Below are 461,373 nucleotides of genomic sequence, written 5' to 3' on the forward strand. Positions count from 1 at the left end.
AATTGTAGCGGGATGTTTAGGCACGGAGAGAGCTGAAACATGTGAAATGGAAATAAGAGAATAAAAATAAGCGGGTATGTCTGCCAAGCCATACTCGCTTATTTTATGTCTTATTTACGGTGTAATGTTTTTATGAAAACATCTTGATTCTTCGCACATGTCTCTCATCGTTTGAGAATGGTGTATCCACGAATTTGTCTACGATCATCAGTGCAAGACCAGGTCCGATCGTGCGTGCGCCCATGCAGAGTACGTTGGCGTTGTTGTGCTCACGGGTTGCCTGTGCAGAGAAACAGTCACTGCAGAGTGCAGCGCGGACACCTTCGACTTTATTTGCAACCATGCTCATACCGATTCCGGTACCACAGATGAGAATACCAAGATCCTGCTTGCCGGCGGCAATTGCCTCAGCAACCGATTTTCCATAAATCGGGTAGTCGCAGGATGCTGTGCTGTCACAGCCGTAGTCTGTCACTTCAAATCCGCGATCCTTCAAATGCTTGATAACCTCCAGTTTGAGTTCATATCCGCCGTGGTCACTTCCAATTGCGATTGTCATATCTTAAATCCTCCTGTAATTTTATGAAATACATGCAAACCATATATAAATATAAGAATGTACATAATTACGAATTCTACGCAGACGCGCTTCCGCTCAGCTCATCACGCAGCGGTACTAAATTCGCGACAAAATCAGTCGCTCATTAAGTGCCGGCGTGCTTCGATGGTCTGCTTTAGAATTGTAATTATGTACATCATACATATTAATGTGGTTTGCATGTATGATATCTACACGGTAATGACTCTGTGACCAGCTGCCTTCAGCAACCGGTTCATGATGGCACCACCGAGTTCATTCTGGTCAAATGCTTCGCTGTACATATATTCCATTTGTTCACTGTCGCATTCGCGTAGAGCGGCATAAAGCCGTGCAGAGATTGTCTGCCCTTTGCTTCCTTCGCCTACAATCATCACATTTGGGTAATCCTTATATAGGGAAGCATGCTCTTTGGTTGTGAGAATTGCCACTTTATAGCCTTGTGATTCTTTTTCGTTTACCAGTGCTTTGATCTTCTCCGCAACGCGCAATGTCTCGGCTTCGGTTGCGTTATAAGAGACCTTAATCCCGGAATGCAGGCTTGCCCGGTTAGCGGATTCATCTGCAGCCGCCTCCACAATGCTGAGCGTTCCATGCGGTGCGTAATGCGTATATTTCATGCCTGGTGCTTTCGGGCGAAGGTTTGGATCCGGTTCGATAATGGCCGGATCGATTGTCACATCACCTATAATCTTGGAGAGCATCTCCTTCGTGATAAATCCCGGTCGAAGAATCGTTGGGATTGTGCCTGTCATATCGACAATTGTCGATTCGATTCCGATTCCGACGGCACCACCATCTAATATCATCTCGATGCGGCCGTCCATGTCCTCCCATACATGCTGTGCGGTCGTCGGTGATGGTCTGCCGGAAGTGTTTGCAGATGGGGCTGCGATGGAGACACCGCTTGTGCGGATCAGCTCTTGTGCAATCGGGTGGGATGGCATCCGGATCGCAACGGTCGGCAATCCCCCGGTTGTTCCATCCGGAACGATGGCAAGCTTCGGAAAGATGATCGTCAGCGGTCCCGGCCAGAAAGCTTCCATCAGCATGTGCGCTTTTTTTACCATGTCCGGGTGCGTCCGGTTCATCGCTTCCAGATCTGCCAGCTTCTCTACCGCATTGGTATCTGCGATGTGGACAATCAGTGGATTATCACTTGGACGTCCTTTGGCAGCATAGATTTTTGCGGCTGCATCTGCATTTAATGCATCGGCACCCAATCCGTAGACTGTTTCTGTCGGAAATGCGACTAAACCGCCGTCCTGCAGGATTTTCGATGCTGATGCGATTGCTTCTTTGTTATTTCCGTTTAATAATTTCGTTTCCATGCCGCTATTTTACATCAATCATTAGGGAAAGACAACCTTTTCGCAAAAAATACAATTACGAAATACTGTTTAATTCGAAGTATAAATGATTGATAAATAAGGAAAAATCTTATATAATAAACTTTGTGTATATCTGATTGTATTGGAAGGGTTTGAATGAACAACAAAGAGAGAAGCCAGGTTATGAAGATGTTATATCTGATCACGCAGATTGGGTTTACGATGGTGGTTACGATCTTCATAAGCATGGGCATCGCATATCTGATAAATCGTATATTTGGGAAAGATTTTATGGTATGGTTTATCGTGATCGGTGTGCTGGCGGGTTTTCGCTCCGTGTATATTCTTATACGGAAATTCCTGGATGATTCGGATAATAAGCACAAGTAAATGGAGGCAAAAAGACAGGCATAGCATGGCAGAGGTTCATAGAATATTGAAGGAAATGTATATCGGTATGGCTGTCTGTATGATTGTCTTTCTGGCGATTGGTGCATTTTTTATGCGTCCATATTATATTTTTGCGCTTGCACTGCTTGTTGGAAATCTCGGTGGGGCACTGCGCATCTATCATATCTATGATGTGCTTGATCAGGCACTCGATATGGGAGAGGCGGGCGCAAAGAAAAAGGTAATCGTGAATAGTCTGTTGCGTATGATTGTGACACTTACTTTGTTGGTAGGTTCTATTTTTCTTGGGTTACAGGCATTTGCCGGCGTGGCGCTCGGTATGGTGGAGCCGAAGATCTCCGCGTATCTCCAGCCACGTACACGAACCGTGTTGATTCGCCTTGGGCTTGAAGAACCTGAGGAAGAACATAAAGATACAAACAATGGGTGATTGCAGGATGTGGGTCTGTGGACTCCGCAGGTGCATGCAATTGCCTGACAAAAACTAAAAAAGGAGGAAAAGCGTATGAGGAGTGGGTTTGCCACTGGAATACAGGTAATCAGTAACAGCTCGGAAGATGTAGATTTCTATATCCATGAACTGTATCCGGTTCATTTCTTTGGCACGACGGTATATATTACCACCACCCATGTCTGCACCTTCATTGTACTGCTGGTGATTGCAATCTTGGCAATCTGTGCCAGAAGAAGTGTGCTGAAGACGAGGGATAACCCAAGTAAATTCGCCACTGGAGTCGAACTTGCCGTAGAATCACTGATTAAGTTCGTCAACAGTACGATGGGAAAAGAAGCAGGTAAGCATTATATCAATTACATCGGAACTTTGTTCATATTTGTACTTTTTTCGAACATATCCGGCTTATTTATGCTCAGGCCGCCGACCGCGGATTACGGAACGACGCTCTGTATCGCTCTTGTATCATTTGTCATGATACAGTATGCATCCATTCGTTACCAGAAATGGGGTGCATTTAAGAGTCTGTTCGATCCGATATTCCTGTTCTTCCCGATTAACGTAATCAGTGAGTTTGCCACACCGGTATCACTGTCACTGCGTTTGTTCGGTAACATTCTGGCAGGAACCGTTATGATGGCACTTTACTATGGTATGCTGCCAATATTTGTAAAGATAGGTATCCCATCAGCACTGCATGTGTACTTCGATTTGTTCTCAGGTGTGATCCAGGCGTATGTATTCTGTATGCTGACGATGACATTTGTTGCAAATAAGCGAAATGTAGAAGGGTAATAACATTTTAATATCAAGAATTGGAGGAATTATTTCATGAATACTATTACAGGTGAAACAATTATCAACGCTGCATCCGCAATCGGTGCAGGTATTGCAGTTTGTTCCGGTATCGGTCCCGGTATCGGTCAGGGTATCGCTGCCGGCTACGGTGCTTCCGCAGTTGGACGTAACCCGGGTGCAAAGGGTGACATCATGTCAACGATGCTTCTTGGACAGGCGGTAGCCGAGACAACCGGTCTGTATGGTCTGGTTGTATCACTTCTTCTGATGTTCGTTAAGCCTTTCAAGTAAGAACAAAATTAGGAGGAGTAAAATATGACAGGAATTGCAAATATCGCGCTTCTGTCAGAGGAGACGGGCCGTATCTTCGGTCTGGATGCGCAGCTTCTGTTCGATATACTGGTACAGGGACTTGCGGTATTTCTGCTCTTCATCTTTCTGACTTATGTGCTGATCAATCCGGTGCGCAAGGTGCTCGAGGACAGACAGAACAAGATCAAGGATGACCTTTCTCATGCGGCGACAGACCGCGAGGAGGCAGAGAAGCTTCGTGCAGAGTATGATGAAAAAATCAAAAATGCGAACAGCGAAGCGGGTGAGATCCTTTCTTCCGCAAGAAAACGTGCGGTGAAGAACGAGGAGAACATTATTGCCGAGGCGAAGGAAGAAGCAGGACGCATTATCGACAGAGCAAACAGTGAAGCCAAACTTGAAAAAGAACGTGTGAAGGATGAGGTGAAACAGGAGATCATCGGTGTGGCAACCGCAATGGCAGGAAAATTTGTTGCATCCTCTCTTGATGAGAACACACAGGCTTCTCTGATTGATGAGACGCTGAAAGAGATGGGTGATGATACATGGCGAAACAAGTAGAAACAACCTATGGAGATGCACTTTTGGAACTTGCCTTGGAAGAAGGCAGTCTGAATATGCTCTATGAAGAAGCGCAGGCTCTTGTGACAGTGTTACAGGAAAACGAAGAATTGCTCCGCATTCTCAAGCATCCACAGATTGATAAGGACGAGAAGCGGAAGATAGTGGATAACATCTTCAAAGACCGCATATCGAAGGATATGGTTGGATTGTTCGGCATCATGGTTGAGAAAGATCATGGCAGCAAGATTGTAGATGTGCTTCACTATTTTATCAGACAGGTAAAACGAGTAAAAAATATAGGAGTTGCAAGTGTGACAAGTGCGGTTGCACTTACCGGTGCACAGAAAGCATCAATCGAAAAGCGTCTGCTTGAGACGACAGATTTCGCTTCGATGGAAGTAACCTATACGGTAGATGCATCCATCATCGGCGGACTTGTGATTCGAATTGATGACAGAGTGGTTGACAGCAGTATCAAAACCAAGATTGAGACGATGTCAAAGGCACTCGCACAATCATAAGAAGGAGGTGTTCGTGTTCCATGAATTTAAAACCGGAAGAGATTAGTTCCGTAATCAAAGAACAGATTAAGAACTATGAGACAAAACTGGAAACATCCGACGTTGGAACAGTTATCCAGGTAGCGGACGGAATTGCACGTATTCACGGTCTTGAGAATGCGATGCAGGGCGAACTTCTGGAATTCCCAGGTGAAGTATACGGCATGGTTATGAACCTGGAAGAAGACAATGTAGGTTCGGTTCTTCTCGGTGATCATAAAAATATCAACGAGGGAGATATAGTGAAGACAACAGGACGCGTGGTGGAAGTGCCTGTTGGCGATGCGATGCTTGGTCGTGTCGTAAATGCGCTCGGTCAGCCAATCGATGGCAAAGGACCAATCGCAACCACGAAGTCAAGACAGATCGAGAGAGTAGCATCCGGTGTTATCTCCCGTAAGTCTGTAGATACACCGCTTCAGACAGGTATCAAGGCAATCGATGCCATGGTTCCGATCGGAAGAGGACAGCGAGAGCTGATCATCGGCGACAGACAGACCGGTAAGACAGCAATCGCGATTGATACGATCATCAATCAGAAGGGGCAGGGCGTAAACTGCGTCTACGTTGCGATCGGTCAGAAGGCATCGACCGTAGCGAATATCGTGAAGACTTTGACAGAGTACGGCGCAATGGCATACACAACGGTCGTTGCAAGTACCGCCAGCGACTTAGCTCCGTTACAGTACATTGCACCATACGCCGGATGTGCGATCGGTGAGGAATGGATGGAAAATGGAAAGGATGTATTGGTTGTATATGATGACTTGTCAAAGCATGCAACTGCTTACCGTACACTTTCCTTGCTTCTCCGTAGACCACCAGGCCGTGAGGCTTATCCGGGTGATGTATTCTATCTGCACTCCAGACTCTTAGAGCGTGCAGCGAAGTTGTCAGATGCACTCGGTGGAGGATCGCTTACAGCCCTTCCAATCATCGAGACGCAGGCAGGTGATGTATCTGCGTATATCCCGACAAACGTTATTTCCATCACAGACGGACAGATTTATCTGGAGACAGAGATGTTTAACTCCGGTTTCCGTCCAGCCGTAAATGCAGGTCTTTCTGTATCACGTGTCGGTGGTGCCGCGCAGATCGGTGCCATGAAGAAGCTTGCTTCCCCAATTCGTGTGGAGTTAGCACAGTACCGTGAGCTTGCAGCATTCTCCCAGTTCGGTTCCGAGCTTGATGAGGATACGAGAAACCAGCTTGCACAGGGTGAAAGAATCAAGGAGATCTTAAAACAGCCTCAGTATAAGCCAATGCCGGTTGAAAAACAGGTCGTTATCATCTACGCTGCGACAAGAAAGTATCTGCTTGATATTGCGGTAGACCGGATTCTGGAATTTGAGAGTGGATTGTTTGAATACATTTCCACAAAATATCCGGACATTTTCGAGAAGATCCGCGAGGAGAAGAAGCTGTCCGACGAATTAGAGGACGCTTTGAAGAAGGCAATTACGGAATTCAAGGAAACATTCTAATAAATAGAGCGAGGAGGTTGATCTTTCTTGGCATCCATGAGAGACATTAAGCGACGCAAAGAAAGCGTCCAGAGCACGCAGCAGATCACCAAGGCAATGAAGCTTGTCTCTACAGTTAAGCTTCAGAAAGCCCGCGGGAGAGCTGAGAGCAACAAACCATATTTTAATATGCTCTATGATACGATATGTTCCATCCTTGCAATGACGAAAGAACCAAACCATAAATTCCTGAAGGAAAACGGCAGTGACAAGAAGGCAGTTATCGCGATCACATCGAACCGTGGACTTGCCGGTGGTTACAACAACAATGTTGTAAAGGAGATTGTTGCAGCCGGATTTTCGAAGGAGGATACCTATATCTATGGTATCGGAAAAAAAGGTATTGAGGGCTTGACCAGAAAAGGTTACAGCATATATCAGGATGAATCAGAGATTATCAATGCACCATTGTTTGACGATGCGACCGAGCTTACGAAGCAGCTTTTGACGCAGTATTCCAAGGGCGAGATCGGTGAGGTGTATATCGCATATACGAATTTCAAGAATACCGTGACACAGGAAGCAAAGCTTATGAAGCTGCTTCCGATCCGGGAGGAAGATTTCACACCGGAGCAGCCAATCAGTGACGATAAGTTGCTGATGAACTTCGAGCCGTCGGAGGAGGAAGTCTTAGACCAGATCGTGCCGAAATATATGTCCAACATTATTTATGGTGCACTGTTAGAGGCGGTAGCCAGTGAGAATGGTGCGAGAATGCAGGCGATGGATTCCGCGACAAGCAATGCGGAGGATATGATCGGAAGCCTGTCACTCAAGTACAATAGAGCAAGACAGAGTGCAATCACGCAGGAGCTTACGGAGATTATTGCCGGAGCTGATGCAATAAGTTAAAGGAGATTAAGGAAATGGCAGATACAAATGTAGGTAAGGTTACCCAGATTGTCGGTGCCGTTATCGATGCGAAGTTTACCGAAGGTAAACTGCCTGAGATTCATGATGCGATAACGATTGCCACAAAGAGCGGTGACACACTGTACGCCGAAGTATCCCAGCACTTAGGGGATGACACCGTTCGCTGTATCGCGATGGGACCGACAGATGGTCTTGTACGTGGTATGGAAGCGGTTGGTACCGGCGCGCCGATTACTGTACCTGTCGGTGAAGCAACACTGGGACGTATGTTCAACGTGTTGGGACAGCCGATTGACAATAAACCGGCTCCAAAGGTAGACACTTACCTTCCAATCCATAGAAAAGCACCGGAGTTTTCAGAGCAGTCAACCGAGACAGAGATTCTGGAAACCGGTATTAAGGTCGTTGACTTGCTTTGCCCTTATCAAAAGGGTGGTAAGATCGGTCTGTTCGGTGGTGCCGGTGTTGGTAAGACAGTATTGATTCAGGAGCTTATCACAAATATCGCGACAGAGCACGGTGGATATTCTGTATTTACCGGTGTTGGTGAGCGAACAAGAGAAGGAAATGACCTGTATTACGAGATGATCGAATCCGGCGTTATCGAGAAGACAACGATGGTATTCGGTCAGATGAATGAACCGCCAGGAGCAAGAATGCGTGTTGGTCTGACAGGTCTTACGATGGCAGAGTATTTCCGTGATCAGGTTGGAAAGGATGTATTGTTGTTCATCGACAATATCTTCCGTTTTACACAGGCTGGTTCGGAGGTATCCGCACTGCTTGGACGTGTGCCTTCTGCCGTTGGTTACCAGCCAACCCTGCAGACAGAGATGGGCGCATTGCAGGAGCGTATCACTTCGACAAAGAATGGTTCTATCACATCGGTACAGGCGGTCTATGTGCCGGCCGATGATCTGACAGACCCTGCACCTGCAACTACATTCGCACACTTGGATGCGACAACGGTACTTTCCCGTTCCATTGTAGAGCTTGGTATCTACCCAGCGGTAGATCCTCTGGAGTCTACTTCCAGAATCCTCGATCCGAGAGTGGTTGGCGAGGAGCATTACAAGGTGGCACGTGGTGTACAGGAGATTCTGCAGAAGTACAAGGAATTGCAGGATATCATCGCAATCCTTGGTATGGATGAGCTTTCTGAAGAGGATAAGATCGTTGTTGCCAGAGCAAGAAAGGTACAGAAGTTCCTGTCGCAGCCATTCCATGTAGCAGAGCAGTTTACAGGACTTCCTGGTAAATACGTTCCACTGTCTGATACGATTCAGAGCTTCAAGGAGATTCTCGAAGGTAAGCATGATGACATTCCGGAGAGCTATTTCTTAAATGCCGGAAGTATCGACGATGTACTTGCGAAGTGCAAGAAGTAGAAATAAATTAGGTGGTATACATGGCAGAAAATAAAATGATGGTTCGCGTGATCGCACCGGAACGGGTATTCTATGAAGGAGAAGCTTCTTTCCTTGAGTTTAATACGATTGAGGGCATCATCGGACTGTACCCAAAACATATACCTATGACTGTGGTTGTTGCACCGGGTGTCTTGAAGATTCGGGAAGATGGTGGAGACAAGGAAGCGGCATTGCATTCCGGTTTTGCGGAGATTCTTGGCGATTCTGTCACAATTCTGGCAGAGTCAGTCGAATGGCCGGATGAAATTGATATCCGTCGTGCTGAGGAAGCAAAGATTCGTGCGGAGCGCCGTATCCATGACAACTCACAGGATATTGACCGGGCGGAACTTGCACTGAAGCGTGCATTGCTTCGTTTGGAGATGACAAAGAAAGTTTAAAATACATTATTGTCAAATCGGCACCACCAGCTTGGCTGATGGTGCTGATTTGTATAGTACTTGAGGGCTGCAGCGTCAAAAGCGCTGAGAACAGAATGAAGGTTATTCAGAAGAAATTTGCAGACAGTGCAGTAGAAAAAATATGGTAGTCAGAGAAAATAAAAATGAAAGGTATATGATAGCGATATGCGATGACGAGCCAGAGCAGCTTGAACAGATGAGATGCATCTGCCGCGACGTGATGCATCTGCCGGATGATATGGTGGCAGTGTACAGGTCGGGGATAGCGATGGACGAGGCACTCAGGTCGGGAAAGCTGGATGGCGATGGTGCAAGGCTGGTGGCATTTCTGGACATAGAGATGGATGGACTTGATGGCGTGCAGTTGGGACGAAATCTTCATGAGCTGATGCCTGACAGCGTTGTTGTATTTATAACAGCACATCCGGAGTATGCAATCAGGGGATATGAGGCGAGAGCGTTCCGCTATCTGTTAAAGCCATTGACACATGACTCAGTAGAAAAGGTTATGGGCGAGATACGGAGGGAATTCAATGCAAACAAGAGTGTAATGCTGAAGCTCCCAGGTGCTGAAGGGTCGATATGTCTGGATGATATTGTGTATATATCGGCAGAGGATAAATATGCGATCATATATACTGTGGATAGACATATCACAGCGAGAGAAAGTCTGGGAGAACTGGAGAGAGAGCTTGAAGAATATGGCTTTTTCAGAATACATAGAAAATATCTTGTGAATATGAGATATCACAGGGAGCTTTGCAGAGGAAAGCTGATTCTCGGAGATGGAAATGCGCTGCCGGTCAGCAGACGGCGGGAGAATATGTACAGAGATAAAATAATGGAGAAAATGGAGAAAGAGCTGAATGGGTGATTTTGGAATTCAGATATGTATAGTGCTGATAAATGGATTGGAGATATTTTCCATGGTGCTTATAATGCAGCTTTTCTTTGGTGTAAAGCCGCTGAAAAGACTGCGGTATTATCCGGTTTTATTTGGAGGAATATGCGCATATGACGCAGTGGTTACATTGGTATGTAAAGAGCAGGACATGTTACAGATGCTCCTGCTTTTTGGGTTTCTGATCGTGTATGGTGCTGTCCGGGTTGATAAGCACCGTGTGCGTGCAGGATTTGAGGGCATATTGTCGTGCCTGCTCTATGTTATGTATGGTTTTCTGACCCAGATGACAGGCACCATGCTTGGTCTTGACGGGTACAACATTAGGCTTGGCGAGGAGAGCCAGTCTGTGTTCGAATTCGCAATGGACATAGTTATACTGGTGGTGTTATGTCTTGCGAACAGAAAGGTTATGACAAAGCATATTGACGTAAGGCTGACGGCAGGGGAGGAGATACTTCTTCTTGCGATAAGCCTGTTTTCTCCCGTGTTCTGCGCAGGGCTGGACAGAATCTATCACAACGTGGATGGTATCAAATATTCAATCGCCTGGGTGCTGTTCGCAATCGGGGTAAATGCTGCTGTGTATGCATGGATAATCCATAGGAAGCTGACCAGACATTATAAGTCGGTTTCGGAAAATTACAGGCAGAGCTTTGATGCCGAGTATCAGTATTTTAAGGATTATAAAGAAAAGCAGTCGGATGCAGTGCGACTCAGACATGATCTGAAGAATCATATGCTGACTATCCAGGGGCTCATGGATCGCGGAGAATATGACAAGGCAAAGAAGTATTTTCAGGAGATGACGGAGAGCGGAGGAATAGATACCGGCTGGATAGCCACCGGAAACGAGATTGTGGACATATTGCTAAATGCCAAAAGATCGGTCATGGATGAAAATAATATACAGATGGACGTGAGCGGCGCATTTGGCAGGTTGTCACAGATGGACAACTCTGACTGCAGTGTGTTAATAGCGAATCTCATTGACAATGCAATAGAGGCAAATGCAGCATGCCGGAAAGACCGGTATATAAAGGTTCGTGCGTCTGAAAATCCGGGCTCACTGATGCTTCTTGTGGAAAATCCTATGTCGGGTGAAATCAGGTGCGATGGAGACCAGTTGATATCAACCAAGACTGACAGTAATACGGAGCATGGAATCGGCACAGTGAATATTAAGCGGGTTGTAGAAAAATATCATGGCGAATGTCAGATGAAATCAGGTGACGGCATATTTGTCGTGAAAGTAATACTGCCGTTTGTCGCAAATAATGACCGTTTGTCGCAATAGAGAAAAAACTGAATATAATCGTGATATACTTCTGTTGTGTGAACACAGGCAGATGGGAGCCGGTGTAGATATTTGCACAAATATTACATGGCGAGGAGTATAGCATATGAAAAAGATTGGTATACGAGGAGGGAATATTATGAAGAAGATAATGGCGATAATAGCATCAATGGCGGTGATGATGAGCTTTGCTGCGTGCGGAGATAAAAATGATACAAGCATCGATACAGAGGACACAGCGGTGAGCACCGCTGTTGATACTGCAGAGGGGGAAGAGACTAACAACGATGATGGAGTATCCGTAACAGACAGCACAGAGATTACGGTGGATGATGTGAGAAAGCACGCAGAAACACCTGCATCAGACTTTGAATATGTAGATCACGGTGACAGCGTATCCATAAAGGCATATAACGGAAGTGATCCGATAGTTGTCATACCGGAGCAGATAGATGGAAAGGATGTTATATCTATAATTGATGGGCCTTTTAATAACGATAGTTTTATAAAAGGAATCTCACTGCCTGCTACGATAAAGGAAATTGGTGATTCTACATTTGGACTTAATGACTCGCTGCAGGTGGTTCTGGCATCGGGTGTTGAGACGGTGGGAAGGGCAGCGTTCCAGCACAATGACAGTTTAAAATATGTAGATCTGGGCGACAATCTCAAAGAATTTGATGATGCATATTTTTCGGATACATTAGAAGTGATTCATATTCCGGAAGGTGTAGAGAATCTTGATAAGGTAGCCTTCTTTGGCGAAGATGCCCTGACAATTGTTGGTAAAGCCGGTTCATTTGCAGAAACATTTGCAAAGGAAGAGGGAATAAATTTCGAGGAAGAATAATAAAGTCTGATTGAAAGAGCTAGGAAAAAAAACGCATCGAAAGATGCGTTTTTTATTTTGCCTGCATGTGAGTAGGAGCAAAAGCAGTGAAACAGGGGAGATGCTCCAACCGGAAAGGGTTGAGAATCAAGCGGATTGAGGGTAAAATAGTGAAATAAGAGAAAAGCTCCAATTAGCGTGTGCGGAGCAAGTATGGGAGGAAGACGATATGAGCGAAAAGACGGATGAAGGTCAAAACAGGAATGAATTGGAAGCAAAGCTCAAATCCAAACAACGAACGTACAAGATATTGACAAAGCTTTGTTGGGTTTTCCTGCCTATGCTGGCAGCACCGTTTATTCCTGCATTCTGCGGGGCGGAAGACTCGACGTGGACCTATCGGCTGACTGGAATTGCGGTTGTTTCCATTATGATTGGATTTGTCATAGCATTAATTGCTGCAAATATAGAGAAACAGATGAAGGAACTGATTGGACAGTGTGCCGTGCGGGGCGTGTTGGAAGAACAGATGCAGGTACTGGAATATATGCCGACCGGGCATACAAATGAAGATTTCCTGAAAAACTGCAGACTCCTGCCGGAATATAATGAAGTGACCGGTTCCGATTACTTCCATGCGATCTACAGAGGTGTAGAGATCACGTACTGCGATCTTTGCCTGAGGTGGCGAAGCGACAACATGGATCCGGACAGACCGGGATCATCTTCTGCAGTGACGCGATTCCAGGGACCATTTGTGACCATAGTCCTTCCACATAATATAGACGGTGTCGTCCATGTCATTGAGCGGAAAGGCAGGAAGAAACCGGCAGAAGCAATCCGGCTTGGAAATACAGATTTTGACCGGAGATTTACGACTTTGGCAACCGACGAACAGCTTGCAGGAAGCATATTGCCACCGGATGCAATCCTCAGCATACTGCAGCTTCCGAAAGATACCTATCTGGAATTCGCGGGAAATCAGCTCGTTTCTGCAATATACAATGATGAGGACTTGTTCGAAATGAAAGATATCAATGTAAACGATGGCTTGGACGAATACAGGGAGAAATGCCGCAAAGAACTCGCAGAACTGCTGCAGATATTCGATAATCTCATATATGTAGCCAGCAGGTAGGAGAAAAAAGACAAGTATGAAAGGCAGATGCTACACAGATAATTGCGATGTGAACGGGATAATATAAGAGTTGCGGATTTATAATTCTGATATGAGGTATCGTATGACAAGATAAAAACGCATCTATATTTAGAATAGAGCTTCATGTAAGATGCGATATGTTTGAGCCTTAGAATTACTTAATGTTCTTTCTTCTTGTAAGCAATACCTGAACACGATGTTCAGGTAAGCAGCCACTGAGCCATGGACGGCGAATTGGCTGCGGTTGCGTATTTTGAGAATATGTTTGTTAAGAACATTTAGTAATTCTTAGGTTCAATACATTGCATCTTACATGAAGCTCTATTCTAAATATACAGATGCGTTTTGATTTTTTCTACCATACATCAACTAAACTTATCAATGAAATTTCCGAACTTTTCAAGTTTGCTGATCGTATCATTTCTTGCTGCAGCAGAGCCTGTTTTTCCCTCAGACGCGGTTTCATTGGTATTCTGAGGACTGCTGACACCTGCGGAACCGCCGGTTTCCAATACAGGCGCAAGCCAGATCTTGCCGGAACCACGATATACATTAACCAGTCCTTCCCCGGATACAGCAGAACCAACCAAAGATTTGGAAGATTTCTCAACCGTAAAATCCAAAGAGGATGACCATGCAATTGCCATATTTCCATCGATCTTCATCATATCGTTGTCGAGGATCACCTCGATAATCTCATTTCTTGGAACGATACTTTCCAAAGCACAGACACCGGTACCGTTCAGACTCAGATTAAACAAGCCTTCTCCACCGAATACCGCGGAAGAAAGGTTGCTTCGGGCAACGACCTTCTGTGTGATTGTGTTGTCACAGGCGAGGAATAAACCATCGTCCAATACAACACTGCCACCCCATTCCTGTAGATTCGTCAGCAGGATATGACGATAAGTCGGCTCTAACATGACCTGTCCATGACCGGTGTAGACGGGCTTTGCAATCGTCTCTTTGGTAACGGCAGCTTTTGCCATGCCGCTTAAGAAACCGCCGACACCTTTGACACCGCTCTCCATTTGAATCTGTCCCGCCATCCACTGCATGGCCCCTGCCTGAACAGTGTAGCCGTTTCCGTTCAAATTCAGAAGTACCTGACGTTTGTTGACATTCATGCGGGACATGTAGTATTGCAATTTTGAGGTGTAAGAATTTACACTCATGTCCTGTTTGTATTCCAATACCTGAAATCCACCCAATTGAGATACAATTTGAATATTCTGGTTGTTTAATAATCCCTGACTATACATATATAATCCTCCTTATACAACTTATGCTGTAGGAGCCATAAGGATGGAACCGGTACCGCGGTATACATTGACCAGACCTTCGCCGGATACCGCAGATCCAATCAGACTCTTGGAAGATTTCTCAACGGTAAAGCTTAAGGAACCGGACCAGGCAATTGCCATATTTCCATCAATCTTCACTTCATCATCCTGCAGGTTGAACATGATGAGCTCCTGCTGTGGAACCGGACTCTCCAAAACTGCGATACCCTGTCCGGAAAGACTTAGGTTGAATAAACCTTCGCCGCCGAGAGCTGCAGAAGAAAGTGTCTTCCGACTGACAACCTTATGCTGCAAGGAACTGTCACAGGCGAGGAATAAACCATCTTCCAGTACAATCTGCCCCCACTGGGCTACATCTACAAGTAAAATATGCTTGAAGGTTGGCTCTAACATGACATATCCCTGACCGGTGTATTCCGGTTTGGACATTGTCTCACCGGTTACAGCTGCACCGAGTGCTTTGCCGAGGAAATTACCAGCACTTACACCGGACTGCATAGATACATTTCCGAGCATCCACTGCATGGCACCTGCCTGTAATTTGCAGGATGTGTTGTTCAGCTCGACCAAAACCTGACGCCGACGTACATTCATTTCGGCAGAAAAATAGGCTGTTTCTGCATTGTACGGTGATACGGACAGATCTTTCTGGTGCTCAAAGACACGATACTGTCCGAGCTGATTGATGCATTGCATGTTCTCGTTGTTAAATAAGTTGTTTACGCTAAACATAAATACCTCCTTTGATACGGCCTTATAATTTGCGGTTGCAAAGACCGTTACCCCTCTTATGATTGTTCGGATTCTGGTGCGGCTTTTGACAGAGAAAATGTAAATTCGCTGCCAACGCCTTCCGTGCTCACAACATTGATATTCTCATTGTGTGCCTTGATGATTTCCTTTGTGATAGATAGTCCGAGCCCCGTTCCCTGTTTATCTTTTCCGCGGGATCGGTCGGCTTTGTAAAAACGAACCCATACACGGTTTAAGGATTCCTTTGGTATGCCGCAACCTTCATCTTTTACAGATACAAAAATTTTATCATGTTTTTCTGTTAATGTCACGTAGATAGATTTGTTTTCCGGAGTAAATTTAATTGCATTGTCCAGCAGATTGTAGATAACCTGTTCAATCTTGGTTTTGTCTGCATGGACAATGGAGTGTTCGGTATGGTTGTTCAGACGCAGAGAAATTTTTTTCTCGATGCATCGGCCCTCGAAGGAATTGATCGCGGACAAAACCAGTTCTACGATGTCAAAATCCTTACATACCAGCCAGAGTCCATAAGAATCATAATTATTCAACTCAAGCAGGCTGGATGTGAGTTTTGTCAGACGGTTGGTCTGCTCTACAACAATATTTAAATAATGTTCCTGTTTCTCCGGTGGAATCGTTCCGTCCTGAATCGCCTCGATATAACCTTTGATTGAAGTGAGTGGAGAACGGAAATCATGGGAGATGTTGGAGATAAACGATTTCCGGTAATCATCTAATTTCGCAAGTTCTGATGCCATGTACTCCAGTGTAGAAGCAAGCTGACCAATCTCGTCGGAGGAGTGAATATCCATAGGGGTATCGAAATTCCCGGTGGAGTATTGCTCCGCAACTGAGTTAATCTTGCGGATTGGCCGCATAATCTTGCCCGAGATGATTCCAAGTAACGCAAAGGAAATGATAATCATGAAAAGATAAGGTGCATAAATCAGTTTGACGATCTTTTCCTGGATATTCTGTAATTGCTCCGCTGTCGAGTGAATCAACAGCATACCGCTTGGCTGGTTATTAAAATGAATCGGAATGGCTACAGAGATGACATCATTTTTGAATGTGCCAAAAAAACTGCCGTTAAATGATTGTGCAGTATGGATATCAAAGTCCGGATCGACAAGAAATATATTCTTTGGATTATCGGGATGTCCCTCTGCATTTGCAAACCCATAGATAATTCCTTTTTCGTCTGCAACCCAGATACTTGCATTTAGTTTATCGCTGTAATATTGCAGATTTTCCTGTAGATTTTCTTCGGTATAAAATCCCTGCATATAGCCGGCTACGGTCTGATCGGCAATCAAAAATGCTTCGTTTGTCAACATTTCTGTTCGATCATCTACCAGCATATTGCGGGAAACACGCGAAGCATAGAGAACGATAAAACCAAAACAGACAGTAAATATGATTAAAAAACCTATGAAAATTTTATCAAACAGAGAGTGGCGTAATGTCATGTTACTTTACCTCGAATTTATATCCTTTTCCCCAGACAGTAGAGATGGACCAGTTGTGATTTTCATTTAATTTTTCACGCAAACGCTTAATATGAACGTCAACTGTACGGGAATCTCCGGCATATTCATAATCCCACAGCCGATCCAAAAGCTGGTCGCGCGTAAAAACCTGATTTGGACGTTTGGCAAGAAAATACAAAAGCTCCAGTTCTTTTGGAGGCATCTCAATTGATTTGCCATCCAGTGTCACAGTAAAGTTTGTCATATTGATCAGAAGGCCGTCGTATTCTACAAATTCCCCCTGATGATCGGTTGCCTGTGCAATATTATTCGAAGAAACAGGCTGAAGAATGGGGGTTGCAGTTGTACGACGTAAAACTGCTTTTACCCGGGCAACCAGTTCATTGGAGTCGAACGGTTTAATCATATAGTCGTCGGCACCAAGCTTCAAACCAAGTACCTTATCAAACACTTCACCTTTCGCTGAAAGCATGATGATTGGCGTTTGTCTGGTTTTGCGAATCTCGGTACATACTTCATAGCCGTCGATATCCGGTAACATGATATCGAGCAGAATCAAGTCCGGGTTAAATGTGGCGGCAAGCTTAAGCGCATCCTTGCCATTGTATGCAATTTCAGTCGAGAAGCATTCCTTGATCAGATAGAGTGAGATAAGCTCAGCAATGTTCTCGTCATCGTCTACAATTAAGATACGTTGTTTTTCCATAATATCCTCCCTATAATTCAACGATAGTAACACCATATTCGCCCTCGCCGAATTCACCGGAACGGTAGGACTGAACAAGTGGATGTTTTTTCAAATATTGCCAGATGCCCTTGCGCAGAGCGCCTGTGCCTTTCCCGTGAATAATCGTGACACGGGAGATATGTGCCAGAACTGCATCGTCCAGATATTTGTCAATTTCAAAACAGGCTTCATCTACGGTTTTTCCCATAACATTTAATTCCGGAGAAAATGTCATGGATTTGTTCACGGATGTGTGGTCTCCACCGGTGCGTTTGCCGGAGTATTTTTGTTTTGTGCCATTCACAGATACGGTACTTTCCGGAATAATCAGCAAATCGGAGATTGGCAGCATGGAGTTTAAGATTCCCATTTGCACTCCTGCGATGCCTTTACTGTCAGGAAGCTTGGAGATTGTTCCCCTTGTGCCCATGCTCAGAACCTGAACGGTGTCGCCGATATGGAAATCGGAAGCTTTGTGGTTTGAGGTCTGTTTTTGCGTCTGTGAAGCTCCGGCTTTATCGTAATCTTTGATTTTGCCCCGCAGCTTGCTACGCTGTTCTTCCATCGTATGCATATCTGCTTTGTGCGGGTTGTTACGCCATTTGTTATAATCTCGTATAGTCTGGTCTGCGACATCCTTTGCATCTTCAATGATTTCGCGAGCCTCTTCGCGCGCTTTTTTCAAAATCTCAGCTTTCTTTGTGTCAAGGTTTTCCTCTTTTTTCTGCAGGGATTCTTTTAGGGATTTGATTTCCTGCTTATAGGCTTCGATCGCCTTTTCATCTTCTTCCATAGAACGTTTACTTGCTTCTAGATCTGCCAGCAATGTTTCCATGTCGATCGCATCGCTGTCAATCTGCTCTTTGGCAGAAGTAATAATATGATCTGGCAGTCCGAGCTTGCTTGCAATTGCAAAAGCATTGGATTTGCCGGGAATTCCAATTGTTAACTTATATGTCGGCCGCAAGGTTGCAACATCGAATTCACAGGAGGCATTTTCGACACCTTCAGAAGAAAGTGCATAGGTTTTAAGCTCACTGTAATGTGTGGTTGCCATGCAGCGAGCACCCATACTTTTAAGGAAATTTAAGATGGATACTGCAAGTGCTGCTCCTTCAACAGGGTCCGTTCCGCCGCCTGGCTCGTCGAACAGACACAGGGTGTTCGGCGTTGCGTGCTGTACGATATAGACAATATTGCTCATGTGGGAGGAGAATGTCGATAAATTCTGTTCGATACTCTGTTCATCACCGATATCTGCAAAGATATCGTCGAAGACAGCCAGACGCGATTCCTCCATTGCCGGGATATGAAGACCTGCCTGTCCCATGAGGGAAAACAGCCCAAGTGTCTTTAAGGAAACTGTTTTACCACCGGTATTTGGACCGGTGATAATCAGCAGATTATATGTCTCGCCGAGACGGATATCAACCGGTACAACCGTGTGCTTTTCCAGTAATGGATGGCGTCCCTGACGGATGTCGATGATACCATCTGTGTTAAAAATTGGACGTGTACTGTTCGTTGCACGGGCAAATTTTGCCTTTGCAAATATAAAATCCAGGTCTGTCAGAAGTTCCAGATCATATGCAATATCAGAGACATAGGCCGCAGCCTGTGCACTTAAGCTTTCCAGTATTTTCTCGATTTCCAGTAGTTCTTCGTTCGCCAGTTCCTTGATCTGGTTGTTCAGATTTACAACAGCCATCGGTTCAATGAAGAGGGTAGAACCGGTAGAGGACTGGTCGTGAATCATGCCAGGAAATTTGGAACGGTATTCCTGCTTGACCGGAATACAGTATCTGCCGTTTCGCATGGTAATCAGAGAATCCTGCAACTGGTCGCGGTTGGCGTCACTTTTGATGATTTTGTCGAGTTGTTGATGGAGTTTATCGTTTGTCAGACGGATTTCACGTCTGATATTTTTCAAACCGGAGCTGGCATCATCCGCGAATTCATTTTCTGCAAGAATACAGCGGGTGATTTCGGATGAAATATGTTCTAGTGGAAGTAACATATTGAATCGTTCGGTCAGAGAGTCAAACGTAGTCTGGGAGACCGGTTCCTGATTCCGGCTTGCGAGCGCTTCTGTCAGATCTGAACCGTCGCCATATTGTTTTGCCGCTTTTGCAACCTGCAGGACAGCGGCAATATCCAAAAGTTCGCGCGAAGTAAGGGTTCCTTGTACTTCTAATCGTTTGATGGATGCGCCAATATCCCGCAACCCCGAAAAACTGATATTTCCATGGCGGTTCAATCGATTTAATGCGTCGTTTGTTTCTTCCTGTAATTTGCGGATGACATCAATATCCCGCTGCGGTTTCATGCGGTCGATACGCCGCTTTGCCATAGGGGATGTTGCGTATTCGTTCACCATTGCCAGTATTTTATTAAATTCTAATATGCGTAAGCTTCGTTTGTTCATAATTTTTTCCTTAAAAAATAGTATAAAATTAAGATAGCATATATTTAGGGGACTGACAAGAAATATCCTTCTTATTATAAGCTTGCGAAAAGCATATATAAGTGATATAAATATGAAAGAGTGAAGCTGGATGGAGGAAGCATAAACATGAATTATATCAAAGAATTGCATGAAGGCGAGATGATATCGGAAGTCTATCTGTGTAAAAATAAAGTCGTAGCAAAGACAAAAGCCGGTAAAACATATTATTCCCTGCAGTTGCAGGACAAGACTGGTACAGCGGATGCAAAAATCTGGGAACTTTCCAATGCGATTGCGCATTTTGAACCGATGGACTATATCCATATTGATGCGCAGGTGACAAGCTTTAACGGCGCGCTGCAGTTAAATGTCAAGCGCGTGCGCGTGGCTGACGAGGGAGAATATAATGTGGCAGATTATATGCCATGTTCGACAAAAAACATTGACACGATGTATCAGGAACTGTTGGGACTGATTCAAGGTGTAAAAAATCAGTATTTACATAAACTATTGGAAATGTTTTTTATAGAAGACAAGACATTTGTGGAGAAGTTTAAGAAGCATTCTGCAGCCAAGTCTATCCATCACGGATTTATTGGTGGTTTGCTGGAACATTCGCTATCCGTGGCGAAGCTGTGCGAGTATATTGCGGCGAACTATCCGGTTGTCAATCATGATCTGCTGGTAACGGCGGCTATTTGCCACGATATCGGTAAGGTTGATGAGATTTCCGATTTTCCGCAGAACGATTATACCGATGAGGGACAGTTGGTCGGACATATTGTGATGGGTACGATGATGATCGCGGATAAGATACGGGAGATTCCGGGATTCCCAACCAAGCTTGCAAATGAGCTGAAGCACTGCATCCTGGCGCATCACGGAGAATTGGAATATGGTTCACCTAAGAAACCGGCACTGATCGAGGCAATGGCGCTGGCACATGCAGATAATATGGATGCAAAATTGCAGACATTTACCGAGATTATCCGGGAGAACGCAGACAAGACGGAATGGCTTGGATTTAACCGAATGTTTGAAAGTAATGTAAGATTGACAGGTGAGAAAAATGAGTAGTGAAGTAAGAAAAGCAATGACGATATTGTATAAGGTGCATAATGGATTGTATGTGAATCTGACAAATCGCTGTCCGTGTGCATGCACGTTCTGCGAGAGACAGACACGTGATCACGTATCGGAGGTAAATGATGCGCCGCTGTGGCTGGAGCATGAGCCGAGCGTGGAGGAAGTGATTGCGGAATTTGAGAAGACGGATGTGGCTCCGTATGAAGAGATTGTATTCTGTGGATTTGGTGAGCCGACCGAACGGCTGGATGCACTGCTTGAGATTGCAAAATATCTGAAAGCACATTATGATAAGCCGATCCGTATCAATACAAATGGACTTGGCGATTTGATCTGGAACGAAGATATCACACCGAAATTTGCAGGTTTGATCGATACGATTTCCATCAGCTTGAATACACCGGATGCAAAACGGTATCAGGAGATCGTGCGAAGCAAGTTCGGGGATGGCTCCTTTGAAGCAATGCTGAAGTTCGCGAAGGATGCAAAGCGTTATGTACCTAAGGTGGTCTTAAGTACGGTAGAGACGACGATCACGAGAGAAGAAGAGGCAAAATGTCAGGCAATCTGCGATGAATTAGGTGTTACCTACCGGATTCGACCATTTCACTAGTGAATCAGGTAAATAATGTGTGGCTGATGGGTTAATTATGTTTAGCTAATAACCGATAGTATAAGTAGAGATGGGGGTTCCATCTCCAAAAGCACAGGGAAGTGCGCACAATTCTAAGGAAGGAGCAAAAGAACATGGGAATGACAGTAAATGCAATGGCAGGTATGCAGGCTGCAAGTGAGACCGTTTCTGATTACAGCGTAACAGCAAAGGCTGCGGAGACATCCGAGAAGAAGACTTCTGCTGAGACAGAGAAGGATGCGGTTTACGAGAAGAGCACGCAGGAAAGTGCCAAGGCACCATATTCCATCAACAAGATGAGCAAGGAAGACCGCGCAGCTTTGGTAAAGCAGCTTAAGGCGGATCAGGAGAGCAGACAGAACAGTCTCACAAATCTCGTCTCACAGATGCTTGGTAAGCAGGCTGGTATGTACGGAATTGCAAATGGAGACGATTCTATCTGGAAGATCTTTGCAAATGGAAACTTCACTGTGGATGCAGCAACAAAAGCGCAGGCACAGGAAGATATCTCCGAGGATGGATACTGGGGCGTAAAGCAGACCTCACAGAGATTGTTTGATTTCGCAAGTGCTCTCGCCGGTGACGATGAGGACAAGATGCGTGAGATGCAGAAAGCAATGGAAAAGGGCTTTAAGCAGGCAACCTCCGCATGGGGCAAAGATTTGCCGGATATCAGTAGTAAGACATTGGATGCAGCGAATAAACTGTTTGATGAATACTACAAGTCAAAACAGAGCGAATAAATACATAAAAGGTTTGCTATTTCTAACAATTCAGTGTTACAATAAAAGGGTCTTTGACAAGATCCTTTTATTTTTTTGACGGAGAGAGAAAATGCTACGATTTTGGTATGTGATTATTATCTCTTTGCCTTATATTATTTACTATTTGGCGAAGGGAAGTTATATAGAGAGAAATGCGGAACGCTATTCTGAGGCAGATCGTTATCGGGTGGCACTTCGCGTGATTCATGTCATGAAGCGAAATGGCAGAATCCGGACGAATGTAACCGGAGTGGAGAACCTTCCGGCGGATGGCGGTTATGTGTTATATGCAAATCATCAGGGGAAGTATGATGCGCTTGGAATTATGGACGCACATAAGAAGCCTTGTACTGTGATGATGGATGCGAAACGTTCGAAGATGATTATTGTCAATCAGTTTATAACATTGATTGACGGCTGCCGGATCGACAAGACAGACATTAAAAGTCAGGTTGAAGCAGTCCGTAAAGTTACAAAGGAGGTAAAAAAGGGCAGACGATATATCGTATTTCCGGAGGGTGGGTACTTTCACAACCGGAATGCAATCAAGGAATTTATGCCAGGGGCGTTCAAATGTGCAGTGCGCGCGAACTGTCCGATCGTTCCGGTATTGCTGATCGATTCTTACAAGCCATTTGAGATTAATTCTCTGCGGCGAGTCAAAACACAGGTGCATTTCCTGCCAGCAATCTATCCGGAAGAGTATGAGGGGCTTACGACGGAACAGATTGCGAAGCTGGTGCGAAACCGCATTGTCGATGCGATGCAGTTAAAGGCGTGTGCATAGAAATATTCGGGGAAATGAGGAGGTACGACCGATGGATATCAATCAGGTGTTGATGGATTATGATAATATGTTTGGAAGTCATTCGCTGGAAGATATAGAAGATTTCCTGACAACGAATATTGAAGTGGCGATGGATGAGCGGGATTATACATCGGCACTTTCCTTGCTGAACGAAATGATGGGGTTGTGCAGAGATACAAAACAAAATGCAAAAGGGCTTCGTTATTGTGCAGACATCGAGGACACGCTTGTCAAGATGGGAATGGAAGGAACCGTGGAATACGCAACCGGATTGTTAAATGTTGCAAATTCCTACCGTATCTTTGGATATTATATGAAGGCACAGAGTCTGTTTGAACGTGTGGAAGTGATCTACAGAGAGAAGCTTTCGGCAGGGGATTACCGCTTTGCAACGCTTTATAATAACTGGGCGTTTGTCTATCAGAGCAGTGGAGAATTGAGACAGGCGGAGAATATGTTCCGGCAGGCACTTTCGGTTGTGGATATGCAGCAGAATGCATGGGAAGAACAGGCAACCACACGGTGCAATCTGGCGCAGGTTCTGTTGCAGCTTGCGGGTGGTGCACCTGCGGGAAAAAATGGACAGCGTGTGGACGGAACGACCGCGTCTATGATGTATGAGGAAGCTTTGCAGTGTCTGGAACGGGCGCTTCGAATCTTTGAATGGGATGGAAAAAGGGACTATCATTACAGCACGGCGCTTGCGACGATGGGAGATGCGCTATGTATGCGGGAAGCATATGTGCAGGGAGCAGACTATTATGCGCAGGCGATGCAGGAAATGGAGAAACATGTTGGAAAGACCGATGCGTATCTGCAAATCGAAGAGCGGTATAAACAGGCGAAGTATTACGCAGAGGAAATGAAAAAAAGAGAAGATGAAGAGGAAGAAGAACAGACGGCTGTTCTGACGGCGGATATGAAACCACACACATCGGTGGAGTATCTGACGAATATCGTGCATATGGGTGAGAAACATGCAGAATCTGTGCCGAAAGATATTGTACCAGCGTCATCTGCACCGCAGGATAAAGATTATGTGGATACATTATCAGAAGATGTCGTACAGCCAGATGCTAAAGATAACTGGCTGCACGTATGCAAACGGTTTTATGAGATGTATGGAGCAAAGATGATCCATGAGGAATTTCCGGATTACGAAGCCAGGATTGCAGTTGGGCTCGTTGGTGAGGGCTCAGAATGCTTTGGGTATGATGATGCGATTTCCCGTGATCATGATTTTGCACTTGGGTTCTGCCTGTGGCTTTCAGAGGAAGATTATCGCAGTGTCGGTGCGATGGTGCAAAAATCATATGAACAGCTTCTGGTCGATTTTGGAGACGAATTTTTGCGGCAAAATGGAATTGAGGCACCGACGAATTCAGTGAATAAAGTATTATCTCACAGAAGAGGTGTATCTTCTGTACGGGAATTCTATGAAAATCTCCTTGGTGTAAAAGTACAGAAAACACCAGAGGGTGGCTATATCCTTCCTGATAGCTGGAGACAGATATCGGAAGAGAAGCTGGCTGCGGCGACAAATGGTATGGTGTTCCGGGATGATATAGGAGCATTTACAAAGGTGCGGGAGAGTCTGCTTGAATATTATCCGACGAAAGTGTGGATGATGCGGCTTGCGGAGAAACTGCATGGATTTGCTCAGACTGCACAGACGAATTATGCGCGGATGATGGCAAGACAGGATTATGTCACCGCGAGTCTTTGTGTGACAAAAGGAATGCAGTATACAATGGAGATCATATATCTGTTGAACCAGAAATATGCCCCTTATTATAAGTGGATGCGGAAGGGACTGCAGAGTTTATCGCTGATCGACAGTGTGGCTCCAATTCTTGACCGGATCGCTGTAATTCCGAATCAGGCAGCAGCCTGGGAAGGACGTACATATAGTGCGTATGAGACGAATTATAAGGATGAGATTGTATCCTGCTTTGAGGATATTGCTGAGTATCTGTTGATGGAATTAAAGATGCAGGGTGTTGTGAAGGGAACAGATACATTTTTGGATGTATATGCACAGGATCTGATACAGCGAGTGGATCGTGGAGATTTTGGCGCAGTAGAGGATGCCGAGATGGAGGCAAATTACCGAGAATATGTGAATGATCTGAAGCAGGCGGCAAGAGAAAAAAATACCGAAACATCCAAGTACGATCTAGAAGAAGCGATGGGGCTGGCACATGAAGTAGGAACGGAGGAGCGTTTTGACAGGGAGGAAGTCATCGCAGCGATCATTGATGCAGAGTGGAACCTGTTTGGAAGCGTTATATATCCAGATGACTGGAATACATTTTTTATCATGCGAAAAAGCCGTTACATGGCATGGCCGAATGAATTACTCACAAGCTATCTTCAGGATTGCAGATCAGGGGATGCCGTGACTGTTACACGAGGAGAAAAACGAATTGCAATTGAAGAGGATCTGGTACAGTTGCAATTAGACTGGCTGCAGAAATTCATTGATCACTATCCGAAGATGGCGGGCTATGTGCGTTTTATCTATACGAATGATGCACAGGAAACTATTGAGTGTGCGCTGCGCAGAGATATGGCAGCTTATGGAGACCGGACGTTTATCTTATTTGGTAAATTTGTGACCGATATTGCACAGGCAGAGGGTAATCTGACATATGATATTATGAATTATATGGCGTGCCTGTATGGATATGGCGGGGTTGAGGATGCTGAGCGGCAGTTGTAACTTCTCTGCTTTTTATCCCAGAAAAACGCATTTCGTCCCAGAAAACTTGACGGAATCTCAAAAATCTGATAAAAAAATAAGTTAGAGTACAAAAGAGTGGGATTTCGTCGTTGGAACGAGAGAGGATAGCATATGCGAAAGAACGAGAGATGGTATATCATCTGTATCAGTGTGATTGCATGCATATTTTTGAACTATGCAGGGAAGATGTTCGGGGAACGGTTGGAACTTCCACTTTGGCTGGATTCGTTTGGAACCGTGCTGATTGCGTACCTGCTTGGTCCCGTGTGCGGTGCAGTTGTTGGAATCTCTCTGAATATCGTGTATGGTGTGTTGTATTCCTATACGTATATTATATATGGCTCGGTCAGTCTGGCAATCGGTGTGATCGTTGGCATCTGTGCGAAACGCCGCTGGTTTGAGCATCTGTTTGGGACACTTTCGGTCGGCTTTCTGCTGACTGTGGTTTCGGTTACCGTGTCAGTTCCGTGTAATTATATCTTCTTTGACGGGCAGATCGAGAATGTATGGGGCGATGGTATTATAGCTCTGTTTACAGGGATTGGCATCAACAGTCTGGTGAGTCATATCGCCGGACAGTTTTATATTGACTTTCTGGACAAGGTACTGATGTGCCTGTGTCTTTATTTCTTAATTAAACTTTCACGAAAAATCAGGGAAAAAGGTATATCGAAAAAATCAGGCAGACGCAAACCCGAACGGCTTGTTTCTGCGCTGCTTGTAATGGCGCTTGCCGGACAGCTCATGTCTGCTGCGGGTGTTGTAAGCTATGCGGCGGAGGAGGGAAGCATCGATTTTGACCGGTATGTACAGACGATTTACAACAACGACAACGGTCTGCCGGGCGGCAAGGCAAATGATATCGCGCAGACGACGGATGGCGTGTTGTGGATTGGAACATATGGTGGTTTGTACCGATACAATGGATCGCAATTTACGCTGATGGATAATTTCGAATCGGTCAAGAACGCGAATTGCCTGTATACGGATGAGGCAGGACGTTTGTGGATTGGAACCAATGACAGCGGACTTTCCATCTGTATCAATGACAATATTGCAAATGTTCTGGATGTCAAGGATGGTCTTGGTGCGGATTCTGTCCGGTGCATTACGCAGGGGGCGGACGGAAGATATTATGTGGGAACAACCGGGAGTCTGTCCGTGGTGACACTGTCCGGCGGTCTGTCGGTCGAGACAAATATAGAGGAAATCGTCTATGCATACAGTGTGAGTGCAGATGCGGAAGGCAATGTGGCTGTGGTAACGGATGATGGCATGTTATATCTCGTGCGCGACACGGAGGTAGTTGCCAAATATCAGGATAAAGAAAACGGATTTACCTGCTGCCGGTTTGCGGAGGACGGCAGTCTGTATGTAGGAACTGCTTCTGATAAAATGATCAAATATGCAGTAAAGGAAGATGGTCTTGTAGAGAAAAAGACGATTCGCTGTCAAAGCCTGTCGGAAATTTCGTCTATCACGATACAGGAGGGCATTGTCTATTTGTGCGCATATAACGGTGCAGGGTATCTGGATCAAAATGACCGGTGCCATGAGATTAAGATGAACCAGTTCAACAGTTCTCTGGAACATATGCTGATCGATTATCAGGGGAATTACTGGTTTGCATCTTCCCGGCTTGGTCTGCTTCGTATGTGTCAGTCGGTATTTACGGATATAAACGTGGAAGCCGGATTGGATACAAAGGTTGTAAACAGCACGGCTTATTGGCAGGGGGATTTGTATATCGGCATGGATGAGGGACTGGCGGTCGTTGACGGTGACTGGAATCGGGAAATCGAAAATGCATGGACGAAAGAGCTGGAAGGGGTGCGTATCCGAAATCTGATGGTGGACAGCCGGGATGATCTGTGGGTTGCAACGGCCGGAAAAGGTGTGTATCAGATATCTCCGAATGGCAGTCTGCGAGTGTATGATGAGACAGTAAATGCGAACGGACAGCGCTTTCGCTCGTTGATCGAACTGGAGGACGGAACGATTATGGCATCCGGGGATTCCGGTATCACGTATATCAAGGATGGAACGGTAACAGGCACACTCGGAAGTGCAGATGGACTGGAGAATACGAAGCTCCTCTGTCTTTTGGAATGTGCAGACGGCAGTGTGCTTGCGGGCAGTGATGGCGCAGGCATCTACCGGATACAGGACGGCAAGGTGACAGGACATTATTCCAAGGAAGACGGACTTTCTTCCGGCGTTGTCATGCGGCTGGTGGCATCTTTGCAGGAAGACGGTGTATTCATTGTCACGAGTAACAGCCTTTCTTATATGGATGCAGATGGGATGATCAGGGAATTTACGAATTTCCCTTATTATAATAATTTTGATGTCGTGGAACGGCAGGATGGAACCTTGTTTGTGCTGGGCTCCGCGGGAATCTATGTTGTGGATAAGCAGACATTGTTCGATGGCGGAGAACTGGAATATAAGCTATTGAATGCGAAGATGGGACTGCAGAAGAGTCTCACGCCAAATTCATGGAATTATCTGGATGAACATGAGAACCTCTATCTGTCTACGGATACCGGGGTTGTGAAGCTGAATCTGAATCAGTATGATGTGGCGACGCGCTCCTATCGAATGTATGTGAAGTCCATCAAGGTGGACGATGCGATCGTCAAGGTGGAACGTGGAGAACCGACGATTTTGGAGCGTGGGGTAAGCCGAATCGAAATCGTGCCGGAGGTTGTGAATTATTCCGTCAATGACCCGTACGTCAGTGTTTGGCTGGAAGGATTCGACAAGGAACCGAAGATTGTCCGACAGAGTGAGCTTACCAATATCGTATATACGAATCTGTCAACGAATACATATATATTCCATTTAGCCGTGCTGGACAGCAAGGGACAGTCCGTGTTGGCAGAAAGCACATACACGATCGAGAAGGAAAAGGAAATTTACGATTATTGGTGGTTCCGACTGTATGCGATTTTTGTGTTCGCACTGGCGATGTTCTACATGGCATGGCTGTTGATCCGGACGCAGATCCAGCGGACGATCGCGATGCAGAAGCGGGAACTCGAACTTGCAAAAAATCAGATTGAGATGGGAAATGAAACCGTACTCACAATCGCGCGTACCGTGGATGCCAAGGATGAGAATACAAGCCAGCATTCCATGCGTGTATCGGAGTATTCTGTGTTGATCGCAAAACGGTTAGGATTTACAGAGGAGCAGTGTGAGACACTTCGGAAAACAGCACTGCTGCATGATATTGGAAAGATCGGTATTCCGGACCGTGTGCTGAACAAACCTTCGAAGCTCGACGATGAAGAGTATGAGATCATGAAGTCCCACGTGGTAAAAGGGGCAGAGATCCTAAAGAAATTTACCCTGATCGACAACGTGCAGGAGGGGGCACTCTACCATCATGAACGCTACGACGGCAGAGGGTACGTGCATGGACTAAAGGGCGAGGAAATCCCGCTAAATGCGCGGATCATAGGTATTGCGGATGCATTTGATGCGATGACGGCGAACCGTGTCTATCGAAAGAAACTGGATTTTGGCTTTGTGCTTGGAGAGTTAAAGAAGGGGCGCGGAACCCAGTTTGATCCGAAGCTGGTGGATATCATGCTGTCACTGATCGAAGAGGGCGTGATTGATGTCTCGAAATTGTATGAGCCGCAGGAAAAAAGAGATCCGGTAAATACCGAGGCCGCAGATGAGGGCAGCAGCCATAAGAAGGAGGAGAAGGCATGAAGAAAACCTATATTTTGACTATCTTAAGTGCATGTCTCGCAATCCTCGCTATCTTTGGTCTGCAGCGCACGGTGTTTGACAAACAGCAGGGAAAGCATGTGACGGTCGGAATCATCTATGTCGGTGATGAGAGTACGGCGTATACAATGAATTTTGTCAAGGCGCAGAATGCGATTGAAAATGAATACGGGGATCAGGTAGAGATTATAAGTAAATATAATATTCCGGAGGGAAGTGAAGCGGTTGCCTTGCAGGAATTAGTCGATGCCGGCTGCGACATCATCTTTGGTACGAGCTATGGCTATGGAGTAACGATGAAGCAATATGCGAAGCAGTATCCGATGATCGAATTTTGTCAGGCAACATGCTCGAATGCGAACGAGGATGAGGTACTTGTAAATTATCATACGTTTATGGGAGCCATCTATGAGGGGCGCTATGTGTCCGGTGTGGTTGCCGGCATGAAAATAAAGGAACTGATCGAGCAGGGGAAGATTACAGCGGAGCAGGCAAAGGTTGGTTATGTCGGGGCCTATCCGTATGCGGAAGTGATCTCCGGTTATACGGCGTTTTTCCTCGGCGTGCGCGAGGTTGTACCGGAGGCGACGATGGTTGTGCGTTATACGAACACATGGGATGATTACATTTTGGAGAAGAAATGCGCGCAGGCACTGATCGAAGAGGGCTGCGTGATCTTGTCCCAGCATTCGGATACGACCGGACCTGCGGTTGCGTGTGAGGAGACAGACAGTACGCAGGAAGTATATCTGGCATCATATAATCAGAGTATGGCAGATGTTGCACCGACGACGTATCTGACGGGCTGTAAGATCAACTGGGTACCATATATGACGGCGGCAGTTGGTGCCGTGCTTGATAACAAGTCTATCGAGTCGCGGGTAAAGGGAAATGTCAATGGACAGGATATCGGCGCCGGTTTCGACGAGGGCTGGGTGGAAATGCTTGAGCTGAATGAAGTGGTAGCGGCAAACGGAACGAGAGAGAAGATCGATTCTCTGGAAAATGATTTTAAGAAGGGCAGTGTACATGTATTTCAGGGCGACTATCTCGGCGTGAATCCGAACGATACGAGTGATACGTATGACCTGAACAAGGAATACGTCGAGAACCGGAACTGTTCTGCCCCGACGTTTGATTATATTCTGAAAGATGTCATAACAATTGAAGAATAGAATTCTGAAATGATCCGGAAGAATAATAAGAACCCGCAAATGCGGGTTCTTATTATATTAGAAAAATCAGATATACGGGTTGCCGTCCTAATATAATTTCTCTGTCTCGCAGATCGTGCCGCCGCCAACCACGATGTCTCCGTCGTACAGGACAACCGCCTGCCCTTTGGTGATGGCGCGCTGCGGCTCATCGAAGACAACTTCAATCCTGCCATCCGGTAATGGATTTACGGCAGCCGGTGCTTCCGCGTGACGATACCGCACCTTTGCCGTGACACGGAGCGGTGCATCTAATCGTTCGATGGAGATGAGGTTCACATCCTCTGCGATGAGACGACGGGAGAAGAGATCTTCATTTCGTCCAAGCACGACCTGATTTTTTTCCGTGTCAATCTCCATAACATACATCGGCTCTTTCAGGGCGAGACCAAGCCCCTTTCTCTGTCCGACCGTATAATGGATGATGCCCTTGTGACGCCCTAAGACATTGCCGTGGACATCGACGAAATCACCCTCCGGATAGACCTTGCATGCGTGCTGTTCGATAAACTTTGCATAGTTTCCGTCCGGGACAAAGCAGATATCCTGACTGTCATGTTTTTTCGCATTGACAAACCCATGTGCTTCGGCAATGGCACGCGTCTCACTCTTTGGCATACCGCCGAGTGGGAACTGGGTATGTGCAAGCTGATCCTGCGTCAGGGAATAAAGCACATAGCTTTGATCCTTGCCCGCGTCGACGGCTTTCTTCAACAGATAACGACCGGTCGATTCATCCTGCGCGATCTGTGCATAATGTCCGGTTACGACATAATCGAGCCCCAGTTCTGTGGCGCGATGATACAGATACTCGAACTTCAGATAGCGGTTACAGTCGATGCATGGATTCGGCGTGATGCCACATTCGTAGCAGTGTACAAACTTGTCCATGACCTGCTCCTTGAAATGCTCCTTGAAGTTCATGACATAATAATCCATGCCCAGCCGCTGTGCCACGGCACGGGCATCCTCGATGTCGTCTAAGGAACAGCAGGTGTGCTCCTTGTTGATAACGATATCATCATTTTGATATAATTTCATCGTGGCGCCGATGCATTCGTAGCCCTTTTCTTTCATAAGATAGGCGGCGACGCTGCTGTCAACACCTCCGCTCATTGCGATCAATGCTTTCTTATTCATAGCTCCTCCGAAAAATTCCTTGGACTTTTCCTACCTAAAATAGTATAGTATAAATATTGAAAATATAAATAGCCATTGCACATCCGCGCAATTTTTCTATATCATAATATAGTATGAAGAGAATTGCAATATTTGCGTCCGGTATAAAAAGCAGACCGGCAGATGCATCTGCGGATATGAGGTGGTTATGATTTGAATAGATATTGGAGGCAGGTCATGGGAACAATTGTAACAAAGACGATTCAGGCGGCGACCGCGCGCCTGAAGCAAAATTATGAAGAACAGAAGATTTTTGACATGTCGCTGGGTGACTGCGTACCGGATCGGGATGCCATTATCTCGATTATTGAAGGACTGCGCACGGTCACATTTCCGGGATTTTTCGGTTCCGAGAATATGGCGTATGTGTCAAAGGATAATTTCGCCGGAAGCACACTGGCGATCCTCTATGAAAGATTATTCAAGCAGATTCGTGTTGCATTAAAATTCGACAACCGCGCTCTGGCAGATACAGAAATCCGTGCGAAAGCAGAGGAGTATACGTCGACATTTATTGCGAAGATTCCGGACATTCAGGCGATGATCTTAAAGGATGTGGATGCGGAGTTTAACGGCGATCCGGCAGCAAAGGATCATCAGGATATCATCCTTTCTTATCCGGGTATCTTTACGATTTTTGTATATCGGTATGCACATGTGTTATATGAATTAAAGGTTCCATATATTCCACGTATTATGACGGAATACGCACATGGACTGACCGGAATCGACATCAATCCGGGCGCAACGATCGGTGAATATTTCTGTATCGACCACGGTACTGGTATTGTCATCGGTGAGACAACGACGATCGGTGAGCATGTGAAGATCTATCAGGGCGTGACGCTCGGTGCGTTGTCAACAAGAAAAGGCCAGTTGTTATCGGGGGTGAAAAGACATCCGACGATCGAGAATAATGTGGTGATTTATGCGAATACTACTATCTTAGGTGGCGAGACAGTGATCGGTGAGAATTCGGTTGTAGCCGGTAACTCTTTTGTCACGACATCCATTCCGGCGAATACAAAGGTCGCTTCCATGCAGCCGGAACTGGAAATAAAAGAGCAGAAGTAGGGACGTAAATTATGCAGACCAAAGATCATTTCGCCCTCGGGCGATATCTTGCACATGCATTTGAAATCAAAGAACCAGCAAAAAGATACGCATTTGTGGTGGGAAATATCATGCCGGATGTCAACAAAGGCTCGTACATCCACGGATATTTTCAACTGCTGTGCGCCCATAGACGACAAACGGACGCGGGACCTTTGTCGCTGAATGACCATCGGCGTATGCTGATCGGTGGCCATACAGCGGAAGGGTCTCGTTTTTTCGTCAATCGGATGTACCGCGTACTCCGGAGAAAGAACCGATTGTCCGTGTATGATTATTACAGGCTTGGGAAAGCGATACATTATCTGGCAGACCGTTTTACCTACCCACATACGATGGGGTATGCAGATGGATTTTTTGCGCACATCCGTTATGAAAAAGAACTGCATATGTATATGCGTGACATGTTAGCCATCCTGCCGAATATGCGTGTAGCAGTGGAAATATGTTTTGCGCGGACAAGCTTTAACAGCCTCTATCGTTCGTATCGGAGGGAACAAGACGGAATCGGAACGGTTTTGCACGATTGCTTTCATATTCTGGCGGTTTGTATTGCTTATTTGGAAAATATCTTATATAATAAGAAGGAAATAGGATGCAAAAAAAGTAAACATTCTGATATGCATACACAAGAAAATGAAAAGTGAGAGGGAAGGAGCGTGTATGAGTGGACAAATCAGAATTTGAATCGCGTTATTTTGACCTGGTGGCAAATGCACCGGGCAAAACGTTTTTATTTTATGGAAATATCAAAGAAGATACAACACGCTGGTCCGCATCGGCAGTGGAATATTTTGGTTTGCCGGGAGAGGTGTTCGGTGATTCCACGCGGGAATGGATCAGCCGGATTCACCCGGAGGATGTGGAACAGTATACAGAGGATATCATGGAGCTGTTTCATGGTGTGACGCCGTATCATAACTGCGAGTACCGCATCAAGAACGCACAGGGAGAGTATGTGTGGGTGAACTGCCGCGGGTATATGACGTATGATGCGGACGGAAACGCAGACTGGTTTGGCGGACTTGTCACGAACATGGGACATCGGACGAAGATTGATGCAGTAACCAATCTATGGACGCTGTATCAGTTCCGGAGTGAATTAAACCGCCTGCTCGATGACCACGCCCATGGCGGGATATTGATGATCGGTCTGGAAAATTTCAAGCGGATCAATGCAGAGTACAGCTATGAGTTTGGCGACAAGGTATTGGCGCAGATCAGTGAGAAGCTGTTGGAGGGTGTGCATCATAACTGCCACGTGTTCCGGATGGATGGTGCGAATTTTGCTGTAATCATGCAGGATGCCGGCGTGGAACGAGTTGTAGAATATAAGAATTTCGTTGAGGATTTTATGAAGAATCTCGTTGTCTCCGGACAGCCGGTGCACCTGCGGTTTAAGTCGGCGGCTGCATTCTTTCCGGAGGATGGGGAGTTTTTAGACCAGATACAGAGTAATCTGTTCTATGCGCTCGACCATGCGAAGCTGACGAATACCGAAGATGTTGTATTTTACAGCAAGGAATTATTTGCGCAGAAGAAATATACCACAAGATTGAAGGATACAATTCGGGAATGTGTCGAGGAAGACTGCAAGGGCTTCCGTATCGTAATGCAGCCGGTGGTGGAGACAAAGAGCGAAGAATGTGATGCTGCGGAAGTATTGCTACGATTTACACATCCGGAATTCGGTGTGATCGGGCCGATGGATTTCATTCCGATACTGGAGAACTCCAAGGAGATCATCCGGGTTGGTAAATGGGTGATTGACCAGTCGTTGCAGACACTTGACAAGTGGCGGGAGCAGATTGGACATATGCCATTAAAGCGTTTGCAGATTAATGTTTCTTACATACAATTTAAAGATCCGACGCTTTTGGATTACGTTGTGGAACGTCTGGATCATTACCAGATTCCGCATGATGCGATTATGCTGGAACTGACGGAGAGCTGTCGTGTGGAGCACACGTCATTTTTATCGGATGTTCTGCAGACTTTCAAGGATGCGGGCATCAGCATTGCGCTGGATGATTTCGGAACCGGATATGCATCACTTACAGTACTTAAGGATATCCCTGCCGACATGGTAAAGCTAGACCATACGATGACACGAAGCATCACGGAAAAGCCGAAAGACAAGGCGCTGATCGAGTTCATCGTGAGCTATTGCAAGAAGGTCGGAATTGCCGTCTGTGCCGAGGGTGTCGAGAAGGTGGAAGCCCTCTCCATCGTGCGTAACGCGGGCGTTGAATGCATCCAGGGGTACTACTACGACAAGCCGCTGGAACTCGATACATTCTACCGGAAATATGTAAGATAAATGAAACACACCATATCAACTGCATATATCCAGTATCGGTTCGAGTAAATACGATGTATTGAAACTAAGAAGTTCTAAATGTTCTGATTTATACTATGGTAATGTACGCAACCGCCGCCAATTCGCCGTCCATGGCTCAGTGGCGGCTTGTTTGAACGTCGTGTTCAAACATTGCTGTGTACTTACAGAACATTAAGAACTTCTAAGTTCCAAACATATGTATGTTACTCGTATCCATGTGGTTTCTTTTTGTTAGTGTATATGCAAATTCCGTTAGCCGTCAACTTAGTCTTGACTTTACGTAGTTGAAATCTTGGTTATACTGGTTGTCAATCTTCTCTTCTCCGAACATGCAGTCCGTGAACATATCTGTCGTGTTTGTGCCCGGCGCTATGACGAAGCCTTCGCCGAAGTCGGTCTTGCCGAGGAAAACGCTCTCATAGAACATGTGATCCATATTTGTTACCTGGGAAGTCACGAAACGCTCCGGGAACTTCAAGCCGTCCGGAATACGACACTCTGAGAACATGTACTCCATGTTTGTGACATGGGTCGTATCGAAGATCTTGCCGAAATCAAATGCCTCCGATACGGAGCTCTGGTAGAACATGTAACGCATGTCCTCGACCTCCCTTGTATGGAAATGGTCGCCCAAAGAAAATCCCTTCGGCATGACGCAGCCCGCGAACATCAGGTTCATATCCTTGATGCCGCGCGTGTTGAACAATCCGCCGATCTGGAATCCTTCTGGAAGAGTTACCCAGGAAAACATACCACAGCAGCTGCTTGCGTTGATTGGAACTTCCAATCTACCACCCTTGAAATCACGATAATTAAACTTTAAAATCTTTTTTCCGTTCCAGTTTTTCGTTGGCATAAAACAAGTTGGATTGTAGAGAACCCAGTGCTTGTCACCGGTGCCTTCCAAAAACCATTTATAGTTTGGTACACCGATCCGGTTTTGGAACCACATACGCTCGGAGTCATCATTGACATCGATAAAATAGGAATTTTCTTCATATACAAAGTGGTCACGACCGAATATTTTCTGACGTTCGATTTCTTCTTTTCCGGCTAGCATTAAAATTACCCCCTGTTGCTAATCAATTCGTACAAAAAATGCATGATTATTTGCATATTTTGCACAATAGTCTGTAATGATTATAGCGGATACAGGGGGTAGTTGCAACGGCAAAATCAATTATTGTGCAGATTCGGTCACGGTTTCAGTCTGTTCGATGCCGGTTTCATCTATTTTGTAGGAACCGCCCTGCTCTAACAGAGCGTCTGCGTCAACTCCAAGGTCTTTTTCAGCTTTCGCAAACCATACAGGCGTCTCATCCGGATTCGCCTCGTCAGTTGGGATATTCATCGTGTTGAAAATATATTTCCCCTCTGCATTGAAGATATACTCTGCCCAGCCATAGCTTTCCACGGTTCCGCCTGCGATGAGCACATGCTTATTTCCCTCGGAATCGGTGTAATCCTTCCGGAAATAGTCTGTGTCGCTGCACTGATCGGTGATGTCTGTTTTCTCATCATTCAGATTTAGATACAGGCGTCCGTTCTCGGCGGTCGTGTAAGAAAGATCCCCGGTTTTTTCGATGGTAAATGTAACCGAGTTGTCGTCTTCGGAGATCTCCACATTCGAGCCATCTGCCATAACAATGATTGTGTGCACGAGAGATTTCCCGGTCGCTGCGTAACAGATGCCGTTTGATGCGGCAAAAAGCATTACCAGACATGCGGCAGTATAGCATATGCGCCGGACAACACGCGTGGTGCGGCTGTGCCGGATGGATGTCTGGTTTAAGTTGATTTCCGCGTCGGTGGTCAGGCAGTCAAATGCCTGCTTATATTTTTCATGATTCGTCATAGTTCCAATCCTCCTTAATTATCTTGCGGAGAGCAGCACGTCCACGGTTCAGGCGAACCTTGACGTTGCTCTCGCTTACATGCAGAATCTCTGCGATTTCTTTGATGGAATAATCCTCATAATAAAAGAGATGAATCACGGTGCGTTGTTTCTCAGGAAGCTTCATAACCGCTTCAAATAATTCTTCACTCTGTGAATCCGGAAAATTCAGCTCTTCCATATAGGATTCAAGGGATTGCCGGTGCTTCCGCCAGAACGACCGGAGTGTGTTCCTGGATTTGTTGATCGTAACCCGCATCAGCCAGGCACGGATGTGCGACTCGTCATCGTATTCCTTATTTGCAATATGGTATTGCACGAATGTGTCCTGTACGATATCCTCTGCATCTTCCCGGTTCTTGCATATGTTGAAGGCAATCCTGTATAAATGAGATTGATATTCGTCAATCAATATGCGTATTGGTATTCTCATATAGCATATCCTCCGTTTGTTTCAAAAGGCCTTTCAAAGATTATACACATGGCAGAGGAAAAAGGTTACAAAATATTGACAAATATAAAAAATAGTGGTTTAATCGGTTACTGAAATACTTTATTGCACTAAACCGTTAACTCATTAACATATTAGTGTAAAAGAAACAAAGAAACGAAAAGATAGAGATGGGACAAAGACACCCATATCGATGAGGAGGATGAAAAGTATGAGAAAATTCAAGAAATTCCTTGCTGTTGCATCTGTTGCTGCAATGACACTTTCCCTTTGCGCCTGTGGAGGCAAGAAGGATGATACTTATACGGTAGGTATCTGTCAGTTAGTACAGCATGAGGCACTCGATGCCGCAACAAAGGGCTTTAAGGATGCTTTGGTAGAAGAGTTTGGTGAAGACGGAATCAAGTTTGATGAGCAGAACGCACAGGGCGATCCAAATACCTGTTCAACAATCATCAACGGTTTTGTGAGCAGTGATGTAGATTTGATCCTTGCAAATGCAACGCCTGCATTACAGGCAGCAGCAGCTGGTACAGACACAATTCCGATTCTTGGTACATCCGTAACAGAATATGGTGTTGCACTTGAGATTTCCGATTTTAACGGTACAGTTGGCAGAAATATTTCCGGTACATCGGATCTTGCACCGTTGGAGAGCCAGGCAGACATGATCAAGGAGCTGTTCCCGGATGCAAAGAAGGTTGGTCTTCTTTATTGTTCTGCTGAGGCAAACTCACAGTATCAGGTAGATACGGTAAAGGCTGCTTTGGAGAAGCTTGGATATACATGTGAGTATTATTCATTCTCAGATTCCAATGACCTTTCGACTGTCACAACATCTGCAGCGAACGCAAGTGATGTAATCTATGTTCCGACGGACAACACAGTTGCTGCCAATACAGAGATCATCAAGAATATCTGTATGCCGGCAAAGACTCCGGTTGTTGCAGGTGAGGAAGGTATCTGTAAGGGCTGTGGTGTCGCTACACTTTCTATCAGCTACTATGATTTAGGTGTTGCAACAGGTAAGATGGCAGCGAAGATCCTGAAGGGTGAGTCTAAGATTGAGGAGATGCCAATCGAGTATGCACCACAGTTTACGAAGAAGTACAACAAGGATATCTGTGATGAGCTTGGTATAACCGTACCGGACGATTATGAGGTAATCGCAAACGAGTAATGGAAAAGCATAGCGAAAACAAGCGTATTTACTTGATTTTTGCTGTATTATTATAGTATAGTAGTCGGGTAGAGTTTTTCTACCCGATTTTTGTTATATAAAGGAGAGAAAGAAATGGATGTAAGTGCTTTATTCAATGCCATGCCGGGCGCGATTGCCCAAGGTCTGATCTGGGGCATTATGGCGATTGGCGTGTACATCACGTTCCGGATTCTGGACATCGCCGATTTGTCTGTCGATGGAACGATGTGTACCGGTGCAGCAGTATGTATTATGTTGATGCAGAAGGGATACCATATAGCAGCCGCGATGGCGATCGCGACACTTGCCGGTATGCTCGTGGGTCTTGTAACAGGTTTGTTCCACACGACGATGGGAATCCCGGCGATCTTAGCAGGTATTCTGACACAGCTTGGTTTGTGGGGTGTGAACCTGAAGATTATGGGAAAGGCAAATCAGCCGATCAATGTCGACAAATACGATCTGGCAGTTTCTCTTCGTTACATCAAGAGAGTTGCATTCTATAAGAATTCTATTTTTGTCGTATTTATATTTATGATTGTTGTCATCGGAATTTTGTACTGGTTCTTCGGTACAGAGCTTGGAAGCTCACTTCGTGCAACGGGTTGTAACGAGAATATGGCGCGTGCACAGGGTATCAACACGAATTTCAACAAGGTTCTCGGTTTGATGATTTCAAATGGTTTAGTTGCATTTGCAAGTGCCTGCCTCGGACAGTATCAGGGATTTGCAGATATCAATATGGGTAAAGGTGCGATTGTCATCGGTCTGGCATCGGTTATCATCGGAGAAGCCATATTCAGCCGTATCTTCAAGAACTTCGCATTGAAGCTTCTGTCGGTTGGTATCGGCGGTGTGATCTACTTCATTGTATTGCAGATTGTTATCTGGCTCGGTGTTGACACAGACTTGTTGAAACTGTTCCAGGCGCTTATTGTAGCAGTGTTCCTTGCAGTGCCTTACTGGAAGGGAAAGCATTTCAACAAGGGTAAGAAGCTTGCGGCATCCGCAGAGAAGAAGGAGGCGTAAATACTATGTTAGAGCTGAAGAATATTTATAAGACCTTCAATGCGGGAACGGTCAATGAGAAAATGGCGTTAAGAGGACTGAATCTGACGCTGGAGGATGGCGATTTCGTAACTGTCATCGGTGGAAACGGAGCCGGTAAGTCTACGATGTTAAATGCAATCGCAGGTGTATGGCCGGTCGATCAGGGACAAATCCTGATCGGGGATGCCGATGTGACAAAGCTTCCGGAGTATAAGCGTGCCAAATATCTCGGACGTGTGTTCCAGGATCCAATGACCGGAACAGCAGCGACAATGGAGATTCAGGAGAATCTGGCACTGGCACTCCGACGGGGAGACAGCCGTACTTTGAAAGCCGGAATCACGAAGAAGGAGCATGCAAAGTATCGTGAGATGCTGGCAACACTGGGACTTGGCCTTGAAGATCGTATGACCTCCAAGGTAGGACTTCTGTCCGGTGGACAGAGACAGGCACTCACATTGCTCATGGCAACCTTGAAGAAGCCGAAGCTTCTGCTTCTCGATGAGCATACAGCAGCCCTTGATCCAAAGACGGCAGCGAAGGTGTTGCAGACGACAGATATGATTGTTAACCGTGATAATCTGACCACTTTGATGATTACACATAATATGAAGGATGCAATCGCACACGGAAACCGTCTGATCATGATGATGGATGGCAATATCATTCTCGATATCCGTGGTGAAGAGAAGAAGAAGCTGACGGTTGCAGATCTGCTTCACAAGTTTGAAGAGGCAAGCGGCGAGGAATTTGCGAACGACAAGGCGATTCTTGGCTAGTCGAGCGTGACAGAACGATTGCAAATGAGCGGCGTGGATGTTGCGCGCAGGTCATCATGTTTATGCGTGGTGACAGGTAAGATAGAATTATGAATGAAGAACAGGTATTGATTGCGCGTTTGCAGGACTTGGCGAAGCGTGCATACAGACAAAATATTTATACATACACCGGATTCTTAACTTCCGCGGAGCTTGCGGTGGTCTATGAGAAGCAGGCGGATTTCTCCTTCGTGGGGATGACCTGCTTCGGTGGAACGCCGGAGTGTGAACGGCAGATGGTACAGTTTGGTTCGGAAGAATTGTTTGGTTATGAGGGAGTGTTTCCTATCTCGATTATTCTGGTAGAACCACTGCTGGATAAATTCGCTGAAGATTTGAGCCATCGCGATTTTCTCGGTGCACTCATGAATCTGGGGATTGAACGGTCTGTGCTCGGTGACATTCTGGTAAAGGATGGAAAGCGGGCATATATTTTCTGTCAGGAGAATATCGCTGCATATATTATGGAGCAACTGACAAAGATAAAACATACGAACGTGAAAACATCTCTCGTGGAGGGCGGGATCGAGGATCTGAAGCCCACACTTGAGGATATACACGTGATTGTCAGTGCACCGAGGTTTGATGCCATCGTTGCAGCTGTCACGAAATGCTCCCGCAACGAGACGCTGGATATGTTCCGGGCGAAGAAAGTTACACGGAACGGCAGAATCGAGGAACGCAACAGTCTGGTCTTAAAAGAGGGCGATAGTTTCTCGGTCCGCGGGTATGGAAAGTTTCGGTATTGCGGTGCCGGAAGTGAGACGCGAAAAGGCAGAGTGAATATTTATTTAAAGAAATATATTTAGGGGTTTCCGAATGGGAAAAGTCGTGATAAAATATGTGACAGTGAGGCTTTTGCCATGAAAAAGGGAGACAATGAGGCGAGAAGGATATGATCAGTAAGTACATTACAGAGAATGGAAAATTCAGACAGATTGATGAGTTTATGCCTGGTACATGGATCAATCTGACGGCGCCGACACAGGATGAGAGTCTTGAGATTGCAAGAAGATATAATGTGGATCTCGCAGATATCCGGGCTGCGCTGGATGATGAGGAATCATCCCGTGTGGATGTCAACGATGATTATGTTTTAATATTATTTGATATTCCGTCGGTGGAGATCCGACACAATCAGGAGGCATATACAACCATCCCGCTGGGGGTTGTATGGACGGATGATGCAATTATTACGGTGTGTTCGGCGGAAACTCCGGTGCTGAAGCATTTTATTGTCAATAATATACGGGATTTTACTACGAAGAAGCAGGTACGTTTTACTTATCAGATTATGTATCGGACGAGTATGTTATATCAGTCGTATCTTCGTATTATTGACCGGCGCAGACTTGAGATGGAGGAACGTATGGGAGGCGCAACGGAAGATGCCGATATCGTCAACCTGCATGAGATGGAATCCAACCTGGTGTATTTTGATACATCATTGCGTGCGAATCGGATGGTTGTAGACCGTCTGACACGGTATAGCGGAATCCGGAAATTCCCGGAAGATCAGGAATTGCTGGATGATGTGATTGTCGAGAATCTGCAGGCGATAGAGATGACGCAGATCTACCGGGATATCTTAAAGGGTACACGGGAGCTGATGTCAACCGTGATCGATAACCGTCTGAACAACATCATGAAGCTGCTGGCTGCGATTACAATCGTCATGTCCATACCGACGATTATATCGGGATTATATGGTATGAATGTAAATGGCAATGGTATGCCATTTTCAAAGGAGCCATGGGGATTTATGATTATATGTGTGCTTACGCTTGTCATCTGCATTGTTGTGACAATCGTGCTGCGAAAAAAGAAGATGTTGTGATAGATCCTGTTTGCAGGCAGACACAGAATTATGCAGGATGGCATGGGGAGATAAGGGTTGAGATAGATTGAAAAATTTGAGATTTAAATTCGTTGTTGCAACGAGTCCGTTGTTCGTTGCCACGCATATTCCGCGTGCGAATTATATGATAAAACACAAAGAAAAATACACCGAACAGCAACGGTATGCATTTGCGATGAAAATCGAGAATCATATGCGCAGACGTGCCCGTACGAAAACCGATGTATATGGCAGGGAGAATCTGCCACAGGATGGCGGTTATATCATGTATGCGAACCATCAGGGCAAATACGATGCACTTGGGATCATGCTGGCACATCCAAAGCCGTGTGCGATGTTGTGGGAAGAGAAATCCGCAGACCGTCTGGTTGCAAGACAGGTATGTGGTCTGGTGGAGGGAACCACGATATCGTTTGAGGATCCGAAGCAGCAGATCGGAGCGTTGAAGACGATTGCCGAGCGCGTGAAGGCGGGGAAACCGTATTTGATTTTCCCGGAGGGCGGGTATACCGATAATAAAAATGAGTTACAGGAATTTAAGTCCGGGTGTTTTGCGTGTTCATTAAAATCAAAGACTCCGATCGTACCGGTTGTGATTTACGATTCGTGGCGGTCAATGGATACAAACACCTTCGGTAAGGTCCGGACACAGGTGCATTTTCTCCCACAGATTCCTTATGAGGAATATGGGAAGCTGCGGAAGCCGGATGTATGTGAGTTGGTGAAGATGAGGATACAGGAGAAGCTGGATGAATTAAAGGAAGCAGATCCGAGGAGATGAAAAACGTGAAGACAGGTATTGTATTAGAGGGCGGTGCGTTCCGTGGGCTTTTTACTGCAGGAGCATTGGACTGCCTGATGGATAATCAGATAGTATTTGATTATGTGGTAGGAGTATCTGCCGGCGCTGGAAACGCAGTTAATTATCTGGCAGGACAAAAAGGCCGTACCAAATGGACAATCACCGCAAGCGGTGAAAATGCATATTATGGCGTCAAACAGATGCGCAAAAGCAAAAAGATGCTTGATTTAGACCGTATGGTGATGGAGTTTTCGCACAAGCAGTACCCATTTGATTTTGAGAAATTCCTTGCGTCACCATCGGAAGTAGAACTCGTGGTGACAAACTGTGAGACCGGAAAAGCGGAATATATCGCGAAGACAGACGATGAGAAGCGTATGCTGACAGCAGTGAAGGCATCGTGTTCGGTTCCGGTACTGTGTAATCCGGTCGAGTTAGATGGGTTTCACTATATGGATGGAAGTCTGGCAGATTCGATTCCGGTGAAGCGGGCATTTACGGTTGGATGCGACCGGGTAGTCTGTATACTGACCAGAAAACCGGAAGAAGCACCGACAAACTATGGGAAGATTCGTGTACTGATGCGGACATATAAGAAGAAGTATCCGGCGTTCTATGATACACTGATGCGCAGGAGAGAGATGTACGCGAAGCAGTTAGACCGGATTGACCGCTACGAGAAGGAAGGAAAGCTTCTGGTGCTTCGTCCGGAGTTAGACAGTATCAGCAAGTTCGAACAGGATAAAGAAAAGCAGGAAGCATTCTATCAGAACGGTTACGGTCAGATGGAAGCAAATCTTCAGAAGCTGCAGGAATTCATGCAGGGAAAGTAATTGAATATGAATATAAAAAGTGTACGACGGCGTACACTTTTTTATTAGGTAAATTTGGATATATCATATATGAGGCTTGTATCTGGCATGTGAATGGTATGACATGTCTGCACGTTCATTCGTCGTTCCGGCTGTATCTGTACCACAGGTACATATACGCGACAATCGGACTGTATTCCGGGAGTGGGATAATCCTGAGAGACTCATAAACTGCCTTGCTGTCATAATCCGTGGATTCTGCGGAAATTCCGGTCAGATAGATCGGGATTTTTTTGTGCGCAGCCTGTTCGGCGAGTGCAAGCAGGGATGGAGATTTGGTATTAATCGTACCAGAATGGTAGGCACGGATTAACACTGCGCGTGCGCCGTCCGGCAGGTGATACCGGATGCCCGGCATAGATTGGAAAAAGCATACAGGACAGGCTGCATTGAAGAAGGCGCCTGATGTGCAAATGTTATCTGGTGCAAAGCAGCCTATAACAGAACATTTCCGCAGAACGGGCGCGATTGCCTCTGCATATGCATCATAGGGGCGTTCATACAGACTGTCATCAAACGGACGATGATTGTAGATGCCAAGTGCATTATAGATTTTTGGCGAATCCCCTGTGTTGCAGTAAGCGATGCCGACGGCTGTTGGAAGAATCGGGAAGTTCGGGGTATACATAGCCGTTGCTGTATCCGGAGAAACAGGTGTTTCATTGGAGGTTCCCTGTCCGGAATGCGTATGCTTCCAGTCGTATATGTAATCAACTGCAGCAGTGAAGTTCGTCAGTCCATTTGCGCGTGGATCATCTAAGATATAATTGCTGGATACAAGCAAAACCGGAATTTTGGCATAGGCAAAGCACATACCAAGTGCGGCAGCGGTAAAAGGAAGCGTATCGGTTCCGTGTGTGATGATAATGCCGTCTATTTCTCGTGTGAGCTGCTCCCGTACACTGGCAATCAGCAGATTCAAATGCGAACCATTCATATATTCACTTAAGGTTGTATAAGGTTCCACTGTTATAAAATGCGGAAAATCAGGATTATCTTTAGCTTGTGATTCGTTATACATTTCCAAAAGGCGGTATGGCATTTGTGAATCGGTTGATACATAGTTCTGTTGTATCGATGAGCCGATTGTGCCTCCCGTAAAGATTACTGCAATATTCATATAGCTGCTCCGTTTCTTTGTTTCTTATAGTTTTAACATGATATTTGAGATAAATTCATGATTCTCAGTGTAAAAATTAGAGGAACCCTGATATTTTTCCGTGGTCGCCTGAATCGAAGTCAGGCCAATGCCGCTCTTTTTCTCTTTTGTGGATATATATTTTCCGTTTCTCTTATACACTTCGCCTGAAAAACTATTTACCATTGTAACATACAGAAAACCGGGTGTGTCAAGATCTGCGGACAGGCGGATGAAGCGGGAGCCTGCTTTTGCTTTACGGCAGGCGGTAATGGCATTATCCAGAAGATTGCCGAAGATCAGGCACAGGTCAATATCCGAAATCGCTATCTCCTTTGGAATAACAACCTGCAGCTTTGTCCGGATGTCATAGCTTCTGGCGATATCCATATAATAATGAATCGTTGCGTTGACCACGGGGTTTTCGCAATATGTCGCAGGTGCCTGTACATTCGATATCTCGGAAGAATAGTTGGAGATGTATTCCTGTAATTTCTCATACTGGCCGGTCTGGGAAAGTTCGTTCAATACTGCAATCGTATGCTTGAAATCATGCCGGATACGGCGTGTCTCATCTAGATATGCCTGCATTTTCTCATACTGGTCTGCCTGAAGCTGGTACATCAGGGCGGTGGAATCTGCTTCAATCTTCCGGGAGGTCGTGACGGCGATGATGTACAACAGGGACTGGAACAACATGAAGAACAGGAACAGCACACCTTCGATCACCATTGCAATCTGAAAAACTCTGCCGACCCGAATGTTGTTGTAATCGATCGGGATCATGTAGATGTTGCAGAAGGTGATAACGGCGGGCATCAGCCATGCGATCCGCCAGAAGGAAGGGGCGTTGAAGTTCTCGAAGAGCCATCGGAATTTCTTGCGCATGGCAAGCAGGAAACCCATTGTGACTAGGCTGACTGCGTACTGCAGAATAAGCCCCGGGATGGAGTTGTCGTCGATGTTGGAATCCGGAACAAGCTGTGCGATGACATAGTAGTTCAGGATACAGCCGAAGGAAAGCGCAGCGGTTGTGCATACAAACATATACAGAAGCTTCAACTTTTCCAGCCGCACCATCAGAAAATATGCAATCAGACAGATGCCGAGCAGAGGGAAGAAAAAGATATTTGTATAGTGGCTTCCATCAGAATCAAACCATGCAAGCAAAAAACAGACTGCAATCATGCATGGCAGAAGGACAGGATATAATCTCCGTTGTGGGACAATCAGCCAATCTGCGACAGGCATGAGACATAAGAAGACTCCGGGAAAAATGACGCCGTATTCTGCCGCCCGGTAACATAGATTCATAAAATTCATGCAATCCCTCCTTTGGTCAAAGCTTTTGTGCGACGATCAAATTGATGTGAAATATATGCCTGTGAGATAGCGGATGCATTCTTCCTGTGAATTGTAAAAATCGTTCCATCCGACATCGTACAAGTAGTGCCCTGCATTTGCAGTACATAATCCAGATTCACCAACACACCCCGATTGATCGTCAGGAAACGGGAATCTTTTGTGAGAATTGATTCTGCTTCCCGAAAAGGCATACGGCAACGGAGTACCTCGTGTCCATGAATCATGAGGTAGTTAGAGGCGGATGTCATATATTGGATATCGGAATATAAGACCGGAACGGTGTTGCGGTCGATAGAAAGCAAGAATGTCTGTGTGTCCGTATCGGGTTCCTGTGTAACAGACAGTTCATCAAAAAGTCGTGAAATCATGTCTTGGGTCACCGGTTTTTCAAGGTAGTCAAAGGCGTGCACACGAAAGGCATCCGCGCGATGTTCCGGGCTGCTTGTCAGGAAGATGATTGGTGTGTGTGGAGTTATCTGACGAAATGCCGCAGCCATATCAATGCCGGTTCCATCCTGCAGATAGATGTCGAAAATTACAAATGAATAGGAAATCTGTGAGCAGGTGGCAAGAAATTCGGCGCAGGAGGTATAGCAGTCACAGGAGATGGCTGCATCGTGGATACGGCCATATTCTAATATCGTGTCATAAAGTGTCTGTAATTCGGTTTGATTATCATCAACGATTGCCAGATGCATAGTGTTCCTCCCCTACTATCGTTTCTGTTATTGATTCCGGTTTGTTGTTATAAGTGCAAATTTAAGCATATTTTAGCACAGATTTATACAGGATGCTATGGCATGCAATAACATTTCATCCCAAAAAAGTGCATTTCATCCCAGATGGGTTGACGAAACATACAAGGCATGATAAACAAATAGAATGAAAAAAATGTAAAGAGGATATAAAGAGGAAAGGGAGAGAGGTATGAAGAAGAAAATCACGATTGCTCTGGTTATGATATTTGCTGTGCTGGCATACATCACATGCGCTTCACAGGTATTGGATGCAAATGCAGAGGGTATGTCTGTAACCATGGGAGGAAAAACGCTTGAAACCGGATACTATTGGTATGTGGGGAATCAGCTGCAGGATGTTTCACAGACTGCACCCGATGCTACGGTTATACCAGATTATATACACTATGATGCTTCGACGGGAATCATGACGGTGTATGGAAATTTTTATACTGAAGATATGTCAGGGATTCGGATTGACGGTGGCACACTTATTCTGAGTGGTGCAGGAGATCTGACAATTGTTTCGAATGTCGATGGAACTGCGGCGATTACAGGTGCTAATGGTGCAGGAATCAGAACTGAGGGCTTTTCCGGCGAAATCAATATTGGCACAACGGGGAATGCTAGCGCGATTTACGGATTAACAACGGTAGCTCTTGAGACAACTTCTGCCAACGGAATAGTGATTATGACAAGTCAATTATCCGGTGTATTTATAGATGCGGAAAATGTTTCGTTAAAAGGACCAGACATCACATTTAATTCCCAGACGGCCAGCTTATCAGGTATAATTAGGGCAACGGGAGATATCAGCCTTGTGAGTGATGAAGATATTAGTATAGTTAATGACTGTTCCGGTGCAATGTTTACGGGCAGTAATGTAACACTCGAGAGCACAGCCGGGGAAATTAACCTAAAAAATACGACGTCAGGTATTGCAACCGGTAATCTGACGATGAGTGCAGCGGGAAATATTAATATTGAAGCAAAGGATGCTGTTGCAAATGGGAATTTGAATATTACTAAAGGGTGGGATGTTGATATTATATCGAATCATGCTGTGACAGTCGGGGGAAATATAAGCATCAATCATGTAATGTATACGGAAATTCAATCTGGAACAAATTCTGTATGTGGTGGCGATGCGACAATTTACAGCGGAAAGAATATGCAGCTTACAGGAAACGGAGATTATCCGGTCGTAGCAGGTGCATTAACCGTGAATCCGGATGCGGAGGCAAATATAGTATTACGGATAAACAGTGGCTCGGAGAAGTATTCGTCGCCGTTTGTGGGGACATATCCTGCTGAGGGGATGGTAAGATTTATGGAGTCTGATAGTTCACAAGCAAATATTTTTGCGGTGTTCACCTATATAGATGGCGTGAAATATGATATGAATTCATTGACTTGTGAGCATCCGTTCGTTTATTATGGTGGTACATGCATGATATGTGCAGAACCAAATGTACCAATTGCGAAGCTTACGAAAAGTAATGGTAGTGAAGTAGACTATACATCCTTACCAGCCGCAGTTACCGCTGCGGAAAACGGTGAAACCGTGACGCTGCTGCATAATTGTGATGCAAGAGTAATAACATTGAATCATTATACCGAGTTATCCAATAAAAAAATAATCATTGATCTGGGTGGACACAAACTGCAGATACAAGAGATTGATACAGAATGTGCACTTACGATACAGAACGGAACCTTTTACGGAAGTATTAATCATGGAGCAAATGATGGTAAACTCCGTTTGAAGAATCTGAAAGGGGAAATTAAGGATTTACAGTGGATGCCTAAGGAGGGGGTATGGCTTGAGAATAGCCAGTTAAGCACATCCGGAAATCAGTTTTTTGTTGAAAAATTAAGCCTAGATGAGAACTCTGTGCTGAGCATCAAAAATACAGGAATTACCAATTACGGAACTGTGCGCTTTAGTAATGTAGAAGATGCGCTTGGTGGAATTAAGGAATTTTTGCCTTATGGATATCAGCTCGCACAAAAAAAACCATCTCCGAATGCCGCGGATACCTATAATACAGTTGTGGATGAAAATGGAGAGCTTGCAATGAATATATTGCTCAAGTACAAGCGGCTGACCGATCCGGAAGCTGTGATTACAGTGGATACATCTTCGGTTGTATATGATGGAACGAGCAAGGTGCCTGCTGTGACTGTAAGCTATGATGGTGTAGTGCTTGCGGCCAATAGAAATTATAGAGTAACGTATAATAACAACGTGAATGTTGGAACTGCCACGATACATATTGAGGGAATCGGAGTATATCATGACAGTGTGGATAAGACCTTTGTGATAGGTAAGGCAAATCAGGCGGCACCGACCGGACTGGTACCGACCGCTGAAACAATTGATGGAAAGAATGATGGAAAAATCGCAAATCTTTCATTGAAGATGGAATACAGCGTGGATAATCGCACATGGATTGACGCGAATACGGAGGTATTGACAAATCTTCCGGATGGAGATTACTATGTGCGCTTCAAGGAGACAGCAAATTACTATGCATCGCCATCTACCAAGGTAGTTGTTGCAAAGGGTGCGACGCCATCCACAACAGGCGAACAGACAACGACAGAAAATCAGACGACAGGTGAGCAGGCAACCACACAGCAGACATTCGTGGAACAGCCGGATGGAGCAACTACACAGGCAGGTGCCCCGAAGACAACAGAGACAAGCAAGAAAACGGATAAAACGGTTTCCACCGGAGATGCATATCCGATAGCGATTATGATTACGCTTATGCTTGGCGCAGGTGTCGGTATCACGGGTATGATCCGAAGAAGAAAAGAAAAATAGTTAATTGTGTAATTCACATGGGAGCAGGATGAAAGTCCTGCTCTTTTTTTGGAAGTAAATCATGTGGTATAGTGAAGTGGGCACGAAATAAAATATAAGGCCGGAAAAACCCATGCGGTGGGTGTAGGAGAAAGAAAGTAAGCAGAAAAACCCAGATTGGAAACGCGAGGTGGAGAAATGTGGCGGGGAGTGGGCGCGGAAGAGAATATAAGACCGGAAAAACCCATGCGGTGGGTGTAGGAGAAAGAAAGTAAGCAGAAAAAACCAGATTGGAAATAGAGGTGCATAGCGGGAACGGAAATAAATTTACAATTTCCGTATGAAATGGTATAAATAAAGAAGATTTTACAGATTGGAAATGCGTATGGAAGAATATGTGATTAAAAATCAAAAAAAGCTCCGGCTGGGCATCACGACCGGAACGTGTAGTGCAGCGGCGGCACAGGCAGCGGCGATGCAGCTTTTGCTTGATGTAGAAAGCCATACGGTAACCTTGCGCACACCAAAGGGGATGACGGTTTCCGTTCCGGTGTATCTGCTTGAATCAGACAGCCGGAAGGCGAGCTATAAGGTAGTAAAGGATAGTGGTGATGATCCGGATGTGACGAATGGTACAGATGTGTGCGTGACAGTGGAGTTTGTGAAGCAGCGTGTGTGTGAGCAAAAAGATGGAAGCCAAGACAGGTCCTGTGCATTTACCAGCGAATCATTTCCGTATCTGACGCTGGATGGAGGAATCGGAATCGGGCGTGTCACGAAAGAAGGCTTGGAGCAGGCAGTCGGGCAGGCGGCAATTAATCGTGTGCCGCGGCAGATGATATTTGCGGCGGTTGGCGATGTATGCGAGAAAGCAAATGTTTGTGAGCCATTGCACATCACGGTATGGATGCCGGAAGGAGAGACTCTGGCGAAGCGTACATTTAACTCGAAGCTTGGTATCAAGGGTGGACTTTCGGTACTTGGAACAAGCGGAATCTTAGAGCCGATGAGCGAGCAGGCGATTGTGGCGACAATCGAGACAGAAATCCGACAGTTACATGCAGTTGGTGAAGAGAAAGTGTTAGTGACACCCGGAAACTACGGACAGGCATACGCTTCCGAATATCTAGGGCTGGATCTTGCAAAAAGTGTCAAGTCGAGCAATTTTATCGGCGATACGATCGACCTTGCAATCTCGTATGGCATGAAAGATTTCCTGTTGGTTGGAAATATCGGAAAACTGGTAAAACTGGCGGCAGGCATCTTTAACACACATTCTAAGGTGGCAGATGGACGAGGAGAAATCTTTGCGGTGCATGCGGCGATGGCAGGTGCAGGAGCGGATGTGGTACAGGAAATTTATAACTGTATCAATACTGACCGGATGTTGGATGTTGTGGAACGAGAAGGCTTGCGGGAAGCGGTAATGCAGAGTATCCTTGCTGCAATTGCGAAGCATGTCGCTGGCAGGGTCGGCGATGCGATGCGAGTTGGCGTCGTTGTATTTTCGGAGAAGTACGGATATCTGGGGCAGACCAAGGACGCAGCAACAGTGTTGGAAGTATTTCATAGGAAGCTGCAGATGTGAGGCAGATTACTGGATGTAGAACACAGGATGAGAAATGTGTGTGGGTGCGACGGGTGAAAAATCGTTGTGCAAAAACAGAATAGATTATAATATATAAAGGAAGAAGATAAATGGTACATTTCGTAGGAGCGGGACCCGGCGCGTGTGATCTGATTACCGTGCGGGGCATGAATCGAATCAAGGAAGCGGATGTGATCATCTATGCAGGTTCGCTTGTAAATCCGGAGTTGCTTTCGTATGCGAAGGCAGATTGCGAAATTTACAATAGCGCGCATATGACGCTTGAAGATGTCGTGTCTGTAATGCGGGAAGCAGAGGCGGCAGGCAAAGGAACAGTTCGTCTGCATACGGGTGATCCGTCAGTGTATGGTGCAATCCGCGAGCAGATGGATCTGTTGGATGAATGTGGAATCGCCTATGATGTGTGTCCGGGGGTGAGTGCGGTGTTCGGTGCCGCGGCGTCGCTGGCGTGTGAGTATACGCTGCCGGATGTGACGCAGACCTTGATTCTGACAAGAGCAGAAGGGAAAACCCCTGTCCCAGAGAAGGAAAATCTGCGAAGTCTGGCTGCACACCGAGCCAGTCTGGTGTTGTATCTGTCGTCCGGGCTTGCAAGAAAGGTGCGGCAGGATTTGCTGCTTGGTGGATATGCGGAGGACACGCCGGTTGCCGTTGTGTATAAGGCAACCTGGCCGGAAGAGAAGATTATCCGCACGACACTGGCTAAGCTTCCGGAAGATATGGAAGCCGCAAGGATTACAAAGACGGCACTCATTATCGTATCTCCGGCACTTGGAAGTGTCTATGAGAAATCCCGGCTTTATGACGCGGCATTTACAACAGAGTATCGCGGCGCAACGGAGATTGCATTTCCGGCAGGAATCCGCCGGGTACTGCTTATTACATGCAGTGTGCGCGGGTATGCGACGATGCAGAAGATGGCGAAGAAGCTGGAAAATATTCCCGGTGCAGATATTATTACGAAGGTAAAATGTGAGGCGCTTCCGGAGGTCTCAATGAAAGGGACAGTCAAGGCGTGTGTTGATGCGTATTTTGAGCAGGTGGATGCCATTGTGTTCGTGACAGCAAGCGGAATTGCGGTGCGGAGTGTGGCGGAGCATCTGGCACATAAATCCAAAGATCCGGCAATCGTATGCATGGATGAGTTGGGAAAGCATGTGATATCGCTGGTGAGTGGGCATGCGGGTGGCGCAAATGCGCTCACGCAGATGCTGGCGGATGTGATGTGGGCAACACCGGTTATCACGACGGCAACGGATGTGGAAGGCAGGTTCTCCGTTGATGATTATGCGCGGAAACATAATTTAGTAGTGACCGATTGGGCGAAGGCAAAGGCAATCAGCGCGGAGGTGCTGGCGGCCGGGGCGGAGCCTGTGCGGGTGGATGAAGCCAAGGTTTTGCAGGAAGAAGAGAAGAATGCATGCGAGAATGGAATAGATGTTCAAAGATTGCAGATAGGTTCGCATCAGGTTGTTATAACCCCACAAGATGTTTCCGTGGATGCGCAAACGTTACAGCTTATTCCACGTTGTATTGTAGCTGGAGTCGGTTGTAAGAAAGGGACATCGGTGGATAAAATTGAGCATGCGGTGCAGGATGCATTTGCGAAAGCAGGTTTGCGGATGGAAGCATTATGTGCGGTGGCAAGCATTGATTTGAAGAAGAATGAAGTTGGTTTGCTTGAATTCTGCGAGATACGGAAAGTGCCGTTTAAGACATACGCAGCAGAAGAATTGCGGGCGGTGCCGGGGATATATTCGGCATCGGAATTTGTGTCTGGTGTGACCGGCGTGGATAATGTCTGTGAGCGTAGTGCAGTGAAGTATGCAAGTGAGCATGCCACGAATCTGGGTGAGCCGTTACTAGGCAGGCAGGCAAAGCATGGAGAACTGTTGCTCCGTAAGCAAGCGCATGGGGGCGTGACGGTAGCACTGGTGTATGTGTGTAGCGAGTAAAAAACAAGCAGAAAAACCCACGAAGTGTGTTTGAAAGCCGAGAAACAGGCGAAAAAACCCAAAACCGGAAGCTGAACCGGGAAAGTGGAGAGCAATCTGTGTGTAGCGAGTGAAAAACAAGCAGAAAAACCCACGAAGTGTGTTTGAAAGCCGAGAAACAGGCGAAAAAACCCAAAACCGGAAGCAGAACCGGGAAAGTGGAGAGCAATCTGTGTGTAGCGAGTGAAAAACAAGCGAAAAAACCCACGAAGTGTGTTTGAAAGCCGAGAAATAGCCGAAAAAACCCAAAACCGGAAGCAGAACCGGGAAAGTGGAGAGCAATCTGTGTGTAGCGAGTAAAAAACAAGCAGAAAAACCCACGAAGTGTGTTTGAAAGCCGAGAAACAGGCGAAAAAACCCAAAACCGGAAGCTGAACCGGGAAAGTGGGGAGCAATCTGTGTGTAGCGAGTGAAAAACAAGCAGAAAAACCCACGAAGTGTGTTTGAAAGCCGAGAAACAGGCGAAAAAACCCAAAACCGGAAGCTGAACCGGGAAAGTGGAGAGCAATCTGTGTGTAGCGAGTGAAAAACAAGCGAAAAAACCCACGAAGTGTGTTAGAAAGCCGAAAAATAAGTGAAAAAACCCAAAACCGGAAGCTGAAACACAGAAATAAAGCGGAATAGCGGAGAGAAATATGAGCGTAGAGAGTAAGAAAGAATTATATATTGTCGGGCTCGGCCCCGGCGCTAGGCAGAAGATGACGCAGGAAGCAATTGACGTCGTGGAAGCATGCGAAGTGATTGCGGGATACAAGGTATACATAGAACTTCTGAAACCGTATTATCCAGACAAGGAATATCTGGTGAATGGTATGAGGCAGGAAGTAGAAAGATGCCGGTTGGCGCTGGAAACCGCAGCGGGTGGGAAGAAGACAGCGCTTGTGTGCAGTGGTGATGCAGGCGTGTATGGCATGGCAGGAATCACGCTGGAGCTGGCAGCAGAATTTCCGGAGGTGGATGTACATGTGATCCCCGGCGTGACAGCAGCATTGTCTGGTGCGGCGTTGCTTGGGGCACCGCTCGGACATGATTTTGCAGTAATTAGTCTGAGTGATCTGCTGACACCGTGGGAGCTGATCGAGCATCGTCTTGCGGCAGCGGCTGAGGGAGATTTCGCAATCTGTCTGTACAATCCTTCCAGTCACAAACGGCATGATTACTTGCAGAAAGCATGTCAGATTCTGCTACAGAAAAAAACCGGGGAGACAATCTGTGGAATCGCACGGAATATCGGGCGAGATGGAGAAGAACAGCAAATCCTGACATTGAATGAGCTGGCAGAAACGCAGGTTGATATGTTCACGACAGTATTTGTCGGTAATTCCCGGACACGAAAAGTCGGTGATGCGATGGTGACACCACGCGGATATAGAAGAGATAACGAATGAAAGTAGTCATATTTGGTGGTACAACGGAGGGGCGGCAGCTCGCCGGGTATCTGATACAATTAAACAAGCAGCAAAAAATGCAAAAAATACAAGTCCATGTCTGCGTAGCATCGGAGTATGGTGCACAGGTGCTGCCGGAGGATGACGCACTCAAAGTGCATGTCGGACGGCTGGAGCAGGCAGATATGCAGGAATTTCTGCAGGAAGTACAGGCAGATATCTGTGTGGATGCGACACATCCGTATGCAGTGATTGTGACACAGAATATCTATCAGGCTTGTAAGGTGGTGGGCGTCCCATATGTCCGCGTGCGGCGGGAAATGCAGGAAGAACCGGAGAATACAGATCCAGTCATGCAGGAAGAACCAGGGAATACAGATCCGGCCATGCAGGAAGAACCGGGGAATACAGATCCGGCCATGCAGGAAGAACCGGGGAATACAGATCCGGCTATGCGGATGAGCGGCGCATATATCGGAGGCGCAGACGGGAAACGGTATACCGATGAAACATCGAACAGCATTTATGTCAAAGATACACAGGCGGCGGTAGACTATCTAAAGGGTGTGACAGGAAATATTCTGATCACAACAGGCAGTAAGGAGCTTCATTTGTATACGCAGATCCCGGACTATGAATCACGCTGTACGGCGCGTGTGCTTCCGACCCGGTCGGTGGTAGAGGCATGTACGGAGCTGGGATTTACCGGGAAACATCTCATTTGCATGCAGGGACCATTTGATCTGGAGATGAATCTGGCAACCTTGCGTTATGCAGATGCGGATTTTCTGGTGACAAAGGCAAGCGGGAAGAATGGCGGTTACGATGAAAAATGTGAGGCTGCGCTTGCTATGGGCGTGCATCTGGTTGTGATCGGGTGTCCGAAGGAACAGGTAGAACCGGTGATGTCTCTTGTACAGGCAGAGGTATTTCTGCGGGACAATATAGAAATGTAATGGAAACAAAATGCTTGGGACATAGAGTATGCGATGGGAATTTTCGGATAGAAAATAAACGACAGAATATTAGTCATCTGGTACAATATGAAGCAGAAAGGGGTATAAAATATGGAGAATAACCAAACAACAATCGTATATTTGATTGGTATGGGACCGGGAAATGTAGATTGCCTGACCAAGGAGGCGGAGCAGGCGTTATCACAGGCAACGGTCTGCATCGGAGCTCCCCGTATATGCCAGATTTTGGAAAAATTAAAGACAGCCGGGGGAATATGCAAGAAAGATCAAATAGTTTATGATGCTTACAAGGAAGATGAAGTCGTAGCATTGCTTGAAAAACATGCAGGAGAGACGGTTGCAGTATTATTTTCCGGAGACATCGGATTTTATTCGGGGGCAAAGAAGCTCTCGCTGGTGTTGCGGAGTGCTTCGAGGAAAGACCCTAGTATGTCACAGGACATGACTGGAACAACCGAGCAGATCAATGCTGGGGAAATAAGCTATGAGCTTCATTATATTTCGGGACTTTCATCCATTCCGTATTTATTTGATAAGATAGGCCAAACATGGGAAGATGCAGAGATGGTCAGCAATCATGGTATCATCGCAAATATTCCGGCGAAGGTGCTGCATCATGCAAAGGTTGGCACGCTTCTTGGCGGGGAAGATCAGGTGGCGGAAATCTGTACGAGGTTGACAGAAGTCGGATTGGGAGATATCCGGGTAATTGTTGGAGAGCGATTGTCCTATGAGGATGAAAAAATCACGATGAAGTACGCTAAAGGTCTGTGTGAAAAAAACTTTGATAAGCTGACAACTGCGATATTTTTAAATGATCATCCGGAATTAAGATACGTATCCCCCGGAATCCCGGACGACGCGTTTATTCGTGGAAATGTACCAATGACGAAGGAAGAAGTGCGGACGGTTGTCATCTCGAAACTTGGAATCTACCAAGGCATAGGGCGGAAAAAATATGATCCCAATAGTGGACAATTCCGAGTAGATAATCTGGGGGCGGTTGTTTACGATGTAGGTGCAGGAACAGGGTCAGTGTCAATCGAAATGGCGCTTCTGATGGAGCAGGGATCCGTTTATGCAATCGAGAAAAATCCAGAGGCAGTAGAGCTTTTGTATGCAAACCGGGCAAAGTTTCATGCGGGAAATATGGAGATTGTTGCAGGAGAAGCAACGCAAGTGATCCCGTCACTTCCTGCGCCGACACATGTATTTATCGGTGGAAGCAGTGGAAATCTGCTTGAAATTGTAAATATGATTTATGCAAAAAATCCGAATGCGTGCATTGTTGTGACGGCGGTTACAATGGAGACACAGAATGAATTGCTTACAATATCGGAAGTTGTGAAGAAGCAAGGAAAGACATTTAATATGGTACAGTTGGCTGTGACGCGCAGCCGGGAGGTTGGTGCATATCACATGCTGCAGGCAGAAAATCCGGTGTGGATTGCGTCATTTTGGTAAACGGGGAGATACGATGGAGAATAAGAGCAGGATACAGGTAAATACCCCGCGTGTGATGTTTGCTGCGATGCGGAGTGGCAGCGGGAAAACGACTGTAACATGCGGCGTGCTGGCGGCACTAAAAAAAGAAAATATAAGAATACAGGCATATAAATGTGGACCGGATTATATCGATCCGATGTTTCATCGAACGGTGCTTGGAATCGACACAGGCAATCTGGACACCTTCTTTGCGGATGCCGATGCGATTGGGCGCATCCTGGCGCGAGACACGAAGGATGCAGAATTGATCGTGATGGAAGGAGTCATGGGATATTACGACGGTGTCGGTGGCACAACAACGATAGCAAGCTCATATGAATTAAGCAAGGTTACGAAGACACCGGTTATTCTGATCGTGGATGCGAAGGGCGCGAGTGTCACGCTTGCAGCGACGATTCGCGGAATTATGGAATATAAGAAGGACAGTCGAATTGCAGGAGTGATCTTAAATCGCGTATCGCCGATGTTTTACAGCCGGATCAAGCATGTGATCGAGACGGAATGCGGTATTCCGGTGCTTGGATATCTGCCGGAACATGCGTCATTTGCGATACCATCCAGACATCTTGGACTGTTGCAGCCGGACGAAATGCGGATACAGAGAGACTGGGTGGAAACGGTTGCGGAAGCTGCCCGGAAGACGATCGATATCGATGGGGTTCTGGAGATCGCGGCACAGGCAGAGATGTTGCAGATACAAGCCCCCGTCGACATAAGACGGAAATTCGGGGATATGCAGCAAGAAGCTGATGATGTGAGACAGAATTTCGGGGATATGCAGCAAGAAGCTGATGATGTGAGACAAGAACCTGTCGATATACTGCATGAACTGGCTGACGTGCGACAAGAACCGGAGAACATGTCCTATGAGCGTGCAGAAGAGCCGGAGAATTGTAAGTTCCCCGCCGGCTATCGTATCGGTGTAGCAAGAGACGCGGCATTTTCTTTCTATTACCGCGAGAATCTGCGCATGTTAGAAGATATGGGAGCGGAGCTTGTGTATTTTTCCCCGCTTGCAGATGCACATGTGCCTAAGGTGGATGCGCTGATCTTTGGCGGCGGGTATCCGGAGCTTTATGCGAAGCAGCTGTATGAGAATCCGTCGATGCGTGCATCTGTCCGGCAGGCATTGGAAGCAGGGATGCCGTGCCATGCGGAATGCGGAGGCTTCTTATATCTTGGGAAGTCACTTGCCGATGCAGAGGGAAATGTATATGAGATGGTCGGTTTCTTAGATGGTGCGGGATTTCGGACAGAGCGGTTACAGCGGTTTGGATATGTGGAGCTGGCACCGCGGGACGCAGGTGTATTTGCGGTGAATACGGTTTTGCGCGGACATGAGTTTCACTACTGGGACAGCACGGATTGTGGCGATGCCTGTCTGGCGTGGAAGCCGCTTTCCAAGGAGAAGACATATCCATGTATGGTGAAGAAGAAAGGCACATTCGCGGGATTTCCACATCTGTATTACGCGGGTGCGGAGGCGTTTTTCTATCATTTATTTTCTGGGAGCAGTGGCATTTGAATTTGCCGGAAAACTTGTCAGATATTGACGGTGGGATGGGAGACTTTTTTAGTAAGGATTATTTGCTTTCTCCTGAAAGAATCAGAAAAAGGAAGCAATTAGATAGTAAGAGGGTATTATGTTAGAAGAAATCAAGCTGCAGCAGGTGCTGCCACAGGAAATTGAGAAACGAAGCTTTGAGATTATCACAGAGGAGCTGGGGAATGTTGAATTAGATCCGCTTCAGGCACCGATCATCAAGCGGGCAATCCATACGTCGGCGGATTTTGATTATCTGGAGAATCTGACATTTTCCGAGCATGCGGTTTTGAAATTCCATGATGCAATAAAAAATGGTGCCTGCATCGTCACGGATACGCAGATGGCAAAATCCGGCATCAATAAAAAAGAGCTTGCGAAATACGGGGGTGAAGTTCATTGTTTCATGAGCGATGATGATGTGGCAGAAATCGCAAAGAAACAAGGTTCTACACGGGCGGTAGCAAGCATGGAGAAGGCGTGCACGTTAGATAAGCCGCTTATCTTCGCCATCGGAAATGCACCGACCGCGCTGGTGCGTCTGTATGAGCTGATCGACGAGGGAAAGCTGCATCCATGCGGCATTATCGGTGTGCCGGTCGGTTTTGTAAACGTGGTGGAAGCGAAGGAGCTTATCATGCGGGCACCTGTGCCGTACATTGTGGCGCGCGGCAGGAAGGGTGGCAGCAATATCGCTGCAGCAATCTGCAATGCACTGTTGTATGAGCTGCGGGATATGGAGAAGTAAGAAATTATGAATGAAACACAGCAGAAAATCTATATACAGGCAAAAGAAAAATGGGATGCGATTGCCAAGCCGATTGACAGTCTCGGCGTGTTCGAGGATATGGTTGCCAGACTTTGCGCGATTGCAGGAACGGTGAATCCCGGTGATTATAAGCGCCGGGCATTACTGACGCTATGTGCCGATCACGGCGTTGTGGCAGAGGGCGTGACGCAGACCGATGCCGGCGTGACAAAGGTCGTGGCGGAGAATATCGCACACGGCTGTTCCGGTGTCAATTATATGGCGCAGACCGCAGGCGTGGATGTGTATGCGGTTGATATCGGTATGCTGGGCGAACCATATCCGGATGCGGCATTTGGCATGGAACATATGATAAACCGGAAGGTGCAGGCAGGAACCGGAAATCTCGCGAGAGAATCTGCCATGTCGATGGAAATCTGTGACCGTGCGATTGAAACAGGAAAAGAGCTTGTACGGGAATGTAAAGAAAAAGGCTATGAGATATTAGCGGTTGGTGAGATGGGAATCGGAAATACAACCCCGACCTCAGCTTTGCTTGCAGCACTGCTTGATCTGCCGGCGGAGGCGGTGACCGGACGAGGCGCCGGACTGAATGATGCCGGACTTGCAAGAAAGGTGCAGGTAATTACGCAGGCACTTGCACGTGTGCAGGAAACTTCCGATGTGAAGCAGCCTGATGGGCAGGAACAGATTGACATGAAACTGGAATGCGGCAAGACGGATGTACAGGGAACTCCTGATGCAAAGCAGCTACTTGCTGAGCTTGGCGGGCTGGAGATCGCCGGAATGGTCGGTGTATTTTTAGGTGCCAGACAGTATCAGATTCCGGTTGTGCTGGATGGTGCGATCACTTGTGTTGCAGCCCTCGCTGCGATGCGGATAGAGCCGGAGGTCGTGGATTATCTTCTGGCATCGCATGTATCGGAGGAAGCGAGTGGAAGGCTGGCACTGGACGCACTCGGACTTCCGGCTGTCATCCACGGCAAACTGTGTCTGGGCGAAGGCAGCGGTGCGATGATGTTATTTCCACTTTTGGATATGGCATTATCCATCTATAAAAACATGGGAACCTTTGATGATCTGTCGATCGAAGCATACAGCCGGGATGGAAAGCCGGAAGAATAGGAGTAGACGATGTTACATATTGTATATGGCGGAAGTGCCAGTGGGAAATCATCGTATGCGGAAAGTTTTGCCTTGTCCTTGCAGGGCGATGGGCGGCTGCTCTACATTGCAACGATGTATCCGTATAAATGGAATACGACAGAGATTGACCCGGAGACGATGCAGCGGATAGAGCGCCACCGCGCGATGCGTGCCGACAAAGGGTTTGATACGGTCGAATGTTACCGGCATGTGGAACATATTGTGGCAAAAAGGCAGGACGTGTTGCTGCTTGAGTGTATGTCGAATCTGCTTGCAAATGAGATGTATCTGGAGCCGGAGAATGATGATGGCAGACTAGCGGAACCGCATGCAGAAGTGCAACCAATGTCGGAAGTGGAGAAAGTAGGAACCGATTGTAATGCAGGTCCCGATATGGCAGAAACGATGTCACCGGTGAGCAAGAAAATCGTACAGGCGCTCGTTGATTTGTCCGCACGCGTGCAGGATGTGGTGATCGTCACCAATGATGTGTTCTCCGATGGCGGAAGTCTGACTTACGATGAAAGCACGCGGGAGTATGTGAAGAATCTGGCAGAAATCAACTGTGCACTCGCACGGGAGGCAGCAACCGTGACGGAGATTGTCTGTGGAATTCCGGTTAAGATAAAAGGAGACAAGCAACCATGATGAAAGCAATCGCAATTGCATTTTCAACTTATTCCAAGATACCAATGCCGCATTTCAAATGGAACCCGAAAGCCTTGCAGTACAGCATGTGCGCGTTCCCGTTGGTTGGGGCTGTGATTGGTGCGGGTGAATTTGGAATCTGGTATCTCTTCGGCTGTGTATTGCAGTGGTCGGAAGTCTTTACAGCGGCACTTCTTACGGTATTCCCGATCCTGATCACAGGCGGCATTCATATGGATGGATTCTTAGATACCGTGGATGCGAAATCTTCTTATAAGTCCAAGGAGGAGAAACTGCAGATTCTGAAAGATCCGCATACCGGGGCGTTTGCAATTATCCGCGGCTGTCTGTATTTTCTGATTTATTTTGGATGCATGGCAGAGGTTGTGCATGCACTGAATAGAGAGATACAATCCGAGATGCAGTCTGGCGTATTGGCACACGCAATGCGGTTGATGGGCGTGTTCGCGGTAGGATTTGTGCTGGAACGTGCATTGTCCGGACTTTCGGTACTTACATTTCAGAAAGCAAAAAAAGAAGGCATGCTGGCAGATACCGCACGCCTTGTAAATAATCGCTCGAAGGTGATCATGTTCGTTTGGCTCATTGCCTGCATTGCCGCAGGCTGTGTGATACAGCCGGTCGCAGCACTTGTGGTTACAGGCATCGCCATACTGATGTTTTTCTATTATCGTTTCATGTCGTATCGCATCTTTGGCGGGATCACCGGCGATCTGGCTGGATATTTCCTGCAGATGTGCGAGCTATGGATGTTAATTGGAACCGTCGTTTTGGTGCATGTTATTTAACAACGATGACACCACCGGTCACATAATCCTGATCGCTTAAGCTAAGTCCATCGACCATGATACCAATGCTTTCGCCGAGCGTAGATTCCGTGACATCCTGACGGAGCTGCTCCATGCGGCTGATTGTGCCTTCTACAACCTTTCCGTTTGTGAGCTGTACATAGACAGGATCGCCTGTCTTGAATACGCCCTTATTGGTTGTGCCATTTAAGACGAGCGTATCTTCGCCGCCGAGCTGGAAGCAGTCGGTGATTGCCATATAGACATCATTTGCAGCTTCACTGAAATCACGGTCAACATCCACATAGTTGGAAGAATCAGTTGTGTTTTCCGTTGTTTCTGCATCGGTTGTGGAAGCGGTGCTGTTGGCAGACTTGACAAGGTTCACGATCTTGTCCTCAGGTGTCAGGTATTCGACATCGCCGAACAAAGCCGTTTTCTCTGCCATTAGTTCTTTCACGATGTTTGTTCCATAGCGACCATCAAAGGTGTCTAAGAAATAGTCTTCCAGGGTTCCTTTCTCGATTGGAACGTATGTAAATCCAACTTCATTCTCCGGAGATACGTAATATCCGCTTGACTCACTGTAACGAAAAGTGTCAAAGAAGTCTACCGCAATTCCAAAATCTTCAAATTGCCAGCCAATATACATTAGATATGATGAGAACTGGTCATCCGATTTTTCCGGATGCAGGAACGTGTCAACGAAGTACTGGGTATTTTCTTCGGCTGACTTTTCTGCATCATAGTCGTTGCCGAAACAGATATAATTCGGGGCACCAAACATGGTTGTCAGCATATCCATATAGATATATGCAGGATTCGGATCGTCGTAAAAGTTGTAGACGTCGTTGTAAGAATCCTCGGAAACCCCGAAAGCATCGTAATCTAAATATGTACTGAACAGTGACCAGAGATTCTTGTCAAGGGCTTCGTCAATGGTCATATCGTCTTCGTCTATCAACAGCTGGGGAAGGGAGTAATTATCCTCATAAAAAGATACGGAATATGCGGATTCATCCAGTGCATCCGTAAGTGGCACGTCGGATGTGCTGTAAGACATGTTAAAAAGCGTATCCGTCGTAACCGGGAATGTCATTCCGTACAGACCGGCACCCTCTGGCAATTCCAATGTCTCTTCATCTGAAAGCGCGCGGCTAAAAACCCAAGGGCAGTCCTTGTAGCCAAGTTCACTTGAGGAAGCAGGTTCTACAGAAGTATCCGCATTGCTGCTTTCGGTTGTGGCAATCGTGTCGTTTCCGGAATCCTTCTTCTTGCCACAGCCGGTGGTAAGGGTAAGGGCAGTCGCCAGCGACAAGCCAAGTGCAAGTGTTTTCATAAATTTTTTCTTCATTTCTGTCTCTCCTTTTTAAGTGTGTTGGCAAATATCATTACGCCAACTAGTAATATAAACGATATGAACTGCGTGCGCAATCCATTGTTTCATTATATAGACGGACGAGAAGGGGAAATGGTTGGAATTTTTTGAAAAAAATTTGAAGAAAAAGATACAATATGAAAATGTATCTTGCGGAAAAAGTATAAAAAAGTATAAAATAATTCAAAAAGTATAAAAAGGTATAAAGAAATATAAAAAGTATTAAAAGAGGAAAGCAATATGATTTTAATTATAGGCGGTGCATATCAGGGAAAGTTCGAGTATGCCAAGGCAAATTTCAAAGAAGGACATCAGATCATCAACAATTTTCATAAATATGTGCGGAAGACGATGCAGCAGGGCGGCGATCCGGAATTAGAGGCAAAGCAGCTTATGAACAAAGCGGTTCTTGCCGGAAATGCAGACAAGCTCGTCTTGGTCAGCGATGAGGTCGGAAGCGGCATTGTGCCGATCGATGCATTTGAACGGGAGTTCCGCGAGAAGAACGGGCGCGTGAATTGCTATCTGGCAGGCCAGGCGGAGCAGGTCATCCGCGTGACGGCAGGCATTGGAACGCGGATAAAATAATCGCGCAGAAAATGGGTTGCATTGGCATGGGTAATTGGATGAAATTATGCAGATGTGCGTCAGGTAATTATATGTGATGTGAGAATAAACTTCAGAAAATTACATGAGAATGTGTGGATATGAGTGAAGCGGATTGTGTGAGGCTGTGCAGGAAAAATTGCAAGAGGTTGTGTGAAAATGAATGCGTCAGATTATGAAAAATTTATATGGGATGATAAAGAAAAACAGGCGCGTATCCTGCTGATCCGGCATGGAATGACGCAGGGAAATAAGGAGCATCGCTATGTTGGAACGACGGATGAGGGATTGCTTCCGGAAAGTGTGGAACAGCTTCACAGTATGCAGGAATTCTGGTGTAAGCAGGCATTTATGAAGGATAAAACAGGTGTCCTATACGATAGAGTAAAACCTGGACCTGTGGGCAATCCTGCGGCGAATCCGTGTGAGGCGTGCGCAAAAAATGTCGCAGACAATCTAACTGTATATGTAAGCCCCTATCTCCGTGCGAAGCAGACCGCAGACATTTTATTTCCGGGTGCGAAGCAGGTGGAAATCGCGGAATTTGCGGAGTGCAGATTTGGCGATTTTGAATATAAGAATTATGCGGAATTAAATGGGAATCCCGACTATCAGCGGTTTATCGACAGTGGCGGTACGACGGCATTTCCGGGTGGCGAGTCACGGGCAGAATTCACGGAACGTGTGATGCAGGGATTCGAGAAACTGCTTGCGGATGTGGATGAAAAGCAGCAGTTGACGCAGGACAGCGGGAATTTGAATGAATCAAAAACACGGAAGATGTTGACTGAAACAGAATCGGTACGGTCGTATACGATAGTTGTAGTTGCACATGGCGGCACGATCATGGCACTGATGGACCAGTTATCAGAACCACACAAGGATTATTTTGACTGGCAGGTAAAACCGGGCGAGGGTGTCGGGGGGATTTTAAGCGTGAATGAGGATAGGAACGTTGTAATTACAAACATTACACGGCAGTAAGGAACAAATAAATCATGATACAGGAACGTATATTTATCATTATAATTGCATGTCTGCTTGATCTGGTATTCGGCGATCCACACTGGCTGTGGCACCCGGTACAGGGGATGGGCTGGCTGATCGACCATGTGGAGATGTGGATGCGCAAGCGGTTTCGGATACAGGAAGATCGCGACGCGGATATCCGTAAAAAACAGGTGGCAGGAACATTTACAGTTGTGATCGTGATAACGGTGTCACTGCTTGTGGCGGCAGGAATCCTATATGGGTGCAACCGGATTCATCATACGTTGTATCTGGTCGTGGCAATCTGGATGTCGTACCAGATGCTGGCAGCCTGCTCGCTTCGGCGGGAGAGCCTGAAGGTGTGCAAGGCACTCGAAGCCGGGGATGTGGAACAGGCGAGAACGGCGGTATCCATGATCGTCGGCAGAGATACAGCATCGCTCACCGAGGAAGGCATCGCGAAGGCAGCGGTGGAAACGGTCGCTGAAAATACGTCGGACGGCGTGATTGCCCCGCTTTTTTATATGTTTTTGTTCGGTCCGGTCGGTGCGTGGGTGTACAAAGCAATTAATACGATGGACTCCATGCTTGGATATAAGAACGACAAATACCGGTATTTTGGAACGTGCGCGGCGCGTGTGGACGATGTCGTGAATTTCATTCCGGCACGACTTTCCGCGTGGCTGATGGTTGGTGCGGCAGGCATTTTTGGTATGGATATGGCAGGTGCGGCACGGATTCATTTGCGGGATCGACGAAACCATGCAAGTCCGAACTCCGCACAGACGGAATCGGCGTGTGCGGGCGCACTTGGATTGCAACTTGCCGGAAATGCATATTATTTTGGAAAGCTATATGAGAAGCCAACGATTGGCGATGCGAAAAGACCTATCGAGCCGAAGGATATCCGCCGGGCAAACCGGTTGATGTACGGAACCGCAGTGTTGATGGTGATCGTGGGTGTCGGCGTACTGATCGGATGTGGATGTTTTACATAGTAATAATTACTATTATTATATTGACAATAGAATAAAAGAGAGATACAATCCTTATTAAGAATAGTATGAATTTATAACACTCATGGAATTGAATTTTTGATTTCATTTAAAGGCATTTGCCCGAAATGCAGGGAGAAGGTAAAGGAGGAAAAATATGGATAGGAAAGCAATGTATAAATTGAGTTATGGACTGTTTATATTGACCGCTAAAGAAGCAGAAAAAGATAACGGATGCATCATTAATACAGCCATTCAGGCAGCTTCGGAACCAAACCAGTTAAGTATCTGTGTAAATAAGGCAAATTATACGCATGATATGATTGAAAGAACCGGAAAATTTACAGTATCAGTCTTGAGTCAGAATGCAGAGTTTGAATTGTTTAAGCATTTTGGCTTTCAATCAGGAAGGGATACCAATAAGTTTGAAACATTTGAAAAGTGTTCCAGGGGAATAAATGGTATTTATTATATTACAGAAGGTACAAATGCATACATTTCTGTGACAGTTACTAAAACAGAGGACTTGGGTTCACATACGATGTTTATCGGTGAGATAACCGATATGGAAGTTTTAAGCAATGTTCCTTCAGTAACATATGATTATTATCAGAATAATATTAAGCCTAAACCACAGGAAGTTGGAAAAACAGAGGATGGTCAGACAATATGGCGTTGCAGAATTTGCGGATATGAATATGTAGGCGAGGAATTACCGGATGACTTTATATGTCCTTTGTGCAAGCACCCGGCATCAGATTTTGAAAAAGTAGTAAAGAAAACGGAGGTAAAAGAGATGGCAGCAAACAAATATGCAGGAACACAGACAGAGAAGAATTTACAGGAGGCATTTGCGGGAGAGTCTCAGGCAAGAAATAAGTATACCTATTTTGCATCTGTAGCGAAAAAGGAAGGCTATGAGCAGATGTCTGCATTATTTTTAAAGACCGCAGATAATGAGAAAGAACATGCAAAGATGTGGTTCAAGGAATTAGCAGGAATTGGTGATACAAAGGAAAATCTGGCAGCAGCTGCGGAAGGCGAGAATTATGAGTGGACAGATATGTATGAAGGTTTTGCGAAAACAGCCGAAGAAGAAGGGTTCCCTGAACTTGCAGCCAAATTCAGAGCAGTAGGAGAAATTGAAAAGCATCACGAGGAGAGATATCGTGCACTTCTTAAGAATATTGAAACTGCTAAAGTTTTTGAAAAGAGTGAAGTCAAAGTATGGGAATGCCGTAACTGCGGACATATCGTGGTAGGAACAAAGGCTCCTGAGGTATGTCCGGTATGTAATCATCCGCAAAGCTATTTTGAAGTACATGAAGAGAATTATTAAGGAGATATAAGCATGGAAGTAAAGTATTATATATGTATAGAACAGGTTAATAAAACAAATAAAACAGAAAGTAGGATTAATTTATGTATGAAATGAAACCAGAATATTATATCGGCATAGATATGATAGACGAAGAACACAAGCAGTTATTTAAATATGCAGATGAGGCATATGAACTGCTTCATGATGAGTTTACACCGGATAAATATGATAGGATTGATATAATATTAGAAAATCTCCGAAATTATACAGTAAAACACTTTAGTGATGAAGAGCAGTATATGGAATCTATTAATTATAAGAAGATATTTACACAGAAAGTTCAACATCAGGAATTTATACATAAGCTTGATGAATTTATGGAACACCACAATGATGAGGTAGAAGATCAAGATGAACAGATTATGGAAATTTTAAAATATCTCACAGAGTGGTTAGTTAATCACATTCTGTATGTCGATGGTCAAATTCCAAAAGGCTGATATAGTAAGAAAGGCTGTTATTTTTAGTGAGTAGCAGCTTTTTCAGATCGCAGATGAACTTGAAGAATCCATTGAAATAATCCATCCAATGTACGATATTGTGAAGAAGTATGCACCAGAATATGATGTGGATGCAATTACAACGGAAGTGCCGGAAGCACGGGAAAATGAAAAAGCATAAATCGTTAGGGGAGGAATTTAGGAGGAAACGTTATGAATGTTATAGAGGCTATTCATTACAGACATAGTTACAGGGGGAAATATAAGGATATTCCCGTACCAAAGGAAGATTTAATAAAAATCATGCAAGCTGGTCTTGATGCTCCGTCCGGATGCAACAAACAGACTACATCATTGATTGCTGTTGATAATCCTGACGTACTGAAGCAACTCCATAGTGTGATAGAACCACCTGTTGGAGAAACTGCTCCCGCTGCTATCTGCGTTTTGACACAGAGAGTCAATGCTTATCGGGATAAATGTTTCGCCGTGCAGGATTATTCCGCTGCGATTCAGAATATGCTGCTTGCAATTGTGGAGCTTGGTTATCAAAGCTGTTGGTATGAAGGACATATTACCGATGATGACAAGATCTGTGATAAAATGGCACAGATACTAAATGTGCCTGAAGACTATGAGTTGGTCTGTTTTTTGCCTATTGGTATAGCAGAAAGCAATCCGATATATCCCCAAAAGAAAGCATTTGAAGAAAGAGCGTGGTTTAATTCATACAATCAGAGCAACTGAAAGCAACTGCTATAAATGAGAATATAAAGCTTGCCAGTATCAATGCTCTTGGAGCTATCAATGATTTCACAATCGGAGTATATAAGACAGATGAGAAGAAATATTACTCAAACAGTTTTAAAGGATATTATGAAATTGTATCACTGACAGGTACGATCAATACAATGGATGGAGAATATTATGCGCATCTTCATATGAGTGTCGGAAATGAGAAAGGTGAAGCGTTTGGAGGGCATCTGAACAGAGCTGTCGTGAGTGCAACCTGTGAGATGGTAATTACGGTCATTGATGGAAAAGTTGACAGAGTTTATGATGAAGAAACAGGGCTTAATGTATTTAAGTTTGATTAGAAGCGTTGAATACATGTGAAGAATCGGGAGTTTCAGGAGGGAAATCATGAGAAGCAAAGGTATTTTTATTTTAGCGATTACATGGATTGTTTTATCATTGTTTTGGTTCTGGGCAGAAAATATTGCAATAGGTATCATATGGCTATGTGCCGGAGTCATTGAACTATTTAGCGCGTTAGTGAGACGCAGCAAAGAGAAGAAAAGCAAGTAAATTCTGGGTTATGAGGATAAAGATGAAAATTATAGAGATCACAGAAAATAAAAACGTCAAGCGTTTTTGAAAAAGTCCTTGACATGCTCAGCTCGCTTATGCTAGTCTACAACCAAAGCATAAGTTTCATATAGTAGCTGATAAGCGGCTACTTTCTACGAATAGTCAAATTATTTATTCTTGAACATTCATGCTTTTAAATTCAATTCATTAATTTAAGATGCAGGGGTATTCAAGGAAGATAGTTTTGGACTATGTTTGCAGATGGATTTCTCCTGCGAAAGCCAAAGGAGGACGAAATATGGCAAACAGAGAGTACAAAAGTGACGTGTTTAGTATGTTGTTGGAGGACAGGGCGAGAGCGTTGGATGTCTACAATGCGATGGCAGGGACGGCATACACCGATCCGGAGATTATCGAGATTCATACGCTGGAAAGCGGCGTATCACTGACCGTGCACAATGATGCATCGTTTGTGGTGAGCATGGATTCGGTTCTGAATATCTATGAGCACCAGTCGACGTATAACCCGAACATGCCGCTTCGGGAACTGATTTATTTTGTGACGATCATCAAGAAGCTGGTTGAAAACAGATATCTGCTCAGTCACAAGCTGGTGAAGATACCGACGCCGAAGTTCGCAGTGTTCTACAATGGAGGCGAAACGAGGCCAGAGCGTGAAGTGCTGAGATTGTCTGATGCATATGAAAACCAGTCGGACGAACCGCAGTTAGAGCTGATGTGTACCGTGTATAATATCAATCCGGGAAACAATGAAGATTTGAAGAAGCGGAGTCAGACACTGCGGGAGTATATGATATTTGTTGGATATGTAAATGAGAATCTTGCAAAAGCAAAAAAGGGCGAGAAGGATTATGAGACTGCAATCAGAGATGCAGTGAACCGCTGCATTGCAGAGGATATCCTGAAGGATTTTTTGCTGGAGCGCAGAGAGGATGTGCAGAAAAGTATGATGTTTGATCTGACATATGAAAAACAGATGGAGAACGCAAAGCGGGAATGGTATAACGATGGCGTGGAAGAAGGTCGTGCAGAGGGATATGCAAAAGGAGCGGTTCACCATTTAGCAGCTTCGGTTGTAAAAAAGGTACAAAAGGACAAAAATCTTGAACAAATTGCGGATGAACTTGAAGAATCTATTGAAACAATCCAGCCAATTTACGATATCGTGAAGAAACATGCACCAGAATATGATGTAGATGCAATTACGGCAGAAGTGCTGGAAACACAGGAAAATGAAAAAGCATAAATTGTTATGAGAGATTAAAAGCAGGATTGCTGATTGAAAGTCAACTGTCCTGCTTTACATATATAACAGGTTGTTGATTGGACGAAATTGTGTATGAGTAGAAAATTAGAATTTGAGGAGACGTTGAATGGTTAGAGAAGTTTATGAAAACGAGTTGAATAAGGTGCTAGAATTATATTTGCATTTGCACGAGGAAACAATTCCAGAAATGACAGAACATTTAAAAATGACTTGGCAGGCGATTATGCAAGATAAAAACCATCATATAATTGTCAAAGAACTAAATGGGAAAATAGTTTCTTCTTGTGTTTGCGTGATAATTCCCAATTTGACAAGGAACATAAGACCATATGCGTTTATTGAAAATATGGTTACACATTCAGATTATCGCGGAAAAGGATATGCAACGGAGTGCTTAAATTATGCAAAACAAATAGCAGAGAACACAAATTGTTATAAAATGATGCTACTTACAGGTTCAAAGAAAAAAGAAACATTGAACTTTTATGGTAATGCAGGGTATAACAGTACAGATAAAACAGCGTTTATTCAATGGCTTGAATAATACAAACTTCCGGGTTATGAGGATAAAGATGAAAATTATAGAGATCACAGAAAATAAAAAACAATATCTTGATTTGCTCTTATTGGCAGATGAGCAGGAAAATATGATAGACCGCTATCTTAATAAAGGCAGAATGTATGTGCTAGATGATAATGGGATTAAATGTGAGTGCGTCGTTACCAATGAAGGAAATGGAGTGCTTGAATTAAAGAACATTGCAACTGCTCCAGAATATCAAGGGAAAGGATATGCAAAAGCCCTGATTGATTTTATTGTTGAGAAATACGGAGAGCAATATGACATTCTGCAGGTAGGAACAGGTGATAGCCCACTTACAATACCATTTTATGAAAAATGTGGTTTTGTTCGTTCGCATATCATCCCCAATTTTTTTACAGATAACTATGACCATCCAATATACGAAGATGGAGTACAATTGGTGGATATGGTATATTTGCAAAGACAGTTATAAAGAAACATGTTCTAATAATCCGTTGATATTTTCAAATTGCGGTGGGTATACATATGCACATACTTATGTTGAGTACATTGAAACAACCTATGGCTGGAATGCTGTTTTGAACATCATACAAATCGGAAATTATGAAGCGTTTTTGAAAAAGTCCTTGACATGCTCAGTTCGATTATGCTAGTCTACTACCAAAGCATAAGTTTCATATAGTAGCTCTTAAACAGCTACTTTCTGCGAATAGTCAAATTATTTATTCTTGAACATTCATGCTTTTAAATTCAATTCATTTAATTTAAGATGCAGGGGTATTCAAGGAAGATAGTTTAAGTCTATGTTTGCAGATGGATTTCTCCTGCGAAAGCCAAAGGAGGACGAAATATGGCAAACAGAGAGTACAAAAGTGACGTATTTAGTATGTTGTTGGAGGACAGAGCAAGAGCGTTGGATGTCTACAATGCGATGGCAGGGACGGCATACACCGATCCGGAGATTATCGAGATTCATACGCTGGAAAGCGGCGTATCACTGACTGTGCACAACGATGCATCATTTGTTGTGAGCATGGATTCGGTTTTGAATATCTACGAGCACCAGTCGACGTATAACCCGAACATGCCACTTCGGGAACTGATTTATTTTGTGACGATTATCAAGAAGCTGGTCGAAAACAGATATCTGCTCAGTCATAAGCTGGTGAAGATACCGACACCGAAGTTCGCAGTGTTCTATAATGGAGACAAAACGAGACCAGAGCGTGAAGTGCTGAAATTGTCCGATGCATATGAAAACCAGTCGGATGAGCCGCAGTTAGAGCTGATGTGTACCGTATATAATATCAATCCGGGGAATAATGAGGATTTGAAGAAGCGGAGCCAGACACTGCGGGAGTATATGATATTTGTTGGATATGTAAATGAGAATCTTGCAAAGGCAAAAAAGGGCGAGAAGGACTATGAGACTGCAATCAGAGATGCGGTGAACCGCTGTATTGCAGAAGATATCCTGAAGGAATTTTTGCTGGAACGTAGAGAGGATGTGCAGAAAATTATGATGTTTGATCTGACATACGAAAAGCAGATGGAGAATGCAAAGCGTGAATGGTATAACGATGGTGTGGAAGAAGGATATGCCAAAGGAGCAGTTCATCATTTAGCAGCTTCGGTTGTAAAAAAGGTACAAAAGGACAAAAATCTTGAACAAATTGCAGATGAACTTGAAGAATCCGTTGAAACAATCCAGCCAATTTACGATATCGTGAAGAAACATGCACCAGAATATGATGTGGATGCAATTACCACGGAAGTGTTGGAAACACGGGAAAAAGAAAAAGCATAAATAGTTATGGGATAAGAAGCAGGATTGCTGATTAAAAGTCAACTGTCCTGCTTTCTGTATATAACAGGTTGTTGATTGCATTCTCGTGCATGACGGATTGGAAGAATATGTGTATGAGAGGAAAATCAGTGTTTGTCAAATTTTCTAAACAGTCTCATTGCATAGGAATGACAAACAGACTATTCTTAAAGTAGGAGGTGGTAGAAATGGCAAACGAAGATAAAAAGGATATGCCTAAAATTTAAATTATTACAGACCAGAAAAGCATTGAAAAATATGGTGGACGTAAAAATATACGGTACTATGTAAAGGACTATGAAAATTCTCTTTTTGTTTTGAAATAGGTAACTTCCAGTTTAGAGAGAACTTAGAAATGATTCGATTTTGTCCAAAGGATGAGATACAAAATACAATATAAGAATAAATAAAGACGATTGGTCTTATGATAAGACTGGTCGCCTTTATTTTTTCGGAGTTTGATATGAAAACATGGGAAATTAAAACTTAGTGAAAAAGTGCAGTAAGTTTTAATTACAATATTGATTTCACATAATAAGGATAGTATAATAAAATTAAAATTTGCGAGAAAAGTGCAGTAAGTTTTAATTTGAGGAGGCAAATCTGTGGAAAAAATTATAAATAGAGATATCTATTTAAGTAGATTGATAGACAAAAAGGAAAATGGTCTGATTAAGGTTATTACAGGAATCAGAAGGTGCGGAAAAAGCTATCTTCTGTTTTATTTGTTTCGTGACTATCTTATATCGAGTGGAGTAAAGGAAGAACAGATTATTTCCATTGCACTTGATGATGATATTTGTGAACAGTATCGTAATCCGGATGAATTATCAAAATACATCCGTTCAAAAATTGTAAATAAAGAAATGTACTATATTCTTATAGATGAAGTGCAATATGCTATTACAAAAAAAGAACTTGAAAATCCGGAAGATGTTAAGCTATATAATGTTTTGAATGGATTGATGCGTCTTCGAAATGTGGATATTTATGTGACGGGAAGTAATTCAAAATTACTTTCTCAAGATGTAATGACGGCATTCAGGGGCAGAGGCGATCAAGTTCAGGTATTCCCGTTGTCATTTAAAGAATATTATGATTTTGTCGGTGGAGATAAATCGGAAGTGTATGAATTGTATGCTCTTTATGGGGGAATGCCGCAGCTTTTATCATTCAAACGTGATGAGGAAAAGGTTAAGTATCTGAAAAACTTGTTTTCGGAAGTATATTTCAAAGATATAAGTGAGCGATATATTGTAAAACTTCCCGATGTTTTGACTGAACTAACCGATGATTTGTGTTCTTCAGTAGGTTCACTTATAAATGCAAAGAAGATTGCCGATACATTGGAAAGTGTAAAAAACATTAAGGTGTCTACCAGTACAATCGCAAAATATTTGGAATATCTGATAGAGTCGTTTATGTTCAGCGAGGCAAAAAGATATGATGTAAAGGGTAAAAAGTATTTTGAGTATCCTTTGAAATATTATTGCACGGATGTAGGACTTCGTAATGCCAGGCTTAATTTTAGACAACAGGAAGAAACACACATAATGGAAAATATCATTTATAATGAACTGATAATTCGTGGGTATTCTGTAGATGTTGGCGTTGTTGAAATTATTGAAAATGCTGAAGGCAAAAAAAGAAGAAAACAGTGTGAGATTGATTTTGTTGTAAATATGGGAGCAAGAAGATATTATATTCAGTCTGCATTATCCGTAAGTGATCCTGATAAGATGACAACTGAGTTAAGACCTTTGAAAAATACAAAAGATTTTTTCAAGAAGATTATTATATCAAAGTCAAATGCAAAACCATGGATAGATGAAGACGGTATTGTGCATATTGGATTGTATGATTTTTTGTTAAATCAGAATTCCTTGGAACTGTAAAGAAACAAATCGGAATTTTTATGTGTAAAGGAGAAACGAATGAAATTACTTGTGATAGATATACAAAAAGGAATAACAGATAGTAGACTTTTTAATTTTGAAGCGTTTATTGATGATACTATAAGAATTATAAAAGCAGCTAGAGATAATCAAATAGAGGTTATCTATTTTCAACATGATGATGGACCAGGAACGGGGTTTTCAATCGGTGATGAAGACTTCGAAATTGCAGAACAAGTGATTCCCAAGGAAGGGGAAAAGATATTTATAAAAAATATCAATAGTTGTTTTGGAAATAAAGATTTTACGGATTATGTTAAAGATGATAATACATTAATGATAGTGGGACTACAGACAAACTTCTGTATAGATGCAACTGTGAAATCTGCTTTTGAGAGAGGATATAAAGTAATTGTTCCACAAGGGGCAAATTCAACATTTGATAACGACTATATGACTGGAGAAGAAACATATAAATATTACAATGATATGATGTGGCCAAAGAGATTTGCTACATGTGTATCTGTTGATGAAGCAATTAAATTGATGGAAAGTTAAATCGATATTTGTGATGGTAGATAATATGGAATGGTTTAATGTTTTTGGGCTGATTTTTATTGCAGTCATTATGATACCCAATGTTGTATTTGCGATTAAGTGCAAAGATGGATTTGATAATAAGTGGAACAATAAATATGTTGAGGTCACAGAACAAGTAGGGAGATTGGGTTGTTTCGGATTCATGATAATCAATATTCCGGGAACTTGGTTCGGGTGGTGGTCTGACGAAGCATTTGCACTATATCTGATTGTAGATACCATATTGGTAATGCTTTATTGTGCTATTTGGATTATATGTTTTAAGAAAAACAGCGTTTTCAGAGCATTAGCACTTTCTATTATTCCTTCAATGTTGTTCTTATTTAGTGGGATTATGAGTAGGTCAGTGCTATTGATTATTGCATCAGTATTATTTGCACCAAGTCATATTATGATTTCATATAAAAATGTAAAATGATATTTACAAATTCCAGCTTATGAGGATAAAACTTAGAGAATACAAAACGACTGACAATGAGCAATTGGAGCAATTATTTTATAATACGGTACACAGTGTAAATGCAAAAGATTATACAAAAGAATAGGAAGTAGATATGATAAAAATTGTGTGGTCAATAAATGATATAAATAAATATCAAACAGGAAGCTTACCGGATGACGCAGTAAAGATAGAAACACCGCAGAGTGTTGATGAACTGATGAAAAAAGCAGTGCCGATTGCTGCAATTCTATGTGTTTGCCTTTTGGTTGTTATGCTTTGTAAAACGATAATATGCAAGACAGTTGTAATCTCACCAATATTTATTCTGGTTGGATTTACTTTCGGTTTTTTATTGTTAATAATTCATGAGTGGTTACATGGAATTGTTTATCCTAAGGAAGCAGATGTAACAATAGGAAGAATAAAAGGAAAGACAACATTTGTCGCATTAGCATCCTATCCATTGAAGCGAAATCGATTTATATTGATGTGCCTGTTGCCATTTGTTCTGGGATTGGTTCCATTTATATTATTTGTAATTAGTCCTGCTGAATTTAGAGTATTTAATGGATTGAATTTTGGCATGGCATGTATGGGTATGGTTTCGCCATTTCCGGATGTGTTTAATGTTCTTGTCGTTTTAAGAAATTCTGAAAAAAGCGATTCAATAATGTTCCACAAGAACGATATGTATAAGATTTCTTAAATTTCTGGTTGATTGTACAGTTGATCAGATAGCAAAATGTAAATCTGCGACTCAAAATATTTTGAAGAAAAGCACATAGTTTCAGGCATAAATTCTGAAGAAAAGCACATAATGCCAGAAATAAATATTGAAGAAAAGCGCATTCGTGATATAATGGGTGGAAGAGCTCCAGTGGAGCATATTTGGAGGTAGATATGTATTTTAAAAGAAAAGCATACGACAAACTGTTAGAATGGAAAAATTTATATTCAGATAAATACGCTGTGCTGTTAGAGGGGGCTAGACGAGTTGGAAAATCAACGATAGCGGAGAATTTTGCAAAGAATGAGTATAAATCTTATATATTGATTGATTTTTCAAAAACAACAAGTAATATATTGGAATGTTTTGATGATATAGGAAATTTAAATATCTTTTTTCTTAGGTTACAGGCGGAAACGGGGATCACATTATATGAGCATGAGTCTCTTATTATTTTTGATGAAGTTCAACTATTTCCTAAAGCAAGACAGGCAATCAAGCATCTTGTGTTTGATGGCAGATACAGTTATTTGGAAACAGGATCTCTTATATCAATAAAGAAAAATGTAAAAAATATTTTAATTCCATCAGAGGAAATGAGGTTACAGGTATATCCTATGGACTATGAGGAATTTTGCGATGCGACGGGTGGTAACTATGAGCTTATATGTGAGATTTATAATTGTGGAACAGCCATCGGACAGGCTACCAATCGTAAATTAATGCGGGATCTGAGAATATATATGGCAGTGGGAGGAATGCCACAGGCGGTAGAAGCCTATGTCAATGGAAAGAATTTTTCAGAGATTGATATGATTAAAAGACAGATTATTTCGTTATATGAAGAAGATTTTAAGAAGATTGATGATTCTGGAAGAATTTCGGCATTGTATCATTCTATACCGGCTCAGCTTGCAAAGGATACTAGAAAATATCGGATTACAACAGCAATTGGGAAAAAAAACAATACAAAAGCGGAAGAACTGTTGTATGAATTGATTGATTCAAAAACGGTTTTACCGTGTTACAATTCTACGAATCCAAGAGTCAGTCTGACAAATACAAAAGATTTTAACAGTTATAAATTATATCTTTCTGATACGGGGTTATTTGTTACGTTATTGTTTATTGACCGTCCGGTAACGGAAAATGATGTATATGCGAAGCTGCTTTCTGATAAATTACCTGCCAATCTGGGTTATTTATATGAGAATCTTGTAGCACAGATGATTACTGCATCTGGGAGAGAATTGTTTTATCATACATGGGAAAAGAATGGGAGTACACATTATTATGAAGTAGATTTTTTAATATCAGAAGGAAGCAAGATAAATGCATTTGAAATCAAGTCTTCCGGAACAGGAAAACACGAATCAATAAAGGAATTTTCCAAAAAATTTTCCCAAAATGTGAATAAGGTATTTTTAATATCACAAAAAGATGTAGGAAGAGAAGAAAATTTATTATTGAAGCCATTTTATTTTATTCCGTTTTTAATATGATTTAATCATGTTACACGTTGATAAATCGAAATTTGTAAAGGAGAACTTTATGAAAAGGATGTTAGTGACAGGTGGAACAACTTTTGTAAGTAAATATGTGGCAGAATATTTTGTGAATGCGGGTTATGAAGTATTTGTACTTAACAGAAATTCTAAACCACAAGTTCAGGGAGTAAAACTTATTCAAGGCGATAGGCATAATTTGGGTGGTGTATTGAAGGACACATTCTTTGATGTTGTAGCTGATATAACGGCTTATAACGATAAAGATATAATTGATTTTGTTAAGGAATTAGGTTCTTTTGATCAGTATATTATGATTAGTTCGAGTGCTGTTTATCCAGAGTATGGTGTTCAGCCATTTCTGGAAGAATCAGAGAAATCCGAAAATAAGTTTTGGGGTGCATATGGAACTGATAAAATAGCAGCTGAAAAGGCATTGCTTGAAAGAGTGAAAGATGCATATATATTAAGACCACCTTATTTATATGGACCAATGAATAATGTGTATAGAGAGGCTTTTGTATTTGATTGCGCCATGGCAGATAGAAAATTCTATTTACCACAAGATGGTAGTATGAAATTACAATTTTTTCATGTGAAAGATTTATGCAGGTTGATGGAGGTAATAATTAAAGAAAAGCCTGAAGAACATATTTTAAATGTTGGTAATGTTGAAACAGTTTCTATTAAAGATTGGGTAACAAAATGCTATGAAAGCTTAGGAAAAATACCGGAATTTGTAAATGTTTATAAGGAAATTGAACAGAGAAATTATTTTAGTTTTTACAACTATGAGTACTATTTGGATGTATCACGTCAAAGCAAAATATATCCAAAAACCATATCTTTAGAAGATGGAATAAAGGATGCTGCTAAATGGTATTTGGAACATAGGACAGATGTTGGTAAAAAACCTTATTTTGAATATATTGATTCAAATCTGGTGGGAAGATAAACCGGAGTTTATCGAGCTGAAACTTTGAATTTGGAGGTGTGAGATGGAAAGACCTATTACAACACTATTTATGCTGATGTCTGTTGACGGAAAAATCAGCACAGGTGCAACAGATGAATTAGATGTAGACAAAGATTTTCCTAAAATTACAGGGGTAAGCGAAGGCTTACATCAATATTACGAAATTGAACAAACGACGGATTTATGGTCATTAAACACAGGACGAGTGCAAGAAAAAATGGGTGTCAATACGAAGCCGCTACCAGATAAAACCCCAGTCTCTTTTGTGTTGATTGACAATAAGCATTTGAGTGAACATGGAGTGCGTTATTTTTGTGCTTTATCAAAGGAATTCGTGCTGATTACAACGAATGCTGTTCACCCAGCCTTTAGTGTTCAGGAAAGCAATTTGCATATCATTTGCCAAAAACAATTATCATTATCAGATGCACTTGCAAAACTCAAAGCAGAGTTCGGATGCGAGAGAATTACCATACAAAGTGGTGGTACATTGAATAGTCTGTTCCTTCGAGAAAAATTGTTCGATTATGTTGATGTTGCCCCTGTTTTAATAGGCGGCAAAGATACATCAACACTGATTGATGGACAATCGTTGATGTCTGAAAGCGAGTTGTCCCAGTTGAGGGCACTGAAAATAGAGGAATGTGTGGTTTTAGAGAACTCGTATTTGCGATTACGGTACAAAGTAATGAACTGACAAATTCCAATTCCGAGGATGTGAAACTTTCAGTTTGCTGGATAGTTGATTAGAAAGAAAAATTGGAATATACGGAGGTGGATTATGAGATTAGATGGATTTGGATTATTTGTTGAAGATATGGCGAAAATGATTCGCTTTTATAGAGATGTTCTTGGCTTTGAGATTAAAGAAAGCGAAGACACATCAAATGTCTATCTTGTTAAGGATGGAACATTGTTTTTGCTATATGGAAGAAAAGATTTTGAAAACATGACACACAGAAGGTATGAATATATAAAAGGTCTAAATGGTCATAGCGAAATTGCGCTCTATGTTGATACTTTTGAAGAAGTTGATATGGCATACAACAATGCTATAAAAAATGGGGCAACGACTGTATTAGAACCAGAGCTTGAACCGTGGGGACAAAGAACTTGTTATATCGCCGATCCAGAAGGTAATTTGATTGAGATTGGTTCTTGGAATAAGGTATACGAGCAAAAAGATTTATAACTTCCAGTTTATGAGGATAAAACATGAAACTTGGAGAATACAAAACGACTGACTGTGGGCAGATGTTGCTCGATAGATTGTTAAGGGAGTAGGAAATGAACGAGATTATATACAGAAAGACTACAAAAGATGATATGGAAATCTTCATGAAGCTGAGACTTGAAATGCTTAGAGAGGTAAATGATTTGACCGGTGAGTATGAATATGACGAGGATTTTGTCTCTGAGAGCAGGAAGTATTTTGAGTCAGGTGAGCAGACTACAGTTGTTGCGTTTGATGGGGAAACTCCCGTAGGCTGTGCAAGCCTATCCTATATATGGATTATGCCGACATTCTCGCACCCGACAGGCAATCGGGCGCATTTGATGAACGTCTATACCCGTGCAGATTACAGAAGAAGAGGCATCTCTAAGAAGATGGTTGAGATTCTGATTGAAGAGGCAAAGGAAAATGGTGTGACAGAGATAAGTCTGGATGCAACAAAGATGGGAAGACCTTTGTATGAAGTATTAGGGTTTCAGGCATCAGATTCATGTATGACGATGGAATTGTAAGGATTGTGCCCCATTATTATGAATAAATAACTTCCAGTCTGGTGAGAAAACAAAAATCATGCATGTCCTTTGTCATATAGTTTTTGTATATTCTTAGGAAGCTTGTCAGGTAACATGGCATTTATAGCATCTTCGTTACCATTTTCCAATGCTGTTTCGTAATACCAGCACTTGAATTTTAAGAGGGAGAGAGTTTTTTGAAGTTCCCGGATTTCAGTTTCAACAGCTGATTTTCTGGCTTCAAATAATTCTTTCCTTTTTGCATAGCTGGAGCTGCCTTCCGATACCCAGATAAAAAATTGCTTTATATCTTTAATTTCAAGACCGGATTTCTTCAGACATTCAATAACTCGAAGAGCATCCAATTCATTATCGCTGAAATAACGGATATTTCCCTTGCGTTCCAGATTAGGGAAAAAGCCTTCCTTGTCATAATATCTTAAGGTAGAAACAGGAAGATTAAACATTGCAGAGACCTGACCGATTGTAAACATAAAAAACCTTCTTTCAAAATTATGCTTAACCTAAAGTCAACTTTAGGTTATATGATATTTATATCATATACGATTGTTAGTGTATTTTCAAGAAATTTTGCATATGGAGGATGATAAATATGTTGAAAACAGAAGAAATAATAGACAATAGTTCTGAATCTCAAATTTCAGCCGGAGAATTAGAGGAAACAGAACAAAGAGATATAAAGTAAATCAGGGACAGGCTGGAAAACAATCGTCTATCAGCCTGTCCCTGATTCAATTATTTATTTGCGCTATCTGCATCAATTACAGATTGGATCTGCTTCATCAGAGTATCATAGTTGTCCTGGTTATCAATTCCTCCAAGCATTGGATCTCCGACAATATTACCGTTTCTGTCAACGAGTATGGTTGTAGGAAATGCCATAATATCGGAAGCGTATTTTCCTGCATCGGAAGATGCGTCGATGGAGAGATTGCGGTATTTAGCACCCTGACTTTCAAGAACTGCTGCGGCTTCTTTGATCGCAGTTTCGTTTCCGTCGAAGGTTTCTGTGTTGATGCCGACCACTTCACCGCCCATGGACTTGATGGCATCGTTTAATTCATTAAGCTTCGATAACTCTGCAACACAAGGCTTACAGCCGGTAAACCAGAAATTGATGACTGTGACTGCATTTCCGGAAAACAGGCTTTCATCAACAGTATTACCGTCATAATCCTGACCGGAGAAATTGCGAAACGGAGATGTGGATCCGGAATTGTCGTTTGCGTCAGCACCTTCGGAGGTTGTGTCTTTCTTCTCGATTTCGGCGATCTGCTCTTCGATCTTCCGTATAGTTTCAATATCAGCCGTAAGTGTGTTCAATTCATCTTCTGTAAAAGCATCCTTGTTTGATTCAACGGTGCTGGCCAGAAAATCTGCATAATTTCCGCTTGGATCGGCAGTGCTTTTGTTCATCATGCCGAACGCTTTGTTCCATACATCCTCATGATCGGCGAAGATCTGGTTTTCCTGCTGGTATAAATCATCCAGTGTTGTGCTGGAATCCCCTGTGGCTTCTGTACTTGCTTCAGTCTGGGAATCCTGTGGTTTTTCCGTGGTTGCAGCGTCCTTTCCGGTGCAAGCCGTAAGGAATAATGCTGCACAGAGTGTTACAATAGGAATAAAAGTTTTTTTCGTTTTCATGATTATTGCTCCTTTGAATTATATTAAAATTTAATTGTTATCGGTTGATTGCGGTTTCCCGCTGTCCTCCTTTTTCTGACAGGCACCGTTTAGAAATTGGTAATGGATTGCGTCTTTCGGACAAGCCTTTATGCAGGCTCCGCACCGGATGCATTCCGGATGGTTTGGTGTCTTGCACACGTCAACATCCATTTTACATGCCTTCGCACATTGATTACAGCCCACACATTTACTTCCATCCACCCGGATGCTTAGAAGGCTCACCTTGTTAAACAGGGAGTAGATTGCCCCAAGCGGACAGATCCATTTACAGAAGGGCCTGTAGAACAAAATACTCAGCACTATAACTGTAATTAAGATCAGGCATTTAAAGGAAAACAGTTTTCCCAATGCAGATCGTATAGCCGGGTTTCCAATCGACAGCGGGATGGCCCCCTCTAAGACACCTTGCGGACAAATATATTTGCAGAAGAATGGGTCGCCCATTCCGATGGAGTTCGTTACAAGCATCGGCAGAAGTATAACGAAAACAACGAGGATGATATATTTTAAGTATCTTAGCGGTTTCAGTCTGGCTGTGGAGAATTTCTTCCCGGGGATTTTATGAAGTAAATCCTGAAACCATCCAAACGGACACAGGAACCCGCATATGAATCTTCCGAGTAACACACCAAGCAGAATAAAAAAACCGGTTATGTAATAGGTGAATTTAAATTTGGACGATCCGACCACTGCCTGAAAGGCGCCGATCGGGCAGGCACCTGTTGCGGCGGGACAGGAATAGCAGTTTAATCCCGGCACACAGACTGTTTTTGCTTTGCCCTGGTATATTTTGCCCTTAAACAGATTAGGGATATGGATATTGGTAAGCAGCGTAGCGGCTGCCTGTATCCATCCGCGCATCCGGGCAGTTTTTCGTGATAGTGTTTTCTTTTTCTTATCCAATTCCGACACACTCCAGACATAATTTTATAGCTTTGCCCAGCACGGTAGCAGCTTCTCCTCTGACTGCACCATAGCTGATCATGGCGATACCTGTGATGAGCAAAACAATTTGGGATATTTTTTTGCGCTTCAAGATATGATTGCTCCTTTCGTTTGTTGTATTTGTTGACCGGCTGACTTTGGTATTATACAATAGCAGTTGTAAAATTATTGTTAAGAAACAGGAGAAAGATTTTGAGATTATTAATAGTGGAAGATGAGAAACAACTATGCGACACAGTTGCGAAAAGCCTATATGATGCCGGGTATGAGGTGGATACCTGCTATGATGGGGAAACGGCGTTTGAATGCATTCTGGCGGAGAATTATGATCTGATCGTGCTGGATCTGAACCTGCCCGGTATGGATGGGATGGAGATTTTGCATGAACTCCGACAGAGCAACGAGGAGACGAAGGTGCTTATATTATCCGCCAGAGGACAGATTGCGGATAAGGTTGAAGGTTTGGATGCGGGGGCAAATGACTATATGGAAAAACCATTTCATCTGCAGGAGCTTGAGGCACGTATCAGAAGCCTGACAAGGAGGAAGTTTGTGCAGAAGGATGTATGCCTGGAATGCGGCGGGATAAAGTTCGATACGATCCGGCGCGAAGCATACGCCGAAGGGCAGATCGTTCCTCTGACTAGAAAAGAAAATGGAATTTTGGAATATCTGCTGCTCAACCTGGGCAGACCAGTAAGCCAGGAGGAATTGATGGAGCATGTCTGGGATGCATCTGTGGACAGTTTCAGTGGAGCCATCCGGGTACATATGTCTTCACTTCGGAGAAAGCTCAAGGCGGTGCTTGGATATGATCCGATCCTGAACAAGGTGGGCGAGGGATATAAAATACGAGAGGAGTCCGATCAATGAAAAAGATGTCACTGCAGTGGAGACTGACCTGTATAATTACCGTATATATCGCGGTTATATGTGGCTGTCTGACTATGCTTGTCTATAAGAACGGTGTGTATTATATTGACTCTCTGAAGGAGACTGTTGATGCCAGGGGAGATGAGAATGCGGATGATACGGATGAAATATATATCAGTATTCCGGAAGATAATTGGGATGAGTTTGCGAACGATTTTTCTGTTCAGGTATATAATAACAAGGCCGACTATAGGAAAAACAGTCTGATAATCTCGGCGGTGCTGGCGCTGCTTGGCGGGGTGGCGACTTATTTTATAAGCGGACATGCACTCCGGCCGATTCATGAGTTCTCGGATAAAATCGAAGAGGTGCAGGCGCAGAATCTGGCTGATTCAAAACTCGAAGAAAACAAGGTGAAAGAACTGAACCAGCTGAGCGTCTCCTACAACAAGATGCTCGGACGTCTCTCGGATGCATTTGAGATACAGAGGCAATTTACCGCGAATGCAGCACACGAGCTGAGAACCCCGTTAGCTTTAATGCAGGTGCAGCTTGATTCCTATAATTCCGGGCAGCACCCGGGCAGCGATGCCGAAACCGTACAGACGATTAAGATGGTTACGGAACAAAACGACAGACTCAGCAAGATGGTGAAGACGCTTCTCGACATGAGTGAGCTTCAGACCGTTGGCCGGGATGAGACAATTATGGTCGACGCTCTTGTGGATGAGGTATTGGCAGACTTAGAACCGCTTGCCAGGGAGAAGAATGTAGAACTGACCGGGAACTGTGAGGATATAACGATAGTCGGAAGCGATATTCTCATCTACAGGCTGGTATATAATCTTGTTGAGAATGCAATCAAATATAATCATCCGGGCGGACAGGTCACAGTAAGGGCATCCCGGAAGGAAAAGCATGTTTGCCTGTCGGTAGCCGATTCGGGGAACGGAATCCCGGAGGAACTTCGGGAGCGTGTCTTTGAGCCATTCTTTCGTGTGGATAAATCCAGAAGCCGCGCACTTGGCGGCGTCGGACTCGGACTTGCACTCGTTCATGAAATCGTGAGAGTGCATGACGGAAGCATTACTGTCCGATCAAACCCGTCAGGAGGAACGGTTTTTGAGGTGATGTTTACGCAGTGATTTTCGGTTATGGGAAGCGTTTCTTTCGGATTTCTCTGTTGACATACACCGCTATATTTGATAAAATTTATCAAGTAATTGAACAGTCCATGAGGGAGTAGTTAGCGCGAAAGTGTGGTTTGTCAACATTCTGATTATAAGTTGAGAGTATAATCTGGCAAATCTTAAATAATGAGACTCATGTATATTGATCAACCGTCTGTGCAATAATCTACACAGGCAGCTGATTGATATACATGAGTCTTTTTTTAAACTATCCATACTTACGATAGCAGGATTTCGGCTGACGGAAGCTTTGAACGAGAAAAGGAGGAAACCATGGAAAAAATCATTAACAATGCCCCATTTGCCCTTGTGCTTGTATTCCTTGTGATAGGCTTTGTACTGCTTATCAAGGGCGCGGACTTCTTTGTGGAGGGAAGTTCCAGCGTGGCGAAGCGGCTGCATGTGCCGTCGATCATTATCGGACTTACCATCGTTGCGATGGGGACATCCCTTCCGGAAACCGCAGTCAGTGTGTCTGCTTCCCTTGCAGGCAACAATGAGCTTGCAGTCAGCAATGTTGTCGGTTCCAATATCTTTAATCTGATGGTCGTCATTGGCGTGTGTGCGATATTGGCAACGGTCAATGTCGCAAGGGAAACAATCAGGAGAGATATCCCGTTATCCCTTATATGTGCCGGACTTCTGATGCTTCTCGGAATTGTCGGACTTGGTGATAAGACCGGTATGACGCTTGGACATCTGGATGGTGTGATATTCATAGTGCTTTTTGCATGTTATATTATCTACATGATCCGGACTGCGATGAAGGCAAGTAAAGAAGGTAAGAAGGTCGAGATCGAAGGTGGATCGGACGAGGAGATCAAGCTTGTTTCTGTTCCCGTGAGTATACTGTTTATCATTGGCGGCGCAATCGCGATTGCTGTTGGTGGAGATGTGACGGTTGATGCCGCATCCAGAATCGCAAGCGATCTCGGTATGAGCCAGACACTGATCGGGCTTACGATCGTTTCAATCGGAACATCGCTTCCGGAGCTCGTTACATCCATCGTAGCAGCCAGAAAGAATGAAGTGGATATGGCACTTGGAAATGCAATCGGATCCAATATATTTAATATATTGATGGTGCTCGGTATTGCATCGGCGATCAGTCCGATCAGCATTATTACAGAAAATATCATTGACCTGTGCGTACTGATCGTATTTACCATATGTGCATGGATTTTTGCAGGAACGAAGAAGAAAATCGGAAGAGCGGAAGGACTGTGCATGGTTGCGCTTTACGCGGCATATGCGGTTTACATCATAGTAAGATAAAGGGGCGCTTGGACAAATGATATTATTCTTCAAAGTGTTTTTCACGGAGTTTATAGCAGAGATGGGCGATAAAACCCAGCTTATGCTGATCGCGCTTACTTCGAAATACAAATTAAGGGACATTATACTCGGTACCGGTGTTGCGATTCTTGTGCTGAACGGACTTGCGGTTCTGGCAGGCGGACTTGTCAGCGAGTTTGTGCCGGAATGGGTGATCAAGATGATCGCAGCACTCGCATTCCTTTATTTCGCCGCATCGACGATTGCCGGTGACGATGAAGAAGAGGAGGAAGGCGGTAAGACGAAGATCAAGTTTGCACCGCTTGCGGTATTTTGTACATTTTTTGTAGCAGAGCTTGGTGATAAGACACAGCTTACCGCGATCACATTTGGTGCAAATGAAGGTATGCGTGCGGCACTGGTTGTATGGATTGGCTGCTCGCTCGGACTGTTCGCTGCGGATATGCTTGGTATGCTGATCGGATATCTGCTGAAGAGCAAGACGCCGGACGGGCTGCTTAGCATGTTTGCATTTGCAATCTTCGCCATCTTCGGTGTATACACATTGTATCAGGGGCTGAAGCTTGTTTGCGCAAGCGTCTGTCCGATTCCGGTGATTCCGGTGCTTGTAGTTGTGACGATTGCCTTTGCAGGCTTGTGCGCATTCCTCTTTATAAGAAGAGAGAAAAAGAAGAAAACGGCATAAGATGATATTCCCACTGGTGCATTTGTTAGGATTGTAAAGTGCGTCAGTGGGATTTTTTTATTGAATTCGGATAAAATATATAGTAAGATAATAAGCAAGATAATAAGCAAGATGGAGTTGGTTAAATGCAAAATTATATACCACCATATACAATATCAAATAAAATGTTGGAGCTTGTTTCAGAGATATCTGAGAAAATAGGAAAGATCAATAGTCACAGGGAATTGGAATCCAGACCGCATTTGCGAAGAAATAACAGAATCCAATCGATACATTCTTCGTTGAAGATAGAAGCGAATTCCTTGTCCTTGTCAGAAGTCCGGGATGTTATAAATGGTCATCTGGTTCTTGGCGACCAGAAGGAAATTCAGGAAGTAAAAAACGCATATGAAGCATATGAGCATATCCCGGATATCAATCCGTTCAGTATAATAGATCTAAAAAAGATACATGGAATTATGACATACCGAACAGTCAATGAATCCGGAGTTTTCAGAAAAGGCGATGAAGGCGTATTTTCCGGTGATACATGCATTTTTGTGGCACCACCTCCACAGATGGTGGACAATTTGATGAATGACTTATTTACATGGATGAAGAAAAGTGAAGGTGTGGTTCATCCGCTTATATTGTCTGCAGTATTTCATTATGAGTTTGTATTTATTCATCCTTTCGCAGACGGAAATGGAAGAATGGCAAGATTGTGGCATACAGCTATCCTGTATCGCTGGAGAAATGTTTTTGAGTATATTCCATTGGAGAGTCAGATAGAAAAATACCAGGCAGAATATTATGACGCAATCGCACAATGTCATGTCAATGGTAATTCAGATAATTTTATTGAATTTATGCTGGAAATGATTTGGCAGATCCTTGACGAAGTGATTGCACAGATTCGCAAATCAGACTCTGAAACATCGGAATATGTAAAACGTATGCTGGATGTGATGGAATATGATATCCCATATACATCAAATGCTATTATGGAAGCGCTGGGACTGCGGTCGAAAGAAACGCTTAGGAAAAACTATATCAATCCGGCAATTGAACTGGGGGTTATCAGAATGACGTTACCGGATAAACCGAATAGTAAGAATCAAAGATATGTGAAGCAATAATCCGCTTTATAAAAATGCGAGGAATAAAACATGGAATATAACTATACCCACGGTGGAGATGTCTACCGAAATCCAATCGAATATGATTTTTCTGTCAACGTCAATCCGCTTGGTATGCCGCTTGCAAGTATTCAGGCGGCACATGAGGGAATTGTGCTGACCGGAAGATATCCCGATTACAAGGCTGAACAGTTGTGTCATGCGATTGCGAAAGCGAAGCAGATACCGGCAGACCGGATTATTCCGGGAAATGGCGCAGCGGAGCTTCTGTTTGCACTTGGACAGACAATTTCCGGGAAGGCACTCACGATTGCGCCGACCTTTACCGGATATGCGGAAGCTGTCGCTGCGGGCGGCGGGGAGATGAGTTATGCAGGATGCGAAGATGCGGATATGGACGGACAGGATAGGCTGCAGCTTGATTCTGAAACCGTAATTCAACGTCTGCTTGTAAAACTGGACGATTCCATCCGCCTTGTATTCCTGTGCAATCCGAACAATCCGACCGGAACATTGTTTACGAGAGATCAGATCTTACGTGTGCTTGCGAAGGCGGAAGCGCTACAGGCGTATGTCTGCGTGGATGAATGCTTCCTGCCATTTTTGGAAGAGGAAGATTTGTATAGCATGCTGCCGTATCTGGCAGAGCATCCGCGGTTGTTAGTGCTCCGGGCATTTACGAAGATTTATTGTATGGCGGGACTCCGGCTTGGGTATCTGGCTTGTGGGGATGCAGATCTGCAGTCGAAGATCCGTGCGAAGATTCAGCCGTGGAACACGTCGATTCCGGCACAGATGGCAGGTATCGCGGCATTATCGGATACGGAATATCTGGCGAAGACACGTGAGAATCTGCAGGCGGAACGTGCATATCTCGTACCGCGTCTGCGCGAGCTGGTGACAGAAGTGTATGATGGATATGGGAATTTTCTGTTATTCCGCGATGAGCCGGACCTGAAAGAACGGATGCTTGACGTGGGGGTTCTGATTCGTGCATGTGATGATTTTGAAGAACTTGATGATACATATTTCCGTATCGGAATCCGTTCCCACAGTGAGAATCAGGAATTCATTCGCAGGTTGGTTCGTGTGAAAAATGAGGTAAAACAAATTAAAAATCATATAAAGTAGTGGAAAATGTGCTTTGAGAACCAAAAAAATCACTGTTTTTTTGAAAAACAGTGATTTTTTTGACTCTGAGTGGTATTATATTACTATAAATGAAAAGGGGTGTGAATATATGGAACCATATAAAGCAAAAAGTATGCCTTTGGACTATAAAATAGATAAAGATATGTTAAAACTGATTTCAGAGGCAAATGTAAAATATGGGGAATACAAATCATTGTTAAACACGTTGGAATTTGATGCCAGCTTTTTTTTGGATTCTGTTATATTAAATGAAAGTTATAAATCGACACAGATTGAGGGAACGCAGATATCTCAGGATGAAATGTTTTATTTGAAATATATGGAGAAAACAGATGATAATCAGGAAATACAAAATCTCAAGAAAACAATCGAATATGCACAGGCGTATTTGAGTACAAAAAAGCAAATAAATTATGAGCTTGTAAATGAAATGCATAAAATTATATTAGATAGTGTAAGGGGATCACAAAGAACGCCCGGAAAAATCCGAACGACACAGAATTGGATCGGAGCAAGAGGATGTACGATTGAGGGAGCGACATTTATTCCGCCGGTTCCGGAAGAAGTTTATGGATTGCTTCTAAATCTATACGAATACATGAATGATGCGTTTACAGATCCTTTGTTGGTAAATGTGGCGTTATCCCATATGCAGTTTGAGACGATTCATGCATATAAGGATGGAAATGGACGGCTTGGCAGAGCGTTGATTCCGGTACAAATGGCAATGACGGATGAAAGTACTCCGATTTTGTACATGTCAGAGATTCTCGAATTATATAAGCCATCTTATCAGAGATATCTTATGGAATGCAGAAGAGGTAATGTGGCAGGATATATTAAATTCTTTTTACAATGTGTAATTGACCAGTGTAATTCATATATCAATAAACTGGAAAGAATTAAGGTGATTTATAAAGAAGATATGGAGACAATTAAGCAGATAAAAGGAAATTCGATATATAGAATTATGCCTGTGCTTATGAAGCAGATAGTTTTTAATAAAAAAGAAATACAGGATCTGTCCGGGGTATCTGTGAATGTTGTGTCAAGGGTAATAAATCAGTTAGTAGACTTACATGTGATTGTACCAGATTCCACGGTTTCGAAAAAAGGATATCGATATCAAAGAATATATGAAGTGTTCGTTGGAACAAATGAGTTTTAAATGACAAGGAGACACAAAATGGCAAAATCAATTATGATCCAGGGCACGATGTCCAATGCCGGTAAATCCCTTATCGCGGCAGGACTTTGCCGTATATTTAAACAGGATGGTTACAAGGTTGCCCCATTCAAATCCCAGAACATGGCATTAAACTCTTATGTGACAAATGAGGGGCTGGAGATGGGACGTGCGCAGGTTGTACAGGCGATGGCGGCAGGCGTGGAACCGTCTGTGCGGATGAACCCGATCCTGCTTAAGCCGACGACCGATATGGGCTCACAGGTGATCGTGCAGGGACAGGTTGTTGGAAATATGCGTGCGATGGATTATTTTGCAAAGAAAAAAGAATATATTCCGGTAATCAGGGAAAGCTATGAGCAGCTTGCGGCAGATCACGATATCATTGTGATTGAAGGTGCGGGAAGTCCGGCGGAGATCAATCTGAAACAGGATGATATCGTGAATATGGGAATGGCAAGGATTGCAGATGCACCTGTGCTTTTGGTTGCTGACATCGATCGGGGGGGTGTATTTGCACAGTTAATCGGGACAGTGATGCTCTTGGAGCCCGAAGAACAGGCACGGATCAAGGGATTGATCGTAAACAAATTCCGGGGTGATAAGAAGATATTGGATCCGGGTATTACGATGTTGGAAGAACGTGCAGGAAAGCCGGTACTCGGTGTGGTGCCATATGCAGATGTCGACATCGAGGATGAAGATTCTCTTGCATCGAGCCTCGCGGAGACGCATGTACAGGCAGAAATCGATGTAGCTGTGATCCGGTTTCCACGTATTTCGAATTTTACAGATATGCAGGCACTCAGCATGGAACGGGATGTGTCGGTGCGTTATGTGACAAAGCCGTCAGAACTTGGAGAACCCGATGCAATTTTACTTCCGGGTACCAAGAACACGATTCAGGATCTTCTGTGGCTGCGGGAGAGTGGACTCGAAGCGAAGATTACGCGATTAGCAAAAAAGGGTACGATCGTGTTTGGTATCTGCGGAGGATATCAAATGCTTGGTGGGCTGCTGATGGATCCGTTTCAGACGGAGAGTGCACTTGGAAGTGTGCGGGGCATGGGATTGCTTCCGGTTACAACGGTGTTCGAAGAAGAAAAAAAGCTGGAGAACCGCATATACCGGATAGGAATGCTGGAAGGAGATTTTGCATCACTTAGCGGGAAAAAAGTTGTTGGGTATGAGATACACATGGGGCGGACGGAAGCTGCCGGCAGCGATGCTTCATCACAACAATTTGATACGAAAACGTTTGGCGATAATTCTGTATGCACAAGGAAAGCTATAAATAAAATTTCCCCTTTTGTTCAGGATTCAACAGGAAATCTGCTTGGTTGCACGGCAGGAACTGTAGCAGGCAGTTATATTCATGGAATCTTCGATGAGGTGGATTTTCGGGAAGCTTTTATCAATCTGCTGTATGCGCGGAAAGGGAAAATACGGGGAGAAAGTGAGAATTTGACGTTGCAGGAATACCGGGAACAGCAGTTTGACAAGCTGGCACAGATTCTGCGGGAAAGCCTGGATATGGAGAAAATCTACGAAATTCTGGGACTTTGTAAATGAGGATAACGCGATTTCTGTATGAACAGAAATGAACTCGAAATACAGAAAGCAGTAATAGATTATAAAGGAGACGGAAATGATTCAGGTTTATCATGGAGATGGAAAAGGAAAGACAACGGCAGCCGTGGGACTTGCTGTGCGGGCTGCAGGAAATAAGATACCGGTGCTTTTTGTACAATTTTTGAAGGATGATACATCCGGGGAGATTGCAATGCTGCACAAACTTGGCATTGAGACGTTACATGCAACGGAAATGTATGGATTTGTGAGCCGGATGAGTGTGGAAGAACTTGCAAAGACGCGCACATATTTTGCTGATATGCTGGCACAGGTTGTGGCATGGGTTGAACGACATGAAAAACAGCGTATCCACACACCGGAAGAAAATGTTATCAAGGCGGTTGTGGTACTCGATGAGGTTTTACATGCTGTGAAATATCGTCTGCTTGATGAAAAGAAATTGATGGAAGTGCTAGAGGGCAGTCATTCGCAGGTCGAATTTATTCTGACAGGGCGTAATCCGTCGGACAGGCTTCTTGCACTTGCGGATTATGTTACGGAAATGAAGAAGGAAAAGCATCCTTATGATCTGAGAATTTCTGCCAGAAAAGGGATAGAATTATAGTACCTATTGTGGTAAAATAAGCTTAATCATGGACAAAAACAGGAGTACGCATGGAAGCACATCTGTTACCTTCGGGAACGTATTTGGAACAGAACAAATATTATATTGACCGGGTATTGGGAGACGGTGGATTCGGAATTACATATCTTGGCTTTGATGTGAAGCTGCAGAGGAAGGTAGCAATCAAAGAATTCTATATGCGTGGGTACTGTTACCGGAACCCAGGAGATCCGAATGTCTACACCTATGAAGGCGAAAAGGGTGCAGCGTTCGAGCGGATGAAACAGCAGTATATCGAAGAAGGCCGTGTGCTCGCTGTCCTGGGAGAACAGCCGGGTGTGGTCAACATCTATACATTTATAGAGGAGAATAACACGGCATATCTTGTTATGGACTTCGTGGAAGGACAATCACTGGATGCATATGTGAAAAGCCATGGTGGACAGTTATCAGTTTCGGAAACACTGGCAATCATGCGCCCGGTGATTCGCGCTTTGGCAGGGGTTCATAAGCGCGGGGTTATACATCGGGATATCAGTCCGGACAATATTATGATTACACAGGATCGCAAAGTGAAGCTGATCGATTTTGGAGCGGCAAGACAATATGGCAGTTACAATTCTAACAAGGTGCAAAAGGGTGGATTTTCACCGATTGAACAGGTGACAACACAGGGGCAGGTTGGACCGTACTCTGATGTCTATGCGCTTTGTGCAACGATGTACAGCTGTATGACAGGCAGGAAGCTGCCATTGGCAACTGAGCGGGTGCGGCAGGATGGATTGGCAAAACCATCTGCAATCGGGATTGCGATTACGCCACAGGTAGAAGCTGTTTTAATGCAGGGACTTGCAATGGATTCGGCACAGCGTTTTGCAAATGCGGAATGTCTGTATCGGGCTTTATATGAGGATTTGACACAGGAGTCGCGGAATACATATGATGTGATACATAGTGGTATATCCCATATGTTGTCGGATATGCACACGGAACAGAAAAAAAGGGTACATAGAAAGAAGCAGGTTGGGATAAGCTTTGGTATTGTACTGCTGCTATGTATCGGTGTAATTGTATATTTTCAGAAGTGGCAAAACAGAGATATGGCATCTGCTGCAACAGAAGCAACGATGCAACAGAACATACAGACGGAGATTGATGCGAGTCTGGTGGAGCAGGTCGATTGTACTGCGTATGCACAGGAGTTTTATGAGTTATGTGCGAAGCAGCATGAAGCAAAGGGAAACATGCTTACACAGAGAGACGAATTTACAGATGCGGCAAAAGAGACAGCGGCAAAAAGCGCGGCATTGGAATATGACGGCATAGATGAATTAAATGCCGCATTAACAGAGATTGGCAGTCAGGCGGCTGCTGCTTACAAGATACCGAATACCGGTTGGGTAACTTATACATTTTCACTGGAAGAAGATGTGACCACGGTAAAACAGACATTGGATACTTATATTGCACAGATGAACACAGAAAATCAGGGGACAGTGAATCTGGATAATTGTACCTATCTTGGCGTCAGTGTTGCACGCGCGGAGGATGGCACATTTTTCTGGGCAGTATTTTATCAATAAATAAAAGTTGCAGAACACAGGAAAAGGAGATTATGGGGGATTTTAAAATGGACGAAAAAGGGGATTTGAAAGAAGTATTAAAGAACAAATTGAACCGAGCCATTGCATCGATGTGTGACGAATGGCTGTTGATTGAGGAGATTGACCTCAAGGCAGATACATTTGAGATTCTGCATGACAATCTGTATGAGAGGGGAATTCCGATTCCAAGAGATTGTAGCTATAGTCAGCAGATTCAGGAGATGCAGGAGCTGGTTGCTCCGGAGTACCAGGAGTATTGGTATCAATTTAGAGAAATTTGCAATCTGCAGAAACGGTTGAAATTAAGTGATACAACCGAATGTGAATATATGCTCTGCACCGGGGAAAATGTATGGAGCAGAGATATATTTAAGGTGGTCGAATGGGATGGAGACAAACCGTGGATTATAAATTGGTTTCACGCAAGCATAGATAAGAAGAAATCTGCAGAGTTGAAACAGCGACAGGCAATCCGGGAAGCATATCTGCAAAGTGAGCAGGCGTATGTAATCAAGAATATGTATCTGAAACGTCTGAATGAGGAGTTACAGATTCCAATTAACATGATCGTAGGAAATGCTGCGGTTGCGCGAACATTTGTGACGAAACCGGAGAGGGTAACCGAGTGTATCGAGGAAATCTCTCTGTCTGCAAAGTCAATCTTTCGTATGGTGCGTCAGATGATTAACACAGATGCAATACAGGAAGGAACGCTTATGCTGGATATGCGTCAGGCTTCTCTTGATAATCTATGGAGGAATACGTTGGATATTGTCCGGCCATCTATGCGGATCCGGAGACATATGCTGCATCTGGATATGGCACAGCTATATCATCATGTTGTAATTGGTGATGCTGAGAAAATGCAGCAGATATTATTGAATCTGTTACAGAATGCGATAGATTATACACCATATGGTGGAGAGATATTTTGCGGAATCAAAGAGAAACCATTAAATGACACGGCAGGGTATTATGAGTTTTATGTGCAGGATAATGGTGTTGGGATGTCTGATGAATTTCGTGAGATTATGTTTGAGCCATTTGCAAGGGAACATTCGGGGAAGATTGAACGTGTGGAAGGATCTGGATTGGGTCTTATGATTGTTCAGAATCTGGTGCGCATGCTGGATGGCGAGATTGATGTAGAGACCCGGAGCGGCTGTGGAACCAAGATTACAGTCGGAATGAAGCTGCAATATGGAACAGAGACGAAGGATGGAATTGCAACGGATCAGTATTTTGATTGGGAGGAATGGGAGCCTTCTTTTTCACAGGACCCGTGTTTGATTGGAAAGCGGGTATTGGTTGTGGATGATAATGATATTACAGCGGCAATCGAGGAGCAGATTCTGACAGAACGGGGATTGCTTGTAGAGCGTGCGTTGAATGGCGAGGATGCAATTAGTATGTTTGAGCAGTCGCCACTGCATTATTATAACCTGATTTTGATGGATATGGGATTGCCATATATGGATGGCTATGCTGCAACGATGGGAATCAGGCAGCTCCGTGAAGATGGAAAAGTTGTTCCGGTCATTGCACTTACATCGCGGTTACATGCAGAAGATAAGTTTCGTGGAGAAAAATATGGAATGAAAGCAAGGCTTCAAAAACCAGTCAGCACAAGAAAGCTGATTGAAGCTGTGCGTGAATTTATAGAAAAATAAGGAGTCACAAGGGAAAATGCCAGTTACAGAGTACTTAGAGAGAAATGCCAGATTGTACCCGGATGAGGTTGCACTGGTGGAGTTGAATCCGGATGAGCCGGATACGAGAAGAACTTCATGGAAGGAGTTCGAGCTGATACAGCCATCGAGATTTGAGCCGTATCGAAGAGAGATTACATGGAGTGTTTTCGATGAGAAAGCAAACCGGTTTGCGAATATGCTGATAGGAAGAGGCATCAAGAAGGGCGATAAGGTAGCAATTTTGATGTACAATTGTCTGGAATGGCTGCCAATCTATTTTGGTGTTTTGAAGACAGGAGCTATCGCAGTGCCGTTTAATTTCCGGTATGATGCAGAAGAAATTTTATACTGTGCAGAGCTGGCAGAGGTTGACATGATTGTGTTTGGCCCGGCGTTTATCGGACGAATCGAGACAAATGCAGAGCGGCTTTCCAAGGGAAGACTGTTAATCTATGTCGGGGATAATTGTCCGGAATTTGCAGAGAGCTATCATCAGCTTGTGGCAGACTGTTCGAGTCATGCGCCAAATGTGGAAATCACAGACGATGATTTCGGGGCAATTTATTTTTCATCCGGAACGACCGGATTCCCGAAGGCAATTTTACATAAACACCAGAGCTTAACACAAGCAGCACAGATGGAGCAGAAGCATCACGGTACGAGTCGGGATGATACGTTCCTGTGTATCCCGCCACTTTATCATACCGGTGCGAAGTTCCACTGGATGGGAAGTCTGGTGGCAGGCAGCAAGGCAGTACTTTTAAAGGGGACAAAGCCGGAGACGATTCTCTCTGCCGTGTCGAGTGAGCATTGTACGATTGTCTGGCTGCTTGTTCCGTGGGCACAGGATATTTTAGATGCGTTGGATCGCGGTGATCTGAAGTTGGAAGATTATGAGCTTTCACAGTGGAGGCTCATGCATATCGGCGCGCAGCCGGTACCGCCATCACTGATCAAGCGCTGGAAGGAATATTTCCCGCATCACCAGTACGATACGAACTACGGACTTTCCGAGTCGACAGGCCCCGGCTGTGTACATCTGGGTGTGGAAAATATCCATAAGGTCGGAGCGATCGGTGTGCCGGGTTATCGTTGGGAATGTAAGATTGTGGACGAGAACGGTGTGACGGTACCACAGGGTGAAGTCGGAGAACTCTGTGTCAAGGGACCGGGCGTGATGACTTGTTATTACAGAAATGAGGAAGCAACCGCGGAGACAATCAAGGACGGCTGGTTGTTCACCGGAGATATGGCAAGACAGGATGAGGATGGATTTTATTTCCTTGTTGACCGTAAGAAGGATGTTATCGTCAGTGGAGGCGAGAATATCTATCCTGTACAGATTGAAGATTTTTTACGTAAGTATGATAAGATCAAGGATGTGGCAGTGATTGGACTTCCGGATCGCCGGCTGGGTGAGAAGACAGCAGCAATCATTGAGATAAAAGACGGCATGACATGTACCGAGGAAGAAATCGAGAACTTCTGCTTAGAACTTCCGAGATATAAGCGGCCGAAACAGATTATCTTCCACGAGATTCCGCGAAATGCGACCGGTAAGATCGAGAAGCCGAAGCTTCGTGAGATGTACGGTGCAGACAAACTGGTCGAGAAGGAAAATGAGGCATAAGGATAAAGGAGTAAATTATAAATGAAAGAATTGATGTTGGGAAACAAGGCGCTTGCGCGCGGGCTGTACGAAGCCGGATGCAAAGTGATTTCCAGTTATCCTGGTACGCCGAGTACAGAGATCACCGAGGAAGCAGCCCTGTATGATGAAATCTATTGTGAGTGGGCACCGAATGAGAAGGTGGCTATGGAAGTGGCACATGGCGCGAGTCTGGGTGGAGTCAGAAGCGCAACGGCGATGAAGCATGTTGGATTGAATGTGGCAGCAGATCCGCTCTTTACAATCTCTTATCAGGGTTTAAATGCCGGTCTGGTTGTCTGTGTAGCAGATGATCCGGGTATGCATTCTTCCCAGAATGAGCAGGATTCCAGACACTATGCAGAAGCAGCGAAGGTGCCGATGTTAGAACCGTCAGATTCGGAGGAGGCACGTGTATTTGCGAAGCGTGCGTATGAGTTATCGGAGCAGTTTAATACACCGGTATTTATCAAGATGTGCACACGTGTGGCACATTCCCAGAGTGTTGTAAATACAGAGGAGCGAATCGTTCCAGAGCAGGTCCCTTATAAGAAGGATCCGGCGAAGGTTATGATGACGAAGAATTCCCGCGACGCACATGTGCGCGTGGAGCAGCGGACGAAGGATCTGATCGCATTTGCGGAGGATTGTGACTTAAATCGCGTGGAGATGGGCGATACATCAATCGGATTTATCACAAGCTCCACATCCTATCAGTACGCGAAGGAAGTATATGGGGATAATGCAAGCTACCTGAAGCTCGGCATGATCTGGCCGCTTCCGGAGAAGCTGATCTTAGATTTCGCAGAGCATGTGGATAAGGTTGTAGTCTTAGAGGAGTTAGATCCATTTATCGAGAATCACTGCAGAAAGCTTGGCTTAGAGGTTGTCGGCAAAGAGACATTCCCAATCTGTGGCGAATTCTCACAGAATCTGGTACGTACGGCACTTGGCGGAGCCGCACCGGATGAACTGGCGATTGCCGATGAGATTCCGGGACGTCCGCCTGTGATGTGTGCGGGCTGTCCACACCGCGGAATCTTCTATATCCTTTCGAAATTAAAGTGCATGGTCTATGGAGATATCGGATGTTACACATTGGGCGCTGTGGCACCGTTAAATGCAATGGACTTAAATGTCTGCATGGGTGCATCGTGCTCCGGTCTGCATGGCTTTAATAAAGCGATGGGCGAACAGGGCGAAAAGATGAGCGTCGGTGTAATCGGTGATTCGACCTTTATCCATTCCGGTATTACAGGTATTACAGATATCGCCTACAACATGAGCAATTCGACCGTGATCATCCTGGATAATTCAATCACAGGTATGACCGGACATCAGCAGAATCCGACAACCGGTAAGAACCTGCGTGGCGAACCAGCAGGTAAGGTGAATCTCGAAGCACTTTGTGCAGCACTTGGATTTAATCGTGTCACAGTTGTCGATCCGTACGATCTTGCCGAAGTGGAGCGTGTTGTGAAGGAAGAACTTGCCGCGGAAGAGCCGAGTATCATTATCAGCCGCCGTCCATGTGTTATGATTAAGGGTACAGTACATAAGCCGCCAATCAAGGTGGATACCGATAAATGTGTTGGTTGTAAGATGTGTATGAAGATTGGATGTCCTGCGATTTCCGTGCGGGATAACAAGGCAGTGATCGATACAACGTTGTGTATCGGTTGTGAAGTATGTACACAGATGTGTAAATTCGGCGCATTGTGTCCGACAGCAAAGGAGGGCAGGTAAGATGGAAACAAAGAATATTATGATCGTCGGTGTCGGCGGACAGGGTACGTTGCTTGCCAGCAAGATTTTAGGACATGTGCTGCTTTCACAGAATTTTGATGTGAAGGTTTCTGAGGTGCATGGAATGAGCCAGCGCGGTGGAAGCGTTGTCACATATGTAAGATATGGTGAGAAGGTGTATTCACCGGTGATTGACAAGGGTGAAGCAGATGCGATTGTCGCATTTGAGAAGCTTGAAGCTGCAAGATGGATTTCTTACCTGAAGAAGGGCGGACAGATCATCGTGAATACACAGGAGGTAGAACCGATGCCGGTTATCACAGGTGCTGCGGAGTATCCGCAGGAGCTTGTTTCTAAGATGGAGGCAGCCGGTGCGAATGTCGATGCGAAGGATTTCCTTGCTATCGCAGAGGAGGCGGGTTCTGCCAAGGCGGTAAATATCGCACTCATGGGAAGACTCTCCAAGTATTTCCCGGAGATTCCGGAGCATGCATGGGAAGAAGCAATCGACGCAATCGTTGCGGAGAAGTTCCGTGCTTTAAACCACAAAGCATTTGAACTTGGAAGAAATGCATAGTTAATAAGCGTAAAAAGGGCATAATTGGTGTGCCCTTTTTACATATGTGATAAATTTGCGTGGCTGTTACAGATAAGTGTAAACTTTGCCTGAAAACACCGTTCCTTTGTTCGTGTAATATAAGGACATCAGCAAGAACTGAAAAACAGAAGAACAAAGGAGAGGTTAAAATGAAGAGATTGGAAATTGCGCAGTATATTGCACTTGGAGCAACTTGTATGACAGTATTGGGGTTCGTGATTAACCTTGCCACACAGAGCAGATGGAGTATAATGATGTGTGGATATGGTGTGATGATCGGATTGATCTCATACTTCTTCGGCGGAATCAAAACTGCAGTGAAGATGGCGGGAAAGATTGCAAAATGGGGCTGGATTATTCTGCCGTTTCCGTATGATATCGTGACCGGTCTGGTTGCATTTTTTATTTCGATTTTCGTATTTATGGCGTTGCCAATTATTCCGATTCGTAAGGCGTACAAGGAACAGTCGATGGAGTAAACGGGTGCCTGTGACAGGTATCTTACAGGATGATGTACAGAATAATATATGGAAGAAAATGGATTTGAGACAAGATTGATAAGAGAAGAGATTGGAAGGTGTGAGGATCTCGGAGAGCTGAAAACGCGGATTTTTCCGCTGCTTCAGTCCCAGCAGGAACTGTGGGCACGGAAGATGCTGGAAATCCTTGCGGAGAGCGGACTTACGAAGTCTGCATTTGCGAAGCGGTGCCGTGTAAGCCGGGTGTCGGTTGACAAATGGTGTAAGGGAGCGATTCCGAAGAACCGTGAGACATTTCTTAGGATCGGCATGGCGGCGGAGTATGACTTGGAGAGGATGAACCAGCTCCTTCGGCGGTACGGGCAGTACCCGGAGCTTTATTCGAAGAGCTTGGAAGACTGCGTGTGTATCTATGTGTTAAACCACAGGATTGAAATGGATGGTTTCGGAAACAGGGCATCAGAAAAGTGTGAGGAATCGTATGGACTGACCGCCTATGATTACATATTGTCGCAGATTAAGGAGAATATGACAGCAGATACGGACATGGAAATCCCGGATATTAATACGGCACAATTTGCCGAGCGGTTATCACAGGTGGAGAATGCAGATGCCCTGACACAGTTTATCTATGACAATATCGCAACATTTTCCACGGCATATCAGAAGTTTTATGCCTATGTGAAAATGTATGTGACGATCAATTACCAGCGGTATTCTTCGAGTGTGGCGAATCTGGCAGAGGGACAGGGCTGGTCGTCTTCTCTGCGGCAGTGTGTGTCTGCGATACGGCAGAACAAATGGTATCCGACACGGAACAAGATTATCTCGCTGGGACTGCATCTGAGCATGGATCATGAGCAGATTGACGAGATGCTTACACTGGCACATATGGAGCCTTTGTGTGCGAAGAACCTGTTTGAGAGTGTGATCCTGTTTATTCTGGATGATGCGGAACTGAACAACATGCTTGATACGGAATCCGAGGAGTTCGATCCGGATGAGTTATGCCGCTATGCGCGCAAGGTGCTGCTGGAGCTTGACCTGCCGGAGATTGACACATTTCTCGCGGAACTTCCGGATCTTGATACGGATATATGGTAGGATGGAAAATAATTTAATCGTAATTGAAAATGGACAATTGAATATCTATTTGCTGGACAATCAGGTTGTCTGGGAGGTGGGAAGAATGTCGAAGGAGCATACACCGGATATCCCGATGCATGCAACGACGATCAGCCGCAGACATGGACGGTTCCAGAATATGGATGGTATCTGGTTTTACATGGACGAAAACCCGAAGAATGGTACGATCCGAAATCAGAAGAAACTCTCTTCCGGGCTGCATGGACGTGTCAAGCCGGTGATGGTTTCGCCAGGTGATGTGTTCGTCTTTGGCGGCGGCGAGAATGCAGTCGTAAGTCCGGCGACGGTGTGGGCGTTCTTCCGGACGCGGTACTATGATGCGCCGTGGCGGGCGATGGATTCGCGAGGCTGCAGCAAATTCCTGATCGTGGATGGGGATACCCGGACGAAGTTAGCGAATCCGGAGCCGGGAAGTGTGGTAGAATGTGAACACGGGATGGTGATCTATATGGGTGCGCTTACCTATGTGATCGGACCACTCAAGGTGATGGGAAGTAAAGGGAGTACAGATGGAACCAATTATTACAGAACAAATTGAGAAATTTCAATCCGGAGATTTCAGCGGATATGAGAGCTTTTATTATGCGACATCGCAGACGGTCTATACGATGCTGCATACGATTATTCCGGATGAGAACATTGCGGCAGAGCTGATGCCGAAGGTATATGAGAAAATCTATGCGAATGTGCAGACACTTCTGCAGACGGAGGCGTTTTATGCGTGGAGTGCGAAGCTTGCAAATGAGGAAGTGTTGGAATACCTAAAGGAGAGCATGGCGCAGGCAAATGCGGCTGTCACACAGGCAGAGATGGATGTTGTAAATGCACAGACTATGGAATCGGCAGACAGCAGTTCGGATATGCCGTTCTATGATTATGCAGCGGAGGATGAAGCTCTCGTAATCACAGAGGAATTATCCGAGGATCGCGCATTTACAGAGCAGGTGCAGGCTGTGATCGAGACGTTATCGCCGATGGAAAAGATTGTATTCCAGTCGTATTATTATTTTGGCGAGAGCGTGCCAATGATCGTAGAAAAAACGGGATGTACGACACGGGTGGTAAAGCATACACTTGGACAGACACGGACAGCCATGCTTTCAGCAATCACAACGCATGGACAGGCACCGGCATATGAGGTAAAGCAGGAGAATTCGCATAAATTCAGCTTGAAGGATACACCTTGGCTGTATATTTTGTTCCAGAATTATATTGGAAAGGTGACGGGTATCGCGCATGTCGGAATCACAGGAAGTGCGGCTGGTGCAATCGCGATGGTTGGGCAGGCTGGTGGCGTGACAGGAACATCTGCGGTAATCGGACAGGCAGGTGGTATTGCAGGAACCGCGGCAGGACAGGCAGGGAGTGCTGCAGGTGCAGCGGTAACCGGACAGGCAGGCGGAGCTACAGGTGCAGTAGCGAAAGCATCCGCACAGGGAAGCGCAAAATTCCTTGGTACGGTTGGCGGAAAAGTGGCAGTTGGCATCATCGGAGTTGCTGCGGTTGTCGGAATCGGTCTGGGAATCCATCATGCATCGTCCGAACCGGACAGAGGTGCTGTAATAAGCCAATATGAGGCAGATGCGACAGAGCAAACGGAATTGGAAGCAGATACAGTGACGGAGCCGGGGATGAATACCGAGTCAGAAGTGGATTCGGTATCAGAATCAGAGGAATCGCAGGTAAAGAGCCAGTTGGAAGTAATGCTGGAACAGGCGAGAACGGGGATGGAAGATTATGCTGCAACCGGGAAAAGTGAGTATTCAGATTATTACACAATTACAACGTATAGTAAGGAAAATAGTTTTTATGCACTGGAAGATATTGACGAGGATGGAGAAGATGAACTATTGTTTGGTTGTTGGAATCCAGAGAAGAGAATGGTAGAAATCCGAGATATCTGTAATTGGGAGTACCACCCTGAAGCCAGATATGGAAATTGTTATTATAGTGAAGGAAATGTTATGTCGGTACATGCCTCCGATGATCAAAATTATGATTTGGTATATTATGATTCGTCGTTGGAGGATGATTATTCTTGTACATGTTTATTAGAATTGCGTGGAAGAGATAGCGTAATTAGATATTATGAATTAGGTTATGGTGCTCAACCAGATTATTTCAGTGGACCGATAGAGGTTACATATGATACATTCCTTCAGCAATTAGACGATGATTATCAAAGTCTACAGTATACGGAAATTGATGAATCAACATGGGCAGGGAAGGAAGAAGCACATCCATATAAGAAATTATCGTGGAAACCAATGTTTGAGGACGAAACAATTCTGAACGAAGACCCATCAATCCCGGATGCGGATGGGAAATTCTAAATAAAAAAGATAGAAGCCTGTGAGTGTACTGTAAAATATCGTACATATAATAAGCAAATATGTTTTACGAAGGGGGGAGAACCAATGAATTCAAACAACACGGAGCAAAAAAATAAATTCAAAACAGGGGATGGTAGTGCGGCGGCAGGACCGGAAGTTACAGGTGGAAGTGCTAGAGGTGGATCACTGGCAGGATTTCTTGGTACGATCGGTGGGAAAATCGCGATTGGCGTTGCAGGGGTGGCAATTGCAGCTACGATAGGCTTTGGAGTGCATCATGCGGTAACAACACGGGAACCGGAGAGTGTAAAACCGACGGATACACCAACTGTGACTACAGTTGTAGAGACAACAGAGTATACGACGGAAACAGAAGAAACTATAGTGGTGACCACGGAGGATACAACGCAGGAGACGACAGTGGCTGCTATGGACGAATCCGATGACATTGGTGTATCAAAAATGGATTATGACAAAGCGGCGAAAGAGGCGTACAAGGAGTTTTTGTTGTCTGGTCTTTCGACGGGAACATTATTGGGAACGGATGGATATTCTTGGGATACTACGGAACCTGGATTTAACTGGGTTGAACATGATTTATTTGCAATTGCAGATATTGACGGAGATGGAAAAGCAGAACTCACTTTTAAACGACTGGCTGCATGCGTGGCTGGGTACTGGGGCCTTGCATATACGTATAATACGGATACAAAAACCGTAGAAGTAAAATATAATACGGGTCCTTATGCATCGTACTATGCCACAGGATATGTGAGATTTGACATATCACATAATCAGGGACCATCCAGCATTTGGCCATGTACATACGGTAAATTCGAGAATGGACAGATTGTCCTGCTTTATGACGTATCAAACTGGGATAAATCATTGTCAAGTTATGAATTCCCGGATGAACAGGATCTCGATGGGGATGGTTGTATCTATTACATAACAGATCGTGCAACTGGGGAGACGCGAACAGTCGATAATCCAGAGTATGATGCATTTATGCAGGGATTAAATATTGGAGAAGAAATGCAGCTTGACTATAAAGGCTATACAGCAGAAAATGTAAATGCAATTCAATAAAAGATATGCTTGAGATAAAAATGCCAAGACGTATAATACAATCAAAAAGAAAAACGAGGAATTAATCTATGACAAAACTGGCAATATTTTTCCCGGGAATCGGATACCATGCGGATAAGCCGCTTCTATATTACAGCCGGAAGCTGGCTGGCGAAGCAGGCTATGAACAGATTGCGTTGAAATACGATTATCAGGCGGGGAATATCCGCGGGAACAAAGAGAAGATGGAGGCGGCTTTCCATGCACTGTATGCGCAGGCGGAAGAACAGCTTGCCGGGGTCGATGTTACAGCGTATGCGAAAGTGCTGTTTGTATCGAAGAGCGTTGGTACGATAATCGCATCAGCCTATGCACAGAAGCTCGAAGAATCGGGAACGAAAGCAGAACTTCGTCATATCTTATACACGCCGCTTGAAGCAACTTATACCTTCTTACCGAAGCATGCGGTTGCATTTATCGGAACGGCTGATCCGTGGAGTGATGTGCCTGCGGTGATCCGGATGAGTGAAGCGCAGGGTGTTCCGATGCATGTCTACGAGAACGCAAACCATTCTCTGGAGACTGCGGACACGATGCACAACCTGAAAATCCTGCAGGATGTGATGGAGAAGACCAAAGCAATTATATAATACAAAAGCCCCTGTTGCAGTCCGGTGTGATTGGAAATATATCCACAGACGCAATCGGGGCTTTTTGTTATGGTAAGCAGAATGTTTAATTATCGAACGTTGCCGCTTTTGCTAACGCAACATCGATGTTCTCACAGAAGTTCTCTTCGCCAAGCTTCTCTACGAAGCCGGCTTTCTCCATGACATGGCGCGGCTGCTCGTTCACGTGGGAGAGCAGTAAATGGATGCCCTTCTTCTGGCACGTTTTGTATGCTTCTTCCAGTGATTCCAGCCCGGTGATGTCCATAGCCGGAACATCACGCATACGAAGAATCAGAACATTCTTGTGTTTTTCGTTTGTAAATGCAAGGTAGTCATTTGTCTCCGCAAAAAACATCGGACCGAGAATTTCATATACCATTGTGTTACGCGGTACATTCTTCAGGTCCGTGTGCTCGGAGATCTCGTTTTTGTCCAGATCTTCTTTGTAGATCCATGGTTTCACTTCACCGACATCGGACATTCGCTTCATGAACAGGAATGCTGCCATGACCATACCGATCTCGATAGCCACAACCAGATCGAAGAATACCGTCAGAAGCAGGGTTGTGATCAGGACGAGAATATCGCTTTTCGGTGCGGTCTTAATCATGTGGCCAAATGTCTTGAAGCCACTCATGTTGTAGGCAACCATAATCAGGATTGCAGCAAGACAGGTCATCGGAATCATAGATGCATACGGCATCAGGAACAGCAGAATCAACAGCAAGGTGATTGCATGGACGATACCGGCGATTGGTGTACGTCCGCCGTTTTTGACATTGGCTGCGGTTCTGGCAATCGCTCCGGTTGCCGGGATACCGCCGAAGAGCGATGACATGATATTACCGACACCTTGACCGACTAACTCCGCATTCGAACGATGATGTCCACCGATCATACCATCGGATACAACACAGGAAAGCAGCGATTCAATCGAAGCTAAAATTGCAATTGTAAATGCCGGTGAGATCAGTTTTTTTACGAGGGCGAACGAAAGCTGCGGGGCGGCGAATTTTGGGAAGCCTGCCTTAATCGTGTACAGATCGCCGATCGTAGCAACCGGAAGCTTGCCAAGCTGGACAATCAGTGTGGTTACGAGAATTGCAATTAAGCTGCCCGGAATCTTCGCAGATACCTTCGGCCAGAAGATCTGGATCAGCAGCGCGAGCATACCGATACCGAACGTCATCCAGTCAATCGTGTGAAATGCTTTCGCATAGGCAGCACATTTATCAACAAATTCGGATGGCACAGCTCCCATGGACAGACCGAAGAAGTCCTTGAGCTGTCCGGCAAAGATGCCGATGGCGATACCAAATGTAAAGCCGACCGTGATTGTCTTCGGGATGAATTTGATCAGATTGCCGAAATGGCACAGTCCCATGATGATCATGATGATGCCGGACAAAAAAGTAGCAATTGTAAGTCCGGTCATGCCATATTGGGCGATGATGCCGTAGATGATAACAACGAATGCTGCGGTAGGACCTCCGATCTGCACGCGGCTGCCACCGAGCAGGGAGATGAAGAATCCAGCGATGATGGCGGTGTACAAGCCCTGCTCCGGATTGACACCGGAGGCAATGGCAAGTGCAATCGACAAAGGCAATGCGATGATCGCCACGATGATACCTGCGACGATATCCTTCACAAACTGTTCCTTTGTATATGTTTTCATAGTGCTAAAAAGTTTCGGTTTTATATATTTGAGCTTTTCCATATCAGTAAAATCCTTTTCGCTTTATCTAAAATATAGTATAACGATCTCCCCGGATCCGGCTACAGCAATCCCTGAATCAGAATGATCAGAATCAAAACCGGCAGTATAAACTGGAAATACGGCTTTAATTTCCGACTGATTTTAAGCCCTTTTCCGGTGTTTGCCTCTTCGATGTAGTTATCAAATCCAAATCCCCATTTGGTAACACAGAATAACAGATAGATGAGTGATCCAAGCGGCAAAAGCAGGTTGCTTACTAAGAAGTCTTCCGTGTCGAGTACGTCACGACCGCCGATCAGATGCACATTGCTCCATACGTTGTAGCCAAGGACACAAGGCATGCTTGCAATCAGAATGATAACACAGTTGATAAGCGATGCTTTGTTCCGGCTGATGTGGAACATATCCATACAGAAGGAAATGATGTTCTCGAACACAGCGATAACCGTCGAGAAGCTGGCAAATGTCATGAACAGGAAGAACAATGTTCCCCAGATCCTGCCGCCTGCCATATTCACGAATACGTTCGGGAGAGTGACAAAGATCAGACTCGGACCGGCACCGACTTCCACACCATAGCTGAAGCATGCCGGAAAGATAATCAATCCTGCCATGATTGCGACAAATGTATCAAGTGCACAGATACGGACGCCCTCCCCGGCGAGCGTATTGTCCTTGCTCATATAGCTTCCGAAAATCTCCATTGCCGCAACACCTAAACTTAAGGTGAAAAATGCCTGGTTCATCGCAGCGGAAATCACGTTTTTGAGACCGACTTCAGAGACGGTTTTTGCATTTGGTACGAGGTAGAACTTCAAGCCTTCCTTTGCACCGGACAATGTCAGACTATGTATTACTAAGATTAAAATCAGCGCAAGCAGTGCCAGCATCATGAATTTACTGATCCTTTCCAGACCATTTTGCAAGCCACGGCTGCAGATGAGAAATCCCGCGACTACGGTAATTACCATCCAGAGCGTCATCTGAAGCGGATCACCGAGCAGATCGGCGAACACCGAAGAAGTTGCGTCTGTGTCCATGCCGGAATGAAATGCGCCGGTTGCAAACTTATAAAAATATGAAAGCATCCAGCCGGATACGGTTGTGTAATACATCATCAGCAGATAGCATCCGGCCATGGCGAACCAGCCGTGGATGTGCCATTTGCTGCCGGGCTTTTCAAGCGCTTTGTAACCGAGTACCGCACTCTTACGGCTTGCACGACCGACCGCGAATTCCATTGTCAAAACAGGTAGTCCCATGATTACCAGAAAAATCAGGTAAAAGAGTACAAAAAGACCGCCTCCGTTTTCGCCTGCGATATAAGGGAAACGCCAGACATTTCCGATACCGATGGCGCATCCTGCCGATACAAGCAGAAAACCAAGACGGGATTTAAAAGATTCCCGTTGCATATATTTTCCTCCTGAATAAAAATGCCGTCAGATAATGAAAGATTGCGGCATATTACCTATTATAGTGTTTGACAAAGCAAACTTCATAAAATATACTATAAAAAAAATAATAATACAAGGGGAGAACTTTCAAAATTAATTAAGGAAACGTGAAAGGACAGGTTTAGAGTACAATATGGAAGAAAATGTAAATGTAACAGAAATTTTTGGCTGTGATGTGTTCAACGATGCAGTTATGGAAGAGAGACTTCCGAAGAAAGTTTATAAGGAACTGAAGGAGACAATCGAAGAAGGTAAGGAACTGTCTCTCGAAATCGCAGATGTGGTGGCTCATGAGATGAAGGAGTGGGCAATCGAGAAAGGTGCGACACATTTTAGTCATTGGTTCCAGCCGATGACAGGTGTGACAGCAGAAAAACATGACGCATTTATCACAGCACCAAAAGAAAACGGAAAGGTATTATTGTCCTTCTCTGGCAAGGAATTAATTCAGGGTGAGCCGGATGCATCTTCTTTCCCTTCCGGAGGTCTGCGAGCTACTTTTGAGGCAAGAGGATATACGACATGGGATTGTACATCACCGGCGTTTGTCCGTCATGATTCGGCAGGTGGAATCCTCTGTATTCCTACCGCATTCTGTTCGTATACGGGGGAGGCACTCGATCAGAAGACACCGCTGCTTCGTTCGATGGAAGCAATCAACAAACAGGCACTTCGTATATTGAGATTGTTCGGAAATACAACTGCAAAACGTGTGACACCATCGGTTGGTGCCGAGCAGGAATATTTTCTGGTTGATAAAGAAAAATGGTTGAAACGTAAGGATCTGATTTATACAGGTCGTACGCTGTTTGGGGCAATGCCGCCAAAGGGACAGGAGATGGATGACCATTATCTTGGTACGATTCGTCAGCGTGTCAGTGCATATATGAAGGAAGTAAATGAGGAGTGCTGGAAGCTTGGTGTTGCTGCGAAGACACAGCACAATGAGGTTGCTCCGGCACAGCATGAGCTGGCACCAATCTATGCACCGGTGAATATTGCACAGGATCACAATCAAATTATGATGCGGATTTTAAAGAAGGTAGCAAGCCGTCATGGTATGCGCTGCCTGCTTCATGAGAAGCCGTTTGCCGGCGTAAATGGTTCCGGTAAGCACAATAACTGGTCCCTGACTTCTGATGATGGTGTGAATCTGCTTGAGCCGGGCAAGAACCCACATGAGAACAAGATGTTCCTTCTTGTGCTTGCATGTATTTTGAAGGCGGTTGATGAGCATGCGGATTTGCTCCGTGTGTCTGCAGCCGATGTCGGAAATGATCAGAGACTGGGTGGAAATGAAGCACCACCAGCCGTAATCTCTGTATTCCTTGGAGACCAGCTTGAGGATGTGCTTGATCAGATTCTGAAAAATGGAGAGGCAACCCACAGTATCAAGGGGGAAAAATTTGCAACGGGTGTTACAACACTTCCGGACTTCCGCAAGGATGCAACGGATCGTAATCGTACTTCACCGTTTGCATTTACCGGAAATAAGTTCGAATTCCGTATGCTTGGATCCCAGGATTCCCTGTCTAACTGTAACGTTGTTTTGAATACGATCGCAGCAGAGGCATTTGAGGAGGCCTGTGACAGACTGGAAAAGGCTGATGATTTTGAAAAAGAATTGAATGCATTAATCGTAGAATATATGGAACAGCATAAGCGTATTATCTTCAGTGGTAATGGATATTCCAAGGAATGGCAGGAGGAAGCGAAGCGCAGAGGACTTCCAAACCTTCCAACCATGGTCGACGCGATTCCGGCCCTTACTACAGATTCTGCTGTCGCTATGTTTGAGCATTTCAAAGTGTTTACGAAGGCTGAGCTTTCTGCAAGAGCAGAGATTCAGTATGAGATCTATGCAAAAGCAATTAATATTGAAGCGAAAACGATGATTGATATGGCGACGAAACAGATTATTCCGGCAGTTGTGAAATATACAACTGTGCTTGCGGAGTCTGTGAATCAAGTTCGGGCTGCCGGAGCCAGCTATAATGTGAGTGTACAGGAGAAGCTTTTGGAAAAGACATCATCTTTGTTGGCAGATAGTTATGGAGCGCTCAATTATCTCGTCCATGTAACAGGTGAGATTGAGAATATGGAAGAGGGTCCGGAACGAGCAAAATATTGCCGCGATATTATCATGCCAGCTATGACAGCATTGCGTACTCCGGTTGATAGTCTGGAGATGATTGTTGACAAAGAGATGTGGCCGATGCCTTCTTATGGGGATTTGATGTTTATTTTATAAAGATTTTAGTGAATAGATAGATGACAGACCGGATATGCGATTTACGAAAGGGATACAAAGATGGATGTAAGAGCATGTTATGAAGAAATGGGGTCTAATTTTGATGAAGTGCTGAGCCGTCTGGGCAGTGAGCAGATGGTACAGCGGTTTGCCCTCAAATTTTTAAATGATAAGTCCTATGAAACATTGAAGGAAGCGTTACAGGAAAACAATGTCGAAAGTGCATTTCGTGCAGCACATACATTGAAGGGTGTGTGCGTAAATTTAGGATTTGATAAGCTGTTCTCCGCGAGTTCCGCACTCACGGAGAAGCTCCGGGCGAAAGAATTAGACGGCACGGATGAGATGTTTGAAAAAGTGAAGGAACAGTATGAAATCACAATAGGTGCAATCCAAAAATTACAATAGGAGAAAACGAAATCCATTTTTGAATGACAGAGAATAAGAAGCGGAACCTGTTGAGATGATCTCTATGTAGCGAAAGTTTATTAATTTCTTTAAATAACAATCGAATATTTCTTTTGATTTTCCACATACTACCCATACAGTACAAAAATGGAAGTATATCAGGAGAACAGGAGGAATGATCAAATGAAAGCAACAGGAATTGTCAGACGGATCGATGAGCTTGGCAGAATCGTTGTCCCAAAAGAGATAAGACGGGTATTACGGATTCGGGAAGGCGACCCGCTTGAGATATTTACAGATAAAGATGGAGAGATTGTACTCAAAAAATATTCGCCGATTGGAGAGCTGTCCGCATTTGCACAGGAATATGTAGATGCGATTGCATCAAGTCTTGGCTGTGGTGTCTGTGTGTGTGATCGGGATCAGATTATCGCGGTTGCAGGTATTTCAAAGAAGGATTTACTCGGCAAATCGCTGCACCGGGAATTGGAAGATGCAATCAATGATCGCGAAGTGATTCTGGCTCGAAAAGGTGAGAAGAAGTTTATCAGGATTCTCGGACATGGCGATAATGAGTATGATGGAGAGATTGTACAGACGATTATCTGTGAGGGCGATGCGATAGGCGCGGTAATTTTGCTTAGTCGGGATGGAAGCAAGCAAATAGGCGAATCAGAGGTGAAGGCAGCGGCGATTGCAGCAAATTTCCTTGGGAAACAGATGGAAGGTTAAAATTAGCATCGAAATTCCCAAAAACTTGGCTTTTTTCCTTGACAAACAAAGGGCAACAAGGTATAAATATGCGTAGGGCATTTCTCGTAAATGCTGATAAAATAAGATTCGACCGCGGGGGATGTGGTCAAGAAACATCGTTTTATTTATAGGAGGAAATTTCGATGAACAAGAATGAATTAGTTGCAAAGATGGCTGAGAAGGCTGGACTTAAGAAGACAGAAGCTGAGAAGGCACTCAAGGCTTTCACAGAGACAGTAGCAGAAGAGTTAAAGAATGGTGAGAAGATTCAGTTGGTTGGATTTGGTACATTTGAAGTAGCTGAGAGACCTGCTCGTGAGGGACGTAACCCAAGAACAGGCGAGACAATGAAGATCGCTGCTTCTAAGACTCCTAAGTTCAAGGCTGGTAAGGCTTTAAAGGATTCTTTAAACTAATCTGAGATTCTTACGGAAAAAGATTTTCGATAAAGAGTGAAAAGCTGTCGCATATCGCGGCAGCTTTTTCATATAACAGGAAAGCAAGGAGGAACAAGTTATGCGTTTGGATAAGTATTTGAAAGTATCTCGTCTAATCAAACGTCGTACGGTGGCAAATGACGCGTGTGATGCAGGCAGGGTGATGGTAAATGAAAAGGTTGTAAAAGCCTCCTATGACGTTAAGGTTGGAGATGTTATCGAGATATCATTCGGCAACAAATCGGTGAAGGTCAAAGTAACAATGATTGCAGACTCGACCAAAAAGGAAGATGCGAAGGAGATGTTTGAATATCTCTGATGCATGGTGAAAACTCATAAATGACAGGCTGTCTGCATATATATAAGCTATAGTAAGTGTGCAGGAGCATACATGGAAAGTCATATGATACACATCACACAGCGTGCACATATGAGCCTCACCGGACTGGAAAAAGTGATATCCATGGAACCGGAACTTGTTGAGGTGGAAACAACAGCAGATCATCTTGCAATCAAGGGACAGAATCTGCATGCAGAGAAACTGGATATGGAGAAGGGTGAACTCCAGTTGACCGGTACGATACAGGGGATGTTGTATTCCGAAAAAAAGGGAAAGAAGAAGGCTGCTGCAATCGCAAAGCGGCTGTTTCGATAATTGATGGATGTATTAATACGGCAGGGTGCCATGTTTCTGATGAGTGTCGCCATGGGAATCGCCCTCACACTGTCGTATGATCTTTTGCGTGTGTTTCGGCGCGTGGTATCTCATAATTCAATTTTAATAGCGATGGAAGATGTCTGCTTCTGGCTGGTATGGACATACATTACGCTGGAAGAAATTCATACCTATGGGGATGGTGTGCTGCGCTGGTATATGGCAGTTGGAATTTTGTTTGGTGTAATTCTGTTTCACTACACTATAAGTTGTGTTTTGATGAAGTCTGCAAACTACATCTTGTACAAGGTAAAAAAATCCACGAAAAAGCATAAGAAAATGTTGAAAAATAGCGATAATAAGGGTAAAATGTAAATATCTTTAGGTATGAAAAGTGGGTATGGAAATGGCAAAAAGCAGTGCAAGAAAATCAATTCGATATCGTCAATCGCCGGTTATTACATTTTTGGTTATAGTAGCGGTTGTATTTGTATGCGTGACTTCAGTTGTGCATGCATCGACATTGCATGCTAAGAGTAAGCAATTGGCTGAGACGGAAAAGACGATGGAATTAAAGGTGGAAGAGGCAAAGCAGGAACAGGCAAACCTCGATGCACAGGAGAAATATATGCAGACGAATGAGTATATTGAGGATGTTGCAAAAGACAAGCTGGGTCTGGTACATCCGGATGAATTGGTGATTCGCCCTGCAGAATAAAGAAAACAGGATTGACGGTAAGAAGCTTCCGACAGAGGTCGGGAGCTTTTTTGTGTAAAAATGTCTATAAATTCTTTGAATTTTCCGTCATTGTTAGACACACATAGCCGGAAGAATTGTATAAACTTGTATGGCAAATTTGTAATATAGAACAACCATCTGGTAGAGGTAGAGGGGATTGAGAGAATGAAGATGGAAAAGATTTTTTCCGGTATCGCCGATTTTCTGACTGCATATTGTGTGGGACGCTGCAACCTGTTTGGAACTGCACCGTTTGGAACTGCAATTATCGGTGCGGGGAGTGCCTGTGGGAGAAACCCGTGGTTGATGTTGTTTGGCTTATTTGGCGCATTTTTGGAACAGGATGGTTTTGTAAAACAGGGAACGTGGATTTATCCGGTAATCTGGATGGTTGCGGCGGTGGTTGTGAGGAGCAGAAAACTGCAGCTTCTGTATCCACGTTCTTTTTTGCTTTCGGTGCTGGTCGGACTTATAACGATGGTTCTTCAGATTGGAGCGTCTTATATGCTGCCGGATGCACTCGGGATTCCTATGGCATGTGCAGAGGGAGTGCTGGTTTTCTCTTTTATGCTTGCATATTGCTTCGTGTATCGGAATATTGCGGAGGACAGGCTGTATTTTTTGTCTGACACGCAGACAATGTTTGCCGTATTGATTCTTGCAACGACAGTTCTTGCAGGAATTCCGATTCAGATTGCAGGAACCGTTGAGGTGCTCGCGAGTGTATGTCTGTTTACTATTTTTTATGTGTCATATCGTTTTGGGTTTTCCGCAGGTGTGTCGTGGGCGGCGATTACCGGAGCCATCTATGCTTTGCGTACATCCGATATGCAGGTACTTGTGGCGTGGGTGTTCCTCACTGTCCTTGTAAATGGATTGACGGAATTTTTTCATATGGGACGATATGGAAGCCTTGTCGTCTTTGGGATTTGTGCATGCGCACTTGGATATTTTGTGTTTCCTGAGATGCTTTCAGAGTCCGGGATTAAGGCGCTCGTTGCAACAGAGTTTGTTCTATTGTTTTTGCCGGGACGATTATTCGTGCAGATACGGCAACAGGGAGATACAACATCGCTTTCCGGGGGAGAGTGGGGAAAACTCACACTCGCCCGCGTACGGGAGTTCTCAGATGCATTAAAGAGAATTGATTATACATTTGCAGGAACCGAAGGACAGCGGATTGGATTTGCGCAGATCGGCACGATGCTGGAAACATTTACAAAGCAGTTGGATAGTCCGGTTGCTATGCGTAAGGATGCAGAGACAGCGATTGTGTCCGAACTTGGACGAATGGGCGTACACGTTAAATCACTTACCTTGTTAAAAGCACAAAACGGCAGATACCAGCTTTATGCGGATGCGCGCGTGGGACGTGGCAGGCTGATCGGTGCAGAAGCGGTGCGTAAGATTGCAAGCAGAGAGACGGGGATTCCTTTTGAAATCGGGGAAGACAGCCGGCAGATGGTTGGCAGAAACTATGATCTTGTGATCCTGAACCAAAAGCCGGCATTTCGTCTGCAGACGGCAGCCAGACGGCTTTCCTGCCAGGAGGACGTCATCTCCGGGGATAATTTCTATATTGGTACTCTGAAGAACGGGCAGGCACTTTTAATGATCGCGGATGGCATGGGAAACGGCATGCAGGCGGCAAAAGACAGCGAGGAACTTTTAGCTGCGGTTGAAGAACTGGTTGCAACCGGGTTTGAACAGGAGATGGCAGTGCGGCTGGTCAATGCCTATCTTGCCGAAAAAAATAAGGGAGAACATTTTACGACTCTGGATATGTTGCTGCTTGATCTGTATACGGGTGTCGGACATCTTGTCAAATACGGAGCAGCGACAACCTATATCCGGCGGGGCGAATGGATGGAGTGTATCAAATCAACATCACTTCCGATTGGAATCGTTGAGGATGCTGGCTGTGAATGCAGCAGTAAGAAGTATTATGCCGGAGACTACATTGTCATGGTGAGTGATGGCGTACTGGACAGTATTCTGTTTGAAAATAAAGATGACTACATGAACACTCTGTTATCTGAATTCGATGATGGCGAACCGGAGGAAATTGTGGACACAATCGTTCGAGAGATTCGGAGTGTCTGTGGAAAAAGACTTAAAGATGATGCGACAATCGTCGTGTGTAAGGTGATGAAAAATCTGTGAATGCCTATACTTCAAACTGCGTTTGTGCTAATATAAAAAGGCAAAATCAGATTTAGGAGCTGCGATGAATTTATTTGAACAGAGGGTTTATAATTATATACAGGAGCATTCTTTGATACAGGTTGGAGATCGTCTGGTGATTGGCGTGTCCGGCGGTGCAGATTCGGTGTGCCTGCTTTGTGTGCTGAAACGGCTGGCACCTGTACTGCAGATCTTGGAGCAGGGGATTGTGGTAGTACATGTGCATCATGGCATCCGTGGAAAGGAAGCAGACCGGGATGCCGCGTTTACGAAGAACTTATGTGAGAAGTTTGGATTCATTTACAAAGAGTATCGAAAGAATATTCCGGCGTATGCCCAAAATCTGGGTATGACGGTGGAAGAAGCCGGACGGGAATACCGGTATCAGTGTATGCAAGAGCTTCTGCTTCAGTTGCGTTTTGATAAGATTGCGGTTGCGCATAACCAGGATGATGTGGCAGAGACAGTGCTTTTTCATATGGTTCGAGGCAGCGGCCTGAAGGGATTGGCAGGAATTGCGGCAAGCCGGGGGGATATCATTCGTCCTCTGCTTGGAGTGTCAAGAAAAGAAATCGAAGCATATCTGGAAGAAATTGGACAGACGTTTTGTCAGGATTCAACAAATGCAGAACTGGACTATGCCAGAAATAAAATCCGCCATAGCATCCTTCCGGTTATGCGGGAATTAAATGACCGTGCAGTGGAGCATATCTGTATGCTTGCGAGCGATGCAGCACTGAGCTATGAATATATTCATACACAGGCGATGAATCAATATGAATCAATCGGAATGGAAGATACGTTCGGAAAGACGGTGACACTTTCTATATCTGAATTGTATAAGTCGGGACCTGTACTGCAGGAACATATCATATGGGAAGCAATTGGACAGGTAGCGCAGAAAAAGAAAGACATTACACGGAAGCATATACAGGCAGTAGTGGCACTTATTTACCAAGATACCGGAAATTCAGTACAGTTGCCGTATGGAATTTCAGCAAGGCGGAATTATGGAGAACTTATTATAACCGACAAAGCACCGGAAATCGTGGATTATTGTTTTGAACTTAATCATTCAGGTGATTATGAAATCCCGCAAAAGGGAAAGCTATCCGTTGAAATTAAAGATTTTGTATTTGGAGATCCAATTCCGAAAAAAAACTATACTAAGTTTGTAGATTATGGTAAAATAAAAGGTACTCTGTGTGTCCGTACACCGGAAGATGGAGATTTTATTGTGATTGATGTGAATGGTAATACGAAGAAATTGTCCCGTGTTTTTATTGATGCGAAGGTTGACCGCGCAAAACGCGGGGATTGGCCGGTTGTAGCATGCGGGAAGGAAATCCTGTGGGTGGTTGGACTTCGGTTTAGTCCTGCATATCATGTAGATGAGAACACAAACAGAATCATAAAAATACAGTATGAAAGTAAAGGAGAACAAGATGGAACAAAAGATTGATGTTATGATTGATGCGGAGGCAGTGGAGGCAAGAATTGCGGAGATTGCAGAGCAGTTGAGTATGGAATATGCAGGAAAGACAATTCATATTATCGGAGTACTGAAGGGAAGCGTTTTTTTTATGTGTGAGCTTGCGAAACGTCTGTCTGTACCGGTAACAATGGATTTCATGTCTGTTTCCAGCTATGGCAATGATACAAAATCTTCAGGTGTTGTAAAGATGATTAAAGACCTGGACGAGAGCATCGAGGGAAGAGATGTGGTACTAATTGAGGATATCATGGATTCCGGCCGTACGCTTTCTTATCTGGTCAATATATTGAAGGAACGCAAGCCGGCAAGCTTTAAGGTAGTGACACTGTTGGATAAACCAGATCGTCGTGTTGTAGAATTAGAGCCGGATATCACCGGATTTGTCATTCCGGATCGTTTTGTTGTGGGTTATGGTCTTGATTGTGCACAGAAATATAGAAATCTTCCATATATTGGTGTGATTTCGGAGTAATACATAAATTTATCCAGAAGGGAGCATGGCATGAAAGGATTAAAGAAAGGACTCGGAATCTACCTGATTTTGTTCTTTGCAATGTTCTGTGGCGTTATTTGGTACGTGAACAAGAATTCAAAGGCAGACGATGGTTACACAATCGTTGATTTTCAGGCAGAGGTATCTGAGGGACTGATAGGTTCTGTAGAGATTTATCAGAATAAGGAGATACCAACAGGAACGGTATATATCACATATCGACAGACGAATGAGGAAAAGGAATTTAATGTATCGGATGTCAATCAGGTGCAGCGGATTGTTCAGAACAAGGGAGACGGAAACATCCGAATGGAACTGCATGATATCAGCGGTCAGAGCAACGTCTGGACATGGCTGCCGACAGTTGTGCTTATTGTAGTATTGCTTGTCGTTGTTATGATTTTTATGGCAAATATGTCTGGTGCCGGTGGCGGCGGAGGTGCCGGTGGCGGCAAAATGATGAATTTTGGTAAGAGCCGGGCACATATGTCGAACGAGAATGACCAGAAATATACTTTTAAAGATGTAGCCGGTCTGGAAGAAGAAAAAGAGGATATGGCAGAGATCGTAGATTTCCTGCGTAATCCGAAGAAATATAACACACTGGGAGCCCGTATTCCGAAGGGTGTTTTGTTAGAGGGTCCTCCGGGAACAGGTAAAACACTTCTTGCCAAGGCGGTAGCCGGTGAAGCAGGAGTACCATTCTTTACAATTTCTGGTTCTGACTTTGTTGAGATGTTCGTCGGTGTCGGTGCAAGCCGTGTGCGTGATCTGTTTGAGGATGCGAAGAAAAATGCACCTTGTATTATATTTATTGATGAGATTGATGCGGTTGCCAGAAAACGAGGCTCTGGTCTCGGTGGCGGACATGATGAGCGTGAGCAGACATTGAACCAGATGCTTGTTGAGATGGATGGCTTTGGTACGAATGAAGGTATCATCGTGCTGGCAGCAACAAACCGTGTGGATATTCTTGATCCGGCAATCTTGCGACCGGGACGTTTTGACCGTAAGGTTATGGTTGGAAGACCGGATGTTAAAGGGCGTGAGGAGATTCTGCGTGTCCATGTCAGAAATAAACCTTTGTCAGATGACATCGATCTGCATGAGATTGCCAGAACAACAGCCGGATTTGCGGGCGCGGATCTGGAGAACCTGATGAATGAGGCAGCAATCTGTGCAGCAAAACAGAATCGTCAGTTTATTAAGAAAGAAGATGTAGACAAGAGCTTTGTCAAGATTGGAATTGGAGGCGAGAAGAAGAGCCGCCTGGTTCCGGAGAAAGAACGTCGTATTACAGCTTACCATGAGAGTGGTCATGCGATTTTGTTCCATTTGTTGAGTGAGGTTGGTCCTGTGCATCTTGTATCGATTATTCCGAATGGTCGGGGCGCTGGCGGATATACGATGCCCCTTCCGGAGAATGATAATGTTTTTATGACGAAGAAGCATATGCTGCAGGATATCATGGTCAGCTTCGGTGGTCGAATTGCTGAGGAACTCATTTTTGGTGATATTACAACGGGCGCTTCAGCAGATATCAAGCAGGCAACCCAGACCGCACAGGCGATGGTAGTCAAGTACGGTATGTCTGAGAAGGTTGGTTTAATTAACTATGAAGTCAACAGTGAGGAAGAAGTATTCCTTGGCAGAGATCTTGGACATGCAAGAAATTATAGTGAGAAGGTTGCTGCGATGATTGATAAGGAAGTGCGCCGAATCATGGATGAATGTTACCTTGAGGCAAAACAGATTATTGTGAGTCATATGGATGTATTGCATCGGTGTGCGGCAGCTTTGTTGGAAAAAGAACGAATCAATCGTGCAGAATTTGAAGCACTTTTTGAGGAAAGTCCAACAGAAACTTATCCGGACGGGTTGGATACAACAGGATTGAATCAGTAACCGATTGTGAAAATTGTAGTGAAGAAAACTCCGAAATTGTGCACAATGCACAAAAAGACGACAAAAAACGATTTTTGACGACTTGTTTCAAGAGAATTTGCACAAAAAAAAATCTGAAAAAAATAAATGTTTGGGCAGACTTTTTAGGGTTTCTATGTATAATAATACTTGTAACCCCCCAATACATTATATAGTTTTTTGCTACACCCCAAAGTAACAAAATACCTTCTCCGAAAAGGACAGCCGATCGTTGGCTGTCCTTTTCCCTTTCATTTTTTATTTTTTTATTGTGTAAATTCCTGTCCTGTATTAAAATAATAGATAATGGTCAAAAAGAATTAGGGAGGATACTCTTGATGGTGGAGAATCAGAGACAAGCTCTCAAAGTATTACAGTATGTATATAATACGAAGACTGCATTGAATTTCGGCGCATTGTTTGCGGATGGAACAGATAGCTATCGTCATCCGGCAGAGCTTTCGATTGGAGATTCGGTGGTGCTTCGGTTTCGGACTGGAAGAAATAATGTAGATGCGGTGTACCTGGTTTACAATGGGGAGCGTTGTAAGATGCAGGTGGAACGCAGTGATGACTTGTTTGATTACTATGCATATACAATATCAGAGGTAACAGCAGATATTGATTATTATTATATGGTGCTTGCGGGTAATGTTACTTGTTATTATAACAAGCTTGGAACACAGAAGGATCTGAATCCGGATTATAATTTTCAGATCGCACCGGGATTTTCCGTTCCCAAATGGGCAAGGGGCGCCGTATTCTATCAGATTTTTGTGGATCGTTTCTACAATGGAGATCCGTCTAATGATGTCGAGGATAACGAATACTGTTATATCGGGGAAGGCACACGTAAAGTCAGGGACTGGTTTAAGTACCCGGATAACATGGATGTCCGTAGTTTTTATGGTGGCGACCTGCAGGGCGTTAAGGATAAGCTTGATTATCTGCAGGGACTTGGCGTGGATGTCATCTATCTGAATCCGATTTTTGTTTCTCCATCCAATCATAAATATGATATTCAGGATTACGATTATGTAGATCCGCATTTTGGTAAGATCGTCAAGGATGGCGGAGAGTGTTTGCCGGAAGGCTGTAAGGTCAACAAGGAAGCAAGCAAGTATATTATGCGTGTGACGGATAAGGCAAACCTGGAAGCAAGCAACGAGTTATTTGCGCAGCTTGTGGAGGAGATTCATAAACGGGGTATGCGTGTCATTTTGGATGGTGTATTTAATCATTGTGGCTCGTTCAATAAGTGGTTAGACCGTGAATGTATTTACGAGAATCAGGAAGGATACGAGAAGGGGGCATATGTAGATTATGAAAGCCCATACCGCAGCTTCTTCAAGTTCCAGGATCCATGGCAGTGGCCATATAATGGCACATACAATGGATGGTGGGGACACGATACCCTTCCAAAATTAAACTACGAAGAATCAGAGAAATTATATGAATATATTATGCGTATCGGTGAAAAATGGGTTTCTCCGCCGTACAACGTGGATGGGTGGCGTTTGGATGTCGCTGCAGATCTTGGATACACGGAAGAGTTTAATCATCGTTTCTGGCGTGATTTTCGATCAAGAGTCAAGAAAGCAAACCCGGATGCATTGATTCTTGCAGAGCATTATGGAGATCCAAAGGCGTGGCTTTTGGGGGATCAGTGGGATACTGTTATGAATTACGATGCATTTATGGAGCCAATCACATGGTTTTTGACAGGTGTCGAGAAACACAGTGATGAATTCCGGGGTGATCTGCTTGGGAATCCGGATGCATTTACAGGTGCTTTGCGCCACCATATGTCGCGGTTCAATCAGAATTCTCTGGAAATCGCGATGAACGAGCTGTCAAACCATGATCATTCGCGATTTCTGACTCGTACGAACCGTCGTGTTGGGCGAATCCATACGATGGGACCGGAGGCAGCAGGAGAGAATATCAACAAAGGTGTATTTCGGGAAGCAGTTGTGTTTCAGATGACATGGCCAGGCGCGCCGACGATATATTATGGCGATGAAGCCGGACTTTGTGGTTGGACAGACCCGGATAACAGACGTGGATATCCGTGGGGCAGAGAGGATCAGGAGTTGATTCAGTTTCATAGAGATATTATAAAGGTGCATAAGGAAAGCGAAGCACTGATGAAGGGTTCTGTGATGTTTCTGCATGGCGAATATAAGGTAGTCAGTTATGGTCGATTTCTGCCGGGCGAGGCAGTGGTTGTGATACTGAACAACGATTATGAGCCGCATGAGCTGAATCTGCATGTGCGCAGACTTGGTGTGCAGGATGCTGCTGTGATGAAAACCTGTATCACGACAACGGAGAGTGGCTACCAGTTGGATGAGACAGAATATGTTGTTGCGAATAACAAGCTGAAAATCATGGTGGGACCGATTTCGGCAGTTGTGTTGAAATATACAGAGGCACAGTAAAGGGGAGAAAAATGAAACAATTTACCAAAGAGATTAGTGTGTTCATGCGAGAAAAATGCTGGTCGATGTTGATTACATTTTTAGCGGTTGTTATGTGTTATGGAAAACACGCATTTTCTACAAATATAGATATTGATACGGAGGAATTGATCTTAAGAGGAACCTCCAATATGGACGGATGGCTTCAAATTGGACGTTTTGGTGGATATTATTCGAAGAAATTTACCGGTGGAATGTGGCATAATCCTTATTTTAATGGAGCGTTGTTCCTGTTGTTGTTTTCATTGGGAATATTTTTGCTGATGTTTTTATTCTGGCGGATTGAACATGATTATCCTGTATTATTGTTTGGATTACTTTATTCAGTCAGCGCAATCTGGTGTTTTTCCATTTATTTTGCAATGTTGCAGGTAGAATTGACAATTGGTCTTTTGTGTGCGATTGTTGCACTGCATGTGTTGTATGATGGTCTTACACAATGCAGGCATAAAGGCGTGATTGTTGCTGAGTTTGTTTTATCTTTGCCTTTGTTGGTATGGGCATTTGCCAGTTATCAGGCAATTCTGGTGTTCTATCTTGTGGCGGGAGTCGGTATGTATGTGACATATTACAGAGCACAGATTGACAAAGAACAAACAAGTTTGAAACGAAATCTTCTGCAGATTGTTTTTTTACTAGTGCATTTTGTGATTGGATATGGATTTTATTCTTTGATATCAAAAAAATTTTTCAGTGGAAGCACATATCTTACATCACAGATTTCGTGGGGGCAAAACCCATTTTTTGATGTTGTAAAGAATATATTGCGAGTAGTAAAAGCAACATATTTTAATGATATCTTGAAACTAAAGGGATTGCTATTGCCTCTTTTTGCTCTAATTCTGGTGGATATTATTTTTGTGTGGATAAAACCAGGTAAAATATCTGCAAAGATTTTGTATATGTTTTTGCAGGCGGGGCTTGTATGGTCACCATTTGCGTTGATTGTGTATGTGGGTGGCGATATGCCATACCGTACTAAGTTTGCATTAGCATTGTATATTGCATTTACCGGTATGTATCTATATAGAAATATTTGTGCGTTTATAGGTCGACCGGTTGTAAATACAATTGCAAAGAGCGTGCTTATGGTGGCGATTTGTATTTGTGCATTTCAGCAGGCATCCGTAAACTTACGTTTATGGTATACAGATGATATATGCAATGAGCAGAATAAAATTGTTGCTGAGAATATTTATGATCATATATCAGGATTGGGATTTGGTGAAAGTCCGGAAGTGCAGGTGGCAATTTTGGGAAATAAACAGGTGAATCTTAACCCAGCCTGCATGAGTGGAATAGAAATGTTTGGAATCTCTAATTTCCGTTGGGATTATTCTTCTCCGACGGGAAGCATGATACGGACACAGATGTATTTGCGAGCATATACCGGCATTGATTATCATGGAATAAGCTCGGAAAATGTTGCCTATGCAATTGAAAAAGGAAAAGATATGCCGATGTATCCAGCGGATGGATATGTGAAATATGACGCAGAGAAAAATCTGATTCTTGTGAAATTATCAGATTATTAGGGGATAAAAATGAAAGACAACCAAACGATATTATATATTATAATTCCATGTTATAACGAAGAGAAAGTTCTTCCTGTTACATCAGAAATGTTTTTACAGGAACTTCAGATATTGATTTCAAAAGGAAAGATCAGTGATGCGAGCCGTATATTGTTTGTGAATGATGGCAGTAAGGATGAAACATGGTCAATCATATGTGGACTGGCAGAGTCCGATAAACATTACATGGGAATTTGTCAGAGCCGGAATCGAGGGCATCAGAATGCTGTTTTGGCGGGGCTGATGGAGGTCAAAGATAAGGCAGATATTACAATATCTATCGATTGTGATGGGCAGGATGATATTGCTACGATGGAAGACATGATAGATGCATATCACGATGGTGCAGAAGTTGTGTATGGTGTGCGGAATGACAGGTCTACAGACAGTTTTTTTAAACGATTTACAGCGCAGAGTTTTTATAAAGTTCTAAGTGCTATGGGTGTGGAAACTGTCTATAATCATGCAGATTATAGATTGATTTCGTCGCGTGTATTACAGGAGTTTTCTAAGTTTGAAGAAGTGAATTTATTCCTGCGGGGGATGATTCCTTTGGTTGGTTTTAAAAGCACATCTGTATATTATAAGAGACATGAACGGATAGCGGGAGAAAGCCATTATCCGTTTCGCAAGATGATGGGGCTTGCATTTGATGGAATTACAAGCCTTAGTACCCGACCGTTGACAATGATAATGGCAATTGGGATCATTGTATCGATCCTTAGTTTTGTCGGGGCGGTCTGGGCGGTTGTTGCACAGTTTCTTGGAAGAACGGTTGCAGGTTGGGCGAGTACTACCTGTATTGTATGTTTTATAGGCGGAGTACAATTGGTTTGTCTTGGCGTAATAGGACAATATATTGGTAAAATCTATATGGAGGTGAAACATCGTCCGCGCTATATTATAAGTGAACGGATAGGAATTGATTATATAAAGAATAGATAAATGTTATCAAAAGCCGGTTGATGGATTCAGCCGGTTTTTTTGTATACAATCATACAAATAGATGTAAAAACAGGAACTATAGCTGGTTTTATGCAAGATGTCAATATGTGAGAATAAAAATAATAATTGTCACGGAAAGGCTGGGAAATGCATAAAATGGTGCGGATGTCGTTAAAACTATATCTTGCATGCGGATGCCTGGTATTCGTGATTTTAATTTTAGAAATTTTGGTATATATGATGATTCAGAATCGAAAAAAATCCCAAAATTCTAAGTGAGTAAAAATCAGGCAGATTGAAAACGAGGTGTAAAACATGCAGGATCGTGCTTTTTATGAGCGCATAGGAGCAAAATTTCAAAGAGAACGTGAACGACAGAGAATTACCAGAGAGCATATGGCAGAACAGATTAATATTTCATCGAAGTTCCTGTATGAGATCGAGAGCGGAAGAAAAGGGTTTTCCTGTGAGATATTCAATAATATGTGCAAATATCTGCATGTGAATGCGGATTTTATATTAGCGGAAGATGAGGTAACTGGCAATCGGTTTCGTATTGAGACGATGACAAGAGATTTTTCGGCGGAAGAAATGAACTATCTTGCCAAGATGATTGATGGAATCCGGGAAATGCGGAGAGCATATGGATTAGATGATAAAACTAATTAGTTGACAGCCGCAAAGTCGTGTGTTATTCCTATAGAAGAAAGCAAACGAATATGGGAGGCAGTTATGGTAAAACATATTATTTTATGGACATTGAAAGAGACAGATGCAGACGAAAAAGCGAAGATTCTTGCGAACATGAAGGAACATCTGGAAGGATTGACCGGAAAAGTGCCGGGACTTCTGGAAGTACATGTAAGAATTAACCCGCTTGCATCTTCGAATGCAGAGGTAATGCTTGATACAACGCTGGAGAATGAAGAGATGCTGAAAGGTTATCAGAAGCATCCGGCACATGTGGAAGTTGCAAATACTTATGTGCGTCCATATACAGACGTGCGTATGTGCATGGACTATGAACTGTAGGGAATAAAATAGAAGAAAACGCAGAGAATAACGGGAGAGTAGTATATTCCCGTTATTTTTATTGAGCGCGGAAGCTGGTGCGATGGGGATGATATGGATTTTCATGTGCATTTTATCAGAAAAAGAACATTTGTTCTATACAAATAAAAAGAGATGTGATAGAATGACTTGTATAGCATGTATTAGAAACTGGAGAACAGCATGGACCATTTTGAATTAGTATCGGAATATGCACCGACCGGAGATCAGCCGGAGGCGATTGAAGGACTGGTGAAGGGATTTCAGGAGGGAAAGAAATGCCAGACGCTGCTCGGTGTCACAGGTTCCGGAAAGACATTTACGATGGCAAATGTCATCGCCAAATTAAATAAACCGACGATTATCATATCGCACAATAAGACTTTGGCGGCACAGCTTTACAGTGAGTTTAAGGCTTTCTTTCCGCATAATGCGGTGGAATATTTCGTATCGTATTACGATTATTACCAGCCAGAGGCATATGTGCCGTCGACAGATACGTATATTGCGAAGGATTCCGCTATCAACGACGAGATCGATAAGATGCGGCATAGTGCGACATCTGCACTGATTGAGCGGAAGGATGTCGTAGTTGTGTCTTCGGTATCGTGTATCTATGGCTTGGGTGATCCGGAAGAATATAAGAACATGATGCTTTCGCTTCGACCGGGGATGGAGAAGGATCGGGATGAACTGATCCGGCAGTTGATCGATATTCAGTACACGCGGAATGAGATGGATTTTACGCGTGGAACTTTCCGCGTGAAGGGCGATATCGTGGATATTCTTCCGGTATCGACGTTTGAAGACGGTATTCGAATCGAGTTTTTCGGTGACGAGATTGACCGGATCGTGGAGTTTGATCCGCTGACCGGAGAGATTAAACGTGCGCTCTCTTTTGCGTGTATCTTCCCGGCATCGCATTATGTTGTTGCCCCGGAGAAGATGAAGCATGCGATCGTGGAGATTGAAGAAGAATTAAAACAGCAGGTGGCGTATTTCAAGGAGAATGACAAGCTGTTAGAAGCACAGCGTATCCGTGAGCGGACGGAGTTTGATATGGAGATGCTGCAGGAGACGGGCTTTTGTTCTGGTATCGAGAATTATTCCCGGATACTGGCGGGCATGAAGCCGGGTGCCACACCGAACACACTGCTCAATTTCTTTGATGGGGATTATCTGATCATCGTGGATGAGTCGCATATCACGTTGCCACAGGTGCGAGGCATGTATGCGGGTGACCGTTCCAGAAAGACGACGTTGGTTGATTATGGATTCCGTCTGCCGTCGGCACTTGATAACCGTCCGCTGAATTTTCAGGAGTTTGAATCAAAGATTGATAAGATCTTATATGTATCGGCAACACCGTCGGATTATGAGAAGGAACATGAGGAGAATCGTGTCGAGCAGATCATCCGTCCGACCGGACTGTTAGATCCGGAAGTAGAAGTACGGCCGATCGAAGGACAGGTGGATGACCTCGTATCAGAAGTCAACAAAGAGGTTGCAAAGGGCAATAAGATATTAGTTACGACGCTGACAAAGCGTATGGCAGAGGATTTGACCGATTATATGAAGCAGCTTGATATCAAGGTCAAATATCTGCATTCGGATATTGATACACTGGAACGATTGGAGATCGTGCGGGATCTTCGAATGGGCGTATTTGATGTGCTGGTCGGAATCAACCTGCTTCGTGAGGGACTTGATATCCCGGAGATTACACTTGTTGCGATTCTGGATGCGGATAAGGAAGGCTTTTTACGTTCGGAGACATCGCTTGTGCAGACGATTGGACGAGCTGCGCGTAATGTGGATGGACATGTTATCATGTATGCAGATACAATCACGGATTCGATGCGGCATGCGATTGATGAGACGAACCGACGACGGAAGATTCAGGATGCCTATAACAAGGAACATGGCATTACACCGCAGAGTATCAAGAAGGATATCCGTGATCTGATCAGTCTGGACACGGGTGAGAGTGTGACTACGAAGAAAGAACGCGAGAAAGATCCGGAATCTATGACGAAGAAGGAATTGAATGCCGAGATCGCACGTCTGACGAAGAAGATGAACAAGGCGGCGATGGAGCTAAACTTTGAGGAGGCAGCAGTGCTTCGTGATGAGTTGAAGGAATTAAAGATTGCCTTGCGGGATTATGATGATTAGTTTACAATTGTTTTAGTTATACTAAGTCTAAAATAAATAATAAGGAGGAGCTTGCGATGGAAAGAGATGAATTGATTGAGGAGATCTCAAGAAGAAAAGGAATTGCAATGGAAGAGGTTGCAGAAATCTTAGATGAGGAGGATGCAATCTGCATAGAAGAGGAAGCGAAGTTTGTACAGCAGATGAAGAAAAAGAAGAGAAGAAAGAAGATGTGCATGCTTGGAACGATCACAATATTCCTTGCAGGTGCAGTGTGTGCACTTTTTGTCCTTGACAAGAAGGAGAAGATCAGCATGTCAGATTTAGAGGACATGGTGAAAGATAACGTGAAGAAATATACAGATAAGTATATGGATAAGATTAAGAAATTTAGCTAGACAAAGGAGTAAGCGGAAACAGACGTCATGAGTGAACATAAGTATATCACCATCAAAGGTGCAAGAGAGCATAATTTAAAGAATATTGACATCAAGATTCCGCGTGATCAGTTTGTAGTATTGACAGGACTTTCCGGTTCCGGTAAGTCCTCTCTTGCTTTTGATACGATCTATGCGGAAGGGCAGCGAAAATATATGGAGTCTTTGTCGTCCTATGCACGGCAGTTCTTAGGGCTTGCGGACAAACCGGATATTGACTCGATAGAAGGTCTTTCTCCGTCCATTTCCATCGATCAGAAATCAACGAACCGGAACCCACGTTCTACGGTTGGAACGGTGACAGAGATCTACGATTATCTGCGTCTGCTGTATGCACGTATCGGAATCCCGCATTGCCCGAAGTGTGGCAAAGAGATTGCTAGACAGACGGTCGATCAGATGGTCGATGAGATTATGGAACTGCCTGCGGGTACGAAATTCCAGTTGCTTGCGCCCGTTGTGCGTGGACGGAAGGGCGAGCATGTCAAGCTGTTACAACAGGCAAAGAAAAGCGGCTATGTGCGTGTGATTGTAGATGACAGTATGTACGATCTGTCAGAGGAGATCAAGCTTGATAAGAACAAGAAACATAATATCGATATCGTTGTGGACCGGCTTGCAGTCAAAGAGGGCATCGAGAGTCGTCTGACCGATTCTATCGAGACTGTCCTGAAACTGGCAGAAGGCTTGGTGAAGGTTGATGTGATCGGCGGAGAAACGATGTTATTTTCCGATAGTTTTTCCTGCCCGGATTGTGGCATCAGCATCGAGGAGATCGAGCCGCGAAGCTTCTCGTTCAACAATCCGTTTGGCGCATGTCCTTGTTGTACCGGACTTGGATTTAAGACAGAATTTGATATTGATCTGATTATCCCGGATGACAGTCTGACTTTGAATGAAGGGGCAATCGCCGTACCGGGCTGGCAGTCCAGTGGTGATAAGAAGAGTTACGCTCATGCATGTCTTGAAGCGCTTGCGGAGGAATACAAATTCTCGTTGGATGTGCCGTTTAAGGAGCTGCCGGAAGAAGCAAAGCGTGTGATCCTGTACGGAACCGAGGGCGAGAAAATCTATGTACACTATAAGAGTGCTTATAATGGGAAAGATGCTTTCTATGCAAACTACGAAGGATTACTTCGGAATCTGCAGCGTCGGTATAGAGAGACAACTGCGGAATCAATCAAACAGGATTATGAGACCTATATGACTGTGACACCGTGTGAAGTCTGCCACGGTAAGCGATTAAAACCGGAGTCTCTGGCAGTTACGATTGGCGGAAAGAATATTGCGGATGTCACAGATCTTTCTGTGGTAGCCTTGCATGATTTTATCTCGAAGTTAGAGCTTACCGACCGACAGAAGATGATCGGTGCACAGGTATTAAAGGAGATTCAGGCGAGACTTGGGTTCATGATCAATGTCGGTCTGGATTACCTGACACTGTCTCGTGCAACCGGAACCCTGTCCGGTGGAGAAGCACAACGTATCCGTCTGGCAACACAGATTGGTTCCGGTCTGGTTGGTGTGGCATATATTTTGGATGAGCCAAGCATCGGATTGCATCAGCGTGACAATGATAAGTTGATCGCAGCACTGAAACGCCTGCGAGACCTGGGGAATACCCTGCTTGTCGTGGAACATGACGAGGATACGATGCTTGCAGCGGATCATGTTATCGATATCGGACCGGGTGCAGGTGCGAACGGTGGTGAAGTTGTGGCACAGGGAACTGCAGAGGAGATTATGCAGTGTCCGGAATCTATTACGGGCGCCTACTTAAGTGGCAGAATCAAGATTCCGGTACCGGAGGAGCGGAGAACACCAACCGGATATATCGAGGTACTTGGTGCCAGACAGAACAATTTGAAGAATATTGATGTGAAGTTCCCACTTGGCGTAATGACCTGTGTGACAGGTGTATCCGGTTCCGGAAAAAGTTCGCTTGTCAATGAGATCTTATATAAGCATCTGGCGAGAACTCTGAACCGGGCGAAGGTAAAACCGGGTAAGCATGACGATATCACAGGACTGGGCCAGTTGGATAAGATTATCAACATCGACCAGTCTCCGATTGGTAGAAGCCCACGTTCCAACCCGGCAACTTATACGGGTGTCTTTGATCTGATCCGTGATCTGTTCGCGAACACGAAGGATGCAAAGGCGATGGGTTACACAAAAGGACGATTCTCATTCAACGTTGCCGGTGGCCGATGTGAGGCGTGCCGTGGGGATGGTATCATCAAGATTGAGATGCATTTCTTAGCAGATGTATATGTACCATGTGAAGTCTGTCATGGAAAGCGGTACAACCGGGAGACATTGGAAGTCAAATACAAGGGCAAGAGCATCTACGATGTACTTGATATGACGGTCGATGAAGCGTGTGAGTTCTTTGCACATGTGCCATCTGTCCTGCGCAAGATTTCGACCTTGCAGGAGGTTGGACTTGGATATATCAAACTCGGACAGCCATCGACGACATTATCCGGTGGAGAAGCACAGCGAATCAAGCTTGCGACAGAGCTTTCCCGCCGCAGCACAGGCAGAACCATCTATGTCTTAGATGAGCCGACAACGGGACTTCATTTTGCGGATGTACATCGTCTGGTCGATATCCTGCGTCGGTTGTGTGAGGGTGGAAATACGGTCGTGGTTATCGAGCACAACTTAGATGTCATCAAAACCGCCGATTATATCATTGATATCGGACCGGAAGGCGGCGAAGGCGGTGGAACGGTTGTTGCAACCGGAACGCCGGAAGAGATTGTCAAGTGTAAGAAGAGTTATACGGGGCAGTATCTGAAGAAATATTTGAAGAAGTAAAATGACTAATTGCATGTGTTAAAGATTATGCAAATTTAAATCAGGTATTAACGAGAGGAAGGTAAAACGCATGAAAAAAATAAAATGGATGGTTGGCGCTTTATTGGTTATATGTATTTTGCTTGGTCAAATTGTTAAGGGTGGTTTGTTTGAAAAACAAAATGATGTGAACGACACACCTGTTGATATTGCAGAAGTACAGGGAACATTGCAGTTAGAACGGGAGACTAGTTTCACCAGCCAAGCGCAGACAGGGGACGATACAAATTATTACTATGGTACGGCAGATGAACCGACAGGGCATGAACTAGAAAGAGAAACTAGTTTTACTGAGTAAGTGAGAATTGTAGATAATAGGATAGATTAATTGGGCATGGATGCACAAGGGTTTCCTTGTGCATCATTTTGCTTGTGTTGAAGATATTTTAAAATAAAAATCGAAAAAGTAAAATTTTCAATAAAAAAATAAAGAAAATATATTTTCCTAATTATGATTTTTAGTTACAATTTAGAAAAATGAGTATTTGCGTAGCATAAGGATTTATTGAGACATATCAGATACACTTCAGTTTTTGCTTCGCAAGAAACGACTTTGATTATAAGGAGGGTACAACATGTATATTGCAAAAGAAACAAGATATGACAATATGAAGTACAATTATTGTGGCGCAAGTGGCTTGAAGCTTCCTGCCGTATCACTTGGACTTTGGCACAACTTTGGTTCGAACGGAAATTTTGACACGATGATGGATATGTGTGAGACAGCCTTTGATAACGGTATTACGCATTTCGATCTGGCGAATAATTATGGCCCATATGATGGAGCTGCTGAGGAAAACTTCGGCAAGATCTTAGACAAGAGCCTGCGTCCATACCGGGACGAGATGATTATCTCTACGAAGGCTGGATATACGATGTGGCCGGGCCCTTACGGCGATTGGGGCAGCAAGAAATATCTGGTGGCAAGTCTCGATCAGAGCCTGAAGCGGATGGAACTTGACTATGTAGATATCTTCTATCACCACAGACCAGATCCGAATACCCCGCTCGAAGAGACTGCCTGCGCACTCGATGGTATTGTCCGGAGCGGAAAAGCATTGTATGTCGGAATCTCCAACTACAACAAGGAGCAGACAATCGAGATTGCAAAGCTTTTCAAGGAGATGAAAACACCATTTATCATCAACCAGAGACGGTACAATATGTTTGACCGTGAGATGGAAGAGGATGGATTAAAAGATTACGCAGCCGCAAACGGCATTGGTATCATCACATTCTGTCCATTGGCACAGGGATTGCTTACAAACCGTTACTTAAATGGTATTCCGGAGGACAGCCGTATCCGTACCGATGGCAGATTCCTGCAGGAGACAGCCATCAATGAGGAGACGATTGCAAAGGTTCGTGCACTGAATGTGATTGCAGAAAACCGTGGTCAGACATTGGCAGAGATGGCTCTTGCATGGATTCTGCGTGATAACGATATCACAAGTGTGCTGATCGGTGCTTCAAGACCATCCCAGATCTTAGATAACATTGGCATGCTCGCGAATATGACATTTACGCAGGAAGAACGCGAGAAGATCGACCGTATCACAAAATAGAAAACAGTAGAAAACAGGGACGTTCCTTTTGTCATGAGGAGCGTTCCTTTGTCTTATAAAAACAAGCCGTGCATAGGTTGTAGAAATACCCATGCACGGCTTTTATAATATACGAAACCAATATATGTTTTGCAATGTAGAAAAGCGGTTATATTTATACACGTTGACGTGCATTCAGCCGCGTCAGTTCGCGTAATTCCTTGATCGTAAACACACCACAGACCACAGCGGCTGCGACATCTGCAATCGGACCTGCATACATGATACCATCGATTCCCATGAAGATCGGGAAGATCACGATGAGCGGCAGCAAGAAGAGAATCTGTCTCGTCAGCGACATGAAGATACCAAGCAGCGATTTGCCAATGGAATTGAAGAAATTCGCAGTTACAGGCTGGATGCCGTTGATTAAGGTGAAGAACATATAAATCCGGAAATACCGTTCCGAGAACTGATAGTAAAGCTCGCTGCCTTCTCCGAAGACACGGATGATCTGTCTTGGGAAAAGCTGGAAGCATGCAAACGCAATCAGCGACAGGAAGGTAGCGGTAGCAAGTGCCAGAAGATATGTTTTCTTCACGCGGTTGTATTTCTTTGCGCCGTAATTAAATCCGATGACTGGCTGGATGCCTTGTGAGATACCGATGACAAAGGACATGAAGATCATGTTAACCTTCGTGATAATACCGGCACAGGCAAGCGGAATATTACTTCCGTAGACGGATGACGCACCATAATGCGACAGGACGTTGTTCATCACGATCTGTACGACTGTCATAGCAATCTGGTTGAAGCATGCACTGGCACCGAAGCGCATAATGTTGGCAAAATAACTTCCGTGGATTCTAAAACACCGTCTGCGCAACCAGATGGTCTTGAAATGGAACATGTAGCGTAAGCTGATGCTGAATGATACGATCTGTCCAAGAATCGTTGCAAGTGCGGCACCGCGCATTCCCATATCTAATTTAAAGATGAAGATTGGGTCAAGGATCGTATTTACAATGGCACCGATCAGCATGGAAATCATCGAATAACGAGGACTTCCGTCGGCAAGGATCAGCTTACTCATACCGGTGTTGGCAATCAAAAATGGGAATCCAATCGCAACGATACGCGTATATTCCTGTGCAAAGGGCAGAACTTCCGCTGTTGCACCGAAGAATTTGAGCATCGGTGTGAGCAGGATGGAGGTAAATGCGAATAAGATAAGTCCGAAGATCGTCATTAAACAGATACCACATCCTGCATAATCAGCAGCTTCTTCATCCTCTTTTGCGCCAAGCTTCAGGGAGACATTGGTAGCACTTCCGATTCCGAGTAACAGGGAAATCGCAGTGCATGTTGTCGAGAGTGGAAATGTAATGTTTGTTGCTGCATTCCCGTTGATTCCGATACCCTGCCCGATGAAGATCTGGTCGACAATGTTATAAAGTGCAGTTACCAGCATCGAAATGATGCATGGGATTGCGAATTTGACAAGTAATTTTGATTCTTTTTGTGTGCCAAGCGGATTGGCAGATTTTATGTTCTCATTCATATTTTTCACCATTTTTCTGTAGTATGTCCATTTATTGATTATTAAACTATCACTATTGTAAATAAAATGTCAATAATGGCTAAAAAACTTGCGCAAATGAATAGAAATGGATATTATGAACACAGTGAATTATATATACTCGTGAGATGGTAATATGGTGGAAAATAGACATTACAAAGGAAGGGAGTAGCATGATGGAGGAAATAAAGGATCTGCGAAATTTGCGAAATGAAATGAAAAAAGTAGATGAAACAGATGATAAGAGGCCAGTGAAAGATTGTAAAAAGAGAAAATTATTACTTCAATATCTTGGATTTAAATTTCAAAATGAGGATGACACCGAAAATATAGTCGGGTTAAATGGCATTGCTTGTGAGTGTAAAATTGATAAGGACGGAATGTTGTCAACTAATGCAAGGGAAATAATAAAGGTGCGTGCAGGTGAACCGGGTGGGAAGGAAGATTTGTTACCGAAACATTATATAGTTCTTTACGATGATTCTGAGCTTAAGGTTAAAAAGGAAAAGCGTTGTATTTATTTTCGTAAATTTAATGAAGAGAAGTCTTGGAACAAAGAACTAAAAAAAGAAATGTGGTCGCAAGGAGATGCATATACGGATGACCGCATAGAGGATTTAAAGGAAAAACTTAAGGAGATAATCATGGAAAATAAAAGTGATAGCGGAAAAGAAACGGTTATTGAGATTATAAAGGAAAATATACAGAGATATAAACAGGTGATTTTTACCGGAGCACCGGGTACCGGAAAAACATATGGGGTAAGAAAAGTAGTTGAAGATTTTTGCGGAGAGCATACAGAACGAATGAAATTTGTACAGTTTCATCCGTCTTATGATTATACGGATTTTGTTGAAGGATTAAGACCTGTAAAGCTTGAGGGAGATAAAGAAGCAACATTTGTGAGATTAGATGGAACATTTAAAAAATTCTGTAGAATTGCTGCGGCTGATCCGGACAACAACTATTATTTTATTGCGGATGAGATCAATCGCGCGGATTTATCAAAAGTATTTGGCGAGTTAATGTTTGGATTGGAAGAAAGCAAAAGGGGACAAAAATTTGATACGCAATATGTGAATCTGCCTACCTATGAAGTGAAGGTTGAAGTGGAGAATGGAGTGAAGAAAAAAGTGATAACGGAAATAGAGGAAGATGTTTTTGAGGATGGTTTCTTTATCCCCGAAAATTTGTACTTTATAGGTACCATGAACGATATTGACCGAAGTGTTGAGTCCTTTGATTTTGCGTTAAGAAGAAGGTTCCGATGGGTTGAGATAGAGGCTGATGCGATTATGGAGTCTTCACTTAGAAATATGCTGGAGAAAGATAAAGATATAAAGGCATTAACAATAAACGTTAAGGAGCTAAATAGAGAGATCGAAAGTAGTGGTTTTGGGTTGACGAAAGCGTATCATATCGGACCGGCTTATCTTGAAGGGTTCGATGGAAAGAATGCGGGGGATATATTTGAACATAGAATCGAGCCGTTACTGAGAGAATATACCAGAGGTCGAGACAACGAGAAAGTGAATGGGTTTATTAAAACATGTAGAACAGCATTTTTGAAGAGTTCGGAAGACAAATAGCAGGGAAAGTACATATGTGTATGAAAGAAATAGATATAACTTTTAAAGGACAGGATTATTCACCTGTGGATTTTGCAGAGGTTACAGCCGTAAGTTCTGATGACATGGAATGGATAGAGAATTTGAAAACCGGGTGGGAACACAAATTATTATGTGCTTTCTTGGACGATGTAAATGATAGAAAGATTATTATAAATTCACCTCACAAGATATATGATCCTTATTTTAATGGCGGATATTTTTGCGGCATGGTAGGTGTATTAAAAAAAAGGAAAGTTGAATTTGATACAACACGTTGTTTTACAGAAACTGAAATAGAAGAACTTCAGTTGGGCGAAAAAATAAAATGTAATATCACACTTCAAATTCAATCCAGAATGGATAAGGATAAACCATTTTTTCTGTCTACGCTCCTTTTAAGTAACAAAATTCAGTTTAATTCTGATATGGTGCCAAGCAATGAGGAAGAAATATTTGATTATTTATTGCTGTTCTGGTTTAAAAGCAAATTACAATCTGCGTATCTGAAAGGATTCTATAGAACTTATAGAAGATTTGAACAAAATGATGACAGGCTAAAGGGCAGCATTGATATTGCAAGACATATAAAGCTAAACCTGGGGCAGCATAATGGGAAAATAGCATATGCGTACAGAGAGAACACCGTAAATAATTATTTGAATCATCTGATTGTTGCAGCATATGATTATCTGAAGAAAAAGTATTATCAGATTGTATCAGATAATTTTGATAACAATATTGAAATGAAATCTATAATTGATTCCTTACGTATAGAAATTGGAGGAACCAGATACAGTAATAGTGAATTGATTGCCAAGAATTTAAGCGAAATATCACATCCATATTATACAGAATACGAGGATTTGCGAAAAATATGTATCAGGATTTTACGTGAAGAAGCAATTTCCTTGTTTGATGGTGATATGGAAGAAACGAAAGGAATTCTTTTTTATTTGCCGGATTTATGGGAGGATTATCTTCAAGGACAAATTGAAAGAAAAATAGAAAAGGATATCCGGGTAGAAGCACAAAAGGAAATAAAGGTGTTTGGATATACGCGGGATAAGATAAAATGGGAATACGTTCAGCCTACAAGACCGGATTATGTGTTTTTTAATAAAAATAAGAAACCATATATGATTATGGACGCAAAGTTTAAGCCAGGTTGGGGCAAAACTGTAGACACAGAAAAACTGGGGGAGTATCTGCTGGGAGATTATGATAAGGCACTTAGAGATATGGTATCTATAAATGGATGCGCAGCAGGGGTTATCTTCCCAATCTTGGAAAAAGAGGTGGATATCAATAATTTTTCACATAGTATTAGTAAATATAATACGGTTAATAGATTTTATACGATACCGGTTCAAGTACCTGATAGTCAAAATATGGACTTTTTTTCCTGGACAAAAAAGTTTGATGAATATATCAGTCAGAGTATGAAATATATTCGTGATGTTCTCAATATTGAATGCCAATATTATGATGAGTATTGTAAATGTGTAGAGGAACTGGAAAAGAAAAGAGCAGAATTGGAAAGAAAGTTGATATGATAATATGATCTGTTGAAATCTCAATTGGTCTTATATGGAAATATACAGCTTTAACAGCATGAAGAGGAAGTCGTGCATAGGAGTAAATATATGTCCTGTGTACGACTTTTTTGTTTACAAAAAATTTTATAATCTATGTATAAGCAATTATTTTCTTGCATATGCAACTGATTATTTTCAAACCAATCAAAGTTCGCCCAAATAAACAAAACCCTAGTCACAAACAAATGTAAAATTTGCCCAAATAAACAAACGCCAAATTAAATCAATAAAAATTTGCCCAAATAGACAAAAACTCCCAGACAACCAAAACAAAATTTCGTTCAAATAAACAAACGCTGCCACAACCAATCAAACGCTAAATCAAACCAATCAGATTTTCGTCCAAATAAACAAAAACTCATTTGCAACCAAAACCAAATTTGCCCTAATAAACAAACGCTGTCCACAAACCATTAAAAATCAGGTTACAAGTAAGCTGAAAATATTTTTAGAACCATCTGGACATCCGAAAAGGTGGTAACTATAATGGCAACCAAACTTCTGAAACAGACGTCGATTTAAGAAGAAAAAATCAAAATGAAAAGGAGACCAAAACAATGACATTATTACACAGAAGATCTGATTATAACGAGATTGTTCATTTGGATACAATTCAGGATGCTGTCTTATATGGACAGTTTTATCCGGTTGCAGATTTGTGCAGAGCCGGACAGTATAGTGATGCAGAAGCTTTGTTGTCAAAAGGATATAAATGTCTGCATGAAGATGCAGGAGAAGAGGCGGCACATTTGCTTCATTTTCTGATTTCCAATCGACATATGATTGTGAAAGGGAAAGAAAACATTCCGGAGATTCTTCAGATGTTATATGAGGAAATCAACGAGTATAAGCAGACAGATGCAAAGAAGTTTAGAAACTGTATTCAGGATATGGGAATTACACTGGCGGATAAATATGGTTTGCAGCTCAGGAGATACATCCTTCCTTATATGAGAAGTAATATGCCTGATCTGTATACAGATATGATCGCATTTGATGATTGGCAGGCAGCTACACTGATGGAGTTTGATGAACTGTTTGTAGAAGAAAACATGCAACGATTGCAGGATTCGGGAGTATTGGCTGCGTATATTGAAAAAAACAGTATTTCGCAGAAACAGGCAGAGGAATTGCTTTTGCAGTTCATCTCCTGTGAGGAGCCGGAGTTGGTGAAGCTATATATGAGAAATTTGTTTGCTATTTATGGGACTTGCATGGATTGCAAGGACAAAAATATATATCCACAGGGATTTACCTGTGATGTGGCAATTATGGCAACAATACAGCTCTTTCGGATAGAAATGAATAAAAAGTCCGATGTGAAAAATTATGATTCCGTGGAAGAAATTGATGACTTTGTGGAAAAGCTTGCATGGTTTAAACGTCTGCTGTATTTCCATATGCGCCGGCAAAAGGAATATTCTTTTGATCAGGTGTTTCGGGCTTTGACTGACGCATGTACATTATATGGTGATTATGCGGATTCTTTGAATCAGTTGTATATAAGTGATATCTATTTGATGAATGTTGCAAGTCAGTTTCAACGAAAACTGGAGAGACAAATGAAAGAACAGGCAGAATCATAACAGGTATGGAGGAAAAAACAATGAGTGAAAAAATGTATGAAAAATTAAAGGATAATGTGTATTTTCCATATTTTGATGTAAAGAAGAAACACGATATGAAGGGCTTATCAAGAGAAGAATGTATGCAGATAATTGCGAAAATGAATGAGGAGCGAAAGCCATTTATGCATCGGTATGAGAATCCGTTTATGAACATCCCGAGTTATGCAGACAAGTTCTTTGGAATGTTTTCTGAGGAAGATGACATTGTGGTTCAGGAGAAGATTGACGGTTCCAACAGTCATATTCATGTGACAAAAGATGGCGTTACCTGCTATGGCAATAACTATATTTTGAACGAAAAGAACCATTTGCAGGGCTTCTGGTATTGGTGCAACAATCATTTCGGACAGGTGCCGGAACAGTTTTATGATCTGGATATATACGGAGAATGGCTGGTTCCGCATCATTGTGAGTATCCGGCGGAGCGTTATGGAGAATTTTATGTGTTTGATGTGATGGAAGATGGTTGTTACTGGACGCAGGATCGTGTGAAACAGTTGGCGGAAATATGTGGATTTGCATATGCACCGGTATTTTATGAGGGAAAGTTCCAGTCTTGGAAGCATCTTATGACATTTGTAGGTAAAACTGCACTTGGAGGGAAAAAGGGAGAAGGAATCGTGGTAAAAAATCAATCCCGGTTAAATGCAGATAAGCAGCAGTTTTATATCAAGATTGTCGATGTAGAGTTTCAGGAGACAAGACATTCACGAGGGAAGATAAAAACGGTAAATGTAGATCGGGTAGAAAAAAAGAAAAATTATATGGATCTGACCGCAAGTATTGTTACAGGGGCTAGAGTTCGGAAGATCTTATTCAAACTGGTGGAGGATGGAGAACTCCCGTCGGATTGGAAGAAACTGGAAGATGACGATCTTTTGAGGCGCGTACGGGGAGCAGTCATAAAGGATTGCATGAAAGAGGAGAAAGAAATCGTTGATAAGATTGGAAATGCATTTGGATATTTCTGTGGCGAACAGATTATTAAAATAGCGAGAACGATTGAATAGGAGGATGCATGTATGAAGCAATACATTGATATACAGAGGGTGCGGGAACAGGATGAAATCGTAGATAATAATCTGACGTTGCCCAAAAACACGGGTGCTTTTCAAGCGGGGGATATAATCAGCATTACCGAGAAAATCGATGGGGCAAATGCGAGTGTCCGATATGATGAAGCAAAAGGAGTTCTCAGAGGGTTCAGCAGGAAGAATGAGCTTAGTGTGGAAAATCCTTTGCGGGGATTTTGGAATTATGTTCAGAAGTTAGACAAAACACCGTTTGCTCGATATCCACATTATATATTCTTTGGTGAGTGGCTCGTAAAACACACAGTGATTTATGAGCGTGACAACTATGATAAATGGTATTTGTTTAGTGTATATAATGAGGATACAAATGGATGGATGCCACAGGAATTTGTCAAAGCTTTTGCCGAGGAGTATGGATTCCCTTATGTGAAAGAACTCTACTCCGGGAAATTCATAAGCTGGGAGCATTGCAGACAATTTGCAAATCAGCCATCCTATGGAGAACAGCAGGAAGGAATCGTAATAAAAAATCAGACAGCACTTTCGGAGGGGCGTGGACCACATGTATTAAAGTATGTGAATCCAAAGTTTCAGGAAATAAAACTGGAAAATCGAGGAAAGAGAGTGGAGGATCCGCATAAGGTTAAGGAAAGAGAGCAGGCAGTAGAGTATATGCGGTTGATTGTCACGGAAGCGCGTGTGATGAAAATATTTCATAAGCTTGTGGATGAAGGAATACTACCTGAGAAAATCCAAAAAGAGCATTTGCAGTTGATTTACAAGAACCTGCCAAAGTGTGTATATGAGGATTGCGTAAAAGAGGAGCCGGAGATCGTTCAGAAAGCGGATAAGTATGCGGGAAAACTGTGTACCAATATTACGATTGATATTTTTCGAAAGAAAATGGGAGTGTGAGTAGATTGAAGAAGGTAGAGAGAATCATGAATGATGCGTACATGGTGTCAAGCAATCTTGCATTTTTATTTAAACCGGATAATGTCATAGAGGTTTTTAATACAAAAAATATCACACAAAAAGCAGTTTACAGGATTCGGGATTCCGAATCCGTCCTGCTTTGTGATTGTAATATGTCAGAAGCAAATAAATACAAAAGTATGGCAATCATGGAAAGAAACAAAAAATTTTTGATAGAAGGTTACTCTGAGTGGTCGGACAAATGTAAGGATGGAAGGTGATTACGGTAAAGCGAGGTAAAAGATGAGTTTAAATGTATATGTAAAAATGGACGAGATACCAGAAGGTATGAAAGTTATAAGATGCAATGATGCATTTTTTAAAGGTGTGGATTTGCAAGATGATTATGTAACAAATGAGATATTAAAATATTTAGATAAAGCCAGATATGGCAGTGCAAGTACTTTTATAAGCCGAAACCCTGATATAGGACATTTAAATAAAGAGTGTTTAAGTACAGGTTGTAAAACCCTGCTCAATGTTTATTATACTCCGGATGTATGTTTTGACTTTATAGAGTGCACTTATAATGTACAAGAGATAATTTATCTAATAAGACAGGGAAATGTATATATAGAATATCCAACTCTCAGTTATTCGTCTAAAAATCATTCTTGTGATATTGTGTATAGGGGTAAAAGGTATACGGATTTTAACGAATTTAAGATACAGATAACAGGAGATTTGGGAGGGGATAATAATGACTATGAATATCATGAATAATTCAGAGGTGGTCCTATGTTAAACATTGTATTCGGAAGAAATAAAGGAAAAACAGGAGGCGCAAAAGGATGAGAGTAATAACATTTCACGATCCAAATGAGGAAAACGGATATTTGAGTAATTGGTATCTATCAGATTTTGAAGTAAGAGGAGTGAAATACACTTCGATGGAACAGTATATGATGCATCAAAAGGCGGTTGTCTTTGGCAATGCGGAAATTGCAAAGCAGATTCTTGCAACGAATGATGTGGCATTTGTTAAAAAATTAGGTCGACAGGTGTCAGGGTACATAGAAAATGTATGGAATGGAATGAGGCAGATCCTCGTTTTCGAAGGACTTATGGCAAAGTATTCCCAGAATCCGGACTTAGGAGAAAAACTTAAGGCAACAGGAGATGCACTTCTCGCGGAAGCAGCAGTCCGGGATCATATATGGGGAATCGGTTTATCCATGCGGGATCCGAAAAGATTAAACCGGCGGTTATGGAACGGACAGAATCTGCTTGGATATGCAACTATGTTAGTGCGGGATAGAATTTAGGGTGGATGTGCCGGAAAGGTGAGGAAATGGAATCTATGTCAGAGGAACAAAAGGAACATGTGATAGGAGTAATCATGGGTGTGTTATTTGTGGTGCTGTATATAGTGCTGCTAATAGTGATTCTATATAATTCTAATTATATGTATAATTATAAATATTTTAGAACAAGCGGATATTCTATGAGACCTGCAATAGTATGCGGAGATAAAGTAGAGATTCGAAAACGCAAACTTCCAAAACGTGGAGATATAATCGCAATAAGATTTGGAAAAGAATATTTTATAAAACGATGTATCGCTCTACCAGGCGATACGGTCCAAATTAAGGATGGACAGGTAATCCTGAATGGAATTGTACAGGATGAGTCAGCGTATATTGAAGCTGTGCGTAATACAGAGAATTATGCAGGTAAATTAGAAATGCCCATAACGCTTCAAGAAGGTCAATATGTCGTTTTGGGCGACAATCGTAATGAAAGTAGTGATAGCCGGGATTTTGGATTGGTCAAGGCAGAAAATATCATTGGTACAGTGATTAAAATCGACCGTGGGCATTCGTGGTGGGACGGTGAAAAATTCTATGTGCAATACGTAAACACGATGCGGGAGATTTTGCCGCGGATACCAAAATGGAAAATAATGTTGGCTGGCTTGAAGATAGATTTGTGTGATTGGATTTACTGAATTTAATATTGTTCAAGCGGGAAAGTAGTTGGAGGTAATGCGATGAATATAAATATTAAAAAGAATTTTGTCCATATAGATGTAACATTTGAAGAAGGTGTATCGGTGTTGGACGGAATTACGGGTGAAGGAAAAACTTTCCTGATAAAATCAATTTATGAGTATTGTTTAAGTGTGGGGATTGATGTTTTATATATTTCATATGAAAATTCATTGGAGACAGATTTAATAAAATCCGCTTGCCGTAATAAAAAAATAATATTGTTTGACAATGCAGATCTCTATATGACGGATGAACTATTTCGATACTTGAAAAGCTTAAATGATAAGATTGTGATAGTTGCGATGAAACATTCATTTCTTTTTGATTCCTTTGATTGTAAAAGTTATAGGGTAGAATACAAAGGAAAGGATTTGCGGATAGAAAATTGGTAAAGAAAGGAAATACTGCATGGGAAGGATATTTATAACCGGAGACACACATGGTGAAAATGATATAGGAAAATTGAATACACGATTATTTCCGATACAAAAACAATTGACAAAGGACGATTATGTGATTATCGTAGGTGATTTCGGTGCTTGCTGGTATGGAGGAAGCGATATCGAGCAGACCAATCAGGGGTATGAAATTCCGCCTCGGCACAGAAGTTATGTTGGAAAAGATGATTATCTTTTAAATTGGTATGAGAAGAAGAATTTTACGACGCTATTTATCGATGGCAATCATGAAAATCACAAACTGTTAAATACGTTTGCTGTAGAACGTTGGCATGGCGGACTTGTCCATCGGATTCGCCCGTCGGTGATTCATCTTATGCGCGGACAGGTGTACGAGATTGCTGGAAGCACATTTTTTACGATGGGTGGCGCAAGTTCTGTTGATCGTATGCATCGATTGGAAGATGTTTCATGGTGGAGTGCAGAATTGCCAAGCAACGAAGAATATGAACAGGCATTGGATAATCTGGATCAATGTGGATGGAAGGTTGACTATGTGTTGACACATTGCTGTGGAAGTGATGTTTTGCGCCAGATGCGTACACATCATCCGCAAAGCGATAAGCTTACCCAGTTTTTGATGTCTTTGGAGGGACGGTTGGAATATAAGATGTGGTATTTTGGACATCATCATATAGACAGGCAGGTGGATAGAAACCATCGGGCATTATATGAAGATGTTGTTGAATTGTAATATGGAGAAGGTTGGAGGTAGAAAAATGAGTTTATTTGTCTGTAAAGATAATGATGCTGGAACTCTTTTTTTTGACAAAGAAAAACGTGTGCTCTGTTTTTCGTCATATCAGAATATTCAGGATGAATTTTGTAGCAGCTTAGAATCTAATGTATGCTACCAGTCTGAAGAAATAATGTTTTTTGATTTTCCATCTGTGAAGGAATTTTTAAGTGATAATGGAATTGAGTATAAGGGGGGATATTTGTTAGAATGTGATGAGTGGATACCAAAAGTGCAGTTTGTCACGCATCTGCATTTTATTTTGCAAATGAGTTGTATACTGCTTTACTCTTATGACTCTTATGCTGCTTATAATCACGACTATGACAAAAATTATACGGTTGTGGGTGTTTTGTTTGAACCTAGTTTGTTCGAATTAAAATACATACTACCGGTATTGAAGAAGATGGATATTTATGTAGTTGTAAATTGTGGGTTGTCTGGTACAGATTTTTGGCTGATGGATGCTGTCGAGGCGGGGATAGAGGTATTCGTATATGGGGTATCGGTAAGTGGAAAGAATCGTAAGGAATTGATGGATTATCTGGATAAGAATGGATAATAAAGAAGGGAAATGCTGTTGATCGTATGCATCGATTGGAAGATGTTGTTGAATTGTAATATGGAAAAAGGAGAAAATACAAAATGATAAAAAAACCGGAAAGCCGGCACATGTATAAAATTACATTAAATGATTATAATCGTTGTCCTATTGCGGAAGGATCTGCACTCTTTTTTACAGAAGATATAGAGGAATTCCAGAAACGATGGTTTACATTGGAACCGGATGAAGACAAAAAAAGCAGATTTTTGCGATCGAAGAATGGAGAATGTGTAACAGATTCTTTTTGCTCTGACGCAAGTCTTAATATTGTACAGCAGGGTACTTCAAGGATATATGAGGAACAGAAATTTGTATTACATGATAAAGAAATGAACGTACAAAATTTTTTTGGCTGTACAAGTGTTTTTTATTCTAAAAAGCTGGAGATTACATTTCGATGGATCTGTTTTCAAGGGGAATATTATCGCATTGCAAAGTATCTTGCAGCAGGCATATGTGAAATAGATGATGGTTTGTATCGTACGGTAGAATGCAACGGAAATCGCGTGCTTGAAAATAACATCCCATTCAAAACAAAATATAGATTTACCTATGCAGACTTGCGAAGGCAGGGACTACTGGATAACTATACGGACGAAGAATTGGATGACGTAAAAAAATTTCTGGATCCCCGGTATACGACACCGGAAGAAGCAACACTGAATGCCTTTCGGGATAATAGTGTGCAGTCAATCTGCTATGTTACAAATAAGTATTTTGGAACCGAAGAGGATCTGATGGCAGATAGTTCGCAATTCGAGGTTACGGATGAAGTAATAGATCGGCTTTTGTGCGATATTGTAGGGGATGCTTGAAAATAAGTAAATCCACAGGCTGATGAGCTTGTGGCTATTTGCAGAGCACTTGATATGTAGGATTGACAGGGAGTGAAGAAAGTAATATGTCAGATATATTACCGGAATTTACAACAAAAAGATTTATTTATAACGCGTTGGAGAAGAATGCATTAAATAAACCAGGTTGTTATTGTGTAATTGGTGCTAAAAAGATTGGAAAGACTGTGCTATTAAAACAGTTAAGACAACACAACGAAACGAATACAGTGTATATTGATGCAAGTACATTAGGGTATGAAACAAATTTTAAAGATTTATATAAATCTTTAGAAGAAAAGGGTATAAAAAATATTCTCATAGATGATATAAATAAGTTAAATGAGGATTTAATTGCTGATTTTAACTCAGATACTATTTCTTATGCAAATAAGATTTGCTTTATATTATCTGGAAGTATTTGTGCTTCTGTACGAAAATTTTGCAGAGATATTTGTATGGGAGGCTGGGAATACGAGTTGCCGCCAATCATGTATATTGAAAGATTGTGTTGGAAAAAAGGTTTAAATAAAGTTAGTGCAGAAGCGGTAAAAAAACTTTCAAGCTACGATTTATATCTTTCATACTTAAAGATGCAGAACACGGTTAGCGATAAGCAAGGCTTAGATAATATCACTGATATTGTGGCAGATACATTAGAGTCCTACTTGAGGTGTACTGCTTTAGGAGACAGTCAAATAGATATGTCAGTCATAGATATTTACGAGATAATAAAGTATTTTTCCATGTGTCAGTATGTACATCAGGTTGGTAATGATGAAAAAGCAAATTTTGATTCTATTCCGGGATTACCGAAAAATATTCGGGAGAGTCTGGAATATGCATACGATAAGGAAAAAAAGAGGTGGGAACTATCCGGGATAGAAAAAGATTATGTGTTATGTTTATTATATGGAAGTTGTCTTGTGAAGGGAATATGGCAGCAGAAAGGTTTGAATCTGCAATTGGATTGTAATTGCGTAAATGCCTTTGTTTTTGAATATCCATGGTTGAGCAGTTTATTCTTGTCTACAAGAGTGAATAACACAAGATCATTGATTGCTATGTGGATAGAGAATTCTGTATTGGCACATGAGTCTTATATATATCCTTATTCTGATAAGTATAAGGATATAGGCAGTCACGAAATTGATAAGGTAATTGCAAGTATGGAATTAGAATATATGGATTTGGTAGAGAAAGAAGAACTGGAGTCTTGCTTGAGTGTTGATCAGCTTATAGAGAAATACTTTGGATAATATAATAAGGAGGTATCTATGACACATAGGGAATTAAAATTAGAAGAGTTACAGGTAGGAATGACCGTACCAACTACTTGTTTAAACAGTATAGTAGGTGTTCCAATAACAATTAAAGCTTCTACAATAGATTATTCAGATCCTTTTTTAAGGGGACAAATAGTAAGTATTGGTGAAGAAGGAATAGAAAATATAGATGATGACGATTGTATGTATATATACAATTCAAGGGATATGTCAGATTTTGATGGAGAAATGGGAGATTTATAACAGTTTATTTAGGAGTAGATTAGGGATATATATGAGTTTAACAGAAGAAGATCTTGAACGGATATTTGCGGAGGAATCGGGGGAGGAATAAATATCGGACCATTTATGATATGTGGTTTAAATGTATAAAAAAACATCCCCACAAACGGACGAAACGGTTGACTCTAGGGTAAAATACGGGTATAATATGCATAAAGGAACTGGTAACGGAAATACATTCCAAAGGAGCGATGCATATGACGATTGAAGAGATGAAAGAAAAGAAGCGGGAACATGGATACACGTACAACATGATGTCGCAGATGTCGGGGGTTCCGCTTGGAACCGTGCAGAAGATTTTTACGGGCGAGACGAAATCACCGCGCTATGATACGCTTGAGGCATTGGCACGTATATTCGAAAACAGTGACCGGGATTACCTGTATGCGGATATGGTTGAGGATTCCGGTACGGCGTATGCGGCGAAGGTACAGGGGCAGTATACGCTGGATGATTATTATGCGTTACCGGAAGACCGCAGGGTAGAGTTGATTGATGGTTGTATCTATGATATGGCGGCACCGTCTACGATACATCAGTTGATTGCGGGAGAGGTTTATCGTCAGGTGTCGAATTTTATTCTGGAGCATGATGGACCGTGTGTGCCGTTTATCTCTCCGGTTGACGTACAGCTTGACTGCGATGACAAGACGATGCTGCAGCCGGATGTCGTTATTTTGTGTGACATTGACCGGATAAAGGTGCGCTGCATCTATGGTGCGCCGGATTTTGTGCTGGAAGTAATCTCGAAATCCACCCGGCTTCGCGACTATGGAAAGAAGCTTTCCAAATACATGGATGCCGGTGTGAAGGAATACTGGATTGTGGACCCATACCAGAAGCGCATTATGGTGTATGAGTTCAACAAAGAAATCTTCCCTGTGATTTATGAAATTGATGCGGATATCCCGGTCGGTCTGTATGATGGCAGGTTAACGATCAATTTGGCGGCGTTAATAAAGAAGATTGAGAAACTGTTGTAATGAAAAAGTAGTAGTTATTCGAATAGAGGTTAAAGATTCTGTGTAATAACATGCAACAAAATATCCTGTTGGAAGCGATGACAAAGCTTGAGGCAAATGTTTACTATTCAGTATGGAATAAATATGTACGGATTACGTATCTGTTATTTCAGAATCCGGAAAAATGCCGGTATGAACGAGTATATATCGAAACCACTCGATATCGGAAAAGTGAAGGCGACAATCGCCAGATATGTGGAGCGGAAGGGATAATAGAGTAAGAAAGTACGTAAGTGAAATCATAATACAAAGGTCTGGATGCTTATTGGTTGAACGATACACTATTTTTGGAGGGGGGTTCAACTATACTTTATCTTGGATATATAGTATCTAATACTTCTTCCTGTGTGCATAACCTTATTAATGTTATTTTATCATATCCCTTATTTTCACTACTTGAAAACAAAATGCTCACATACAAATTATTATCAATTTCGTAATATTGATATATTATTCCCGAACCAAACTGACCGTTAGGCTCACCTATTTCTTCAAGAATTTGTTCATATGTACTTGTATTATTCAATTTATAAAAATATTCGAGATTTATATCCCTATCAACATACTTATACGATGCAAGAATCCCCGCCACTCTTATTGAATTTCCTGTTTTTTCCCCTTTTGTCTCATTTGCAATAATCTCTGTCTCAGATTTTATACTATTATTTCCTTTCACAATATTTTCCTTCTTCTTTCCAACTTGATAACCCAAACTAAATATACTAATTAACATAATAATACAAAATACACTAATTAAATATTTCTGATAATTTTTCATTCAAAACAACTCCCATCTTGTCTAGTAATGTAATATTCTCCAACCACTTTATATCCTAAAATATCTGCTGCAATTGTATAGTCAGTAATCGTATCTCCATATATGGATTAACAACGAGTGTTATTCTTTTGCCTCCAGTCATTTCTTCTTCATATTCATCGAAATTTATCCCCACAACATTCATATCCACATGCTCCATCGGCTGATTCCAGCAGTAATTATAGCGGTTTAATGTATCCGGTACAGAGGTAAATCCCGGTATTTTGTCCTCGCTGACAAACCTTCCCACTCCGGCATCATACCGTCTAGCCTGTGCAAAATATAATCCTCCTGCAGCCTCCATCTGATAGCCCGTATATCCGAATGGTTGTATCTGCTTTTCCGGACGATTCTCAAGGTTGAACGATACACTATTTTTGGAGTGGTGTTCAACTAATTATTTTATAAATTGATAATTTTTATTTTGCACCCGATTTCACAGCGACTTAATCAATTGATTTTTTTGCAACCAAAACACATTCCGAAAGTGGTTTGCCTTTTATCAATGCCGCTCCAACAACCTGAAAGCCTTCGCTACCGACATATTCTTTCAGTTCTTCGCTTTGCCATTTATGATAGGTTTTAAACCCGGCTTTTTCCATAAGCCATATCGGCAATTTGGGATAGCCCCTTTCATAAACAAAGGTAGGAGCAAACAAAATTCCGTCTTTTTTCAAAACTCTGTGAATTTCTTTTAATGCTTTCTCCGGTTGTGGCATAATATGTAAAGCATTTGCAATCACGACAACATTAAATTTTTCATCTTCATAAGTCAAATTCGTTGCATCCTGCATACAAAATCGGAGCTGTTCACATTTGTGTTCGCCTTGATTGCGTTTTTCAGCTTCTTTTATCATATTTTCCGAGTAATCTGTTGCTTCCCACGAGCCGGATTTTCCTGCCATTAAAAAGGTAATCTGTCCCGTTCCGCAAGCCAATTCCAAGACAGACTTCTCGCTGTCTATATACTGTTCTGACAGTTTGCAGATTTGCCCATAAGCAGTATCGTTTTTTGACATAAATGCAGTATATATTCTTGCCATTCTTTCCCAAAAGCCTTTGTTTGTGTTATCTGTCATAGAATTGTCCTCCGTTTCCCTGATTACTTTTCGCAAAGCGGACTCATATTACTCTAATCCATGTTCCTCATTTTCTTTTTGTTGCAGATAAAACATCGCTTTCTGCGTTTCAATCTCTGCTTTGTTGCATATCCTCATCAACTTTTAAGTTGAACGATACACTATTTTTGGAGTGGTGTTCAACCATTATATCTAGTAGCGACAAACCATCATATACACAATATGTAGTCATTTGTTCCTTGCTTATATTAAATTATAACATAATATGACAGTTACTACTAACTGTTTTTCCTTGATAATCAGTTTCGCGGACACCATATAAATATTTTGATATTGTTTTTCGGTAAGGCGTAGAAGCCTGACGGTTCCTGTTTTAGGTGCGAATTGTTCAATACGCCGGTAGTGTTTTTCTGAGGCTTTTCGGTTTGTAACAATACGCATAAAAACTTCAGGAGCAATCGGTATCATATTACCGTAACCATCTTCATACACTGTACAAACAGTCAAACAGAGGTTTGTATAGTTGAGAGATTACATTGAAGAACGGGCACTTGAAATCGGTGAATATATCATTGAGGAGGGGGCAACGGTCAGACAGGCTGCGCGGAAGTTCGGTATTTCGAAGTCAACCGTACATAAAGATGTCACAGAACGCCTAGAGCAGATCAACCTGCGTCTTGCACACGAGGCAAGGAAGGTGTTAGATGTTAACAAGTCCGAGCGCCATATCCGGGGAGGACTTGCGACGAAAGAAAAATATGCACACATGGAACGTTGATTGAGATTGTAAAAAACCACCAAAAATGATATACTGATTTGTATAATATTACAAGATGGCGAAGCCATGAGAGAAGGGGTGGTAAATATATGATCCGTATTGAAGATTTCTGTGACATGAAGAAATTTGAAGACATCATGAAAAACTGGGCAACAAGTACCGGGCTTGCAACCGTGGCTGTCGGGGCCGACGGAAAGTACATCAGTGAGTGTTACAACTTTACAGAGTTTTGTATTGACCTGACTCGTGGAAGTGCAGAAGGACGCAGACGCTGCGAGAAGTGTGACCGGGAAGGAAAGGGCGTATATTCCTGCCATGCAGGACTGGTGGATTTCGGAATACCGATTACGCTGGATGACGGAACGGTGCTGGGAAGTGTGATTGGCGGACAGGTGCTGCCGGAACATCCGGATGACGATGCATTCCGGAAGACGGCGGGAGAACTTGGTATCGATGCAGAGGCCTATGTCCGGGCATTGCACAAGGTGAATGTTAAGACAAGGGAAGAAATTGAGGCAGCAGCAACCTTGCTTGGCGATGTAATCAATATGTTTGTACGTGCATCTTATACTTCCGCGGTGAATAAGCGTTTGCTGGATAAATTGCAGACGGGCATTCAGGAGTGCGTAGAATATATTGACGATGCAAGCGAGAAGACACGGAAGATCGAGGACTTTAGCGGCCGTCAGAGAATCCTTGCTTTAAATGCCGCGATAGAAGCGGCACGTGCAGGGGAAGCCGGACGTGGATTTACGGTTGTTGCATCTGAAGTGCAGAAACTGGCGGATGGCATGGGGCAGGCAAGCTCGCAGATTGTGGATTCTCTGAGAAGATTATCGAAGAATATTCATGAATTAAGTGAGTAAAGGAAATTGGATTGCTTATGATTGAATGAAAGGACTGTACACAAAAATAGTGGACAGTCCTTTGTTTTGTGAAACTACCGTGAATTTCTGGAAAAGCTTGATTTCAATGTACCGATGCGATAAAATAATCAGAAGTATGTAATGTGGGAATGGAGGCGGATGTGATGCCAACGATACTCTTATATAGTGTTCCGGCGGAACAGCATAGACAGTTAGAGGCACTTGGCCTGCGTCTGGGATATTCCTGCAAGAAGATTGCGCGGAAACGCTTTTTACAGCCGGTCGGCTGTCATGCCGGATTACCGGGATTTGAACAGACCGGAGACTGGTATGAAGGGAAAGATCTGCCGGATCCGATGATAATATTTTCAGAATTTTCGGATGGGTTGTTGAATCGGTTTCTGGCGGCATGTAAGGAAGATGGTATGCCACAGATTGTGTATCGGGCAGTTGTGACAGAACATAACATTCATTGGAATGTGCTGGACTTATATCAGGAATTGGCGCAGGAGCATGAGAGCTTGCATGGAGGCAAGGTGACACTATGAAATTCATACATATAGCAGATGTCAATCTGGGTGCACAGCCAGATCGTGGAAGAATCTGGAGTGATGTGCGGGCGAAGGAGATTTACAGTACCTTTCATCGTCTGATTGATGTATGCGAAGAACAGAAAATTGATTTACTGTTGATTGCGGGAAATCTGTTTTATACGAAGCCTACGGAACAAGATTTGAAGGATCTGGATTTTCAGCTTCGGAGAATTCCGAATACAAAGACGATTATTATTGCCGGAGATCAGGACTATATAGATCCCGGTTCTGCATGGGAGACATATACGTTTGAAAGTAATGCTATTGTGATGCCGCGTGATCAGGCTGCAAGTGTTTATTTTGAAGATTTGAATGTCTGCGTCAGTGGATATAGTTACGGACATGCGACTTATACAGGACGAATTCTGGAACGTATGCGTCCGGGCAGAGCAGATGCGTACAATATTCTGCTCGGACATGGTGGCGATATGGAACATATGCCGTTTTCCAAGGAACATGTGGCAAAACTTGGATTTCAGTATGTGGCGCTTGGACATATGCATAAGCCGGCACATATTCTAAAGAATCATATGGCGTTTGCAGGAACGTTAGAACCGCTCTCTTATACGGAAACGGGAAAACATGGCTATATTTTAGGAGAGGTGACAACCGCCGGTGAGACAACGATTACATTTGTTCCGTTTGCATGTCGAAAATATGTGAATATGGCGATGGATCTCAATTCAACCTATACGAATGGGGATATCTGTAATCTTGTAGAAAGCAAGATGCAGGAGCTGGGAGCAGACAATATTTATCGAATCCTGCTCCGCGGCCGTGTGGCACAGAATATGGAGATAAATCTGAGCGAGCTGACACGGCGCTATTGTATCAATGAAGTAATAGATAAGACAGAATGTGATTACGATATGGAAGAACTGTATGTGACGAATCACGATAATCTGCTCGGCAGGCTGATGGACGAGTTGTCGGATAGCAAGAAAGACGGAGATAAGACAATTCGCAATAAGGCAATGCACTATTGTATGGAAGCTCTGCTTGGCGCAGGAGATAAATAACAATGCATTTTAGTAAACTTTTATTAAAGGATTTTGGAAAATTTCATAATCGGGAGATCAATCTGAACTCTGGTGTCAATGTTATATATGGCGCCAGAAATGCGGGTAAAAGTACGGTTGCGGATTTTGAATATGCAATGTTGTATGGAATAGGTTCATTTCCGGAGACGGAAAATGAGGATCTGGCATGGCATAAGCCTGTGGATGGACGGGAATTTTCCGGTAAAGCGTATATAATCAAAGATGGCGACGAATATCTGGTGGAGCGCAGCTTCCGTAAGCATAATATGACAACGCAGGTATTAAATGTGAAGAATGGACGTGTTGGCAGGCTTAAGCATAAAAACAGCCTGTATGAATCACTGACAGACATGGACAAAAAGACATTTAGCGATGCTCTGTATATTCGTCAATCGAAAGCCAGCGAAGATGAAGCTGAGGCACTGAATACATTTGTCACGAATCTGGCTACAACTGGGTCTGCTGATCTGGATAAAAGACGAGCACTTGCAATCCTGCGTGAGCAGAAGAACTCGTTGGATGTAACGGAGCCAGAACAGCAGATTGCGGAATTGAAAGAAGAATTAAAACAGTACGATGGTGATGTGGAAGCGTTGCAGAATGTGCGGAAGGCGATTGCCGATAATGATGAAGCGTTTGCAATCGAGACAGCGAAGCGGAAGCGCGAAGCCAGACGATTGATTGATACAGAAAAGGGCGTGAAGTACGAGGAAGACGATGAACTGAATGAACACTTGGATTCCCTGCAGGAAAACAGTATATTTCTGGACGCAGATTTATTGAAGGATTATAAGGTGCCGAAGAAGCTTACAGATCGCTGGTGGATGATTGCTTTGACCGGATTGCTGGTTATAGCTGTGATTGCGGCGCTTGTGTATATTCTTCCGTTTGATGCCGGTGTTCGGCAGCTCTTTGTAGTATGTACGGCGTTGTTTGTTGTGATGACAATCGTGGATGGCCTGCACCGGAAAGGTGTGTTGGATGGTGAAAATCAGGCACCGTCAGAGGAAGAATTTAAGCGAATTGTTTATGAACTGGAACGGAAAAATGAGGCATATGAGGATGTCGAGATTGACATGAGTTTTGCCCGGAAATATATGGATTTGAAAGAAGATCTGCGGGCAGAAGAGACAGAACTTTTGGAGCGGAAGAAACAGAAGGAGCAATTAGAGGCAGAGATTCGTGTATCAGAGAGCAGAAAACAGGCAATCGAGCGTGAGATCTATGCGACTACGCTTGCAATCAACACGATTCAGGAGATATCGAGAGGGTATGTGGATAAATGGAATTACATTATCAATGATCACATGGCGGATATCATGCGGCGTGTGACAGGCGGTTTGTATGACGATGCAAAAATTAATGAGAAGTTTCGGTTGATGGTTCGGAGAAACGGTGTATTTACAGATATTACGCAGATTACGGCAGAAGATTTCCCACTTGTGCGGTTGGCGGTGCGTGTTGGCATTGCAGCAAGAATGTGCCGTGAAAATATGCCTCTTATAATTGATGGATTGCCACGGATGAATGATGCACAGATGCAGGGATTTTTTGCGAGTTTAGAGGAAATATCATCCGAGCAGATATTGGTTCTGACAGATGATAAACAGTTGGTGTCAAAATTAAAAGATACAAAGTCAACTTATGCTTTGACAAATCTGGGCTAGTGTGGTAGAGTATCACATGCAGCTATGGTTTCTATGTGAATAGAAGCGTGGTTGTCATGCTACTGTGGCTCAGCTGGTAGAGCGATTCACTCGTAATGAATAGGTCGTCGGTTCGAATCCGATCAGTAGCTTGGAGATATGCGGGTTGACGATATGTCAGCCCGCTTTTTTTCTTAGTATGATTTTGTGAGCGAAAATATATGGAAGTGTATAGAGTTATGTAGAGCATAAATACAAAATAATGCATGCAGGTAAATGATGAATTTGGGGCTTGAATAAAATGAGTAAGGAAAAACAGAAATCAACAAATAAAAATACAGAACAGAAAATGCAGGCGAAGGTAGAAGCAAAGACGGAAAAGAAGCAGATATCTTTAAAAACAAAAACCGTAAAAAGACAGCCCAAACGAATCCGTGAAGCGAGGTTTGACAAGCTGGATAATACTGCGAATCTCTTCCCGGTGATTGCCAGCCGCAAATCAAGTAATGTGTATCGGATTGCGGCAACACTGACGGAAGAAATCCAGCCGGAAAAACTGCAGCAGGCGCTTGACATGGTGCTCCCGTATTTTGATGTTATGCATGTGCGTATGAAGACCGGTGCATTTTGGTATTATTTTGAGGACAACCCGAACCCTGCACCGCGTGTGATGCAGGAGGACATGTGCCCTTGCCAGTATATTAATCCGTTGTTGAACCGGGAATATCTGTTCCGTGTGTTATATTATGAACGAAGGATCAGTCTGGAAGTCTTTCATGCTCTGACAGATGGAAATGGTGCGCTGATGTTCTTGAAGGAACTTGTGTATCAGTATCTGCGGCTGGTGCATCCGGAGATTGGAAATAGTGACCGGATGGAACTGCATGAGGAGACGACCGTCGACCGTGAGGACAGCTATCTGAAGCATTATAAGCGCCCGGCGAAGAAAAGCTACAAGACGGAGAAGGCACTTGTGATCCGTGGAGAGATGTTCCCGCGCGAATATTTCGGAATCATGCACGGTTATCTGCATCTGCCGGACGTCAAGCGAGTGGCGAAGCAGTATGGAGTGACAGTCAATCAGTATCTGCTTGGTGTATTTGCGTGGTCGGTGTATAAAGGATATATGCATAGTATTCCGCATCGGCGTCCGCTTGCGGTATGTGTGCCGGTGAATCTGCGGCCGTATTATGGGTCTGCTACAACGAAGAATTTTTTCGCGGTCGTGTCGGCGATGTTCCGTGCAGAGCGGGAAGATTATACATTTGAAGAGGTGCTGGCACAGGTGGCAGAGAGCCTGAAAAGCCAGATTACGAAGGAACATCTCGAAGAAATCATGGCTTACAATGTGTCAAATGAAAAGAACAAGGCATTGCGTGCAACACCGCTCTTTATCAAGAATATCGCGATGAAGATCATCTATCAGATGTCTGCGAAGGCGAACTCCGGCTGTGTGACGAACCTTGGTTTAGTGAAACTGGCAAGTCCGTACGACACGTATGTGGAGTCGTTGTATGCAATCTTGTCCATGTCGAAGAATCAGAATCTGAAGGCGGCAGTTGTGTCATATAAGGATACGTTGGTGTTCACGTTCAGTTCGGCAGTACGGGAAGTGGATGCGCAGAAGGAATTCTTCCGCAAGCTTGCAGAAGATGGAATTGATGTCTCTGTTGAGACGAATGGAGTATATTATGAGTAAATGTAATCGCTGTAATATAAAAGTGAAGGATGACAGCTTGATCTGCCCGCTTTGCAAGGGCGCGTTATCGGAGACAGAACATGTACAGCCGGTCTATCCGGACATGTTTCCGAAGCAACAGCGGATGCGCCTGGCAATCCGCATCGTGACGTTCTGTGTGGTTGTCGGTGTGATCGTGCTTGGTATTGTAAATTATATGACCTATCATGGTGTTCGCTGGTCACTGGTAAGCCTTGCAGGAATTGCGTATCTGTATTTTACATTTACGTTTACCGCACAGCCGCTTGCGGATGAGCAGCAGAAAATCATATTTCAGGGTGTAATCAGTGCGGTACTTGTGCTTGCGGTCGATTTTTCTCTTGGCTATGAAGGCTGGTCGGTCAATATTGGAATTCCGGTTGTCGTGATTGTGACGAATATTACAATCTTCGTATTCATGATGGTGCGTCGCCGTGACTGGCGCAGCTATATTATGCCGCAGCTCGAACTGACCCTGCTTGCAGCCGTCGAGTTACTGTTAGTCAGTCTGGAGGTTGTCACGTGGAAGCTTTTGACACTGGTTGCGGTATTCACCGTACTCGTCCAGCTCTTCGGAATCTTCGTGATCGGTGGGCGAAGCACAACACTTGAACTAAACCGCCGTTTCCGTGTGTAGTTTCGTTATAGAAGAATAAAAGAAGGCAAGCGGATGGCTGACTTGTCATGTCAGTACAAACTCATCCATCCGTACATTTTATATAATTGTGTGCAACTGCTGGAAGGCGCAGGAATGTTTCACAATTGCAAAAAAGACTATCAAAAGAGAGGTATGTATGAAGGAGAACGACAAGACAAGTCACCGCGCAGAACTGATGCGGGATATCGTAGCCATGGTCAACCAGAACCCGGTTTTAAAGCAGGCATGGCAGAGAAAAAAGGAAAAATCTATTCAGAACACAGAATTTGAATACCCGGAGCACCTTTCCGTAGAACATATCGACATGGGACTGTTCAAGATGGAATATCTGACATGGAACGGCTCAGGGAATCCATATGTGATAATGCAGCTTCACGGAGGTGGGTATATGTCCGGCCTGCAGGGACAGTACCGGAAGATGGCAGGGCTTTATGCCGAGATCAGCAGTGGCGCAGCAGTGCTTTCCGTTGATTACCGGCTTGCACCGGAACATCCGTTTCCGGCGGCATTAGAAGATGCAGTTGCTGCATATAAATGGCTTCGTGATAAAGGCTATGAATCAGAACGGATTATCATCGCGGGTGATTCCGCAGGCGGTGGTCTGGCAATGGCGCTCTGTATGGAACTGCGCACAAACGGGGAACCGATGCCGGCGGGATTGGTGGCAATGTCGCCGTGGACGGATCTGGCAATCACCGGGGAATCCTACACGAAGAATCGGGAGATAGATCCGGTCTTTGGCGCAGACGGCGGTGGAGAGATGCTGCTACACAGCCCGTATATCGGGGAAAATGATGCGAAGAATCCTTTGATTTCCCCAATGTACGGAAACTTTACCGGATTTCCACCGATGCTGATTCAGGTCGGTACACACGAGATGCTGTATGATGATGCGGTATCGGTTGCGAAGAAGGCAAAGGAACAAGGCGTTCCGGTACGATTCACAGTATATGAAGGTATGTTTCATGTGTTTCAGATGAGCGGTACAGTGATACCGGAGTCAAAGCGCGCCTGGGAAGAGGTCGGCGCGTTCATGCATAAAGTGATGGGACAGTGGTAGACAGCCTATAGCGCTGGTATGGATGAAGCGGAAAATCAGGATGCCTCAGATATGGCATCGGCAGTTCACCGGAGGTAGAGAACGTATGCGGATTGCACTGGCACAAACGAATATCCTATGGGAAGATAAACAGGCGAATCTTGTTCGGGTGGAGGAATTTGTGGTAGCCGCGGATGCGGAAATCATATTGTTCCCGGAGATGAGTCTGACGGGATTCTCGATGCATACCGATGTGACAGCAGAAAACAGCGGATCACCGGAAGTGGTGCAATCCTGTATGCAGACGGGAAGTACTCAAACTATGGTTGAATTCCCACAAACCGGCTGGACGATTGAACAGGTAGCGGCACTTGCAAGGCGGCATCACAAGATAATCGGCATCGGCTGGGTGAAAAAGACCGAACCTCTCTGCGAGAACCATTATTCGATCGTGACACCGGATGGAAAAATTGCAATGGACTATGCCAAGATCCATCCGTTTTCCTATGGGGAAGAACATGCACATTTCCGGGGCGGAGAGAAGCTTTGCACCGGATGGCTCGGAGAATTTCAGGCAGGACTTGCCATCTGCTATGATCTGCGGTTCCCGGAACAGTTTCGGGCGATGGTGCCGGAGGCTGAGATTTTTATCGTGCCTGCGAACTGGCCTGCTGCACGTGCGTTACATTGGAAGACACTTCTTGCTGCACGTGCCATCGAGAATCAGTGCTATGTGGCAGGTGTGAACTGCTGCGGCGATATGGATGGGCAATATTATTCCGGTGATTCGGGGGTATATGCTCCGGATGGAAGTCTGCTTGTGCCGATGAAAGAAATCCGGCTTGCAGATGCTTCCTGCAAGGAGGAAAAACTGCTCGTATACGATATACAAAACGATGTGGCAAAGACACGGAATGCATTTCCTGTGCTGCAGGATCGAAAAGAAATAAAACGTTCTTAATAAAATCTTAAATATATAAAATCTAGTATCTTAAAATTCATTTTGCGATAATACAGGTATCATAGCAACAGGGGTACCTGTATGGTCGGAGATTACCGATTGGAAAGAGGAGAGACATATGTATAACATTTTGGTCTGTGATGATGAGAAGGATATCGTGGAGGCACTTGGTATTTACCTGTCTGCAGAAGGGTATCGGGTGACGAAAGCGTACAACGGACAGGAGGCATGTGAGAAGCTGAAAACTGAGGATGTGCAGCTTGTGCTGATGGACATCATGATGCCGGTGATGGATGGTATCACGGCGATGAACGAGATCCGTAAGACTTCCAATGTTCCGGTCATCCTGCTCACAGCGAAAAGTGAGGATACAGACAAGATTCTTGGTCTTTCCGTCGGTGCGGACGACTATATTACCAAACCATTTAACCCGGTTGTTATGATCGCAAGAGTAAAAGCACAGCTACGCCGTTACATGATGCTTGGCGGAAATGTCCCGAAGGAACCGACGGCAGATACGCTCGAGATCGGCGGAGTGTGTCTGGATGACAGGGCGAAGAAGGTTATGATTGATGGAGAACCTGTGAATCTGACGAAGACAGAATATGCAATCTTAAAATTCCTGATGGAACATCCGAATACAGTCTATGCACCGAAGGATATTTACCGTGCAGTCTGGGAGGATGCTCCGTTTGGACAGGAGGGCACCGTTGCGGTACATATTCGCCACTTGCGTGAGAAAATTGAGGCAGATCCTTCAGAACCACGCTACATCAAGGTAGTCTGGGGACAAGGGTATATGTTTGGGAAGGAATGATAAAATGGACAAATTAAAGAAAAGTGCAGTGGCAAAGGTGGTTGCTGCAATCCTGCTTTCGGTATCAATTCTTGCAACCGTAGTTTCCGGTGTCGTCGTGTCAATGGCATTTTCCTATGGTACAACCCGCAGGGTACAGGGAGAAGCCATTTACGACGAGTTTCTGGGCCGGATGGTAGATGATTCCGCAAGCCGGGCAAGGGATTATTATCAGGCATATCTGCAAAGTGAAGCAGAGGGACAGGAGAATCACACAGTCTGGTATTATAAAGATTATTTTGCAGAGGAAAACAGTAACTTCTTCTTCAAGATCGTGCCGGAGGATACAAAGAAATATCCAACACTTGAAAACTATGAATCGAAGGATTATCAGTTCCATGAAGTGTTGTCACAGCAGACACAACTGATTGAAGGATCAACCAGCTTCAGCTATAAATTATCTCTGCCGGATATTATTAAGTTCTGGAAAGAAAATTATGTACCGGATGAGTACAGCTATGACGACAGGGCTGCATATGAGGAAGATGCGGATGTTTTTTCTTCGGAATTACAGGTCCCAAGTACGATACAGGATATGTATTGGGATTGGAGCACTATTTCATTTGACGATCTTGGTATTAGTTATGACGATGACAGTTCGAATCCATATATTTATTTGGTGAATACGGATTTTGTTTATTATCTTTCCAATGATGAAGGATACACAAAAGCATTGGAGAGCGCGATTAAGAAATTAGGAGATGGCGATATCCAATACATGGACATTTCGTATAGAAACGATGGAACAGTCACACAGGAACTTGAGATTTCTACACCGATTTCCTATACGATGTATGCGTATGTGAAATCAAACATGACAGCCAGAGATCTCTATGCGAATTCCATCGTGCTTCGCTATTGCAAGCCAATTGTGAATATGGCACCTTATGTACTTGCGATTTCGCTGATTATGATTCTTGTTATGGGAGGATTTCTGATTGCGGCGTCCGGACACAGGAAAGGACAGGAGACAATTACCTGCAATGCATTTGATCGGATACCATATGATGTATTTCTGGGAGCTGCAATTGTACTTGTTGTCAGTGTAAGTAATTTGTTTCTGTATTATAGCTATTCCACACGGGATGAAATCTTCCTTGCATCTATCTGTACGGCAGTTGTGGCTTTCCTGATTCCACCGTTTTTGATGACGACAGCGACACGACTGAAGGCTTCCGGCTGGGCAATGTTTGCAAACACATTGATCTGGCGGCTTTGTAAACTGCTTGTGCAGCTTGTGAAATGGTCGTTTGGCAAGCTTTGGGATTTATTCCGTTTCCTTGGAAGATATTTTAACCTCTATTGGAAATGGATTGGTGGATTGGCAGGAATCGCACTGCTCCGGTTTATTCTCGTGGCTGCGAGTGGTTCTATCGGACTAGCAATCGTGCTGGATCTGGTATGTGCGGTTTTGCTTGCTGTATTTCTGGTCCGCGTGATCGTGCAGATGTATCGGCTGAAGGATGGCGCGAAGAAGATTGCGGACGGCGAGACCGATTATAAGATTGACACGGCACATATGCTGCCGGAATTTGCGGCACATGGCGAGACATTAAACTGTATTCAGGACAGCGTGCGCGTGGCAGTAGCAGAGCGGATGAAGAGCGAGCGGATGAAGACGGAGCTTATCACGAACGTTTCCCATGATATCAAGACACCGCTTACGTCTATTATCAATTACGTGGATATCCTCTCCAAGGAGGGCGATTTAAGTGACAAGGAAGCAGAATATCTGGCGGTGCTGCAACGGCAGTCTGCAAGGCTCAAGAAGCTGATTGAGGACCTGATTGAAGCAAGCAAGGCATCTACGGGGAATCTGGAAGTGCATATGGAACCGACCGACGTGGAAATGCTCTTAGAACAGGCACTCGGAGAATTCGAAGAGCGGCTTGCGGCATGTAAGCTGCAACCGGTAGTGACGAATCATCTGACGAAGAAATATGGTGAACAGGCAGACAATCACGTGATGGCAGATGGCAGACATCTGTGGCGTGTGTTCGACAATTTGATCGGAAATATCATCAAGTACGCCCAGCCAAACAGCCGGGTATACATTGATATTGATGAGGCAGAACAGGGAGAAATTACAGTGACCTTCAAGAACATCTCGAAGGAAGCACTGAACATCTCCGGCGATGAGTTAAAGGAACGGTTTGTGCGTGGTGACCGTTCAAGAAATACAGAGGGCAATGGACTCGGACTATCCATTGCGCAGAGCCTGATGGAATTACAGAACGGTAAAGTGGAAATAATGATTGACGGAGACCTCTTTAAGGTTGTATTATTGTTAAAGACCGGAAACTGTAAAAAATAGGTGAAATTTGGGTAAAATTCTGCAGACCGGCTTATAAAATGTCAATAAAGAGAATAGGAGAAAAAGATGGATATTTTTGACGTTCTATCCATGGTTGGTGGTCTCGCATTGTTTCTGTACGGTATGCATATAATGGGAGATGCATTAGCGAAGATGTCAGGTGGTAAGCTGGAAAAGGTTCTCGAACGCCTTACCTCCAATAAGTGGTCTGCTGTATTGCTTGGCGCAGGTGTGACGGCAGTCATTCAGTCATCCGGTGCAACGACGGTTATGGTCGTTGGTTTTGTTAATTCCGGTATCATGAAGCTCAATCAGGCAGTTGGTATTATCATGGGTGCGAATATCGGTACAACGGCAACATCGTGGTTGCTGTCGCTTTCTGGTATTGACGGAGGAAGCTTCTTTCTTCAGATGCTGAAGCCGACCTCTTTTACGCCGATTCTGGCTGTGATTGGAGCAATTTTAGTTGTATTTTGTAAGAGTGAGAAGAAACATAACATCGGAACGATCTTACTTGGTTTTGCGATTCTGATGTATGGTATGACCGCAATGAGTTCGGCAGTGGAACCACTCAAGGATGTTCCACAGTTCACACAGATTCTGACGAAATTTGAGAATCCGCTTCTCGGAGTTATTGCAGGTTTTGTATTGACGACAATCATGCAGTCTTCCTCTGTGTCCGTAGGTATTTTGCAGGCACTTTGTTCCACGGGTGCAGTCTCCTATGCACTTGCCCTCCCTATCATTATGGGACAGAATATCGGCAGCTGTACGACTGCGATGATTTCAAGTGTGGGAGCAAGTAAGGACGCAAAACGTGCGGCAGCGGTTCATTTTTACTTTAATGTAATCGGAACGGTTGTATTCATGTTAGTATTTTATATCTCCAATGCATTTATACATTATGCATTCTTGCCGCAGGCAGCAAATGAGGTAGGAATTGCAACGATCCATTCGATCTTTAATATTGCTGCAACGATTGTGCTGCTTCCGCTTTCCGGATTCCTGGAGTTCCTTGCTGTCAAGACCATCAAGGATGACGACGAGGAAGAGGACGAGCTTAGCAAGCATGACAAGGTACTGCAGCTTCTGGATCCTGTATTCTTAGAGAGACCGGGATTTGCGATTATGCAGTGTCAGAAGGTAGCTTCTGAGATGGCAGAGCTCTCTATGAAATCCGTTGACCGTGCAGTCGGATTACTTACCGTATACGATGAGGAAATAGCGGAACGGATCCGCAAGGAAGAAGATACTGTCGACAAATACGAGGATCAGCTTGGCACGTATCTGCTCCGGCTCTCTACGAAAGATCTTTCGAAGGAAGATGGACACCGTCTGTCACTGATGCTTCATTCGCTGGGAGATATTGAGCGTATCTCGGATCTGGCTGTGAATATACTGTTGGCAGTGGAACAGATGCATAAGAAAGAACTGATCTTCTCAAAGAAGGCGATGGATGAGCTTGCTGTCTACAGCAAGGCGCTGAAAGATATCCTGATGATGACAGTTGATGCATTTGAGCAAAATGACCGTTATAAGGCGGCACTTGTACAGCCTTTGGAAGAGTTGATGGACGATATGAACAAAGAACTCAAGAAACGTCATGTCAAGCGTCTTCGTAAAGGCAAATGTACGATTGAGCTTGGACTTAGTCTGTCAGATATCTCGGATACGTATGAGCGTATCTCCGATCACTGCTCGAATATTGCTACCTGTGTGATCCAGGTGGAGGATGACGAACTTGATGCACATGAGCACCGCAAAGAAGTGAAGGCGCAGGATGCAAAGTGGTACGATGAACAGTACCGGGCATATGAACAGAAGTATGCACTGCCATAACAGTTGATAATAATATAAAGAATATGCACGGATGTGCATGTAGGTCATCATGCTGATACATGGTGACGGATAATAACATGTCTTCGATAGACCTGTATTTTATTTGCAGACAGATAAAATGCAGGGACAGATAGTTGTAAATGACAATTAATTCTGCTATATTGGGGACATGTTATTTTTATACAGATTTTCGAATTTGTATAATACGCGGTAAGCGGCAATAACAAAATCGGTAGACAGGAAAGAAGGAAGAGGTTATGAAGCTCGAATTAAAAGATATAAGAAAAAGCTTCGGGGAAAAAGAAATCCTGCACGGGGTCAGCTTCGCGGTGGAGAGCGGACGGGCGCTCGGACTGCTTGGTCGAAATGGTGCAGGTAAGACGACAACGATTCGGATTATCATGGATGTATTCCATGCGAATTCCGGCGAGATTATGCTTGATGGAGCAATATTTCACCCGACAGCAAGCCAGGTTGGATATCTGCCGGAGGAACGGGGACTTTACCCAAAGAAAAAAGTACGTGACCAGATGGTGTATCTGGCTATGCTTAGGGGCATGAATAAGAAACAGGCGAATGAGAGCACTGTGAAATGGCTGGATCGTCTTCATGTATCGGAATATATTGACCGGAATTTAGAGACATTATCGAAAGGAAACCAGCAGAAGGTGCAGCTTGCGGCAACTCTGGTCGGTGAGCCACAACTGGTAATATTAGACGAGCCGTTTTCCGGGTTAGATCCCGTCAATGCACAGGTGTTGAAGGATGTCATCCGGGAATTGATCCGTGAAGGCCGCATCGTTATTTTCTCCAGTCATCAGATGAGCTATGTGGAAGAATTCTGCGAGGATATCGCGATTATCAATCATGGCGACGTCGTATTAGCCGGACATCTTGATGATATCAAGGATATGTACGGATGTGGCAGAAAGACGATATCAGCGGACAATTACAGCCCGCAGGAGCTGGCTGATATCTGTAGGGAGAAGCTGTCTTCTTATGCAGCTGTTGAGCGCGTGACTAAAAAGTACGTGGTGCTTGAACTGAAACCGCAGTCCGATATGTGGCAGATCCTTGATATTTGCAAACAGGCAGGAGTTGAAATTCACCAATTTGGAGCCTATGAGCCATCCTTGAATGATATCTTTATCTCTTGTGTCGGAGATGAGGAACCGGACACAGAAGCAGCAAAGGAGGCGGTATAGCATGAAGCAGTTTTTTACGATATTAAAGTTTGAGCTGGACAACTATTTTAAGAGCAAGTCATATGTGATATCCACAATCCTGATTGCTGTTTTAGCGGCAGGCATCATGTTTGTTCCGCGTGTCAAGGATGCAATTACGGGAGATAAGAAGGATTCTACCGTTCAGGACAGCGCTTCTCGGGAGGAGACGGATTCTTCCGCAGAGGCGGATGCAGAGCATACATACGGGGTCTACGATCCGGAAGGAATATTGGATATCGATTCAGATGGTTCGGTATGGTATTCTGTGGCTGAAGGGATGAAGATGACCCGCTTTGACAGTGAGGATGCATTGAAAAAGGCAGTCAGAGACGAAAAAGCGGCTGCCGGATTTGCGGTTCATTCGTTGTCGGATTATAATTACTATGTATATAACAAGAGTATGGATAATTCCGATGCGGCCGTCTTTGACAGCTATCTGGGGATGCTTGTCAAGCTGGATTATTGCGAGAAACATGACCTGGATCTGAATGAATTCATGGAGGCATCCTATAAGGAGATTACACATGATGAGTATGTGCTTGGTAAGGACAGTACACAGAATTTCTGGTATTGCTATGTGCTTGTAATCCTGATATTTATGCTCATCATCATGTATGGCATGAGTATTGCGTCTTCTGTTACAAATGAGAAGAGCAACCGCTCGATTGAGATTCTGGTTACCAGCACCGATTCAACGGCGCTGCTGTTCGGCAAGGTGTTTGCAGGTGCCGTGGCAACGGTATTTCAGGTGGGAATCATTGCGGTCTGTCTGCTTGGTTCGTACCAGTACAATAAAGACTTCTGGGGCATTGACCTTGGGATGTTCTTGGATATCCCGGCCAATGTGTTGGCTGTATTTGCAGTATTCGGTATTGGCGGATTCCTATTTTATGCGTTCCTATATGGTGCGCTTGGGGCACTGGTGTCAAAGATTGAGGATTTGAATAAGTCCGCCGGATCAGCACAGATGATTATCATGATCGTGTATTTTGTTGTGCTGCTTCAGCTTGACAAGGTAGATGGTGTACCGATGAAAGTCTGTTCCTTCCTGCCGTTTAGTTCTTACAGTGCCATGTTTGCGCGTGTAGCGATGGGACATGTACAGACATGGGAGATCATCGTATCTGCGGTGATTCTGTATATTTCCGTTGCACTTATGGGTGTGATCGGCGGTAAGATCTTCCGGAGTTCGACATTGCGTTACGGAAATCCGATCAAGCTTACAACAGCAATCAAAAACCTGCGCAAGAAGGATTCATAATGAATTCAGAAAAGAAAAATGGTGGCTAGATCCAGCCACCATCGAATTTCAATATTTCGCCGGTCATATAATCCGGCATTGCTAAAATATGAGAGATACAGGCGGCGGCTTCTTCGGGAACCGCCATTTTTTCTGCAGGAATCTCTGCGCACAGTGCCTTCTTCTCAGCGGCAGACAGATGTCCGTTCATAGTAGTATCCACCGCACCGAAAGCAATTGCGTTGACTGCGATATGACTTGGAGCGAGTTCCTTCGCAAGCGCCATCGTCAGGCTGTTGATGGCACCCTTTGTCGCTGAATAAGCAACCTCACAGGAGGCACCGACCAGTCCCCAGACCGAGGAGATATTCAGGATACGTCCATGCTGGTTTCGCACCATATCTGGAATCACAGCATGGCAGGTGTTGTAGACGGAAGTTACATTGATGCGCAGGATGCGGTCGAATTCTTCCGGCGTCATGTCCTGGAAAAGCCCGACAAGCGAGATACCTGCATTGTTGATGAGTGTATCGACCGGATGTCCGGAGGCTGCAAGTGACTGGACGCAATCTTCGACAAATGCGAAGTCAGACACGTCTCCGGTAAACGGGAAGCATTTACAATTGGTTGTTGAATGAATCCTGTCTGCAACATTGTCTAAAGTGCCATCCGTGTTTCGGCTCACAATTGCGATACAGTCATATTCTTTTGCTAATTGATAAGCGGTAGTTTCGCCGATCCCGCGGGAAGCTCCGGTAATAAGTGCTGTTTTCATAGGATTAAACCCTCCTTGCTTTAGGTGGCACATTTACGGTAAGACGCAAATGATTCACAAAAAATCCACACTATGATTATGCTATAAATGGTTGAAAAAAACAACAATATTTGCTATACTTGGAAAATGTATTGAAAAATGAACGGAATTATACAAGACTGAAACGAATTAATCGAGGATGGACGATGTATACAGCGTAGATAGGAGATAATTATGAGTGGTAGAAAACAGCAGACGGCAGCAGGATTGTTCTTTTCCATGTTACTGAGGGCAGCCGTTATTATATTAGGTATTGCAATCGTGGCGTTTGGTGCATTTTTTGTGTTGCAGGCGGTAAAGGGAAACACAGCAAAGGATACACCGGCGACAACACTGGATCAGAATGCGTTGACAGATTCACAGGTGGATGAGTTACAGATTACACCATCAACGGAAGCACAGACATCTGAAGAAACGGCGGCAGAGATACCGGCTACAGATAAGAAGATTCTTGTTTTGAACAGTACAGAAATAGCCGGACTTGCCGGACGTTGGTGTGACACTTTGAACGCCAATGGTTATACAGATACCAATGCATCGGATTATACAGAAGCGTTGGCAGATACAAAGATTGTTGCGCGGGAAGACGGCGTAGGAAAAGAACTCGTGCAGTATTTTGCAAATGCCAGCTATGAGGTTGGAACGGTGACAAGTAATGTCACAGAGTCAACCGATGAATATGATGTGGTAATCATTATCGGCGCTTCTGATAGTGAGCATTGACAACAGAATAGAAAAGAATAAAAATAAACGACAGACTCCATACTAAAGACAGGTATGGAGTCTTTTTTTTGGAGGTTGTGTAAATGACGGCAAAGAGATATGGGTTGATGACAGTTGGGGCATTTTTGATGGCATTTTCTGTTGTTGTGTATTTTAACCCGTTGGAACTTGTAACAGGAGGTGTAACAGGGCTTGCAATATTATTCGACCATCTGTTTCACATTCCGATGTGGCTGGTAAATGCGGCGGTGAATGTTCCGTTGTTTATTATCGGATATAAGGTGCTTGGAAAGCTTGTGTTTTATCGCACAGTCTATGCGACGGTCTGTTTGTCTGTATTTCTCGGCCTGATACGGCCATTGCCGCTTCTGACAGGGGATGTGCTGGTGGACGGACTTTGCGGAGGCGTGATTATGGGCGGTGGATTGGGACTTATCTTTTTGCAGAATGCATCATCGGGAGGTGCCGATATGACGGCGCAGATCATCAACCGAAGGATTTCCCATGTTTCCGTTCCAAAATTAATGGCGATTGTAGATGGAATTATTATATTGGCAGGAATTGGTGTGTTTGGGCTTCGAAATGGAATTTATGCGATGATTGTATTATTCGTTATGACAAAGGTTTCGGATCTGGTGTTGGAAGGACCAAACCATGCAAAGCTGATATATATTATATCGACAGAAGAAAAAATTCTTACGGAGTATATTATTGGGCAGATTGGGCGCGGAGTAACAAAGATTCCTGCGTCAGGGGGCTATACAGGAAGTCCGAAACAGATACTGTTATGTGCACTCAGTTCAAAGGAAATGGTAAATGTCAAGAGGAAAATTTCCGAGATTGATGACCGTGCAATATGTTTTGTTGGAGATATTCGGGAGGCTTATGGTGAAGGTTTCACAAAATATATAGAGGATACAACTGGTAAAGTTTGTGAAAAGTTCACAAAAAAAACATGAAAAAAATTTTCATATACAAATTATACAATATTTTTCCACCTTATTTGGTGAATAGTAATATGGCAACTTTGGGCTGTTTGGTGTATCATACAAACATCATGAGTCAGATGATTATAGCTAAAATCTAAGGAGGAAAAATCAAAATGGCTAGTTTACAACTTAAGAATATTTATAAGATTTACCCAAATGGTTTCAATGCTGTTAAGGACTTTAACTTGGACATTGATGATAAGGAGTTCATCATCTTTGTTGGTCCTTCAGGATGTGGTAAGTCTACAACACTTCGTATGATTGCAGGACTTGAGGATATCAGTTCCGGCGAGCTTTGGATCGGTGATAAGATGGTTAACGATGTAGAGCCTAAGGATAGAGATATTGCGATGGTATTCCAGAACTATGCTTTGTACCCACATATGTCAGTTTATGATAACATGGCATTCGGTCTGAAGCTTAGAAAAGTACCAAAGGAGAAGATTGACAAGCAGGTACATGAGGCTGCTAAGATTCTTGATATTGAGCATCTGCTTGACAGAAAGCCAAAGGCTTTGTCAGGTGGTCAGAGACAGCGTGTGGCTATGGGACGTGCTATCGTTCGTGAGCCAAAGGTATTCCTTATGGATGAGCCACTTTCAAACTTGGATGCTAAGCTTCGTGTTCAGATGCGTGTTGAGATTTCAAGACTTCACCAGAGACTGCAGACAACTATCATTTACGTAACACATGACCAGACAGAGGCTATGACTCTTGGTACAAGAATTGTAGTTATGAAGGATGGTATTATTCAGCAGGTAGATACACCACAGAATCTGTACGACAAGCCATGCAACCTCTTCGTAGCTGGTTTCATGGGTATGCCACCTATGAACTTCATCGATTGTAAGGTTGTTAAGTCTGGTGCAGACGTACTTCTTATGTTTGGTTCTCACTCAATCAAGGTTCCTGATGCTAAGGCTCAGAAGCTGATCAGTGGTGATTTCCTTGATAAGGAAGTTGTTCTTGGTATCCGTCCAGAGGATATTCATGATGAGCAGCTCTTCATTGAGTCTTCACCTGAGAGTGTGATCGATGCAAGAATCAATATTTACGAAATGCTTGGTGCTGAAGTATATCTGTACTTCACAATCGATCAGTTCGATATCACAGCAAGAGTAAATGCACGTACAACAGCAAGACCTGGTGATACAGTTCAGTTCGCATTCGACCTGAGCAAGATTCACATCTTCGACAAGGAGACAGAGGAGATTATTGCCAGCTAATTTTGAGTGAATACTCGGAATTATGAACAAAATGTGATTTTTTAGAGGAAATGCATAAAATTATGCGTTTCCTCTTTTTTTTTTCTTTCTTTTCGTGTAAAATATACTTTGTATGATTATTTGGATGTCAGAGATTGGCATTGACAGCAATAAAACAAATATGTTACAATTTTGTTACGAAATGTTTAAAAAACGCAACATGGAATAGGGGTGGACGAATGATTTCGAATCAGATACTGCAGGATACGATTACAGGTATTAAATCTATCACAAGAGTTGAGCTTTGTGTGATGGATACGGAAGGTAAGATACTTGCAACAACGATGCAAGGTATGGAGGAATATGAAGATGAGGTTATAAAATTCTCAGAATCAGCGGCTGACAGTCAGGTGATTGGTGGATTCCAGTTTTTTAAGGTCTATGAAGAGAATGAACTGGAATACATTATTTTGGCAAAGGGGGATGCCGAGGATGTTTATATGGTAGGTAAGATGGCTACCTTCCAGATTCAGAATTTACTGGTTGCTTATAAGGAACGTTTTGATAAGGATAACTTTATTAAAAATTTGCTCTTAGATAACCTGTTACTGGTGGATATCTATAATCGTGCAAAAAAACTGCATATTGAGACAGATGTGAAACGTATCGTGTTCATTATTGAGACGAAGACAGAGAAGGATACAAATGCACTTGAGACAGTCAGAACGTTGTTTTCAAGCAAGACAAAAGATTTTATCACAGCTGTGGATGAGAAGAATATTATTCTTGTCAAAGAGGTTAAACCGAGCGAAACATATGATGATATGTATAAGACGGCAAAGGTGATTGTTGACATGCTGAATACAGAAGCAATGTCTTCCGTGAATGTTGCATATGGTACGATCGTCAATGAAATTAAGGAAGTGTCACGTTCCTATAAAGAGGCAAAACTCGCACTGGATGTAGGCAAGATTTTCTATAGTGACAGAAGAATTATTGCATACAGTAATCTGGGAATCGGACGATTGATTTATCAGTTACCGCTTCCGCTTTGCAAGATGTTTATCAAAGAAATATTTGATGGCAAATCTCCGGATGAGTTTGATGAGGAGACATTGACAACCATTGATAAGTTCTTTGAGAACAATCTGAACGTATCAGAGACATCTCGTCAGTTATATATTCATCGAAACACTTTGGTTTATCGTCTGGATAAACTGCAGAAGAGTACAGGACTTGATTTGCGAGTGTTTGAAGATGCTATAACATTCAAGATTGCTCTTATGGTTGTGAAGTATATGAAATACATGGAATCATTAGAATACTAGATGAGAAGTTCCAAAGGAGATAGTTAAAATGTTAGAACTGAATCACGTTAAGATGAGGTATCCGGCAAGTAAGACGTATGCCTTGAATGATGTAAGTTTAAAAATTGAAAAGGGTGAGTTCGTTTTTATCGTAGGATCTTCCGGTTCTGGTAAAACGACATTGATTAAATTGTTACTGAAGGAATTAGATCCTACATCCGGCAAAATTAAGGTTGCAGATACGGACTATAGTAAACTGAAACGTAAGAATATTCCGAAGATTCGGCGTAAGATAGGCGTTGTATTTCAGAACTTCCGGTTACTGAAAGACCGGACGGTATATGAGAATGTCGCGTTTGCACAGCGGGTTATTGAGACACCAAGCCGTTATATTCGTAGACAGGTGCCTGCGATGCTGACATTGGTTGGGCTTGCAGACAAGTACAAATCATTTCCGAAGCAGTTGTCAGGCGGTGAGCAGCAGAGGGTTGCACTCGCACGTGCACTTGTGAACAAACCGGAGATATTGCTTGCCGATGAGCCGACCGGAAATCTGGATCCGAAGAATTCATGGGAAATTATGCGGCTTCTAGAGGATGTCAACAAGAAGGGAACAACTGTCGTTGTTGTAACGCATAACAAAGAGATCGTCAATATGATGAAGAAGCGTGTTGTTACGCTGAAACATGGCGAAATAATCAGCGATGAGCAAAAAGGTGGGTATATCGATGAGGATTAGTTCATTCATGTATAGTATCAGACAGGGTATTAAAAATATAAGAAGAAACCTTTTGTTCTCACTGGCATCAATTGGAACAATTGTTTCCTGTCTGTTCTTGTTTGGTTTATTTTATTGTGTAATTGTCAATTTCCGTACAGCTATGACGGATTTGGAGAATACGGTTACAATCTCCGTATTTTTCGATGAAGGTGTTACCGATGAGAATATTACTATGATCGGTCAGCAGATTCGATTGCGGGATGAGGTTAATACGTTGGATTTTATCTCTGCAGATGAAGCATGGAAGCAGTATGCAGAAGAAAAATTTGATGATCCGCAGGCTGCAATCGATGCGTTTCAGGGGGATAACCCTTTGAAGAATAGTGCATCATATAAGATTACTTTGAAGGATTTGTCAAATCAGGCAGAATTCGTACAGTATCTGAAGAGCCTTACCGGGGTCAGAAAGGTACTTAGTTCCGAAGTAACTGCGGATGGTGTGGCTGCCCTGAACAGTGTTGTCAGTTATGCATCTATAGGAATTATTGTAATTCTGTTGCTGGTATCCATATTCCTGATCAGTAATACAATCACGATTGGTATTACAGTACGTAAAGAGGAAATCGGAATCATGAAATTGATAGGTGCGACGAATTTCTTTGTTCGTGCTCCGTTTATTGTAGAAGGTGTCGTAATCGGTTTGGTAGGTTCACTGATTCCGCTGATCCTGATTTACTATATGTATGACACCGTCATTCAGTATATTATTGGACGATTCTCCGTTGTACAAAGTTTATTTGCATTTGTACCGGCAAAAGAAATATTTGCAGTCTTGATTCCGTTATCTGCCGGTATCGGTATCGGACTTGGATTGATTGGTAGTATATTAACAACACGGAAACATTTAAAAGTTTAGGAGGGACGCATATGAAGTGTAAAAAGCTTGTAAGGGCAATTATTGCATTTGCTGTAGCTGGAAGCATGAGTATGACAGTAAACGCAACCAGTATTTCGGACTTGAAAGAACAAAAGGGCGAGAAGGAAAGTAAAAAGGCTGAGGCCGAAGCAGTACTTGAACAGTTGGAACAGGAACAAAATTCGATTCTGGACGCGATTGCAGAGCTGGATAAGCAGGTGGAGGAATACACCAATGAGATTACTGATCTGGAAGCACAGCAGACGCAGTTGGAATCGGATATTGCAGTAAAACAGACAGAGCTTACTGCAGCACAGCAAAAAGAGCAGGATCAGTATGCGGCTATGAAGGAGCGTATCAAGTATTCTTATGAGAATGGTAATCCTTCATATCTGGATGTGCTGTTTTCTACATCCGATATTTCTGATATTGTAAATCAGGCAGAATATGCAGATCAGATTTATTCATATGACAAGAATTTGTTTGATGATTTTGTACAGACCCGTCAGACAATCGCAGACACAAAAGCCGGATTGGAGCAAGACCTGCAGGATGTCGAAGATATCAAGTTAGAGGTGGAAGATAACAAAGCAGCTGTAGAGGTCATGATCGAAGGTAAGCAGGTTCAGGTAGCAAACTATGCGTCTTCTATCGGTGATTATGAAGCTACGATTGCTGAACTGAATCAGGATATTGAGGCTACAAATCAGGCGATTGCAGCAGCTGAAGCAGCTTATCAGGAACAGCTTAGAAAACAGCAGGAGGCAGCGAATGCTGCAGCAGGAAATGGCGGTAGTGGTGGTACGACAACGACTACAGTACCGAGTTATACAGGGGGAACTTTCCAGTGGCCAGTCTCAGGTACTATTACTTCTTATTTTGGACGAAGAGAGAGTCCTGGTGGTATCGGTTCTACATATCATCAGGGATTGGATATTGGATGTCCGACAGGAACCCCAGTCGGGGCATGCGAGGCAGGAACTGTAATTGCGGCATCATATTCAAGCTCGATGGGTAATTATGTAACGATTGCGCATAGTGCGAGTGTGACAACAACATATATGCATAACTCAAGTCTGTGTGTCAGCGTTGGACAGACGGTATCACGTGGACAGACTATCGCGCTTGCTGGAAGTACCGGTAATTCAACAGGTCCACACTGCCATCTTGGCGTTCGAGTGAACGGTAGTTATGTTGATCCGTTGCAATATCTGCAGTAGGAGAACATAAGATAAAAAGGAGCGGACAATTAGTCGTGAAGAAAATGAAAAAACTATGGACTTTTGGGTTAGTTGCTGCATTATCGATTGTATGTATCGGATGCAGTGACAATACGGAGTCAAAGAAAAATACAAGAGAATCCATTGAAGTACAGACGGATTCCAATGCAACACCGGAAAATGCGGAGTCGGTGGTTGCTTCTGATCTCTGGCAGGACAGTTCTGTCGAGAAGAAAATTGCTGAGATTAATAGTCTGATTGACAAGTATTATTATTTTGATGTCAATCAGGATAAGCAGGAAGAAGCGTTGTATGATGGAATTATGGAAGGTTTGGATGATCCATATTCTGTCTACTATACAAAGGATGAGTATGCAGACCTGCAGGAAGATACATCCGGCGAATATGTAGGTATCGGTGCAGTTGTGACGATGAATTCCGACATGCGTGTTGAGATTGTTCGTCCAATTAAGAACAGTCCGGCAGAGGAAGCTGGACTTAAGGCCGGTGATATCCTGGTACAGGTAGATGATACTGAAATCACGGATCAGGAGCTTTCGGTAGTTGTGGATATGATTCGTGGAGAAGAAGGTACCAAGGCGCATCTGAAGATTTATCGTCAGGGTGAGCCGGATTATCTGGAGTTTGACGTGGAACGACGTACAGTGGAAAACTATACAGTAGAAAACGAGATGCTGGATGATCAGGTTGGATATATTGCAGTAACACAGTTTAATGATAATACTGCAAAGGAATTTGAGGATGCAATTGATGAGGTGCAGGCGAATGGTGCCAAGGCAGCAATTATTGATCTGAGAGATAATCCGGGTGGACTTTTGACAGCGGTTATTGAGATGTGCGACTATATCATGGATGATGGTGTTATCGTATCAACGAAAGACCGTGATGGAAATGTTCTGGGTGAGTACAAAGATAGCGGAAAGCATAGTGTGGATATTCCTTTGGTAGTTCTTGTAAATGGCAATAGTGCCAGTGCATCGGAAATCTTCTCAGGAGCGATGCAGGATTCCGGAAAAGCAAAGTTGGTCGGAACAACAACATTTGGTAAAGGAATTGTGCAGTCTGTAATTCCGTTGGATGATGGAACTGCAATCAAGCTTACAATCGCAAAATATTTTACTCCAAATGGAAATGATATCCATGAGAAGGGAATCGAACCCGATTATGTAGTAGAACTTCCGGATCATAAGACATCCGCGGTTAGTATTGATCGTGCAGATGATACGCAGTTACAAAAAGCACAGGAAGTTATTGCAGAGATGCTAAATAATTAGTATAATAAGCGAGGGTTTTATCGAAAGATAAGACTCTTGCTTATTTTCTTATAGAATATAACAATAAATTAAGATAAGAAGGGAGACGCACATGAATAAGGAAATGATTATCGTGCTTGATTTTGGTGGTCAGTACAACCAGTTGATTGCACGTCGTGTCCGTGAATGTAATGTGTATGCAGAGGTACATCCGTACACCTTGTCGATTGACAAGATTAAGGAGATGAATCCGAAGGGAATCATTTTTACGGGTGGTCCGAATAGTGTGTATGGCGATGAGTCACCGCGCTATCAGAAGGAAATATTTGATTTAGGAATTCCGATTCTCGGAATTTGCTATGGCTCACAGTTGATGGCTTATATGCTTGGCGGTACTGTTGAGACTGCTCCGGTTAGTGAGTATGGAAGAACAGAGGTTGATGTCGATAATGGCAGTGATATCTTCCATGGCGTAAAGTCACAGACGATTTGCTGGATGAGTCATACTGATTATATATCAAAAGCCCCAGAAGGTTTCAAAGTCGTGGCAACAACGCCTGTCTGTCCGGTTGCGGCTATGGAGTGTCCGGAGCGTAAGCTGTATGCGACACAGTTCCATCCCGAGGTTATGCACACGGAGGAAGGACAGAAGATGCTGTCAAATTTCGTATATAATGTGTGTGGATGTTCTGGCGACTGGAAGATGGATTCGTTCGTAGAGACAACGATCCGTGAGATCCGTGAGAAGGTTGGAGATGGTAAGGTATTGTGTGCTCTGTCCGGTGGTGTTGATTCTTCTGTTGCAGCCGTTCTTCTTTCGAAGGCAGTAGGAAAGCAGCTTACCTGTGTATTCGTTGACCATGGCTTACTTCGTAAGAACGAGGGCGATGAGGTTGAGGCTGTATTTGGCCCGGAAGGCCCATATGAATTGAATTTTGTCCGTGTCAATGCGCAGGAACGTTATTATAAGAAATTAGCCGGTGTTACTGAGCCGGAAGCAAAACGTAAGATTATCGGCGAGGAGTTCATCCGTGTATTCGAGGAAGAGGCAAAGAAGATTGGTGCTGTTGATTTCTTAGTGCAGGGAACAATCTACCCAGACGTAATTGAGTCCGGGCTTGGAAAGTCTGCAGTGATTAAGAGTCACCACAATGTTGGCGGACTTCCGGATCATGTTGATTTCAAGGAAATCATCGAGCCGCTTCGTCTGCTCTTCAAGGATGAAGTGAGAAAAGCCGGATTGGAGCTTGGTATTCCGGAATATCTGGTATACCGTCAGCCATTCCCGGGACCGGGACTTGGCATCCGTATCATCGGTGAAGTAACCGCAGACAAGGTTCGTATCGTGCAGGATGCAGATTATATCTACCGTGAGGAGATTGCGAAAGCAGGTCTTGCAAAGAATCTTGGTCAGTATTTCGCAGCACTGACGAACATGCGTAGTGTTGGTGTTATGGGTGACGAACGTACCTATGATTATGCAATCGCACTTCGTGCAGTCAACACCAGCGACTTCATGACCGCAGATTGCTCCGAGATTCCATTCGAAGTATTGCAGAAGGTTATGACAAGAATCATAAATGAAGTAAAGGGCGTAAACCGTGTAATGTATGATCTGACGAGTAAACCGCCTGGAACGATTGAATTTGAATAATCCACACAATTTGACAAAGCCAGTATTTATGCGGGTTTCAAACAAATTTGCTTAGTATCTGGCAACAAAATGGCAACATTTTGTGGTTATTCGACGAATAAAAAATTTATTTCATAACGTATATAAAGAAACCTTACTGATTTTCAGAAGTAAAAAACTGAATATCGGTAAGGTTTTCTTTTTCCTTATTTTTCTTTTTTAGTCAATTCTTTTACGAGGTAATCACTCAGTTCCTGAGATGGTACCTTGGCACGTTTCTGGTAAGCATCCAGTTCCGGGTACTTATATCTCCATTCATCATATTCTTCCTTGCTGATTTCACTGTTTTCCAGTTTGTCAGCTTGTTCCATCCATGCACGAAGCATTTCATCGACAGAGGAGCCGGGAGCAGATATGGAAGAGTCAAGGCAGAGATGAGGTTGTCCATCTACATTTTTTACCTTCAGACCATACATATCTTCCAGTGCAAATAGTGTGTGCATCAGACCTATGTGAGTATCAATATCCGGCACTGTTAAAGCATGAGTATTGACATCAAAAATCTGAGACATTTGTTTTACAAGATCAATCTTAGGAACTCTGGCTTCAGATTCATACTGAGCCATGCGGACATCAGAGGTTTTTCCTTTGAATCCCAGTTGTTCTCCTAGTTGCTTTTGTGTCATGCCGATACGGTTACGAAAATATTTGATACGTTGTCCGATTGCCATTTTTGTTTGCCTCCTTATAGTGGTCATTCGTGTTGCCATAATTAATTGTAAAGAAAATAAAACAATTCTGTTTAGGTTCAGTATAGCATGAGCAATTTGGGATAGCAAGAAGAACTTAAACAAAAAAATTTAATATTCTCATAAAATTGCTTGACTTAAATTAAATTGTTTAGTATCATGCAAATGTAACGACTTAAACAAATTACGTTAAGACAGAGAGGAGAGATGCGATGTGACGAACAGAACTTTTATGACAGTAGAAGAAGTTGCAGCGGAACTGGGAGTTTCCAAATCTTATGCTTATAAGATTGTCAAACAGCTAAATGAAGAATTACAGAAGCTGGGTTATCTTACGGTAGCTGGCAGAGTAAACACTAATTATTTCCGTAAAAAAGTGTGTTACAGCGAAGCGTAACAGAAAGGAGAAATCATATGAGTATTTACAAAGATAATGTCACAGGAAAGTGGCGAGTGGTATACCGCTACACCGACTGGACAGGGGAAACACACCAGTCGTCGAAAAGAGGATTTCCTACAAAACGAGAAGCGTTGATGTGGGAACGAGAGCTGTTACTGAAGAAAGAAGCAAAACTGGATATGACTTTTGAAAGCTTCTATGAGATTTATGTGGAGGATATGCAAAACCGAATTCGTGATAATACCTGGGGAACAAAAACAAATATCGCCAGAACCAAAATTCTTCCCTATTTCGGAAAGCGAAAGATAGGAGGAATTGAGCCAAGGGACATTATTGCATGGCAGAATGAATTGCTTGCGATCCGGCAACCAAACGGAAAGCCGTATTCATCCTCTTATCTGCAGAAAATTCACAGTCAGTTAAGTGCTATTTTCAACCATGCAGTCAATTTTTATCATCTTCCATCCAATCCGGCGCAGAAAGCTGGAAATATGGGGAAAGAGGAACACCGGGAAATGCTGTTCTGGACAAAAGAGGAATATCTGAAATTTGCAGATGCCATGATGGACAAGCCTGTTTCCTATTATGCGTTTGAAATACTTTATTGGTGTGGGCTTCGCATGGGCGAGTTATTAGCACTTACACCGGCAGATTTCAATTTTGAAACGCATACACTACGGATTAACAAGTCCTATCAGAGACTGCACCGGGAAGATGTGATTACACCGCCAAAGACATTAAAAAGTAATCGAACCATTAAGATGCCGCAGTTTTTGTGTGATGAGATGCAGGATTATCTGAAAATGCTGTATGAGCCGAAAAAGGACGAACGGATTTTCACAATTTCCAAATCTTATCTGCATCATGAAATGAACAGAGGCTCAAAAATATCTGGGGTGAAACGAATTCGAGTGCATGACTTGAGACATTCCCATGTTTCACTTTCACAGGGTTATTTCTGGGACAGTCTATCTGACTGCCTCAGATAACCCTTTTTCTTTTGCCTCACGTTCCGCCTTTTCACGCTCATATTTGCGACGCATATAAGTACGGTTCCATGCACGCTTACGGCGTTTGCGGTCTTCTTCTTTTATCTGTTCAGGTGTAAGCTCCGGCATCGGAACATCCAGCTTACCCACATACTTGAGATAAATATCAATCTGCTGAATTCTGTCACCGGTTGATTTGTCTGCTTCGTGTACCACGATTTTATCAACAAACTCATGAATCATAGGAGTAGTAAGTTCTGTGAAATCTGTGTATCGGTGTACAAGTTCAATAAACTTATCTACATTATCAGCATTCTCCTGATAGTCATTAAAAGTCTTTTCTAAAGCATCTACTGATAATTCCAATTCATTTTGTTCCGTTTCGTAGTCAGCCAAAAGCATTTCAAACCGCTTGTCACTTAGCTTCCCATTTACATTGTCCTCATAGATTTTCTTAATGAGGGTATTTAATTCTTTGATACGTTTCTGCTCTCTGGAAAGACGTTTTTTCAGTGCTTTGGCTTCGCTTTCCTGTTGAAGCTCCGTAGCACTGCGAACCTTTTCGATAAACTCGGATTCATGCTCCATCACATAAGTGCTGGTAGCTTTAATAACTTCCAAAAGCAAATCCCTGATAACATCCGTGCGGACATGATGCTGTGTGCATCTGTTTTCAAACTTGCTCTTTGCCTTACTGTAGGTGGAGCAGGTGTAATTGTCCTGTGCATTGGTGTACTTTCCGGTAGGATTACCATCCTTATCCCTCTTTTCATAACCGCCGGTGCGGTGGTTGAACATCTTAGCACCGCAGTCAGCACAATATACCAGTCCGGTCAGAGGATTGATGTCACCTTTCTTGGTGGGACGGTGCTTGGTTTCACGGATTTTCTGAACAGTAAGCCATGTTTCTTCGTCCACAATCGCTTCCTGAGTATTCTCAAAGATAACCCAGTCCTCCGGTGAATTATGCACAGAATGTTTATCCTTGTAGGATTCCTTTTTGGTACGGAAATTTACTGTATGCCCCATATATTCAGGTTTTCTTACAAGGTCTGAAATCGTAGAAGCAGTCCAAGTGAATGGTCTGTTCATGTCACAGCTTCCCCGACAGGTTCCAAGTCCCTGCTTTGCAAGATAATAGGAAGGTCTTTCAACCTTTTCATCCTTCAGAATCCTTGCCACCTGCATCGGTCCGTTTCCCTCAATGATAAGCTGATAAATACGTCTTACCACTGTGGCAGCCTCTTCATCAATAATCCAATGGTCTGGGTCATCAGGGTCTTTCTTGTACCCGTAAATTGCGTTGCTTGTCAGATGTTTTCCATCCATTCCCTTATTATGAAGTACGGATTTGATTTTCCGGCTGGTATCACGTACATACCACTCATTCATAATGTTAAGAAATGGGGCAAATTCGTTACTGCCATCGTTTAGAGCACTGTCCACATTGTTGGAAATGGCAATAAATCGCACATTTTTCTTTCGAAACAGCACTTCCGTATAAAAGCCTACTTCAAGGTAATTACGTCCGATACGGCTCATATCCTTTACGATAACGCATCCTACAGTGCCATCTTCAATATCCGCAAGCATACGCTTCCAGTCAGGTCTGTCAAAATTGGTTCCCGACCAGCCATCATCCGTATAGTGACGTAGGTTGACAAATCCCTGCTCGGTTGCAAATTTCTCCAACATTTTCTTCTGATTTATAATACTGTTGCTGTCACCACTCAGTTCATCATCACGGGATAATCTCTCGTAGAGTGCAGTGATTTTGTTAAGTTCCGGTTGTTTTGTTTTCATAAGATTCTCCTTTCAAAACAAACAACCAGCTTATCTGTGGTTTTATTCTACCACGAATAAGCTGGTTTGTGTAAAAATAATTATTGTCTCACTAATAGGAGAAATCCGAAAGAAAATCGGAACTGTTTTGTAAAACTTATAAATTTTAATTCCCCCGAATTCGGGGGAATTAGAAAAATGCAATTGAATTACTTCAATACCTTTGGATTTTGTTCTTCCAAAATGGACATTTGATGTATGGCAATCTTATTTAATTTTATCAGACGTTCTTTCTGACTTAATCCGTCTTCAATCAAAACTGCATTGATATTTTCCATGTTGGAAAGACAAATCAATTCATTAATGCTAGCATAATCTCTGATATTCCCCTTTTTGTCAGGATGTTCTTCACGCCACTGCTTGGCAGTCATACCAAACAATGCCATATTTAATACATCTGCTTCGGATGCATAGATTACAGAGGTCTGCTGTGGTGTAAGCTCAGCTGGAATCAGATTTGTTTTTATGGCATCTGTATGTATTCGGTAATTGATTTTTGCCAGCTCTCTTTTCGCACTCCAGCCAAGTAAAGCTTGTTCTTTCTTTTTTAACCGTTCAAATTCCTTAATCAGATACAGCTTAAACTGAGGAGATACCCAACTTGCAAACTCAAATGCAATATCCTTGTATGCGTATGTTCCACCATATCGTCCAGCTTTAGCTATGATACCTTTTGAATTGGTTCTGGTTACCCATTGCTTAACCGACATAATGAAACGATTCAGACCAGCTTCCTGCATAATTTCTTCATATGCATGGATATCAAAATCTTCGTTATACATTTCTTCCCATATACCAAGAAATTCTATTGTATTTTTATTACGAAGCCACTTCTCAATCAATGCCGGTCCGTTATCAATTTTTCGCACCATATCTGTTAAAGAAATATAATCATCTTCTTCAATCTGTAATACCTGTATTTCAGTACCATCGACATTGAGTTTTTCCATAAATCAGCCGTCCTTTCTTTATTCTTTATCCTTCGCCCGGCTCTTATACACATTATACTGGTTCTTGCATTTGCCGCTGCAGAATACGCTGTTTGGTCTGTTGGCAATAAAAGCATTGCCACAATGCTTACATACCCGGAGTGTGGATTTTTCATCGGTAAGCATAAAGGAAAACATCATCTGCACACCAAGTAAGAGGGAGTGGAAATCCCAGACAATGGTAGGTCGGTCAAGCAGCTCTATGTGATAGGTTGGTGCAATACCGCCAAATGCCGCCATGCCCTGACGGTAAAGCTGTTTTTGCATATCATCCAGCATGTCAAAGTCCTGATAGTAGAGAAAGCTTGACATAAAGGTAAATGCCCAGTCTTTAAATAAAGTCACAAGCCAGTCATACCGTTCTGCATATTCTTTCTGGAAACTCATCATTACTGCCTGCGATTTGTTTTTCATGGTCATAATCAGTGCCATCATCTGCACATCGTCCGTACTCCATGAAGATTCCATCCCTTTTTTTACAAAATCAATCTTATCAAAGGGAAAGAAGTAAGAAAGATATTTTTCCGTAGTCATGCTTTCCTCTTTGATGAAATGGTTCTTCGGCAAATATACCGCATGGTAGGTAATAAAGTCCGGTGTGGTAGGAAGTGCTGTCATAAATCCAAGCAGTCCGTAACAGGTAACAAAATCCATAATGGCACTCTGCAAACGTTCCTGTGTATTATTTTTGTCCATGCACATCAATCCAAGGTTTACCGCCTTTAATACAATCTGCTCCGAATCCTTTAGCGGATTATAAAGAGACACTTTCGCATCCGGTGAAGGTGTGATGTACAACGTACCTTCTTTATCTTCCTTCCATTCATATTTGTCATAACGTGCCCAGTTGGAGCTGGTTCTCTTAAATAGGTTACTCATAAAAGCCTCCAATCTGTCTGCTCTAAAATGTAATCTGTATCATTGGAAAATATATTACTATCATACCAAGCATGTCCTACAAGGTCAAATGGTATTTGTGATTTCTTTCGTTTTCTTATTCTTTTTATCCGTAATCAGTGACCGATAGGTATCATAAAAAATCTGCTCCGTCTTCGTAAGGGAAATGTGATTATCCACTCTGTTTTGTAGTGCCTGCATAAAGGATTTACGAAGCTTTTTTAACATGGTGTCACGGATTTTTCGGATATTTCTGTCGGTCTGCTCTCTACATGCTGCAATTAACTGGCAGGAGTATCCCTTAATGGCAAGCTGATATAAAAGCTCCTTCTGTACATCTTTTAACGCAAAGATTGCTTTAGAAATATCCTCGTCTGTTACCAGCTCATGTATTTCAAAGGGGCAGTCATAAATGGCATCAAGGAAATCCCCTTTCAGTATCTGCTTCCAGAAAACATGCCGGATGGGAGCAGGAATTACAATCTCATCCGGTGACATTCCCCATTCAAGGGGAACATCCGATCTTCCTATTTCATGGTAGCGTTCCTTACGTTCCCGGTTGGCATCAAACCTGTTCCACCATGTAACCACATTTGCAAATTCCTCCTCGGTTCTGGCAGAATCCTCAAGACGTGTCAGTGCTTCCTGTTCCAGTTCACGTTTCAGCTTGTTTCTTGTTGATGCTTCCGGTATCCCTGATACTTTCGGCTCATTTTCCATCTCAAGTTCTATTTCAAGAATAGCGGCATTCTCCCGTTCAAGGGCATCCGTCAGGTCATCTTCCGGCATGTCTTCTTCAAAATAATCATTTGTACATTCCTTCAACAGGGATTCACCACCTTTCAAAAAATATTTTCAAAACTTTTATAAAAAACAGTTCCGTTTTGGGACTGCATTTCTCCTATAGGTGAGGAAGTAATCTTATTTATCGAAAAAAGATTACTTAATACCATAAGAAAGGAGCCGGATTTTATGAAGATTTGTCTTATCCGTTGTCGCAGTCCGTCAAAGATACTTTGATTATAGCAAACATATGTTCACATTTCAAGGAGGAGGTGAAATAATTATGGAGCAGACAGCAAGTAAAGAGCAGGCGATGTCCTCTTTTACCAAAAGAAAAGGACAGACCACCTATAAGGTAAATGTGTTTTTCGCAGAGAATACTACAGCTACCTTTGAGGATAAGCTTTTGCATCTGATGGCAAATGATATTGCCAACCGGAAGCAGGGTATACCGGATGCAGAGTAATTGTTGCACAAATCAATTGTTTTTAAGCTGATATTTCATCAGCAGGAAGGAGTTTTGTATGGGTAAATCAACCAAAACCTATGAAGAAAGAATCCAGGAGAAGGATTTAAGGATCGAGAAGCTGGCACAGGAACTGAAGCGTTATGAGGCACAAAAGAAGCAGCTGGAGAAACGAAAGAAGGAGGAAGAACGGAAAATCCGTACCCACCGTCTGATTGAAATTGGTGCGGCGGTGGAGTCAGTTCTTGGAAGATGTATTGAGCTGGAAGAAATCCCTAAGCTGATTGCATTTCTAAATAAGCAGGAAGCCAACGGGAAATTTTTCTCCAAAGCAATGCAAAAAGGTCCGGATACAGATATGAAAAAAGAGGAAGTTGGGGAGTCAGGAGTTTCCTGATTCCCTTCTCTTTTTAGGGAGAAGGGCGCACTTATAGACAGGCAGAGCCTGTCTATTGCGCGCGCTCTGCGAGGCTTATGGGAAGCATCTGGGTTTTAAAAGATAAACTTTCGGAACGGTCTGCTTCCCATAGGAAGAACCCCTCCGGCGTTCTTCCACATAAGAATATGCACTTTTAACGAAGGAGGATATGCACTATGTCAATTTATCATTGCAGTATCAAAATCATTAGCAGGAGTGATGGAAAATCGGCAGTTGCTTCTTCTGCCTACCGCTCCGGCGAAAAGCTCATGGATGACCGCACAGGTCTTGTTCATGACTTTACGAAAAAGCGTGGAGTTGTATTTACAGAAGTTGCACTTCCGGCACATGCTCCGCCGGAATATGCTGACCGGAATGTATTATGGAATGCGGTGGAAAAGGCAGAAAAGAAATCCAACGCACAGCTTGCGAGAGAGATAGAAGTGGCACTTCCAAAGGAGCTTTCAAGGGAATGTCAGATTGAAATTGTAAGAAGGTATGTGCAGGATAATTTTGTTTCCGTTGGCATGTGTGCCGACTGGGCATTGCATGATAAGGGTGATGGCAACCCCCATGCTCACATTATGCTGACCATGCGTGGCATCAAACCCGATGGCACATGGGCACAGAAGGAAAAGAAGATTTATGCCCTTGATGAAGACGGAAACCGCATTCCACTCATTGACCCTGCTACCGGAGAGCAGAAGCTTGGTAAACGGAATGAAAAGCTTTGGAAACGCATTACTGTAGAACCAAATGACTGGAACGAACACAGTAAAGCAGAAATCTGGAGAAAATCATGGGCAGATATCTGTAACGAATATCTGTCTTTGGAACAGCAGATTGACCACAGAAGTTACAAACGGCAGGAGCTGGATTTAGAGCCTACCATCCACGAAGGGTATCGTGCCCGCAAGATGGAGAAGGCAGGCTTTGTTTCTAATCGGTGCGAATACAACCGGATTGTAAAAGCTATCAATTCACTTAAGACAAAATGGTTACAGACAGTCCGTGAATTACAACAGACCATTATAGAGAAAGGACGTTTTTTATATGAACGAATTGCAGGATACCTTGGAGGAAATCATGAAGATTTTTTCCTCACAGGAAGAGATGCTGGACATCATGGAGGAACAGCAGAAGGAGTTGGATTTTCTTCGGAATACGATTCAGAAGCAGGACGAATTGCTGAAGAAATTGAACGAAGAGAATGCCAAGCTGTCGGCAGAGAATCAGGAATTAGCCGGACAGAATCTGCGATTGCAAACACAGAATCAGCAATTGCAGAAATTATGCAAAGAGTAAAAGAGAAAGCGAGGGAACGAGATGAACGAATCAGAAAACTTAAAGAACGAAGACGACTTGTTGAGTCTGTCGGAGACACTTATGGAGGAGAACGAAACTTACCGTCATCGGATAAATCAGTTGGAGAATCAGATACAGACGCATTTATCCGACAGGCAAAAGCTGAAATCGCAGATACAATCCATGCAATCAACTCTGGACGCAATAGCGCAAGAGAATCAGAACTTGAACGCTCATATCGCCAGATTAGCAGAGAGCGATTTGGTACTGGTGGAGAACGAGAAGTTGAAAAAGGAAAATCAGCAGGTGCTGGCAGAGAAAGAGAAGGCTCAGAGAATCTTCGCAGAAGCCGAGAAAAAGGCAGAGAACGCTAATGTTGTCTTAATGAAAGCGAAGGCATTGGAAGCTGATTTTAACAATCATATTTCCGTTGAAGCTAAGCATATCCGCAAGCAAGTAAAAGCAGATATGCAAATACAGTTACAGGAAAAGTTGCGAACGCAAACCGCTACACTTGGCGTATGGACATGGGTAATTGCTTTTATCAGCATTGTTCAAACTGGTTATATCTTTTTTGTCAACAAAGATGTAGTTGCCACCATACCTGATTGGTTTCTGAATCGTGGCAGGAATGTGATGAACATTTCAAATTTGCTTTGTAGGGTGTATCAGTGGTGCTATGAATATCTGGCTCAGTATGTCCATTCCTATGTGGCAGTTGGTATTATTGCTTTAGTGTCTGTTGGGATTGCGGCAGGTGTATTTGTACTTGCGAAAATAGCATTTGACAGGATTACAGAAAAGTGTGATGACCGATGGCAATATTACAAAAACACTGGTGTTGCAGAACTTAGAAAGGCTGTGTCCGTAGCACTTTGTGTTATCAGTGTTACATTGTCAATGTTATCTGTTTCACTGATTCCGGTAGATATTAATGTGCTAAGCTGGTGGCTTATTCTTTCGGCAGGTCTGAATTTTTTGTATCATGGCAGTTGTAAGGGCAGTTACCATTAATGCATAAAAGTACTCCCATGGGCAGATGAAATCTGCTCACGGGAGAGTAATACAAAGGCGGTTCAAACTGGAATTTTTAGTTCTATCTTGTCAAAACTCCAAAATCACTTTTGTCACCTGAAATGTGTAAATTCTTTCCTCCACAATCCTGAACATGCTATTTAAAACTCCATTGTAAGCCCCACATGAAGTTGCTCCAACATATCTGTCAATTCCTCTTTCATTATGTTATACGCTCTCTCCTTCGTACAATGACCGGTACAAACATAGCTTATTCCCGTACTTTTTATCTTTCGTGCAACCTCCCTTATTTCTGCTTCACTCTTATTGAACAGATGAAAACCACCGATTAGGCCATAGACCTTTTTATCCGGAAATGTTGCCATTACTTCCTGAATGATATTGACCGCACCGCCATGCGAACAGCAATTAATAATGACCAGCCCCTTGTCCGTATCAAGTACCAGACTTTGTTCATGCGAAAAATTATCCGGTACAAATCCTTGCGGAGTTTTCAGATACATCATTTCCCGCTTACCGATTTTCTGCAACCCCGGCGTTTTGTGTGGAATCAGATACACACCATCACACAGCCTATAATCACCGGTTGCAAATTCAATTCTGTCAGCATAATCCGTTAATATATTTCTCGGAAGCCCAATATACTTTCTGAAAAAGAATTTCTTGGCATAACAGTTTTCTTTTGCTCCTTCTCTGAGATAGAATTTTGCTTTCCTGTTTTCTTTGAAAAAGCACACCATACCGTTTGCATGATCGTAATGAGCATGGCTGAGCGTCGCATAATCCACATCCTCCATGCAAAACCCGAGTTTTTTCATATTCTCGGCAAACAAACCAGATGCCCCTGCATCGACCAATATTTTCTTATCTTCATATTCCACCAATATCGAAAGTCCCCATTCCCCTTTGATATCGCCCTGTGGAATGTTGTCCACTATGACTGTCAATTTTGTTTTTTTCATAATCATTTCCTCATCATATAAAGCTGAAAATTCAAAGTTTCCATTGCCTCATTTACATAGTCAGGCTTTTCAAAATTCTTACTTTTTGTAAATTTCAAATTTTCGTTTCCCAATGTTTTGCTTTTCTAGCCTTTCCCATTTCTCACAATTGATTTTCTGCTTTTTATCCATGCATACAGCTAAAATTGTATTTTCATGCGAAATTCTCCATAACTGTTCCAACATAGCATCCATGGAATTCTTACCTTGTTCCCATTCCACCAAATTTCCGTATGGAACATCCGTAATAATTATATCAGGCAATATTTCCGGCAAAGGCATCGTACAATCCGCTTGGAAAATCTCTGTCGATATATCATTCCCCAGCATAATGCTTAATTTATCGCAACTATCTAATGCCTCCTTATGAGATTCCTTACCATAAGAATTGTAAAGTTCCTCTATCTCTGCTTTTCTCTTTTTCAAAGCAACATCAGTAAGTAAGGATATATTTTTCTTTGCATGAGCTACCATATCTTCATCAATATCACTACCATATATTTTTCTGATATACTTATTTTGAAAATATCCAAGAATTGTAAGGGAATAGCCTCCCCCACAACAAGGGTCATATATGACTAAATCCTCTTTTTTATTCGAACGCTCCAGTGCCCGACCGTAAATTTCAAGCAACAATCGAATCGGGAAATTCGGTATTCCTTTTCCTCCATAAAGAACCCGACCACTTGCAAAATCCTGAAAATTATCATCTTTACAATATAAATATTCCATTATCTGCTTAACCTATCGCTTTCGTCCAAACTCTTGATTTCGTTTTTACACAAAAACCTTTCCATGCACCCAATTTATCACATCATCAGCCACTTCTTTGGGCGATTTCATTGATATATCCAGCAACTCGTACTTGGTATCCCCCACCTGAGTATGTTCCATAAAATAACGATTATAATCGCATGAACTATTAATCCAGTTCTCGTCCGTTATTCCTCTGCCCTCTTGCATACGTTGTCTCAAAGAATCTTCATCCGTAACTAACGCCAAACAAATAATCTCACTAAAATACCGACTGTTGTATACTTTCGGAAAACGGTCAAGGCATCCCGCCATCGTCCACAAAACCAGTGTCCCTGACTGTATAATATCCTTTGAAATATTAGCAATAATTTCAACCCATTTATTACAGGATTCCTCATCATCCCAGTTTATAAAGCCTGTGAAAATATCAGCATCCAATACTACAAAATCAACTTTTCTCCTCATAATCTCAATCGCCGTAGTAGTTTTGCCTACTCCGCTGCACCCTGTCAGAATAAGTAACGGCAAGGATTTAAACTCCCATTCCGCACCGCATTTCGGGCAACGAAGTTTATTTTCAATTATTTCTTTGTCCCATTCGTAATTCCCACAATTTGAACATATCTCAATCATCCTTACACATCTCCAACTTCAAAGTTACTTTTCCTATAAATTGAACTTTAGCGTATACAAGCATTTACGAATTTCATTGGTACATCCATTCTTTCTGCCACTTGCTCTGGTGTCATGCCACTATCCAAGAAACGTTTACAAACTACTTTTATGTTCTCGCCAACCTCAATAATATGTTTATCAGGGTCATAAATTCTAACCACTCGCTGTCCCCATGAATGTTCCTTGATAGGATGGACGTATTCCACATCATACTTTTTCAGTCTATCAGCAAATTTGTCAAAGTTATCCTCTTCAAAATATACTTCAGAACTATTACTACCGAATGAAACGTTGTCTGTACCAATAAATTCATTCCAAGTTTCAAGTGTTTGCAGTGCCAAACCACCTGTCAAAGTCTTATTTGCACCAAAATCCATAATTACATGAAGCCCCAAAACTTTTATATAAAATTCCAATGACTTATTAATATCCGTTACTACCAACATAGGGTTTTTTATTTTCATCTACTATACCTCCGTCAAATTCAAATCTTCTGTTACTTTCAATCTCTCCACAAGACTGCAAGTTAATTTACAGTTCCGTATGAGCAATTTCCGTTCCTTTCTTAAATCGATTCTTCAAGGGCAGATAGTATATCAACATCATGAAAAGCGGTTGCTGCCACGACAAGCCTATGACACACCCAATCAGTTTTATGTTCGCAGACAAAATGCCGACTATAAAGGCAAGAACAGAAGAAACAATAATTAACCATTTGGTAAATATTATCTCAGATTCCGTAACTATGTCTTGCTTTCTGATTGTTGTTACCCTAAGCAATATTGCGAAAATCAGAATAAATATCGTCGCAAACAATACAGCTGAGCCTATCACAAGAAAAATCGTCAATCCGTTTACTCCCGCAACTGTAAGGTTAGCTAATGGTGTAAAATCAGAACCGTCAATATTTATGTTGTCCACATATTTGATTAAATTTTTGCCCAACATTACATTATATATTTCTCTTATATATCCTATTGAAAATATCCAATTAAGTATTGATGCTGCAACCAGCAGAACTCGTCTGACTAAACCTCTGCCCATTGTAATTCCCCCACTAACTTCAAATTTCACTTCCTATTGTACCACGCACATCTCTTACATTCCACTTATATTTTTGTAAAGATTTTGAAAAAGGCGGACTGCTAATCTATAGCAATCCGCCCGAAAAATTACCACACTTCTAAACTATCTTCTGCATCAATCCAAGCTTGCATTTCTCCATCCAACACTAAGCGTGCATACTCCATAGGTTCATCAATCGCAAGAGCATTTAATGCGCACTGTGAATTTGGTGTGATCTTCAATCCTTCCTCCGCCTTACTACAATCTATGCGAAGAAGCATATTATCAAAAGTGGTTATATCTATACTATTGCAGTACTGGTTATATGTAGCATATATAAGTTTCATAGCTTTTCGTCCTTTCGTTTTTATTACAGATAAGCCGGTTGTATTGGTAAATTGTTGTGTGTCCTAGAATTATCCTTTAGAACATGATACACATGTATCGTTATTGATCAATATGGGATTTACGGTATTGGCAATTGCAGACCGAATGGGACATGAGAGTATTGATATCACTTACCGATATGCGCATCTGTTTCCAAGTGAGCAGACACAGATGGCAGAACAACTGGATATTGAAAGGATGGAAAAATCAAATGGAGAAAAATCTGGACAGTAAAGGAAGATGGAGAAACAAAATCGTAGCATTCCGGGTATCACCGGAAGAAGCAGAGCAGATTGATGCATGTGTCCGATTGTCAGGACTTAGCAAGCAGGACTATATCACAAAACGATTAACTGATCGGGAAATTGTGGTACAGGGGAACCCAAGAGTGTATAAAGCATTGCGAAATCAGATGGCAGAGATTTATGAAGAACTGAAACGTCTGGAAAAATGCAGTGAAGAAAATGAAGAGTTGTTAAGTATCCTGAGATTGGTTGCAGAGACATTGCATGGATTGAAAGGGGAAAATGAATGACAGCAAAAGAAAAAATGACTGCTCCGATTGCATCTGTTGGCGCAGATGTGGAACAGCCATTAGAAAATTTAAAAACCAACCAAAGTATAGCAGATTTGCCCGGTAAGGGCAATCTGCAAGCCACAAATAAAGCGGAAAATACAGCAAAATCAGCAAATAAAAAGAATCCAGATAATCTGGAAACCGTTTCTATGATGGAATTATACGATACTGCATATCCACCAAAACTGCCAATTGTAGATGGACTTTTGTATAACGGAACGTATCTGTTTGTCGGTTCGCCGAAAATCGGGAAATCATTTTTTATGGCACAGATCGGGTATCACATCAGCAAAGGACTTCCATTGTGGGGCTTTTCAGTCAGACAGGGAACGGTTCTTTATCTGGCACTAGAAGATGATTATGCAAGATTGCAGAAGCGATTATCGCAGATGTTTGGAATGGAAGGCAGTGAGAATTTTTATTTCGCTACAAAATCCAAATCGCTTAATGACGGACTGGAAAGACAGCTTGTAACGTTTGTGACGGAGCATAAAGATGCAAGATTGATTATCATTGATACTCTTCAGAAGGTTCGAGAGGTCGGTGGAGATAAATTCAGTTATGCCAGCGATTACGAGATTGTAACAAAGCTGAAAGCATTCAGTGATAAATATGGTATCTGTTTTCTGGTTGTGCATCATACAAGGAAAATGGAATCTTCCGACAGTTTTGATATGATTTCCGGCACGAATGGTCTGCTGGGAGCTGCGGATGGAGCGTTTGTTATGCAGAAAGAAAAGCGTACAGATAATAAAGCAGTTCTGGAAGTGGCAGGGCGTGACCAGCAGGATCAGAAACTATGGTTGAACTTTAACCGGGAGAGATGTGTCTGGGAACTTACCAAGACAGAAACAGAACTTTGGAAAGAACCAGAAGATCCATTATTGGAAAAAATCAAAGAACTTGTGACAGAAGCTACGCCAGAGTGGGTAGGAACAGCAACAGAGCTTGTGGAAGTATTGCAGGTGGAAATGCAGCCGAACGCGTTATCACGAAAATTAAATGTCAGCCTGGAACGACTGATTCTGGAATATGGAATCCAGTATAAAACAGAGCGGGGACACGACGGAAGAAAAATTAGATTAACATTTGTCGGAAAACAAGCGTGACGATATGTGACGGTTGTGACGGTATTTTCTATAGCGTGACGGTAGTGAAAATATCGTCACTATCGTCACGACCGTCACGGAAAGGAGAAACATGGAAAGAAAATCACAGGTACAGATACCCAAAGGTTTATTACTGGCATTGTTCCAGTATCATCTTGCCGGGAACGAGGAATATCTGCCGGAGATAGAAAAAGCATTGATGGAAAAATTAGACAGTATGGTAAAACGTCAGTTATATACAACATTCAAAACAGCACCAACCGAAGAAGAACGGGAAAAGGCAAGACAAGAGTATTTGGATAAGTGCGGAATGCATGAGGACTTTCGATGGTAAAGGTTCTGCTTGATTACCTAATGACAGGAGCGTGGCACGCACCTGTAGATAGCAGACAAGGAGAAAGCAGGAAAGGTGCAGTCGGGAGTTGGCTGGCGAAGTAAGGAGATTTCCAAAAGGGGGCCCTGATTCAGGGCGTCCCTGCGGAAATGATAAATGAGGGGAGAATGACACCATGAGAGAAGGAAGATTAGGTTACAACAGTTATAACAAGAGATATGGCTTGTTATCATCTGACTTATGGATTGATACAGGATTTCACTGCGGAGAATGCCTGGAAGTATTAGTAGATGATCAATGGGTAAAAACCAGAATGGAAATGAATTTGGCGAGGGAATGGTATTTGGTTGGAACACCGTATTGCGGAGATCTGGAGTATGTACGGGCTAGGATACCGGAATAAAGCAGACAGAAAGAGTAATAGTCGGTTTGTTGTTCGTAAAAAAATAAGCCTGGATACGGGCAGAAAAAGAGGGCGGATACGCCCAAAATGAAAAGCGAAAGCCAAGTTGTGGTAGATGTAAGAAGCATCTCACAAAGCCCTCGGCGTTTGAGAGCGAAATACACCCATCGCACAAACTTCGTTTATGCTCTGTGTATTTCGCCCTGCCGGGAGCTATTGTAGCCGGAAACGGCAATAAGTTCGTAAACGGATGCCGATGCATCCACTCACAAATAATATGGCGGAATTTATTTTGCCGAAGACAAGGAGGGAGTGCCTATCGGAAGAAATTCATTTATTCAAATGACAAAACTAAGCAATGTTAAAGGCAGAATCACTTATGTATCCAGTCATGCAAAACAGGAAAATCTCTATGCAGTTTATGAAACCACAGAACGGAAATTTTGGCGGGAACTTGCAAAATGTAATCAGGAAGAATTTAAAAAAAGCGGAACAGAAGGAAAATGTATTGAGGCAAGAGAATTGATCATTGCTTTGCCAGAGAGCTTTACAGAATATCAGCCGGATAGATTGCTACAGCTTTTTACAAATCATTTTAAACAAAATTACGGAGCGGAGTGTATTGCTGCTCTGCACCACAATAAAAGAAAGACCAATTATCACATTCATCTGATATTTGCAGAACGGAAGTTATTAGATGAACCAATCATCAAGATTGCCAGTAGAAATATGTTTTATGATGAAAATGGAAAACATGTCCGAACAAAGAAAGAGGTATTAGGAGAAGATGGCGAGATCCGAGAAGGCTGCAGTATTGTGAAGAAAGGTGAAGTATATGAGAAGAAGCTGTTTACAGCGAAAGATGAACGCTTCAAGAGTAATTCATTTCTGGATGAGGTAAAGCATTCTTATACAGACTTAATCAATATTTATGTGCAGGACGAGAGCCAGAAGTTGCAAGTATTTGAACGTGGCAGTGTTTATCTTGCAACAAAGAAAATCGGGAAAAATAATCCGAAGGCACAGGAAATAGAAGCAGATAACCAAAAACGCCGGGAATGGAACAGAGCTGTTGATATGGCATTAATTAGTGGAGTGCCGGAACCGAAGATAATGGAAGTGAAGCGGAAAGAAATCACGGAGCCAATCAGGGAATCAATTGCAAGGCGTGGAAACAGACCACGATTATTTTCCAGAGTTGTAACAGTGGCGGTCGAGGCATTGGAGTTTTTGATAGCAAGTGTGTTGTTTAAGAAACCCAGGGAAGTGCCAAAACAGACAGAGCAAACGGAAATTGAACACCAAGAGCATGTTGCTGAAAATAGCATGGCAGCAGTCAAGACAACAAAAGAAGAAAAGGTAGAACCGGAACAACCTAAAATGACGAGGCTTGCATTAAAGTATCCGAAACTATTTAAAGTGAATAAAGAACTGGAAGATCAAAACGGTGCAATTCAACAGAAACAAAAACAGCTTTCTGCAAAGAAGAAAGAACTGTCAGAGGTCACGGGATGGTTTAAAGGAAGAAAGAAAAAAGAATTGCAGAAAGAAATTGATGAACTGAAAAGTCAGATCAGAGATATGAAAGATTACCTTCCAAGGATTGTACAGAAAATCGGATATAGAAGTGTACAGGAATTTTTAAAAGATTTTAAGGATTCTCAATCTGAGTATAGCCAATATCGAACTGCAATAGAAAAATGGAAGAAAGAAACAGGAAAAGAGCCAGTAGCACATGGTATTAGGGCGAAGCTGGCTGAAAAGAAACAAGAAATACAGAATGAAAAGAAAAATAAACAGCATACCCGTAGTCAGAACAAAGATCGGGGAGCAAGATAGGAGGACAATCATGAAGAAACACATTATGGGAGAAAATGGAATCAGTTATACTTTAGGAGAGGACGGTCTGTATTATCCAGACCTGTATCTCCCGGAAGAGACAGAATATCCGATTGGAAAGTATGGAATGCTGAGAAAGTCATATTTGCAGGAGCATCGGAAGGGATTATATCTGGAGTTGGTACTTGCCGGGAAGTTAAATAAACATCTGCACCAGACAGACGAGGAGTGCTATGAGATGATGGAACGCTTGATAGAGCAGATGAAAGAAAGGCAGGGAGTGACGGAACAGTTGAAAGCGGAGAATCAGATGTTGTGGGTGAGGATGTGTAATAATATCCGACATTGTGCAGAGGAAGTAGTGCTGAAAGAAATTGTATATGCGTAGATTAGAGGGCGGTCAGTTGACTGCCCTATTTACGATTTTATGGCGTATTATAATGGAATCATGGAAATGTATGTGGTAAACTATTTATGTATTTATTACAATTTTGAGGAGGGTTGTCATGGAAAAAGAAGAAAAATCAAGTTCTATTGAGCAACAAATGGCAGAGCAGGTAATTTTTCAGAAGGTAAATGACTGGTTGGGCGTAGAGCTGGTAGAAAATGCGAAAATCTTTGTAGGCAATACATTTATGCAACCCGATTTTTATTCTAAAGCGGATGGGATAATTGGAGAAATTTTTGCACATATTGGAAAACCCAAGAAAGCTCAGGATAATAAGATTTCAAATGATATTCTGAAAATGCTTCTCCTTGAAAAAATTGAGGGAAAGATATACAGAAAAATTATTGTAGTATGTGATGAAGATGAGATGAAAAAATTAAAAGGTACATCTGTTCTTGCGGAATGTATCAGACAATTCGATATTGAAGTGAAAATGATAGAGATAGAGACTGATTTACGAGATACCTTGATTGAAGCACAGAAAAGGCAACGAATGGTAAATGCGTAAAATATAATAAAATCTGGAGGGTATGAATGATGGAAAAAGATTACATAGAAGTAAAGTCATTTGGAAAAGTGTTTCCCAAAAAGGGAGCAAATGCGAGAATACCATATGAACATCAAAAATGTGCAATGGGAAATCTCGATATTATGAATAAAAATGCGAAGTACAGCACTATGATTGTACTTCCTACTGGTGGAGGAAAAACGTACACAGCTTCTATGTGGCTTTTAAGAAATGCACTGGATCAGAAAAAGAAAATATTGTGGATTGCACATCGTCAGATGTTACTTGACCAAGCAGCAGAATCTTTTCAGAAGTTTGCGTATTCAGAGGTAATACCGCATATTCCGTCCTTCCAGTACAGGATTGTATCTGGTGCATCTACGCATGATAGAACCATTGATATTCAACCCACGGACAATTTGTTGATTATGAGTAAGGACAGCATAGGCAGAAATTTACAGTGCTTAGATGCATGGCTCAAGGGCGAAAAGGAAATCTTTTTAATTGTAGACGAAGCACACCATTCTACTGCCAAAACTTATCGCAAAGTAATTGATTATGTAAAAACAAAGGTATTAAATGTAAAATTGATTGGACTGACAGCTACACCATTCCGTACTGCTGATGGGGAACAGGGCCTTTTGGCAAAAATTTATGAGGACGGTTTACAAGGAGGAAAGGCGGTTCATGGAAATATAGGTATTACATATCAGATAGGGTTAAAAGAGTTGATAAATCGACGCATTTTATCAAAACCTATTTTTGAAAGTTATTACACAGATGAAATGTATGGAGAATCATTAGGTTTGAATGGTTGGGAGAGTATCCAACGATTAGACGTATTGCCTGAAGACGTAGCAGGACAAATGGCAGATAGTGCAGCACGAAACAAACTGATTGTCCAGACATACAAGGCAAAAGAGAAAGAGTATGGACAGACGATAGTATTTGCAATCAATGTAGTTCATGCAATTCATCTAAGTTCGTTGTTTAATAAAGAGGGCATAAAGTCGGAGTTCATTGTGTCTGATGTAAAGGATTCTGTGACAGGAGTGAGAATCAGCAGAGAAGAAAACGAAAGAAAAATAGAAGAATATAGGGCAGGAAGAGTAAAAGTACTTGTGAATGTAAATATTTTGACAGAGGGAGTGGACTTACCACAGACTAAAACAGTATTTTTAGCAAGACCAACTGTTTCTACAATCCTTATGACACAGATGATAGGAAGGGCACTTAGAGGAGAAGCTGCTGGTGGAACTTCTTCAGCATACATCGTTTCTTTTGTAGATAGTTGGAATGAACATATTGCATGGGTAAATCCAGACAGTCTGTTCAGTGGAAATAATGAATTTACAGATAATCCAACAGAGCATATGAAGCATGAATTACGCATGATAGCGATTTCTAAAATAGAGGAGTTTGCTTCTGTACTTGACGATTCTGTAGATACCACAGTATTAGAAAAAGTACCATTTGTACAAAGAATTCCGATTGGAATGTATGCGTTTGCCTATTTAGAAGAAAATGGAGTGGATTCTTCCTATCAAGTAATGGTATATGACAGTACGAAAAAATCATATGAAGAATTGATGAAAGGCTTACCAAGTCTGTTCCAAAGTTTTCAGTGTGAAGAGGAATATCCGGCAGAAGAATTGCTTGAAGAAATGGCAGAGCAATGTAGAAACACGTTTTTCTTAGGCGAAATGATACCACCATATGAAGAAAAAGATGTGATACGAATTTTGAAATATTATGCCCAGTACGAAACTTCGCCACAGTTCTATTCATTTGATGATATAGACAGAAGCAAGTTAGATGTTGCTGCGATTGCAAAACATATTTGGGATGAGGATATGGGGCAGAGACAGAAAACAGAATATGTAAATGCCTTATGGGAAAATAGTGATGATAATTTGTTAAAATTGTTTTTTGGACGAAAATTGTATTTCTGGAGACAACTGGATATAGAGTTAACAAAACTGTCTAATCCGCATATTTATGACGAAGAAGAAAACGTGCAGCGAGGTATTAGAAAGCTGGAGGATTTACCATTGTTCGAGATTGGAAAGGTAAATCCGGAACTGGAAAAAAATCTTCGGGATACAGCATTTGCTAAATCAGAAGATACAGATGGAAATTATACCTGTGCCTGTTGTGGAGCAAAAGGCAAAGACCGTATTTTCTTTCAGGTAGACCATGTGATACCGATGAATAAAGGTGGAAAAACTGTGGCAGAGAATTTGCAGATACTTTGTAGACAATGCAATGGGTTGAAGGGGGATAAAATTGATTGAGCTATATTATGATTCATTTGATCTTGCTTGTATCATACATAGTCTAGATATGGGAACTAAGACAGCGAGTATCATGTTGGAAAAAATTTGGAAAGAAGATAATCAATATTTAAGTCCATTCTATCGGACAAATTTGCGTCAGTTATATTTAGATGTGCATTATTGGACAGATTATTTATGTGACAAGCCAGTAATAGATAAGGAGTTTCCGGCGGTTCAGAAAGATTTTCGCTCTTTTGGTAAAGACGTGGAAGAAGCTGCTTTCATTACAGATTATTTTGATATTGATTTGTTTTTTAAGATGAAACGTGTGCAGATTCTTTATTTGGACGGACAATATTATGTGAGAATGAAGCTGCGGACATTATTGAAAGCATATGGATATAAACGCCGGACACAAGAGTTATTAAAATATCTCAGGGAGTGTATGATGTTTTACCATATGCAGACATATCTTCGTGGAAAAGAAGAATGTGATATTGGGGAGATTGGACTTGATGAAATGATAACGATTCGGGTGATTTAAGACTTTTCATTCATAAATCCTGAAATTATTTGAGCCTTTAGGATTAGCCTTGACAGTATCTATGAAAAGAGTTTAATATAATATTCGTGGCAACAAATTGGCAACAGAAAATCAGCGAGCCAAAATAATATATGCAACAGAAATAAAATAACGGCAAAAAAGACATAGAACTTAAACAAATATATTTAAGAATATCTTTGGACTTGCCGAGTTTGAGTGATAACAAGCCAAACATGACATAAGTAAATACAGCATCTGCGAAGCAGATGTCACACAAGAAAAGGATGAACTATCATGCTTGCATGATGGTTCATCCTTTTCTTGTGTGTAAACATTTGGCTGATCAGCCGGATGCTGTATTTATTAATGGAAGTACCTGGCAACAACATACAGCGAGATGAAGCGAAGCGGAATCGAGCTGAGGAGGGAGAAAAATAGGTATAGCGCAGGTGGTAAGATGAGGGGCATGGCTGCTCTCAGGTTTGGTCAGCCAAATGTTGAATTATGCAGGTTTCCGACTTTGTTTTAATATGAATGTTATTGATTAAGAAACAGTCGCAAGAAGTTGCGAAAGTGCATTGAAAGAGACCATATGTTGTGCTATCCTAAAATAGATGGAGTTTGCTGGTGTTTTAATAATGTTGATAAGGACGGATATAACGGAGAAATATGAGCAGTGTCAATGAATTCATGGCAGAGTGGGAGAGGTATAATATGCTAGAAGTGAAATTTTACGATACAGTTGATGACAATTTATTAAAGTTTGCAGTGATTATTTCACAGAGTAATGGGAAGTGGGTAATGTGTAAACACAAAGAACGCGATACATATGAAGTTCCGGGTGGACATCGTGAAGACGGGGAAGATATTTTAGAGACTGCTAAAAGAGAACTTCAAGAAGAAACAGGTGCAGTTAAGTTTGATATAGAACAGCTATGTGTATATTCTGTCACAGGTAAGAACAGTATAAATGAGAATGGAGAGGAAACATTTGGATTATTATGTTTTGCAGAAATAAGAGAATTTTCAGGTGAACTTCATTGCGAGATGGAGAAGGTGGTACTTATGGATGAATTACCAGAAAATTGGACTTATCCATTGATACAACCAAAGTTGATTGAAAAATATCTGCAAATACAAAAGCAATCTTATAGTCAGATACAGCAGACAGCAAAACAGACTATAACATATATAAAAAAGATTATTAAGCCGGGTATGAAGTTATTGGATATTCGAAAACTATGTGAGGAAAAACTGATGGAGTTAGGTGCAGACTCTTTCTGGTATTGGGATGTCGGTGCATTTGTATTTGCAGGAGATGAAACAACGGTTTCCGTATCTGGAAAGCAATATGTAACTTCGGATAAAATTATAGAAAATAATGATATTATAACCATTGATTTAAGTCCACAGGTAGGTAATATCTGGGGAGATTATGCGAGAACTATTATTGTAGAAAATGGTGAGGTTGTAGATGATATAGAGTTAATTCAGAATCAAGAGTGGAAAAGTGGTTTGCAAATGGAAGAAAAGCTACATGCAGAATTATTTCGTTTTGCCACGAAGAAAACAACCTTTGAAGACTTGTATTACCATATGAATGAGTACATTGTAAAAAATGGATTCGTCAATCTTGACTTTATGGGTAATCTGGGACATTCCATTGTGAAATCTAAAGGCGACAGAGTTTACATCGAAAGAGGAAATGTGATGAAGCTTGGTAATGTAAAGTACTTTACATTTGAACCACACATTACATTTCCTGATTCAAAATATGGGTATAAGAAAGAGAATATTTATTACTTTGACGAGACTGGGCTGGTGGAATTATAAGATGCAGATTGGATGGTAAATAGCAATGATTAGAGAAGCAAATAAAAAAGATTTAGATGAAATATTACAGTTATATCTGTATCTTCATGAAAAAAGTATTCCTGAGGATAACAAGCATTTGCAAAATACATGGAACAATATTATTAATGACACCAATCATCATCTGATTGTCTGCGAAATCGATGGAAAGATTGTGGAATCCTGCGTGTGCGTGATTATTCCTAATCTTACAAGAGGTGTTCGCCCGTATGCGTTCGTAGAAAATGTTGTGACGCATGGAGATTATCGGAAGAAAGGTTATGCAACTGCCTGCCTGAATTTTGCAAAGCAGATTGCCAAACAGAATCATTGTTATAAGATGATGTTACTTACAGGTTCTAAGGAAGAAAGTACATTAAAATTTTATCGAAATGCAGGATATAATAGCTCGGATAAGACGGCGTTTATTCAATGGATTGATATGTAAAATATGGAGAATGATTATGATATATGAATTAGCAACAATAGAAGAATTGCAGGCTGTGTACGATTTGGTGCAGCATACGATAAAAACAGTATATCCGAAATATTATCCAGCAGAAGTGGTGGGATTTTTCTGTGAGCTTCACAGCAAGGAGGCGATAAAAAGAGATATCGAAAATGGATATGTAAGTGTCCTCAAAATAGACGGAAATATGATTGGCACAGGCTGTTTTGAAGATAATCATATTACAAGAGTTTATGTTTTGCCGGAACACCAGAAAATGGGTTAAGGAACATTTATAATAAAGAATATCGAAGCTCAGATTAGCGAAAAATATGATAAGGCATATCTGGATGCTTCATTGCCTGCATCAGCACTTTATGAAAAACTGGGATTTTCTACAATAAAGCATGAGCGTTATCTGGTAGAAAATGGAGTGATACTTGCCTATGAGGTTATGGAAAAAGAACTTAATAAGGCGTCTACAGTCATTTGTTATGATGGAAGAAGGTTCATTCCCAAAATGAATTCCGAGAATGGCGAGGTTAACGAACAGACTACTTTTACATATCATCAGAATGGAAAATTGTTATGGGCAGACTACAGTGGTGGCGATATATTGAGGGGTTCTTTGATAGGTACAGTATCAATTAACGGAGAACTTGATTTTGTATATCATCATATAAATCAGGTAATGCAGGTAAAAACTGGAAAGTGTCATAGTGTACCAATTGTATTAGAGGATGGGAAAATAGAACTTTCGGAGAAATGGAAATGGACAAGTGGAAATTATTCTGAGGGAGAGTCTTTGCTGGTAGAGGTGTAGGATGAAAGAAAACTATGAATATAAAAAAGCAACCATAGCAGACATAGATGAACTTGTAAGAACTAGAATTATTGTTCTTCGTGCAGCAAACAAACTATCGAATGATATGGATATGTCATTGGTGGAAAAAGAATCCTATGAGTATTATAAGAACGCATTAGAAACTGGTGAGCATATTGCATATCTGGTGTATGATAACGAAACCTTTATTGGCGCTGGTGGTGTCAGTTTTTATCAGGTTATGCCGACATATCATAATCCAACAGGTAAAAAGGCTTATATTATGAATATGTATACGGCACCGGCATATCGGAGACAGGGGATTGCATTTCATACATTAGATTTACTGGTAAAGGATATAAGGAAACAAGGCGTATCACAGATTACTTTAGAGGCGACAGAGATGGGACGACCAGTGTATGAAAAATATGGATTCGTAAAAATGGAAGATGAAATGGAGCTGATCAAATGACAAGAGTTTATTTCGTGCGTCATGCACAGCCGGAACACGAATGGGAAGAAGACAGGACAAGACCTTTGACGGAAGAGGGTAAGAAAGATTCTGCAATTGTGCTGGAATTTTTGAAGGATAAGAAAATAGATGCGTTTTATTGTAGTCCGTATAAACGTAGTATGGATACCATTGCAGAGGCAGCAGATTTTTTCACAAAAGAGATTATAACAGATGAGAGATTGAGGGAGCGCGAAAAAGGACCTGATGGAAACAATCACGGAATGTTCCAGAAACGATGGGCTGATCATAATTATCATGAAGAAGGTGGAGAGTCCATTGCTATGGTGCAAAAACGTAACATAGAGGCACTGAATGAGATTTTATCAGATAATACGGATAAAGATATTGTTATAGGAACCCATGGTACTGCCCTTAGTACGATATTGAATTTTTATGATAGTAATTTTGGCTGTGAAGATTTTCTGCGAATTATAGATTGGATGCCATATATTATCGAACTGGACTTTGAAAGTAGCTGTAACGAAATGGAATCTGAATGTCCAATTTACAGTTTTAAGTTGATTGCCAAACAGGAACATTGTTATATAGAGAAGGAATTTAAGGGGAAGCAGCGTGCGGATAAAAAGTAATATTGTTTTATCTAAGGAAGGATTGTAGTTATGCAATATGCAAGAAAATTAAGAAAAGGTGACAAAGTAGCGATTGTAAGCTTGTCAAGTGGAATGCTTGGTGAAGAATTCTGCAGTCATAATATTGAGATTTTGGTGTGGAAGCAGGTGTAATAGACAACCTGACAGCCACAGGAATTTATTCATTGTGAATAATAAAAAAAGTAGATTATATCAAGCCGATGGAAAATTATCGGTGCAGATACTGCAACTAATTTGCTACTAAAAACTTTGAAAACGATGCGAAAAGAGTGATATTTGGCGAAATAGAAGTGCCCAAAATGCAGGAAATATCAGCATTTATGAGTTGTCGATAAAAACCTCGGGAAGAGTTTGAATAACGGATTAAAATGCCGAAAGCCCGTGTCTATGCGGGTTTCCGGCATTTGTTTTATCAAATGGCGTTGGCTTGGCGCTATTTGTGAAGTGGGGAGTAATGAGTTGGATGCACTATTTAATGTAATCTATTTTATGTATCCCAATGGGAGGAAAATGCTATGGCAGTATATGTAATGTCTGACTTGCACGGAAACTATGAAGGATTTATGTCTATACTTGAGCAGGTTCATTTTTCAGAGGCGGATGAGCTATATGTTGATGGAGATATTGTGGATAGAGGGCGCGACGGAATAAAGATTCTTCAATATATGATGATGCAACCTAATATGTATCCGATTATTGGCAATCATGAATATGCTTTGAGGCAGGTGCTGAACTTTGTTACACAGGAAATAACAGAGGAAATGATTCGTAAGATTGATGAAAAAAATCTACAGAATATTATCGAGTATCAGAATATTGGTGGGCAGATCACATTGGACGAATTTCATAAACTTACAAAGGAAGAACAGCAGGATATTATGGATTATTTGGAAGAGTTTGCTGCTTATGAAGATATATGGGTAAATGGAAAAGAATTTGTCATCATTCACGCTGGATTTATTAATTTCAGATCCGAAAGGAAGCTGGAAGATTATCAGTTATATGAACTGATTTTCAAGGCCCCTGATTATGAACGGGTATATTTTGAGGATAAGTATCTTGTAACAGGACATTTGCCGACGCGTGCTATTTATGGTGCGAAACCTGATGAGATTTATATCGCAAATAACCATATAGCAATAGACTGTGCGTCAGGCTATGGTGGAAGAGTTGGCTGTATCCGGTTGGATGATTTTAAATGTTTTTATTCTAAGGATAATTAGGAAACGAAAGAAAGCTCCATGCATGCAACATGGAGCTTTTAATATTGAATCATTTTCCCAGTATAATCCGCTCTATATCTTCAAAATCCAGATGTGCTTTCTCAATTAACTCATCGGCAAGCTGCTCGATCGTGTCTTTGTTCTCAGTAAGAATCTGAATTGTCTGATCTAATTGTGTCTGCAGAATTTCGTTTAGTTTTGCGTAGTATTTTTCTGCTAGCGGCGATTGCAGCATAAGTTCTTCGTTGATGGCAGGCAGGAAACCTTCTTCCATACCAAAACGGCTGAGAATATTCCGTGCTATATAAGTTGCAGAGGACAGATCGTTGGAAGCTCCGTCAGTTAAGCCTTGCGGGGTACCGTTGAAGACGATTTCGGCGGCTCTGCCGGCTAGCTTTATCTGGATTCGGTGTAACAGATCTTCCCGGCTGAAATTAAAGCCATTCTCGTTTTCTTCTTCCCGTACCATGCCGAGGTAATCACCTCTTGCAACCAATGTCGCAAACTGAGGTTTAAACTGATCCTTATAGAGATAACACATATAAGCATGACCCGCTTCGTGAAGCGCGGTTGTTTTGATATGATATGGCGCAATCTTCATTTTTTCTCCATAGACACTCTCGTCAAAAGTGTCGCGAAGAATTTCTAGTGTCAATGGTTCATCGGAAGCATAAGCGTTTCCGATGGCAAGATTCAGTGCATTTTCCAATTCTGCAATGGAAAAACCAGCCGTATGTTTCGCGAAAGTTTCAAGTTCACCAGCAGTAAAATCGTTTAGATTATAATCCTTTGATGCAAGTGCAGTCTTTTTCATTTCCAGGAACTGAATACGTTCATCCTTACTTGGCAGGTCAACGTATACCTTCTTGCTGAATCGACGTAACAATGCAGGGGAAAGGTAAATCCTGTTTCCGTGTAATCCGGGGGCATCTGCAAAATTGGTTGCTGCAATTACGAATACAGGACGATCACTCGTGGATGCGAAACCATCCATTTCCGTAAGCAGACTGTTTAACAGTGTTGCGCGGTACTCATCGGTAGTCGTCCGATCCTTTGCGAAAGCATCGATCTCGTCAATAAAGACAACACTTGGAGCGTATTTTCGCGCAAGCCGGAATATATGGGATATATTTTTTTCGCCATTTACAAATTGAGCTCCGGTTGTTGAGATGAACGGACAATCTGCTTCACAGGCGAGCGCTCTTGCAAGTTTTGTTTTACCGGTCCCGGGAGGACCATATAAAAGAATGCCTTTGGAGATTGCCATACCGGTCTGTAAATATTCGTCCGGGTCTTTTAAGAACTGGATAAATCTTCGAAGCTCTGCTTTGGCATTATCAGCTCCGATCACATCATCAAAAGTTGTATCCGGTTTTTCTGCGTCGGATATTGTGACTTCAGTCGCATCGGTTGTCATATTGTTAACAAGTTTGAAGTTTAATAATGTCAGATCAATGCGGTCATTCTCGATTTGCTGCCCGATGTTAAACTCCAATGCCCGTCCTTTGGAAGTGATGTGTTCGATCTTTTTAGACAGGAATAATTCGTAGATTAAATTGTTTACCTGTCTGGTGCAATCTTCATCGGTCTGTCCGACGAAATCCAGAAAGCCTTTTACACCCTGGTTCTGCAGTTCGATTCGATCCACCAGACTGATATGTTCATTCATCTCCATAATGTAGATCGGTGGCATATTATTCTGCTTTAAGAGCCAGCGAAGGACATTGGTTCCGCGGCTGTTGAGATGCAGAATTCCTTCAAAATGATCTTCCGTTTCATTGTCTGGCGATGTAATAGCAAAATAGGGATCGACTAAAATCGCAGAGATTTTATGTTCGTTCATGATTTCAATGATTTTGCTCTGTTTTCCTTCTTCATTTTCTGCGCTGGTGTCCCAGGCATCGTATCTTCGATACCAGTCGGTTTGCTCATCGACTTTCTGACGATCTGCCCGATAGGAAACCATGATGATATTTGACTTTTTTGATGGAATCAAAAGCTCTTTTGCCAATGGTTCTGAATCTGCAACATCAAAATGTATGTGGGAAATCATTTCTCCGTTTTCGTTTTGATATTTTCCCGGAGTCTCCCCTGCACGTTCTGCGACAGTGTAGAGTGTGTCAATCAGGAATTTCTTACTTCGTTCCTGTGCCACTCTGGCATCAAGCCGTGAACCGAGATGGTACAAAAACAGATAAGGAAATTGTGATTCGTTATAGCTGCAGGAAAGTCCAAACTGTTGTGACAGTAAATCCGCGCCATTTTTAAGCCCCTGTTTGATAATAGGAACAAGCTTGGCAGGATTCATATGGTCAAATCCGATAATATAGCCTTTGGATAATCTCGATAGAATCTCGGTTGGCATTTTCGGAGTTCCGTTTGAATCTTTGTCTTGCTTTAATGCATCAATAATGATCGTCTCAGGAAGTGCGGAAATCTTCATATTTCGCTTTTCTTCGTAGAAATCACGTCCGGCATTGGTTGTGAAAATCACAATGGTTTTTGTGAAATCAACGTTTTCCTTTGTATATAAGCTTTGGAGAGTTCCCCCTTCTAAAATAGGGAGGAAGAGCCGGATGACATTGGGATGCGCCTTTTCAATCTCATCAAAAATCAGAACGGCATTTGGGTGCTCGCTCACGTATTTAGTAAGCTTTCCGTCTTCTGCATCTTTCCAGGTTGATTCAAAACCATTTATAGAATGCGTAGACTGGGAATCTGTATAATCGCTCATCTGAAAGATTTCGCTTGGACGATTCAGATATTTGGCAGCAGTGGTGGCAAGGTATGTTTTTCCTACGCCTGGGGGACCAACAAATAAAAACGTAGATTCTGGTCCGTTGACTGTCCTGTTTCGGTTAAATTGTCCGGTGAACAGGCCCTGAATAAACAAACTGACTGCAGCATCCTGACCAATTACTTTGCTGGACAGATCTTTACGAAGGTTGGCAAAATAAGAAGAACTTGACATAAAATCAGAGAATATCGAATCCTCATCGTCCTGTTCGCAATCAAGCACAAAAATATCATCCAGCGTAGCAATTTGATGCGCATTTTTTTTACTTTCAAATAATGAAATAAGATTGGTGACGAAGACAGAATTGTCGTGTCTCCATTCGTATTTCAGATTAGCTTCTATTTGCCGTAACCGATGCTCTTCTGTAAAACCGGAATATAATCCTTTTTCAATATACTCAATCCAGATGTTATAAGTAGATAGATTTTTTTGAAAGTTCGTCAGATATTTGCGTAAATTATTTGAAATCTTAGGTTCATCGAGCGTGCCGGCTTTCAGTCCCAGATAGGAATCGTAAATTCCGGCAATAAATAACTGTGGACACAGATATCTGTCCAAATCGGTTTTTGCTTTATCTAATATCCCTACACTTAAAAACGGGGTTGTCTGCTGAAATAAAACAATTCCATACTCTATAGTATCCCAGATTTCCTGTGATACACAAAACTTGTATTTGTCGTGCCAGCTTTGAAATGTAGCCATAGTGTCCTCCTATGAAATAGATATAATGTGTGGCTTTCTATAACCTGCTTTTGACATAATCCCGAATAAAGAAATCATCTCCGGGCATCTGACAGCCAACAATATAGAGTCCTTCGCTATCTGAGCAGCGGATGACATGTCCATCAAGCTCATCGTGCTGCGGTAAGTCAAAGTTGTGGATTTTTACATGGATATCGACACCTTTGTGCGTTGCAAAGTAGTTGTCGTGTGTCAGAAATGCGAATCCATTTGCACTCAGGTTATCCAGTTTGCCCTGAATCGTTGTTGTGCCGTCGGAAAGGGTAATTGTACAGGCGTTTGTGATATCCAGCCGCGGATATTTGCGCCGGTTGTTGATCTTTGGACGCGACTCAATCTGGACTGTAAAGCTGGAAGCTGCTTCCTTTGCTGTGTGTATGATTTTTGCAGAGTTCCAGCAGTAGAGTACATTTCCGACCGTGACTTGAAGCCTGCATTCGGTAAGATCCGGAAGCTTCGGTGCGTTTGCCAGAGAGATTGACAACGTGTTATTCTCACATGCAAGTACTTCACCGTAGTAGTTTTGCGTTTCGCCAAGCGTGACTGTCAACTTCATGCCGGGTTTGATATCCTCGGTTCCCATGAATCCGCCGATACCAAGTTCACACATGAGAGATTCGATTACTGTCTCAATAGAATTGATATTGTTTGCAGATTCATCATATTTGCTCAGCATGCGGTTGTTGATTTCGTTGGAATCGCTGATGCAGGTCGTCATATCGCCAACGATGTCGGTAACCTGATTTAAGTTGTCTACCAGATGTATATTGGAAGCTTCTACTTCTTTCATTGCATGATCGATAACCTGAATATTTTTTCCTATCTTGTTTGTGTCGGAAGCGATTTCTGTCATATTCTTGCCGGTCTGGGTTACTTTCGTCAATGTGAGCTGAATCAGCTTCAGCGTTTCTTCCATAGAAGCGGTCATTCGCTCGGAGGTTTCTTCCAGATGTTCTAGTGCCTGACGGATTTGACTTGAAGAAGACTTTGTTTCTTCGCTTAATGTCCGGATTTGTTCGGCTACGACAGCAAAACCTTTGCCTGCGTCCCCGACACGGGCAGCTTCGATGGAAGCATTCAATGCCAGAAGGTTCGTCTGGGAAGTGATATTTTCGATGATTCCGGTTTCATTTTTTACCATGGCGAATTCCGTTTTGAAATTCTGCAGAGTCTGTTCGATTTCGCCGGACAGAGATGCCATCGTGGTGGTTGTCGTCACCAGATCATCCAAATCAGCAGAACTGACCTTTGCATGTTGCATAGAGGTGGATGTCAGAGAAACCATCTGTTCAATCATTTCTGCAACGTGGTTTACCTGTGCGTGGATGTCAGAGGTCATTTCGTTGGAGGAAGTGGTGCTGTTTTGTAAATCGGTGTTGTGGTCATTTAATTTCTGTAAACTGTCTACAACAATCGTTGCGCCATGGCTGTTTTCGGAAGCCAGCTCGCGGACAACCGTGATTCCGTTTGTGATAGTGTTACATGCCTGTTTTACCTGCTCCACCGTTGTGATTACGCGTTGTAGATCGGCTTTGATACTGTCAGTCATGGCACCATCGGATTCATTTAAGTGCCGGATGGACATGACATAACAGATATAGCAGAGGATGATACAGGCAACCTCTAATTGATAGTCTTTCATATTCGTGGCTGAATTGAATCCCAGTGAGATACGATAGGCTGCACTGCCGATGATAATCAGGGAGTTCACGATGCCGCAGCTCACCATGAATTTGACGCTTTTATAAAGCACCAGAAGACTGGTGACAGGCAGAATATAGGTAAATGCAATCGGAGATTCGGTCGTACAAAGCACGAATGTGTAGAAGATTCCATAGCCAATCACCAGATTGAATTTGTATTGATCGGTGTCAAAACCTTTTACACGGAGTAGAATCTCGCCGGCAAGGATTGGCAGCCAGCACAGAATCAAGAATATAAGATAGTAAGATGTTCCACGCAGATGGTTTGCTACATCAGCGCCATAATTGGCAGACAGCAAAGCCGCGAAGATGATCCAGATACGTCTGGCTCTGCGGTTTGCTTTTTCTTTAAAAACAGTTTCATCATATTTCATAAGTTCCCTCCTCCGTGGAAATGTATCTAAATATGTATAGTTGACGGTAAAAACTCATTTGATTTATATTTTACTATACTGGGTAACGAAAGTAAACGGAAATTGAGAGGTGTGGTTGGACTTCGTCTATGTTAAAATCATACAGAGATTTTCATTTGTCCGTTGCATCTGATACGGATTTGAAGTAAGCTATTAGGTAAATTACTATATAATACGAGGAGGAACAAAAATGAATCAAAAAGGAAATGTAGCTTCCGCAATCGGTTCTATTCTGTTAGGAATATTGCTGATTATAATGAAAGGTAAAATCATCACGGTGGCAATTACGATGCTTGCTGTATTTGTGATTATCGGAGCCATTGCTGATTTTATGGCAGGATTAACAAATATTGGAATCATGAAATCAGTTGCAGGTGTTTGTATCTTGGTCTTTGGATGGATATTTGCAAGCCTTGCGTTTTATATTCTGGCAGCCGGAATTATTGTAATGGGACTGCTGCAGATTTCAGCAATCAAAAAGACGATGCCTGTGAATCTGACGGCGGCAGAACGCTTTCAGGAGTATTTTAAACCGGGATTGATGGTTGTTGCTGGTGCATGTCTGCTTTTTAACCAGAGCGGAACGATTGCATGGGCATTTATCGCGACAGGAGTATTGCTCGTGATAAATGGACTGATGACATTGATTGGAGCCAATAAAACATATTAGACAGAGACAACTGTATCAAAGGCAAATAAATCCGGGCGGTTTCTTGATATTGTGTACTCGAATTGAATGCCGTCTGTGTTGTATACGTGGGAAGTGATAACGGCGAGACAGTTGTAACCATCAAGAGATAGATATTTCTCATCAAACGGCGTGGTTCGTTCGATTGTGACGCAACGTTTAACAGTCTTGATCGTCATGCCGGCTACATCTTCGATATACCGAAACAGAGAGCCTTTTAAATCTTCTTCTGTAAGATTCGGTACAAGATCTTTGCGTAGAAGTGTATTGTCAATCATTTTTGCAATTCCATTGACCGAACGCAGACGCTGGATAAAAAATACTTCCGTGTCTGGTTCAAACCCACTTTTTTCAGCTGTTGCGGCATTGATTGTCATGGATTTGAATGTAATAACATGATTAACGACAGAAAAACCTTGTTCGGCTGCAGCCTGACAAAGCCCTTCTAAGGAATTGGGGCCAACATAATTTTCACGAGTGGGAGCGGGCGTATAGATGATATGGACGCCACGTCCCTGAATGGATTGTGTATACCCAAGTGAGGTCAGCTTTGCAATAGCACGCCGCAAGGTGTTTCTGGAGCAGTTGTATTGTTTGGTCAACTCATTTTCAGATGGCAGCAATGTTTGACTTCTGTATTGCTGTGACTCTATTTTATTCTTTAAATCTTCAAAGATTGTTTCATATATGGATTTCGGCATAGCAACCCCCTGTTTTTCTGTGCAAATGTTCTATGGAATAAAAATATTATAAATGTGCTTGAAAATAGTTTCAAGATGTTTAAACAAGTTTGTTGAAAGTGCATAACTAGTTTAAAAAGGAAGATATTGCTTTGGCAGCAGAGATGGGATTCAAAGTGTTCCGTATGTCTATTAACTGGACAAGAATTTTTCCTACAGGAATGGAAGATACACCAAATGAAGCGGGTCTTGCATTTTATGACAAGGTATTTGATGAATTAAATAAATATGGCATTGAGCCACTTGTGACAATCTCGCATTATGAGATGCCATATGCGCTTGTGGAAAATTTCAACGGCTGGGTATCCAGAGCGTGTATCCAGTATTTTATGAATTACTGTAAGGCGATTTTTGAACGGTATCAGAACAAAGTGAAATACTGGCTGACTTTTAATGAAATCAATGCTGGAACCGGCACGATGGGTGCCGTTCTGTCACTTGGAACAATCCGGGGATATGAAGGATCTGTCCTGCAGGTGCCGGATGATAAGCAGACACGGTATCAAGCTATGCATCATCAGTTTGTTGCAAGCGCACTTGCTGTTAAGTATGCACATGAGCATTATCCGCAGTTTAAGATGGGAAATATGTGTATTTTTGCAACGATGTATCCACTTACCTGTAATCCGGATGATGTGATTGAATGCCAGAAAGAAATGCAGTATATGAATTGGTTTGCATCGGATATTCAGGTCAGAGGAGCATATCCATATTATGCAAAACGCTTCTTTGAAGAAAACGGAATCGAAATCAAAAAGGAAGCGGGGGATGATGCAATTCTTGCAGAAGGAACGGTTGATTTTTACACGTTCAGTTACTATATGTCTAATTGTGTAACAACAGATAAGGATGCGGTTGGTGCAAACGGAAACCTGCTTGGCGGAGTGAAAAATCCATATCTGAAGGCAAGCGACTGGGGATGGCAGATTGATCCACAGGGACTTCGTTACTGTTTAAATGAGCTGTATGGAAGATACCAGATTCCATTGATGGTCGTAGAGAATGGACTTGGCGCTTATGATAATCTGGAGGAAGATGGAAGTATCCACGACAGCTATCGAATTGACTATCTGCGTGAACATATCAAGCAGATGGAAGAAGCGGTCAAGGATGGCGTAGATCTGATGGGATATACTCCGTGGGGCTGGATTGATGTGGTATCCGCTTCGACGGGAGAGATGGCGAAGCGATATGGTTTTGTCTATGTGAATAAATATGATGATGGTACCGGAGATCTGGGCAGACGTAGAAAAGATTCGTTCTACTGGTACAAAAAGGTGATTGAAAGCAATGGTGATGTTCTGTAAGAAATCAGAACAGAAATAAATTGAACTATGAGTTCAATGAAAATGAGAGAAAAAAACTTGTGTATTTGTCAAGTATGCGTTATACTGACAACAGCTTCGAAAAAACGGAGCACTCTCTTGAATATATAAAAGAATGATAAAAGATGGCAGATTTGTAGATGAATTAGACAGCACTACAAGTCTGCCTATTTTTATCAAAAAAATATTGTTTTTATTCAAGGAGGTATGTATGATGAATACAACTACAATTTATAACAAGTTCACAGGAAATCAGAACGCGTTTAACTACGCAGTTTACATGATGATTGGCAGCTACTTCCGGGAGATGGAAGCAATCTCGGAGTGCTACATTCAGAAGCTGTATCTCTACTATGTGGAGAACAAGAAGGACCGTCAGTATGACTTCGAAGATCTTGCAATCGATTTCGCGGAGCGGGTGCTTCGGGCGGAACTCCCGGCAGAGATCTGGCAGGAGCGGGTAACGGTTTCTTTCTTTGTGAAGGGCGACAAGAACTATGTGGTCTTTCAGGGAGCACGCTACACACTGGTGGTAGAAAATAACTACCGCGGTGGACGTACGAAGCTTTCGTACAAGGTAGAGGAGTATGTGCCCGCTATCGAAAGATAGCGGGTGACATAAGGATAAAAGGGATGGAAGGATGTATCAGGTAATAGTAAATCCAACTTCCTCTTCTGGTAAGGGAATGGAAGCGTGGAATAGGATAAAAGAGATATTAGACCGGAGACATGTGACATATGAAGTGCATGTGTTGCGGGAACCGGGTGAAGCAACGGATATTGCCCGGAAACTTACGGCATATTGTGGGGATGCGCAGCGGGATACCGATACCGTGAAATTACTCGTAATCGGGGGGGATGGCACGTTAAATGAAGTTTTAAACGGTATTTAGGATTTTGAACGCACGACGTTATCTTGTATTCAGGCAGGTTCGGGAAATGATTTTGCCCGAAATATGCATCTTGAAAAAGATGTGGAACGGGCAATTATGTATTTGCTTACAAATCCAGAGGAACTTGACCTGGATTATGGGGAAGTGACAACGAATCGGGGTGATAACAGCGAGAGTCAGACAACTCGATTTTTGATCAGCTCAGGTGTCGGATATGATGCGAATATCTGTGAAGAGGTCAGCCGGAGCCATTTGAAGCAGGTGTTAAATAAGATACATCTGGGGAAATTAGTGTATGTTATGATTGGTGTAAAACAGATATTTGCGAAGAAAACAGTACGTGCAAAATTGTATCTGGATGATGCCCCGATGATTAAGCTTCCGGATCTGTTTTTTGTCGTGGGAATGAATCATATGTATGAAGGTGGCGGAATTCCTTTTTGCCCTAAAGCTGATCCGACAGATGGCATGTTGGACGTCTGTTTGGTCAAAGGTATGTCTAAAATAAAACTTCTTCTGGCAGTCGTACTTGTTTATTTTAAGAAGCATTTGCTCTTTAAAGATATTACGAATCACAGATGCAAGAGGATGCGGCTGGTGACGGAGACACCACAGTGGATACATATGGATGGCGAAACTCCATATCAGGTAAGTGAGATTATCTGGGAAAGTAAGGGAAAATTACGATTTGTGAGATAATATTAAGAGTATTGGAATGAGACGCGATATTACATAGTGAAAAATACAGATACATAAGCAGAAAAGGAGGCGTTGTACAATGAAACCAAAATCTCCGCAGAGCATACAATTATATAACATTATGCTTCGCCTTGGATATCCGGAGGAATTTGCGGATATTGTGACGAAGAATCTGAATACGGATTTTACGGCTACACGGATGATGGGATATCTGTATCGGTATTCAAATCCAAGGCTGGAAGATGTTGCAGATGAGATGCTGGCAATTCTGGATGACCGGAACCGAATCATGGAGAAGAAAGAACTGGAAGAAATCAATAAGAAGTGGAATGAATTTCTTCATACGGGAATACCGGATGAGGACGAATAAGAGGAGGACAAACATATGCCATTTATCAATTCAAAAATCAGTGTAGCGTTAAGTGAGACGCAGGAGCAGGAAATCAAGTCAAGATTGGGACAGGCGATTACAGCCATCCCGGGAAAGTCGGAAAGCTGGCTTATGGTTGGTTTTGAGCCGGAGTATAAGCTTTACTTCCGGGGATCAAAGGATCAGCCGATGGCGATGGTGGAGGTAAGTGTGTACGGAAGCGAGAATCCGTCTGCGTTTTCCAAGTTGACGGGCGAAATCTGCAAGATATTTGAGGATGTGCTTGGAATTGCACCGGATCATGTATATGTGAAGTATCAGGCAGTTGCAAACTGGGGCTGGAACGGTGGCAATTTCTAATTATAAAAGAACGAATAAGGACGCTTTTTGTTAAATATAGAAACGAAAACGTCCTTATATTTTTATTTGGAAGATTCTGTATAATGTCTGTTGCATATCCTTGGAAGATGATATAAGTTAGGGAAAATATCAGTAAAAGAGGAGTGTGACTGCTTATGCAGATAAAAACTGCAACAATTGAAGATTATGATATTGCATTTTCTTATTTTGAGAAGCTTTGGACTGCGAATACCTATGATTATGATACGATGAAAGAGGTATATCGAGCCGTGCTTGCAGACAAGGACAGCTTTGTGTATTTTGCACTGGATGAAGCGGGTAATTATCATGGGTTGTGTCATGGAAAGTATTTCGAGACATTCTGGATGGAGGGGAGTACCTGTTATGTATCAAGTCTGATTACCAATGAAAACGATCATGGAAAAGGGTATGGAACCTTTCTGTTAGACTATGTGAAGGAACAGTCGAAGGAGCAGGACTGCAAAGCGATAATCTTAGATTCCGGACTGCCGCGTGCACAGGCGCATGGCTTTTATGAGCATTACGGATTTGAAAAAAGCTGTTATGGATTTGAACTGCTTTTGTAAAGATAAAGTATAATCATGGAAGTATCGGTCAATAATACCATTGCGATAAAAATATGATGAAATCAAAGGAGTTAAAGCAATGGAATTAAAAGAGAAAGAACGTACCCTGATTCAGGATCTGCAGACGCAGGAGCAAAGCTGTGTGGAAAAGTATGCAAAATACGCAGTGCAGGCGAAAGACCCAGAGTTAAAAAGCCTGTTTGAGACGATTCAGAAGGAAGAGCAGAAGCATTACGATACGCTGCAGCAGGTGTTAGATGGTACGGTGCCGGCATGCGATTGCAACGACACGCAGGGCAAAGATTATGAGCCGAAGGTGACGTATGGAACATTGGATAATTCTGAGGATAAGAAGCATGATGCTTTTCTTGCGACGGATTGTATCGGAACAGAGAAACTGGTGTCCGGCGAGTACAATACCGATGTGTTTGCATTTGCGAATACAGCACTTCGAAAGCTGCTGGCTGATATACAGATTGAGGAGCAGAACCATGCAGAAATGATCTACAAATACAAAACTGCAAATGGTATGGCGTAAGCACAAAGCAATAGTATAAATGAAAAATAGAGCGAAAGCTCTATTTTTTTGCAAATAAACAGATTTTGGAAAGATTTTATTCTGCTTTGAATTATATAATTTCATTAAACAAACATAAACGATTGCATACAAGTCGGAAAAGAGGTTGCGTATGGAGTGGAAAGATAGAATCTATGAGAATTATCCGGTTGTGAAAAAGGGAAGTATGGCAATCCCTTCTGCAATGGGTAGCGTATATGCGATGCATATGTTATATATGGCAAATTCCAGGCAGTTTATTGTAAAGGGGATGAAGAATGGATGGAGAAAGCTTCCGTATCTGCAGGAGGTAACATCAGGTTTGCAGTGTACAGCGGAACCATTTTCGCGCATGATGGTTCTGGTGTCGGACAATGCAAGAATGGCAGAGAAAGTGGCAGCTCTTATGACATATATGTGTGGAATCCAAGCAGAACAGGAAGAAATGCAGGAGTTTGGATTGGATTACGATGATTTTGGAATGGAGGATGTTGGGAACTCTGCGCTTGATGGGATGGATGGTGGCACAAAGAATTTGTCGTATGCGTGTACTTATGTGAATTTTTTGAAAGAGCAGGACGACGAACGAAATATCAATCTTCTGGGGCGCTTGCAGACCATGACGTCTTCGGCAATTTTGTTTACGGGAATTACGGAGTGCGATAGATTCGAAAGCTCATTGGATGTCATTACGGCTTGCACGTGTGAACGAAAGTTTATTCATATACGGAAGGAGCAGTGTACGGAAGCGTGGTTTTTGAAATTACAACAGCGGTTTCAGCCAAAGGTTATCGTGATTCCGGAAGTGTCGGAGGAATATTACAGCGAGCTTGTAACAGAGATGCTTCAAGTATCGGGATGCAAGTTAGCAAATGATCTCTCACCGGAAAAAATAGTGAAGCGTGTAAAACAACGGACGGTTCTGGATGAAGAAACTTTGGGGTGGATACTTCATCAGGCAGCAGAGAGAGCAAAAAAAATAATATATACAAGTGTAAATGCATTGGGAGGAGAACTACAACTTGGAAAAGAACATTTTACAGAGCTTGGACCGTGGGGCGAAGATGCATTTGCAAGATTGCAGAAGATGACGGGCTTGTTGGAGGTGAAACAGGTGGCGGAGGAATATCGTGCACTTGCTGGGGAACTTGTGCGTAATAAGAATCTGAAAGACATGCATCTGAATTTGATTTTTAGTGGAAGGGCAGGAACCGGAAAGACAACAATAGCGCAGTTATTTGCTGAAATTCTTGCGGAAAGTGGAATTGGGAATGCAACATGCGTAGTGTGTACGAGAGAGGATCTGATTGGGAAATATGTTGGACATACTGCACCGAGAGTTGCAAAAAAATTTGAGGAAGCACGTGGAGGAGTCCTATTTGTAGATGAAGCTGGCTTTTTCCTGAATCGGGAATCTGGCGGATTTATTGATGAAGCCATCAAAGAATTTGTACGATTTATGGAACTTTTTCCGGATGTAATTGTAATTTTTGCAATGTATGAAAACGAAATGGCGGAATTTTTGGAGTTGGATGCGGGCCTTTCATCCCGGATTGCGCAAGTGGTACATTTTGCTGATTACACAACGGATGAGTTGTGGAAGATTGCACAACAGATGTTAGCTGTACAAGGCTATCAGATAGCGAAAACCTGTCAGAAATATTTCCAGGATTATATAGAAGAACGAAAAAAGTCTACGGATTTTGGAAATGCACGGGAGGTGAGAAAACTGATGGAAGCATGTGTGCGTATGGTGGGACTTCGGCATCTACGTGCAAAACGGGCAGAAGAGTTGGAAGATATGACAGTCCGATGTGCGGATATACAGGCGGCAGTAAAAAGACTGAGCGTAGAAAAGATAAATAAGAAATCACAGGTATTTGGTTTTACGATGCCGAAAGTGAAGAATTGTATTTAAGAAAGGATTGGTGAATATGGCAATCAGTGATGAATTACGAAGAGTAAAGACGAAGGAAACTACGGAAGCAATTGAGTGGACGACGCGCTATATCCAGCAGTATTGTGTGATGAAGTGTGTAGTAGAGGATCTGAAGAAGCAGTCCTTTACGTTGGATAAGAATTGTGTTTCTGGGCAGTTTCAGACAAAAAACGGAGCGGAAGTACAGTATTGCTTTGAGATGGGACTTGCTGCGGCGATGGCAGGGGACGCCGCATTTGTACAGAATTATTACACAGAACATCCGGAGATGTTTGATGTGGATAATGTATTGATTAATAAGATTAACATAAAAAAGAAGAACGCATGTCAGGAATGGAACGGTTATTGTCTATATAACTGGGTGCTGTGGGGGAACTTAAAAAATCCGGGGCATCAGAAATTCGTGAAGCTTTTCAATACATATTTTTCACAGAATCCGGATGCGGATTGCGAGTTTTTAGAGGAACAGGTTATAAGGGGAATGGGGGATATGGTTGCAGTTGAGCATATGTTGGAAGCAGTGGAACGGATGAAACAGGATTTTCCAGCTATTTATGCATTTTATGCGGATGCATCTAAGGGGGGAAAACGTGCAGAGTCTCAGTTAATTATGCCGGTTATGGAATGGATGACAGCCTGGTATATACAAAAAAAGAAAAATATATTTATCTCTGCAGATAACATAAAAAGTATTATGTATTTTACATATGATTGGAGTCGGAATAAACGGGTCGTCGATCGGGAACAGGAAGCGTATCTGGAACAAGTATGGGATAGAAACTGCGATGTGGAACTGGCAGAACAATTTGCGCGACGAAAGGCTTATATTTCGGAGAAAGAGCAGACGGAACAAGCAGGAATAATGCGATTTTTAGAATGTCTGGATCAGGTTAAATCGGTTGCAAAACCAGACCATTATCTGTCGTTATTAAATCGGTTGTGGCGGTATTTGAATAAAGATAAACATTCGGTACAGAAAAATACGGACAGGAATATAAAATTACGCGGACAGTATATCAAGATCATCCAGGATAGAATCCGGCAGTTATATGTAGAAGGGGAGGATGTATGTGGATATTATCTGAAAAATGACATGAAGCTGCATGAAGATCTGTTGCAGGAATTTCTTTTCTATAAAAAGAATTTTAGTAAGAATGGTGAAATGATATTGGGAATCAGGGAATTAAGTAACTTGGGAATGCCATTGGAGGAGAATGACTATATAGCGTCTTTGGAACCTTATGAGAACAAACCACAGGATCAGGTTGTACAGATATGGAAAAACAGTAAGGTGCAGATTGAGAAACCGGAGAAACTGTATGTGTATCAGAAGAAGCTTGTTGGCTATTGCAATACAGAAAACCTTGTCAGGGCAGCGAAATGTGGGATTTTTCCGAAAGAGATGCATGCGCGTTTGCTTGATTATGTAATTCGCAAAGAGATTTATCAATCGATATATCCGGTAATAATTTGGATTGCAGGAGGGGGATTGGATGAAAGTTGATTTGATACTTCAGGATAAAAAGGGAATTACCGAAGAGAAAAAGAAGTCGTCGGAGATACAGAATGCAGAGAAGATCTTGATGGTATTGAAAAGAAGTCTGAAAGACCGGTATCCAGGAATCGGGCATGTTCTGCATTGTATGGAGTTTGTGCCGGTCAAAGAGGAAATACAATTTGAGACGGATGGCGTACATATTTTTTATTCAGCCAAGGTTGTGTTGATGCTTTTCAGGCAAAGAAAACTGCGTGATATGGCATATCGGATTATGCATATTGTAGCACATGGGCTGTTGCGGCATTTTGAGATTGCAGAGAAGTATCGAAATGACATAATTATGCACACGCTTATGGATCAGGAAGTGCACTATCTGTTAGAACAGCTGTCTGTGCCAATAGACGCACAAGAAGAAAAACCGAAATTTGAATTTTTTGAGTCATTTTATCAGCAGGGGTGGCAGACTTTGTTTGGTAGATGGAAATGTACTAAAAAATCTTATGTAGCCAAACAGTCTCTTTTCAGAAAACGAAAAATGCTAAAAAGGGATGATCATCATATCTGGTCAAGGGAAAAACGTTATCACATGGCTTTCGATGCATCAAAACCAAATCAGCAGGATATACAACAATTTTGGAAAGGTCTGCGGGAACTGTCCTGTGGCATGCAGGATCAGAATATCAATCAACAAATATTGTCAGATAGTATAAGAACGGGAGGGAAACAAGAAAAACAGCACGGATCATTTGCGGGCGGACAAGCCGAAATATATCGTGCTGCAATAGCTTCAAAGATTAATTACAGCCAGTATCTAAAGCACTTTTTCCGTGCGGGAGTAAGAGAACAGGAAGATGTAGACAGTATAGATAAAGCACTGTATGCGTGGGGAAGCTCAGTTTATGAGGATATTGTGTTTATTGAGCCAGAAACGGATAAAAACGTATATCAGATGCATACAGTCATTCTGGCAATTGATACGAGTGGAAGCTGTGAAGGGAGTGTGATGTCACAGTTTCTGGCGGAAACAAGGCAGATATTAAAAAGTTTAAAAAATATCTCTTTTGAAAAATTGATCATATTGCAATGTGATGCAGAGATCACACATGAAACGATTTACACAAAAGTATCGGAACTGCCGATAGATTGTGATTTTGAACAGGAAATATATGGATTTGGAGGAACTAGCTTTATTCCTGTGTTTGAGTACACAGATCGCAGGGTGCAAGCTGGGGAGAAAGTAGATTGCTTAATTTATCTGACCGATGGATATGGGGATTATCCGAAGCAGGAACCGAAAAAATATCAGACATTTTTTGTATTACAGCAGGATGATGAGGAGGCAGATGTATTTGGAAATAAACTCTCAATTCCTGATTGGATAACCACCTTGTATTTAGAATGAAAGGAGTTGTATTCAGTATGTACGAGTATAGTATTCAGGAAGCAAAAAAGGAAATAAAGGACAGTATTCGAATCTATTTACAAAAAGATGCAGCAGGAAACTATCTGCTTCAGGGAAGTAAAAAGAATCCATTTTATATTGTAGGAGAACCGGGTATTGGAAAGACAGAGATGGCAAAGCAGATTGCAGATGAGCTTGAAATAGGATTTTTTGCAACGTCTCTCACGCATCATACGAGAAATTCAGTATTAGGACTGCCCACGATTGTAGAATTTAACGAGGAGAAAATGACAGAATATACCATGCCGGATATGCTGGCGCAGATCGAAAAACTTTGCGCAAAAGGAGAGACGGAAGGGATTTTGTTGATTGATGAGTTCGCATCGATGAGTGAGGCGCTGGTGGCACCGATGCTTGCTTTTTTGCAGAGCAAATGTATTGGCAATCATTATCTTCCGGAAGGATGGACTTTGATGTTATGCAGCAATCCGCCAGAGTATAACGAGACAGCCAGAGAGTTTGATGCGGCGGTGATGGATCGTGTGCGTTATATGCGGGTAACATATGCGGGAAAAGATTTTTTACGGTATGCAGAACAGATAAATATGCATCCACTGATTATCGAGTATCTTCGTAAAAACCCGGATCAGGCATATGTTTGTGTAAATAATAATGGAAAGAAAGAAATTGTAACAGCCAGAAGTTGGGAAAATCTTTCAAATTGTATCTACGGATACGAAGCAATTGGTGAGCAGGTGACAGAGCGCCTGGTGTATCAGTTTATTAAATCGGAGAGAACGGCATATGGATTTTGTCAATATTATGTGTTAAGCAACACGGCATTTTGCGCAGAGGATATTTCCAATATTTTAAATGGAAATATAAAGACATATTTTGCGAAAATACGCGCTTTGGATTATGAGAAGAAGTGGAGGGTGATCAAGCTTTTACAGGATGAGCTTCTAACAGGAAGTGAGACAATTGAAGTCCGGGGACGATATCTGGACTATCTGGCGGATATGATTGATAACTGGACAGCGTGGATGTGGACACAAAAAGATACAAAGGAGCAATCTGGTGCGTCAGTAGAAACGCAGGCCATTCGAGGAGATGATTATTATTTTGCGCTTAATTATCTGACCGGGAGAAATTCCATGAGAGTTCTGCCGGATTGCCTGATGGAAAAGGCGGCAAATCCGGAGTGGCAGAAATTAGAGACACAGATGGCGGAAACTGTCATGGAAAAGGTCAGCAGGGAGCATAGTATTGTTGGGAATAACATCAATCCGGAAATTTTGACACAGATGCAAAACTGGCATACAAGGCATACTGCAGATAACATGGAGAAAATAAAACAGAAGAATAATCAGATAAAAAACACATTTGAATTTTTGGACTATATTGGGGATCCAATTATTCGGGAGAATTTCGTACGCAATCTGAACCAGCAAAGCAGTCTGCTTTATATACTTGCAAAAGGCGAAAATAAGCCATATATAAAGGCTATGACTGCATTGCTTGGCGAAAGTGCCTGATCAATAGCGGGACAACCCTTTGGATACAGAGGAAATCAGGGTGTCAACAGCTTCCGGTGGTGAAAGAAGGCGTACATGGTCGATGTGCTGTTTTGCCCAAAGAACAGTACCTGAAATAGAGTGATGCAGGCTTACCATGTACCAATGTTCACCGGTTAATTCCAGTTCGGAACGGGAACTTGAAAGAACTTGATTTGCTTCCTGTTCTGATATTGGACGGATATGTATGTTGGAACCAAATGTATCAAGCAATGCATTTCCGGATGAGAATGTGGCATCTTCACAGACTAACATACGGATATCAACTTTGGAACCGCCGTACATAACAGGATGACTTTTCTTGTATTCCAGGGCGGAAAACGATTTTCTATATTGTAAAATATCTTCTGAAATCAAAAGTGGTTTCGAGCTGATATCCTTATATGGGCGAATCTCAATCATACGATCAATACGATAGATTGCAAGATCGCTGATTTCCTTGGATTTATCTGTGTGGGCTGCAAGATAGTAAAAACCATTTGCCTCGAAAATAGCAATTGGATCCAGACGTTGCCATTTAGGAAGCCCGGATGCAGTCGTTCTGGTCGCAATTAAATCAAAACTTGAAGTAAGTGGATTTAACTGATATTTGCCATAGTTTATTTCTACCTGGCATTCCATATGGAGCAAATGAATGAGAGTAGCCAGATTCTTTAACAGCTTTACCGAAGCGATATCCATGTGAAGCTCTTTATCAAAAGACAAGTTTTCTGTGTTGCACGCCTGATTTACAAGTTCAGGGGTAGCAGCATTTGCCAACCGCTTCCGCAAATTCTGAATTTCCCGAACGGATAAGTAGGGATTTACCTCGGCTCCGTTTAAAAGAGAAAAAAGTTCCTGTGGTTCAAACTGCGATTGAAAGGCATAAAATAATTCACGGTTCGCGGACTTATCTACTGTTATTCCGGATGTGTCAACTTCCTCGGCAGAGATGTATCGAGGATGCCTCTTGGTGGAAGCAGGATGCAAGTAGTATTTGTTGATATAGCCACCGTATATCAGGCAGAAAAAGTCTGGATATGCGGTTGAAAAAGCAAATAAGTCATCTAGCGCTTTGCGGATAGTTGGTTTTGACACATTGAAGTGAACTCCTGTGCACAATTCTGCTTCTTTCTCCAGCGCATTTTGAATTGTTTTCACAGACATTGGGGTTGTCAAGTCAGATTCTCTGTGCAGGATGCCACACAGACAGGCTTTTAAATTGGTTGAAAAACCAGGGATGGTACTTTCTCTTTTCCCAGGGGATGAATTCATATCAGGTTCTCCTTGCATTTGATATATCAATTATAGTAAGGTGATCGAGAGTTGTCAAAGTATTAAGTTAGAGCGTGTTATTTAGGTAGAGAAATGGAGGGAACGGGATGAGAACATACGTTATGTCAGACATTCATGGCATGTATAATAAATTTATGCTGATGCTTGAAAAATTACAGTTTTCAAGTGCGGACAGGCTTTATGTGTTAGGAGATCTGGTGCAGCGTGGACCGGATTCGGTTAATGTAGTACGAGAAATTATGCATCGAGAAAATGTAGAGGCAATTATGGGAAATCATGACCGGATGGCGTTAGATTTCCGTGATCCGGAGATCTTTGCAGACAGAGAAGTGGTAGAATATCTTCGGAAATTACCACTGTATAAGAAAATTGGAATAGCAGGACAGAAATATATACTTGTTCATGCCGGTCTTGGGGCTTTTTCAAAGGAAAAGAAATTTGAGAGTTACTCGGAGGGGGAGCTTACGTGGACACGCACGGATTATACAAAACCTTATTTCGAAGATATTATTGTGATAACCGGGCATACGCCGACACAAAAAATTCCGCACAATCCATATCCGGGGAAGATTGTGCGGATGAATAATCATATTGCAATTGATTGTGGTGCACCGTTTAAACATGGATGTTTAGCTGCACTTTGTCTGGAAACAGGAGAAGAATTTTATGTTTAAAATGCCACCTTCATCGCGAGCGCAATCACACATAGGATAATCGCGATTGGCACATACAGGTATCGCCCAAGGAAATACCACAGCTTCCCTCGAGGTTTTTTGCCACCTTCATTGATTGCTGCAAATAAATCTTCTTTCTTCATGATCCAGAACCAGGAAATTGCACCAAGTGTTGCACCAATCGGAATGATGTAGATGGAGACAAGATCCATCCAGGTACCCCAGCGGGTGATGGCTTCCATACCGATTCCGGCACCAAGGCAGATCACGCAGATAATGCCGAGTGCAACAGTACGGCGCAGCTTCGGGAAGCGGTGCAGAAGGGATTCGGCAACAGCTTCAAACATGTTCTGCAGGGAACTTACACCGGCGAAGATCATTGCCGCATACAGGATAATCGCAAAGACCTGTCCAAGCGGAATATCCTGCAGGATCGATGGCAATGTGATAAAGAGCAGGCTTGGCCCTGCGTCCACACTGACATCATAAGAGAAGCATGCCGGGATGATCACAAGCGCGGCAACCAAAGCTGCAATCGTATCGAAAATCGCGGTATGTCTCGATACTGCGATGACGTCTTCTTTCCGGTCTAAGTAGGATCCATACGCAATCATACCACTTCCGGTTACGGACAGGGAGAAGAACGCTTGCCCCATGGCAGTGATCCAGACAGTCGGATCTTTCAATGCTTCCCATCTTGGGATAAACATGAATTCATACCCGCTTGCTGAACCGGGCAGCAGAGCTACGCGGGCTGCAAGTACAACGAAAATCAGGAAAAAGAGCGGCATCATGATTTTGTTGCTTTTTTCGATACTACTGGCACCGAGTAATAAAGTAAGCAGAGTGCCGATGATGATAATAATATGGAATGGTACAACCGAGAAATCCGTCATCGAGAACGATTCGAACCATTCGGAAGTATTGACCTGCATTAAAAGTCCGGATGCAGAGTCAACAAATGCTTTTAATACATAGGCAACGATGATTGAATAGCCGATTGCGATGCATAGGGAACCTGTGAGTGGCAGCCAGCCAAGTGCACGCCCGGCAGGGGCGAGTTTTTCGTTTCGCGAACGCCATGCATTTTCATAGGACCCGAGTGTTCCTGTGTGTGACCAGCGTCCAATCGCAAACTCCGCCGGAAGTCCGACGTAGCTAAACAAAAATATAAACAATAAATAGATAAGAAGGAAGGCGCCACCGCCATTGCTTCCCATTTTATTTGGAAATCCCCAGACATTTGCCATGCCGACTGCGGAACCGACTGATGCAAGAATAAATCCCCAGCGGCTTTTGAACGATGTTCGAGTTTGTTCTTTTTTCATAAATGTACCATACCTGTCTAATTTAGTCTGTATTTTATCTATTCTACCATAAAAGCTTGTAATCAATCAATGTGCGTTGGAGTAAATATGAGAAAAAAGAGAAAATGCTCCAATCGTGAGACGAAAGCAAAGAAGTGAGTTGGAGCAGATGAGAGAAAAAAGAGAAATTGCTCCAATTGTGGATCGTAGGCGAAGAAGTCGGCTGGAGCAGATGTAAGAAAATAATGAAAAAACTCCAATTGTAGATAGGAGGCAAAAAAGTGGATTGGAGCAAGTGTAAGAAAAAAAGAGAAAATGCTCCAATTGCGAACAGGAAGCAAAAAAGTGGATTGGAGCAAGTGTAAGAAAAAAAGAGAAGATGCTCCAGTTGTGAACAGGAAGCAAAGAAGTGGGTTGGAGCAAGTGTAAGAAAAAAAGAGAAGATGCTCCAGTTGTGAACAGGAAGCAAAGAAGTGGGTTGGAGCAAGTGTAAGAAAAAAGAGAAAATGCTCCAATTGCGAACAGGAAGCAAAGAAGTGGGTTGGAGTAAATGTGATGAAAAATGAAAATAATACAAGTATTGCGGAAATAGGGGAATATATGAAAACTATATGGAGCCGTCAGATGACATGATATAATGTAGCATAATGATGCGTGCGCATGTCGTCACGCTGGCGCGTGTGACATAAGATATAATAAAATCAAAGCAAAATACAGAAATGAACATATAAAAGTCATTTTATGATGATAAAGTTTCTTCGAAAGGAGGAAGTACATGTACAGATTTTTAATGATAGAGGATGATATACAGATCTGCGAGGTCGTGCAGGATTTTTTTGCACGTGAGAGCAAGGGAACGATTCAGGTGCAAACTGCGCAGGATGGAGAAGTCGGATTAGGGAAATTCTATGAAAACGAATTTGATCTTGTGTTGCTTGACATTATGCTGCCGGGGATGAATGGATTGGAGTTATGTCGTTATATGCGAAGACGGAGTGTTGTGCCGATTATCTTCCTGACAGCGAAAGACACGGAGCAGGACATGATGCAGGGATATGCGACAGGATGTGATGATTATATGGTGAAACCATTTTCCCTGTCTGTCCTATATGCGAAATGTCTTGCCATCTTGAAGCGTGCGAAGGGGACAATACGCGAAGACGAGCTGGTGTGCGACGACATCCGTATGAATGTGCTGAAATATCGTGTAACGGTAGAAGGGAGAGAAGTAGACCTGTCCCCGAAGGAATTCGCTCTGCTTCGGATGCTGCTTGAAAATAAAGGCATGGTGTTGCTTCGGGAGCGGCTGTTAATTGGCATCTGGGGATATGATTATGAGGGTACAGACCGGTGCGTAGATAATCATGTGCGAAAGCTTCGAAAGCATCTTGGAAGTGCAGGCAGATGTATCAAAACAGTGGTAGGAAAAGGTTATAAGATTGAGGAGATGTTACCGAAGAAAGGGGCGTAACATATGAAAGGAAAAAAGAAGAAACTGACCGGTAGATGGAAGCGGGAAATGCGGAAGTACCGCGGGAATCTGATCTGGAAAGCTATATTAATCAACTGTCTGGCAATTGCGCTATTTTGGGGAGTATGTAGTTGGGTACGAGGAAAAGCAAATATAGAAATAGGCAGTTATTTTACTGATGCAAGGACCTCTGTGCAGGATTACATAATCAGTGTATTGTCGGATCCGGGATTGTTTGGGGCAGAAGAAAGATTAATAGAGAGTAAAATTGAGGTCAAAGACAGACAGGAGGATACGGATGGATTTTCCTTTTTGAACCGGGTATATGAACTTGGTACGGGAGAACTGATCTATGAAAACCAAAATCAGAAGGCAGATGATAAACTTCAGAAATTTGTTGATGAACGGATAGAGATGATTTCCGGTGCAAATAAACCATATTTTCAGGTTCAATTATATAATTCTGCGGGGGGAGAGAAAACAGAGAGTAAAACCATGGATGTAATATTTGAAGGCATACATAACGAGGCCTTAAAATTACGTGGAAATTATCTGATGTATGGACAGCGTGTATATGATACAACAGGAAAAGGATATGTTGTTCTGTCGGCAATGTATGCAAACCCCTATACCTGGTATCCACAGATGTCCCGTATTTTAGCTGTTGGAGGTTATGGTTGTCTGATTTTGCTGTTGGGGTCAGTGTTATTGCTGCTGATTACCTGTCGGCACAAGAAAGCAAAGCTGCTTGGAAAGGAGCAAAATGAGGAACTGATGCTTGCTATCGCACACGACATTCGTGGACCACTGATGGCAATTGGCGGATATGCGGAGAACATGGGACAGTTGATCGAGGCAGAGGAGGGCAGACATTACCGGGACGAAATCCTGTCAAATGTCTCATATATGAACTCGATGATTACGAATATGATCTGTTATCTGAAGGAGCAGGAGGCGGATAAAAGTGAAAAATCCGCGGTTTCCATTCGGGAGATATTCGAGAAGAAGGCTGCGCAATATCAGGACCTGATCGACAAAAATAAGCTGAAGATCGCAATTGATGGAGATGTGAAGCTGCAGACGGATGCGAAGATGTTTGGCTATATTGCGGATAATCTGGTGACGAACGCAGTCAAATACGCAAAGCCGGAGACAGAGGTGCAGATTCAGATTGACAAGGATACCGTGATTGTGCGAAATGAGGCAGTTCATATCCCTGACTGCACACCGGAAGAATTGTGGAATCCGACAAAAAGGGGAGACGATGCGCGCACCGGCAGAAATGGAGGTGGCATGGGGCTTGGCATTGTGCACCGATTTTTAGATGCCTGCGGGTATACCGGAGAGATTCGGATGGAGAATGGTGTATTTGAAGTGATAATTAACCTAAAATAAATGAAATAGACGGAACCTTTTTTATGCAGACTGTATCTAACTTATGTAAGACGTTTTACAAATATCCTGAAAATGCGGAAAGGAGTACGCAGTGACAAAGGAAGACCTTGCGCAGGGAAATGTACAATGTATCGGAAATGTGTGGGGCGAATACGATGACCTGTGTACGCATCAGTGGGTGTCAAATTCGAATCCCTGCATGGAATCACATAAAAATCGACTGACACAATTCCCGCTTACTGTTCTTGCAGATCATGTAGCTGTTGATGACCGGTGTTTCTAAGTCCAGCAGAGGAATAACGCGGAGTTTGCCAGTCTCTAAGAATGGACGAGCTGTATCCGCAGGCAGGAACGTATAGCTTTCTGAGCCAAGCAAAAAGGGAATGATCTTGGAACAGTCATCAATTTCCAGAGAAAACTGATGGTAGCGCGGAAATAAGTTTCGGATGAACTGTCCGACATCCTGCAGGGCGAAATTGCACATCAGATAATTCTCAGCAATCAACGCCTGCTTCGTGATACCGCGCGCATACATCGTATTATAATAATCAGTCACTAAAATCATCTTATCCTGCTTGTAAACCTCGCAGTGATAGGATGATTTTTTCATAGGAAGATAGGTGAAGATCACATCGAAGATATCATTTTGCAGCTGCTCCATCAGCAGATTAGAAAGACCAATCGTGATTTTTAATGCGTCATTAGGAAATTGTCTTCGATGCTCTAAGATGATTGGCGCCAGATGTCCTTCGTAGATCGAATCGGAGCAGCCGATGCGCAGGTGGTTTTCATATTTGTGTAAGGAACTGATCTCGGAGAGCGATGCATTTGTCAGTGTGATGACCTTCTCGGCGTAGTCCTTGAACTGCTCGCCTTCTACGGTCAGCTCCACACTTCGGTTGTTGCGTGTGAAAAGCGCGATATTCAGCTCTTTTTCCAGTTCATGGATGCGGTTTGTCACGGTAGACTGGGCGACAAAAAGCTGCGCAGCGGTGCGCGTGTAGTTCTTCGTATTGGCAAGTATCAGAAATGTATTCAATGCTTCGATATCCATAAAAATCTCCCATTATTCGTAAATTCAATTATTACTATCAAAATTATCTATTTTACATATAATATAGCATGTGCTTATAATGAGTGCAACAAAATTGGATGAAACATCCGAAGGATGGAGGACGGCATATGCAGGAAATCAGACTAAGCAACAAGACAAACAAATTGGAATTGGACCCATACAGCTATCAGCTACAGGATGTGGAATCTCCGGAGCTTTTCCGCGAGATGTTCCCGTATACCGAGACGCCGAAGATCGCATTTAACTATCGCCGGGTGCCTGAGAATATGCCGGAGGATATCTTCATCACGGACACGACATTTCGCGACGGGCAACAGTCACGCGCGCCGTACACGATGGAGCAGATGGTGCATATCTACAAGCTTTTACATGAGCTTGGCGGACCGAACGGCATGATTCGTCAGACCGAGTTCTTTGTGTATTCGGAGAAGGACCGCAAGGCACTTGAGAAATGTATGGAGTTAGGATACAAATTCCCGGAGATCACGACATGGATTCGTGCGAATAAGAAGGATTTCGAGATGGTAAAATCCATCGGTGTCAAGGAGACGGGCGTGCTTGTGAGCTGTTCGGATTATCATATCTTCCACAAGATGGGACTGACAAGGAAGCAGGCATTAGACAAATACCTTGGGATTGTATCAGACTGTATCGAAGCAGGACTTCGCCCAAGGTGTCATTTTGAGGATATCACGCGCGCGGATTTCTATGGATTTGTTGTACCATTTGCAAACCGTCTGATGGAAATGTCCGAGCAAAGCGGCGTACCGATTAAGATCCGCGCCTGTGACACGATGGGCTTTGGTGTGCCATATCCGGGCGCATCGCTGCCGCGAAGCGTGTCCGGTATCATCTATGGTTTGCAGCATTATTCCGGTGTGCCATCCGAGATGCTGGAGTGGCATGGCCACAACGATTTCTATAAGGGCGTCGTAAATGCGACGACCGCATGGATGTATGGTGCGAGTGCCGTCAACTGTTCGCTGCTTGGCATCGGGGAACGTACCGGAAATGTACCGCTCGAAGCGATGGTATTTGAATATGCGTCCCTGCGCGGACACTTAAATGGGATGAATACGAAGGTAATTACAGAGATTGCAGACTATATCAGCAAAGAAACCGGTTATGAGATTCCGCCGATGACACCGTTTGTCGGCGAAAACTTCAACCTGACAAGAGCCGGTATCCATGCTGATGGCATGCTCAAAAATCATGAGATTTACAATATCTTCGATACCGACACGCTGCTCGACCGCCCGCCAAAGGTATCGGTAAACTCCACATCCGGTATCGCCGGTGTCGGCTACTGGATCAACCAGTACCGCAAGAAGAAGGGACTGGAACCGGTAGATAAAAAATCGCCCCTCGTGCGCCGTGTGTACGATTGGGTACAGGAACAGTACGACGAGGGACGAATTACAATCATCAGTGATGCAGAACTCACACGACAGACCGAGTTTGCGATGGAAGCAGATTAACCGATTCCGCCCAGTGCGATACCAAGGATCAGCACAAGGATACAGATCGGGCAGTACAGATATTTACAGACAGGTACATACTTGTCTGTAAATTTTTTGTCGCGGCCAAGGTTGACCTGTTCTTCCACATAGTTCTTGCCATATACCCAGAAGAACATGATACCGGCGAGACCTGCACCAAGCGGGCAGATGTAGATAGACAGAATATCCATCCAGTCGGATACGATTCCCTGAATACAGATCGATACAATCACACCGATTACACCAATGACAAGGCAGGAGAGCTTGCGGTTTAAGTGAAGCTTTTCCTGTACCGTTGCGATTGGTGCTTCGTATAAGTTAAGCAGAGACGAAAGTCCTGCGAAGAAGACCGCTACGAAGAAGATGATCGCCACGATGTGTCCGCCCGGCATAGACTTAAATAAGCTAGGCAGGAAGATAAACATCAGTCCGGGGCCACCCTGGTCAAGCTGTGCGCCGGTTGTTGCCATTGCCGGGATGATTACAAGTGCAGCAAGCATAGCTGCGATCGTGTCAAATAAGGCAACTCGTGCTGCGGAAGCTGGGATATCCTCGTTGTCCGGCAGATACGAACCATAGATTAACGTTCCGTTTCCTGCAACAGACAGGGAGAAAAATGCCTGTCCCAAAGCGAAGATCCATGTCTCCGGCTTTGCCAGAGCAGAAGGCTCTACACGGAAGATGTATTTATAGCCGTCAATCGCGCCCGGCTGACATGCGGTGTAGATCGCAAGGATCAAAAATAGCAGGAAGAACACCGGCATCATGATCTTATTTGCCTTCTCGATACCATTTCCGACACCAAACATCAAGATTATAACAGCAACTACAAGTGCGATGATCTGCCACAGATTGTTGCCGAACGCGGAAGCCATACCGCCGAAGGATGCAGCAAAGGAATCGATACTGTCCGGGGCAAGTGTGCTTCCGGTAAATGTTCCGATCATATATTTCAGAATCCATCCCATGACAACGGTATACCCAATCGCCATTGCAAGCGAACCAAGTACCGGGATAAAGCCGAGCGTTTCGCCGACCTTACGTTTGCCACGGGATTCACAGGCGGCACCGAAGGCATCAATCGGACCGGATCGCGTGCCACGACCGAAGCTCATTTCCCCGATGACACCGGTTGATGCAATCAGTACAACAAAAATAAAATACGGGATAAGGTAGGAACCGCCTCCATATAAGGATACACGTGTCGGGAACATCCAGATATTGCCCATGCCGACGGCGGAACCGATGCAGGCAAGGATAAATCCGAGACGATTCGTAAAAGACTCTCGTTTGTTCATAAATATTCTCTCTCTCTTCTCATTTTTTAAAACCAAAACCTACTATACCCTATAACGCAGAAAAAGTAAAATGGATGTTAAAAAACGCATGGTATGTAGTTGCTTTTTTGATGGTGTGTGTATTACTATGCTATAAATGATTAAGAGATAGAATGAGCAGTAACCGGGAAATTGAATACAAATATGAACCGGCAGCTATAAACCACAGGAGGAAAAAGATTATGACAGAACAGGAAAAGATGCTGGCAGGAAAAATCTATGATCCATCGGACGAGACGTTACTTGCCATCCGTACAAAGGCACATAAGCTGTGTCAGATCTATAATCAGACTGCAGACACCGAGGAGAAAGCACGGGAGCAGATGATGCGTGACCTGATCCCCGATTGCGCAAAGGGCGTGTATCTGCAGGGACCGATCTATTTTGACTATGGGGAATTTACGACGATCGGAGAAAATACGTTCGCAAACTTTAATTTCACGGTGTTAGATACCTGTCCGGTGCATATCGGCAATAACGTCTTCATCGGACCGAATGTATCGCTTGTGACACCGATGCATCCGTTTCGCTATCAGGAGCGTAACATCAAGTTCAAGCAGGATGGTACGGCATACGATGATGAGTACGCAAAGCCAATCACGATCGGAGATAACTGCTGGCTCGCGAGCAATGTGGTCGTGACCGGCGGTGTGACAATCGGAGAAGGTTGTGTGATCGGTGCAGGCAGTGTGGTGACAAAGGATATTCCGCCACATTCACTGGCAGTTGGAAACCCATGCAAGGTGATTCGGAAGATTACAGAGGAAGATACGATTCAAAACCGACCGGAATTATGGTAATCTGGCAAGAAAAAATTAAAAAAATGAAAAATAAATATTGACAAACAGGTGCAATAAAGATATACTGAAATATCGCTCTGTAAACTAACAGTTTGTGTTGAAAGGAGTAAGATATATGAAGTATAGACCAGAATACGATCTCCGCGTTGTCGGAGCAAACCTGAGAAAGCTGCGGGAGGCAAAGCACTTGTCTGTCGAGTATGTGCGCGAGTATCTGATGCTCGGAAGCGTTCAGGCAGTCTATAAGTACGAGCGCGGGCTTAGCTACCCGCAGGCAGACACACTGCTCGCACTCATGGATCTGTATGATGCCGCACCGGAAGATATCATCCGTGGAAGTGTGACTACTTCCCATGGATACGAAGAAGAGGGCCTTGAGCCCTCTTCTTGTTTTATAAGTATATTTGCAGCCTAAAGCTGTTTTCTTAATTTTTCGATTTCTTCCTGTAGTATTTGGTTTGTCTTTTCCGGAGAGCACACATAGCCATATTGTGGCAGTGTCTGAATGAAATCCATGATACTGTTGCAAAGTGTATGTTCATATAATGGAATAATCATGGAATTTCCGTCGTTTCGCACCAGCATTAAAAAAGTAAGAGATGGCGGCGTAAAAGCGATAGATATATTTAGTGAAGTATGTATTTTGGCTGGATCTAATATCAAAAAATGATTATCTTCTTCGTTTTCATTCGCATCTATGAATTTCTGCAGAATATGGATACGGTCTTCTATATCAAAGTGTGCTGCAAGCGAGTCTGGAAAGTTGATATTTTTCCCTTGTTCGGAAAACAGTTTTAACCCTTCGGATGTGAAAAGAATCGTATGATGTTCCATTGTAAGCTGTCCGATTCGTTCTAATAATTTGGCACGCAGGATATCTTTGTATGGAGAATCAAGCATGTATTTATCAATCATTTCCGGAGTGAGATATTTCTCAATCGTTGGCTGGATGTTGAGACATAACGGATAATTTGTCGAAGGATCTACCTTGTTTAGTGCGTCCAGAAGCTCTAATGGAGATTGCGCACCTTCGGTCAACGTATTGGATTTTGTTAATATCTGCTTATAATTTTTTAAGTAGTATGCGTGAATGGCAGGATCAGACAGAAGCATTGCCGTCTCATACGATGGCGATAACAGAAGTACATGCGTGTTCGTAATAATATAAAACGGAAACGCGGATGCCTGCTGTTTAAACCGATTGCGGGCAGAGTAATAAAAATACACGGAAAATGAGCCCGGAAAAGCTGCAAAGGATGGAAGCAGATTTGTCAGAATCTGAATATTATGGATGTTATCATAATTTTCTCCGTCAATCTGTGTTTTCTGATATTCTACAAGCTGTTTTACATGCAGGGACTGAAAAGCCGGATGATATAGCGGCTTAAAGAAAATCGAGGCATATGGATGACTGAAATCTGCGAAGGTATATAAAAATGGCTGCGCTTCGGTTGTTACATTGTGAAGTGCAATCGTATAGATGGCGTTTGCAATCTGATAGGTTCCCTCGATTAGTGTGCAGTTTGGATAGCTGTCGATGGTTGTGAGTGCGGAATCCGGTATTGTCTGGTTTTCCAGATAAAGGGAAGAGGCAGACATTTCAAGAATGCGCTTGATTTCCATGTGTGTCTGAAAACGTTCCGGTCCTATCTGGTCAGCTAAAAAGGCCTGATCCAATTCATCTTTGTCAATTGGAGAAAGTGCAAAATAAGGAAGTAATCGATTGTAAATGTCTTTGGTGGTTTTTCTCTGACCGGAAAGGATTTTCTGAAGGGTTGTGCGATTGATGTCGCTCTGTTTAGAAATAGAATATATTGTGTATCCGTTTTCTTCAATGTATTTTTTCAATAGTTCCTGTATCGTATTCATACATAATTCCCCCTGATTTTTATACTTACATTATTTTATAATAAGATGTTGAAAAATACCATTACCAAAAATGACAAAAGCTGTCACATTTTCTGTCACATATTGAATAAACAATTTATTTTTATATAATAAAAACATGTTCGCAAGGTAGACGGAGAAAAGGGGAGAATGTAATATTGTGGTTGTGACAACAATTATATAAACTCCTTGCACATATGGAAGGAACCTGACATGCAATATCATTTTGTGAAGATGATATTGCATGACGGGTTCTTTTTTTGTCGATTTTTTTGATTAAAATAATATTCGTCATATATCTTTCGTCAATTGTAATCTGAGATTCCATACCCGCCATCTCAGACTTCTTTAAAAGTTAATAGTAATAAGTGTAAAGGAAGGGTATGGATTTTCCTTTACAAATTCAAGAGACTGACTGGATTGTTGGTCTCTTTTTTGTTATGCTTTGATTTCTGGCGGCTGGAAAGGAGCTACCATGTCAAAGTTTTTAACATATGAAGATCGATTAGTTATTGCACAACTCCTTCAGGAGAATGTCTCTTTTGGAGTTATAGGAAAGAAGTTAGGCAAGGATCGTACCACGATTGCAAAGGAAATAAAAAAGCATTCCTATGATAAGAAAAGTGGTCGCCCAGGATATCCTTACAATCCATGTAAACATCGCAGTACATGCAAAGCTAAAAAGCTGTGCGGAAACAGTTGTACGCATCAATCAGCGTATAAATGCAGTCTGTGTTCCGAGTGTACATTACATTGTCCGGATTTTGCAGAGGATATCTGCTCCGTTAAAACCAAACCTCCATATGTATGTAATGGTTGTAGCCAGCTTCCCCAATGTACCTTGTTAAAACGCATTTATGGCCCGGCAGATGCTCATGAAATGGCACATCAGTCTATTTCGGAATCCAGGACAGGTATTTTATCCAATGAGGATGATATAGCAAGAATCAACGGAATCATCAGCCCCTTGGTTAAAAATGGACAGTCTCTTCATCAGATTTATATAGAGCATGTTGATGAAATCATGTGCAGTGAAAAAACATTGTATAACTATGTTGATGCCCAGCTTTTTGATATCCGTAACATTGATCTGCCTCGTAAAGTAAAGTATCGCCCGCGATACAAACAGCCTGAATTCAAGGTAGACAGAGGATGTCGTATTGGTAGAAGCTATACTGATTTCCAGAAGTTTCTTGAAGCAAAGCCGGAGTCTGCTGTTGTACAGATGGATAGTGTTATCGGACGTGTGGGAGGCAAATGCCTGCTTACTATACATTTCGTTGAAACAAGTTTAATGCTTGCATTTCTGCGAGATTCAAATACTTCAGCATCTGTCATACAGATTATAAATCTGTTGGATAAAGTCCTTGGAAATGAAGATTTTTCACGGTTGTTTCCGGTTATTCTTACGGATAATGGAAGTGAGTTTTCAAATCCAAAAGCAATTGAAAAACGAGATACGATTCCATGCAGCAGAACGAATGTATTTTACTGCGATCCAAGTGCACCTTACCAAAAGGGAGCCTGTGAAGTGAATCATGAGCTGATACGTCGTATCCTGCCAAAGGGAAGCAGCTTTGATGATTTGACACAGAAGGATATTTTTCTGATGATGGATCATATCAATTCTTATAAAAGAAAAAAGCTGAACAACCGTAGCCCATACGAAACGTTCAGCTTTTATTACGGAGAAGATATACTTAAGAAACTTGGATGTAAACCGGTTGCCGCCGAAAACATCATCTTAAAGCCTAAACTTCTCAAAAAGTAACAGATAAATTTGCAAAGTGCCGCCAGAACAAAGACAGCAGAATGACTTCAAAACAGGGATGGATTCTCCGAATACAAAAATTTCGAGCGGGAATTGATCTCTTATTGTCGTGTGCAAATTTATTGCTGAACATATTATAACATGTCAATGTACAAATGAAAATCCGGGAAATTCGCTTACAAAACGGGATTTTCGTTTACAAAGTGGGAATCTCGTTTACAAAATGAGATTTTCATTTACAAAGAGGGACTCTTGCGTTACAAACGGGACTCTCGTTCTACATTTCACCCTCTCGTTCTACATTTCACCATATTGCGCCGGTTTGAAAACTAAAAGTATCAAAATACAGACTTAATAATTGCAATTTCATTCTCAAAGTACTATAATACAAACTATATTTGGGTGGAGGTGCGGAAATGAAAGTACGGTACAACAAACTTTGGAAACTACTGATTGACAAGGGAATGAAAAAGAGTCAATTACGAGAAGCGGTTGGGGCAAGCAAAAGTACATTTGCGAAACTCGGAAAAAATGAAAATGTTACCCTTCCCGTGCTGTTGAATATATGCGAATATTTAGAGTGTGATTTTGGCGACATAATGGAAGCCGTACCCGAAAATGAGGTGTAGGATCAATGAACAAGAAGATTTTAATTGTGGATGACGAAAAAGAAATCGTTGATCTGCTTGAAGTGTATTTGAGTAACGATGGTTATTCAGTATATAAATGTTATAATGGGTTAGAGGCGATGAAATGTATCAAACAGTCGCAGATTGATTTAGCGATACTTGATATTATGCTGCCGGATATTGATGGTTTTCGACTTTGCCAAAAAATTCGGGAAAAGTTTTACTTCCCTATTATTATGCTTACCGCCAAAATTGCGGATAGCGACAAGATTATGGGGCTTACGATTGGTGCGGATGATTATATAACGAAACCGTTTAATCCTTTAGAGGTTGTGGCAAGAGTAAAGACGCAATTAAGGCGTTATCAGAGCTATAACAGTCCTAATTTGAGCCAATCCGAAGAAAAAGACGAGTATGACATCAGAGGTCTGCTGATAAACAGAGTCAGCCACAAGTGCTACTTGTATGGCAAAGAAATAGCCTTGACTCCGTTGGAGTTTTCTGTTCTGTGGTATCTGTGCGAACATCAGGGTAAAGTTGTCGCCTCAGAGGAATTATTTGAAGCCGTGTGGAAAGAAAAGTATCTTCGCAACAGTAACAATACGGTAATGGCGCACATTGGGCGGCTTCGGGAAAAATTGAATGAACCTTCAAAAAATCCGAAGTTCATTAAAACTGTTTGGGGGGTAGGGTATGAAATTGAATAAAAAAGAAAAAAACTATCTGCTCTCTACCTTGTTCAAAGGGTATGTAATTCAATGTGCGATTTGCTCTGTGCTTATTTTAGGCGGTACTTTTCTTTTAGGAATTATGGCAGAAGAAATTCTCCGCAAGTATGTTTTGTATTATTACTTGTATTACAGAACAGAATATCTTTATATAGTGGCTGTAATCGTGTGGGGTGGCTGTATTATATACTTGACATACCTACTTTTGAAAAAAGTAGTCGCCTACGTGTACGAGGTACAGGCTGCGACAGGAAAAATGTTCGATCAGAATGTCAGTTACATTGAAATGTCCCCGGAGTTGAGTGAAATCGCCGCTAACATCAATCAGTTAAAACAAGAGGCTGAAAGTAATGCAAGGCTTGCAAAAGAAAATGAGCAGCGAAAAAATGACCTGATTATGTATCTTGCACACGATTTGAAAACACCGCTTTCTTCTGTAATCGGGTATCTTACTTTACTGCGTGATGAGTCGCAAATCTCAAAGGAACTTCGAGAAAAGTACCTTTCAATCACTCTTGGTAAGGCAGAACGGTTAGAGGATCTGATTAACGAGTTTTTCGAGATAACACGATTCAATATATACGATATTACATTACAATACACGAAAATCAATTTAACTCGCCTGCTGGAGCAACTTGTATATGAATTTAAGCCTATGCTCAACACAAAGAATTTGCAATGTAATCTTTGTGTTGATGATGATATAATGCTTCGATGTGACGCAGACAAAATTCAGCGTGTTTTTGATAACCTTTTGAGAAATGCGGTTATCTACAGTTTTGAAAATACGGATATCACGATCAGCGCACAATGTCAGGAAGATACGGTCAGCATTATTTTTTGTAACCACGGCGATACTCTGCCGGAAGAAAAGTTAAACAGGATTTTCGAGCAGTTTTATCGGCTTGACGCAGCGAGAAGTACAAGCAGTGGAGGAGCTGGATTAGGTTTGGCGATTGTAAAGCAGATTGTTGAACTACACAATGGTACAATCGTTGCAGAGAGCCAAGAGGATCAAAACAAGTTTTCAATTACTTTGCCGTTGGCGTAGGAAAATTGTAAGAATTTGCATAGAAAAAAAGAGGAATATCTTACGAGCAATCAAGAAAATACGGGCTTCTGTTTTGGTACAATAAAAGTATCAAGATAGAGGCTCGTATTTTTTGTGATACAGCATAAGGAGGAATGATGAAGTTGCTAAGAAAACAAATGCTGCTATGTTCTATTTTGTTTCTTGTATTTACGCTATCTGCCTGCTCTGCAATTGGGCAGACAGACGAAAACAATCTTACAGATAGCGCAACATCCGCAGAAAAAACGGTATCAGTTGTACGAGGGACAATAACTCCAACCGTTTCAACGCAAACGACTATTGTTCCGGCAGTACCGTTTATTATTTCCTCACCCGAAAATGGCATATTTAATACAGCGGTAGAATTAGAAGAAAAAATCACTGCCGGGCAAATTATTGGAACTGTGAACGGCAAAGAATTGAAATCTCCGGTGGATGGTACAGTTACCTCTATTGCCCCATCCAATGAAAGCGTACCGAGTAATTATCCCGTAGCGATAGTGCAGTATACAGGATTTGCCCTTAATGTAGAGGCAGATAATTTTTTGAGTACCTTACCGGAGTATGCAGAGTTGAAAGCAAAATTTCAAGTATATGATGGTGTAGGACCAACCGATATGATTGCCGTGGTGTCGCCTGCCGCAGATGAAAATGCGTTTACGGGAATCGTGCCGCAAGAGGGCATTCTGCAATGCTTGATCAGTCAAACAGTCGATGTGAAATCGGGGCAAAGTGCAACGGTAGTCATAACGGCGACAACGAGAAATGATGTCCTTATATTGCCTCTGTCGGTAATAGCGGGTAGACAAGGTACGGGATTGGTTACTGTAATTACTCCGAATGGAGAAAGAGTGGAAACAAAAGTGACATTGGGTGTGACAGACGGAGCCAATATAGAAATACTGTCAGGCTTAGAGGAGGGCGATGTGGTTTCTGCTACTCCGCCAAACCTTGATCCGAGGGGGATTTGATAAAATGAAAGGAATTTCCGAAAAGACTTTAATCAAAATAAAGGATTTGAAAGCAAGCGTCAAATTGAATAATGGCGATATGCTGACAACAGTAACCAACGCTAATATGGAATTGCAACGAGGGCGCAGTTATGCCATTGTCGGAAAGTCCGGCTCAGGCAAAACAAGTCTTATATCCATTATTGGCTTGTTAAATCGGGAATATGAGGGCGAGTATCTTTATGATGGTATATCTATTTCTGCTTTGAAAGACCGTGATCTGTCTATACTGCGAGCCAATAATATCGGATTTGTATTTCAGAACTACTCTCTGATTAAGCACTTGCGGGTATGGGAAAATATCGAATTACCCCTACTCTATGCCAAAAAGTCGTTTACCGCCAAACAGCGTCACGAGATAATTACAGGCTTGCTAAAAAGTGTCGGCTTAGAAAGCAAGGAAAATGATTACCCAATCAATTTGTCCGGCGGTGAACAACAAAGAGTTGCAATCGCAAGGGCGCTTGCAGTATCTCCGGAAGCCATTTTATGTGATGAGCCTACGGGAGCGTTGGATAAAAAGACGGGAACGCAGATTATGGAACTGTTGCACAGCATCGTAAAAGAAAATGGAATTATGCTGCTGTTGGTTACGCACGATCCTGATATTGCAGATACCTGTGATACGATTTTTGAAATGGATGGAGGGAGGATAACTTGTGCTAAAAATGATACTTAAAGACCTTCGTCTGTCTCCACTTAGAAGTATTCTGACAAGTGTTTCAATGCTTGTAGGCATTATCGCAATGATTGGATCGGTATTAGTTGGTACGCTTGGACGGGAGTATTTGATTTCCGTAAACGCACAGGTATATGGCTGGTCACCTACTTACTCATTCGTGATAACGGAATCCGATTTTCGCGATAGAAATAAAATGGAACAATTATTCCAGAGATTTGAAGCCATTGATGATGTAGCCGCTGTTACTTTTTCTATGGGAGAGGATATTCGATTTGCACCAATGAAAGATTTAACGCCAATACCGCCGAATGATGTTTACCAAAACCTGATGGCTTTTGATGTAGTTTGCACCACGGAGGCATATAGTCAAGTCTATAATCTTCCAATGACATCCGGTAGATGGTTAGAGCCTTCGAGTGAGGGCGGATCGCTTGAAGTGGTCATAAACAAAGAAGCTAAAAACTATTTTAATGATTCACCCTATGCTGCAGGAAATGTAAAAAGCACACTTTCGTTAACCCCATTCAATATTGTCGGAGTAGTAAACGATGGCAGGGATTTTCCGACTATCTATGCGGATTCTGCGGCGATCCTCAATTTCGCACCAGCAATGTGGCAAGTGCAAAATGCAAATGTGTATTGGCATCCCACAACAGGACTGACAATCGAACAGATACATTCTGCCCTTGGCGACATTTTGACTGATACCATTGGCGGTTACTGGGAAAGTGCTGGGCGGAGTGATATTGGAGATACCTATGATTCGGTATTGTCCATACTGCAATTAGGGCTTTTGGTTACTTCGCTTTTGTTGCTGTTTGTTTCCGTATTAGGGCAGATCAATATCGGACTATCTTCATTGGAACAGCGCACACATGAGTTGCTGATCCGCAGAGCGATAGGTGCTTCACGAACAAATATTGTGGCATTGGTTTTAGGCTCACAGTTGATTTTATCAATATTCGTTTGCTTTGCAGCTATTTTGATTTCGCTGATTTTGGTGCATTGTATTGGAGCGTTGCTCCCTGTGGATTCCCCGGTGGGAACACCGAGTTATCCAATCAGCGTTGCTGTTGTTGCAGTTGCTGTGTCTGTGCTTACAGCATTATTGGGCGGATTATTACCAGCATTGAAAGCAGCAAAATTAGAGCCTGCATTGGCTCTTAGATAATAAAACTCAATTCAAGGAGGAAACAAAATGAAACGAACAATCTCAAAATCCGAAAGACCGTACAGACTGTTACTGTGTGTTAAGATTTCTTTGCTGGTGATTATGCTGGCAGGCTGCTCCACTTCTTCGGACTCCGACACAAACACAAGAGGTTTCACGGACTTTGCTACCATTGAAGAAGAATACCTAACGACCATTGAGAGTTTGAATTGGCCGGAGGGCGTTACTCCGCCTGATGCTTTGGAAGGCGAAGATACGGGAGCGTCTTTTCAGATAGGATATGGCGATACAAAAGCATCTAACCTTTGGGAATATTCTTGGATGCAGGAATGGCTTGATACTTACAATACGGATTCGGAAAGGGCGGCAAAAGCCTTAGCTGAACTCGAAAAAGCCTTTGATATGCCTTATATGGGAACAGATCGCTGTGATGACGCCACACGCAAATATCTTCGTGATAATATTGATAAAGCAAAGTTGGGAGATCCGTCTGGATTTACAGAGTATATTCAGGCAAATTATGCCGATTAAAAAATGGCACATAGGAGTTTTTGGGCTGGGAGGTGAGCACATATATGCAGAGAAAACGCCGTAAGAAAAAACGATTTGGAGTATTTTTGCTTTTGCTTGTAGTTTGTATCGGCATAGGTATAATGTTTGTGCCGTGGGCAATGCAGCCGGAAAATTTCAGAGCGGTAAAGAATAAAATAAATGGTTTTCTCTACAAAGAAGATTTTCCTGACTCTTATAATGCAAAATCGCTGATTTTGGTGGATTGTTCTGATGATGAAATATTTGTTTCAAAAAACGAGAACGAGCCACAAATTCCTGCAAGTTTAGCCAAGCTGTTTGTTATTGAGTATGCGTCAACTTTAGCAGACCTTGATAGTATCGTTGTTGCAGACTATGGTGCTATTTCACTCACGAAACCCGGCTCGTCTGTTGCTCAAATCAAGGAAAAAGAATACTTTTTACACAATCTATTTGCGGCAATGTTAGTACCGTCAGGGAATGACGCAGCTTATGTGGTTGCTGATTATTGTGGAGGATTACTTTCGCCGCAAGCAGAAAGCTGTCAAGAGCGTGTGAGGATTTTTATGGAGAACTTAAACCTGCATTTGCAACAGCAGGGGTACTTAGACACAGTTTTATATGATCCGAGTGGTTTTGATATGGAGGCACTTACCACCACTTTAGATTTGAAAGAAGTAGTATATCGGTTGTTGGAATACTCGTGGTTTAGAGAAATTGTATCTCAAAACACTTATACGGCAACACTGCCTGATGGCAGTACACAAATATGGCAGAATACAAACGCCTTCCTTGATCCGACATCCGAATATTACAACGAAAATGTATGCGGAATTAAGACTGGCTCTCTGTCTGACGACTATAACTTGATTGTGCTTTACCAGCAGCACGGAAAAGAGTTTTTGATATGCAGTTTAGGATCTCAGTCCGATTCCTCTCGTTATGACGATGTGAATTTTATTCTGAAAACGATTGATGAATCGTATTATCTCACGCAATAAATCTTATGTTGTCCAAGACAAAAAACTAACCAAGGGGGTGATAATATCGGACGAATCGTAATAATGGAGTTCAAAGCACAAGACTCAACAGCCTTTGACGATATGCTGGCTTTTGTAAAACAGCACCCTGATTTTGAAAAATTAGAGATTTCATATGAGCCGACATTATCCCTTTCCGGCTTAGAAATCAATTTGAGCCGGCGCAGAGTTATCAATAACGGTCAGGAAATTGAACTGACTGTCAAAGAGTACGATATACTCTGCTTGCTCGCAGCCAATAAAGGTCGTGTTCTTACATACGAGCAGATTTATGATAAGGTGTGGGGCGAAATATCAGCAGGCAATGAAAAGGATACCGTAGGCTTTCACATTCGGAATCTTCGTAAAAAACTATGTGATACAAACTCTCACTTTTCCATAGATAGTGTTCGTGAGATCGGCTACCGCTTTAACAGTCGGTAAGCAGTTCCTCGTAGTTCATAATGAATTGCGAGGGATGTCTTAAAATAAAAAGACGTATTTTAAGGCGAATGACATCTTTTGGATGCACAAAAGTCAAAAAAACGTCCAAGAGTATCCAGGTATATAGAATCTGGGGAAGCCCATTTCCCAAGGGTTTGCAGGGATATACAAGAGTTAGCTTAGCAATCAAAAAAATTCCCAACGATGAAGTCACTGGATGGTGTAAATAAGAAAAATGATGTAAATAAAACAGCTTCTGAAGCACCTGAAAAAAATGTAAAAACTGAGTCTGAAAAGATTGATTTCTCTAATGTGAAGATCGAGCCGATCTTTGAAGAAATGGTAGATTTCGATACATTTGCAAAATCTGATTTCCGTGCAGTTAAGATTTTAGCTTGTGAAGCAGTACCGAAGTCAAAGAAGCTTCTGAAGTTTACATTAGATGACGGAGAACGCAAAGACCGTGTGATTTTAAGCGGTATTCATGACTATTACGAGCCGGAAGAACTGGTTGGTAAGACAGCAATCGCTATCGTGAACCTGCCACCGAGAAAGATGATGGGAATCGATTCCGAGGGTATGCTGATTTCAGCAGTACACGAGGAAGACGGTCACGAAGGACTGAATCTGCTGATGGTGGATGACCACATTCCGGCAGGTGCAAAGCTCTATTAAGATGAGAAAAATCAATTGATGCAGAAATCGGTGCAAGCAAGAAAAAATCGCATAATTAGCATAATGAATGGGCAGTCCTGAAATCGGGATTGCCCATTTTCAGAAAGAAAAAGATAAAATATAATTTATTGTAGTATTGACAAGAGAGTGATATAATGTGGACATGAAAATTAAAAAAACCGGATTTGACAGAAGAAAGGATTGTTATGAAGTTTATTAATACCAGAAAATTCACATGGATAATTTGCATTATAGGATGTTTGCTTGCTCTTGTGAGCATATTTTTCTTACCGACTATGATTCCAATACATTTTGCAAATGGGATTGCGGATAATTATGTAAGAAAAATACAAATATTCTTATTTCCTATATTACAGGTACTTATCACATTTTTGACAGGACGAGAAAAAGTAAAATATTGCCTGACACATTCAAAAACTTTCTTAACAGACATCCAGTTTAATTGGATGATAGATGGAGTACTTTTATTGGTAATGTTTGCAGAAATATGGGTTATCTATGCTTCATTTGCATAGAAATATTATTCGAACAACTCCCAGTTTACCAAGCTCTTTGAGAGAGGAGAAATCCTTTTCTCAAAGGGCTTTTTCTATTTGTACGGATATTCGCAAACTACAAGATAAAGCCAAAACTTCATATACTCTAAGCACAAGGAGGTTGAGGTTTGGCTATGAATAACAGTTTAGCGGAAGTACACCCGGAGCTTATTTCGGAGTGGTCGGAGAAGAACTTACCGCTTACACCTGATGATATTACCTTTGGCTCAAGCATCCACCCGGAGCTTGTTTCGGAACCATTTGACGATAAAATGTATAGTAGCAAGTTAAGAGAGGATTTTTGTTGGAGCAGACCAAAATATTATACGGTTCCTATTTCAGATCCCAGTAAAAATAATAAACATGTGCCACAAAACTTGAAAAAATCTCGATTTGTGGCATAATATATATTGGATTGGAGATGATGATAATGTATATAAAACGAGAAAGATATTTAAGTAAGATAAGACCTTTTTATGATGTGGATTTAATTAAAGTACTAACTGGAGTCCGTCGATGCGGAAAATCAATTTTATTAGAGCAGATAGAAGAGGAATATATTGAAAACGGATTTGATAAGACACATATTATAAAAATCAATTTTGAAGATTTGCAGTTTGAAAAAGTAAGAACGGCTGAAAAGTTGAATGCCTATGTAAATGAGCAGATTAAGGACAAGTCAAGATATTTGATATTTCTGGATGAGATACAGCATGTACGCAGTTTTGAAAAAGTGTTGGCTTCCTTTAGAGCAACTTTGAACTGTTCTATTTTCATTACAGGTAGCAATTCTAAACTATTGTCCGGTAAAATGGCAACATTACTTGTCGGACGTTGTGTTGAGTTTCGGATTATGCCATTTTCGTTTGCAGAGAGCTATGAGTATATCAAAACATTGGGAAAGAATATGTCTCCTGATGAATTTATGATTGATTATATTAACTGGGGAGGGTTTCCACTTCGTTTTTCATTCACAAAGGAAAGTGATATTAAGCGATATTTGGAACAGACCTATACAGGTATCTTAGATAAAGATATTATTACCGAGAGATCCAAAGTCAACCGTCAAAACTTTGAACGTGTTGCAACATATATTATGGCAAATGCTGGCAAAGAGTTCTCTAGTAAAAATATCGAAACATATTTTGAACATCAAAATTCGGATATCATGGACAAGAAAACTATCTACAGATATTTGGAAAAAATGGATAATGCGTGTTTGATCGACCGTGTTAAGAGATTTAATATCGTTGGAAAGCAGGCCATGTCATACATTGAGAAGCAGTATGCTGTAGATACTGGTTTCAGAATGATTAATACAAATTTGGTCAACTTTGAAGATACATTCTTTCTTGAAAATATCATCTACAATGAATTAAAATCAAGGGACTACGAAGTATTTACTGGAAAAACATATAAAGGTGAAATAGATTTTGTGGCAATTAATGGTCGAAAGAAGTGCTTTATCCAGGTAGCTTATTATTTAGCTGGAAAGGAAACGATTGAACGAGAATTTGGTGCATTTAAGCCGATTAGTGATGCTTCACCTAAATATGTATTTTCACTGGACAGATTTGATTATTCAAGAGACGGTATTGCCCATATCAATATCATTGATTACCTGTTAGGCAAAGTAGATATCAATCTATCATAGTGCCACAAATCAAAAAATATTTTCAATTTGTGGCACATGCTTTGAAAGAGAATGTGTGCGACGCACACACATGAAGTATCATTTTAGAACACGAACCGGAAAATACAATGGCTTTTTCTAACTGACTAAAATTGGTTGTTTGTCGCCGCCCCTAATTGGTTAAATCCAAGCGACTGTGGGTGGCAGAATCATTGGAGTAAGTACCGATTTTTATAGATACCGTATCTGCCGTCTGCCGTCAATTGTAATCTGAGATTCCATACCCGCCATCTCAGACTTCTTTAAAAGTTAATAGTAATAAGTGTAAAGGAAGGGTATGGATTTTCCTTTACAAATTCAAGAGACTGACTGGATTGTTGGTCTCTTTTTTGTTATGCTTTGATTTCTGGCGGCTGGAAAGGAGCTACCATGTCAAAGTTTTTAACATATGAAGATCGATTAGTTATTGCACAACTCCTTCAGGAGAATGTCTCTTTTGGAGTTATAGGAAAGAAGTTAGGCAAGGATCGTACCACGATTGCAAAGGAAATAAAAAAGCATTCCTATGATAAGAAAAGTGGTCGCCCAGGATATCCTTACAATCCATGTAAACATCGCAGTACATGCAAAGCTAAAAAGCTGTGCGGAAACAGTTGTACGCATCAATCAGCGTATAAATGCAGTCTGTGTTCCGAGTGTACATTACATTGTCCGGATTTTGCAGAGGATATCTGCTCCGTTAAAACCAAACCTCCATATGTATGTAATGGTTGTAGCCAGCTTCCCCAATGTACCTTGTTAAAACGCATTTATGGCCCGGCAGATGCTCATGAAATGGCACATCAGTCTATTTCGGAATCCAGGACAGGTATTTTATCCAATGAGGATGATATAGCAAGAATCAACGGAATCATCAGCCCCTTGGTTAAAAATGGACAGTCTCTTCATCAGATTTATATAGAGCATGTTGATGAAATCATGTGCAGTGAAAAAACATTGTATAACTATGTTGATGCCCAGCTTTTTGATATCCGTAACATTGATCTGCCTCGTAAAGTAAAGTATCGCCCGCGATACAAACAGCCTGAATTCAAGGTAGACAGAGGATGTCGTATTGGTAGAAGCTATACTGATTTCCAGAAGTTTCTTGAAGCAAAGCCGGAGTCTGCTGTTGTACAGATGGATAGTGTTATCGGACGTGTGGGAGGCAAATGCCTGCTTACTATACATTTCGTTGAAACAAGTTTAATGCTTGCATTTCTGCGAGATTCAAATACTTCAGCATCTGTCATACAGATTATAAATCTGTTGGATAAAGTCCTTGGAAATGAAGATTTTTCACGGTTGTTTCCGGTTATTCTTACGGATAATGGAAGTGAGTTTTCAAATCCAAAAGCAATTGAAAAACGAGATACGATTCCATGCAGCAGAACGAATGTATTTTACTGCGATCCAAGTGCACCTTACCAAAAGGGAGCCTGTGAAGTGAATCATGAGCTGATACGTCGTATCCTGCCAAAGGGAAGCAGCTTTGATGATTTGACACAGAAGGATATTTTTCTGATGATGGATCATATCAATTCTTATAAAAGAAAAAAGCTGAACAACCGTAGCCCATACGAAACGTTCAGCTTTTATTACGGAGAAGATATACTTAAGAAACTTGGATGTAAACCGGTTGCCGCCGAAAACATCATCTTAAAGCCTAAACTTCTCAAAAAGTAACAGATAAATTTGCAAAGTGCCGCCAGAACAAAAACAGCAGAATGACTTCAAAACAGGGATGGATTCTCCGAATACAAAAATTTCGAGCGGGAATTGATCTCTTATTGTCGTGTGCAAATTTATTGCTGAACGTATTATAACATGTCAATGTACAAATGAAAATCCGGGAAATTCGCTTACAAAACGGGATTTTCGTTTACAAAGTGGGAATCTCGTTTACAAAATGAGATTTTCATTTACAAAGAGGGGCTCTTGCGTTACAAACGGGACTCTCGTTCTACATTTCACCCGTCATATATCTTTGAAACTGAAAAACAATAAAAAATTATCGAAAAACAATAAATATATATTGACAATCAATAATTAATCGTGTAAGGTGGAAAAAAGAAAGAATAATAACAGGCGATTCAGGAAAGTGATGGGAGGATATATTGCATATGAAAGAAAATAAAATTGCCGGTGCGACGAAGGTTTTGCTGGACATCATGTATTTTGTAGGAATGGTTGTGACACTGACTTTGCCGGTGTCGTTCAAATGGTATGGAACCGTAATCAACCCATTTTTTGGAGAGTATTATATCTGGATGGTGATAATCTTCATGACAGCGGGTGTGTTCGCAGTGCTGATTCTAAGAGAGCTTCGGAAGATGTTTAAGACGGTGCTTGCTGACGATTGCTTCGTGAAGGAAAATGTAAAGAGTCTGAACCGGATGGGGATATACAGCTTCGCGATTATGGCAGTTATGCTTTGCCGGATTCCGCTTTACTTTACTCCGGCTGTATTTATCATTGTTGTAGTATTTTTGATCGCAGGTCTTTTCTCCCGTGTGCTTGCCATCGTATTTGACAAGGCAGTGCAGTACAAGGAAGAAAATGATTTTACGATATAGAAGGCGGTGGTGATATGGCGATTAAAGTGAATCTGGATGTGTTGATGGCACAGAAGAAAAAAGGGCTGACAGAGCTTGCGAAGGAGGTCGACATCACGCTTGCAAATCTGTCAATCCTGAAGAATAACAAGGCGAAAGCGGTGCGGTTTTCTACGTTGGAATCCATCTGTAAAGCACTCGACTGCCAGCCGGGAGATATATTGATCTATGAGGATGAAGATAGTGATAACGAAGGATAATTACGATTGACAGAACGTATCTGGAAAGGAGTGTTTCCATATGGGAGATGAACAAAAACAAGAGAATTTGACCAATTTGAATATACAGAATATACAGAATATACAGGAACAGGAATCCGGACAGATGATGACAGGTTCAGATTGTGCGAATAAGAGTAATGCAGTACCGGAGATGGAGATGAAAGAGCGGGCGGTCCGCTTTGAAACCGGTGGGTTTGCGGCAATCATCTATGCGGTTGTGACAACCATCTGCCTGTATAAAAATGCTTATGGAATTATGACGGTGCTATTTGCGGCAGCGACGATTGGCTTTCTATATTACGTCTGCTCGCACGCACCACAGAGCAAGGCGTACGATAACCGCGAGGATAAGACGTCGAACCCACATACGATGATCTACTATATAGGAATTTTGCTGCTTGGCGTATCGACATTCCTGACCGCAGACCGATTCCTGATTACATGTAATTACATAGGAATTTATCTGCTTTCGATGACCGTATTTTTTACCTGCTTTTGCAATGCGGACAAATGGGGCGTCGGGAAATACATCCGTGCCGTGCTTGGTACAGTGTTCTCACCGCTCGGATATCTGTTCCGCGGGTTCAGTGACTGCTACGTGTATGTGAAGCTTAGGGAAAAGAAGAAATCCAAGGCAATCTATATTCTGGTTGGCGTGTTAATTGCTCTGCCGTTTCTGGTATTGATGCTGATCGTGCTCTCACAGGCAGATGCAATCTTCAAATATATTGTCGACCGGAGTATCGGAAATCTGCGTTTATCCGGGAATCTGACCGGCTTTGTAATCATGCTCGTTGCGGTATTTGTGATTGTTTATGGAATCTTCTGCAGGATGGTAATACAGCCGCCGAAGATTGCATGTGAAGAAAAACGCATGATCGAGCCGATGATCGGTATAACGTTTTGCGGATTGCTTACAGCGTTATATATGGTGTTCGCAGTCATTCAGATTCTGTCTCCATTCCTTGGGAAGCAGATGCTGCCGGCCGGATATTCGTATTCGGAATATGCGAGACAGGGATTCTTCCAGCTGCTTTTTGTGGCGGCTGTGAATCTGGTGATTGTGCTGGTCTGCAACCGCGCATTTGCGGAAAGCCGTGTGCTTCGTACGATTCTCACGATCATGTGCGGCTGTACATATGTGATGATCGCATCTTCAGCGGTGCGGATGCTGATGTATATACGGGCATATCATCTGACGTATCTGCGTGTGTTGGTGCTGTTTGGACTGTTGGCATTGGTTGTGCTTTTCACTGGCACGATCATCTATCTGTATAAGAATACATTTCCACTGATGAAATATATGATTGTTGCATGTGGCAGCTTGTATATCGCGTTTGCGTTGTCACATCCGGATACGTATATCGCACGTTATAATCTTGCGTGTGCACGTGCGGATGTGCAGACATGGATGGCGGAGGATGTTGATACGGAAGAGATCGAAGTGCGGCTGGCGGATGTGCTGTCGTATATGGAAGAACGCTCTGCGGACACGACACCGGCGGTATTTGAGTTTGTAGACTGGGCGCAGGCGCGAGGTATCTGGACGGATGAAAATGATGTCTGGCAGATCTCAGATCTGCTTTCGTATCACAGTGAGATGTGCACGAGCCGGAGAGGCGTACGGACATTTAATGTGAGTACCTATCGCGGGAAGACGGCACTGGAGGATTACTTAGATAATTAAACTACAACAGACAGATATCAGCCGGTAAGTCTGGCTGGTATGTGCTGCAGGAGGAAACAGATAGATGGAAGGAAGAATGATTGGCGTCGGAGTCGGTCCGGGTGATCCGGAGCTTCTGACGCTGGCAGCGGTGCGCGCAATCCAGGAATGTGACTGCGTCTTGCTGCCAAATGAGAAGAAGGAAGAATGTTATGCTTATAAGATTGTGCGGCAGGTCGTGCCGGAAATCGACGAAAAGGAGATCTGTCCGATGCAGTTTCCGATGACGAAGGATGCGGATGTGCTTCGTGCGGCACAGGAACGCTGCTTTGCGGTGGTGCAGGAAAGAATCGGTCAGGGAAAGAAACTTGTATTTCTGACGATTGGTGATCCGAGCGTATACTCAACCTATCAATATATACATCGTAGAGTGCAGGCGGCGGGCGTGCCTGCAAGCATGATCAGCGGTGTGACGTCTTTTTGTGCGGTTGCGGCAAGACTTGGAATCTCGCTTGCAGATCAGGGTGAGGAGATCCATATTATTCCGGGCAGTTACGCGGTGGAAGATACCGTGGATTACGACGGGACACGGATCTATATGAAGTCGGGGAAGAAGCTGGAACGGCTGATTGGTATGCTTCGGACAGAGCTTGTGCGGAGAAGGCAGCAGGGTGAAAATTTGGAAATCTATGGCGTCTCGAACTGCGGACTGCCGGATGAATGTGTGATGCATGGGATAGATGCATTGACACAGGCAGTAAGCTACCTTACAATTGTGATCGTGAAGGTGAAAAAACAGAACAAATAACGATATTTACATTAAAATTTCTTCAATGACGGATTTGTTCACAAAACAAACATAAATCTGTTATAGAATATGTATCACAGATCAGAGATAGAAGAAAACTAGGGAAGGAGAAACCACTTGAGCATATAGAAAGTGGAAGATCGTATATGAAATATGCAATTATAGGAGCTGGCGGATGCGGCGGAAGCATCGGTGCATTTCTGGCAAGAGCCGGACAGGATGTGACACTCATTGCACGCGGGGCGCATCTTGCAGCAATGAAAGAACATGGTATACGTGTGGAGTCACCAAGTCAGACATTTACCGTGACAGACATAAAGGCAGTGGACGAAGCAGGATATACGGAGATTCCGGATGTCCTGTTTGTGTGCGTCAAAGGGTATTCGATTCCGGATATCATTCCATTTTTGAAAGAACATAGCAGCGAGGATACATTGATTGTTCCGATCTTAAATATTTACGGAACCGGGGCAAAGCTGCAGCTGGAGTTGCCGGACACGACAGTTGCAGATGGCTGTATCTACATTGCGGCGGAGATTAAGGAACCGGGCGTGATCTTACAAAAAGGCGATATCTTCCGTATCGTATTTGGCGCACGGAAGGGACAGGCGCTATGCCGGAAGATGTTTTTATTAGAGCAGGAATTAAAGGCAGCAGGTATCGATGCGGTGCTTTCCAATCAGATTGAACGGGATGCATTTCAGAAATATGCGTATATCTCGCCGATGGCAGCCTGCGGTTTGTATTACGATGCAACAGCAGAAGCATTCCAGCGTGCGGGAGAAGAGCGAATGCTTTTGATCCGGTGCATGAAAGAAATTGACGCACTTGCAATGGCAATGGGAATCCCGTTTTTAGTTGATATTGAGAAGACGAATCTGGACATCTTAGATGCGCTTGTACCGGAGGCTTCAACCTCCATGCAGCGGGATATCTGGGCAGGAAAACCATCGGAAATCGATGGCCTGTTGTATGAGCCGCTCCGTCTTGGAGAACAATATGGAGTAGAGATGCCGAACTACGAGATGATCGTGAAGGCAGTGAAGGAGAAGTACGGAGAGTAATAATCTAGACAAAGAAAGGAAGTATGCAGAGATGAAAGAAGTAAAATCACCAAAACGTCCGTTGATCTTCTATTACGGAATTGTGCTGGCAGTGTTGCTGGTGTTTAATTTATTTATCACTCCGATGCTGGCAGAACGGCAGGTAAAGGAAGTTGATTACGGAACATTCATGAAGATGACCGAGGATAAGGATATTGGTCAGGTACAGATCGACAGCACACAGATCACATTTACGGATAAGGCGGAGAGCGCAATCTACAAGACCGGACTCATGCCGGACGATAATCTGACACAGCGGCTCTATGACAGTGGCGCGAAGTTCTCGAAGGAAATCGAGACGAGGACATCCCCGTTTATGAGCTTTCTGATGTCTGTGGTTGTGCCACTTTTATTGTTCTGGATACTTGGAAGATTCCTTGCGAAGAAGCTGATGGAACAGGCAGGCGGCAAGAATTCCATGATGTTCGGTATGGGCGGAAAGAGCAATGCGAAGGTATATGTACAGTCCACCGAAGGAATTCATTTTACGGATGTTGCCGGCGAGGATGAGGCGAAGGAAAACTTAGCCGAGATCGTCGATTATCTGCATAATCCGAAGAAATATACCGATGTTGGTGCTTCGATGCCGAAGGGACTTCTGTTAGTCGGGCCTCCGGGAACCGGTAAGACGATGCTTGCGAAGGCGGTTGCCGGTGAGGCAAATGTACCGTTCTTCTCTATCTCAGGTTCCGAGTTTGTTGAGATGTTTGTCGGTATGGGTGCATCGAAGGTACGTGATTTGTTCAAGCAGGCAAAGGAAAAGGCACCATGTATTGTATTTATCGATGAGATTGATGCAATCGGTAAGAAACGTGACGGTGGCAAGTATGGTGGTAACGATGAAAGGGAGCAGACATTAAACCAGCTCTTAACGGAGATGGATGGATTTGAAGGGAACAACGGCGTTATTATTCTGGCGGCAACAAACCGTCCGGAATCACTCGATCCGGCACTTACCAGACCGGGACGTTTTGACCGGAGAGTACCTGTGGAATTGCCGGATCTGAAGGGTCGTGAGGCAATTCTCAAAGTACATGCGAGAAAAATCAAAGTTGGCGATAATGTTGATTTTCATACGATTGCTCGTATGGCATCGGGTGCATCTGGTGCTGAACTTGCGAATATTATCAACGAGGGTGCGCTTCGTGCTGTTCGTTCAGGGCGGACATTTGTGACAGAGGCAGATCTGGAAGAAAGTGTCGAGGTTGTAATTGCCGGTTATCAGAAGAAGAATGCCGTGCTTTCGGATAAGGAGAAAAAGACGGTTGCATATCATGAAGTCGGACATGCATTAGTAGCTGCTTTACAGAGCCATTCTGCACCCGTACAGAAGATTACGATTATTCCACGTACGTCAGGAGCGCTTGGTTACACGATGCAGGTGGAGCAGGCCGATAAGTACCTGATGACAAAGGAAGAAATCGAGAACAAGATTGCAACTCTGACCGGTGGACGTGCGGCAGAGGAAGTGGCATGTGGAGAGATTACAACCGGCGCTTCGAACGATATCGAGCAGGCAACCAAGCTGGCACGTGCTATGATTACCCGTTACGGTATGAGCGATGAGTTCGATATGGTAGCGATGGAGACAGTGGAAAATCAGTATCTGGGTGGTGATACTTCGCTTTGCTGTTCGGCAGATACACAGAAGGAGATTGACCGGAAGGTGGTTGAGCTTGTGCGTTCACAGCATGAGAAGGCGAAGAAGCTGCTTGTCGATAACAAGAGGCTGTTGGATATTCTGGCGATGCATCTTTATGAGAAAGAGACAATCACGGGCGATGAATTCATGGAGATTTTGAACAAGGAAGGGGGAGCTGCCTTATGAAAAGACATACGGGATATGGCTGGCTGGAGCTGATTGAGGGTATTTTGCTTATAATCCTTGGCGCTTTGTCCATGATATCTCCAAGTGGTATTCTGCGCTGGATCACTGTCTTTTATGGTGTGATGGCGACAGTGACGGGTATTACAGATATTATCTTTTATGCGAAGACAGAACGATATATCGGATTTGCACCATGTGTTGCATTGATTACAGGTGTGCTTAGTGTGATCACTGGTTTGGCGCTGATGGCATATCCGCACATAGGCGAATTGGTTGTAACATTGCTGCTTCCGCTATGGTTTATTGCACATAGCATATCGAAGCTGTGTCATCTTGGATTTATCCGGAGTTTATACAGAGGAAGGTATTTCTATGTCACACTGTTCATCAATGTAATCGGTCTGATAGTAGGTGTGTTGATGATATTCTGGCCGCAGATTGCTTTGTTCTCAGTCGGATTTTTGATAGGTACATACCTGATTATATTAGGAATAGATAGTGTAATATCGGCTTGCAGTAAAATTGGAAGGGATTGGTAAAAAAATATTTATTTTTTAGAAAATTTGTGATAATATAACGTAGTTAGATTAGACTAACAGGAGGTAAATATTATGTCAAATTTTTTTAAGAAGATTGATGGAAAGAAAACAGGGATTTTTGCAGCAGGTGTATTGTTCGGAACAGCTGGAATCAGGCTTTTGACAAGCCGTGATGCAAAGAAGGTTTACTCACATGGTACAGCCGCGGTCCTTCGTGCAAAGGATTGTGTCATGAAAACCGTGACAAATGTACAGGAGAATGCAAGCGACATCTATGCTGAGGCAAAGCAGATCAACGCAGACCGCGAGATCGAGGCTGAGGCACAGGTAGTTGAGGATGAGGCAGAAGCAGAAGAGCAGGCGGAAGAAAATGAAATTTGTGATTAAACATGAGATACGGGGCAGAATTCGTTTTCATGTTGCACAGAAGAATATGTCGTACCGGGAAGCCGATATCCTTCAGTATTATCTTGACAGCATGCAACATGTCAGTTCTGCGAAGGTAAATCATTCGACCTGTGATGCAGTTGTCTGTTATGAGGGAAGCCGGGAAGCGATGATAACAGCGCTCCGGCGGTTCCATTATGATTCGGCAGATGTGCCGGAATCTTATCTTGCTAATTCCGGCAGACAGGTGAATGAAGAGTACAAAGAAAAACTGGTAGATAAGGTTTTGCTGCGGTGCATCAACCGGGTGTTACTGCCGGTGCCGATTGCGAACACCCTGACTGCCATCCGTTCGGTGAAATACATTACGAACGGACTGAAAACATTAGCAAAACGAAAGATCGAAGTTCCGGTTCTGGATGGCACGGCAATCGGTGTATCCGTATTCCGTGGAGATTTCCAGACGGCAGGCTCTATTATGTTCCTGCTTGGAATCGGTGAGATCTTAGAGGAATGGACACACAAGAAATCCGTCGGTGATCTTGCGCGGAGCATGTCCTTGAATATCGGAAAAGTCTGGTTGAAGAAGGACGGACAGGAAGTGCAGGTATCTGCAGAGTCTATCCGTGTAAACGATGAGATTGTCGTTCATGTCGGAAATGTGATTCCGTTCGACGGAACCGTTGTCGATGGCGATGCGATGGTCAATCAGGCGTCTATGACAGGCGAACCTTTGCCGGTACATAAGCAGGCAGATTCCTATGTCTATGCTGGAACCGTGCTGGAAGAAGGCGAGCTTTGCATCCGTGTACGACAGGTCGGTGGTTCGAGCCGGTATGAGAAGGTTGTCACGATGATCGAGGAATCCGAAAAGCTCAAATCTTCTCTGGAGAGTCAGGCATCTCATCTGGCAGACAAGCTTGTGCCATATACGTTACTTGGCACAGCCGTAACATATCTTTTTACGCGGAATGTAACGAAAGCGTTGTCCGTATTGATGGTTGATTTCTCCTGTGCGCTGAAGCTGGCAATGCCGATTTCGGTATTATCCGCGATCCGGCAGGCGAGCAAGTCAAGCATTACGGTGAAAGGTGGCAAGTTCTTAGAGGCGATGGCGGAGGCAGATACGATCGTATTTGATAAGACTGGAACGCTGACGAAGGCAACGCCGCGTGTGATAGATGTTGTATCATTCTGCGGGGAAAGCAGCGATGAACTGCTTCGTATCGCGGCATGTCTGGAGGAACATTTTCCTCATTCGATGGCGCGTGCAGTTGTCGATGCGGCAAGTGAAAAGAATCTGGTACATGAAGAGGTTCACTCGAAGGTGTCCTATATTGTGGCACATGGTATTTCTACCACGGTAGAAGGAAGAAAGACCATTATCGGCAGCTATCATTTTGTATTTGAAGATGAAGGCTGCGCCGTTCCGGAAGGTATGCAGGCGAAGTTTGATGCATTGCCGGAGGAATACTCCCATCTGTATATGGCAGTCGAAGGACGGCTGGTGGCAGTCATCTGTATCGAAGATCCGATTCGTGAGGAGGCATCCGATGTGATCCGGACGTTGAAGGAGCTTGGATTTGCGAAGGTTGTTATGATGACCGGAGACAGTGAGCGGACAGCCTGTGCGATCGCGCGGAAGGTTGGCGTGGATGAGTATTATTCTGAGGTACTTCCAGAGGATAAGGCAAGCTACGTGGAGTGTGCGAAAGCAGAGGGACACAAGGTTATCATGATCGGTGACGGTATCAATGATTCACCGGCACTTTCAGCAGCGGATATCGGTATTGCAATCAGCGATGGTGCAGAGATTGCACGGGAAATCGCGGATATTACCGTTGGTGCAGATAACTTGAATGAGCTGATCACATTGCGGAAGATCAGTACCGCGCTGACAAGACGCATCCGCCGGAATTACAGAACGATCGTCGGATTTAATACCGGACTGATCGTGCTGGGGGTTGCAGGCGTGATCCAGCCGACAACTTCGGCATTGATGCACAATACGTCAACATTGGCAATCGGACTGCACTCGATGAAGGATCTTGTATTATAAAAATAATAAACAAAACGTCAGGCAGATGAACGTGCAGGTGACAGGAATGTAACTGCATTTCATCGATATATGCTTGACGTTTCTTTTTTTGTTCTTTATAATATAACATAAGTTACATAACAAGAGTTATAAAATAAAAATGGAGGACATTATGCCAAGGGCAACGAAGTATCTAAAGGAAGATATTATAAAGGCAGCGTGTGCTGTTGTGAAGAAAGAAGGCCTATCCGCGATCAATGCACGGCGGGTAGCGAAAGAGCTTGGATGTTCGGTCCAGCCGATCTTCTATCAGTTCGAGAACATGGAGGATCTAAAGCATGCGACGATCTTGCACATCCAGAAGATATACCAGTCGTACATGATCGAAGGCTCGAAGGAAGAAAAAGCATATCGGGGCATGGGACTTGCGTATATCCGGTTCGCGAAGGATTATCCGGATTTTTTCAAGATATTATTTATGGGAGACTCGAAGATATCGCCAACGGAATTTATCGAGAAAGACAACATGGGGAATCAGGTTTTAGAAAAGGGCGCAGAATTCACTGGGTATGACATAGCGGAACAGGAAGCGTTTCATCTGAAGGTGTGGATTTTCACACACGGAATCGCCAGCATGGTTGCAACGGGAACCGTCGCATTTACGGATGAACAGATTGAAGAACTGCTGACGGATACGGTACGTGAAATGAAGATCGGAAGCATGTATGACAAGAAGCCGAAGGATGAATAAATATGAACCACGGAAATTGCGATATTGTTTCTATATATTTCAATATTGATTGATACGATATACAATGTATTGAATCTGAGAAGTTCTAAATGTTCTGATCTATATTTTCATCCAATACGCCACCGCCGCCAATTCGCCATCCATGGCTCAGTGGCGGCTTGTTTGAACATCGTGTTCAAACATGGCTAATATAATTACAGAACATTAAGAACTTCTATGATTCAAACATATCGTATATCTTTATAAATCAATATTAAAATATATCCTGAAATCAATATCGCAATTGCTGGGAATAAAAAGGAGAGTGGAAAAGCAAAATGAACGCAGTCGTAGAAGTAAAGAATCTGACAAAGGAATATAAACAGAAAAAGGCGGTCGATGACCTGTCGTTTGAGATCCGGCAGGGAGAGATTCTTGGCCTGCTTGGTCCAAACGGAAGCGGAAAATCAACCACGATCAACTGCATCCTCTCGCTGTTAAAATACAGCGCGGGAAGTATCAAGATCTTCGGTGAGGAGATGACACCGGATGCCTATAAGATCAAGCGGGATATCGGTGTGATTTTCCAGGAGGTAGCGGTGTTTGAGGAGCTTACGGTGTATGAGAATATCGATTATTTCTGTGGATTGTATGTGAAGGATAAGCAGGAGAGAAAAAAGGATATCGAGGATGCAATCGCATTAGTCGGACTGGATGAATTTCGCAAATATTATCCGAAGCAGTTGTCGGGCGGATTGCTCCGGCGACTGAATATCGCGTGTGGGATTGCGCACAAGCCGAAGCTGATCTTCTTAGATGAGCCGACGGTTGCGGTCGATCCACAGAGCCGGAACAACATTTTGGATGGCATCAGGAAGCTGCGGGATGATGGCGCGACGATCTGTTACACGACACATTATATGGAAGAAGTTGAGATCCTGTGTGACCGGATCATCATATTGGATAGGGGAAAGATCATTGCGCAGGGAACGTCCGACGAGTTAAAGGCACTTGCGAAGATCGAGGAGAAGGTCACGATCGAGACGAAGCATTTCAAACCGGAATTTTTGGAGAAGTTACAGGCCGCACCGAATGTCGACAAGGCGGAATATGCCGACCATCAGCTTGTAATCACCTATAAGAGCGGCAAAAATAACGTGGCGAAGCTGATTGGGGAACTGAGTGCGGCGGGAATCACCTGCAACAAGATTTTCTCCGAGCGTCCGACGCTCAACGATGTGTTCTTGGAGCTGACCGGAAAGGAGCTTAGAGACTGATGTTTGGACATAACTTTAAGTATACATTCAAAGTCCTGATGCGGAACCGGATGCTTTTGTTCTGGACATTTGTGTTTCCACTTGTGCTTGGCACGATGTTCAAGCTGGCATTCTCCAATATCGAGGACAGTGAGAGGCTGAACGTGATTCCGATTGCGATTGTCGATAACGAGGATTTTCAGGAAAATGAAGCTTTTCGCCGGACATTTGAGACTTTGAGTGATGAATCAGGCGATGAGCAGATGTTTGACACGGTGTATGTGTCGAAGGATGAAGCAGATACGCTGCTTTCAGATGGGGATGTCGATGGCGTGCTGTACATGAATGGCGAGCAGCCGGAGATCTGGATTCACGAAAATGGTATCAACCAGACAGTGCTTCAATATGTGGTAGACGAGATCGTACATACCTCTGCACTCATGGAAAAACGTGTACAAAATGAGATTGAGCAGGGGACTATGCCGGATATTGAGGTACTCTACAAAAATGTAATGGAACAGGTTGCAGGCAGAGAGTCGAATCTTATCGATGCATCCCGTGCGAATATGAGTTATACGATGATTGAGTATTACACATTGATTGCGATGGCTTGTTTGTATGGCGGTATCCTCGGAATGACGGCACTGAGCCGGAATCTTCCGAACATGGGAAATCTCGGAAAGCGTACAGCCATTGTTCCGATCAGCAAGGCGAAGACGATGTTTTCATCCCTGCTTGCCGCATATTGTACGCAGTTGATCGGGCTTGCGATTCTATTTGTGTATACGATCTTCGTGATGAAGGTCGATTACGGGGAGAATCTGCCATATGTGATCCTGCTGGCACTTGCGGGAAGTCTGGCTGGACTGACGCTTGCGATCATGGTGACTACAGTTGTCAAGACCGGCGAGAACGGAAAGCTTGGAATACTGATCGGCATCACGATGGCATGCTGTTTCCTGTCTGGCATGATGGGAATTACCATGAAATATATCATCGAGAAACATGTGCCGTTCTTAGACAAGATCAATCCGGCGGCGATGATCACAGATGGATATTATGCGCTGTATTATTATGGTGTGGACAAGCGTTTCTGGATGGATGTAGCAAGTCTTGGAATCTTCTCTGCCTTCATGCTGCTTGTGTCCGCACAGGGATTAAGGAGGCAGAAGTATGACAGTATTTAAAGCATTTCTGCATGTATTGAATAAATGTAAAGGCATGGTGATCCTGTATACGGTGCTGCTTCTTTTGTTCGGTGGCATCAACGCAAAAAGCGGGGATACGGTGAGCCAGTTCACCGCAGACAAGCCGGAAATCGTCATTGTGAATCAGGATGAAAATGTCGGAATCACGAAGAATTTTACGGATTATATCGCAGCGCACAGTGAACGGAAAGAACTGAAAAGCGAAGAGGACATAGACGATGCAATCTTCTATCGGCAGGTAGCATTTGTAATCTATATTCCGCAGGGCTACCGGCAGGCGGTTCTGAACGGAGAGAATCCGGAACTTCGGTATAAGAGCTGCCAGTCGGCGGATGCGAGCTTCGCACAGATGATGGTCGAAAGCTATCTTGCCATACAGCAAAACTACGTGAATGCCGCTCTGCAGGCAAATCCGGATGAAATGAACATATCCCTGAATGAGGAGGAAGTCTGCAAGGATATCACGCAGACTTTGGAACAGACATCAACCGTGCATGTGACGACGACACTTGATACAAACAGCATGTCGAAGGCAGCGGGTTATTATAATTTTGCAAGCTACAGTCTGCTTGCCGGTGCGATCTTCGTGATCTGTCTGGTGCTTACGAGCTTTCAGGAGCTGCCGATCCGCAAGCGAATCACGATCAGCAGTATGAATTATAAGAAGCACAATGCGATCCTGCTTGCGTCGAATCTGTTATTCGCGATGGCATTATGGCTGTTCTATGGTGTGATCAGTTTTGTGATTGTTGGAAAGGCAATGTTCAGTGCGCAGGGTGCCATGTATCTGGCAAATTCGTTCGTGTTTACGTTGTGCGCCCTGACGATGGCGTTCCTGATATCCAGCATCTTCAACAACAAGGAAGCGGTTAATGGAATCGTGAATGTCGTGGCACTTGGCTCGGCATTTCTGTGCGGTGCATTTATCCCGGTTGAATGGCTGCCGGATGGCGTGCTTGCCGTGGGTCGTATCTTTCCGGCGTACTGGTATATTCAGACGAATGAATATCTGAAGACACTGGAGACGGTGAGTGTTTCAGGGCTGAAACCGGCATTTATCAATATGCTGGCGATGGCTTTATATGGTGTGTTCTATATTATTGTTGCGAATATCGTGTCGGCGAAGAAACGGGTAGTGGCGTAATCTTGAAACAGGCGAAGTGGAAATTCTGCTTCGTCTGTTTTTGTGCTTTCTGGTTATTCTGAATAAATACAAACGAGTGTTCGAAAAAACTTGCAATTAAGAACGCTTGTTCGTATAATATAAGTATGAGTACAGAAATGACGAACAATTACATAGAAGAATATACAACGCAGGAGAAGCTGCAGATTCTTGCGGATGCTGCCAAGTACGATGTGGCATGTACGTCGAGCGGATCGGATCGCCGGGGGAAGAAAGGAGAACTCGGCAATGCAGCGGCATGCGGCATCTGCCATAGCTTTGCTTCGGATGGCAGATGTATCTCGCTACTTAAGATTCTGATGACAAATCACTGCGTCTATGATTGCAAATACTGCATCAACCGGGCGAGTAATGATGTGAAGCGGGCAACCTTTACACCGGAGGAAATCTGCGAGCTCACGGTGGAGTTTTACAAGCGGAATTATATTGAAGGCTTGTTCTTAAGCTCCGGCGTTCTGAAGAATCCGACGTATACGATGGAGAAGATGTGCGAGACATTGCTTCTGCTTCGGACGAAATATCATTTTAACGGTTACATCCATGTCAAGACGATTCCTGGTGCATCGGATGAACTGCTTGCGGCAGCAGGATATCTGGCGGATCGTATCAGCGTGAATATGGAACTGCCAACGGAGGAAGGATTGCGGACGCTGGCACCGAATAAGACAATGCAGACAATCTTAGATCCGATGGGAAAGGTGCGGAATACAATCGCATCTCACCGGATGGCAATCGGGAAATCCGCGCACATGGAGAGAAGCAAGGGCAATCAGTTTCTGAAGCAGAGTATCTTCGGGACTGAGTCAAAGAAGCAGTTTGCGGAAGGATTGATGAAGGAGAAGGAAGCTGTACTTGGAACGGAAAATGTTGTGCGTGATGATGCGGGGGCATATGGAAGCAGAGATCAAGGCAAGAAACGTGGCGCAGGTTCAGATATTTCTGTAACTGGAGAGACAGGTATGCAGAATACAATTGCGAATTTGGCTACGAAGATGAATGGAACGGTTCTGGATAGTGCTTTGACATGGGACAACGCATATCAGCTTGCACCGCTCGATATGTCGAAATTAAGGCGGCGGTTTGCACCGGCGGGGCAGAGCACGCAGATGATTATCGGGGCAACCGGCGAGAGCGATTATACGTTGCTGCAGACGACACAACAGTTGTATCAGGGCTTTGACTTGAAGCGTGTATTTTATTCGGCGTATATTCCGCTGAATGAAGATAAGGTATTGCCACAGATCGGAACACCACCACCGCTCCTGCGGGAGCACCGGTTGTATCAGGCGGACTGGCTGCTCAGGTTCTATGGATTTCAGGCGGACGAATTGTTATCCGTGGAAAAGCCGAATTTCAACGAACTGGTCGACCCGAAGTGTGACTGGGCACTGCGGCATCTGGATCAATTCCCGGTGGAAGTGCAGACGGCAAGCTATGCGATGCTGCTCCGTGTGCCGGGCATCGGACCGAAATCGGCAGGACGGATCACATACGCGAGACGTTACGGCAGGCTCGATTTCGCTTCCTTGAAGAAGATGGGAGTCGTATTGAAACGGGCACAATATTTCATTACCTGTGGTGGCAGGCAGATGTATCACACACCGATCGAGGAAGGGTATATCACAAGGCAGTTGACCGGCGTCGACCAGAAGGATATATGGAAGGCAGAGCACGCGAATGAATCGTTCACGCAGATGTCTCTGGCGGATTTCGGAATTGGGTAGATTGTAGTTATGAAGATATATACATGTAAAGACCGGCTGGAGGATATTATGACCTGCATCTACGATGCATGGGTGGAAGCCTTGCGGATCGGTCACGAACAGATACAAGTGAAGAAAGAGCCAGTATTTCAACAGACGATGTTCGATGAGTACATTCATGTGGATGGCGATGCCGAAAAGGCAGAGAAGGTGATTCGTTCCATCCGGAGAGATATCTCGGATGAGGCATATCTGGATGTCTATTATGCGACACTCTCCGCGGAGGAAGATGCATTGCAGGCAATCTATAATTTCCTGCGGGTTGGATTCGCGGTTGGCTGCCGCGTGCTTGATTATTATACGAATCCGCATGTGATGCGGATATTGGAACTGCGGCGGAAGGTGGGGAATGAGAGTCATCATTTCCGGGAATTTGCGCGGTTTCAGTCGTTAGACGGGAAAGTCTATGTGTGCCATCTGGAACCGAAAAGCGATGTGATCATGCTGGTCGGCAGACATTTTGCAGACCGCATGCCGTCCGAACACTGGATGATCATTGATGATACAAGGAAGACCGCGTGCGTGCATCCGAAGGATGGGACGAATTACCTGCGTTATCTGACCGATGCGGAATTTGAGACGCTTCGGAAGACGGAAGAGTATGAGGATGAATATACCGATATGTGGAAGACATTTTTCCATGCGGTTGGAATCAAAGAGCGCGAGAATTATATCTGCCAGCGGAACCTCTTTCCAATCTGGAAACGAAAACATGCGGTGGAATTCAAAGGTTAGATATGGTAGTATCTTGGTAGAAAATACAGGAGGGACAGTATGATGGCATACTTCTATTTTACAAGACATGGACAGACAATCTGGAATGTAGAGAATAAAATCTGTGGCGCGACGGATATTGCACTTACAGAACTTGGACATACACAGGCAAAGGAATTGGGCGAACGGATTAAGGCAGAAGGAATCCGTATTGACAAGATTCTGTATTCGCCGCTGATGCGCGCGGCAGATACCGCAAAGCATATCGCAGAAGTGACAGGCGTTCCGGCAGAGGAAGAAATGCGCTTAAAAGAGCAGAATTTTGGACGGTATGAGTCCACACCGCGAAATGGTGCGGAATTTTCCGTTGCCAAGGCGCAGTTTGTCAACAGCTATGGTGGCGGGGAGTCTATGCTGAAGCTTTCCCAGAGGATCTATAATCTGCTGGATGATATCAAGGAAGAAGCCGAAAGCGAAGGGACGGTGTATCTGTTGGTGGCACATAACGGAATTTCACGTATTATTGAGTCGTATTTCCGTGATATGACGAACGAGGAATTTGCGGCATTCGGGATAAAGAATTGTGAGTTAAGAAAGTATGAATTTTAAGGGAAAGTTGACGGCACTCTGATGGATTTGAATAGGGATGGGAACACTTATAACATATGTACTTAATAAAATATCTTTATTAAGGGTACTAAAAAATAAAAAAGCTACAAAATAGTACCCCGAAATGAAGATTTGTGATAAGATGTGAATGAAAGGAGTATCCATTATGTTCAAACATGTATATCCAAGAGAAAAATATTTAAAGAGGATTCGTCCTTTTTATAGTTCTGATATTATAAAGGTAATTACTGGAATACGTAGATGTGGTAAATCCTTTATATTGAAGGCAATCATAAACGAATTATGTAATAATGAAGTGCCATCATCACAAATTATATATATCCCCCTTGATAAAAGAGGATTTAAAAATATAAAGACTCCGGAACAGCTTGAAGAAATGATAGAATCCATGTTAGGGGAAGAAGAAAATTATTTTCTGTTCATAGATGAGGTGCAGAATGTAACAGGATTTGAGAATGTAATTCACGCATATGCAGAGGAGGGGTATTCTATTTTCTTGACGGGTTCCAATTCGTATCTGCTTAGCGATGAGATTTCGACAAAGTTGACAGGCAGGTATTTGAATTTTGAAACATATCCGTTGGATTTTGCGGAATACCTTGAAATGAAAGATTTTTTTGGAAAAAACATTGATTCTGATATGGATTTGGAATTTAAGGAATACATCTTAAATGGTGGGTTTCCTAAAACATTGGAATTTGATGATGTTTCGACAAGACAAGTATATACAAGAGGAATTATTTCGGAAATTTTCGAAAAGGATGTAAAGACAAGAAGGCGTATTTCTAATGTCCCTGTGTATGAACGAGTACAATCCTTCTTGTTGAATAATTATGCAGCCCCGTTTTCTTTGAATAGCTTATTGGAATGTTTGGAAAAGGAAGGATATAAGACAAAAGCAACTACAGTAAGAGGTTATATTGAAGATTTAATAAAAGAAAAAATAATTTATGAATGTAATAGATTCGATCTAAAAAGTAAAAGAGCAATAAAGAGAGATCAAAAGTATTATCTTGCAGATTTGGCAATTTACTTTTCTATGAATACGGATAACAGGTTATCATTTGGATCATCGCTGGAAAATATAGTTTACTTATATCTTGCAAGTCAAGATTACCAGATAAGTATTGGAAAGATTGGTAAATTAGAATGTGATTTTATTGTTCGAAAACATGACGGAGAATATGCATATATTCAGGTTGCTTATAGTTTGCAGGGAAACGATGAAAAAACTACGCAAAAAATAAAAGAAAGGGAGTATAGACCGTTCAGAGAAATAAGGGACGGTTATCCACGTTATATTATTTCTTTAGATAAATACAGAGATCAGCAAGAGGGAGTTCATCATATTAATGCGATTGATTTATTTATGGGAAAGGAAAAAATCTAATATTTTATTGGCATCAATAATAAATAGGAATCCTCCTTACAGAGAAGCTAAAGAAAAATAAAGGTTGAAGTATGGAGCGGCATATGGGGAGAAAATTATTATGAAGATTGTGCAAAAAAAGATATTATAAAAAAATTAAAGGAGCTTAGACTCAAATCCGGAGATACGGTAATGGTTCATACTTCCCTTAAAAATATGGGATATGTATGTGGTGGTGCACAGGCAGTTATCGAGGCGTTGATTGAAACGGTTGGAGAGGAAGGAACAATCATGATGCCAACACAATCGTGGAAAAATCTGGATCCTGATACTGGGGTGCATTGGGATGAGGACGAAGAAGACTGGCCGCTTATCAGGGAATATTGGCCTGCGTATGATAAAAATTTAACACCTACAAACACAATGGGCGCGGTAGCGGAAATGTTCTGCCAGATACCGGGAAGTATTCGAAGTGAACATCCTGCAAGATCGGTGTGTGCTTATGGGAAGAATGCAGAATATTTGGTAGAAAATCACGATTTGTCAGATATATTTGGTGAAGAATCTCCAATAGGAAAACTCTATAAACTAAATGGAAAAGTATTGTTGATAGGAACAGGATATGATAAAAACACTTCCCTTCATTTGGCGGACGTTCGGGCAGAATATCCGGGAAAACATATGTGTACAGAGCATAGTGCGGTATTAGAAGATGGAAAAAGAGTGTGGAAGGCTTACGAGACCTTATATGTGGATGGAGAAGATTTTACACAGATTGGAGAAGAGTTCGAGAAATTCCATACAGTACATACCGTTCAGATTGGAAATGCAACAGTCAAATTAATGAGTCAGAGACAGATTGTTGACTATGCGGTTAAATGGATAGAAGACAACAGAGGAAGATTATAGTGCATGTTGTTGAATGGAGAAGAACATGAAGCGAATCGGATATGCAATAGCAACTGTGATTTTGCTATTGATTGAAGTGTTGATTGCGGTATATGTGCATGATGCATTTGTAAGACCATATATTGGTGACGTGCTGGTTGTGGTTGTGATATATACGTTTATAAGAATATTTGTACCGGAGCGATGCAAATTGTTACCGCTGTATGTATTTATTTTTGCGGCACTGGTAGAGGTTTTGCAGATGTTCCATGTTGTGGAAGCGTTAGGTTGGCAGGATAATCGATTCTTAAGTATTCTGGTCGGTTCCGTATTTGATTGGAAAGATATCCTGTGTTATGCCGTTGGGTGTATATTGCTTGGCGTGTATGAGGTGTTGAAGCGAAAGAATGTAAAAGGGAGAACAAATGGCGTTTGATTTTAAGAAGGAATACAAGGAATTTTATATGCCGAAGAACAAGCCGGAGATAGTGAATGTTCCAAAGGCAAACTATATCGCAGTAAGAGGAAAAGGCAATCCGAATGAAAAGGATGGCGCGTATCAGCAGGCGATTGGCGTTTTATATGCAGTTGCGTATACACTTAAGATGAGTTACAAGACGGATTACAAAATAGAAGGATTCTTCGAATACGTTGTACCTCCGCTCGAAGGCTTTTGGTGGCAGGATGATGTTGATGGAATTGATTACTCGAATAAGGATGCATTTAATTGGATTTCTGTGATAAGACTTCCGGATTTTATTACGAAGAAGGATTTTGACTGGGCGGTAGAAACCGCTACGAAAAAGAAGAAACTGGATTGTTCGTCGGCAGAGTTTATCACGATAGAAGAAGGCTTATGCGTTCAGATTATGCATTTCGGAGCATTTGATGATGAACCGGCGACTGTTGAAATCATGGATACATATTTGCAGGAAAATGGGTATGAAAATGATCTGTCAAAAGATAGATTGCATCATGAAATTTATCTTTCAGATGCAAGAAAAGTTGCTCCTGAAAAATGGAAAACGGTTATCCGGCATCCGATATCATTGTTAGGTACCAAGTGATTAACCGGCAATTTCTGGCGTATCCAACAATATTTGGAAAATATATTAATCCACGAAATAAATACAAAACGCTGTCAAACGTTCTTGAAAAAGTCCTTGACATGTTCAGTTCGATTATGCTAGTCTACTACCAAAGCATAAGTTTCATATAGTAGCTTTTAGACAGTTACTTTCTACGAATAGTCAAATTATTTATTCTTGAACATTCATGCTTTTAAATTCAATTCATTTAATTTAAGATGCAGGGGTATTCAAGGAAGATAGTTTAAGATTATGTTTGCAGAAGATATCCTGAAGAACTTTTTGCTGGAACGCGGAGAGGATGTGCAGAAAAGTGTGATGTTTGATCTGACATACGAAAAGCAGATGGAGAATGCAAAGCGTGAATGGTATAACGATGGCGTGGAAGAAGGCCGTGCGGAAGGGTATTCATCTGGAATCGCAGAAGGGCGTGCATCTGGAATCGCAGAAGGGACAGTCCGTTATTTAGTTGCTTCCGTTGTAAAAAAGGTGCAGAAGAATAAAACACTTGATCAAATTGCAGATGAACTTGAAGAATCTGTCGAAGATATCCATCCCATCTACGATATTGTGAAGAAGCATGCTCCGGAATACGATGCGGACACAATTACTACGGAAGTGCTGGAAGCACGGGAAAATGAAAAAGTATAATTGTTAGTAAATAAAGGCAGGATAGCTGATAGAAAGTCAATTGTCCTGCTTTACATATATAACAGGCATTTTGTTGTTTGAAACTCAATAAGGGGCATAAAAGTGAGACATTTTATAGATTTTATAAAAAGTAAAAAACAAATGAAACCGGAGTTATTCAGTATTTCATGTGAATATGATGGTTATGATTTAGTTTTTGAGGAAGGAACTATAGATGCAAAACTTTACGAATCATTCAATGAGATAATTACGGACAGGCGATATGACATAAATACTCTGCCGGAGTATCATGTGCTGCTTGACCGTAAAGATGAGGAACATTTCAATACTTTCTATGACTGTTGGATAAGAGAATTGGAGAAAAATGGTTTTGCTTTTTTATTGGACAATACCATCGGAATAGATAGCTTTGTAAAAGGAATTAATAGAATTTTGTTGAGTATTGGTTCAGGAAAACAATTGAATGCGGAGAGGGTAAATTCTGAATATCGACGTGAAGTTATAAATTATTCTTTGTCGGGAAAAGAGATTACATCTGAAATAAACTACGATATACTGGAAGCAAATATCGTTGCCAAAGAACTTCGGGAAATTGGATATGAATTGATTTGCCTGTTTAATGGCTTTGATAATAACATAAAGACAATTATCAGGATAGATAGAATAACTGAGTTGAAAGAGATTGAGGCGAAGATAAAGCATGGGGTGGATTAGCTGCCAAGGATTACGAGAAAATTATAAGTAAAATCAAGGGGAGGATACCATGAAAATAGAGTATAGAAGACTGACAGAGAAAGAACTGAACACTTTTATTGATATGCGGATAAAGCAACTAAGAGAAGAAGGTGCCAAGGAGAATATTGATTTGGCACCTGCATTAAAGCAGTATTATATACGCCATATGGGAGATGGAACTTTTGTGTCATGGCTTGCTTTTGACGGGGATAAGATTATTGGAACGAGTGGGATGTCCTTTGTAGAGAAACCACCTTATTTTGGATGCCCGAGTGGAAAGATAGGGTTACTATCCAGCATGTTTACTAATCCGGACTATCGAAGAAAGGGTATCGCAAAAGAACTTTTGACGCGTGTTGTTCATGATGCGAAAGAATATGGCTGTGGAACAGTACAGATCACGGCGTCAGATATGGGCGTTAAGTTATATTCGAACTTTGGATTTGTTCCGAATAAAAATTTTATGCAATATAAACTTTCGTGATTCTAAACATTGTCAGTGAAAGTACAGAAAAACATATGGGTGTTAGGTGAAACCGCTCATTAGGAAAGGATTATCATGGATAAAACGATAAATGATTTTATTAATCTTTGGGTCGGAAAACGACTTGAAGGGCTTAACTGCATATGTGAAATGCTGGATTTCTGTTTCAGCGATAATCTCGTATTGCATGGACTGGGATTGACTAGAATTTTTCTTAATGATGATTTGATAATAACAACGATGGATTACAATTCTTGGGATCAAGAAGAGAGCAAACATAATGATGAATGGTTCAATACAGATAAGTTTCGGAATCAGATAATTGGCGGAAAAGTCACAAACATATCCATTAGTAAATCCAATGATTTGTTCGTTGAAATGGATAACGGTGTGAGAATAGAATGCTATATTTCCAATGCTTATCCGCATTATGAAGAGGAATGTGAACAATGGCTTTTATTTGAACATACAGAGGATCATTCAGGAAGAAGATTGACTGCATATAATAAAAGGCTGGAGAGTAACATTGGAAATAGCAGAGGGGACAAAGATGTGGTGGTATGAAGATGTATCAAGAGCTGATTTTGAAGCGGTTAAAGATACGATAGAGCAAATTATGCTTCAATTAGGTGCTTCAAAATACGAAATCCGTTTAACTTATGAGGTTAAAACAACAAGCTGTTCAGATGATTTTGAAGAAATGCATCGTTCTGAGCGATCAGTATTTACATATAAAGGATTATTTTTCAGAGTGGATGAAGCCCTTTTTAGTAAAAAGCCCTTTATTGTAATAGAATGTGGGGATCTGGATGAGCTAATGAACAATATTATGGATGATGCAGAGCCTTTTCCATATGATTTATCCTATGAAGAATTGTGTGACGAGGTGAAGTATTCTTTGGGAATCGAACCATATCCTCAAGAGTAAAAGTTTATTATTTCTAATAGGCGTGACTTGAGGTTTGGTACACAGCTGATCAGATAAGAAAAACACAATAAATATAGCTAAGGTAAAACAAAAATCAGCATTTGGAGGAATGAGAAATGAAATCGACGATGCGAAAAGTGATTGGTATTATGCCACTTTATGATGATGAAAAAGAAAGCTACTGGATGCTGCCCGGATATATGAAAATGTTGGAGGCGGAAAATGCGATTCCTATGATGCTCCCTCTTACAGCAAATGAGAAGGAACTTGATTATTTTCTCGAAATATGTGGTGGATTTTTGCTGACTGGTGGACATGATGTGTCCCCGTCTGTGTATCATGAAAAAAAGAAATCGTGGTGTGGTTCCTGTTGCGAACTACGGGATGAAATGGAACAATATATCTTAACAGGAGCCGTAGAGAGGGATAAATCTGTTTTGGGTATATGTCGAGGTATCCAGTTTATGAATGCCTGCTATGGTGGAACTTTGTATCAGGATTTGGCAACAGAGCATACCAGTTGTATTGACCATCATATGAAACCGCCATATGACAGGGTGGCACATCAGGTTACACTGCAAAAGGATACATTGCTCTATAACATTTTAGGTAAGGAACAAATAGGAGTAAACAGTTATCACCATCAAGCAATCAGAGAACTGGCACTCGATTTTCAGGCGATGGCATTTTCGGAAGATGGTTTGATTGAAAGTATCTATATGCCATCGAATAAGTTTATAGTGGGCGTACAATGGCATCCCGAATTTTCCTATGCAGTAGATGAAAACAGCAGGAACATAGTAAATGCGTTTGTTGGTTCCGTCTGAAAATTTCGGGGGAATGTATATTATGGGGGTGAATTACAGATGAAACCATATCATTTGATTCTGGATTTTACACACGTATACGATGATGAAATCTGTGCGGACCGAGAGCAATTTTCGTGGATTGACTGCTCGGATATTGAAGGCAGCGACCTGTATTGTTCGCCACAGGCAGAGCGGGAGATCCGCAGGAGAATAGAGCCGTATGGAGTGCATGGAATCCATTTTGTGGATTCTGGCAATTATCATTATGTTACAAAGATATTTACGGATCAAATTCATAGGCCATTTTCTTTGATTGTTTTCGATCATCATACAGATATGCAGCAACCGTTAATGGAAGGAATGATGAGCTGTGGCGATTGGGCGGGAATGGTTCTTGATCAGAATCCGGCATTGCAACAATTTATTTTGATCGGGCCGGCGGAAGACGATATAAAACAAATTCGTACGAAGCATCTGGATAAACTCATAACTTTTTCCGCAGAGGAAATCCGTAAAGGAGAAGGTGTGGAACGGTTAAAACGGATTCACGGCGGTGTACCGTTGTACATTTCAATCGACAAGGATGTGCTTTCTGAACAATACAGTGAAACAAATTGGAATCAAGGCGAACTGACGCTGGGGATGCTTGAACATATGCTTCAATATTTTCTGGAGCGGGCACCCGTATATGGTATAGATATTTGCGGGGAATGCTCTACGGCGATTGCCCTGCCGGAATATTTTCAGGCAGAGGGTGTAAATGGTAAGACAAATGTAGAGCTGTTTCGATTTTTGCGTAGTTATTGTTGTAGTTGAGCTGGATACAAATGTGCGAAATACAAGAGCAAGAAATTTGTACCAGAGGTTAGGGTATGAAGGGATAGGAAACGATAAATGAAGCAAAAAACACAGAAAACGGCATATTACCACCTTCCGGGGTTATTTGAATTCTATGAGTTGTATGAATTATTTCTGCCGTTATTCCGTGAGCATCGGGAATACTTTTATGATTGGTGTGAGATTGGCTCCATCTATGGGGCACCGGCAGATTGTATCTGGGGTGGCGGACGGATCGGAGACGGAGATCACAGTGCGCAGGAAGTGTTGCATCTGATGCAGGAATATGGTATTTCGGCGAGGCTGACATTCAGTAATTCGTTGCTGCAGGAAGAACACTTATCTGACAAGAAATGCAACATACTTTGCACGTTATTTGAAAAAGGTGGAACAGTGCAAAATGGAGTGATTGTGCATTCGGATTTATTACTGTCGTATCTGAAGAGGCAGTATCCGGGATTGTATCTTGTCTCATCAACCACGAAGGTTCTGACGGAGTTTGAACAGTTCCGGGATGAGTTAAAGCGGGATGAGTTTCAGTATGTAGTGCCGGATTTTCGGTTGAATAAACATTTTGAAGATCTGCATACGTTGACGGATGAGCAAAAGGCGAAGGTTGAGTTTTTGTGCAATGAATGTTGTTGGTTTGGGTGCAAAGACAGGAAAGTATGTTATGAGGATGTGAGCCGGAAAGCACTTGGCATAAAAGCACCGGATCATAGATGCATGGCACCAGAATCGGAACAGGGATATCGGTTTTCAAAGGCAATGTTGAATCCGGGGTTTATTGGAGTCGATGCGATAAAAGACGTCTATCTGCCGATGGGATTTTCCAATTTCAAGATTGAAGGACGCGGATTGGGAAGTGCATTGGTGTTGGAATTCCTGCTTTATTATATGACGAAGCCGGAGTATCAGATGCATGTGAGGGAAGCGATTTATCTGGATAATATGTTGGATCTGTTCTGAGGAGAAATGCGGAATAGAAGTTTCTGCATTATAAGGAGAAGCAAATATGAAATTAAGAAATATACTTATTGTCGTGAAAGACATAGAGCGTGCAAGAAAATATTATCACGACTTATTTGGACTGGATATGCTATTATTATGTTACTCCAATAGAAGTTAGCAGGAAATGAAGGGAGATAATGAAGGATGACATCAAATAATTATTCGATAATTTTCAGCAGCGTAACCGGTAATACAAAGAAACTTGCAGACACAATCCATGAAACGCTGCCTCAGGATATGTGTGATTATTTTGGCGGGAATGAATTACAGGTACCGGAATCTGATTTGCTGTATATCGGTTTTTGGACGGACAAAGGAAACGCAGACAATAAGACATTAGAATTGTTATCGAAACTAAAAAATAAGAAGATTTTTTTGTTTGGAACAGCCGGCTTTGGTGGAAGCGACACATATTTTAACAAAATTCTTGAGCAGGTCAGACGATCTATTGATTCCAGCAATGAGGTTATCGGAGCGTATATGTGTCAGGGAAAGATGCCGCAGTCTGTGCACGACCGTTATATCAAAATGAAAGAGAATCCGGAACATCCGGCGAATCTTGATATGCTGATTGAGAATTTTGATCGCGCTTTATCCCACCCGGATGCGGATGATCTGGAAAGATTAAAAAAGACATTATGAACAGACCGGGAAAGTTCAGGAGGGAACTACAATGTCAAAAGATGAATATTTAATCACAGATGCGCCTCTGAAAGCGTTAACCGTATTTGCAATGCCTATGATTCTCGGCAGCTTCTTTCAGCAGGTATATAATATGGCTGATTCCATAATCGTCGGTCAGTTTGTTGGTTCTTCCGCGCTTGCGGCTGTTGGTGCCTGTGCAGCACTTACCAATGTTTTTATTTGTGTGGCATTGGGTGCCGGTGTGGGTGCCGGTGTGCTTGTAAGCCGTTATTTTGGTGCCAGAAATTATGGAAAAATGAAAACAATAGTATCAACTTCATTGATCAGTTTTCTAAGCTTGAGCATACTTCTGAGTGTCCTTGGATTTTGCTTTTCCGATTTGATGATGCGGTTATTACACACACCATCGGATATACTGGATGATGCGGTGCTGTATCTGCGGGTCTATTTTATGGGATTTCCGTTTCTGTTTATGTATAACATTTTATCAACCATGTTTACTTCCATCGGGGAGTCGAAGATTCCGTTGGTGCTTCTGATCGTTTCGTCGATATTGAATATTCTTATGGATCTCTGGATGGTGGCCGGCATGGGGCTGGGCGTGTTCGGTGCAGCCCTTGCGACTCTTATTGCACAAGGAATCTCCGCAGTGCTGTCCTTCCTGATTTTTATTTATCGGATGCGGCAGTATCAGAGCCCTTTTCGCTGGTTTGAACGGCAGGAACTGCATTCCATGCTTCGGATTGCCGTTCCTTCAGTTCTCCAGCAGTCCACCGTGTCGATCGGTATGATGATTGTACAGGCAGTTGTGAATCCGTTCGGTACGCAGGCACTTGCCGGTTATGCTGCGACGATGAGGGTAGAAAATGTTTTTTCTCTGATATTCGTATCTATTGGAAATGCGGTGTCACCATACGTTTCACAAAATCTTGGTGCGAAGAAACCACAGCGTATCAAGAAGGGCTATCATGCTGCATTGGTGTTGGATGTGAGTTTTGCAATCCTTGCTTTTGTCGTTATTGAAACACTGCATACGCAGATTTCTTCGTTGTTCCTTGGGAAAGACGGAACTGCTTTTGCATATCAGGTATCCGGGGATTATATGAGCTGGCTTGGGTATTTTTTCATCTTCATGGGTATCAAGATGGCGACAGATGGAGTCCTTCGGGGACTTGGAATCATGCGGCCGTTTCTGGTTGCAAATATGGTAAATCTGGCAATCCGTCTGGCGGTTGCTCTGATTTGTGCACCGAGGTTTGGAATCGCATTTGTCTGGCTTGCCGTACCGGCCGGCTGGCTTGCAAACTTTCTGATCTCCTATGTGGCGCTCAGAAAATCATGGCCGGAGATCCTACGCTGAATAAATACAGTGTGCGTTCGCTCCGATGCTTAAGGCGGAAAATGGCGTTTCTGGTTCCGACATTGCTTGGGTATATCGATAAGACAAAAAAACAGATGATTATAAATGAAGCTCGGGATGTCTGGGGTGCTTCGCAGGCAGCCTTGACAGAATGCTACGGATTGCACCCGGAAAGCTTTGAGGCTTCCTGTAAGTTTACTTCGTCCATAGGTGGAAGGACCGTGAAAAATCTGGGAAGAATATCGAACGGTGCCCTTGGAGCTTTGCAGAAAGATCCGGACGATACGGTGGAAGCGGGAACATCCAGCCGCAGAATTGCCTGCCATCCAGGGAATAATAAACGATCGGATGGCAGCACGGAGAATAATTCGCCTGTATTACCTTTGCGTATGATTGTTCCGATAGGCTTTGGGCGTGCAACACATAATTTCTTTAAATTTGCGAATAAAATAACTGACATTTTCAAATCCGCAATCCAGTGCGATATCAAGCACTGGATTGTTTGTCGTTTCAAGCAGAATACATGCCTTTTGAATGCGGTAATTAAGCAGATACTGAATCGGAGAAACACCTGCAATATCCTTGAAAAAACGGCAGAGATACTGGCTGTTGCACGGGATGGTATCCGCCAGGTCCTGCAAGGTGACCGGCTGGTTATAATTATGCTCCATATAAGAGATGACAGACTTATAGTTCTGTATTTTCTTTTGATTTGTCTGTGCGTGTGCCTTTTGGACAGATTGCATGAGACTGGCTGTATAAATGGATGATATAATATCAAGTATCAGTAGTTTGCTTGTCATATACCAGCCGGTATCCATATGTAATGTAGTATTCATAAGAGCCTTGATCTTAGGCGAAAGGGTAGCATGGATGGATGAACCGCAATGGTAGATGTTTGGCAACAGAGCCAATTGGTTTATCAGCGGTCTGATACATTTTTCCTGCATTTCATCTTCGTAGGAAAAATCCAGAATACACGGGTCGAATAAGATCACGTTGTGCTTGGTGTCAGAGGAATTCCCCTTGATCTGATGCAGGTCACCGGGATTCAGGATACAGATATCTCCTTGTGATAAGGTAAAGCTCTGCAGATTGATCTCGAATTCAAAGCTCCCCTTCTCAATATAGAGAATTTCCATATAGTGGTGCCAGTGGCGCGCAACAAAGAAATATTCCGGATAGGGTGTACCGGCCCCTGTATCAAAATGTAATTTGGAAATAGGATGTTCTTTTGTTCCGTAATGAATATTTTCTTTTAGAGAAATGTCCTGGTTCATATCGTAAAATCGTTCCTTTTTTTGTAAGTAGACTCGTGCCGGACCGGTGTCTGCATAAGTTCTTATAGTTAAAATAGGCTATATTTTAAGAAAAGTCAATATTGTGTCATAAAATAACGAAGATAATGCAAGAATATTAGCTTACCTGACAATATAATGATATTAACAAAACGCAAGACAAAACAATCGGAAGGAGAATGCGAAATGATTAAAAAATATACCTATGGAACCCCATTTCCAACAGAATCAGTGACAGAGCAATTTGCAGCATCGGAAGGAATGCCGGAGTTTGGCACCATTTATTTACAGGAAGGATTTTCTTTCACTTATAAGCTTCGTGATGAGGATATCGTATATGGACTTGGTGAAGCAAACCGTGGCATCAACAAACGCGGCTACCAGTATATCAGCAACAATTCAGATAATCCCCATCATCATGAGGATGTATACTCGTTGTATGCTGCGCATAATTTTATTATCGTGTCAGGGGAGCAGACGTTTGGACTTTATCTTGATTATCCGTCAACGCTCACCTTTGATGTCGGTTACACAAGATCGGATGAGCTTCATATCTTCTGTGACAGGGCAGATCTCGATCTGTATGTTATCACAGGCGAAAATCCATACGATATTACAAAGCAGTTTCGGAAGATGATTGGCAGAAGCTATATTGCACCGAAATTTGCGTTTGGATTCGGGCAGAGCCGCTGGGGATATAAAACGCCGGAGGATTTTGTTACGGTGGCAGAAAAATACAGGGAAAATCATATTCCGATAGATATGGTTTATATGGATATTGACTATATGGATAACTATAAAGATTTTACGGTAAATGATGAGTTCCGTGATTTTCCGCAGTATGTAGAGAACCTGAAGAAGGATCATATCCGGCTTGTTCCAATCATTGATGCAGGTGTAAAAATCGAAGAAGGATATGATGTATACGAGGAAGGAGTCGAGAAGAATTATTTCTGTAAGAGACAGGATGGAAGTGATTTTGTAGCCGCTGTCTGGCCGGGATATACACATTTTCCGGATGTATTAAATCCGGATGCCAGAAAATGGTTTGGAGAGAAATATAAGCGCCTGACGGATGCCGGCATAGAGGGATTTTGGAACGATATGAATGAACCGGCGATCTTTTTCACACCGGAGGGTGTAAAAGATGTAAAGGAAGCGATGAAAGCGTTCATCGACAAAGAGGAAACCGTGCAGGACGTATGGGCAATCGGGGCGCAGGTGACCGGACTTGCGAACAATGCGGAAGACTATGCATCTATGTATCATAATGTAGATGGCAAGATGGTGCGGCATGATCAGGTGCACAATCTGTTTGGATATAACATGACGCGGGCGGCGGGGGAAGGACTCCGTGAGATTTCGCCAGATAAGCGTTGCCTGTTGTTCTCACGTTCATCCTACATTGGCATGCATCGCTATGGTGGAATTTGGACCGGTGATAATAAATCCTGGTGGTCACATATTCTGCTGAATCTGAAGATGCTGCCATCCTTGAATATGTGCGGGTTCTTATATACCGGTGCCGATCTGGGCGGTTTTGGCTGTAACACGACACGGGATCTGCTGCTCCGCTGGCTGGCACTCGGTGTATTTACGCCGCTTATGCGGGATCATGCCTGCGAGAACACAAGAGAACAGGAGTGTTATCAGTTTGAACACATTGAGGATTTCCGGCATATAATCGGTGTGCGGTATCGGTTGATTCCGTATATTTACAGCGAATATATGAAGGCTGCACTGACCGATGACATGATGTTTAAGCCGCTTGCATTTGAGTACCCGGAAGATCGGATGGCTGTAAATGTGGAAGATCAGTTGATGCTCGGAAATGAAATCATGATCGCACCTGTGTATACGCAGAATGCAATCGGCAGATATGTGTACCTGCCGGAAGCTATGATGCTTGTCCGTTTCTGCCCGGATGGAAAAATCGAACAGACGGAAATGCCGAAGGGACATCATTTTGTCGAGGTTCCGTTGAATGAGGTTATCTTATTTATCCGCCAAGGCAAGTGCATTCCGCTTGTGGATGCTGCAGAGTGCGTGGATGAGATTGATATGAACAGCCTGCAGTTGATTGGATATGCGAATAGCACATATCAGTTATATGACGATGACGGTTACACGAGGGCATATGATTTGGAGAAGTCGACAGTCTGGTTGAAGAAGGAAGAAAATAAATAAATTTAAGATACCACAGCTACTTGACAATACAAAGTAGCTGTGGTATTTTCTTATCACACTACTTGGCGATACAAAGTAGTGTAGTAGAAGAAATACGAAAACTGCCCCATAATGGAGGAGCTATCATGATAGATACACAATTAATGAAAGGAATTCTGGAAGGATGCGTGCTATCGGTGATTGCGGAACATGAGACATACGGCTATGAGATTCTGCAACGGCTGACGGAATCTGGATTCACTGAGCTTGGCGAAGGAACGATGTATCCGGTGCTTACGCGGTTGGAGAAGAACGGCTATATTAAGTGTCGCAAAGAGAAATCCCCGCTTGGACCGATCCGGAAATATTATTCGGTGACCGATGCGGGGGCGAAGCATTTGAAGGAATTCTGCGAGAGTTATAAGAGCATTACGGAAAGTGCGAAGAAAATTTTGAAGATGGGGGAGTGAGACGGATGAAAGCGGATTATATTTTATTACAGGATAGGCTGAAAGGCGAATACAAACTATAAGAAATATAGAAGCATACGGAAACCGAAGGAAGCGAAGCTCTCGTTCTTTGGCGGCGTCAAAGAGTCGGTAAGCCGGGAGCTGCCGGAAGAATGGCTGAAGCAGTGGACAAAGAAAAATGAACGGCGCAGGAGAAAAGGTCAGACACCGTTATCCGAAGAAGAATTCATGGAGAAGCTGGATAAGCAGTACGATTATAGAAGAAGTCAGATTATGAATGTGCTTGTATTTTCCATCTGTACATTTGGTCTTTTATTGATGGGAAGATGCGCGCACGGATGAAGGCGGAGAACCTGACACTCGCGGAGTATGTCGCAAAGGGCGGCATGGCTGAGTAAATAAAATTTAGAAATACAGATTGACTGGATCTTTGGACGAAAAGAGGAACGAACATGACGGAGAATGAACCGAAGAAGATTGTAGTACGAGGCGCAAACGTACATAATTTGAAGAATATCAATGTGGATGTGCCATTACATCAGATCGTTGGGATTGCAGGTGTGTCCGGGTCGGGCAAATCATCACTTGCGCTTGGCGTGTTGTATGCTGAGGGTTCCAGACGATATCTGGAATCGTTGTCGACTTATACAAGGCGGCGGATGACCGGGGCGGCAAAGGCAAAGGTGGATGAAGTGTTATATGTACCGGCAGCACTGGCACTGCATCAGCGGCCGGGCATTCCGGGGATTCGCAGTACATTTGGAACCGGGACGGAGCTTTTGAACAGCCTGCGGTTGATGTATTCCCGGCTGGCATCCCATCGCTGCCCGAACGGACATTATGTGCCGCCCACATTAAAGGTGGCAGCAGAACAGGAGATTTTGTGTCCGGAGTGCGGGGCGAAGGTGCAGGCACCAAGTGCGGAGGAACTGGCATTTAATTCGCAGGGGGCGTGTCCGAACTGTGGCGGAACTGGCAGTGTCCGAACGGTGGATATTGATTCGCTTGTGCCGGATGATTCCATCAGCATTGACGATGGCGCCGTTGCACCTTGGAACAGTCTCATGTGGTCTTTGATGACAGATGTCTGCCGGGAGATGGGCGTGCGTACAGACGTTCCATTTCGTGAGCTGACGGAGCGGGAGAAAGACATTGTCTATCATGGACCGGCGGAGAAAAAGCATATTTTGTATAAGGCGAAAAAATCAAATCAGGCGGGTGAACTTGATTTTACATATTACAATGCCATTTATACAGTGGAAAATGCCTTGGCGAAGGTGAAGGATGAAAAGGGCATGAAGCGTGTTGAGAAATTCCTTAAGGAAGAGGTATGTCCGGCATGTGGTGGTAGCCGGCTTTCTGAAGCGGCGCGGGCACCACGGCTGCGCGGAATTGGATTGGATGAAGCCTGTAAGATGACGCTTGGGGAATTGGTCGACTGGGTAGCTGGTGTGCCGGATTCTTTGCCGGAGGAGATGCGGCCGATGGCAGAGGCAATCTGTGAGTCGTTCCAGACCGTAGCCAGACGGTTGATGGATTTGGGACTTTCTTATCTTTCGCTTGATCGTGTAGCATCTACACTTTCGACGGGGGAACGGCAGCGGATGCAGCTTGCACGCGCCGTGCGGAATCGTACAACCGGTGTATTATATGTATTGGACGAGCCGTCGATCGGACTGCATCCATCGAATATTCAAGGCTTGAATGCTGTTATGCATGACCTTGTTGCAGACGGAAATTCGGTGCTTCTGGTCGACCACGATACACAGATCTTATCGGAATCGGATTGGATTATTGAGATGGGACCGGAGGCAGGTGCCGGTGGTGGCTATGTGATCGCACAGGGTGATATTCCGCAGATTATCGCAAATCCGGATTCGATGATAGGACCATTTCTGGCGCGGAAAGCGGATATGCGTGTGCGTAAGCAGGCGCGCGCGGAGGAAAAGTTTGACTTTGGAACACTGCATCTGTCGACGGATGCGATTCACACAGTCAAACCATTGGAAGTGGATATCCCGAAGGGGCGTTTGACCGTAGTAACCGGAGTGTCTGGCTCCGGAAAAACAACAATGGTTTTAGAAAGCCTGATTCCAGGCTTGGAAGCATCCCTGCAGGGAGCCACGCTACCAGCACATGTAAAGCAGATTTCGGCAGAGGGAATCGCACATGTGAAGCTGATCGACGCATCGCCAATCGGAATCAATGTGCGGTCGACAGTCGCAACGTATGCGAATGTACACGATGAACTGCGGAAGATATATGCAAAGACACCAGATGCGAAGAACGCAGGATATAAGGCAGGAGATTTTTCCTATAATACCGGAAAGCTGCGATGCTCGGTGTGTGATGGAACAGGACAGATCAGTCTCGATGTGCAATTCCTGCCAGACGTGGATGTACCATGTCCGGAATGCAACGGATCACGGTACGGGAAGGAAGCATGGCAGATCGGCTATAAGACGAAACAGGGAGCGAAGTATTCCCTGCCACAGTTGATGGATATGGATGTGAATACTGCGTTGGAAGCAACGGCAGATTGGAAGGTCGTGCGCCAGCGCCTGCAGGTATTGAAGAATCTGGGACTCGGTTATCTGACGCTGGGCGAGGAGACACCGAGCCTGTCTGGTGGAGAAGCACAGCGGTTGAAACTTGCCAGCGAGATGGGGAAAGGTCAGGCGGATTCGGTCTTTGTATTCGATGAGCCGACGATTGGGCTGCATCCGCTGGATGTGCAGACATTGCTTGGCGTATTTCAGGCACTTGTCGATCAGGGTGCAACCGTGCTTGTGATCGAACATGATTTAGATGTGATCCGGAACGCCGATTACGTGATAGACATGGGGCCGGGCGGTGGTGCCGCCGGTGGCCGTGTCGTTGCGGTTGGAACACCGGAACAGATCGCAGCAAATAAAGACAGTATTACGGGAAAATATATCTAAAATCATAAATTCTCCTTGACTCTGCACTTGGTGCATGCTGTATAAATCGCATATAGACCAACACGAAAGGAACGAAAAGCATGAGAATTGGAGAGATTGCAAAACGCACAGGGTTGAATATCTGGCTGATTTTTTGAAGAAAAATAAAACATTGGAAGAGATGGCAGATGAGTTGGAAGAGGACGCAGAAACAATTCAGCCATTATATGAAATCGTTATAAAATATGCACCGGCATATAATGAAGATGAAATTATGGAAGAAGCACTGAGAAGTAAAGATTGATTGTTGAAAGAGGGATTGCTTTGGCAATCCTTCTTGTTTTTGCTGTGATATCTTGCTAAAATGGAAATCAGCACAGATATTGAACAGCCAGAGTATGTTCAGAATGTGCTAGAAAAACAGGATGGAACATACGATGTTACTAGATAAAGATATACGGGAACCGTTATTTGAGTTCCTCGAAGAGCGGTATGGTAAGGTGCGCATCTTAGAGGAGAAAACCGTCGGGCGTTCGCGGGCGGATGTCGTGATGGTGATTCCCGAAAAAATCGTTGGAATCGAGATAAAAAGTGATGCGGATACATATACGCGGTTAGAGCGGCAGGTCGCCGATTATGATCTGTATTTTGATGCGAATATCGTGGTTGTCGGGAGCACACACGCAAGTCATGTTGCAGAGCATGTGCCGGGATATTGGGGTATCGTGTCGGTAGAACAGGAAGAAGACCATGTGGATTTCTATATCGTGCGCGAGATGCAGGACAATCCACATGCACAGCTTCTTCGGACGATCCGTGTGCTGTGGCGCCCGGAGCTTGCTCATATTCAGGAGAAATACGGACTGCCGATGTACAAGCAGAAGAGTAAGGATTTTGTTCGTACGATTATCGTGGACCGGTTACCGGTCGAGGTGGTTCATAAGGAAATCAGTGATGCGCTCTTTGAGCGGGATTATGCCGCGATGCTTGCGGAGATTCAGGAATTCCGCAAGGAACAGGCAGCAAAACGCGGCAAGACCGTGCGCAAAAAAAGAAAAAAGTATCGTAGAAAAAAGCGGGATGCCTAGTAAGGCAGTTCCCGCTTTCCTTGCATAAAGTCGATTACAAGCTGCTTGTCCGTTTCATTCTCGATGACTGCAGGCTGATAGTTGTTGGATTCCCCAGTGTAGACATAGCACGGAATCAAAGTTACATCCGTGTTTGTTACGGAGAATGTACCAGTTGTGATATCTTGCGTAACGGTCAGAGTCTGATTATAGATCAATGTTCTGTTTTCTGGATAATTATTTCCACCAAAGACAAAGTTCCCCAGCGAATATACGATGTTTACACCATTGTAAGTTTCCATTGGCTGTAGCACATGTGGGTGGGAACCGATGACGAGGTCGGCACCATGGTCGACTAAGTTATGGCAGGACGCCTGCTTCCAGTCCTCATAGGCGTGTACCTTCTCTTCGCCACCGTGGAAATACACAACCTGATAATCACTGTTTAGTTTTGCTTCTTCCAGATCCACTAACATCGCCTGTTCACCACCGGCAGAGTACATACTACCGAATATGAAGGCAATCGTGAATCCGTTGATTTCCTTATAGACAATCTTTCCGTCTTTCCCCCAGTCAATACCTGCCACATCTAAGGCAGCGCGCGTATCCATGTTGCCGTCCGTTCCGAAATCATAGGTGTGATTGTTGTCGATTGATACGACATCGACACCATTTTCCGGCAGAAGCTTGGCGTTTGCAGCTTTTGAGCGGAACCAGAAGGCGCGAAATGTGTATTCCGGTTTTTCCATATTGACCGTTGTTCCGGTCTGTTGCGCAAGTGCAACAGCGGAATTATATTCTGCGACCGCGTTGTCATATTGTTCCTTCGCGGCGGTTTCTCCCTTATCTGTTTTGACCAGATTTTCATTATCGGAGAAGACATTTTCACAGTTTGCAATCGTGATATCATCATTTAGAAAATAATCCCGCACATTTTCAAAGAAATATGTGCTTGGCTGGCTGCTTGCCATTGCATCGATGCTGCTGGTGGCAGTTTCATTTCCGGCAAGCATGATATCTCCGACAAAATCCATGCTGATAGTAAAAGAATTAGAAGTGACCTGTGCACTGGCATCTGTGACAGTTGTGATGCTGCCGGTTGGCTGATAGTCAAGACCGGACAGGTCAATCGGCTGTGACAGTTCCACTGTTGTGTCAGCTTCTTTATCGGCAGGTTTTTTCACGACATTCATTGTAATAAGCACGGCAGTGCCCAGAATTGTAAGAATAATTAAAAATACAATTAGCTTTCGCATAAAAATTCCCATCATCTTCTGTAAAAAACAGCGTTTTGCTGTAACAAATAACAACGTATTCAGAATACCACATTTTGTAAGTAAAGAAAACAAAATATGGTAAATTCGGATTATCTTCTGGTAAGTCCGGTAAATTAGTGGTAAACTATGGCTAGTTTATAAGGGAAATACTTTAAGAGGAGTATGAAGTATGAATTATCCATTGACATTGGAACAATATATTGCCCAGATGCCGATGAAAGAATATGATCTGGTTAATATGGGAGCACAGATTGCGGAAGCACTTGCAGCGATTCATCAACAGGGACATGTGCATGGAGACGTGAAACCGGGAAATGTTTTGCTTGTGGCTCCGGGAAGTTATCAGTTGATTGGAATGGAGAGTGTTCGGCAATATCCGGTGGGAACGATACCGGCATTTGTTGCACCGGAATTGATGCAGGGTGGTGCATATTACCCGGGAACGGATGTATATTCCCTGGGGATGATGATGAAATCCCTGATACCGAAACAGGGTGTGAGTGGTGTGTTGGATGAGATTTTACGGAAAGCCTGTGAACCGGATCCCACGAGAAGGTATGGAACTGCGCTTGCATTTGCAGAGGAATTGCAGACGCTTCAGGCTGCGCTTGGAGAACCGGTCGATGGTTTTTCGCAGCAGTCCTATGTACAATCAGCATATGGAACGACCGTACCGGAAGAGAGTGTCCCGATGCCGCAACCATATATGCAGGCTACGCCAGAACAGAGAGCACCAATGCAGGAAGCATATGCCCAGGCACCAACGTATCCGGTCAATCAACGCCATCAGCCTGTGCGGGAAGCACACGAACATACTGTAAGACAGCAAACACAGTCACCGAAAAAGAAAGATACAAAAGAGACGCAGAAAGCATCCCTGGTGTTGCGGTTTTTGTTACCAATTTTGCTTGTTTTGATCATAGGAGCGGCTGTTGTGGTATATGTTATATTGATCCATCCAACGAATAAGGCGGAAGAAACGACTACGACAGCACCGACAACAGAGGCTACAACGGAAGTAACGACTGCGGCAGCAACGACGGAGGAGACAACCGAAGCAACGACGGAAGATGCAGAATGTCCATATGAGTATTCGCAGAAGATAACAGTTACAGCGCATGCCGGTAGCACATCCGGTATGTTGACTGTCTATAATTGGGAGAACGGCGGCTGGGTGAAAAAATTTGCAGTGGCATGTGTACTTGGTAAAAATGGAATCGGCTCTGATTATGGGGAAGGAAAAGGTGTCACTCCGATGGGAACATTTAAACTTGGATTCCTGATGGCAAATGTCAATCCGAAAAACTATATGAATTTTAAGATGGCGAGCAATGAATTAGCGATCGTGGATGATGTCGATTCTGAACGGTACAACACACTTGTCGATACGAATGAAGTGGGCGATGTAAGCGTGGATCATATCGGAGCTAATATTGTAAATGGAAAGTTGAACGCGATCATCTACATTGAGCATAATGGCGATGGACTGACTTCGGATGGCGTGACACCAGGCAAAGGTTCTGTAATCACAATCTGCGGAAATTATGACGATGTAAGTGAGACAGCAGGCTGTATTGATATTTCAGCCGAAAATATGACAGGATTGCTTATGGTGTTGGATGGAAGATTGAATCCTTATATTGAGATTACGTTGGACTAGGGGGTATCTATGAAGAATTTGCGAATGTTATTCTGCATGTTGCTTGGACTGCTGATCGGCTCGGTTATGGGGATCGTAATCGCAAATATCACACACAGCCAGCAGAAAAAGAAACATGCCCAGATGGCAACGACAGAGGTGACAGCAACTGCAGATGCGGCGGCAGAGGATGCAGCAACGGCGACGGATGAGGAGATGAGTACATCTGGTGATGCGAAAGAAGCAATTCCCGGCGAGGCGCAGCCAGAGGCTCTGGCGGACATTTTGAAACGCAGTCTGGTGCGATATGAACAATTAGCAGAAGTAGATTGCAGACAGTTGATAGTCGTAGATACTGTACAGGAAAATGCAACGATATCCATGTATGTCTGTGATGAGGATGGTCTGTGGACAGATACCGGACTTACAACGACCGGGTATGTGGGTGAAAATGGTGTCAGCAGGGAATCTTATGAAGGAAGCAGGAGTACCCCTGCGGGAGTGTTCCCGATTGGCGATGCCTTTTATATAGAAGAAAAGCCTGATACCGGATTACCTGCATTTCAGATTACAGAAAATACATATTGGGTTGACGATGCGGACAGCGAATTATATAATCAACACATAGAAACAAGTGGAGAAAAAGCATGGAAAAGCGCAGAGCATATGATTGATTACCCAGATGCGTATAAATATGGGTTTGTAGTGAATTATAATATGACGCCGGTGGAACCGGGGCGCGGATCTGCGATATTTTTCCATATAGGTGATCAGGCGACGTTAGGGTGCATTGCGACATCTGAGGATATGGTACTTTCGTATCTGGAAAAGCTGTCAGAAGACCTGCATCCATATATAGTAATACAATAAAATATACATCAGGTTAAATTGATGATAAAAATAAAAAACGGAGGATAGAATTATGGCAATGAATATTGTATGTTTGGATTTGGAAGGTGTATTGGTTCCGGAGATCTGGATTGCATTCGCGGAGGCAAGTGGAATTCCAGAATTGAAGAAGACAACCAGAGACGAACCGGATTATGATAAATTGATGAATTGGAGACTTGGAATCCTCAAAGAGCATGGACTTGGCTTGAAGGAAATTCAGGAGACAATTGCAAAGATTGATCCAATTCCAGGTGCAAAGGAGTTTTTAGACGAGCTGAGAAGTCTGACACAGGTGATTATTATCAGTGATACCTTTGCGCAGTTTGCAACACCGCTTATGAAGAAACTTGGCTGGCCAACTATCTTCTGTAATTCTCTCGAAGTTGCGGAAGATGGCGAGATTACAGGCTTTAAGATGCGTTGTGAGCAGTCGAAACTGACAACTGTGAAAGCATTACAGTCGATCGGATTTGAGACGATTGCCAGTGGAGACAGCTATAATGACCTTGGTATGATCAAGGCAAGTAAGGCAGGCTTCCTGTTTAAGAGCACAGATCAGATTAAGAAGGATAACCCAGAGCTTGCGGCATATGAGACGTACGATGAATTGCTTGCTGCAATCAAAGAACATTTGGATTAATCTGAGATCTGGGAATCTCTTATAATAGGAAATGACAAGAAATCGTTGTGAGCAATGCCTGATATGAACAGCTTATGACGATTTCTTTTTGTGTAATTTTATGTAAGTTGTATTGGGTAAATGGGTGCATTATTTTGGGAAATGATATAAACAGGAGGAAAGATAAAATGTCAGAAGAGAAAAAAGAATTAAAAAAATCATCCAGTCCGGCAAAAGATCTGACAACCGGATCGCCAATGAAATTGATTCTTGGATTTGCATTTCCGATGTTTTTGGGATTATTATTCCAGCAGTTTTACAGTTTGGTCGACACGATGATTGTAGGAAAATATCTGGGTGTGGATCCATTTGCAGGCGTTGGTTCTACGGGTAGTCTGAACTTTATTGTCATTGGGTTTTGTATGGGACTTTGCAGCGGATTCTCGGTGCCGATCTCTCAGAGTTTTGGTGCAAAGGATTTCCGGATGCTTCGGAAGATGGTGACAAATTCGGTATGGCTTTGTGTATTTTTCAGTGTGATCTTTACGACCCTGATGCTTGTATTTTGTCGTCCGGTTTTAACATTAATGAACACGCCAGAGAATATTTTTGAATATGCATATATTTACATATTTATAATCTTTGCAGGAATCCCATGTACGATCCTGTACAACATGACAGCCGCTATCCTACGTGCGCTCGGAGACAGCAAATCACCAATTATTTTCCTTGCGATTTCGTCCGCTATCAATATTGGTTTAGATCTGCTGTTGATTATCGTGTTCAAGATGAGCGTCGATGGTGCTGCACTTGCAACTGTGATTTCACAGGGCGTATCTGGTGTGATCAGTGTTATATATATTAAGAAAAAATTCGATATCCTTTCAATGGAGAAGGGAGACTGGAAGCTGGAGGGCCGACTTGCCGGAAAGCTGACAGGCGTTGGAATTCCTATGGGATTGCAGTATTCCATTACAGGTATTGGTTCGGTGATCCTTCAGACGGCGGTCAATGGACTTGGTTCCATCTATGTAGCATCTATGACGGCTGGTTCGAAGATCAATATATTCCTTGCATGTCCGTTTGATGCACTTGGACAGACAATGGCACCGTATGCTGGACAGAATATCGGGGCAAGAAAGCTTGACCGAGTTGGAAAGGGCTTGCGGGCTGCATGTATCGTAGGATTTATCGTATCCGGATTGATGGTGATCGTTGTAAAATTGTTCGGAGGACAGCTTACAATGTTGTTCCTGGATGAGAAAGATCCGGTTATCATGCAGAACTCAACTCAGTTTTTGATCATCGTATCAGCGTTCTACTGCCTGCTTACACTGGTAAATACGGTTCGTTTCACAATTCAGGGTATGGGATTTTCGTCACTTGCCATCATCGCAGGTGTGATGGAAATGATTGCGCGCGGTATCGCGGGTGTGCTGCTCGTGCCGGCGTTTGGCTATCTCGGAGCCTGCTATTCCAGCCCGCTCGCATGGCTGTTTGCAGATGCATTCCTGATTCCGGCGTTCTTCTTTTGTAAGCGGAAGGTTGCGCGGCAATTGGAAGGTTAAAGCTGCTGTTGTTATGCCGGTGCACGAAAGTAGAATGTGCAGAATGTTAAAAAATTATGGATGCCTGCAGAAGATGCGGAATCCATGCATGTAGAAACGGAAAAATAAAAAAGCACAGTCTGAATCAATCAAAAGGATTCTGACTGTGCTTTTTTACTAGGTTTTATGTATGACTGACATGGTTTACGTAGTGATTCTTTAGTGCCTGAAATGTCTCATCGCTTAAATCGTGCTCAATCCGGCAGGCGTCCTTGTATGCGGTTTCGTTATCAACACCCAATGCCATAAAAAGATGCGCCAGTGTTTCGTGCCGCTCATAAATCTTCGAGGCAATTTTCATGCCTTCGGTTGTGAGAGATAAGTAACCTTTATCATCCATATTGATATATCCATTTACACGAAGGTTCTTCAGATACACGCTGACACTTGGCTTTGATAATCCGAGATAGTGCACGACATCAATGGAACGAACGTGCTCGTGTGATTTACCGAGATATAAAATTGCCTCCAGGTAATCCTCTGCTGATTCCTGTATCTTCATAAAATAAACCCCTTTACAAATAATGGTTTTAACATTGTTATGTATGCATACTAACATAAATTTTACGGCTTTGCAAACGCTTTGAAAAAATGCATGGTAAATAAGAAAAACAAATATAAAAAAACTATTATATTTGATGTTGACAAAACAGTTAGTTTGGGCTAATATTGTGACGACAGAAAGTTAGTTGTTATGAACTAACTCATAAAGAAGTGTAAATACCGGAGAAAAGGAGTGATTTTTATGCCACTGTCAATGGTAGAAGAAGGAGAACCAAGAACCATCGTGAAAGTGGGTGGGAAAGAGGAAGTTCGTAAATTCCTTGAGAACCTCGGCTTTGTGGATGGAACCGTTGTGACCGTTGTATCATCTCTTGGCGGAAACATGATTTTGAAGGTAAAAGATTCAAGAGTAGCTCTTGGGCGTGACATGGCAAGTAAAATCCAGGTAGCCTAAGAAGGGTATTTAAGAGAGGAAGTGAAACAATGAAGACATTGAATCAGGTAAAAGTAGGGGAGACCGTAAAGGTAACAAAGATCGCGGGTGAAGGCCCTATCAAAAGAAGAATTATGGATATGGGTATTACAAAGGGTGTTGAGATCTATGTACGCAAGGTAGCTCCGCTTGGAGATCCGGTTGAAATTACAGTTCGTAATTATGAGTTGTCTGTTCGTAAGGCAGATGCAGCGATTATCGAAGTAGAGTAATTCTCACATAATCGTAAATATGGTATACAGGTTGGACGTGATTGTAATTCTAAAACAGACCGTTGAAGCACGCTGGTACTTAATGAACGACAACTAGTTGGAGTGAATTTAGTACCACTGCGTGCTGAACCGAGCGAGAGCGGGTCTGTGAAGAATTACAATCATGGACAACTGTATTATATTTACGATTGTGTGAAATGTAAGAAAGATAAGGAGAGAAATCATGGCAATTACAATTGCACTCGCAGGTAATCCGAACTGCGGTAAAACGACATTGTTTAACGCCCTGACAGGCGCAAACCAGTATGTTGGTAACTGGCCGGGTGTTACAGTAGAAAAAAAGGAAGGTAAGTTAAAGGGACATAAGGATGTTGCCATCATGGACTTACCTGGTATTTATTCTCTTTCTCCGTATACATTGGAGGAAGTTGTAGCAAGAAATTATCTGATCGGTGAGCATCCGGATGCAATCATCAATATCATTGATGGTACGAATCTGGAGCGTAACCTGTATCTGTCTACACAGATCATCGAGCTTGGCATCCCGGTTGTTATGGCTGTCAACATGATGGATGTAGTCAGAAAGAGTGGCGACAAGATCGATATCAAGGCACTTTCGAACGCACTTGGCTGTGAAGTTGTTGAGATCTCCGCATTAAAGGGCGAAGGAATCAAGGAAGCAGCAGATAAGGCAGTTGCAGCAGCAAATGCAAAAAAGGCAGTTGCACGTGTTCATAAGTTTGACGATGCAGTGGAAGCTGCAATTGATGCAGTCGAGGCAAAGCTGGATGATTCCGTAGCAGAAGCACAGAAGCGTTTCTTCGCAATCAAGGTGCTTGAGAAGGATAGCAAGATTGGTGATCAGCTTCAGAATGTTCCGGATGTATCTGCTGAGATTAAGACACTGGAAGATAAGTTTGACGACGATACAGAGTCAATCGTGACAAGTGAGCGTTATGCGTACATTTCTTCTATCATTGGAAAATGTTTGAAGAAGGCAAAGTCAGGAAAGAAGCTTTCTGTATCTGATAAGATTGATAAGATTGTTACAAACCGTATCCTGGCACTTCCAATCTTCGCGCTTGTTATGTTTTTAGTGTATTTTATTGCAATGCAGACCGTCGGTGCTGCTGCAACAGACTGGACAAATGATAACCTCTTTGGCGATGGTTTCCATTTGTTTGGTATGGAGAAGAATGACGATGGCGTTGCTTACAGCGACGATTCAGATGCTTACGCAGAGGCAATGCAGGTAATCGATGGATTCATCTCTTATGGTGAAGAAAATGGTGTAGAAGTTGGCGATATTGCAGATGCCATGGATGCAGAATCTGATGAGTTTGATCCTGCCAATGCTGCAAAGGCTGCTGACGAACTGCTTAAAGTATTTGATGCAGATACAACAGCAACTTATCTTGTAGAAGATGAGGAGACACTGGCGACTGACGAGACAGAGTCTACATATGCAGACCTGCAGAGCGCAGTTGATACATACAAGTCTTATGGATGTGAAGAGCCGGATCCTGCAGATTATGGTGTATTTGTTCCTTCTATCCCTGATCTTGTATCAAAGGGACTCGAGAAAGCAAATTGTGCAGATTGGTTACAGGGATTGATCGTTGATGGTATTATCGCCGGTGTCGGTGCGGTACTTGGTTTTGTACCTCAGATGCTGGTACTGTTCATCCTCCTTGCAATCCTTGAGTACTGTGGATACCTTGCCCGTGTTGCATTCATCATGGACCGTATCTTCCGTAAGTTTGGTTTGTCTGGTAAGTCCTTCATCCCGATGCTCGTAGGTATGGGATGTGGTGTTCCGGGCATCATGGCTTCCCGTACAATCGAGAACGAGAAAGACCGTCGTATGACAATTATGACAACAACCTTTATCCCTTGTGGTGCAAAGGTTCCATTTATCGCAATGATCGCCGGAGCTATCTTCAATGGTTCCGCAATCATTTCAACCGGTGCTTACTTCATCGGTGTTATTACAATCATCTGTTCAGGTATTATCCTGAAGAAGACAAAGATGTTTGCTGGTGATACATCTCCATTCGTTATGGAGCTTCCGGCTTACCACTGGCCAAAGGTTGGCGCTGTTTTACGCAGCATGTGGGAGCGTGGCTGGTCCTTCATCAAGAAGGCCGGTACAATCATCCTTCTTTCTACAATCGTTGTATGGTTCACAACATACTTCGGATGGGTTGACGGAAGCTTCGGAATGCTTTCAGACGATCAGATGGATTACAGTATCCTTGCTAAGATCGGTAACGCAATCTGCTGGATCTTCAAGCCACAGGGCTGGGGCAATTGGCAGGCAACGGTTGCAAGTGTAACTGGACTTGTAGCAAAGGAGAATATCGTTGGTACGATGGGTATCCTGTACGGTGGCGGAGATGCAACTGTTTACCAGACACTGGCAAGCAAGTTTACAGAGCCGAGTGGTTTGTCATTCCTGTTGTTCAACCTTCTCTGTGCTCCGTGTTTCGCAGCAATGGGTGCGATCAAGCGAGAGATGAACAGTGCAAAATGGTTCTGGTTCGCAATCGGATATCAGTGTGGTCTTGCTTATCTTGTATCACTTGTTGTATATCAGATTGGTGTGCTCATCACAGCAGGTACATTTGGTGTAGGAACGGTTGTAGCGTTCTTGATCATCGCCTTCTTCCTGTATATGCTGTTCAGACCAAACAAGAATGCACAGTTTGCAAAGATCAAGACAAACTAATTCATAGTTTTTAAGAAAGATTGTATAGCACCGGATCATATCCGGTGCTATATTAAGTATGTGGGAATTGTGTTTGTAAACCATAGAGATAATAGGTGTAGAAGTTGTACATAAAAAACTTTCTACGCAGACGCGCTTTCGCTCACTTCCGCATGTAGCGGTACTAAACTCATTACACCAGCAAAGAAACTGCTGGTGCAATTCGTTAAGTGCCGACATGCTCCAATGGTCTGCTTAAGAAATGTGTTTTATGTACAACTTCATCTACATCATTGGTTTATCTGGTTTGTAAATACAATAAATATTACCTTGTAGGAGGTCGTGGAAATGAATTTAAGTACATTTTTAATATTATTGGTAGTTGTTGCGGTGGTTGGTTTGGTCATCCGGGGGATGGTGAAGGATAAGCGTGCCGGCAAGTCAAGTTGTGGTGGGGACTGCAGTCACTGTGGAAGCGTCTGCCATGCACCGAAGAAACCACAGAAATAAGAAAACACGCAGGGAAATTTGCAAGGAGTATCTGCTAGTTAAGAATATTTATCAACAAGTGAAAAATATGAAAAAAGTAGTTGACATTTTGGTTAGATTACGCTAACATACAACATGCAGTTAGCAAAGACTAACTACGACAAAACATAAATTCGCGTACATGGAATTTATAATCGACTCCTTTCTCTAACAGCCCCGCGCTACTCCACATAGCGCGGGGCGATTTTTGCGTGATAATCCCCCAAGCACATGCATCGCTGCAAGCTTGCTTGCAAGCGAGTTGGAGCAAAAGTGGCGAAACAGGCAGACCTACTCCAACCGGAAATCAGAGAGAAGCAAGCGAGTTGGAGCAAAAGCAGCAAAACAGGAATGGACGCTCCAACTGGAAGATAAAGTATGCAGGATGCAAGTTTGGGTTGCCTAGAATGGGAAGGTAGAATATAATTGTTGCAGTGTGAAAGAAACAAATGATGTGCACAAGTAGAAAGGGGATGTACAAGTGCAGTTAAGAAGAGATAATGAAATGGACCAGAAGAGAAAATCGGGTCCATATTATGGTATGCCGACGAAAAAATATGAGAATCAGGATTCTTATGGAGGACAGGAACCACATAGAAACCAGGATATAAATGGAAATCGGGAAGTATACAACAATGAGGATTCCTACGGAAAACAGGAATCATACATGAACCGGAATTTCTATGGAAATCAGCAATCATACAGCAACCGGAATTTATATGAGTATGAAGAACCATATGTAATACATACAGTGCCACCGGTTCAACCGGTACGTGCGAAGAGGACAATCCCGATTATTACAATCCTGATTATTGTGGCGAATGTGATTGCTGCGATTATGTGTATTGGGATTGAAAACACATTTCAGCTTGCAGGAATTAACTATGAGTACATTACAATGAACCACGAATACCGTCGTTTGATCTCTTATATGTTTATACATGCGGATTTTGAACATCTGGTGGGAAATATGGTGGCGCTGTTCCTGTTTGGTAAGCTGGTGGAAGAACGTCTTGGTTCTCTGAGGATGGCGATTATCTATTTCGGTTCCGGTATCGGCGCAGGATTCCTCTCGATGGAGATTGCGCATCAGCTGCATCCGGAGAGTCCACGGTTTGCGGCTGGCGCGTCCGGAGCTGTCTTTGGAATTATGTGCGCGGCGGTGTTCCTGCGGATTATGGGACGGAAGAATGCCGAGCGGAAGGATATGATTATCGCTATTGCACTTGTGATCGGATATGCGATTTATTCTGCGGGCGGAAATGTCGACATCTACGGGCATATCGGCGGGGCAATCATCGGCGGTGTCCTGGCGTTTGCATTAAATGTTAAGAAATGGCAGGGATTCATAGAGAATCAGTTCTGCAAGATTCTGGCAATCTTAGCGACCGTGGTACTTTGTGTGGTCGGAGTCGGAGAGGCACATATTGGCAAGGATCAGACCTCTCTGATGGATAAGCGCGTAATGTATATCCGGGAACAGCCGGTGGCGGATTATGAGATGAAAAGTTATGGAACGAAAACTTATGGAGAGGCGTTAGATGGCTATTGTACTAATACGAAATGGGAATCCTTCACTGCAGAAAGCGGAGAACAGGTCGTAGAGTTCAATGGAAAAGCGTATTATAAGGGAAGCGAGAAGCAGGTGCGTATCCAGTTTTTGATTACAGGCGACTGTGAATCATACGAGCTGACGTATTTTGCATTTGATGAGAAGGCATGTAATTGGCAACAGGTGGATGCTTTTTTCAAGACAGTATGTAAGTAAAATAATCCGGAGGATAAGACAAAATGAGTGGAATTAAGAAGATAGCGGTACTGACAAGTGGTGGTGATGCACCGGGGATGAATTCGGCGGTTCGTGCGGTCGTGTTTAGTGCGAATAATCTCGGTATCGAGGTCGTTGGAGTCCTGCGCGGCTATGAAGGGCTGATTGACTGGGAGACGGTTCCGCTTGGATTAGACGATGTGCGAAATATTAACAATCAAGGTGGTACGATTCTTTTTACAAGCAGGAGTGAGCGGTTTTTAGAGCAGAAATACAGACAGACTGCAGCGGAAAACCTGCGTGCACATGATGTAGATGCAGTAGTTGCAATTGGCGGAGACGGTACACTGCGCGGTGCAATCAAGTTCAGGGACGAGGGGGTGAATATCGTCTGTATTCCGGGTACGATTGACCGGGATGTGGCATGTTCGGAATATACGCTTGGGTTTGATACAGCAGCGAATACCGCGATGGAGGCAATCGACAAGATCCGAGATTCATCGGTATCCCATGGTCGTTGCAGTGTCGTAGAGGTCATGGGCAGAAAGCGTGGTTATATTGCACTCTGGGCAGGCATGGCGACATCTGCAGATGCAATCGTATTGCCGGAAAAATGGGACGGAAACTTTGATTACATCATAAATGCACTGCGCAAGCGGCATACCGATGGTAGAAACAGTTACTTGGTCGTTGTGGCAGAGGGTGTGACTGATGCAGGTAAGCTGGCAGATCTGATTCAGAAGGAGACGGGAATCGAGTCGCGTGTGTCCGTGCTTGGATATATCCAGCGTGGAGGACAGCCTACAGCAAAAGATCGAATGTATGGTTCACTGATGGGCGCATATGCGATTGAGATATTACGGCAGGGTAGAGGTAACCGGATTGTGGCAATCAAGAATGATATTCTGGTTGATTACGATATTGCGGAGGCAATAGACTTGCAGAACAACAATCTGGATTCTTTCCAGTATCAGCTTAGTCTGATGCTGGCAGAGTAAACAGACGAAGTGTTTGGGGTATGGAAAAATTCGCAGAATAAGCCGGATGTGTGTCTGCAAAATATAATTTGTGTTACATTATAATGTAGATAATTACAAGAATCTGAAGTGAAATTGATAAAAGAAGTGTGAAAGCATTGTGAAAATAATGACAGGAAATAAACAGATGTGTTATAATAACTCTAATTATGTTATGCAATAGAACTTGAGGTGTGAATAGTGAACATAAAGAAAAAAGGCATATATTTTCTGTGCGTAATCAGTCTGATTCTTGGACTGACAGGCTGTGGGAAAAAATCAGAGGGAACCATTGCGAATGGAATATTTCTGATGTTGTCTTCTACGGTCAAAGGTGCAGAGGTAGAAACCTATGAGATGTACACGCTGCATGCGGAGATCAGTGATAATGGGAATGTTCGTATTTATGCAGATGATTTTAACCGTTGGGTGCCGGAGGATCCGTGCCCGGAGGAAACGATACAGCTATCAGCAGATACGATTCAACAGATTAAGCAGATTATCGAAGAAGTCGATTTGTACCACATGAGACGGAATATTGGAAACCGGGACCTGACAGAGGGTGAGTACAAGGAATTAACCTTGTATTTGACAGATGGCGAACATGTATCAGGTGGTATAAATCCGTCTAACCGGGATTTTCTGAAGCTGTATGATTATGTGGAGGATCAGATTCGGGAGGCGGAATTCCGGTATCGTACAAAAATTGCGGATATGCAGAAAACCGCGATTGCAGCAGAAAAAAATGCAAATTTATGTATTACAGATTCGCAGGAAAATCCGATAGTGGTAAGTGATGAAATAAACGATGTTTATGTGACATGTGGAAGTCAGCACACAAAATATGCGGAGACTGCAACAGCAGATGCAGAGGAGCCGACGAATTATTACGTGACTATGCTGCTTGCAAAGGCAGGAGCGGAAAAGCTACGGGCAGATACCGAAGGATGTACCGTGGACGCCGCAAAATTTTATAAATTATACCAGAATAACGAGTATGCATTTACGTTTTGTGTGCAGACGCAGATTTTGACAGACGAGGTATATCTTTATGAGACCGCGGATGTAGATGAAGCTGTGAATATGGCAGAGAAACTAAGAGAAAGTTTGTATTAAGGATTGAAGAGGGTAAAGGTATGAATAAGTTAAAAGCAGTAATTTTAGCAGCAGGAAAAGGAACCCGTATGAACTCGGATTTGCCGAAGGTGATTCACAAGTGCCTTGGAAGGCCGATGGTGCATTATGTCATTCAGGCATGTAAGGATGCCGGTGCAGATGAGGTTTGTGTGATCGTCGGTTATAAGGGCAGTGAAGTGAAGAATGCAATCTATGATGTGGTTGACTATGCGGAGCAGAGAGAACAGCTTGGAACGGGACATGCAGTCAAGTGTGCAAAGGATTTTATCGGAACCGAGGGAGACACGCTGGTGCTTTGCGGGGATACCCCTCTTATTACAGGAAAGACGTTGACAGAATTGGTAGAGAAACATCGGAAAGAAGCAAATGGTGTGACTGTGCTATCTGCGATATTGGATGATGCAACCGGGTATGGACGAATTATCCGGGATTCTGCCGGGAATTTTGAGAAGATTGTGGAGCATAAAGATGCAACGGAAGAGGAGCGTGCATGTAAGGAAGTAAATTCCGGTATGTATATCTTTAATTCAGAGGCATTGTCTGCCAGTCTGGAACTCCTCAGCAATGATAACGCAGCCGGTGAATATTATTTAACAGATACGATTGCACTGATTAAGAAGATTGGTTTGAAGGTGTCTGCACTTCCGCTTACAGGAGCGGCATGTGATGAAATTCGCGGAGTCAATACGATTGACCAGTTGGAGGATGCAGAACAGATTATGTGTAACCGCGTGGACTAGGAGGCGAACGATGAAAATAATCGTAGGACTGGGAAATCCGACGAAGGAATATGCCGGAACCAGACATAATGTTGGATTCTCCGTGATATATAATATCAGTGATGCATATCATATTCCGGTTGATACGAAAAAACATAAAGCATTGATTGGCAAAGGAATGATAGAAGGCGAGAAAGTAATTCTAGCCATGCCACAGACATATATGAACCTGAGTGGCGAGAGTGTGCGTGAACTGATGGACTTTTATAAGTGTGACCTGTCAGATTTGATTGTCATATATGACGATATCAGTCTGGATGTAGGCAAGCTTCGTATCCGTGCGAAGGGAAGCGCAGGCGGGCACAATGGAATTAAAAACATAATCGCACATTTAGGAACACAGGAATTTGCACGCATCAAAATCGGAGTGGGTGAGAAACCGGCGAAGATGGATCTCGCGGATTATGTGCTTGGACGTTTCACCAAGGAGGAACAGCCGATTATGCGGGAGAGTGCTGATCGGGCGAGAGAAGCTGTTTGTGAGATTATCACGCATGATGTTGCATCAGCTATGAACAAGTTTAATTAGAGAGAATAGAAGATAGAAAAGAGGATCACAACATGAAAGCTTTGACTCTTGCATTTCAAGATGATCCAAGGTTTGCAGAGTTAAAAAAACATAGGGATGAGAGGGGAGGTATCCACCATGTATGGGGGATGGATCGCCGTATCACCCCACTTTTAATGGAAGCATTGTCAGATGAAAAAAGATTTCGACTGATTGTGACGTTTGAGGAGCGGCGCGCAAGGGAATTAGTAGAGGACTATCGGTTTTATAGCCGTCAGACCTTTTATTATCCGGCGAAGGACGCGCTTTTTTATTCCGCCGATATTCATAGCAATAATACGGTTCAGGAACGGCTGGAGATCTTCAAGAAGATTGCAGAAGGCCGTCCATGTACAGTGGTTACAACAATCGAGGGATTGATGGATAAGATTCCGGCAATTTCCCATATCATAGAAAATATATTGACGATTAAGGTCGGTGATACCTTGCAGCTCGATGTATTTTCCAGAAAACTCACAACACTTGGATATGAAAAAACTTCAATTGTAGAAACACCGGGGCAGTTTTCTGTCAGGGGAGGAATTATTGATATATTCTCTCTGACAGAAGAGTGCCCTTATCGTGTTGAGTTGTGGGGGGATGAGATTGACAGTATTCGAAGCTTTGATGTGGAAAGCCAGCGTTCCATGGAGCGTGTGGAAGAGTTTGTCATCTACCCGTCTTCTGAAATGGTGTTGGATGATGTACGCATCAGCAAAGGTATTGCGAAGCTGGAGAAGGAACATAAAGCACAGGCAAAGCTTCTGAAAGAACAGTTTCATACAGAACAGTATGCCCGCCTGAATAAGATGGTTGCATCTGTGTTGGAGGAGTTGAAAGAGTTTAACTCTACGATGGGCTTAGACAGTATGGTGGAATATTTTTATGACGATACGGTGTCATTTCTTGATTATTTTCCGGAGAATACAGATATTTTTATCGATGAACCGGAACGGGTAGGACAGCGCGCCGGTGCCTACGAAACACAATTTGGAATGTCAATGGAAGGACGCCTGGAGGGTGGATATGTTTTACCGACGCAGGCAGATGTACTCTATGGTGCGAAGGCGACGATCGCAAGACTCGTGAACCGTGCGCCGGTGCTTTTGTCTGAACTTTATAAAAAACAGCCGGCATGGAAAGAACAATATGCATTTCAGATTGACGCAAAGGGTCTTGTAAGTTACAACAACAGCTTCGAGGATCTGATGAAGGATATTGAGAAATACAAAAAGAAAAGTTACCGTATATTGATTCTGTCACCGTCAGCAACGCGTGGAAGACGTATCGCAAAAAATCTGCAGGATAATGATATCATGGCATATTTTACGGAGAATCGGGAACAGCCGTTAAAACCGGGTGAGGTGCGGATCAGTGTTGGCCGTATGGAGACCGGATTTGAGATTCCGGAATGTCACCTGCTTGTGATTGCAGAGGGTGATATATTTACATCGAAGGAATTGAAAAAGAGGAAGAAACTGCCGAAGTATGCAGGAGAAAAAATTGCTGGCTTCTCTGACTTATCGGTGGGTGACTATGTGGTACACCAGAATCATGGTGTCGGAATCTACCGTGGTATCGATAAGGTTGTGACAGATGGACGCACGAAGGATTACATCAGTATCGAATATGCCAAAGGAAGTAAATTGTTCGTACCTGTGGAACAGCTTGACCGGATTGGAAAATTATCGGGCAAAGATGGTGCGCGTGTCAAACTGAACAAGCTTGGCGGACCGGAATGGGAGAAGGTGCGCACGCGTGTCAAGGGACATGTGGAAGATATCGCCAAAGAACTAATCGAGTTGTATGCGATCCGTTCGAGTACACAGGGCTACAAATATTCTGAAGATACCGTATGGCAGCGGGAGTTTGAAGAGATGTTCCCGTATGAGGAGACATTGGACCAGCAGAAAGCCATTGACGATACGAAACAAGATATGGAGAGCGGCAAGATCATGGATCGACTTGTCTGTGGGGATGTTGGATTCGGAAAGACAGAAGTTGCCATCCGGGCGGCATTTAAGGCAGTGCAGGATAACCGGCAGGTGGCATATCTCGTACCAACGACGATCTTGGCTGAGCAGCATTATAATACGTTCTGTGAGCGTATGAAGAATTATCCGATTAATATTCGGATGCTGTCACGGTTTTGTACACCGAAGGAAGTCAAAGAGACATTGGAGCAGATGAAGTCCGGCATGGTAGATATCGTGATCGGTACCCATCGACTGCTATCCAAAGATATTGTATTTAAGAATCTTGGACTGCTGATTATTGACGAGGAACAGCGGTTTGGTGTCAAACATAAGGAACAGATCAAGCAGATGAAGAAAAATGTAGATGTGCTGACATTGACGGCAACTCCGATTCCGCGAACGCTGCATATGAGTCTGGTTGGTTTGCGTGATATTAGTTTGTTGGAAGAACCTCCGGTTGACCGGCTTCCGATACAGACTTATATCATGGAGTATGATCTGGAGTTTGTAAAAGAGGCAATCAACCGGGAGCTTGCGCGGAATGGGCAGGTATATTATGTGTATAACCGGGTGGAGACGATTGCGGATATTACGGGTCAGCTTCGTCAGGTATTACCGGATGCAGTCATTGAATTTGCGCATGGTAAGATGCCGGAACGGGAACTTGAAGCGATGATGCGCCGGTTCATCAAGGGTGAGATTGATGTACTTGTGTCGACGACCATTATCGAGACCGGGCTGGATATTCCAAATGTCAATACGATCATCATACATGATGCAGATCGGTTTGGTCTGTCCCAGCTTTATCAGCTGCGTGGACGTGTTGGACGTTCCAACCGGAGTGCCTATGCATTCCTGCTCTATAAACGTGACAAGATGATAAAAGAAGTCGCGGAGAAACGTCTGAAAGCAATCCGGGAGTTTACAGATCTTGGCTCAGGGTATAAGATAGCAATGAAGGATCTGGAGATTCGTGGAGCCGGAAATTTGCTTGGACAGGAACAATCTGGAAATATCGAAGCAGTTGGTTATGATTTGTATTGCCAGATGCTGAATGATGCAATCCGGCGTCTGTCTGGTGAGACGGTGCGCGAGGAGTTTGTGACGAATGTGGAGCTTCCGCTCAATGCCTATATTCCGGACAGCTATGTGAAGAATGAATATGTGAAGCTGGATTTATATAAGCGAATCTCGAAATGTGCGAACCGCGAGGATAATGATGCCATCTTAGAAGAGGTGCGTGACCGATTTGGTGAACCACCAAAGCCGTTCTTCCGCCTGCTTGATGTGGCATATCTGAAAGCAATTGCGCATGAGGTTTATATTACGGATATCAAATATGTGGGCGATGAGGTACGATTTTACATGCTGCCACAGGCACCTGTGCAGGCGGAGCGAGTCAACCCGTTGCTGAAACGGTATAAGAACACATTGCGGCTTACCGCGGGCAAACAGACATATTTCCGTATCCGTATGTCGAAGCTGATCGAGGAGGAGATGGTATCTTCCTGTGAGAAGGTAATTGAGGATATCCGCACATTGTATAACACGGAGGATGTGAACCATGAAGCATAATAGACGTTATCGAAAATTAATTGCAATATTGTTGTGTATCTGCCTGATGGTGCCGATGCTTTCCGGCTGTGGAGAGAAAAAGGAAGAACCGGAGCAGACGAGCAATGGAACACTGGTATTTCAGTATGGAAACAACTTAGTTACTAAAGGTGAAATCTATATTTATATTGAAACGGTGCGCGAACGGTATGAACTGCAGTATGGCAGTGATGTATGGCAGACGGTGCTTCCGGATGGCGGAGAAGGTGCTTCTATGGAGAACCTGACGCGTGAGGAAGTGGTAAATGAGATCGTACGTGTCAAGACGTTGTGTGCACATGCCGATGAGCTTGGAATTGTATTAAGTGATGAAGAATTATCTGAATTGAATCGGAAAGCGGACGATTTCTGTGAGGGGCTGACCGACGAACAGTTGCAAAGTATGGAAATCACAAAGGAGAAGGCAGAGAAAGTGATGCAGGAAAATGCAATCGCATCGAAGGTGGAGGCGAAGATCCTGGATGACCGGAAGATTGAAATCTCCGATGAAGAAGCGCGGATGACGACGTTCTACGACATGTATTTTGAGTGTTACAGCATGGATGAAAATGGGGTAGTGACACCTTATACAGAGGAACAGAAGGATCAGCAGTATCGAAATGCGCTTCAGGCGTGTGCAACATTGGCTGCGACAGACTTAAGAGACTTCGCAGGTGCAGCTATCGGGAGGCTGGCAGAGTATTATCAGTTGAATGAGGCGAAGATGCAGACGATGAGTCCGTCACAGATTCTGGAAACTTACGGACAGGATGTGTATGATCTGCTCTACAGTATGGAGAACGGACAGTACAGCACGGTTGTGGAGACACAGTATGGCTATCATGTATTCCAGATGATCGCTCTGACCGATCAGACGAAAACGAATGAGCAGAAAATCGTGATTTATAATCAGCAGGTACAGGAAGCGTTATCGGATACGCTTACGAAATGGCAGGCACAGATTGATCCGGTGTTCAAGTACCCGGACAGTGTAGATATGGACGTGTATGACAGCATCGTGAATGAGACAATTGAAAAATAAAATCGTAAAATGCATATGGGGAATGCATACTTAGGGAGACACAAAGAAAAACAGGCACAACGAAAAGTATGTGATAATACTTTTCGTTGTGTTTTTTATTGTGAAAAAGGAGAACATATGATAATAGCAATTTGTGATGACGAACGGAACATATTAGATAAGGTGTATTGTTATTGCAGGAAGATCGTGCAGCCAAAGACGGAGGTTTTTTCATATACAAGTCCGGAAAATTTACTGCAAAATATTTATCGGGGAATCATACCGGATCTGCTGATTTTAGATATAGAGATGCCGGAGGAGTCGGGATTAGAAATCCGAAAGCGGTTACAGCAAAACAAGATGCACATAGATATCGTATATCTGACTTCTCATAGAGAGATGATGCAGGAGGCTTTTGGAAGAAATGTAGTTGCTTTTTTGAATAAAGATAATTATGAGACACGACTTGCTGAGATTATATCGAAGTATGAACAGGAGTTATCAAATGTGCTGGAAATACAGCAGAATGGCGAAACTAGGAGGCTGGAACAAAAATATGTGATGTATATACAGGCGTCTGATAAATACAGTGAGGTGTATTACAGACAGCCGGGGGATATAAAGACCGATTATTTGTTGTCAGGATATACGCTTTCACACTGGCAGGAGATATTACCGGAGGATCAGTTTTGCCGAGTGGCAAGAAACGTAATATTAAATTACGGCAATGTAAAAAAGATAGACAGGGATATGGTATATATGACGGATGACAAATGTTTTAAAATTCCGAAGGGGAAGGTACGCCAATTCCGGACTGCTTACTATGCATATATAAGAAAACAGGTGGTGATTCTTTGAATTTTGTGCTTCACTTTTTGGTTTTATGTATCAAGTTTACATGTATCGTTTTGGTTATGCAGATTGTGTTTGGCAGCAGGACGAGGTGGAAGCAACGAGGATGGATTTTTCGTATCGTAATATGTGCGTGCGTGCTGCTTATAGAGACATGGCTGGAATATGTGGCAATGACTTATAATGAGGCAGATATATCTCCGATTTTGCATTTGTTTTGTGCCTGTCTGGTAATGGATTTGAAAACGGCGGATTGCACACGGAAAACGATACTTGCATATCTGTTAGTTGAAACATTGGGTGTCGTTATAGCATTAGTAGGTTTTAATTGTTTTGCAATAAGGATCGATAGTTTTTATGAGAATCCATCGTTAGATATGATAAATATAGCCGTGGAATGTGTTCTTTTGGCGTTGATAGCCTATTTATTAAGAAAAAACAGAAAAACGGTTACGGTTACAATACCGACATTCATATTTGCACTGCTCGTTGAACTTCTGGTTGCTTTGCAAATAGCATTTGTGGCATATGTATTGGGAGATGGTGTCAGAAATAATGTGCGTGCAGAAAATACATATGTGATTATTGTCATGCTGGGTTCCTCGTTTTGTATGGCGTTATATTTCTTATATATTCATAAGTCTGAACAGATAAGGGATTTGCAGAAGCAGCAGATTGCAATATACAGAAGAGAACAGGAACTTACAAAGAATTATTATACAAGATTGTATGAGAAGAATGAACAGACAAGAGCCAGACAGCATGATATGCATCATATGTTACAGACCGTCGAGGTCATGATGAAAGAGGGAGAATATGAAAAAACGCTGGCGTTTATTCAAAAATGGAAAAAGTCAGAGGGAACAAAAAATAAAATTATCTATTCGCAAAATCGAATTGTCGATGCCGTGATCGATGGCGTATTGGGAGCAGAACTCGAACGAAATGAAATCACATTGAATTACAGTGGGAAAATACCGCAACAGATTGGAATTGATGATTTGGATTTGTGTTTACTGATATCGAATCTTCTGGAGAATGCGAAGGAGGCTGTACAAAAATTAGATACGGATAGGAAAGAAATCGGACTGAAAATCGGAAGAAAAGAAAGTCTGATTTGTATCGATATAAGGAATCCATATACACAGGGCGGGGAATGTGTAAAGGAAGAAGGGTGGCATGGATACGGTCTTAAAAATGTGAAAGAGATCGTAGAAAAATATGATGGGGAAATAGAGGTACAGGATGGAAATAATATATTTACAGTAAGTATCATTTTGGAAAGTGCTCAAAATGAATAAAAACTTCCGTTTCACGAATAAAACTTCCGTTTCACGAAGCAAACATTGAAAAACAGGGGTATGTATGGTTGTATAGATATTGTAAGCGCTTACAAAAATACACGAAAGGGCGGTATACACCGTAGAAAAGTGATATGGGAAGAATAACTAAAAAACGATATATTGCAGTGGTTGGAATAATCATTTTTTTATTTTCTGCATGTGGTAGAAGAATGGAGCATCAGGATATAAGTGGTGGTATAAGTGAGCAAACTTCTACGGATGCAGAAAAAGTTGTATTTCCTGACAGATATGAAACAACTGAGGGAAAAGTAGTCTTCTCTTGTGATGTGTTAGCGCCGGAATCTCCGGCGCTTACATCTGTGACAGCAAGCCAGATAGATTTTGATTATGCCGGAATAAGAGATTGTTTGATACAAGATAATGAAGTTATAGAGACAGAGATATGGGAATGGGATGACGATAAAAAAACTTCAGTTCCCGGAAAATTGAATGTGTCAAAACAGGATTTTGAAAAAAATGAATATGATTATGTGCTGGATAATGGAGCAGAACTTATTGTTGGTACATGTGGTTCGTGGTCTGAGGTTATTTATATGATGCCGACAAACTATATCACAGATGCTTTGAATTTAGGAGGAGAAGATGAGGGGTACAATGGGAATCTATATAAGAAAAATATAAATTTTGCTTTTGCATCACAGGAAGAAACGGTTTCAGAGTTAAAAGAAATCACAAGTCTTTATACAGGTGTAAATGACACGATGCAAACAGTATATTGCGTTGATGCAGATACATTAAATGAAAATCGTGTGGTTAGTGAACAAGAAGAAAAAGGAGAAGAAGCTGATATATATACAAGTGAGGATGATGGATACTATATTTGTATGTGGCAACAGTTACAAGGACTTCCGGTATATTCAAGGGAAGCTAATTATTCAATAGAGTATGCGGGCAATGCACCAATTGTGGCGTATTATACGGAGAACGGATGGCATGATCTGCGAATAGAGGCAAGCAGACTTTATAACTTTGATGTAAAGGGAGAAACTGTTAAACTCAAACAGTTTAAAGAGATTGCAGATGTGGTTTTCAGATACTATGATGCATTACTTACAGACAATACATATGAGATATATCGCGCAACATTGTATAATTACGTGACAGAAGATGGAACAGTAACACCAGTTTGGATATTTAAAACCTATGAAACATATCCGGATGGGAATTTTCGGTGTGACCAATTGGATATCAATGCGGTAACAGGAGAGGTGTTTACAATTTATGATTAAACATGATTTAAAAAGAGCATTTGGAAAACAATTTGTTTTAAGTATTTTTTTATCTTTGATAATTATGGCTTTGATTGTACTGGAACGAAAGGATAAGGGAACCGGTGTGTTTTCTATCATGGAGGATATATTGTCTAGATGTGAATATATGATTGTATTTGCAATGGCAATTATGCCGTACGCATATGTATTTGCAGAAGATTCTGAGAGAAAAACAGTCTATCAGGTTTTGATAAGGGCGGAATTGAAGAAATATGTATTTAGCAAAATTTTATTTATATGCATATCTACGATAAGTGTGATTTTTATTTCGTTTGTTTTATTTGTGGCTGGCTTAAAGAGTTTTGGAGAGGAGTGGATTTCTTATGATTTGGTAATAAAGCCATATGAGTTAAATGGGATAGGTTTTTGCAATTTAGAATTGTGGCCTCTGTTGGAAAGGCACCACGATATGATGTTTTATTGTATTGCGGGGTTGCAGATGGGGCTTTTAAGTGGGGTGGTTGCACTTGCTGCAGCGTTATTATCACTTTTTATTAAAAATAGAATGATGGTTATGATTTTACCTGTAATATGTTTATATACAATGTATAAATATTTGAATGGAATTGTAGGTTATGAATACGGAATATATGCTCTCTTTAATTGTTTTTATAATTACAACTGGTTAGGAAATCATATTTTCTTATGGGCGTTGATAACAGCAGTGCTAATGTATTTGATATTATCAATATTAATATATTTTCGTATTAAGAGGATGGTGCGATATGAATAAAAGAATACAATATGGTAAATACATTAGAAATAATACAATATCTAAAATATTTTCATCGCGTATGCTTGTGATCAGCTTAATACAGTTAGTTTTTCAAGATACTATTTTGAAAACGTTTTACGAATATGCAAAACAGTATAAAGAAAACGTATATCCTTTTATTTTTTCTCTTATATGCGGAAATTTAACGTTTATTATGATTTTTGGATTTTGTGTTCTGTATATGTATTCCGATGCACCATTTATGAACCAAAAAGAGATGTATAATATAGTGAGGTGTGGACGATATAAATGGCTCTTTTCACAGGAAATAATGATATCGAATTTGGCGAGCTTCTTGGTTATATATAATTATTTAATAGAAGTAATTCGGTTATTTCCGCGATTATCATTTGCGAATCAATGGGACCGAATCACGATGTCTTTGTCTTACGGTACAATATCAGCAGATATAGCTGGCTTTGAAATGAGTGTTTTGCAAAAATATTCTCCTTGGATGAGCGCCTTATATGGGATAGGTATGGGAATTCTTGCAGTTAATTTAGTAGGTCATATTATGTTTACATTCAGTTTGTTGATAAGTAGGATGGCTGCAGTACTGGTGGGAAGTTTCTTTGCGATTATGCCAATAATAACTTATAATTCGAGTAATATTTATGGATGGGTATATTATGTATCTCCATTTTCGTGGATATCACCGGGATATATTGTTCGTTCTGTAAGTGTGCCAAATTTGGTTTATAAAATAGCAGCGTGTTTGGTTGGTGCAATCATTTGTATATGTGTAGATTGCATTGTAATAAAAAATCGAGATTTTGATTGGACTGTGGAGGAGTAAAAAATATGACGGTAATACAGGTAAAAAACGCTTGTAAAAGTTTTAAGAACCATAAGGTTTTGGATCATGTATCAATCACCTGTGAACAGGGAGAATGTGTTGGAATCGTTGGAAGAAACGGATGTGGGAAAACAGTTTTGTTTAAATGTATATGTGGACTATATTGTCTGGATGAGGGGGAAATCTATGTAGACGGAAGAAAGAAGAAGGATGAAGAGATATTGCAGAATATCGGTATTATTATTGAAAATCCCGCATTCTTAGAACGGTATAATGGAAAGAAAAACCTGGAGCTTTTGTATGAAATACGGAATAAAAAAAATACAACGTATATTGAAGAAGTAATAAAAAAGGTTGGATTAGATCCTGAATTGAAAGATCATGTAAAAAAATATTCGATGGGGATGAAGCAACGATTGGCAATTGCGCAGGCAATTATGGAAAATCCTCATATTTTAATCTTTGATGAGCCGATGAATGGATTAGATGCACATGGAGTTGAAGATATACGCAAGCTTTTATTGGATTTGAAGAAGCAGGGAGTTACGATGCTGCTGGCAAGTCATAATAAAGAGGATATTGAAATATTATGCGACAGGGTATACGAGATGGATGCGGGGGAGATTTCCGGAATGATGCGTTAATCATTCCGGTTTTTTTAGTTTGAAAAAAATACTTGACAAAACCGTACTACTGTATTATTGTACTATTCAGATAATACAGTAATACAAAAAGGAGGAACAAAGATTGGCGTGGAAGTTCAACAATGAATCCCCGATCTATCTGCAGATCGTGGACGCGATAAAGATGCAGATCGCACAGGGCACCTTGAAACCGGGCGATCAGGTACCGGCGGTACGGGAGCTTGCGGTGACCGCAGGTGTGAATCCGAATACGATGCAGAAAGCACTTTCGGAGTTAGAACGCGAAGGCGTGCTCTATTCCCAGCGCACGGCAGGGCGATTCGTAGCAGAACCAAGAGCAGGAGGAACGAGTATGCGAGAGGAACTGAGTCAGAAGCATATACAGGCGTTTGTGGATAGCATGCGAACACTTGGATATGCAGACGGTGAGATTGTAACAGTATTGAAAGGATATTTAAGTGAGGAGGGAGCACATGAGTAATTTAGTAGAAATATCCGGTGTGAAGAAAGGATACGGGATCTCGAAAACTGTATTTGAGAACCTGAACCTGGAATTACCGGAAGGAAAGATCATCGGCCTGCTGGGACCGAACGGAAGTGGTAAGACGACACTCATTAAGATGCTGGTTGGTCTGCTGCAGCCGGAGAAAGGAAGTATCCGCATCTGCGGACACGAGGTTGGACCGGAATCAAAGGCGGTTGTTTCATATCTGCCGGAGCGGACATATTTCAATGAGTACTTAAAGATCCGTCAGCTTGTCAATATGTTCAAAGATTTTTATGCGGATTTCGATGAGACACGTGCGTATGATATGATGAAGCTTTTGAACATCGATCCGAATATGACCTTGAAGAAGCTGTCGAAGGGTAACAAAGAGAAGGTACAGTTGATTATGGTGATGAGCCGCCGGGCAAGACTGTATGTCTTAGATGAGCCGATCGCAGGTGTCGATCCGGCAGCCAGAGACTATATCATGCAGACGATCCTTACAAACTATGATGAGAAAGCGACGATCCTGCTGTCCACACATCTGATCTCGGATATCGAGAACATATTGGATGAAGTCATCTTCATCAGGGAGGGCGAGATTCTCTGTCAGAAGGATGCGGATGCATTGCGGGCAGAAAAAGGACAGTCAATTGATGCGATATTCAGGGAGGTATTTCGATGCTAGGAAAATGTATTAAAAATGAATTTGTAAACCGTTCCGGATTAGTCGGAATGATATCTGCCGGTGTGATGCTTTTTGCGGTTATCGTGCTCGGACTGGATAAATTATATAACGTGGTTGGTACGACTGCATTTGCCGTATTTGTAAAACTTGTAGATGTGATGTTTGCTCTGGTAATGTTTGCCGTGATTGTGATGGTCGTACTGCTTCCATGCCTTGATTTTAGGAATCGTTTCTTCAAGGATCAGGGGTATCTCACCCATACCCTGCCGGTAAAGACATCCACACTCATCGGCGCGAGACTTATCTGTGATCTGGTGATGATTGCCTGGATGGCTGCTGTTTATGGGCTTGCTATCTGCGTCGCAACCGGGAATTTCGAGGTGTTCAGTGATTTCGTAGGGTTCATACAGCAATTCCTTTCGATGTCCGGGATGATAGTGGATCGGAGTCTGATTGTGCTGGATGGCGTATTGGCACTTCTTATGATGTGGCTCGGCGTGATGTGCAATATCTGGACGATCAACGCCGCCTATGCATTTGGCCATGCATTCACAAAATGGGAACGCATATGGTCAGTTGTGTTTTTTGCTCTGATCCAGATGATATGCGGCATACTTGTTGTTGTGTTCAATGAGATTCTGTCAAAGCAGGATATTGACTTATTTCTGGAGCAGATCTCATCGACGGCAAAGCAGTATCTGGTTGTGCTTGTGACGGTTACGATCATAGAGATTGTCGGAATTGCGGTACTTTCCGTGGCTACAACACTTACCTGCAAACATAAACTGAATTTGGAGTAAATGATTGTTTTCCCCTGGAGTGAAACCTTCAGGGGAAACATTGTTTTTGTATAATCCTTGTATAACATCTGTACTTTTTATTTTTGCAAAATACGACTAGACAGAGCGTAAAACATAGAATATAATTGGTGCGGGGACAAAAGAAAAATACCTAGTATATCATAGGGGGAGATAAACGATGGTGAAAATAAGGAAAAAGAAAAATGCTGTAATAAAATGGCTTCCGTATTTGGCGGGAATTTTATTGTTAGCATTTATTTTTTTGTTTCAGACCAGGTTAGATAAAAGAAATGTACAGAAGGTGGCGGAGGAGACACTTGCATATGCGCGTGCAACATGTGACAGGTATGATGTGTATGTGAATGATCAACAGTCGAAGGATTTGATGAGTCTGCAGGAAAAAGCCAGATCTATCGCATTGTATGAGGCACATGGGGTTGCAATTTGCAATGATATATTGGAGGCCTATGTTGAGGATGAGAATCTGACAGGCGTTGTTGTAACGGATGGGAGAGGAAAGATTGTTCAGACATGTGGGGAACAGGCAGCCGTGTTGTTTCAGGACAGACTCAAGAATGAGCCAATTGCCCAGATTTTGAAATTCCCACAGAAGGTGTATATGGAGCAGGCTGAGATAGATGGCAAGAAGTATAATCTGGCGGTCGTTTCCCGCGAAAAACAAGATGGCTTGATTCTCTGCTATCACGAAGTTGTGATTGCCCCAATCGGGGAAAATGATATATCCATTGATGGCATGCTTTCCGGATATCTGTTTAAAATGGATGGAATAGTTGTTATTACAGACGGAAAAGTCGTGTTGAATAACAATCGGCTGCATGTGCAGGGACAGTTGGCAGCAGATTGTTCAATCACGATTACAGATTCGAAGTCATGGGCAGATGGAAAACTTACGCGGTTGGATTATGAAGGAAAACATTGGTATGGGGAACAGGATGTATATAAAAAATACACGATTTATGTTATGTACCCATCTGGACAGGTGTTTGCAACGCGGACGACGATGTTTGCGTTTAGCACCGCTATTTATATTTTCTTTCTGTTGATTCTTGCCTTTTTGCGTAACTGTTCTGCACAGAGTACGATGCGGGAGTTACAGAAGCAGTTTCGGATTATTAAGGCAATCAGTCGTATCTATAAGCTGAATGTGTTGATTCATCTGGATACGGGTGAGTGGGAGGCAATCCGGATGCCGGGAGAAGTCGGCGCCATATTACAAAAAGAAGAGACAGCCGGAAATATGCTGGAGCGTTATATTCAGAGTTTTGTATCTTCAGAATATCAGGATGGGTATCGGAAATTTGTGGATCTCGAAAGTATGGAAAGCCGATTTGCAGAAAAAGATTATATACCGTATGTTTCGGAGGACGATGGTGGTACATGGTCGTATTCGATTCTTACCCCACAGCAATGGGATGAAAATGGAAATGTAAAAGCTGTTGTATGGGCAATACGGGATGTGACGGCAGACCGTCAGAAAGAACTTTCTTATCAGAAAAAAATAGAGCAGGCAGCCATGGATAACCGGAAGTTTTGACAACCTGCTCCTATAGGATAATATTTAACGACCGGTAGAACCAAATCCACCGGCACCGCGCGCGGTTTCATTTAACTCATTCACAACAGCAAAATCGCCGACAATATAAGGCGTGATGACAAGTTGGGCAATTCTTTCCTGTGGATCAATGGTCTGTGGTTCATTTCCGTGATTATGAAGTGCGACCATAAATTCGCCACGATAATCGGAATCTACAACTCCAACTTTGTTTGCCGGTGCCAGATTGCGTTTGGATGCCAATCCGCTTCTTGCATAGACAAGCCCGGCATAGCCTTCAGGAATTTCCATGGCAAGTCCGGTATGCACCATTACAGTTTCATGTGGCGCAAGTGTGAGAGGGGCATCTATGCATGCATATAAATCTGCACCCGCAGCATTTGCAGAACCGTACGTAGGCAGAACTGCGTCTGGGTGTAGTTTCTTTACTGGTACTTGTATATGGGTTATCATTGGTAAAATTCCTCCTTGAGACATAGTTTGTTTTCTGCGAGAGAACGTTTAACATCGATGATTCTCTGGTTGGAGGAACCGCGGAACCGGAGCGATAAATCTTTTTTATCCATCTCGAATTCTCCATCTACAAGAATATCAATATAGCCGAGCAGTTCACGTGTCTCCGGCCACATTACCATCATTTTTTCCTGAATATCTTTTTCAAAATCATAGCCCGTGTAGCACCACACATCTTTTTGTGGGTACAGAGACTTGAATCTGCGGAGCAATGGGAGCAGTCCTTGTTGATTGACATATTCAAAAGGCTCGCCGCCGAGCAGCGACAGCCCCTTGATATAATCAGGTTTCACATCATTTAGGATTTGCTCGATTTCTGCTTCCGTAAATGGCTTTCCATAATTGAAATCCCATGTTTCTTCGTTAAAACAGCCTTTGCAATGGTGTGAGCAGCCGGACACGAACAAAGAAACTCGTACACCGAGTCCGTTTGCTACATCAATGCGCTTGATATCTGCATAATTCATATCTATCTTCTAACCCCTTGATAATTTACAAATGAAGTACACGTGCTTTAATCTCTTTCGTCTTACCGACATTCCAGAAGTTTTCACCGAGATAACCGCATGTACGACGGGTTACATTCATCTTGGAATGATCTTTGTTGCCGCATTGTGGGCATTCCCATTCGTTGTCATCGTTGATTATGATTTCACCATCATAATCGCAGACATGACAGTAATCGGACTTGGTATTGAACTCCGCATACTGGATATTGTCATAGATAAAACGGACGATCTCTTCAAGCGCCTCTAAATTGTGACGCATGTTTGGAATCTCTACATAAGAGATTGCTCCACCGGAGGAGATTGTCTGGAACTGGCTCTCGAAGCGGAACTTGCTGAAAGCATCAATCTTTTCCCGTACATCTACATGATAAGAGTTTGTGTAATAACCTTTATCTGTGACATCTTCAATTGTTCCGAAACGCTCTTGGTCAATTCTTGCAAAACGATAGCAGAGACTCTCGGCAGGAGTACCATAAAGACCGAATCCAAGACCGGTCTCTTCTTTCCATTCGTCACAGGCTCTGCGGAGACGGTTCATCACACGAAGAGCGAACTCTTCACCGCCCGGTTCTGTATGACTCTTCCCGGTCATAAGCTTGGTTACTTCGTACAAGCCGATGTAGCCGAGCGAGATAGTAGAGTAACCATCCTTCAATAAAGGATCAATCTTTTCGCCTTTCTTCAGACGGGCAATCGCGCCATACTGCCAGTGTACCGGGCTGACGTCAGATGTTACACCAAGCAATGCATGATGTCTGCACATCAGGGCTTCGTAGCACAGTTCCAGACGTTCATCAAGCATGCTCCAGAACTTTTCTTCATTGCCTTTCGCTAAAATACCAATCTGTGGAAGATTCAGGGATACAACACCCTGGTTGAAACGACCTTCCCATTTATAATTTCCGTTTTCATCCTTCCATGGAGACAGGAACGAACGGCATCCCATGCAGGAGAATACATTTCCTTCGTAGTTTTCACGCATCTTTTTTGCGGAAATGTAATCCGGATAGAGACGCTTGGCAGAACATTTTACAGCTAATTTTGTAATGTGGTCGTATTTGCCGCCCTTTAAGCAGTTGTGTTCATCCAATACATAAATAAGCTTCGGAAATGCAGGTGTTACATAGACGCCCTTCTCGTTCTTGATGCCTTCAAGACGCTGCCGTAGTATCTCCTCGATGATAATTGCATTTTCCTCGATATACTCATCGTTTGGATCAAGATTCAGGAATAAAGTTACGAATGGCGACTGACCATTTGTTGTCATCAATGTATTAATCTGGTACTGGATTGTCTGAACGCCGGAACGAAGCTCATCCTGCAGGCGGTCCTGGGCCATCTGCTCTAAAATCGTATCGTCAATCTTATCCCCGAACTCTTCAATTAATTTATTCTTATACTTATTGTAGCTCTTGCGAAGATATTTGCCGAGATGACGGATGTCTACGGACTGTCCGCCGTACTGGCTGCTGGCAACGGAGGAAATGATCTGTGTCATAACCGTACATGCTACCTGAAAGCTCTTTGGGCTTTCGATGAGCTTGCCGTTCATTACGGTGCCATTGTCAAGCATATCGCCGATGTTGATCAGACAGCAGTTGAAAATCGGCTGTAAGAAATAATCCGCGTCATGGAAATGCAGCACACCCTCATCGTGTGCCTTGGAAATCTTCTCAGGAAGCAGAACACGACGTGTCAGATCCTTGGATACTTCCCCGGCAATCAGATCACGCTGCGTAGAAGCAACGGTTGCGTTCTTGTTTGAATTTTCTTCCATAACGTCCTTGTTACGGTTTTTGATCAGACTCAGGATGGAATCATCTGTTGTGTTTGCTTTTCGGACGAGCTCACGGGAGTAACGATAGATGATGTAAGTTTTGGCAAGAACGAACTTGCCGTCGGCCATCAGCTTTTGCTCGATAATATCCTGGATATCTTCGACGAGCATACGTGGACGATTCTTACTCTCGATGCTTTCCACAATCTCTTCAATCTTTTCATCTGAAACTTTTTCACATGGTTCAACCTCAGCATTTGCCTTTTTGATGGCAGTGATGATCTTGCTGCGGTCATAGGTCACTGTATGACCATCTCGTTTGATAACTTTCATAAACCCTCTCCTAAAACTATCTGTGCAGTGTATTTCTTTGGTATCCAAATAAAAAACGTGAATACGGTTTCACATTATACCATCAGACTTGTGCTTTGTAAACATGAAAACACTAAATCTAGTGTCGAAAAATTACACAAAAACTAGATATTGCGATTTTTTGGACACCTAAAATGTCGGAAAACCGCGTATTCAAGCCAAATTCCGGATGTGAAAGACCGTGAAAAAATGTGTTTCGGGTGTGATTTCTTTGTGAAATAAGAAAATAAGCTTTTCATTTTTATAAAAATATGGTATAAATGCTAGGGATTTAAGTGTAAATCCAGTAGTTATATATGTAGAGATAGAAGGGATATGTAGTATTATGAAGAAGCAGTTTAGAACACTTGGGTATGTGCTGAGTCTTGCACTAGGTATGACGATGCTTACCGGATGTGGAAAAAAAGTAGATGGTGTGGATCAGCAGAGCATGATCGACAAATACGCCGCATATTGTGATCTGCCGGAGTATAAAGGGCTGGAATATGAGGAGACAAAGACAACTGTGACAGATGCAGATGTTGATGCGAAGATCCAGTCGTTACTGAATCAGTATGCAACAAGTAAGCAGGTTACAGAGGGAACGGTTGCAAACGGTGATAATGTCAATATTGACTTTGTAGGAAGTGTTGATGGTGTAGAGTTTGAAGGTGGTAATTCCGAAGGAAAAGGATATGATGTGACCCTCGGAAGCGGATCTATGATTCCGGGATTTGAAGAAGGAATTGTAGGACATAAGATCGGTGAAACATTCAATATTAAAGCAACATTCCCTGAGGATTATGGAAAAGATGAGTTGAAAGGAAAGGAAGCGGACTTCAAGATTACGCTGAACTATAAGACAGACAGCGAACTCCCGGAGTATAACGATGCATTTGTCGCATCTTATACAGATGCAGCTACCGTGGACGAATATGAGGAATCTGTCAGAAAAGATCTGGTAGATCAGCAGGAAAAATCTGATAAGAGCCAGAATGAAAGTGCAATTATGCAGGTTTTGATCGATTCCACGACTTACAACGAATATCCGGAACAGGAAATGCAGGATCTGATTGATGAGGGCATTGCGCAACAGGAAAAGGCAGCATCCAGCTATGGATATTCCCTTGGTGATTATGTAACAGCAAGATTTGGTTTCTCGGATGAGGATTCCTTCCGTGAGTATATTCAGAAAACAGCAGAGGATTACATGAAAGAAAAAATTGTAGTCTGTGCGGTAGCCAAGAAGGAAGGCATTACTGTTTCCAAAACAGAAGTTGATGACTATAAGAAGACCGTTATGGAGTATTATGGTTATGAAGACGAAGATAAAATGAAAGAAGACTTTACAGCAGAGGATTTTGTGTATTATGCATTGGCACAGAAGGTTGTAGATTTCATTCTGGAAAATGGTAAGGGTGTACAGGCAACAGCCGGTGATGCAACTGTAGAATTGCCTGCGGCAACCGAAAACGATGCGTCATCTACCGATGCAGAATAATTTAAAATAAAAGGCGTTTCGAATTTGTTGAAATTTTTGTTGACATTTGTGGATAGAAATGATATGATACGAAACGCAGTACGCGGAAGTGGCGGAATTGGCAGACGCGCAGGCTTCAGGTGCCTGTGGTAGCAATACCGTGTGGGTTCAAGTCCCATCTTCCGCATTCATATGTAAAAAAGCATCCAGGTTGGATGCTTTTTTGTTGTCTGGAAAACATGGTCATCTTCTGACCGAACAAGCAGAAAACAGCTTGCCCATACAGCATAAGTTTGATACAATAAACGTAGTTATGGGAAAAACGGTATCTATAAAATTTCATAAGATGCGCACAGAAGATCTGAAGCGGCAGGTGGAGCTGAGCAAAAGAAAAGCAGATATCAAAATTCCACAGTTTGTTGTGAAGCAGTTTGACATCGATGAATTGCGGGAAGAGGGGCGGATCTGCTACCGGCTGGTTCCAAAACAGGGATTCAACGGAACATATATTATGTATTTGTATTCCAGTAAATTATGTTTTCCGATGAATCCGACAGAATGGATATTCCTTGCGAAGACGGCTCTGGCGTGTCATGCGGGAGTTTTTCTGCCGATGTATCCGCTTGCACCGGAGCATTGCTGTAAAGAAGTGTTCCAGATGCTCGTGCCGACATACAGGAATTGTACGAAAGGACAGGATGTGGAACGTGTTGTTCTGATGGGATGTGGCGCCGGTGGAGGACTTGCGCTATCCATTGCAATGCTTGCATGGCGCGAGGGATTTCGAAAACCGGATCAATTGATTCTGCTGTCTCCGATGATGGATACAGAATTTTTTGATAAAGAACTCGAACAGGAGCTGATTGAGTCTTCCAAACGCTCGAAATGGACATTTTACAACGAACACGTCAAGGAATTCCTCAATTCTTACTGGGTGCGAGATTATGCGGTCAAGACAGAATATACCAGCCCGTATTACGGAGATATGACGGATATCTGTGACGATGTTGTGCTGTTTTCGGGTGTGCAGGATCTGTATCATTGTTATGCCCGGGAATTTTATAAGAAAGCGAAAAAAGCGGGTGCGAATATTCGGTTCTTTGAATTCGAGGAAGAAGCCGAAGATTTCATGATCTATGATAGAACAAAAGAATATAAGAAGGCACAGGGCTTTTTGATTGACTGTATCAATGGAACGTTTGATACGTCTCTGCGGGCGATTTATCCTTTAAAGATGATGTCTGACTGGTCAAAGAAATATCCGGAATATTTTAAGGATGATTGGGCAGAGAAGTTTATATATAGTCACAAATTTGATTTCACAAGACTGAACCCGCATATCAGCGAATACCAGAATATCCGTATGGCAGCAGACGCAAGCGCCTGTGATACGCTTGTTCGAAGATTTGTGCAGGAATTTCCGTTTGGAACAGTCATACATATGGCATGTCGTCTGGATAATATGTTTGGCAGGGTGGATAATGGCAGGATTCAGTGGTATAGTCTGGATTCGCATAATATCATGTCGTTACGGAGGACCATGTATGGTGTGCGACCGCGGGAAAAGACAATCGGACGGAGACTGATGGATTTTTCGTGGCTGGATGAGATACAGTGCAAGCAGAACCAGGGGGTCTTGTTTGTCTGTGACGATGGTTTTTCATATCTGAGTAAGAATGAGGTCCGGGATTTGATTGAGAAAATACGTTTGACATTTCCTGGTGCCCATCTGATTTTTACCGCGTCTACAAGTGTTGCGAATATGGCTGCGAATATGAGTAAGCATAGCCAGACTGTACAGCGGAGGAAAAAAAGAAAATTCTCGGTGAATGATGCGGCACAGGTGTTTTTCGCATGGAGACCGGATTACCGGATCATAGAGGAACAACCGATTTTTCGATATCTTGAAATACCGAAGAAACTTGGTGTGATTACCAAATTGCTGTGTCGGTATAACCGGATTGGCTATAATCATAGAATCATACATGTCAAACTTGGCAGTGAAGAATATAAGATCAACTATAAATATTAAGGCTGTCTGCAGGGGTAGACAGCCTTTCTTTTTGTATACCGACAGGATAGTGAAAATGAAAGCCGGAAAGGAGTCCGCTATGTTAGAAGCAGAAAATCTGGTTAAGAATTTCGAAAAAAATGAAAAGAAACATAAGAAAGTTGTGTTTTCGGCAGTAAATCATGTGAGCCTGCGTGTTCGGGAAGGAGAAATCGTAGGCGTTTTGGGACCAAACGGTGCGGGAAAGACAACATTGCTCCGGATGCTTGGATGTCTGATGCAGCCGACGGAGGGGGTAATCCGGTATGAGGATGAGCAGAAAAATCTGCTGACGAAGCAAAACGATATTAAAAGACAGATCGGCTATCTGTCCGGCAATACAAAGCTGTATGGACGGCTGAGTACCCGCGAGCTGTTGACGATCACGGGGAATATCTATGGACTTTCAACGGAGGAAATCGAACAACGAATTGAGAAAATTATTGAGATACTTTCTCTGCAGGACTTTGTAGATAACCGTATTGAGAAGCTTTCCACCGGACAGACGCAGCGGGCGTCTATCTCCCGGTGTCTGATCCACAGTCCGAAGCTGTATATCTTTGATGAACCAACGCTGGGGCTCGATATCATGAGCAGCAGTGCCATCATTGATTTTATGCAGAAGGAGAAGGCACGCGGGAAAGCGGTTTTATATTCCACACACTATATGGAAGAAGCGGAGATGCTTTGTGACCGGATTATGATGCTCTCGCATGGACGTGTAATCGCACAGGGGACAATGGATGAAATCTATGCACAGACCGGATGTGAGAATCTGAGAAGTGCATTTCGCACACTCATGGCGCAGGAAATCGAGGATCAGACCGGACAGATGGAGGAATAAGCATGAATTTTCGAGTGATAAAACAGTTATATAAGAAGGAAATGTTGGACGTTCTGCGGGATAAGAAAACTGTGATCATGATGCTGATCGTGCCGATTCTCATCTATCCGCTGATGTTTGTCGGTGGTATGGTCATGATGTCGAAGGTGACAACGCAGATGGATACACAGACGTATGAAATTGCGGTTGATTTCATGGATACGAATCCGGAGCTTGTCCGGATGTTTCTGCAACCGGATGATGACACGCTGCATTTTAAGCTGTGTGACCTGAATGTCATGAATGCAGATATTTCGATGATCCTGCGGGGAGAAAAGATTAATGCAATCGTATATGAAAATGAAGATGGAACCGGATATAATATCGCGTATCTGTCCTCAGTTACGAATTCAAGCTATGCGGAACAGAAGGTGCGTCAGGTGCTTGAAGCATACTCGGATTCCCTGACGAATCAGAGCCTTCTTGAGGCGGGCTTAGACCCGGATGCGGTTCTGCATCCGATTCAGGTGGAGGCCGATGATCGTGCGACGACCGAGGAGTCAACTGGAAGTCTGCTCGGCGTAATCGTGCCATTTATGCTTGTTGTGAGTCTGCTGATGGGAACGATGTACCCGGCAATCGATACGACAGCCGGAGAACGGGAACGTGGAACGCTGGAGACGATATTGACGCTTCCGGTCACGAATCAGGAACTGATATTTAGCAAATTCCTGACCGTTGGAACGATAGGAATCGCGTCCGCTTTGTTGAATGTGTTATCTATGGGCGGAATCGGAATCTATGTCTATAAGCTTGCGGCACAGACAATGGCGCTGCAGCAGGGAATCCGTATATCCCGGTTTGTTCCGGCGATTTTAGTCTGTGCACTGTGCGTGCTTGCATTTGCTGTGCTGATCAGTGCACTTTCCATGTGCTTCTGCGTATTTGCGAAGACGTATAAGGAGGCGAACAACTATATCACACCACTTATGCTGCTTGTGATGTTCGCATCATTTGTCGGATTTATGCCGAACGTATCGCTTACCCGGAATATGGCACTCGTCCCGGTCGCAAATATCTGCCTGCTGATCCGGGATCTGCTGGCATTTAAGTTCAGTTTCTCGACGATCACGATTGTGCTGTTTAGCAACATTGCCTATGGTGTGATTGCGGTGCTTCTGCTCGGAAAACTCTATAACAGTGAGGCAATCCTGTTCGGAGATGGAACCGGAAATGTACAGATCTTCGAACGGAGGAGCAATATGCGTAAAGGCGGAGTACCATCGGTTGGAGATGCCTGTCTGGCACTTCCGATCGTGCTTGTCCTAATGATTTATGTGGGCGGCTTTGCAAGTACGAAAGGAATGCTTTCCGGACTTTTTGCAACGCAGGGAATCGTGGCGGGCGTGCCGGTTTTAATGACACTTTATACGAAGAAGGATTGGAAGAAGACGTTCCGGATCCGTCTTTGCAGGCCTGGGTTTTGGGTGGGCGGAACCTTCCTGATTCTCGGTGCGATCGCACTTGGCATAATCGTAACATCAATCACAAGCGTTCTGTTCCCGAACAGTGCGGATGCGGTGGCAACATCGATGGATGAGATCTATCGGATGGGGTATGGAGCAAGTATTCTGATTGTTGCGCTGCTTCCTGCCGTGTGCGAGGAGCTTTTGTTCCGGGGATTTCTGTATTCTTCGTTTGAAGCGCGAATGACACAGGGAAAGGCAATCGTACTCGTATCTGTGATATTCGGCCTCTATCATATGAATGTTGTGCAGTCAACGACGACTGTGGTGATCGGACTTGCAATCTGTTATCTGTCTGCACAGTCGGAGAGTCTGTTCCCTGGAATCCTGATGCATTTTCTGAACAATGCACTGTCGGTGACACAGACATTTTATTACGATGCGGTATCAAAATATTTGAAAGGGAATTCTGGGACGCCAGGCGCCCTGTTCGAATTGATTTATATACTCTTATTTGGAATCGTGTTCTGTGTGATCGGAACAAAAATTGTGAAACATACGCGAAAAAAATGCGCATCAATTGAGTCGGCTGAAAAGCTGTGATATAATTAGATAGCAGAAACATTATTTTGACGGATTCGGATGAGGAATACATATGAATGAGAAAAAAAGAGATTATGAGATCAACTGGCCGCATGTGATTTTAGTTGGTGCAATTGCGGTTGTGCTCGTATTGATTGGATTGATCATAGGAATTAACATTGGAAAAAGTAAGAGACATAAACCGGCTCTGGTGGGTAGAGATGGATATACATGGTCATTGCAGCCGGGTGCGGAGGCACAGATGATCTATGCGAATTTCTGGCAGTTTGCACAGGCAAGTTATGTACTGGTTGGAGATATTCCGAATTGCCAGTTTTATAAGATTGTAAAAGAAGTGCCACGAAACGATTTCCAGACGGACGATTTTTATATGGAAGATGGAGACAGTACGGTAATGGCATATCACAATGCCGAAGGAACGAGAATTTCGGAGCTTGCGGTAGACATATCATCGTACCAGTCAGAGCTTGACTGGGATGCCTTAAAACAGGCAGGCGTTACGATTGCGTTTATCCGTGTTGGATATCGCGGATATGGTTCCGAAGGAAAGCTTGTGGCAGATGATATGTTTCAGACACATATAGAGGCAGCGAAAGCAGCAGGAATCAAAGTCGGAATGTATTTTTATAGTCAGGCAATGAATTACGAGGAAGGTGTAGAGGAGGCACAGTTTGCGCTGGATCTTGCATCGGATTATACATTGGATATGCCGGTTGTGATTGATACAGAGGAAGTCTATGCGGATGGAGCGAGAACTGCAGATATCACGGTGGATGAGCGGACGGATGGCGTTGTCGGATTCTGTGAAACTGTGAAGAATGCGGGATATGTGCCAATGATCTATTCTCATAGAAACTGGTTTGTTCAGAAGCTGGACATGACGCGGCTTGGTGATTATAAATTATGGCTTGCACATTATGCAAACCAGCCGGATTTTCCGTATTTATATGCAGGATGGCAGTATACCGGTAGTGGAACAATCGCTGGAATCGGGCAGGAATTAGACTTAAATGTATGGCTGGATGGCAGTGTTTATTAGGAGTGAGAGACTATGTTGAATTGGGATGCCGCATACGATTATGCAGCGATTTATTTGCTCTTGATCATAATTGTATGGTATTTTCATGAAAAAAGAATACCGCTTGCCAGTCATCGCACCTTTTTGGTTGCCTTGGCAACTGTGTTTACGTCGACTGGGCTGGAGATTGTAAGTATAAGACTGGCACAGACATATGGCACGGAAGGACAGACAGGCTTCTGGGTAGCAAGTACGCTTCAGCATCTGGCGTTGAACGCAACCCCGTTGTTGCTTGCGTATTATGCGATACAGATTGCGAATATTGATGCAAAGCAGACGATGCACGCGAAGTGGATGTTGTCGCTGCTTGGGGCGGTGGATGTGTTTGTGCTTGTATCAAATCCTTTCTTAAACTGGGTGTATGAAGCGGACGGAAATCAATACACATATGGGTATGGCGTACTGGTATTAGTGGCCGTTGCCATACTCGCAACTGTTGCATGTTCGGTGGTGGTGCTTCACCAGGGCAACCGGGCGCTGACTGCAAGGATGACGGTTATCATATTTCATCTGTTGTTTGTTGTGGCAGCAGTATTCGTACAGTTATCGACGCATGTGTTAATCCTGAATCTCGGGATTAGTACGGTCTGCTTGTCACTATACTATTATCTGCAGAATCCGAATGACGTGATTGATACAGTTACAAGACAGTTTAACCGTCGGTTTCTGGGAGAATATCTGCACACCTTTTTCCTGAACAAGAAGCCATTTGGCGTCATTGTTGTTGCGATGGATGATTTTAAATTTATCAACAAGACATATGGTGTGGAAAATGGAGACAATCTGTTGCGGCAGGTTGGCACATTTATGGAAGGGCTGCATTATTCGAAAACGGTGTTCCGGTTAGGGGCAGATCAGTTCTGTATGATTGTGTATAAAGATCTGGATCAGATTGATGAGATTGCCAAGAGTGTCAATGAGCGGTTCCGGCATCCGTGGTTCAGTGAAAATCAGGCAGGAATCATGATGTCGGCATCTATCTGTTGTCTGAACTGCCCGGAGGATGCATCCAACTATGGTCAGTTGATCGAGGTGATGGATTATTCAATGTCCATGGCAAAAAAGATGCAGAAGGGTGTGATCTCACATGCAGGGGACTATGATCTTGGGAAGATCAAACAGGATAAGGCAATTGAGAAGGCTGTGAAGCAGGCACTGGACCGCGATGAACTCATGGTATATTATCAGCCGATATTCTCAGTAGAAAAGGGTGTATATAATTCGGCGGAAGCTTTGGTGCGTTTGAACGATGCGGAGCTTGGATGGATTTCACCGGAAGATTTTATTCCAATTGCAGAACGCAATGGACTGATTATTGAGATGGGAGAAATCATTCTTGAGAAAGTATGCCGGTTTATTCATGATTTTAAATTGTCACAGACAACCGTGGAATATATCGAGGTCAACATCAGTCCGGTGCAGCTTATGCAGCAGCATTTTTCGGATCGTGTAAAGCAGATCATGGAGAAATACGGGGTACAGCCGAATCAGATCAATATTGAAATTACAGAGACCGCAACAATCAGTATGGCGGATACGGTGAATGCCAATATTATGGATCTGGTTGCATACGGAATCAAGTTCTCTCTGGATGATTATGGATCTGGTTATGCGAATATTGAATATATCAACCATATGCCGTTTTCTATTATCAAATTAGATAAATATATTATCTGGGATGCATTTAAGAGTACAAAAGCCGGAATTACGTTGAAACATACGATCGGTATGTTGAATGAATTAGAATTGCATATTGTGGCAGAGGGCGTGGAGACCGCGGAAATGCGCGATCACCTTGCCGATATTGGCTGCCATTATATGCAGGGCTGGTATTATAGTAAGGCTGTTGCAGATCAGGATTTTATGCGTCTGATCGAGATGCAGTAGCTTACATATTCCACAGTCCGTAAGCAGGAATATTCAGGGTGTCTCCATCGAGAGACACCTGATTAAAACTGATCTTGACTGTAATTTTTGTGTTTGCATTTTTGTTGCGGAAGGTTTTGATGTTCTGTGCTTTGGAGTTTGGCACAAAACGGATATCCACAGGCACGGGGGCATCTTCACCTTCGTATACAAAAGGAACACGGGCGGTTGCACCGGATACCCAGTAATACAAATAAGGAATTTTGCTGCTGAGTTCCTGAAAGATAAACTGTTCTGCGATGGCACCGCATTTTTCTTCTAAAATATCATTTACATCAATGTCTTCGCTCATAGGCAGACCATAGGCTGCACGAAGTAATCCATGATCAATGAAAAACAATTCAAACGATTTATAATCCACATGCTCTTCAAGTGGAAGCGTTCCGTTTGTAAGGCGGGGAAGTTTGCGGGCAAGTCCAAGGCTGCAGAGAGCCTGCGCTGCTTCGGCATATTCCCTGCTTCTGGCATTGGAATCGACACATTTATACATAAATTTCTTGTTCTCGCGGGCAAGCTGTTCCGGAATGCTTCGGAGGATACGTTTGCAGCGCTGATAGAGTGCTGTGCTGAAAGTCTGTTTTGTAAGCTGAATGTAATCTTCGAGCATAGCTTCCTGCATGGGACGGACAACTGTGAGATCTCTATTTTTCAGATAGGCATGTACAATCCCTGGCATGCCACCAACTAGCAGATATTCGCGCAGCATGGAAGAAATTGCTCCGATTTCAAGGTTCGTGAGCGGGGTGTCTTTGTGCTTGGCAATTGCGTCTAAAAACGGGTGAGCCTTGCTTGCGATCATGTACTCCTCGAATGTCATCGGACGCATCCGGAGGATATCAAAGACATCTGGATGGCTGTATTCAAATTCTGTGAATTCCATGGAAGATGCAATCAGACAGATTGTGTATTCCGGGTGATTCTTTCGAAAGGCATAGAAGAATTCTGCACAATTCGGAACAATCTGTACTTCGTCAAAAATAAATATACTTTCTGATATGTCGTCAATGGAAAAACGCTGAGACAGCAATAATTCCATATTTGCTTCTCCAGATATTGCATCCTGACAGGCAGCGTCTTCAGCGAGATTGATATAAAACTGCTGTTTGAAAAAGGCGGTGGCAAAATCCCGTACTGTCCAGGTTTTTCCGACACCTTTAGCTCCCTTTACATATAGAATTTTACGCTTTGTCTGGTCGTACCAGCCAGCAAAATCATTGATTATATTTCGATACATCCGTGCATGCACCCCTTTGCGTATTATATGAAAATATTTTAGTCAATAATATAGGGAGTGTCAACAAGAATTAGGTTGTTTCCAACGATCAGAAATGGTATAATGTAAACCATATAGGCTATTTGGGTAAAGAGAGGGGAAAACGCGTGAAAAATAAGTGGAACAAAAATATTCTGCAGCTTGGTGTTATGCTTGCACTTGCCGGTTGTGCCTGCATTTTGTTTGCAGAAGTCATCAAACAGTGGAAATCTATCTTTGGATTTTTTGGCAATGTAGTATCTGCGATGACACCAATCATCATCGGACTTGTGATTGCGTTTTTGTTGAACCCGATCATGATTTATATAAGACGCGGTCTCTCCTTTTTAGTTTGTAAAATAAAAAAAGAAGCAGAATATGATTCGGTATATCGTAAGGTGAAGGTGCCTGCATTGATTTTGACTGTGCTTTTGTTCCTTGGATTACTGGTTGGACTGCTGTGGCTGGTTATCCCACGTGTGTATGAGAGTTTAACGGATCTTGTGAACAGCACAGAGGATTATATCAATTCTGCCGAGGCATGGATCAAGAAAGTATTTGCACAGAATCAGATGATTGAGGATAAATTGTCACAGGTACTTGATTATGCGGAAAATAATGTATTTACGATTTTGAAAGACAAGATCATGCCGAACCTTGACACGATCGTCAAGACGCTATCTTCCGGGGTGGTAGTCGGAATCAAGGCAGTCATGAATTTCCTGATCGGTTTGATCGTTATGATCTATTTGCTGATGAGTAAGGATGTATTGCTGGCACAGTGCAAGAAAGTAATCTACTGTCTGTTCTCGAAGAAGACAGGCAATAAGATTATGGAAGGCTGCTCGTATGCGAATGTAGTCTTCGGTGGTTTTATTAATGGTAAAATTCTAGATTCCTGTATCATTGGAATTATATGTTTCATATTTACTTCGACTGTGCATATGCGGTATGCGGTGCTGATCAGTGTAGTTGTCGGTGTGACAAATATTATTCCGTTCTTCGGACCATTTATCGGAGCTGTACCGGGTGCTCTGTTGGCACTGATGGATGATCCGATCATGTTCGTCGTATTTATTATCTGGATCATTGTATTACAGCAGTTTGACGGTAACATCCTAGGTCCATTGATCTTGGGTGATGCAACGGGAATCTCCGGTATCTGGGTATTGCTAGCAATCTTAGTTGGCGGTGACTTGTTTGGTGTGGCAGGTATGATCTTAGGTGTGCCGGTGTTTGCATGTCTGTATGCATTTTTCGCTGTACAGCTCCGGGACAAGCTGCGTGCGAAAGATTTGTCTTCAGCCACAGGCGATTATATCCGGTTGAAGAAGTTTGATGAGGAGACCGGAGAGCCGATCTACCGGGAGCGCCACGACGAGAGAAAGACACTGCGTGAAAGCCGTATGAAGCAGGTGTTCCGCCGCTGGATGGAGAAGATGCATCTGAAGAAGCATGAAAATGCGGCCAAGGAAGCAGGGAAAGAAACAAAGAAGGATACAAAAAAGAACACAGAACAGGACGAGAAATAGAGGGTTACGGTAAAAGAGAGATAAGGAGGCGTGCGTATGGCAAAAGGAAGCTATGCAACTAAGCAGATTTTGAATTGGATGGAGTATTTTTCAAAAGAGATGCAGGTAAGTCCGGAGAAGATCAAGCTTCTGGATATTTGTGGAAAACAGAAGAATGTAATACCGACAGTGGAAAGTCATAAGCGTGTGCTGATCTTCGCAGATGAATCGCATGAGGATCTGTTCTATGATTTCTGGGAAGCAGGCTTTGGCGACTATGATATGTGGTATGCGGTCGGTATCGAGGAAGAGGGACAGGTAAAGCATGTCAAGATCAAAGAGGTGATTAACCGCAAGATTACAGCGCCGACGGTCATCTTTATCCTGAATGAGAAGACAAGAGAGTCTTACCGGATCGGTATGCGCAACGAGATGTTCTCAAAGGGACCAATTAAATATGTTGGCAAAGAAATCCGTGCCGTGATCATGAGTCTGCTCGGTGTGGATTCGCAGGATACAATCTGTCTGGTAGATGCGGAGAGTATCGCAATTGAGGCAGCGTTTGTGGCAAGCGATGGTACGATTATCTGTGTGGAGAATGACAAAGGTGCGAAGGATACAATGGAGGACAATGTGAAGCAGTTTGGTGTGCACAATGTTCAGATCATTCCAGATCTGTCAGAAGAGTCTATGGCGAAGATCCCGACACCGCGGCTTTCCTTTATCGTGGCAAACAAGCATCTCGAAGAAGACATCCAGAGACTGCTGAAGAAGAATCCGAAGATGCAGTTCGTTATCTATACATTGGAGTTAAATATCCTGTCCGGTATCAAGCCGCTCTTTGATAAGTATGGTATTTCTAATATGGAAGTATTGCAGATCAATGTAGCGAAGACAAATAAAGACAGTATGTTTGTAAATCAGCCAGCCCCTTGGCTGATTACCGGAGAGGTGTTATAATGGCAATCGAAAATTTACCGAAGGACCCGATGATGCTCTTAAGCTTTGTGAATACAAGGCTGCGTGACGATGGCATCGATCTGGACAGTTTTTGTTTACAATTTCAGACTGCAAGAGAAGATCTCGAGCAAAAACTCGCAGCCGTGGATTATAAATATGATGAGAAATTAAACCGTTTCGTATAAGAGGCGGCTTTAGCAAAAGGAGACATTATGAGACACAATTTCAAAGTAATCGAGAAAAAATGGCAGAAGAAATGGGAAGATGCCAAGGTGTTTGAGGCACAGGACTTCTCAGACAAGAAGAAGTTCTATGGACTGGTAGAGTTCCCATACCCAAGTGGCGCTGGTATGCATGTAGGACATATCAAGGCATATTCCAGTGTGGAGGTCGTATCCAGAAAGCGTCGTATGGAGGGCTACAATGTATTGTTCCCAATCGGATTTGATGCATTTGGTCTGCCGACAGAAAACTATGCAATCAAGACAGGTACCCATCCACGTCAAATCACTGATCAGAATATCGCGCGATTTACTGAGCAGTTGAAGAGAGTAGGATTCTCATTTGACTGGAGCCGTGTGATCGATACGACAGATGAGAAGTTCTATAAGTGGACACAGTGGATTTTTCTGAAGATGTTCGAGAAGGGGCTTGTATTCCGCGACACAGCACTTGTTAACTATTGCCCAAGCTGTAAGGTTGTTCTTTCCAACGAGGACAGTCAGGGAGGAAAATGTGATATCTGCCACAGTGAAGTTGTACAGAAGTCGAAGACTGTATGGTATCTGAAGATTACAGAGTATGCAGATAAGCTTCTGCAGGGACTCAAAGATGTCGATTATCCTGCAAATGTAAAACAGCAGCAGGAGAACTGGATCGGTAAGTCTACCGGTGCATTTGTAAACTTCGATGTAGATGGAACAGATGAGAAGCTGCAGATCTATACTACAAGACCGGATACATTGTTCGGCGTAACGTTCATGGTTATCGCACCGGAACATCCGCTGATTGATAAATACGCAGACAAGATTTCGAATATGGAAGCCATCAAGGCATACCGTGCGGAGTGTCAGAAGAAGACCGAGTTTGAGCGTACACAGCTTGTTAAGGATAAGACAGGTGTGAAGATCGAGGGACTTATGGGTATCAATCCGATGAACGGCAAGAAGATTCCAATCTTTATTGCAGATTACGTTATGATGGGATATGGTACAGGTGCAATCATGGCGGTACCGGCGCATGACCAGCGTGACTATGATTTTGCAAAGACATTTGGTATAGATATCATTCAGGTTATCAAGGGCGGCGATATCTCAAAGGAAGCTTATACCGGCGATGGCGAGATGATTAACTCTGAGTTCCTGAATGGATTTACGAATAAGAAGGATTCTATCGCTCGTATGGTCGAAGAAATCAAGAAGATGGGTGTCGGTGAAGCAGGTGTACAGTTCAAGATGAAGGACTGGGCATTCAACCGTCAGAGATATTGGGGTGAGCCAATTCCTCTTGTACATTGTCCGGCTTGTGGTGTCGTAGCAGTACCTTATGATGAACTTCCTTTGGAACTTCCGGATGTGAAGAACTTTGAGCCGGGCGAGGACGGCGAGTCTCCACTTGCAAAGATTGATTCGTATGTAAACTGCAAGTGCCCAAAGTGTGGTGGTGATGCAAAGCGTGAGACAGATACGATGCCTCAGTGGGCAGGATCATCCTGGTACTTCCTGCGCTATATTGATCCGAATAATGATAAGGCATTTGCAGACCGCAAGAAGATCGACTACTGGATGCCGGTTGACTGGTACAACGGCGGTATGGAGCATGTAACAAGACATATGATTTACTCCAGATTCTGGCATCGTTTCTTATATGACTTAGGTGAGGTAAATACACCGGAGCCATATGCAAAGCGTACGATTCAGGGACTGATCTTAGGACCGGATGGCGATAAGATGAGTAAGTCGAAGGGAAATGTTATCGATCCGCTTGATATCGTAGAAGATTACGGTGCAGATACCCTTCGTACGTATGTATTGTTCATGGGTGATTATGCAGCGGCAGCTCCTTGGAGTGACAGTTCTGTAAAGGGATGTAAGCGTTTCTTGGAACGTGTAGCGGGTATGGTAGATATGGTATCCGAGGATCCGTCCACGGATGCTCTGGAAGTTAGCTTCCACAAGGCAATCAAGAAGGTAAGCAGTGATATCGAGGAGACGAAGTTTAACACTGCAATCGCAACTTTGATGGCTTTGACTAATACGGTATACAGTGCCGGTAAGCTGAGCAAAGAACAGCTTGAAATCTTTATCAAGCTTCTCTGTCCGTTTGCACCGCATTTGACAGAGGAGATCTGGGAGAGCCTTGGACATGAAGATTTCCTGTCTGTCAGCGCATGGCCACAGTATGAGGAAGAAAAGACGGTTGATGCAACAATTGAGATTGGTGTACAGGTCAACGGTAAGGTAAGAGGAACGGTTCTTGTTGCAAAGGACGAGGACAAGGATGCGGTACTTGCCCGTGCCAAGGAGATCGTCGCAGATAAGTTGTCCGGCAATATCGTAAAAGAGATTTATGTTCCGGGTAAGATCGTAAATATTGTGTGCAAGTAAAGAGTTGTATGAATGAAAAATAGAGTGAAAAGATAAAGTATGAAATAGCGGGACTGGCAGTATGTGAAGTTTCCCTGTTTTGTGGATTTGTCGAAGAGACGGTTGCCTGACATTGGTTTGTATTGTGTCAGGCAACCGTTTTTTACATGTATGAAATTATAGGAAGAATGACTTAATCATCTGGAATTTTTGACGTTCTGCAGGAGACATGCTTTCTTCCATTGCCTCAAGAAGTAATGCGGATTCTTCTTTCGTGAAGCTTAGGTTACGCCGTTTTAGTTCTTGGTTGATTTGCAGAATCTGTGGCAACAATTCTTCCGCAGACTGGTATTTACTTTGTTCTTTGATTTCGTTGATAATCTTTAATTTGGTTGGATGGATATTTCGAAGTTTGGGGTTTTGTTCAAACATATGGGAACCTTTCTTTTTATTTATATATATGTCAGGAATTCAGGATATCCATGACACTGGAGTACAGATCTTTGCGCATGGAAGTCTGTTGCATATGGCTGCTTCCTGAACTCTGCTTTTGCTGCGTGCATTCCCTCTTGAAATTCTGACAATGCTCCTGCCGTGGCTCATAATCTGGTGGTGGGGGCGGTGCCCCACAGCCCGGTTGCGGAGGAAAATCATACCGATTGCCATGATTTGGTGGTGGGGAATTATATGTGTTTCCGTGACTGTTTGGTGGAGGAGCATCATATGGATTTTCACAATTGCCTGATGGTGAAGTGCCTGGTGTGCCGGAGTCATTCATCGCCTGCATGACCTGCATCATTTTTAGCATTTGCTGCATATTTTTAATATTGCCGGCAAAATCTCCGGGCAGAAAACGGCACATACACTCCATCATTTCTTCCGAGCTTTCCGGATGACAGTCGAACCCACAGGAGGCAACATAGTCCGGATGATCAAAGCATTGCATTAAAGCTCGGATTTCCTGATATTTAATTAGAAGGATCAAAGGCTTTTTGTAGGAATAGTCTACAAAAGGAATCATGGCTTCCAGAAAAAACAGGGAATCGTCATGAATCAATTGATCAAGCGGATGGTTATGCAGCATGGCAGGTACTCTGAATTGTCGTTCGTTTAAATATATGTGTGCGCAGGAATAATTATGAATTTTCGAGAACATAGTATGGGTTATGGCACAGCGGACGATTCATAAAAAACTCCCCTACAAGCAGCCTTGCAAGGGAGTTCGGAAGTGCGTCTGATTAACAACCGCAGCCGCAGCCACCACCATTGTTGTTTCCGCAGCAGAAAAGAAGAATCAGGATGATCCAGATGCAGTCGTTGTCGCAGCCACAGCCGTTTCCGCCGCAGAAACCGCCACCGCAGCCACCACACAATAATAACAAAATAATAATCCAAATGCACGAGCAGTTGCTGCCGTTTCCGATGTTGAATCCATTTCCACAGCCGCAACCACACTGTGTAGCTGACAAATCGCTCATGAGATGCCTCCGCTAAAATTTCTTATGGTTTATACTATGCATAGACTGACGAAGTGTTAAAAAAAGTTGAACACAAATTGGTTAGATGATAAGATAAAGAAAATTGACAGAAGGCGACCGTTTACAATGAAACATAAAAAGTTTGAAATTATATTGATAAAAAATACGCTGGCGATGATGGCTCCAATCATGGTCTTGTTACTTGTGCTTGTTTTTTTCGGTGTCAGATATTCTATGTTTCATGTAGCGCAGTGTTATGAGATTACGAACGTGGAACCTGTGGAAGATCAGATAGAAAAACTGTATCAGGATGACAAGACCAGTGTAAAATATAATGCAGTAAATCTGTACTATACGGGATATGATTATCTGGTTGAAAACAAGGTTAAAGGAGCATATTATTATAGCTTTGACGGGGACAATATGGTATTTGTGCTTGTTAAGACGGAGCATCCGAAGAATAGTATAGATAAACATGTGGTGAAAGGACGTATTGTAAAGGATGAAGTCGTAACGGAACATATTATAGCGGGACTTTCTAAAAATGGAGATGTACCGATGCAGATTTTGGAAGGCTTTTATGGTACATATGTGATTAGCGAACCGGATTATCCCTATGTTTATACCGGAATCGCGTATATTATAGTTGCGGCACTTTCGGCTGTGTATGTGTTTGTTCTGGCATATATTGTTCAGCTCTGGATGCGGCCATATAAGAATCCGCAGGCGAAGAAGCTGCGCGCATATGGACGAAGAAGTGCAGTGATCGAACAACTCAATACGGAATTGAGAGATAAACTATATTTCCGTTATCATGGAATCTATGTAACGGATAATTTCCTGATTGCCGCATACTGGTTTCATACCGATGTCATCCGACTCGATGATGTGCGGTATTTGTCTAAAAATCGTGTGGAAGAGAAGGGTGGCAGAGAAGTGTATCGCCTGACATTGTCGGAGCCGGAGACGGATTTGTTTTATGAGATTGACTTCAAGGAAGAAGAACTGATTGACGCGTGTGTAGACGCAATTCGGGGTTGACACAACTATTTATTGTGCTAAAATGTTTTTTGGTAGATGCATTTGTAAAACATAAAATTGTAATTCGGATGTATCTGCATGAACATCATAAGAACAAAGACAGAGATGGTGCAACAAGGATTTTCAACACCTGACAGAGAGACGGGGTCACGGCTGCAAGCCCTGTTCAGTAGAGGAAGATCTCATTTTCACACCGGAGTCGCGGATTTGAACATGCCAGTGTCATGGTGCAGTGGAAAGTAGGATTCGTCGTGTTATGCACGTTACGCATACAATGAGAGCGGCTGTTATAGTCGAATCAGGGTGGTACCGCGGATATTTACTTCGTCCCTAGTATAGGACGGAGTTTTTTTAATGGAGGAAAACAGGAAATGAAAGAAAAGTTGCAAAGCATCAGAGAACAGGCACTTTCCAAGATCGCAGAGGCACAGGATATCAACCTATTGAATGATATCAAGGTGTCGATTCTTGGTAAGAAGGGTGAATTAACCCAGGTATTGAAGAGTATGAAAGATGTGGCTCCGGAGGATCGTCCGAAGGTTGGACAGATGGTAAATGAGACACGTGCGAACATCGAGGCAAAGCTTGAGGAGAAGATGAAATCCATCAATTCGGCTCTGCGTGCAGAGAAGATGAAGCGTGAGACAATTGACGTTACACTTCCGGGTGTGAAGAAGATTGACGGCCACAGACATCCAAACCAGATTGCACTTGAAGACTTAGAGCGTGTATTTATCGGTATGGGATATGAGATCGTATCCGGGCCGGAAATCGAATATGATAAATACAACTTTGAACTTTTGAATATCCCTGCAAACCATCCGGCAAAGGATGAGCAGGATACATTCTATATCACAAAGGACATTCTGCTTCGTACACAGACATCGCCGGTACAGGCAAGAATCATGGAGCAGGGCAAGCTGCCAATCCGTATTCTGTCTCCGGGACGTGTATTTCGTTCTGACGAAGTAGATGCAACCCATTCACCATCTTTCCATCAGGTTGAGGGACTGGTTGTTGACAAAGGAATCACAATGGCGGATCTGAAGGGAACACTCGATCAGTTCGCGAAGGAATTCTTCGGTGAGAAGACAAAGACGAAGTTCCGTCCGCATCATTTCCCATTTACAGAGCCTTCTGCAGAGGTGGATATTACCTGCTTTAAGTGCGGTGGCAAGGGCTGCCGCGTATGTAAGGGAAGCGGCTGGATTGAGATTCTTGGTTGCGGTATGGTTCATCCGCACGTGCTGGAAATGTGCGGTATTGATCCGGAAGAGTATTCGGGATTCGCATTTGGTATCGGTTTGGAGCGTATCACACTCCTGAAGTACGAGATTGATGATATGCGTCTCTTGTACGAAAATGACACAAGATTTTTGAATCAGTTCTAAGATGGAGGTAAGAAGATGAATACACCGATTTCATGGTTAAAAGTATATGTTCCTGATTTAGACGTGGATGTACAGGACTTCGTAGATGCGATGACACTGTCCGGTTCCCATGTAGAAGGATACGAGAAAAAAGATAAGAACTTAGAGAAGATAGTAGTTGGTAAGATCGAGAAGATCGAGAAGCACCCGGATGCAGATAAGCTCATTATCTGTCAGGTAAATATCGGTGCCGGGACGATCCAGATCGTAACAGGTGCCCCAAATGTAAAGGAAGGTGACCTCGTACCGGTTGTCCTAGATGGCGGCAAGGTTGCAGGCGGACATGATGGCGAGCCGCTTCCGGAGGACGGCATCAAGATCAAGAAGGGCAAACTTCGTGGTATTGAAAGCGATGGTATGATGTGCTCCATTGAAGAGCTTGGTTCATCCAGAGATCTGTATCCGGAGGCACCGGAGTATGGTATTTACATTTTCGGGGAAGAGTCTGGCGTAAAGCCGGGCGATGATGCAATCGCGGCACTTGGCCTGCATGATTCCGTTGTAGAGTATGAGATTACATCGAACCGTGTGGATTGTTTCTCTATGATCGGTATGGCAAGAGAAGCTGCTGCAACCTTTGACAAGGAATTCCACGAGCCGGAGATTAAAGTACAGGGCAGCGGCGGCGATATCAATGATTACATTACCGTGGATGTGCAGGCACCGGATCTGTGCCCACGTTACACAGCCAGAGTTGTGACAGATTTGAAGATCGGACCTTCTCCAAAATGGATGCGTGAGAGACTGGCTTCGCAGGGAATCCGTTCCATCAACAATCTGGTCGATATCACAAACTATGTTATGGAAGAGTACGGTCAGCCAATGCACGCGTATGACTTAGATACGATCGCAGGCAGGAAGATTGTTGTAAAACGTGCGAATGACGGTGATACATTTGTGACACTGGACGGTCAGGAACGTAAGATGGATAAAGACGTTCTGATGATTTGTGACGGCGAGAAGGAAATTGGTATCGCCGGTATCATGGGTGGCGAAAATTCCATGGTTACAGATGACATCAAGACATTGCTGTTCGAAGCTGCCTGCTTCGATGGTACAAATATTCGTCTCACAACAAAGCGGATCGGTCTTGCTACCGATGCAGCTGCAAAATTCGTAAAGGGACTTGATCCAAACTTGGCAGAACAGGCAATCAACCGTGCCTGCCAGCTGATCGAGGAACTTGGCTGTGGTAAGGTTGTGGACGGTATGGTAGATGTATATCCAAATCCGGTCAAGGAAATCGAGCTTCCGTTCGAGCCGGAGAAGATGAATAAGCTGCTTGGAACAGACATTTCTTCCGATGTTATGCTTTCTATCTTCAAGAAGCTGGAGCTTCGTTATGATGAAAAGACAAATATGCTGACAATCCCTACCTTCCGTCAGGATCTCAAATGTATGGCAGACCTTGCAGAAGAAGTGGCACGTTTCTATGGCTACGCAAATATTCCGACGACTCTGCCACACGGCGAGTCCACTGCCGGTAAGAAGAGCTATGCAGAGCGTGTAAATGATATTGTAAGAAATATTGTCGAGGGAGATGGATTCTCCGGAGCTATGCATTATTCGTTCGAGAGTCCGAAGGTGTTTGACAAGCTGCTCATTCCACAGGATTCCGTATATAGAAAGGCAATCCAGATCATGAACCCACTCGGCGAGGACTTCTCTATTATGAGAACGCTTCCGTTGAATGGTATGCTGACATCCCTTTCTACAAACTATAACCGTAGAAATAAGCATGCAAGACTGTATGAGCTTGCAAATGTATATCTGCCAAAGGCACTTCCGCTGACAGAGCTTCCGGATGAGCGTATGATGCTGACACTCGGTATGTTCGGCGAGGGTGATTTCTTCGATTTAAAGGGCGTGATCGAAGAGTTGACAGAGAAACTTGGATTTGCGAAGGAAGTAAGCTACGAGCCCACCTCTGAGCATCCATTCTTACATCCGGGACGTCAGGCAAACATCACGAAAGGTAAGCTTTCGGTTGGTTATCTTGGACAGCTTCATCCGGAGGTTGTTGAGAACTATGGTATGAAGAAGGAAGTCTATGTTGCAGTTCTTGACATGCAGACCGTTACGATGCTTACAACCTTTGATAGAAAGTACGAAGGTATTGCGAAGTTCCCAAGTGTTACACGAGATCTGGCGTTGGTTGTAGATAAGAGTGTATTTGTTGGTGAAATCGAGAAGGTTATCAAGAAATGTGGCGGAAAAATGTTAGAGAGCTACAAGCTGTTCGATGTCTATGAAGGCGAGCAGGTAGCACCTGGCAAGAAGTCTGTTGCATATTCGCTTGTGTTCCGTGACAAGACAAGAACCTTGACGGATGCAGATGTCAATCCGGTTGTGGAGAAGCTTCTTACGGAGCTTTCGAAGATGGGTATTGAAATCCGGGCATAATGAAATTGCGCAGTGCGGGAAGCCTTTTTGTACATTGTGTGTATGGAAAACGGATATAGCTTATGAGTAGTACAGCATGTTATATTTTGCACCCAGTGTATATAGAAGAAACATGGAGCAGATAGATATGAATGAAATGAAATTAAGTGATTTTAATTATGAACTGCCACAGGAGCTGATTGCACAGGATCCGCTCCTGAAGCGAAGCGATTCCCGTCTTATGGTGTTGAACCGTGAGACAGGTGGAATCGAGCACAGACATTTCTCGGATGTGATTGAATACCTGAATCCGGGTGACTGTCTGGTCATCAATGATACAAAGGTTATTCCAGCCAGACTGATTGGCGTGAAGGAAGATACAGGGGCATCCATAGAGGTGCTGCTCTTAAAACGTCATGACGATAAGGTCTGGGAGACACTGGTAAAGCCGGGCAAAAAGGCACGTGTAGGTGCGCGTATTTCTTTTGGAGAAGGAAAACTTGTCGGTGAAGTCATTGACATTGTTGAAGAAGGGAACCGTCTGATTCGCTTTGAATACGAGGGTATCTTCGAGGAAGTGTTGGACGAGCTTGGGCAGATGCCGCTGCCACCGTATATCACACACCGTCTGGAGGACAAGAATCGTTATCAGACAGTCTATGCAACACATACCGGGTCGGCGGCAGCACCGACAGCAGGATTGCATTTCACGAAGGAACTTTTGGCGAAGATTAAGGAGAAGGGCATCAAGATTGCAAGAGTGACTTTGCATGTCGGTCTTGGTACATTCCGTCCGGTGAAGGTCGAGAATATTTTAGAACATCACATGCACAGTGAGTTCTATGTGATTGACGAGGAAGCTGCCAATACAATCAATGAGACGAAAGCAAATGGCGGGAAGGTTGTTTCGGTTGGTACAACAAGTACGCGTACGCTGGAGACGGTCGCAGATGAGACAGGGCATGTGCGTGCCTGTAGTGGCTGGACGGATATTTTTATCTATCCGGGATACAAATTCAAGGTGGTTGACCGCCTGATTACGAATTTTCATCTGCCGGAATCGACACTGTTGATGCTGGTCTCTGCATTATATGACCGGGAGAAGATCCTTGAAGCATATAAGATTGCGGTCGAGGAGAAGTATCGATTCTTCTCGTTTGGCGATGCTATGCTGATTTTGTAATGCATTATAGAGAAATGTTTTTAGGCTATGATATAATTATCAGTCGTTTGAAAAATATGGAAAGAAATGGAGGAAAAAGTTATGGGTCGTTTGAAACAAGCGGTGAAAATGCTGCGGTATAACATTTCCTCTATTGCTTTTTTTGAAGTGGTTTACCGGGTATTGTCTCTGGCAATTTTGACACCGGCGATGTACGGATTGCTGAATCTGTCTATGAACATTGCGGGAATTTCATACCTTTCGTCCGGAACAATCCATCGGTATATGCGGTCTCCGATCACATATGTATCGTTTTTGCTGATGTTGATTTTGATATCGTTTTTCTTGTTAGTGAACCTGTCAGGAATCATATTTAGTATGGAAGCATCGGTGCGGCGCGAAAAGCTGAATCCGATGGATATATTGCTGCATGGAATCGGTAATGCCTGCCGGAGCCTTGCACCGAAGAATCTGCTTACACTTGGATATGTATTGTTTATTCTTCCGTTTACGTATTCTCTGACCTTATCCGGCACGTTACTTGGTTTGAAATTGCCGGAGTTTTTGATGCACTTTCTTAAAAACTATAAGTTTGGCCTGATGGGAGCGTTAGCAATTTATCTGGTATTGTGTGTCACATTTTTCAGACAGATATTTACACTGAATTATTTTGTGTTGTATAAGGTGAGTTACCGTCAGGCGCGCCGGATGAGTAATCAGGCAATGAAAAATCATGTATTGCTGATGATGATTGGCGTGATAGGTTTAAATCTGTCAATCGCAGTCGTTGCAGTACTTTTAGAAGGCGCATTTGCTGCCGGTATTTCAAAGGTTGTCATGCAGATCGTTCCGAATAAAACAGTATTTGTTGTGGTAGACACTGTTTTTCGGGCGGCATCTGTGATTTTGTATGTGTTGATTGTAATTGTTACAACACCACTTATCCATGCATATATTTGCGCACATTTTTATGAGCGGGAAGGGGATATGGAGTATGCAGAGTTTAAGAAACTCCATCTAAGTAAGATGCAAGAACGGGAAGAAAAACTTCTTTCTGACCGTTCGCGGAAGAAACAGCATACATTTTTAGCCTCAGCTGTAGCTTTTGGATTGATTTTAAATGGCTGCTATGTCTATCTGTCAACCAATAATTACATGTCATTCCGAATTGCATATCCAACCAATGCATCCGTGACAGCACATCGTGGGGATGCGGGCAAAGCACCGGAGAATACAATGCCGGCATTTGAGCAGGCGGTTGAAGACGGAGCGGATATTATTGAATTAGATGTGAGGCAGACCAAAGATGGTGTATATATTATCATGCATGATGAAAGTCTGTATCGTACTGCCAATGTCAGACACAAGGTAGGAGAGGTGGATTATGACTATATCAGCAAGCTGGATGTGGGAAGCTATTTTGACCGATCTTATGATGGTACACATATTCCGACACTTGAGGAAGTACTTATTTTTGCCAAAGAAAATGATGTATTTCTGAATATAGAATTAAAACCTGCGGACACGGATCAAAATTATGTGCAGGGAATCGTGGATCTGTTGCATGAGTATGATTTTGTGGATCAGTGTATGCTGGGGTCACAGAGCGTCAAGGCATTGCGGGAAGCGAAAGAATTAGATCCCGAGATATCCACACTTTACATTATGACGATGGCATTCGGAGATTTTGCGGGAATGCAGGGCATTGATGGATTCAGTATCAAACATACCTATATCAGTAATAATATGGTCAGCAAAATTCATGCAAAAGGTAAAAAAATCTATGCATGGACAGTGAATAATGAAGCATATATCAAAGATCTGCTTTTGCTGGATGTTGATGGAATTATCACAGATAATCCGGCGGAGACAAAGGAGATTATTTTAAATGCGAATGATTCCATTATAGAAGACTGGATGAAACGGATTATCTATAAATATTAAAGCTATATACAGGAAATAAAAAAGGAAGAGAATGCAAATTCTCCTCCTTTTTGTTATGCATGGATGTTATGCAAGATAAAACTGTTTTAACAGATTGCTTAAAGCACTGTAATCATCTTTGTGCATCAACTCACTTGCTGAATGCATGGCGAGAACCGGAATACCGATATCACAGGCACGCATTGGCAGGTAGGATGACAGGATCGGACCGAGTGTCTGTCCGCCCGGCATGCCGGAACGGTTGACTGCTTTTTGGAAGGCAATATGGTTGGTGTTGCAAAGATCAATGATGCAGGCACCAGCCTCGCTGTCACTGACGTAACGTTGACTGGCACTGGACTTTAAGACAACGCCATTGCCAAGAAGAACGGGATTGGTGATGTCCGATTTTTCACTGTAATTTGGATGTGTGGCATGTGCAACATCGACTGACAGGTAAAAGCCGTCTGTAGTCAGAGCAAGTTCGTGTCTGCCGCTTAATTGTTTTACAATGTCTGCAAGCAGATGACTGTCGGCACCCTGCTTGGAACGGCTGCCAATCTCTTCGTTATCAAAGAGGGCACCGATGCAGAGTGTGTCAGATAGTTCTGCAGAGACAAGTCCTTCCAGAATTGCACAGACGGAAGAAATATTGTCAATGCGGGGACTCGTCACAAATGCATCCTGGATGCCAACGGATGTAGGACGGATTTTGCGGACATTCAAAATAAAAAAGAATGTGGAGGTAACAGACAATGGCAAAATCATTATTTGAGGAACTGGGCGGCAAATACGAAAGGCAAGGGGATTATTTGATACCGTGCTTAACTGTACCCGCCGAAGAAGAACAGGCAATAGGCATCTGGGGGCAACGGCATTTAGATTATCTAAAACAGTACCGTAAAGTTACATACACCAATCTTCTTACAAGCGGCAGGCTAAACGCCTACCTTGCCGACATCAACAGACAGGCACAGGAACGCTTTGAAAGGCTCATAGAGGGTATGAAACAGGCACAGGGCATAACGGAACAGCTAAAGGCAGAAAACGCCTTAGAATGGACAGGATGCCTCAATAACATAAGGGCTTGTGCGAGGGAGATTGTGGAAAAGGAAATTATTTTTGCATAAACAGATGATTAGTGGCAGGGGGAAATCCTGCCGCTTTTTCTGCTTTAGTTTGTCAGCTTGACAAATAAAGGGTTAAGGAATATAATTAGATTCAGTATTATACAAGGAGTTAATAAATATGCGGCAAGGTATTCTTAAATAAACTGTCAATTTGATAGTGGGAACAAAAAGTAGCAGTCCCGTTTCACTTTTAATATGGGGCTTAGTTTTTTGTACCCAGTTTAAGAATACTTTTATCATGTAATTTTATATGCCCGAAAACATATAAGTGTTTTGGGGCTATTGGAGTTATTTACCCAGTGATAGGAGTATTTATCACTGGGTATTTTTATGCCCTTTTTTGGGTGTTGATAGGAGGAAAATCACATGAAAATAATTAACTTAGGCATTCTGGCTCACGTTGACGCAGGAAAGACAACATTAACGGAAAGTTTATTGTATACCAGTGGTGCAATTGCAGAACTAGGGAGCGTAGATGAAGGCACAACAAGGACAGATACAATGAATTTGGAGCGTCAAAGGGGAATCACTATCCAGACAGCAGTGACATCTTTTCAGTGGGAGGATGTAAAAGTCAACATTATAGATACGCCAGGCCATATGGATTTTTTGGCGGAAGTATACCGTTCTTTATCCGTATTAGACGGAGCAGTATTATTAGTTTCTGCAAAGGATGGCATACAGGCACAGACCCGTATACTGTTTCATGCACTACAGATAATGAAGATTCCGACAATTTTTTTCATCAATAAAATTGACCAAGAGGGGATTGATTTGCCAATGGTATATCGGGAAATGAAAGCAAAGCTTTCTTCGGAAATTATAGTGAAGCAAAAGGTTGGGCAGCATCCCCATATAAATGTAACGGACAATGACGATATGGAACAGTGGGATGCGGTAATTATGGGAAACGATGAACTATTAGAGAAATATATGTCAGGGAAACCGTTTAAAATGTCAGAACTGGAACAGGAAGAAAACAGGAGATTCCAAAACGGAACGTTATTTCCCGTTTATCACGGAAGCGCTAAAAACAATCTGGGGATTCGGCAGCTTATAGAAGTAATTGCCAGTAAATTTTATTCATCAACGCCTGAAGGTCAATCTGAACTATGCGGGCAGGTTTTTAAGATTGAATATTCAGAGAAAAGGCGGCGTTTTGTTTATGTGCGTATATATAGCGGAACATTGCATTTGAGGGATGTTATTAGAATATCTGAAAAAGAGAAAATAAAAATCACAGAGATGTGTGTTCCGTCAAATGGTGAAATCGTCCCGGCTGACCATGCCTGTCCGGGAGAAATTGTTATTTTAGCTGATGATACTTTGAAACTGAACGACATTCTGGGAAATGAAAAACTCCTGCCTCACAAAACATGGATTGAAAATCCTCTCCCTATGCTCCAAACAACGATTGCAGTAAAGAAACCTGAACAGCGGGAAATATTGCTTGGGGCACTTACAGAAATTTCAGATGGCGACCCTCTTTTAAAATATTATGTGGATACTACAACGCATGAGATTATACTTTCTTTTTTGGGGAATGTGCAGATGGAAGTCATTTGTGCCATCCTTGAGGAAAAATATCATGTGGAGGCAGAAATAAAAGAGCCTACTGTTATATATATGGAAAGACCGCTTAGAAAAGCAGAATATACCATCCACATAGAAGTCCCGCCAAATCCTTTCTGGGCTTCTGTCGGGTTGTCCATAGAGCCGCTCCCTATTGGAAGCGGAGTGCAGTATGAAAGCAGAGTTTCACTTGGATATTTAAATCAATCGTTCCAAAATGCGGTTATGGAGGGGGTTCTTTATGGCTGCGAGCAGGGGCTGTATGGATGGAAAGTGACAGACTGTAAAATCTGTTTTGAATATGGATTGTATTATAGTCCTGTAAGTACCCCCGCAGACTTTCGGCTGCTTTCCCCTATCGTATTGGAGCAGGCTTTAAAAAAAGCAGGGACAGAACTATTAGAGCCATATCTCCACTTTGAAATTTATGCACCGCAGGAATATCTCTCACGGGCGTATCATGATGCTCCAAGGTATTGTGCAGATATTGTAAGTACTCAGATAAAGAATGACGAGGTCATTCTGAAAGGAGAAATCCCTGCTAGATGTATTCAAGAATACAGGAACGATTTAACTTATTTCACAAATGGGCAGGGAGTCTGCTTGACAGAGTTAAAAGGATACCAGCCAGCTATTGGTAAATTTATTTGCCAACCCCGCCGCCCGAATAGCCGTATAGATAAGGTTCGGCATATGTTCCACAAGTTAGCTTAACAGCTTGCAAAAGTCATATAAAATGAGATTTGAAAGGAGAATGTAACTTCATGTTTGCTAAAAATTCAAAGGCATATTCTGTCTACCTGCTGTTCCGATTTGTCTGTTCCCTGGCGGTTTCTATGTCCACAGTGCTTTCCATCGTGTACCACCTGGAGGTGGTGCAGCTGGATGCTTTCCAGCTTGTCCTGGTAGGGACGGTTCAGGAGACCTCCTGCTTTCTGTTCGAGATGCCCACCGGTGTGGTGGCGGATTTGTATAGCCGTCGGCGCTCGGTGCTGATTGGAATGTTCCTCTACGGCCTGGGCTTTCTGATGGAGGGTGCGCTACCGTGGTTCGCGCCGGTTCTGCTGGCCCAGGTTGTCTGGGGTTGCGGTGATACCTTCATCACCGGCGCTCTGGAGGCGTGGATTGCCTCGGAGGAAGAGGACAAACCCATAGACAAGGTGTTCCTGCGGGGCAGTCAAATGGGGCAAATCGGCGGCGTTCTGGGCGTGGTGCTGGGCACACTGCTGGGAAACATAAACCTGCAAATGCCTCTCATCTTGGGGGGCAGTTTGTGCTTGTTGTTGGGGCTGGTGATGGTTCGCATCATGCCAGAAACCAACTTCTCCCCTGCTATTGAGGAACGGCAGGGCTTGCTTAAAGACTTTGTCTGCCTGTTCAAGCTCAACCTGGGCTTTGTGAAAGGCGCACCTGTGTTGCTGGCGCTCTTAGCAATCACACTATGCGGGGGACTTGCCAGTGAAGGCTTTGACCGGCTCTCCACCGCTCATTTTCTGGATGACACGGTAATACCCGTTATCGGGCCGCTGAACAGCGTCACTTGGTTCGGTGTTATCAGTCTTATCGGCAACGGCTTAGGTATTCTGGCTTCTCAGTTGCTCATCGCCCGCATGGAGAAAAAAGGGACTGTCAGCCGAACCAGTGTGGTCATGTCCACCAGCGCCGGGTATATCCTGTTCCTGGTTCTCTTCGCGGTGGGGCGGAGCTTTTGGTTCATGTTGTTGGTGTTCCTGCTGGCGGGGCTTATGCGCACCATCAAGGAGCCTGTGCTGGCCGCCTGGATGAACGACCAAGTGGATGAGAAAATGCGCGCCACAGTCTTTTCCACCAGCGGACAGCTGGACTCTTTCGGGCAGATCATCGGCGGGCCTATTGTGGGGCTGGTAGCCCAGCAGGTGTCCATACCCTGGGGGCTGGTCTGTACCGCTTTCCTGCTGTTGCCCGCGCTGTTCTTAGTGCCGGTGGCGGGAAAGAAGCGGGATTGATATGGCATAGTTAAGTTTACTGACGAGCGGGAGATTACTTCCGCTCGTCTTCATTTAGTAGCGCAAAATTTGAGGACTCTTTATTTCCTTATTCGGTATAGCGGAGGCGGCTGTCAATTCGACATAATTTTCTTGTGATACTTTACCGTACATGAGCATTTGTTTCGTATTTGAAAGAACAAACTCACCAAATAAAAAAAACGATATTCGGGTGGGTTATTTTGTTATACCCTAAATTACCCTCTGAATTTGTTTTTAAATTGATATGTACCCAGAATTCTGGACACATATTTATGAACTAGGTTGAACACATGGATGCTATCCTGTATTGTACAGGTGGCATCCATTTTGTTTTTGCCTGAATTCTTTTGTTATTATAATAATCTATATATTCTTCAATTGCTTGTGAGAATTCTTCAAAAGAAGAATAGTCTTTTTCATTTCCATAATACATCTCATTTTTTAATCTTCCAAAAAATGTCTCCATAATACAATTATCATAACAATTACCTTTTCGTGACATGGATTGTATAATGCCATGTTCCTGTAAGGCATTTCTAAAATAAGCATGTTGATACTGCCAGCCTTGGTCTGAATGAAATATCAATCCTTCAATTGAAGGAAATTTTTCAAATGCTTTATTGAGCATTCTCGTTATCTGTTCAAGATTAGGACTCTTGGACAAATCATATGAGATGATTTCATTTGTATTCATATCCAGCACTGGAGAGAGATAACACTTTCCCCATGAAAAATTGAACTGTGATACATCTGTAGTCCATTTTTGCAAAGGCGATGTTGTGCTGAAATCTCGATTTATTATGTTATCAGCAATCTTACCAACTTCACCCGTATAAGAATGATATTTCTCCTTTGGTCGTTTTCCGGCTAATCCTGATTCATGCATAAGACGCTGAACCCTCTTATGGTTCACCCGATATCCACGATTAATAAGTTCCTGATGAACTCGTCTTACGCCATATCTGCGCTTGTTTTCATCAAAAATACTTTTTATTTCTTCTAGTACTTCCTTATTGCGTTCAGCAACAACATCGTTTCTGCTAATCTCAAAATAGTAAGTAGATCTAGCCATATGCATTGCTTTAAGCAGATACTTTAATTGGTATCCTTTTTCTCTGAGGTCCTTGATGATTGCTGCTTTTTCGCCTTGAGTTGCGCAGCCCATTTTTCTTGCCTCAAGGCGATCCGTTTTTTTATTATTTCATTCTCCGCTTTGATATATTCGTTTTCCGATCTCAAGCGCATCAGTTCTTCTCGTTCTGATTCTGTTAAAGGTAATGGATTTGTTGACTTCTTCATTTTTAATTCCTTTGTTGAACGTCCTTTTTTACTTCCTACTAATCCATTATATCCTTGTGATTTATATTTGTATATCCATTGATAAAGTATTCCTGGGCTAATACCTGCTTCTGTGGCAACTTTCCTCTTTGGTATGCCTGCAATGACTTTTAAAACCAGTTCAAGTTTTTCTTCTGGTGTCCACACTTTATTGAACACCTTATGTTTTAAAACTTCTGGACCATGTAAATCAACCAATCCAGACCATTCTCGTATATGTCTTTTGAGAGTATCTGGATTCGTATCCTCTGGGATATCTGGATACAAACCCGAATGATACAATTCAACACACATCAGTTTAAACTCATAACTATAACGCATAAAAATACCCTCCTTACTGGTTGTCCAGTAAAGAGGGTACATATCAAATTTGGAGGGATTTTTTTATGTCCTTTTTTCGGGCAGTTATCTATCTGCTCATACGAAGCAAAATTTATCAATACATAGCATATCAGAGAACGGCAGGAAACCAGTTAAAAAAATTTCTGCCAGTGCAACGGTACTTCTCACCTTGAAAGTAGAAGTACAATCTCCATACAATAGAATTACTATTTCCTATAACCGTAAAGGTCACAGAGCCTTTGCGGTTTTTCTTTTGTCGATTTTTGTTGGAAAGTGCCGTAGGGCTGTTTCTGATATGCGGTGTCGTTCTCCGCCTCTCCATCTGGATTTTTTACATTTCAAAAATTCAGATGGGAGGTATTTATGGTGAAATATGCACCAAGAAAGGTATATATCAGAGAAAGTGGCGGCTATGTGGAATTATCCTACACGGAGTTCTGCCGTTGCAGGGAATCCGACCAGACCTATATGGACAAGCTGTTTATCCCCATTCAAGGCTGTCTGCTTGAAGTCGTGAGGGAGCAATACACAGACTTCTACCGTGACAAGGAACGGTGGCGTTATCTGCAAAAATTAGATACAAAGAATAGACTGCTATCTCTCGACGGATTTACGGACAGCGAGGGGAATCCTCTGGACTTTATCACTGATGAAGCGGTGGACATTGCAGAAACCGTTGTCAATGCGGTCATGGTGGACAGGCTGAAAGCCACCCTGCCTTTGCTGTCGGATAGTGAACAGGAGCTGATACAGGCAATCTTTTTTGACGGACTTTCCGAGCGTGAAGTCGGGGCGAGGTTGGGCATAACCCAGAGCGTTGTAAACAAACGCAAAGCCAGAATCCTAATAAAACTAAGAAAGATAATAGAAAATTAAAATTTAAGGCGTTCAGCCCCCTTGTTTTTTCCTTTGGGAAGATGAGGGGGCTTTTCTCTGCCCTCTCAATCAATTCTGATTGGAGGAAGTAAGAATGGCATACAACCACGGACGGGAGGACAGGAAATGGCGTATCTGGAAAGAAGCGGAGGAAAAGCTGCTGCGTGAGTGCGGCGTTGATGAAGCGACCATTGAGCAGATACGCATGGCGGACAGGGCAGACTTCAATTCCAACAGGCGGTTTTACCGATGGACGAATGACGTTGCGGAATATCTTGAGGACATGGCAGGCAGGGAGCGGCAGGCGGAAGTGGGTACGGTTGCGGAGTTACTGGAAGAGATTGAGAGCGAAAATCTCTATCAAGTATTAGTCACGGTGGACGGGCGTACCTTGAAAATCGTCCTGCTGAAAATGCAGGGGTATTCCACAAAGGAGATTGCCCCGCTTGTGCATTTGACGACTGGTGCCATCTATGCGAGGTTAGACCATCTGCGGAAGAAGCTGCGGAAAATTTTATAGCTTCTAAAACAGCCTGCCATCCTGCGGGCTACTGGGTGAGGGATGGAAATCCCCTCACTCATTTTTTGCAGGAGGACAACAGGATGGCATACAGGGTTAAGGCATACACGCTTCGGGAGGAATCCACGGAAAGCGGCACAAGGTATTTTATCAGCTTTAAGGACGGGCAGGGCAAATCCCACGAGTTGGAAGTGTCGGAACAGTTCTTTATGGAGTTTCGGCAGATGGAGCGCAGGAACAGGAATCTTTTCTAATGGGACGAGCGGCACAGGGAGTTTAACGAGGTATGGGACGAAACCCTTTACAGACGGGCGTTGCGTGTGCCTAAGAGCCTTGATGAACGCATGGTTGAGGAAGAACGGAATGAAACGCTCTATAAGGCGGTTGGGAGCCTTCCAGAGATACAAAGGCGGCGTTTCCTGCTCTACTACGAGTATGAGTTCAATTTTTACCAAATCGCCGCTATGGAGCATTGCACCGCTTCGGCAATACAGAAATCTGTTGCGATTGCAAAGGAGAAAGTAAAGGCGGAAATTGAAGAAATATCTCCAACCGTGACCGACACCGCCCGAAAAAGAAATCTGTTTTTTATTTGTGTGGGATTGGCGGCATTACATACTCTCACTTTTTTCCGTGGGAGTAAATCTATTTTTAAGGAGGTCAACGCCTATGTGCAACGAAAACAAAGACACCGCCCGAAAGGAGGAAAGCCATGCAGAAGTTACAGACAGTCAACGCCGAAACGCTCCTTTATGAACCGCTTGAGAAACCATCCTTTGTGGTGGACAGCCTTATCCCGACAGGCTTATCGCTGTTCTGCGGCTCACAGAAGATAGGCAAAAGCTGGCTCATGCTGAAGCTATGCTTATGCGTGTCGCAGGGAATCCCTTTATGGGATATGCCGACAATGGAGGGCGATGTGCTTTACCTCTGCCTTGAGGACACGTTCTGCCGCATACAGGACAGGTTATTTCGTTTGACGGACGAAGCAAGCGGGCGGCTCCACTTTGCCGTGGCAAGCTGCAAGCTGTCAGACGGTCTTATCGTGCAGCTTGAAGATTATCTGAAAGATTACCCAGACAGCAGGCTCATTGTCATTGATACCTTGCAGAAAGTCCGTACAGCTTCAAAAGACAATGCCTATGCAAGCGACTATGGGGACATCTCCCTCATCAAAGACTTTGCCGACAGGCACTCTCTGGCGGTCATTGTCGTACACCACATCCGAAAGCAGAATGACAGCGACGTGTTCAACAAGGTGTCTGGGACGACAGGATTAACGGGGAGTGCGGACGCTACCTTTGTTCTGGAAAAGGAGAAACGTGCGTCTGACACCGCCAAGCTGTATGTGACGGGCAGGGACACGCCTTATCAGGAATACACGCTGCGTTTCCGTGATTGCCGTTGGGAGCTTGTGGAGCGGAAAACGCAGGAGCAGCTTGCGAAAGAAACGATACCAGATGTCCTTTTTCGGTTGGTGGATTTTATGAGGGATAAGGAAGAATGGATAGGCACGGCAACGGAACTGTTAGCCGCTATGGGGGAAACGGAAACCATACCCACGGTGATTACGAAATGGCTGAATGAATACCGCACCACATTTTTAAGCGAGAACCGTATCTGCTACCAGTACAGCCGCAGGAAAGACGGCAGGCGGATTGCCCTTGCAAGGAGGGCGGGTGACAGCGGTGATGGTGGTGACAGCGATATTAGGATACCCCCCTGTTACTGTCATTGACGCTTAAAGCCATGTAAAGCTGGCGGCTCTGCCCTGCGGGTGACAGCAGTGACGGTGGTGACAGTGATTTTAGGATACCCTGCCGCTGTCATCCCTACGGGAGAACACCCCGTAAACGCAAAATGCAGGCGTGAGATTTACTCGCCCTTTTCGGTCGTGTAAAACCACCCCTGCGGTCAGAAAAATCATTCCGATTTTTCCGACTGCGTTTACAGGGTGTAACACACTACACTTTGCCCTGCAAAGTCGTGTGCCAGACGTTCCCTCTGGACTCCCTTAAGGCAGGGCTGTGCCCTGCTATCCTACGCCTTACGGCTTCGGATAAAAGAATGGCGGCATGACGGTGACGGCTCTTGCGAGGGGGGTATCCCAAAAACACCGTCATCATCGACATGACCGTCATGCAGGGGGTGAGGGTGACAGTTGCGGCAGTCGGCAGGGGGTATCCCAAAACTGCTGTCACCACCGTCACCGCTGTCACCCCAAAGGACGGTCACCCGCCGAAAGAAAGGAGGAATCCGCCTATGCCTTATGCAATCCTGCGTTTCCAGAAACGAAAAGCGGGCGGCGTTGCGGCTTGTGAACGCCACAACGAGCGGAAGAAAGAAGCCTACAAAAGCAACCCAGATATAGATATGGAACGCTCTAAAAACAATTACCATCTCATAGCACCACCAAAGTACACCTACAAGAAAGAGATTAACCGCATGGTAGCCGAAGCGGGGTGCAGGACAAGGAAAGACAGCGTGATGATGGTGGAAACGCTCATCACAGCTTCACCAGAATTTATGAACCAGTTACCGCCCGAAGAACAAAAAGCGTATTTCCAGACGGCTCTTGACTTCATTTCGGAGCGTGTTGGAAAGCAGAATATCCTCTCCGCTGTCGTCCATATGGACGAGAGAACGCCCCATATGCACCTCTGCTTTGTGCCGATTACGCCAGACAATAAGCTGTCAGCGAAAGCTATCTTAGGCAACCAGAAATCATTATCCGAGTGGCAGACCGCCTACCATGAGCGGATGTCCTCACGGTGGAATCAGCTTGAACGGGGGCAGTCCTCAATGGAAACCAAGCGGAAACACGTCCCCACATGGCTCTATAAATTAGGCGGCAGGCTTGATAAACAGTATGAAGAAATCGTGTCTGCCCTATCCGACATCAACGCCTTTAACGCAGGGAAGAAAAGGGATAAAGCGTTAGATTTACTCTCTGCATGGCTGCCAGACGTGGAGAAATTCTCTAAGGAAATCGGGAAACAGCAGGCGTATATCGACAGTTTGAAAGAGAGAATTGGGCAGGAATCAGACTATGCGGGGCGTATGCGTGATGAAAAGTACGAGCAGGAACTAAAGGTGCAGAAAGCGAATCAGAAGATATTTGAATTGCAGAGAACCAACGAGCAGATGGGGCGGCTGCTGTCAAAAATACCGCCCGAAGTGTTGGAAGAATTGCAGAAAAATCATAGAAGCAGAGCGAAAGAAAGGTAGATATGTGAATGAAGAAACAGGATTTTAAGGTGTTAAAGACCAAAGACTTGTACCCGTTCCCCGACAATCCGTTTCATGTGGCAGAAGATGAAACACTGTCAGAGTTAGCGGAAAGCATCAAGGAATTTGGCATTGTCACGCCGATAATCACACGCCCGAAAGAGGACGGGGACGGTTATGAAGTGATTGCAGGACAGCGGCGTGTCCGTGCTTCTGAACTTGCAGGGATAAATACCGTGCCTGCGTTTGTCCTGCCCTTAGACCGTGACCGAGCCATCATCACCCTTGTAGACAGCAATTTGCAGCGTGAGAATATCCTGCCATCGGAGCGGGCGTTTGCTTACAAGATGAAATCCGAAGCCATGAAGCGGCAGGGTTTCCGCACAGACTTAACCTCGTCACAAGTTGTGACGAAGTTGCGGACGGACGACAAGGTGGCACAGGGCTTCGGCGTGGGCAGGATGACCGTGCAGCGTTTTATCCGCCTGACGGAACTGATACCGCCGATTTTGCAGATGGTGGACGAGGGGAAAATCGCCCTCACGCCTGCGGTGGAACTGTCCTTCTTGAAGAAAGACGAGCAGGAAAACCTCTTTGCCACGATGGAGAGCGAAGAAGCAACGCCCTCACTCTCACAGGCACAGCGGATGAAACAGTTAAGCCAGAGCGGGCGGCTTGACATGGATACGATATTTGCGATTATGACGGAGGAAAAGGGCAACCAGAAAGAAACCTTGAAAATCAACACAAGCAAGCTGAAAAAATACTTTCCGAAGAACACAACGCCGAAGCAGATGGAGGAAACCATCATCAAACTTTTGGAGCGTGAGTTGCAGAGGAAACGCAACCGTGACAGCCGCTAATCTTCTTTTTTCGGGAAGTAAATACAGAGAGTTGAGGTATGGAGAATGAGAGAAATCCAGTATGAAATCGTAAAGGAAATCGCAGTATTGTCTACGGGCGACAGTGGCTACACAAAGGAAATCAATCTCATTTCATGGAATGGGAAAGAGCCGAAGTATGACATCCGCAGCTTTTCCCCGAACCGTGAAAAGTGCGGCAAGGGAATCACGCTGAACGCTGATGAAGCGGCGGCACTCCTTAAAGCATTACAGAAAGAATTAAACAGCGAGGATTAATGGTATCTGATTGGCAGGGCGGGGACATTTCCAAACTCTTCCCTGCCCTGTCTGGAAAGGAAGATTTAAGTATGGGCGAGGATAAGAAAGCAGATAAAAAGAGAAAGCGTATCGTGCCAAAAGCACCAGTGCAGATGATAATCAGCCGTGAATATGTCGGCACACAGACCGTTACAGAAGCGTTTGTCCCGATTATCTCCGAGGATATTCGGAAGAAGATTGCCGAGGGCGACACCTTCGACAATGAGGGGCTGTCCGCTTAGAATGTACGCAATGGGACATGAAAACAGATAGGACAGATACGGAGGTTTTACAGTATGGCAGGAATCAAAGAAGAAAAGAAAATCTATTTAGTCGGCATTTATTGCCGCTTATCTAAAGACGATGGTACGGATAACGAGAGTGCGAGCATTGCGACACAGAAATCCATCCTCACGGATTATGTGAAAAAGCAGGGATGGCACATAGCAAAAACGTATGTGGACGATGGTTATTCTGGTACAAATTTCCAAAGACCAAGTTTCCAGAATATGATAAAAGACATTGAAAGCGGTCTGATAAACTGCGTGATTACGAAAGATTTATCCCGTCTGGGGAGAAACTATCTTGATTGTGGGTTATATCTGGAAGTTTTCTTCCCAGAGCATAACGTGAGGTATATAGCGGTCAATGACGGCGTAGATACCTTGAATAAATCTGCTATGGACATCACGCCTTTCCGCAACATTTTAAACGAAATGTATGCCGCTGACATATCTGTTAAGATAAAATCGGCATATCGGGCGAGGTTTCAACAGGGGAAATTCATGGGAACTACCGCCCCTTATGGCTATATCAAAGACCCTGCCGACCACAACCATCTGCTGATAGATGATAAAGTGGCACATGTTGTAAAAGAGATATTCGACCTTGCATTAAAAGGGAATGGAGTTGCCAAAATTTGCAGACATCTTAATAAACAGCATATCCTACGCCCTGCCGCTTATGCGGCGGAGCGTGGCGAAACAGGCTTTGAACGTCATTTTGAGGGGAACGAGGACAAACGCTATATTTGGAGTGGGAACAGCGTGAGGAGCATTTTAAGAAGCCCGATATATGCGGGAAATCTTGTAGGCTACAAACGGATTGCCGCCAATATGAAAAGCAAGAAACGCCCCTCTAAGCTGCCCGAAGAATGGGAAGTGATACCCAATACCCATGAGGGAATAGTCACGCAGGAGGAATTTGATATTGTCCAACAGCTTATTACAAGTCGTAGGCTTCCACAGAACAAGGGAGGATTTGTAAATATTTTTGCAGGCGTTATCAAGTGTGTGGACTGCGGATGTGCTCTGCGGGCAATGAACGTACACAGGAGGAAACGCCCAGAGATTATCGACTGTGTACAGTATTCATGTAATAATTATGCAAGAAACGGAAGAAGCGAGTGTAGTGCCCACAATATAGAAGCAAGGGATTTATTCAATGCCGTTCTTGCCGACATCAACTGTTTTGCGGATATGGCAGTGAATGATGAAAAGGCGGTCAGGGCCATAGAAAAGCGGCTCACGGAAACAGACCAGAGCAGGGCGAAAGCATTAGAGAAAGAACGTAAGAAGCTGAACAAACGCCTTGCGGAACTGGACAGGCTGTTTTCCTCTCTCTACGAGGATAAGGTCATGGAGCGTATTACCGAGCGGAATTTTGAGATGATGTCGGGGAAATACCAGAAAGAGCAGCTTGAAATTGAAGCAAGGCTGAAAGAGGTGACGGAAACTCTTAATGAAAGCTACGAGAAATCACGGGGAATCCGTGACTTCCTCGCCCTTATCCGAAATTATCAAGGCTTAAAAGAACTGGATGCAACAGTTATAAACGCACTCATAGACAAGATACTTGTTTCGGAGCGTGAGAAGATGGCAGACGGAACAGTGAAGCAGGAAATCAAGATTTACTATAAATTCATCGGCTTTGTCGATGAATTACATATCATACCTACAAAACGGTGGGCAGCAATGCCCGCTAAAAATTGTACGGTGTGCGGCGTTGAATATGTCCCGGGCTCTGGTGCATCAAGGTATTGTCCTGCTTGTGCCAAGAAGATACGGAGGGAGAAATCAAACGAGAGCAAACGCAGGAGCAGAGAACAGAAAAGGATAGCATGTATGAACTGTCCGCAAAAAATGACCGACTGATGTTGGTGTGTCGCTGATATATAAATATAAGTCAAAATCCAGAATATCATTAGGATGAATCTTTAACTTTTCTGCAACGTATTGGAGTAGAAAATGTGCATTTTCATTGTCTGGATGATCTTTACAGTCCATATCCACAAGTGGAATCAATTCCTTCTGTATATCCATATCGGTATCTTTGCCGCCGCGTTTTAAATGCGGGGCAAGATTTGGAATGATTGCAACCGCTTTTTCGGAATCAAATAACCGGACTTCCGGGTGAAATAGCGTGTCACCTTTGCAGATGACCTTTCCGGCGAGACCAAGCGGACGGTCAAACCATGTTTCTTTAATCAGACCGCCATACGGTTCGACATTTATCTGTAGATAACCCTGCTTTCTCAATTCCGGATTCGGTTTCACTTTTAGCATTGGGAAATCTGTATGTGCACAGGCGATTCGTACATGTGCTGTTTGAGTGCCCTTTACAAAAGGAATTACAATGGATGAAAACGGTGCAAGATAGTATTTTCCCTCGGCAAGAGATGCGAGATCTTCTGTCTCTGAAATATGTGTAAAGCTGTGTGCTTCTAAATATTCTTTTGCAAGGGCAGCAACATGAAATTGTGTTTTGCCATCCTGTAAGAAATGTAATAAAGTTTGCATATAAATATCTCCTTTGATGTATCCAAATCATAGTATGTTTCGTGACAGTGTGTTTCATGTATGTAGTATAGAGAGTTCCTTGCGGGATTGCAAGGCTGAGGGGTAACTTTATTTGATGGCTTGTGCATATGGGATGGGGAAAGTATAATGAAAATCGGAAGGAAACTGCAATGAAAGAGATTAAAATATTTCTGAAATATATGATAGCATGCCTGCTCATTGCATTATTTCTGGCGGGATGTGCAACTGTGGAGATGTCACAGAACGAAACAACTGCGACAACTACAGAAGTGCAGGCAGATATTCCTGCTTACAATGGAATGCCGTATATTCAGCTTGAGAATAATATGCCGGATTTTTCGGATGAAGAAAAGACGGATACAGAGGCATTTGAGATATATAGCGATCTGGATTCGCTTGGGCGCTGCGGGCAGGCGTATGCAAATATCTGCTTGGAACTGCAGCCGACAGAACCGCGGGGAGAGATTGGCGATGTACGGCCAAGCGGTTGGCATACGGTGAAGTACAATGCTGTCATCGATGGAAATTACCTATATAACCGCTGTCATTTGATCGCATATTGTCTGGCAGGTGAGAATGCGAATGAGAAGAATCTGATTACGGGAACATGTTACCTGAATATAGAAGGAATGCTTCCGTTTGAACAAAAAGTAGACGCGTATGTAAAGGGAACGGGAAATCATGTATTGTACCGCGTGACGCCGGTGTTTGATGGAGATAATCTGGTTGCTTCCGGCGTGGAGATGGAAGGATGGTCGGTCGAAGACGATGGAGCAGGAATCTGTTTTCATGTGTTTTGCTATAATGTACAGCCGGGAATTGGGATTGACTATGCGGATGGAGCGAGCCAGGAATTAGTAGGTGAAGAAAATGTGGATACGCAGGCGGAAAACACTGTACAGGAAGTGGAACCAGAGAGAAATATTGATGCAGAACAGGCAGATGACGAGAAGCAGACGTATATTTTAAATACAAACACGAAGAAGATTCATCTGCCAACCTGCTCCAGTGTCGATCAGATGAAAGAAACGAACAGACAGACTTATGAGGGAACTTTGGAGGAACTGAAAAATATGGGGTACTCGCCCTGTAAACGGTGTAATCCTTAATTTGGATATGATGAGTATTGAACGAATGGAATCCGCACATATCAGATGAAAACAATGCTTAAACTGGTTGTTGCGGAAAACAAGCCATGCTATAATGATATAGATTTTTACATTAAATGGAACATGCAGAAAGAGAGAATGCCATGAAATTATCAAGACTACATGGACTTTCCGGGGAAGTGACGGTGCCGGGTGACAAGTCCATTTCACACAGAAGTATTATGCTTGGATCGATTGCGAAGGGAAACACAGAGGTGGAAGGATTCCTGCAGGGTGCGGATTGCTTATCTTCTATCGCCTGTTTTCGCAAGATGGGTGTTGAGATAGAGAATAATGGAGACAAAGTGCTGGTGCATGGCAGAGGTTTGCATGGACTCACAGTACCGGATTCTATTCTGGATGTTGGAAACAGTGGAACGACAACACGTCTGATGTCCGGGATTCTTGCGGCACAGCCGTTTGTATCAACGGTGAATGGCGATGCATCGATACAGAAAAGACCAATGCGGCGTATCATCGTTCCCTTGTCACAGATGGGGGCAGATATTCGAAGCTTGTATGGAAACGATTGTACGCCGCTTGAAATTCATGGAACAAGCCTGCATGGAATCCATTATGATTCACCGGTTGCTTCCGCACAGGTGAAATCTGCAATCCTGTTTGCGGGACTTTATGCGGATGGAGAAACGTCAGTGACAGAACCGGAAGTGAGCCGGAATCATACAGAGCTGATGTTTGAAGAATTTGGGGTTGACATCCATACAGAAGGAAAGACGGTATATGTAAAACCGGCGGAAGAACTGTATGCGAAAAAAGTAATCGTGCCAGGTGATATTTCATCTGCAACATATTTTCTGGTGGCAGCAGCGATTACCCCGAATAGCTGTGTGACTGTACGGAATGTTGGAATCAACCCAACACGGGATGGTATCTTGCGTGTGCTTTCGGACATGGGAGCGGATGTGACTGTGGAAAAGACATCTGGAGAGATTGGAGAGCCAACCGCGGATGTGACGGTTCGGACATCGAATCTGAAAGGGTGTGTCGTTGGCGGGGAAGTGATTCCGACTTTGATTGATGAGATTCCGGCGATTGCGATTCTTGCATGTTTTGCGGGTGGTGAAACAATTATCAAAGATGCGGCAGAACTGAAAGTAAAAGAATCCAACCGGATTGATGTCATGGTAGAAAATCTGAAGAAGATGGGCGCGGACATCGAGGCAACGGAAGATGGCATGATCATCCACGGTGGAAAATCACTTCATGGAGCTGTGATTGACAGTCATCTGGATCATCGGGTTGCAATGAGTTTTGCGATTGCAGCGATGAATGCAGATGGAGACACAGAGATTACCGGTGCAGAGTGTGTGGATATTTCATATCCGGGATTTTACGAAGATATGAAGAGTCTTGCGAAACGGTAAGCTGTTTTGGAAGCTACGGAATAATTACAATACATAAATAAAACAAAAAAGTTCGATGTATGAAATCATCATCGAACTTTTTGTTTTTCATAGGGATGCCGGTTACAAATCAATGTTATAAAGCATCAATCCTATTGTTGTCAGAGATTACTCGGCATCAGTATCCTCAGCCTTTGCCTCAGATGGTTCTTCACTGGCTGCATCCTCGGATTTCTCTGAATCGTCTGAATTGATCGTTACGTAATCGCGATTGGCATCTTCCATTTCCAAATCGAGATCATCGGCGAACAGATCATCTTCTTCGATATCATCTTCGTTGTCAAAGATCTTTGGCATCTTATCCTTGATTGTTGTCTTTACTTTGTTGATCTTCTCATCAACATTGTTATCCTGATATACTTTTGATTCTCTGATTTTGTCTTTGAACGCATAGCACAGACCGCCAACTGCTGCGGCTGCAATTGAAAATTTTACGACACCTTTAAAAAACTTACCCATGTCTGATTCTCCTTTTCCATAATTATCTATATTTTACCACGATTATATACAGACTATTCTAATACAAGCAATAATAAAAATCAAATAGAAATATACGCTTCACAGAAAGTTTAGAATTATTTCTTTGCCTTGTATTGTTGGATATGGTAGACTAGATTTTAGTAAAAATGACCGGAGGGTATAACAAGATGAATAATTTAAAAGAAACCGAAAAAAATTTTCTTACATGTGCGGTTTTGATCGGGTTAGTCGGAATAGCTTTGATGTTCTTAGGTCAAACTACATTGGGGATCCTGAGTATCGTAGCCGCTGTGGCGTTTGTAGTTGTTGCAATTCGTATGATCGCGGTTAGAAAAAAAGAAGAGGATGAGGAAGAAAATAGTGATGAAAACAGTAATAAATGAGAACCGAAAACTATTTGAACAGTGGACGCTCGATTATCAAAAGCAAAAAGAAGAAGCAAATCGCTTGTATTCCCATATTTCCACGTTTCGAATTCTGACATTTCTGATAGGAGCGGTGGCGTTAATCATTGGTATAACAGAAAAAGAAAAAAACTATGCAATGATTCTGGCGGTTGTTGGCGGATTGTTTCTGATAGGTTTTTTAGTGCTTGTCAAGTGGCACAGTGCTGTGGCACAGCGGCAGCAGATGCTGGATGAAAAATGGGAAGTCTGCCAGAGATACTGTAATCGGTATACGGATGGCTGGCGCAAGTTTGACGAGAAAGGTACAGTGTATCTGCGGGAGAATGATTGTGTTGCGGCAGATATAGATTTGCTGGGCGATAACTCTCTGTATCAGATGCTTTCAGTCTGTCATACAGATAAGGGAAAACGGTTGTTTGCAGATCGTCTGACTACAAGATATATGGAACCGGATGTGCGCGAACAACGGCATGAGGCGATCGCGGAACTTACGGGGAAACCGGAATTTGCGGTGGAATTTGAAACTGCCGGTCGCAGGCTGGAGGCGGAGAAAGAAAAATTCGATGCAGAAGCATTTGAGAGCTTTTGCGCGGATCAGACAAAAGGGACACTTTCGGCGTTTGTACATGTTCTTCGGATTGTGCTTCCGTTATGTGAGACTGGCAGTTTGATTTTATTCCTGATTGGCAAAATCTCTTATGGATACCCATTGGTAGGTTTTTTGGCATTATTAATACTTTCCTGGCTGACGAGATTTATGACCGATGCGGTGATTCAACCGGTGTATTATGCCGGAGCTGTGAGTGGTGCATATGAGTCGATGCTTTCACTGATAGCACAACAGGAGTTTCGGAGTGCGCTTCTTGCGGATATGAGAGTCTGTGCCGGGGGCGAGAATGGTGCGGTAAAGGCGTATCATAAGCTGAAGGCAATCGGTCAGGCATATAATATATCGTTCAATCCGTTGGTGCACCAGATTCTGTGTGGATTGCTGCTGTGGGATTATCAGCTTGCGGCAGTTGTAACCGGTTGGAAAAAGAAATATGGACAGCAGGTCGCCGGATGTTCAGATATGATAGCAGGGTTGGAAGAATTGATGAGCTTTTCTGTGCTTGGTATGGTACGTGATACAGGGGACAGCGTGATCGAGTATGGAGCAAATCAGGTGAGTCTGGAAGGAACGAATCTCTATCATCCCCTGCTGATTCCGGAGCATGCCCGGGGAAATGATGTGACACTGACAGATGGAATTACGATTATTACAGGCTCAAATATGTCCGGTAAGACAACCTTTTTAAGAACTGTTGCGATAAATCTTGTCCTGGCATATCTGGGGGCTCCTGTCTGTGCGGAACATTTGCGGGCCTCGTATATGAGAATCTTTACATCTATGCGGGTGAAGGATGATGTGGCGCATGGTATCTCCACATTTTATGCGGAGATTCTTCGTATCAAGGAGATGGCGGGATATCGGAAAGAAGGAAAACCAATGCTCTGCCTGATTGATGAGATATTCAAAGGAACGAATTCGGCAGACAGGATCGTAGGTGCAAAGGAAGTTATCACAAAACTGGCAGGAACACAGTGTATGACAGTGGTATCAACGCATGACTTTGAGCTTTGCAGCATTACCGATCAGAATCATACACCGGCAGTAAATTATCATTTTCAGGAATATTATGAGGGGGATGAACTGCGGTTTGATTATAAAATCCGTGATGGAAGATGTACGACGACAAATGCACGGGCGATTCTGCGTATGGCTGGATTTGAAGTATAATGCATTGGTGGATATTGTACATAATTGATAAAAAAACGACTTGGTTTTGTCGAAAAAGCTTTGTTAATTATGCACAATGCTAATTATGAATTATTGACAAATCGAAGGTTGACTTTGCCTTGTATTTTGTTATAAAATCGAAGTAGTGAAAATATTTACAAGGGGGTATATGGCGATGGCATTACCAGCAAATATTACCGCAGGTTCTGACAGCAATGTCCTTACAATTGCGGCATCAAATAACAAAGGACTGCTGATTCGTTTCCTGAATGAACAGGTCGAAGATGGGTTTTATGCATTGGTTATCGACTATCTGAAGGATAGTAATTTTGACCTGAAAAATATGATGGTAGACGATGATGTGAAAGCACAGTGTGCAAAGCTTTATGAGTTGGGTGAGTTCGTAGATACCAACATTAAAGCGACAGGAAGGTATGAGATTGAAGAGTGGATTGAACCGCTGTTCAAGTTTGTATATGGAGATATCGATCCGCTGGATGTGGATGCTCCAATCAGTACATCCGGTATTTATCGTTATAGTATTTGGCTGATTTACCTGTATCAGAGAGAGTGCTTTGGAGATGCAATGCGTTTGATCGGAGAGCGTATTGCTCCGTTGCTGATTAATCTGAGCTATCAGATTTTAGAGGACGATGACAGACCAAAGAACTTTGATAAGGCAATCATGGGATACCTTGATCTGATTAATGTTATTATGGAGATGGGGCTCCCTGCGGATGATACAAACTCAGATGCATACATGAACAACCTTGAAGTTCTGTTTGATTACGTAGTAGAAGATCCACATGTTGGAAATGATTATAAGATTCAGTTTTCAATCGGACTGTTCAATGCTTATATCCATAACAAAGAATTCAGCAAGGCATTTGAATTCTATGGATTGAATGCAGAATACATTCCAATCGACAACATGTCAGTTTACGAAAGCTTTAAGGAACTGATCCGCAACACGAACTCTGCAGCAGATACAACCGTATTGAGCAGAAGTGTTGTAAATGCGATTTCCAAGCAGGAGATTTATAACAAGCGTATCGATACATTGATTACAGAGGTTTCGGCTTTTGTTCGTAAAGTGTATCTTTATATAGAGAATGAGCCAAACATGAAGAAGAATCTTCAGATTCTTGGAGCGGGTGCATCTCTGTCTGACAAGACAAATATCTTTGAAGGACTGTATGAATACAATCTTGTATTCCATGAGTGTGGAATCAAGGCGCTTGTAAATCAAGACAATTCAAACAAATCATGGGAAGAAAAGTATGAGATTCTGGAATTGCTCTATACAACATTGAATGTTATCTTTGATGGTTATAATGTATACGAGATTTCCAACAAGATTGAGCACCAGTATGTAGAGCTTACATGGATTGGTAATTATGTAAATGCAAATCCTTCTTTACTGAAGCTGTTCTTCAGTGTAAAAGAGAAGATCAAGGCATTTAAGGTTCGTAAGAATTCCATTCTTGAGAAGTCAAAGACGAATTATGAGATCAAGCAGATGATTGATGATCGTCAGAAGGCATTGGTATTCATGACCGCGGAGGATATGATCACCAATGGATTGAATAGTGGCAAGATTAATATCATTAATAATAATTATGATCCAAAGATTGCAGAGAAGCATTTGATTAAGACATATGCAGAGATAGTAGTTCCTGCCAAGTATAAGAAGGCAGAAGCACCGCAGACTGGAGGTAAATTCTTCGGTAAGAATTCAGGACCGGCAATGGATGCAGATCTGCAGAAGTTATTGTCTGATACAAAGATTGAAGAGATGCTCTTGAAGTCAGAGTGGCTCTGGTATCAGTATGAAGATAAGGAAAATGATCAGCAGACAGCAGAGGAGGCCACCTATAGCGTTGTATGTCTGATTAAGGTTGTTGAGAAACTCCTGGATAGAAAGGGTGGCAGCTCTTCCCGTTCAGAGTCATCTCCGAATAAGAAGGTTATCATTACAAAGACTGGTAAGGTTATTGAATTGTCAGATGAAGGTGCACAGACACAGAATAGTAATACAACCCTTCAGCCGACTGTTATCGAGAATCTGAACAATATTATTGTCACTTTGAAGGACAAGTCAGATGTCAATGTGAAGTATGTGCAGGCTTATGTCAATGACTGGTTGAATTCAGTTGTTGATGCGAAGCTGGATAAGAATTCCATGTTGCAGTTATATGAAGCAGAGGAACTTCGTAACAAGACATTGACCGTGATTAAGAAACTTCGTGCAGATCTTTTATAATCAGACCACAAAAAAACCTTTATTATAAAGCGGGAGGTATCTTATGGATACCTCCTAATTTTATTCTGGATATCTTCACAGAATAGGAGTCAATCATAGTATGGCAGAAAAAAGACAGAGAATCAATGTGAATATATATCGTGCCAGTCATAATGCCGAGGAGAGTCAGTATGTGTTTGACGTGGAGGAAGAACTGAAGAAGCTTCCGAAAAGTCCGGGTGTTTATATCATGCACAGTAAGAATGATGAAATTCTTTATGTTGGCAAAGCTATTAGTCTGCACAGCCGGGTACGGCAGTATTTTCAAACAGGACATGGGCATGGTGGCTCGGCGAAGATTGCGAAGATGGTCTCGCAGATTGCTTACTTTGAATACATTGTAACAAATTCCGAAATGGAAGCACTGGTGCTTGAGTGTAATCTGATTAAAGAATATCGTCCCAAATATAATACGATGATGACGGATGATAAAGGATATCCGTATATCCGTGTAACAGTGGAAGAAGCATTTCCGCGTTTTCTGTATAGTCATTCAATGAAACGTGATCATTCCAAGTATTTTGGACCCTATACGAATGCCCGGGCGGTCAAAGATATTTTGGATCTGATTAATAAGCTGTACCACCTTAGAACCTGTAATCGTAGACTGCCACAGGATATCGGCAAAGATCGTCCGTGTCTGTATTATCAGATTGGACAGTGCAAAGCTCCGTGTGATGGCAAAATCAGTCAGGAGGAGTATGGGAAGCAGGTACAGGCGGCATTGTCTTTCTTGAATGGTAATTATAAGGAGATTTTTGCAGATCTGCAGGAGCAGATGAGAAACCAGGCAGAAGAAATGGAATTTGAGAAAGCGGCTGAGACGCGTGATCTGATTGAGAGTATCCGGCATATCGAGGACAAGCAGCAGATGAATAAGGCGTCCGGGGAAGACCGCGATGTAATCGCCTGTGCGTCAAATGAAAAGGATATTGTCGTGACGGTATTTTTCGTTCGGGATGGCAAATTACTTGGACGTGAAAATCATCATATGAATGGAAACAGCAAAGAACGGTTGTCAGAGGTGTTAGCTGCATTTATCAAGCAGTTTTATTCTGGAACGCCGTATTTGCCGAAGGAGATTTTGGTGCCGGAGATTCCGGAGGAACAGGAAATACTGGAAGCCTATCTGAGTGAACGACGCGATTCGAAAGTGCAGATTGTCGTACCGCAGAAGGGGGATAAGAAGAAGATTCTGAATCTGGCGGCTGAGAATGCAAGACTTGTGTTATCGCAGGATATGGAACGTGTCAGACGGCAGGAAAAACGCACGATTGGAGCAGCAAATGAGATTGCACAATTGCTCGGGATTCCTTCCGCAAACCGGATGGAAGCGTTTGATATCTCCAATATCTCCGGGGTGTTGGCTGTGGCATCCATGGTCGTGTTTGAACAGGGAAAACCGAAGAAAAACGCTTATCGGAAGTTTCGCTTGCGGACTGTAACGGGACCGGATGATTATGCATCTATGAAGGAAGTGCTATCGCGGCGGTTCACCGATGAACGGATGGATGTCCTGCCGGATGTGATTATGATGGATGGTGGCAAAGGACAGGTGAATGTGGCACTTATGGTGCTGGACAGCCTAGGACTTGATATACCGGTCTGCGGTATGGTAAAAGATGATAATCACCGGACGAGGGGATTATATTATAATAATGCGGAGGTGCAATTCCCGAAGGGGAGTGAAGCAATGTTGATGGTTACAGCGTTGCAGGACGAAGCACACCGGTTCGCAATCGAATATCATCGGCAGCTTCGCAGTAAAAATCAGGTGCATTCGGTGCTTGATGAGATACCGGGTGTGGGAGAAAACCGCCGGAAACAGTTACTCAAATATTTTGGCGAGATTCGTAAAATCAAGGAAGCAACGGTAGGTGAACTGGCAGAAGTACCGGGAATCCCGGAATCCATTGCAAAAAATGTGTATGCTTTTTTTCACACCGAATAAAAGACAACAACCGTCTGTGTGAAAGCAAGTGTACGGAATGATAGAGGATGACTATAAAACAGGAGAATAACAGATGTTTCATAAATTTTTTCCAAATGAATATTACGACAGTACCTATCATATAGACTTTCAGGAATTTTATGATAAAGGGTATCGGGCGGTGTTATTTGACGTGGATAATACTCTGGTAGAACATGATGCGCCAGCCAATAAAAAAGCAATCGCACTGATAAAGCAGTTAAAGTCGATAGGGTATGGTGTTTGCTTTGTATCCAATAATGATGAAGTACGTGTGAAGTCTTTCAATGATCAGGTAGGGGCAACGTACGTATATAAAGCCGGAAAACCATCTGCGAAAGGATACGTTCAGGCGATGAAGAAACTGGGAACCAACCCAACAAATACCCTCTTTGTCGGTGATCAGATCTTTACGGATATCTGGGGTGCGAACAATGCGAAGCTTTACAGTATTTTGGTACAACCGATTGCGAAACACGAGGAGATACAGATTGTGTTAAAACGTATTCCTGAGAAATGGGTTTTGCATAGATATCTGAAAAAACATACATTGCAGACTGGCAAGTAAATAAATTTCTGAATTATATACAAAAAGAAAAAGACGCGGAATGCGTCTTTTTCTTTGGGTTAAAATATATTTATCAGTAAAATAATTAAGCAAGCTTGTTAACAGCAAGTGTTAAACGGGAAATCTTTCTAGATGCATTGTTCTTGTGGTAGATTCCCTTTGAAGCAGCCTTGCTGATCTCAGATGTAGCAACCTGAAGTGCAGCTTCAGCAGCAACCTTATCGTTTGCCTCAACAGCAGCCTCAACCTTCTTAACTAAAGTCTTAATCTTAGACTTGACCATTTTGTTTCTTAAAGTCTTTGTCTCGATAACAAGAATTCTCTTCTTTGCGGATTTGATATTAGCCAAACCAGACACCTCCATAAAATTATAATAATAGTAAGTTTATATAATTATCACTTTGGTCAAGACACGAACAATCCATCCACACCACTAGACAGATTGGACCAGTGAAAATTTCTAATTGTGTTCACACACAAACCATAGAATAGCAAAAAGCCATTTCCCTGTCAATACTTTTTGGCGAAAATCTTAGTAAAATCGGATTTTCTATTGCATGTTACATGGCAGAATAATCTTTGATCATTTTGTCATAATCTTCGATTGGCATAGGCTTTGCAAACAGGAAGCCCTGTCCGATCTCGCAGTTGATGGAACTGAGCATCTCAAGCTGTTCGACAGTTTCAATACCCTCACTGACAACACGGATATCAAGTGTGTGCGCCATCTCGATAATACTGCGCAGAATGCTGACTGCGTTTTTATCGTTTGTTGTTGACCTGGATAAGAAATCATGGTCAAGTTTGATGACATCGATTGGCAGATCCTTGAGTAGTGTAAGGGAAGAGTAACCGGTACCAAAGTCGTCCATGTTGATGATGAAATCCATGGACTTCAGTTTGTTCAGTACATCAATCATCTGTGAGTAATTCTCGGAGAAAATGCTCTCCGTAATCTCGAATTCGAGATAATGATGTGGAATATAGTATCGTTCTACAATCTCCTGCACCTTTGAAAGGAAATCCGGATGCGCCAGTGTCACTCTGGATAAGTTTACAGAGAACGGAATGACATAGATATCGGAATCCAGATATCTTCGAATAGATTTACATGCCTGTTCAAGCATAAAGCAGTCAATCTGGTAGATAAATCCGTTCTTTTCAAAGGAAGGAATAAATGCGGCAGGTTCCAGGAATCCCTTGGAAGGCGACATCCAACGTACCAGCAGCTCGCCGCCAATCAGACTCTTTGATGCGATATCGTATTTTGGCTGTACATATGCGCAGAATTCGTTGTTCTCAAGTGCACCATGGATACTGTTTTCAAGCTGCGCATCGTTTAATACCTTCTTATGGTACTCGTCGTCGTAGAACGCGTAAGAGACACCGGTTGAAGCATCAATCGACTTGCCGGCCATCATTGCACGGTCAACTAAGCGGTTAATGCTGTAGCTGTGCATGGTTTCATCGATAATCAGGATTCCGGTTGTAAAGTCTACAACGAAACGATCCTGGATAGCAAGGCATGCGTCATGGACTTCTGCCTTGAGGTTATTGAAGATAGACATAAACTGATCTTCTGCTTTGTAATGAATCAGCATAATGTAGGTATCACTAATCACACGGGCGAAGGTCTCGCCTTCCTGCATATATTTGCTTAATACATCAGCAACGGCTTTCAATGTCTGGTCACCGACATTGTGTCCGTAGGTTTCATTGATGTATTTGAAGTTCTTGATGTTAAAATAGAACATTACATAATCGGTATTCGGATTGTCGTTTAAAATTGTCTGGGCATCGACCTTGAATTTCTCGAAGTTTCCATATCCGGTAATAATATCACGATAAGAAGCTTCGGCAATCCGTTTTTCAATGTTGATGTTCTGCTCTAGTTCCTTGCGAAGCTGCTCTGCCTTTGTCTCTTTGTGCGTAGAAGTAGATATCAGGAATGTGTGGCTGCCGGAACTCCAGCTGATCGTTGTCATATGAACGTCTAGTGGTTCATCCAGCGTCCGGTTGTGTTTGATACAGCCAACCGTTGGATTGTTGTCCGAGATTTTATGTACCGGGCAATCACGGCATGGTGCACTTTCCTGATGCATGCAGGAGTAACATTTGCTGTTTAAGGCAAGCTTCGGGAAGTATTCACGTGCACATTCATTGAAATACATGACATCGTAGGAATCCTTATCTACAACAATCATCGGATTTTGTACAAGACCAAATGCCTTGATTGTGTCATCCCGTAACTGCGACATAGAACGATTTGACTGTTTGGTTTTGATTGCTTCTCCCAATAACCGAAAAATCTGTTTAAAAGCTGTCAGTGTCTGACCGGTCCATGTGATATCCTTATTCATGGAATAAAAGCAGATAAAACCAATACATTTGCCATTCGTGTTGATATCGCATTGCATGAATTTCCGAATCCCTTCTGCGTATGGATTCATACTTGCGGTATTGGTCTTGATCAGAGATGTATCAGAGGAATAAGTAATGCCGTCTGTGCCCATCGCAGATAATTCTTCCAGAATTGCCGACGGAGTATGCTGGCGAATTGCCATATCATTTGCGATACCTTTTTTGCACCATTGATGTGTGCAGTCTACAAAATTCCGGTTGTAGCCGTACTCCCAGATACAGATCTTGTCGATGTCAAAATGGTCTCCCACAATACTCATTGCCTGTTCGATTGCGCTATAGGTGTTGGTGCTTGTAAACAGGGTGGAAAGCAGGGAATCAAGGATGGAACCGGACTCATCTGTACGTGCAGCCGGTTCGGAACGGTCATTTTCGTATTTTCCACGTTCCATGTCATCTGCATAGAAGAAATATCCGTTCTTGCCATTCAGCTTTGCCTGATACAGCGCGGTATCCGCATTTTCCAACAGGACGTTGTAAGGAATCTGCTGGTTGGTAGCTGCGATACCGATACTGAGAGTTACTTTGCAGTCATCACAATACAATTCACGCAGCCGGTCGGCAATCATGGTCGCTTTTTCACTTGCGAGCTGCGTATCCAATACATTGGATAAAAATACACAGAATTCATCACCGCCGAGACGACCGGCGATTCCGTAATCACCTTTAAATTCCTGTAGAGTTTTGCCAATATCGACGATGACCTCATCGCCCTTTAAATGTCCAAAGGTATCGTTGATTTTTTTGAAATCATCTATGTCAATCAGCATCAGGACCTGATAGCTGTTTCCATTTAATTCACGCAGAGAAGCCTGGATTTTGCTCTCTGTAGTGGCTTTGTTATAAAGTCCGGTCATCTGATCAGTCTCTGCACGAATCAGAAGCTTTTGCTGTTCTACCTTCTGCGCATGGATGTTTCGGAGCAGACCAACGACACGAAGCGGCGTTCCCTCTTCATCATAAATAGTTGAAAATGTGGAGAAATACCATTGGAATCCACCGTTTTTGGTATTCAGTTTAAATTCTGTGGAATGATATTCCGTGCCTGCTTTTGCCAGATAGAACAATTCCTCGATTGCAGACTGTGTGTCATAGGAGACGAGTCCCATCTTGAGCATATTCTCGGTTGGATTCTCAATTACAGATTCACCTTCAAAAATATGGTTGAATTTCTCGGCAAATGTAATCGTGTCAGTTGCGATATCGTATTCGTAAGGAAGTTCCTCGGAGATATCGGAGATAATCAGATATTTCTGCTCTTCCAGCATTGCTTTCGTTTCGGCAATTTTCAGATTTGTGATATCGGACATAACGAGATTGACAACCGGAAATCCCTGCTCTTCGGAACCGGAACGTGCGATGACGGCATTGACCCATTTGACACTGCCATCTGCACACTGGATGCGGAAGTTCATAATCTTTGAATTTTCTTCATTTTCGGTCAAATCTGCCAGTGCTTCGATCACAAGAGAGAGATCTTCGCTGAGTACAATCTGCAACGTGCTTTTGCCATACTTTTCTTTGTATTCATGCTCGGAGTATCCACACATGTCATAGAAGAAATTATTCGCCCAAAGAAGTGACAGATTGTTGTCGAGCAGATGCTTGCTTACACCGCTTGGAACTGTATTTGCGAAGATTTCCAGATCAGTCTTGGCGCGGACCGTTTCATTTGCCGCATGCTCCAGATTTGTGATATCGGTAAATACGCACTGCAGCACATCACGGCCGTCATTTAAGGAAAAGGCCTGTCCGTTGCACAAGACTGTCAGAATCGCACCGCTTTTCGTTACAATCCGATGTTGGACACTAATCAGATTCGAGATACTCAACTGATAATTGATAGAGGCAATTACTTCCGTAAAATCCTCTACATATAACAAATTATCCAGGGTACAGATCTTCTTTGACAATTCGCGCGGAGAATATCCGGTCATAGTACAAAGTCCCTGGTCAAAATCCAAAATATTGTATGGCGCATCTGTCTCCAAGACAAATGTAGCCACGTCATTTCCATTTACAAAATTACCTGATGCCATTATCGCCCCACCACCTCATGCTGTATAAAAAACTACTATATATTATAGTGGAAAACAGCATATGACGCAAGGTAAAAATCAAGAGTAATTCTAGTGATATTGGACGTATTTACAAAATGGTTTCTTTACTTTGCAGGGCGGAAATGGTAAAATAAATAAGCTTATAAATTTTTAGAAGAATACAGGAAAAGATAATAATCGGTTATTATGAAAAGAGAAGAATATAGAAAGTTTCAATGGCTTGCCAGTTGTTGTATTGCAGTATTTATTATGAGTTTTGCGATATGTCTGCTTGCGTTCAACCGGAGTGTGTACCGGATGTCTGCTGTGGATTATCGGAATGGAGCCACAGTGGAAATCAGCAAGGCAGAAGCGGAGCTTTATTATGGACAGATTGCGGATTCGTATTGCCGTTTTTTTACGGGTAAATACAGGATAGCAGGCTATGAATTGTCAGAAACCAATGTGCATCAGCTGAATCGGTTGAAGGGATATTACCGGTTTGCATGGATTTTGTCGATTGCTTCCATGGTGGGGATTGTATATAGTTTTCGCCGATTATGGCGCAGGAGAGAGACGATGCCGTGTTATTACGGAAGTGCAGGGGGAGCATGCCTGGTGGCGTTGTTGTTACTGCGGATCGTGACATCGAAAAGAGAAGTTTATGCGGGAGTGCGTAATATGATATTCCGGGGTGATTACAGCTATTTCTCAATCGGGGATGTTCTGTGTAAGATTCTGCCGGAGACTTTTGCGCGAAATCTGGCACTTTTATATCTCGGCATAGTTGCAGCGGAGATATTTGTATTTGTGATGATTCGTGTGGGAATCCGTCTGGCAGGACGACCACACAGGTATTAGATCTAGAGAAGGATATTTTAAGGAGGGTTACAAAATATGAACAAACGATTGGAAGACTGGGTAAACTGGATTTTGTACGATGAATTGAAAAATGGGGTAATCAATGCACCGAAGCATCTGCTCGGAAACCATGACTACGGAGACGGACAGGTCATTACGGTATATCGTCCATATGCCGAGAAAGTCAGTGTTGTGTCACCGACGGGCAAGAACCGCGAGGAGATGGAATGTCTGGCAGAGGGCTTTTATGGTTATTACAGTGCAAAGAAGAAATATAAGGGAACCAAATACCGGATTGAGACGACATATCAGGATGGTTCGACCGTTGTAACTGCAGATGCGTATGCATTTGATTCGCAGATTACAGAATTCGATACGTATCTTTTTGCTGAGGGTAAGCTCTACGATATCTATGAGAAGTTCGGCGCACATCCGATGACAATCGATGGTGTGAAGGGAACTTACTTCGCAGTGTGGGCACCACATGCAAGACGTGTCAGTGTCGTTGGTGATTTCAATATGTGGGATGGCGCGTTGAATCCGATGCAGATGATGCAGACATCAGGCATTTATGAGCTGTTTATCCCGGATGTTGCACCGGGAGCTGTTTACAAATATCAGATACTGACAAGAGAAGGAGAAATCTTATATAAGGCAGATCCATATGGAAACCAGTGTCAGGTAAGACCGGACAATGCGAATGTTGTTGCAGATCTGGTAGGATACAAGTGGAAGGATACAGATTGGATTGAGAACCGGAAGCATCAGACCCGTGAGACCGAGCTGAAAAAGCCGATGGCAATCTACGAGTGCCACCTTGGTTCATGGAAGAAGAAAATCGAGGATTCGGATTTTGGCTTTTATACATATCGTGAGCTTGCGAAGATGCTCTGCGATTATGTAAAGAAGATGGGATATACGCATGTGGAGCTGATGGGTATTGCAGAGTATCCGTTTGATGGTTCATGGGGGTATCAGGTAACGAATTATTATGCACCGACCAGCCGTTATGGTTCGCCGGATGATTTTATGTATTTTGTGGATCACATGCATGCAAATGGCATCGGCGTGATTTTAGACTGGGTACCGGCACATTTCCCAAGAGATGCACACGGACTCGGAAGATTTGATGGTATGCCGCTTTATGAGCATCCGGATCCAAGACGTGGCGAACATCCGGACTGGGGTACCTATATTTTTGATTTCGGAAGAAATGAGGTATCAAACTTTTTAACTGCAAATGCATTGTTCTGGGTGGAGAAGTTCCATGTAGATGCATTGCGTGTGGATGCGGTTGCTTCTATGCTGTATCTGGATTATGGAAAGCAGGATGGACAGTGGCTGCCGAACAAAGATGGTGGAAATGAAAACTACGATGCAATCGAACTGCTTCGTAAGATCAATACCGTTATGGAAGAAAGAAATCCGGGCGCATTCCTGATTGCGGAAGAGTCCACAGCATGGGCTGGTGTCACAGCGCCGGCAAGCATGAAGGGACTTGGTTTCCTGTACAAGTGGAATATGGGATGGATGAATGACTTCCTAGAGTATATGAAGATGGATCCATATTTCCGTTCATTCAATCACAACCGTCTGACATTCAGTTTGTCATATACATATGCAGAGAATTACGTGCTCGTGATTTCGCACGATGAGGTCGTGCATTTGAAATGCTCGATGCTCAACAAGATGCCGGGCTTTGAGGTGGACAAGTTTGCAAATCTGCGTACAGCATATGGATTTATGTATGGACATCCTGGCAAGAAACTTTTGTTCATGGGTCAGGAGTTCGGACAGCTTCGTGAGTGGAGCGAGGCAAGAAGCCTTGACTGGTTCTTATTAGAGCAACCGTTGCATAAGAAGATGCAGAAATGGGTGGCAGATCTAAACCATATGTATACAACTTATGATGCATGTTACTATAACGACAATGATCAGATGGGATTTGAGTGGACAAAGGTTGATGATGCGAATACAAGTATTATCGCATTCGTGCGTCGTGGAAAGACCGTGAAGGATCAATTATTGTTCGTATGTAACTTTGTTCCGGTTGAGCGCAAGGATTACTGGATTGGTGTTCCATGCCTGACAGAATACGAGGAGATTATCAATTCCGATGCGAAAATCTACGGCGGTTCCGGCACAAAGAATGGCAAGGTTAAGGCATTTGAAGAGAAGTGTGACCGTATGCCGTATGCAATCAGCATTGATATCGCACCACTTTCCATGATGGTGTTCAAGTATGATTATGTAGACAAGAATACAGTTGTTGCAGACGCGCCGGCAGTGGCAGCAATCGAGAAGAAGCCGGCTGCGAAGAAATCTTCTGCAAAGTCAGGTGCAGCGGGAAAAACGGCTGTAACAAAATCTTCCTCTGAGAAGAAGTCAGTAGAAAAAAAGACAACAAAGTAATGGAAGTAAATTATGAGTAAGAAAAAGGCAGTTAAGAGAAGAAAAGGTGGATTTGTATATGCTGTCAGGAATATAGTATTATTCCTTGCTGCGTTCACACTGTTGATGGTTCTTGGGTTGACAGGAATCTATATCTATGTTAAACATGATGTGAATCCCCACCTGTTGACGGAAAGTGAGGCTGCATCTCTTTCAGATGTAGATTGTATCATCATTCTTGGGGCATCTGTAAAGAATGGAGATACACCGAGTCCGATGCTGCGGGATCGATTAGATGAGGGGATTGCACTTTATAAGGCAGGATGTGCACCGAAGATACTGATGAGTGGGGATCATGGCAGCCAGTATTACAATGAGGTTAGCGTCATGAAAAAATATGCAATCGAACAGGGTGTGCCGTCTGAGGATATCTTTCTTGATCATGCCGGATTTTCTACTTATGAGAGTATGTATCGCGCCAGAGCAATCTTCAGTGCGGAAAAAGTTGTGATTGTAACACAGAAATATCACCTGACACGTGCGGTCTATAATGCTAAGAGCCTCGGTATGGATGCGTATGGTGTTGCTGCAAAGCCGGTTAAATATGGTGGGCAGACAATTCGGAACATCCGCGAGTATCTGGCAATCAGCAAAGATTTTATAATGACGTTTATCAAACCGGAGCCGACTGTACTTGGTAACCCGATTTCCTTAGATGGAAGCGGGGATGTTACCAACGGCGCAGATTAACATAGACACAAAACAAGAGGAGGAGCGAAGAGCGTGAAGATGATTTCATTGGAAGAAGAATTGAAGGGCAATGCGTACCCGGGTAGAGGTATCGTGATCGGAAAGTCACAGGACGGCAAGAAAGCGGTAACTGCATATTTCATTATGGGACGCAGCGTGAATTCACGGAACCGTGTATTTACAGAGACAGAGGATGGCATAAGAACAGAGGCAGCAGATCCTTCCAAGCTGACAGATCCACATCTGATCATCTATGCACCGGTGCGTGTATTAGGAAATAAGACAATTGTGACAAATGGAGATCAGACCGATACGATTTACGAGCTGATGGATAAGCAGCAGACATTTGAGCAGTCTTTACGCACGAGAGAATATGAGGACGATGCGCCGAATTATACGCCACGTATTTCCGGCATTATGCATGTGGAAAATGGTTCGTATAATTATGCAATGTCAATCTTAAAATCCGCAGACGGAAATCCGGATTGTTGTGAGAGATTTACATTTTCTTATACGAATCCACTTCCGGGAACCGGACATTTCATTCACACTTATATGGGTGATGGCAATCCACTTCCAAGCTTTGAGGGTGAGCCGAAGCTGGTTGCAATCCCGGATGATATGGATGCATTTACCGATATGCTGTGGAATTCTTTGAATGAGGATAATAAGGTATCTTTGTTCGTTCGCTATATCGATATCGAGACAGGTAAGGCGACATCAAAGATTATCAATAAATACGACAGAGTTTAAGAAAGCGGAGGATGAAAAATCATGGCAAACGAAATTATGCTTAAGTATGGATGTAACCCGAATCAGAAACCATCTCGTATCTACATGGAGGATGGAAGCGAGCTTCCGGTCAAGGTGATCAATGGCAAGCCGGGCTATATCAACTTTTTGGATGCATTTAACGGCTGGCAGCTTGTAAAGGAGCTGAAAGAAGCAACCGGACTTCCGGCAGCAACTTCTTTCAAGCATGTATCTCCGGCAGGTGCGGCTGTGGGACTTCCGCTTGACGATACACTGGCAAAGATCTACTGGGTAGACGATCTCGGCGAGCTTTCTCCACTGGCATGTGCCTATGCGAGAGCAAGAGGCGCTGACCGTATGTCTTCCTTCGGTGATTTCATTGCACTTTCCGATGTGTGTGATAAGGATACAGCAAGACTGATTAAGCGTGAGGTATCCGATGGTGTGATTGCACCGGGTTACACAGACGAGGCAATCGAGCTTCTGATGCAGAAGAAAAAGGGTAATTACAATATTATTCAGATTGATCCTTCCTATGTACCGGCTCCAATTGAACATAAGCAGGTATATGGCATCACATTTGAGCAGGGAAGAAATGAGCTTCCAATCAACGATGAATTGCTTTCAAACATTGTGACAAAGAACAAGGATCTTCCGGAATCTGCAAAGAACGATATGAAGATCGCTCTGATTACACTCAAATATACACAGTCAAACTCTGTATGCTATGTAAAGAACGGTCAGGCAATTGGTATCGGTGCCGGACAGCAGTCCCGTGTACACTGTACAAGACTTGCCGGACAGAAGGCAGATAACTGGTATCTTCGTCAGGCACCACAGGTTCTGAATCTGCAGTTTGTAGATTCCCTTGGACGTGCAGACCGCGACAATGCAATCGATGTCTACATTGGCGATGAGTATGAGGATGTACTTCGCGAGGGCGAATGGCAGAAGCGTTTCAAGGTAAAACCACCGGTATTTACACGCGAGGAGAAGCGTGCATGGCTCGATGGAAATACCGACGTAACACTTGGTTCCGATGCATTCTTCCCATTCTCTGATAATGTAGAGCGTGCAAAGAAGAGCGGTGTGAAGTATATCGCACAGCCAGGTGGTTCTGTACGTGATGATCTCGTGATTGAGTGTGCAGACAAGTACGATATGGTTATGTCATTTACAGGAATCCGTCTGTTCCATCACTAATCGGATGCTGTAAGGCAGAATAATTACAGAAAGAAAATTGTGAATCCGCAAGGTCAGAAATGGCTTTGCGGATTTTTGCACAATAAGCGGCATACAAAGGGAAGAAAAATATTGGTAAAACAGTTGAAATCACGTTTGACATATGACGGAATATCCGATATAATTCAAGCATGTATGCTCGGAAGAAGTCTGGGCTAGTATTTCGTGAAAGAAAGGAAAAGAAAGATGGCTGAGAAGAAGAATCTGTTGACAAGAGAAGGTCTTCGTAAATTAGAGGACGAGTTGCAGGATTTAAAGGTAAATAGACGTCAGGAAATTGCTCAGAAGATTAAGGAAGCAAGAGAGCAGGGAGACTTGTCCGAGAACGCCGAGTACGATGCAGCAAAGGACGAGCAGAGAGATATCGAGGCTCGTATCGAAGAGATTGAGAAAATCCTTAAATATGCAGAGGTTGCGGACGAGGAAGAAGTTGAACAGGGTGTTGTAAACTTCGGTTCAGAAGTATCTATTTTGGATATTGGTCTGGATGAAGTGAATACATTTAAGATTGTAGGTTCTACGGAGTCAAATATTCTGGAGGGTAAGCTTTCTAATGAGTCTCCGCTTGGCATGGCTATTTTGAAGAGACGTGTAGGAGAGACGGTAACAGTTGAAGCACCGGAAGGTAACTTTGACTTCCGTATTTTGGATATTCGATAAGAAAGAGAGATTGGAACAGTGGCAGAGAATAAGCAGCAGGATACAAACAAGCTGTTGCAGGTGCGCCGTGATAAGCTCGCGGAACTGCAGGCAGCAGGGAAGGACCCTTTTGAGATTACAAAGTATGATGTGACACATCACAGCTTGGATGTAAAAGAACAGTATGTAGCGCATGAAGCTGAACTTCTGGCAGGAAGACCGGCGCCTGTAGTGGAAGGCCTGGATGATGAGCAGAAGAAAGAAGTCCTGACAAACGATTACAATGAGAGAAGAGCAATTATGGATGCTTCTCCGATTCATGTGACAATTGCCGGACGTATGATGTTTAAGCGTGTCATGGGTAAAGCATCGTTCTGCAACATTCAGGATTTGAAGGGAAATATTCAGGTTTATGTTGCAAGGGACCAGATCGGTGAAGACAGCTATGCTGATTTTAAGAAATCAGATATCGGTGATATCTATGGCGTGAAGGGATATGCATTCCGTACCAAGACAGGTGAGCTTTCTATTCATGCAGAGGAGATGACACTTCTGTCGAAGTCTTTGCAGATTCTTCCGGAGAAGTTCCATGGACTGACCGATACGGATGTACGTTATCGTCAGAGATACGTGGATCTGATCATGAATCAGGAGAGTAAAGAAGTATTTATCAAGCGTTCACAGATTCTGAAGGAGATTCGTAATTTCCTTGCAGGCCGTGATTTCATGGAAGTTGAGACACCAATGCTCGTTTCGAATGCCGGTGGTGCCGCTGCGAGACCATTTGAGACACATTACAATGCATTAAATGAAGATGTAAAGCTTCGTATCTCACTGGAATTATATCTGAAGAGACTGATTGTTGGTGGTCTGGAAAGAGTGTTCGAAATCGGTCGTGTATTCCGTAATGAGGGTGTTGACACCCGCCACAATCCGGAGTTTACATTGATGGAGCTGTATCAGGCATATACCGATTACGAGGGCATGATGGAACTGACAGAGTCTATGTTCCGTTACCTTGCAGAGAAGGTATGTGGCAGCACAAAGATTTCTTACAATGGTATTGAAATCGACTTTGGTAAGCCATTTGAGCGTCTGACAATGAATGACGCGATCAAGAAATATACAGGTATTGATTTTGATCAGGTAGCAGATGATGCAGAGGCGAAGAAGCTGGCCGACGAGCACCATATCGCATACGAGGATCGTCATAAGAAGGGTGATATTATCAACCTGTTCTTCGAGGAGTTCTGCGAGGAGAAGCTGATCCAGCCAACATTTATCATGGATCATCCAATCGAGATTTCTCCACTTACGAAGAAGAAACCTTCAGACCCAAGCAAGGTAGAGCGATTCGAACTCTTTATCAATACGTGGGAGATGTGTAATGCATACTCTGAGCTGAACGATCCAATCGATCAGCGTGAGCGTTTCGCCGCACAGGATGCAAATGCAGCTGCAGGTGATGACGAGGCAGAGCATACAGATGAAGATTTCCTGAATGCTTTGGAGATCGGTATGCCGCCAACGGGTGGTATCGGTTATGGTATTGACCGTTTGGTAATGCTACTTACAGATTCACAGGCAATCAGGGATGTTTTGTTGTTCCCGACAATGAAGTCCCTCGGTGGTGTAAAATCCGAAAATGGTGTAAGTTCTAAAGAGGTTTCTACACCAAATTCAGAGCCTGAGAAAATTGATTTTTCTAAGGTAAAGGTTGAGCCTTTGTTTGAAGAAGATGTTGATTTTGATACATTCTCAAAGTCAGATTTCAGAGCTGTAAAGGTTAAAGAGTGTGTTGCAGTACCGAAGTCAAAGAAACTGTTACAGTTCACTCTTGATGACGGAACAGGCACAGACAGAACCATTTTAAGCGGTATTCACGCATATTACGAGCCGGAAGAACTTGTTGGTAAGACACTTATCGCAATCACAAATCTTCCTCCAAGAGCAATGATGGGCATTGACTCTTGTGGTATGCTTCTCAGTGCAGTACACGAAGAAGAAGGCGAAGAAAAGCTTCATCTCCTTATGGTAGATGACCATATTCCGGCAGGTGCAAAGCTGTATTAAGAAGTACCGTTTTACCTTACAAAACGGGATGTATTTCATTTGTGAAAAAGCTCTGAAAATACACAAATACACCAAATTTACACCAAATGGTGCTTGAAACGGTGTAGAGCCTTAAAAATCGCATAATTTTCAAAATATATGGGCAGTCCCAATCGGGATTGCCCATTTTCAGAAAGAAAAAGATAAATTGGTATTTATAAAGGAGAATATTGATGAAACTATTTTTATGTTCGCACTTTTCAAGTGTGGGAAGTCTGATAAAGGAAGAAATTGAAAATAAGAAAGTCGCATTTATTCCAACAGCTTCACTGCGTGAAGGCTACACCGGTTATGTCGGCTCGGCTCGAAAATTATTCAAAAAGTTGGGAGCAATCGTAACTGAAATTGATATTTCAACGGAGGCTTATTCAACGATACAGTCTGTTTTTGAAGAAGCAGATGTGATATATTTTACCGGCGGAAATTCTTTCTTTCTTATGGACCAGCTCCGTAAAACGGGAACTGATGGGCTACTGAAAAAGGAATTGGCAAATGGAAAATTGATGATCGGCGAGTCGGCAGGCGCAATTATATGCGCTCCAAGCATCCAATATATCGAGCAAATGGATGAAAAGCCAGAGGACTACTCACAAGAAGATGATGCAGGGCTTGATTTGATTGATTTCTATGTTCTTCCGCATTATCTTACAGCACCATTTAAGAAAGTTACCGAGAAAATAATGACTGAGTTTTCGGATTTGAATCTATGCCCGATTAACAACCGTCAGGGAATTGTAATTGATGGTGAAAGTTCAAAGGTTATTTGCAAAGACTAATTTGAAAATTCCAGTTTGCCAACTTGCCCTTTGAGAGAAGAAAAATCTTTTCTTGATGGGCTTTTTTATTTTTACTGAGATTCGCAAACTACAAGAAAAAGCCGAAACTTCATATACTTTAATCACAGAGGAAGTGGAGGTTTTGATATGAGTAACAGCTTAGCGGCGGTACATCCAGAATTGATTGTCGAATGGTCGGATAGGAATTTACCGCTGACACCGGACAGCGTGACTTTCGGCTCGAATAAGAAAGTATGGTGGAAGGCTTGGTGGAAGTGCAAGACTTGTGGCTATGAGTGGAACACACTTATCTCTACACGTTCAGGCGACAGTAAATGTCCTTGTTGCAGTGGCTATACATTTATAAAAGGCAGGAATGACCTAAAAAGTACACACCCACAGATAGCCAAAGAATGGTCAGAGAAAAACTATCCTCTGCAACCGGATGAAGTCAATGCAAAGTCGAGGAAAAATGTATGGTGGCATTGCAGAAAATGTGGAAACGAGTGGAAATCAGTTATCAATGCCCGTGTGAAAGGAACGGTTTGCCCTGTCTGTGCAGAGCGAGAAGTACTTGCCGGATATAATGATTTGGCTACGACGGATAAGCAGCTTTTGATAGAATGGAATTATGAATTAAATAAGTTGAAGCCGACGGAAGTTTCAAGAAATTCAGCAAAGAGAGCATGGTGGCAATGCAGATACGGTCATTCTTAAAATCCAATTTCTTATCAGAGAAATACGGACTGGAGGATAAGGTCATCAAGTTCTACCCACAACAGATTGCTTACTTGAAATCCCGCGTAGAGGGACTTACAAAAGATGTTGAAACAGCAAAATTACACCCGAAACCGATAGACGAGCAGCCGCTTGGAATGATGGTATCGGGTGTTTCTTATTTCGAAAAAGCCGAAGCAGGTCAGGCAATTATCAATGCCTGCAAGTCAATGAACAGTCCTGATGCGATAGCACTTGGCGAGTACCGTGGCTTTCAAATGGAATTGTATTTTGATACGGTGCAGCGTAATTATGTTGTGAAATTAAAAGGCGAAACAAGCAGAGATGTACCGCTTGGCGATGATGCTCACGGTAATATCGTGAGAATAGATAACGGCATAGAACGCTTTGAGGAAGTACTTGCTGATACGAAAAACAGCCTTGAAAATACGGAGAAGCAGTTTGAAACAGCGAAGCAGGAAATCGAAAAGCCGTTTGCAAAGGAGGAAGAATTGAGGGCAAAAACTGCCCGACTTGATGAGCTGAATATCCTGCTCAATATGGATAAAAAGGAAAATGAGATTGTCGGCGGAGAGCCTGATGAGGGCGAAGCAGTCGGCGGCAGAAAGGAGGAATCGTATGAGAGATAAACAGGAAGGCGGTGGTCGATATGCCATTTATCGCCCCTGAGTTAATCATTCAGGCGAAGCAGATGGACTTATTAACCTAGAGGTGCGGATGAGGTGAAGCAGGAAGCGCCACATAAGGAAGTATCAAAGGTAAGAGAAGATAAAGCCAGATAGATATGAGGACGTGGGAGAGATTCTGCGTCCCAACGTCCGTGTGGGCTTGCTTTTATTCGGATATTCGTATATAATGTATCGTGTTGAGTATTATCCATGCGGAGGTGCGGTATGAACGGGATCAAGGGCTATATCTCCATTCGGGAGGCGTCTTACCGTTGGGGCGTGTCAGAGCGGCGGGTCAACCAATACTGCGCCGAAGGGCGGATCCCCGGCGCGTCCCGGTTCGGGCGTTCATGGGCGATCCCGGAAAATGCGGAGAAACCGTCCGACCCGCGCTTTCAAGGACAGCACCGCGATTCCGGCAGGACAAGCACCTGACGGATCCTCCTCTGCATGGGAAGCATCCGCAAAAAGGAGGTGAACGCTATGGCCTGCGACGAGAGCTTGTACCGCCAATATCTGAACGGCGACGACGAAGGGCTCAATGCCCTGATGAAAAAATACGGCGACCCACTGACCCTGTATATCGACGGCTATCTGCACGACGTTCACGAGGCGGAGGAGCTGATGCTGGACGTTTTCGCCTATCTGTTCACCAAAAAGCCGAAGATACGGGACGGCGGCTTCAAGGCGTATCTCTATAAGGCGGCGCGGCACATGGCGCTGCGCCATAAGAGCAAACGGAAGCCCCTGTTCAGCCTCGATACGCTGACCGGCGAGCCGGACGGACGGCTGCTGGCGGAGGAGGTCATCCGGACGGAGGAGCGCAACCGCGTCCTGCATTGCTGCATGAGCGAAATAAACCCGGACTATCGGGAAGTCCTCTATCTCACCTATTTTGAGGATATGAGCTACGCGCAGGCGGCGGAGGTCACGGGAAAAACAGTAAAACAGATCACCAACATGGTGTATCGCGGAAAAAAGAGCCTGCGAAGGCTTTTAGAACGGGAGGGGATCACAGATGCGGAGTCATGAAGAGCGCGTCGCGGAGACAAAGCGGCGCATCGCCAAAATTGAGCGGGAGAAACGGCGGCGGCGCAATACGGTCACCATGGCTTCCGCCGTGGCGGCGTGCCTTGCGTTGCTCATCGGCGCGTCCCTCGCCATGCCCGGCATTGCCGCGAGCATCCAGACAGGCGACTACTCCGGCTTTGAAACGGCGGCAAGCATCTTTCACGGCGGCGCTGCCTTGGGATACATCGTCATCGGGCTGCTGGCTTTTTTACTCGGCGTGTGCGTGACCGTTCTGTGTTTCCGGCTGCGTCAGATGAGCCGAGAGGACGGGCAGGACAGGGAAAGCGAGGATGCGCATGGAGCTGATTGAGAACCTGCTGCAACTGCTGACCACGTTCGTCGGCGCACTGCTTTCGGGTATCGCCTACCGAAAAAGTGGGCGGCAGACGTATTTCCTGCTGCTGTGCTTCTACGGCTGCTTTGCCCTCGGCGCGCTCTACTGGACGCTGTATCTGCTGCTGTTCGATACCACACCGCGCGTTTTCTATGTCTCGGAGTTCGGCTGGGTGGCCAGCGTAATTTTCCTGCGCATTTTGCAGGCCACGCTCACCACTCAGGACGAGCGCAGCTTCCGCAGCCGCTCTGCATGGCTTTCGCCGCTGATCGGCGTACCGCTGCTGGCGTTCTACTGCACCTTCGGGGATATTCTCTCCAACCTGATCTGGTGCGGCATGATGATTTGGCTCTCCTTCTGCGCCATCCGTGGACTGGTCTACGCCAATGGGCAGACAGGCACGGCGCGGAATATGCGGTACTACCACATCGGCGTGCTGTGCTTTGCGTTTGCGGAGTATCTGCTTTGGACGGTGGGCTGCTTTTGGCCGGATACCTCTCTGGCAAGCCCCACCTTCTGGTGCGATATGCTGCTGACGCTCGCCATTCTCGGCCTGCTGCCCGCCACGAGAAAGGCGGTGGACGCATGACCTACATCGAAAACATCTTCCTCTGCATGGTATCTCCCCTGCTGGTGGCCGCTTTGTGCATGGGCAGGCGGCAGCTCCGCTTCTTCCTGTTCTGCATTGCCGGGATGGGGATGTGCCTGCTTTCGGCCTATATCAACACCTTCCTCGCGGCGGTGTGTCAGGCGGACGCCCTTGCCGCCACGGCGGAGATTGCGCCGGTGGTGGAGGAAATGATGAAGCTGCTGCCGCTGGTGTTCTATCTTCTGGTGTTTGAGCCGGAGAGCGAGAGAATTAAGCCCGCCGCCATCACGCTCGCCCTGAGCTTCGCCACCTTTGAAAACGTGTGCTATCTCATCCAGAACGGCGCGGACCGCTTCTCCTTCATCTTCTTCCGGGGCTTCGGCACGGGAGCCATGCACGTCCTCTGCGGCCTGATCGTGGGCGGCGGGCTTGCCTATGCGTGGCGGCGGACGTGGCTTAAAATAGCCGGTACGTGCGGGCTGCTGGGCGCGGCCATCACCCTCCACGCCATCTATAATCTGCTCATTGCTTACGGCGGCGCGGCGCAGTATGTGGCCTATGTCCTGCCGGTGCTGCTGGTAGCGGCGGGAAGATGGTCCGCTTTCCGCTTATCGCAGAGGAAATAACCGAACATTTACTCCCTGAGAGCTGCCTTTTGGCGGCTCTCAAATTTTTTTGAAAAATTTTGCGTTTTGGGTGAGAGTTTTTTCGATTTTTTGTACCTATATAAGTGAAAGGGTTTTTATCACAGTTCCAGACAAACCGGAAAGGGGGTTCAAACGATATGTACGATACCGCAAAACGGGTCGCACTCGTCAAACAGCGGGTGTGGGAAAACACCCGCCGGAGGCAGCGGCGGGGCATATATAGATTGAGCACCGCGTGTATGCTGCTGTGTACAGTGCTGATGCAGGCGGCGGGCATGATCATCGGGAAGGGACAGACTGCCACAAGGGGAGTGTTCGGCACGATGCTTCTTCGGGAGGACGCGGGCGGCTATGTGCTGGTGGCCATCGTTTCCTTTGCGGCAGCGGTGGTAATTACAGTCCTGTGTTTCCGGCTCAGAATCAGAGAAAACCAGAAAAAAGACGGGACGGACAAGCCGAACCGATACGAACAGGAGGAGACAAGCCAATGAAGAAACGAATACTCAGCATCCTGGTGATATGCTGCATGGTATTGGGTCTTTTGCCCACAACCGCCTTTGCCGATAATGACAGTGTAAAAAAAGCCATACAGATTGGCACAAGTGGGATCAGCGGTTATGACAGTACAAACAGCAGCTATGACTATATTCATTTTGGCACATGGAATAACAGCACCGTCAAATGGCGTGTGCTGGATACAAAAACAAATATGGCCAATGCCCAGAGGGGGGACGGATTTTTCCTCCTCTCCGAGGTGCTGCTTGGGACAGGGGAATATGGCGGCGTAGAATTTGATTATACGACCCCATATTTCAACGACTGGAAGGGCAGCCGTGGGCAGGACTGGTGTAATGACTTTTACAGCAGAAGTCTCAGCATTACGGAGCAAAAAGCTGTTTTGGCAACCAGCAAAAGTGATGCTCTATATGGTATGTACTATGACGCTTCTGACAACATCCTGGATGGGGACAAGGTGTTTTTTCTCTCGGCAGAGGAAGCGGAAAATGCAGCCTACGGATTTACCGATGACAATGCGCGTATCGCCAATTATGGCGATAGTGCATACGTATGGTGGCTCCGTTCTCCTAGGAGAATGAACCCTGATTCTGCGGGGACGGTCAATGAAAAGGGCGCTGTGATCGGTGAATGGGTAGGCCAAACCAACGCCGCCCGCCCTGCCTTCAACCTGAAGCCGGACTCTGTCCTCCTCGTTTCTGCAGCCGTTGGCGGCAAAGGTACTGCTGACGGAATGTTCAAAATCCCGGAATACAGCGGGGACGAATGGAAATTGACACTTTTGGACGATACCCGTACTTTTAGGGTAACGGAAACTACCGCAGCAGGAAAACCCGGCGGCACGGTTACGCTGAATTTTTCCGGGCCGAGAACGGGGTTAAATGAATATATTTCTGCGATTATCGAGGGTGAAAGCGGTGCGACCTATTATGGAAGGATCATGAAGCCCACTGCCGCAGACAGACAGCTCAGCTTTACACTGCCGCATGACCTTGCCAGCGGAAATTATAAACTCCATGTGTTCTCCGAGCAGTATAATGGTGATTACCAGACTGACTACGCCAGCCGATTTCAGACGGTAGCGTTGACGGTGGAGGAGGCAGCCACCGAGCAGTTTGCCCTCACTCCTGGCGGCACTTATTACTTTGACCTCTCCGGTGAGAACATTCCAGGCACAATAAACGATGATTTACCGGACAAATCAATGCACTATGTTCCCTTTACCTATGCAGGGGCAGTGAACGCCTACAAGCTCACATCTGCGATGGCAACCACCGAGGAGTATGCACAGCAGTATAAATACGACCACAGCCTGTTTATAGCGGACCATGCCGTAACGCATACGGTAAGCTGGGATGACTTAAATACGAAAAGTCTGATTTTCGGCAAGGACTATGTCGCCGGCGGCGTGGACTATACCCTGCGCGCACCGTCTGTGGGAAGTGACTATACAGGCTCGGATGAGTCCCAACGCGGCGTGCCCCAAAGCAACGAATGGGACACGATGCTGAACAAGAACAGCGGATATATCCAAAACTGGAATGGAATGTATTCGTGGGGACAGGATACTGTTTCTGTCGACGCGTCGGACCGTGCGCTTCGCGGGTACATTTCGGCCCGCTTCTGGAACTTCAGCTATGCTTCGTACTCCTATCCGATCGTCGGTTTCCGCCCCGTCCTTGAAGTCCCGAAACCTGACACACTGGGCTCTGACGGACTGAAGGTCGTTACCCTTGACCTTGGCGGCGGCAAATTGGGGAATAGCTCCGAGGATATTCAAATCATTGTGAAAACCGGCAACGAGTTTACCGCGCCTGCGTCCGGCGGTTTGACCCGCCCGGACGGAAATACAGGCAGCTACTTTATGTGGCTCGGAAGCAACGGTAAGCTCTACGCCCCCGGCGACAACGTTCCGGCGGACGTTACCAAGCTCACGGCGCAGTTTGCTTTATCAGAACAGTTTTCCCTCAAGCCCGGCGGCACCTATTACTTTGACCTATCGGCAATGGGTATTCCCGGCACGGTGAACACCGGGAACGAAGACGGCGCAGTTTCTTTGCCGGATACGTCGCTGCACTATGTTCCCTTTACCTATGCGGGAACAATAGAAGCCTACAAGCTCACGTCTGCGATGGTGACCACCGAGGAGTATGCACAGCAGAACAAATACGCCCACAGCCTGTTTGTGGCGGACTATGCCGTAACGCATACGATTAGCTGGGGTGGCCTGAATGACGAAGGTCTGATTTTCGGCAAAAATTATGCCAGCGGCGGCGTGGACTATACCCTGCGCGCACCGTCTGTGGGAAGTAACTATACAGGTTCGGGCAATTCCGAACGCGGCGTGCCCCAAAGCAACGAATGGGACACGATGCTGAATAAGGACAGCGGATATATCCAAAACTGGAATGAAATGTATTCGTGGGGACAGGATACTGTTTCTGTCGACGCGTCGCTCCGTGCGATTCGCGGGTACACTTCGGCCCGCTACTGGAGCTCCACCACTGCTACGAACTCCTATCCGGACGTCGGTTTCCGCCCCGTCCTTGAAGTCCTGAACCCGGACACGCTGGGTTCTGACGGGCTGAAAGTCGTTGCCCTTGACCTTGGCGGCGGCACATTGGGCAGCGGCAGATTGAGCGTCAGCTCGGATATCCAGATCATCGTAAAAAACGGCGAGAGCTTTACCGCGCCTGCCTCCAATGGTCTGACCCGTCCCGACGGAAATACAGGCAGCTACTTTATGTGGCGCGGCAGCGACGGTGCACTCTACGCACCGGGTGACAGCGTCCCGGCAAACGTGAACAAGCTGACGGCGCAGTTTGATTCCATAGAGCAGTTCACCCTCGTTCCCGGCGGCACATATTACTTTGACCTCTCCGGTGCGGGTATTCCCGGCACGGCGAGCGGCAGCCTGCCGGATGCGTCGCTGCACTATGTTCCCTTTACCTACGCCGGGACAGTGGACGCCTACGCGCTCACGTCGGAGATGGCAACCACCGATGAGTATGCAGAGAAGCACAAATATCCACACAGCCTGTTTGTAGCGGACTTCGCCGTAACGCATACGATAAGCTGGGAGAATCTGAATGCCGCAGGTCTGATTTTTGGAAAAAACTACACTGCCGACAGCGTGGAATATACGATGCGCGTGCCGTCAGCAGGACGTTCTTATAGAGGCTCTGGCGATTCTGTACGCGGCAACCCACAAAGCAACGAATGGGACAAAATACTGGACAAATACGACGGATATATCAAAAACTGGAGCAAAATATATTCGTGGGGGCAGGATACTGCGCACAATTACGCGCAGGGTCGTGCGAACCGTGGGTATAGCTCGGCCCGCAACTGGAGTTTCTACGAATCTTCGGGTGCCAAATCGCACCTTGGTTTCCGTCCCGTCCTGGAAGTCCTGAACGCGAACACCTTGGGCGCTTACGGACTGAAAGCCATTACCCTTGACCTTGGCGGTGGCAAATTGGGCGGCAGCTCCGAGGCCATCCAGATTATCGTAAAAAACGGTGAGAGCTTTACCGCGCCTGCCTCCGACGGTCTGATCCGGCCGGACGGAGATACCGGCAGCTACTTTATGTGGCTTGGCAGCGACAGCAAGCTCTACGCATCGGGCAGCAGCGTTCCGGCAGATGTAACCAAGCTGACGGCACAGTTTGCTCCCGGCATTTTTGACGTGACCATCACTACGGACAGACTGCCGGACGGCAAGGTGGGCGAGGCGTATAGCCAGACCCTGACCGCCGACGGCACCGAGCCTGTCGCATGGAGCATCAGCAGCGGCAATCTGCCCGACGGTCTGAAGCTGGATGGGAATACCGGCGAGATCAGCGGCACGCCTACTGCGGACGGCACCGCCAAATTTACCGTCAAGGCTACCAACAGCGCGGGCAGCAATACGAAGGAGCTGTCTATTACGATAGCTAAAGCCGCGCCTGCCGAGTATACCGTCAGATTCAACGCCAACGGTGGCGGCGGCACAATGGCAGATGTCACCGGCGTTTCCGGCAGCTACACCCTGCCCTCCTGCGGTTTTACTGAACCGGAAGGCAAGCAATTCAAGGGCTGGTCAACCAGTGCCGACGGTTCGGTTATTTCCGGCACGACCTATGAAGTAAGCTTGGATACTACCTTCTATGCAATCTGGGAGAGTAAAGAGTATTCCATCATCGTAACGGACGGCAAAGCGACAATCGGTGCAGGAAGCGAAATCAGTAAAGCGGCGCAAGGCACAACCATTACTCTGACCGCAAATGCGGCTCCTGACGGTAAGGTGTTTGATAAGTGGGTAGTAGAAAGCGGCAACACTTCTCTTGAAGATGCGAACAGTGAAACCACTACTTTCATAATGCCTGACAGTGAAGTCAGCGTGAAAGCGACCTACACAATTCCCCATACCCATACCTACGATCAGGAAATTCAGAAGCCGGAAACCCTCAAGTCGGCTGCCGACTGCACCAACGATGCAGTATATTTCAAGAGCTGCTCCTGCGGAGAGATCAGCACAACAGAAACCTTTACAGCAGCAGGTACACAGCTCGGGCACGCATGGGCAAGCGATTGGAGCAAGGACACAGACAATCATTGGAAAGAATGCTCTCGCTGCCACGAAAAGAAGGACGAGGCGGCTCACGATTACGGTAGCGATAACATCTGCGACACCTGCGGATATGACAAGACCGTACCGCATACGCACAATCTGACCCTCGTTCCCGCAAAGGCTCCTACTTGCACGGAGAAAGGCAACACGGCATATTACACCTGCGACGGCTGTGACAAGTGGTTTGAGGATGCAACCGGTGCATCCGAAATTACCGACAAGACAAGCGTAATCCTTGCGGCAACAGGTCATAGCGCTTCCGACTGGAAGTCCGATAATACCGATCACTGGAAAGAGTGCACCGTTGTCGGCTGCGGCGTGATCATCGAGGGCAGCAAGGCGGCGCATACCGCCGGTGAATGGATTATCGACACTCCGGCAACAGCTACCACAAGCGGCTCAAAGCATAAGGAATGCACCGTCTGCGGTTATACGATGGCAACCGAAACTATCCCGGCAACCGGCGGCGGTGAGCATACTCACAGCTACGGCAGCGAGTGGAAGAACGATGCCGACAACCACTGGCATGAGTGCTCCTGCGGCGATAAGAAACATACAGCAGCGCATACCGCCGGCGAATGGATCATCGATACCCCGGCAACAGCTACAACCGACGGCTCAAAGCATAAGGAATGCACCGTCTGCGGTTATACGATGACAATCGAAACTATCCCGGCAACCGGCGGCGAGCATACTCACAGCTACGGCTCCGACTGGAAGAACGATGCTACGAACCACTGGCATGAGTGCTCTTGCGGAGATAAGGCCGATAAGGCGGCACACGACTTCAAGTGGGTTGTTGACAAGGAAGCGACCGCAACGCAAAAGGGCTCCAAGCATGAGGAGTGCAGGGTTTGCGGCTACAAGAAGGCGGCAGTTGAGATTCCGGCTACCGGAACACCGACTGAGCCGGGCAAGCCGACCGATTCGGATTCTCCGCAGACCGGTGACAACAGCAATATGATCCTCTGGATCGCACTGCTGTTTGTCAGCGGCGGCGTAGTGATCGGCATCATCGTTTACAGCAAAAAGAAGAAAGAAAACGCTGAATAAATCAGCTGCGAACCTTTGAGCAAAGGGCGGTGACGGACATTGCCGTCATCGCCCTTTCGCTTGGACTGGAGAAGAAATCTTCCATTGATTTATAGCCTGTCCACTTCATAAAGTGACGTATGTTGTTGATATAGGTATCTGCAGTTCGGGAGGACCTGTTACGAATCAGGCATTCCTCTCTGAGCTTGTTAAAATATTTTTCGTACATAATAAACCTCCATGATACTAGTAACGTTAATGAGTCACTGCCATCATGGAGGTTCACGTATTAAAGATATCCTCTTGAGAAAAAGAGATTCTGGTGTTATTCTATTCATGGCAGTGTTAATGATGAACCTGTTCGATTGTTATTTTGTGGTGATTTAACAATACTACTTTTAGGGCTCATTATCTACTGCCTTTTTAAGTTAAAGAGAAAACTGTGCCACAGCCTTCGCAGGCCATCGCACAGCGATTTAGTTCAATTCAAGTTTGTCGAACTGACAAACCATAACAATTTAATATAAACGACAGCGTTAGAGCATTTATGTGATTGAAACATAGATGCTCTTTTTTTGTGCCCTTTGGGCAATGTATATGAATGTAACTTTAGGACATTTTGTCCAGAAGTTCAGATAAAGGAAATTAAGGAGGAACAAGAGATGTGCATTAAAATGTGTATCCTATGGGTGAGAGCACCCACAGACAGAAGCCATAGGAAAACATATAACAGGAGGACAGAACAATGGTCGATGAGTTGACGCAGGAGTCATTCCAAACGGGAAAGGCGATTGTGACTGTCAGCGTGGATCTGATAACAGCCATTGCGGAAGCCTGTAAACGTTCAGAAGAGAAAAATCCCGGTATGAGTGCGGAGCAGAAGGAAACTCTGCTCGGCAAGGTAGTCGATAAGGTGGTTTCCAACTATAAGGAGACACATGGCTCGTTAAAGGATTTTAACCAAGAGGGTAAAGATGTTACTTCCATAGATGTGAATGATGAGAGAACCGCAGAGATATTAAAGAAAGCGTGTAAAAAAAGTCATATTCCGGTGGATATGAGAGAAGTCACACGGGCAGATGGTTCGGTAACACATACAGCATGTGAACCTTATTTTATGACGATGCTATTTGTAGTATTCATGGCAAGAAGCAGAAAAGCGGAGTTTCAGATACCATTTGAACGACCAAAGATGAAAATGCTCCTGCAGAGTATCGGTATCTCAGTATGCTTCTGATGATGTAGCTGACCGGATAGGATTGATAGAATGATTTGCATGATGTTGTGGTATTAATTGCGGGTATGAGTGAAAAATGGTATAATCAATGTGTATTTTTCGATTATAAGTGGTTAGGATTATATAGTATATGACACAAAAGAGGGGAAACAAGGGATGGCTTTTGAAGAAGAACTTAAAACACTAATAGAAAGAACAAAAAAGAATGGCACAGATACATCTTATAAAGAATCGTATGAAGCAATAAATAGTAATTTTTATGATGTAAAAAAGCAACACGAAATATGGATGAATGATGTTGAAATATTTTTCAATAAATATTTAAAGGAGCATGTGTTAGCTCCGAAAATAGAGTCATGGCTATTTCATAGGAAATATAATCAATTAGTTGCGGCGTTAGAAAGTATATGTAATGACAAGAACTATATAGATAAAATGAATGGCATATCAACAGTGGAAGTGCCAAAGTATCAAGCAAATTCGTTGCCAGAATATGATGTTTTTATATCTCATGCGAATAAGGATAAAGAGAATCTAATAGAGGAACTATATAAGTCTCTAAAAAAGTTGGGTGTTAAAATATTTTATGATAAAGAAGAACTTGAATGGGGAGATAATTGGAAGGACAGAATCCTTAATGGAACTAAGAAAGCTGAATTTGCAATTATTGTGATTTCAGAGAATTTCTTTGATAGAGAATGGACCGAGAGAGAACTTGGCGAGTTCTTGAATCGTCAAAATAGAAATGGACAGAAATTAATTTTGCCTATTTTACATAATATTTCTGTAGAGCAATTAAAGGAGAAATATCCGACAGTTGCAGATATCCAGGCAATAGATTCGTCTAAATATAGTTGTGATGAGATAGCGCTTTCGTTTGCCAGGCAGTTAATCAAACGTTTGAAAAACATTTAGAGTGGGGAAAAATGAGATAGAACAAGAACAGGACTAGAATTAGACTGACAAAGAATAAATGTAGAAGGAATATTGTTTTAGATATTGGAGGTAGTAATATGGCAGAAGAGACACTGTTTTCCGGCGAATCAAAAAATATTGAATATAAGGTTGCAGTACCGGATAAAAGCGAAAAATATATGAAAACTGTTGTAGCTTTTGCCAATGGTAGGGGAGGAAAAATTGTTTTCGGAATAGAGGACAAGACCTTAGAAGTTGTGGGAATGGATGAAGATAGTATCTATAAGACAATGGATGCCATTACCAATGCTATTTCAGATTCTTGCGAACCTGCAATCAGACCGGATGTGGCGATGCAGACGATTAAGGATAAGACAGTGATTGTGGTAGAGATATTCCCAGGGGCAGAGCGTCCATACTATATAAAATCACAAGGTGTGTTTGATGGTACTTATGTGCGTGTTGCAGGTACGACTAGGCATGTCGAGGATTATATGTTAAGAGAGTTGATGCTGGAAGGTAAGAATCGTTATTTTGACAGTGAAATATGTCAGAATATGGATATATCAGATAGTGAGATTGAGGAGCTCTGCAAGAGCTTGAAGGGGACTGCCATACGAAATACATGGCAGGATAGTGAAAAAGTGAAGATTAAGGATGTCACCAGAAATATACTGATTTCATGGGGCGTTCTGAAGGAGGAAGGCGGAAAGGTATATCCGACCAATGCATATGCACTTTTGACCGGACGGATGGTAGGGCAGCCGGTTATTCAGTGCGGCGTGTTCAAGGGAACCAATCGGGCACATTTTGTTGATCGGAGAGAGTTTGAGGGTTCTATTCAGGAACAAATGGATGCTGCATACCAGTATGTTCTTGAAAAAATTAACATGGGAATGACCATAAAGGGAATGTACAGACAAGATGTATATGAACTTCCTACAGATAGTATAAGAGAGTTGATTGCAAACGCAGTGGCTCATCGTAGTTATCTTGAGCCGGGAAATATACAAGTGGCATTGTATGATGACAGACTAGAGATTACTTCGCCGGGTATGCTACTGAATAATGTTACGATCGAAAAAATGATAGAAGGTTACTCAAGACCGAGAAATCCCGCAATCGCAAGAGCTTTTGCGTACATGAAAATTATTGAAAAATGGGGAACTGGAATACCGAGGTTATTTGCAGCCTGTGAGGAATATGGATTACCGAAGCCGGAGTTGATTGATTTTGATGGCGATTTCAGAGTAAATATGTATCGAAAAAGGGATGCTAATACAGAAACTAACACAGAAACTAACATAGAAACTAACACAGAAACTAACACAGAAAATGTAGGGAGAATAATTAGGCTCATGGGTGAACAGCCTTCCATTACAGTAAAGATGATTGCACAGCAGCTTGGGCTTTCTGTTGGAGGAGTTCGTTATCATATCAATAAATTAAAGAAAGATGGTGTTGTGGAGCATATCGGTTCTTCTAAGAAAGGTACATGGGTAATCCATGATTAAAATTGTTGTATTGCGAGTGGAATAGTATACTAAAAGCAAAAGGTGAACAATTAAAGCGATTATGCCGATATACAATGTGAGTCAGTAAATGGATTTACAATATAATGTGCACAAGGAGGTTACATTATGTCAAAAATTACAGATTATGCTTTTTTGTTTCAAAATTCATCCGGAAAGTCGGCATTTAATCCAATAGGGAGTTTCCAATTATCCCAGCTCAATAGCAGTGCAGTACAATCACAGTTAAAAGCAGCAGGGATTAACACAAACAGCAAACAATATAAAACCGTTATAAGTAAAATGATGCAAAATGCAAACGGAATGATGTATACCAATCCGGCAGCCATAAAGAATTTGATGAAGAACTATGACAAAGATGGGGACTATATTTCTCCGGCAACTGGTCTTGCAGGTATGGACGCAACGGATATTCCTATTTCGCAGAGACACGTGATTATTGATATTCCTGAAAAAAACAGACAGGAAATGTTTGATAATGCAAAACGGGAGTTCCTTGAAGAAAATGGAATTGCAAACGGAGATACTACAAAACGTTCAGATGTGTTTTACCATTATCAAAAGTCTGCAAAGAAGCGGGACAGATTAAAGGGGACGTGGACTTTAGAACAATATGAACGACAGTATAATCAAGCTTTTTATGATGCGGCAAAGGCTGCCGATCCAACATGGAAACCTGGAAAAGCGATAAAAGCAGGTGCGTTGGATGGGATTACAAGAGAGCAAATTGATAAATCATTGACTGTAACGATGGGACAATATGGAGAAATATTCAAGAGAGGTTTTGATCTGAAATTATAATGATCTGAATATATTAGTAGACAGAACGGCATTTTGTGTAACAAATGCCGTTCGGATGCCTTTTCTATAACTTTACTGCAAAGCATGAGGATTAAATATCTTCATGCTTTTTCCCTAGATAGGTGTCAATTTCCTTCTGGTGGCGCTGCAGCTCCTTTAGATCACGCTCGTTTTGTTGCTGCTGCTCCTCAAGGTTATACATATCCTGCTCAGCCTGCTCGAGTCGATTTTGCAGTATTTTGATATTGGAACTGGTGATTGCAGTGAGGTCTATGTTGTGGCTTTCCAGTGCGAATTTCGCATCATGGTAGGCGTTTAGCTGGAGACATAGCTTCGTATGTAGCTTTCCGCTTTTCTTTTCGTTCTTTCGCTCTTTCCTTTTGCGTTTTCAGATAGGCCTGTCGTCTCGAAATTCTCTTTTTTATGTTGTCGTCGGTATAGAAGGAACCGAGAGAGTATAAATTTAGCAAACTTCATCAAATCTTTATTTTTCCCTGATAGATTATATTTCAGTAAGAAATAAAATATAGAAGGAAGGATAGAAAAGATGGAAATGATGTTGCAGACACAAAATTTGTGTAAATATTTTAAAAAGCAGAAAGCGGTAAATAATGTTTCACTCAATATAGAAAAAGGACAGATTTATGGACTGCTTGGACCGAATGGTGCTGGTAAATCTACTACATTGAAAATGCTGACCGGTATGATGAAACCAACTGCAGGAAAGATTTACCTTGATGGAAAACTATGGAATAGGAAGGATTTGTCAAAAATAGGAGCGTTAATTGAAAATCCGCCTATTTATGAAAATCTTTCCGCCAGAGAGAATTTGAAAGTAAGACAATTATTGCTTGGTACAGATGAAAACAGAATTGATGAGGTCTTGCAGATTGTATCACTTACAAATACCGGAAAGAAGAAAGCTGGGCAGTTCTCTTTGGGAATGAAACAAAGACTAGGTATTGCAATGGCATTGCTTGGAGAACCGGAACTTTTGATATTGGATGAGCCTACGAATGGATTAGATCCAATAGGCATCGAGGAATTACGAGAACTGATTCGCTCCTTCCCAGGACAGGGAATAACTGTAATTCTTTCCAGTCATATTCTTTCAGAGGTACAGTTACTTGCAGATAAAGTCGGGATTATTTCAGGTGGAATCTTAGGATACGAGGGAGCATTGAATCAGGGACAGAATCTTGAAGAACTGTTTATGGACGTAGTAAGGAAAAACCAGAAAGCAGGTGAAATCCATGGTTAATATTGTAAAAGCAGAACATCAAAAAGCCAAAAGAACCATGCGAAAAAAGTTTATCTGGGGATTTCCTCTTCTTACATTTGTCATGGCATTTATATTTACTCTTGGGATGACAAATGCTTATGCAGAAAGTGTTTGGAACTGGTGGTATACACTTTTGCTGCCGGGGATGATTGCTCTATTTTGTTATCTTTCTGTGGCGCAGGAGAAAAAGATAAAATACTATCATTTAATGACTATTCCCACAGACAGAAGAAAATTGTTGCTGGGGAAAATTATTTATATTGGGTACATGATTTTGTTTTCTAATGTGATTGTGTTTGCAGGAGCAACGCTTGGAGGCTTTCTTCTAACGACACATGTTCCAGTTGGAGGAGCGTTGATTGCAGTATTGTTTCTGACGGTTTCTGAGTTATGGGAGATTCCGGTAGCTTTATTTTTAAGTGAACGATTTGGAATGATTGTAAACTTGTTCGTCTGCCTATTTATTACCGTCAGCGGTGTGGTAATATCACAAACCAGAATCTGGTATGTACTTGTTTCTGCAATCCCTATGCGAATGATGTGCCCGTTGCTTCATGTTTTACCAAATGGACTTGCCGCAGAAGCAGGGAATCCTCTTTTGGATACGGGAGTCATTGTTCCGGGAATGTGTCTCTCAATCATCTGGTTTGTTTTTGTAACGGTTCTGTTTTTGAAATGGTTTGAGAGAAGAGAGGTGAAATAAGATGATTGGAAGATCTCTTAATGCAGACTTGCGAAAGATGAAAGGAACATCTGTGATTCTGGCACACTTATTGATTCCGATTATAACCAGCGTTATATTTTTAATATATTACTTTTTTTCACCATGGAATGAAAATATGAAAGTGATTGCATTTTATCAGGCAATAGGAGCAGGACTTCCGGTACTTATTGGAATTTTTACAGCAAGTGTGATGGAACAGGAACAAAATGCAGGTGATTTTCAAAATCTGTTATCTTTATCGAAAAAAAGGGTGGCATTTATATCGAAGCTGATGCTGTTACTGATGCTTTGTCTTGGCTCTGTCTTATTGACTGCTTTGATATTTGGAACTGGATTTGGAATGATATCAGCAAGTGGTAGCTGGAGTAACAGCAATATTGAAATTGTAAAAATATGTGTTGTTGCAGCATTGCTGCTGTGGGGAAGCAGTGTTCCACTTTATCTGTGGCAGCTGATTCTGGCTTTTCAGTTTGGAAAAGGGGTATCGATTGGAGCAGGGATTATATCAGGACTGATCAGTGCATTGATGCTTACCGGACTTGGAGATTATGTGTGGAAATATGTATTTGTCTGCTGGACGGGTAGAGTACCATATACTTATCTGCAATCTGTATTGGGAGAAACTAGTGTAGGTGAATGGTTGTCATTCATACCAGGTTGCTTAATATTTACAGGGATTAGTATGGTATACTATTTTTGGTGGGTAAACCACTGGGAAGGAAACAGAATATCGGAATAGAATCGAGGGAAACTATGGCAAAAATACTGGCAGTTGATGATGAACCGGCAATTTTGGAAATGATAGAAAGCATTTTGAATAAGGATGGACATCTGGTTACCAAAGTAAGTAATCCACTAAAAATTAATATGGAAGAATTACATCGTTATGACCTGATTTTACTGGACATTATGATGCCTGGAATTGATGGCTTCGAATTATGCAAAAGAATCAGGGCACTTGTGGATTGTCCGATTTTGTTTCTTACGGCAAAAACGGAGGAAAACAGTCTGGTAAACGGACTTTCTTTAGGAGCAGATGATTATATTTCAAAGCCATTTGGAGTGATGGAACTTCGGGCAAGGATCAATGCACATCTTAGAAGAGAGCACAGGGAACATTCTGTCCGGATGGTTTTTGGGAGGGTCTGTATTCAAATATCTCAAAAGAAACTATTGGTTGATGATAAGGAACTTCCTCTTACGAAAGCGGAGTACGAAATCTGTGAATTCCTGGCTAAAAACAGGGGACAGGTTTTCTCGAAGGAACAGATATTGGAAGCGGTCTTTGGCTTTGACAATGAAAGTAATGACAGTACTATAATCACGCATATCAAAAATATAAGAGCAAAATTTGCGGATTATGATTATACACCGATAAAAACAGTCTGGGGGATTGGATATAAATGGGAAGAGTAAAGAGAAGCAATGCACTCAGCAGGATTTTTATGAGATATGTACTGGTCATGCTTGGATCATTAGTTGGTTTGGTGATTGTTGCTTATCTGCTGCTGTACCTTTTGATTAGTGTGGGCTGTATCTATCCGGCAAATTATGCAGAGCAAAAGATTAATGAAGCATATGATACGATTCTACGTGCAGATAAAGTGACTGCTGAGATGATTCCCGCACTTTGTGATTATGTAATCTTTTCAGAGAATGGAGAGAAAATAGGTGGAGATCTGTCAGAACAATACGAACAGATAGCATGGAATGTTGCAAAGTACGGAAACGCATCCGGGAAATATTTTTATAAAGTAATTGTAAGGGAAAATGAATATGTTGTATTGCAATATCGCCTGACACCTCAATATCATTCAGCTTTTTTGAGGGAGCATTTTATAGGACCACAGAATGTGATGATTATTATGTCTGTGATTGGAGCGGTAGCGATTATCATCATTCCGTCCATACGTTTTGGAAAAAGAATCAAAAAGCAGATGCAGCCTGTATTAGACGCAATCGGACAAATAAAGGATCAAAATCTGGAATATGAGACATCCTGTTCCGGTATCAAAGAGTTTGATGACTGTTTATCGGCAATCGATGATATGCGAGATGCATTGCGAGAATCTTTAGAAAAGCAGTGGAAAACAGAGCAGGAAAAGAAACAGCAGATGTCTGCTTTGGCGCATGATATTAAAACACCTCTTACGATTGTACGGGGAAATGCAGAACTACTTTCAGAGACTGAACTGACCACAGAACAGAAGAAAAATATCACTTATGTTTTGAACGGCACAACACAGATACAAAGTTATGTAAAACAGTTGATAGATGTCACAAAATCATGGAATTGCAGAGATGTTACCTATGCAACGGTGAGGTTAGAAGATTTTTTCGCAGATATAAAGGAACAGGCACTCGGACTGGTAGAAATCTATCACCAGAAGATAGATTGGAAGGCGGAACAAAGTGATAAAAAGGTAACGATTGCTTATGATCCAATGTTCCGGGCCGTAATGAATGTGATTCAGAATGCAGTGGAGCATACAAAAGAAAATGGAATCATTTATATTGATGCAAAGGAGCAGGATGACCGGCTGACATTCATTGTGGAGGATAACGGATCAGGATTTACAAAAGAAGCATTATTGCATGGCACAGAGCAGTTTTTTATGGATGACACAAGTAGAAATGGCGAAGTCCATTATGGGATTGGGCTTTTTTTCGCAAAAACTGTGGCTGAAAAATATGGCGGAGGGATTAAACTTTCAAGTTCTGAAAATACAGGTGGGGCGAGGGTAGAAATATTTTTCCTGAGTAGTCAGGAAACAAGCTAAATAGACCGCAATTAAGCTATGTAAAAGAAATTTTACATGCTTTTATCTAATGGTAGACCGTTATCTTGAAAGAGGCACTATGTATGTGCTTGACGATAACGGTGTGAAAGCTGAATGTGGCGTCAGATTGGTGGATATGGTGATTTTTCAAAGAAACCTATAAAAGTAATTCAAAAAAGTCCTTTGAGAGAAGACAAATCTTTTCTCAAAGGGCTTTTTTGATTTTACGGATATTCGCAAACTACAAGAAAAAGCCGAAACTTCCTATACTCTAATCACTGAGGAAGTGGAGATTTTGACATGAGCAACAGTTTATCGGCAGTACATCCCGAATTGATTGCCGAATGGTCGGATAAGAATTTACCGCTGACACCGGACAGCATAACTTTCGGCTCGAATGAGAAAGTATGGTGGAAGTAGCATAGTATGTGTAGTAAAGCCAAATGGCGACGCGTGGTACACGAATACGAATGAGTACGAGGCAGACTCAGCTGCGTACCTGCCTTGGCGTTATACCATATTTTCTTTTGAACATCCGGTTGAAATTCGACAGATTTGAGAATCCGCATTTCTGTGAGATTTCAAGAATCGAATCATTGGTCGATGTGAGCATTGCACGTGCTTCTGTGACACGGAAGTCATTCACATATGAGATAAAGCTCATTCCGGTTGTTGTATTCTACTTATGCGCTCAAAAATATATTGTCAAAGGGGTTGCAGCTGGCGCTGTTAAGGGTTAATATATAATCACATTTTTTACAGGAGCGATTATATGACGATCAAAGATATAGCAAAATTATCGAAGAGAGCAATTTTGAACCAAACGGAAATGCCAGAAAGCTGAAACGATGTGGCGGAAATACAGTTACAATTATCATGAAAGGCCGGCACAATAGTTTCTTCATTTGATGAACGTATGAATGAACTTGACATACCCTGTGTTGTTGCAACTACGAGTGCAAGGGAGTTAGCGTTTGACAATGTATCTTCTGTATGTGTAGATGATGAGGCTGCAACCATGGAACTCGTGCAGTATTTAACAGGCTACGGACACAAAGATATTGTCGTAATGGGGGGCGAGATTTCAGATAAACAGATCAGTTTCTCGCGTTATCTTGGGTGTAAAAAAGGCTTTGAAAAAAGTACCGGATGATATATCGGTGGTAGGTTTCGATGGTACAGTCATATCGAGATTTTACACACCGAGAATTACATCAATGGGTCAGGACATAAACAGCATTGCGAAGCGGAGTGTGGAGCTTTTGATGAAGCATATACATTACACACTGGGGTGTGAACATGATTATGCCCCACACAATCTGATCGAGGGCGAAAGCGTACGCAGAGTATAATTGTTTTGCCTTGACGTATAAGGAGGACATATATGGATAAAACAGCAGGAATATTGTTCGCGATTTCCAGTCTGCCATCAAAGTATGGAATTGGCTGCTTTTCCAAAGAAGCATATAAATTTGTGGATTGGTTAGTGGAAGCTGGTCAGACGTTCTGGCAGATTTTACCTTTGGGACCTACCGGATATGGAGATTCTCCATACCAGTCGTTTTCCACATTTGCCGGGAATCCGTACTTCATAGATCTGGAAACTTTAATTAGCGAAGGTTTATTGACAAGAGAAGAATGTGATAGTGTTGACTTTGGAACAGACGAACAGTCTGTTGATTATGAAAAACAATATAATGGACGGTATGTATTGCTCCGCAAGGCTTGTGAGAGAAGCAGGCATAAGAACAGTACAGAGTATAAGGCGTTCTTAGAGAAGAATGAAGCGTGGGTGTATGACTATTGCTTATATATGGCAGTAAAAAATCATTTTGGTGGAATGAACTGGACTGAATGGCCGGAGGCAATTCATAGTCGTACAGAAGAAGGTTTACGTGAATATAAAGAGAAGCTGGCAGACGAAATTGATTTTCAGTTATTTATGCAGTTCCAGTTTTTCAACCAGTGGTATAAGCTCAGAGCTTACGCCAATAAAAAAGGAATTAAAATTATCGGAGATATTCCGATTTATGTATCATTGGATAGTGCAGATGCATGGTCGCATCCGGAATTGTTCCAGTTAGATGAACATTGTACACCGAAGGCTGTTGCGGGATGTCCGCCGGACGGATTTTCGGCTGATGGGCAGATGTGGGGAAATCCTCTTTATGATTGGGATTACCACAAAAAGACAGAGTATGCATGGTGGATTGAACGGCTTTCATTCTGCTTCGAGTTATATGATGTTGTACGTATTGATCATTTCCGTGGTTTTGATGAATATTATTCCATCCCATACGGGGATAAGACCGCGGTAAATGGCAGTTGGAAAAAAGGTCCTGGCATGGATTTGTTCCATACAATCGAAAAGAAGATTGGCAGGAAATCCGTGATTGCGGAGGATCTTGGCTATATAACGGATACAGTCCGTAAGCTTGTTGCAGATAGCGGGTTCATGGGGACGAAAGTGTTGGAATTCGCATTTGACACAAGAGATACGGGTTCGGCGAGGGAGTATTTACCTCATAATTATATTGAGAATTGTGTAGCGTATACAGGCACGCATGACAATGAGACACTGGTCGGCTGGTGGCAGGAGGTCGATGACGAAGGTAGGAAAAAAGCAAGAGACTATCTGTGTGATTACTATACACCGGCAGATAAAATGTATATTCCGCTCATTGGCGTAATCATGCGAAGTAATGCGAAAATCTGTATTGTTCCAATTCAGGATTACCTTGGCTTAGACAACAAGTCGAGAATGAATACACCTTCTTCGGTTGGCAGCAATTGGAGATGGCGGGTAGACAGCAAAGCGTTAAATAAGACTTTTGCCAAGGAGATAAAAGCGATTACGGTTCGTTATGAACGCTGTAACTAATTTATATCTGATGATTTTTTGAAGGCGCCCCGGGTTTTTATGTTACCTGGGGCGTTTTTCATAGATACGCCGGATAAGCAGAAGAGCCTGCAGGATTATCTTAATATGGCGGACCAGTCTATGTATGAGAATAAGAGAAAAAAGAGAACAACATAAAATAAATTCATCGGAGTAATGGTATCAGCGCGTAGCGGAATGGAGGAACGTTAAATGGGAAGAAATACAAATGTAGAGGTGTTTGAGGATACAGAGAAGATGTGCAGGGAACATGCACGGCTGGTGGAAGGTGTGAAGAAATCCAGGGTAGGGCAGAAACTGATCCTGGAGAAGGAACCATTCCCCACACCAAAGCTCAACATCTATGAAGAGAAAGCACACGTTGTTGTATCGAAGAAACGTAGTCTGGAAGCTGCGCGTGCTTATAAGGGAACGAAAACTGCCGTGCATAATTTTGCGTCGGCGAAGAATCCGGGCGGCGGAGTTGTGAATGGTGCTAGCGCACAGGAGGAATGCCTGTGCCGGTGTTCGGATCTGTATTTCTGTCTGAATACAAATGCGATGATGGAAGGCTTCTACCTGCCACATCGTGCGATGTCGAGTCTGCTCTATAACGGCGATGTCATCTACACGCCGGATATCATCGTGTTCAAAAGTGATGATGCATCCCCGCGCACGATGCCGGAGAAGGACTGGTACGAGGTCGATATAATTACCTGTGCCGCACCGAATCTGCGCCACGGAATTCTTGGCGGAAACACGGATTTAAGAACCATTCATGAGACACGCCTGCGCCGGATGCTGGATATCGCAGTGACCGAGGGCGTGGAGTCGATTGTGCTGGGTGCTTTCGGATGTGGTGTATTTATGAATGATCCTGCTATTGTGGCAGATGCTTCGAAGCGTGTGCTGAAGGATTATTTATATGCATTTAAGAATATCGAATATGCAGTATATTGCAGCTCGAAGAACGACTCGAATTATCAGGCGTTTCACCGGGCACTCGCGGAGTATTGTGGGTGATTGAACTACCCGTTCAATGACACCCCCGGATTCCTGCGGTAGACTGCAAATATGAAACAAAAAGAAAATGCAGTGAATGAAACGGAGGAATGAACGATGCAGAAAATGACATCCGCTTATGCGAACAAGATGCTTCGCAGTCTGGAAGAAGATAAGAATTATTGGCTGAAGAAGGAATCGGAATCAAGCACGTATGTGGCCGCGGTGGACGAAGAGCCGGTGATTCCGGATTACGATTATGCTACGGTTGCTGCAACGATTGCGGAGATTGATGCGAAGATGGCAGTCATCAAGCACGCTTTGAATCTCGCAAATGCAACCGCGAAGGTGCAGGTTGGCGACACGGAAATGAGCGTGGATACGATCCTTGTGAAGATGGCGCAGTTGAACAGACGTAAGGCAGTTCTTGATTACATGCGGAAACAGCTTCCGAAGTCAAGAGCATCGCAGGGAGGATACTTGTCCAGAAGCACGTCGCCGGAGTATCGCTATATCAACTACGATCTCGATACCGTGAAGAAGGACTATGAGCAGGTCGCGAAGGAGATTCTGGATATGCAGATGGCTTTGGATATGCATAATCAGACGATTCAGTTTGACGTGGATCTGTAAGAAGGATTCCGAAGCAGGACAGACAATATACGTGCATGTATATAAAAAATAGAATGGTTATTGTTCAAGGTAAATGCTTATCTGTTATCCGTTATTGGTTATATGTTTATGTTCATGGATATAACAAATGGGGATGTCTGACAAACAATTAAATCATCAAACTTTTTTCTGTTCTGCTTAAAAACCTGCGGGAAACCGCGTGCGGAGGTTCGGTTACAGGCACATAATCTGATTGAATACGATAATTGGGAAGAGAGGACTGGGAAGGGTTCTCTCTTTTTTGCAATAAGTCTATCATTGCGGAGCATCATCGAAAGATGCTGGGAAGACAACTTGTACTTAAATAAGACAGAGGGACGCTCCTTGTGATAAAGAAGCGTCCCTCAATTCTACGGGGAGAAGTAGGTTACATGGTCGTATGTACAAGGGATGACAACATTTCCGGTTTTGTCGATATAGCCCCAAAAACCATACTGATTCTGAACACATGCAAGTCCTTCGCGGAAATCATATACGGATTCATACTGGAAGTCAATGACGAGATTACCCTGTTCATCGATAAATCCCCAGTTCCCGTGGAGATTTTCTTTGACTGCTGCAAGACCGTCCGAGAATTCTCCGACGACCTCTAATTTGATATCCAGATTTCTTGCATCCGCTGATGGAGTGGTTGCATCTCCGGTATTTTCTTCAGAGGATGTGTCGTCAGCGATGGCTGTGGTATCCGATGGTTCGGATCCCATTTCTGTTGTAATTGTGCTTTCTGTCGTGATGTTTGCGACCGTTGTCGTATCTTTTCCTTTGTCACGGTTGCCTAAGATGATTGCGGCTGCAATCCCTCCTACGACTACGATGCCAGCAGCACTGGCGATAATTTTTGCTTTTGTGGTTTTTAACATTCCGTCTGCTCCTTTCTTTGCTGCGCCTTTAATTAGTGTATTTGTAGAGACGGAAGTAAAAATATTGGCAGGTGTCGGAGAGACATGGTACAGACTCTTGAATTCTTCTGTGAACAGGCACGCAAGAAGCGGGATGGCTCCAACAGAGTACAGCTTCTCGTTGTTGATGTTCTCGTACTGGGTAACTGCCTGCTTGATTTTGCCGCGCGCAACGCTCAGACGGTATGTAACCGTTCCGACCGGACATTCCATGATCTCTGCAATTTCAGATACGGAAAATCCGTTGAAGTAATGCAGAAATACTGTCTGAAACTGTACGTCGTTTAAGCATGTACGGATAATATTCATCACAAGCTGGCGTTTCTCCTGATTCGTGATGTAATCCTCTGGCAGAAAGTTTTCGTTTTCTTCCAGGATGACATTTTCTGCGGAATCCATATCCACGGGAACTGGATTGTTTCGTGCCAGAATGTTCTTGCATTTGTTTACAGCAATGCGGTTTAACCAATACAGGAATTTGTCCTTGTCCTGCAGTGTGGACAGGGAATTCATGACGGTCACGTAGACTTCCTGCGTGGTATCCGCCGCGTCCTGTTCATTTTTCAGAAAACTGAAGCAGGTGTAATAGACCGTCCAATATGTCTGTTTGTAGATTTCTTCCAGTGCTGACTGATCGCCTTGCATGGCCAGCTCTACATAGTAGCTTAAGTTTGAATCCATAGTTTTTTCTCTCCTCTTATAATATTTGATAAGTCTCTACATAATATAGACAAGTTTCGGACTTAAAATATTGAGTTTATTATAAATTTTTTTGAAAAAATTTGGAAGTATATTTATAAGACAAGGGGACGCTCCTTGCGACAGAAGAAGCGTCCCCAGTTTTACAAATGCAATTTTGTTAACGATACCACTCAAATTTTGTGATTTTATTATCATTATCTACATAGGCATTAATTTCATATTCACATTCGTCATTTGCCCATTTATATGACATGGATAATCCACCTGCATTATATGCCGTACCATACAGCGAAATCATATCTTCTATGTTAGAACCCAATCGAATTGTGTCATCAAAGACTAAATCCACTGCATCCGTTACATAGGCACCCGTTAATGTGCATTCGGATAATGGAAGGTCACCGTCAGTATAATTTGCAAAATATAATGTGATTGCAGCTGAAAAATCACCGGCTTCTTTATAAAATTTTACTGATTTCTCTGTTTCGCCTGCCGCAATATTTACACTTCCTATGTCTTTTCTATCTGATATATATAAATCCAGCCACGAATCATAACCTTTTAGATTTCCATCTTCAATGCATGCGGATAAAATATCGTTCACAGAAGTTTCAATGCCATCAAGTTTAAGCTCCGCTGAATTAATGTCATTTGTTCCATAAATAATATCGCCAAATGTAGCCTTATAATCATCCTTGTAACTATTTTTTAGTCCACAGAAACCATCTTCCGTACTCTGTGTGTTGGCAGATGTATTTTCATCTGAAAGAGCACCATCCGACTGACTGCTGTCATCTGTCGAGACCTCATCCTCTTTGTGCTCTGGTTCCACAGTGCTGTCTGCTGCTTCTGTCGTAAATGTACCTTCCGTTGTGATGCTGCCGGCGGTGGTTGGATCTTTCTCTTTGTTTCGTGTGCCTGTGATGATTGCGGCTGCAATTCCTCCTACAACTATGATGCCAGCGGCGCTGGCGATGATTTTTGCTTTTGCGGTTTTTAACATTCCGTCCGCTCCTTTCTTTGCGACTGCTTTTGCGAGTGTATTTGTAGAGACGGAATTGAAAATATTAGCAGGGGTTGGAGAGACGTGGTACAGACTCCGGAACTCCTCTGAGAACAGACAGGCAAGAAGCGGGATGGCTCCAACGGAGTACAGCTTTTCGTTGTTGATGTTCTCGTACTGGGTAACTGCCTGCTTGATTTTGCCGCGCGCAACGCTCAGACGGTATGTAACCGTTCCGACCGGACATTCCATGATCTCTGCAATTTCAGATACGGAAAATCCGTTGAAGTAATGCAGAAATACTGTCTGAAACTGTACGTCGTTTAAGCATGTACGGATAATATTCATCACAAGTTGGCGTTTCTCCTGATTCGTGATGTAATCCTCTGGCAGAAAGTTTTCGTTTTCTTCCAGGATGACATTTTCAGCAACATCCATATCTACGGTAACCGGATTGTTCCGTGCCAGAATGTTCTTGCATTTGTTTACCGCAATGCGGTTTAACCAGTACAGGAATTTATCCTTGTCCTGCAGTGTGGACAGGGAATTCATGACAGTCACGTAGACTTCCTGCGTGGTATCTGCTGCGTCCTGCTCGTTCTTTAGGAAACTGAAGCATGTATAATATACCGTCCAGTATGTTCGCCTGTAGATCTCCTCAAGCGCTGCTTGATCTCCCTGCATTGCCAGTTCTACATAGTAGCTTAAGTTTGAATCCATAGTTTTGTCTCTCCTCTTATAATATTTGATAAGTCTCTACATAATAAAGACAAGATTCGATCTCGAAATGTTGGGTTTATTATATATATTTTTTAAATTTCTCACAATATGTTTAGTGGAGACGTTATGAAAAGATAACAATTGTTGTAATGACATGTAAGCACAAATGCGGTAGAATAATTAATAACATGTAGTGAGACAGAGGGACGATCCACAAGACAAAAGAAACGTCCCGAAAGGAGAGCAGTTATGATAAATGTAGCAGAGATTATGAAGCGAGGAACGGAGAACAAAGAACTTCCGCTATGGGTGAATATGCGCCATGCGTGGATGGTGAATGACGGATTGCGCGACAAAGATCTGGAATATCCGGAAAATGTTGTACAGATCAAAAATTTAGATTATAAGAAGAAATTGGATGCAGAGCGGTTTGCTGCGATTTTGGATAGCTGGAAGATGGATAAGCAAAGGGAGATGTTGTATGCATCATCCGGGGATGCGTCGGACATTGATTCAGACAGCTATGTATCGAACAGTCTGTTTGATCTTTGTGTGCCGGCATCTTATATGGGAGACTCGGATAAAGCATATCCGGTGATCGTCAGTGTGCATGGTGGTGGCTGGTTTTATGGAGATAAGGAACTGTATAGCCATTATTGCTGTCATCTGGTACAAAGCGGATTCGTAGTTGTGAATTTTAATTATCGTCTGGCACCGCAGAATAAATATCCGTCTGCCATAGAGGATGTAGCATATCTCGTAAAATATATTGATGATCATGCGCGGGTGTTTGGCCTGGATATGAATCGGTTTTTCATGTTGGGAGATTCGGCGGGAGCACAGCTCACTGCGCAGTATTGCATTGCTGCGTCAAATCAGGAATATCGGGAGAAACTGGATTATTTTACCTATGATAAGCTGCCGGTTCGTGTTTGCCTGAATTGTGGTGCATACGACATGGGAAAACGGGATGACACGATCTCAAACTGGTATCTCAGGAAAGAGGGTACGTTGGTTGTGTCAGAAGAACAGTATCGGCTGTTCATGGATCAGTTAGCATATATGAATGCGGATTTTCCGGAAGCGTATCTGATGTACAGTGAGAATGATGATCTGCGGTTTCACACGATAGAACTGGATAAGAGGATGAATGATATTGGTGTGGCGCATGTGACGCGGGCATTTGGCGCTGGGCATCCGGAAAGTGGTCATGTATTTCATCTGAATCTTCGAAATTCGGATGGTGTACAGTGCAATGAGGAAGAGTGTTGTTTTTTTAAAAACAAATAAAACAACAAGTTTAATGATAAATCGGCTTTTTGAAGGTATAATCCTTTCACAAACGGAAGAAACAAAAGGAAAGGATGAGAGCGACATGTTGTTGTATAGGTTGATATTTCAATGCCCAAAGGACTTTGTGGAGAAGATACGACGGGAAGAACAGGATCGCATGCGGTCGGGATGCCGGTATCAAGGAACGATGTTATCATTGAATACAAAATTTGAAAATCATTATAATAATGACAGGCGAATGCGGGCAGTCATCAGTGGAATGACAGGAAATAAGTTGACTGTGGTGGTTGCCTGTGAGGCAGACAAAATAGAGCTTGCATCGTGTGTGAACTATATTGGAAGTGTCATTCCTGGTGCAAAATTCAAGAAGAAAACCGAACTGACGATTGAGGACTTTCAGCGGGAAGTACAGTATGCGAATGACAGAACATGGATTGGATGTGAAGGTGAAGATCTGGTTGACAGATTGGGATTGAATATTCGGGCGAAACGTTACCTCCTCACGGAGGGAGCTATGTATAAGATAGAAGAGACTATTTGTACAGGAGAAGATATCAATAAGGAGCTAAGCTTTGCGCAGCTTTCCGATATTATGGCATCGGATAATTTTCGGGAAGAAATGGAAAGAATCTATTCTGATGAAAATGAGAAGAAGTTCTATGGACACCCCGTGCATTATCTGGTTACGGCAGGAGAAAAGAAAGCGGCACAGGAGATGATCAAGATTCTGGTTTCCGCATTGGTGAAAAATAAACGACTGCTCGGTGGAAGAGTTTGTAGTATGTATGATCTTGCAGGAACCGCATACAGGGATGAAGGTTTTGACGTTTTATTTAATGCCATGAAAGGCGGAACGGTGGTTGTGTATCTGTCTATTTATCAGGATACCAGCCGGGTAAAGGAATATTCAGGCTTGATGGAACGGTTTGCTTCGAAGATGGAGACCTATGGAAATGATATCTTATTTATATTCGTGGATGTTTCGTCGCAGAGAAATATTGCAGACGATGCCGTGGCAATGATGCTTAAAAATGCAGATGTGGTCAGCATTGATGAAGGACATGGAGATCTGGAAGATGCGAAGGCATATTTGAAAAGGCTGGCTGGTAAGACGGTGTATAAAGATTATTCAACATCGGATCTGGATGTTTTTTTGCCTAAAGATAAGGTTGAATATACAGCATCGGATGTTTATCAGGCGTATAATCACTGGTATGGAAAAGGACTGAAAACGCATGTGTATAAGGCGTATAAGGAGCAGGATGTTGTACGGCTTAAGGTGAAGAATAAACCCAGAACGCCATACGAGGAGCTGCAGAAGATGATCGGACTTACTGAGGTAAAGATGGTGGTTGATGAACTCTGTGCTACGGCAAGGCTGAAAAGGACGCGGAAGCGGTTCGGAATTGTGGATGAAAATTTTACGATGCATATGCTTTTTTCAGGGAATCCGGGGACGGCTAAAACGACGGTAGGCCGATTGCTTGCACAGATCTTGAAAAACGAGGAAGTTCTAAAACGGGGACAACTGGTAGAGTGTGGACGTCAGGATCTGGTTGGAAAATATGTTGGCTGGACGGCGAAAAATGTGGAGGAAAAATTCAGATCTGCACGTGGCGGGGTTCTCTTTATTGATGAAGCATATGCACTTGTGGAAGATGGAAATACGTATGGTGCAGAGGCAATCAATACGATCGTACAGATGATGGAGAATTTCCGCGATGATGTAGTTGTGATATTTGCCGGGTATCCAGAGAAGATGAAACAGTTTCTGGATAAAAATGAGGGGCTGCGCAGCCGGATTGCGTTTCATATGAATTTCCCGGATTACAATACTGATGAACTTTTGGATATAATGAAGCGGATGCTGGAGCAAAGACAATTTCGCTTAGAGGGACAGGCGGCAGAGAGAAAATGTCGTTCGATTTTCGAGACTGCCTCCAAGGAAGCAGAGTTTGGAAATGGACGATTTGTAAGGAATCTGCTGGAGCATGCGATTATGCGTCAGGCAAATCGTCTGTACGAAGGTGCAGACAATGATAAGGAGATTTCAAAGGAGGAAGCAATGACATTGCTTGCAGATGATTTTGAGATGATTGGTATGAAGAAAGAGCGTAAAACAATGGGGTTTGCAACGGTATAAAACAGGGTCCAATGTTATTGGCAATACATGTAAATCAGTAAAACATGCAGGTTTAGCAACCTGTGTGTTTTTTTGATATAAATTGATAATTATGAAAATATAAAAATTAATACGCAAATAGTTAGGACAAGGGAATACCTCTTGTGATAAAATACTGGAGGAATAATGTGCTATTATGCTGTTTATAAATAGAAGGTCTATTAAATAAGAATTTATAGTATTAAGGGGATATATATGACTCTATCAAATACGGAAATTAAATATGAAAAAAAAATGTACAGGCTGAAATATGCGCCGGACTGGGACGGGCTAAAAGCTATGATCAATCGTGCGAAAGGATCTGAGCGGAGTATGCGGCAGTTTGCATCAGCTTGTGAAATCAGTCCGGCAACGTTTACCAGAATTATGAATGGCGATTATAAAAAACCGTTGTCAGTGGAGATGTTGAAGAAAATCGTAGAGGCAGCGGTGCCGGATGCCGGAGTCGCAATGCCGGAGGCTTTGCTGGCGGACGGCTATGTGGAAGAAGACCTGGATGCCTTGGAAGAAAATCGTTACACAGATCAACATGGCCGATTGAGAGTCTCAGACTTATATGAGATTCTTGTGAACGATCTGCGTCGGAGAAAATTACCATTTATAACATATTCTGCGGGCAGTGAAGAGGATATTCCGCGAAGTAGGTTGGAAATGAATAACTTTGACCGATATCAGTCTTATCATATGCTGACAGTTCACGTTCAAGGATACGAACCAAAGTACCACAAATTCCATGTGAATGATGCTGACGGGTATCATGTGCGGACAACGGAAGATCTATGGAGAATCCTTAAAGTATATTCTCTGATGCTTCTGCGGGATGCATATGAACCGGAGGCTGCAAACGATTATAAATACATCATTGTGTTTACTTCGGACAAGGTATTTCAGCTTTTCTCAGATGTAATGAAATCCGTAACCGTGAACAATTCGATATCGGCGATATTGGTAGATAAGCAGGAACGGTCGGTGCGGAAGGAATTTGCTATTCCAAGGAAAGATGGAAAAAGGGAAAAATCAATATTTGAGGAACCATATAAAGAGTAGTCAGAAATGACTGCTCTTTTTTTAATATTTTTATGTTTTTGTCATCAGTAACTGTTTACAAAACGCTAAACATATGTTAAACATATAATAAACAAATAAACAAGCGATGTGAATTGTAAAAGGAGAGGATATTATGCGATATTTTAATTGTATGTTGAATGCGAATTCAGAGAGTATTCAGAAAAACACAAAGATTCGTTTGAAGGATTATGATTATTCAAGTACGATTGCGGCGGTGAATACATATATGTACAGTCACTTGGAGAATGGTCATGCATTTCTTGTGTACAGGGAAGAGAAGAGTCGTCTTTTGGCAATCTTTGCGTTTGATGAGAAGCGCTATACATATCAGGAAGCATGTGAACATTATGCAGATATTCTTGGTCGGGTCTTTGGAGTGGAGAAGATGAAGGAAGAGTCTGTGGAACTTACGATGCAGGAATACCTGGATTGTCTGAACGAAGCAAGAAGGAGAGAATATAACAATCGTTTCTTGAATCATGTGGATAATACAAATTTGTGGATTTATTATATCAATGGAGACCATAATAATGAGCGTTTTGTCGGTTATGAATTCTCTGAGAAGATTATCTCGGAAGATAAAAAGAAAAGCAATACTATTTACGATGCCGGCTTTCTGAAAGAGCTGAACACGATTGATGCGCATGATAATACATCGGAATATTCCGGGAATATGGTGCACTATGTTATTTCCGGCAGAAGTATGGAAGCAGCTTCGGATATGACAGAGACCTTGATGCAGCATCTGCGGAAAGCTAACCGTATCCGTAGTCGGCGAATGGAGATTGTGAGGGAGATTCACCCGCAAATCTTCAAAAAAGATAATCATTTGGAAGACACGATAGAGAATAATTATGGTGGTGTTATCGTGATTGATCTTTCTGTACGGTTTGGACATAGTTCAACGGAATATGGTATGGCAGCAAAATATATTGAAGGTCTGGTAAAAAGATACCGGAACGAGTGCTTGTTTGTATTTACTTACAATATGGATGATCCGGGGTTTGCATACAGTGTTCTTCCAAATCTGAAGAAATATGTGATTCCGGTTACTCTACGGGAGGGAACCGGTGATCGCAGACAGGCGGTTGCATATATGAAAGCGTTGATCAAGGAGTCTGATTATGCAGAATATGCAAATCAGGCAACTGAATTTATGAAGCAGTTTCCGGGAGAAACATTTACGCAGACGGATGTGCTTATGGCATATGAGCAGTTTGAAGCGTGGTGTCTGAATAAGAATGTACTTCGGGCATATGACTGCGATATCACAAAGCGATTTTTGCTGGACCGGGATGAGAACACAGAATCCTCCTATGAAAAGCTTCAGAAGATGATTGGGCTGGATACCGTTAAGCATAAGATTGACGATATCATTGCGGAAAATATCATCGAGAAGGAGCGCAGGAAGCGTGTTGGAAAGAAATATAATACCGGTACGATGCATATGATATTTGGTGGAAATCCGGGAAGTGCGAAGACGACTGTAGCGAAGCTTTTTGCGGGTATTGCAAAGGAGAAAGGAATTCTGTCAAGTGGCGCATTTGTGGAGCGTGGTGGTATGGATTTAGATGGCTTGATGTACGTGGCGGCCATCCGGGATGCATTTTCCGCGGCAAAAGGTGGCGTACTCTTTATCGATGAGGCATATTCTATGAAGAGTGATGGAGCTGTGACAGTGTTGATTCAGGAAATGGAAAATCACAGGAACGATGTGATTGTGATTCTTGCCGGATACAATGAGCGGATGCAGAGATTTATGGAGATCAATGAAGGGCTGAAAAGCCGGATTCCACATTGGGTTGATTTCCCGGATTACAACGCAGATGAGTTGACAGATATTTTCCGGCTCATGGCAAAAGAACGGGGATTTTGTGTCGAAGAGGATGCTGTCGAGGAAGCACGTTATATCTTCGACAAAGTTCACAGGCTTGAAAATTTCGGAAATGGACGATATGTGCGTAATCTGCTCGACCGTGCGGTGCAGCAGCAATCGGTGCGGCTGCTTGCGGAGAGAAAGAATGCAAGTGCAATCAAAAAGAGTGAGCTCTTCCTTATAAAGAAAATAGATATTTCCGCATTAAAGGAAGATGTTGGAGAAGACCGGCCCGTGGGCAGTGCGAAGCAGGAACTTGCGGATATGATTGGGCTTTCTGGTGTGAAGGAAGTCCTGAACAAAGCAATCGCGAGCCATAAACTGAAGAAACTCTGTATGGAAAAGGGAATTCAGAAGGAAAACGCTTCCATGCATATGGTATTTACCGGGAATCCGGGAACTGCAAAGACGACGGTGGCGCGGCTCTTCGCGGAGATTATGAAGGACGAAGCAATCCTGTCGACCGGGAAGTTCGTCGAAGTCGGACGGGCAGATCTGGTCGGACAGCACGTTGGACACACAGCACCACTTGTGAAGAAGAAGTTCAGGGATGCACAGGGTGGCGTGCTTTTTATTGATGAAGCATATTCGCTTTGTGATAGTTATGAGAATGGTTTTGGTGATGAGGCAATCAATACGATCGTGCAGGAGATGGAAAACCATAGGGATGATGTAATTGTGATCTTCGCAGGTTATCCGGAACCGATGAAACAGTTTCTGGACCGTAATCCGGGTATGCAGTCGCGGATTGCATTTCAAATCGAATTCGAGGATTACACAACGGAAGAACTTTGCGCGATTACGAAGCTTATGCTTGCGAAAAAACAGCTGACGATTACGGAAGCTGCGATGAATAGACTGGAAGGCATTTACGATGCTGCGAGAAAGAGCAGCGACTACGGAAATGGACGATTCGTCCGTAAGATGCTGGAGGAGGCGGAAATGAATCTGGCAGAACGGATTATGGGTGCAGATTCGGATTCACTTACATTAGAGGCTGTCTCAACAATTGAGGAATCCGACATTCCGGAGTACCGTGCAAAGGAAAGCAAAAAGATACCGATTGGTTTTTAACGAAAACATTTTTTGCACATTTTTGTCGAAATATGGTAGAATCAGAACTAAGCAGGAGTTCCCGGGATATTCGCAGCATGCGGTGTAGTTTTTTGTAAGCTCATCAACCGGTTAGCTGTGTAGCAATAAAGAGGACGGAGGATATTTAACATGCAGATTGGATGGGTGGATTACGAAGAAGAACAACGAAAAAATGTAACTATGTTGTTGAAAAATCTCGGCGAACCATCTGTTATGGATGAGTTAGGTTTTTTGACAATAAAAAGGCGGATATCCGATTGCTTGTATCCTGGGATCTCCACCAATTTAACGCTCGCGAAATATTATATTTTGATTCCGATGATTTTTCGGTCTGCGTTATCGGAAAACAGACAACAGGTGGTAAAGCATATCCGGGAGATGCAGGATAAAACTACAGGCATATTAGCTGAATATAGAAAAAAACAGGAAGAAACCACAGACAAAATTCGCGGTATTATTGGCGGAAAACGGACACCGATGAATGTGTATTGGAGTTCTTTGCGAAAGTTTGGGATTCTAAAAAGGAATGTTGGAAACATTGGAGATGCTTGCAGTCGAGTTGCCAGAGGGGAAGATGTTTTTGACTTTGAAATCAAGACAACTTTAAAGAATTTCTTTGATTCCAAGGAAAATAATCCGTTGGAGCTAACACAGGAGGAGAAAGAAGCTTTGAAAGCTAAAATGCTTCAGGCAGAAGGAATACAAAATTCGCTCCTTCAATATTGTCTGGTTAATAATCTGTCATTGCAGGAAGACCAATTTCCGAACTCAGACACTATAAATAGAAAAAACAAACAATATGATTTAGCTATTATAAAAACACGTGTCACAGATGCCGGGAAACTGTCTTTGCTTATGGAAGGGATATATGCTGTCTATAATTTGATTTTTCTTGAAAAAAATGGGACTACAACGCAAAAAGAGATTAATCAGGAAAAATTGAAAAAGATTTTTCATGACTGGCTAGAAAAATATAATAAAAATAAAATCAAATCCTCGGATATAGATCTAATTATGGATGATTATGTAGAAGCTGGCGCTTATAGGGAAGCGCTATGCTCCTTTTTGAAAAATTTCATAGAGAATATAGAGGAAATAAGCGGGCAGAGAGTGGAAAATCCGGAAGATATAAAAATATCGAATGAGTTGACCAACCTTATTATAGATCGTGAAAAATACTGTAAACAGGACAGGGCAGAGCTTGGAAAAAAAGGAATTCCATTCGAAGAGAAAAAAACAACATTGGATTTCAGACATGGTGTGGCACAGAAGATATTAAAGGATATTATATAAAGTAAAAGATGGAAGAAAAGGAAATGCAACAAAAACGAATATTGAATCCGGAGACAGCGCAGGTAGAATATTGCGGCCTTTTGCAGGCTGGAGATGAGTATGAATTGGAGCAGGCGGTATGTCTGACTTATTCCCTCGATCTTGATGCACTGCTGGGTGTGCTGCTATCTTTGGGACAGCGTGAGGCAGACGGCGGTCAGAAAGAAATCTATAACCCGTTGGTTGGTGTGCGGATTGTGCGCGAACTGAGCAAAAAGGTGCATGTTTTTTGTAATAAAGGCGGTTGCAAGCTGCCGGTGACTACAACGGATAAGACAAAAGCGCTGTATCAGATGATAATCAATAACTGTGTGCATGAAGTATCCATGAAAAACGAAGGGTATAATTTCCATCCGAAGGTATGGATTCTTCAATATAAAAAGAAAGAAACTGACAAACAGATAATGAAACTTGTGGTTTCCAGTCGAAATCTTACATTTGACCAGGACATGGATGTATCGGTAGAGATTACCGGGCAGATAACAGACAATAACGGGCAGATAACAGACAATAAAAATGTGGAAAATCGTTCTTTGTGGATGATGCTGGACTGGGTGGCGAGACAGATAAAACAGTCTGACGATAACGATAGTCAACTGGCGAGACAGAAAAAACAGTCCGACGATACCGATAGTCAACTGGCGAGACAGAAAAAACAGCCCGACGATACCGATAGTCAACTGGTGAAAAATTTAATGGAAAACTTAAAAAAGATAAAGTTTCAGGTAGATCCGGGCATATTTACCGGACCTGTATTTCATTGGTTTCATGGAGGAAAAAAAACAGAGAAACCGGAAAAGTTATTTTCATATTGTGAGAATTTGATTGTAGTTTCCCCATTTCTCGCAGAAGGTGTAATAAAAAAGTTCATCTTTGAAAATGGTACAAAACCGCAAAGAAGATGCCTGATCACGCGGAAAGAGTCCTTGACGCAGGGAATATACGAAATATGGTGTCAGGATGAAAAAGGTGAAATCTGGGTTACAAAGGATGATTGTGACAGAAAAATACATGCAAAAATATATTATACAGAAAAAGATGAGAAGCAGAAATTATATATCGGTTCGCTCAATGCAACACAAAATGCATTTGAACATAATGAAGAAGTGTTATTGGAACTGAAATATAAAAATCAGAAATATGAGAATATCCGAAAGAACCTGCTGGCGCTGCCTGCGCAGGGCGGAAAAGAGTGTTCGCCTTTCTTTGAAAAAGTTGAGGATAAATCCCAAATTCATGAGAATGAAGAACGGACGGAATCTGCTGACGATTTCCGAAAAGTGATATATGCGATTCAGGATGCGAAGCTTTCGTTTTCGGATGGTTTATATGACATAACCGTAGAGGCTGAGGCAGAGAATGCGGATTTGTTTAAGGATATCTATATATATCCGTTTGGGGCTGTAGAAAGAAAAAAAGCAGAAGCAAAATTTGAATTTAAAGAAAAAAAATACGAAAAAGACGAAAAATACGAAAAATATATCTATATCGCATGTATGAAGGGACTGCAGCCACAGGAACTTGGTACGGGTTTTGTAGTGACGAAAAAAGAGAAAGACGGCAGTCTGAGTGAAGAGAGATTGATACAGCTTACAGTCGCAGACGGGCAATTACCGGATGGACAGAAAACGTGGAGAAAAGATGCGGAACAGGCATGCATAGATATGATTTTTGGAGATGCAAAATATCTGGATGCATGGATGATTCGTGATATCTTTAACGTTAATCTGAAGATAGACTCGGATGGAGACGGATATGCAGAGGGCGATGGACATGGTACAGGGGATGGATCAGTATGGGAAAAATACACATGGTATGAGCAACTGTTGAAACATGCGGCAATGGATCCGGAAAATCTAAAAATGCATTTGGATGCATGGATGAAAAAAAGAGATAAATATGGTACGAAATTTACGGAGCGGATGAACGAATTAACTCCGTTGTTTCAATTGATAGAAAAGGCAATAGAAGATACATCAAAAAAAGAGGAATGATAGATGGAGCTAGGAAACGGACAACAAGCAAAAAAATTTCAAGAGGCAACCGCGGATTATATCGTGGAACAGTTGAATAAGAAAAACAGGTTTCTGCTTGCTGACGAGGTCGGTCTCGGAAAGACAATTATTGCGAAGACTGTCATTGAAAAGATGCAGGAAAAATCTAAAAAAAATAAATTTACTGTCCTTTACGTGTGTTCCAATGAGGTATTGGCAGATCAGAACTGTAAGAAACTAGGGATGTGCGCACCAAAAAATGTAAATGAATGCCGGCTTTCCATGCTTCATTTGAAAATACAGGAACTACAAAACCAGCAGAACGGCAAGTTATTACTGATTCCCATGACGACGAACACATCCTTCAAACTGTGTGGAGTCGGGAGTGCTGAGGAACGTGCTTTGGCTGCATTGCTTCTTGCTACATATAAAACATATGAAGCTAATGCGAATGAAAGTCCGGATTGCAAATCGAAAATTGAGAAAATTGAGACAGATTATGCATGGCTGATGAAAGGGCGAAAATGTGAAAAAAACTGGAAAAAAGATGATAAAACAGGGTATTTTTGTACACAGAAAAGTAGATTAGAAGAGTTGGCGAAAGATTCAAAACAGGAATCAGACTATATTGAGAAACTGCGTAATTATATTAATGAATACATGGAAAAGGAAAAGGAAGAAAAGGAAAAGGAAAAGGAATATTTGGGTTTGCAAAGTGCCATAGATTGCTTACTTGACAAGATGCCGGATTCAAATGCAAACATAGACAGTTTGCGAAACGATTGGTGGAATCATGAAAAAAATATGAATCAAAAGATGACGGATGGGAAAACATGGCTGGATATGTGGAAAGATGTTGTATCCCGTGTCCGAAAGATGTTTGCTGGATTTACACAGAGTATGTTAAATGCGGATCTGATTGTTATGGATGAGTTCCAGCGGTATGAGGAGTTACTGGAAACAGGAGAAAATCAAAGTGAGAGCGCAAAGATATTTCAGGAATTTGGAAAAAATACAAAGATGCTGTTATTATCTGCGACGCCGTATAATTTGCGGGCAGGAGAACAGGAAAAAAATAAATCAAATGATAAATTCCTACACATGATGCAATCTCTTATGCCGGATCATGATAACCGGAAGGAATATGAAAAATTTGAATCTGCATGGAATTCCTATGTAGATAAAATGCGTGAATTTGAAAAGGCACCGAATCCCGATAATAAGCAGCAACTGCTGACAGACAAAAAGGCTGTAGAAGAGATGCTGTATTCCTGCATGTGCAGAACCGAGCGACGAAGTGAACAGATGATAGATACATCCAAAGTGAAAAATATGAAGGATGTGATGATGAAAGTTGAAAAAGATAAAATAGATGTGCTTTCGTATGATGTGCATTCGTATATCGAATTGAAACGATTTGTAGATATACACAAAACGGAATTTGAAGAGTCTGCGAAGAAAAATAAAATCAGCAACTATCATTTTCGGATGGATTATGTGAAATCAACTCCATTTTTATTGTCGTTTATGGTAAATACGAATGATTATGCTTTTAAGAATGTTTTTGATAGTGTGATGGAAAATCATGCGGAAATAAGAGAAACAGTCGCAGAAGAGATGCCGCATGTGCTGCTGGAAAGTGATATAATTGAGAATTACAAAAAGCTTCCTGCGAATAATGCAAGACTTACAACTTTGTTTCGTGAGGTGTTTGGGAACGATTCAGATAGCGGGAATGAGAATTTTCATCCGGAGCGTCTTCTGTGGATTCCTGCATCGAATCCATATTACAGTTGTGACAATACTGTGTTTCAAGCCTGTGCCGGATATACCAAGACACTTATTTTTTCGAAGTGGCAGACTGTTCCAAGAGCAATCTCCACATTGACTTCTTATGAGGCAGAACGTAGGGCAAGAAAATCCGGTACGAATGAAGGAGAATCCGGTACGAATGAAGGAGGATATCATGCATCCAGAAACGAGTATTTAGGGGATAAAGACGCAAAAGAACTGATTGCGTATCCGTCTGTGTGGCTTGCGGATGTATATGGAAAAAGAAAACAGAAAGAAGCATTTAGAAATACAATACAGGAGTTAAAAGAAGATGTCCGTAAGAAAATAAAAAAAGATATTTGCGGATTTGGCATCGAGAAATTTAATCAGATTTCGAGTGGAGCCAAGGACATTTTGTCGTTTTTGACAGAAATGGATCGCATATATTGGGTTGAAAAAAAGACTGGGGAGTCTGATATAGATGCAGGTAAAAAAGCAGATATACTGGATATACTTGTAAATATTGCAATTGCTTCTCCGGCAGTATGCCTGTATCGTGAAGTGCTTGAAATGGAACCGAAACAAGAAATACGAAAGATACAGGATAGTGTGGAACAATGTTGCAAAAATAGTTTTGTTTCGCTGTTTAACAAACCGGAAATAAAGCAGATTATGGAAGCGGTGTATCCGGATGAAAAACCGAATCATGCAAAGGTGTTTCAGTATTGTGTAGACGGAAATTTGCAGTCGGTGTTGGATGAGTATCGGTTTGCGCTGGGGGTATCAGACCGGGAAGGATTCTTGAAAGCAATCGGGGAATCGTTTCTACAGACCACAACACTGGATTATGTACCGGCGGAAGCATATATGGGACAATCCAATGACGATTCAAATAAGAAATCAAATAAAATGCGAATGCATTTTGCCGTTGGATATTTTGATATAAAAAGCTCCGATAATAAGAGCGTTGTCCGTGCAAAGAATATACAAACAGCATTTAATTCGCCGTTTTGGCCGTTTGTTCTGACTACGACGTCGGTTGGGCAGGAAGGCTTGGATTTTCATTTGTATTGCCGAAAGATTATGCATTGGAACTTACCATCAAACCCGATTGATTTTGAACAGCGGGAGGGAAGAATTAACCGATATCTGTGTCATGCAATTCGTCAAAATGTGGCGCAGGAAGAGGACTTTTTATGGGAAGATAAATTTATTTCTGCAAAGAAATCCTGCAATGATTCATCCGAGTTGATGCCATATTGGTGTCTGCCGGAATCCTATCTGGAGAAAACGCCGTATAAGATCGAGCGTATTGTACCGATGTATCCGTTTAGCCAGGATGAGATACAGTATCAGAGAATCAAGGATGTGCTTGCGAATTACCGTATGACACTTGGACAGCCGGATCCGGAGGCACTTGCACTTCGATTAGGAAAAGCAGACCTTTCGGAACAAGAGAGGGAGAACTTAATTTTTAATTTGTCTCCATATGAAAGAAAAAGGAAAGAAGAACAGGGGAATAGATAAAATGACATTGGAAATGTATTTGGGAGAGAATATACAGAATCGAAGAATCCTTGTCGTGTCTGATATGGCAAAAGGACAGGCGCTTCTTCGGAAGTTCGAGAAGAAAACAGGGAAGCTCGTCCAGAATGTAACATGTCTGACATTAGATGAACTTGCCAAAACACTATTTTTATATTTTCAGTCGAGGGTTGGCTATAGAAGCGAATATGAGTTGATCGATGATACAGCGGTTTCCGCATTGATTCGGAGCGTATTCCGTGAGAATGCGTCTTCTATGCGGTATCTGGTAAATGAGAAGATTCTGAATCTCAAAACAACCAGAGAGCTGGCGAGGATGATTCAACTGATCCGGGCAAATGGCTGGAAGGATGAAGGAAAACAGAATGCACGCCTGCAGGACGTCTTACGCTTGAAAGATCTGTATGAGACGAAGTTAGCGACGGAGAAGCTGCTTGACAGTATTGCCATGAAGCGTTTCGTGCTACAGGCACTGGAAGCGGAGGACGCCGGGGCGTGCGTGGCAGAAGCGCTTGCGGCACAGATCAATTATCTCGCAGAGGAGGTAGAAACCTATACGGAACTTGATAAGAAGCTGCTTTCGGTGATACAGACAGATGCGGATGCGGAGGTGCGTGTATTTGATCCGCTGTCTGTTGTCGGGAATCTGGAGCATCTGAAGGGAAAAGCAGAATTTTATAAAGGGTATGGAACATTTAATGAGATGAATTATGTGGCATATGATATTCTTGAGAAGAAGCATCCGCTTGGCGCGGTGACAGTGCTGTACAGTTCTCCGGCACAGGTGCCTGCAATCGTCTCTGCGTTTGCCGGGAATGGACTTTCGATGCGGCTGCTTTCTCATTATCCGATGCAGGAAGATATGTATGTGAGCTTCGTCAGAAATATTCTTGCGTGGGCAGAGGATGAGTTTTCGGAGAAGAAATTGGAACAGATTCTGTCCGGCCCGGGATGTTGTGAAAACTATTTTTGGAGAATCCAGAATGCAGGCAGAAGATGGGAAAACCAATTTGTTCTGGGTGGTGGCTATGAGAGAAATCGGGAGTTTGTAAAGCAGGAACGTGCACTTGATGAGGCAAAGGCAGCAGAACAAGCAGCAGCAGAACAGGCAGCAATGGAGCAGGTAGAAACAGAAGCGGATGCCGATGCAAAGGACAACACAGCATCAGCAGAAAAGAAGGAAATAAATATCTGGGATATGCACACGACGATGCTGGATATTTTCGCGGATAAGAATCAAAACGAATATGGACCGGATGCGTTGGTTGATCCAGCCGAGATCTATGGACGGCTGATGGAATTCGTGAAAATGTATGCTAGAAAAACAACGAAGTATAAGGATTCGGTACCGGCACTTGCGGAGTTGCATGTAGCTATGAAGTTAGAACAGCGCAAAATTCCGTACAGAGAAGTATTTGCGTATATCAAGGAATTTATCGACGGGCTTACCGTGTCAGAGAAGGAAGCTGCGGACGCAATTTCTGTCTGCCGTATGGGAGACTGGGAATTGCTGGATCGTCCGTATGTATATGTGACGGGACTCGCATTAAAGGACATGCAGGGCAATCAGACAGAATCTCCGGTTCTTCGGGATGCGGAGATGGATGCATATTTGATGGGTGGATATCATCCGACGATTGCTCAAGAGGGAGAGCGGAAGAAAACAAATCTGCACCGTACCATTGCGACTTTTGATGGGGAGCAGATTGTATTTGGATATTCGGATTTTGATGTAAACGGATTCTATGAGAATACACCTTCCGAATTCTATACGGAATGCCTGCGTATCTTGCAGGGAGACTCCGTGAAGGAACTTCCGGAATTTGTGTATGGCAATCCGACAGCCGGGGAGAAGTATCCGGTCACAGATAAATGGAACAAGGCAGATTGCAGGCTGTCTGAGGAGACAAGCAGCAGTGCACTGGAGGAACTGCTCTCTTGTCCGAAGAAATATGCTTATGACAGAAATCTGCATATTCCGGAGCGGGAATACAACGAGATCGATTCATCTGTGTGGCTGGATGCGACAACCAGAGGTACATTTTTTCATGAGATTGTAAAGGACTATATGAATCAGTTCCTAACCTGTGATTCTACGGTGTCCTGTGAGAAAGATGCGGAAGCGATAAAGAATGATGTGCGTGAAATCGCGGATAAGATTAAGATTGAAATCCTGAAGATGTGCCCGGCTCCGTACCAGGAACTGGCAGATAAGGAGACTGACCTGCTCGTGGATGCGACAGCGGAGTATCTGCAGGAACTGCATGAGGAGTACCAGAAGGAAGGCTGGCGTACGCTTGTGGCAGAACAGAAGTTTTCAGATGCAAAATTTTCGGTTGATTTATATTCTGATCAGGCGGGCAGGAAGCATGATTTTGTGATAAAGAAAGGCTTCATTGACCGGATTGATTACAGAGTGGACTGGGATAATGAAGAGCTGCACCTTAGAATTGCGGATTATAAGACCGGTAAGCTGAATCATAAGAAAACACAGCTTGAACGGGGGACACTGGTGCAGTATCTGATCTACAAGAATGCATTGATGGATTCCGGAAAATACGAGGAAGAAGACAAAGCTCCGGTTCCCCTGCGTGAGTATGTGCTTGGAATCGTAAGAGAAAGAGAAGCGGCGAAAAATCCTGATTACATGGACGTGGAATGGGAGGTATGTTTCGATGAATTCGAGTATGTATTTCCTCTGGACCAGAAAGAAAACCGCAAATTGTCGATTGCGGAGCATGACATGCAGGGAATCAATGTTACGCGGTTAAAGGTGATTCTGACTGCAATCGAGGATAAAAAGATGTATCCGGACTGTATGGATATGCGGAAAATCGTTGGAGAATATAGTAAGCAGTATGGCAAGAAGGATTCGGGACTGTATGAACTGGCGGATACCATAATAAAAACAAACAATAAAGGTGAACCATGTTGGGCGAAGGAAGAATACAGCGGCTGTGCATATTGTGGATATGCAGATCTGTGCGCACATAGAAAGGCAGGTGAGATTACAAATGCTTAATGAAAAGGAAAAAGAACTGCGCGATGCACTTGGATTGCTAAAGCCCGAAGATGGAAGTAAGAACTATAGCGTCAAAGCCGGGGCCGGTGGAGGAAAGACAACCACCCTCAGTCAGCGTATCTGCAATCAGATCGTGAGCGGCGTGCCTGCCGAAGAGTTTGTGATCATCACCTATACCAACGCGGCAGCGGCAGAGCTGCGTGACAAAATCACGGATGCGTTACGGAAAAAGCTGGAGAAGAAGGAAACCTTGTCTGAAACGCAGATCGGATATGTGAAGAACGCACTTGCTTCCATGGATCTGATGCAGATATCCACGATCCATTCGTTCTTGCTCAAGATTCTGCGTGAACATACCTTTGAAGCCGGAATCACACTGGATGCAGAACTGCTGGAAGAAGATAAAAATGAGAAGCGCAAGGAAAAGTTCTTCAATACATGGTATAAGAACCATATGGATGAAATCGATGCGATAGGGGAAAAGGACGACTGGAAACATATAGCCAAAAAGGGTGGACAGACAGAACACAGGAGGGAAGTGTTCAAAAATATGTTCTTTGATCTGGCGGATGTGCGGGAAGATGTCCGGTATTGTCTGAGTGATCCGGCACCAGAGCTTGCGAAAGAAGCACAGGTTTATGTGGATACCTGGAAACAAAAGTTCCTGAACTATGAACTGGAGTTTAAGAGTAACCAGCCAATGAATAAGAATGGAAAGTTGAAGAAAGTCAATGCGAAACCTCAGAGCATTCTGGATGCAATAGACAAAATTAAAGGTAAGACCGTGTATAACGCGGACGATGCGTGTAGCGTGGCAGATGCGCTGTGTACAATTGTGGAGCTGATTGCAGATGACTATAATTTCTTCGGAAAAACAGGAGGGGTATCAAATCCAATCGGAAGTCTGCGTGCGGTGATAGATACATTTGTGTTGGATGCAGATGAAATGAAATGGAATTTCGGGAAGCGCTATAATGCTGCGATGGATGCATATAAAAGGGTTGCACCGGTTGTCTCTTATGTATGTGAAATGCAGAAGGCATACCAGAAGGAAATAGATGCAAATACAAGGGAATTATCCAACAACGATATTTTGTACCGGACAGACAGACTGTTGAAGCAGCATCCGGATGTCCTGGATGAATTGCGGATGCGGTACTCGAAGATTTATGTGGATGAATTTCAGGATACGACCGGGCTTCAGGCAGGAATTGTGCTGCAGTTATCGGAAAAGCCCGGAACGAAGCTGGAAGACTATGACTTGCAGGAGGATAAGCTGTTAGTCGTCGGTGATCCGAAGCAGTCCATCTATCGGTTTACCGGTGCTGAGAAAGCGGTCTATGATAAGGTGGATCATATTCTGGCGGAGAAAGCGGATACTCTTGCACAGTCGGTTGTGCTGCATCATAATTTCCGCTCAAATGCAGCGATCGTCAACTGGGTAAATAACAGTTACCGGGTGTTGATGGGGGCAGATTATGATGAGATGGAGACGGATTGGAGTGTCACAGATACGCAGGCGCTGCATGGCGTGTATCGGTATGTTCCGAAGCAGTCGGGCGACGGAGAAAACAGCGAACAGGAAAGCGATGCGGAGGCGGTTAGAGGGCTGATCGAAGAGTTGGTCGGAAAGCCATATTGCTTTGTCGAACAGTGTCATAGAAATCCGGACGGTACATTTGCGGAGCCGGAGTTACGGAGAATCCGATATTCCGATATCATGGTACTGTTTCGGAACACAACGAAGATGGATGTGTATGATTCAGTACTGAAACAGGCGGGAATCCCAACTGCATTCCAGGGAAAACAGAAGGTTGCCGGGGAAGAGGTATTGCAGAATTTTGTTATATTGATGGAATATATGGCTTCCTGGTCGGGAAAAAGAGAGCTTGCAGCAATACAGGTCGTGCAGGGACTGGATGTGACAAATACAGATCCGGAAAGCATCAAAAAAGCAGCCGGGAAGCTGCGGGAATTGAAAAATACATTTGCGGATAAGAATATGGGAAGTGCGGCGGTTGCGCAATACCTGTTATCGCATCCGGAACTCTATATGCCGAAGGAGAAAGAGCAGACGCTGGAAGATGTGAAGCGTTATCAGACGCGGTTACATCAGATGGTGGAAGCGTGCATACAAAAAAATGATGGAGATATGCGGATATTGGCAGATCGTATGCGGGAATATCTTGCGAAGAAGGTGGAACGGGAGGTTCCGCTTGAAAATCAGGAGAATGCGGTACGCCTGATGAACGTACATAAGTCCAAAGGACTGACCGGACAGATTGTAATTATTGCAGATCGTTCGAATCAGGAAGGCTGTTGGTATGGCGCGTTCCGGTCAGCCGGGAAATATTATCCGGTGGCAAGGTATAGATATTCAGCATACGGAAATATGAAATCCGTGACGTCACCTGCGTATGTGCACGACAGGAACCTGTTGGATCAGGCATATAGAGAAGAGACGGAGGAAGCAATCCGTCTGCAGTATGTGGCGGCAACGCGAGCTGCACAGGCATTGATCATTATGCCGGCACTTGGAAACAACGTGTGGTTTTCCAATCCGGCGTATGGATATGATAAGCTTCCGGACATCCAGACATGGCTTAGCGAACGCGCAGGCGATGCGGCGGTGAAGATAGACGCAGAGCGCAGACCGGCTTCTGTCACAAATAAAAATTGTGCAGATCTGCAGGTGCAGGTTGCACTCAAAGATGCCATGCAGGACGGAAATCCATATGCGGAAAATACATTGACCAGCATTACACCGAGTGGATTGGAAGCACCGGTAAGCACCGGATATGCTTCTGGTAAGGATGAAGAATATGTCCGGGAGGAGCGGCCGAAGGGAGATGTGTTCGGTGATGTTATGCACCGCGTCTATGAGCTTCTTATTATGCGGTTTAACCGGATTATTGGTATGAGTGATCCGGAGCGGGAAACAGCAGTTGCCCAGGCAATCAATCAGGCAATTTTAGAACATCAGGATGCCATGCGTGCAAACGATCACCCAGACGAATATTTCAGCTTCTTAAAGCGTGTTATGGTAGATCAGGGATATTTGAAAGACGTGATTGCACCGATACTTTCATCTGCGGAAGCGGTATATCCGGAATATGCATTTTCCTTCTATGTGCCGGAGGCAGAGCAGGAACAGTTCAAACAGGATTTTGCCCCGTATCTTAAACTTGCGAAGGTGGAATCCGTGGCGGATAAGATCTGGGTAAACGGAAAAGCAGATTTGGTTGTCGTGAACAAGGATGGATTGGTCAAGGTGTATGATTATAAATCAGATTCCAGAAATGGAAAGCCGCTTGCCGATTTTGAGACAACACTGGCAGGTAAATATGCCGGACAGTTGGCGCTCTACCGGTATGCTATTGGGAAAGCGTTTGGCGTAACCAGAGTGGAAACGGAATTAATCCATTTATATAGGAAAATATAAGATGAAAAATATGAGGGGAGATGCGAAGCCGCAGAAATGTTAGGCCATATTATAAGAAGGAACCATAGAGCATCAAAGAACAAGTAATTTGAAAAAACTTCATTTCAATTACACTGTCGCTGTTCTTGTCTGTAACGCGGAACTATTTTTCAACGAACCGTTCAATGACAACTCCGGATTTCTGCGGTAGACTGCAAATATGAAACAAAAAGAAAACACAGTGAATGAAATGGCGGAATAAACGATGCAGAAATGATATCCGCGTATGCGAACAAGATGCTTCGCAATCTGTAAGAAGGATTCCGAAGCAGGATAACATCGAAACAATATACATGCGTATATTTATTTATGGAAATGTTATTGTTCAAGGTAAATGCTTATGAGTTATCCGTTATCGGTTATATGTTTTTGTTCATGGATATAATAAATAAGGGATGTCTGACAAACAATTTACTTATCTAATATTTTAATTGTTCTGCTTGAAAACCTGCGGGAAACCGCGTGCGGAGGTTCGGTTACAGGCACATAATCTGATTGAATACGATAATTTAGAAGAGATGCTGGGAAGACAACTTGTACTTAAATAAGACAGAGAGACGCTCCTTTTGCCCCCAGTATTGTGACAAAAGAAACGTCCCGAAAGGAGAGCAGTTATGATAAATGTAGCAGAGATTACGAAGCGAGGAGCGGAGAACAAAGAACTTCCGCCATGGGTGAATATGCGCCATGCGTGGATGGTGAATGACGGATTGCGCGACAAAGATCTGGAATATCCGGAAAATGTTGTACAGATCAAAAATTTTGATTATAAGAAGAAATTGGATGCAGAGCGGTTTGCTGCGATTTTGGATAGCTGGAAGATGGATAAGCAAAGGGAGCTGTTGTATGCATCATCCGGGGATGCATCGGACATTGATTCAGACAGCTATGTATCGAACAGTCTGTTTGATCTTTGTGTGCCGGCATCCTATATGGGAGACTCGGATAAAGCATATCCGGTGATTGTCAGTGTGCATGGTGGTGGCTGGTTTTATGGAGATAAAGAACTGTATAGCCATTATTGCTGTCATTTGGCACAGAGCGGATTTGTAGTTGTGAATTTTAATTATCGTTTGTCACCGCAGAATAAATATCCGTCTGCTATAGAGGATGTGGCATATCTCGTAAAATATATTGATGATCATGCGCGGGTGTTTGGTCTGGATATGAATCGGTTTTTCATGTTGGGAGATTCGGCGGGAGCACAGCTTACTGCGCAGTATTGTATTGCTGCGTCAAATCAGGAATATCGGGAGAAACTGGATTATTTTACCTATGATAAACGACCAGCCAGAATCTGCTTGAATTGTGGTGCATACGATATGGGAAAGCGGGATGACACGATTTTAGACTGGTATCTTAGAAAAGAGAATTCACTTGTTGTGTCCAAAGAACAGTACCAGTTGTTTATGGAGCAGTTAGCTTATATGAATATAGATTTCCCGGAAACATATCTGATGTACAGTGAAAATGATGATCTGCGGTTTCACACGATAGAACTGGATAAGAGGATGAATGATATTGGTGTGGCGCATGTAACGCGGGCATTTGGTGCGGGGCATCCGGAAAGTGGCCATGTATTTCATCTGAATCTTCGAAATCCAGATGGTATACAGTGCAACGTGGAGGAGTGTTCTTTTTTCAAAAACAAATAAAACTACAAGTTAAATGATTAGTAGAAAAATACGCAGGTACAAAGTGCTTGCGTGTTTTTTTATAAATACAAATTGACAAATTATAGAATTATTATTATACTGAAATAGTAATAATTACTATTATTGAAAAATTAAACCAAGGGGGAACCAATTATGGGAAATAATAAAGTAAATGCAAAAAAAGCGGTTATGATCGGCTGTGGATTTGTGGGATCGGCATCCGTCTTTGCTTTGATGCAGAGTGGATTATTCACAGAGATTGCATTGATTGATGCGGACAGGAACAAAGCGGAGGGAGAGGCAATGGATATCAGCCATGGAATCCCATTTGCTTCACCGATGCGGATTTATGCAGGAGATTATGACGATGTAGCGGATGCGGGAATCGTGATTATCTCCGCGGGGGCCGGACAGAAACCGGGGGAGACAAGACTGGATCTGGTGAACAAGAATGTTGCAATTTTTAAGTCTATTATCCCGGAGATTGCAAAGCGGAAGTTCGATGGAATCCTGCTTGTGGTAGCGAATCCGGTCGATATTCTGACACAGGTGGCAATCAAATTGTCCGGACTTCCGGAGCAGAGGGTGATTGGTTCCGGCACAGTGTTAGACAGTGCCAGACTGAAATATAAGCTTGGTGAACATTTGTCTGTGGACAGCCGGAGCGTGCATGCGTTTATCGTGGGCGAACATGGCGACAGCGAAGTCGTTGCATGGTCATCTGCAAATGTCTCCGGTGTGGAATTAAGCGAGATGTGCGAGATGCGTGGACATTATCAGCATAAGGAAAATACGCGGGAGATTGCAGATGCAGTCAAGAACAGTGCATATGAAATTATTAACCGGAAGCATGCAACGTATTATGGAATCGCGATGTCTGTAAGGAGAATCTGTGAGGTGATCATGCGGGATGAGAAATCCATCCTGCCGGTTTCGCACATGATACATGGTGCGTATGGCATCGAGGATGTGGTGCTGAGTATGCCTGCGATTGTCGGTGCAGATGGCGTGGAGACAGATATTCCGATCAAGTTAAGCGGCGAAGAGGCTCTGAAATTAAAGGAATCGGCAGATGCATTGAAAGAGATTCTTGCATCGCTGGAGTTATAGAAGGAGGAATCGTCATGGATTTACGGGTTGGAGTGTCCACGGTTGTTATGAACTGGCTGATTATGTTATATTTCATTATTTTATTTGCGGAACGTGTACAGAGCATCGTGCGTTCCATAAGGGATAAAGATGTGAAACTGTTCGGAAGTGGCTTCGATAGTTATGTGTATCTGGCTGTGTTCTTATCGCTCGCTGCATTTCTTGTTTTATTGGCAGTGGGGAATGCAGCGTTCCTGCAATCATTATTTACGATGGATATGAACGTGTATCGTTCCATTGATTACCGGATGCTTTCCATAACCGCAGGAGTCATTCTTGTGTCTGGCATGGTACATACGGAATATACGATTCCGGGAATCCAGTTTGCATCTTACGGAATGCTGATTGCGGCTTTGATTATCAAGACGGCATGCGTAAACGCACAGGCGAAAGACAGTGTATTGTTATGGATGTCACTGATCTATCTGATATTATTCTCCATGGCAATTCCGGTCATGTATCATTCGGAAATTGAGAAGGCCACACTCTTTCATGTGATAGAAGCGGTTGTTTCACTTGCACTTGTTGCAGCGTTCGCAGTCTTGATGTACAAAGTGCTGATAGGAAATGCAGTCGATCTGTTCTATGTAATTCCGATTGCCATCGCCGTAATCGGAGATACAATCATCGTGGCAATGCGCTGGAAAGAAAAGGTGAATGGCTTTGTTTTGATATTCCTGATCGCAGCGTCGGTCATGTGGATTGCCGGAAGGATCGCGGCCGCGGTGCGCCTGCATGGATAGGATATAAAAGTTGTTGGTAAAGATAGAATGAAACTGTTGTCAATGTTAAGTTATGCAAGCATTGGCAGCAGTTTTTTCTGTATACAGTTTGTTTGAAGTATGATAGAATCGAAAACAAGTATGTAATTATTTTCTAAGAGGAAAACAGGGAGGAACGAATGAAAGAATTATTGCAGTTTTTATTGGGAATCGTACTTACATTTATCGGAGTGATTATCTTCTTGCAGAACGTCGTTGTGAGCAGCTTCACGCTATTTTTCCGGATGGGACGCGTGAATGTCGGCGGTATTCTGATTGTGCTGATCGTTGTGGCATTTATCACGTTTATCGTGAAGCCGAACATGCTGACCGGACTTTCGCTGATCGGTTTGTGCATTGCATTTTTCGTATGCCTTGTCATTTCGCTGAACGTATCCATGCGTTATATGACCGGTCTGGAGCTGGCACTGATCCTCGGCACGATCGGCGTCGGTGTCGGATTCATCATCAAGGGTCTGCTCGGTGTAAATAAAGCAGACAAAGAAGGAAAGAAACAAGGAAAATAATAAAGATAGAGGACAATTGCGAAACGAGAAATTATACGGTTAATCATATATTTCGATATTGATTCGTGAATATATACGATATGTTTGGAGTTTAGAAGTTCTTAATGTTCTATGAAGATAGAAGCCATGTTTGAACACGATGTTCAAACAAGCCGCCACTGAGCCATGGACGGCGAATTGGCGGCGGTGGCGTATAATATGATTTGTGAATTAGAACATTTAGAACTTCTTAACTTCAATACATTGTATATGGAATGAATCAATATCGAAATATATGTTGAACGTATATACGTTTCGCAATTGCCTGAAAGGAAAGACAGATGATTTTAAATGTTGAGAATTTAACGCACGGTTTTGGCGACCGTGCAATCTTTAATAATGTATCGTTCCGCCTGCTTGCGGGCGAGCATATCGGCCTGGTCGGTGCGAATGGCGAAGGAAAAAGTACGTTCATGAATATCGTGACCGGTACACTCGCACCGGACGAAGGAAAAGTAGAATGGAACAAGCATGTGCGGGTTGGATACTTAGACCAGCATGCCGTGCTGGAGAAGGGCATGACGATCGAGGATGTCCTGAAGTCTGCATTTTCATATCTGTTTGATATGGAGCAGAACATCAACGAGATCTATGAGAGCATGGCGGATGCGACGGACGATGAAATCGCAGAGATGATGGAAGAGGTTGGTACGCTGCAGGATATGCTGACGAACCACGATTTTTATATGATCGATGCAAAGGTCGAACAGGTGGCACGGGCACTCGGACTTCTGGAGCTTGGGCTTGACCATGATGTGACGGATTTAAGTGGTGGACAGCGTACGAAGGTGCTGCTTGCGAAACTGCTTTTGGAGAAGCCGGAAATCCTGCTTTTAGACGAGCCGACGAACTATCTCGATGCGGAGCATATCGAATGGCTGAAGCGGTATCTGCAGGAATATGAGAATGCATTTATCCTGATCAGTCATGATATTCCGTTCTTGAATGATGTCGTGAATATCATCTATCATATGGAAAATCAGGAGCTGAACCGCTACGTCGGAAACTATGACAAGTTCTTAGAAGTTTATGAGGCGAAGAAGGCACAGCAGGAGGCTGCCTACCGGAAACAGCAGCAGGAGATCAATGAGCTGAAGGATTTCGTGGCAAGAAACAAAGCACGTGTTGCCACAAGAAATATGGCGATGTCGAGACAGAAGAAGCTTGACAAGATGGATGTGATCGAGCTTGCCAAGGAGAAACCAAAGCCGGAGTTTTACTTCAAGGAAGCCCGGACACCGGGTAAGATGCTTTTTGAGACGGAGGATCTCATCATCGGATATGATAAGAATGCACCGCTTTCCAAGCCAATCAATCTGCGGATGGAGCGCGGCGAGAAGATTGCGATTATCGGAACAAATGGAATCGGTAAAAGTACATTGCTAAAAAGTCTGCTCGGAATCGTACCGGCATTATCCGGCAAGGTGGAACTGGGCGACTATCTGTACAAGGGATATTTCGAACAGGAGATGGCAGGCACAGACAACACCTGCCTGGAGGAAATCTGGCAGGAATTTCCGGGATATTCTCAGTATGAGGTACGATCCGCATTGGCAAAATGTGGCCTTACGACGAAGCACATCGAGAGCAAGGTGCGTGTCTTGAGTGGTGGAGAACAGGCGAAGGTGCGTCTGTGTAAGCTTATCAACCGGGAGTCAAACCTGTTGATCTTAGATGAGCCGACAAACCATTTGGATGTGGAAGCGAAGGACGAGTTAAAACGGGCGTTGAAGGAATATCATGGTTCCGTACTTTTAGTCTGCCATGAGCCGGAATTTTATTCGGATATTGTGACGAAGGTATGGAATCTTGAAGAGTTCAGCCAGTTAGCAGTATAGAGTTTCAACGATAAGCTGTAGCAAGCTGCAACGTCATATGAAAATTTGATAATAATAAAGTATATAAATGCCGTTTGTTTGTGAAAACAGACGGTGTTTTTTATGCTAATAAATTTTGGTTCGTCAAAATTCATATAAAAATTTCATATAATCAAAAAAAATTGCTAATATATCCAAAAATATTCTATTCTTTCCGGACCTCATTCCCAATATAATGAATTTAGTCAATGAGACAGGGAATGATTCAAAAAAAATGTACAAAATGAACAAAAAGTACGAAGGAACATTTCAACAAGTATTTCATTCATAGGAGGAAAGAGTATGAAGAAGAAAAAAATCTTAGCTGTAATCGCAGCAGCAACAATGGCACTGTCAATGGTAGGATGTGGATCATCAGGTGGTGGTTCTTCATCAAGCGGAGTTGCAAATAAGGATAAGCCGCTTGTATGGTACAACCGTCAGCCTTCCAACTCATCAACCGGAGAGCTTGACAAAACAGCCCTTAACTTTAACAAAGATACTTACTATGTAGGTTTCGATGCGAATCAGGGTGCTGAGCTTCAGGGTGAGATGGTACTTGACTACATCAAGAAGAATGCAGCAACGATCGACCGTAACGGTGATGGCGTAATCGGATATGTACTCGCAATCGGCGATATCGGACATAACGATTCCATCGCACGTACAAGAGGTGTCCGTTCCGCACTTGGAACAGGCGTGGATGCAAATGGCGCAGTTGATTCAGCACCAGCCGGTACAAACGTAGATGGATCTGCAAAGGTTGTACAGGATGCAACACTGGAAGTAGATGGAAAGAAATACACAATCCGTGAGCTTGCTTCACAGGAGATGAAGAACTCTGCAGGTGCTACATGGGATGCAGCAACCGCAGGTAACGCAATCGGTACATGGACAGCTTCTTTCGGTGATCAGATCGATGTAGTTGTTTCTAACAACGATGGTATGGGAATGTCAATGTTCAACGCTTGGGCAAAGGACAACAAGGTTCCTACATTTGGATACGATGCAAACAGCGATGCAGTAGCAGCTATCGCAGAAGGCTACGGCGGAACAATTTCACAGCATGCAGACGTTCAGGCTTACCTTACACTCCGTGTTCTTCGTAACGCACTTGACGGCGTAGATGTAGACACAGGTATCGGTACAGCAGATGAAGCTGGCAACAAGCTTGATGAGGGTGTTGATTACAGATACTCAGCAGAAGAGAGATCTTACTACGCATTGAACATTGCAGTAACAGCTGATAACTATCAGGATTTCACAGACTCAACAAAGGTTTATGACAAGGTTTCTAAGCAGCTCGACTCTAGCAAGAGCCCAGAAAAGAAGGTATGGCTTGATATCTACAACGCTTCAGATAACTTCTTAAGCTCAACATACCAGCCACTTCTTCAGAATTACGATGATCTTCTGAACCTGAAGGTTGATTACATCGGTGGTGATGGTCAGACAGAGTCTAACATCACAAACCGTCTTGGTAACCCTGGTGAGTACGATGCATTTGCAATCAACATGGTTAAGACAGACAACGCAGCATCTTACACATCAATTCTTAACAAGTAAGAGAACTGATTGAACGAACGGTAAATGATTTAACCAAAGAAGGGTGTCACCTAAAATTGATACCCTTCTTTTTAAGAAAGGGAAGTAGAGATATGGCAGATGATAAGAATAAATACATCTTATCGATTCATGGCATGAGTAAATCATTCGGAAGAAACAAGGTTCTTAACCACATTGATTTGAATGTGAAGCCAGGATCCATCATGGGACTTATGGGTGAGAATGGTGCCGGAAAATCGACAATGATGAAATGTCTCTTCGGAACCTATCAGAAGGACGAAGGAACAATCGTATTAGATGGCAAGGAAGTTAATTTCTCTGGACCAAAGGATGCACTCGAAAACGGAGTTGCAATGGTACATCAGGAATTAAATCAGTGTCTGGAAAGAAATGTAATTGATAATTTGTTCCTCGGTCGATACCCAAAGAATTCACTTGGTGTGGTCGATGAGGGCAGAATGAAAAAAGAAGCATCTGATCTGTTCAGAAAGCTTGGAATCACAGTGAACCTTACGCAGCCGATGAAGAAGATGTCTGTATCAAAGCGTCAGATGTGTGAGATTGCGAAGGCAATTTCATACAATTCAAAGGTAATTGTACTTGATGAGCCGACTTCATCCCTGACAGCACCGGAAGTAGCAAAGCTCTTCAAGATGATGCGTCAGCTTAAAGAACAGGGAATCTCCCTGATTTATATCTCCCATAAGATGGACGAGATCTTCGAGATCTGCGACCAGATTTCCGTATTGCGGGATGGCAGTCTCGTAATGACGAAGGACAGCAAAGATACAAACATGAACGAACTCATATCAGCCATGGTAGGCCGTTCTCTGGATAACAGATTCCCGCCGGTTGATAATACACCGGGAGAGACAATTCTCTCCGTGCAGAACCTTTCAACAAAATATGCACCGAAGCTCCAGAATATCTCCTTCGATGTGAAAAAAGGCGAGATATTTGGTTTGTATGGATTGGTCGGTGCAGGTCGTACAGAGCTTCTTGAGACGATATTTGGTATGCGTACAAGAGCAGCCGGAAACGTTATCTATGATGGTAAGATGATGAATTTTGCATCTCCGAAGGATGCGATGAATCATGGATTTGCCCTCATTACAGAGGAACGTAAGGCAAATGGTCTGTTCTTAAAAGCAGATATAACATTTAACACAACCATTGCAAATATGAACCATTATAAGAGTGGACTTGCACTCTCACATGATGACATGGTGCGGGCAACCGCAGAGGAAATCAAGGTCATGCATACGAAATGTATGGGACCGGATGATATGATTGCAAATCTGTCTGGTGGTAATCAGCAGAAGGTAATCTTCGGTAAATGGTTGGAGCGGTCTCCGAACATCTTTATGATGGACGATCCGACAAGAGGTATTGATGTTGGAGCAAAATATGAGATTTACGAGTTGATCATTAACATGGCAAAGCAGGGTAAGACAATTATTGTTGTTTCTTCTGAGATGCCGGAGATCCTCGGAATCACAAACCGTATTGGCGTTATGTCGAACGGACATTTGGCAGGTATTGTCAATACGAAGGAGACAAATCAGGAAGAATTATTAAAGCTTAGTGCGAAATATTTGTAATAGAGAGGAGTTTTGGCGATGGCAGATAAAAGTATGATCCTTTCGGCAGAAGCAGAAGTAGCGCTTTTGAAGCCGATTGATGAATATGTAGGAAAAATACAGAAGCAGATCGATGCACTTCGTGTAGATGGATCTGACAAGGTTCGAAGCTTAAAGAACCATATCGCAATTGCGAAAGAAGACAAGAATTTAACAAAGGAAGAGAGAGCAAAGATTATTGCGAAGGATAAGGCGGACTTAGAGAAAGCAAAATCTGTAGAATCTGCAAATAAGGACAAGGTTTCAAAGCTTGTTTCCGATGCAGAAGGTTATCTCTCCAAGCATTACAAGAGTGACTACTATGAGAAGGTAGTTGCAAGCTGTGAGGCAGAGAAGGCAGCAGAGAATGCCTCTTATGACAAGATTGTGGCAACCATTAAGACAGAGCACGAGCAGGCTTTGGCAAAGCTTTCTGATTCCGAGGAAATCAAGGATGAGAAGTATGTATATCGTAACCGCCTGTTTGATGCACAGATGACACATGAGTCTAAATTGCAGGAAATCAAGGATAGAAAGCACGATGCATTTGCACATAAGTTCCATTTGATCGATCTGCTCCGTATGTCTAAGTATACATTTGGACAGAAGCAGTCACAGAAGGTAGAAAACTACAAGTACACATTCAATACAACACAGTTTTTATATAAGAATGGTCTGTACATTGTAATTTTACTCATCTTTATTGCATTGTGTATCATCACACCGATTGTAAAGCATACACAGCTTTTGACACTGACAAATATCTTAAATATTTTGCAGCAGGCTTCCCCTCGTATGTTCTTAGCCCTTGGTGTTGCCGGTCTGATTCTGTTAACGGGTACCGACCTTTCCATCGGACGTATGGTAGGTATGGGTATGGTAACCGCAACTATCATCATGCATAGTGGTGTAAATACCGGTGGCGTATTCGGACATATCTTTGATTTTACAGGTATTCCGGTAGCGGGCAGAGCCATTATTGCACTTGTTGCATGTATCATACTTACAACTGTATTTGCAAGTATTGCCGGTTTCTTCATGGCGAAGTATAAGATGCATCCATTCATTTCAACCATGGCGAACATGCTGATTATCTTCGGACTTGTTACATACGCAACAAAGGGTGTATCCTTCGGTGCAATTGAGTCAAGTATTCCGAACATGTTTATTCCAAATCTTGGTGGATTCCCAACCATCATTATCTGGGCAGTTGTAGCAGTCATTGTTGTATGGTTCATCTGGAACAAGACAACATTTGGTAAGAACCTTTACGCAGTTGGTGGTAATCCGGAAGCAGCTTCTGTATCTGGTATTTCCGTATTCAAGGTAACAATGGGAGCATTCATCTTAGCAGGTATCCTTTATGGATTCGGTTCGTGGCTTGAGTGTAACCGTATGGTTGGATCCGGTAGTGCCGCATATGGACAAGGCTGGGATATGGATGCAATTGCAGCCTGCGTAGTAGGTGGTGTATCCTTCACAGGTGGTATCGGTAAGATCTCCGGTGTTGTAACTGGTGTACTGATCTTCACATCCCTTACATACTCTCTGACAATCCTTGGTATTGATACAAACCTTCAGTTTATCTTCGAAGGTATTATCATCCTTGCAGCTGTAACACTTGACTGTCTGAAGTATGTTCAGAAGAAGTAATAAAAGTAATCAAATAAAGATGTAACCGAAGGAAGGGTCGCCTTGTCTATCGAAGAGGATGGAGAGGCGGCTTTTCCTGTATATTGTATATAATGTCAAAACGCAATAAAACCAATTGGAGTGGGAAGCAATCAGCTAGATATTTAGGTATCTTTATAGTGATAACTTTGGTATAATAAGGACAATAAAACAACAAAGAACAATAAGAATTGCTGGGTAGTTCGGAAATCATTTGAATATGTGGATGATTGGTTTTTCTATGACTTCGTGAACATATACGATATGTTTGGAACTTAGAAGTACTTGATATTCTGCTTGATTTCAGCAATGTTTGAACACGATGTTCAAACAAGCCGCTGTTGAGACATGGATGTCGAATCAGCGGCGGTTGCGTGCGAGATGAATATTGGAAACAGAATATCGTAGTACTTCTTAGTTTCAATGCATTGTATATGGAATGAAGTGATAGGAAAACCAATCCGACACATAAACTTATATTTTCAACCTACCCGGCAGGTGATAACAAGTGGGGTGCTACATGGAAAAATATAAAGTGCTTCTGGTGGATGACGAAGCAGAAGTCATTGAAGTAATTGAACAACGCATACAATGGGACGACCTTGGATTTACCGTTGTTGGTAACGCAACCAACGGAGTGAAAGCACTTGAACTGGTTGAGAAGCTTCAACCGGATGTCGTGATTACAGATATCAAGATGCCATATATGGATGGATTGGAGTTATCCCGCCGTTTAAACCGGGACTTTCAGAATATTCACATTATAATATTTACCGGATTTGATGAGTTCGAATATGCAAAGGAAGCTGTGCATCTGGAAGTTGAGGAATATATGCTGAAACCGATAAATGCAACAGAACTGTCTGATTGTCTGAGACGTCTGAAGGACACGCTGGACCGGGAACGGGAAGAAAAACTGAATGTAACACGTCTGGAGAACTATTTCAATGCAGCACTTCCGGTACTGCAGAATAACTTCTTTGTATCTCTCATTGAGGGACGGGTGACAGAAGAAAACTGTGGGAAATTTTTTGCCGCGTATCAGATTGATATGAAAGGACCATATTATGGATGTGCAATTTTCCACACTTCGGAACATCATGTGCCGGACGGTATGAATCCGTTGCTGCTTGCGATGTCTGTTGAACATGAGATCAAGGAACGGCTTGCGACAGAGTGGAAGAGCCAGGTATTCTCTTATCTTGGAAATACACTGATGCTGATAGAGCTTTCATCGGAGGACGCGATTGTGCAGTTTACGGATTCGTGTGATCGATTCTGCAAATGGGCTTATCGTGTGATGGGGGCGGTGGTTACGGCAGGTATCGGTCGTGTATGTGACAATATGGCAAATATTAAAACGTCTTACGATGGTGCCAGAGAGGCAGTATCATACAGGGTACTGTATGGAACGAAACGTGCGATCAATATTGCCGAGCTTGCACCGAAGGAACAGGAAACAACCTTGCAGCCAGAAGATACAAGAATGCATGATTTGTTCAAAGCCATTCATTTAGGGTTAAAGGAAGAGATTGAGAAGGTCGTTGTAAATGAAATAGAAAAGCTGCACAGCAATGCACAGACGGTCAGTCAGTATAATCTTGCAATCATGGAGATGGTGGGAGCATTTTACAGGTTTTGTGCAAATAATTTCCTTGATTTTAATGATTATCTGCACGGAATCCAGAATCCTTACGAGACGATTCCGCAGATGGATGAGAGTACACTTACGGCATGGATGCAGGAAGTTTCCGTAGAGCTTGGGGAACAGTTGAAAAATGCTCGAAACAGTACATCGAGACGGCTTGTGACAGATGCACAGAATCTTGTACGTGAGCGTTATATGGAGCCGGATTTGTCATTGGACACAATCTGTTCTGTGCTTGGGGTATCGAATTCGTATTTTTCGTCGGTGTTCAAGAAGGAGACAGGAAAAGCGTTTATTACGTATCTGACGGATTACCGGATGGATCATGCGGCAACACTGATACTGGAAACAAATGAGAAAAGCTATCAGATTGCTGAGCGAGTGGGATATCTGGATGCGAATTATTTCAGTTATGTATTCAAGAAACGATTTGGCGTGTCACCATCGAAGTATCGGGCACAGCATACGAATCAGTAAGAAAATAATAGGGGAAATGGATTGAAAACAAGAGATATGGGAAAATTGCAAAAGAAGGAAAGCTGGCTTCAAAGGTGGATGAAAAAGCAGGGCTGGATGCATCATAGAAGATTTATCGGACTGGATATACAGTCAATCATTATGGCGGTTCTTACTGCACTTACGTTGATTACGACAATTACAATTGGCCTGCTTCTGTATAATCGTTTTAAAATGGCGATGAAACAGACGGCTGTGTCGAATGCAGAGAGCATGGTCGAAAGCACAGTGGATAAGCTGGATGCGGAATTGTTGAATGTCCGTCAGATAATGAATGCAGTGAATTACAATATCATTCAGGAAAATGATATCTCCAGCGATGATTTTAACCGCCAGTTTAGCCTGCTTTATGAAATCAACACAGATAAGGTTCAAAGCATGGCGCTGTATGACAGCGATGGTGCACAGCTTGTGGCAGAACCGGTTTCAGAACGCAAGAAGGGCGTAAAGGCATCCGAACAGGACTGGTATACAAATGCAGAGGAGGATATTGAAAATGTGCATTTCTCCCTGCCACATATCCAGAATCTGTTTGAGGATGGCACATACCGGTATTACTGGGTCATTTCCCTTAGCCGTTCCGTGGATATTAACGATGGAGAAAAACCGCGTAGTGGTGTATTGCTGGTAGATATGAAATATTCTGTGATATCAAATACGATGAAGCGGATTAATGAGTCTTCAAACGGTATTTATTATTACCTTTGCAGCCGGGATGGGCAGATGATTTATCATCCAAGACATGCAGACATCGACCGTGGATATTTTTCGGAAAACTGTGAGAAAACATCTCAATTAGAAGACGGAACGTATGAGCTTTCCCTGAATGGAAGACCGGGAAATGTTGTTGTGAGTAGTGTGGCATATACCGGCTGGAAGCTGGTCGGTGTGATTCCGGATCGTGTACAGACAGTAAATATCAACCGGTTCCGGTATTATATTATCACAGCCATCCTGATTTTGATGATGATGCTGCTCGAAGTAAACCGGATCATATCAAGAAAGATCTCACGTCCAATCCTGCGGCTGAATGAGTCAGTCAAGGCATATGAGACAGGTGGGGATACGGATATCTATATTGGTGGTTCTTCGGAAATCAGGCATCTCGGATATTCGGTCAAGAAGTCCTATGAACAGATAGAGAATTTGATGCAGGAGATTATCCGGGAACAGACTGAACGCAGAAAGAGTGAGATGGATGCACTGCAAAGTCAGATTAATCCGCATTTCCTATATAATACGCTCGAGTCGATTACATGGATGGTTGGGGCACAGAAGAATAAAGAAGCGGTTCTCATGATTTCGGAGCTTGCCAGACTGCTTCGAATCAGTCTGTCGAAGGGCAGAACCGTAATCCGGATTGCGGATGAACTGCAGCACAGCCGAAGTTATATGAATATCCAGCTTGTGCGCTATAAAGAACGGTTTCGTGTGGACTTTGATATTGATGAGGAAGTCAATGATTACTGTACGGTCAAGCTCATCGTGCAGCCGATTCTGGAAAATGCAATCTATTACGGTGTTGGGAATATGGATGAGGATGACGGCGGTATGATTACGGTACGCGGCGAGAAAAAGGGAGATGATATCTATCTCTCTGTCGAAGATAATGGTATGGGCATGAGTGAGGAGACGGTTGAAAATATCCTCAAGGATAACAATAAAGTGCCAAAGCATGGTTCCGGTGTAGGACTTATCAATGTGCACAACCGGATTCAGTTGATGTTTGGAAACGAATATGGCCTTCAGGTTTACAGTGAGGCTGATGAAGGAACGAAGATTGTGATACACATTCCGGCAATTCCTTTTACGGAGGAGAACCGGCAACAGCTCGAGGCGCAAAGCTATAGAAATGGGAGGGTTACAGATGAAACGAGATAAATTAACTTTCCTCATTGCAGAGCTTATTCTGATTGCTCTTGCAGCCTTCTTCATACATAAAATCTTTCAGGAGGATGTCGCTCAAAAGCGTGTAGCGGTTATCCTGCAGAATTCCGGTGACACCCGATGGGAGGGTGTGATCAATGGATTAAAGCAATCTGCGAAAAACAATAATCTGCATCTGATTATCTGCAATACGGATGATATAGTAAGCGCGCAGGACGAGCGGGAGTTGATTGCGGAACAGCTTGAGAATGATGTGGATGCATTTATCCTGTGCCCGGCACCGGGGGCAGATACAAAGGAGATGCTGGACTGGCTAGGAGAACAGAAACCATTTGTGCTGATCACGGAGGATGCATATATGAGCAACCCGGAAGATACAAGCGGGTATGCGACGGTGAAATCGGATAATTACGAGATCGGTTATACACTCGGAACACAACTGATCCGAAAGGATGGAGAGCAATTAAGCGGAAAAACAATCGGTGTTATTGCCGGACGTGCCGAGACTGAGGCAAGTGTCAATCGCATTCAGGGATTGAAGGATGCAATTTCCGGGTATGACTGCGAGATTGCATGGGAATATAATGATGAGAACGATGCCGATATCTGTGCGGTTGTGGATGCAAAAAAATCGGTTGATTATATGGTTGTCATGGATACCGGTGCATTGGATACCCTTGGGGAAATGTCCCAGAATGGTGAGTATAACGGCGCAAAAATCTACGGTGTCGGAACAAGTATGAAATCCATATCCTTATTGGATGGGGGACACGTGCAATGTCTGGTTATTCCCGACGGATATGGGATTGGCTATGAGAGTGTTCTGGAGATTTCGCATAAGCTGACCAAGGCGTTTTATTCGGTAAAAAGCCATGAGAAAGAAGTGAAGGTTATCTATAAGGAAGATTTATTCTCCGATGAGATAGAAAGGTTTTTGTATTCGTATGAGTAGAAGAGACGTAAAGAAGAATATTATAGTATGGTTGTGTGTGTTGGTATTTTTGATTTCACTGACAGGCTGCGGAAATCAGGACACAAAAACCGATCATACGTTGCGTGTCGGTGTCGTGACATATACACCGGACGACCCGTTTATCAATGCAATGACAGATATAATAAAAAGTAATCTGAAAGCAAAAGAGAGCAATACGATGAAGGTAATCGTATCTGTAAGAAGCGGTGACAATGATCAGCAGGAGCAGGATGAGATCGTTGAGGAAATGATTGATGCCGGATGTGATGTTTTATGCGTGAATCTGGTTGACCGGACGGTACCGTCGAATATTGTCCGGATGGCCCGGCAGAATGATATTCCGGTTATTTTCTTTAACCGTGAACCGGTGCAGGAGGATCTCCTTCAGTGGGATAAGCTTTTCTATGTAGGATGTGATGCAGCACAGTCCGGTGAGATGCAGGGGGAGATTGCGGCGGAGTATATCAGGAATCACCCGGAGGTCGATAAGAATGGCGATGGGAAGATCCAATATGTGCTTTTAGAAGGGGAAGCCGGACATCAGGATGCTATCAGCCGGACAGACCTTTCGGTTAAGACGATGATTGAGAATGAAATAGAACTTGAAAAACTCAGTTATCAGTTTGCAGACTGGAATCGTGCACAGGCGGAAAACCGGATGAGTCAGTTGATTGAACAGTATGGTTCCGAGATTGAGCTGATTTTATCGAATAACGATGAGATGGCACTTGGTGCTGTAGAGGCGTACAAAAACGCCGGATATAAGGAAGAAGAACGACCGATTATCTTTGGAATCGATGGTCTGACCGATGCATTGGAAGCAATCGAATCCGGTACGATGCAGGGAACGGTTTATAACGACAAAGAGGATCAGGCGAGGATGATTGCACTTTTGACGGTCGCATTGTTTCAGAAAAGCGATATCGAAGGGTATGGACTGGAGGATGACATCTATTATATGTCACAGTATCGTAAGGTAGATGGGAACAATGTAGATACCTTTCTTGAAAAGTAAGGAAGGCTGCAACTGGAATTATGCAGAAAATGAATGTGCAGATGAACGCACGGATGAATGAATGCACGGATGCGCGGATGAATGGATGCACGGATAGACGGATGAAGATGCTGATTGGCAGTATAAAGGAAACGGAGAATGGATATGCAGGAGACATGGTTAGAGCAATTTTATAACGAAATGGACGCGGAGAAGCGGTTGGACATATTGAATACGAATGCAGATAAAACTGTGAATGTAAATGAAATGGTAAATCATTCCGCCGGAAATCCGGAAGAAGTGAATGCAGCATTTATAAAGAAACTCTGGGTGGCACGTTACGGAAAGCGCAAACCGAAGACGGATGCATTTGTCGGGTATCTGATGCAGCTCAAATACATTGCGGAGAGTGGGGCAAATGATATCGGCGGACAGAAGCGTAAGCAGGCAGTTGAGATCGTCTCCGGATTGTGCCTGTTTGATGCAGACAAACGGCCGGAAGCCGAACAGGAAATCCTGCTGTCTGAGATGACGCATGCATTCCGGAAGTTTATTGATGTAAGCAGAAACGGCAGAGGCTTTACGTCGATTGTTTTCGGTATGGGGCAGTTATCCGATGAGGGTGTGGCGAAGAAAATCGCAGAACAGATCAGCTCGATTGCGTTTAATGCGCCGCATATGCTGCATATGGAGAAGGAATTTGCATTGCTGCAGGAGGCCGCGAAGCGGGCATTCCGGATGGAATACCCGAATCGGGAACATTTTCTGAAGAAACTGTAACTTTCGGATTAACAGGAGGACGATTTATGATTGTGCCACGTTATTACGAAGATTTAGATTTTTTACATGAAAATACAATGCAGCCAAGAGCGTATTATATACCAGCTTCCCACCGAATGGAGGATCTGGTGGAGCATCGGGAGGTATCCGACCGTGTACAGATGTTAAACGGCATGTGGAAATTCCGGTATTTTGAGAGCATCTATGGTGTGAAGGATGCATTTTATGAGAGTGGTTATGATACATCGGATTTTGATGAGATTCCGGTGCCGGGTGTCTGGCAGATGGCAGGCTATGACACACATCAGTATACGAATATCCGCTATCCATTTCCGTTTGATCCGCCGTATGTACCACAGGATATTCCGTGTGGTGCGTATGTGCATACGTTTTCTTATGCGAAGGATGAGAAAGCACCGAAGGTGTACCTGAACTTTGAGGGCGTGGATAGCTGCTTTTATGTATGGGTGAATGGCACCCATACCGGATATAGTCAGGTGTCCCATGCAACGAGCGAGTTTGATGTGACAGACGTGATAGAAGAGGGCGAGAATACGATCGCCGTACTTGTCTTGAAATGGTGCGATGGTTCGTATCTCGAAGATCAGGATAAGTTCCGGATGAACGGTATCTTCCGGGATGTCTATCTTCTGAAACGGCCGGAAAAGGCGGTACAGGATTACCGCATTACGACGGAAATCACGGAAGCGTGTGCGAAAATTACATTGGATATCAGCTACTATCAGGAGACCCCGGTCGCCATATCTGTGGAGGATGCGGCAGGGACTGTGGCTGCACAGGCAGTAATCAACAAGGCGGGAACTGTGACATTGGAGATTGCGAACCCGGAGCTTTGGAATACGGAACATCCGTATTTGTACACACTCATTCTGCAAAGTGCGGATGAGACAATCGAGGATGCAATCGCTTTGCGCACGGTAGCAATACAGGATCGGGTGCTATATTTCAATGGACAGGCAATCAAGCTGCGCGGTGTGAACCGGCATGACTCGGATCCGGTCACAGGGTTTACAGTTGATGTTGCAAAGATCAAGAAGGATCTCACGTTGATGAAGGAGCATAATTTCAATGCGATTCGTTCAAGCCATTATCCGAATGCACCATATTTCTACCAGATGTGCGACCGGTATGGATTCCTTGTGTGCGATGAGGCAGATATCGAGGCGCATGGACCATTTATGCTGTACCGCAAGGAGGATACAGACTACAACCGCTTCAAAAAATGGAATGAGAAGATTGCAGATGATCCGGCATGGGAGCAGGCGATTCTCGATCGCGTGAGGCGCATGGTTACGCGGGATAAAAACCGCTTCTGTATCATTTTCTGGTCGATGGGAAATGAGAGTGCGTATGGATGTAATTTTGAAAAGGCTCTTGCATGGACAAAGAAATACGATCCAGCCCGTATCACGCAATATGAAAGTGCGCGGTATCGGAATTACGACGTGACGTATGACTACTCAAATCTTGACCTGTACAGCCGGATGTATCCGGCACTTTCCGAGATTGAGGAGTATCTGGAGAAGGATGGCAGCAAGCCATTTCTGCTTGTGGAATATTGTCATAGCATGGGAAACGGTCCCGGCGATCTGGAGGATTATTTCCAGATAATCCAGAAGGATGCGCGGATGTGTGGTGGATTCGTCTGGGAGTGGTGTGATCATGCGATTGCGCACGGACAGGCGGAAAATGGGAAGACGAAATATTATTATGGCGGCGATCACGGCGAGACAATCCATGATGGAAATTTCTGCATGGATGGACTGGTGTACCCGGATCGTACACCACATACCGGATTGCTTGAATATAAGAATGTGTACCGTCCGGTGCGTGTTGTATCTTATGATGAGAAGACCGGCAGACTTGTATTGCATAACTACATGGATTTTGATGATATAAGCGACTATGCAGACATCTTGTATGAAGTAACTGTGGATGGTCTGTGCGTGCAAAAGGGTGTGCTGGATGAGGTATCGATCGCACCGCACAGCGACGGTGTGATGACGCTCAAGTTGGACATTCCGCAGAGCGGCAAGGTGTATCTGAAGCTCCGGTATCAGTTGAAGAAAGAACTTCCATTGCTCCCAGCAAAGCATGAATTAGGATTTGATGAGGTGTTGCTTGCCAATGCCGATGGCAGAAACCGGGCGGTTGTCAAATGGCTGACAGAAGCAAAAGAGAAAAATGAGATCAGTGTCAGTGAAACCGATACAGAGATTACATTAAAGGCGAGCGATTTCGCATATGCAATCAGCAAACGAACCGGACTTTTTACGAAGCTTCAATATGCAGGACGGGACTATCTGAACCATCCGATGGAGCTGAACATCTGGCGGGCACCGACAGATAACGATATGTATATCCGCGCGAAATGGGAGAATGCACATTTTCATGAGGCGTACACAAGAGCGTATAAGGTGGAGACAATCCAGAACCGGTATGGTGTGATCGTGATGAGTCATGTCGGCGTTGTGGCACCGACCGTACAGAAGATTCTGGATGTCGAGCTTGTATGGAAGGTGGAAAGCTCAGGAAGAATAACTGCATCCATGGAGGCAAGCAAGGATGCAGAGTTCCCGGAGCTTCCGAGATTTGGCGTGCGAGTATTCTTCGACAAGAACCTTTCCGAGGTTTCATATTATGGCATGGGCCCGCAGGAGAGCTACCGCGACAAGCACAGAGCTGCAAGTCATGGATTGTATCGTAGTGCGGTGAAGGATCTGCATGAGGACTATATCAAGCCACAGGAAAATGGCAGCCATTTCGATTGTGATTATGTCGAATTGCACAACGGTCGGTATGGAATTGTGGCAGTTTCTGAGACACCATTTTCATTTCAGGCGTCAAACTACACACAGGAAATGCTGACGCAGACAAAGCACAATTATGAATTGGAAGAATTGGACAGTACGGTATTATGTATCGATTATGCGTTAAACGGCATCGGTTCCAACAGTTGTGGACCGGAGGTGCTTGCGGCATATCGATTCGATGAGAAGGAATTTCAGTTTGGGTTTACATTCGTTCCGTATGTGAAGGGATGATTGAACGCATAAAAAAGCTGGGACTTTTATCCCAGCTTTTTCATGTCTATGTAATTACATGCACAACAAATTACCCTCGCAACAATAATTCCTTCTCTATCATCTTTCCGTCACGGTAATAGAATCTTGGAACGCGCTTGCTGACGGCACACGTTAGTTCGTACGGAATCGTGTTTGCCAGAGCTGCCATATCGTTGATCGAATTTTTCTTTCCGAAGATCTCAATCTCGCTGCCGACATCGACCTGCATCTTGTCAGTCAGATCAATCATGCACATATCCATGCAGATCTTTCCGCGTTGGTAAATCGGACCTTCCTCTGACATCAGGGTGCAGCGATTAGACAGGGCACGGAAAAATCCATCGGCATAGCCGTAAGGGATAACGCCCATACGTGTCGTTTTATCGGTCACATAGATTCCACCGTAGCTGATTGCAGTACCGGCCGGGTATGTCTTGATCGTGCTGACAGTCGTCTTTAAGCTCATGACAGGCTGAAGTCCAAGTTCTTCTGCAAATTCTCCATATCCATATAACAAAAGTCCCGGTCTTACCATATCAAGCCATGTTTCCGGATAACGGGCAACCGCACCGGTATTGGCACAGTGGCGGATGGCGAACCGTCTGCCGAGCTTTTCCTCGACGCTTTTGATTACGTCGGTAAATAACTGGAACTGATGCTCCGTGTAGGCTTTGCATGCATCCCCCGGCTCATCGGACACAGCAAAATGTGTAAAGATTCCTTCCGCGTAAAGCCCCGGAAGCGAGCAGCCCTCGCAGATACCTTCTACACCGGTATCGAAATAATCCCCGTCACACAGATAGCCAAGTCGTGACATTCCGGTATCAACCTTGATATGAATCTTCAATGTACCACCGCATTTTACGGCTTCTTCACTGTATTCAAGTGCTTTTGCTTTGCAGGTAACTGCTTGTGTAATATTGTACTCGATCAGACGGCTGACCTGCTCCTTTGGTGTATGTCCAAGAATCAGAATCGGCATGGTGATGTCGTTTAAGCGAAGTTCTACCGCTTCGTCGATGCTGCTGACCGCCAGATAGTCGGCGCCAAGCTCCTGCAGCAGGCGGCTTACCTGTACAGAACCGTGTCCGTAAGCATCTGCTTTGACAACACCTAAAAACTTGACATTTGCACCGATTCGATCGCGCAATGTTTTGTAATTATGAGCAAGGGCGTCCAAATCAATCTCAGCCCATGTTCGCTTCAATGTGGAATCCATGTTTCGCACCTCGATTATGCATTATTTTTATTAGTTCCTTATTTTAGCACAAACCGGAAGAGGATTCCATAGAATCAATCTTTTAAGTGTAAAATATTGGCGTAAAAAGAAAAAATAGAAGGAAATGTTCGAAATATGTGGAATACTATAGACAGAGATTTGCGCATATAAGCGAAACTATAGTTCGGGGAGGAAAAATGAATGGAATCACATATTTTGGCACCGGGGTTGAATGAATCAGAGCTTATGAAGAGTCTTGCATTATATGGATGCCCTTGTTTTAATTTACATATTTATAATGCGGTAGGTCTTGCCAAGGAGGCTTTGCTTCGAGATGGGATTTCAGTGAAAACGCATGTTGTCAATTCAGAAGAGGAGCTGGCTTTGATTATGAAAGCTTCTCAGGGAATCAGCTATTTTGGTACTGTGTCATACGCAGATGCACAGAAGATCGTATCCGCAGTTCGTACAATGCGACAGATGGTCGGAATGGGAGATGAAGCAGAAAAAATAAAAAGATGTCTTGAGCAGGGAGAGTTTGAGAAAAAAAATCAGGCACTTTGGGCTGTGTATGAAAACTATATAGAATTGCTGGCACAGAAAGACTGGATGGACCCGGTTGGGTTGGTACGAAAAGCAATTCTGGAGTGCAACGCATGGGAGACACCGATTGGGGTTTTGGATGGATTTCCACTTACACCGCTCGAGCAGGCACTTGCAGACAAATTATCCAACGGACAGGTTTCGATTCTTACATTTCATGGTTTGTATCAAAAAGAACGATCAAAGGTAAAGATAAAAGATATAAAAATGTGTTATGGCATGGCAAATGAAGTGGAAACAATCCTGCAGGATATTTATGATTCAGATGCTCTCGACCGTTGTACAATTGCAGTGACTGAGTACCGGGAATACAGTCAGTTGATTTACGATTATCAGAGAATGTATGAGATTCCTGTTACTTTTGGGCGTGGCATTCCCATAACAAACACGTTGGCATGTGTTTTGCTGCGCCAGTATGTACATTGGATTACAGACGGATTTTTTGGCGCTGCCGCCCTGTTAGATATGTTAAAACACTTATCCTTTAACTTTAATGTTATGATGGATCGATTCATGGAGCCTGAAGAAGATGTAAACATGCATATTCTTTTTGATGTGCTCGGAAACATACGGTTTACGAATGATTATACTATGAATCAGAAACGTCTTGCCGATTTTCGACAATCACTTCAGTTGGAGTCTTATCTATATACAGACGGAGATAATGATTCAGAAGCGTATAAACAATTACAGGAGAAAATACTTACACTTCCGTATTTGGAGATTATGGCAGAAGAACTGGCACTTCCGGTAGAAGAATTTATTGCGAAATATACATGGTCAGATGAACCTGATGAGGAAGAAAATATGAGCTACAATTGGCAGGTTAATCAGGAAGCTGTGCGGGTAATTCAAGAGAAATTCAGATCTGTGCGGCAAGCAAATCCGGAACAGTCGATATCGGATGTAGCATCAAATCTATATAGGGAAATGGTAGGAGTACAGTCACCCGTACCGGGTGCCGTGCACGTGACAGATATTACCGGAGCGATGTCATGCCTTAGACCGAAGATTTTTGTTGCTGGTCTGGCAGCTTCCAAATACCCGAAATATCAGCAGGAGAATTTCCTGCTTTTAGACGAGGATATTGCACAGTTTGGAGCAGAAGCATCCGGAATGTTGTCGACAGAAAAAACGAATCAAAAGAGAAGTAATCTGTTGCGTCTTGTATCCATGGCATCGACGCTTGGTAGTGATGTAAACCTTTCCTATGCGGGAATGGATGTGTCTGAACTGAAGAAGGATAATGCATCGTCTATGATTTTTGAACTTTGTCAGGAAGAGAAGGGCAGCAGCATTACGAATGAAGAACTGAATGCGAGAATCGTTAAAGTTGGATATTTCGAACCACGTATCACAGCAACCAGACTGGTTGGGCAGGCATATAATGCAGACAATATAATCCAATATGTGGGTGAGGAAGAAAATCCCTCTTCTGAAAAGGTATATACAGTGGATGAATGGGTTCAAAAAAAGAAGGATGTTCAGGTTATGGAAGCACCGGAACGGACGTCTGCTTTTACAGTGATTTCCGATGAAGAACTTGAACAACTGCTGGAGAAAGTCATCGGGCGTTGTGCGGGAAAAACCTATACAGATGAACAATATAGAAGTATCGCATCCGAAGAATTTGATCGGTTTATGATCGAACATCCACCGATAAATGAGATGGATGTAAAAAATGTCAGGGCAGAGTGGCTGAAAATGATAGAAAGTACATATTGCTCTGTGAAATTACCGGACGTTTTTGTTCCGAAAGTTATGAGTATGACTCTGGCGGATGGAAAACAGATCAGTGGAAGACCACATTTGTTGAAAAAGAAAGATGACGGATATGGATTTATCGTATATGAAGTTTGCCGGTGGAAGGAAAAGGAAGTAAATTATAATAGGGAAACCTTTGCTGAGCAGAAAAAAAAGTCTATGAAAGGGCAGTTTGAGATAGCTGCCGGTGAGAAGCTGGCAGTATATAAGGAACTTCTGGAAAAAAACGGATATCCGGTAAAGTATGGAATAGTGAGAAATCTTCGATTAAATGATAGAATGAAGGTTTAGTGTAAGGCAGAGGAGAAAAATATGGATAATATGGACAGTTTAAAAATGGATGAGATATCCAGAAACCGGATTATCTCAGATATGGATAACAACTTTTTTGTAGAGGCGGGAGCCGGTTCCGGGAAAACAACCATGCTTGTAAACCGGATGGTTTCCATGATAGAACATGGAAGGGATATCCGGCAGATTTGTGCGATTACATTTACAAAGGCAGCGGCGAATGAGTTTCGTGGCAGATTCCAGAAGATTTTGCTTGAGCGAAGCACTCCGGAATGTAACTACGTTGATAAGGGATATGCTGGGCAGCTGCCAAAGCCGACAGACGAATCACGGGAGCGGTGTGCATATGCATTAAAGCATCTGGATGACTGTTTTATGGGAACCATTGATTCCTTTTGCCAGATGCTGATTGCAGAGCATCCTTATGAGACCGGCGTTCCTTCGGATGCATCTGTTGTTTCCGGAACAGAATTAGCGGTTGTTTATAAACATGAGTTTGTGCGTATTTGTGATGGTGAATATGGAGAAGAACTTCGTAATCTGGCAGATAGTTTCAGCGCTCTGCACCATATGCCGGAAAAGGCGTTTGTAGATGGAATCCGTATTCTCATGGAACACAAAGATGCGACGATTGCATATACGGAGAAGACAGACTATGTACCGGGCACACTTGATCTGGAGTATCAGACACAGATCGAACAGATCCGCCGGGAAAATCCGGAGGAATTTACATTTCGGGGGATGTGGGAGAAAAAACTGCCGCTTGTGATTGGAAAGATGTGTCAGTTAAATCTGCAGGAAACAGAGGTCTATAAAACATTACAGAACCTGCAATATAATGTGACGATGACTTTTTTGATGAAGGCATCGAAGTGTATCGCTGAATATCTAAGGGAAAACGGGTATATGACGTACTTTGATTATCTGTTTTATCTTCGAAATATGTTGCGTGAGGATGCAAAAAATGGGGGACGGATGATTTCCTATATTTCCAGACGACATTCCTATTATCTGATTGATGAATTCCAGGATACAAATCCGATTCAGTCAGAGATTTTCTTCTATCTGACAGCAGAAAATCCGGTTGCAGACTGGATGGCGTGTGAGCCAAAGCCGGGAACACTTTTTATTGTGGGAGATCCGAAACAGTCAATTTACCGCTTTCGAAATGCAGATGTAGGATCTTATCTGAGAGTGAAAGGATTGTTTGAGAATATGAAACACGGAGATATTCTGTGTCTGTCCAGAAATTTCCGTTCGCGAAAAAAACTGTGTGAACATTTTAATGCAGTGTTCTCGAATACATTTGAACCGGGAACGAATCAGTGTGCATATACGCCGATTCCTGTTATGGAGGATCCTGTATCTGAATTTACAGGAGTGTATTCCTATATCTGTCATTCACCTCGTAGAGAGGGTGATAATATGAGAGATAAATATCAGGTATGCAATATCATAAAAAGATTAGTTGGAAATGAGGCATTTCAGATTCTGGCGGAGGATGGAGTACATCTGCGTACTATCCGGTATAGTGATATTATGGTTATTCATAAGTCGAAGACGCAAATGGGAGCTATGATTGATGAATTTGCAAGACAGGATATTCCTGTGCGAGTGGAAGGAAAGGTACTGTTTGAAGAATGTGCGGCGTTGAAGAAAGTCCTTGCAAGATATAAGGAGAGAAAAGAAAAAGTGATTTGTTCCCCGGCGAGTCTATTTTCAGAGATTATGGAGGAAGAGCAAATCTTTGAACATGTGGAAACAGATGGCATGGAAGTCCTCTATTATGTTTTGGAGCTGCTTCGTAAGGCAGAAAGCAACGCAGAGATTGTAACACTGGAAGATGGAATCACATATATAGAGAAGCTGATGCAGCCGGGAGCCGATCAGGAACGATGCTTAAGTCTTTCGGATGACAAGGATTGCGTGTATATGGCAAACCTGCACAAGGTCAAAGGATTAGAGGCGCCGATTGTGATTCTTGCATATGCATGGCCTTGTCAGCAACCGCCGAATACACATATAGAATACCGGGCTGATGGAAGCGATATGTATGTATTTCGTGTACATAATGAAGGCGTTAATTATCCGTGGAACAATTGGAAGAAGGAAATTAGTTTTTCTACAGAAATATATAAAAAATATGAAGATCAGGAGTTAGCAGCACTTGATGCAGAAGAACAACGGCTTATATATGTGGCGGCGACACGGGCAAGAAATGTATTGATTGTAAGTAATATCGAGGTAATCAAAAAAAATGGTATAGATTATGAGAGTGTGTGGGAGCCATTGCTGAACAATGTAAATGATTTCTTTTATATGGCAGACTGCTATGATCCGAATTATACACTTGCGGCAAAGGACAGACCAAAAACGCAGGCAGCAGATCTGTATAAGCGTGCCAAGGAGACGTGTGTTTTGAATGACCGAACGGCAGAGACAGCGGGGTATGAAATCATTACACCGAGCCGTCTGGAGCTTGATACGGACATACCGGTGGAGGATGTGTTGGATCTGCCGGAACGGAATACTGAGCGGGAAGCTGCAGAAGATATTTGCGCGAACTCATCGGATGGCATCACAAGGGAAGAACGGGGATATTTGCTTTCGCGCGCCAATATACTGGGTACGATGCTGCATCGCCTGATGGAAATTCTCGTGAATTCGAGAAATAAAATCCCAATTGATGATATGACAATACAGATTCTGGAAGAATGTCTGCCACCGGAAGATGAGGAGAAAAAAGATATATTTGCCAAGGCAATCGCTATGACAGCGAAAAACATTCGAAATGGCGGTTGTGCACAGAAAAATGATGCACCGCAGGATATCCTGCATACATTACTTGCGGCAGATGAAGTATACACGGAAGTTCCGTTTTGCTATTCGGAAAAACAAGGAGACCAGACACTGGTCTATAACGGAATCATGGATGTTGTTTATTGCGAAGAAGGAAACTGGCATATCATTGATTACAAGACCAATTATGATGGAGAGCATCTGGATAAGAAGTATAAGGCACAGCTTGACGCTTACATCAAGGCGTTGAAGCAGACAACGGGGCATGATGCGGATGCAAAAATCTACCATATTGAACTATGAGTTCATTGAGAAGTGAAAAAGGGAATGTTAGAATACGAAAGGTGGCGAAAAAAACAGGTAATTTTGTATTGGTTGGATACATAGGAGGAATTGACTATGAGTGAGACTATGAAGATGATTGCGAACATGAGAAGACAGACTGGTCTGCTTGATGCGGAGCAGGAACAGCAGCTTGGCGCACGCATGGCGGCTGGGGGTGCCGATGGAGCGCGGGCACGTGAGGAAATGATCAACGCGAATCTGGGGCTTGTTGCCTTTTGCGTGAACGACTACAAGAAGTACGGCGTGGAAGAGGAGGATCTTCTCACCATGGGTATCACGGGGTTGATTCGTGCGGTCGATAAGTTCGACTATACGATGGGATACCGGTTCAGCACCTTTGCTGTGAACTGGATTCGTCAGGCAATCTTCCGCGGGATGAAGGAGAGTGACAAAACCATTCGTCTGCCGGAGTATATGGCGAGCAATATTGCGAAGATACGTCGGGAAGCAGACAGGATCAAACAGCAGACCGGAACCGAGGCGACGCTGGAGGATCTGGTGCGGACAACCGGCATGTCGGAGAAGAAGATCCGGCAGTGTCAGGAATATGGAGCCAGAAACATGGTGTCACTGGATGATTTTGTCGGAGATGAAGGAGATACCACAAGGAATGAGCTGATCGCAGATGAGACAGCGACGAACCCGGAGAAAGCAGTCCTTGACGAAGGAATTGCCGGTGCAGTACGCGCCGTGCTTACGATGCTTCCGGAGAAAGAAGCGGCAGTTCTGACAATGCGTTATGGTCTGGATGGGAATGAGCCAATGACGCTGGAACAGGTGGCAAAGCATCCACAGTTTGGCCTGACAAGAGAGCGTATCCGTCAGATTGAGAATCGGGCAATCAATCGTATTCGCCATAGCTACAAGATGAAGGAACAGCTTTGTGAATATGCATCCTAGTATACATACATATGTAATAACAGCATCTGAAAATGGTGCTGTTATTTTGTTTAATAATGGAAAAAAAGAAAGGTTTGTGTTACAATCAGGAACAGATTAGACATAAATGTGGGGTAGCAGTATGAAAAAGAAAATGAATGAATTTTCTATCCATGATCTGATGATGAACAATGTGAAGATGCCGATATCATCTTCTGTACTTGACAAGATTATGGAAGAGAAAATGAATGCAAAGGTGGAACCGGCACCGAAAAAAGAAAATACAACGGAAAAAAACACAGATTCAGAGACAGCGCATGTAGAAGAACAAGAGAAGAAAGCACATCCG

425 protein-coding genes, 2 tRNA genes, 3 pseudogenes and 1 other annotated feature (2 of these 431 running past the window's edge) are annotated in these 461,373 nt (G+C 43.2%); of the genes and pseudogenes, 363 read left to right on the forward strand and 67 right to left on the reverse strand.

Annotated features, from left to right (window positions below; translation table 11 throughout):
* On the forward strand, positions 1-8 hold the 3' end of the coding sequence (locus KP625_RS10015) for a glycosyltransferase (RefSeq protein ID WP_238297644.1). Its footprint begins 1,075 nt before the window's first position; only the last 8 of its 1,083 coding nucleotides appear in the window; its start codon lies beyond the left edge, outside the window; it ends in the stop codon at positions 6-8.
* A 122-nt stretch (positions 9-130) separates the two neighbouring features.
* Here KP625_RS10015 and rpiB read toward each other — a convergent pair whose 3' ends face one another.
* Together rpiB and KP625_RS10025 are read right to left on the reverse strand one after the other, a co-directional pair.
* A complete protein-coding gene (gene rpiB, locus KP625_RS10020; RefSeq protein ID WP_177970476.1) occupies positions 131-559 on the reverse strand; it encodes a ribose 5-phosphate isomerase B in 429 nt (142 codons plus the stop codon).
* 230 nt (positions 560-789) lie between these two features.
* Positions 790-1,929 carry an L-threonylcarbamoyladenylate synthase gene (locus KP625_RS10025; protein WP_238297646.1) on the reverse strand — a complete coding sequence of 380 codons (1,140 nt, stop codon included), beginning with the start codon at positions 1,927-1,929 and terminating at the stop codon, positions 790-792.
* 156 nt (positions 1,930-2,085) lie between these two features.
* Between KP625_RS10025 and KP625_RS10030 the strand changes: the two genes are divergently transcribed.
* From KP625_RS10030 to KP625_RS10095, 14 genes are all read left to right on the forward strand, one after another.
* Complete coding sequence (locus KP625_RS10030) at positions 2,086-2,319, forward strand: AtpZ/AtpI family protein (RefSeq protein ID WP_177970478.1); 234 nt, start codon at positions 2,086-2,088, stop codon at positions 2,317-2,319.
* Between the two features lie 25 nt (positions 2,320-2,344).
* The gene (locus tag KP625_RS10035) at positions 2,345-2,770 is read left to right on the forward strand and encodes a hypothetical protein (protein ID WP_238297647.1); all 426 of its coding nucleotides are present in this window, start codon (positions 2,345-2,347) and stop codon (positions 2,768-2,770) included.
* 75 nt (positions 2,771-2,845) lie between these two features.
* Complete coding sequence (gene atpB / locus KP625_RS10040; RefSeq protein ID WP_238297649.1) at positions 2,846-3,589, forward strand: F0F1 ATP synthase subunit A; 744 nt, start codon at positions 2,846-2,848, stop codon at positions 3,587-3,589.
* 36 nt (positions 3,590-3,625) lie between these two features.
* The gene (atpE, locus tag KP625_RS10045; protein ID WP_177970481.1) at positions 3,626-3,883 is read left to right on the forward strand and encodes an ATP synthase F0 subunit C; all 258 of its coding nucleotides are present in this window, start codon (positions 3,626-3,628) and stop codon (positions 3,881-3,883) included.
* A gap of 24 nt (positions 3,884-3,907) precedes the next feature.
* Positions 3,908-4,465, forward strand: coding sequence for a F0F1 ATP synthase subunit B (atpF, locus tag KP625_RS10050; protein WP_177970482.1), 558 nt, complete (start codon positions 3,908-3,910; stop codon positions 4,463-4,465).
* Positions 4,450-4,989, forward strand: a complete 540-nt coding sequence (gene atpH, locus KP625_RS10055) for an ATP synthase F1 subunit delta (RefSeq protein WP_238297650.1) — start codon at positions 4,450-4,452, stop codon at positions 4,987-4,989. The genes atpF and atpH overlap by 16 nt, the downstream gene beginning before the upstream one ends.
* Before the next feature lie 20 nt (positions 4,990-5,009).
* Positions 5,010-6,512 carry a F0F1 ATP synthase subunit alpha gene (gene atpA, locus KP625_RS10060; protein WP_177970484.1) on the forward strand — a complete coding sequence of 501 codons (1,503 nt, stop codon included), beginning with the start codon at positions 5,010-5,012 and terminating at the stop codon, positions 6,510-6,512.
* Positions 6,513-6,548: 36 nt separating this feature from the next.
* Positions 6,549-7,403, forward strand: a complete 855-nt coding sequence (gene atpG / locus KP625_RS10065; RefSeq protein WP_370641442.1) for an ATP synthase F1 subunit gamma — start codon at positions 6,549-6,551, stop codon at positions 7,401-7,403.
* Positions 7,404-7,417: 14 nt separating this feature from the next.
* Complete coding sequence (gene atpD, locus KP625_RS10070) at positions 7,418-8,812, forward strand: F0F1 ATP synthase subunit beta (protein WP_021984545.1); 1,395 nt, start codon at positions 7,418-7,420, stop codon at positions 8,810-8,812.
* 20 nt (positions 8,813-8,832) lie between these two features.
* Complete coding sequence (gene atpC, locus KP625_RS10075; RefSeq protein WP_238297652.1) at positions 8,833-9,234, forward strand: ATP synthase F1 subunit epsilon; 402 nt, start codon at positions 8,833-8,835, stop codon at positions 9,232-9,234.
* Positions 9,235-9,409: 175 nt separating this feature from the next.
* Positions 9,410-10,129, forward strand: a complete 720-nt coding sequence (locus KP625_RS10080) for a LytR/AlgR family response regulator transcription factor (RefSeq protein ID WP_238297654.1) — start codon at positions 9,410-9,412, stop codon at positions 10,127-10,129.
* Positions 10,122-11,453 carry a sensor histidine kinase gene (locus KP625_RS10085; protein ID WP_238297655.1) on the forward strand — a complete coding sequence of 444 codons (1,332 nt, stop codon included), beginning with the start codon at positions 10,122-10,124 and terminating at the stop codon, positions 11,451-11,453. Before KP625_RS10080 ends, KP625_RS10085 begins: the two co-directional genes overlap by 8 nt.
* A gap of 139 nt (positions 11,454-11,592) precedes the next feature.
* On the forward strand, positions 11,593-12,303 hold the full coding sequence (locus KP625_RS10090) for a leucine-rich repeat protein (RefSeq protein ID WP_238297656.1): 711 nt from the start codon (positions 11,593-11,595) through the stop codon (positions 12,301-12,303).
* 208 nt (positions 12,304-12,511) lie between these two features.
* On the forward strand, positions 12,512-13,420 hold the full coding sequence (locus tag KP625_RS10095) for a DUF3137 domain-containing protein (protein ID WP_238297657.1): 909 nt from the start codon (positions 12,512-12,514) through the stop codon (positions 13,418-13,420).
* Positions 13,421-13,806: 386 nt separating this feature from the next.
* Here the strand turns inward: KP625_RS10095 and KP625_RS10100 are convergent, their stop codons facing one another.
* From KP625_RS10100 to KP625_RS10120, 5 genes are all read right to left on the reverse strand, one after another.
* Positions 13,807-14,703, reverse strand: a complete 897-nt coding sequence (locus KP625_RS10100) for an AIM24 family protein (RefSeq protein ID WP_238297658.1) — start codon at positions 14,701-14,703, stop codon at positions 13,807-13,809.
* Between the two features lie 21 nt (positions 14,704-14,724).
* Positions 14,725-15,477: an AIM24 family protein gene (locus tag KP625_RS10105; protein WP_238297659.1), complete on the reverse strand. Its 753-nt coding sequence runs from the start codon at positions 15,475-15,477 to the stop codon at positions 14,725-14,727.
* Positions 15,478-15,533: 56 nt separating this feature from the next.
* Positions 15,534-16,838, reverse strand: a complete 1,305-nt coding sequence (locus tag KP625_RS10110; protein ID WP_238297660.1) for a HAMP domain-containing sensor histidine kinase — start codon at positions 16,836-16,838, stop codon at positions 15,534-15,536.
* A 133-nt stretch (positions 16,839-16,971) separates the two neighbouring features.
* A complete protein-coding gene (locus KP625_RS10115; RefSeq protein WP_305000022.1) occupies positions 16,972-17,700 on the reverse strand; it encodes a response regulator transcription factor in 729 nt (242 codons plus the stop codon).
* A gap of 7 nt (positions 17,701-17,707) precedes the next feature.
* Entirely contained in the window at positions 17,708-20,143 is a 2,436-nt protein-coding gene (locus KP625_RS10120; protein WP_177970590.1) for an endonuclease MutS2, read from the reverse strand.
* A gap of 147 nt (positions 20,144-20,290) precedes the next feature.
* On the opposite strand from KP625_RS10120, the gene KP625_RS10125 reads away from it, so the two are divergent.
* From KP625_RS10125 to KP625_RS10155, 7 genes are all read left to right on the forward strand, one after another.
* Entirely contained in the window at positions 20,291-21,241 is a 951-nt protein-coding gene (locus KP625_RS10125) for a 3'-5' exoribonuclease YhaM family protein (protein WP_238297664.1), read from the forward strand.
* Positions 21,234-21,863, forward strand: a complete 630-nt coding sequence (locus KP625_RS10130) for a TIGR04100 family radical SAM protein (protein WP_238297665.1) — start codon at positions 21,234-21,236, stop codon at positions 21,861-21,863. The genes KP625_RS10125 and KP625_RS10130 overlap by 8 nt, the downstream gene beginning before the upstream one ends.
* 134 nt (positions 21,864-21,997) lie before the next feature.
* A complete protein-coding gene (locus KP625_RS10135; protein WP_238297667.1) occupies positions 21,998-22,627 on the forward strand; it encodes a hypothetical protein in 630 nt (209 codons plus the stop codon).
* 91 nt (positions 22,628-22,718) lie between these two features.
* Positions 22,719-23,435, forward strand: coding sequence for a lysophospholipid acyltransferase family protein (locus KP625_RS10140; RefSeq protein WP_238297669.1), 717 nt, complete (start codon positions 22,719-22,721; stop codon positions 23,433-23,435).
* Between the two features lie 31 nt (positions 23,436-23,466).
* Entirely contained in the window at positions 23,467-26,178 is a 2,712-nt protein-coding gene (locus KP625_RS10145; RefSeq protein WP_238297671.1) for a DUF4125 family protein, read from the forward strand.
* Positions 26,179-26,310: 132 nt separating this feature from the next.
* The gene (locus KP625_RS10150) at positions 26,311-29,922 is read left to right on the forward strand and encodes an HD domain-containing phosphohydrolase (RefSeq protein ID WP_238297672.1); all 3,612 of its coding nucleotides are present in this window, start codon (positions 26,311-26,313) and stop codon (positions 29,920-29,922) included.
* Entirely contained in the window at positions 29,919-31,115 is a 1,197-nt protein-coding gene (locus KP625_RS10155; protein WP_238297674.1) for a BMP family ABC transporter substrate-binding protein, read from the forward strand. The genes KP625_RS10150 and KP625_RS10155 overlap by 4 nt, the downstream gene beginning before the upstream one ends.
* A gap of 87 nt (positions 31,116-31,202) precedes the next feature.
* On the opposite strand, the gene mnmA is transcribed toward KP625_RS10155, so the two are convergent.
* Positions 31,203-32,294 carry a tRNA 2-thiouridine(34) synthase MnmA gene (gene mnmA / locus KP625_RS10160; RefSeq protein ID WP_238297676.1) on the reverse strand — a complete coding sequence of 364 codons (1,092 nt, stop codon included), beginning with the start codon at positions 32,292-32,294 and terminating at the stop codon, positions 31,203-31,205.
* Between the two features lie 216 nt (positions 32,295-32,510).
* Between mnmA and KP625_RS10165 the strand changes: the two genes are divergently transcribed.
* From KP625_RS10165 to KP625_RS10175, 3 genes are read left to right on the forward strand one after another with little or no spacing between them, the layout of a single operon-like run.
* The gene (locus tag KP625_RS10165; RefSeq protein WP_238297678.1) at positions 32,511-33,407 is read left to right on the forward strand and encodes a serine O-acetyltransferase; all 897 of its coding nucleotides are present in this window, start codon (positions 32,511-32,513) and stop codon (positions 33,405-33,407) included.
* 11 nt (positions 33,408-33,418) lie between these two features.
* Positions 33,419-34,093 carry a zinc dependent phospholipase C family protein gene (locus KP625_RS10170; RefSeq protein ID WP_238297680.1) on the forward strand — a complete coding sequence of 225 codons (675 nt, stop codon included), beginning with the start codon at positions 33,419-33,421 and terminating at the stop codon, positions 34,091-34,093.
* Positions 34,094-34,113: 20 nt separating this feature from the next.
* Positions 34,114-35,766, forward strand: a complete 1,653-nt coding sequence (locus KP625_RS10175) for a GGDEF and EAL domain-containing protein (protein ID WP_238297681.1) — start codon at positions 34,114-34,116, stop codon at positions 35,764-35,766.
* A 280-nt stretch (positions 35,767-36,046) separates the two neighbouring features.
* On the opposite strand, the gene KP625_RS10180 is transcribed toward KP625_RS10175, so the two are convergent.
* The 3 genes from KP625_RS10180 to KP625_RS10190 form a co-directional block, all read right to left on the reverse strand.
* Positions 36,047-36,847, reverse strand: coding sequence for a DUF285 domain-containing protein (locus KP625_RS10180; RefSeq protein ID WP_238297682.1), 801 nt, complete (start codon positions 36,845-36,847; stop codon positions 36,047-36,049).
* Positions 36,848-36,967: 120 nt separating this feature from the next.
* Positions 36,968-37,642 (reverse strand): hypothetical protein, encoded by a 675-nt coding sequence (locus tag KP625_RS10185; protein ID WP_238297683.1) that lies wholly within the window; start codon positions 37,640-37,642, stop codon positions 36,968-36,970.
* On the reverse strand, positions 37,629-38,114 hold the full coding sequence (locus tag KP625_RS10190) for an RNA polymerase sigma factor (protein ID WP_238297684.1): 486 nt from the start codon (positions 38,112-38,114) through the stop codon (positions 37,629-37,631). Before KP625_RS10190 ends, KP625_RS10185 begins: the two co-directional genes overlap by 14 nt.
* 229 nt (positions 38,115-38,343) lie before the next feature.
* On the opposite strand from KP625_RS10190, the gene KP625_RS10195 reads away from it, so the two are divergent.
* The 7 genes from KP625_RS10195 (at position 38,344) to KP625_RS10225 (ending at position 44,694) form a co-directional block, all read left to right on the forward strand.
* The gene (locus tag KP625_RS10195; RefSeq protein WP_238297685.1) at positions 38,344-39,312 is read left to right on the forward strand and encodes an ABC transporter substrate-binding protein; all 969 of its coding nucleotides are present in this window, start codon (positions 38,344-38,346) and stop codon (positions 39,310-39,312) included.
* 114 nt (positions 39,313-39,426) lie between these two features.
* Positions 39,427-40,362 carry an ABC transporter permease gene (locus KP625_RS10200; RefSeq protein WP_177970004.1) on the forward strand — a complete coding sequence of 312 codons (936 nt, stop codon included), beginning with the start codon at positions 39,427-39,429 and terminating at the stop codon, positions 40,360-40,362.
* Between the two features lie 5 nt (positions 40,363-40,367).
* Positions 40,368-41,162, forward strand: coding sequence for an ABC transporter ATP-binding protein (locus KP625_RS10205; RefSeq protein WP_021984572.1), 795 nt, complete (start codon positions 40,368-40,370; stop codon positions 41,160-41,162).
* Between the two features lie 89 nt (positions 41,163-41,251).
* Complete coding sequence (locus tag KP625_RS10210; protein ID WP_238297686.1) at positions 41,252-42,010, forward strand: YlmH/Sll1252 family protein; 759 nt, start codon at positions 41,252-41,254, stop codon at positions 42,008-42,010.
* An 86-nt stretch (positions 42,011-42,096) separates the two neighbouring features.
* The gene (locus KP625_RS10215) at positions 42,097-43,038 is read left to right on the forward strand and encodes a magnesium transporter CorA family protein (RefSeq protein ID WP_238297688.1); all 942 of its coding nucleotides are present in this window, start codon (positions 42,097-42,099) and stop codon (positions 43,036-43,038) included.
* 76 nt (positions 43,039-43,114) lie between these two features.
* The gene (locus KP625_RS10220) at positions 43,115-43,840 is read left to right on the forward strand and encodes a lysophospholipid acyltransferase family protein (RefSeq protein ID WP_238297690.1); all 726 of its coding nucleotides are present in this window, start codon (positions 43,115-43,117) and stop codon (positions 43,838-43,840) included.
* Between the two features lie 5 nt (positions 43,841-43,845).
* The gene (locus tag KP625_RS10225) at positions 43,846-44,694 is read left to right on the forward strand and encodes a patatin-like phospholipase family protein (RefSeq protein WP_238297692.1); all 849 of its coding nucleotides are present in this window, start codon (positions 43,846-43,848) and stop codon (positions 44,692-44,694) included.
* A gap of 115 nt (positions 44,695-44,809) precedes the next feature.
* On the opposite strand, the gene KP625_RS10230 is transcribed toward KP625_RS10225, so the two are convergent.
* The 3 genes from KP625_RS10230 to KP625_RS10240 are packed head-to-tail and all read right to left on the reverse strand — an operon-like array spanning position 44,810 to position 47,934.
* Positions 44,810-45,853 carry an asparaginase domain-containing protein gene (locus KP625_RS10230; protein ID WP_238297694.1) on the reverse strand — a complete coding sequence of 348 codons (1,044 nt, stop codon included), beginning with the start codon at positions 45,851-45,853 and terminating at the stop codon, positions 44,810-44,812.
* Positions 45,854-45,877: 24 nt separating this feature from the next.
* A complete protein-coding gene (locus KP625_RS10235) occupies positions 45,878-47,194 on the reverse strand; it encodes a sensor histidine kinase (RefSeq protein WP_238297696.1) in 1,317 nt (438 codons plus the stop codon).
* Positions 47,191-47,934: a LytR/AlgR family response regulator transcription factor gene (locus KP625_RS10240; protein WP_238297698.1), complete on the reverse strand. Its 744-nt coding sequence runs from the start codon at positions 47,932-47,934 to the stop codon at positions 47,191-47,193. The genes KP625_RS10235 and KP625_RS10240 overlap by 4 nt, the downstream gene beginning before the upstream one ends.
* Positions 47,935-48,163: 229 nt before the next feature.
* Between KP625_RS10240 and KP625_RS10245 the strand changes: the two genes are divergently transcribed.
* The 11 genes from KP625_RS10245 (at position 48,164) to KP625_RS10300 (ending at position 63,171) form a co-directional block, all read left to right on the forward strand.
* Positions 48,164-50,803: a hypothetical protein gene (locus KP625_RS10245; protein ID WP_238297699.1), complete on the forward strand. Its 2,640-nt coding sequence runs from the start codon at positions 48,164-48,166 to the stop codon at positions 50,801-50,803.
* 364 nt (positions 50,804-51,167) lie between these two features.
* On the forward strand, positions 51,168-52,370 hold the full coding sequence (gene cbiD, locus KP625_RS10250; RefSeq protein ID WP_238297701.1) for a cobalt-precorrin-5B (C(1))-methyltransferase CbiD: 1,203 nt from the start codon (positions 51,168-51,170) through the stop codon (positions 52,368-52,370).
* A gap of 110 nt (positions 52,371-52,480) precedes the next feature.
* Positions 52,481-54,346, forward strand: a complete 1,866-nt coding sequence (gene cobM / locus KP625_RS13685; protein WP_370641353.1) for a precorrin-4 C(11)-methyltransferase — start codon at positions 52,481-52,483, stop codon at positions 54,344-54,346.
* A 674-nt stretch (positions 54,347-55,020) separates the two neighbouring features.
* The gene (gene cobJ / locus KP625_RS10265; RefSeq protein ID WP_238297703.1) at positions 55,021-55,773 is read left to right on the forward strand and encodes a precorrin-3B C(17)-methyltransferase; all 753 of its coding nucleotides are present in this window, start codon (positions 55,021-55,023) and stop codon (positions 55,771-55,773) included.
* Positions 55,770-56,729 (forward strand): precorrin-6A/cobalt-precorrin-6A reductase, encoded by a 960-nt coding sequence (locus tag KP625_RS10270; RefSeq protein ID WP_238297704.1) that lies wholly within the window; start codon positions 55,770-55,772, stop codon positions 56,727-56,729. The genes cobJ and KP625_RS10270 overlap by 4 nt, the downstream gene beginning before the upstream one ends.
* Before the next feature lie 111 nt (positions 56,730-56,840).
* The gene (gene cbiT, locus KP625_RS10275) at positions 56,841-58,214 is read left to right on the forward strand and encodes a precorrin-6Y C5,15-methyltransferase (decarboxylating) subunit CbiT (protein ID WP_238297705.1); all 1,374 of its coding nucleotides are present in this window, start codon (positions 56,841-56,843) and stop codon (positions 58,212-58,214) included.
* Between the two features lie 13 nt (positions 58,215-58,227).
* Positions 58,228-59,781 carry a cobyrinate a,c-diamide synthase gene (locus KP625_RS10280; RefSeq protein ID WP_238297706.1) on the forward strand — a complete coding sequence of 518 codons (1,554 nt, stop codon included), beginning with the start codon at positions 58,228-58,230 and terminating at the stop codon, positions 59,779-59,781.
* 118 nt (positions 59,782-59,899) lie between these two features.
* Positions 59,900-60,547: a precorrin-8X methylmutase gene (locus tag KP625_RS10285; protein WP_238297707.1), complete on the forward strand. Its 648-nt coding sequence runs from the start codon at positions 59,900-59,902 to the stop codon at positions 60,545-60,547.
* Between the two features lie 6 nt (positions 60,548-60,553).
* Complete coding sequence (locus tag KP625_RS10290) at positions 60,554-61,693, forward strand: nicotinate-nucleotide--dimethylbenzimidazole phosphoribosyltransferase (RefSeq protein WP_238297708.1); 1,140 nt, start codon at positions 60,554-60,556, stop codon at positions 61,691-61,693.
* A 9-nt stretch (positions 61,694-61,702) separates the two neighbouring features.
* A complete protein-coding gene (locus KP625_RS10295) occupies positions 61,703-62,362 on the forward strand; it encodes a bifunctional adenosylcobinamide kinase/adenosylcobinamide-phosphate guanylyltransferase (RefSeq protein WP_238297710.1) in 660 nt (219 codons plus the stop codon).
* Positions 62,359-63,171, forward strand: a complete 813-nt coding sequence (locus tag KP625_RS10300) for an adenosylcobinamide-GDP ribazoletransferase (RefSeq protein ID WP_238297712.1) — start codon at positions 62,359-62,361, stop codon at positions 63,169-63,171. The genes KP625_RS10295 and KP625_RS10300 overlap by 4 nt, the downstream gene beginning before the upstream one ends.
* Here the strand turns inward: KP625_RS10300 and KP625_RS10305 are convergent.
* Positions 63,164-64,525 (reverse strand): hypothetical protein, encoded by a 1,362-nt coding sequence (locus KP625_RS10305; protein WP_238297713.1) that lies wholly within the window; start codon positions 64,523-64,525, stop codon positions 63,164-63,166. The two genes, KP625_RS10300 and KP625_RS10305, sit on opposite strands and share 8 nt — an antisense overlap.
* A gap of 264 nt (positions 64,526-64,789) precedes the next feature.
* Between KP625_RS10305 and KP625_RS10310 the strand changes: the two genes are divergently transcribed.
* The 22 genes and pseudogenes from KP625_RS10310 to KP625_RS10420 all read left to right on the forward strand — a co-directional run bounded on the left by KP625_RS10310 (position 64,790) and on the right by KP625_RS10420 (position 81,820).
* Entirely contained in the window at positions 64,790-65,137 is a 348-nt protein-coding gene (locus tag KP625_RS10310) for a bifunctional adenosylcobinamide kinase/adenosylcobinamide-phosphate guanylyltransferase (protein WP_118545390.1), read from the forward strand.
* A gap of 177 nt (positions 65,138-65,314) precedes the next feature.
* Positions 65,315-66,139, forward strand: a complete 825-nt coding sequence (locus tag KP625_RS10315) for a histidine phosphatase family protein (protein WP_238297715.1) — start codon at positions 65,315-65,317, stop codon at positions 66,137-66,139.
* 14 nt (positions 66,140-66,153) lie between these two features.
* Positions 66,154-67,143, forward strand: a complete 990-nt coding sequence (cbiB, locus tag KP625_RS10320; protein ID WP_238297717.1) for an adenosylcobinamide-phosphate synthase CbiB — start codon at positions 66,154-66,156, stop codon at positions 67,141-67,143.
* 169 nt (positions 67,144-67,312) lie between these two features.
* Positions 67,313-67,894, forward strand: a pseudogene (locus KP625_RS13700) (flavin reductase); the annotation flags it as partial.
* A 42-nt stretch (positions 67,895-67,936) separates the two neighbouring features.
* Positions 67,937-68,479 carry a rubrerythrin gene (gene rbr / locus KP625_RS13705; protein ID WP_005604292.1) on the forward strand — a complete coding sequence of 181 codons (543 nt, stop codon included), beginning with the start codon at positions 67,937-67,939 and terminating at the stop codon, positions 68,477-68,479.
* Positions 68,480-68,562: 83 nt separating this feature from the next.
* On the forward strand, positions 68,563-68,961 hold the full coding sequence (locus tag KP625_RS10340; RefSeq protein ID WP_216507567.1) for a bacteriohemerythrin: 399 nt from the start codon (positions 68,563-68,565) through the stop codon (positions 68,959-68,961).
* Between the two features lie 213 nt (positions 68,962-69,174).
* Positions 69,175-69,708 carry a nitroreductase family protein gene (locus tag KP625_RS10345; RefSeq protein WP_238297720.1) on the forward strand — a complete coding sequence of 178 codons (534 nt, stop codon included), beginning with the start codon at positions 69,175-69,177 and terminating at the stop codon, positions 69,706-69,708.
* 38 nt (positions 69,709-69,746) lie between these two features.
* Positions 69,747-70,058 (forward strand): PPC domain-containing DNA-binding protein, encoded by a 312-nt coding sequence (locus KP625_RS10350; RefSeq protein ID WP_370641443.1) that lies wholly within the window; start codon positions 69,747-69,749, stop codon positions 70,056-70,058.
* A 46-nt stretch (positions 70,059-70,104) separates the two neighbouring features.
* Positions 70,105-70,269 (forward strand): hypothetical protein, encoded by a 165-nt coding sequence (locus KP625_RS10355; RefSeq protein WP_238297721.1) that lies wholly within the window; start codon positions 70,105-70,107, stop codon positions 70,267-70,269.
* A gap of 301 nt (positions 70,270-70,570) precedes the next feature.
* The gene (locus KP625_RS10360) at positions 70,571-71,539 is read left to right on the forward strand and encodes a hypothetical protein (RefSeq protein WP_238297723.1); all 969 of its coding nucleotides are present in this window, start codon (positions 70,571-70,573) and stop codon (positions 71,537-71,539) included.
* A 127-nt stretch (positions 71,540-71,666) separates the two neighbouring features.
* The gene (locus KP625_RS10365) at positions 71,667-72,104 is read left to right on the forward strand and encodes a GNAT family N-acetyltransferase (protein ID WP_177392307.1); all 438 of its coding nucleotides are present in this window, start codon (positions 71,667-71,669) and stop codon (positions 72,102-72,104) included.
* Between the two features lie 28 nt (positions 72,105-72,132).
* The gene (locus KP625_RS10370; protein ID WP_238297724.1) at positions 72,133-72,576 is read left to right on the forward strand and encodes a GNAT family N-acetyltransferase; all 444 of its coding nucleotides are present in this window, start codon (positions 72,133-72,135) and stop codon (positions 72,574-72,576) included.
* Positions 72,577-72,954: 378 nt separating this feature from the next.
* Complete coding sequence (locus KP625_RS10375) at positions 72,955-73,911, forward strand: hypothetical protein (RefSeq protein ID WP_238297726.1); 957 nt, start codon at positions 72,955-72,957, stop codon at positions 73,909-73,911.
* Between the two features lie 623 nt (positions 73,912-74,534).
* Complete coding sequence (locus tag KP625_RS10380; RefSeq protein ID WP_238297728.1) at positions 74,535-75,824, forward strand: ATP-binding protein; 1,290 nt, start codon at positions 74,535-74,537, stop codon at positions 75,822-75,824.
* 39 nt (positions 75,825-75,863) lie between these two features.
* Positions 75,864-76,382: a cysteine hydrolase family protein gene (locus KP625_RS10385; protein WP_118235345.1), complete on the forward strand. Its 519-nt coding sequence runs from the start codon at positions 75,864-75,866 to the stop codon at positions 76,380-76,382.
* Positions 76,383-76,395: 13 nt separating this feature from the next.
* Entirely contained in the window at positions 76,396-76,842 is a 447-nt protein-coding gene (locus tag KP625_RS10390; RefSeq protein WP_006426338.1) for a hypothetical protein, read from the forward strand.
* 136 nt (positions 76,843-76,978) lie between these two features.
* Complete coding sequence (locus KP625_RS10395) at positions 76,979-77,572, forward strand: DUF3267 domain-containing protein (RefSeq protein WP_238297730.1); 594 nt, start codon at positions 76,979-76,981, stop codon at positions 77,570-77,572.
* Between the two features lie 194 nt (positions 77,573-77,766).
* Positions 77,767-79,095, forward strand: coding sequence for an ATP-binding protein (locus KP625_RS10400; RefSeq protein WP_238297732.1), 1,329 nt, complete (start codon positions 77,767-77,769; stop codon positions 79,093-79,095).
* 49 nt (positions 79,096-79,144) lie between these two features.
* Positions 79,145-80,053 (forward strand): NAD-dependent epimerase/dehydratase family protein, encoded by a 909-nt coding sequence (locus KP625_RS10405; protein WP_238297734.1) that lies wholly within the window; start codon positions 79,145-79,147, stop codon positions 80,051-80,053.
* 43 nt (positions 80,054-80,096) lie between these two features.
* Positions 80,097-80,771, forward strand: coding sequence for a dihydrofolate reductase family protein (locus KP625_RS10410; RefSeq protein WP_238297735.1), 675 nt, complete (start codon positions 80,097-80,099; stop codon positions 80,769-80,771).
* Between the two features lie 84 nt (positions 80,772-80,855).
* Positions 80,856-81,266, forward strand: a complete 411-nt coding sequence (locus tag KP625_RS10415) for a VOC family protein (RefSeq protein WP_238297736.1) — start codon at positions 80,856-80,858, stop codon at positions 81,264-81,266.
* A gap of 95 nt (positions 81,267-81,361) precedes the next feature.
* A complete protein-coding gene (locus tag KP625_RS10420) occupies positions 81,362-81,820 on the forward strand; it encodes a GNAT family N-acetyltransferase (protein WP_238297737.1) in 459 nt (152 codons plus the stop codon).
* A 56-nt stretch (positions 81,821-81,876) separates the two neighbouring features.
* Here the strand turns inward: KP625_RS10420 and KP625_RS10425 are convergent, their stop codons facing one another.
* The 4 genes from KP625_RS10425 to KP625_RS10440 all read right to left on the reverse strand — a co-directional run bounded on the left by KP625_RS10425 (position 81,877) and on the right by KP625_RS10440 (position 84,566).
* The gene (locus KP625_RS10425; RefSeq protein ID WP_238297738.1) at positions 81,877-82,314 is read right to left on the reverse strand and encodes a MerR family transcriptional regulator; all 438 of its coding nucleotides are present in this window, start codon (positions 82,312-82,314) and stop codon (positions 81,877-81,879) included.
* Positions 82,315-82,576: 262 nt separating this feature from the next.
* Entirely contained in the window at positions 82,577-83,485 is a 909-nt protein-coding gene (locus tag KP625_RS10430) for a TlpA disulfide reductase family protein (protein WP_238297739.1), read from the reverse strand.
* 30 nt (positions 83,486-83,515) lie between these two features.
* A complete protein-coding gene (locus KP625_RS10435) occupies positions 83,516-84,388 on the reverse strand; it encodes a 4Fe-4S binding protein (RefSeq protein WP_441316599.1) in 873 nt (290 codons plus the stop codon).
* A gap of 34 nt (positions 84,389-84,422) precedes the next feature.
* A complete protein-coding gene (locus KP625_RS10440) occupies positions 84,423-84,566 on the reverse strand; it encodes a CD1871A family CXXC motif-containing protein (protein ID WP_177981126.1) in 144 nt (47 codons plus the stop codon).
* 98 nt (positions 84,567-84,664) lie between these two features.
* On the opposite strand from KP625_RS10440, the gene KP625_RS10445 reads away from it, so the two are divergent.
* From KP625_RS10445 to KP625_RS10540, 20 genes are all read left to right on the forward strand, one after another.
* Positions 84,665-85,345, forward strand: a complete 681-nt coding sequence (locus tag KP625_RS10445; RefSeq protein ID WP_238297741.1) for a response regulator transcription factor — start codon at positions 84,665-84,667, stop codon at positions 85,343-85,345.
* Positions 85,342-86,490, forward strand: coding sequence for a sensor histidine kinase (locus tag KP625_RS10450; RefSeq protein ID WP_238297742.1), 1,149 nt, complete (start codon positions 85,342-85,344; stop codon positions 86,488-86,490). The genes KP625_RS10445 and KP625_RS10450 overlap by 4 nt, the downstream gene beginning before the upstream one ends.
* A 318-nt stretch (positions 86,491-86,808) precedes the next feature.
* Positions 86,809-87,810 carry a calcium/sodium antiporter gene (locus tag KP625_RS10455; RefSeq protein WP_238297744.1) on the forward strand — a complete coding sequence of 334 codons (1,002 nt, stop codon included), beginning with the start codon at positions 86,809-86,811 and terminating at the stop codon, positions 87,808-87,810.
* A 16-nt stretch (positions 87,811-87,826) separates the two neighbouring features.
* Complete coding sequence (locus KP625_RS10460) at positions 87,827-88,516, forward strand: TMEM165/GDT1 family protein (RefSeq protein ID WP_255731564.1); 690 nt, start codon at positions 87,827-87,829, stop codon at positions 88,514-88,516.
* Between the two features lie 281 nt (positions 88,517-88,797).
* Positions 88,798-89,634, forward strand: coding sequence for a Fic family protein (locus tag KP625_RS10465; RefSeq protein ID WP_238297746.1), 837 nt, complete (start codon positions 88,798-88,800; stop codon positions 89,632-89,634).
* 30 nt (positions 89,635-89,664) lie between these two features.
* Positions 89,665-90,765: a pyridoxal phosphate-dependent aminotransferase gene (locus KP625_RS10470; protein WP_238297747.1), complete on the forward strand. Its 1,101-nt coding sequence runs from the start codon at positions 89,665-89,667 to the stop codon at positions 90,763-90,765.
* 109 nt (positions 90,766-90,874) lie between these two features.
* Positions 90,875-91,954, forward strand: a complete 1,080-nt coding sequence (locus KP625_RS10475; protein WP_238297748.1) for a Fic family protein — start codon at positions 90,875-90,877, stop codon at positions 91,952-91,954.
* An 18-nt stretch (positions 91,955-91,972) separates the two neighbouring features.
* The gene (locus KP625_RS10480) at positions 91,973-93,544 is read left to right on the forward strand and encodes a cobyric acid synthase (RefSeq protein WP_238297749.1); all 1,572 of its coding nucleotides are present in this window, start codon (positions 91,973-91,975) and stop codon (positions 93,542-93,544) included.
* Between the two features lie 76 nt (positions 93,545-93,620).
* Positions 93,621-94,169 (forward strand): cob(I)yrinic acid a,c-diamide adenosyltransferase, encoded by a 549-nt coding sequence (locus KP625_RS10485; RefSeq protein ID WP_238297750.1) that lies wholly within the window; start codon positions 93,621-93,623, stop codon positions 94,167-94,169.
* Between the two features lie 50 nt (positions 94,170-94,219).
* Positions 94,220-95,752: a serine/threonine protein kinase gene (locus KP625_RS10490; RefSeq protein ID WP_238297752.1), complete on the forward strand. Its 1,533-nt coding sequence runs from the start codon at positions 94,220-94,222 to the stop codon at positions 95,750-95,752.
* Between the two features lie 32 nt (positions 95,753-95,784).
* Complete coding sequence (locus KP625_RS10495; protein ID WP_238297754.1) at positions 95,785-97,443, forward strand: ATP-binding response regulator; 1,659 nt, start codon at positions 95,785-95,787, stop codon at positions 97,441-97,443.
* Positions 97,444-97,459: 16 nt separating this feature from the next.
* Positions 97,460-99,094, forward strand: a complete 1,635-nt coding sequence (locus tag KP625_RS10500) for a class I adenylate-forming enzyme family protein (protein WP_238297755.1) — start codon at positions 97,460-97,462, stop codon at positions 99,092-99,094.
* Positions 99,095-99,115: 21 nt separating this feature from the next.
* Positions 99,116-100,858 carry an indolepyruvate ferredoxin oxidoreductase subunit alpha gene (gene iorA / locus KP625_RS10505; RefSeq protein ID WP_238297756.1) on the forward strand — a complete coding sequence of 581 codons (1,743 nt, stop codon included), beginning with the start codon at positions 99,116-99,118 and terminating at the stop codon, positions 100,856-100,858.
* A 1-nt stretch (position 100,859) separates the two neighbouring features.
* Positions 100,860-101,435, forward strand: a complete 576-nt coding sequence (locus KP625_RS10510; RefSeq protein ID WP_117780013.1) for an indolepyruvate oxidoreductase subunit beta — start codon at positions 100,860-100,862, stop codon at positions 101,433-101,435.
* Positions 101,436-101,605: 170 nt separating this feature from the next.
* On the forward strand, positions 101,606-101,935 hold the full coding sequence (locus KP625_RS10515; RefSeq protein WP_238297757.1) for a hypothetical protein: 330 nt from the start codon (positions 101,606-101,608) through the stop codon (positions 101,933-101,935).
* A 48-nt stretch (positions 101,936-101,983) separates the two neighbouring features.
* Positions 101,984-103,039, forward strand: coding sequence for a hypothetical protein (locus tag KP625_RS10520; RefSeq protein WP_238297758.1), 1,056 nt, complete (start codon positions 101,984-101,986; stop codon positions 103,037-103,039).
* Position 103,040: 1 nt separating this feature from the next.
* Positions 103,041-103,619, forward strand: a complete 579-nt coding sequence (locus KP625_RS10525) for an FHA domain-containing protein (protein WP_238297759.1) — start codon at positions 103,041-103,043, stop codon at positions 103,617-103,619.
* Complete coding sequence (locus tag KP625_RS10530) at positions 103,591-105,414, forward strand: RNA polymerase sigma factor (protein ID WP_238297760.1); 1,824 nt, start codon at positions 103,591-103,593, stop codon at positions 105,412-105,414. The genes KP625_RS10525 and KP625_RS10530 overlap by 29 nt, the downstream gene beginning before the upstream one ends.
* An 84-nt stretch (positions 105,415-105,498) precedes the next feature.
* Entirely contained in the window at positions 105,499-106,503 is a 1,005-nt protein-coding gene (locus KP625_RS10535; protein ID WP_238297761.1) for a hypothetical protein, read from the forward strand.
* Positions 106,504-106,571: 68 nt separating this feature from the next.
* A complete protein-coding gene (locus KP625_RS10540; RefSeq protein ID WP_238297762.1) occupies positions 106,572-107,132 on the forward strand; it encodes an alpha/beta hydrolase in 561 nt (186 codons plus the stop codon).
* Between the two features lie 85 nt (positions 107,133-107,217).
* On the opposite strand, the gene KP625_RS10545 is transcribed toward KP625_RS10540, so the two are convergent.
* Together KP625_RS10545 and KP625_RS10550 are read right to left on the reverse strand one after the other, a co-directional pair.
* Positions 107,218-108,831 (reverse strand): SulP family inorganic anion transporter, encoded by a 1,614-nt coding sequence (locus KP625_RS10545; RefSeq protein ID WP_238297763.1) that lies wholly within the window; start codon positions 108,829-108,831, stop codon positions 107,218-107,220.
* Between the two features lie 101 nt (positions 108,832-108,932).
* Positions 108,933-110,288: a sodium-dependent transporter gene (locus KP625_RS10550; RefSeq protein ID WP_238297764.1), complete on the reverse strand. Its 1,356-nt coding sequence runs from the start codon at positions 110,286-110,288 to the stop codon at positions 108,933-108,935.
* Positions 110,289-110,463: 175 nt separating this feature from the next.
* Between KP625_RS10550 and KP625_RS10555 the strand changes: the two genes are divergently transcribed.
* From KP625_RS10555 to KP625_RS10660, 22 genes are all read left to right on the forward strand, one after another.
* Positions 110,464-112,581 (forward strand): glutamine synthetase III family protein, encoded by a 2,118-nt coding sequence (locus KP625_RS10555; protein ID WP_177969694.1) that lies wholly within the window; start codon positions 110,464-110,466, stop codon positions 112,579-112,581.
* Positions 112,582-112,641: 60 nt separating this feature from the next.
* The gene (locus KP625_RS10560; RefSeq protein ID WP_238297765.1) at positions 112,642-112,989 is read left to right on the forward strand and encodes an Hpt domain-containing protein; all 348 of its coding nucleotides are present in this window, start codon (positions 112,642-112,644) and stop codon (positions 112,987-112,989) included.
* A gap of 183 nt (positions 112,990-113,172) precedes the next feature.
* Positions 113,173-113,721: a stage V sporulation protein T gene (gene spoVT / locus KP625_RS10565; RefSeq protein WP_238297766.1), complete on the forward strand. Its 549-nt coding sequence runs from the start codon at positions 113,173-113,175 to the stop codon at positions 113,719-113,721.
* Positions 113,722-113,885: 164 nt separating this feature from the next.
* Entirely contained in the window at positions 113,886-114,158 is a 273-nt protein-coding gene (locus KP625_RS10570) for an HU family DNA-binding protein (protein ID WP_177969617.1), read from the forward strand.
* A gap of 100 nt (positions 114,159-114,258) precedes the next feature.
* On the forward strand, positions 114,259-114,498 hold the full coding sequence (locus KP625_RS10575) for an RNA-binding S4 domain-containing protein (RefSeq protein ID WP_177969616.1): 240 nt from the start codon (positions 114,259-114,261) through the stop codon (positions 114,496-114,498).
* A gap of 72 nt (positions 114,499-114,570) precedes the next feature.
* Complete coding sequence (locus KP625_RS10580) at positions 114,571-114,834, forward strand: YabP/YqfC family sporulation protein (RefSeq protein ID WP_177969615.1); 264 nt, start codon at positions 114,571-114,573, stop codon at positions 114,832-114,834.
* A gap of 3 nt (positions 114,835-114,837) precedes the next feature.
* Positions 114,838-115,209, forward strand: a complete 372-nt coding sequence (gene yabQ / locus KP625_RS10585) for a spore cortex biosynthesis protein YabQ (protein WP_238297767.1) — start codon at positions 114,838-114,840, stop codon at positions 115,207-115,209.
* Between the two features lie 31 nt (positions 115,210-115,240).
* Positions 115,241-115,552 (forward strand): FtsB family cell division protein, encoded by a 312-nt coding sequence (locus KP625_RS10590; RefSeq protein ID WP_177969613.1) that lies wholly within the window; start codon positions 115,241-115,243, stop codon positions 115,550-115,552.
* 186 nt (positions 115,553-115,738) lie between these two features.
* Entirely contained in the window at positions 115,739-117,736 is a 1,998-nt protein-coding gene (locus KP625_RS10595) for a SpoIIE family protein phosphatase (RefSeq protein ID WP_238297769.1), read from the forward strand.
* Positions 117,737-117,800: 64 nt separating this feature from the next.
* Positions 117,801-119,219, forward strand: a complete 1,419-nt coding sequence (gene tilS, locus KP625_RS10600) for a tRNA lysidine(34) synthetase TilS (protein WP_238297771.1) — start codon at positions 117,801-117,803, stop codon at positions 119,217-119,219.
* The gene (gene hpt, locus KP625_RS10605) at positions 119,203-119,724 is read left to right on the forward strand and encodes a hypoxanthine phosphoribosyltransferase (RefSeq protein ID WP_177969610.1); all 522 of its coding nucleotides are present in this window, start codon (positions 119,203-119,205) and stop codon (positions 119,722-119,724) included. Before tilS ends, hpt begins: the two co-directional genes overlap by 17 nt.
* A 30-nt stretch (positions 119,725-119,754) precedes the next feature.
* Entirely contained in the window at positions 119,755-121,650 is a 1,896-nt protein-coding gene (ftsH, locus tag KP625_RS10610) for an ATP-dependent zinc metalloprotease FtsH (RefSeq protein ID WP_238297773.1), read from the forward strand.
* A gap of 356 nt (positions 121,651-122,006) precedes the next feature.
* Positions 122,007-124,109: a glycoside hydrolase family 13 protein gene (locus KP625_RS10615; RefSeq protein WP_238297775.1), complete on the forward strand. Its 2,103-nt coding sequence runs from the start codon at positions 122,007-122,009 to the stop codon at positions 124,107-124,109.
* 11 nt (positions 124,110-124,120) lie between these two features.
* Positions 124,121-125,683: a glucosyltransferase domain-containing protein gene (locus tag KP625_RS10620; protein ID WP_238297776.1), complete on the forward strand. Its 1,563-nt coding sequence runs from the start codon at positions 124,121-124,123 to the stop codon at positions 125,681-125,683.
* 9 nt (positions 125,684-125,692) lie between these two features.
* Positions 125,693-126,667 (forward strand): glycosyltransferase family 2 protein, encoded by a 975-nt coding sequence (locus KP625_RS10625; RefSeq protein ID WP_238297778.1) that lies wholly within the window; start codon positions 125,693-125,695, stop codon positions 126,665-126,667.
* A 315-nt stretch (positions 126,668-126,982) separates the two neighbouring features.
* On the forward strand, positions 126,983-127,336 hold the full coding sequence (locus KP625_RS10630; RefSeq protein WP_177971368.1) for a helix-turn-helix domain-containing protein: 354 nt from the start codon (positions 126,983-126,985) through the stop codon (positions 127,334-127,336).
* A 63-nt stretch (positions 127,337-127,399) separates the two neighbouring features.
* Positions 127,400-127,699: a Dabb family protein gene (locus KP625_RS10635; protein WP_177971370.1), complete on the forward strand. Its 300-nt coding sequence runs from the start codon at positions 127,400-127,402 to the stop codon at positions 127,697-127,699.
* Positions 127,700-127,900: 201 nt separating this feature from the next.
* Entirely contained in the window at positions 127,901-129,892 is a 1,992-nt protein-coding gene (gene uvrB, locus KP625_RS10640) for an excinuclease ABC subunit UvrB (RefSeq protein ID WP_238297781.1), read from the forward strand.
* A 56-nt stretch (positions 129,893-129,948) separates the two neighbouring features.
* Entirely contained in the window at positions 129,949-130,269 is a 321-nt protein-coding gene (locus KP625_RS10645; protein ID WP_177971375.1) for a hypothetical protein, read from the forward strand.
* Between the two features lie 27 nt (positions 130,270-130,296).
* Positions 130,297-133,131, forward strand: a complete 2,835-nt coding sequence (gene uvrA / locus KP625_RS10650; protein ID WP_238297782.1) for an excinuclease ABC subunit UvrA — start codon at positions 130,297-130,299, stop codon at positions 133,129-133,131.
* A gap of 70 nt (positions 133,132-133,201) precedes the next feature.
* Complete coding sequence (locus KP625_RS10655; protein ID WP_238297783.1) at positions 133,202-133,468, forward strand: hypothetical protein; 267 nt, start codon at positions 133,202-133,204, stop codon at positions 133,466-133,468.
* Positions 133,469-133,745: 277 nt separating this feature from the next.
* Positions 133,746-134,735 (forward strand): aldo/keto reductase, encoded by a 990-nt coding sequence (locus KP625_RS10660; protein WP_238297784.1) that lies wholly within the window; start codon positions 133,746-133,748, stop codon positions 134,733-134,735.
* Between the two features lie 154 nt (positions 134,736-134,889).
* Here KP625_RS10660 and KP625_RS10665 read toward each other — a convergent pair whose 3' ends face one another.
* The gene (locus tag KP625_RS10665) at positions 134,890-136,275 is read right to left on the reverse strand and encodes an MATE family efflux transporter (RefSeq protein WP_238297785.1); all 1,386 of its coding nucleotides are present in this window, start codon (positions 136,273-136,275) and stop codon (positions 134,890-134,892) included.
* A gap of 191 nt (positions 136,276-136,466) precedes the next feature.
* On the opposite strand from KP625_RS10665, the gene KP625_RS10670 reads away from it, so the two are divergent.
* The 17 genes from KP625_RS10670 to KP625_RS13585 all read left to right on the forward strand — a co-directional run bounded on the left by KP625_RS10670 (position 136,467) and on the right by KP625_RS13585 (position 150,560).
* The gene (locus KP625_RS10670; RefSeq protein ID WP_238297786.1) at positions 136,467-137,882 is read left to right on the forward strand and encodes an McrB family protein; all 1,416 of its coding nucleotides are present in this window, start codon (positions 136,467-136,469) and stop codon (positions 137,880-137,882) included.
* A gap of 20 nt (positions 137,883-137,902) precedes the next feature.
* Complete coding sequence (locus KP625_RS10675; RefSeq protein ID WP_238297787.1) at positions 137,903-139,456, forward strand: McrC family protein; 1,554 nt, start codon at positions 137,903-137,905, stop codon at positions 139,454-139,456.
* A 599-nt stretch (positions 139,457-140,055) separates the two neighbouring features.
* On the forward strand, positions 140,056-141,084 hold the full coding sequence (locus tag KP625_RS10680; RefSeq protein WP_238297788.1) for a hypothetical protein: 1,029 nt from the start codon (positions 140,056-140,058) through the stop codon (positions 141,082-141,084).
* A gap of 20 nt (positions 141,085-141,104) precedes the next feature.
* Positions 141,105-142,136, forward strand: a complete 1,032-nt coding sequence (locus KP625_RS10685; RefSeq protein WP_238297790.1) for an RNA ligase family protein — start codon at positions 141,105-141,107, stop codon at positions 142,134-142,136.
* A 12-nt stretch (positions 142,137-142,148) separates the two neighbouring features.
* Positions 142,149-143,075 carry an RNA ligase family protein gene (locus KP625_RS10690; RefSeq protein ID WP_238297792.1) on the forward strand — a complete coding sequence of 309 codons (927 nt, stop codon included), beginning with the start codon at positions 142,149-142,151 and terminating at the stop codon, positions 143,073-143,075.
* 5 nt (positions 143,076-143,080) lie between these two features.
* The gene (locus KP625_RS10695; RefSeq protein WP_238297794.1) at positions 143,081-143,356 is read left to right on the forward strand and encodes a hypothetical protein; all 276 of its coding nucleotides are present in this window, start codon (positions 143,081-143,083) and stop codon (positions 143,354-143,356) included.
* Between the two features lie 22 nt (positions 143,357-143,378).
* Positions 143,379-143,858, forward strand: coding sequence for a hypothetical protein (locus KP625_RS10700; RefSeq protein WP_238297795.1), 480 nt, complete (start codon positions 143,379-143,381; stop codon positions 143,856-143,858).
* A 68-nt stretch (positions 143,859-143,926) separates the two neighbouring features.
* Positions 143,927-144,400 carry an NADAR family protein gene (locus KP625_RS10705; protein ID WP_238297797.1) on the forward strand — a complete coding sequence of 158 codons (474 nt, stop codon included), beginning with the start codon at positions 143,927-143,929 and terminating at the stop codon, positions 144,398-144,400.
* Between the two features lie 35 nt (positions 144,401-144,435).
* Entirely contained in the window at positions 144,436-145,083 is a 648-nt protein-coding gene (lepB, locus tag KP625_RS10710; RefSeq protein ID WP_238297799.1) for a signal peptidase I, read from the forward strand.
* 42 nt (positions 145,084-145,125) lie between these two features.
* Positions 145,126-145,518, forward strand: a complete 393-nt coding sequence (locus tag KP625_RS10715) for a hypothetical protein (RefSeq protein ID WP_238297800.1) — start codon at positions 145,126-145,128, stop codon at positions 145,516-145,518.
* A gap of 16 nt (positions 145,519-145,534) precedes the next feature.
* Positions 145,535-146,278 carry a metallophosphoesterase gene (locus tag KP625_RS10720; protein ID WP_238297801.1) on the forward strand — a complete coding sequence of 248 codons (744 nt, stop codon included), beginning with the start codon at positions 145,535-145,537 and terminating at the stop codon, positions 146,276-146,278.
* Between the two features lie 25 nt (positions 146,279-146,303).
* The gene (locus KP625_RS10725; protein WP_238297802.1) at positions 146,304-146,882 is read left to right on the forward strand and encodes a hypothetical protein; all 579 of its coding nucleotides are present in this window, start codon (positions 146,304-146,306) and stop codon (positions 146,880-146,882) included.
* Between the two features lie 83 nt (positions 146,883-146,965).
* On the forward strand, positions 146,966-147,739 hold the full coding sequence (locus KP625_RS10730) for a hypothetical protein (protein ID WP_238297803.1): 774 nt from the start codon (positions 146,966-146,968) through the stop codon (positions 147,737-147,739).
* A gap of 86 nt (positions 147,740-147,825) precedes the next feature.
* A complete protein-coding gene (locus KP625_RS10735) occupies positions 147,826-149,016 on the forward strand; it encodes an AAA family ATPase (protein ID WP_238297804.1) in 1,191 nt (396 codons plus the stop codon).
* Positions 149,017-149,034: 18 nt separating this feature from the next.
* Positions 149,035-149,286, forward strand: a complete 252-nt coding sequence (locus KP625_RS10740) for a hypothetical protein (protein ID WP_177981078.1) — start codon at positions 149,035-149,037, stop codon at positions 149,284-149,286.
* 236 nt (positions 149,287-149,522) lie between these two features.
* Positions 149,523-150,308 (forward strand): Uma2 family endonuclease, encoded by a 786-nt coding sequence (locus KP625_RS10745; protein WP_238297805.1) that lies wholly within the window; start codon positions 149,523-149,525, stop codon positions 150,306-150,308.
* A 123-nt stretch (positions 150,309-150,431) separates the two neighbouring features.
* Positions 150,432-150,560 (forward strand): hypothetical protein, encoded by a 129-nt coding sequence (locus KP625_RS13585; protein ID WP_255731571.1) that lies wholly within the window; start codon positions 150,432-150,434, stop codon positions 150,558-150,560.
* Positions 150,561-150,657: 97 nt separating this feature from the next.
* Here the strand turns inward: KP625_RS13585 and KP625_RS10750 are convergent, their stop codons facing one another.
* The 4 genes from KP625_RS10750 to cas2 form a co-directional block, all read right to left on the reverse strand.
* A complete protein-coding gene (locus KP625_RS10750; protein WP_238297808.1) occupies positions 150,658-151,125 on the reverse strand; it encodes a hypothetical protein in 468 nt (155 codons plus the stop codon).
* Positions 151,126-151,180: 55 nt separating this feature from the next.
* The gene (locus KP625_RS10755) at positions 151,181-151,468 is read right to left on the reverse strand and encodes an RHS repeat-associated core domain-containing protein (protein WP_238297810.1); all 288 of its coding nucleotides are present in this window, start codon (positions 151,466-151,468) and stop codon (positions 151,181-151,183) included.
* Positions 151,469-151,610: 142 nt separating this feature from the next.
* The gene (locus tag KP625_RS10760; RefSeq protein WP_238297811.1) at positions 151,611-152,243 is read right to left on the reverse strand and encodes a class I SAM-dependent methyltransferase; all 633 of its coding nucleotides are present in this window, start codon (positions 152,241-152,243) and stop codon (positions 151,611-151,613) included.
* A gap of 243 nt (positions 152,244-152,486) precedes the next feature.
* Entirely contained in the window at positions 152,487-152,711 is a 225-nt protein-coding gene (gene cas2 / locus KP625_RS13690; protein ID WP_370641444.1) for a CRISPR-associated endonuclease Cas2, read from the reverse strand.
* Positions 152,712-152,766: 55 nt separating this feature from the next.
* Between cas2 and spoIIID the strand changes: the two genes are divergently transcribed.
* From spoIIID to KP625_RS10840, 15 genes are all read left to right on the forward strand, one after another.
* Positions 152,767-153,021, forward strand: a complete 255-nt coding sequence (spoIIID, locus tag KP625_RS10765; RefSeq protein ID WP_177969395.1) for a sporulation transcriptional regulator SpoIIID — start codon at positions 152,767-152,769, stop codon at positions 153,019-153,021.
* 89 nt (positions 153,022-153,110) lie between these two features.
* Positions 153,111-153,887: a PocR ligand-binding domain-containing protein gene (locus KP625_RS13630; protein WP_305000013.1), complete on the forward strand. Its 777-nt coding sequence runs from the start codon at positions 153,111-153,113 to the stop codon at positions 153,885-153,887.
* Positions 153,888-154,051: 164 nt separating this feature from the next.
* Positions 154,052-154,435, forward strand: a complete 384-nt coding sequence (locus tag KP625_RS10780) for a DUF3783 domain-containing protein (protein WP_238297812.1) — start codon at positions 154,052-154,054, stop codon at positions 154,433-154,435.
* Entirely contained in the window at positions 154,432-155,499 is a 1,068-nt protein-coding gene (locus tag KP625_RS10785) for a metallophosphoesterase family protein (RefSeq protein ID WP_238297813.1), read from the forward strand. Before KP625_RS10780 ends, KP625_RS10785 begins: the two co-directional genes overlap by 4 nt.
* Positions 155,500-155,501: 2 nt before the next feature.
* Positions 155,502-157,187 carry an ATP-binding protein gene (locus KP625_RS10790; protein WP_238297814.1) on the forward strand — a complete coding sequence of 562 codons (1,686 nt, stop codon included), beginning with the start codon at positions 155,502-155,504 and terminating at the stop codon, positions 157,185-157,187.
* Positions 157,188-157,245: 58 nt separating this feature from the next.
* Positions 157,246-157,318, forward strand: a tRNA-Thr gene (locus tag KP625_RS10795).
* A 149-nt stretch (positions 157,319-157,467) separates the two neighbouring features.
* Positions 157,468-158,865 (forward strand): hypothetical protein, encoded by a 1,398-nt coding sequence (locus tag KP625_RS10800; protein ID WP_238297815.1) that lies wholly within the window; start codon positions 157,468-157,470, stop codon positions 158,863-158,865.
* A complete protein-coding gene (locus KP625_RS10805; protein ID WP_238297816.1) occupies positions 158,858-159,520 on the forward strand; it encodes a DUF6320 domain-containing protein in 663 nt (220 codons plus the stop codon). The genes KP625_RS10800 and KP625_RS10805 overlap by 8 nt, the downstream gene beginning before the upstream one ends.
* A gap of 157 nt (positions 159,521-159,677) precedes the next feature.
* Positions 159,678-160,601 carry an alpha/beta hydrolase gene (locus KP625_RS10810; protein ID WP_238297818.1) on the forward strand — a complete coding sequence of 308 codons (924 nt, stop codon included), beginning with the start codon at positions 159,678-159,680 and terminating at the stop codon, positions 160,599-160,601.
* A 40-nt stretch (positions 160,602-160,641) separates the two neighbouring features.
* Positions 160,642-161,541 carry a nitrilase-related carbon-nitrogen hydrolase gene (locus KP625_RS10815; protein WP_238297820.1) on the forward strand — a complete coding sequence of 300 codons (900 nt, stop codon included), beginning with the start codon at positions 160,642-160,644 and terminating at the stop codon, positions 161,539-161,541.
* A gap of 118 nt (positions 161,542-161,659) precedes the next feature.
* Positions 161,660-162,358, forward strand: a complete 699-nt coding sequence (locus tag KP625_RS10820; RefSeq protein ID WP_238297822.1) for a response regulator transcription factor — start codon at positions 161,660-161,662, stop codon at positions 162,356-162,358.
* A 4-nt stretch (positions 162,359-162,362) separates the two neighbouring features.
* Positions 162,363-164,711 (forward strand): sensor histidine kinase, encoded by a 2,349-nt coding sequence (locus KP625_RS10825; protein WP_238297824.1) that lies wholly within the window; start codon positions 162,363-162,365, stop codon positions 164,709-164,711.
* 66 nt (positions 164,712-164,777) lie between these two features.
* On the forward strand, positions 164,778-166,550 hold the full coding sequence (locus KP625_RS10830) for a Na/Pi cotransporter family protein (RefSeq protein WP_238297826.1): 1,773 nt from the start codon (positions 164,778-164,780) through the stop codon (positions 166,548-166,550).
* Between the two features lie 257 nt (positions 166,551-166,807).
* Positions 166,808-167,755 (forward strand): ABC transporter ATP-binding protein, encoded by a 948-nt coding sequence (locus tag KP625_RS10835; RefSeq protein ID WP_238297828.1) that lies wholly within the window; start codon positions 166,808-166,810, stop codon positions 167,753-167,755.
* 1 nt (position 167,756) lies between these two features.
* Positions 167,757-169,037 carry an ABC transporter permease gene (locus KP625_RS10840; protein WP_238297830.1) on the forward strand — a complete coding sequence of 427 codons (1,281 nt, stop codon included), beginning with the start codon at positions 167,757-167,759 and terminating at the stop codon, positions 169,035-169,037.
* 25 nt (positions 169,038-169,062) lie between these two features.
* Here KP625_RS10840 and KP625_RS10845 read toward each other — a convergent pair whose 3' ends face one another.
* Positions 169,063-169,791 (reverse strand): SDR family NAD(P)-dependent oxidoreductase, encoded by a 729-nt coding sequence (locus KP625_RS10845; protein WP_238297832.1) that lies wholly within the window; start codon positions 169,789-169,791, stop codon positions 169,063-169,065.
* 213 nt (positions 169,792-170,004) lie between these two features.
* Here KP625_RS10845 and KP625_RS10850 point away from each other — a divergent pair, with 213 nt between their 5' ends.
* From KP625_RS10850 to guaA, 9 genes are all read left to right on the forward strand, one after another.
* Complete coding sequence (locus KP625_RS10850; RefSeq protein WP_177969724.1) at positions 170,005-170,553, forward strand: LytR C-terminal domain-containing protein; 549 nt, start codon at positions 170,005-170,007, stop codon at positions 170,551-170,553.
* Between the two features lie 83 nt (positions 170,554-170,636).
* Positions 170,637-171,512, forward strand: a complete 876-nt coding sequence (locus KP625_RS10855; RefSeq protein ID WP_238297834.1) for a YitT family protein — start codon at positions 170,637-170,639, stop codon at positions 171,510-171,512.
* Positions 171,513-171,655: 143 nt separating this feature from the next.
* A complete protein-coding gene (locus tag KP625_RS10860; RefSeq protein WP_238297836.1) occupies positions 171,656-172,768 on the forward strand; it encodes an ABC transporter ATP-binding protein in 1,113 nt (370 codons plus the stop codon).
* 218 nt (positions 172,769-172,986) lie between these two features.
* The gene (locus KP625_RS10865) at positions 172,987-174,075 is read left to right on the forward strand and encodes a PucR family transcriptional regulator (RefSeq protein ID WP_238297838.1); all 1,089 of its coding nucleotides are present in this window, start codon (positions 172,987-172,989) and stop codon (positions 174,073-174,075) included.
* A gap of 28 nt (positions 174,076-174,103) precedes the next feature.
* Positions 174,104-174,793 carry a cell division ATP-binding protein FtsE gene (gene ftsE / locus KP625_RS10870; RefSeq protein WP_238297840.1) on the forward strand — a complete coding sequence of 230 codons (690 nt, stop codon included), beginning with the start codon at positions 174,104-174,106 and terminating at the stop codon, positions 174,791-174,793.
* Positions 174,783-175,691, forward strand: a complete 909-nt coding sequence (gene ftsX, locus KP625_RS10875; RefSeq protein WP_238297842.1) for a permease-like cell division protein FtsX — start codon at positions 174,783-174,785, stop codon at positions 175,689-175,691. Before ftsE ends, ftsX begins: the two co-directional genes overlap by 11 nt.
* Positions 175,692-175,702: 11 nt before the next feature.
* The gene (locus tag KP625_RS10880; protein WP_238297843.1) at positions 175,703-176,911 is read left to right on the forward strand and encodes a murein hydrolase activator EnvC family protein; all 1,209 of its coding nucleotides are present in this window, start codon (positions 175,703-175,705) and stop codon (positions 176,909-176,911) included.
* 44 nt (positions 176,912-176,955) lie between these two features.
* A complete protein-coding gene (locus tag KP625_RS10885) occupies positions 176,956-178,206 on the forward strand; it encodes a S41 family peptidase (protein ID WP_238297844.1) in 1,251 nt (416 codons plus the stop codon).
* A 91-nt stretch (positions 178,207-178,297) separates the two neighbouring features.
* Entirely contained in the window at positions 178,298-179,839 is a 1,542-nt protein-coding gene (guaA, locus tag KP625_RS10890; RefSeq protein WP_238297845.1) for a glutamine-hydrolyzing GMP synthase, read from the forward strand.
* Between the two features lie 185 nt (positions 179,840-180,024).
* Here the strand turns inward: guaA and KP625_RS10895 are convergent, their stop codons facing one another.
* The gene (locus tag KP625_RS10895; RefSeq protein ID WP_216413579.1) at positions 180,025-180,549 is read right to left on the reverse strand and encodes a helix-turn-helix domain-containing protein; all 525 of its coding nucleotides are present in this window, start codon (positions 180,547-180,549) and stop codon (positions 180,025-180,027) included.
* Positions 180,550-180,781: 232 nt separating this feature from the next.
* Here KP625_RS10895 and KP625_RS10900 point away from each other — a divergent pair, with 232 nt between their 5' ends.
* Both KP625_RS10900 and KP625_RS10905 read left to right on the forward strand, forming a co-directional pair.
* Positions 180,782-180,964 carry a helix-turn-helix domain-containing protein gene (locus KP625_RS10900; RefSeq protein ID WP_195566146.1) on the forward strand — a complete coding sequence of 61 codons (183 nt, stop codon included), beginning with the start codon at positions 180,782-180,784 and terminating at the stop codon, positions 180,962-180,964.
* Between the two features lie 17 nt (positions 180,965-180,981).
* The gene (locus KP625_RS10905; protein WP_238297846.1) at positions 180,982-181,956 is read left to right on the forward strand and encodes a site-specific integrase; all 975 of its coding nucleotides are present in this window, start codon (positions 180,982-180,984) and stop codon (positions 181,954-181,956) included.
* On the opposite strand, the gene KP625_RS10910 is transcribed toward KP625_RS10905, so the two are convergent.
* The 4 genes from KP625_RS10910 to KP625_RS10925 all read right to left on the reverse strand — a co-directional run bounded on the left by KP625_RS10910 (position 181,936) and on the right by KP625_RS10925 (position 186,530).
* Entirely contained in the window at positions 181,936-183,759 is a 1,824-nt protein-coding gene (locus KP625_RS10910; RefSeq protein WP_238297847.1) for a recombinase family protein, read from the reverse strand. The two genes, KP625_RS10905 and KP625_RS10910, sit on opposite strands and share 21 nt — an antisense overlap.
* 188 nt (positions 183,760-183,947) lie before the next feature.
* Positions 183,948-184,748, reverse strand: a complete 801-nt coding sequence (locus tag KP625_RS10915; protein WP_238297848.1) for a KilA-N domain-containing protein — start codon at positions 184,746-184,748, stop codon at positions 183,948-183,950.
* A gap of 18 nt (positions 184,749-184,766) precedes the next feature.
* Positions 184,767-185,666, reverse strand: coding sequence for a hypothetical protein (locus KP625_RS10920; protein WP_238297849.1), 900 nt, complete (start codon positions 185,664-185,666; stop codon positions 184,767-184,769).
* An 84-nt stretch (positions 185,667-185,750) separates the two neighbouring features.
* Positions 185,751-186,530: a hypothetical protein gene (locus KP625_RS10925; RefSeq protein WP_238297850.1), complete on the reverse strand. Its 780-nt coding sequence runs from the start codon at positions 186,528-186,530 to the stop codon at positions 185,751-185,753.
* A gap of 220 nt (positions 186,531-186,750) precedes the next feature.
* On the opposite strand from KP625_RS10925, the gene KP625_RS10930 reads away from it, so the two are divergent.
* From KP625_RS10930 to KP625_RS10945, 4 genes are all read left to right on the forward strand, one after another.
* On the forward strand, positions 186,751-186,933 hold the full coding sequence (locus tag KP625_RS10930) for a transposon-encoded TnpW family protein (RefSeq protein WP_238297851.1): 183 nt from the start codon (positions 186,751-186,753) through the stop codon (positions 186,931-186,933).
* A gap of 58 nt (positions 186,934-186,991) precedes the next feature.
* Positions 186,992-187,330, forward strand: coding sequence for a DUF3847 domain-containing protein (locus KP625_RS10935; RefSeq protein ID WP_238297852.1), 339 nt, complete (start codon positions 186,992-186,994; stop codon positions 187,328-187,330).
* 197 nt (positions 187,331-187,527) lie between these two features.
* The gene (gene mobQ / locus KP625_RS10940) at positions 187,528-189,030 is read left to right on the forward strand and encodes a MobQ family relaxase (protein WP_238297853.1); all 1,503 of its coding nucleotides are present in this window, start codon (positions 187,528-187,530) and stop codon (positions 189,028-189,030) included.
* Positions 188,942-189,670 (forward strand): hypothetical protein, encoded by a 729-nt coding sequence (locus KP625_RS10945; RefSeq protein WP_238297854.1) that lies wholly within the window; start codon positions 188,942-188,944, stop codon positions 189,668-189,670. Before mobQ ends, KP625_RS10945 begins: the two co-directional genes overlap by 89 nt.
* 161 nt (positions 189,671-189,831) lie before the next feature.
* On the opposite strand, the gene KP625_RS10950 is transcribed toward KP625_RS10945, so the two are convergent.
* The 6 genes from KP625_RS10950 to KP625_RS10975 all read right to left on the reverse strand — a co-directional run bounded on the left by KP625_RS10950 (position 189,832) and on the right by KP625_RS10975 (position 193,535).
* Positions 189,832-190,653 carry an MBL fold metallo-hydrolase gene (locus tag KP625_RS10950; protein WP_238297856.1) on the reverse strand — a complete coding sequence of 274 codons (822 nt, stop codon included), beginning with the start codon at positions 190,651-190,653 and terminating at the stop codon, positions 189,832-189,834.
* 78 nt (positions 190,654-190,731) lie between these two features.
* Positions 190,732-191,424 (reverse strand): hypothetical protein, encoded by a 693-nt coding sequence (locus tag KP625_RS10955; RefSeq protein WP_118408998.1) that lies wholly within the window; start codon positions 191,422-191,424, stop codon positions 190,732-190,734.
* Positions 191,425-191,469: 45 nt separating this feature from the next.
* On the reverse strand, positions 191,470-192,081 hold the full coding sequence (locus KP625_RS10960; RefSeq protein ID WP_235359923.1) for a hypothetical protein: 612 nt from the start codon (positions 192,079-192,081) through the stop codon (positions 191,470-191,472).
* A gap of 47 nt (positions 192,082-192,128) precedes the next feature.
* Positions 192,129-192,587 carry a VOC family protein gene (locus KP625_RS10965; protein WP_118408994.1) on the reverse strand — a complete coding sequence of 153 codons (459 nt, stop codon included), beginning with the start codon at positions 192,585-192,587 and terminating at the stop codon, positions 192,129-192,131.
* Positions 192,588-192,654: 67 nt separating this feature from the next.
* On the reverse strand, positions 192,655-193,197 hold the full coding sequence (locus KP625_RS10970) for a hypothetical protein (RefSeq protein ID WP_238297858.1): 543 nt from the start codon (positions 193,195-193,197) through the stop codon (positions 192,655-192,657).
* Positions 193,198-193,295: 98 nt separating this feature from the next.
* A complete protein-coding gene (locus tag KP625_RS10975) occupies positions 193,296-193,535 on the reverse strand; it encodes a DUF6061 family protein (RefSeq protein ID WP_119202560.1) in 240 nt (79 codons plus the stop codon).
* Positions 193,536-193,623: 88 nt separating this feature from the next.
* On the opposite strand from KP625_RS10975, the pseudogene KP625_RS10980 reads away from it, so the two are divergent.
* From KP625_RS10980 to KP625_RS11060, 18 genes and pseudogenes are all read left to right on the forward strand, one after another.
* Positions 193,624-193,809, forward strand: a pseudogene (locus KP625_RS10980) (hypothetical protein); the annotation flags it as partial.
* A complete protein-coding gene (locus KP625_RS10985) occupies positions 193,787-194,110 on the forward strand; it encodes a plasmid mobilization protein (RefSeq protein WP_216413575.1) in 324 nt (107 codons plus the stop codon). The pseudogene KP625_RS10980 and the gene KP625_RS10985, both read left to right, overlap by 23 nt.
* Positions 194,107-195,261 (forward strand): AAA family ATPase, encoded by a 1,155-nt coding sequence (locus KP625_RS10990; RefSeq protein ID WP_238297860.1) that lies wholly within the window; start codon positions 194,107-194,109, stop codon positions 195,259-195,261. Before KP625_RS10985 ends, KP625_RS10990 begins: the two co-directional genes overlap by 4 nt.
* A 91-nt stretch (positions 195,262-195,352) precedes the next feature.
* Positions 195,353-195,595 (forward strand): complexin-2, encoded by a 243-nt coding sequence (locus KP625_RS10995; RefSeq protein WP_216413571.1) that lies wholly within the window; start codon positions 195,353-195,355, stop codon positions 195,593-195,595.
* 175 nt (positions 195,596-195,770) lie between these two features.
* Complete coding sequence (locus tag KP625_RS11000; RefSeq protein ID WP_005340457.1) at positions 195,771-195,998, forward strand: DUF5348 domain-containing protein; 228 nt, start codon at positions 195,771-195,773, stop codon at positions 195,996-195,998.
* A gap of 342 nt (positions 195,999-196,340) precedes the next feature.
* Positions 196,341-197,837 (forward strand): MobA/MobL family protein, encoded by a 1,497-nt coding sequence (locus KP625_RS11005; RefSeq protein ID WP_216413581.1) that lies wholly within the window; start codon positions 196,341-196,343, stop codon positions 197,835-197,837.
* 10 nt (positions 197,838-197,847) lie between these two features.
* On the forward strand, positions 197,848-198,225 hold the full coding sequence (locus KP625_RS11010; RefSeq protein ID WP_216413569.1) for a TnpV protein: 378 nt from the start codon (positions 197,848-197,850) through the stop codon (positions 198,223-198,225).
* A gap of 118 nt (positions 198,226-198,343) precedes the next feature.
* The gene (locus KP625_RS11015; RefSeq protein ID WP_216413567.1) at positions 198,344-198,793 is read left to right on the forward strand and encodes a hypothetical protein; all 450 of its coding nucleotides are present in this window, start codon (positions 198,344-198,346) and stop codon (positions 198,791-198,793) included.
* Positions 198,794-198,819: 26 nt separating this feature from the next.
* Positions 198,820-201,087 (forward strand): DEAD/DEAH box helicase family protein, encoded by a 2,268-nt coding sequence (locus tag KP625_RS11020; protein ID WP_238297862.1) that lies wholly within the window; start codon positions 198,820-198,822, stop codon positions 201,085-201,087.
* A 73-nt stretch (positions 201,088-201,160) separates the two neighbouring features.
* Positions 201,161-201,613, forward strand: coding sequence for a hypothetical protein (locus tag KP625_RS11025; protein ID WP_238297863.1), 453 nt, complete (start codon positions 201,161-201,163; stop codon positions 201,611-201,613).
* Positions 201,614-202,303: 690 nt separating this feature from the next.
* Complete coding sequence (locus KP625_RS11030) at positions 202,304-203,446, forward strand: M24 family metallopeptidase (protein WP_238297864.1); 1,143 nt, start codon at positions 202,304-202,306, stop codon at positions 203,444-203,446.
* 25 nt (positions 203,447-203,471) lie between these two features.
* Positions 203,472-203,912: a GNAT family N-acetyltransferase gene (locus KP625_RS11035; protein WP_238297865.1), complete on the forward strand. Its 441-nt coding sequence runs from the start codon at positions 203,472-203,474 to the stop codon at positions 203,910-203,912.
* 16 nt (positions 203,913-203,928) lie between these two features.
* A complete protein-coding gene (locus tag KP625_RS11040) occupies positions 203,929-204,198 on the forward strand; it encodes a GNAT family N-acetyltransferase (protein ID WP_238297866.1) in 270 nt (89 codons plus the stop codon).
* A gap of 72 nt (positions 204,199-204,270) precedes the next feature.
* Positions 204,271-204,735, forward strand: a complete 465-nt coding sequence (locus tag KP625_RS11045) for a n-acetylglutamate synthase (protein ID WP_238297867.1) — start codon at positions 204,271-204,273, stop codon at positions 204,733-204,735.
* A 1-nt stretch (position 204,736) separates the two neighbouring features.
* Positions 204,737-205,207, forward strand: coding sequence for a GNAT family N-acetyltransferase (locus tag KP625_RS11050; RefSeq protein WP_238297868.1), 471 nt, complete (start codon positions 204,737-204,739; stop codon positions 205,205-205,207).
* Positions 205,204-205,839, forward strand: coding sequence for a histidine phosphatase family protein (locus tag KP625_RS11055; RefSeq protein ID WP_238297870.1), 636 nt, complete (start codon positions 205,204-205,206; stop codon positions 205,837-205,839). The genes KP625_RS11050 and KP625_RS11055 overlap by 4 nt, the downstream gene beginning before the upstream one ends.
* A 30-nt stretch (positions 205,840-205,869) precedes the next feature.
* On the forward strand, positions 205,870-205,992 hold the full coding sequence (locus tag KP625_RS13590; protein WP_255731579.1) for a hypothetical protein: 123 nt from the start codon (positions 205,870-205,872) through the stop codon (positions 205,990-205,992).
* Positions 205,993-206,375: 383 nt separating this feature from the next.
* Complete coding sequence (locus tag KP625_RS11060; protein WP_238297871.1) at positions 206,376-207,083, forward strand: metallophosphoesterase; 708 nt, start codon at positions 206,376-206,378, stop codon at positions 207,081-207,083.
* A 49-nt stretch (positions 207,084-207,132) separates the two neighbouring features.
* On the opposite strand, the gene KP625_RS11065 is transcribed toward KP625_RS11060, so the two are convergent.
* Both KP625_RS11065 and KP625_RS11070 read right to left on the reverse strand, forming a co-directional pair.
* Positions 207,133-210,582: an AAA family ATPase gene (locus KP625_RS11065; protein WP_238297872.1), complete on the reverse strand. Its 3,450-nt coding sequence runs from the start codon at positions 210,580-210,582 to the stop codon at positions 207,133-207,135.
* A 37-nt stretch (positions 210,583-210,619) separates the two neighbouring features.
* Entirely contained in the window at positions 210,620-212,698 is a 2,079-nt protein-coding gene (locus tag KP625_RS11070; protein ID WP_238297873.1) for a methyl-accepting chemotaxis protein, read from the reverse strand.
* Positions 212,699-212,927: 229 nt separating this feature from the next.
* On the opposite strand from KP625_RS11070, the gene KP625_RS11075 reads away from it, so the two are divergent.
* Positions 212,928-213,407, forward strand: a complete 480-nt coding sequence (locus KP625_RS11075) for a DUF308 domain-containing protein (RefSeq protein WP_238297874.1) — start codon at positions 212,928-212,930, stop codon at positions 213,405-213,407.
* Here KP625_RS11075 and KP625_RS11080 read toward each other — a convergent pair.
* The gene (locus tag KP625_RS11080; protein ID WP_238297875.1) at positions 213,404-214,126 is read right to left on the reverse strand and encodes a GntR family transcriptional regulator; all 723 of its coding nucleotides are present in this window, start codon (positions 214,124-214,126) and stop codon (positions 213,404-213,406) included. The two genes, KP625_RS11075 and KP625_RS11080, sit on opposite strands and share 4 nt — an antisense overlap.
* 116 nt (positions 214,127-214,242) lie before the next feature.
* Here KP625_RS11080 and KP625_RS11085 point away from each other — a divergent pair.
* From KP625_RS11085 to KP625_RS11140, 12 genes and pseudogenes are all read left to right on the forward strand, one after another.
* Positions 214,243-215,472 (forward strand): annotated as a pseudogene (locus KP625_RS11085) (glycoside hydrolase family 1 protein); the annotation flags it as partial.
* A 229-nt stretch (positions 215,473-215,701) separates the two neighbouring features.
* A complete protein-coding gene (locus KP625_RS11090) occupies positions 215,702-216,100 on the forward strand; it encodes a hypothetical protein (protein WP_238297876.1) in 399 nt (132 codons plus the stop codon).
* Between the two features lie 31 nt (positions 216,101-216,131).
* Entirely contained in the window at positions 216,132-216,383 is a 252-nt protein-coding gene (locus tag KP625_RS11095) for an acylglycerol kinase family protein (RefSeq protein ID WP_238297877.1), read from the forward strand.
* 63 nt (positions 216,384-216,446) lie between these two features.
* The gene (locus KP625_RS11100; RefSeq protein ID WP_238297879.1) at positions 216,447-217,082 is read left to right on the forward strand and encodes a diacylglycerol/lipid kinase family protein; all 636 of its coding nucleotides are present in this window, start codon (positions 216,447-216,449) and stop codon (positions 217,080-217,082) included.
* Between the two features lie 79 nt (positions 217,083-217,161).
* The gene (locus KP625_RS11105; RefSeq protein WP_021985982.1) at positions 217,162-217,452 is read left to right on the forward strand and encodes a hypothetical protein; all 291 of its coding nucleotides are present in this window, start codon (positions 217,162-217,164) and stop codon (positions 217,450-217,452) included.
* A gap of 15 nt (positions 217,453-217,467) precedes the next feature.
* Positions 217,468-217,812, forward strand: a complete 345-nt coding sequence (locus KP625_RS11110; protein ID WP_177969779.1) for a phenylpyruvate tautomerase MIF-related protein — start codon at positions 217,468-217,470, stop codon at positions 217,810-217,812.
* 155 nt (positions 217,813-217,967) lie between these two features.
* Complete coding sequence (locus KP625_RS11115) at positions 217,968-218,399, forward strand: GNAT family N-acetyltransferase (protein ID WP_238297880.1); 432 nt, start codon at positions 217,968-217,970, stop codon at positions 218,397-218,399.
* A gap of 79 nt (positions 218,400-218,478) precedes the next feature.
* Positions 218,479-218,937 (forward strand): ferritin-like domain-containing protein, encoded by a 459-nt coding sequence (locus KP625_RS11120; RefSeq protein WP_238297882.1) that lies wholly within the window; start codon positions 218,479-218,481, stop codon positions 218,935-218,937.
* A gap of 151 nt (positions 218,938-219,088) precedes the next feature.
* Positions 219,089-220,873 carry an AAA family ATPase gene (locus tag KP625_RS11125; RefSeq protein WP_238297885.1) on the forward strand — a complete coding sequence of 595 codons (1,785 nt, stop codon included), beginning with the start codon at positions 219,089-219,091 and terminating at the stop codon, positions 220,871-220,873.
* Between the two features lie 16 nt (positions 220,874-220,889).
* Positions 220,890-222,398 (forward strand): hypothetical protein, encoded by a 1,509-nt coding sequence (locus KP625_RS11130; RefSeq protein ID WP_238297887.1) that lies wholly within the window; start codon positions 220,890-220,892, stop codon positions 222,396-222,398.
* Complete coding sequence (locus KP625_RS11135; RefSeq protein WP_238297888.1) at positions 222,388-223,794, forward strand: VWA-like domain-containing protein; 1,407 nt, start codon at positions 222,388-222,390, stop codon at positions 223,792-223,794. Before KP625_RS11130 ends, KP625_RS11135 begins: the two co-directional genes overlap by 11 nt.
* 17 nt (positions 223,795-223,811) lie before the next feature.
* Positions 223,812-225,329, forward strand: coding sequence for an ATP-binding protein (locus KP625_RS11140; protein WP_238297890.1), 1,518 nt, complete (start codon positions 223,812-223,814; stop codon positions 225,327-225,329).
* Here KP625_RS11140 and KP625_RS11145 read toward each other — a convergent pair whose 3' ends face one another.
* Complete coding sequence (locus KP625_RS11145; protein WP_238297891.1) at positions 225,330-226,652, reverse strand: WYL domain-containing protein; 1,323 nt, start codon at positions 226,650-226,652, stop codon at positions 225,330-225,332.
* A 77-nt stretch (positions 226,653-226,729) separates the two neighbouring features.
* Between KP625_RS11145 and KP625_RS11150 the strand changes: the two genes are divergently transcribed.
* Positions 226,730-227,317, forward strand: a complete 588-nt coding sequence (locus KP625_RS11150) for a metallophosphoesterase (protein WP_238297892.1) — start codon at positions 226,730-226,732, stop codon at positions 227,315-227,317.
* Here KP625_RS11150 and KP625_RS11155 read toward each other — a convergent pair.
* Positions 227,314-228,645, reverse strand: coding sequence for a sodium-dependent transporter (locus KP625_RS11155; RefSeq protein ID WP_238297893.1), 1,332 nt, complete (start codon positions 228,643-228,645; stop codon positions 227,314-227,316). The genes KP625_RS11150 and KP625_RS11155 overlap by 4 nt on opposite strands.
* A 754-nt stretch (positions 228,646-229,399) precedes the next feature.
* Between KP625_RS11155 and KP625_RS11160 the strand changes: the two genes are divergently transcribed.
* Together KP625_RS11160 and KP625_RS11165 are read left to right on the forward strand one after the other, a co-directional pair.
* On the forward strand, positions 229,400-230,095 hold the full coding sequence (locus tag KP625_RS11160; protein WP_238297894.1) for a response regulator transcription factor: 696 nt from the start codon (positions 229,400-229,402) through the stop codon (positions 230,093-230,095).
* A 3-nt stretch (positions 230,096-230,098) separates the two neighbouring features.
* Entirely contained in the window at positions 230,099-231,490 is a 1,392-nt protein-coding gene (locus KP625_RS11165) for a sensor histidine kinase (protein ID WP_238297895.1), read from the forward strand.
* Positions 231,491-231,695: 205 nt separating this feature from the next.
* Here the strand turns inward: KP625_RS11165 and KP625_RS11170 are convergent, their stop codons facing one another.
* Positions 231,696-232,544, reverse strand: a complete 849-nt coding sequence (locus KP625_RS11170) for a LysR family transcriptional regulator (RefSeq protein WP_238297896.1) — start codon at positions 232,542-232,544, stop codon at positions 231,696-231,698.
* A gap of 128 nt (positions 232,545-232,672) precedes the next feature.
* Between KP625_RS11170 and KP625_RS11175 the strand changes: the two genes are divergently transcribed.
* Positions 232,673-234,043 carry a 2-isopropylmalate synthase gene (locus KP625_RS11175; RefSeq protein ID WP_238297897.1) on the forward strand — a complete coding sequence of 457 codons (1,371 nt, stop codon included), beginning with the start codon at positions 232,673-232,675 and terminating at the stop codon, positions 234,041-234,043.
* Here KP625_RS11175 and KP625_RS11180 read toward each other — a convergent pair.
* On the reverse strand, positions 234,040-235,362 hold the full coding sequence (locus tag KP625_RS11180; RefSeq protein ID WP_238297899.1) for a sodium-dependent transporter: 1,323 nt from the start codon (positions 235,360-235,362) through the stop codon (positions 234,040-234,042). The genes KP625_RS11175 and KP625_RS11180 overlap by 4 nt on opposite strands.
* A 221-nt stretch (positions 235,363-235,583) precedes the next feature.
* Between KP625_RS11180 and KP625_RS11185 the strand changes: the two genes are divergently transcribed.
* Both KP625_RS11185 and KP625_RS11190 read left to right on the forward strand, forming a co-directional pair.
* Positions 235,584-236,201, forward strand: a complete 618-nt coding sequence (locus KP625_RS11185) for a sugar O-acetyltransferase (protein WP_238297901.1) — start codon at positions 235,584-235,586, stop codon at positions 236,199-236,201.
* 115 nt (positions 236,202-236,316) lie between these two features.
* Complete coding sequence (locus KP625_RS11190; protein ID WP_177970519.1) at positions 236,317-236,616, forward strand: helix-turn-helix domain-containing protein; 300 nt, start codon at positions 236,317-236,319, stop codon at positions 236,614-236,616.
* Here the strand turns inward: KP625_RS11190 and KP625_RS11195 are convergent.
* The gene (locus tag KP625_RS11195) at positions 236,613-238,070 is read right to left on the reverse strand and encodes a helix-turn-helix domain-containing protein (RefSeq protein ID WP_238297903.1); all 1,458 of its coding nucleotides are present in this window, start codon (positions 238,068-238,070) and stop codon (positions 236,613-236,615) included. The two genes, KP625_RS11190 and KP625_RS11195, sit on opposite strands and share 4 nt — an antisense overlap.
* Positions 238,071-238,563: 493 nt before the next feature.
* Between KP625_RS11195 and KP625_RS11200 the strand changes: the two genes are divergently transcribed.
* The 46 genes from KP625_RS11200 to KP625_RS11425 all read left to right on the forward strand — a co-directional run bounded on the left by KP625_RS11200 (position 238,564) and on the right by KP625_RS11425 (position 279,543).
* Positions 238,564-239,859: an IS30 family transposase gene (locus tag KP625_RS11200; protein ID WP_238297905.1), complete on the forward strand. Its 1,296-nt coding sequence runs from the start codon at positions 238,564-238,566 to the stop codon at positions 239,857-239,859.
* A gap of 416 nt (positions 239,860-240,275) precedes the next feature.
* A complete protein-coding gene (locus tag KP625_RS11205) occupies positions 240,276-240,488 on the forward strand; it encodes a helix-turn-helix domain-containing protein (RefSeq protein WP_008703822.1) in 213 nt (70 codons plus the stop codon).
* Positions 240,489-240,493: 5 nt separating this feature from the next.
* Complete coding sequence (gene vanR, locus KP625_RS11210) at positions 240,494-241,195, forward strand: VanR-ABDEGLN family response regulator transcription factor (protein WP_119203325.1); 702 nt, start codon at positions 240,494-240,496, stop codon at positions 241,193-241,195.
* Positions 241,182-242,267, forward strand: a complete 1,086-nt coding sequence (locus KP625_RS11215) for a sensor histidine kinase (RefSeq protein WP_004853368.1) — start codon at positions 241,182-241,184, stop codon at positions 242,265-242,267. The genes vanR and KP625_RS11215 overlap by 14 nt, the downstream gene beginning before the upstream one ends.
* Before the next feature lie 134 nt (positions 242,268-242,401).
* On the forward strand, positions 242,402-243,259 hold the full coding sequence (locus tag KP625_RS11220; protein WP_238297907.1) for a hypothetical protein: 858 nt from the start codon (positions 242,402-242,404) through the stop codon (positions 243,257-243,259).
* 4 nt (positions 243,260-243,263) lie between these two features.
* Complete coding sequence (locus tag KP625_RS11225) at positions 243,264-243,977, forward strand: ABC transporter ATP-binding protein (protein WP_119203327.1); 714 nt, start codon at positions 243,264-243,266, stop codon at positions 243,975-243,977.
* Positions 243,967-245,151 carry an ABC transporter permease gene (locus tag KP625_RS11230; protein ID WP_238299938.1) on the forward strand — a complete coding sequence of 395 codons (1,185 nt, stop codon included), beginning with the start codon at positions 243,967-243,969 and terminating at the stop codon, positions 245,149-245,151. The genes KP625_RS11225 and KP625_RS11230 overlap by 11 nt, the downstream gene beginning before the upstream one ends.
* Positions 245,152-245,178: 27 nt before the next feature.
* The gene (locus KP625_RS11235; protein WP_119203328.1) at positions 245,179-245,682 is read left to right on the forward strand and encodes a hypothetical protein; all 504 of its coding nucleotides are present in this window, start codon (positions 245,179-245,181) and stop codon (positions 245,680-245,682) included.
* A 44-nt stretch (positions 245,683-245,726) separates the two neighbouring features.
* Positions 245,727-246,683 (forward strand): D-alanyl-D-alanine carboxypeptidase family protein, encoded by a 957-nt coding sequence (locus KP625_RS11240; protein WP_119203329.1) that lies wholly within the window; start codon positions 245,727-245,729, stop codon positions 246,681-246,683.
* A 63-nt stretch (positions 246,684-246,746) separates the two neighbouring features.
* On the forward strand, positions 246,747-247,145 hold the full coding sequence (locus KP625_RS11245) for a winged helix-turn-helix domain-containing protein (RefSeq protein WP_238297909.1): 399 nt from the start codon (positions 246,747-246,749) through the stop codon (positions 247,143-247,145).
* 204 nt (positions 247,146-247,349) lie between these two features.
* Entirely contained in the window at positions 247,350-247,820 is a 471-nt protein-coding gene (metG, locus tag KP625_RS11250) for a methionine--tRNA ligase subunit beta (protein WP_370641358.1), read from the forward strand.
* Positions 247,821-248,026: 206 nt separating this feature from the next.
* On the forward strand, positions 248,027-248,356 hold the full coding sequence (locus KP625_RS11255) for a DUF1648 domain-containing protein (RefSeq protein ID WP_238297911.1): 330 nt from the start codon (positions 248,027-248,029) through the stop codon (positions 248,354-248,356).
* A gap of 149 nt (positions 248,357-248,505) precedes the next feature.
* Positions 248,506-248,781 (forward strand): hypothetical protein, encoded by a 276-nt coding sequence (locus KP625_RS11260; RefSeq protein ID WP_370641359.1) that lies wholly within the window; start codon positions 248,506-248,508, stop codon positions 248,779-248,781.
* Between the two features lie 26 nt (positions 248,782-248,807).
* Positions 248,808-250,031: an ATP-binding protein gene (locus KP625_RS11265; RefSeq protein WP_238297913.1), complete on the forward strand. Its 1,224-nt coding sequence runs from the start codon at positions 248,808-248,810 to the stop codon at positions 250,029-250,031.
* A gap of 408 nt (positions 250,032-250,439) precedes the next feature.
* Positions 250,440-251,735 carry an IS30 family transposase gene (locus KP625_RS11270; protein WP_238297905.1) on the forward strand — a complete coding sequence of 432 codons (1,296 nt, stop codon included), beginning with the start codon at positions 250,440-250,442 and terminating at the stop codon, positions 251,733-251,735.
* A 437-nt stretch (positions 251,736-252,172) separates the two neighbouring features.
* Positions 252,173-252,625, forward strand: coding sequence for a DUF2975 domain-containing protein (locus KP625_RS11275; RefSeq protein ID WP_177969414.1), 453 nt, complete (start codon positions 252,173-252,175; stop codon positions 252,623-252,625).
* Positions 252,626-252,639: 14 nt separating this feature from the next.
* On the forward strand, positions 252,640-252,864 hold the full coding sequence (locus tag KP625_RS11280) for a helix-turn-helix domain-containing protein (RefSeq protein ID WP_177969413.1): 225 nt from the start codon (positions 252,640-252,642) through the stop codon (positions 252,862-252,864).
* A gap of 40 nt (positions 252,865-252,904) precedes the next feature.
* The gene (locus tag KP625_RS11285) at positions 252,905-254,572 is read left to right on the forward strand and encodes a DUF4153 domain-containing protein (RefSeq protein ID WP_238297914.1); all 1,668 of its coding nucleotides are present in this window, start codon (positions 252,905-252,907) and stop codon (positions 254,570-254,572) included.
* A gap of 64 nt (positions 254,573-254,636) precedes the next feature.
* Positions 254,637-255,359: a precorrin-2 C(20)-methyltransferase gene (gene cobI / locus KP625_RS11290; protein WP_238297915.1), complete on the forward strand. Its 723-nt coding sequence runs from the start codon at positions 254,637-254,639 to the stop codon at positions 255,357-255,359.
* Positions 255,360-255,505: 146 nt separating this feature from the next.
* Positions 255,506-256,423, forward strand: coding sequence for a ketopantoate reductase family protein (locus KP625_RS11295; protein WP_238297916.1), 918 nt, complete (start codon positions 255,506-255,508; stop codon positions 256,421-256,423).
* A gap of 31 nt (positions 256,424-256,454) precedes the next feature.
* A complete protein-coding gene (gene ftsH, locus KP625_RS11300) occupies positions 256,455-258,290 on the forward strand; it encodes an ATP-dependent zinc metalloprotease FtsH (RefSeq protein ID WP_238297917.1) in 1,836 nt (611 codons plus the stop codon).
* Positions 258,287-258,829 carry an HdeD family acid-resistance protein gene (locus tag KP625_RS11305; protein WP_238297918.1) on the forward strand — a complete coding sequence of 181 codons (543 nt, stop codon included), beginning with the start codon at positions 258,287-258,289 and terminating at the stop codon, positions 258,827-258,829. Before ftsH (KP625_RS11300) ends, KP625_RS11305 begins: the two co-directional genes overlap by 4 nt.
* A gap of 72 nt (positions 258,830-258,901) precedes the next feature.
* On the forward strand, positions 258,902-259,216 hold the full coding sequence (locus KP625_RS11310) for a DUF6110 family protein (RefSeq protein WP_238297919.1): 315 nt from the start codon (positions 258,902-258,904) through the stop codon (positions 259,214-259,216).
* Positions 259,200-261,275, forward strand: coding sequence for a heavy metal translocating P-type ATPase (locus KP625_RS11315; protein WP_238297920.1), 2,076 nt, complete (start codon positions 259,200-259,202; stop codon positions 261,273-261,275). The genes KP625_RS11310 and KP625_RS11315 overlap by 17 nt, the downstream gene beginning before the upstream one ends.
* Before the next feature lie 151 nt (positions 261,276-261,426).
* Positions 261,427-262,005 carry a TetR/AcrR family transcriptional regulator gene (locus KP625_RS11320; protein WP_238297921.1) on the forward strand — a complete coding sequence of 193 codons (579 nt, stop codon included), beginning with the start codon at positions 261,427-261,429 and terminating at the stop codon, positions 262,003-262,005.
* A 317-nt stretch (positions 262,006-262,322) separates the two neighbouring features.
* Entirely contained in the window at positions 262,323-263,261 is a 939-nt protein-coding gene (locus KP625_RS11325) for an ABC transporter ATP-binding protein (protein WP_238297923.1), read from the forward strand.
* Positions 263,261-264,427 carry an ABC transporter permease gene (locus KP625_RS11330; RefSeq protein WP_238297925.1) on the forward strand — a complete coding sequence of 389 codons (1,167 nt, stop codon included), beginning with the start codon at positions 263,261-263,263 and terminating at the stop codon, positions 264,425-264,427. Before KP625_RS11325 ends, KP625_RS11330 begins: the two co-directional genes overlap by 1 nt.
* Positions 264,414-265,592 (forward strand): ABC transporter permease, encoded by a 1,179-nt coding sequence (locus KP625_RS11335; protein WP_238297927.1) that lies wholly within the window; start codon positions 264,414-264,416, stop codon positions 265,590-265,592. Before KP625_RS11330 ends, KP625_RS11335 begins: the two co-directional genes overlap by 14 nt.
* 125 nt (positions 265,593-265,717) lie before the next feature.
* On the forward strand, positions 265,718-267,355 hold the full coding sequence (locus tag KP625_RS11340) for a putative DNA modification/repair radical SAM protein (protein ID WP_238297928.1): 1,638 nt from the start codon (positions 265,718-265,720) through the stop codon (positions 267,353-267,355).
* Positions 267,356-267,364: 9 nt separating this feature from the next.
* Positions 267,365-268,129, forward strand: coding sequence for a TIGR03915 family putative DNA repair protein (locus tag KP625_RS11345; protein ID WP_238297930.1), 765 nt, complete (start codon positions 267,365-267,367; stop codon positions 268,127-268,129).
* A gap of 42 nt (positions 268,130-268,171) precedes the next feature.
* Entirely contained in the window at positions 268,172-268,717 is a 546-nt protein-coding gene (locus tag KP625_RS11350) for a histidine phosphatase family protein (RefSeq protein ID WP_238299940.1), read from the forward strand.
* Between the two features lie 166 nt (positions 268,718-268,883).
* Complete coding sequence (locus KP625_RS11355; protein ID WP_238297932.1) at positions 268,884-270,128, forward strand: ATP-binding protein; 1,245 nt, start codon at positions 268,884-268,886, stop codon at positions 270,126-270,128.
* 171 nt (positions 270,129-270,299) lie between these two features.
* Entirely contained in the window at positions 270,300-271,016 is a 717-nt protein-coding gene (locus tag KP625_RS11360; RefSeq protein WP_238297934.1) for an aminoglycoside N(3)-acetyltransferase, read from the forward strand.
* A 25-nt stretch (positions 271,017-271,041) separates the two neighbouring features.
* Positions 271,042-271,431, forward strand: a complete 390-nt coding sequence (locus KP625_RS11365; protein WP_370641361.1) for a ribosomal maturation YjgA family protein — start codon at positions 271,042-271,044, stop codon at positions 271,429-271,431.
* Positions 271,421-272,062 (forward strand): GyrI-like domain-containing protein, encoded by a 642-nt coding sequence (locus KP625_RS11370; RefSeq protein ID WP_238297936.1) that lies wholly within the window; start codon positions 271,421-271,423, stop codon positions 272,060-272,062. The genes KP625_RS11365 and KP625_RS11370 overlap by 11 nt, the downstream gene beginning before the upstream one ends.
* A gap of 273 nt (positions 272,063-272,335) precedes the next feature.
* The gene (locus KP625_RS11375; RefSeq protein WP_238297939.1) at positions 272,336-272,734 is read left to right on the forward strand and encodes a hypothetical protein; all 399 of its coding nucleotides are present in this window, start codon (positions 272,336-272,338) and stop codon (positions 272,732-272,734) included.
* Between the two features lie 141 nt (positions 272,735-272,875).
* Positions 272,876-273,448: a hypothetical protein gene (locus KP625_RS11380; protein ID WP_238297940.1), complete on the forward strand. Its 573-nt coding sequence runs from the start codon at positions 272,876-272,878 to the stop codon at positions 273,446-273,448.
* A 49-nt stretch (positions 273,449-273,497) separates the two neighbouring features.
* Positions 273,498-273,953 carry a GNAT family N-acetyltransferase gene (locus tag KP625_RS11385; protein WP_238297941.1) on the forward strand — a complete coding sequence of 152 codons (456 nt, stop codon included), beginning with the start codon at positions 273,498-273,500 and terminating at the stop codon, positions 273,951-273,953.
* Between the two features lie 75 nt (positions 273,954-274,028).
* Entirely contained in the window at positions 274,029-274,517 is a 489-nt protein-coding gene (locus KP625_RS11390) for a hypothetical protein (protein WP_021986017.1), read from the forward strand.
* Positions 274,504-274,881 (forward strand): hypothetical protein, encoded by a 378-nt coding sequence (locus KP625_RS11395; RefSeq protein ID WP_238297942.1) that lies wholly within the window; start codon positions 274,504-274,506, stop codon positions 274,879-274,881. Before KP625_RS11390 ends, KP625_RS11395 begins: the two co-directional genes overlap by 14 nt.
* A gap of 116 nt (positions 274,882-274,997) precedes the next feature.
* Positions 274,998-275,708: a gamma-glutamyl-gamma-aminobutyrate hydrolase family protein gene (locus KP625_RS11400; protein ID WP_238297943.1), complete on the forward strand. Its 711-nt coding sequence runs from the start codon at positions 274,998-275,000 to the stop codon at positions 275,706-275,708.
* Positions 275,709-275,747: 39 nt separating this feature from the next.
* Positions 275,748-276,506, forward strand: coding sequence for an arginase family protein (locus KP625_RS11405; protein ID WP_238297944.1), 759 nt, complete (start codon positions 275,748-275,750; stop codon positions 276,504-276,506).
* Between the two features lie 78 nt (positions 276,507-276,584).
* Positions 276,585-277,496 carry a hypothetical protein gene (locus tag KP625_RS11410; RefSeq protein ID WP_238297945.1) on the forward strand — a complete coding sequence of 304 codons (912 nt, stop codon included), beginning with the start codon at positions 276,585-276,587 and terminating at the stop codon, positions 277,494-277,496.
* Between the two features lie 46 nt (positions 277,497-277,542).
* Positions 277,543-277,656: a VOC family protein gene (locus KP625_RS13710; RefSeq protein ID WP_021986022.1), complete on the forward strand. Its 114-nt coding sequence runs from the start codon at positions 277,543-277,545 to the stop codon at positions 277,654-277,656.
* Positions 277,657-277,682: 26 nt separating this feature from the next.
* The gene (bilS, locus tag KP625_RS11420; RefSeq protein WP_238297946.1) at positions 277,683-278,180 is read left to right on the forward strand and encodes a flavodoxin family protein BilS; all 498 of its coding nucleotides are present in this window, start codon (positions 277,683-277,685) and stop codon (positions 278,178-278,180) included.
* Positions 278,181-278,211: 31 nt separating this feature from the next.
* Positions 278,212-279,543, forward strand: a complete 1,332-nt coding sequence (locus tag KP625_RS11425) for an MATE family efflux transporter (protein ID WP_238297948.1) — start codon at positions 278,212-278,214, stop codon at positions 279,541-279,543.
* A gap of 377 nt (positions 279,544-279,920) precedes the next feature.
* On the opposite strand, the gene KP625_RS11430 is transcribed toward KP625_RS11425, so the two are convergent.
* Complete coding sequence (locus KP625_RS11430) at positions 279,921-280,823, reverse strand: AraC family transcriptional regulator (RefSeq protein WP_238297949.1); 903 nt, start codon at positions 280,821-280,823, stop codon at positions 279,921-279,923.
* A 204-nt stretch (positions 280,824-281,027) separates the two neighbouring features.
* On the opposite strand from KP625_RS11430, the gene KP625_RS11435 reads away from it, so the two are divergent.
* The 5 genes from KP625_RS11435 (at position 281,028) to KP625_RS11455 (ending at position 287,486) form a co-directional block, all read left to right on the forward strand.
* A complete protein-coding gene (locus KP625_RS11435; protein WP_238297951.1) occupies positions 281,028-283,028 on the forward strand; it encodes a glycoside hydrolase family 31 protein in 2,001 nt (666 codons plus the stop codon).
* A 125-nt stretch (positions 283,029-283,153) separates the two neighbouring features.
* Positions 283,154-283,477 (forward strand): PadR family transcriptional regulator, encoded by a 324-nt coding sequence (locus KP625_RS11440; protein WP_238297953.1) that lies wholly within the window; start codon positions 283,154-283,156, stop codon positions 283,475-283,477.
* A 452-nt stretch (positions 283,478-283,929) separates the two neighbouring features.
* A complete protein-coding gene (locus KP625_RS11445; protein ID WP_238297955.1) occupies positions 283,930-286,419 on the forward strand; it encodes an ATP-binding cassette domain-containing protein in 2,490 nt (829 codons plus the stop codon).
* 133 nt (positions 286,420-286,552) lie between these two features.
* Complete coding sequence (locus tag KP625_RS11450; protein WP_238297956.1) at positions 286,553-286,702, forward strand: hypothetical protein; 150 nt, start codon at positions 286,553-286,555, stop codon at positions 286,700-286,702.
* A 133-nt stretch (positions 286,703-286,835) separates the two neighbouring features.
* Positions 286,836-287,486, forward strand: a complete 651-nt coding sequence (locus tag KP625_RS11455; protein WP_238297957.1) for a sce7726 family protein — start codon at positions 286,836-286,838, stop codon at positions 287,484-287,486.
* Here KP625_RS11455 and KP625_RS11460 read toward each other — a convergent pair.
* Positions 287,483-288,721: a CapA family protein gene (locus KP625_RS11460; protein WP_238297958.1), complete on the reverse strand. Its 1,239-nt coding sequence runs from the start codon at positions 288,719-288,721 to the stop codon at positions 287,483-287,485. The two genes, KP625_RS11455 and KP625_RS11460, sit on opposite strands and share 4 nt — an antisense overlap.
* A gap of 190 nt (positions 288,722-288,911) precedes the next feature.
* Between KP625_RS11460 and KP625_RS11465 the strand changes: the two genes are divergently transcribed.
* The 4 genes from KP625_RS11465 to KP625_RS11480 all read left to right on the forward strand — a co-directional run bounded on the left by KP625_RS11465 (position 288,912) and on the right by KP625_RS11480 (position 293,459).
* Positions 288,912-290,402, forward strand: coding sequence for a protein kinase domain-containing protein (locus KP625_RS11465; protein ID WP_238297959.1), 1,491 nt, complete (start codon positions 288,912-288,914; stop codon positions 290,400-290,402).
* A 9-nt stretch (positions 290,403-290,411) separates the two neighbouring features.
* Positions 290,412-291,251 carry a L,D-transpeptidase family protein gene (locus tag KP625_RS11470; RefSeq protein ID WP_238297960.1) on the forward strand — a complete coding sequence of 280 codons (840 nt, stop codon included), beginning with the start codon at positions 290,412-290,414 and terminating at the stop codon, positions 291,249-291,251.
* Between the two features lie 58 nt (positions 291,252-291,309).
* Complete coding sequence (thrH, locus tag KP625_RS11475; protein WP_238299941.1) at positions 291,310-291,912, forward strand: bifunctional phosphoserine phosphatase/homoserine phosphotransferase ThrH; 603 nt, start codon at positions 291,310-291,312, stop codon at positions 291,910-291,912.
* 167 nt (positions 291,913-292,079) lie between these two features.
* On the forward strand, positions 292,080-293,459 hold the full coding sequence (locus tag KP625_RS11480) for an MATE family efflux transporter (RefSeq protein WP_238297961.1): 1,380 nt from the start codon (positions 292,080-292,082) through the stop codon (positions 293,457-293,459).
* 163 nt (positions 293,460-293,622) lie between these two features.
* Here KP625_RS11480 and KP625_RS11485 read toward each other — a convergent pair whose 3' ends face one another.
* Positions 293,623-294,000, reverse strand: a complete 378-nt coding sequence (locus KP625_RS11485; protein ID WP_238297963.1) for a metal-dependent transcriptional regulator — start codon at positions 293,998-294,000, stop codon at positions 293,623-293,625.
* Between the two features lie 243 nt (positions 294,001-294,243).
* On the opposite strand from KP625_RS11485, the gene KP625_RS11490 reads away from it, so the two are divergent.
* The 21 genes from KP625_RS11490 to KP625_RS11590 all read left to right on the forward strand — a co-directional run bounded on the left by KP625_RS11490 (position 294,244) and on the right by KP625_RS11590 (position 317,011).
* Complete coding sequence (locus KP625_RS11490) at positions 294,244-294,456, forward strand: FeoA family protein (protein ID WP_177969469.1); 213 nt, start codon at positions 294,244-294,246, stop codon at positions 294,454-294,456.
* Between the two features lie 29 nt (positions 294,457-294,485).
* Positions 294,486-294,707: a FeoA family protein gene (locus tag KP625_RS11495; RefSeq protein ID WP_021986248.1), complete on the forward strand. Its 222-nt coding sequence runs from the start codon at positions 294,486-294,488 to the stop codon at positions 294,705-294,707.
* A gap of 223 nt (positions 294,708-294,930) precedes the next feature.
* Entirely contained in the window at positions 294,931-297,435 is a 2,505-nt protein-coding gene (gene feoB, locus KP625_RS11500) for a ferrous iron transporter B (protein WP_238297964.1), read from the forward strand.
* 327 nt (positions 297,436-297,762) lie between these two features.
* Entirely contained in the window at positions 297,763-297,924 is a 162-nt protein-coding gene (locus KP625_RS11505; RefSeq protein WP_118374020.1) for a FeoB-associated Cys-rich membrane protein, read from the forward strand.
* A gap of 559 nt (positions 297,925-298,483) precedes the next feature.
* A complete protein-coding gene (locus KP625_RS11510; protein ID WP_238297965.1) occupies positions 298,484-299,710 on the forward strand; it encodes a rhomboid family intramembrane serine protease in 1,227 nt (408 codons plus the stop codon).
* A 23-nt stretch (positions 299,711-299,733) separates the two neighbouring features.
* Complete coding sequence (locus KP625_RS11515) at positions 299,734-300,708, forward strand: ATP-dependent 6-phosphofructokinase (RefSeq protein WP_238297966.1); 975 nt, start codon at positions 299,734-299,736, stop codon at positions 300,706-300,708.
* A gap of 219 nt (positions 300,709-300,927) precedes the next feature.
* Positions 300,928-301,842, forward strand: a complete 915-nt coding sequence (locus tag KP625_RS11520) for a hypothetical protein (RefSeq protein WP_238297967.1) — start codon at positions 300,928-300,930, stop codon at positions 301,840-301,842.
* A gap of 20 nt (positions 301,843-301,862) precedes the next feature.
* Positions 301,863-302,603 (forward strand): sugar phosphate nucleotidyltransferase, encoded by a 741-nt coding sequence (locus KP625_RS11525; RefSeq protein ID WP_238297968.1) that lies wholly within the window; start codon positions 301,863-301,865, stop codon positions 302,601-302,603.
* Positions 302,604-302,613: 10 nt separating this feature from the next.
* Positions 302,614-303,171 carry an aminoacyl-tRNA hydrolase gene (gene pth / locus KP625_RS11530; RefSeq protein ID WP_177970704.1) on the forward strand — a complete coding sequence of 186 codons (558 nt, stop codon included), beginning with the start codon at positions 302,614-302,616 and terminating at the stop codon, positions 303,169-303,171.
* A 32-nt stretch (positions 303,172-303,203) separates the two neighbouring features.
* The gene (gene mfd / locus KP625_RS11535) at positions 303,204-306,740 is read left to right on the forward strand and encodes a transcription-repair coupling factor (RefSeq protein ID WP_238297969.1); all 3,537 of its coding nucleotides are present in this window, start codon (positions 303,204-303,206) and stop codon (positions 306,738-306,740) included.
* Positions 306,730-307,800: a peptidylprolyl isomerase gene (locus tag KP625_RS11540; protein WP_238297970.1), complete on the forward strand. Its 1,071-nt coding sequence runs from the start codon at positions 306,730-306,732 to the stop codon at positions 307,798-307,800. Before mfd ends, KP625_RS11540 begins: the two co-directional genes overlap by 11 nt.
* Positions 307,801-307,917: 117 nt before the next feature.
* Complete coding sequence (locus KP625_RS11545) at positions 307,918-308,637, forward strand: LytR/AlgR family response regulator transcription factor (RefSeq protein WP_238297972.1); 720 nt, start codon at positions 307,918-307,920, stop codon at positions 308,635-308,637.
* Positions 308,638-308,768: 131 nt separating this feature from the next.
* Positions 308,769-309,932 (forward strand): sensor histidine kinase, encoded by a 1,164-nt coding sequence (locus tag KP625_RS11550; RefSeq protein ID WP_238297974.1) that lies wholly within the window; start codon positions 308,769-308,771, stop codon positions 309,930-309,932.
* A gap of 134 nt (positions 309,933-310,066) precedes the next feature.
* A complete protein-coding gene (locus tag KP625_RS11555) occupies positions 310,067-311,224 on the forward strand; it encodes a hypothetical protein (RefSeq protein WP_238297975.1) in 1,158 nt (385 codons plus the stop codon).
* Positions 311,217-311,999: a hypothetical protein gene (locus tag KP625_RS11560; RefSeq protein ID WP_238297976.1), complete on the forward strand. Its 783-nt coding sequence runs from the start codon at positions 311,217-311,219 to the stop codon at positions 311,997-311,999. The genes KP625_RS11555 and KP625_RS11560 overlap by 8 nt, the downstream gene beginning before the upstream one ends.
* Complete coding sequence (locus KP625_RS11565; RefSeq protein WP_238297977.1) at positions 311,992-312,837, forward strand: hypothetical protein; 846 nt, start codon at positions 311,992-311,994, stop codon at positions 312,835-312,837. The genes KP625_RS11560 and KP625_RS11565 overlap by 8 nt, the downstream gene beginning before the upstream one ends.
* A 5-nt stretch (positions 312,838-312,842) precedes the next feature.
* Positions 312,843-313,481: an ABC transporter ATP-binding protein gene (locus tag KP625_RS11570; protein ID WP_238297978.1), complete on the forward strand. Its 639-nt coding sequence runs from the start codon at positions 312,843-312,845 to the stop codon at positions 313,479-313,481.
* A gap of 103 nt (positions 313,482-313,584) precedes the next feature.
* On the forward strand, positions 313,585-313,962 hold the full coding sequence (locus KP625_RS11575) for a GntR family transcriptional regulator (protein ID WP_238297979.1): 378 nt from the start codon (positions 313,585-313,587) through the stop codon (positions 313,960-313,962).
* The gene (locus tag KP625_RS11580) at positions 313,955-314,656 is read left to right on the forward strand and encodes an ABC transporter ATP-binding protein (RefSeq protein WP_238297980.1); all 702 of its coding nucleotides are present in this window, start codon (positions 313,955-313,957) and stop codon (positions 314,654-314,656) included. Before KP625_RS11575 ends, KP625_RS11580 begins: the two co-directional genes overlap by 8 nt.
* Complete coding sequence (locus KP625_RS11585; protein ID WP_238297981.1) at positions 314,650-315,456, forward strand: hypothetical protein; 807 nt, start codon at positions 314,650-314,652, stop codon at positions 315,454-315,456. Before KP625_RS11580 ends, KP625_RS11585 begins: the two co-directional genes overlap by 7 nt.
* Before the next feature lie 178 nt (positions 315,457-315,634).
* On the forward strand, positions 315,635-317,011 hold the full coding sequence (locus KP625_RS11590) for a hypothetical protein (protein ID WP_238297982.1): 1,377 nt from the start codon (positions 315,635-315,637) through the stop codon (positions 317,009-317,011).
* A gap of 24 nt (positions 317,012-317,035) precedes the next feature.
* Here the strand turns inward: KP625_RS11590 and dut are convergent, their stop codons facing one another.
* The 3 genes from dut to nrdD are packed head-to-tail and all read right to left on the reverse strand — an operon-like array spanning position 317,036 to position 320,161.
* Complete coding sequence (gene dut / locus KP625_RS11595; protein WP_238297984.1) at positions 317,036-317,482, reverse strand: dUTP diphosphatase; 447 nt, start codon at positions 317,480-317,482, stop codon at positions 317,036-317,038.
* The gene (gene nrdG / locus KP625_RS11600; protein ID WP_177969629.1) at positions 317,479-318,009 is read right to left on the reverse strand and encodes an anaerobic ribonucleoside-triphosphate reductase activating protein; all 531 of its coding nucleotides are present in this window, start codon (positions 318,007-318,009) and stop codon (positions 317,479-317,481) included. The genes dut and nrdG overlap by 4 nt, the downstream gene beginning before the upstream one ends.
* Before the next feature lie 25 nt (positions 318,010-318,034).
* A complete protein-coding gene (nrdD, locus tag KP625_RS11605) occupies positions 318,035-320,161 on the reverse strand; it encodes an anaerobic ribonucleoside-triphosphate reductase (protein ID WP_238297985.1) in 2,127 nt (708 codons plus the stop codon).
* Between the two features lie 364 nt (positions 320,162-320,525).
* Between nrdD and tig the strand changes: the two genes are divergently transcribed.
* From tig to KP625_RS11640, 7 genes are all read left to right on the forward strand, one after another.
* Positions 320,526-321,680 carry a trigger factor gene (gene tig, locus KP625_RS11610; RefSeq protein ID WP_238297987.1) on the forward strand — a complete coding sequence of 385 codons (1,155 nt, stop codon included), beginning with the start codon at positions 320,526-320,528 and terminating at the stop codon, positions 321,678-321,680.
* Positions 321,681-321,762: 82 nt separating this feature from the next.
* Positions 321,763-321,846: transfer RNA gene (locus KP625_RS11615), tRNA-Leu, on the forward strand.
* Between the two features lie 126 nt (positions 321,847-321,972).
* Positions 321,973-323,691: a class I SAM-dependent methyltransferase gene (locus tag KP625_RS11620; protein ID WP_238297989.1), complete on the forward strand. Its 1,719-nt coding sequence runs from the start codon at positions 321,973-321,975 to the stop codon at positions 323,689-323,691.
* A 79-nt stretch (positions 323,692-323,770) separates the two neighbouring features.
* Positions 323,771-324,553, forward strand: coding sequence for an ABC transporter ATP-binding protein (locus tag KP625_RS11625; RefSeq protein WP_238297990.1), 783 nt, complete (start codon positions 323,771-323,773; stop codon positions 324,551-324,553).
* A gap of 2 nt (positions 324,554-324,555) precedes the next feature.
* The gene (locus KP625_RS11630; RefSeq protein WP_238297992.1) at positions 324,556-326,601 is read left to right on the forward strand and encodes an ABC transporter permease subunit/CPBP intramembrane protease; all 2,046 of its coding nucleotides are present in this window, start codon (positions 324,556-324,558) and stop codon (positions 326,599-326,601) included.
* 52 nt (positions 326,602-326,653) lie between these two features.
* The gene (locus KP625_RS11635; RefSeq protein ID WP_238297994.1) at positions 326,654-327,640 is read left to right on the forward strand and encodes a glycoside hydrolase family 25 protein; all 987 of its coding nucleotides are present in this window, start codon (positions 326,654-326,656) and stop codon (positions 327,638-327,640) included.
* A 12-nt stretch (positions 327,641-327,652) separates the two neighbouring features.
* Positions 327,653-329,566, forward strand: coding sequence for a putative bifunctional diguanylate cyclase/phosphodiesterase (locus KP625_RS11640; protein ID WP_238297996.1), 1,914 nt, complete (start codon positions 327,653-327,655; stop codon positions 329,564-329,566).
* Position 329,567: 1 nt separating this feature from the next.
* Here KP625_RS11640 and KP625_RS11645 read toward each other — a convergent pair whose 3' ends face one another.
* On the reverse strand, positions 329,568-330,839 hold the full coding sequence (locus KP625_RS11645) for an ATP-binding protein (RefSeq protein ID WP_238297997.1): 1,272 nt from the start codon (positions 330,837-330,839) through the stop codon (positions 329,568-329,570).
* A 146-nt stretch (positions 330,840-330,985) separates the two neighbouring features.
* Here KP625_RS11645 and KP625_RS11650 point away from each other — a divergent pair, with 146 nt between their 5' ends.
* The 4 genes from KP625_RS11650 to leuS are packed head-to-tail and all read left to right on the forward strand — an operon-like array spanning position 330,986 to position 335,934.
* The gene (locus tag KP625_RS11650) at positions 330,986-332,389 is read left to right on the forward strand and encodes an AI-2E family transporter (protein WP_238297998.1); all 1,404 of its coding nucleotides are present in this window, start codon (positions 330,986-330,988) and stop codon (positions 332,387-332,389) included.
* A gap of 36 nt (positions 332,390-332,425) precedes the next feature.
* Positions 332,426-333,328, forward strand: coding sequence for a Precorrin-6B methylase 2 (locus tag KP625_RS11655; protein ID WP_238297999.1), 903 nt, complete (start codon positions 332,426-332,428; stop codon positions 333,326-333,328).
* Positions 333,328-333,513: a DUF4250 domain-containing protein gene (locus tag KP625_RS11660; RefSeq protein ID WP_238298000.1), complete on the forward strand. Its 186-nt coding sequence runs from the start codon at positions 333,328-333,330 to the stop codon at positions 333,511-333,513. The genes KP625_RS11655 and KP625_RS11660 overlap by 1 nt, the downstream gene beginning before the upstream one ends.
* A 27-nt stretch (positions 333,514-333,540) precedes the next feature.
* Positions 333,541-335,934 (forward strand): leucine--tRNA ligase, encoded by a 2,394-nt coding sequence (gene leuS / locus KP625_RS11665; RefSeq protein WP_177970824.1) that lies wholly within the window; start codon positions 333,541-333,543, stop codon positions 335,932-335,934.
* Between the two features lie 156 nt (positions 335,935-336,090).
* On the opposite strand, the gene KP625_RS11670 is transcribed toward leuS, so the two are convergent.
* From KP625_RS11670 to KP625_RS11680, 3 genes are all read right to left on the reverse strand, one after another.
* A complete protein-coding gene (locus tag KP625_RS11670; RefSeq protein WP_177970822.1) occupies positions 336,091-336,345 on the reverse strand; it encodes a hypothetical protein in 255 nt (84 codons plus the stop codon).
* Between the two features lie 31 nt (positions 336,346-336,376).
* Entirely contained in the window at positions 336,377-337,069 is a 693-nt protein-coding gene (locus KP625_RS11675) for a hypothetical protein (protein WP_238298002.1), read from the reverse strand.
* Positions 337,070-337,151: 82 nt separating this feature from the next.
* Entirely contained in the window at positions 337,152-337,391 is a 240-nt protein-coding gene (locus KP625_RS11680; protein WP_177970819.1) for a chorion class high-cysteine HCB protein 13, read from the reverse strand.
* 126 nt (positions 337,392-337,517) lie between these two features.
* Between KP625_RS11680 and KP625_RS11685 the strand changes: the two genes are divergently transcribed.
* The 5 genes from KP625_RS11685 (at position 337,518) to KP625_RS11705 (ending at position 345,350) form a co-directional block, all read left to right on the forward strand.
* Positions 337,518-338,432 carry a hypothetical protein gene (locus tag KP625_RS11685; RefSeq protein ID WP_238298004.1) on the forward strand — a complete coding sequence of 305 codons (915 nt, stop codon included), beginning with the start codon at positions 337,518-337,520 and terminating at the stop codon, positions 338,430-338,432.
* 93 nt (positions 338,433-338,525) lie between these two features.
* Positions 338,526-338,767 (forward strand) — a binding site (T-box leader).
* 36 nt (positions 338,768-338,803) lie between these two features.
* Positions 338,804-339,823 (forward strand): phenylalanine--tRNA ligase subunit alpha, encoded by a 1,020-nt coding sequence (gene pheS, locus KP625_RS11690; RefSeq protein WP_177970109.1) that lies wholly within the window; start codon positions 338,804-338,806, stop codon positions 339,821-339,823.
* 15 nt (positions 339,824-339,838) lie between these two features.
* A complete protein-coding gene (gene pheT, locus KP625_RS11695; protein ID WP_238298007.1) occupies positions 339,839-342,265 on the forward strand; it encodes a phenylalanine--tRNA ligase subunit beta in 2,427 nt (808 codons plus the stop codon).
* 136 nt (positions 342,266-342,401) lie between these two features.
* Complete coding sequence (queA, locus tag KP625_RS11700; RefSeq protein WP_238299942.1) at positions 342,402-343,427, forward strand: tRNA preQ1(34) S-adenosylmethionine ribosyltransferase-isomerase QueA; 1,026 nt, start codon at positions 342,402-342,404, stop codon at positions 343,425-343,427.
* Between the two features lie 81 nt (positions 343,428-343,508).
* Entirely contained in the window at positions 343,509-345,350 is a 1,842-nt protein-coding gene (locus KP625_RS11705; RefSeq protein WP_238298008.1) for a glycerophosphodiester phosphodiesterase family protein, read from the forward strand.
* Positions 345,351-345,416: 66 nt separating this feature from the next.
* Here the strand turns inward: KP625_RS11705 and KP625_RS11710 are convergent, their stop codons facing one another.
* The gene (locus KP625_RS11710; RefSeq protein ID WP_238298010.1) at positions 345,417-346,055 is read right to left on the reverse strand and encodes a hypothetical protein; all 639 of its coding nucleotides are present in this window, start codon (positions 346,053-346,055) and stop codon (positions 345,417-345,419) included.
* 29 nt (positions 346,056-346,084) lie between these two features.
* On the opposite strand from KP625_RS11710, the gene KP625_RS11715 reads away from it, so the two are divergent.
* The 3 genes from KP625_RS11715 to tet(40) all read left to right on the forward strand — a co-directional run bounded on the left by KP625_RS11715 (position 346,085) and on the right by tet(40) (position 350,016).
* Positions 346,085-346,459, forward strand: a complete 375-nt coding sequence (locus KP625_RS11715; protein ID WP_001129922.1) for a TnpV protein — start codon at positions 346,085-346,087, stop codon at positions 346,457-346,459.
* A gap of 366 nt (positions 346,460-346,825) precedes the next feature.
* Positions 346,826-348,745 (forward strand): tetracycline resistance ribosomal protection protein Tet(O), encoded by a 1,920-nt coding sequence (gene tet(O) / locus KP625_RS11720; protein WP_238298012.1) that lies wholly within the window; start codon positions 346,826-346,828, stop codon positions 348,743-348,745.
* A gap of 50 nt (positions 348,746-348,795) precedes the next feature.
* Positions 348,796-350,016: a tetracycline efflux MFS transporter Tet(40) gene (gene tet(40) / locus KP625_RS11725; RefSeq protein WP_109215034.1), complete on the forward strand. Its 1,221-nt coding sequence runs from the start codon at positions 348,796-348,798 to the stop codon at positions 350,014-350,016.
* A 298-nt stretch (positions 350,017-350,314) separates the two neighbouring features.
* On the opposite strand, the gene KP625_RS11730 is transcribed toward tet(40), so the two are convergent.
* Together KP625_RS11730 and KP625_RS11735 are read right to left on the reverse strand one after the other, a co-directional pair.
* Complete coding sequence (locus KP625_RS11730) at positions 350,315-351,202, reverse strand: IS3 family transposase (RefSeq protein WP_238297496.1); 888 nt, start codon at positions 351,200-351,202, stop codon at positions 350,315-350,317.
* Complete coding sequence (locus tag KP625_RS11735) at positions 351,133-351,696, reverse strand: helix-turn-helix domain-containing protein (RefSeq protein WP_238297493.1); 564 nt, start codon at positions 351,694-351,696, stop codon at positions 351,133-351,135. Before KP625_RS11735 ends, KP625_RS11730 begins: the two co-directional genes overlap by 70 nt.
* Positions 351,697-352,080: 384 nt before the next feature.
* Between KP625_RS11735 and KP625_RS11740 the strand changes: the two genes are divergently transcribed.
* From KP625_RS11740 to KP625_RS11780, 9 genes are all read left to right on the forward strand, one after another.
* Positions 352,081-352,593 carry a sigma-70 family RNA polymerase sigma factor gene (locus KP625_RS11740; protein ID WP_238298014.1) on the forward strand — a complete coding sequence of 171 codons (513 nt, stop codon included), beginning with the start codon at positions 352,081-352,083 and terminating at the stop codon, positions 352,591-352,593.
* A 94-nt stretch (positions 352,594-352,687) separates the two neighbouring features.
* Entirely contained in the window at positions 352,688-353,113 is a 426-nt protein-coding gene (locus tag KP625_RS11745) for a sigma-70 family RNA polymerase sigma factor (protein WP_000323895.1), read from the forward strand.
* 83 nt (positions 353,114-353,196) lie between these two features.
* Complete coding sequence (locus KP625_RS13715) at positions 353,197-353,367, forward strand: hypothetical protein (RefSeq protein ID WP_000331638.1); 171 nt, start codon at positions 353,197-353,199, stop codon at positions 353,365-353,367.
* 458 nt (positions 353,368-353,825) lie between these two features.
* The gene (locus tag KP625_RS11755) at positions 353,826-354,851 is read left to right on the forward strand and encodes an AAA family ATPase (RefSeq protein WP_001170964.1); all 1,026 of its coding nucleotides are present in this window, start codon (positions 353,826-353,828) and stop codon (positions 354,849-354,851) included.
* A gap of 524 nt (positions 354,852-355,375) precedes the next feature.
* Complete coding sequence (gene mobV / locus KP625_RS11760; RefSeq protein ID WP_001820668.1) at positions 355,376-356,341, forward strand: MobV family relaxase; 966 nt, start codon at positions 355,376-355,378, stop codon at positions 356,339-356,341.
* Between the two features lie 8 nt (positions 356,342-356,349).
* Positions 356,350-357,204 (forward strand): ParB/RepB/Spo0J family partition protein, encoded by an 855-nt coding sequence (locus tag KP625_RS11765; RefSeq protein WP_000743700.1) that lies wholly within the window; start codon positions 356,350-356,352, stop codon positions 357,202-357,204.
* Between the two features lie 45 nt (positions 357,205-357,249).
* On the forward strand, positions 357,250-357,480 hold the full coding sequence (locus KP625_RS11770) for a YdbC family protein (RefSeq protein WP_001206986.1): 231 nt from the start codon (positions 357,250-357,252) through the stop codon (positions 357,478-357,480).
* A gap of 71 nt (positions 357,481-357,551) precedes the next feature.
* Positions 357,552-357,743 (forward strand): hypothetical protein, encoded by a 192-nt coding sequence (locus KP625_RS11775; protein ID WP_001820669.1) that lies wholly within the window; start codon positions 357,552-357,554, stop codon positions 357,741-357,743.
* A gap of 54 nt (positions 357,744-357,797) precedes the next feature.
* The gene (locus KP625_RS11780) at positions 357,798-359,654 is read left to right on the forward strand and encodes a recombinase family protein (protein WP_001820670.1); all 1,857 of its coding nucleotides are present in this window, start codon (positions 357,798-357,800) and stop codon (positions 359,652-359,654) included.
* Here KP625_RS11780 and KP625_RS11785 read toward each other — a convergent pair.
* Positions 359,577-360,299: a hypothetical protein gene (locus KP625_RS11785; protein ID WP_238298016.1), complete on the reverse strand. Its 723-nt coding sequence runs from the start codon at positions 360,297-360,299 to the stop codon at positions 359,577-359,579. The genes KP625_RS11780 and KP625_RS11785 overlap by 78 nt on opposite strands.
* A gap of 170 nt (positions 360,300-360,469) precedes the next feature.
* Here KP625_RS11785 and KP625_RS11790 point away from each other — a divergent pair, with 170 nt between their 5' ends.
* Together KP625_RS11790 and aroA are read left to right on the forward strand one after the other, a co-directional pair.
* The gene (locus KP625_RS11790; RefSeq protein WP_238298017.1) at positions 360,470-361,429 is read left to right on the forward strand and encodes a DNA/RNA non-specific endonuclease; all 960 of its coding nucleotides are present in this window, start codon (positions 360,470-360,472) and stop codon (positions 361,427-361,429) included.
* Between the two features lie 143 nt (positions 361,430-361,572).
* Positions 361,573-362,853 (forward strand): 3-phosphoshikimate 1-carboxyvinyltransferase, encoded by a 1,281-nt coding sequence (gene aroA, locus KP625_RS11795; RefSeq protein ID WP_238298018.1) that lies wholly within the window; start codon positions 361,573-361,575, stop codon positions 362,851-362,853.
* Positions 362,854-363,000: 147 nt separating this feature from the next.
* On the opposite strand, the gene KP625_RS11800 is transcribed toward aroA, so the two are convergent.
* Positions 363,001-363,351, reverse strand: a complete 351-nt coding sequence (locus KP625_RS11800; RefSeq protein WP_238298019.1) for a hypothetical protein — start codon at positions 363,349-363,351, stop codon at positions 363,001-363,003.
* A 188-nt stretch (positions 363,352-363,539) separates the two neighbouring features.
* Here KP625_RS11800 and KP625_RS11805 point away from each other — a divergent pair, with 188 nt between their 5' ends.
* The 5 genes from KP625_RS11805 (at position 363,540) to KP625_RS11825 (ending at position 370,398) form a co-directional block, all read left to right on the forward strand.
* Positions 363,540-363,755 (forward strand): hypothetical protein, encoded by a 216-nt coding sequence (locus tag KP625_RS11805; protein WP_238298020.1) that lies wholly within the window; start codon positions 363,540-363,542, stop codon positions 363,753-363,755.
* The gene (locus tag KP625_RS11810) at positions 363,736-365,559 is read left to right on the forward strand and encodes a MutS-related protein (protein ID WP_238298021.1); all 1,824 of its coding nucleotides are present in this window, start codon (positions 363,736-363,738) and stop codon (positions 365,557-365,559) included. The genes KP625_RS11805 and KP625_RS11810 overlap by 20 nt, the downstream gene beginning before the upstream one ends.
* A 175-nt stretch (positions 365,560-365,734) precedes the next feature.
* Complete coding sequence (locus tag KP625_RS11815; protein ID WP_238298022.1) at positions 365,735-367,822, forward strand: hypothetical protein; 2,088 nt, start codon at positions 365,735-365,737, stop codon at positions 367,820-367,822.
* A 100-nt stretch (positions 367,823-367,922) separates the two neighbouring features.
* Positions 367,923-369,812 (forward strand): excinuclease ABC subunit UvrC, encoded by a 1,890-nt coding sequence (uvrC, locus tag KP625_RS11820; RefSeq protein ID WP_441316600.1) that lies wholly within the window; start codon positions 367,923-367,925, stop codon positions 369,810-369,812.
* 73 nt (positions 369,813-369,885) lie between these two features.
* Positions 369,886-370,398: a YqeG family HAD IIIA-type phosphatase gene (locus tag KP625_RS11825; RefSeq protein ID WP_238298023.1), complete on the forward strand. Its 513-nt coding sequence runs from the start codon at positions 369,886-369,888 to the stop codon at positions 370,396-370,398.
* An 85-nt stretch (positions 370,399-370,483) separates the two neighbouring features.
* Here KP625_RS11825 and rpsT read toward each other — a convergent pair whose 3' ends face one another.
* Positions 370,484-370,747, reverse strand: coding sequence for a 30S ribosomal protein S20 (rpsT, locus tag KP625_RS11830; RefSeq protein ID WP_370641370.1), 264 nt, complete (start codon positions 370,745-370,747; stop codon positions 370,484-370,486).
* A gap of 211 nt (positions 370,748-370,958) precedes the next feature.
* The gene (locus KP625_RS11835; protein WP_238298026.1) at positions 370,959-374,858 is read right to left on the reverse strand and encodes an EAL domain-containing protein; all 3,900 of its coding nucleotides are present in this window, start codon (positions 374,856-374,858) and stop codon (positions 370,959-370,961) included.
* 207 nt (positions 374,859-375,065) lie between these two features.
* Between KP625_RS11835 and KP625_RS11840 the strand changes: the two genes are divergently transcribed.
* The 17 genes from KP625_RS11840 (at position 375,066) to KP625_RS11920 (ending at position 394,610) form a co-directional block, all read left to right on the forward strand.
* Complete coding sequence (locus KP625_RS11840; RefSeq protein ID WP_238298028.1) at positions 375,066-375,719, forward strand: lipoprotein intramolecular transacylase Lit; 654 nt, start codon at positions 375,066-375,068, stop codon at positions 375,717-375,719.
* Positions 375,720-375,755: 36 nt separating this feature from the next.
* Positions 375,756-378,131: a 1,4-alpha-glucan branching protein GlgB gene (gene glgB / locus KP625_RS11845; protein WP_238298030.1), complete on the forward strand. Its 2,376-nt coding sequence runs from the start codon at positions 375,756-375,758 to the stop codon at positions 378,129-378,131.
* 12 nt (positions 378,132-378,143) lie between these two features.
* The gene (locus KP625_RS11850) at positions 378,144-378,860 is read left to right on the forward strand and encodes a SanA/YdcF family protein (protein ID WP_238298031.1); all 717 of its coding nucleotides are present in this window, start codon (positions 378,144-378,146) and stop codon (positions 378,858-378,860) included.
* 33 nt (positions 378,861-378,893) lie between these two features.
* Positions 378,894-379,613, forward strand: a complete 720-nt coding sequence (locus KP625_RS11855) for an IMP cyclohydrolase (RefSeq protein ID WP_118373988.1) — start codon at positions 378,894-378,896, stop codon at positions 379,611-379,613.
* A gap of 21 nt (positions 379,614-379,634) precedes the next feature.
* On the forward strand, positions 379,635-380,816 hold the full coding sequence (locus tag KP625_RS11860; RefSeq protein ID WP_177981440.1) for a phosphoribosylaminoimidazolecarboxamide formyltransferase: 1,182 nt from the start codon (positions 379,635-379,637) through the stop codon (positions 380,814-380,816).
* A 225-nt stretch (positions 380,817-381,041) separates the two neighbouring features.
* The gene (gene greA, locus KP625_RS11865) at positions 381,042-381,515 is read left to right on the forward strand and encodes a transcription elongation factor GreA (RefSeq protein WP_238298032.1); all 474 of its coding nucleotides are present in this window, start codon (positions 381,042-381,044) and stop codon (positions 381,513-381,515) included.
* A gap of 18 nt (positions 381,516-381,533) precedes the next feature.
* The gene (gene lysS / locus KP625_RS11870; protein WP_238298033.1) at positions 381,534-383,567 is read left to right on the forward strand and encodes a lysine--tRNA ligase; all 2,034 of its coding nucleotides are present in this window, start codon (positions 381,534-381,536) and stop codon (positions 383,565-383,567) included.
* Positions 383,568-383,779: 212 nt separating this feature from the next.
* Positions 383,780-384,382: a Type 1 glutamine amidotransferase-like domain-containing protein gene (locus tag KP625_RS11875; protein WP_118236462.1), complete on the forward strand. Its 603-nt coding sequence runs from the start codon at positions 383,780-383,782 to the stop codon at positions 384,380-384,382.
* 147 nt (positions 384,383-384,529) lie between these two features.
* On the forward strand, positions 384,530-385,099 hold the full coding sequence (locus KP625_RS11880) for a zinc-ribbon domain-containing protein (protein WP_238298034.1): 570 nt from the start codon (positions 384,530-384,532) through the stop codon (positions 385,097-385,099).
* On the forward strand, positions 385,078-385,749 hold the full coding sequence (locus KP625_RS11885) for a hypothetical protein (protein ID WP_238298035.1): 672 nt from the start codon (positions 385,078-385,080) through the stop codon (positions 385,747-385,749). Before KP625_RS11880 ends, KP625_RS11885 begins: the two co-directional genes overlap by 22 nt.
* A 264-nt stretch (positions 385,750-386,013) precedes the next feature.
* A complete protein-coding gene (locus KP625_RS11890; RefSeq protein WP_158707401.1) occupies positions 386,014-386,223 on the forward strand; it encodes a helix-turn-helix domain-containing protein in 210 nt (69 codons plus the stop codon).
* A gap of 48 nt (positions 386,224-386,271) precedes the next feature.
* Positions 386,272-386,820 (forward strand): RNA polymerase sigma factor, encoded by a 549-nt coding sequence (locus KP625_RS11895; RefSeq protein WP_227572937.1) that lies wholly within the window; start codon positions 386,272-386,274, stop codon positions 386,818-386,820.
* The gene (locus KP625_RS11900) at positions 386,807-387,169 is read left to right on the forward strand and encodes a DUF4179 domain-containing protein (protein ID WP_117781704.1); all 363 of its coding nucleotides are present in this window, start codon (positions 386,807-386,809) and stop codon (positions 387,167-387,169) included. The genes KP625_RS11895 and KP625_RS11900 overlap by 14 nt, the downstream gene beginning before the upstream one ends.
* Complete coding sequence (locus KP625_RS11905) at positions 387,156-387,782, forward strand: histidine kinase (RefSeq protein ID WP_227572938.1); 627 nt, start codon at positions 387,156-387,158, stop codon at positions 387,780-387,782. The genes KP625_RS11900 and KP625_RS11905 overlap by 14 nt, the downstream gene beginning before the upstream one ends.
* Positions 387,779-388,408, forward strand: coding sequence for a PrsW family glutamic-type intramembrane protease (locus KP625_RS11910; RefSeq protein ID WP_238298036.1), 630 nt, complete (start codon positions 387,779-387,781; stop codon positions 388,406-388,408). Before KP625_RS11905 ends, KP625_RS11910 begins: the two co-directional genes overlap by 4 nt.
* A 158-nt stretch (positions 388,409-388,566) precedes the next feature.
* Positions 388,567-388,920, forward strand: a complete 354-nt coding sequence (locus KP625_RS11915; RefSeq protein WP_118758167.1) for a glycosyltransferase — start codon at positions 388,567-388,569, stop codon at positions 388,918-388,920.
* Complete coding sequence (locus KP625_RS11920; protein WP_238298037.1) at positions 388,917-394,610, forward strand: putative Ig domain-containing protein; 5,694 nt, start codon at positions 388,917-388,919, stop codon at positions 394,608-394,610. The genes KP625_RS11915 and KP625_RS11920 overlap by 4 nt, the downstream gene beginning before the upstream one ends.
* A 1-nt stretch (position 394,611) precedes the next feature.
* Here the strand turns inward: KP625_RS11920 and KP625_RS11925 are convergent, their stop codons facing one another.
* Positions 394,612-394,818 carry a hypothetical protein gene (locus KP625_RS11925; protein WP_117781706.1) on the reverse strand — a complete coding sequence of 69 codons (207 nt, stop codon included), beginning with the start codon at positions 394,816-394,818 and terminating at the stop codon, positions 394,612-394,614.
* 516 nt (positions 394,819-395,334) lie between these two features.
* Between KP625_RS11925 and KP625_RS11930 the strand changes: the two genes are divergently transcribed.
* The 16 genes from KP625_RS11930 to KP625_RS12005 all read left to right on the forward strand — a co-directional run bounded on the left by KP625_RS11930 (position 395,335) and on the right by KP625_RS12005 (position 408,373).
* A complete protein-coding gene (locus KP625_RS11930; protein WP_238298039.1) occupies positions 395,335-395,826 on the forward strand; it encodes a hypothetical protein in 492 nt (163 codons plus the stop codon).
* A gap of 156 nt (positions 395,827-395,982) precedes the next feature.
* Positions 395,983-396,741 (forward strand): toll/interleukin-1 receptor domain-containing protein, encoded by a 759-nt coding sequence (locus tag KP625_RS11935; protein WP_195541640.1) that lies wholly within the window; start codon positions 395,983-395,985, stop codon positions 396,739-396,741.
* A 98-nt stretch (positions 396,742-396,839) separates the two neighbouring features.
* Entirely contained in the window at positions 396,840-398,255 is a 1,416-nt protein-coding gene (locus KP625_RS11940) for an ATP-binding protein (RefSeq protein ID WP_238298041.1), read from the forward strand.
* A 126-nt stretch (positions 398,256-398,381) separates the two neighbouring features.
* Positions 398,382-399,074, forward strand: coding sequence for a DUF3879 family protein (locus KP625_RS11945; protein ID WP_117781707.1), 693 nt, complete (start codon positions 398,382-398,384; stop codon positions 399,072-399,074).
* 547 nt (positions 399,075-399,621) lie between these two features.
* Entirely contained in the window at positions 399,622-400,335 is a 714-nt protein-coding gene (locus tag KP625_RS11950; RefSeq protein WP_118544624.1) for a lantibiotic protection ABC transporter ATP-binding protein, read from the forward strand.
* Complete coding sequence (locus KP625_RS11955; protein WP_196020371.1) at positions 400,328-401,059, forward strand: lantibiotic immunity ABC transporter MutE/EpiE family permease subunit; 732 nt, start codon at positions 400,328-400,330, stop codon at positions 401,057-401,059. The genes KP625_RS11950 and KP625_RS11955 overlap by 8 nt, the downstream gene beginning before the upstream one ends.
* A 1-nt stretch (position 401,060) precedes the next feature.
* A complete protein-coding gene (locus KP625_RS11960; protein WP_238298043.1) occupies positions 401,061-401,819 on the forward strand; it encodes a lantibiotic immunity ABC transporter MutG family permease subunit in 759 nt (252 codons plus the stop codon).
* A gap of 14 nt (positions 401,820-401,833) precedes the next feature.
* A complete protein-coding gene (locus tag KP625_RS11965; protein WP_055195518.1) occupies positions 401,834-402,496 on the forward strand; it encodes a response regulator transcription factor in 663 nt (220 codons plus the stop codon).
* Positions 402,484-403,860 carry a sensor histidine kinase gene (locus KP625_RS11970; protein WP_238298045.1) on the forward strand — a complete coding sequence of 459 codons (1,377 nt, stop codon included), beginning with the start codon at positions 402,484-402,486 and terminating at the stop codon, positions 403,858-403,860. The genes KP625_RS11965 and KP625_RS11970 overlap by 13 nt, the downstream gene beginning before the upstream one ends.
* A 300-nt stretch (positions 403,861-404,160) precedes the next feature.
* Entirely contained in the window at positions 404,161-404,280 is a 120-nt protein-coding gene (locus KP625_RS11975; protein ID WP_238298046.1) for a zinc-ribbon domain-containing protein, read from the forward strand.
* A 50-nt stretch (positions 404,281-404,330) separates the two neighbouring features.
* On the forward strand, positions 404,331-404,600 hold the full coding sequence (locus KP625_RS13720; RefSeq protein WP_238298047.1) for a hypothetical protein: 270 nt from the start codon (positions 404,331-404,333) through the stop codon (positions 404,598-404,600).
* Positions 404,601-404,776: 176 nt separating this feature from the next.
* The gene (locus tag KP625_RS11985) at positions 404,777-405,013 is read left to right on the forward strand and encodes a hypothetical protein (protein ID WP_238298048.1); all 237 of its coding nucleotides are present in this window, start codon (positions 404,777-404,779) and stop codon (positions 405,011-405,013) included.
* Positions 404,994-405,212: a substrate-binding domain-containing protein gene (locus KP625_RS11990; RefSeq protein WP_238298049.1), complete on the forward strand. Its 219-nt coding sequence runs from the start codon at positions 404,994-404,996 to the stop codon at positions 405,210-405,212. The genes KP625_RS11985 and KP625_RS11990 overlap by 20 nt, the downstream gene beginning before the upstream one ends.
* A 32-nt stretch (positions 405,213-405,244) precedes the next feature.
* The gene (gene malQ, locus KP625_RS11995) at positions 405,245-406,741 is read left to right on the forward strand and encodes a 4-alpha-glucanotransferase (RefSeq protein WP_238298050.1); all 1,497 of its coding nucleotides are present in this window, start codon (positions 405,245-405,247) and stop codon (positions 406,739-406,741) included.
* 210 nt (positions 406,742-406,951) lie between these two features.
* A complete protein-coding gene (locus KP625_RS12000) occupies positions 406,952-407,761 on the forward strand; it encodes a TIGR02452 family protein (RefSeq protein WP_238298051.1) in 810 nt (269 codons plus the stop codon).
* Between the two features lie 96 nt (positions 407,762-407,857).
* Positions 407,858-408,373, forward strand: a complete 516-nt coding sequence (locus KP625_RS12005; RefSeq protein ID WP_238298052.1) for a hypothetical protein — start codon at positions 407,858-407,860, stop codon at positions 408,371-408,373.
* A gap of 389 nt (positions 408,374-408,762) precedes the next feature.
* Here the strand turns inward: KP625_RS12005 and KP625_RS12010 are convergent, their stop codons facing one another.
* Both KP625_RS12010 and KP625_RS12015 read right to left on the reverse strand, forming a co-directional pair.
* Complete coding sequence (locus KP625_RS12010; protein ID WP_238298053.1) at positions 408,763-409,992, reverse strand: sigma-70 family RNA polymerase sigma factor; 1,230 nt, start codon at positions 409,990-409,992, stop codon at positions 408,763-408,765.
* A gap of 178 nt (positions 409,993-410,170) precedes the next feature.
* Positions 410,171-411,736, reverse strand: a complete 1,566-nt coding sequence (locus tag KP625_RS12015) for an RNA polymerase sigma factor (RefSeq protein WP_238298055.1) — start codon at positions 411,734-411,736, stop codon at positions 410,171-410,173.
* Positions 411,737-411,985: 249 nt separating this feature from the next.
* Between KP625_RS12015 and KP625_RS12020 the strand changes: the two genes are divergently transcribed.
* From KP625_RS12020 to KP625_RS12135, 24 genes are all read left to right on the forward strand, one after another.
* On the forward strand, positions 411,986-413,026 hold the full coding sequence (locus KP625_RS12020; protein WP_238298056.1) for an alpha/beta hydrolase: 1,041 nt from the start codon (positions 411,986-411,988) through the stop codon (positions 413,024-413,026).
* 100 nt (positions 413,027-413,126) lie between these two features.
* Positions 413,127-415,172, forward strand: a complete 2,046-nt coding sequence (locus KP625_RS12025; protein WP_238298058.1) for an AAA family ATPase — start codon at positions 413,127-413,129, stop codon at positions 415,170-415,172.
* 273 nt (positions 415,173-415,445) lie between these two features.
* Positions 415,446-416,258, forward strand: a complete 813-nt coding sequence (locus tag KP625_RS12030) for a hypothetical protein (protein ID WP_238298060.1) — start codon at positions 415,446-415,448, stop codon at positions 416,256-416,258.
* A gap of 133 nt (positions 416,259-416,391) precedes the next feature.
* Positions 416,392-419,229, forward strand: coding sequence for an AAA family ATPase (locus KP625_RS12035; protein ID WP_238298061.1), 2,838 nt, complete (start codon positions 416,392-416,394; stop codon positions 419,227-419,229).
* Positions 419,230-419,394: 165 nt separating this feature from the next.
* Complete coding sequence (locus tag KP625_RS12040; RefSeq protein WP_238298062.1) at positions 419,395-420,543, forward strand: DUF6361 family protein; 1,149 nt, start codon at positions 419,395-419,397, stop codon at positions 420,541-420,543.
* A gap of 8 nt (positions 420,544-420,551) precedes the next feature.
* Positions 420,552-422,576 (forward strand): phospholipase D family protein, encoded by a 2,025-nt coding sequence (locus tag KP625_RS12045; RefSeq protein ID WP_238298063.1) that lies wholly within the window; start codon positions 420,552-420,554, stop codon positions 422,574-422,576.
* A 3-nt stretch (positions 422,577-422,579) separates the two neighbouring features.
* Positions 422,580-425,876 carry a DEAD/DEAH box helicase gene (locus KP625_RS12050; protein ID WP_238298064.1) on the forward strand — a complete coding sequence of 1,099 codons (3,297 nt, stop codon included), beginning with the start codon at positions 422,580-422,582 and terminating at the stop codon, positions 425,874-425,876.
* A complete protein-coding gene (locus KP625_RS12055) occupies positions 425,839-428,916 on the forward strand; it encodes a PD-(D/E)XK nuclease family protein (protein ID WP_238298065.1) in 3,078 nt (1,025 codons plus the stop codon). The genes KP625_RS12050 and KP625_RS12055 overlap by 38 nt, the downstream gene beginning before the upstream one ends.
* A complete protein-coding gene (locus KP625_RS12060) occupies positions 428,909-432,358 on the forward strand; it encodes a UvrD-helicase domain-containing protein (protein ID WP_238298066.1) in 3,450 nt (1,149 codons plus the stop codon). Before KP625_RS12055 ends, KP625_RS12060 begins: the two co-directional genes overlap by 8 nt.
* Positions 432,359-433,011: 653 nt before the next feature.
* On the forward strand, positions 433,012-434,052 hold the full coding sequence (locus tag KP625_RS12065; protein WP_238298067.1) for an alpha/beta hydrolase: 1,041 nt from the start codon (positions 433,012-433,014) through the stop codon (positions 434,050-434,052).
* A gap of 153 nt (positions 434,053-434,205) precedes the next feature.
* A complete protein-coding gene (locus KP625_RS12070; protein ID WP_238298069.1) occupies positions 434,206-435,162 on the forward strand; it encodes an L-lactate dehydrogenase in 957 nt (318 codons plus the stop codon).
* Between the two features lie 14 nt (positions 435,163-435,176).
* Positions 435,177-435,944 (forward strand): hypothetical protein, encoded by a 768-nt coding sequence (locus KP625_RS12075; RefSeq protein WP_238298071.1) that lies wholly within the window; start codon positions 435,177-435,179, stop codon positions 435,942-435,944.
* Between the two features lie 158 nt (positions 435,945-436,102).
* Positions 436,103-436,489, forward strand: coding sequence for a hypothetical protein (locus KP625_RS12080; protein ID WP_238298073.1), 387 nt, complete (start codon positions 436,103-436,105; stop codon positions 436,487-436,489).
* 320 nt (positions 436,490-436,809) lie between these two features.
* Positions 436,810-438,366, forward strand: a complete 1,557-nt coding sequence (locus KP625_RS12085; protein ID WP_238298075.1) for an ABC-F family ATP-binding cassette domain-containing protein — start codon at positions 436,810-436,812, stop codon at positions 438,364-438,366.
* Between the two features lie 321 nt (positions 438,367-438,687).
* Complete coding sequence (locus KP625_RS12090; protein ID WP_021985018.1) at positions 438,688-439,950, forward strand: substrate-binding domain-containing protein; 1,263 nt, start codon at positions 438,688-438,690, stop codon at positions 439,948-439,950.
* Positions 439,951-440,042: 92 nt separating this feature from the next.
* Positions 440,043-441,551, forward strand: a complete 1,509-nt coding sequence (locus tag KP625_RS12095; protein ID WP_021985019.1) for a sugar ABC transporter ATP-binding protein — start codon at positions 440,043-440,045, stop codon at positions 441,549-441,551.
* An 18-nt stretch (positions 441,552-441,569) separates the two neighbouring features.
* Positions 441,570-443,222: a galactose/methyl galactoside ABC transporter permease MglC gene (locus tag KP625_RS12100; RefSeq protein WP_238298077.1), complete on the forward strand. Its 1,653-nt coding sequence runs from the start codon at positions 441,570-441,572 to the stop codon at positions 443,220-443,222.
* Positions 443,223-443,760: 538 nt separating this feature from the next.
* Positions 443,761-445,365 (forward strand): response regulator, encoded by a 1,605-nt coding sequence (locus KP625_RS12105; RefSeq protein ID WP_238298079.1) that lies wholly within the window; start codon positions 443,761-443,763, stop codon positions 445,363-445,365.
* Between the two features lie 36 nt (positions 445,366-445,401).
* A complete protein-coding gene (locus KP625_RS12110) occupies positions 445,402-447,285 on the forward strand; it encodes a sensor histidine kinase (RefSeq protein WP_370641372.1) in 1,884 nt (627 codons plus the stop codon).
* Positions 447,272-448,243 (forward strand): sugar ABC transporter substrate-binding protein, encoded by a 972-nt coding sequence (locus KP625_RS12115; protein ID WP_238298082.1) that lies wholly within the window; start codon positions 447,272-447,274, stop codon positions 448,241-448,243. The genes KP625_RS12110 and KP625_RS12115 overlap by 14 nt, the downstream gene beginning before the upstream one ends.
* Positions 448,236-449,279 carry a galactose ABC transporter substrate-binding protein gene (locus KP625_RS12120; protein WP_238298084.1) on the forward strand — a complete coding sequence of 348 codons (1,044 nt, stop codon included), beginning with the start codon at positions 448,236-448,238 and terminating at the stop codon, positions 449,277-449,279. The genes KP625_RS12115 and KP625_RS12120 overlap by 8 nt, the downstream gene beginning before the upstream one ends.
* Before the next feature lie 20 nt (positions 449,280-449,299).
* Positions 449,300-449,455: a hypothetical protein gene (locus tag KP625_RS12125; RefSeq protein WP_238298086.1), complete on the forward strand. Its 156-nt coding sequence runs from the start codon at positions 449,300-449,302 to the stop codon at positions 449,453-449,455.
* The gene (locus KP625_RS12130; protein ID WP_238298088.1) at positions 449,424-450,038 is read left to right on the forward strand and encodes a DUF6553 family protein; all 615 of its coding nucleotides are present in this window, start codon (positions 449,424-449,426) and stop codon (positions 450,036-450,038) included. Before KP625_RS12125 ends, KP625_RS12130 begins: the two co-directional genes overlap by 32 nt.
* 26 nt (positions 450,039-450,064) lie before the next feature.
* Positions 450,065-453,103: a glycoside hydrolase family 2 TIM barrel-domain containing protein gene (locus tag KP625_RS12135; protein WP_238298090.1), complete on the forward strand. Its 3,039-nt coding sequence runs from the start codon at positions 450,065-450,067 to the stop codon at positions 453,101-453,103.
* Between the two features lie 70 nt (positions 453,104-453,173).
* On the opposite strand, the gene alr is transcribed toward KP625_RS12135, so the two are convergent.
* Positions 453,174-454,343: an alanine racemase gene (alr, locus tag KP625_RS12140; protein WP_238298092.1), complete on the reverse strand. Its 1,170-nt coding sequence runs from the start codon at positions 454,341-454,343 to the stop codon at positions 453,174-453,176.
* 201 nt (positions 454,344-454,544) lie between these two features.
* Between alr and KP625_RS12145 the strand changes: the two genes are divergently transcribed.
* From KP625_RS12145 to KP625_RS12160, 4 genes are all read left to right on the forward strand, one after another.
* Positions 454,545-457,001 carry a hypothetical protein gene (locus KP625_RS12145; protein WP_238298095.1) on the forward strand — a complete coding sequence of 819 codons (2,457 nt, stop codon included), beginning with the start codon at positions 454,545-454,547 and terminating at the stop codon, positions 456,999-457,001.
* Positions 457,002-457,022: 21 nt separating this feature from the next.
* Complete coding sequence (locus tag KP625_RS12150; RefSeq protein ID WP_238298097.1) at positions 457,023-460,103, forward strand: UvrD-helicase domain-containing protein; 3,081 nt, start codon at positions 457,023-457,025, stop codon at positions 460,101-460,103.
* Between the two features lie 96 nt (positions 460,104-460,199).
* Positions 460,200-461,045 (forward strand): sigma-70 family RNA polymerase sigma factor, encoded by an 846-nt coding sequence (locus tag KP625_RS12155; RefSeq protein ID WP_177971010.1) that lies wholly within the window; start codon positions 460,200-460,202, stop codon positions 461,043-461,045.
* A 121-nt stretch (positions 461,046-461,166) separates the two neighbouring features.
* On the forward strand, positions 461,167-461,373 hold the 5' end (the start) of the coding sequence (locus tag KP625_RS12160) for a hypothetical protein (protein WP_238298098.1). 1,815 nt of this gene lie beyond the right edge of the window; the window shows 207 of its 2,022 coding nt (coding positions 1-207); the start codon lies at positions 461,167-461,169; the stop codon falls past the right edge of the window.

Origin of the sequence: Eubacterium sp. MSJ-33 (assembly GCF_022174665.1) — a bacterium.
Classification (GTDB): domain Bacteria; phylum Bacillota; class Clostridia; order Lachnospirales; family Lachnospiraceae; genus Coprococcus_C.

Coding starts and splice junctions, on each gene's coding strand:
- KP625_RS11350 (WP_238299940.1), top strand. CDS start 268,172: ATGGCATACTTCTATTTTACAAGACATGGACAGACAATCTGGAATGTA.
- KP625_RS11945 (WP_117781707.1), top strand. CDS start 398,382: ATGTCAAAAATTACAGATTATGCTTTTTTGTTTCAAAATTCATCCGGA.
- cobI (WP_238297915.1), top strand. CDS start 254,637: ATGGAAGGAAGAATGATTGGCGTCGGAGTCGGTCCGGGTGATCCGGAG.
- KP625_RS11110 (WP_177969779.1), top strand. CDS start 217,468: ATGCCATTTATCAATTCAAAAATCAGTGTAGCGTTAAGTGAGACGCAG.
- KP625_RS12120 (WP_238298084.1), top strand. CDS start 448,236: ATGAGTAGAAGAGACGTAAAGAAGAATATTATAGTATGGTTGTGTGTG.
- KP625_RS11015 (WP_216413567.1), top strand. CDS start 198,344: ATGGAAAAAGAAGAAAAATCAAGTTCTATTGAGCAACAAATGGCAGAG.
- KP625_RS11850 (WP_238298031.1), top strand. CDS start 378,144: ATGAGTAAGAAAAAGGCAGTTAAGAGAAGAAAAGGTGGATTTGTATAT.
- KP625_RS10500 (WP_238297755.1), top strand. CDS start 97,460: ATGCCAGTTACAGAGTACTTAGAGAGAAATGCCAGATTGTACCCGGAT.
- ftsX (WP_238297842.1), top strand. CDS start 174,783: ATGAGGATTAGTTCATTCATGTATAGTATCAGACAGGGTATTAAAAAT.
- KP625_RS12035 (WP_238298061.1), top strand. CDS start 416,392: ATGCGATATTTTAATTGTATGTTGAATGCGAATTCAGAGAGTATTCAG.
- pheS (WP_177970109.1), top strand. CDS start 338,804: ATGAAAGAAAAGTTGCAAAGCATCAGAGAACAGGCACTTTCCAAGATC.
- cbiD (WP_238297701.1), top strand. CDS start 51,168: ATGGAAGAATATGTGATTAAAAATCAAAAAAAGCTCCGGCTGGGCATC.
- KP625_RS11205 (WP_008703822.1), top strand. CDS start 240,276: ATGAAAGTACGGTACAACAAACTTTGGAAACTACTGATTGACAAGGGA.
- KP625_RS10735 (WP_238297804.1), top strand. CDS start 147,826: ATGTCAGATATATTACCGGAATTTACAACAAAAAGATTTATTTATAAC.
- KP625_RS10805 (WP_238297816.1), top strand. CDS start 158,858: ATGAGTAAATGTAATCGCTGTAATATAAAAGTGAAGGATGACAGCTTG.
- KP625_RS10810 (WP_238297818.1), top strand. CDS start 159,678: ATGAAGGAGAACGACAAGACAAGTCACCGCGCAGAACTGATGCGGGAT.
- KP625_RS10150 (WP_238297672.1), top strand. CDS start 26,311: ATGCGAAAGAACGAGAGATGGTATATCATCTGTATCAGTGTGATTGCA.
- KP625_RS10110 (WP_238297660.1), bottom strand. CDS start 16,838: ATGTTGACAAACGAAGCATTTTTGATTGCCGATCAGACCGTAGCCGGC.
- KP625_RS10290 (WP_238297708.1), top strand. CDS start 60,554: ATGAATGAAACACAGCAGAAAATCTATATACAGGCAAAAGAAAAATGG.
- KP625_RS10905 (WP_238297846.1), top strand. CDS start 180,982: ATGAGTATTTACAAAGATAATGTCACAGGAAAGTGGCGAGTGGTATAC.
- KP625_RS11960 (WP_238298043.1), top strand. CDS start 401,061: ATGATTGGAAGATCTCTTAATGCAGACTTGCGAAAGATGAAAGGAACA.
- KP625_RS11060 (WP_238297871.1), top strand. CDS start 206,376: ATGGCAGTATATGTAATGTCTGACTTGCACGGAAACTATGAAGGATTT.
- KP625_RS11400 (WP_238297943.1), top strand. CDS start 274,998: ATGAAATCGACGATGCGAAAAGTGATTGGTATTATGCCACTTTATGAT.
- atpD (WP_021984545.1), top strand. CDS start 7,418: ATGGCAGATACAAATGTAGGTAAGGTTACCCAGATTGTCGGTGCCGTT.
- KP625_RS11370 (WP_238297936.1), top strand. CDS start 271,421: ATGGCGTTTGATTTTAAGAAGGAATACAAGGAATTTTATATGCCGAAG.
- KP625_RS10510 (WP_117780013.1), top strand. CDS start 100,860: ATGGAAACAAAGAATATTATGATCGTCGGTGTCGGCGGACAGGGTACG.
- KP625_RS12080 (WP_238298073.1), top strand. CDS start 436,103: ATGAAAGAATTATTGCAGTTTTTATTGGGAATCGTACTTACATTTATC.
- KP625_RS10485 (WP_238297750.1), top strand. CDS start 93,621: ATGATTCAGGTTTATCATGGAGATGGAAAAGGAAAGACAACGGCAGCC.
- KP625_RS10490 (WP_238297752.1), top strand. CDS start 94,220: ATGGAAGCACATCTGTTACCTTCGGGAACGTATTTGGAACAGAACAAA.
- KP625_RS10575 (WP_177969616.1), top strand. CDS start 114,259: ATGCGTTTGGATAAGTATTTGAAAGTATCTCGTCTAATCAAACGTCGT.
- KP625_RS10400 (WP_238297732.1), top strand. CDS start 77,767: ATGTATTTTAAAAGAAAAGCATACGACAAACTGTTAGAATGGAAAAAT.
- KP625_RS10885 (WP_238297844.1), top strand. CDS start 176,956: ATGAAAAAACTATGGACTTTTGGGTTAGTTGCTGCATTATCGATTGTA.
- KP625_RS10655 (WP_238297783.1), top strand. CDS start 133,202: ATGAAAAAAATAAAATGGATGGTTGGCGCTTTATTGGTTATATGTATT.
- greA (WP_238298032.1), top strand. CDS start 381,042: ATGGCTGAGAAGAAGAATCTGTTGACAAGAGAAGGTCTTCGTAAATTA.
- KP625_RS11215 (WP_004853368.1), top strand. CDS start 241,182: ATGAAATTGAATAAAAAAGAAAAAAACTATCTGCTCTCTACCTTGTTC.
- KP625_RS10790 (WP_238297814.1), top strand. CDS start 155,502: ATGCATTTTAGTAAACTTTTATTAAAGGATTTTGGAAAATTTCATAAT.
- KP625_RS11970 (WP_238298045.1), top strand. CDS start 402,484: ATGGGAAGAGTAAAGAGAAGCAATGCACTCAGCAGGATTTTTATGAGA.
- KP625_RS11835 (WP_238298026.1), bottom strand. CDS start 374,858: ATGGCATCAGGTAATTTTGTAAATGGAAATGACGTGGCTACATTTGTC.
- KP625_RS10450 (WP_238297742.1), top strand. CDS start 85,342: ATGAAAAAGATGTCACTGCAGTGGAGACTGACCTGTATAATTACCGTA.
- KP625_RS11345 (WP_238297930.1), top strand. CDS start 267,365: ATGAAGATATATACATGTAAAGACCGGCTGGAGGATATTATGACCTGC.
- rbr (WP_005604292.1), top strand. CDS start 67,937: ATGGCAGCAAACAAATATGCAGGAACACAGACAGAGAAGAATTTACAG.
- KP625_RS11465 (WP_238297959.1), top strand. CDS start 288,912: ATGAATTATCCATTGACATTGGAACAATATATTGCCCAGATGCCGATG.
- KP625_RS10340 (WP_216507567.1), top strand. CDS start 68,563: ATGTATGAAATGAAACCAGAATATTATATCGGCATAGATATGATAGAC.
- KP625_RS10720 (WP_238297801.1), top strand. CDS start 145,535: ATGGGAAGGATATTTATAACCGGAGACACACATGGTGAAAATGATATA.
- KP625_RS10865 (WP_238297838.1), top strand. CDS start 172,987: ATGATTTCGAATCAGATACTGCAGGATACGATTACAGGTATTAAATCT.
- atpB (WP_238297649.1), top strand. CDS start 2,846: ATGAGGAGTGGGTTTGCCACTGGAATACAGGTAATCAGTAACAGCTCG.
- dut (WP_238297984.1), bottom strand. CDS start 317,482: ATGATAACCCATATACAAGTACCAGTAAAGAAACTACACCCAGACGCA.
- KP625_RS11245 (WP_238297909.1), top strand. CDS start 246,747: ATGGAGTTCAAAGCACAAGACTCAACAGCCTTTGACGATATGCTGGCT.
- uvrA (WP_238297782.1), top strand. CDS start 130,297: ATGAGTGAACATAAGTATATCACCATCAAAGGTGCAAGAGAGCATAAT.
- KP625_RS10355 (WP_238297721.1), top strand. CDS start 70,105: ATGAGAAGCAAAGGTATTTTTATTTTAGCGATTACATGGATTGTTTTA.
- KP625_RS11160 (WP_238297894.1), top strand. CDS start 229,400: ATGTACAGATTTTTAATGATAGAGGATGATATACAGATCTGCGAGGTC.
- KP625_RS10345 (WP_238297720.1), top strand. CDS start 69,175: ATGAATGTTATAGAGGCTATTCATTACAGACATAGTTACAGGGGGAAA.
- uvrB (WP_238297781.1), top strand. CDS start 127,901: ATGGACCATTTTGAATTAGTATCGGAATATGCACCGACCGGAGATCAG.
- KP625_RS11915 (WP_118758167.1), top strand. CDS start 388,567: ATGTACGATACCGCAAAACGGGTCGCACTCGTCAAACAGCGGGTGTGG.
- KP625_RS10495 (WP_238297754.1), top strand. CDS start 95,785: ATGGGGGATTTTAAAATGGACGAAAAAGGGGATTTGAAAGAAGTATTA.
- KP625_RS10245 (WP_238297699.1), top strand. CDS start 48,164: ATGAAGAAGAAAATCACGATTGCTCTGGTTATGATATTTGCTGTGCTG.
- KP625_RS10155 (WP_238297674.1), top strand. CDS start 29,919: ATGAAGAAAACCTATATTTTGACTATCTTAAGTGCATGTCTCGCAATC.
- KP625_RS11185 (WP_238297901.1), top strand. CDS start 235,584: ATGACAGAACAGGAAAAGATGCTGGCAGGAAAAATCTATGATCCATCG.
- KP625_RS11560 (WP_238297976.1), top strand. CDS start 311,217: ATGATTAAACATGATTTAAAAAGAGCATTTGGAAAACAATTTGTTTTA.
- KP625_RS13715 (WP_000331638.1), top strand. CDS start 353,197: ATGGCATACAGGGTTAAGGCATACACGCTTCGGGAGGAATCCACGGAA.
- glgB (WP_238298030.1), top strand. CDS start 375,756: ATGAACAAACGATTGGAAGACTGGGTAAACTGGATTTTGTACGATGAA.
- KP625_RS12015 (WP_238298055.1), bottom strand. CDS start 411,736: ATGGATTCAAACTTAAGCTACTATGTAGAACTGGCAATGCAGGGAGAT.
- KP625_RS10130 (WP_238297665.1), top strand. CDS start 21,234: ATGAGTAGTGAAGTAAGAAAAGCAATGACGATATTGTATAAGGTGCAT.
- KP625_RS11170 (WP_238297896.1), bottom strand. CDS start 232,544: ATGGATATCGAAGCATTGAATACATTTCTGATACTTGCCAATACGAAG.
- KP625_RS11150 (WP_238297892.1), top strand. CDS start 226,730: ATGAGAACATACGTTATGTCAGACATTCATGGCATGTATAATAAATTT.
- KP625_RS12070 (WP_238298069.1), top strand. CDS start 434,206: ATGGGAAATAATAAAGTAAATGCAAAAAAAGCGGTTATGATCGGCTGT.
- KP625_RS10670 (WP_238297786.1), top strand. CDS start 136,467: ATGATGGAGGAAATAAAGGATCTGCGAAATTTGCGAAATGAAATGAAA.
- KP625_RS10730 (WP_238297803.1), top strand. CDS start 146,966: ATGATAAAAAAACCGGAAAGCCGGCACATGTATAAAATTACATTAAAT.
- KP625_RS11890 (WP_158707401.1), top strand. CDS start 386,014: ATGAACGGGATCAAGGGCTATATCTCCATTCGGGAGGCGTCTTACCGT.
- KP625_RS10665 (WP_238297785.1), bottom strand. CDS start 136,275: ATGAATGAGAACATAAAATCTGCCAATCCGCTTGGCACACAAAAAGAA.
- KP625_RS11230 (WP_238299938.1), top strand. CDS start 243,967: ATGATACTTAAAGACCTTCGTCTGTCTCCACTTAGAAGTATTCTGACA.
- KP625_RS11885 (WP_238298035.1), top strand. CDS start 385,078: ATGCAGATACGGTCATTCTTAAAATCCAATTTCTTATCAGAGAAATAC.
- KP625_RS11765 (WP_000743700.1), top strand. CDS start 356,350: ATGAAGAAACAGGATTTTAAGGTGTTAAAGACCAAAGACTTGTACCCG.
- tig (WP_238297987.1), top strand. CDS start 320,526: ATGAAGAAGCAGTTTAGAACACTTGGGTATGTGCTGAGTCTTGCACTA.
- KP625_RS11380 (WP_238297940.1), top strand. CDS start 272,876: ATGAAACCGGAGTTATTCAGTATTTCATGTGAATATGATGGTTATGAT.
- KP625_RS11780 (WP_001820670.1), top strand. CDS start 357,798: ATGGCAGGAATCAAAGAAGAAAAGAAAATCTATTTAGTCGGCATTTAT.
- KP625_RS10950 (WP_238297856.1), bottom strand. CDS start 190,653: ATGAAAAAAACAAAATTGACAGTCATAGTGGACAACATTCCACAGGGC.
- KP625_RS11630 (WP_238297992.1), top strand. CDS start 324,556: ATGAATTTTCGAGTGATAAAACAGTTATATAAGAAGGAAATGTTGGAC.
- KP625_RS11135 (WP_238297888.1), top strand. CDS start 222,388: ATGAAAGTTGATTTGATACTTCAGGATAAAAAGGGAATTACCGAAGAG.
- KP625_RS10470 (WP_238297747.1), top strand. CDS start 89,665: ATGGAATATAACTATACCCACGGTGGAGATGTCTACCGAAATCCAATC.
- KP625_RS11910 (WP_238298036.1), top strand. CDS start 387,779: ATGACCTACATCGAAAACATCTTCCTCTGCATGGTATCTCCCCTGCTG.
- KP625_RS11320 (WP_238297921.1), top strand. CDS start 261,427: ATGCCAAGGGCAACGAAGTATCTAAAGGAAGATATTATAAAGGCAGCG.
- KP625_RS10755 (WP_238297810.1), bottom strand. CDS start 151,468: ATGGAGGCTGCAGGAGGATTATATTTTGCACAGGCTAGACGGTATGAT.
- KP625_RS10915 (WP_238297848.1), bottom strand. CDS start 184,748: ATGGAAAAACTCAATGTCGATGGTACTGAAATACAGGTATTACAGATT.
- KP625_RS11410 (WP_238297945.1), top strand. CDS start 276,585: ATGAAGCAAAAAACACAGAAAACGGCATATTACCACCTTCCGGGGTTA.
- KP625_RS10280 (WP_238297706.1), top strand. CDS start 58,228: ATGGAGAATAAGAGCAGGATACAGGTAAATACCCCGCGTGTGATGTTT.
- KP625_RS10680 (WP_238297788.1), top strand. CDS start 140,056: ATGACATTATTACACAGAAGATCTGATTATAACGAGATTGTTCATTTG.
- KP625_RS10750 (WP_238297808.1), bottom strand. CDS start 151,125: ATGAAAAATTATCAGAAATATTTAATTAGTGTATTTTGTATTATTATG.
- KP625_RS11200 (WP_238297905.1), top strand. CDS start 238,564: ATGTCAAAGTTTTTAACATATGAAGATCGATTAGTTATTGCACAACTC.
- KP625_RS10715 (WP_238297800.1), top strand. CDS start 145,126: ATGAATATAAATATTAAAAAGAATTTTGTCCATATAGATGTAACATTT.
- KP625_RS11860 (WP_177981440.1), top strand. CDS start 379,635: ATGGCAAACGAAATTATGCTTAAGTATGGATGTAACCCGAATCAGAAA.
- KP625_RS10295 (WP_238297710.1), top strand. CDS start 61,703: ATGTTACATATTGTATATGGCGGAAGTGCCAGTGGGAAATCATCGTAT.
- KP625_RS10840 (WP_238297830.1), top strand. CDS start 167,757: ATGAAGCAGTTTTTTACGATATTAAAGTTTGAGCTGGACAACTATTTT.
- KP625_RS11140 (WP_238297890.1), top strand. CDS start 223,812: ATGTACGAGTATAGTATTCAGGAAGCAAAAAAGGAAATAAAGGACAGT.
- KP625_RS11525 (WP_238297968.1), top strand. CDS start 301,863: ATGAATAAGTTAAAAGCAGTAATTTTAGCAGCAGGAAAAGGAACCCGT.
- KP625_RS10215 (WP_238297688.1), top strand. CDS start 42,097: ATGATCAGTAAGTACATTACAGAGAATGGAAAATTCAGACAGATTGAT.
- KP625_RS10815 (WP_238297820.1), top strand. CDS start 160,642: ATGCCTCAGATATGGCATCGGCAGTTCACCGGAGGTAGAGAACGTATG.
- KP625_RS10660 (WP_238297784.1), top strand. CDS start 133,746: ATGTATATTGCAAAAGAAACAAGATATGACAATATGAAGTACAATTAT.
- KP625_RS11025 (WP_238297863.1), top strand. CDS start 201,161: ATGTTGGAAAAAATTTGGAAAGAAGATAATCAATATTTAAGTCCATTC.
- nrdG (WP_177969629.1), bottom strand. CDS start 318,009: ATGAATTATGCAGATATCAAGCGCATTGATGTAGCAAACGGACTCGGT.
- KP625_RS12090 (WP_021985018.1), top strand. CDS start 438,688: ATGAAGAAGAAAAAAATCTTAGCTGTAATCGCAGCAGCAACAATGGCA.
- KP625_RS10475 (WP_238297748.1), top strand. CDS start 90,875: ATGGAACCATATAAAGCAAAAAGTATGCCTTTGGACTATAAAATAGAT.
- KP625_RS10140 (WP_238297669.1), top strand. CDS start 22,719: ATGCTACGATTTTGGTATGTGATTATTATCTCTTTGCCTTATATTATT.
- KP625_RS12105 (WP_238298079.1), top strand. CDS start 443,761: ATGGAAAAATATAAAGTGCTTCTGGTGGATGACGAAGCAGAAGTCATT.
- pheT (WP_238298007.1), top strand. CDS start 339,839: ATGAATACACCGATTTCATGGTTAAAAGTATATGTTCCTGATTTAGAC.
- KP625_RS10850 (WP_177969724.1), top strand. CDS start 170,005: ATGAGTGGTAGAAAACAGCAGACGGCAGCAGGATTGTTCTTTTCCATG.
- KP625_RS10390 (WP_006426338.1), top strand. CDS start 76,396: ATGGTAGATAATATGGAATGGTTTAATGTTTTTGGGCTGATTTTTATT.
- KP625_RS11955 (WP_196020371.1), top strand. CDS start 400,328: ATGGTTAATATTGTAAAAGCAGAACATCAAAAAGCCAAAAGAACCATG.
- KP625_RS13720 (WP_238298047.1), top strand. CDS start 404,331: ATGAGTACGAGGCAGACTCAGCTGCGTACCTGCCTTGGCGTTATACCA.
- KP625_RS11390 (WP_021986017.1), top strand. CDS start 274,029: ATGGATAAAACGATAAATGATTTTATTAATCTTTGGGTCGGAAAACGA.
- cbiB (WP_238297717.1), top strand. CDS start 66,154: ATGATACAGGAACGTATATTTATCATTATAATTGCATGTCTGCTTGAT.
- KP625_RS11360 (WP_238297934.1), top strand. CDS start 270,300: ATGGTTCATACTTCCCTTAAAAATATGGGATATGTATGTGGTGGTGCA.
- KP625_RS11125 (WP_238297885.1), top strand. CDS start 219,089: ATGGAGTGGAAAGATAGAATCTATGAGAATTATCCGGTTGTGAAAAAG.
- KP625_RS11940 (WP_238298041.1), top strand. CDS start 396,840: ATGGCAGAAGAGACACTGTTTTCCGGCGAATCAAAAAATATTGAATAT.
- nrdD (WP_238297985.1), bottom strand. CDS start 320,161: ATGAAAGTTATCAAACGAGATGGTCATACAGTGACCTATGACCGCAGC.
- KP625_RS11225 (WP_119203327.1), top strand. CDS start 243,264: ATGAAAGGAATTTCCGAAAAGACTTTAATCAAAATAAAGGATTTGAAA.
- KP625_RS11075 (WP_238297874.1), top strand. CDS start 212,928: ATGAATCAAAAAGGAAATGTAGCTTCCGCAATCGGTTCTATTCTGTTA.
- KP625_RS11580 (WP_238297980.1), top strand. CDS start 313,955: ATGAGTAATTTAGTAGAAATATCCGGTGTGAAGAAAGGATACGGGATC.
- KP625_RS11540 (WP_238297970.1), top strand. CDS start 306,730: ATGAAGCATAATAGACGTTATCGAAAATTAATTGCAATATTGTTGTGT.
- KP625_RS10035 (WP_238297647.1), top strand. CDS start 2,345: ATGGCAGAGGTTCATAGAATATTGAAGGAAATGTATATCGGTATGGCT.
- KP625_RS11875 (WP_118236462.1), top strand. CDS start 383,780: ATGAAACTATTTTTATGTTCGCACTTTTCAAGTGTGGGAAGTCTGATA.
- KP625_RS10705 (WP_238297797.1), top strand. CDS start 143,927: ATGAGAGTAATAACATTTCACGATCCAAATGAGGAAAACGGATATTTG.
- KP625_RS11880 (WP_238298034.1), top strand. CDS start 384,530: ATGAGTAACAGCTTAGCGGCGGTACATCCAGAATTGATTGTCGAATGG.
- KP625_RS11405 (WP_238297944.1), top strand. CDS start 275,748: ATGAAACCATATCATTTGATTCTGGATTTTACACACGTATACGATGAT.
- KP625_RS11715 (WP_001129922.1), top strand. CDS start 346,085: ATGGCAAAATCATTATTTGAGGAACTGGGCGGCAAATACGAAAGGCAA.
- KP625_RS11090 (WP_238297876.1), top strand. CDS start 215,702: ATGATGAATACAACTACAATTTATAACAAGTTCACAGGAAATCAGAAC.
- KP625_RS11705 (WP_238298008.1), top strand. CDS start 343,509: ATGGGTCGTTTGAAACAAGCGGTGAAAATGCTGCGGTATAACATTTCC.
- KP625_RS11130 (WP_238297887.1), top strand. CDS start 220,890: ATGGCAATCAGTGATGAATTACGAAGAGTAAAGACGAAGGAAACTACG.
- KP625_RS11000 (WP_005340457.1), top strand. CDS start 195,771: ATGAGAGAAGGAAGATTAGGTTACAACAGTTATAACAAGAGATATGGC.
- KP625_RS11590 (WP_238297982.1), top strand. CDS start 315,635: ATGGTGAAAATAAGGAAAAAGAAAAATGCTGTAATAAAATGGCTTCCG.
- KP625_RS10235 (WP_238297696.1), bottom strand. CDS start 47,194: ATGAATTTTATGAATCTATGTTACCGGGCGGCAGAATACGGCGTCATT.
- KP625_RS11065 (WP_238297872.1), bottom strand. CDS start 210,582: ATGGCTACATTTCAAAGCTGGCACGACAAATACAAGTTTTGTGTATCA.
- KP625_RS10760 (WP_238297811.1), bottom strand. CDS start 152,243: ATGACAGATAACACAAACAAAGGCTTTTGGGAAAGAATGGCAAGAATA.
- KP625_RS11680 (WP_177970819.1), bottom strand. CDS start 337,391: ATGAGCGATTTGTCAGCTACACAGTGTGGTTGCGGCTGTGGAAATGGA.
- cbiT (WP_238297705.1), top strand. CDS start 56,841: ATGGAGAATAACCAAACAACAATCGTATATTTGATTGGTATGGGACCG.
- KP625_RS11480 (WP_238297961.1), top strand. CDS start 292,080: ATGTCAGAAGAGAAAAAAGAATTAAAAAAATCATCCAGTCCGGCAAAA.
- KP625_RS10300 (WP_238297712.1), top strand. CDS start 62,359: ATGATGAAAGCAATCGCAATTGCATTTTCAACTTATTCCAAGATACCA.
- KP625_RS11355 (WP_238297932.1), top strand. CDS start 268,884: ATGTTCAAACATGTATATCCAAGAGAAAAATATTTAAAGAGGATTCGT.
- KP625_RS11815 (WP_238298022.1), top strand. CDS start 365,735: ATGGCATTACCAGCAAATATTACCGCAGGTTCTGACAGCAATGTCCTT.
- KP625_RS10555 (WP_177969694.1), top strand. CDS start 110,464: ATGGAAGAAAATGTAAATGTAACAGAAATTTTTGGCTGTGATGTGTTC.
- KP625_RS11040 (WP_238297866.1), top strand. CDS start 203,929: ATGATATATGAATTAGCAACAATAGAAGAATTGCAGGCTGTGTACGAT.
- KP625_RS11755 (WP_001170964.1), top strand. CDS start 353,826: ATGCAGAAGTTACAGACAGTCAACGCCGAAACGCTCCTTTATGAACCG.
- KP625_RS11660 (WP_238298000.1), top strand. CDS start 333,328: ATGGCAATCGAAAATTTACCGAAGGACCCGATGATGCTCTTAAGCTTT.
- KP625_RS11430 (WP_238297949.1), bottom strand. CDS start 280,823: ATGAACCAGGACATTTCTCTAAAAGAAAATATTCATTACGGAACAAAA.
- KP625_RS10410 (WP_238297735.1), top strand. CDS start 80,097: ATGGAAAGACCTATTACAACACTATTTATGCTGATGTCTGTTGACGGA.
- KP625_RS10090 (WP_238297656.1), top strand. CDS start 11,593: ATGAAGAAGATAATGGCGATAATAGCATCAATGGCGGTGATGATGAGC.
- KP625_RS10385 (WP_118235345.1), top strand. CDS start 75,864: ATGAAATTACTTGTGATAGATATACAAAAAGGAATAACAGATAGTAGA.
- KP625_RS10820 (WP_238297822.1), top strand. CDS start 161,660: ATGTATAACATTTTGGTCTGTGATGATGAGAAGGATATCGTGGAGGCA.
- KP625_RS10780 (WP_238297812.1), top strand. CDS start 154,052: ATGCCAACGATACTCTTATATAGTGTTCCGGCGGAACAGCATAGACAG.
- KP625_RS10535 (WP_238297761.1), top strand. CDS start 105,499: ATGAATTCAAACAACACGGAGCAAAAAAATAAATTCAAAACAGGGGAT.
- KP625_RS11800 (WP_238298019.1), bottom strand. CDS start 363,351: ATGGGTAAGTTTTTTAAAGGTGTCGTAAAATTTTCAATTGCAGCCGCA.
- aroA (WP_238298018.1), top strand. CDS start 361,573: ATGAAATTATCAAGACTACATGGACTTTCCGGGGAAGTGACGGTGCCG.
- KP625_RS11310 (WP_238297919.1), top strand. CDS start 258,902: ATGTCAAATTTTTTTAAGAAGATTGATGGAAAGAAAACAGGGATTTTT.
- KP625_RS10425 (WP_238297738.1), bottom strand. CDS start 82,314: ATGTTTACAATCGGTCAGGTCTCTGCAATGTTTAATCTTCCTGTTTCT.
- KP625_RS11275 (WP_177969414.1), top strand. CDS start 252,173: ATGAAAGAAAATAAAATTGCCGGTGCGACGAAGGTTTTGCTGGACATC.
- KP625_RS10520 (WP_238297758.1), top strand. CDS start 101,984: ATGGAAGAAAATGGATTTGAGACAAGATTGATAAGAGAAGAGATTGGA.
- KP625_RS10460 (WP_255731564.1), top strand. CDS start 87,827: ATGATATTATTCTTCAAAGTGTTTTTCACGGAGTTTATAGCAGAGATG.
- KP625_RS11585 (WP_238297981.1), top strand. CDS start 314,650: ATGCTAGGAAAATGTATTAAAAATGAATTTGTAAACCGTTCCGGATTA.
- KP625_RS11295 (WP_238297916.1), top strand. CDS start 255,506: ATGAAATATGCAATTATAGGAGCTGGCGGATGCGGCGGAAGCATCGGT.
- KP625_RS11220 (WP_238297907.1), top strand. CDS start 242,402: ATGATGAAGTTGCTAAGAAAACAAATGCTGCTATGTTCTATTTTGTTT.
- KP625_RS12030 (WP_238298060.1), top strand. CDS start 415,446: ATGTACAGGCTGAAATATGCGCCGGACTGGGACGGGCTAAAAGCTATG.
- KP625_RS10165 (WP_238297678.1), top strand. CDS start 32,511: ATGGGAACAATTGTAACAAAGACGATTCAGGCGGCGACCGCGCGCCTG.
- KP625_RS12060 (WP_238298066.1), top strand. CDS start 428,909: ATGCTTAATGAAAAGGAAAAAGAACTGCGCGATGCACTTGGATTGCTA.
- KP625_RS10630 (WP_177971368.1), top strand. CDS start 126,983: ATGCAGGATCGTGCTTTTTATGAGCGCATAGGAGCAAAATTTCAAAGA.
- KP625_RS11805 (WP_238298020.1), top strand. CDS start 363,540: ATGAATAATTTAAAAGAAACCGAAAAAAATTTTCTTACATGTGCGGTT.
- KP625_RS10185 (WP_238297683.1), bottom strand. CDS start 37,642: ATGACGAATCATGAAAAATATAAGCAGGCATTTGACTGCCTGACCACC.
- KP625_RS11975 (WP_238298046.1), top strand. CDS start 404,161: ATGAGCAACAGTTTATCGGCAGTACATCCCGAATTGATTGCCGAATGG.
- KP625_RS10595 (WP_238297769.1), top strand. CDS start 115,739: ATGAAGATGGAAAAGATTTTTTCCGGTATCGCCGATTTTCTGACTGCA.
- KP625_RS10230 (WP_238297694.1), bottom strand. CDS start 45,853: ATGAATATTGCAGTAATCTTTACGGGAGGCACAATCGGCTCATCGATA.
- KP625_RS11340 (WP_238297928.1), top strand. CDS start 265,718: ATGAGTACAGAAATGACGAACAATTACATAGAAGAATATACAACGCAG.
- KP625_RS12000 (WP_238298051.1), top strand. CDS start 406,952: ATGGGAAGAAATACAAATGTAGAGGTGTTTGAGGATACAGAGAAGATG.
- KP625_RS10125 (WP_238297664.1), top strand. CDS start 20,291: ATGAATTATATCAAAGAATTGCATGAAGGCGAGATGATATCGGAAGTC.
- KP625_RS10095 (WP_238297657.1), top strand. CDS start 12,512: ATGAGCGAAAAGACGGATGAAGGTCAAAACAGGAATGAATTGGAAGCA.
- KP625_RS12150 (WP_238298097.1), top strand. CDS start 457,023: ATGGATAATATGGACAGTTTAAAAATGGATGAGATATCCAGAAACCGG.
- KP625_RS12055 (WP_238298065.1), top strand. CDS start 425,839: ATGAAAGAAAAAGGAAAGAAGAACAGGGGAATAGATAAAATGACATTG.
- mobV (WP_001820668.1), top strand. CDS start 355,376: ATGCCTTATGCAATCCTGCGTTTCCAGAAACGAAAAGCGGGCGGCGTT.
- KP625_RS11330 (WP_238297925.1), top strand. CDS start 263,261: ATGTTTGGACATAACTTTAAGTATACATTCAAAGTCCTGATGCGGAAC.
- KP625_RS10645 (WP_177971375.1), top strand. CDS start 129,949: ATGGAAAGAGATGAATTGATTGAGGAGATCTCAAGAAGAAAAGGAATT.
- KP625_RS11460 (WP_238297958.1), bottom strand. CDS start 288,721: ATGCGAAAGCTAATTGTATTTTTAATTATTCTTACAATTCTGGGCACT.
- yabQ (WP_238297767.1), top strand. CDS start 114,838: ATGGATGTATTAATACGGCAGGGTGCCATGTTTCTGATGAGTGTCGCC.
- KP625_RS11735 (WP_238297493.1), bottom strand. CDS start 351,696: ATGCGTTATAGTTATGAGTTTAAACTGATGTGTGTTGAATTGTATCAT.
- ftsH (WP_238297917.1), top strand. CDS start 256,455: ATGAAAGAAGTAAAATCACCAAAACGTCCGTTGATCTTCTATTACGGA.
- KP625_RS11925 (WP_117781706.1), bottom strand. CDS start 394,818: ATGTACGAAAAATATTTTAACAAGCTCAGAGAGGAATGCCTGATTCGT.
- KP625_RS10725 (WP_238297802.1), top strand. CDS start 146,304: ATGAGTTTATTTGTCTGTAAAGATAATGATGCTGGAACTCTTTTTTTT.
- KP625_RS10930 (WP_238297851.1), top strand. CDS start 186,751: ATGGAGCAGACAGCAAGTAAAGAGCAGGCGATGTCCTCTTTTACCAAA.
- KP625_RS10860 (WP_238297836.1), top strand. CDS start 171,656: ATGGCTAGTTTACAACTTAAGAATATTTATAAGATTTACCCAAATGGT.
- KP625_RS11280 (WP_177969413.1), top strand. CDS start 252,640: ATGGCGATTAAAGTGAATCTGGATGTGTTGATGGCACAGAAGAAAAAA.
- spoVT (WP_238297766.1), top strand. CDS start 113,173: ATGAAAGCAACAGGAATTGTCAGACGGATCGATGAGCTTGGCAGAATC.
- KP625_RS11645 (WP_238297997.1), bottom strand. CDS start 330,839: ATGTATCGAAATATAATCAATGATTTTGCTGGCTGGTACGACCAGACA.
- KP625_RS11555 (WP_238297975.1), top strand. CDS start 310,067: ATGGGAAGAATAACTAAAAAACGATATATTGCAGTGGTTGGAATAATC.
- mobQ (WP_238297853.1), top strand. CDS start 187,528: ATGTCAATTTATCATTGCAGTATCAAAATCATTAGCAGGAGTGATGGA.
- KP625_RS10560 (WP_238297765.1), top strand. CDS start 112,642: ATGGATGTAAGAGCATGTTATGAAGAAATGGGGTCTAATTTTGATGAA.
- KP625_RS10530 (WP_238297760.1), top strand. CDS start 103,591: ATGGAACCAATTATTACAGAACAAATTGAGAAATTTCAATCCGGAGAT.
- KP625_RS11900 (WP_117781704.1), top strand. CDS start 386,807: ATGCGGAGTCATGAAGAGCGCGTCGCGGAGACAAAGCGGCGCATCGCC.
- KP625_RS11395 (WP_238297942.1), top strand. CDS start 274,504: ATGTGGTGGTATGAAGATGTATCAAGAGCTGATTTTGAAGCGGTTAAA.
- KP625_RS10800 (WP_238297815.1), top strand. CDS start 157,468: ATGAGTAAGGAAAAACAGAAATCAACAAATAAAAATACAGAACAGAAA.
- KP625_RS11365 (WP_370641361.1), top strand. CDS start 271,042: ATGAAGCGAATCGGATATGCAATAGCAACTGTGATTTTGCTATTGATT.
- KP625_RS12155 (WP_177971010.1), top strand. CDS start 460,200: ATGAGTGAGACTATGAAGATGATTGCGAACATGAGAAGACAGACTGGT.
- KP625_RS11775 (WP_001820669.1), top strand. CDS start 357,552: ATGGGCGAGGATAAGAAAGCAGATAAAAAGAGAAAGCGTATCGTGCCA.
- KP625_RS10910 (WP_238297847.1), bottom strand. CDS start 183,759: ATGAAAACAAAACAACCGGAACTTAACAAAATCACTGCACTCTACGAG.
- KP625_RS10105 (WP_238297659.1), bottom strand. CDS start 15,477: ATGTTTAGCGTAAACAACTTATTTAACAACGAGAACATGCAATGCATC.
- atpF (WP_177970482.1), top strand. CDS start 3,908: ATGACAGGAATTGCAAATATCGCGCTTCTGTCAGAGGAGACGGGCCGT.
- lepB (WP_238297799.1), top strand. CDS start 144,436: ATGTCAGAGGAACAAAAGGAACATGTGATAGGAGTAATCATGGGTGTG.
- KP625_RS10990 (WP_238297860.1), top strand. CDS start 194,107: ATGACAGCAAAAGAAAAAATGACTGCTCCGATTGCATCTGTTGGCGCA.
- KP625_RS11285 (WP_238297914.1), top strand. CDS start 252,905: ATGGGAGATGAACAAAAACAAGAGAATTTGACCAATTTGAATATACAG.
- KP625_RS11165 (WP_238297895.1), top strand. CDS start 230,099: ATGAAAGGAAAAAAGAAGAAACTGACCGGTAGATGGAAGCGGGAAATG.
- KP625_RS11080 (WP_238297875.1), bottom strand. CDS start 214,126: ATGCCGAAATCCATATATGAAACAATCTTTGAAGATTTAAAGAATAAA.
- KP625_RS11050 (WP_238297868.1), top strand. CDS start 204,737: ATGAAAGAAAACTATGAATATAAAAAAGCAACCATAGCAGACATAGAT.
- KP625_RS11115 (WP_238297880.1), top strand. CDS start 217,968: ATGCAGATAAAAACTGCAACAATTGAAGATTATGATATTGCATTTTCT.
- KP625_RS10895 (WP_216413579.1), bottom strand. CDS start 180,549: ATGGCAATCGGACAACGTATCAAATATTTTCGTAACCGTATCGGCATG.
- KP625_RS12130 (WP_238298088.1), top strand. CDS start 449,424: ATGCAGGAGACATGGTTAGAGCAATTTTATAACGAAATGGACGCGGAG.
- KP625_RS10625 (WP_238297778.1), top strand. CDS start 125,693: ATGAAAGACAACCAAACGATATTATATATTATAATTCCATGTTATAAC.
- KP625_RS10880 (WP_238297843.1), top strand. CDS start 175,703: ATGAAGTGTAAAAAGCTTGTAAGGGCAATTATTGCATTTGCTGTAGCT.
- KP625_RS11785 (WP_238298016.1), bottom strand. CDS start 360,299: ATGCAAACTTTATTACATTTCTTACAGGATGGCAAAACACAATTTCAT.
- KP625_RS11825 (WP_238298023.1), top strand. CDS start 369,886: ATGTTTCATAAATTTTTTCCAAATGAATATTACGACAGTACCTATCAT.
- KP625_RS10960 (WP_235359923.1), bottom strand. CDS start 192,081: ATGATTGAGATATGTTCAAATTGTGGGAATTACGAATGGGACAAAGAA.
- KP625_RS11005 (WP_216413581.1), top strand. CDS start 196,341: ATGACAAAACTAAGCAATGTTAAAGGCAGAATCACTTATGTATCCAGT.
- KP625_RS11840 (WP_238298028.1), top strand. CDS start 375,066: ATGAAAAGAGAAGAATATAGAAAGTTTCAATGGCTTGCCAGTTGTTGT.
- KP625_RS11010 (WP_216413569.1), top strand. CDS start 197,848: ATGAAGAAACACATTATGGGAGAAAATGGAATCAGTTATACTTTAGGA.
- KP625_RS11095 (WP_238297877.1), top strand. CDS start 216,132: ATGTATCAGGTAATAGTAAATCCAACTTCCTCTTCTGGTAAGGGAATG.
- KP625_RS11055 (WP_238297870.1), top strand. CDS start 205,204: ATGACAAGAGTTTATTTCGTGCGTCATGCACAGCCGGAACACGAATGG.
- KP625_RS10580 (WP_177969615.1), top strand. CDS start 114,571: ATGGAAAGTCATATGATACACATCACACAGCGTGCACATATGAGCCTC.
- KP625_RS11455 (WP_238297957.1), top strand. CDS start 286,836: ATGTTACTAGATAAAGATATACGGGAACCGTTATTTGAGTTCCTCGAA.
- KP625_RS10315 (WP_238297715.1), top strand. CDS start 65,315: ATGAATGCGTCAGATTATGAAAAATTTATATGGGATGATAAAGAAAAA.
- KP625_RS10205 (WP_021984572.1), top strand. CDS start 40,368: ATGTTAGAGCTGAAGAATATTTATAAGACCTTCAATGCGGGAACGGTC.
- KP625_RS11620 (WP_238297989.1), top strand. CDS start 321,973: ATGGGAAAAACGGTATCTATAAAATTTCATAAGATGCGCACAGAAGAT.
- KP625_RS10100 (WP_238297658.1), bottom strand. CDS start 14,703: ATGTATAGTCAGGGATTATTAAACAACCAGAATATTCAAATTGTATCT.
- KP625_RS13590 (WP_255731579.1), top strand. CDS start 205,870: ATGCAATATGCAAGAAAATTAAGAAAAGGTGACAAAGTAGCGATTGTA.
- KP625_RS12135 (WP_238298090.1), top strand. CDS start 450,065: ATGATTGTGCCACGTTATTACGAAGATTTAGATTTTTTACATGAAAAT.
- KP625_RS11545 (WP_238297972.1), top strand. CDS start 307,918: ATGATAATAGCAATTTGTGATGACGAACGGAACATATTAGATAAGGTG.
- KP625_RS10785 (WP_238297813.1), top strand. CDS start 154,432: ATGAAATTCATACATATAGCAGATGTCAATCTGGGTGCACAGCCAGAT.
- KP625_RS10525 (WP_238297759.1), top strand. CDS start 103,041: ATGGAAAATAATTTAATCGTAATTGAAAATGGACAATTGAATATCTAT.
- KP625_RS10025 (WP_238297646.1), bottom strand. CDS start 1,929: ATGGAAACGAAATTATTAAACGGAAATAACAAAGAAGCAATCGCATCA.
- atpE (WP_177970481.1), top strand. CDS start 3,626: ATGAATACTATTACAGGTGAAACAATTATCAACGCTGCATCCGCAATC.
- atpH (WP_238297650.1), top strand. CDS start 4,450: ATGGCGAAACAAGTAGAAACAACCTATGGAGATGCACTTTTGGAACTT.
- KP625_RS10395 (WP_238297730.1), top strand. CDS start 76,979: ATGATAAAAATTGTGTGGTCAATAAATGATATAAATAAATATCAAACA.
- KP625_RS11950 (WP_118544624.1), top strand. CDS start 399,622: ATGGAAATGATGTTGCAGACACAAAATTTGTGTAAATATTTTAAAAAG.
- KP625_RS10935 (WP_238297852.1), top strand. CDS start 186,992: ATGGGTAAATCAACCAAAACCTATGAAGAAAGAATCCAGGAGAAGGAT.
- KP625_RS10570 (WP_177969617.1), top strand. CDS start 113,886: ATGAACAAGAATGAATTAGTTGCAAAGATGGCTGAGAAGGCTGGACTT.
- KP625_RS11920 (WP_238298037.1), top strand. CDS start 388,917: ATGAAGAAACGAATACTCAGCATCCTGGTGATATGCTGCATGGTATTG.
- KP625_RS10685 (WP_238297790.1), top strand. CDS start 141,105: ATGAGTGAAAAAATGTATGAAAAATTAAAGGATAATGTGTATTTTCCA.
- KP625_RS11255 (WP_238297911.1), top strand. CDS start 248,027: ATGAAGTTTATTAATACCAGAAAATTCACATGGATAATTTGCATTATA.
- KP625_RS12075 (WP_238298071.1), top strand. CDS start 435,177: ATGGATTTACGGGTTGGAGTGTCCACGGTTGTTATGAACTGGCTGATT.
- KP625_RS13630 (WP_305000013.1), top strand. CDS start 153,111: ATGATCCGTATTGAAGATTTCTGTGACATGAAGAAATTTGAAGACATC.
- mfd (WP_238297969.1), top strand. CDS start 303,204: ATGAAAGCTTTGACTCTTGCATTTCAAGATGATCCAAGGTTTGCAGAG.
- tilS (WP_238297771.1), top strand. CDS start 117,801: ATGAATTTATTTGAACAGAGGGTTTATAATTATATACAGGAGCATTCT.
- KP625_RS11265 (WP_238297913.1), top strand. CDS start 248,808: ATGTATATAAAACGAGAAAGATATTTAAGTAAGATAAGACCTTTTTAT.
- KP625_RS10515 (WP_238297757.1), top strand. CDS start 101,606: ATGAAGAGATTGGAAATTGCGCAGTATATTGCACTTGGAGCAACTTGT.
- KP625_RS10540 (WP_238297762.1), top strand. CDS start 106,572: ATGACAAAACTGGCAATATTTTTCCCGGGAATCGGATACCATGCGGAT.
- KP625_RS11440 (WP_238297953.1), top strand. CDS start 283,154: ATGATAGATACACAATTAATGAAAGGAATTCTGGAAGGATGCGTGCTA.
- KP625_RS11195 (WP_238297903.1), bottom strand. CDS start 238,070: ATGAATACGATACAGGAACTATTGAAAAAATACATTGAAGAAAACGGA.
- KP625_RS10675 (WP_238297787.1), top strand. CDS start 137,903: ATGAAAGAAATAGATATAACTTTTAAAGGACAGGATTATTCACCTGTG.
- KP625_RS10085 (WP_238297655.1), top strand. CDS start 10,122: ATGGGTGATTTTGGAATTCAGATATGTATAGTGCTGATAAATGGATTG.
- KP625_RS12085 (WP_238298075.1), top strand. CDS start 436,810: ATGATTTTAAATGTTGAGAATTTAACGCACGGTTTTGGCGACCGTGCA.
- KP625_RS11935 (WP_195541640.1), top strand. CDS start 395,983: ATGGCTTTTGAAGAAGAACTTAAAACACTAATAGAAAGAACAAAAAAG.
- KP625_RS12095 (WP_021985019.1), top strand. CDS start 440,043: ATGGCAGATGATAAGAATAAATACATCTTATCGATTCATGGCATGAGT.
- KP625_RS10305 (WP_238297713.1), bottom strand. CDS start 64,525: ATGAAGAAAAAATTTATGAAAACACTTGCACTTGGCTTGTCGCTGGCG.
- KP625_RS11965 (WP_055195518.1), top strand. CDS start 401,834: ATGGCAAAAATACTGGCAGTTGATGATGAACCGGCAATTTTGGAAATG.
- KP625_RS10835 (WP_238297828.1), top strand. CDS start 166,808: ATGAAGCTCGAATTAAAAGATATAAGAAAAAGCTTCGGGGAAAAAGAA.
- KP625_RS12110 (WP_370641372.1), top strand. CDS start 445,402: ATGGGAAAATTGCAAAAGAAGGAAAGCTGGCTTCAAAGGTGGATGAAA.
- KP625_RS11930 (WP_238298039.1), top strand. CDS start 395,335: ATGGTCGATGAGTTGACGCAGGAGTCATTCCAAACGGGAAAGGCGATT.
- KP625_RS10455 (WP_238297744.1), top strand. CDS start 86,809: ATGGAAAAAATCATTAACAATGCCCCATTTGCCCTTGTGCTTGTATTC.
- alr (WP_238298092.1), bottom strand. CDS start 454,343: ATGGATTCCACATTGAAGCGAACATGGGCTGAGATTGATTTGGACGCC.
- KP625_RS11030 (WP_238297864.1), top strand. CDS start 202,304: ATGGCAGAGTGGGAGAGGTATAATATGCTAGAAGTGAAATTTTACGAT.
- KP625_RS12065 (WP_238298067.1), top strand. CDS start 433,012: ATGATAAATGTAGCAGAGATTACGAAGCGAGGAGCGGAGAACAAAGAA.
- uvrC (WP_441316600.1), top strand. CDS start 367,923: ATGGCAGAAAAAAGACAGAGAATCAATGTGAATATATATCGTGCCAGT.
- ftsE (WP_238297840.1), top strand. CDS start 174,104: ATGTTAGAACTGAATCACGTTAAGATGAGGTATCCGGCAAGTAAGACG.
- cobM (WP_370641353.1), top strand. CDS start 52,481: ATGGTACATTTCGTAGGAGCGGGACCCGGCGCGTGTGATCTGATTACC.
- KP625_RS11790 (WP_238298017.1), top strand. CDS start 360,470: ATGAAAGAGATTAAAATATTTCTGAAATATATGATAGCATGCCTGCTC.
- KP625_RS11730 (WP_238297496.1), bottom strand. CDS start 351,202: ATGGGCTGCGCAACTCAAGGCGAAAAAGCAGCAATCATCAAGGACCTC.
- thrH (WP_238299941.1), top strand. CDS start 291,310: ATGAATATTGTATGTTTGGATTTGGAAGGTGTATTGGTTCCGGAGATC.
- KP625_RS10955 (WP_118408998.1), bottom strand. CDS start 191,424: ATGGAATATTTATATTGTAAAGATGATAATTTTCAGGATTTTGCAAGT.
- KP625_RS10285 (WP_238297707.1), top strand. CDS start 59,900: ATGTTAGAAGAAATCAAGCTGCAGCAGGTGCTGCCACAGGAAATTGAG.
- guaA (WP_238297845.1), top strand. CDS start 178,298: ATGAATAAGGAAATGATTATCGTGCTTGATTTTGGTGGTCAGTACAAC.
- KP625_RS10195 (WP_238297685.1), top strand. CDS start 38,344: ATGAGAAAATTCAAGAAATTCCTTGCTGTTGCATCTGTTGCTGCAATG.
- KP625_RS11675 (WP_238298002.1), bottom strand. CDS start 337,069: ATGTTCTCGAAAATTCATAATTATTCCTGCGCACACATATATTTAAAC.
- KP625_RS11445 (WP_238297955.1), top strand. CDS start 283,930: ATGACGGAGAATGAACCGAAGAAGATTGTAGTACGAGGCGCAAACGTA.
- atpG (WP_370641442.1), top strand. CDS start 6,549: ATGAGAGACATTAAGCGACGCAAAGAAAGCGTCCAGAGCACGCAGCAG.
- KP625_RS11270 (WP_238297905.1), top strand. CDS start 250,440: ATGTCAAAGTTTTTAACATATGAAGATCGATTAGTTATTGCACAACTC.
- iorA (WP_238297756.1), top strand. CDS start 99,116: ATGAAAGAATTGATGTTGGGAAACAAGGCGCTTGCGCGCGGGCTGTAC.
- KP625_RS10480 (WP_238297749.1), top strand. CDS start 91,973: ATGGCAAAATCAATTATGATCCAGGGCACGATGTCCAATGCCGGTAAA.
- KP625_RS10080 (WP_238297654.1), top strand. CDS start 9,410: ATGATAGCGATATGCGATGACGAGCCAGAGCAGCTTGAACAGATGAGA.
- KP625_RS11105 (WP_021985982.1), top strand. CDS start 217,162: ATGAAACCAAAATCTCCGCAGAGCATACAATTATATAACATTATGCTT.
- KP625_RS12100 (WP_238298077.1), top strand. CDS start 441,570: ATGGCAGATAAAAGTATGATCCTTTCGGCAGAAGCAGAAGTAGCGCTT.
- KP625_RS11895 (WP_227572937.1), top strand. CDS start 386,272: ATGGCCTGCGACGAGAGCTTGTACCGCCAATATCTGAACGGCGACGAC.
- KP625_RS10030 (WP_177970478.1), top strand. CDS start 2,086: ATGAACAACAAAGAGAGAAGCCAGGTTATGAAGATGTTATATCTGATC.
- leuS (WP_177970824.1), top strand. CDS start 333,541: ATGAGACACAATTTCAAAGTAATCGAGAAAAAATGGCAGAAGAAATGG.
- KP625_RS11325 (WP_238297923.1), top strand. CDS start 262,323: ATGAACGCAGTCGTAGAAGTAAAGAATCTGACAAAGGAATATAAACAG.
- KP625_RS10435 (WP_441316599.1), bottom strand. CDS start 84,388: ATGCGCGGATGGATACAGGCAGCCGCTACGCTGCTTACCAATATCCAT.
- KP625_RS10740 (WP_177981078.1), top strand. CDS start 149,035: ATGACACATAGGGAATTAAAATTAGAAGAGTTACAGGTAGGAATGACC.
- KP625_RS10430 (WP_238297739.1), bottom strand. CDS start 83,485: ATGAAAACGAAAAAAACTTTTATTCCTATTGTAACACTCTGTGCAGCA.
- KP625_RS11655 (WP_238297999.1), top strand. CDS start 332,426: ATGGCAAAAGGAAGCTATGCAACTAAGCAGATTTTGAATTGGATGGAG.
- KP625_RS11305 (WP_238297918.1), top strand. CDS start 258,287: ATGAAAAGACATACGGGATATGGCTGGCTGGAGCTGATTGAGGGTATT.
- KP625_RS10420 (WP_238297737.1), top strand. CDS start 81,362: ATGAACGAGATTATATACAGAAAGACTACAAAAGATGATATGGAAATC.
- KP625_RS10830 (WP_238297826.1), top strand. CDS start 164,778: ATGGATATTTTTGACGTTCTATCCATGGTTGGTGGTCTCGCATTGTTT.
- KP625_RS10590 (WP_177969613.1), top strand. CDS start 115,241: ATGGCAAAAAGCAGTGCAAGAAAATCAATTCGATATCGTCAATCGCCG.
- KP625_RS10745 (WP_238297805.1), top strand. CDS start 149,523: ATGACGATTGAAGAGATGAAAGAAAAGAAGCGGGAACATGGATACACG.
- KP625_RS10920 (WP_238297849.1), bottom strand. CDS start 185,666: ATGAGTAACCTATTTAAGAGAACCAGCTCCAACTGGGCACGTTATGAC.
- KP625_RS12020 (WP_238298056.1), top strand. CDS start 411,986: ATGATAAATGTAGCAGAGATTATGAAGCGAGGAACGGAGAACAAAGAA.
- KP625_RS11190 (WP_177970519.1), top strand. CDS start 236,317: ATGAAGTATAGACCAGAATACGATCTCCGCGTTGTCGGAGCAAACCTG.
- KP625_RS10370 (WP_238297724.1), top strand. CDS start 72,133: ATGAAAATTATAGAGATCACAGAAAATAAAAAACAATATCTTGATTTG.
- KP625_RS11905 (WP_227572938.1), top strand. CDS start 387,156: ATGGAGCTGATTGAGAACCTGCTGCAACTGCTGACCACGTTCGTCGGC.
- KP625_RS11485 (WP_238297963.1), bottom strand. CDS start 294,000: ATGAAGATACAGGAATCAGCAGAGGATTACCTGGAGGCAATTTTATAT.
- KP625_RS10375 (WP_238297726.1), top strand. CDS start 72,955: ATGGCAAACAGAGAGTACAAAAGTGACGTATTTAGTATGTTGTTGGAG.
- KP625_RS12005 (WP_238298052.1), top strand. CDS start 407,858: ATGCAGAAAATGACATCCGCTTATGCGAACAAGATGCTTCGCAGTCTG.
- KP625_RS11515 (WP_238297966.1), top strand. CDS start 299,734: ATGAGTGGAATTAAGAAGATAGCGGTACTGACAAGTGGTGGTGATGCA.
- feoB (WP_238297964.1), top strand. CDS start 294,931: ATGGCAATTACAATTGCACTCGCAGGTAATCCGAACTGCGGTAAAACG.
- KP625_RS11470 (WP_238297960.1), top strand. CDS start 290,412: ATGAAGAATTTGCGAATGTTATTCTGCATGTTGCTTGGACTGCTGATC.
- KP625_RS10965 (WP_118408994.1), bottom strand. CDS start 192,587: ATGAAAATAAAAAACCCTATGTTGGTAGTAACGGATATTAATAAGTCA.
- KP625_RS11100 (WP_238297879.1), top strand. CDS start 216,447: ATGCATCTTGAAAAAGATGTGGAACGGGCAATTATGTATTTGCTTACA.
- KP625_RS11020 (WP_238297862.1), top strand. CDS start 198,820: ATGATGGAAAAAGATTACATAGAAGTAAAGTCATTTGGAAAAGTGTTT.
- KP625_RS11335 (WP_238297927.1), top strand. CDS start 264,414: ATGACAGTATTTAAAGCATTTCTGCATGTATTGAATAAATGTAAAGGC.
- KP625_RS10145 (WP_238297671.1), top strand. CDS start 23,467: ATGGATATCAATCAGGTGTTGATGGATTATGATAATATGTTTGGAAGT.
- KP625_RS11120 (WP_238297882.1), top strand. CDS start 218,479: ATGGAATTAAAAGAGAAAGAACGTACCCTGATTCAGGATCTGCAGACG.
- KP625_RS10120 (WP_177970590.1), bottom strand. CDS start 20,143: ATGAACAAACGAAGCTTACGCATATTAGAATTTAATAAAATACTGGCA.
- KP625_RS11375 (WP_238297939.1), top strand. CDS start 272,336: ATGTTTGCAGAAGATATCCTGAAGAACTTTTTGCTGGAACGCGGAGAG.
- KP625_RS13710 (WP_021986022.1), top strand. CDS start 277,543: ATGAAATTAAGAAATATACTTATTGTCGTGAAAGACATAGAGCGTGCA.
- cobJ (WP_238297703.1), top strand. CDS start 55,021: ATGAGCGTAGAGAGTAAGAAAGAATTATATATTGTCGGGCTCGGCCCC.
- KP625_RS11770 (WP_001206986.1), top strand. CDS start 357,250: ATGAGAGAAATCCAGTATGAAATCGTAAAGGAAATCGCAGTATTGTCT.
- KP625_RS11315 (WP_238297920.1), top strand. CDS start 259,200: ATGAAATTTGTGATTAAACATGAGATACGGGGCAGAATTCGTTTTCAT.
- rpiB (WP_177970476.1), bottom strand. CDS start 559: ATGACAATCGCAATTGGAAGTGACCACGGCGGATATGAACTCAAACTG.
- KP625_RS11570 (WP_238297978.1), top strand. CDS start 312,843: ATGACGGTAATACAGGTAAAAAACGCTTGTAAAAGTTTTAAGAACCAT.
- KP625_RS11745 (WP_000323895.1), top strand. CDS start 352,688: ATGGCATACAACCACGGACGGGAGGACAGGAAATGGCGTATCTGGAAA.
- KP625_RS11510 (WP_238297965.1), top strand. CDS start 298,484: ATGCCGACGAAAAAATATGAGAATCAGGATTCTTATGGAGGACAGGAA.
- KP625_RS11985 (WP_238298048.1), top strand. CDS start 404,777: ATGAATGAACTTGACATACCCTGTGTTGTTGCAACTACGAGTGCAAGG.
- KP625_RS11425 (WP_238297948.1), top strand. CDS start 278,212: ATGTCAAAAGATGAATATTTAATCACAGATGCGCCTCTGAAAGCGTTA.
- KP625_RS10690 (WP_238297792.1), top strand. CDS start 142,149: ATGAAGCAATACATTGATATACAGAGGGTGCGGGAACAGGATGAAATC.
- KP625_RS11625 (WP_238297990.1), top strand. CDS start 323,771: ATGTTAGAAGCAGAAAATCTGGTTAAGAATTTCGAAAAAAATGAAAAG.
- KP625_RS10200 (WP_177970004.1), top strand. CDS start 39,427: ATGGATGTAAGTGCTTTATTCAATGCCATGCCGGGCGCGATTGCCCAA.
- KP625_RS10615 (WP_238297775.1), top strand. CDS start 122,007: ATGGTGGAGAATCAGAGACAAGCTCTCAAAGTATTACAGTATGTATAT.
- KP625_RS10405 (WP_238297734.1), top strand. CDS start 79,145: ATGAAAAGGATGTTAGTGACAGGTGGAACAACTTTTGTAAGTAAATAT.
- KP625_RS10825 (WP_238297824.1), top strand. CDS start 162,363: ATGGACAAATTAAAGAAAAGTGCAGTGGCAAAGGTGGTTGCTGCAATC.
- KP625_RS11235 (WP_119203328.1), top strand. CDS start 245,179: ATGAAACGAACAATCTCAAAATCCGAAAGACCGTACAGACTGTTACTG.
- KP625_RS10995 (WP_216413571.1), top strand. CDS start 195,353: ATGGAAAGAAAATCACAGGTACAGATACCCAAAGGTTTATTACTGGCA.
- KP625_RS10270 (WP_238297704.1), top strand. CDS start 55,770: ATGAAAGTAGTCATATTTGGTGGTACAACGGAGGGGCGGCAGCTCGCC.
- KP625_RS10365 (WP_177392307.1), top strand. CDS start 71,667: ATGGTTAGAGAAGTTTATGAAAACGAGTTGAATAAGGTGCTAGAATTA.
- KP625_RS10135 (WP_238297667.1), top strand. CDS start 21,998: ATGGGAATGACAGTAAATGCAATGGCAGGTATGCAGGCTGCAAGTGAG.
- KP625_RS11240 (WP_119203329.1), top strand. CDS start 245,727: ATGCAGAGAAAACGCCGTAAGAAAAAACGATTTGGAGTATTTTTGCTT.
- vanR (WP_119203325.1), top strand. CDS start 240,494: ATGAACAAGAAGATTTTAATTGTGGATGACGAAAAAGAAATCGTTGAT.
- KP625_RS12145 (WP_238298095.1), top strand. CDS start 454,545: ATGGAATCACATATTTTGGCACCGGGGTTGAATGAATCAGAGCTTATG.
- KP625_RS11385 (WP_238297941.1), top strand. CDS start 273,498: ATGAAAATAGAGTATAGAAGACTGACAGAGAAAGAACTGAACACTTTT.
- KP625_RS10545 (WP_238297763.1), bottom strand. CDS start 108,831: ATGAAAACATATACAAAGGAACAGTTTGTGAAGGATATCGTCGCAGGT.
- KP625_RS12050 (WP_238298064.1), top strand. CDS start 422,580: ATGGAGCTAGGAAACGGACAACAAGCAAAAAAATTTCAAGAGGCAACC.
- mnmA (WP_238297676.1), bottom strand. CDS start 32,294: ATGAATAAGAAAGCATTGATCGCAATGAGCGGAGGTGTTGACAGCAGC.
- KP625_RS11635 (WP_238297994.1), top strand. CDS start 326,654: ATGAATGAGAAAAAAAGAGATTATGAGATCAACTGGCCGCATGTGATT.
- KP625_RS10310 (WP_118545390.1), top strand. CDS start 64,790: ATGATTTTAATTATAGGCGGTGCATATCAGGGAAAGTTCGAGTATGCC.
- atpA (WP_177970484.1), top strand. CDS start 5,010: ATGAATTTAAAACCGGAAGAGATTAGTTCCGTAATCAAAGAACAGATT.
- KP625_RS13585 (WP_255731571.1), top strand. CDS start 150,432: ATGTACGGATTACGTATCTGTTATTTCAGAATCCGGAAAAATGCCGGT.
- KP625_RS12045 (WP_238298063.1), top strand. CDS start 420,552: ATGGAAGAAAAGGAAATGCAACAAAAACGAATATTGAATCCGGAGACA.
- KP625_RS10620 (WP_238297776.1), top strand. CDS start 124,121: ATGAAACAATTTACCAAAGAGATTAGTGTGTTCATGCGAGAAAAATGC.
- KP625_RS10415 (WP_238297736.1), top strand. CDS start 80,856: ATGAGATTAGATGGATTTGGATTATTTGTTGAAGATATGGCGAAAATG.
- KP625_RS11740 (WP_238298014.1), top strand. CDS start 352,081: ATGGTGAAATATGCACCAAGAAAGGTATATATCAGAGAAAGTGGCGGC.
- KP625_RS10845 (WP_238297832.1), bottom strand. CDS start 169,791: ATGAAAACAGCACTTATTACCGGAGCTTCCCGCGGGATCGGCGAAACT.
- KP625_RS12125 (WP_238298086.1), top strand. CDS start 449,300: ATGCAGAAAATGAATGTGCAGATGAACGCACGGATGAATGAATGCACG.
- KP625_RS10985 (WP_216413575.1), top strand. CDS start 193,787: ATGGAGAAAAATCTGGACAGTAAAGGAAGATGGAGAAACAAAATCGTA.
- KP625_RS11810 (WP_238298021.1), top strand. CDS start 363,736: ATGAAAACAGTAATAAATGAGAACCGAAAACTATTTGAACAGTGGACG.
- metG (WP_370641358.1), top strand. CDS start 247,350: ATGAAGTCACTGGATGGTGTAAATAAGAAAAATGATGTAAATAAAACA.
- KP625_RS11180 (WP_238297899.1), bottom strand. CDS start 235,362: ATGAACAAACGAGAGTCTTTTACGAATCGTCTCGGATTTATCCTTGCC.
- KP625_RS11035 (WP_238297865.1), top strand. CDS start 203,472: ATGATTAGAGAAGCAAATAAAAAAGATTTAGATGAAATATTACAGTTA.
- KP625_RS11175 (WP_238297897.1), top strand. CDS start 232,673: ATGCAGGAAATCAGACTAAGCAACAAGACAAACAAATTGGAATTGGAC.
- KP625_RS11490 (WP_177969469.1), top strand. CDS start 294,244: ATGCCACTGTCAATGGTAGAAGAAGGAGAACCAAGAACCATCGTGAAA.
- KP625_RS10700 (WP_238297795.1), top strand. CDS start 143,379: ATGAGTTTAAATGTATATGTAAAAATGGACGAGATACCAGAAGGTATG.
- KP625_RS10855 (WP_238297834.1), top strand. CDS start 170,637: ATGACGGCAAAGAGATATGGGTTGATGACAGTTGGGGCATTTTTGATG.
- KP625_RS11155 (WP_238297893.1), bottom strand. CDS start 228,645: ATGAAAAAAGAACAAACTCGAACATCGTTCAAAAGCCGCTGGGGATTT.
- cas2 (WP_370641444.1), bottom strand. CDS start 152,711: ATGATACCGATTGCTCCTGAAGTTTTTATGCGTATTGTTACAAACCGA.
- KP625_RS11505 (WP_118374020.1), top strand. CDS start 297,763: ATGAATTTAAGTACATTTTTAATATTATTGGTAGTTGTTGCGGTGGTT.
- queA (WP_238299942.1), top strand. CDS start 342,402: ATGAAATTAAGTGATTTTAATTATGAACTGCCACAGGAGCTGATTGCA.
- KP625_RS10190 (WP_238297684.1), bottom strand. CDS start 38,114: ATGAGAATACCAATACGCATATTGATTGACGAATATCAATCTCATTTA.
- KP625_RS10210 (WP_238297686.1), top strand. CDS start 41,252: ATGAATGAAGAACAGGTATTGATTGCGCGTTTGCAGGACTTGGCGAAG.
- KP625_RS11640 (WP_238297996.1), top strand. CDS start 327,653: ATGTTGAATTGGGATGCCGCATACGATTATGCAGCGATTTATTTGCTC.
- KP625_RS10240 (WP_238297698.1), bottom strand. CDS start 47,934: ATGCATCTGGCAATCGTTGATGATAATCAAACCGAATTACAGACACTT.
- hpt (WP_177969610.1), top strand. CDS start 119,203: ATGGAACAAAAGATTGATGTTATGATTGATGCGGAGGCAGTGGAGGCA.
- KP625_RS10180 (WP_238297682.1), bottom strand. CDS start 36,847: ATGCTAGCCGGAAAAGAAGAAATCGAACGTCAGAAAATATTCGGTCGT.
- KP625_RS11435 (WP_238297951.1), top strand. CDS start 281,028: ATGATTAAAAAATATACCTATGGAACCCCATTTCCAACAGAATCAGTG.
- bilS (WP_238297946.1), top strand. CDS start 277,683: ATGACATCAAATAATTATTCGATAATTTTCAGCAGCGTAACCGGTAAT.
- KP625_RS10170 (WP_238297680.1), top strand. CDS start 33,419: ATGCAGACCAAAGATCATTTCGCCCTCGGGCGATATCTTGCACATGCA.
- atpC (WP_238297652.1), top strand. CDS start 8,833: ATGGCAGAAAATAAAATGATGGTTCGCGTGATCGCACCGGAACGGGTA.
- ftsH (WP_238297773.1), top strand. CDS start 119,755: ATGAAAGGATTAAAGAAAGGACTCGGAATCTACCTGATTTTGTTCTTT.
- KP625_RS10635 (WP_177971370.1), top strand. CDS start 127,400: ATGGTAAAACATATTATTTTATGGACATTGAAAGAGACAGATGCAGAC.
- KP625_RS11685 (WP_238298004.1), top strand. CDS start 337,518: ATGAAACATAAAAAGTTTGAAATTATATTGATAAAAAATACGCTGGCG.
- KP625_RS12115 (WP_238298082.1), top strand. CDS start 447,272: ATGAAACGAGATAAATTAACTTTCCTCATTGCAGAGCTTATTCTGATT.
- KP625_RS11070 (WP_238297873.1), bottom strand. CDS start 212,698: ATGAAATATGATGAAACTGTTTTTAAAGAAAAAGCAAACCGCAGAGCC.
- KP625_RS10360 (WP_238297723.1), top strand. CDS start 70,571: ATGGCAAACAGAGAGTACAAAAGTGACGTGTTTAGTATGTTGTTGGAG.
- KP625_RS11565 (WP_238297977.1), top strand. CDS start 311,992: ATGAATAAAAGAATACAATATGGTAAATACATTAGAAATAATACAATA.
- pth (WP_177970704.1), top strand. CDS start 302,614: ATGAAAATAATCGTAGGACTGGGAAATCCGACGAAGGAATATGCCGGA.
- malQ (WP_238298050.1), top strand. CDS start 405,245: ATGGATAAAACAGCAGGAATATTGTTCGCGATTTCCAGTCTGCCATCA.
- KP625_RS11670 (WP_177970822.1), bottom strand. CDS start 336,345: ATGTTTGAACAAAACCCCAAACTTCGAAATATCCATCCAACCAAATTA.
- KP625_RS11495 (WP_021986248.1), top strand. CDS start 294,486: ATGAAGACATTGAATCAGGTAAAAGTAGGGGAGACCGTAAAGGTAACA.
- KP625_RS10550 (WP_238297764.1), bottom strand. CDS start 110,288: ATGCAACGGGAATCTTTTAAATCCCGTCTTGGTTTTCTGCTTGTATCG.
- KP625_RS12010 (WP_238298053.1), bottom strand. CDS start 409,992: ATGGATTCAAACTTAAGCTACTATGTAGAGCTGGCCATGCAAGGCGAT.
- KP625_RS10975 (WP_119202560.1), bottom strand. CDS start 193,535: ATGAAACTTATATATGCTACATATAACCAGTACTGCAATAGTATAGAT.